Below are 461,373 nucleotides of genomic sequence, written 5' to 3' on the forward strand. Positions count from 1 at the left end.
TAACGCCGCTTTCGGCCGTTCTCCCTGCCGAGCCGACTGGCCAGATGATCGACAAGGCCTTCTATCCCCGCCTTTCCGAGGATGGCCGCAAGCATCCCGTCACCCGCGGCCTCGACGGCTCCGCTGACGAGCCGCCGCATTGGGGCCGCTGGTTCCGCAGCGTCGACGTCGCGTCTCCGCATGGCCAGACGGTCATGGTTGGCGCAGACAATCATCCGTTGCTGCTCTTGAACCGTGCCGGCCAGGGGCGCGTCGCCATGCTGCTCTCCGACCAGGGCTGGCTCTGGGCCCGCGGCTTCGAGGGCGGCGGTCCGCACGTCTCGCTCTACCGCCGCATAGCGCATTGGCTGATGAAGGAGCCGGCGCTGGAGGAAGAAGCGCTGACGGCGCGCGCCTCCGGCCGCACGCTGGAGGTAACCCGCCAGACGATCGGCGCCAATCCGGGCCAGGCCACAGTCCGGTATCCATCAGGCAAGACGGAAAATCTGCCGTTGAACGAGTCCGAACCCGGCCTCTTCAAGGCCGAGAAGAAGATGGACGAGATCGGCCTCTTCGAAATCCGCAACAGCAACCTGACGACGCTCGTTCATGTCGGCGCCGTCGATGCGCCCGAATTCAAGGCGATGATTTCGACGACGGATGTGCTGAAACCGATTTCCGGCAAGACACGCGGCCTTGTCACCCGCGTTTCCGATACGAATGGAGCGATTGAAGTTCCGCCGATCCTGCCGGTTCGCGGCCAGGTTCGCGTCGCCGACAATGACCGCATGCAGATCAAGTTGACGAACGAGACCGTGCTGAAAGGGATCAATACCCTGCCGCTCTTTGCCGGTTTTGCCGGTGTCGGCGTGCTGCTGCTCGCTTTCGGCGCCATGTGGTGGCGTGAAGGAAGATGAGCCTCGCTCAGGTAAGCGAGACCCGCCGCCTTTCCGCATAAATCGCGAATGCCGTCGCTAGAGCTCGGGCGTATGGGCGTAAAGCGCGCTCCAATTGCCGAGCAACGCGAAGCTCATGATCAGAAGCGATGTGCCGATCAGCACGTCGTCGGGTGAAAGCACGAAGAGCTAAGCGCCGCCCCCCGCGCAAAGCAAGGTTCAGGAAAAATCAGCGGTAGAACATATGGGCTATGCACGCCAGCCGATTAAACCCTTGAGACGCAGATGCGTATCTTCGGCTATCGGAACGACCAGAACGCGTGCGGGATCGACTGGCCCTGGAAAGGCGAGCGCGTTGTATGCGACCTTCTCGAAGCCGAGCGGGCAATAATACGGCGGATCGCCAACAAGGATGACGGCCTCGGAGCCCTTGCGCCTTGCCGCCTCGACTGCGATCCGCACGAGTTCGCGGCCGATACCCATATTTTTGTGCGATGGCCGCACGGCGAGCGGTCCGAGCAGGTGCCCTTTGACATCGCCTGCCATGACCGGCGTCATTCTGACCGAGGCGATCGTTTCGCCGTCATCGGTACAGATGAAGGAGAGCGATAGATCGTGCGGCCCCTGCTCGCGGATGCGGGCGGCGGCCCGCGCGTGGCGGCCAGGGCCGAATGCTTCTTCGTTGATGTGTTCGATAGCCGCGTCGTGAGACGCATCCTCAGTGAGGTAGACCAGATCGTGCTTGTGCATGATGAGACAGAAACCGGATAGCGGAAGTGATGATTTTCGAGCACGCGCCTAGGCGTTCGGGAGCATCAGCGTCGTCGCAGATTTCTGGATGCGTAAATCAAGTCGGGTTCCTGAGAAAAATGTGAAAAGGCCGATAGCAGGAAAAATTTCCCGCGTCCAACCCAAAGTGACGCCACCGGACAAACATTTGCGACGCACTGTTCAGTCTTTGCACTCCTGCAAAGGTCGGCCGCGTGCAATATGTCTCTATCAACGGCGAATTTGAGGAAGCGAACAATGGGCATGTTGGTTGACGGCGTCTGGCAGGATGTCTGGTACGATACGAAGGAAACGAAGGGCCATTTCAAACGCGCGGCCTCTCAGTTCCGAAACTGGATCACGGCCACTGGAGAGGCTGGACCGACGGGCAAAAGCGGCTTCAAGGCCGAGGCTGACCGCTATCATCTCTATGTTTCGCTCGCCTGCCCCTGGGCGCACCGCACGCTGATTTTCCGCAAGCTGAAGAAGCTCGACGACATCATCTCGGTATCCGTCGTCGACCCCGTGATGGCCGAGAACGGCTGGGAATTCAAGACCGGCGACGGCGCGACCGGCGATCACCTTTACGGTGCAAGGACCCTCTTCGAGATCTATGTGAAGGCCGATCCGCACTATTCCGGCCGCGTCACCGTTCCCGTGCTCTGGGACAAGAAGACCGGCACGATCGTCAACAACGAATCGGCCGAAATCATCCGCATGTTCAACAGCGCCTTCGACGGCCTGACCGATTCGAAGACGGATTTTTATCCTGCCCATCTCCACGCCGATATCGATGCGCTGAACGCGATCGTCTACGACACCGTCAACAACGGCGTCTACAAGGCCGGCTTTGCAACGACGCAGGAAGCCTATGAAGAGAATGTCGGGAAGATCTTCGAAACGCTGGACGTGCTGGACGAGCGTCTTGGCAAAAGCCGCTATCTCTTCGGCGACCGGCCGACGGAAGCCGACTGGCGGCTGTTCACGACGCTGGCGCGCTTTGATGCGGTCTATGTCGGCCACTTCAAGTGCAACATCCGCCGTATCGAAGACTACAAGAATCTATCGGGCTACCTGCGCGACCTTTACCAGACGCCGGGCGTCAAGGAGACGGTGAACCTTCGCCACATCAAGGTGCACTACTACCGCAGCCATAAGACGATCAATCCGACGGGCGTGATCCCGGTCGGCCCGGCTCTCGACTTCGACCGCCCGCATGGCCGCGCCAAGCTTGCCGCCGCCGCATGAATCCTACCAGAAGTGAGCGGCGGGCTCTTCGCCGCTCAGCTCCCTCAGCCTGCGCCTCGTCGCTTCAGTCGTGCCGTCCGGCAGGTCGTCGAGCGCGAAGAAGCCGCATTCGACGATTTCACGATCCGGCTTGCGCGGCGCCGTCTGCTCGACCTCGGCGCGGTAGAAGACCACATGATCGCGCCGGCTCGCCGATGCGTTGAAATAGACATGGAAGAGCTGCGGTCTGCCGATGATCGTCAGGTTGCCCTCCTCGCGCAGTTCCTTGATCAGCGCTTCCTCTGCCGTCTCGTTGCGCTCCAGCCCGCCGCCAGGCATATGCCAGCCGGGGATATAGCTGTGGCGGACGAGAAAAATCCGTCCGGACGAATCGAAACAGGCCGCCCGAACACCCATGGTCATGCCACGCGCGAGAGCGAAATAGCCATGCACGATCCGCATCAGCAGCTTGGACTGCCAGGGCCTGATTTCCTTGGGCGTCATGGTTCTGTTTTCACTATTTCGTTCAATCGGATGTGTTTGATTTGTAAATATCCTGGTCTATGTGTCGTAGAATGTTCAAGCTCGCGCATATCTCCGACATCCACCTCGGACCACTTCCCAATCTTTCATTCCGCGAGCTTTTCTCGAAGCGCATTACCGGCTTTGTGAACTGGCACCGCCACAGGCGCAAGCATCTTTTCGGCGGCACGCTGGATCTGCTCCTGGAGGATATCCGTGCGCGCCATGCCGATCACCTGGCCGTGACCGGGGACTTGGTGAACCTCGCAAGCGGCATCGAGATCCGCTCCGCCGCCGCCTGGCTTCGCGCGCTCGGCGAACCGAACGAAACCTCCGTGGTTCCTGGAAATCACGACGCCTATGTACCCGGCGCCTACGAGAAATCCATGCGCGCCTGGTATGAGTATGTGCGCGGCGACCTCGCCCCAGCCGAATGGCAGGAAGACAAGCACATCTTTCCCTATCTCCGCATCCGCGGCAAAGTCGCGCTCGTCGGCTGCTCGACGGCCGTCGCCACGCCACCATTTGCCGCCAGCGGCTTCTTCAGCCAGCGGCAGGCCCGCGAGACGGTCAACATGCTGCGTGCAGCCGGTGAAGCCGGGCTTTTTCGCGTCGTCATGATCCACCACCCGCCGATCCGCGGCGCGACCGCGTTCTACAAGCGGATGATCGGCATCCGCCGCTTTGGCGCCGTCGTCTCGACCGGAGGAGCAGAACTCGTGCTCCACGGCCACACGCATCTCAACACCCTCCACTGGCTGCGCGGCCAGACCGGTCCCGTGCCCGTGGTCGGCATTGCTTCCGCCTCGCAGGGACCAGGCGGCCTAAAACCCCGTGCGGCCTATAATCTCTTCAGCATCGACGGTTCGCCCGGCGCCTGGGAACTGAGGGGCGAACGTTTCAGCTTGAACGACATGGGCGATGGCGTTTCGCCCGAAAGCATAGATATTTTCAAGCTTTAGACGGAAAAGCGGAATCTTTTTCGCCGCCACCTGAATCATTTTGTGAAGCTGCTGCGATTTTCCGCCAGGCAATGCTCAGTCCCTTGGTATTTCCAAATCCCACTGTACAATCCCGCCCCAAACCTACCGTTCAGGGAGCAAGCCATGCGCGCCGCAGCAAACCGCATCTGCCGTCTCACCCTCGCCTTTGGCCTTGCGGCCGGGTTTTGGACCCCGGCCTTCGCCGTCGGTGACGAAAGCGACGAGACAAGCCCGCCTCCGAAGACCGAAACCACGACCAAATGCACCGATGGCAAGGTTTGGGACAAGAAGCGCAAGGAATGCGTCGCGCCGAAGAAGAGCAGCTTCAACGACGATGACCTCTACGAGGCAGCGCGCGAATTTGCCTATGCCGGCCAATACGAAAATGCCATTGTCGTCTTGGATCTCGCCAGTAACAAGAACGATCCTCGCATCTTGAACTATCTCGGCTATGCAAACCGCAAGGCCGGCCGGATGGAACTCGGAATGTCCTATTACCGCAAGGCGCTGCAGGCCGACGAGAATTATATCCTCGCGCGATCATATATGGGCCAGGCGCTGGCCGAAGAAGGTGACATCCAGGGCGCGCGTGTCCAGCTTGTCGAAATCCGCGACCGCGGCGGCGAAAACACCTGGGCCTACAAGGCGCTATTGCAGAGCCTGAACGGCTACCGGACCTATTGAAGCGGGGTCAGCTCCGGCCACTGAGAGAGAAACCTTTGGGAATTCTTCGACCGCGCCGTCTTCTTCTTGCGCGGCAGTGCAAAATTGTTTCATAAAGGTCACTTCCACGATATAAAAAAGCTCGACCCACATCGGGTGCTTCGCCCAACACTTTCATGAAATGAGACTATGCGTCAGCCTGTAACGACCATCGATATCCGACGCGACCTGGTGGGCCTGCTCCCTCGGCTGCGGCGCTTCGCGATGACGCTTGCAGGCGATGCGGCCGCTGCCGACGATCTGGTGCAGGCGGTCTGTCAACGTGCGGTGGCAAAGAGCCAAAAGTGGAGCAGCGAAGGCCGGCTCGAAAGCTGGATTTACGCGCTCGCCCGCCAACAGTGGAGCGACGATGGCCGCAGACGCAAGGTGCGGCCGGCTTCCAAGAGCAACGTCACGGATATCCGCGATGCGGTGCGCGACCGCGCAACCGCTGCCGATACCGATGCCATACATCGCATGCTCGCCCAGATGCCCGAAGGCATTTCGAGCCTCTTCCTGCTCGTCGCCGTCGAAGGACATAGCTATCAGCAGGCCGCCGACATCATGGGCATATCGGCCAGTAGCGTGCCCGCGCAGCTTGCCGCGGCGCGGCTGCACTTTGCAAGCCTCGCCGACGATCATCCTCACAGGTACTGAACTTTGTCCGATTTCAAGAAACTATCGCTTGACGCCCAGCTGACTGCCCTCCTCGACGGCGAAGCGACGCCGGAACAGAAGCATGAGCTGGAGCAGCGCCTCGCTACCGACGAAGGTGCGCGCCGGCTTTACGACAAGCTGCGGCACGGCACAGATTTCGGCCGCCACCGTCTGGACGATATCCTTAAGGAGCCGGTTCCGCTGGCGCTCGTACGCTCGATCAAGAGCGTCCAGCCACCCAAGGCGCCGATCGCGCCACGAACCACCCGCCCGTCGATGAAGCTCGCGCCGAGCGGCACGCAGGCGCTGGCCGCAGCGATCATCCTTTTTGTCGTCGGCTGCGGCATCGGCTATCTCGCCGGCACGAGCCCTGGCGCTCCCACTGTCAATGGCACGGCACAGATCGTGGACGACAATGCCGGCAGCAACAACTGGCTTAACGACATCACCGCCTACCAGCGCCTGATGATCCGCCAGCCGCGGCATATCGTCGAAGTACCCTCTACCCAGGCCGAGGAGATATCCAACTGGTTGACGTCCACGGTCGGCGTTGCATTCCGTGTGCCCGATTTGTCGGCCGACGGCTGGGCCTTCCAGGGCGCCCGCGTGCTTCTTGGCGACGGAAAACCGGTCGGCCAACTTGTCTATACGAGCACGGACGGCGATCTCATCTCCATCTGCTTTCGCAAGGATGCCCAGCCACCCGAGTCCGAAGACTTCAAGGAAACGATCAGGGACGAAATCGGCCTGATCACCTGGCACAATGCCGGCACCTCCTACGTTCTGGCCGGCCCTTCCGCCGAAGCCTCGCTCAGCCAGATCGCCATGGAAGTCGCAACCGCGATCTGAGCCTTACGGCACCAGCACGACCTTGCCGCTGACGCCATCGGCTTTCGATGGCGCGATGGGCATGCGCCCTCGCGCTTGGCCAGATGCACCAGCAGCGAGCCAACGCCCCCGGCCGCTGCGTGGACAATAATGGTTTTACCGAGCGGAGAAGCCGCACCATATGTAGCGCCGTCAGGCCTTGCACCACTGCGCATAGCCTTCACACCGCCCCGGGCGCGAAAAGCCGAACGGCAACCCATGCACCGATGACAGCGCGATCCACTCCCTCGCCTGCCGCCAACGGAGCTTGGGCTTGGCCACCGGTGCTGCTGGCGCTCTGCCAATGGGTCCAGCGCCACGTCGAGGCGCACAATGCAATCGCTGACATTGCCGACTACATGGTCCACCCGCGCAAGGCATCTTTCGCCGCCTGAGACGAAACGCGAAGCCGGCTGCGCAATTCGATCAGTTCTTCCCGGCTCTCACATCCAGCACGCGGTTGGCCGCCGAGACGATCGCTTCGAGCGAGGCGCCGACGATATTGGTGCTGATGCCGGCACCGAAGAGCTTGCCGCCGGGATAAGCGGTCTCGACGTAGGAAATGGCGGCCGCATTCGAGCCGTGCTGCAGGGAGTGCTCGGAGTAGTCTTCGACCGACATCTCGATGCCGAGATAGTGCGAGAGCGCGTTGATGAAGCCGTCGATCGGGCCGTTGCCGCGGCCTTCGATGCGCTTCGTCTTGCCATTGTCGGTAATCTCCGCGGCCACGACACGCACTCCCTTGCGTTCTGGATCGGCGAAGGTGTGATGATCGACGAACTTGATGCGGCCCTCGGGCTGCGTCACATAGCGCTCGATGAAGCGGTCATAGATGCGGCGCGACGGCAGTTCCTTTCCTTCCTCGTCGGTGATGCGCTGGATGTCCTCGCGGAACTCGACCTGGAGATTGCGCGGCAGATTGAGCCCATAGTCCTGCTGCAGGATATAGGCGATACCGCCCTTTCCGGACTGCGAGTTGATGCGGATGATCGCCTCGTACGAGCGGCCGACATCCTGCGGGTCGATCGGCAGATAGGGCACTTCCCACAGCGGATGGTTGGCAACCTTGATCGCCTTCATACCCTTGTTGATCGCATCCTGATGCGAGCCTGAAAAGGCCGTATAGACCAGTTCGCCGACATAAGGGTGGCGCTCGCCGATCGTCATCTGGTTCGAATATTCGAAGACGCTCTTGATGCGCTCGATATCGGAGCAGTCGATCTGCGGATCGACGCCCTGCGTGAACATGTTGAGCGCCATCGTCACCACATCGACATTGCCCGTGCGCTCGCCGTTGCCGAAGAGCGTGCCCTCGACGCGGTCGGCGCCGGCCAGCAGACCGAGTTCGGCTGCCGCAATGCCGGTGCCGCGGTCGTTATGCGGATGCAGCGAGACGATCAGGTTCTCGCGATTGTCGAGATTGCGGCACATCCATTCGATCTGGTCGGCATAGATGTTCGGCGTCGCCATCTCGACGGTGGACGGCAGGTTGATGATCAGCTTGTTGTCGGACGTCGGCTTCATCACGTCGATGACGGCATTGCAAATTTCCAGGGCCACTTCGAGCTCGGTACCTGTGAAGCTTTCGGGCGAATATTCGAAGCGGTAGCCACCGCCGGCTCTCGCCGCCATGTCGGTTATCATCTTCGCCGCATCGACGGCGATCTGCTTGATGCCCGTCACGTCCTTGGCAAAAACCACGCGACGCTGCAGCTCACTCGTCGAATTGTAGAAATGCACGATCGGCCTGTTGGCACCCTGCAGCGCCTCGAAGGTACGGGTAATCAGCTCAGGGCGGCACTGAACCAGGACCTGCAGCGAAACGTCGGCCGCCACATTTCCTTCCTCGATGCACCAGCGCGCAAAATCGAAGTCCGTTTGCGAGGCGGATGGAAAGCCGATCTCGATTTCCTTGAAGCCCATGTCGAGCAGCAGGTGGAACATGCGAGCCTTGCGGTCGTGGCCCATCGGGTCCACCAGCGCCTGATTACCGTCGCGAAGATCGACAGAGCACCAGACTGGCGCCTTGCTGATCGTCTTCGTGGGCCAGGTGCGGTCGGGAAGGTTCACCTGCGGGTACGGGCGGTATTTCACGCCTGCGGATTGCATGCCTTTTGCGGGATTTTGCGTCTTCGCGTCCATTGTCTTCTTCCTCGTCCCGGCAATTTACCCCGCGTCTTAGCCCAACATAACGGGCTTGGCGACAGCAAATGCGGACCTTGTTGGTCTATGTTGGAATTCAGGGAATTCGTCGCGAGGAGCGATGGGCCAGCGGCTTTCGGCCGCCGGGCGCTCCTCAAAGGACCCGGCAACCGCGTGTAAGGCCGAGGAGAAGAAGCGACGTCAGGGCGCGCGTATTGTCACGCAGGGCAACGCGGCCGCGGACAATCGAGTCGGAAATCTTTGCGCCAGTGGTCTTCATGCCCGCGCTTATAGCTGCCGAACAAAAAAACGGCAACCCCCCTATTTTCTTGCCACCTGAACGATACGCGATAGAGCAAGCATCAGCCCGCCGGCGGCCAGTCCCCAGAACGCTCCGGAAATACCGGCCAAGGAAACGCCCGATGCCGTCACCAGAAAGGTGATCGCCGCAGCCTCGCGCGATTCTGGCGCCTGGAAGGCGGCCATCGCCGATCCGGAGAAGGCGCCCACGAGGGCCAGCCCTGCGACCGCCTGGATCAGGATCGGCGGCGCCAGCGCCACAAAGGCTGTCACGACACCGGCAAGCAGGCCGAACACCACATAGCCGGCGCCAGAGATCAACGCGGCCCAATAGCGGCGCTTCGGATCTGGATGCGCGTCCTGGCCCGCACACATCGCCGCCGTGATCGCCGCCAGATTGACGGCATGACCGCCGAAAGGCGCGGAAAGAACTGAGAAGAAGCCGGTGACGGCAAAGAGCGGCCCCGGCTTTGGATCATAAAGATTGACCTTCAGCACCGCGATTCCCGGAATGTTCTGCGATGCCATGGTGACGATGAAGAGCGGAAGCGCGACCGAAACGAGGCCCTCAAGATTGATCGCCGGACGGACGATCTCGATTGTCGGCACCAGCGACCGCCCGATAGAGGCCAGCGCTCCGTCCGCAATATCGACGCCGAATGTCAAAACCAGCGCGAAGACGCCGAGGGCGGCAGGGACCGCCCAGAGACGCCTGAAGGCGCCGACGACGATCCAGGCGAGAACGATGGGCAGCCCGAGAAGCGGATCGAAGGCGATTGCCTTCACCGGCGCGAAGCAGAGGCCGAGCAGCACGCCGGCAAGCATGGCATTGGCAAGCGGCGCCGGAATCGCGGCGACTGCGCGGCCAAGCGGCTTGAAGAGGCCGGCGACGATGATCAGCGCCGCGCACATCACAAAGGCACCTACTGCGCCATTGTACCCACCCTCGATCGCTCCGGTACTGGCAAGAAGTGCTGCACCCGGCGTCGACCAGGCGATGCTGATCGGAAGCCGTGTTATTGCGCTCAGCACGATACCGCAGATGCCCATCGAGATCGACAGCGCCATAAGACCCGAGGCTGCCTGCCCATCCGTTGCGCCCATTGCCTGCAATCCTTGCAGCACGACGGCAAAGGAACTGGCAAAGCCGACAAAGGCTGTGAGGACGCCCATGAACAGCGCCTGGATGGAAAAGTCTTTGAGCATGGTGAGTCTCGGATGACTGAACGACCGCATGGAGCCCCATCGAATGGGGTCGCGCAAGTCCAGGTGTCCGCCTTACGGTTCCCTCATTTGCCCTAGAAGAGAAGATGCTCGTCAGGGCACGTGAGCGCGGCCGCCCTAGCCGACGATCTTTGAACTTGTCGCAAACACCAGCTGCTACCAATCGGGATAGGGGGGAGCCTTGCGGTTCCGCCCCTCCCACACCACCCTGCGTACGGGTCCGTACAGGGCGGTTCGGCTGGTTATGCGGCCTTGGCGGGCACAACGGAAGCGAGGCCTATGCTTGCGAGGAAAGCGTTCGGCAGGGCAATGGCGAGCGCGGGGCTGTTGCTGATGCGCCATGGGCCGCGTGCACTGCCGGCGGTTTGTGCCGCCAGATCGTGACTGACACCACGGCGCCGCAATTCCGCAAAGCGGGTGTGCCCGCGCTTCCACTGTTTCCATACGATGGATCGCAGCCTTCGCCTGATCCACTGGTCGAGGCTGTGCAACACCGACGGGGTTTCGCAAAAGCCGAAGTAACCGCGCCACCCTTTCAGATAGAGCGACAGCTCCTTGGCTATCTGCGCGAGGCTCGCGCCCCGCGTCCGCATCGTCAGCACACGCACGCGCTCCTTGAACCGGACCACAGCCTGCGGTGCGATCCGACGCCTTGGCATCTTCTCGTTCGTAAAGCTGAAGCCGAGGAATTTGCGCCGGTGCGGCGGGGCGACTGCGCTCTTCTGCGTGTTGACCTTCAGCTTCAGACGCCTGTCGAGGAAGCGTTCGATACTTGCCATCACCCGTTCGCCTGCCCGCGCACTGCGCACATAGATGTTGCAGTCGTCGGCGTAGCGCACGAAGCGATGGTTGCGTCGCTCCAGTTCCTTGTCGAGTTCGTCCAGCATCAGGTTGGACAGCAGCGGCGAGAGCGGGCCACCCTGCGGCGTTCCTTCGTCGATTGGACCGATCAGCCCGCCTTCGAGCACACCCGCGGTCAGAAAGTCACGGATCAGGCGAAGGATACGCGGATCGGACACCCGCTTGGCCACCAGCCCCATCAGGATGTCGTGGTTGACCCGGTCGAAGAACTTCTCCAGGTCGATGTCCACTACAATGCGATGACCCGACGCGATGAACGCTTGCGCCGCGGCAACCGCCTGATGAGCCGAGCGTGCGGGCCTGAACCCGTAGCTCGACGCGCTGAATCCGCCGTCCCATGCAGTCTGCAGCACCTGCATCACCGCCTGCTGGATGAAGCGGTCGAGCACCGTGGGGATGCCGAGCGGACGGGTGCCGCCGGACGCCTTCGGGATGTCGACACGTCGCACCGGCTGTGGTTTGTAGGCGCCTTCGAGCAGTTGGGCGCGAAGTTCGGGCCAGTGGTCTTTCAGATGCAGCGCCAAGGCATCGACACTCATACCGTCGACCCCCGGCGCTCCCTTGTTGCGCCGGACCTGCGCCAGCGCCTTCCTCAGATTGTCGCGATCGACAATCGCTTCCATGCACGGTCCGGCCATTGCCGCCGGACTTTCGGGGGCGGCGTTCGCCGCACAGGCTTCGGTCCCTGCCCCAAGGCGATTGCGGGATTCACCCGCTCCCTCCACAGGCAAGGCCAGCTCAAGCTGATTTTTCTGCCGCATGGCCAATGCGAGAACTCCGTCCTACTCGTCCTTCCAACCGTTCGGGCCTTCGTTTGGCAGACACCTCCCTACTATGCCCTGTGCTGACCTCTGCACCGCGATCAGCGCGCCTCACGGCGGACTCAGTCCGGATTTCCGGACACGGCGCAGATCTCCCGAGGTAAGATCGACCGCCTTCCCCGCACACCGGCCGGATTTACCACCCCGGTCCTTGATGACCATGGACTTCGCGGTCATCTGCCCGCTCGTCCGGCCGGGTAGGCCTCGTATCCGGTTCTTGTCCATCGGGTCGCGGGTTTGCTCAACGCTTCCTTCAGACCCCGCCTCACGACGACGCCCTTGCGCTTCGCTAACCCTTCGCCGCCATCAGGCTGGGTAAAGGACTTACACCTCCAAGCTGTCGATCATGCTCGGCACACAGAAAAAAGGGGCAACGCTACCGCGCTGCCCCTTCATCCGAACCTTCAGCCCGCCTTCTCCCAGCGATGGGCCAAGGTGAAATCAAATCTCGCTCTGCGACGTTACGATTCGCGAAACCAAGCCGTAAACCTTGGCTTCTTCGGCCGAAAGCCAGTAGTCGCGATCAGTGTCGGCAGCGATCTTTTCGATCGGCTGGCCAGTGGCGGCGGCCATGATCTTGTTCAGACGCTCGTTCATCTTGATGATCTCGCGTGCCTGGATTTCGATGTCGGATGCCATGCCGCGCGTGCCGCCGGACGGCTGATGCAGCAGGAAGCGGGTGTTCGGCAGGCAAAGACGCCGTTCCTTCGGTGCTGCGACGTAAATGAGCGCGCCGGCGGAGGCGACCCAGCCGGTGCCGATCATCCAGACCTTGGGCTTAATGAACTTGACCATGTCATGGATCGAATCGCCGGATTCGACGTGACCACCGGGTGAACTGACATAAATACGAATGTCCTCGTCACTGGCTGCAGCAAGCGCCACGAGCTGCGAGCAGACCTTCTGGGCGATTTCCTGGTTGATCGGCCCGTAGATGAAGATCGAACGCGACTTGAAAAGATTCGCCTCCGTTTCCTTGCTGAGCGGCAGCTCCTTCGTCTTGTCGTCGTCTTGTTCTTCGTCGTTCATTCGAACCTCTCTTACTTCCAAATCGGGTTCCTCGCACATAGTGCGACTCAATGGGTAAAACAATGCGGGAAAAAGACAAGGCACTGAACGAGCGAAGATATTCTTAGGACAAGCCGGCGACATGCTCGCAATTTGCCGGAGAGCTCGAAAGCGGAGGAGAAAATGACATCGGAAATGCTGCGCGCGGCCGTCCGCAACAACGCGCTCTGGTGCAATGGCGTCTGCGAGGCGCATGGCGTGCCCGGCGAATTCTCCGCAACCCTGTGGCTTCACCGCCAGGGCACGCCTGCCTTTTATCCGGACGTCATAACGCTGACGGGCGCCGATACCGCGCGCGAGCAGGAGGAAGCGATAGCTGTGCTGATCCGCTCGCGAAAAGGCGGCTGGGGCGTCAAGGACAGCTACGCCGCGCTCGACCTTGCTCCTTTCGGTTTCCAGATCTTGTTCGGGGGCGAATGGATCGGCATCGAGGCCGCTGACATGCATGCGCCCAACGATCAGTCCCTGATATGGAAGCGGATCACAACGGCAGTTGAACTCGAGTTTTGGCAAAGAGCCTGGGGTGGCGGTGACCCGCCCAGAACAATGCCGATCTTCGCTAACCTGCTGCTGCGCAATGAGGATATCGCCTTTCTTGGCGCCTTCGAGAACGGAGCGCTCTGCGGCGGCGGCATTCTCAACCGCCAGTCGGGCGTGGTCGGCCACTCGAATGTCTTTGCAATCAAAAGGAGCGACTGCGCCATCCGCGCCGGGCTGGTGCAGAAGGCGGGCGAGATTTTTCCCGGCATGCCGATCGTCGGCTACGAGCACGGCGAAGATCTGACCGGTGCGCTGGAACTCGGCTTTACGTCGCTCGGCCCGTTGCGCGTCTGGGTCCGGTCCTGAGCGCCTTACGGAATTGTAACGCGCCGCGGCTTTGAAAAGCCAAAATCCGTTCCTACCTCATCCTCAGGCGGCGATGTCCGCACAAAGACCAGAAGGGAGACAGCTATGTCACCGGAAGAACGCCAGTTGCTGGCCGGCCTCTTCGACAGGATCCGCACCGCCGCCGCGACACCGCGCGACCGCGAGGCGGAGTCCTTCATCGATCAGGGCGTGCGCGAGCAGCCCTATACGACCTATTATCTGGCGCAGGCCGTCATCGTTCAGGAGAAGGGTCTTGAAGCGGCCGCCAACCACATCAAGGAACTGGAAGAGCGTATCCGCCAGCTCGAGGCCGGCGAAAGCCAGCATCACCAGGCCGAACAGGGCGGCGGTTTTTTGAGCTCTATCTTCGGCACCGGCCAGGCGCAGCAGCCGGCACAGAGCTTGGATCCCTGGGGCAATGCGCCGCGCCAGACCATCCATCAAGATCGCGGCTACGACGAACCCGTCCGCCCGATGCGCCAGCAGCCCAGCGGACCGTGGGACCCCCAACCCGGCGCGTCTTCTGCCGGTGGCAGCTTCCTTCGCGGCGCGCTCGGCACGGCCGCCGGCGTGGCAGGCGGCATGCTGCTTGCCAATTCGCTGAGCGGCATCTTCGGAAATCATATGTCGTCGCTCGGCTGGGGCTCGCCATTTTCCGGCAGCAACCCGTTCGGCAATGCCGGCGCCCCTACCGAGGAGACCGTCATCAACAACTACGGCGATCAGAACTCAAAGGGTAGCGAAGACAACGATAACAATGACATCCGGCAGGCCGACTACAGCAGCGACGACAACAATGATGACGACGTCGCTAGCGATCAGTCCGGCGACGACAGTTTCGACGTCTGATCGGTCGCCCCAGGCGTCAGCCGCGGCCGCGATAGGTCGCGACACCTTGGTCGGGCAGCCACACGCCTTCGGGCGGCTTGCCTGTCTGCCAGAAGACGTCGATCGGAATGCCGCCGCGGGGATACCAATAGGCGCCGATCCTCAGCCACTTCGGATCGAGCAGTTCGACGATCCGCTTGGCGATATAGATCGAGCAATCCTCATGGAAGGCGCCGTGGTTGCGAAAGGAATGCAGGAAGAGCTTCAGCGACTTGGACTCCACCAGCCATTCGTTTGGAATATAATCGATAACGATATGGGCGAAATCCGGCTGGCCGGTCATCGGGCAGAGCGAGGTGAATTCCGGCGCAGTGAAGCGCACCACGTAGTCGGTGCCTGCATGGTTCGACGGCACCTTCTCCAGCACCGCCTCTTCCGGCGACTTGGCTGTTTCGGTCTCTTTTCCCAGCATCGAAAGGCTGGAAACATCGGTTTTCGGCATTAGACGTCCTTTACGACTTTGACACGGATTCCATGGGCCCTTTCGCCCTCGGGCTCGACGTGAATGGCAATGCTGGCACCCGGATGCACCGCCCGGATGGCATCTTCAAGGCAGTCGCAGATATCGTGCGCCTGCCTTACCGGCATTGCGGCCGGAACCACAAGATGAAAATCAACGAAGGTGACGGACCCCGCCCGGCGGGTCTTCAGATCGTGAACGCCGATCGAGCCGGCCGCATGTGTGGCGATGGCCTGCTTGATCGCCTCCTCTTCCTCCGGTTCCACCGCCTGGTCCATCAGTCCACCGATCGAATGTGAGATCACCTTCCAGCCCTGATAGAGGATGTTGACAGCGACCAGGATCGCAAGCACCGGGTCGAAAATCGGATAGCCGGTCGCGATCGCCAGAAACAGGCCGATCAGTACGCCGACGGACGTCACGACGTCCGACATGATATGCTGGCCGTCGGCGGCGAGCGCCGCCGAGCGGTATTTCCGGCCAGTCCGGATCAGCAGCTGCGCCCAGACGGCGTTGATGACGCCTGCTGCGAAATTGATCGCGAGGCCGAGCGCGGGCGCGTCAAGCATTCGCGGCGCCGCCAGATGGCCAATCGCCTCGTTGACGATCAAAAGCGCGGCGACCACGATGAGCACGCCTTCGGTCACCGCCGAGAGATACTCAGCCTTGTGGTGCCCGAACGGATGGTCGTGATCGGCCGGCTTCTGTGCATAGCGAATCACGAAATAGGCAATGAAGGCGGCGGCGACATTGACGGTCGACTCAAGACCGTCCGAAAGCAGCGCGACCGAGCCGGTGACCCACCACGCTACCATCTTCAGTCCCATGACACCGAGCGACAGCGGAATGCTCCAAAACGCCAGCCGCTGAACCGCCAAACTGCCTTGTCCGTCCATATCGATCACCCTGCCATCCCAGTGCGGATGCGAATGAATTGCAGCATTTGGCCCATTCAAACGCAAAACCGCCCGCGCGAAAATCGCCCAGGCGGCCAATGCGGGTGATATCGGGGATTATCGATATTTTGTCAAATGAGACGGCCTGCGCTAACGATTGATTGTATGAACTGCTGATTGACTGCGGAGGTTCCTGTGGTTGACGACGTCGTGAGAACCCTCGGTTTTTCATGCATGGGCAGCCGTTTCCGCCGCATCGGACAGCCTCTGCAGGCCGATGCCCAAGAGACCATCGAAGAATACGGCCTCACGATACAGGCTGGCCAATACCCCTTTGTCGCAGCACTCGATGGCGCCGGCCCTTTGGCGATCGGAAAGCTTGCGCAGGCGGCCGGCATCACTCAGCCGGGTGCCACACGGACAGTAAGCCAGTTGGAATTGGGATTGGTCGACATGCAGGCAGCACCCTACGACCAGCGTAAATCGATCTCGCTGACGAGGAAGGAAAAGGAACTCGTCGACTACTCGAAACAATCGGTGCGGGCGCGCATCTCGGCGGCAGTCGCCGATCTTTTCGACAACCTGAACGGACCGATCCTCGCGCAGTTCGCCGCGATCCAAGATGGTCTTGCCGAAGGTGCCCTCGCCGGCCGCGCCGCCAAGGAGGAAACGACATGAGCCATATTCTCGACCGTCCGATCTGGAGCGCGCTCGAAACCGCGCATGCGAGCCTGGCCGAAGGCAACGAGCGAGCCCGGCGATACCCGCCGTCCATCGTTCCTTTCGCAGCCTCGGCGGACGACAGGCCGGAAAGTCTCGAGGCATTGGAAAACCTCCCGCAGGGCGACGAGACGATGCTGCTTGTCGAAGCAGGTCCGATCGCCATTCCACGAGGGTTGGCTGCGGTTTCCGAGGCTCTTGCCGTCCAGATGATCGCCGAACGGCCGCATGAAAGGGTCACCGATTCACGTATACAGCCGCTGAGCGAAGCCGACGCCGAGGAGATGCTGGCGCTTGCGACCCTGACCAAGCCCGGTCCGTTCACGCGACGGGCCCAGAGCCTCGGCACCTTCTGGGGGATCAGGGCTGGGGACAGGCTCATCGCCATGGCCGGCCAGCGACTACGGCAGACCGGCTTTGCCGAACTTAGCGGGCTTTGCACGCATCCCCAATTCCAGCGGCGCGGCCTTGGAACGTTACTCTTTCGTTTTGTCGCCGGCGAGATCGCCGCGCGGGGCGAAACGGCGTATCTGCATGCCTATGCGAACAATACGCCGGCAATCGGCCTCTACAGGTCTCTCGGCTTCAGGCTGCGGTCCGAAATGAACCTGCGCGTTGTCAAACGCCGGGCCTAAACGGCCGCTCCACGGAAGCGAAGCGGCCGAAGTGTAAGCGTCCGCTCAAGCCGCCTTCGTCTTCGCCCTGCGCGCCAGATGCGCCACCACGTTCTCGATCATCCGCATGCCGGCGTCGCCGCCGAGCGTCATGATTGACTCCGGGTGGAACTGGACGGCGGCGATCGGCTCCTTGGCATGCTCGATGCCCATGATCGTGCCATCCTCGCTTTCAGCCGTGATGATGAATTCGCGCGGCAGGGTCGAGGGATCGGCGAAGATCGAATGATAGCGACCGACCGTCACCTCTCGGGCGAGTCCCGAAAAGACGATACCCGGCTCCAGGACCCGGATGCGCGACGGCTTGCCGTGCATCGGCAGCGCCAGATGGCGCAAATCGCCGCCATAGGCTTCGGCAAGCGCCTGCAGGCCAAGGCAGACGCCGAAGATCGGCAGGTTGCGGGCGCGCGCCCTCTTGATCGTCGCCTTGCAATCGAAATCCTTCGGATTGCCCGGTCCCGGCGACAAGACGACGAGGTCCGGGTCCAGTCGGTCGAAAATCTCTTCCGGCACCGGCGTGCGCACGGTCGAAACCGTGGCCCCGGTCTGGCGGAAGTAGTTGGCCAGCGTGTGGACGAAGCTGTCTTCATGGTCGATCAACAGGATGTTGACGCCCTTGCCGACGGCGGCAACGTCGCGCTGGATCTTGCCGGCGTTGCCGGCCTTGGCATCGCGGATGGCAGAAAGCATAGCGGAGGCCTTCAGTTCGGTTTCGGCTTCTTCTTCGTGCGGGTCGGAATCGTTGAGAAGGGTCGCCCCTGCCCTGACTTCAGCGATGCCGTCCTTGATGCGCACAGTGCGCAGCGTCAGCCCGGTGTTCATGTCACCGTTGAAGCCGACCATGCCGATCGCCCCACCATACCAGGCCCGCGGGCTCTTCTCATGGCTTTCGATGAAACGCATCGCCCAGAGCTTCGGCGCACCGGTGACGGTGACGGCCCAGGCATGCGACAGGAAGCCGTCGAAGGCATCCATGTCATCACGCAGCCGTCCCTCGATATGATCGACGGTGTGGATGAGGCGCGAATACATCTCGATCTGCCGGCGGCCGATGACCTTGACCGAACCGGGCTCGCAGACACGGCTCTTGTCGTTGCGATCGACGTCCGAGCACATCGTCAGCTCCGATTCGTCCTTCTTGGAGTTGAGCAGCTTCAGTATCTGTTCGCTGTCGGCGATGGGATCGTCGCCGCGCTTGATCGTGCCGGAGATCGGGCAGGTCTCTATGCGGCGGCCTGAAACGCGCACGAACATTTCCGGCGAGGCACCGACCAGATATTCCTGGTTTCCGAGGTTGATGAAGAAGGAATACGGGGACGGATTGATCGCCTTCAACCGCTTGGAAATATCCGAAGGCTTGCTGTCGCAGCGCTCCATGAATTTCTGCCCCGGCACGACCTCGAAGAGATCGCCCTTGCGGAAGCTTTCCTTCGCCTTGACGACAAGTTCGGCATATTCGCCCGGCCGATGATCACTCTTCGGCGGAATGGCGTCCGTCTGCTTGAAGGGCTCGGACGCGACCTCGCCCTTCTTACCCTCGGTCGTCAGGCCATCCTTGGCGAAATCATAGCGGTCGATCCAGGCCTTGGCCGAATAATTGTCGACGACAAGGATTTCGTCCGGCAGGTAGAGAACCATGTCACGCTGGTCGGAAGGGCGCGTGAGCTTCAGGTTGATCGCATCGAACTGGAAGGCGAGATCGTAGCCGAAGGCGCCATAAAGGCCGAGGCTGGCGTCGGCCTGCGAATAGAAGAGGTCGGTGACGGCGCGCAGAACGGTGAAGACGGTCGGCATCTTGGAGCGTTCTTCTTCGGTGAAAACGCGATCGGGCATCTTCACCTTGAGATCGAGGCGACGCGCCGTGGCAGCACCAAGCTCCAGCTCGGCAACGGTCTTCAGCCGCTCCGTCACGAAGCAGAGCAGTATTTCGCCGCGCTCGTTATAGGCTTCGATCCACACGTCGCGCCCGAAAGAGGAGATTGCGAGCGGCGGATCGACGACGGCCGTGTCCCATCGTGTATAACGACCCGGGTATTCGTAGTTGGATGAAAAGACGGCGCCGCGACGCTCATCAAGCTTGTCGACATAGGAGACCACGGCATCGGCATAGGGGATGGCCCTGCGCTGCCGGGTAACGGTAACGCCGCCCCTCGTCTCGTAGATTTCCGCACCATCGTCCCGAAGGATCGTTACCATTGTTCCACTCCGCTTTGGGGCCCGGACGACAGGCGGCCGTAAAAAACAAAAAAAGCCGCCTCGAAGTCTCGGGCGGCTCACTCGTCGTCTTTGAATACGATTGGTCGAGGCCGCCTCAGCGAGCCCACCACCAAACAGCAATGTTCAACGACGTCTTCATGGGAGGATTGTTAGCGTGAGATTTGGGCAAGCGCAAGAGCGGTTTTAAGCGGGGCCGGCTGGCGCCAGCTGAAGCGACCCGCCAATCGAACTACCAATCGAGCTGTTTGCTCAAAGTGATCTTGAACGTTCGCCCCTTGGCATAGTCGTTGGACGTATTTTCCCGATAGTATTGATCGAACAGATTGTTGACGCTGGCCTGGACCTGCCATCCCTGCATCTCACCGCTCTGCGGCCTCCAGGAGGCGAAGATATCCACGGTCGTCCAATCAGGGGCCGGCACGACGAGATGGTTCGGTGTGGAACCGGAGGATGCAGCCGTACCGCGGACGCTGTTCTGCGCCTCGAAGGCATGCGTTAGGCGGGTGCCGTATTCGATGTCGCGCTCGGGAAGCCGACCGCCCAGGGTCAAGGCAATCTTGTGAGCCGGCACGGTCGGCAGCGGCTTGTTGTAGTTCAGGCCATCGCTGCGGTCCTGGCCCTGCGTGCCGGTATAAGCAAGCTTGGCGAAAGCGTAGTCCGAATCGTAGGCCCCTTCGACTTCGACACCATAGATGCGGGCCTTGCCGACATTGTAGAAATAGGAGGACGCGCCCGTGCCCGTAGTAGCGATGAGGTTCTCCAGGTCGTTGTAGAAAGCGGTTGTCTTGAAACTGATGTTGTCGCCCGCCTGGATTATGTCATCCCGTGTTGCCGTAAAACCGATTTCGTAGTTGTTGGACTTTTCCTTCTTGAGGTCCAGGCTTGTTCCCTTGCTCCAGGTATAGAGCTCATCCAGTGTCGGCAGACGTTCGGTGTGGGCAATCGATCCAAAGACGCCAAATTCGTCGGTGAGCTTGTAATGCACGGCAAGCTTGGGCGAGAAAGCCTGATCGTTGACGTCGACGGCATTGCTGAAAGCTGCCGTGGAATCGCCGGGTTCTCTCCAGACGAAGTCGCCGCGAACGCCGCCGATGATGGTCAGCCGCTCGTCATAGACGAATTCGTTCTGCACGAAGAGTCCGACCTTGTTGTCGGTGCCCTCGGGATGTGTGGCGATCGCACCTGGCGTCGGGCTGGTCTCAAGCGGCGAATCCGCGGTGCGGTCCTGATGGCTGAGTTGGGTGCCGTAAGTCAGATAGTTTACCCAGCTGTCGCCGGAGAACTCGGTCGTATTCTGGAGGTTTGCCTGCCATGTCCGGTAACCGTAATCGGCATCGATGATGTTCGAGAAACCGCCGAGCGTCCCATCGCTCTGGTCAACCGAAGTATCAGAGTATGAAAGACTGGCCTTGAGATCGAGCCACGGATTGTCGCTGGCGGGATTTTCGTAGCTCAGCACCGCGGTATCATCGATGACATGGCGGTCTACAGTACCGAATGCGGCCTGTGTGCCGGTCTGCGCATAGTCCTGGTCGTTAGCATCGCTGTCCCAATGCTGATAGGACAAGCGCAGCGTCTGCTCGTCGCTATCGCCGAAATGGAAAGTCCCTTTGGCAAGACCTGACCACGACTGGAAGTTGGAGCCCGACAAGTCGCTGCCGTCTCCCAACTCGAATTCGCTGGACCCACGCTTATTCAGCATACCGAGGAATTCGGCGCCTTCGTTGAAGCGATGCGCGAAAATGGACGAGCCGAGATACCCGTTGCCATTTGTTTCGTAGCTGCTCTTGAGCCTGAGTGCATTGTCATAACCCTCCTGCAGAAAGTCGGAGGCATCCTTGGTGGTGAAGTTGATGACGCCGCCGAGGGCACCGGCGCCGTAAAGCGTGGAAGAGGCCGGCCCGCGCAGCACCTCCACGGACTTGTAGAGTTCTGGGTCCGAGAAGAACGATCCCATCCGGTATTGTTCGTAGAATTTCTGGGCTCCGTCCACATTCACGACGATGCGCGACCCGTCGGCGGAATCCTCGGTGGAGCCGATGCCGCGAATGTTGAATGCCTCGCCGAAAACCCGCTCGCTGCCGGCAATGGAGACGCCGGGCACATCCTTGAAGATATCTCCGATCGTTTCAGCCTGGACGTCATCGATATCCTTTTGATCGAGGACGGTTACGGCCTGCGGCGTATCGATGGCGATCTTGCGCTGCCCCGCGCCGACGACGATCTTTTTAAGCGGCGTTACGCGATCCGTCTTCTGGGCCGCCGCCTCCTCTTCCTGGCTTTGCGAATATGCCGGAAACCCTGTAGCGAAGACGAACAATGCAGTGCAAGCCAACAGAACGGCGCGCGAATTGCGGACAATCATTAACCAACCCTCTATGATGAATAGTACCGGGCTGGCTGGTCGGTGCGCTTGAAGCGCTCGAGGGGCTGGCTAGGCTTTGCGAATTTGCGGCGGGAGACCCAACCTTCCGCCTTCTTTTCTGCCGCATAAAAAACATGAGTATAATTGTCAATATTAACGCGGCGCAAATGTTGAAGAAAAGATCATGTTTTTACCGAGGTCCGTAGGCGTTGCGAAATTGCAACGAAATCGGCCCTCATGCGTTGCCCCCTTTCCATCGGCAGCCATGGACGGTTGAAGCTTGAAGAACATCGCAATTGCAGCAGCCATCGCAACCCTGACTATCCTCACTGGCGCAAGCCTACCGGACAAAGGTCCCATCCCGCACATAAAGCCGCAAATTGCCGGCGAAGCCGAAGAACCAGTAGAAACGACGCCAACCCCCGAACCGAGGCCCTCGACCGTTAACGATGCACAAAGCCCGCCCGCCCCTCAAAACGAGACGCCTTCGGAAGCTGAAAAACCGCAGGACAAGAAGCCGGAGAAATTCGGTCCGCCGGCACCCGGCACGCTGGAAGCTCAAAACTTGACCATCGAGGCGGAAAGCGACGCCGATCACGCGCAATGTATGGGAGAGTTGCAGGCCCTCGGCGCCCTCGTCAATGATATACCGCGCATCGACGAGGGAAATGGCTGCGGCATCGACAAGCCGGTCCGTCTTGTAGAGGTGCTTCCCGGCATCAAGGTGAAGCCGGAAGCGACATTGCGCTGCCCGGCGGCTCTGGCGCTTGCCCGCTGGATGAAGGAGAGCGTGATTCCGGCCGCCACCGCCGCTGCGAAGGAAAAGGGCCGGATCACGGCGCTCAATCAGGCGTCGTCATACGTCTGTCGCCTGCGCAACGGCGCCGAGATCGGAAAGATTTCCGAACATGCCCGCGGCAACGCGATCGATATCGCGAGCTTCGGTTTCGAAAGGGGCGACGTCATTGCGGTAAAGCCGCGCCGGGAGGATCCCACCCTCGCCGGCGCCTTCCAGCGCACAGTAAGCGCCTCCGGCTGCCTCTATTTTTCCACCGTGCTCGACCCCGAAAGCGATAGCGCGCATGAGACGCATTTCCACATGGACGTGCTGCAGCGCAAAGGAGGATTTCGTTATTGCCACTAGCGTGCGTCACTGATGCTCCTATATCCAGAGCTCATGTCAAAATAGATCGCCGCTTCATTTGTCCGCCCGTCGCGTGCACACATACGGCTTCTTGACGCAGGCAATCCTTGGCGTGGAGCATTCCGCCCTGCCGTCGACCATGGCGCAGATCGAGCACTGGTCGTTGAACTCCAGGCAGCCAGGGTTGTTCCTGATGAAATCGGCCATGCTCTGTTCTTCGGCAGGCGGCGCATCGGCGGCCGTGGAAACACTCGCTGCAGACAGCGAAAGGACCACCACTGCGGTGAAAATAAAGCTTCGCAGCAAAGTCAAAACAGCCCCTCGATATAACCCTGTTCATTGAGGAATATCCGCTCGGCGGATGGCGATCTCGGTAGCCCCGGCATTGTCATGATTTCGCCTGTGATGACCACGACGAATCCGGCGCCTGCCGAAAGCCGCACTTCGCGCACCGGCACGATATGGCCTTCCGGCGCGCCGCGAATGTTAGGATCTGTCGAAAAGGAATACTGTGTCTTCGCCATACAGACAGGAAGATTGCCGTAGCCTTGCTCCTCCCAGACGATGAGCTGGTCGCGAACCGCCTTGTCCGCCGTCACCTCGCCGGCGTGGTAGATCTTCGAAGCAACGATCTCGATCTTTTCGAACAGCGGCACGCTGTCGGCATAAAGCGGCTCGAATCTCGCCTGGCCCGATTCGGCCAGTTCCACCACCTTATAGGCGAGATCCTCGATACCAGCCGAGCCTTCCGCCCAGTGGCGGCAGAGGATGGCTTCGGCGCCGTGGCGGGCAACGTATTCCTGGACGGCCGCGATTTCCTTATCCGTGTCCGAAACGAAATGATTGATCGCGACCACGACTGGAACGCCGAATTTCCTGACATTGGCGAGATGCCGCCCGAGATTTGCGCATCCCTTGACGAGTGCCGCGACATTTTCTGCCGCCAGATCATCCTTCTTCACGCCGCCGTTCATCTTCAGCGCGCGCACGGTGGCAACGACCACTGCCGCATCGGGCTTCAGCCCCGCCTTGCGGCATTTGATGTCGAAGAATTTCTCTGCGCCAAGATCGGCCCCGAACCCCGCCTCGGTCACGACATAATCGCCAAGCTTCAGCGCCGTTTTCGTCGCAATCACCGAATTGCAGCCATGGGCGATATTGGCGAAAGGCCCGCCATGGACGAAAGCCGGATTGTTCTCCAGCGTCTGGACGAGGTTTGGCTGCATCGCGTCTTTCAGGAGCACCGCCATTGCGCCGTCCGCCTTCAGATCGCGGGCGTAGACCGGCATCTTGTCGCGGCGGTAGCCGATGATGATGTTGCCGAGACGGGCTTCCAGATCCTTGAGGTCTGTCGCCAGGCAGAGGATCGCCATGACTTCCGAAGCGACGGTGATGTCGAAGCCGTTCTGGCGAGGAAAGCCGTTGGCAACGCCGCCCAGCGAAGACACCATCTCGCGCAGCGCCCGGTCGTTCATGTCCATCACGCGGCGCCAGGTCACGCGGCGCAGGTCGATGTCCAGCTCGTTGCCCCAGTAGATATGATTGTCGATCATCGCGGCAAGCAAATTGTGCGCGGCCGTGACCGCATGGAAATCGCCGGTGAAATGCAGGTTGATGTCTTCCATCGGGATGACTTGCGCATAGCCGCCGCCGGCAGCACCACCCTTGACACCGAAGCATGGCCCCAGTGACGCTTCGCGGATGCATATGATGGCTTTCTTGCCGATCCGGTTCAGTCCGTCGCCGAGGCCGACGGTGGTCGTCGTCTTGCCCTCGCCCGCCGGTGTCGGATTGATCGCCGTGACAAGAATAAGCCTGCCATCCTTCTTCCCCGCCTGAGCGGCGATGAACTGGGCGCGGACCTTCGCTTTGTCGTGACCATAAGGCGCAAGATGTTCTGCCGGGATGCCGAGCGTCGCGCCGATCTCGAAAATGGGCTTCTTCATTGCCGCACGTGCAATTTCGATGTCGGATTTGATGGCCACGCTGGTCTCCCCGGGAGCTTATGCCTCTGACCCCGGAACATGCCGTGATCCCCGCGCCGGAAACAAGACCCCGGATGCCGCTTTTTCACTGCCTCCACCACAATCGTACGCCGCTCATGGACGCCGCTCCCGAGAGCGTACTTCTTGAGATTTTTCGTCGAAGAACGCGCCTGATGGCACGGAAAACAGCGTGCCGAGACCGACCAATCTCCGAATGGCTCCATAGCGCGCTGGCGCCATCAGATGCCGAAAGGAAGCAGAGGACTTGTTGTCACCAAGGCGCCGGGATTGTCGGCACGTGGTGTGGCAAACCCGCTCGCCGGCACGGCAAGGGGACATGGGCAGCAGCTTGGCATTCCCGATGACATCGCACGTCTCAATCCCGCAAGCCGGGAGACGGATGCCGTGCCGAGATCCTGTTGGAGACTAAGGCTGCAGACAGGCGGGCCGCCGGCGGCTTGGATCATGTGGTCAGGGCACGCGTCGCTGGTGTGGAGGCCCACCTGCAGCTTCTTGCAAGTGATTCTGTCGTGGCCGGCGTGCAAAAGCCGGTTAACGCAGTAGAAGCAAAGCCGGTCGGATTGCTACCTGTATGATATTAAACACAACCACAAAGCGTGGCAGTGTGATTTATTTTTAACAGTATGATTTAATCAGCGTACCCCAGGTGAATTAGGACTAGCGCGACCGCCAAATAGCGTATTTTATAGCTTTAACATGAAGGCAAGGCGGGGCGCATTATGTCTTACATGACTACCTCCGAAAGGCAGTCACTTTTATCGGCAGAATTGGCATCGGCGCGAACGCGCGCTCTTTTTGTCCAGGCCCTGCACAGGATCGCAGATGCTTTTGGGTTCGCCCATTATACATTGATGAATAAGCCGTCCGCGGAAGACCTGTTTTTGAGACCACTTCTAATCGAGACCTCGCTGACAGGCACGTATCTCAGAGAATTCGACCGCGCTCATACGTTGCGCGCTTGTCCTTTTTCGAAAGCGCTCGGAGAGTCCGCCGCCCCGCAGAAATGGAATCTCTCCGACCCGCCAACGTCCGAGATGTTCCGCTGCGAAGTTCGCAGCCTGATGCTCCAGCACAAAATGCCGGTCAGCGTCGTTCTGCCGGTAAATGGGGCAGACGGCAAGCGGCTGGTTTTCTGGTTTTCAGGCGACCGCGCACCGCTCAGCCAGAGTGAGATGAACGAACTCACTGTGATCGTGCTTCACGCCTTCGACGCCTACAGTGCAGTCAAGCGCAACGAAGACAGCACCTATCATGCTCTTTCCGCACGCGAGCTCGAAGTCGTTCGCTGGACCGCCCAGGGCAAGACTTCCGTGGAAATCGGCCAGATCCTCGCCCTCTCCGATCATACCGTGAACGCCTACATGACGAACGCCATCAAAAAACTTGATTGCGTGAACCGCACACAGTTGGTCGCCAAGGCTATTCGATTGAAGCTCATCGCCTGATGAAATCATAAAAGCCCCAGTGCGAAACCTCAGATCGAAGAGTGCCTCTTCAACCCGAGCAGCCTGGGTTCATGAGAAAGAGCACTCTCGCGACCAAATTGGCATCAGCGATGCCGAAATCGTCCGGCTTGTTTCCGCCCGCCGTCCCTTCGGTTGCCGTCCATGCCATCTTCGGCCTGCCATAGACGCCCGCTTCAGAAAATCTTGTCGAGCTGCGATCGACAGCATCATGATCACGCAGTCTCGGCCTAACGATCAGCGGTCGAGGACGGAACGCATTTCCACGAGGTTAGACCGGACCCGCAGGATATAGAAGCCCATCGTCGCCAGATGGCTCGGCATGATCCAGCCGTCCTCGCGGCCATTTGAAATGATCGCCGGCTGGATGCGCAGGGCCGCTTGAAACTGCCTTGTCGTGCCGCCCCAGATGGCGCCAAGATTGCGCTCAGCCACCACCTGCGAAAAGTCGGACTGTGCTGCCGACAGGATGGCGTAGTAGGCGTAGAGCTGCCCGTAGGCGAACCAGAAACGGTCATCGGCGCGCATGTCGAACCAGCCGCGATTGTGATTTTCCGAGCGCTCCGCCAGCATGTCGGACGTGCCGCCGAGATCGTTCGCAATGCGGTCGATGAACTGGATGAGGTTGTCCGCACGGCCGTCAAAAACAGCGTTGCAGCTGGCAAGATCGGTATTGAACTTGCGCAGGCTGCCGATGGCCGACCGGTAGTAGCTCGGCGTCGGCGTCTTCGGTCCGAATGGATTGAGCCCGAAATACCAGCTGTATTCGTCGAATTGCAGATTGCCGCGGGCGTTCTGAAGATCGTTGTTGATGCCGGAGGTGCCGCGCACGCGTCCAAGCGTATCGACAAGCTCGGCCGATGTCCGCCTTGCCGCCTGATTGACCCCGCGCTGGAAGGACGCCTTGTTGTCGAGGAACGGCGTATGATCCCAGTCGATGCCGAAAAACCCGAGCCGGTAGAGCAGCATAGACGATATCCATGCGTTCTGGTTGACGTTGAAGTCGGTCAGATCGGCAGCGACATCGACGATCGCAGAACGCTGGCAGGTCTTGGCCGCAGGTGCTGCACCGCCGGCAACCGGCAGTTCCTGGCCGGCCGGAACCTTGCGCTGCGAAAAACGGTACTCGTCGACGAAGGACGGATTGAAATTCGACCAGACCTGCGTCTGCCAGAAAAAATACGCGTAAAGAACGACAAGCAGCGCCGCCAACGCAATGATGGGAATCCGGATCATCCAAGTCCGGCGCCGGTACCAGCCATGAGCGGCAAGGAAGGGCCAAAACGCCCAGGCGACAGCAAGGCTGAACCCGCGGGCTATCGTGCGGCCGATCAGCCTGAAGAAACCGGCGATCCGGTCGAGCATGCCCTTCTCCTAGCAGAACGTCAGAAAGTTCTGCTTTCACATATGTGTTTGCTTGATCGAGCACAACATGAAGGGGATATTTTTAGGAGATCGCAGGCAAGAACGGCCAGAAGCCGCGACGATCGGCTTTAAGCCGTCGTCAGGAGCGCAGGAACGGCAGTCTGAACCCCGAAGGCTTTTGCGTCAGGTCGATGATCGGGGCATCGGCCGCGTCGCCGCTTTCGGCAAAAGCCGCGAACTTCCTGGCGAAGACCGCATCTGCTGCCGCCTTGCGCGGTCCGATTTCCTGCGGGACAAGCATATCTTTCTCAAAGAGCGAGATCGGCCCGGCGATATGCGGGAACAGCTCTTGCGTTATCTTCCCTTTCGAACCCGGAGCCTCGCCATCCACCTGCGCCTGATAGATGATCAGCCGTTCTTCCGTATCGATCGAAAGCTTGCGGGCCAAGGCGTTGCAAAGACCGATCTGGCTGTTCAACCCCTCGACAAGCGCCTCGAACATTGTAATGAAGCGTTCGCGGCGCTGGCTTTCGTGGCGCATCGACTGCTCCTCTTCGGCGATCTTGTCGGCCTGCGCCTTGAGCGTGCGCCGCTCCTCCTCCATTCGTTCCCATTCGGCCTTGCCGCCGTAGAGACCGATGCGCCCCTGCCTCGTCAGTGCTTTTGCGTTCAGCTCCTTCGTGCGAAGCCGCGAAATCTCGATGGCATCCACAAGGCGCCTGCGCTGCCCGACAATCATGATAACGCTGCGCTCAGCGGCATTGTGGCAGGCAAGCGCGAATTCGCGGTGGCTGGCGACCAATCCCGCAAGGGTGTTCGATTTCGACAGCAGGTCGAGCAGCCGCTCGATCACGGGAGCTGCGCGCACACGCTGACTGTGGAGGTGCCACATGCGCTGCCGCGAAAACCAGCCGGTCAGCTTCTCGCGCGCAGTCAGGCCGCGGAAGCTGTCCAGATCCGCGGAAACCTCGGCCGTCATGCGGTCGAGGCCGGCCACCATTTCGCCAAGCAGTCCATCGAACTCAAGACGCGCGGTGGCAAAAGCCTGGAACCGGTGGCGCTGTGCCAGAAACGCCTCGTCATCGGGTTGCGCTCCGTTGCGGGCAAAGTCGTCGATGAAGGCAACGCACGCGGCTGCCTCGGCGCGCAGGGTCACGACAAGCGCATCGGCTGCTTCAAATAGACTGTCGAACGAGGGAGCTTTGCGCACCGGCTTCTCCAGAGAATCTCCGAGCCTGAAGCCTAGCCGCTCGGAGGCAGAAGCTCAAACCGCCTCGGCGCGCCATTCGCCGTTCATTGCATCGTCCCAATGCCTGCGGCAGAGCGATACGTATTTCTCGTTGCCGCCGACGTCGATCTGTGCCCCTTCGCGCGCGACCTCCCCGTCAGCACCGAGCCGCACGACCATTGTCGCCTTGCGGCCGCAATGGCAGATGGTGCGCACCTCGCGCATCTCGTCTGCAATCGCCAGCAATTCCTCGGAAGCCGGAAACAGCTTGCCCTGGAAGTCGGTGCGAAGCCCGTAGACCATGACTGGTATGTTCAGCCGGTCTACCACGCGGGCGAGCTGCCACACATGCTGGCGTGTCATGAAATTCGCTTCGTCGACGAAAATGCAGGCGATCGGACCGCCCTCGGCGCTCAATTCCTTGATGAGCCGGAAAAGATCGGTATGTCCCTCGAAAGCGATGGCGCTCGCTTCCAGTCCTATGCGCGAGCCGATGATACCCTTGCCCGTGCGCTCGTCGAAGGCCGCGATCAAAAGCACGGTGCGCATGCCGCGTTCCTGGTAATTATAGGAGGCCTGCAGCAGCATGGTCGATTTGCCGGCATTCATGGTAGAGTAGTTGAAATAGAGTTTTGCCATCGTTTTCTCCGTGTTTTGCTTCTTGAAAGCTCCAATCGGCAAAGAAAAGACAGCAGAATCGATAATCACAGGAAATCCGGAGGCAAAAACCATAAAAAGGCCCGCAAACCGGCCGCCTGATAAAAATGTGAAACGTCGCATTCGGGGTAGGCAATGCGGCGCAAACACACTGAGGTCGCTTGTAAATGTCGGCTATTGATGCTTGGCTTGGGAACCAAAGACTGGGAGTCTAAAATGAAAACAACAAGCGTATTCAAACTGACCACCGCCACTGCAGTTGCCGCACTTTCCATCGCAACCGCATCATTTGCAGCAGAACCTGAAAGTTGCTCGACCGTCCGTTTCTCGGACGTAGGCTGGACGGACATTACCGCAACCACCGCTGCCGCCGCGGTCGTTCTGAAGAGCCTCGGCTACGAGCCGGACGTCAAGGTCCTCTCCGTACCTGTCACCTATCAGTCGCTGAAGAACAAGGACATCGATGTGTTCCTCGGCAACTGGATGCCGGCACAACAAAAGGACGTTCAACCTTATCTCGACGACAAATCCGTTGAATCCATCGGAGCCAATCTCGAAGGTGCCAAATACACGCTTGCCACCAACGCCAAGGGCGCCGAACTCGGTATCAAGGACTTCAGCGACATCGGCAAGCACAAGGACGCCCTTGACGGCAAGATCTACGGGATCGAACCGGGCAACGACGGCAACCGCCTTGTCATGACCCTGATCGAGAAGAACGAGATGGGAATGGGCGGACTTGAAGTCGTCGAGTCCTCCGAGCAGGGTATGCTGGCGCAGGTTGCCCGTGCCGAAAAGGACGGTAAGCCGGTCGTATTCCTCGGTTGGGCACCTCATCCGATGAACGAGAACTTCAAGATGACCTACCTCACGGGTGGCGACAGCACCTTCGGCCCCAACTTCGGCGGCGCGACGGTCTACACCAACACCCGCGCAGGCTTCGTCAAGGAATGCCCTAACGTCGGCAAGTTCGTGTCCAACTTGAAGTTCAGCCTGGAGATGGAAAACCAGATCATGGGCAAGATCCTCAATGATGGTGAGGATCCGCAGGTCGCGGCAACGGAATGGCTGAAGGCAAATCCGACGGCCGTCGAGCCATGGCTTGCAGGCGTCACGACCAAGGACGGCAAGGACGCCGCAGCGGCCGTCAAGTCCGGCCTCGGCCTCTGAAGCTGATGAACGGGGCGGCCCACGCGCCGCCCCTTTTCGTTTCATCCTGATCTCTGCTCTTTCGGATAGGCGCGCTCCTTGAACTGGATCACCGATTACAAAATCCCTATTGGCCCCGTCGCCAAATCGACCGTCGATTGGCTGACGTCGAGCGGCGAATGGTTTTTCGACAGACTGGCTTTCGCTCTCTCGCACGTGATCGGAGCATTGCTCTTCATCCTGCAGGCGCCACATCCGTTGATCGTGCTTTTGGCGATCACGGCGATTGCCTATTGGCTCCGCCGCTCGATCGGCGTTGCAGTCTTTACCTTGCTCGGTTTGCTTTTGATCATGAACCAGGGCTACTGGAAGGAGACGACGGAAACACTGGCGCTCGTTCTCGCCTCCACATTCGTCAGCATGGCGATTGGCATTCCGCTCGGCATTGCCGGGGCAAGGCGCGCCTGGGTCTTTTCCATCATGCGTCCCGTGCTCGACCTGATGCAGACGATCCCGACATTCGTCTACCTGATCCCCGCACTCATTCTCTTCGGCCTCGGCATGGTCCCAGGGCTGATCGCAACCGTGATCTTTGCCATCCCTGCGCCGATCCGTCTGACCCGCCTCGGCATCATCTCGACGCCGCCCTCCCTCGTCGAGGCAGCCGAGTCCTTTGGCGCAACTCCGACGCAGGTGCTGCGCAAGATCGAACTGCCTTTCGCGATGCCGCAGATCATGGCCGGCCTTACGCAGACGATCATGCTGTCGCTATCGATGGTGGTCATCGCTGCGCTCGTCGGCGCCGATGGCCTTGGAAAGCCCGTCGTTCGCGCACTGAACACGGTGAATGTCTCCATGGGCTTCCAGGCCGGTCTCTGTATCGTCATCCTGGCAATTATTCTCGACCGCATGTTCCGCACGGCAGGCGAAGGAGACGGCGCATGACCTCGGTCCGCTTCGACAATGTCAGCATCATCTTCGGCGACAGGCCGCAAACCGCCCTCTCTCTCGTCGATCAAGGCAAGACCCGCGACGAGATCGGCGCCGCAACCGGGCTCGTTCTCGGCGTTGCCGATGCCTCGCTGACGATCGAGGAAGGGGAAATCCTCGTGCTTATGGGCCTTTCCGGCTCAGGCAAATCGACGCTGCTGCGCGCCGTCAACGGCCTCGCTCCCGTCGTGCGCGGCAAGGTATCAGTTTCCTCGGCAACCGGCCCGGTAGATCCCTATGCATGCAGCCCAAAGGCTCTGCGCGATCTGCGGATGCACACCGTGTCCATGGTGTTCCAGCAGTTCGCATTGCTGCCGTGGCGCACGGTCGAGGAGAATGTCGGCTTCGGCCTCGAACTTGCCGGCATGCCGGACGGTGAGCGCAAGAAACGGGTCGAGGAGCAGCTTGAACTCGTCAACCTGACGAAGTGGGCGGATCGCAAAGTCAACGAACTCTCCGGCGGCATGCAGCAGCGTGTCGGCCTCGCCCGCGCCTTTGCCACCGGCGCGCCGATCCTGCTGATGGACGAGCCGTTCTCCGCGCTCGACCCCCTGATCCGCACCCGCTTGCAGGATGAGCTTCTGGAATTCCAGCGGCGATTGAAGAAGACGATCCTCTTCGTCAGCCACGATCTTGACGAGGCCTTTCGCATCGGCAATCGCATCGCCATCATGGAGGGCGGACGCATCATCCAGTGCGGCACGCCGCAGGATATCGTCAAAAACCCTGCCGATCAGTATGTCGCAGATTTCGTCCAGCACATGAATCCGATCAGCATGTTGACGGCGCAGGATGTGATGCAACCGGGCCTTGGCCATGCGGCAGGGGCGAGCGTAAGCGCCACGGCACGCGCTGAAACTCCACTCGTTGATATTCTCGACGCGCTCGCCCGTCAGCCGGGCAGCATCGGCGTTGTCGAAAACGGCGCCATCATCGGCACGATTTCGGCTCAGGATGTCGTGGCCGGGCTGACCCAGCACCGGCGCAAAGAACAGGCTTGATCCAGCCGTCTGCTTCCGTCAAGAAAGTGGACATGAAAGACCAGGCTTCCGTACTCAGGGAAACGGACGAAGAAGCGCGCAAGCTCGCACGCGTGCTTTTGCGTTCGGCCCGCTATGGTGCTCTTGCCGTGCTCGACCCTGCGACCGGCTTTCCGTTTGCGAGCCGCGTTCTGCTCGGTACGGATTTCGACGGCGTGCCTGTCATCCTTGTTTCAGCGCTGTCGACCCATACCAAGGCGCTGGAGACCGACCGGCGCGCGTCGCTCCTGACTGGCGAACCCGGCAGGGGCGATCCCCTCGCGCATCCGCGGCTCACCACCCAATGCATTGCCGAGCCGGTCGAGCGCGGAAGCGCCGTACACCAGCGCATCCGCGCCCGGTTCCTCGACCGGCATGCGAAGGCGCAGCTCTATATCGACTTCCCGGACTTCCGCTTCTTCCGTCTCGTTCCGCAGTCGGCAAGCCTTAATGGCGGCTTCGGCCGCGCCTATCTTTTGGAAGGTGCCGATCTCATGATTCTCTCACCTGCGAACGAGCCGGTTGCCGAACAGGCAGCGCAGACAGTGCGAGAATTAGTAGAGGAGCATGCCGACCTGTCCGAAGCGCTTGCGAAGCTTTTCAAGGCGCCAAAAGATACGGCATGGCGCATATGTGGAGTGGATTGCGCAGGGTTCGACGCCATTTCCGGTGATTTGCTCAACCGTTGCGAATTTGAGTCACTCATCGAGAATGCGACGGACATTAAGTCACACATATCTAAAATAGCATACTCGCTACGTGAAATTTAGGTATATACAATCTTCCGGACCAGTTGCTACGTTTTGAACGTCCGCCAACCCCGTCTAACGCCCTGTGCCTATACGGATACATCATTCGCTTAGGAAGATTGGAAATATGAAAACCACTGACCTTTCAGACCACTCTAACGTGGCGGCCGCCCTTTTATCAGCGATGGCGAACCCCAAACGCCTTCTGATCCTCTGCAGTCTCGTCAAAGGCGAGGTACCTGTCGGCGCGCTTGCGACCCAGGTCGGCCTCAGCCAGTCCGCGCTTTCGCAGCATCTGTCAAAGCTGCGGGCCCAGAAGCTCGTAAAGACCCGCCGTGACGCGCAGACCATTTATTATTCGAGCAATTCGGAACCGGTGATGAAGATCCTGGCGACGCTCGAGGACATTTATGCAGTCCAGGGCCGCAGCAGATCTGCAGCATAATGATAACGCAGACATAAAGTTTGCTAAAACGCCGTGCTGCGGGATGTAACCGGAATGGCACGGTGAGCAGTATTTCAGCACGATAGCATAACCTTTGCCGGCAAATCTCTCGATTTGCCGGTTTTGTTCGTTTGCAGGAAAGCTGCGGCGTAAGATACGCCAATGGCCGGCACGCCCATCCATGGCGTCCATGGCTTGACGCCCCAAGAAGCGCTGATAATTTGACCGAACAGTAAAAATATGGGCGCAAAGCCCCGGGGACGGCCCCGCAACGGCCAGGAGAACAGCATGTCCAATCGCCTCAACGCACCGAACGATCTTCGCGCCTTCTGGATGCCTTTTACGGCAAACCGGCAATTCAAGAAGGAGCCGCGCCTGTTCGTCGGCGCCAAGGACATGTACTACACGACCCATGACGGCCGTCAGGTACTTGACGGCACCGCCGGTCTCTGGTGCGTGAATGCCGGCCACTGCCGGGCCAAGATCACCGAGGCGATCCGCGAGCAGGCCGGCGAGCTCGATTATGCGCCAGCCTTCCAGCTCGGTCATCCGAAGGCTTTCGAGCTTGCAAACCGTCTCGTCGATATCGCGCCGGAAGGCATGGACCACGTTCTCTACACCAACTCAGGATCTGAATCGGTGGAGACGGCGCTCAAGGTGGCCCTGGCCTACCATCGGGTGAAGGGCAACGGCTCCCGCTTCCGCCTGATCGGCCGTGAGCGCGGCTATCACGGCGTCAATTTCGGCGGCATCTCGGTCGGCGGCATCGTGTCCAACCGCAAGATGTTCGGCACGCTTCTGACCGGCGTCGACCACATGCCTCATACGCATCAGCCGGGCAGGAACACCTTCACCCGCGGCGAGCCGGAACATGGTGGCGACATTGCAACCGAGCTCGAGCGCATCGTCACGTTGCATGACGCCTCCACAATCGCTGCTGTCATCGTCGAGCCGGTCGCAGGTTCAACCGGCGTTCTCATTCCTCCGAAGGGCTACCTGCAGAAGCTCCGCGAAATCTGCACCAAGCACGGCATCCTTTTGATCTTCGACGAAGTCATCACCGGCTTCGGCCGCCTCGGCGCTCCATTTGCCGCGCAGTACTACGATGTGAAGCCCGACATCATCACCACCGCCAAGGGCCTCACCAACGGCGTCATCCCTATGGGCGCCGTCTTCGTCACCTCCGAGATTCATGACGCCTTCATGGACGGCCCGGAGCACATGATCGAGTTCTTCCACGGCTACACCTATTCGGGCAACCCGATCGCCGCCGCCGCCGCGCTTGCCACCCTCGATACCTACAAGGAAGAAGGCCTGCTTACCCGCGCTGGCGAGCTCTCGGATTACTGGGCCGACGCCCTTCACTCGCTGAAGGACTGCCCGAACGTCATCGACATCCGCAACACCGGTCTGATCGGCGCGATCGAACTGGATCCGATCGCCGGCGAACCCACAAAACGCGCCTTCACCGCCTTCCTGAAGGCCTATGAGAACGGCTTGCTGATCCGCACCACGGGCGACATCATCGCCCTTTCCCCGCCACTCATCATCGAAAAGAAGCACATCGACGAGCTCTTCGGCAAATTGCGCGAGATTTTGCAGAACAACATCTAAGCAGATCGAAGGCCCCTGCCCTCGCCCCAGCCTCTCCCCCGCAAATGGGGAGAGCGTTCGTGTCAGCAGATTTCTCTACCGATTGCGCCATGTCCATGGCCAACCCTGCACGGCACAACCTCGAAATGCCGCCCTATCGAGCGTTCACACCATGAAAGGTCGCTTCGAATCAAGCGGCAGATAGCCAGGCGGCTTGGAATCCGACCGTTGTCGGTTATTGACGCTAGAGCTGCCGTCGCTGGTTTCAGGCATTCGTTCTTCGCTTAATGAAACCACACCATGAGAGACGGAGATTTCCTCGAACGCGGCGGCGACCTCGATCGCGTTGCGGGTCGCCGCCCGCAAAATTCTTCGGCAGGCAAGACGCGTCCATTTCCAGCCGGAGGTTTTGCATGCTCAAGTTCATGCTTTCGAGCACCTTTCTCGTCTCATTCTCAGCCCAGTCGGCATTCGCCGCGGTCGGTCCGCCAGATGACCTTGCCGTGCAAGCCTTCAAACCGGAGCCGCAGCTCAGATTGAGGAGGAGCACCGGGCCAAAGCATCGTCTGCAAGGATGATCAGAAAGCCGAGCGAACGCCATACATCGGCAATGCCGATATGATCGTTGCGTTCCTGCAAAAAGCCCGTCCAACAAGATAGGTCGGAAAAACCTGAAGAGAATCGCAATCGACGCCTGTTCCTTGAACGATTTGGCGAAGACGGGCCTTGGATTGTTATCTCCTTGCGTAATCGCAGCAAAATTCATAGAAAATTGGTCTGTGCCTTCCGAAGCCAAAAGTGGCCGGAAGGCGCGTTGACCGCACCGTAGCCGTCGTCGTTTGGCGCATCCCTTTGGTATGTTCACGAACGGTTTTCGTTGTCGCGGCAGTCATAGCGGGCCCAGAAGGCCCCACCCAAGGAGAACGAAAATGAGTCTGAAGACTTTGACTGGCGCGACTCTCGTCGCATCGCTGGCCTTTGCGCCTTTTGCCCATGCCGACATCACCATCGGCTTGATCGCACCGCTGACCGGCCCCGTTGCCGCCTATGGCGATCAGGTGAAGAACGGCGCGCAGACCGCCGTTGAGGAGATCAACAAGAAAGGCGGCATCCTCGGCCAAAAGGTCGTGCTGAAGACTGCCGACGACGCGGGCGAGCCGAAGCAGGGTGTTTCCGCCGCAAACCAGCTCGTCGGCGAAGGCATCCGCTTCGTCGTCGGCCCGGTCACTTCCGGCGTCGCCATACCTGCTTCCGACGTGCTTGCCGAAAACGGCATCCTCATGGTGACCCCGACGGCGACAGCACCGGATCTTACCAAGCGCGGCCTCACCAACGTGCTACGCACCTGCGGCCGAGACGACCAGCAGGCCGAAGTCGCTGGCAAATACGTGCTCAAGAACTTCAAGGACAAGCGCATCGCCATCGTCAACGACAAGGGTGCCTATGGCAAGGGCCTTGCCGACGCCTTCAAGGCAACGCTCAATGCCGGCGGTGTCACCGAGGTCATCAATGATGCGATCACCCCCGGCGATAAGGATTTCAGTGCACTCACGACCCGCCTCAAGGCTGAAAATGTCGACGTAATCTACTTCGGCGGCTACCATCCGGAGGGTGGCTTGCTTGCCCGTCAGCTCGCCGACCTTTCCGTGAAGGCAACGATCATCGGCGGTGACGGCCTCTCCAACAGCGAATTCTGGAATATCGGCACGGAAGCTGCTGCAGGCACGGTTTTCACCAACGCGTCCGATGCGACGAAGAGCGCTGACTCCAAGGCAGCCTCCGACGCGCTTGCCGCCAAGAACATACCGGCCGAAGCCTTCACGCTGAATGCTTACGCGGCCGTCGAAGTCCTCAAGGCCGGCATTGAGAAGGCTGGCAGCGCCGAAGATTCCGAAGCTGTTGCCGCTGCCCTCAAGTCCGGCGAACCGATCGCAACCGCGATCGGCAAGCTCACCTATGGCGAAACTGGCGATCTCACCTCGCAGAGTTTTGCGCTCTACAAGTGGGAAGGCGGCAAGATCGTCGCCGCCGAATAAGGCCTGTCAGCCGGCATCAGAATGACCGGGCGTCTTATCGGCGCCCGGTTTTCATTTTTGGAGCAGTCTCGCTTATAGCGCTTTGTCCGGCACTTCAGTTATAACGGACGGATAGCCAGAACGAGGATGCCCATGACCACCAAGCTCGAACGCCTCATCGACCAGGGCACAGGCCGACTGCCGGCCGACATCGTATTGAAAGGCGGACGCTTCTTCGACCTCGTGACCGGCGAGCTGGTCGAATCCGACATTGCCATCGGCAGCGATCGCATCGTTGGCACCTGCGGTACATATGAGGGAGAAACCGAGATCGTCATCTCCGGCAAGATCGTCGTTCCAGGTTTCATCGACACGCACCTCCACATTGAATCCTCGCTCGTCACGCCGCATGAGTTCGACCGCTGCGTACTGCCCTATGGCGTCACCACCGCCATCTGCGATCCGCACGAGATCGCCAATGTGCTCGGCACCGACGGTATCCAGTTCTTCCTCGATTCGGCGCTCGAAACGATCATGGATATCCGCGTCCAGCTCTCCTCCTGCGTGCCCGCCACACATCTTGAGACATCCGGGGCCGATCTGCCGATCGAGCGCCTCCTGCCCTTCCGAGGCCATCGCAAGGTCATCGGCCTTGCGGAATTCATGAATTTCCCCGGCGTGATCCACAAGGACCCGGTCTGCATGGAAAAGCTCGAAGCGTTCCAGGGCAGCCATATCGACGGCCATGCGCCGTTGCTGCGCGGCATGAATCTCAACGGCTACCTTGCGGCCGGAATACGCACCGAGCATGAATGCACGACCGCAGCAGAGGCCCTCGAAAAGATCAGCAAGGGCATGCACATCCTCGTGCGCGAAGGTTCGGTCTCGAAGGACCTGAAGGCCTTGATGCCGATCATCACCGAGCGTCTATCTCCCTATCTCGCCCTCTGCACCGACGACCGCAATCCGCTCGATATCGCCGAGCAGGGCCATCTCGACTACATGATCCGCACCGCGATCGCGAGCGGTGTCGACCCGCTTGCGATCTACCGCGCCGCCTCGATTTCGGCCGCCCGCGCCTTCGGATTGACCGATCGCGGCCTCATCGCGCCTGGCTGGCGCGCCGATCTTGCCGTCATCGACAGCCTGGAGCGCTGCAAAGCCGAAATCGTCTTTTCTGCCGGCCGCCGCGTCACCGATGAACTCTTTGCCACCCGCAAGCCGGTCGCCCCAGTTGGCCTCGACAGCGTGAAGGCGCGACCCGTCAACGCCGCTCATTTCGGCGTGCCGGCCACCGAAGGCGAGACGCCGGTCATCGGCGTCACCCCCGGCAAGATCATCACCGAATTTCGCCGGCACCGCCTTCCGGCAAAGGGCAACCAGACCGGAATCGACCTCGAAAACGACATCATCAAGGTCGCAGTCATTGAGCGGCACGGCAAGAACGGCAACCACGCCAACGGCTTCGTCCAGGGCTTTGGCCTGAAGAAAGGTGCGATCGCCTCCACCGTCGGCCATGACAGCCACAACATCTGTGTCGTCGGCGTCAGCGAGGACGATATGGCATGCGCGGCCAACCGCCTCGGCGAGATCAAAGGTGGCTTCGTGGTCGTCGAGGACGGCAGGGTGACCGGCGAAATCGCCCTTCCCGTCGCCGGCTTGATGAGCCTCGAACCTTACGAAAAGGTCCGCGACACACTTCACCATCTCCGAAAGGCAGCCTACGCGCTGGGCGCCACGCTGGAAGAGCCCTTCCTTCAACTCGCATTCCTGCCGCTGCCCGTGATCCCGCACCTGAAGATTTCGGATCGGGGGATGGTGGACGTGGATCGGTTTGTGCTGATCGCGTGAAAGTCCTGTCTGCAATCGGCCTGTGACTGCTGGAACGGATGGAAAATCCATAAGCCGTTCGACGGCTTTTCTGCGTGGTGTGACGCTTTCAGGCGGAACGTTGGGGGACAGGTCGAACGGATTCTGTCAGGGGAAAGCTTGGTCATCTTGCCGACAAAGCCCTCGCCGCCTTTCATGCGGGAAAGGCGTGCGAGCTGAAGTACCACGCAACCGCCGAAGTTCTTGAAGATATGGGATGGCTTACCGAAGTGAGGTTCGAAAATGTCCGACGGAACTCTTCTGCTTCAATCGGTCGATCCGCCTCTGTCTGCATTTTGAAAAACGCCCGCCGTTTCCGGTCGGCATGCGTCGGCTCCTCCTGGTAGCTTATGGCTTGCCGGGATGGCTCCAAGTCATCGGGCTCACACGCCGATTACGACATGCTGTTGAACCGGTCCGTGTGAGCACCGGCGACAACCCGACTGCAAAGCGCGCTTAGCGCTTCAAGATGTATCGCTTCCCTGCCGGCCAACCCGCCAGCGCCCGGCATATCGACGCGCTCGCCAAGCACCATTCCCACGGGCAATCTGAACTCGGCCGGCTTGCGGGTCAGGTTGAAGACGAAGAGCAGCTTCTCTCCATTCTTCTCACGCGTGAACGCCAGGAGATCCTGATTTGTACCGATGAATTCCATATCGCCGTCAAGCAAGGCTGGATGCCGCTTCCGGAATTCCAGCGTTCGGCGATAATGCGTGAGTACCGAGTCTGCTTCGTCTTCCTGGGTATCGACGGAAAGGGCTGCCTGCTCGTAGGGAACCGGCAGCCAGCTTTTTTCTGCCGAGGTAAAGCCTGCATGCGCCTTGCCGGCCTCCCAGGGCATCGGCGTGCGGCATCCGTCGCGGCCCTTGAAGGCGGGCCAGAAGCGGATGCCGTAAGGATCGCGCAGATCCTCGAAGGCAAGGTCTGCTTCGGCAAGTCCCAGTTCTTCGCCCTGATAAAGGCAAATAGAGCCTCGCAGCGCCGCCAGCACGGAGATTGCCAGCTTGGCGATCATCGGCCGCTCCTCCTCGGCTTTTGCGAAACGGCTCACATGGCGCTTGACGTCATGGTTGGAGAAGGCCCAGCACACCCAGCCGTCGACAACGGTCTTTTGAAAGGTCTCGACGCAGTTGCGGATATGCGCGGCGGTGAAATCCGGTCCGAGCAGATCGAAGGTGTAGCACATGTGCAGCTTGTCGCCGCCGCTCGTATAGGCCGCGACAGTCTTCAGCGACCGCGCGCCGTCGCCGACCTCGCCGACCGTCGCTCGCGCTTCATATTGATTGAGCAGCGTGCGGAAGCGTTTCAGGAATTCGAGATTTTCCGGCTGCGTCTTGTCGTGGAGATGGTTCTGCATGCCGTAGGGGTTGCTGTCGGGCGCATCGAGACCGCCATCGCTCGTATCCGGCTCATGGGGCGGATTGTCGCGAAGCAGCTTGTCGCAGAAGTAATAGTTGACCGTGTCGAGCCGGAAGCCGTCGACGCCGCGGTCGAGCCAGAACTTCACGGTCTTCAGCACCGCATCCTGGACCTCCCTGTTGTGGAAGTTGAGGTCCGGCTGCGAGGTCAGGAAATTGTGCTGGTAATATTGGCGCCGCACGCCATCCCATTCCCAGCCCGGCCCACCGAAAATCGAAAGCCAGTTGTTCGGCGCCGTGCCGTCGCGCTTCGGGTCGGCCCAGACATACCAGTCCTCCTTGGGATTTGTGCGGCTCGATCGGCTTTCGACAAACCACGGATGCTGGTCGGACGTATGCGAGATCACCTGGTCGATGACGACTTTTAACCCCAGCGAATGGGCGACAGCCATCATCTCGTCGAAATCGTCGAGCGTCCCGAAGATGGGATCCACGTCGCAGTAGTCCGAGACGTCGTAGCCCATGTCAGCCATCGGCGATTTGAAGAAGGGCGAGAGCCAGATCGCATCGACGCCGAGATTGGCGATATGCGGGAGGCGGCGGGTAATGCCCTTGAGGTCGCCGAGACCGTCACTGTTCGTATCCTGGAACGACCGTGGATAAACCTGATAGATGACCGCCCCCCGCCACCACTCCGCTGCCTGCATCGCCATTTGCCGGATTCTCCGCGCCATTCGAAATGCGCACAGACTAAAGCCCGGAAAACAAAAAACAACTGCGACCGATGACCTCTTTTGAACGAGACGCACACAGCAAGGAAAACGGCGTATCCGGGCTTGTCCACACCTTGAGCAACCCTCCTTCATTGGGGGTTGCAACGCCAAACCTTTGCGATAAGGTGCGCATTGACTTGCACGTAACAGGTCAAAGACCGGGAACAAACGACTAATAATAGGCAAAAAAGCCTGGAAAGGTGGCCCAATATGACCCATACAACGAAAAAATTTCTAGCCTCAGCAATGCTCGGCACATTGCTGGCTTTCTCGGCCCAAGCGGCCACGCTCAATATCCACAATGGCGGCGATCCGGCATCTCTCGATCCGCAAAAGCTCTCCGGCGACTGGGAGAATCGCATTGCCGGCGACATCTTCGAAGGACTCGTGGCTGAAGATGCCAAGCTCAACCCTATTCCGGGCCAGGCCCAAAGCTGGACCGTTTCGGATGACGGCAAAGTCTACACCTTCAAGCTGCGCGACGGCATCAAGTGGTCCGACGGCCAGCCGGTAACGGCCGAAGACTTCGTCTTCGCCTTCCAGCGCCTCATGGATCCTAAGAATGCAGCCGACTACGCCTATCTGCAGTTCACCATCAAGAATGCCGAAAAGATCAACAAGGGCGAGATCACCGATTTCAACCAGCTCGGCGTCAAGGCAATCGACGATAAGACGCTCGAGATCACGCTTGAAGCCCCGACACCGTATTTCATCGGCGCCTTGACTCACTACACCGCATACCCGCTGCCCAAACATGTCGTCGAAGCCAAGGGCGCAGACTGGGTCAAGATCGGAACCATCGTCACCAACGGCCCCTACAAGCCCGTCGAGTGGGTGCCTGGCTCGCACGTTACGACGGTCAAGAATGACCAATACTATGGTGTCAAAGATCTGAAGATAGACGGTGCGAAGTTCTTCGTGCTTGAAGACCAGGAAGCGGCGCTGAAGCGCTACCGCGCCGGCGAATTCGACATCCTTACCGACTTCCCGACCGATCAGTACGAATGGATGAAGAAGAACCTGCCCGGCCAGGCCCACGTGGCTCCGTTCTCGGGCCTCTATTACTACGTGATCAACTCGACCAAGCCGCCGTTCAGCGACAAGCGCGTCCGCCAGGCTCTTTCCATGGCAATCAATCGCGAAGTCATCGGCCCGCAGATTCTCGGAACGGGCGAATTGCCCGCTTATTCCTGGGTGCCGCCGGGTACGGCCAACTACGGCGAGCCGGCCTATGTCTCGTGGAAAGACTTGCCCTACAGCGAGAAGGTCGTCGAAGCGAAGAAACTGCTCACGGAAGCAGGTTTCGGCCCTGATCGTCCACTAACGGCACAGCTCAAGTACAACACCAACGACAACCACAAGCGCATCGCCGTGGCGATTGCCGCCATGTGGAAGCCGCTCGGCGTGAATATCGAACTCGTCAATGCCGAGACCAAGGTGCATTATGATCAGCTGAAAAGTGGCGAAGTGGAAATCGGCCGTGCCGGCTGGCTTGCCGATTACAACGATCCGGACAACTTCCTGAACCTGCTCGTTACCGGCGTTCAGATGAACTATGGCCGCTGGTCTAACCCCGAATACGACAAGCTGATCAAGGAAGGCAACGCGCAGACGGATCTGGCCAAGCGCGCCGAAATCTTCAAGAAGGCCGAGCAACTGGCGCTCGACGATTCCGCCGCCTTGCCGATCTACTACTACGTCTCGAAGAACGTCGTCTCGCCAAAGATCGAGGGCTTCGTCGACAATGTGCAGGACATCCACCGTACGCGCTGGCTGTCGATGAAAGAGTAAGGAAAACGGCCCTTCCCGCACTGCGGGAAGGGCCGGCCCACGATCATGATCAAATATGCACTCCGTCGATTGCTGTCGACGATCCCCGTTCTCTGGATCGCCGTCACAGCCTGCTTTTTCGTTTTGCGCCTTGCCCCCGGCGGCCCCTTCGATGGCGAAAGGCCATTGCCGCCGGTCATCATGAAGAACCTTGCCGCCCACTACAATCTGGATAAGCCGCTGATCCAGCAGTACATGATCTATGTCGGCGACCTGCTGAAAGGTGATCTTGGCCCGTCCTTCGCCAGCGAAGATTTCACTGTCGGGCAGCAGATCATGATCGGCCTGCCCTATACCTTCACCATCGGTACCGCCGCCTTCCTGCTCGCCATCCTTGTCGGGGTCACCGTAGGCTGTCTTGGGGCGCTTTACCAGAACAAGACGCCCGACTATATCCTGGGCGCACTCATTCTGATCGGCGTCGTGCTTCCCAACTTCCTGATCGCCCCGATCCTGCAGCTCGTTTTCGGCATCCGTCTCGGATGGCTTCCAGTCGGCGGCTGGGGTGACGGCTCCTTCAAGTTCCTCGTCATGCCGATCGTGGTTCTGGCGCTGCCGCATGCCGGCCGCATATCGCGCATCACCCGCGGCTCGATGATCGAGGTCATGAACCAGAACTTCATCCGGACAGCCAAGGCAAAGGGCATCGGCCCACGCCTGACGGTCATGCGCCACGCACTGAAACCTGCCATGATGCCCGTGGTCTCCTATCTCGGACCGGCGGCAAGCTATCTTCTCACCGGCTCGCTTGTTGTCGAGAGCGTCTTCGGACTGCCCGGCATCGGCCGCTATTTCATCACTGCAGCGCTGAACCGCGACTACGGCATGGTTCTCGGAACGGTCATCTTCTACATGGTGCTGATCGTCTTCCTCAACCTTCTCGTCGACATCGCCTATGCGTGGCTCGATCCGAAAGTGAGAAACCGATGATCCTCAACCCCGCAAAACGCGAGCTGCTCGCTGCCGAGTTGCTGCAGGCCGAAGGCCTGGCGCCCGAAGGCCGATCGCTCACCAAGGATGCGCTTCGACGCCTGGCCCGCAACAAGGCAAGCGTGATTTCCATCGCCGTGCTGGCGCTGCTCGTCCTCCTCGCCTTCCTCGGCCCTTATTTCATTCCCTTCAACTATGAAGATCCGGACTGGGCCGCCTTCCGCACACCTCCGGACTTTGCAAGCGGCCATTACTTCGGCACCGATCCGAATGGCCGCGACCTTCTCGCCCGCGTGCTTTACGGCACCCGTGTCTCGCTTGCCGTCGCGCTGACGGCAACCGTCGTCTCCGTCGTCATCGGCGTGCTCTACGGCGCAGTCTCCGGCTATATCGGCGGCAGGCTGGATTCGGTCATGATGCGTTTCGTCGATATCATGTATGCCCTGCCCTACATCCTGTTCGTCATCCTGCTGATGGTGATCTTCGGCCGTAACGTCTATCTGCTTTTTGCCGCGATCGGGGCGCTGGAGTGGCTGACAATGGCCCGCATCGTGCGCGGCCAGACGCTGTCGATCAAGCAGCGCGAGTTCATCGAGGCTGCACGCGCCTCGGGACAGAGGCCCTTCAAGATCATCCTCAAGCACGTCATTCCGAACCTCGTCGGCCCGGTGGTCATCTTTGCGGCACTCACCGTTCCGGAAATTATCGCCACGGAAAGTTTCCTGTCCTATCTCGGCTTCGGCGTTCAGGAGCCTCTGACCTCGCTCGGCACGCTGATTGCCGAAGGTACCGATGCAATGGAGAGCATGCCCTGGCTGCTGGTCTTTCCGGCGAGCTTCCTCGTCGCCCTGCTGCTCAGCCTGCTCTTCATCGGCGACGGTCTGCGCGACGCGTTCGACCCGAAGGATCGCTAAAGATGACCGACAACCTTCTCGAACTCAAAGACTACTCGATCACCTTCGAAACGCCGGACGGCCAGGTGAAGGCCGTCTCCAACATGAACCTGACGATCAAGCCCGGCGAACGCATCGCGATCGTCGGGGAGTCCGGCTCAGGCAAAAGCCAGACCTTCCTCGGCATCATGGGGTTGCTCGCCAAGAACGGCAAGACCAGCGGCCAGGCGCTGCTCGAAGGCAGGGATGTGCTGTCGCTGAAGCCAGGTGAACTCGATCAGGTGCGCGGCAAGGACATGGCCATGGTCTTCCAGGATCCCATGACCGCCTTGAATCCATCTCTCAAGATTTCGCGCCAACTGACGGAACAGCTTGAGGTTCATCGCGGTTTTACTGCGCGCGCAGCCTCTGCCGAAGCGCTCGACATGCTGAAACGGGTCGGCATCCCCGACCCCACGCGCCGCTTCAACCTCTATCCGCACGAGCTGTCGGGCGGCATGCGCCAGCGTATCGTCATTGCCATGGCACTGCTCACCAAGCCGAAGCTCCTGATTGCCGACGAGCCAACCACCGCGCTCGATGTCACCATCCAGGCGCAGATCCTCGATCTCTTCAACGATCTGACGGCCGAGATGAACACGGCGCTCGCGATGATCACCCACGATCTTGGCGTCGTTGCCGGCCTCGCCGATCGCGTCGCGGTCATGTATGCCGGCCGCATCGTCGAGGAAGCGCCGGTCGATCAGCTCTTTGAAAATCCGGCGCATCCCTATACGGCGGCGCTGCACGCGGCGATCCCGCGCCCCGACCAGGACGTCGACCAGCTCGTCGTCATTCCCGGTCGGCCGCCCAACCTGCAGCACCTGCCGAAGGGCTGCAACTTCTCGCCGCGCTGTCCGAAGGTAGAAGACGATTGCATCGATCGTCCGCCGCCGCTCGCAACGCTGGCACCGCACCATTGCGCAGCCTGCTTCCATCCCTTCCCGCGTATCGAGGAGCTTCTCAATCATGGCTGAACGATCGCTGTTGAGGGTCGAGAACCTGACGACCCAGTTCGAACTGCCCTCCAAAGGCTTCTTCAAGCCGCCGGTGATGCTGACGGCTGTCAACAATGTCAGCTTCGACTTGAAGGAGGGCCGCACCCTGGGCATCGTCGGTGAATCCGGCTGCGGGAAGTCGACGCTCGGCCGCTCCATCCTGCGGCTGCTACGCTCGCAGAAGGGCCGCATCCTCTGGCAGGGCCGCAATCTGCTGGACCTGTCGGACGAAGAGATGCGGGCTGCGCGCCGCGACATGCAGATCATCTTCCAGGATCCGATCGCATCGCTCGATCCGCGCATGACGGTCGGCGACATCATCGCCGAGCCGCTGACCGTCTTCGAACCGAAACTCTCCAGAGCGCAGCGCCTCGAACGTGTGCGCGAGATCATGGGTGCAGTCGGCCTCGTGCCGGAAATGATCAACCGCTACCCGCATGAGTTTTCCGGCGGCCAGGCACAGCGCATCGGCATTGCCCGCGCGGTCGTGACCAGGCCGAAGCTGATCATCTGCGACGAGCCGGTATCGGCCCTCGACGTTTCGATCCAGGGGCAGGTCATCACGCTCCTGCGCAAGCTCCGTAAAGAGTTCGGCCTGACGCTGATCTTCATCAGCCATGACCTGTCCGTCGTGCGGCTGATCTCGGACGACGTGTTGGTGCTCTATCTCGGCAAGGTGGTGGAAGCCGGCGATTGTCAGACGGTGTTCGAACATCCTGCACATCCTTACACGCAGGCACTGTTTTCGGCCGCCCCAATCCCCGATCCGAAGCTTGCCCGCCAGCGTACACGCATCCGCCTTCAGGGCGACCCGCCATCGCCACTGTTCCCGCCGAAGGGCTGCGTCTTTTCGCCCCGCTGCTGGAAGGCGACGGATATCTGCCGGACGGAAATGCCGCCGACCGAGCATGTCCGCCCGGGTCAAACGGCAGCCTGTTACCACATGGACCGGTAATTCGCGTCCGCTCTGGGTCAGCTCGCGCGCAACACGCGCGTTGCCCAGCGCCTGCCCCGGGGCGGAACAATTTGCGCTCCGGGGCAGTTCTCCCCTGACAAAAGCATGCGGGGTCACCGCAGGGCTCCAAGGAGGAGAAAAATGCTCAAGCTGATATCCAATGCCGGCCTTGTATTGGCGCTGACATTTGGAGGCGCTGTCGCACCCGCGTCCTTTGCTCTGGCTCAGGACGTCCAGTTCCGCATCGGACCGGACGGCGTGCGTATCTACGATCGCGATCGCTACGATCCTTATCGAGACGACTACCGCCGGGGTTGCAGCCCGCGTGAGGCACAAATGGCCGCTCGCGATTCCGGCCTGCGCCGACCTGAGGTCGTGCGTGTGACCAGGCGTAGCGTCACGGTGCAAGGCTGGACCCGTTACGGGCCGGACCGCATCGTCTTCGCCAACCGCCGCGGCTGCCCGGAGATCGGATAGCAAACGAACGACCTGCGAGTGGAGCCCGCCCTGCCGGCGGGCTCTTCACGTCGTCGGCGAGCAGGTCCCGAAGCCGGGCGAAACGATCAGCATCATCATCGCCGGGGGCTGCGATGACTGCAAATGCGACATGCGCTTCGAACTCGACGAAGCTTCCGACCTCGATGCGACCAAGGACACGCGCGATCTCTGCCAACCTGCGAGCTACACCATCCACGAGCAGCACTCCGCCGTCAGTCTTCAGACGCGCCTCCGAACGGAGCACGGCTGGCTTTCCGACAGCTGCCGCCCGCCAAACAGCCACAAAGCGGCATTGCCAGCGCTTGCCTCCAAACGCCTCTTTGCGTAATCAGCAGACGCGGAGATTTTTCGGGAGGCAGTTTTGAACGGACGGTTCTTATCGATCGGTGAATGCATGGTGGAGCTTTCGCAGGCAGGCGGCGGCCTGCTGAGAAAGGGCTTTGCCGGCGATACGCTGAACACCGCCTGGTACGCTCGCGCCTGCATGCAGCCCGCCTGGAGCGTCGATTATTTCACCGCGCTTGGCGACGACGCCATGTCGGACGAGATGATCGCCTTCTTCGAGGAAGCCGGCATCGGCACCAAGCTCATCAGGCGCATCAAGGGCAAAGCTCCCGGCCTATACATGATCAACCTCAGGAACGGCGAACGCTCCTTCAGCTACTGGCGCGACAACTCCGCCGCCAGACAGCTTGCGGCCGATCCCGATCTATTGCGCGAAGCGATCGAAGGCTCGGACGTCATCTATTTTTCAGGTATCACGCTCGCCATTCTGCCGCGCGAAGACGCCGACACGCTGCTTGCCGAAACCCGCCGCGCCAAGGCCGCGGGTAAATTCGTCGTCTTCGACCCGAATATCCGCCCGCGCCTGTGGGCGAGCTATGACGTCATGCATACGACGATCAGCGAAGGCGCCCGCTCCTCTTCTCTCGTCATGCCGAGTTTCGACGACGAGGCCTTGCATTTCGGCGACGACTCCATCGACGCCACCATCCATCGCTACCGTGCCCTCGGCGCACCGAACGTGCTGATCAAGAACGGCGCCGACGGAGCGACGCTGAACTTCGCCGGCCAGCAGAACTTCGTGCCGGCGGAAAACGTCGACGAGGTGGTTGATACCACGAGCGCCGGCGACAGCTTCAATGGCGCGTTCCTCGCCAAGTATCTCGAGACGAAGGATGCCGTCGCCAGCGCCTGTTTCGCAGTGAAGGTTGCCGCGCGCGTCGTCAGCGAGCACGGGGCACTCGTGGCAAGGGATAAGCTCGGGCTCTGAGCCTCGATCAGCAGCCTGTAATAAATCCATCACAGAGAAGCCTCAGAATGGGCACGCGGGAATCACCTCCCCTGCGCCCGCTCGGGGGTTGTGCCGCTGCCGTTCGATACGGCGCGGCGTGGATGGAAAACGGGACAATGCTGCAACACCGTTCGAATAACTGTCGCGGCGAGAACCGGGCCGATACCGCGCCTGGAAGCTTGCCGGAGAGGCTGGTGATCGTCACCGACGCCTGGCATCCGCAGGTGAACGGAGTTGTCCGCTCTATCGAGAATACCAACCGCGAACTCGCCAGACTGGGCGTCGAAGTATCCATGGTGACGCCCGAGCGTTTCGGTAGCTTCCCCTGCCCGACCTATCCGGAAATTCGCCTTTCGATCGCCAACTACCACCGGGTCGCCCGCGAGATCGAAAAGCACGCGCCGTCCTATGTCCATATCGCCACCGAAGGCCCGCTCGGGCTGACGGCGCGGCGCTGGTGCCTGAGGAACCGCATGCCGTTTTCCACCAGCTACCACACGCGCTTCCCGGAATATGTCTCGGCCCGCCTGCCGGTGCCGAAGGGCTGGCTCTACGCCTTCGTGAAGTGGTTCCACAATTCCGGCGCCGGCTGCATGGTGGCAACGCCGAGCCTTGCCCGTGAGCTGTCGGAAAAAGGCATCCGCAACCTGATGCCCTGGAGCCGTGGCATCGACGCGGCGCAGTTCCGCCCGATGGAACTGGAAGAAAAACCCTTCGGCCTGCAGCGCCCCGTCTACATGACGGTCGGACGGGTGGCATTGGAAAAAAACCTGCCCGCCTTCCTCGATCTCGACCTGCCCGGCTCCAAAGTCGTGGTCGGCGACGGCCCTGCCCGAGGCGAGCTGGAAAAGCGCTATCCGGACGTGCTCTTCACCGGCCTGAAATTCGGCGAGGAGCTTGCCGGGATCTATGCACAGGCCGATGTCTTCGTCTTCCCGTCGCTGACCGATACCTTCGGCAACACGATCCTGGAAGCGCTCGCATGCGGCGTTCCCGTTGCCGCCTACCCCGTCACCGGACCGCTCGACATCGTCGGCGAGGATGGCGAAGTCGGCGCACTGGACGAAGACCTGCAGGCAGCCTGCCTCCGCGCATTGTCGGCCTCGCGCGAGAAGGCACGGGATCTGGCCCTTCAATATTCCTGGGAAGCGGCAACGCAGCAGTTCATCAACAACATCCGCGCCGCCAACGGCGTCATTACGCCGAAATGGAAGAAGGCCTGGCAATATGCCAGGACCTTGCCCAAAAACAGAAAGGCCGGCGACGCCGCCGGCCCGATGAAATCCGGAACCTGATCTTTTACTCCTGCAGGGCGCTGCGCAGCGTGTCGTTGGCAAGCGTGATGGCGCTGCGAACGGCCGGAGTTTCGCTGATGGCGTTCAACAGCACGAAGTCGTGGATCGTGCCGTTGTAGCGGACCGAGGTGACCTTCACGCCGGCCTGCGACAGCTTGCGGCCATAGGCCTCGCCTTCGTCGCGCAGCACGTCGTTTTCATCGGTGATGACGAGCGCCGGCGGCAGGCCGTTCAGCTGTTCCAGCGAAGCGTTGAGCGGCGTTGCCGTCGGCTCCTTGCGCTTGGCTACATCCGGCAGATAAGCGTTCCAGAACCACTTCATCGCCTCCTTCGTGAGCCACGGGCCGTTCTCAAATTGATTGTATGAGCCGGTCTCAAAGTTAGCGTCGGTGACCGGATAGAACAGTACCTGCTGATCGATGGCCGGGCCGCCGCGCTCCTTGGCAAGCAGGGTGACAGCCGCTGTCATGTTGCCGCCGACACTGTCACCGGCAACGGCGAGGCGGCTCGCATCGACCTTGAACTCCTTGGCATGCTCGACGACATATTTCGTTGCGGCATAGGCCTGCTCGATGGCGATCGGATAGCGCGCCTCAGGCGAACGCTCGTAATCGACGAAAACGACCGCGGCATTCGCGCCATTGGCAATCTCGCGCACGAGGCGGTCATGCGTATCGGCATCGCCCAGCACCCAGCCGCCACCGTGGAAATACATGACGACCGGCAGCGCAGCCCTGGCATGTTCAGGGCGGACAATCCGCAGCCTGATGCTGCCAGTCGGGCCGACCTTGATCGTCTTGTTTTCTTCATGGATTGCGAGCTTCTTCACCTCGCCCTTTTGCGCGCCGGCGAGAATATCGCGGGCCTCAGCCGGAGAGAAGGTGTAGATCGGCTTGCTGCCGGCAAGCGCGTCGATGAATTTCTGCGTGGCCGGTTCGAGCACCGGATCGGCAGCTGCGCCAAGGGCGGAGGCGGCCAGGATCGTTGCTGCGGAAAGTGCGGTCTTGATGGTCGACATTGTCTTGTCCTTTGAGGTTGCTGTGTGCTGCAAACGGCGACAACATCGCGCACGATTGTTTATTGCGCAATCAAAATCGGCTCATAGCTGCCATGCGTTAAAATCGCTTGCTATTATTTATCGTGCGATTTAGTTTGATGTGTTTGTTTTCGGAGAGAGAGCATGCAGGAACAACCAAAACTCGACAATTTCATCTGCTTTGCCATGTATACGGCAAGCCACGCGATGAACCGCGTCTACAAGCCGCTGCTCGACGCCCTCGGCCTCACCTATCCGCAGTATCTGGTGATGGTCTCGCTCTGGCAGGAAGACGGCCAGACCGTCGGCGGCCTGGGCGAGAAGCTCTTCCTGGAATCGAGCACACTCACCCCTTTGCTGAAGCGTCTCGAAGCCGCCGGCTATGTCCGCCGTGAGCGCAGTAAGCAAGACGAACGCGTCGTCGTCATCAAACTGAGCGCAGAAGGCATCGCACTGCAAGAAAGGGCCGCCGCTGTGCCCGACTGCATCGCCAGCGCTACCGGCCGGGACGCTGCCGGCCTCGCGCGTCTTAAGGCCGAGATCGTGGCGCTGCGCGAGGCACTGAACAGGAGTGTCGTGGCCTGAGAAGCGACTGTCAGCTGTTGAGTGGCAGCCAACCCCTTCGCCTTCCGGCTTAAGACGGCCATGACATTAACTCGACGGGCTTTCTGCGAACCAGGCATCAGCGAGAAAGCGCAACGCCATGGCGGCGGTCAACGGTGCAATCGCAAATCGTGGCACCGGCTCGAACCTCCCAGCAGGCAGCGCCGCAATGACAGGAGCCAAGGGTTATCAAAGGTGCGGTTCGTGTCGGTAGTGCCATGGACTGCTTTCGCCTTTGTTCGTCCCGGCATTGGTTTGCCATGCAAAAAACCATGACTTCGCCAATTGGCGGATCATGGTCGCCTGCCCAGCAAATTTGACCTGCCAAAAACGCTGCCGATGACGCAAAAAGCCGTTTCGATGAGCATCGTGATTGGACTTCCGCGCCCGCAGGAGTCAATCTTATTTCAGGGCAAAAGCGTAAGGGGGCGGAGCAGCCATCGTCTGAATCGGAGGCTAAAATGAAACATCAAGCACTTGACCAACTGCGGACCGTCGCAAACGTCAACCCGGATCAGCCACGCCGGCCAATGTCGCGCAGCGAGCGCCTGCAGCGCTGGGCAGAGATCCTCGAGCAGTTCCCGAACCGGCATCTCTCGACACTGCACCAGACAGAATATCAGCCGGAAGCAGGGCGCGATATCATGCGCGCCGACAATTCGCCCATCTCCGTCGCGTTCAAGGATCCTGTGCTGCGTGCAGCCGGGATGGAAAACGACACCTATGGCGAAGCAAAGCGGTTTTTCGAGTTGACCGACAGGGAGTTGCACAAGGTCATCTGCTACTGCCACTTCGGCGCTACGGTAAACGCGGCAACCGCTGCCCGGCAAATCCGCTCTTTCTACGCTGAAGGAAAGCGCGGCATGCTGCATCGGCTGCGCGCGGCGTTCCTCGACTAGGAGCGCCAAGGTTTCGTAGGGTCATTGCTGGAGCGGCCCCAACGGCAGCTCCAGCCTTTGCGCGCGCCGTTCGGCGGCGCATTTGCTGAAACAGTTGCGAGAAACGGCTACCGCTTCTTCTTCGACTCGTACGGATTGTCCGGCGAGCGGTAATGGATACGTATGGGCACGCTCGGCATGTCGAAATCCTCGCGCAACCCATTGATGAGATAGCGCGTATAGGATTCGGGCAGCGCGTCGGAACGCGTGCAGGATATCATGAAGGCCGGCGGGCGGGCCTTCACCTGTGTCATGTATTTCAGCTTGATGCGGCGGCCGGAAACGGCCGGCGGCGGATGCTGCACCTGCTGCTGCTCCAGCCAGCGGTTGAGCCGCGCCGTCGAAATGCGCTTGTTCCACACCTTGTCTGTATCGATGATCGACTGCATGAGCTTGTCGAGCCCGCGGCCGGTCTGGCCGGAAATCGGAACGGCGCGGATGCCGCGTGCCTGCGGCAACAGGCGATCGGTCTTTTCGCGCAGGTCGGCGAGAACTGCCTGCGGGTCCTCGATCATGTCCCACTTGTTGAAGGCTAGAACGGCCGCACGGCCTTCACGCAGCACCAGATCGACGATGTGCAGATCCTGTTTCTCGAAGGGGATGGTCGCGTCGAAGACGACGACAACAAGTTCGGCAAAACGGATGGCGCGCAACGCATCGGCGACCGAAAGCTTCTCCAGCTTTTCGGTCACCCTCGCCTTGCGGCGCATGCCGGCGGTGTCGAACATCTTGATCGTGCGGCCGCGCCAGTCCCACTCGACAGAGATGGAATCGCGCGTGATGCCAGCTTCCGGCCCGGTCAGCAGCCGGTCTTCGCCGAGGAAGCGGTTGATAAGGGTCGACTTTCCGGCATTCGGCCGCCCGACGATTGCAACGCGTAGCGGCTTGGTGTCGTCGTAGGTCGGCTCTTCATCCTCTTCGCCCTCCACTTCGGACCGCGCAACGTCCACGTCGGTAACGGCGACGTCTTCCTTCGGTGGATAGGCGCGCTCCTTGCCGAGCGCGGCAACGATTGCGTCGCGCAGGTCGAGCATGCCCTGCCCGTGTTCAGCCGAGATCGGCGTCGGTTCGCCGAGGCCGAGCGTGTAGGCGTCGTAGAAACCGCTGTCGGAGCCTTTCGCTTCGGCCTTGTTGGCAACAAGGACCACCGGCTTGCCGCGGCGGCGCAGCATTTCGGCCAAGGCAGTATCGACCGGCGTCAGACCGGTCTTGGCATCGACGACGAACAGCGACAGGTCGGCCTCGTCGATTGCCGCTTCCGTCTGGGCGCGCATGCGGCCCAGCAGGCTTTCGGCATCTGCCTCTTCGAGGCCGGCGGTATCGACGATCGTGAACTTGAGGTCGATGAGCCGCGCATCGCCCGGCCGGCGGTCACGGGTAACGCCCGGCGTATCGTCGACGAGCGCCAGCTTCTTCCCAACCAGCCGGTTGAAAAGCGTCGACTTGCCGACATTCGGGCGACCGACGATCGCGACCGTAAAGCTCATTGGGGATCCTTAGGTTCAGCCCTGTGCGGCGGGCGCCTTGCCGGATGCGGTGATATTATCAAGCATGATCTGGGCGCGGTTTGCAATATTGCGCGGGCTTGCGGCATCGTCGGCGATCGCCTGATACCACTGGCGGGCCTGCGCCATGTTGCCGGCCTTGTAGGCAGCAAGGCCCAGCGCTTCGCGTGCGGAGTGGCGGAAGGCGTTCGCCGGAATGGCCATATCCTCCACGGCGCCGGAAACCTGCTCGTAAGTGCCGTTTTCGATCAGCAGCCAGCCGGCGCGCATCCTGGCGGCATCGCGGACGGCTTCCGGAACGGACTGGTCCTTGCCGATCGCTTCGAAGTCGGAGATGGCCGCGGCATTGTCGCCCTTCTGCGCACGAACCGAGGCTGCACGCATGCGGGCGAGAACCGGATAGGCGCCGTGGCCTTCCTTTTCGAGCGTGGCAAGCGCGGCAAGCGCTTCGTCGCTCTTGTTCTCGTCGGCAAGCTTCATCGCCGCCAGGAACTGATCGCCGGTGCCGGACGAGCGGTTGTCGTCCCAGTAGTCAAAGGCGACTTTGCCTGCCGTACCGACCACGATCAGAACGGCGATGGCGATGACGTAGCGGCCGAAACGGCGCCAGGCGCCCTTCATCTGGTCGGAACGAAGTTCCTCGTTGACTTCACGGATGAAGCTGTCGTCGTTGAATGCCATTCTCGTCTCCGGCACGGATAAGCCCACTGCATGCGTTGCCGCATATTGTCGGGCCTTCTACTCCATTTTGCGGCACTTGTAAGGGGGATCGCAAAGATTCGTCACACGGCAAGCGGCGAAACGCCGATCAGCCATTCGTGCACTCTCCAGATCAGCAGCGCCCAGGCAACAACGCCGATGACGGCTGCATAAAGATCATACTTGGCTGAAACGAAGGGCCGCAGCACCAACTCGCCTGCCCGCTCGCGCCGCTTCAGGGAGATGCGCAGGATGACGCCCCAGGCAAGGAAGGCCGCAAACAAGAGAACGGACGAGGTCTCCCCATTGGCAAAAAGATGCGAAAGCGCCCAGATCTTCACCGAGAGCACCATCGGGTGCTTGGTCCGAACCGCGATGTGCCCCGCCGGCAGCAGCGAGGCGGCAAGACAGATGAGCGCAATCAGCATCAGCGTCACGGCGATATGCGCCATCCACACCGGCGGCATGTACAGCATGCCGGTCACCTGTCGCGCCTGGCCAAAACCGTAGATGAGGAGGACCAGCGAAAGAAGGCTTGCGATCGAATAGGCGATCTTCCAGCCGTTCTCCCCGAGGCTTGCAATCATCGATTGGCGCAGACCCGGCGCGACCACCCGCACCAGATGGATACCGAGGAAAAGTATGATGCCGACGATAAGCAAGGCCATGGCGCGCGTCTCCTGTCCGTTTCCCGAGGCTTAGCTGCAGCCGCAGGAAAATGCCAGCGGCACCGCAGCTTTGCCGCAATTCTGTAACACGGAAGCCGCAAACAAATTGTCGCGGTGCTCATGTTTCGTTTCATTTTCCCTGCTTGCCTTGTCTTTTCCTTTATCGCCCCCCTTCCCGCCCAGGCAGTCGACCAGCCGCCGAAGCAGCTGGTGATCGTGTCCTTCGATGGCGCCCATGACAATGCGCTGTGGCACAAGAGCCGCCAAATGGCAGCAAGGAATGGCGCCCACTTCACCTATTTTCTATCCTGCACGTTCCTGATGAATCAGGCTGCGAAGAAAGCCTACCAAGCTCCTCATCAAAAACGCGGAAAGTCCAATGTCGGCTTTGCCCAAAGCGATGACGAAATCCGCGAGCGGCTCGGCAACATCTGGCATGCGCATCTCGAAGGCCACGATATTTCGAGCCACGCCTGCGGCCACTTCGACGGCCGCAAATGGAGCGAGGCCGATTGGTCGACCGAATATACGACCTTCAAGGCAACGCTGAAGAACGCCTGGAAAAGCGTGGATCTTGAAGAGCCGCGAGGCTGGCTGGATCTGGTCGAGCACGGCATCAAGGGTTTTCGCGCACCCTATCTTTCCGTGACGGCGGGCGGCGACATGATCGCTGCGCAGAAGAAGGCGGGCTTTACCTATGACGCCAGCCTCGTTACCAAGGGGCCGGCCACGCCCGTCGTCGAAAATGGCATCGTCCGCTTCGGCCTGCCACTGATTCCCGAAGGTCCGAACGCCAAGCCGGTTATCGCCATGGACTACAACCTCTTCATCCGCCACTCCAAGGGTGAAGAAGACAAGACGGACAGCAAGGTCTTCGAAGAGCGCGCCTACACGGCTTTCAAGGAAGCATTCGACAAGCAATATGCCGGAGACCGCATTCCCCTCCAGCTCGGGTTCCACTTCGTGGAGATGAACGGTGGCGCCTACTGGCGCGCGCTCGATCGCCTGGTGAGCGACGTCTGCCGACGAACGGACGTTGCCTGCGTGAGCTACGCGGAAGCGATACCGATGATCGAGGCGCGAGCCAAATTGAGGCAACAGGAGACTTCGGGACTTTAAGCATCGCCTCCCGCTCCCTTTGAAACTCCGGCCGCGGCGCGCCGCCCTTGCTGATCCCGGTCTTGATCAGCGCCACCGCCACCGTCCGATCTTTCCAGTGAGGCAAACGTCACCACGAGTGCCGGCCGGCGCATGAAGGGACAGGTTGAAACGGGATGTTTCAGCTTAGCTGCCAACCCAGGTCTTAGTCTAGCCGTCCGGTTGCACGACGCCCTCACGCTCGAGATAGCGCTGATCGATCTCGGGCAACGGCTCGTCGTCGATCGCCGCCTCGAAGGCCCTGAGACGCTTGTAAATCGACAAAAGCTCGATGATGGTCGTCCAGGAATTGACGAGATACTGGAAGGAGTTGCTGACCTGGCCGAAGGCCGTCAGAATCTGCTGATAGATACCATAGGTGATTTTTCCCGCCACGATCGTCGGCACCAGCATGAAGGTGACGAACAGCGCGTCGGCCTGCAGATAGAAGTACCGTGCAACATTGAAATAGAGATAGTGGAAATACATCCGGAAATAGTTGCGGCGGACGTTGGCGAAGAGCTCGTTGACCGTCGGCGGCTGAGCCCTGTCGGCATAATCTTCTCCGTATACCAGCTCCTTGCGGTAAGCGGCTTCCACGCGCTGGTTGCGGAAGTTCAATCCCGGCAGCTTGATACCGGCGACGGCGAGAAGCACCGTTCCGAAGGCGGACCAGAAGAGGGCCAGCCAGAACAGCGTATGCCCAATTTCACCGACGACCGGCAGTTCGGAGACGTAGCTTGAAAGGGCAAACAGGATCGGCAGGAACACGATGAGCGTCATCACCGAATTGATCAGGTTGATGCCGAGCCCTTCGAGAATGCTCGAAAAACGCATCGTATCTTCCTGAACACGCTGCGCAGCACCCTCGATATGGCGAAGCTTCTCCCACTTGGACATGTAGAAATCATTCATGGCCGTCCGCCAGCGAAACACATAATGGCTGGTGAAGAAGTCGGTGACGATCGAAACGAACATGCTCAGAAACGCGATCTGCGCAAAGATCAACATCAGGCTATAGAAGTCCCAGACAGTGACAGGGGCCGTTTTCGCCAGAGCGTTCTGCAGCGTATCACCGAACGGACGGCGCCAGTTGTTGATGGCAACGGAAATCTGAACCCCGAAATATGTCGCCAAGATAATGAGCGCAGAACCCCATACGGACCAGATCCTCCAGGGATGATCTTTTGCTCGTAGGTGCCAAAAACCGCAGAAGAGACCAACGCATATCAGGAAGAAAGCGTAAAAGAACAGATTGTCGGGCAGGAGAAAAAAGTCGAGTCCGATTGGGGGCTCCTGCCCCTCGGGAAGCGGCCCGAAACCCAGAGAAAGACCCGTCGACTCTCCGATGCCATACCAGATGGCGATGCAGATAAGTGCCCAGATGGCTACTGACGGGAAGAAGAGTTTCGGCTGCGGGAAGAAGGAATGGAACACGAGCAGTCGCTTTCCTGAACTGGAATCTGTGGAGCATCAGCTAACTGATTGTGCCGGAAACTATGGCAGTTCGAAGAAGGCAGCAATGGGTACGGCCCATTGTTACGCATTTGTAACGGCTTATCCCAATCTCTTGATGACGGGCAGCACGAGGGCGGCGCACAAGATAAGGGCTGCGGCAGCGATAAAAGTCGGCGTGGTGAAGCTTCCGGTCTGCTCGGCAATCCAGCCGGCAACGATGGGACCGATAATCTGGCCAAGACCGAAGGCGGCGGTCATTGTCGCGAAAATGCGTCGCGCGCTTTCTGGAACCAGCTTGCGGCCGATCTGCAGCCCATAGGCGGTGATGGCGAGGAAGGTGGCGCCGAAGAGAGCGCCGCCGACAAGGGGCGCCATCGAATGCGGCAAAAGCACGGTTGCAAGAACCCCGACCGCCTCCGTCAGCAGGGCGGCGACATAAACCCAGCCAAGGCCAAGCGGATATACCAGCGGCCGCCATGCAAAAAGCGCAACGGCTGCCGTGAGCCCAGCGATGAACCAGCAGAGGAATTCCACCGTCTGCCCCGCCGCGTCCATGCGCGCGATTGTGACAAGAAAGGTCGCGGTAATCACGTAGCCGAAGCCGAAGATGCCATAGGAAAGCGTAAGCAGAGCCACCGGCAGCTTCCAGACGATCGGCGGCTCCTTGCCGGCATTGCCCGAGCGTACCGGCGCCGATGGCAGCAAAACCCAGACGGCGGCGAGGCTGATTGCCGAAAAGATCGCACCGCCGATCCAGTCGGCTCGCCAGCCGGAAACGCCGGCAAAGAAAAGACCGCTCAGCATCACCATGACCGAAGAGAGCGCAATGCCAGCACCTGGGCCACCAAAATGCGCCGCCTGAACGTGGTCGTTGCCCGCTCCAGCGCCATGGCTCAAGACAATCGACGAGGTGAAGATCATCGCAAATGCACTTGCCAACCCGGCCAGAAAACGGATGGTAGCGAAGACTGGAACGGAATTCGTGGCGGCCATGGCGGCAAGCAGCAGAGCGTTCGCCAGAAGCGCCGAGAGCGCGACCTTGCGTTCACGGCCGGCGGCCCAGCTGTAAGTGGCAAGCACGGCGCCTGTAAGATAGCCTGCGAAGTTGGCAGAAGCGATGAAGCCTGCATCGGCCGCCGAAAGCGGCACGCCGCTCATCATACCGGGCAAGATCGGCGTATAGGAAAACCGCCCGAAACCCATGGCGGCCGACATCGCGATCATGCCGGCAAGCGCCGTCCGGAAGAGGTTCACTGGCTCGGTATCGCTGCGTAGCAACATGTTGGCCTTATCGCGCTGCACAACGGCAGCGACAAACGAGAAAATCTGATCGATCTATCAATTCCACAAATACTCGGCGCCCCGACGAGCGGCCACGTCACGGCCAGGACCTCACCAGACCTGGAGGAGCGCACGGGCGGCTTTTAGGTTCCAAGCCCCGGCGTGATCTATCCCCGCGCCGACAGAAGGCGGGAGTCCGGATCGAAGGCACCACGAAGCTCGACAAGATCACCGAACGCGGCAGGCAACAGCCCGGCAGGATCACGCCAAGATCCAGCACACGCCGAACAACCTCGAGCGCATCTGCGAAGAGATGGCTTCGGTCAACCGCATGTTCCCGACCGAAATCGCCGCTAAAGCCCGCCGTCCGGCAGCGTCAAGATCAGCGGCCCGTTCCGGGTCGCCACCACCGTGTGCTCGAACTGCACGGTCGGCGCCTGCGGGTCGGCGTAGAGCGTCCAGGCATCGTCGCCGCCCTCGGCCCATGTCGCGCCGAGCGACAGGAAAGGCTCCACGGTAAAGACGAGGCCCTCCGTCATCATCCTCTTCTCGGAAGGATCCGGCCAGGTGGAAAGCTCGGCCGGCTCCTCGTGCAACGAGCGGCCGACACCGTGGCTTGCAAGGTTGGCGACCAGCGTATAGCGGTTCTTTGCCGCAAAGGCGCCGACGGCCTTGCCGATCTTCGAAAGCGGCTCGCCGGCCTTCACCTGGTTGAGGCCGACCCAGAGCGCCCGCTTGCCATCGCGGCAGAGCCTCTCGATCTTCGGCTTGACGGGGGGCACGGTGAAGGAGGCACCGGTATCGGCGAAGAAACCGTCCTTTTCGGCCGAGACGTCGATATTGATGAGATCGCCCGGGCGGACCATTCGCGATCCCGGAATGCCGTGGGCGATCTCCTCGTTGACGCTGATGCAGGTCGCACCCGGAAACTGATAGCAGAATTCCGGCGCCGAACGCGCGCCCGCATCCTCAAGAACCTTGCGGCCGATCTGGTCGAGTTCCAGCGTCGTCATGCCGGGTTCGACTGCTGCCGCCATCACCTGAATGGCATTGGCGCAGATGCGGCCGATCTCCTTAAGCTTTGTCAGTTCGTCGTCGTTTTCGATTACCATTGCTTTTCCCGCCTGCCGCAAGGAGCAGGCCATTTCCGGGTTCAGGCCGTGGCTTTCGCCCCTTCGCCCGTGCCAGTCAATGCCTTTCTGACAAGCGGGGCCACTTTCGTGCCGTAGAGCTCGATGCCGCGCATGACCTGATCATGGGGCATGAGGCCGATCGCCATCTGCAACAGGAAGCGGTCGTTTCTGAAGATCGAGTGATGTGCGACGATCTTTTCGGCAACGACCTGAGGGTCTCCGACGAAGAGCGCGCCGGAAGGCCCGCGCGACATATCGAAATGCGCCCGGCTCGTCGGTCCCCAGCCTCGCTCGCGGCCGATGCGGTTCATGACCTCGGCCTGCGGTCCGTAGAATTGATCGGCGGCCGCATCCGTCGTGTCGGCGATGAAACCGTGGACGTTGATGCTGGTCTTCAGCTTCGCCTGGTCCTGTCCTGCCCGGCGCGCTGCCTCGCGATAAAGATCGAAGAGCGGCGCAAAACGGGCCGGCTCGCCGCCGATGATTGCAAGCGCCACCGGCAAGCCGAGCGCACCGGCGCGCGCCACTGATTGCGGCGTGCCTCCGACCGCGATCCAAAGCGGCAGCGGGTCCTGCAGCGGGCGCGGATAGACACCGCGTCCGTTGACCGGCGCCCGCAGCTCGCCCTGCCATTTGACGGTCTCGCTTTCGCGTAGCGTCATCAGCAGGTCGAGCTTCTCTTCAAAAAGCTGGTCGTAGTCTTCGAGGTTGTAGCCGAAGAGCGGAAAGGATTCGATGAACGAGCCGCGCCCTGCCATGATCTCGGCACGGCCGTTTGAAATCAGATCAAGCGTCGCAAACTGCTGGAACACGCGAACCGGATCGTCAGAGGAGAGCACTGTCACGGCGCTGGTCAACCGGATATTCTTCGTCTTGACCGCAGCTGCGGCAAGCGCAACGGCGGGCGCGGAGACGGCATAGTCGGGCCGGTGATGTTCGCCGAGCCCGAAGACGTCGAGCCCCACCTGATCGGCAAGTTCGATCTCCTCGATCAGATGCTTGAGCCGCTCGGCTCCCTCCGCACCCTTGCTGCGTTCAGGGTTCGGATTGACGTCGGCAAAGGTATAAAGGCCCAATTCCATAATCGGCATCCCGTTGAATGTGCCCATGGAGATAAGAAGACAAAGGGCAGAGGGCAACCGGAAATTCTGGAACGGACCGTTCGATGAAGTTGATGGGTAATTGCCCTCTTCTCAAATGGAAAGCTGCAACTCCGCTCATGGGCTGCACAGGCCGACGCCAGCCAGCCGGTTTCCTGTGATGCTCGCCTGAACAGCAGCCGCTCGTCGGGCTGCAAAAACTCATATTTCTCCTGTAAAACAACCCACTTCGCCGCTTCAACGGAATCAGTTTCCCAACAGCTTCACAATGAAGATGATCACCGGTCAGGAAACCGAGCCTTCAGCCCGATCTCCTGCTCCACTGTGGAAAGTCAGTTGCGGGCCAAAACCTCGGCAAGCTGATCGGCAGCCTTGCCCCACCCTTCGTAAAAGCCCATCTTTTCGTGCTCTTCCTTGTCTTCGGCCCGCCAATGCAGTGCCTTGGCGGTGTACTTGGTACGGCCGTTGCCGAGGTCCTCGAGCAGCACCACGGCAGTCATGAACGGCTTTTCAGATGGAACCCAGGCACTGGTATAGGCGTCCGTCAGGACGATCTTCTCGTTTTCGACGACCTCCAGATAGACACCGTGGTTTGGAAATTCCTGGCCTTCCGGGCTGCGCATGACGACAAGGCTCGCCCCCCCGGGGCGGACGTCGTTCTCGACCTTGGAGACTGTCCAGGGGCGCGGGACGAACCATTCCATCATAAGTTCCGGATCGGTCCAGGCCTTGAATATCTTTTCTCGCGGGGCGTCGAATTCGCGCACCAGAACGAGTTCATGTTTTGCATCGGCAATCATTTCAGCATACCTCCTGTTGAGCGAAACCTGTTTTCCATCAGGTTGTTAAAAAGACGCCTGGCCATTTGCCGTTCCGACATCGCCCACGATTTTTTCTTGAAATTTATTTCGCAACCGGGTGTGCCGGCTCGCTCTGAAGCTTGTCGATCTGCAGGCGGATGTGAGCCGCTTCGGCAGCGGAATTTGCAAGCGCGATCGCACGGTCGAAGGCTTCGCGCGCCTCCTTCGCCCGGCCCATCTGCTTCAGCAGACCGCCGCGCAGGCCATGATAGTAGAAGTAGCCGTCGAGCTTTTCACCGAGCTTTTCGACGAGGCGCAAAGCCTCCTCCGGTCCCTTGAGCTTCGAAATCGCAACCGCCCGGTTGAGCGTGACGACCGGAGACGGCTGCAGGCGCTCGAGCACGCTGTAGAGCAGATCGATTTCTTCCCAGTCCGTATCTTTGGCTTGCTTGGCACGGGAATGGATGGCCGCAATCGCCGCCTGCAACTGATAGGGTCCGGGCCGGCGGTGGCGGATCGCCTTGTCGAGCAGATTGAGCGCTTCGTTGATCAAGGCATGATTCCAGCGCGAGCGGTCCTGATCTTCGAGCAGCACCAGTTCGCCATTTGCGTCGAAGCGCGCCTCTCGCCGCGAGATCTGCAGCAGCATCAGCGCCAACAGACCCATGATTTCCGGATCGCCCGGAAAGATGCGAAGCAGGAGGCGCCCGAGCCGGATCGCCTCGTCGCTGAAGGCAGCGGCCTCGCGTTTCGGATCGCCCTGCGAATAGCCCTCGTTGAAGATCAGGTAGATCATCGTCGAGACGATCGACAGACGCTCCGCCCGCTCCTCGGGACCCGGCGTTTCGAACGGCACGCCGGCTTTCGAAACGCGTGCCTTGGCCCGGGTAATGCGCTGCTCCATGGCACTTTCGCCGACCAGAAAGGCGCGCGCGATCTGCTGCACGGAGAGCCCTGAAACGATGCGCAGTGCCAGAGCGATCTGCTGGGTGGCCGGCAGGTCCGGATGACAGCAGATGAAGAGCAGCCGCAGGATATCGTCGCGATAGTTGGATTCGTCCAGCCGGTCGGCGATATCGCTTTCCGTATCCTCCTTGTCAGAAATCAGCTCTTCGTCCGGCAAAGCCTGGGTCTTTGCCCGCCTGCGCACCGCATCGATACCGCTGTTGCGGCCGACGAAGATCAGCCAGGCGGTCGGATCACGCGGCGGGCCCTTGTCCGGCCAGGTGCGGATCGCCCGCAGACACGCCTCCTGAAACGCTTCCTCCGCAATGTCGAGATCGCGGAAGTAACGCAGCAGTGCTCCGAGCGCCTTCGGCCGGGCCGCAGTCAGTGCAACGTCGATCCAGGCGATATCCGTCATGTCGAGGCTTCTCCCGGCCGGAAAACGTAAAAGGGCCGAATTTCATAGGACGTCGAGCCTGGATTGACCGCCGACAGCTCCTTCGAAAAAGCGATCGCCTCGTCCAGGGTTGCGAAATCGACGACGTAGAAACCGAGAAGAGCTTCCTTGGTTTCTGCAAAAGGACCGTCGAGCACGAGCGGTTCTTCCTTGCCCTTGCGTACGGTGGTCGCCGCCGTCGTCGGCATCAGCCGACCGGTCGGACCGAGTCTTCCGGCTTGAGCCAGGGGGGCCTGTACGGCATGGAGCTTTGCCATGACGGCGTCTTCTTCCTCCTTCGACCAGGAGAAAACCGTCTCTTCATTGGCATAGCAAAGGATCGCGTAAAGCATCTCTCACTCCTCTTCCTCAATGACGAACAAGTAACCCGGCATCCGACAGGACGCAGCAAAAAATTGCCGTTGTGAAGACGGCATGCGGCGATGATGCAAAGACCCCCCGAAGGGTTGCTGCACCGGCAGGACGTGACGCTCAACCGTTTCGCCATCTGTCCAGGGCCTGATTGAACAAGGCCCTGTCATCGAGCGCACGCGACAGCACAAGAGCCGCCTGTATTGCGAGCACTGCGTTCTCCGCCTCCCCCCTCGCCTCGCTGGCCGGGCGGCCGTGAGTGTGAAAGGCGGGACGAGTGCGCGCATGAACAATTCCTCTACTGATGAGAATACTTGGCATCCATCAGTACATAATTGGCAACGAGCCCCTGCTGCGGCATTCCATCCCATCAGGTGATCGGCACGCCCACGTTTTGGACGCATTTCGTCTATTTGTTTCCTGCTGCAGTGCACGGTCGAGAGAGGGAACCATGCGGCAGGAAAAGACCCGGATCGACTGGCTAGACATCGCCAAGGGAATGTCGATCATCCTCGTGGTCATCTATCACACGCTCCTCTACTACGACTTCCATGAGATTGCGCCGCATCCTTATGCCCGCATCAGCGGCATCATGACGCCGATCCGGATGCCGCTGTTCTTTACCGTCTCCGGCCTTCTTGCGGCATCGGCCGCAAAGGCGCCCTGGCGCGATTTCCTGCGCCGGAAGATCTGGCTGCTCATCTATCTCTTCGCATTCTGGAGCATCGCGCGCTGGCTGTTCTTCCGCTACATCCAGAGCAATGTCCTGGTACCGGCCGAAGGCAGCGATCCCTACCAGCTGATCGAGATGTGGTGGGCGCCCAACACAGGCATCTGGTTCATCTGGGCACTGGCGATCTTCATGGTTGCCACGAAGCTTCTTTCTTCTACCCATCATGCGACCACGATTTCGGTCGCCGCCATGGTCTCGATTCTGACTTTCGGCGAGCATCTGCAGGTCGATCTCTTTACGCATCGCAACGTGCTGCAGTATTTTGTCTTCTTCCTCTTTGGTAGCTGGTACGGCAAATCCGTGGTGGGCACGATCACGCAGCGTCCGCTTCTTGTTGCATTTGGCGGCTTTTTGCTGTTTGCCGCACTCTATCTGTTGCGCTGGCGGCTGCAGGCCATCGAAAAAGGCAGTTGGGCGCTGCTCTCTTCCATTGCTGGTCTGGCATGGCTCTGCGGAACCGCCGTGCTGATGTCGCGGCTGCAGCCGGTCCGGCATGCATTCGCCTATTTCGGGCGGAACACGCTTCCGGTCTATGTGACGCACGTCATGATCGTTTCGCTGCTGGTGGCGGCGATCGCGACGCTGGCGAAGGCGGCAAGCAGTTATGTGACCGCGCCTCTTGTCGTGGTCGTCGCGATCGGCCTGTCGCTCGCCATCAAGGCAGTTGCCGATCGCAGCGGCGCCGGCTTTTTCTACGTTCCCCTAGCAAGGCGCAAGCAGGAAGCGATGGCCGCTGAAACCGGTCGAGGCGATAGCGTAAGCCAATGCAAACGCTAGGGTTCGCTCAGCGTCCGCTTCACAGCATTGCGCCATCCCTTGACTTTCGCCGCCCGCGTCTTTTCGTCCATTGCCGGGTCGAAGCGTCGGTCGCGTTTCCACGTTTCGGAGAAGGTCTTGCGGTCGGGCCACACCCCTGCCCTGCTGCCGGCAAGCCAGGCAGCGCCGAGGGCAGTGGTTTCAAGGATAATCGGGCGATCGACGGGAGCTTCGAGCAGGTCTGCCAGCCGCTGCATCGTCCAGTCGGAGGCGACCATGCCACCGTCGACGCGCAGCACCGTGTCGTCCTTGCCGTTCTTCCAGTCCCTTTGCATGGCATCAAGCAGGTCGCGGGTCTGGTAGCAGACGGCTTCGAGTGCTGCGCGGGCGAATTCGGCTCGACCGCTGTTGCGGGTAAGGCCGAAGATGGCGCCGCGCGCCTGCGGGTCCCAATGCGGCGCACCAAGGCCGGTGAAGGCGGGGACGAGATAGACCTCTTGTGTCGGGTCGGCCCGTTCCGCAAGCTCGCCGGTCTCCGAAGCGCGGTCGATGATCCCGAGCCCGTCGCGCAGCCACTGCACGGCCGCGCCCGCAATGAAGATCGAGCCTTCCAGAGCGTAGGTCGTTTCGCCGTTTAGCCGGTAAGCGATCGTGGTGAGCAGCCGGTTCTTGGATCGCACCATGTCGGCGCCGGTGTTCAAGAGCGCGAAGCAGCCTGTGCCGTAGGTCGATTTCATCATGCCAGGCTCGAAGCAGGCCTGGCCGATGGTCGCGGCCTGCTGATCGCCGGCTACGCCGAGAACAGGGATCGCGGCGCCGAAGATCGACGGATCGGCAACGCCGAAATCGTCCGCGCAGTCCTTCACCTGCGGCAGCATGGCGGCCGGTACGCGCAGAATTTCGAGGAGGTCTTCGTCCCATTTGTTCTCGGCGATATTGTACATCAGCGTGCGCGAGGCATTCGTGGCATCGGTGACGAAGCTCTTGCCGCCGGAAAGCCGCCAGATCAGAAAGGTGTCGATGGTGCCAAAGCAAAGCTCGCCCTTGGCGGCGCGCGCCCGTGCTCCCTTCACATTGGCCAGCAGCCAGGAAAGCTTGGTGCCGGAGAAATACGGATCAAGGATCAGCCCGGTCTTCTTCATGAACGTCTTTTCCAGGCCCTGGCGCTTGAGATTGTCGCAGTAGCTCGCCGTACGGCGGTCCTGCCAGACGATGGCGTTCCCGATCGCCTTGCCGGTCTCGCGTTCCCAGACGACAACCGTCTCGCGCTGGTTGGTGATGCCAAGTGCCGCGATGTCCTTGGCTTCGATCTTTGCCTCGCGCAACGCCATATGGATGGTAGAGACCACCGAAACCCAGATCTCCTCCGGATCGTGTTCGACCCAGCCGGAACGCGGATAGATCTGCTTGAATTCCTTTTGGCCCGCGCCGGCAATCCTCATCTCGCCGTCGAAAATGATCGCCCGCGTCGATGTCGTGCCCTGATCGATCGCCAAAACATATCCGCTCACGCCTGTCCCTCCCATGCGCATTGCTTTGTTGCAGGAAATCAATAAGGCACCAAAGCGAACCTGAAAAGAAAATAAAACGAAAAAAGAAGCCGCTCCCACCCGCCCTCGGCCGCTCACATACCAGCTAGCAGATCGTTTTCCTGCGCGCGATTGCCAGACGCGCCGCTTTGGGCATAACCTTCGCGATGTTGCGTCGCGAAAACAAGCCATAGGGAGCACAACAGCATGAAGAGAACCGTTGTCGTCACCGGATCCACCAGCGGCATTGGGCTTGCGATCGCCACCGCCTTTGCCGGTAAGGGCGACAATGTCGTCATCAACGGCTTCGGAAAGGCCGACGAAATCAAGGCGATAGTGGAGCGACTTGAATCTCTTTCCCAGGCAAGCGCCCTCTACCACCCGGCCGATATGACGAAACCGGCGGAGATCGCAGACCTGATCGCCACGGCGGCGAAGACCTTCGGCACCGTCGACGTGCTCGTCAACAATGCCGGCATCCAGCATGTCGAGAAGATCGAGGATTTCCCGATCGACAAATGGGACCAGATCATCGCCATCAACCTGTCGAGCTCGTTTCACACGATGCGCGCTGCCATCCCGCAGATGAAGGCGAAGAAGCATGGCCGCATCATCAATATCGCCTCGGCGCACGGCCTCGTCGCCTCGCCTTTCAAATCCGCCTATGTGGCCGCAAAACATGGTATATTAGGCCTGACGAAGACAGCGGCACTCGAACTTGCCGAATTCGGCGTGACGGTGAACGCTATCTGCCCCGGCTATGTGCTGACGCCGCTGGTCGAAAGGCAGATCCCGGATACCGCCAAGGCCCGCGGGATGACGGAGGAACAGGTGAAGACCGAGGTCATCCTCAAGGCCCAGCCGACGCGCGAATTCGTCAAGGCCGAGGAGATCGGGGCCATGGCACTCTACCTCGCCAGCGACGACGCGAGGCAGGTGACCGGCACCCACATCTCGATTGACGGGGGCTGGACCGCGGCATAACCATTTCAAAACAAGAACAAGGAACAACATGAAAGACAGCATCCGCTTCATCCTCAACGGCGAAGACATCACGCTGAGCGATGTCCACCCCGCCGAGACGCTTCTCGATTTTCTGCGGTTGAGGCGCCGGCTGACCGGCACGAAGGAAGGATGCGCCGAGGGTGATTGCGGCGCCTGCACGGTGCTCGTCGGGCGGCTGCTCGACGGCAAGCTCTTCTATGAAACCGTCAATGCCTGCATTCGCTTCTTGGGATCGCTGAACGGCACGCATGTCGTCACCGTCGAGCATCTGGCCGCCAGGAACGGCACTCTGCATCCGGTACAGCAGGCGCTGGTGGACTACCATGGTTCGCAATGCGGTTTCTGCACGCCTGGCTTCGTCATGTCGCTCTACGGCCTATGGCTTTCCGATGAGAAGCCCGCACGGCCTGCGATCGAAAAGGCGCTTCAGGGCAATCTCTGTCGCTGCACCGGTTACGAGCCGATCGTCAAGGCGGCCGAAGCCGTCAGCCGTGCGCGACCGAGTACGCTCTTTGATCCGCTCGAAAAGACCCGCTCCGAAATCGTCTCCAGGCTCTGGGCGATGCAGACACGCGAAACGATCACCATTGTTTCCGGCCAAGACCGGCTGATCGTTCCCGGTTCGGTCGAGGCGCTGGCGCGCGTTCTGGCCGACGAACCTGAGGCGACCGTCGTCGCCGGTTCCACCGATGTCGGGCTCTGGGTGACGAAGCAGATGCGTGCCTTGACCCCGGCCATCTTCATCAATCACCTGAACGAACTGCAGGCGATCAAGACCACGGATGGCGGCGTGACGATCGGCGCGGGCGTCACCTATACCAAGGCTTTCGAAATCCTCGCGCCAAAGGTACCGACGCTCGGCAAACTCATCAACCGCATCGGCGGCGAGCAGGTGCGCAACATGGGCACGATCGGCGGCAATATCGCCAACGGCTCGCCGATCGGTGACAGCCCGCCGCCCTTGATCGCGCTCGGCGCCACGCTGAAGCTGCGCTCGGCAACGGGCACGCGCATGCTGCGGCTCGAGGACTATTTCATCGATTACGGCAAACAGGACCGCAAACCCGGTGAATTCGTCGAGAGTGTCTTCATGCCTTACCCGGCCGCCGGCAGCCAGTTCGCGGTCTACAAGATCACCAAACGCCGCGACGAGGACATCACCGCCGTGCTCGGCGCCTTCTATCTGACACTCGATGAGGCAGGCGACGTCAACGACATCCGCATCGCCTTCGGCGGCATGGCCGCAACGCCCAAGCGCGCCCGCACCGTCGAATCCGATCTCATCGGCAAGCCGTGGAACGAGGAAACCGTCGACAGGGCACGCGAGGCCTTCGACGCCGATTTCCAGCCACTGACCGACTGGCGCGCCACCGCCGAATACCGGCAACTGACGGCAAAGAACCTGCTGAGGCGCTTCTACCTGGAAACGGTCGGAACGCCGGTGGAATTGAAGCGGTTCGAGGGGGTGTCGTGATGACGATCATCAACGCCTTCGCAAAGGAAGGCTCTTCTATCCCTTTGACAGGCACAGGTACGATGGAAAGAAAAGATGCGCCAAGTCAGAGGGCAGCGCATCGTTTGCCGCCGCCTTGTCTGCGGATTCCGTCACGCTCAGGCTTGAGCCAAGCATCCACACCTGAGCGGCCAGGTCGCCACGGGGATGGCCGGCTCTGTGCAGCCACCTTCCTCTCACCAGCCAGCCCAGTTGATGAGGAGCAGCCGACACCAAACGCCAGTGCAGGGCAACTCGGAGGAGCCATCTGATGGATAAATCCACCTTCGACACCGCCAAGGTCTTCATCAGCGGTCCCATGCACAGCGCGCTGAAGCATGATTCAGCGCATAAGCATGTCACCGGAACTGCCGATTATATCGACGACATTCCAGAGCCGACGGATCTGCTGCATGGCGCGCTCGGTATGTCCGACCGCGCCCATGCCGAGATCCTCAGCATGGATCTCTCCGAAGTCCGAAGGCACCCTGGCGTCGTCTGGGTCTTCACCGGCAAGGACGTGCCGGGCGTCAACGATGTCAGTTCAAACGGAAGCCATGACGAGCCGCTGCTTGCCGAAACCGAGGTCGAGTTCGACGGCCAGCCGGTCTTTGCCGTGATTGCCGAGACCCGCGATGCAGCACGCATGGCCGCACGGAAGGCGAAGATCGAGTATCGCGATCTGCCGCACTTTAGCGATATCGACGGCGCGCTCGAAAACGGCGCTCCGCTCGTCATTGCGCCGATGACGCTGCGGCGCGGCGACGCCAAGGCCGAGATGGACAATGCCCCGCACCGACTGAAAGGCCAAATGCGCATCGGAGGGCAGGAGCATTTTTACCTCGAAGGCCAAATCGCCATGGCGATCCCTGGCGAGGACGACGAGGTGACCGTCTGGTCCTCCACGCAGCATCCGAGCGAAATCCAGCATATCGTCGGCCATGTGCTGAACATTCCCTCGAATGCCGTCACCGTGAATGTGCGCCGCATGGGCGGCGGGTTCGGCGGCAAGGAGACGCAGGGCAACCAGTTTGCAGCGCTTGCCGCCATCGCCGCCAAGAAGCTTAAACGTGCCGTTAAATTCCGCCCCGACCGCGACGAAGACATGCGTGCCACCGGCAAGCGGCACGACTTCCTGGTGGATTACGAACTCGCCTTCGACGATGAAGGTCGCATACATGCCGTCGACGCCACCTACGCGGCGCGCTGCGGCTTCTCGTCGGACCTGTCCGGCCCGGTGACGGACCGCGCCCTCTTTCATGCCGATTCCAGCTATTTCTATCCGCATGTGCATTTGACCTCTATACCGCTGAAGACGCATACCGCCTCGAACACGGCCTTCCGCGGTTTCGGCGGGCCGCAGGGCATGTTGGGAGGCGAGCGCTTCATCGAAGAGATCGCTTATGCGATTGGCAAGGACCCGCTCGAAATCCGCAAGCTGAACTTCTACGGTCAGCCGGGTTCCGGCCGCACGACGACGCCCTACCACCAGGAAATCGAAGACAACATCATCCTGCGCATCGTCGAGGAATTGGAGGAGAGCGCCGACTACCAGGCCCGCCGCAATGCCGTGATCGCCTTCAACCGCGACAGCCGCTACATCCGCAAGGGCATTGCGCTGACGCCGGTGAAATTCGGCATTTCCTTCACCATGACCGCCTTCAACCAGGCGGGCGCGCTGGTGCATATCTACCAGGACGGCTCGATCCATCTGAACCACGGCGGCACCGAGATGGGCCAGGGCCTTTATACCAAGGTGGCGCAGGTTCTGTCCGACAGCTTCCAGGTCGACATCGACCGCGTGAAGATCACCGCAACGACCACCGGCAAGGTTCCGAACACGTCGGCGACCGCCGCCTCCTCGGGTTCCGACCTGAACGGCATGGCCGCCTATGACGCTGCGCGGCAGATCAAGGAACGTCTTGTTGCCTTCGCCGCAGACAAATGGAGCGTCGATCCGGCGGAAATCGTCTTCCTGCCGAACCGGGTGCGCGTCGGCGAGACGGAAGTACCCTTCCCCGATTTCATCAAACAGGCCTATTTCGCCCGCGTGCAGCTGTCGGCAGCGGGCTTCTACAAGACTCCGAAAATCCACTGGGATCGTGCAGCAGGGCGCGGCACGCCATTTTATTATTTCGCCTATGGCGCCGCCTGCAGCGAAGTGTCGATCGACACATTGACGGGCGAGTACCTGATCGACCGCACAGATATCCTGCACGACGTCGGCCGCTCGCTGAACCCGGCGATCGACATCGGCCAGGTGGAAGGTGGCTTCGTGCAGGGGATGGGCTGGCTGACGACGGAAGAACTGTGGTGGGACGAAAAGGGCCGGCTGCGCACCCATGCCCCCTCGACCTACAAGATACCCCTTGCCTCCGACCGGCCGAAGGTCTTCAACGTCCGTCTCGTCGATTGGTCGGAGAATGCCGAGCCCACCATCGGTCGCTCGAAGGCCGTCGGGGAACCGCCGCTCATGCTGGCGATCTCCGTGCTCGAAGCACTCTCGATGGCGGTGGCCAGCGTCGCCGACTACAAGGTCTGCCCACGGCTCGACGCCCCGGCGACGCCGGAGCGGGTCCTGATGGCGGTGGAGCGGATGAAGCGGGTGTGAAGAGTGGCCGGCTTCCTGATGCCTCAAGCCAAGGTGAATGAGCGGGGGCGCAGGCTTTATCCCGCCTTGTCTTGCGGGCCATCTCTCCCACAATGGGAGAGATCGCCAAGAAGCCCCGGCTCCGTGCAATCGGCAGGCATTGGTAATGCGCCCGTTGGTTTGCGGCAAGCGCGCGTCATATCAATCTTCCCTCTTTTGCGGGAAGTGTCAGGGACAAAGCGGGGTGCCTTCGCGCCATGACGTCCTCTTTCCTCTCCTTCACGTCCGTTCACCCTGCCATCATCCTCATCGACATTGTCGAAACCCGAGGCTCCACGCCTCGCGAAGCCGGCACCTTCATGCTCGTCGCGGAAAATGCCACCTGGGGCACGATCGGCGGCGGACAGTTGGAGTTCATGGCCATCCGCAATGCACGAGACCTGCTTAGGGGCAGCGGCAGGGCGACCCTGGAAATCCCGCTCGGGCCGGAGATCGGGCAATGCTGCGGCGGGCGTGCCGAGTTGCGGTTCCGGCGGGTGACGGATGACCTGATGAAGGAGCTGAAAGAACGCCAGGCCGAAGAAGCGGCGGGCATGCCGGAGGTCTATATTTTCGGCGCAGGCCATGTCGGGCATGGGCTTGCGGCCGCACTTGCGCCGCTGCCGCTCTTGGTGACAGTGGTCGAGACGCGCAAGCAAGAACTTGCGAATCTGCCGCCGGAGACAAAGACGCGCCTTACGCCGATACCGGAAGCACTGCTGAAGGAGATTCCCGCGGGCTCCGCCGTCGTCATCCTGACGCACGACCATGCGCTGGACTTTCTGATCGCCCGCGAGGCGCTTTCGAGAACCGATCTTGCCTATACCGGCATGATCGGCTCGGCCACGAAACGGGCGACCTTTGCGAGCTGGCTTTCGCGCGAAGGCGGCGAGCGCAACTTTCTCGACCGCCTCACCCTGCCGATCGGCGGCTTGGCGGTCAGGGACAAGCGGCCGGAAGTGATCGCCGCCATGACCGCTGCCGAAATACTGACGGCGCTTTCCGCCTATCGGCAGAAATCGCTCTCGTAACGGGGATCGCGCCCGTCCAGGAAGCCAAGATCGCGCTTCATTCGATCCGGAATGCGGTCAAGATCGAGCCTCGACGGGTGGAATACCTTGCCATAAGCCCAGCCTGCTACGCCTGAAATAAGGGACATAAGCGAGAGATTGACGAGATTTGTGCTTTCTTCGACAGCATGGCAATCCATGACATCACCTTTGTTCAACTGATGCTATGGCTTGCAGATTGCCGCTGAAAATGCTGCAATTCCAATTGAACAACCGTCTAGGTGCATAAAGAGAACTTATCCATGAAGCTGTCGAAACAGTTCCCGCTGAATGCGCTGCGCGTCTTTGAGGCCGTGGCGCGGCTCGGCAGCTTCACCAAGGCGGGCGAAGAGCTCGGCATGACGCAGACGGCTGTGAGTTATCAGGTAAAGCTACTGGAGGAGAATATCGGCGAGCCGCTCTTCCTGCGTCGCCCGCGCCAGATCAGCCTGACGGATACCGGCGAACGGCTGGCGCCGAGGGTGACGGAAGGTTTTGCCATCCTGAGCGAAGCGGTTGCCTCCGTCAGCGCCGCAGCAGAAGAAATGCTGCTTATCCACTCGACCCCGACCTTTGCGGCGCAGTGGCTGGCGAGACATATCGGATCGTTCCACCTGAAATATCCGAGCATTGCCGTAAGATTGAAAACGTCAGACACGCTGATCGATTTTTCCCGCGAGGCTGCCGACCTTGCAATTCGCAGCGGCAAAGGCAACTGGCCGGGCCTGCGTTCCCATATGCTGATGAAGGTGATGTTTACGCCGATGCTGGCACCCGCATTGGCTCAGTCGATCGGCGGCATCCATTCACCGGCCGACCTGCTGAAGCTGCGGCTGATCGATGCCGGAGACCCTTGGTGGCTGCAGTGGTTCACCGAGGCTGGCGTAGAAAATCCCGATCTTTCCGGTCGTCCCCGCTCAAGGCTCGGCGCGCAGTCCTTTGAAGCAAGTGCCGCAATTGCCGGTCAAGGCGTTGCGATCCTGACGCCGGAATTTTATTCGGACGATCTTGCCGCCGGCCGGCTGTGCCAGCCCTTCGACCTCGTCTGCTACGACGGCGCCGACTACTGGCTCGCCTATCCGGAAAGCCGAAGAAATGTGCCGAAGATCCGAGCCTTCCGGAACTGGATCATCGGCGAGATGGACGCGCAAGCTCTATGAATTGCGTTCAATAGCCCATTTCCGGCGCGTAAAAGCAGCGCGGCGTGTCCTCGTTCGGGAACAGGCAGAGGTGATATTCACCGTCGCCCGATTGCATCGCCTTCGTCATCGGCAGCATGAATACATGCGCCCGCGTCACCAGCCGGTGGTCGCCCGGCAACAGCGTCACCCGATACCCTCTGGGCGTCACCTTGACGCTTTTCGAAGGGATCATCTGGCAATCGCCAGTATGGTTGTCGCCGTTGCAACAGAAGGGTTCGTAAGACCAACCTGCTGGCGCGTCGTGGGCACTTACACTCGACGCGAACGCAATCATCACACCTGCCAGAATGCTGCGCATGGGCATCTTCTCCGTCGATGAATGCGCCGCCTCAATGCGGTTTCCACCTCATCCTGGCGGCCCATAATGGTAATTGTAACCGAGTCGTGACATTTCAAGGATCACTAAATGTTGCGGTGCAATATATTCAAACCATACGTGCTGCTGCAGACAGCCCGCAACTTCAATGACCTCACGGGTCACATAATCCATGCTGACGGAGACCGAATTGAGGCTTGTCGTGTGGAAATACGTCGCGGCAATTCCAGTGCTCTCGGCGGCAGCCTATAGTCGCGACCGGGGCGTACTGAGTATTCAGATACCGTCGATTTTTCAGGGACTTCGACCTGGTGAGCCACACTCCGTCGATCTGACATCGCAGGGCAGTTTGGCTACGTTTGTGGTCCTGGTTCTGATCAAAGACGGACTTCACGAAATGGTGACTGGTCGTGACCATACGAATGGACAACCCGTCGTCACCGGACACCTGGGTGACGACGGCAGCGGGCAATCGTCCTTCTCCAGGAGTCGAAGATCGATGTTATCCGTTCGAGACGCTCGGCCGATCACGAGCCCCGGCTGCGGATCAGCGACTGAACTGCCAGGAAATTTCAAAGCAATGAATTGTGCCCACGGCAAATCCGCTGCCGTTACAACAATCGAGGGCAACGATTGCCTCCACATGCTCCGCGGCAAAGCAGGCGGCTGACGTCTTTCCCCTTCCCTCCCGCATCAACTTTCTGCAATGTGGCGAGTCGGAGGAAGACAGGGGAACTGAATGTATGAATACGCCATAGCGTGGGAGTGGCTTGCTTTTGCGACACGCTGGTTTCACGTCATCACCGCGATCGCCTGGATCGGTTCGTCCTTCTATTTCATCGCGCTTGATCTCGGGCTGGTGAAGCGCCCGCATCTTCCGCCTGGCGCCTATGGCGAGGAATGGCAGGTGCATGGCGGCGGCTTCTATCACATCCAGAAGTATCTGGTGGCGCCGGCCCAGATGCCGGAGCATCTGACCTGGTTCAAATACGAAAGCTACTTCACCTGGCTCTCCGGCTTCCTGATGCTCTGCATCGTCTACTATGGCGGAGCCGACCTCTTCCTCATTGACCGCCATATACTCGACATCAGCGCGCCTGTGGCGATCCTGATCTCGCTCGCCTCGCTGGCCATCGGCTGGATCGTCTACGACCTGCTCTGCAAGTCGCTGCTCGGCAAAAACACCTGGGGACTGATGGCGGTGCTCTACGGCGTCATCGTCTTCATGGCCTGGGGCTATACGCAGCTCTTCACCGGCCGCGCGGCCTTCCTGCATCTCGGCGCCTTCACCGCGACGATCATGTCGGCCAACGTCTTCTTGATCATCATCCCGAACCAGAAGATCGTCGTCGCCGACCTTATCGCCGGACGCACGCCGGATCCGAAATATGGCGTTGTCGCCAAGCAGCGCTCGCTACACAACAACTATCTGACGCTGCCGGTCATCTTCTTCATGCTGTCGAACCACTATCCGCTGGCCTTCGGCACCGCCTTCAACTGGGTGATCGCAGCCCTCGTCTTCCTGATGGGCGTCACCATCCGCCACTGGTTCAACACGACACACGCACGCAAGGGGCGCCCGACCTGGACCTGGCTCGTGTCTGTCGTCCTCTTCATCCTCATCATGTGGCTTTCGACGGTGCCTAGGGTGCTGACCGGTGGCAGCGAAACGGCTGCCGTCGCGCCGGCCTTCCAGCAGTTTGCGGGTGATCCCCACTTCCCTGCGGTCAAGGAGCTGATCGGCACACGCTGTGCGATGTGCCATGCCGCCGAACCGGTCTACGAGGGCATTGCCCGACCCCCGAACGGGGTCATCTTCGAAAACGACGCGCAAATCGCTGCCCATGCACGTGAAATCTATATACAGGCAGGCCGCAGCCATGCCATGCCGCCCGGCAACGTGACGGAGATTACGTCGGACGAGCGAAAGCTGCTCGTCGCGTGGTTCGAAAGCGCAGTCGAAGGCAAACAGCAATGACGAAGAAACTCCTGCGCGGGCGGCTGCTCTCGTTTAGGCGCGCGCCCCTCAGCCTCACCGATACCGACAGCTACCGCTACGAGAGCGACGGCGGCCTGTTGATCGAGGAAGGCAAGATCACGGCGATCGGGGCCTATTTTGACATCAGGAAGAAGGCACCGGCAGATGCGGTCGAGATCGACCATCGCCCATATCTGATTATGCCGGGCTTCATCGACACGCATCTGCATTTTCCGCAGATGCAGGTGATCGCCTCCTATGCAGCCAACCTGCTCGAATGGCTGAACACCTACACCTTCCCGGAAGAATGCCGCTTCGTCGAAACTGCGCATGCTGAAAAGATCGCGACGCATTTCTACGACGAACTGGCCCGCCACGGTACGACGACGGCTGCCGCCTATTGCTCCGTCCATAAGTCCTCCGCCGACGCCTACTTCTCGGAAGCCATGCGCCGCAACATGTGCATGGTCGGCGGCAAGGTGATGATGGATCGCAATGCGCCCCAGGGCCTGCTCGACACACCCGAGATGGGCTATGACGAAACGCGCCAGGTGATTGCCGACTGGCACGGCAAGGGCCGAAACCACGTTGCCATCACGCCGCGCTTCGCCATAACCTCGACGCCGCAGCAGATGGAGGCGTCCCAGGCCCTCGCCCACGAATTTCCGGACCTGCACATCCAGACGCATCTTTCGGAAAACCACGACGAGATCTCTTTGGCCTGCGAGCTCTATCCGGACGCGATCGACTATACCGATATCTACGCCCGCTACGGCCTGCTGGGCCCTAAGAGCCTCTTCGGCCACTGCATTCACCTTTCCGAACGCGAGGCAGATGCCATGAGCGAAGCCGGTTCGGTTGCAGTCCATTGTCCGACCTCGAACCTGTTCCTCGGCTCGGGCCTCTTTCCGTTGAGGGCACTGGCGCGCCGCGAAAAACCCGTCAGGATCGGCGTTGCCACCGACATCGGCGGCGGCTCCAGCTTTTCGATGCTGCGCACCATGGACGAAGCCTATAAGATCCAGCAGCTCCTCGGCGAGCGGCTCAACCCGCTCGAAAGCTATTATTACATGACGCTCGGCAACGCCGAGGCGCTCTCGCTCGCCGATAGCATCGGCACCCTGGAGGAAGGCACGGACGCCGATCTCGTCGTCCTCAACGCCGCGGCAACGCCTGCCATGGCATTGAAGATGGACGTGGTGAGGACGCTGCCGGACGAACTCTTCCTGCTGCAGACGATGGGGGACGACCGGGCGGTCGCGGAGACTTATGTGGCGGGCGAAGCAGCGAAAAGCAATCTCACTGTCTTATGAGGCGCGTTACCCGACCGAATCGCTGCCCTTCCATTCCGCATGCAACAGCAGGAAGCTTTGCCCACAACCGCTGTTAGACGCTCCGAACGCGTGGCGGAAATTCTCGATCGCAGGCGATCCCTTTCGCTTGTCATGATCCACCGCCCCCACGAGCTAACATTTGTTCCAGCCGATCGATGCCAACAAGGGCGGCATGGATATCAATAAGACCAGCTTTGCTTCAAAGCCTCAATCACTGCGCGGATGACCGGGACATTCCTGATGTCAGAGTGAACCACAAGCCAGACTTCGCGCGTGAGCGGCTTGGGCTCCCGGACGGCCTCGACGAGGTCATCCAAGCCGACAAGAAGGAAATTTGGCAGGAGGGCGACACCGCCGCCGGCTCTCGCGGCGGAGAGCTGGAACTCGAGGGTCCTGGCCCTGATGGATTGTTTTCGGCCATTCGCCACCTCGAGCAGCCGAGTTGACTGCGGCGAGCTCGACATCGTTTCGTCGTAGGCGATGAAGTTCCAGTCCTTTTCCGGCACGGAAGCCAGATAAGCTGGCGCCGCATAGAAGCCAAAAGTCACGTCGCCGAGCTTGCTGACGATAAAGTCGCCCTGTTCGGGCTTCGTCATGCGAACCGCGATGTCCGCCTCCCGCCGGTCCAGCGAGGCGTATCGCGTCTCGCCGACAATCGTTATGCCGATGTCCGGATGATTGCGCCGGAGCTCGACGAGCGGCCCCGCAAGCAGCGCGGCCGCAGCCGTCGGCGGTGCACTTATCTTGACATCGCCGGCAAGCCTGTTTCCGGCAACAAGGCTCACGCGTTCGATCGCCCGCGCCTCCTCATGCATTCGCTCGGCCATCGCCGCGACCCGTTGCCCCTCTGCCGTCAGCGAGATGCGTCGCCCCCGCCGGTCGACGAGCTTCACGCCTATCTGCGCCTCCAGGCCGGCGACGCGGCGGGCAACCGTCGCATGTTCCACGTCGAGCGATCGGGCAGCCCCGAGCAAAGTTCCAGACTGCGCCAGGGCGGCAAAATAGCGAAGATTGTCCCAATCGAACATTGTTCATTTTTTCCCATCAACTGACAAAGAATAGGGAATTTCCGATCAACAAGCCATCGGTCATGATTGCCGCGAGCAAATCGGAGCAAAGTCATGGACAAGATCGTTACACTTCAGGCGCCGGGCGGCATAGAGCAACTGCAGGTCATGGAGCACACGCCGCAGCAGCCTGGTCCCGACGAGATCCGCATCAGGCACGAAGCGATCGGCATGAATTTCGTCGATATCTACCATCGGAAGGGCATCTATCCCTTGACGGCCTATCCGGCAGTCCTAGGCGTCGAGGGCGCGGGGATCGTAGAGGCTGTTGGTACCGGCGCCGTCGAACTGAAACCGGGTGACCGCGTTGCCTATGCCGGCACGCCCGGCGCCTATACCGCAACGCGCCTGCTCCCCGCCGCGCGCGCCATCCGCCTTCCGGACGAGATTCCATCACGCCTCGCCGCGGCCTCGATGCTGAAGGGCATGACTGCCTACATGCTGCTGACGCAGACCTACAAGGTCGCCCCCGACTCGATCATTCTCGTGCATTCAGCAGTCGGCGGGCTCGGCTCCATTTTGGTGCAATGGGCAAAGCATCTCGGAGCAACAGTCATCGGGACCGTCAGTTCGGCGCAAAAGGCAGTGCTCGCCCGCAAGCATGGCGCCGACCACCTGATCATCGGGCGCGATGCAGATGTCGTTGGAGAAGTGAAGCGGCTGACTGGAGGCTGCGGCGTTCATGCCGCCTATGACGGCATCGGCGGCAGCATGCTGTCCAAGACCATTCAATGCTTGCGGCCATTCGGCGTCGCCGCGACAATCGGTCAGGCCGGCGGCCCGATACCGCCTGTCGCCGTCGAGGAGCTGCGCCCGGGGAAATCTCTCGCTCATCCGAGCGTCATCGCCTATGTCGCCGACCTCGACAACTACACGAGGGCGGCCAAAGCCGTGGTCGAGATTATGCGTTCCGGCGTCACCGCAACGATTGCCGGAGAATATGCTTTGCCCGACGCCGCTAAGGCGCAGCAAATCCTCGAAGAAGGACGTGCTGCGGGCAGTCTTATTCTTGTTCCGTAGGCGACGAAAGAGTTACCCAACAGCTTGAAAATCATGGTAAGGGCCACGGCACTATCCAGATGTGAAAGTCTCGTCCATGGCCACTCCTCTCACCATCGCTGATCTCAAGCAACTCGCCCAACGGCGCGTGCCGAAAATGTTCTTCGACTATGCGGATTCCGGCGCCTGGACGGAGTCGACTTATCAAGCGAATGAGAGCGACTACGCCAAGATCAAGCTGCGCCAGCGCGTACTCGTCGACATGACGAACCGCACGCTGGAAACGACGATGATCGGTCAGAAAGTCTCGATGCCGGTGGCGCTTGCGCCAACCGGCTTGACGGGCATGCAGCACGCCGACGGCGAGATGCTGGCTGCCCGCGCGGCCGAGGAATTCGGCGTTCCCTTCACGCTCTCGACCATGAGCATCTGCTCGATCGAGGATGTCGCCGCCGTAACGACGCGGCCGTTCTGGTTCCAGCTCTATGTGATGAAGGACAAGGACTTCGTCATGGACCTCATCAACCGCGCCAAGGCGGCCAAGTGCTCGGCACTGGTCCTGACGGCTGACCTGCAGATCCTCGGTCAGCGGCATAAAGACTTGCGCAATGGCCTCTCCGCCCCGCCGAAATTCACGCCGAAGCACATATGGCAAATGGCAACGCGCCCCTTCTGGTGCCTTGACATGCTGAAGACGAAGCACCGCACCTTCGGCAACATCGTCGGTCACGCCAAGAATGTTTCCGACCTCTCCTCGCTGTCTTCCTGGACGGCGGAGCAGTTCGATCCGCAGCTCTCCTGGGCCGACGTCACCTGGATCAAGGAAAAATGGGGCGGCCCCTTGATCATCAAGGGCGTTCTCGATGTCGAGGACGCGAAGGCCGCAGCCCAGACCGGCGCCGACGCAATCGTCGTCTCCAATCATGGCGGCCGCCAACTCGACGGCGCCCCTTCCTCGATCAGCATGCTCCCTCAGATCGTCGATGCCGTCGGAGATAAAATCGAGATCCATCTCGACGGCGGCATCCGCTCCGGCCAGGACGTGCTGAAGGCCGTGGCGCTCGGCGCCAAGGGCACTTATATCGGCCGCCCCTTCCTCTACGGCCTCGGCGCCATGGGCAAAGAAGGCGTGACACTGGCGCTCGGCATCCTCCGCAAGGAGATGGACATCACCATGGCGCTCTGCGGCAAACGCGACATCAACGACGTCAACTCCTCAATTATCGCCGGGCGGCAGTAGCGCATCTGAGACGCCTGCTCAGAAGAGTCACGAATCCCGGGATCGCTGTCACCATGGCGGCTGAGCCACTCCGACACGGTTTTGAGCCTCGGCACAAGAATTAGCTCGGCATCGAGCGAAGTCATCTACCGGTCGCTCCCTGGCGGAGTTGCCGAAGAAAGTCATCGGCCACGGCTGGCTGACCTCCGCATACAAGTCGGTATCAACCCTCATACCGTGGCCTTACCAGCAGCCACCCCTCGCCGCGAGTTGATCGGGCTTTGGAACTTCCGCCAGTCCAAGAGCGTCCACGTAAAATCGGCGAGGAGCGGCTTCTTCGCCGAAGGACATGGCGAGTTGGACATGATCGATTGCGACAATAGGCAAGTGGCCTCCTATTGGCACCAGCCTTGCGGCGTGGCTATTTTAGATGAGAGCGCGAGTTCCCGGCCTTTCGGCAAAGCCCCTGATCGACATTGACGTCACAATGCCAAGTCCTGAACGTGTGTTGGCGGCCATCAACACCATGGAGGGCGCAGGTTATGAGAACCGTGGGAATCGCTACGAGCGGGACGTTTACGCATTCATGATGAGATCGACGAAGCCCATACGGCGGATCTATTTACTGCCGCAGGGAAACGAAACGCATCAGAAGCGCATAATTTTTCGAGACTACCTGATTGCGCATCCGCTGATCGCGGCGGAATATTCGGTGCTCAAACAAAAACTCTCCGGAAAATATGCCTATGACGGCGATGGCTATACAAGGGCAAAGGCCGATTTTTGAACAGTGTCGTCGCGACAGCTCGGGGCATCACGTGACGAAGCCACCATGTCGCTGCGTCTCAGACACCGCTGGATAGCTCGTTCAAATCAGGTACATTCACGCAATCGAATTTCCAGAAGGAGCACAGAATGACCCAGGTATCTGAAACCGAAGTCGCTGCCCGCTGGAACGACAATGCCGATCAATGGGCATATGATGTCCGGAACGGCTATGACACTTACCGCGAGCTATTCACCTTCCCGGCGTTTCAAGCCTTTCTGCCAAGCATCGCCGGATTAGACATCATCGATTTCGGCTGCGGTGAAGGCTCCAACACCAGGCGGTTCGCCGAGATGGGTGCACGAATGACCGGCATCGATCTTTCCGAGAAGATGATTGGCCATGCACGTGAGGCTGAACACCACCTTCCACTCGGTGTCCGGTACGCGGTTGCATCCTACACCCAGAACACCGGTTTCGAGGATGCCTCGTTCGATGCCGTCGTCTCTACCATGGCCCTGATGGACGGTCCTGATTTTTCAGCAGCGATGCGGGAGGCCTTCAGGCTCCTGCGGCCTGGCGGATTCATCGCGTTCAGCGTTCTGCACCCTTGTTTTATTATCCCGGGGTTACGGTGGCAGAAGGATGTTAAAGCAAAGCCTACTGGGTTGGTCGTTGCCCGCTATTTCGAACAAACCGATTTTGTTGAGACTTGGCGCTTTGGTGACCGGCCGAGCGATGAGGACGTAGTGCTGTTTGAGGTGCCCCGCTTTCCCCGCACGCTCAGTGAATATCTCAATGGTGTCGCCCGGGCAGGCTTTCGGATTGTTGAAGTCCGCGAGCCACAACCGACGCCGGAGGCGTGCATGGCCGCGCCTCGTTTCGCCAGATGGCGTGATCTTGCGGCGTTCGTGCTTATGATCCGGGCGGAACGACCTAGCTGATGTGATCTTGCCGTTACCTGCCGTACCATGGAGCAGGGCCGGCATAATGGCGGCGTCACCAATCTCGCTTGAAATGCGCTGGGTTCTATGCGGCCTCGCTTGCGGCGGCACGCCGTCGAGGTAGCAGTCAAAGTAAAAAAGACTATTCCCACTAAACAGACGGCGAACCTAGGAAATGTGATCATCGCATCGTTCCCTCCACACGCGCCTCAGCTCCGCAACTCTCGACGGACACCCCTCTGATTGCAAGCTGGTAAATCTCCGGTTACAGAATTTGCTCCAGATGCCGGTTAAGAAGAGCGCCTAAGATGGACGGGAACTCGATCGTTGCACAGGAGACCTAATGCCGGTCGGTTTCACGGAAGGGCTCTCATTCGACCACACCAGGACGAACTGGACCGGCGACGGCCCTCGTCCGCTCTCCTGGACTATGTGGTATCCGGCCGTCGATAGCGCCAACGAAGTGCTTGCGACTGAACATCCGATTTTCCGGCTGCATCCCATCGCTCCGGATGCCGCGCTGAAGAATGCCGGGAAGCCTCATCCTCTCGTCCTGCTGTCGCACGGCAGTGGCGGCGTCACCTTCGGCCTTGAATGGCTGGCGCATCGCCTCGCGAAAAGCGGCTTCGTCGCTCTGGCTGTAAATCATCACGGACACACGGGCATCGAAACATACCGCCCGGAAGGCTACCTCTGCCTTTGGGAGCGAGCCGCTGACCTCACAGCGCTGCTAGATGATCGGACCTGGCGTGCGAAGCTTGGCGGCCAAGTTACCGATTGCGCTTTCGTCGCAGGGTTTTCGGCCGGTGCCTACACGGCAATGCTGATTGCGGGGGCACGTGTCTTGTACTCGCAGTTCGAACCGGAAAATCCGGTGAAAAGCCCAATTCGGGGACCGCGGGAATTTCCTGACGTGGCTGACCATCTTCCTCGCCTCATTCAAGAGAATGAAGCTTTCAGAACGTCATGGAACCGCAGGCGTGATGACTTCAGGGATGATCGGGTTAAGGCCGCCCTCGTTCTTGCACCGGCCAGATCGGTGCTGGGATTTTCGCACGACAGTTTGCGTTCGATCTCCAGACCCATCCATGTTGTATCAGGAGATGCGGACAAGACTGCCCCTGCAGCCGAATTCGGCGCGTGGCTCCATAGGCATGTAGCGAACAGCAAATTCAGTATCCTCAAAGGAGGCGTCGATCACTACGATTTCCTCTCGGAGCCGACAGCGCAAGGCCTGCGATTGATCCCAGATTTCGAAATGGCAGACGGGCTCGACCGACGGACGTTGCATGATGAAGTGGCGCGTCTCGCCATCGAATTTTTTGAAAACGCTCGCCCAAGAACTCGCTGATGAAAGGATGATGGGCAGCCGTATTGGTACTCGACTACAAAAAACCTTGCGGTCGCCACAACATCAGGCATTCTTAATCACGATGACGACGGCTTTTGCAGCAACAGGCGTCCGCAAGCTCGACGCGCGACTTATCACCCCGGCCTCCTGATTGGAGCCGGGCCAATTCTGTTGTTACCGTTAGATTCCTTACGTGAGTTGTCATCCATGGCCACCAAATCGACGCAGCCTTCGTACCGTGCATTTGCCGCCCGTCACGGCCTGACGCTGCGCATTGCAAACTCCTGTGCACATCGACTTAGTGGCGGCTGCCGGAGATCACCGGAGCACCGGCGGCCGTAACTGCTCCCGAAACCCAATAAATCCCGATTATCAGAACACATCGCCACCGTTGGCAGGTGTGAGGAGCGGTGCATGCCTTATGATCCACGGGCGATTGAGCCCAAATGGCAGGCCTATTGGGCCGCGCACGATACCTTTCGTGCCGAGATCGATCCCGCCAGACCGAAATTCTACGCGCTCGACATGTTCCCCTACCCTTCCGGTGCGGGTCTGCATGTCGGTCACCCTCTGGGCTACACGGCCACGGACATTCTGTGCCGCTACAAGCGCATGAGGGGCTTCAATGTGCTGCACCCGATGGGGTGGGACAGTTTCGGGCTGCCCGCTGAGCGCCACGCCATGCGCACAGGCGTCCACCCCGCTATCACGACCAAGCGCAACATCGAGACATTTCGCGGCCAGGTGCAGCGACTGGGCTTTTCCTATGACTGGAGCCGCGAGCTTGCGACGACCGATGCAAGCTACGTGCGCTGGACGCAGTGGATATTCCTGAAGCTGTTCGAGCGCGGCCTCGCTTACCAAGCCGAGGTGGCGGTCAACTGGTGCCCCGCCCAAAATGCCGTGCTCGCCGACGAGGAGGTTAAGGACGGACGTTACGTCGAGACCGGCGATCCAGTCGTCCGTCGCATGATGCGTCAATGGATGTTGCCCATCACGGCTTATGCGGACCGGCTGCTGCAAGGCCTGGATGGTCTCGACTGGCCGGAAAGCCTGAAGGCCATGCAGCGCAACTGGATCGGACGATCAGAGGGAGCCGAGATCGGGTTTCCTGTCCACGATGGCAGCGGGAAGATAATCACCTTCACGACCCGTCCCGAGACCCTGTTCGGTGCAACCTACATCGTGCTCGCTCCGGAGCACCCCTTGCTGGCCACCATAACCATGCCAGAGGCTCGCGCGGCGGTGGCCGCCTATGTCGCCCAGGCGGAGGCGCTGCAGGAGACGGAGCGGGTCGACGCTGGTCGTGAGAAAACAGGTGTCTTCACGGGTGCCTACGCGATCAATCCCGCTACCAGAGCCCGCCTGCCGATCTGGGTCGCTGATTACGTGCTATGGCACTGGTGCATTGATGGCGGTGCCAGCCCACGACACGCGTGATCACGCCTTTGCTCGTATCCATGGTCTGCCGATCATTCGCGTGATCGAGAGCAAAGAGGATATCGAACAGGCTGCTTATGAGGGTGATGGGCCGATGGTGAATTCCGGCTTTCTCAACGGTATGAGTTCGGAAGAGGCAAAACAGGTCATGATTGCTTGGCTGCAGGAAAACAGAGTCGGCAGCGCCAAGGTCACGTATCGCCTGCGCGACTGGCTCTTCTCCCGTCAGCGCTACTGGGGCGAACCAATTCCGATGCTGCATCTGGAGGATGGTTCGGTGATGCCTCTGCCGGAGGAGAGTCTGCCGCTGTTGCCGCCACAACTGGATGACTACGCACCCACGCCCGACGGTGAACCGCCGCTCGCCCGGGCAAAGGACTGGGTGCTCACAACTGTACCCGGCACCGACATTGCGGCATGGCGTGAGACAAATACGATGCCGCAATGGGCAGGTTCCTGCTGGTATTATCTGCGCTTCCTCGATCCCCATAACGAGCGCGAGCTTGTTGCGAAGGAGGCCGAGCGCTATTGGATGCCGGTCGATCTCTATGTGGGCGGAGCCGAACATGCAGTGCTGCATCTGCTCTATGCCCGATTCTGGCACAAAGTTCTGCATGACATTGGGGTCGTTTCGACCGAGGAGCCGTTCCAGCGGCTGTTCAACCAGGGCATGATCCTTGCCCATTCCTACCGGGACGCGGCGGGCCGGTATTACGAGCCATCTGCCGTCGTTGAACAGGACGGTCGATGGTTCGCCGGATCGGTTGAGGTGCATCGCGCGGTCGGAATTACCAACCCGATGATAAATTTCGCGCAAAGCATTCGTTGGTATGTCATGTGGCTGAGTTAAAGCGCGTCGCAAACTGGAGGTGTTGGATGGCACACGTGATCTTTCTGCATGGGGCTTCGAGCAGCGGCAAGTCCACCATTGCAAAAGCTCTTCAGGAACGCATCGAGAAACCGTTCTGGCACATATCGATCGATCATCTGCGTGACGCAGGTATGCTTCCAACAGAGCGGTTCAAGAACGGCGACTTCCGCTGGGCCGACTCCCGAGCCGCCTTCTTCGATGGCTTCCATGGTTCCCTGAAAGCCTTTGCAGACGCCGGTAACAATCTTATTCTTGAGCACATTCTGGATACTGACGGATGGCTAGAAACACTTTCTGACCTCCTCGCAAGTCACGACGTTTTCTTCGTCGCTGTACATTGCCCGCTCGAACTTTTGATTGAACGCGAAACCGCGCGAGGCGACAGGACGGTAGGCAGCGCCAAGCGGGATTTCGAGACAATACACATCGGCAAGACATATGATGTCGAGTTGCAATCTACGGATGGTGCTGATGCGAACGTGGAAACGCTACTTCTTGCTTGGCGGAGCGGTAGCCGCGTCTCAAATTTCAGCGGTCTGATTGCAAACTGAAGTCCGCGGGGGCCGACAGGCGACAATAACCTCCCCTGACAGCGCCAATTGCGGTCATCGAGCAGATGGGTCTGCATCTTTTGCCTTTAAGAAGCCGCACTATCTGATGCCCGACCACCCGGTCGGGCACGAAGCAGCTTATCGAGCACAGGACGAAGAAGTGGTCGCCGAGCATGGTGACCGGCCCGATCCAGGAAAGCCTGATGTGATCATTGCCGAGAAGAAGAAAGCTTTGAGGCCTGCGATGAATGAGCAAACGGCAAGTTGGAAACGGCTCCCGCGTCAAACGTCGTCAACATCTTGGAAGCTCTTCAAGCCGACCTTATAGGTCGGAAACAGACCTCGGGATAAGGTGCAACATTCTTCGTCTCGTGAGCCAACGAGAACACAGCGGGTCTCGACCTGGGGACGAACGATCACCGGGAAAATCGAGGACTGAGCCTGCCATAGTGCCGCCATAGAATTCAGCCCAATCATGGCTTTTGTAACAGGCGGATCGCGAAAAATGAGATTGCTGGCTCTCCTTGCAGCGGCCCTTTTACTGACTGTCATTCCGGCCCGAGCCCAATTTTATGGGCCATATGACGGATACGACGAATACGGCTATGGCTACGAGGACCCGTACAGCCCGTACCCGCCACCGCTCGACTACGAGCCAATGCCTCGTGATCGGGAACCATTGCGTGAGCGCAGGCAACCACAGACACGAAACGCGAGGGGAACCATCCTGATCGCTACGCGCGAGCATACGCTAATATACACGACGCCATGGGGTGAACAGTACATTTACCCCATCGCCGTCGGCCGCGAAGGCAAGCAATGGTACGGATCAACTCGGGTGGTGTCGAAGCGAGAGCATCCCGAATGGCGGCCAACGGCGAGCATGCGCCAGAAGAACCCCAGGCTTCCCGCCGTCGTCAAGCCCGGCCCCGCCAATCCGCTTGGAACCCGCGCGATTTACCTGGCCGACGGGCTATTACGCATCCACGGTACCAACGATCCCTCTTCCATAGGCACCAACGCGTCGAGCGGCTGCTTTCGGATGTATCCCGAGGACGTCGAGGAGCTTTACGAGATGGTGCAGCCGGGAACCCAGGTCATCGTCCAGCGGTGACCCCTATCGCTCGCCGCCGATCTGTCGCGCAACTTCCATTTCGTTGCCCACTGGCGAGTTCCGCCTTCGCCCGGGCCAGGTTTTCACGGTGGGTTCACGTTGACTTCCTGACCGGAGGCCTCCAAGCAAGGTAGACGGTCCTCGAAGCAATCAACTCTTCGGTTAATAGCCAGGAGTATTGAGGAGCACCCAGCGAGCGTGACGTTTCAACAGACATATCGGCGTCCAATCGGGCCGGATCCCGCGACCGTGGTCGTCCCATGCGCGGGTCTTTTCCATACGCCTTTGCTGTGAACCTGTCCGTTTTGGCAATCATGTTCAAAGTCCGGGCGCCGAACTTCTCATAATGAGCTTCGCAAGCTAACCGAAACTGCCTTACAATAGATCGCCGGGCGGCACTGGCTCTTTCGCCTTCGAGCAAAAGAGCGCTCTCTTGGCTGGAGACTGGTCGATGACGACGTATGTGGGGAACATCATTCCCGAGGCTCCCTTATCTTACTCTGGCCTTTTTAGCTCGCGCCAGTCAATTAACCGGCAAACGCCCCGGCCGCGCGATACTCACGCGATCCTAATCCTTGCTCTGGCCATGGTCGTGGCCTGTTTTCCCGTGCAATCCCTTGCGCAATCACCGCTTGGTGCAGGCATGCCGGAGGTGGAGTTCGGCGCACGTAAAACATTCTTCATGCTTTTTCTGATGCTCGGCCCAATCAAGATTCTAGTGCCCTTCGTGACGATCATCCGCGACTGCGACCCCCGCTTTCGACGTCAGATAGCCAGGAGAGCGATCCTCTTTTCGGCAGCCGCCCTGGCAATCGCCGGCTTGCTTGGGCGCACCATGCTTGAGAATTTCGAAATCTCTTTGCCTGTCCTGGCAATGACCGGAGGCATCATCTTGTTTCTCGTGGCCTTGCAAACCATTTTACAGCAGTCGGCCAGCGTACCGGATCGATCGACTGAGCCTGCCAAGCCGCCAGATCTGAAACTCGCCCTTACTCCCCTCGCCTTTCCGATAATTGTAACGCCCTATGGTGTTGCCGCGGTAATCGTTTTCGCGACGTTGGCGGGCGGCCGCCAAGCGGAAGGCCTCACCGTAGCCGCTATCGTATTGGTGGTTCTGGCGCTGGACTGGGTGGCGATGATTTTCGCAGAAACCATTCTAAGGTGGATCGGAACGTCGCTTCAGGTGTTGGCGGTGGTGCTCGGGGTTACCCAGGCGGCTCTCGGTCTGCAAATCATCCTCCATAGCTTGAGTATGATTGAATGGTAGGACTTGGGGTCTGTTCGTGAACCAGCTCGCCACGGATACTTCGCGGTTTGGGTTCGACAGGATCCTCCCGGGAGGCGCGCGCTTTGTTCGGGCACCATCCCGGCTGAAGAGACCGCCGAACGTCCTTTCCTTCAGGCCAAAGAAATCATCCTGGACGGGCTCATGAGGGAACAAGACTTCGACGGCGACAGGCCATTACTGCAGATCTTGGATGTACCGAGGCGAAGTCAGGCGCCCCGATCGCACCGAATGCGATTCACAAGAAACGACTATCCAACCCAGCCCGTTGCCAGCGCGGCCGCCCAGTCGGGGCGGCCGTTTGCTTTTGCAATTCTCGACATAACCATGTGATTGTAGGCCACGGTGCGGAAATAGGGTCTCCAGCCGGACGCGGATTTCTCCAGGATGGCGTAGCTTGCCATCGGATGGCCGGTCTCCATCTTGTGCGGATAAGGTTTGTCATCGTCGTAAGCCGGGCAGCCGACGCTGCCGGGATTGACGATGAGGCGGCCATCGCGAAGCTGGACAAGGCGCGAAATATGGCTGTGGCCGCACAGGATCAAAGGCAAATCGATCCCATCCGCCAACGCCTCGATTTCTTTCAACGGCTTCGGATATACATGGCCCTCGGGCGAAACCGATTCCAGCCAGTAGAGATTGTCATCCTTGGGGGTCGCGTGGCAGAGATAGGCTTCATCTTTGTAGATGAGTTCGGCCGGCAGAGATCGCAGCCAGTCGAGATGACGCGGTAGAAGCTGCTGATAAGCAGCTTTATCGGAAACATGCATGGACTCCAGCTTCTGCTCGATCAGGTAGCGGTCGTGGTTGCCGCGCACAGTCGGAAGGGCGAGCGAGAGAAGCAGTTGGGCGGTCTTTCCTGCTTCCAGCGGGCTACTGAAGCAATCGCCGAGATTGACGATATCCGATATGTCTTGTGCCCGGATATCGGCAAGCACGGCCTCGAGAGCCAGATGATTACCGTGGATATCGGCGATCGCCGCAAACCGCATCGGCTAACTCCCGCGATAGGTGGAATAGCCGTAAGGCGAAAGCAGCAGCGGCACGTGATAATGGGCTTCGGTATCGGCGATGCCGAAGCGGATCGGCACGAGATCGAGAAAGGCCGGATGCGGCAGCGGCGTGCCCAACGCACGCAGATAATCGCCGGCATGGAACAGCAGTTCGTAGGTTCCTGCCTGGAAATTCTCGCCGGAAAGGATCGCGCCGCCCTCGACACGGCCGTCCGAATTGGTCTCTACCGTCTTGATGTGGTGGCGGATATCCCCATCCAGGCGAAAAAGGTCGATCCTCAGCCTTTCAGCAGGCTTACCGGAGGCAGTGTCGAGAACATGGGTCGTCAATCCGGTCATAGAGCTGGCTCGCTGATCGTGTATGAGGTTTCGAAGAAATGCTCTTGCAGATTGTCGCCGGGACCGTCCCTGTCGACAACGAGAAAGTCGCTTGATTTGCCGAGGACGAGCAGTGGGTGATGCCAGACGTTGCGGCGATAGTTCACGCCCTGGTCGCCGCGTGCGAGAAACACCTGCGGCCTGCCGGGCTCTCCATCCCGATCTTCCGAAACCACGACCAGAAATGGCCGTCCGGAAAGCGGCGAGAAGCTCTGGCTGCCGAAAGGATGCCGCTCCATCATGCCGATCTCATAGGGAAAGACGCGCGGCTGGCCGCGAAAGAGATTGATGATGACGCGTGCGCCCTCGCCTGCCGCCTCGGCCGTGGCCAGCGCATGGAAGCGTTCCGTCGTGCCACCGTTGATATATCGCATTGTCGACGGATCGGCCTCGATTACGTCGCCGAACGGCGCGAAAGCAGTTTTGGTGAGAGGCTGGATGTCGAGAAGTTCTGTCAAAAGTCATTCACCCTGGGCGTGCCAGTGACGCAACCCGTGCAGTTGATCGAGAAGATCGGGGATGTCTGTTTGCGCAGTATCCCAAACGGTGTCTAGGTTCATGCTCATATAGCCGTGAGCGATCCGGTTCCTCAGCCCGTGCATCTTTTGCCACGGCACGTTGGAAAATTCCGCCGCAAACTCGGGATATTCCTCCATGATGCGCGATGTTGCAGCGGCGATCATCAGTAGGTTCATTCCAACTGCGCGCTGTCTCACAAGATCCTTCAGAAATTCATCCTTGCTCATGTCCTTGACGAAATCGACGGTTTCGAGTGCGACCTGCTGCATCTCGTCGAGATAGGTTCGAAGTCGATCGATACTCATACAGACTTGGCTTCCTGCAGGACCCGGCTGCGGACATGGTCGGGAAAATCGCCGTGCTTCAGAACGTGGATTTCCGTCCCGCACATCGGCGCCTGCAACTCCTTCAGCAACCCGCGCAGATCGAATAGCGTCGTCCCGGGCAGCCCCTCCTCGCCGCGGGCGGCGGAACCAAAGATACGCGGTTTCGCCCCGTTGAAACGCGTCGTGGCGACGTGGTTGGCCTGCCTGTCATTTTCCAGCACTTTCGATGACTTCATCGAGGCATCACTCCTGATGCCTCGAATATACGCGAGCGGCGATAAAGAAGGAAGAACTCACCCCTTCACCCCGATGAGCCGCAGCCGCATGATGCCGCCATCCGGATGCATCGCGATGCGGACATGCGTCACCGGCCCGATATCGGCGACGGCATTCCCGCCATATTCGTGGATGTGGTCCATCTGCAGTTTGGTGCGGCTCAGAATCGGCTTCCAGTTTTCCGAAGCCGCAATGTCGGCTTGGCTCAGCCTATCACCAAGATCGGGCCGATAAGCGCCGAGAAGCTCGCAGGAGTCCGGGAAATTGCCTTTGAAGAAGGCCGTATCGACAATGACGCGCTTGATTATGCCCGGGTGGCCCAGGCGGATCACAGCCCAGTCGTGACCCGGGCCGCGACGGCGCTTGGTTTCCCAGCCGTCGCCCATATTGATGCCGCGGCCGGGGCCAAGCATCTTGTCGGGGTGGCCGTAATGGGCGTCGGACCAGGCAAGCGACTTGGCGCCGTTGAAGATATAACCAAGGTCAACCTCCTCGCTTTCACCGACCTTCGACCAGTCGAAATAGGCCGAGCCGTAGACGCGCAGGCGCGCGACGCCGCCGTCGGGATAGATATGCAGGCGCAGATGCGTCCAGATCTGTTCCTTGTGGGCATTTTCGAAGAAGTGATGTGCACTTGGCCCCAGAGGCGACTTCGCGAGGATTTCGGTCCACGCCGTTGCATCGGTCGGATCGCCGCCTTCGACGAAAGCCGCCTCGATCGAGCAATGCGGCGGATAGTTGCCGGTAAAATAGCTGGTATCGACGTCGAAGCCGAAGATGCGGCCGGGCATGGCAAGCTTGACGATCGCCCAGTCGTGGCCGGGCACGCGCTTGCGACGGCTTTCCCAGCCGTCCATGTACTTGCCGTTGTCGTCGTAAAGTTCCGGATCGAAGCTCGCCGGCTCATCCTGCAGCATGCGCTCCAGCGGCGCAAAGAACTCGTCCGTCGCATAGAGGCCCCTTGCACCGAGGCGCGCGGAAGCAAGATTGATCGCGCCGTTCGCAAACGACGGCAGGCTGGCAGTGGTATTCTCGGTCATTCACTTCTCCGGAAGCATGGATGTCAGGCGCAATAGCGCAATCTTTTCGACCTCAGCGCAAGCGGTCGCAAATTCCTGGTCAGGGTCGTTGCCGATGCGCTTTTCGAAAGCCGCGAGAATATCGTCCTTGTTAAGTCCCTTCACGGCGATGATGAAGGGAAAGCCGAATTTCTCGACATAGGCGGCGTTGAGTTCAGTGAAGCGGGCATGATCTTCGGCGCTCAGTCGATCAAGACCGGCACTTGCCTGCTCCTTCTTGCTGTCTTGCGTCAGTTCACCGGCGACTGCCAGGCGTCCGGCAAGATCGGGATGGGCACGAAGCACGCCAAGACGCTCCTCTTCGCTTGCGGCGCGGAAGATCGCAACGAGCGGAATGTGCACCTTGTCCACAGTCAACTCGTCGCCAATGAAACCGTCGTCATAGGCGCGCTCGGCAATGAAGGGCGAATGTTCGAAGACACCGCCGAAACGCGACACGAATTCATCCCGCCGGATCATCAGGCCATGTCCTGCTTGTGGTTCTTGTGCCAATGCTCTGCAATCTCGATGCGGCGAGGGATCCACACCTTGTCGTGCTTGAGCACATATTCGATGAAACGCCTCAGGGATGCAGCACGACCGGGCCGACCGACGAGACGGCAATGCAGGCCGACCGACATCATCTTCGGATTGCCGGCCTTGCCTTCTTCGTACAGCGTATCGAAGGCATCCTTGAGATAAGTGAGGAATTGATCGCCGGAATTGAAGCCTTGCGGCGTCGCAAAGCGCATGTCGTTGGTTTCTAGCGTATAAGGAATAATGAGAAACGGCTTGTCATCGACCCCCTTCACCCAGTAGGGCAGGTCATCGGCATAAGAGTCTGACGAATAGAGGAACCCGCCCTCCTCTTGAACCAACCGCAGCGTATTGTCGGAGGGCTTTCCCTGGTACATACCGTATGGGCGCTCGCCGGTGAGCTCGGTGTGGAGACGCACCGCCTCGAGGATGTGCTTGCGCTCGAGGTCTTCTGGAAAATCCTTGTACTCCAGCCAGCGGTAGCCATGGCTGGCGATCTCCCAGCCGGCTTCCTTCATCGCCGCGACGGCCTCGGGATTGCGGGCCATCGCTAGCGTCACGCCATAGACTGTCGCCTGAACCTTGAGCTCGGTGAACATGCGCCAGAGCCGCCAGAACCCGGCGCGCGAACCGTATTCGTAGATCGATTCCATGTTCAGGTTGCGCTGGCCCGGCCAGGGCGATGCTCCCACGATTTCCGACAGCAGGTTCTCGGACGCAGGATCGCCGTCGAGGATCGAACTCTCGCCGCCCTCTTCGTAATTGATGACAAACTGCACGGCGAGGCGGGCATCGTCCGGCCATTGCGGATCGGGGGGATTGCGACCATAGCCCACAAGATTGCGCGGATAGGTATCGGAAGCCATCAAATCACCTTTTGAACGTCAGGCGAAACGGTAGCACCCGGAAACGGAATGTCGAGACGGAAATGCGAAACTGACTTTCGCCACTACGGCACAAGTCGCCGCCTCTGCGAAGGATCATTCGCCTGTGGCCGCCCGCAACAGCGCGACACAGAGGACGCCAAGCGCCACGGAAACGAGCATCGGCAGGCGGAGTGCCGCAATGGCGGTGACCGCGCAGGCGATTGATTCCGCAATACCGGTGGCAAAGGCGGTCGGCGCGACGACCGCCATCAGAACCGCAGGCGGAATGGATTCGATCACCTTTCGGCGGCTTTTTTCAAAGGACACATGCCACACGAGCACAAGGCCGCTCAGGCGCGTGAGCACCGTCGCCGCTGCCATGGCGATGATCGCGACGAGGGTGGAGAAATCGACTGTCATTGCGTCACCTCCGCGCGCCGGCTGCCGCTGGCGACCGCCGCAAGCAGGCCGGCGGCAGCGCCGGCTGCGATATGCCAGACGCCTGGTACGAAATGTTCAGTTGCTACCGCGGCCGCACCGCTTGCGATCAGCACAGCGCCGGTTTCCGATCCCTTCCAGAAGCCTGTGACGAGCACGATGAAGACGGCAGGAAAGGCGAAATCCAGTCCAAGCACCACGGGATCACCAAGGAAAGCGCCGAGCGTCGCGCCCGCAAAGCTCGAAAGCACCCAGGCGAGATAGAAAGGCGCGGCCAGCCCAGCAAACCAAGCAGGCGTGAGCCGGGCAAGGCCGGCGCGGGATTCCGCCATCGCCCAGATCTCATCCGCAAGAAAGAGGCTTGCGAAATAGCGTCTGCGTCTGCCAAAGGCCTGCATCTTGGTGCCGAGCGACGCACTCATCAGCACATGGCGGATATTGACGAGCAGCGCCGCAAAACCGACGCTTGTCCACGAGGCCGGATGCGTCCAGATATCCATTGCCACGAATTGCGAGCCGCCGGCAAAGACCAGTGCGCTCATCAGTGCCGTCTCGACCGGGGAAAGACCTTTTGTGACTGCGACCGCGCCGAAGACGAGGCCGATCGGTATGACGGCGGCGATCAGCGGCGAAATGGCTCGCATGCCCCCCAGGAACTCCGCCCATTTTTCATTCTCATTCATGACAGGATCTCCGATTTGATGCGGAGTTTTCTAGAAAGGAGATGAGTGGCAGTCTTGAACGAAAGTGACTACCGCGCGCGGTATTGGCCGGGCGTCACACCGGTGCGCGCCTTGAAATGCCGGCTGAAATGCGCCTGGTCGGCGAAACCGCATTCAAGAGCAATCTCCGCCGGCTGTCCGCCCGCTTGCAGCTTGCGCCGGGCAACGCGAATACGGATGTCGGTGAGAAAGGCGTGCGGGGTGATGTGGAACTGTTTGCGGAAGGCACGTATCAGATGCGCACGGCTGAGGCCGGCTACGGCGGCGAGTTCTTCAAGTCCGACGTCGGAGGCGTAGTTTTCCATCAGGTAATCGCCGGCGCGCTGCACGGCCGACCGCTCCTGCGTGTCGATGGGCACGATGATCGAGCTGCCGTGATGCCTAAACATGGCTTCTAGCACAAGGAACATGCCCTGGCTGGTTTCCAGTGCACCGGCCCCTGATTCCAGCGCACGGTGCGCCTCATAAAAAGCCTCGGCAAGCCGGGGATCGTGAAGGATCTGCTTGCCGAAGGCGGGCATGCCGCTGAACGTGCGGCCGGTGACATCTTCCAGGATCTCCCGGAAGAGTGACGTATCGGGGTAGATCATCCGGTAGCGATAGCCACCCTCGACAGGCACGCCGTCATGGATTTCGCCGGGATTGATCAGATAGAGATCGCCCGGCCCCGAGCTTTCGCGCGTGCCCCGGATCGTCGCGATCTGGCTGCCGCTTTCGATAGCGCCGATACTGAAGGTCTCGTGGGCATGGGGAGCGAACTCATGCGTCAGGAACGTGGCGCTCAGGCATTCCATGCCGCCGAATCGGTGGTCACGCCAGAATCGCGTCGTCTCCGCTCCAGACAGCGGCATGGCTACGGTTGCCTGTTCCTGGGAGATGTTGTCCATCGGCCGGATATAGCATCTTTGGGACCACCGTTCTTGAACAAAAGTGATCAGGCGATCTTGCGCGCACTGACCTTTCCCATCGGATGCAGCGAATGGACGCGGAACGGCCCGCCTGCGCCTTCCTCGATCATCAGCGCGATGTTGGCGACGGTGACCGGCTCGGCGAGAACAGGCTCGAAAAAGTTACGCAGCGCCTGCTCGATGCGCGGCATGTCGACAAGATCGACAGGTCCCGTCACAGGCATGTGGAAGCGGAATTCGTCCATCACGTCGGGGTTGCCCCAGCGATGCAGGTTGGCAAACTGCGCGGCCGATAGCCAATCCGGATCGCTGCGCTCGATCTCGGCTTCGGAAAGCGGTGCGCGGAAGTAGTCGAAATGCTGCACGACCGCCGAAGCGAGATAGTGCATCTGGTCGCAAGGAACCGCCGGCATCAGGCTGAAGAAATTGCGCAGGCGAGCAACCTCGATCCTTGGAATCCGGAACGGTTGGAAGCTGCCGGAAAAGCGCATCATATCGCGCAGAAGTTGCTCCTCCGAAACGTCGGGGGCAAGATGGAACGGCGCCTTCAGCACACCATGGAAACCGTAGCGGCGCGGCACGGCAGTATGGAACGCGATCTCGTGGATGCCGATGCCGCGAACGGCCGGAGGTTCAACCATCTCGCCGGAAAAGACGTTGCGGCCGAGCCAATTGGCCGCCACCTGGCTGAGCGGATCGCTCGGCGCAGGGGTGAAGCAAATGGCATAGCGCATGCAATTTCCTCCATCAAAGGAAGGGCGCGCAGTCTATTCCGGCGCCGTCGATACCCAAGCAGATAGGTGATTTGCATGACAGAATAACGAAAAGCACGAGCTTCTAATTCACGTTTAACGTGAAGCAGCCATGACGTGGCTCGAAAACGCGAAACTTTCCGGCAGGTCGCAAGGCGGGGAACGGCCCTCCACCATATGTACGGCAGCTTCGGCAAGACGGTGGGCAAGGCCGAAGCTGACCTTGAAGCCGCCGGTCAAGGCAATGAGCTTCGGATATATCGGATGCGGACCGATCATCGGATCGCGGTCGATCGCCTTTGGACGAAGGCCGGCCCAGCGCTCGACGACCCGCGCATCCCCAAGCACGGGGGCCATTTCGCGCGCAGCTTCGATCAGGGCGTCGAGTTGGGCATCGGTCGTATTGGGATTGGAAAAACGGGCCTCGCTGGTGCTGCCGATGGCAGCTTGGCCGCCCTCATGAACAATGATATAAAGACCGTCGCGGAAGATTGTTGGAAAGGCAGGATCGATGTCTGCCTTCAACAGCGCCGCCTGCCCCTTGACCGGTTGGCCGAGCGGCCTTTCCAGTCCGGGCGTGAAGCGCTGCAGAAGCGGAAATGACTGGTAACCTGCCGCGACGATACAGCGGCCAAAGGCGATGGTTTTCCCACCGGCTTCGGCGATCCCGCGTTCCGGTTGGAGACCGCCAACCGCAGCATTCTCGAGAATGCTCACTCGCTTGGCCTGCCTCAGAAAGGCGACAAGAGCAGCGACCAGCGCGCGGGGTGCTACGCGGGCAGCGAGCGTGTCGTGCACGAAGCCGCTCTCCCCGGCGGCAGGGTCGATCCAGCCTAAAACCGGCGGAGTATCTTCGACATTCCAATGGAAGCTGCTGCCATGCTGATGCCAATGTGTTGCGGCATCGGCGGAATGGGCGATCGCGATCTTGCGCAGATGCGGCTTCGGCAGCGGGATGATGCGGCCCGAGCGGCGGTAGCCGGTGGAAAGACCGGTGGCAGTTTCGATAGCATCAATCTCGGCTTCGAGGGAAACCAGCGCATCGAACTGGAACTGCTTCTTGGCATTCCATTTGTCCGGTAGATGCGGCATCAGCGCCCCCAGCAAGCCGCCGCTCGCACCCTTGCCCAATTCGCCCGCATCGACGAGGAGCGTGTCGATGCCGAGCCGCTCGGCATGAACCGCCGCCCACAGCCCCATGATGCCGCCGCCGGCGATCAGCAGGCTGACGGACGATTGACCAGAGGAGATGGCCGCACTATCGGCTTTAGGCATGACAGAGATTGATCCCGACCAGATGGACAGCACGAGCCAGCCGCTCGAATGGCGCGAGGGCGATATGCCTTATTCACAGGCCTTTGGCGACCATTTTTATTGCCAGACCGACGGGCGGCTCGAATGCGGCCACGTCTTTCTGGCGGGCAACGGCCTGCCGAAACGGTGGACGGGCAAGGACAGTTTCCGCATTGGAGAGTTGGGGTTCGGGACTGGGCTTAACCTTGTTGAAACATGGCGACAATGGAAAGTGAACCGCCAAATCGGCCAACATCTGAATTTCATTTCCTTCGAGCTCTACCCGATGCGCCCTCAGGAGATCGCTCGCGCACTCTCGCACTTTCCTGAAATCGATGCCGAGCGGCAGGCGCTGACGGCGCTGTGGCCGGCCCACCCGCAAGGCACCGTGACGCGTGCACTGGACGAGCAGACGACCTTGAGCGTTGTCTGCGGCCCGGCACTCGATGGCGTTGCGGCCGCCCAACCCGGTTTCGATGCCTGGTATCTCGACGGTTTCGCGCCGTCGCGCAACGCCGACATGTGGTCGCAAGAGCTGATGCGGCTCATCTGCGAGAAGACTCTCTGCGGAGGAAGCTTTGCGACCTATGCCGCGGCAGGCTTCGTCAGGCGCAATCTGATTGCAGCGGGATTTGCGGTCGAGCGGCGCAAGGGTTTCGCCGGCAAGCGCGAGATGCTCTGCGGCATAAAACCCTAAAGCCCTGACCGGCCAGGCAATTGCGTGCTCTTGCCGAGCCAGAGCTCGATTTTCTCTTCCAGCAGTTCGGGGCTGATCGGCTTGGACATGTAATCGTCCATGCCGGCGTCGAGGCAGAGCTGGCGGTCACTTTCGAGCGCATGCGCCGTCACGCCAATGATCGGCACGCGGTGACCCTGCCCGCGCTCTCGGACACGGATGGCGCGCGTCGCATCGTGGCCGTTCATCACCGGCATCGACACGTCCATCATGATGATCCGCGGCGCATGGCTTTCCCAGGCCTTGACCGCCTCCTGACCGTTGTTGACGACGAGGAAACTTAGCCCGGTACCTTGAAGGATCTGCGTGAAGACGATCTGGTTCACCTCGTTGTCTTCGGCCACGAGCACATCGACGAAGCCAGTCTTGCGATCTTCGGAGGGCGACGCCGTAGAAGGCTCCGGTTCCCTCATCTGAATTTCTGCCTGCAGGCGGGCGATTTCGGCTGCAGAGGCCTGCTTCAGGCGGCTTGCGCGCACGACCTCGGCGATCGTGTTGCGAAGGAGGTTGGCGCGCGCAGGTTTCATCAGATGCGCATCGCCGTCGAGGGCTGCGAACTCCTTCTCCGTGCCGGAGATATCCATTGAGGTCAGGAAGATGATCGGCAGGTTTTCGAAGCGGGCGTCGGCCCTGAGCTTGCGGGCGACTTCCGCACCGTTCATTTCCGGCATGTGATAGTCGAGCACCACGGCATCGACCTTGACGCCGATCTGGTGTGCGGTCTCAAGGATGGCAATACCGGTCCCGCCGCCTTCCGCAGCCACACCGTCAAAACCCCAAAGCGACAGCTGCTCGGAGAGAATGCGACGGTTGACCTCGTTGTCGTCGATGACGAGCACGCGTGCGCCGCGCACATTGACGGGCAGCGGCTTGGGATCGAGGCGGGCGGCAGCGATGGCGAAGGGAAGATTGACGGTGAAGACCGAGCCCTTGCCCGGTTCGCTCTCGGCCTCGACGTAGCCGCCAAAGAGATCGACCAGACCGGCTGTAATGGCAAGACCAAGACCGGTACCCTCGTGGCGCCGAGTGGAGGAGGAATCGACCTGCGAGAATTTGTCGAAGACCGATTGCAGCTTGTCTGCCGGGATGCCGATGCCTGTATCCTCGATCCTGATCTGGACCATGACCTCGCCGTCGGCGCCGGGCCGCGCGCCGATATCGACGAAGACATGCCCCTTCTCGGTAAACTTGACGGCGTTGCCGACGAGGTTTGTGACGATCTGGCGAAATCGCCCGGCATCGCCGATGAGGGCGGCAGGCAGGTTCGAATCGGCGCGCACCAGAAGCTCGAGATCCTTCTCCGCCGCGGGCGAAGAAAGCAGTGTGGCGACGTCCTCGACGGCTTCCACCGGATCGAAGGCAGCCTTGCGCAGCGTCATCTGCCCGGCATCGATCTTCGAGAAGTCCAAAATGTCGTTGATGATCGTCAAAAGCGCGTTGCCGGACTTGACGATGATATCGATGAATGTCTTCTGCCGCGCGTCAAGATCGGTCTTCGCCATGAGTTCGGCCATGCCGAGCACGCCGTTCATCGGCGTGCGGATTTCATGGCTCATATTGGCGAGAAATTCCGACTTGGCGCGATCGGCAGCTTCTGCCCGCGCCAACAGCCGCTCAAGCTCTTCCTCGCGGTCTTTCATTTCGGTGACGTCGGTGAAGAGCGCGACCCAATGGCCGCCTTCGCTGATCGTCGCCTCCATGTTCACCCAGCGCTCGCCGGCTACATGGAAGACAGTGGCAATCGGCTGCTTTGCGGCGATATTCGTACGCCAATAGTGCAACACCTCGGCGGCAGTGCCCTTGAAGTCGCCGCGATCGGCGCAGAAATTGAAGAGGTCGATCCAGCCGCGGCCCGCAACGAGGTATTCCGGCGGAATTCGCAGGACTTCCGAAAGCGCATCGTTGGAGAGCTTGATGATGCCGTCCTGGACGATCGTCAGGCCCTGCGGCATGGCCCGCGTCGCATCCCGCATCAGTTCGCCGAGATGCTGAAGGGCAGCGCGTGCTTCATTGATTGCCTTTTCGCTCGCGCGAATGGCGCTCATATCGGAATAGGAGAGCAAAATGCGGTCGTTCGAGATGCGGCGGCTGTCGAAGATGATCGATTTGCCGCCCGACCAGCTGAGTTCGACCGGCTCCTGCTCACCGCCCGAACCGAAATGGCGCTGTCGTTCCGAAAGGATCTCTTCCGGGCTTTGCCCGTAGCCATAGCGCCCGAGTTGGTAATTGCGGCGGATGACATCGATGAACGGCCGGCCGTCAAAACGATCCTCAGGCGGCAGATCGCAGATCGTGTAGAATTCGTCGTTTATGTAGAGGATATCGAGATTGTTATCGAGGATCAGAACGCCGACCGGCAGCGAACGCAGGATGTTTTCAATGTCGCGATGCAGGACTTCGGCATGCTTCTGCGCCTCGATCAGCTTGGCCTCACGCTCCTTGAGCGGGGAGATGTCCGAGAAAGAACCGACGACATAGACCTTGCCGTCCGGCGTCTTTACGCGATTGACGCGAGTAAGGATCGGATAAACTGTTCCGTCCCTGCTTGGAAGCTGACCTTCCACCACAGTGAGCGAGCCGTCCTTGAGAGCCAGGGCGTTTTCCTCATAGATGCTGGCGCCGCTCTCCTTGCCGAACATCTCAGACTCTGTGAGGCCAAGCACCTTCGACCGGAAATGGCCGGTGAAGGTCTCGTAATACTGGTTGGCGTAGACGAGGCGGTGCTGTTCATCGCGCGCGAAGGCGGCAACCGGCAGGTCTTCCATGATGGTGCGGAGGAGATCGAGCTCATTGACGCTCTCGTGCCATCCGTTTTCGGCGAGCGATAGCTTGTTTTCGTTTCGATGGGCCGAATTGACGATGAGCGGGCGGCCGTCATCAGCGAAAATGCCGATCGGATGATCAATTTTTTCCAACGCAGCCCGGACGCGCTCGAAATCGGCGAGCAAAGCCTGATCCGGCCCCGAAAGAACCGGTCGGCGGGGCTGCGCGCGCGCCTCAAAGATCCCGAGGACATAGGCCCGGTCTTCCGACGGCATGAAGCTTTCGATCCGGACCCGCTCGTGTCCGGTTCCGGCAGTGTCGAAGCAGATAGCGGTTTCCTCGGTGCCGAAGACGAGTGCGCGGCGCTCCTTGTCTTCACGCTCCTCCTCTTCCGGGCGCTCGAGAATTTCGCGGGTCCGGCGGCCGATGAAATCGGAAATTTCCCTGCCGAAGAAGCGGGCATAAGCCTTATTGACGGCAACGTAGCGAAGTTCGCTGTTCTTGACATAGGCAGGAGCATCCAGATCTGCGATCCGGCTGCATGCCAGTTCGAGAAGGTCACCGCTCGATGTCAAAAGATGTCGCCTCGCTGTCAGGAGAAGGTGTTTTGTTCTGGCATCCACTATAGGTGTAAGCCGTTTAACAAGGTTTTAACCTTAACATCTTCCCCGAAAGCACGAGGTTGCCGCTCGCTTCGATGACACGTTCTGGAGATCTGGATCCGGATGGCGAAGTTTCGACCCAAGTGTATCAGGAACCATGCTATAATCTCCCACGTTGTAAGACTGAACTCGATCAGTTGGCCGCGTTTTGCCACGGTTTCTCCTGACGGCTTCAAGTAACAAGTTCGTCTATGAAAGGAGACGATCATGTCCGTACTTCACAAGACCATGGCGGCGGGCTTGATGGCGTTGACTTTGACTGGCACCTGCCTCATTCCGGCAACCCCGGCGAACGCCGGTTCGAGCGATGAATTCTGGGGCGGCGTTGCGGCCGGAGCAGTCGGCGGCCTCCTGCTCTCGCACGCTGTGCGTCCCTACCCTGGCTACGGCTATTATGGTCCCGGACCCTATTATGGAGCCGACTCCGGACCTTATTACGGAGCCTATTCTAGACCGTACTACAGGCCCTACTACAGTCCGTATCCGGTCTATCGGAGCTATTACCGGCCCTACCGGCCCTACTATCGCTCCTACTATCGGCCTTACCCGGCCTATTACCGCAATTACGGATATTGCGGCGTGGAGCGCCGCTATGATCACCGGGCGGACGTATGGGTCAGAGTTCGGGTGTGCCCCGGCTATTGAGGAGCATGCGTGCGACGCGCCGCCGCTCGTCCACGCGGCGGCGCAGCACCTTTCTCAAGCTCAACTCTTGACTTTCAAGTTGAACTAGACCAAATGCAGGCGAGCTTTCACCTTCCGGCCGCCGCGTGAGCTGCCCCTGCGAAAAAAGACAAACGCAAGAAGAAGGATAAAAGCGCATTTCATGGAATGCCGCGATCCCAAGTGCGGCCAGAAGCGCTGGAAGCTTTTCCAACACACAAGTTCCCACTTCACGCGGGGTTCTTGACGCCAGAATGATACCGGACCGCATGGTGCGATCCGGCGCATCGTTTTGGCGCCCTGAAAGGTTATGCCTTGACTAATTTTGAATCGCTTGGTGTCTCCAAGCCGATCGTCGCCACGCTTTTTCAGCTCGGCATTGAAACGCCGACGCCCATTCAGGCGCAGGCAATCCCTCTTCTCCTCGAAGGCCGCGATTTGATCGGCCTCGCCCAGACCGGCACTGGCAAGACGGCGGCCTTCGGCCTTCCGCTCATTGAAAAACTGCTCGCCGATGACAAGCGTCCCGACAATCGCACGACGCGTACGCTCATCCTCGCTCCGACGCGCGAGCTGGTGAACCAGATCGCCGAGAACCTAAAGAACTTCGTGCGCAAGTCGCCGCTGCGCATCAATGTCGTCGTCGGCGGCGTGTCCATCAACAAGCAGCAGCAGCAGCTCGAACGCGGCACCGACATTCTTGTCGCGACACCCGGCCGCCTCCTCGACCTCATCAACCGACGCGCCATCACGCTGACGACGGTACGCTATCTCGTGCTCGACGAAGCCGACCAGATGCTCGATCTCGGCTTCGTGCACGATCTGCGCAAGATCGCCAAGCTCGTTCCGAAGCGCCGCCAGACCATGCTCTTCTCGGCAACCATGCCGAAGGCGATCGCCGATCTTGCGGGCGAATACCTGACCGATCCGATCAAGGTGGAAGTGACGCCCCCCGGCAAGGCTGCGGACAAGGTTGAACAGTACGTCCACTTCGTCGGCGGCAAGAATGACAAGACGGAATTGCTGAAGAAGTCGCTTTCGGAAAATCCCGATGGCCGCGCGATCGTGTTCCTGCGCACCAAGCACGGCGCCGAGAAGCTGATGAAGCATCTCGATCACGTCGGGTATTCTGTCGCTTCGATCCACGGCAACAAGAGCCAGGGCCAGCGCGAGCGCGCCCTGAAGGCATTCCGCGACGGCGGCATCAAGACTCTGATCGCGACCGACGTTGCCGCCCGCGGCATCGATATTCCGGCCGTCAGCCATGTGTTCAACTACGATCTTCCGGAAGTGCCGGACGCCTATGTTCACCGCATCGGCCGTACGGCCCGCGCCGGCCGCGACGGCATCGCAATCGCCTTCTGCGCGCCGGACGAGGCACGCCTGCTGCGCGATATCGAAAGGCTGATGAGCATCGAGATCACCGTTGCCAGTGGCGAACCGCCGGCAGACATGCGCGCGGCTCCGCGTCGCGGCAACGGCAACAACCGCAATCGCGGTGGCCAGGGCCGTGGTGGCGAAGGTCGCGGCGATGGCCGTCCGGGTGAACATCGCTCCGGCAATCGCCAGGACCGCCGTCCGCGCCGCGAAGGCGAAGCAGGCGAAGTCCGCGCAAACAACGAGGAACGCCGCGATCGCCATCCGCGTCCCGAGCGCCAGACTGCCCGCAACGAGGACTTCCGCGGCCAGCGCCGCGGCGAAGCAACACCCCAGGGTCCGGACAACGATCTCGTATCTACCTCGGATTTCCGACCGGCCAAGAAGCCGCAACAGCGCCCGCACGGCAACACCGATGCGAACCGCCATCATCCCGGTGCCGCCCGCAACGCGCACGGCCGCCCTGGCCGCAAGCATGGAGAGGATCGGGGCAAGCAGTCTCATGGTGAGCACCGTCAGGAAGGCTCCGGCGGCATCCGTCGCAAGGGCCCCCGCAATGGCGGCGGCCAGCGCCGCGAACAGGCTTGAATACAGAACTGAAAGGGGCCGGGTATCTTCCGGCCTTTTTTTGCTTTAAGCCTAGGTGAACGGCTTACCGGCGAACGGCCTAAAGGGACTGCGCGCCGGCGACATGTGAAAACTATCGCAATCTGCATTGCTATTTTTCGGGCATATCTGCCGATCTTTGCAGTTCCGATTGCATGCCAGCGCACGACACTTACCCTCATTGAGTGCATTCAACGACAGACTGCCCATTCAATAAGAGAGATAGACCTTGCGATCACCCGTAACGTCCGGCAGCCGCCGCTTTCAGCTCATTCTGCTCAAGCCCTCGCACTATGACGACGACGGCTATGTGATCCGCTGGTGGCGGGCCATGATCCCTTCGAACTCTCTGGCGGCACTCTTTGGCATTGCGGCAGACTGCGCCGAGCGCGAAGTGCTCGGCCAAGGTGTCGGCATCGACATCAAGGTGATCGACGAAACCAATACGCGCGTGCATATTCCGGAACTTCTCGCGCTGCTGAAGCAGCACGGAAATTTCGGCATGGTCGCGCTGGTCGGCGTTCAGTCGAACCAGTATCCGCGGGCGCTCGACATTGCCCGCCCGTTTCGCGCGGCGGGCATCCCAGTCTCGATAGGCGGCTTTCACGTTTCCGGTTGTCTTTCAATGCTCGACGGCAAGGCGGTCGAACTCGACGCCTGCCGGGAGATGGGCATTTCGATGTTCGCCGGCGAGGCCGAAGGCAGGCTCGACAAGGTCTTGCAGGACGCGGCCTATGGCAAGCTCGAGCCGGTCTACAATTTCATGAACGACCTTCCGGGCATCGGCGGCACGCCTGTGCCCTTCCTGCCCAAAAAGAATGTCGAACACACGCTCGGGCTAAGCAGCAGCTTCGATGCCGGGCGTGGTTGCCCCTACCAGTGCTCGTTCTGCACGATCATCAATGTGCAGGGCCGCAAATCCCGTTTCCGCTCCACCGACGATATTGAAAAGCTGGTGCGGATGAACTGGGCGCAGGGTATCCACAAATTCTTCATCACCGACGACAACTTCGCCCGCAACAAGGACTGGGAAGCGATCTTCGACCGGCTGATTGAACTGAAGGAAAGGGATGGCATCCCGCTCGGCCTAATGATCCAGGTCGATACACTCTGTCACAAGATTCCGAACTTCATTGAAAAGGCAAAACGCGCCGGCGTCACGCGAGTCTTCATCGGCCTGGAGAACGTCAATCCGGACAACCTGACGGCCGCCAAGAAGAACCAGAACAAGATCACCGAATATCGGAAGATGCTGCTCGCCTGGAAAGCGCAGGGCATCATGACGCTTGCCGGTTACATCCTCGGCTTTCCTTCCGACACGCCGGAAACAATTCGTCGCGACATCAAGATCATTCAGCGCGAGCTGCCGCTCGATGTCATCGAGTTCTTCGTCCTGACGCCGCTGCCGGGCTCGGAAGATCACCAGACACTCTGGCGCAAGGGCATCCCGATGGACGCCGACCTCAATACATACGACGTCGAACATGTCTGCACTGCGCACGAGAAGATGAGCAGGCAGGAATGGGAGAGCATCTATCACGAGGCCTGGTCGCTTTACTATTCGCCGGAGCATGTGAAGACGTTGCTGCGCCGGGCCGTTGCGAGCGGCTTGCCGCTTGCAAGCCTCGTCAAGGTGCTGGTGTCGTTTGCAACCACGGTACCGCTCGAAAAGGTGCATCCTCTGCAAAGCGGTCTGCTGCGGCTGAAGCACCCCTCGGAACGGCGGCCCGGGTTGCCGCAGCACCATCCCCTCGTCTTCTGGCCGCGATTCGTGTGGGAAACCGTTGTCAAGCACGTTGCGTTGGCAGGTTCCATCCTGCGCATGAGCGCAACTGCGTTCCTCATCAAGAGAAATCCGGCATCCAAAAATTACATGGACCAGGCGCTGACGCCGGTTGATGACGGCGAGGAAGAGAAGCTCGACCTGTTCACCAAGACGGCCGGCGGTACCGCGGCCGTCACGCATGTGCGGAAAATTGCGCAGCTGACACATGCCAACCATCAGGCTTGATCAAGCCTCAGCCATCCGGGCACTTTTCCGGTTCGTCAGATAGACGCCGGTGACGACCACGATCGTTCCGGCGATCAGCGGCACGGTCAGCGGTTCGCCGAAAGCAATGAAGGCCTCGACCGCGACCGCCGGCGGCATCAGGTAGATCAGCGATGCGGCCCGCGAGACCTGGCCACGGCGGATCAGATATAGAAGCAGCCCGATCCCGCCCATCGACAGGCCGAAGACCGACCAGATCAGCGCACCGAAAGCTTCTGCCGTTGGGTCGAAATGCAGGCGCTCGAAGGCGAGTGCGAGCGGCAGGGTCACGATCAGCGCCCCCACATATTGCATCGTCGCGATGGTCTTGAGATCACCGGTCTGCAAGTGTTTCTTCTGGTAGATCGTGCCGTATGTGACGGAGACCATGGCAATTAGGTTGATCGCGAGCGGCACAGCGGCGTGAACGAGGCTCGCTGCGACTGGATCGAGAAGTTTCGGGGAAACGGCGACTGCTATGCCGAAGAAGCCGAGGAGAAGGCCGAACTTCTGGGTGGGCTGCAGTCGTTCGCCGATCAGGAAGGGCGCCACCATCGCCGTCAGCAGGGGCTGCAGCGCGGCGATGATGCCGGAAATGCCTGCCGCAACGCCGTTGGCAATCGCCCACCAAAGGCCGGCAAGATAGAACCCGTGCAGAAACAAACCGGAATAGATAGCCCGCAGAACCGTGGCGCGATCCGGCCATTTCGCCTTCAGCACCCAGCAGAGACCGAAAAACGCCAAGGCCGAAAGCCCATAACGGATGCCGAGGAAGGTGAAAGGCTCCGAATGTCGCGCCGCGTATTTCGCGACGACCCACCCAGTCGACCAAAGCAGGACAAAAATGGCGGGAGCGAAACGATCGAGGGTCATGGGAGCTCGGGGCAATGCGGCGTCGGGCGCTGATAGCCCTCCAGCCGCCCCGCGTCAAAGGCGAAGCATTGATACTTATTTCAAGTTTCGCTGATGATTGGAGCAACAACGGAAATGGCCGGGCGTCTGCCCGGCCATTTCCTGAGCGGCTTGCGGCCGGGAGTTGCCGTCAGCCGATCTTGATGAGCTTGCCTTCCTTGACGGACTGGACCGCTGCGTCGGCGAGCACCAGCGCGGCAAGGCCATCGGCGCCGGAAGGCGAAATCGTTGCGTCCTTCTCGACCGCTGCGATGAAGCTTGCGATCTCGTTGGCGTAGGCTTCCGTGTAACGGGTCATGAAGAAATCGTGCAGCGGCGGACGTGTGTAGCCGTCACGGTTGGCGACCTCGATCGAGACCGGACGCTGATTCTCGGCCGCAACCATGCCTTCCGATCCGTGCACTTCGATGCGCTGATCGTAGCCGTAGGTGGCGCGGCGGGAGTTGGAGATGATCGCCTGCTTGCCGGACTGCGTCTGCAGGATAATCGAAACGCTGTCGTAGTCGCCGGCCTCGCCGATTGCCTTGTCGACAAGGACAGCGGCCGTTGCAGTTACCGAAACCGGCTCCTCACCAAGCAGGAAGCGGGCCATGTCGAAGTCGTGGATCGTCATGTCGCGGAAGATGCCGCCGGAGCGCTTGATGTAGTCGACCGGCGGGGCCCCGGGATCGCGCGAGGTGATTGTCACCATTTCGACCTCGCCGATGCGGCCGTCGTCGATTGTCTTGCGCACGGCCATGAAATGCGGGTCGAAGCGGCGATTGAAACCGACCATCAGCTTCGCCTTGGTCTCATCGACAATCCTCATGCAGGCCTTGACACGGGCAACGTCGAGATCGATCGGCTTTTCGCAGAAGATCGCCTTGCCGGCCCGCGCGAAGCGCTCGATCAGATCCGCATGCGTATCGGTCGGCGTGCAGATGACGACGGCGTCGATATCCTTGGCGGCCTCGATCGACTCGATCGTACGGAGCTCGCAGCCATATGCGGAAGCGATCGCCTCGGCCGCCTTTGGAAGCGCGTCGGCGACGGCGACGAGTTTCGCATTGGCGTCGCCGCTCACGGCCTTGGCGTGAACCTTGCCGATGCGGCCGGCGCCGAGAAGACCAAATCTGACTGTCATGAGAACCTCCCTGAATTCGGAACAGATGAACCGAACTGCGATAATTGTGGAATTTTCATTCCATTTTCTATTCGAGCCGTCAAGCCTGTTGCCCTTTCACATTCTCGAAATCCATCCTAAAGACAAGTGATCGAAATATGACCGGGGGATACATGCAGCTGATCGATCCAAACCATCCGGCCTACCGCCGCGTCTGGGTGCGGGCGCTGATCGTTGGCGTGTGCCTAACCTGGGCGGCGCTGGAATTCATTACCGGCGACCCGTTCTGGGGCGTGCTGTCGGCCGGCGCCGGCGTCTATGCTTTTTACATGCTGTTCTGGACTTTCAAGCCGCAGCCCCCTGCCGAGGCTGTAAAACCGGAAGAGACGGACCCTAAATAATCAGCGGCCGCGACGCCGCATGGCCTCATCGACCAGCAGGTTGGCGAGCATCATGCGCTTCGTTGCATTCTCCCGGAATGAAGGCGCGACACGATCGGGATGATTCGACTTGGCAAAGGCACGACGCTTTTCGTTCAACGTCAGCAGCGTATCGGCGGCTGTGATGGAGAGCTCCGCAGCGATTTCGGCAGGCGCAGTGCGGGCAAGATGTTCCGGCATGACGGCTTCCGGCTCAGGCTCCGCAATGGGCTGCGGCTGGATTTCCTCGTCTGCCGCGGCAACAGGCGCCTCCGGTTCCAGATTTTCGAGATAGGCTTGGCCCGGCCGCTGCGACGCCGCTGATACGCCCTCCATGACGTCGAAGGCAAGACCAGTGCTGAAGCCATGAACGCGATGCGCGACGGACGCTTCTGCCTCGTCTCCGCTTTCTTCCTCTGCTTTCAGCCGCTCAAGAACGGATTGAAAAACTGATTGCCCGAACAGCATTCCTCTTCCCTTTAAAGTGGCGCATTGAATACCGCCTGCATGGCGCCGGGCTTGCGCTCAGCCTCGATGCTTCCGGCTTTCCTCGAAGATGAGGTCGTAGAGAAGCCGCGCGCTCGGAGGCAGGGCACGTTCGCGCGCGGTGATCAGGCTGTAGGGCTTTACGTCGATGTTGAAATCGGTCGGCAGCACCCGCACGTCGGATGCCTTCGCGTCCTGGCCGGCGAGAAACTGGGCAACATCCAGCGCCACGGGCGCGATCGCGTCCGTCTCGCAGATGATCGCGCAGGTGAGCAGCAAGGAAGACGTATTGACGATATTTTCGGGCAGCGGCACGCCCGCTGCCAGAAAGATATCCTCCAGCGTCCGCCGAAGCAGGGTGCCGGGCGGCTGGAAGACCCACCCGTAACCATGAAGATCGGCGAGGCTGCTCACATTCTTCTTGAGGAGCGGATGGTCCCGCCGCACGATCAGACAAGCTTTTTCGATGCCAATCTCACGCACTTCGAAGAGCCGCGGATTGAGGTCGTCGGGAATACGGCCGATGATGAAATCGTGTCTGGCGGCGAGCAATTCACGCGCCAGAACGTTGCTGGTCTCCACCTCGATGTTGATCTCGATGCCCGGAAACGCCTTGCGAACCTTGTCGATGGCCGGAACAACCAGACTCATGGCTGGCGCAGTCACCGCGCCGATGAAGACGGACCCTCCCTTGCCGCTCTTCAATTCGCTGATCTCGCGGCCGGCCTCGCGCAGTTCCAGCAGAATTTTTCTTGCACGCTTTGCGAGTGCCTGCCCGAAAGTCGTCAGCACGACACCGCGGGCGATTCGTTCGTAAAGCGGCGTCTTCACGATCGATTCCATTTCAGCGAGCATTCTGGAGGCGGCAGGCTGGGAGATGTTCAGGCTCTCCGCTGCCGCGGAAATCTGTCCGCTATCTTCGATTGCGACGATCATCCGCAGGTGATTGAGCTTCAAGCCCGCTCGCAGAAAGGCATCATCGCCAAAATTGTCGCTGTGGACATCGATCCGATCCTCGGAAACCGGCCCGGAAACAATCGCCATGGTTGCGGCCTCCCACCCGCCTTCCATTAAAAGTAATACTTTTTAACGATATACCAAATTTGTTATGCACTTTACCACTTATTCTATTTGACAGTTATAAGATTCCATACGAGTTTGCGGCCGTGTGCTGGTTGGCACTCAACACGTGTGAGATCGTGGAGGAGACCTACTTCGTTTCTCACCATCTGAAGTAACTATCCAATCTGCGGAACCTGCCACAGTTTCGTGGCGGGCGAATTTTCGTCCGCCGACTATTAACAAGGGAGAGAGAAATGAAATCCATTATCTCATTGATGGCTGCGGCCGCCATCGGCGTCGCTTCATTCGTTATGCCGGCACTGGCGCAGGACAAGGGGACCGTCGGCATCGCAATGCCCACGAAGTCCTCCGCTCGCTGGATCGACGACGGCAACAACATCGTCAAGCAGCTTGAGGCGGCCGGCTACGGTACCGACCTGCAGTATGCAGACGACGACATTCCGAACCAGCTGTCTCAGATCGAGAACATGGTCACGAAGGGCGTCAAGGTTCTCGTTATCGCCGCCATCGACGGCACGACGCTTTCCGACGTTCTCCAGAAGGCTCATGACGCCGGCATCAAGGTCATCGCCTACGACCGCCTGATCCGCGATTCGGCCAACGTCGACTACTATGCAACGTTCGACAACTTCCAGGTTGGCGTTCTGCAGGCGACCTCCATCGTTGACGCCCTCGGCCTCAAGGAGGGCAAGGGTCCGTTCAACATCGAACTCTTCGGCGGATCGCCGGACGACAACAACGCCTTCTTCTTCTATGACGGCGCAATGTCTGTCCTGCAGCCCTACATCGACAGCGGCAAGCTCGTCGTAAAGTCTGGCCAGACCGGCATGGACAAGGTCGGCACGCTGCGCTGGGACGCAGCAACGGCTCAGGCCCGCATGGACAACCTGCTGTCGGCTAACTACACCGACGCCAGGGTCGACGCCGTCCTTTCTCCGTACGACGGTCTGTCCATCGGTATCATCTCTTCGCTGAAGGGCGTTGGCTATGGCACCCCTGAACAGCCGCTCCCGGTCGTTTCCGGCCAGGACGCGGAAATTCCGTCCGTGAAGTCGATCATTGCTGGCGAACAGCACTCGACAGTTTTCAAGGACACGCGCGAACTCGCCAAGGTCACCGTTGCAATGGTCGACGCTGTCATGTCCGGCAAGGAGCCGGAAGTCAACGACACCAAGACCTACGACAACGGCGTCAAGGTTGTTCCGTCCTACCTGCTGAAGCCGGTAGCGGTCGACAAGACCAACTACGAGAAGGTTCTCATCGAAGGCGGTTACTATACGGCTGACCAGCTGAAGTAACCATACCAGGTTGACCGGAACCCGCTGGTTGCGGGTTCCGGTCTTCACTTTTATGATCGTCGCGCCGTATTTCCGGCTGCTGGCGTTGGATTTTGACTATGGACAATACAATCCTCGAAATGCGGAACATCACCAAGACGTTCCCGGGCGTAAAAGCGCTTGAGAATGTGAACCTCAAGGTTCGTCAGGGTGAAATTCACGCATTGGTGGGCGAGAACGGGGCCGGAAAATCGACCCTCATGAAGGTTCTCTCCGGCGTTTACCCGGCCGGCACTTACGATGGCGAGATCGTCTACGAAGGCGAAGTCCGCAACTTCAAGGTCCTGAAGGACTCGGAAGAGATCGGAATCGTCATCATCCATCAGGAGCTGGCGCTCGTGCCGCTTCTGTCGATCGGCGAGAATATCTTCCTCGGCAACGAGAATGCCAAGAGCGGCATCATCAGTTGGCAGGAAACATTCAACCGCACGCGCCAGCTGCTCGCAAAAGTCGGCCTGCGCGAATCCCCGGACACGCTTGTCACCGACATCGGCGTCGGCAAGCAACAACTCGTCGAGATCGCCAAGGCGCTGTCGAAGAGCGTGAAACTCCTGATCCTCGACGAACCGACGGCATCGCTCAACGAAAGCGACTCGGATGCGCTGCTGAACCTGCTGATCGAATTCCGCAACCAGGGACTCACCTCGATCATCATCACCCACAAGCTGAATGAAGTGCGCAAGGTTGCCGACCAGATCACCGTTCTGCGCGACGGCATGACGGTCAAGACGATGGACTGTCACACCGAAGAAATCAGCGAAGATATCATCATCAAGAACATGGTGGGCCGCGAGCTCGCCGATCGTTATCCGCCGCGCTCCGTGCCGATCGGCGAAACGATCCTGGAAGTCAAGAACTGGAACGCCTACCACCAGCATCACCGCGACAGGCAGGTGCTGCACAATGTCAACATCACCGTTCGCAAGGGCGAAGTCGTCGGCATAGCCGGCCTTATGGGTGCCGGCCGCACTGAATTCGCCATGAGCGTCTTCGGAAAATCCTACGGTCATAAGGTGAGCGGCGAAGTGCTGATGCATGGCAAGCAGGTCGATGTCAGCACCGTCCGCAAGGCGATCGATTCCGGTCTCGCCTATGTGACTGAGGACCGCAAGCATCTCGGCCTCGTGCTTGGAGAGAACATCGTTCACAACACCACGCTGGCCAATCTGGCCGGGGTGTCGAACGCGACGATCATCGATAGCATCAGGGAATCCAAGGTCGCATCGGACTACCGTTCGAAGCTGCGCATCCGCAGTTCCAGCATCTTCCAGGAAGCGGTCAACCTGTCGGGCGGCAACCAGCAGAAGGTCGTGCTGTCCAAGTGGCTGTTCTCCGATCCCGACGTCTTGATCCTCGACGAACCCACCCGCGGCATCGATGTCGGTGCAAAATATGAAATCTATACTATCATCAACCAGCTCGCCGCCGACGGCAAAGGCGTTCTGATGATCTCATCGGAAATGCCGGAACTGCTTGGCACGTGCGACCGCATCTATGTCATGAATGAAGGGCGTATCGTTGCGGAACTGCCAAAGGGAGAGGCGAGCCAAGAAACCATCATGCGCGCTATCATGCGCTCAGGGGAGAAGAAACAATGACTCCGGTCAACCCTCCAGCCGCCGAGGAAAGCAACGTCGTTTCCGTTGCCGACTACATCCGTGGCAACATCCGTGAATACGGCATGCTCATTGCGCTCGTCGCGATCATGGTTTTCTTTCAGTTCTACACCGGCGGCATTCTCTTCAAGCCGGTCAACCTGACGAACCTCGTTCTGCAGAACTCGTTCATCGTCATCATGGCGCTCGGGATGCTGCTCGTCATTGTGGCCGGCCACATCGACCTGTCCGTCGGATCGATTGTCGCCTTCGTCGGCGCCCTCGCCGCCATGATGATGGTCACGTGGCAGATGAATTTCGTGGTGGCGGGCATTCTGTGCCTGATCATAGGCGGCATCATCGGTGCCGCCCAAGGCTACTGGATCGCCTACCACCGCATCCCGTCCTTCATCGTGACGCTTGCCGGCATGCTGGTCTTCCGCGGCCTTACGCTCTTCGTACTCGGCGGCAAGAACATCGGACCGTTCCCGAAGGATTTCCAGATCATCAGCACCGGCTTCCTGCCGGGCAGCATGATCGACATCGCCGGAACGCCGGTGCAGTCCACGTCGCTGATCCTGACACTCATTATTCCGGTCGTGCTGTTTTACCTTGCCTGGCGCCGCCGCAAGGTGAATGAGAGCCACGGCATAGATGTTGAGCCGATGGGCTTCTTTATCGCCCAGCACGCCGTCGTTTCCCTGGCGATCCTCTTCCTCGGCTATCAGCTGTCGACTTACAGAGGCCTGCCGAACGTTCTCGTCGTCATGCTCGTGCTCATTGCGGCCTATGCATTTGTCACGCGCCGAACGACGATCGGCCGGCGCATCTATGCGATGGGCGGCAACGAAAAGGCTACCAAACTCTCAGGTATCAACACCGAGCGCCTGAGCTTCTACACCTTCGTCAACATGGGCGTCCTTGCCGGCCTTGCAGGCATGATCGTGGCGGCTCGCTTGAACTCGGCAACGCCGAAGGCAGGCGTGGGCTTCGAACTCGACGTCATCGCGGCGTGCTTCATCGGCGGCGCTTCGGCCTCCGGCGGTGTCGGCAAGATCACCGGTGCCGTCATTGGCGCGTTCATCATGGGCGTCATGAACAACGGCATGTCGATCGTCGGCCTCGGTATCGATTTCCAGCAGATGGTGAAGGGCCTCGTGCTTTTGGCCGCCGTCTTCTTCGACGTTTATAACAAGAATAAGGGCTAGGCGTTCGCGCGCCAGTCCAGGCATTTGCAGTCATGAGAAAGACCCGTTCCGGCTCCCTCGGGAGCCGGAGAGGCGGAGCTTTTCCGCACCCAGCTAAAGAGGATGAAAGCCGTGCTTATTTCGCAGATCAAGGGTTCGAACGGAGAGATCATCGTCGCCGTGCGTGAGCCAGGCGGTGCAGCGAAAGCCGTAAAGAATGCAGGCAGCGTCTATGCGCTGGCAATGGAAGCTGCAGACGCCGGCAAGTCGCTCGTTTCCATCATCGAGGCGCATGGCTACGGCGATGCCGTCGACCTGGAGAAGGCCTACGGCGAAGGCAAATTCCTTCCGCCCATCACGCATCCGGATGCTGCTCACCTGCACCTTACGGGTACGGGCCTGACGCATCTCGGCTCGGCGGCGACCCGTGATTCCATGCACAAGAAGGCCACCGAGGCCGCGGAAGAAACCCTCACGGACTCGATGAAGATGTTCAAGATGGGCATCGAGAACGGCAAGCCGAAGGCTGGCGAAAAGGGCGTACAGCCCGAATGGTTCTACAAGGGCAACGGCTACGGCGCCGCAGCGCCGGGCGCTCCCCTCGTCTCCCCTTCCTTCGCGCTTGATGGCGGTGAAGAGCCGGAAATGGCGGGCATCTACGTGATTGCCAAGGACGGTACCCCCTTGCGCATCGGCTTTGCGCTCTCCAACGAATTTTCCGACCACGTCACCGAGCGGATCAACTATCTCTATCTCGCCCACTCCAAGCTGCGTCCGGCAAGCTTCGGTCCGGAAATCCGCATCGGCCTTGCCCCGCAAGACATTCGCGGCACCTCGCGCATCAGGCGCGGCGACAACGTGATTTTCGAAAAGCCGTTCCTCTCCGGTGAGGCGAACATGTCGCATACTTTTGCAAATCTCGAGTATCACCACTTCAAGTATGGCCTCTTCCGCGTCCCCGGCGACGTTCACGTTCACATGTTCGGCACGGCGACGCTCTCCTTCGCAGATGGCGTCAAGACGGAAGAAGGCGATGTTTTCGAAATCGAGGTTGCCGAATTCGGCCTGCCTCTGCGCAATCCGTTGAAGGTTGCCGCCGAGGAAAATATTGCCGTGAAGCAGCTTTGAATTTTGCGCTGGGCTGGCCGCGATCTGCGGCCGGACCACTCTGTAAAGGGTAAAGGAGGCTCGTTCAGCCATGACCATTTATCAAAACCTGATCGCCGGCGAATGGACCGGCGCCGACGCCGTCGAGAACATCAATCCTTCCGATACGAAGGAGGTCGTCGGCCTCTATGCCAGCGGCTCCGCCACCGACACCAACAACGCAATCGCCGCCGCCAAGGCCGCTTTCCCGGCCTGGTCGCGTTCTGGCATCTGGGAGCGCCACGTCATCCTCAAGAAGGCCGGCGACGAGATCATGGCGCGCAAGGACGAACTCGGCGCGCTGCTTGCCCGTGAAGAAGGCAAGACACTGCCGGAAGCCATCGGCGAGACGATCCGCGCCTCGCAGATCTTCGAATTCTTCGCAGGCGAAGCGCTTCGCCTTGCCGGCGAAGTCGTGCCCTCCGTGCGCCCGAACATCGGCGTCGAGATCACTCGCGAGCCACTCGGCGTCATCGGCATCATCACGCCCTGGAACTTCCCGATCGCGATCCCTGCCTGGAAGATCGCCCCGGCGCTCTGCTACGGCAACACCATCGTCTTCAAGCCGGCCGAACTCGTTCCAGGCTGCTCCTGGGCGATCGTCGATATCCTCAACCGTGCAGGCCTGCCGAAGGGGGTGCTGAACCTTGTGATGGGCAAGGGTTCGATCGTCGGCCAGACAATGCTCGACAGCCCCGACCTTGCCGGCATCACCTTCACCGGCTCGGTCGGCACCGGCAAACGCGTGGCGCTATCCTCGATCGAGCATAATCGCAAGATTCAGCTCGAAATGGGCGGCAAGAACCCGATGGTCATTCTCGACGACGCCGATCTTTCCGTCGCCGTCGAAGCGGCCGCCAACTCGGCCTTCTTTTCGACCGGCCAGCGCTGCACGGCATCGTCACGCCTGATCGTGACGGAAGGCATCCACGACAGGTTCGTTCAAGCCATGACCGAGAAGCTGAAGACACTGAACGTCGATCACGCATTGAAGACCGGCACGCATATCGGCCCGGTCGTCGACGAGCGACAGCTGAAGACCGACACCGACTACATAGAAATCGGCAAAAAGGAAGGCGCCAAGCTTGCCTTCGGCGGCGAACTGATCTCGCGTGACACACCCGGCTTCTACCTTCAGCCGACGCTGTTCACTGAAGCGACCAACCAGATGCGCATTTCCCGGGAGGAAATCTTCGGACCTGTGGCATCGGTCATCCGCGTCAAGGATTACGAAGAGGCGCTGGCTGTCGCCAACGACACGCCGTTCGGCCTATCGTCGGGCATCGCGACCACCAGCCTCAAGCACGCGACGCACTTCAAGCGCAATGCCGAGGCCGGCATGGTCATGGTCAACCTGCCGACCGCCGGCGTCGATTTCCATGTTCCCTTCGGCGGACGCAAGGCCTCGTCCTACGGCTCGCGCGAGCAGGGCAAGTACGCAGCCGAATTCTTCACAACCGTCAAGACCGCCTACACACTGGCGTAACGACATCATCGGGTTCCTGGTCCCGTGAGGCGACCTGGAAGCCGTGAAGGACAGAGACTATGAAAAAGAAAGCTGAATGGCCGCGTAAGCTGCGGTCGCAGGAATGGTACGGCGGCACGAGCCGAGACGCGATCTACCACCGCGGCTGGCTCAAAAATCAAGGGCATCCGCACGACCTGTTCGACGGACGGCCGGTTATCGGCATCCTCAACACCTGGTCGGATCTGACACCGTGCAACGGTCATTTGCGAGAGCTCGCCGAGAAAGTGAAGGCGGGCGTGTGGGAGGCAGGCGGCTTTCCGGTCGAGGTGCCGGTGTTCTCGGCATCCGAAAATACCTTTCGCCCGACGGCGATGATGTATCGCAACCTGGCCGCACTCGCGGTTGAGGAGGCAATCCGCGGCCAGCCCATCGATGGCTGCGTGCTGATGGTCGGCTGCGACAAGACCACTCCGTCGCTTCTCATGGGGGCCGCCTCCTGCGACTTGCCCTCGATCGTCGTCACAGGCGGGCCGATGCTCAACGGCTATTTCCGCGGTGAACGCGTCGGCTCAGGTACGCATCTGTGGAAGTTTTCCGAAATGGTGAAGGCTGGCGAGATGACGCAGGCCGAGTTCCTCGAGGCGGAGGCCTCGATGAGCCGTTCGTCGGGCACCTGCAACACCATGGGCACCGCCTCTACCATGGCTTCCATGGCCGAGGCTCTCGGCATGGCGCTTTCCGGCAATGCCGCGATCCCGGCGGTCGATTCCCGCCGCAAGGTCATGGCGCAGCTTACCGGCCGGCGTATCGTTCAAATGGTCAAGGACGATCTGAAGCCATCTGACATTATGACGAAAGAGGCCTTCGAAAATGCCATCCGCGCCAATGCGGCTATCGGCGGATCGACCAACGCCGTTATCCACCTGCTCGCCATGGCCGGCCGTGTCGGCGTCGATCTTTCACTGGACGATTGGGACCGCTGCGGACGCGAGGTTCCGACCATCGTCAACCTGATGCCATCGGGCAAGTACCTTATGGAGGAGTTCTTCTATGCGGGCGGCCTGCCGGTGGTGTTGAAGCGCCTCGGCGAGGCCGACCTCCTGCACAAGGACGCGCTGACGGTATCTGGCGAAACCATCTGGGATGAGGTCAAGGACGTCGTCAACTGGAACGAGGATGTGATCCTGCCCGCCGAAAAGGCGCTGACTTCTTCGGGCGGCATCGTCGTGCTGCGCGGCAATCTGGCGCCGAAGGGCGCGGTGTTGAAGCCTTCGGCAGCCTCCCCGCATCTGATGGTGCACCGTGGCAGGGCGGTGGTGTTCGAGGACATCGACGACTACAAGGCCAAGATCAACGACGACAGCCTCGACATCGACGAAACCTGCGTCATGGTCATGAAGAACTGTGGACCGAAGGGATATCCGGGCATGGCCGAGGTCGGCAACATGGGTTTGCCGCCCAAGGTGCTCAAGAAGGGCATCACCGACATGGTGCGCATCTCCGACGCCCGCATGTCCGGCACGGCCTACGGCACCGTCGTGCTGCACACCTCCCCGGAAGCGGCGGTCGGCGGGCCGCTGGCGGTAGTCAAGAGTGGCGACATGATCGAGATGGACGTGCCGAACCGTCGTCTGCATCTCGACATTTCTGAGGAGGAACTGGCCCGGCGGCTTGCCGAATGGCAGCCGAACCATGAGCTGCCGACGTCCGGCTATGCCTGGTTGCACCAGCAGCATGTCGAAGGGGCAGATACCGGCGCCGACCTCGACTTCCTCAAGGGATGTCGCGGAAACGCTGTCGGCAAGGACAGCCACTAGCCGCGCGCATCGAGACTCCAGACCGATGAAGAGGCGGGGTAAAGCTCCGCCTTTTTCTTGGGACCGGCATTTCTTCCGGAACGTTCTCGCCTCGCCGCCGTTACCGCGCAAGGGAGGGAACCATGCGTGGCGTGCAAAAATCGATTGTGCTCAGTGCCTTCACCAAGGATGAGCACGGTAGCCTGATTCCGGCATTCGAGCCTCGGCAGATGAAGAGGGAGGAAACGGCCGTCTATATCGCGCAGACGCTCGTCAAGGATTATGATGGAGTCGTCGTCTGGTGCAGCGAGGGAAACCATGCCATCGGCGAAGAAGGCTCATCGGTGATCCTGTTCCGGTCAGGGCTGGTGCCGGAATTCGATTAGTCAAAGCCATTTATCGTATCGAAGCTCCGGGGCGGGCGAGGCAGGATGACCGTTTATTCCGTCAAGCACATCACGCATTATTCTTATAAGCGGCCTGTCGCCTTTGGCCAGCACCGCGTTCTTTTCCGCCCACGCGACAGCTTCGACCAGCGACTCCTGGATGCAACAATGACGATCGATCCGGAACCGGCAGGAATTCGCTGGATACACGACGTGTTTGGAAATTGTATTGCGCTCGTGGATTTCGAACAGTCAGCGGATCAGTTACGGTTCGAGACCAATATTCGCCTCGACCACACGCCGCAGGTGCCGCTCGATCTGGAAATCGATCGAAAGGCTCTGACCTACCCCTTTTCCTACGACGACGAGGAGATGACCGACCTTTCCTGCACGATCACGCGCCACTACGAGGATCCGGGTGGTGCGGTCGCACACTGGGCCCATCAGTTCGTTGGAACACGCTCGTCGGGCCAGACAGGCCACGTCCTGATGACGCTCTGCTATGCGATCCACGAGAGTTTTGTTTATGCCCGCCGCTCTGAACATGGAACGCAGGCGCCGATCCAGACGCTGATGATGCGGCAGGGAACTTGCCGCGACTTTGCCCTGCTGATGATGGAAGCGGCGCGTTCGCTAGGCCTCGCCGCCCGTTTCGTCACCGGCTATATCTACGTGCCGGATCGCGACGGTTCGAAGACGCTCGGCGGCGGCTCGACGCATGCCTGGTGCCAGGTTTATCTCCCGGGCGCCGGGTGGGTGGAATTCGATCCAACGAACGGCATCGTCGGCAACCACGATCTGATCCGCGTCGGCGTTGCGCGCGATCCTCGCCAGGCCGTCCCGCTGTGGGGCAGCTATGACGGAGCGGCTGACGATTTCGACGACCTGGTTGTGCAGGTCAATGTCACCACCGAAAAGTTAATATGACGAAGTTCCCCTTCAGTGTGGAACTGAACGGTCGTCCTGGCGTTCCTTGATGGCCCGCGGGCTTGCGGCGACGAAGGAGCTTCCATGAAGATTCGCGCTGGTTTCATGATCGGCTATGAATGTGTACAGCCAACGCCAATGCTTCTCGTCCTCAATGTCCACCCCTCGCGGCGTCCCGACCTCCTTACGGATCAGGTGCTGTCGTTCAGCCAGCCGATCCCTGCATGGAACTACACGGATGGTTTCGGGAATTCCTGCACGCGCATCGTCGCCCCCCCGGGACTGACCACGATTTCGACCGCGTTCGAGATCTATGACAGCGGCCAGCCGGATGTGGTGCCGCTGGATGCGCCGCAACACGAGATCATGGACCTGCCGGACGAGGTGCTCGTATTCCTGCTTGGCAGCCGTTACTGCGATACGGACCGGTTGAGCGATTTCGCCTGGGCGACGTTTTCGCAGACGAAACCCGGCTGGCCTCGGGTGCAGGCCGTTGCCGATTTCGTGCACGGCCATATCGAGTTCGACTACCTGAAAGCCGATCTGCTGCGTACCGCCCATGGTGGGTATTGCGACAAGACCGGCGTCTGCCGCGACTTCGCGCATCTTGCCATAACCCTCTGCCGCTGCCTGAACATTCCAGCGCGCTATTGCACAGGATATCTCGGCGATATCGGCGTACCGCCCGATCCGGCGCCCATGGATTTCAGTGCATGGTTCGAAGTCTATCTGGGCGGCCACTGGCATACGGTCGATGCCCGTCACAACGTTCCGCGGATCGGCCGCATACTGATGGGAACCGGCCGCGATGCGACGGATGTTGCCATCTCGACCGCTTTCGGCCCGGCTGTATTGAAGCAGTTCGATGTCGTCACGGAAGAGGTGCCTGGCGATAGCGGCGCGATCGCCTGAACATTTTCACGATCACCGGAAATCCCGCGCGGTAAGCGTCAGATTATTGCCGCGCCGATGTGCATAGGCTCTGGCGGCTGCTTCTTGGATCGTAGAGCGTGCGGCGTCAAAGGCATTCAGACAGTCAAGCTCCGAAGCGTTCGCCGCAGCGGATTGTCCAAGCGCTGCTGCTTCGACGAGAAACCTGATTTCAAACATGCCGTCGTAGCCGGTAAAGCGGACAACCTTCCTCGTTTCGTCGAACGTACGGCTTTTGTTCGGAAAGATAAGCGTCATTCGGCTAAGTCCTCCAAATGAGCGCGGTCAGCGCGAAGAGCTGCAGCGATCAGATCGCATTCAAAAGTGTGAGCACGCAGCTGTTGATTGAAATCGACGAGCTGTTCTGTGGCCAGCGAGCTCGGTTCTCCCCGCAGTGAGATTCCCGCAATATGGGCTTCCTGAGCTGCGATGCGGTTTCTGTCTTCCGTTACGCGCCGGCGGGAAAGCTCCAGATCTTTAAAAGAATAAGCCATTGCTTATTATAGCACGGCTTCGGCAGAAATCTTATAACACCAAAGAAAATCTTACTGTCTTCTTTCTGCGCATAGTTTTGAGCCATGCTGGCCATCAGCTCTGGCTCTGCATCTGGCCCTGATCCTCGACCTTGACCATGACCGAGAGCTTCTCGCCAGGCGTGCCGATACGCATGCCCGAAACCGGGGCAGCGTCACGATAGCATAGACCGGAAGCGACGCGGACGTAGCGGGCGTCGGGGCAAATGTCGTTTGCCGGATCGAAGCCGACCCAGCCAAGGCCGGGAATGTGCGCTTCACCCCAAGCATGCGTCGCAGCCTGCTCGGCCTTTCCTTCCATCATCAGGTAGCCGGAGACATAGCGCGTGGGCACCTGCAATGCGCGAGCCGCCGAAACGAAGATATGGGCATGGTCCTGGCAAACGCCGCTCTTCTTCTCCATGGCCTGTTCGGCGGTCGTGTCCGTGTTGCTGGTCCCCGGCTTGTAGTCGACCGCTTGGTGAATGGCCGCCATCAGCGCGTGCATCAGCGCGAGTTCATTGTCGCCGTTTACCGTCCGTATGAGTTCCCTGATGAGCCTGCCGGGCTTGGTGCGCGGCGTGTCGCGCAGGAACAGCCACAGCGGACAGAAACCCGTATGCGGGCCGGTCACTCCGTTGCGATCTTCGGTTTCCACTTCACCCTCGGCGACAATGCGCGTCACCTGCTGTTCGCCTTGGAGCGAGACGAGGTTCACATGGTTGCCGAACTGGTCGTCATACTCCACCTCTGGCTTGGCGCCTTCGACACGCAGCGACCAGTCCAAAACGTTCTGGCCGACGGCTGAGGGCGGCGTCAGACGCAGCCGTTGCAGCGAGAACTGCGACGGCTCGTCGTAGTGGTATTCGGTGACATGGCTAATCTTCAGTCTCATCTCATGCCCCGCTTATACGTAGAACCGATAGCCGTCGGAAATTTCCATGCCCAGCTGGTTGTTGCGATTGACGAAATCCTCAAGGAATTCGTGCAGCCCCTGGTCCATGACGTCCTTGATCTGCCTCGTTTGCAACGACGTCCGGATGGCGTCGGCGGTATCGTGGGCCGACAGCCGTTCACCGCCGTAGCTGCTCGATATGTAGCCGAGGTTACTGACGATCTTTTCGTAGCAATAGGCCAGCGACCGAGGCATCTGGCCATTCAAGATCAGGAAGTCGGCGATATTGGCCGCCTTGTACTCCTCATCATAGGCCCAGCTATAGGAGCGGTGCGCTGAAACCGAACGCAGGATTGATTCCCACTGCACATTGTCGATCGAGGATCCCACCTGCGAGATGGATGGCAGCAGTACGTAGTACTTCACGTCGAGAATGCGGCTCGTATTGTCCGCCCGCTCGATGAAGGTGCCGATGCGCGCGAAGTTATAGAGCTCGTTTCTCAGCATCGAGCCATGAAAGGCCCCGCGGATAAGACCCGCGCGCCGCTTGATGACATCGATGACCTCGGGCATTTCGGCCGCCTTGAGGCGCTTGGACAGCAGAGCCTTGAGCTCGATCCAGCATTCGTTGGTCGCCTCCCAGGTCTCGCGCGTCAGAGCCGTGCGAACCATGCGCGCGTTGTTGCGGCCAGAATCAATGCACGACATCACGCTCGAAGGGTTCGAATGATCGCGCAGCAGATAGTCGATCGCATCGACCCTTGTGAGTTTGGCGTGCCCTTGGTCGTAGGTTTCGCGGACACCCGCACTCTGCAGCACGCCATCCCAGTCGTCGTCGCCAGTGCCGCTTCGCGTCAGCGACATGCGCAGGCCGGCATCGATAAGACGCGCGATATTCTCGGCGCGCTCGATGTAACGGAACATCCAGTAGAGTCCGTTTGCAGTTCTTCCGAGCATCAATCCTCCAATACCCAAGTGTCTTTGGTACCGCCGCCCTGGCTCGAATTGACGACCAGCGAGCCCTGCTTCAGCGCGACGCGGGTCAAGCCGCCCGGAATGATCTGCACCTTGTCGGAAACCAGCACATAGGGCCGCAGGTCCACATGGCGCGGTGCGATGCCCTTGTTGACGAGGATTGGCACCGTAGAGAGCGACAGCGTCGGCTGGGCGATGTAGTTGTTCGGCCGAGCCTTCAGCTTTTCGGCAAAATCGGACCGCTCCTTCTTAGAGGCCGTCGGGCCGACCAGCATGCCGTAGCCGCCCGAGCCATGCACCTCTTTCACGACGAGTTCTTCGAGGTGTTCCAGCACATATTTCAGGCTGTCGGCCTCCGAGCAGCGCCAGGTCGGCACGTTTTCGAGAAGCGCCTTTCGGCCGGTATAGAACTCGACGATCTCCGGCATGTATGAATAGATCGCCTTGTCGTCGCAGATGCCGGTGCCCGGCGCATTGGCGATGGTGATGTTGCCGGAGCGGTAGACATCCATGATGCCCGGAATGCCAAGGGCGGAATCGGCCCGGAATGTCAGCGGATCGAGGAAGTCGTCGTCGACGCGGCGATAAAGCACGTCGATTGCTTCATAACCGCGGGTCGTGCGCATCTTCACCTTGCCGTCGATGACGCGCAGATCCGCCCCTTCGACCAGTTCCACGCCCATCATGTCGGCGAGGAAGGAATGCTCGTAATAGGCGGAATTGTAGATGCCGGGCGTCAGCACCGCGACACGCGGCTTGCCCTTGCAGCCGGGAGGGGCGAGCGAGGCAAGCGATTGGCGCAACAGATATGGGTAGTCCTCGACGCGCTGGACCTTGTTCTCGTGGAAGAGTTCCGGAAACATCTGCATCATGGTTTCCCGGTTTTCCAGCATATAGCTGACGCCGGAGGGCGTGCGGGCATTGTCCTCCAGCACGTAGAACTGATCCTCGCCGGTGCGCACGATATCGGTGCCGACGATATGCGTATAGACGCCGCCGGGCGGGCGGAAGCCGATCATCTCGGATAGAAACGTATCGTTCTTCTCGATCAACTCACGCGGAATGCGGCCGGCGCGGATGATCTCCTGCTTGTGGTAGATATCGTCAAGGAACGCATTGAGCGCGATCACGCGCTGCTCGATGCCCTGAGCGAGCTTCCGCCATTCGCGGCCGGAAATGATGCGCGGGATGATGTCGAAGGGAATGAGCTTCTCGGACGAATCCGCATGTCCGTATACTGCGAAGGTGATGCCTGTTTTCCGGAAGATGTTTTCCGCGTCGCGAGATTTGGCAATCAGATGCGCCCTGTCCTGGGCATTGTACCACTCGAAATATTTCTCATATGGCTGACGGGGATTTTCATCCCCGGTGATCATTTCATCAAATGCCAAAGGTGTGGCTCCCCTTATTTTTGTTCATTTGAATACAATGCAAAGGGCAATGCAAGAACCATGCACAGTTCGAAGGGAAGATTCCTAAAATCGTCCTTGGCGTCAAAAACAGCCGCAAAATCGGGCATTTAGGCAGGTGCATCGCGAAAGCTTGAACGACCGGTCGAGCTGGTACGACCAAAAAGTGGGCATGTGATTATTTTCCGCCCGCCCCGCCGAGGCAATTCGCACCAGTGGACCTGGCGCGAAGTGCGCCCGCAAGGGCCGACAGCTCAGCCGTGCCCCGGTCCGCCCGCACTGACGATGTCTTCGTCGATCACGGCAAGCGCCCGGTTCAGATGTCCTTCGAAGACAAGGTTCTGCTCGTCCGCGACCACTCGCATTTCCGGCATGCCTTCCATGCGCACTAAATGCGATTGCCCGAGGCCCTCCTCGATACCCTGCCGCAGCAGATCGTAGTAACGCGTGCCCGGCCCGGTGATTGCGACCGGCATGCGCTGCGTTAGGCTCAGCACGCGCGACAGCCCATTGCCGAGTGCAAGGCCCGCCTGGCGGAAGGCGAACGCCGGCATGCGATGCCCCTGGCGGGCCAGCGCGGCGATCTTGTCGAGTTCGCCGACCGGCACGAATTTTGCCGGGATCGTATCGAGCGGCACCTCGAAGGCCGTTCGAAGGATCGCATAGAACCCGGCATGCGCTTCGATGCATCCCTTGGCGCCGCAACGACACAAACCTCCATTGGCCGTGTGCAGCATATGACCGAAATTCGGCGCCGATATCTCATGGTCGCCATGCGGCGTGCGCCTGACAATGCCGAGGCCGATGCTGTGGCCGAGGGAGAGTGCGGCAAGCGAGCGGAAACCCTCGCCCTTTGCATCCTCCTCGCGCGCACCAAGCGCGGCTGCGACAAGCAGTGTTTCATTGTCCAGGATAATCTTCGCCTGCCATTCCGGGCGCAGGGCCGATTCGAAATCGATCTGTTCGCTCCCGAAGATCGGCGACCAGACGAGCACGGGCTCAAGGGAATTCACGAGCCCCTTGCTGCTGATTGAGATCATCAAGACTTTGTTGCGGCTGATTCGGGAGCGCTCCAGGACACGGGACAGACCAGCCTTCACCGCCGCCGCGAAGCGCGCCGCTCCGGCAGGGTCCTGCGAACGCTCCTCGCTGAAGCGATCGATCAGCTTGCCGGCATAATCCACCAGCGAGTATTGCACGGCATCTGACGAGATGATGACCACGATCAGATAGCCGCATTCCCGCCGCTGCCGGAAAAGCACGCGCGGCCGTCCTCTTCCGCTTGCCGCCTGGTGCTCCGATTTCTCGATGATCTGGGCCTTTTCGAGATCGGCGGTGATCGCCGAAACCGTCGCGGAGGAGAGGAGCGTGTGGTCGGAAATCTCGGTATGCGCGAGCGCGCCGTGGCGGCGGAGAGCGGATAGCACCAGCACGCTATTCCTCTGCCGGACCAGCTCCGTGCTCGATTTGGTCAGCATGAATGCCGCCCTCTCCCCGTATTCCGTCCCAGTTTCACGCCGAATCTCCAGCCGCATTTCCGCAAGGGAATTTAGCCGGTAGTGCGGTGTTGACAGTTGAAAAAATCTCTGACACTTAATTTCTCGACTGTCGAGAAAATAATTCATCGTTTTCTCTGCAGCAATCCGCGGCGGCCGGAGGAAGCATCCGGGCTGGGTCGACCGCAAATCATTCGGGAGGACAGTATGAAGTCTATTTTGAAGCTGATGGCCGGCACGGCCATTCTCATTTCCATGCACACAGCGGCCATGGCTGCTGATCTCGTCGTTGGCGTTTCCTGGTCGAATTTTCAGGAAGAGCGCTGGAAGACCGACGAAGCCGCCATCAAGAAGGCCCTCGAAGCCAAGGGCGCCAAATATATCTCTGCTGACGCCCAGTCGTCTGCCGCAAAGCAGCTGACGGACGTTGAATCGCTGATTTCGCAGGGCGCGAACGCCCTCATCGTGCTTGCGCAGGACTCCGATGCCATCGCCCCGGCCATCGAAAAGGCGGCCGCCGAAGGCATCCCGGTGGTCGGTTACGACCGCCTGATCGAAAATCCGGCAGCCTTCTACATCACCTTCGACAACAAGGAAGTCGGCCGGATGCAGGCAAAGGGCGTCTTCGAGGCAAAACCTGAAGGCAACTACGTCTTCATCAAGGGCTCGTCGTCCGACCCGAACGCAGACTTCCTGTTCTCGGGCCAAATGGAAGTGCTGAAGGCTGCGGTCGACGCAGGCAAGATCAAGAATGTCGGCGAAGCCTATACCGACGGCTGGAAGCCGGAAAACGCGCAGCGCAACATGGAACAGTTCCTGACCGCCAACGACAACAAGGTTGACGCCGTTGTCGCATCCAACGACGGCACGGCCGGTGGCGCAATCGCCGCTCTCGACGCACAGGGTCTCGCCGGCTCCGTCCCAGTCTCCGGCCAGGACGCCGACAAGGCGGCACTCAATCGCGTCGCACTCGGCACGCAGACGGTCTCGGTCTGGAAGGACTCGCGCGAGCTCGGCAAGCGCGCTGCCGAAATCGCCCTCGATCTTGCCGCCGGCAAGACCATGGACAAGATCGAAGGCGTTGAGACCTTCAACGGCGGTCCGAAAAGCGTCGCCATGCAGTCGGTGTTCCTGAAGCCGCTGCCGATCACCAAGGACAACCTCAACGTCGTCATCGACGCCGGCTGGATCAGCAAGGCGGAAGCCTGCCAGGGCGTCAAAGCCGGTTCGGTTGCTGCCTGCAACTAAATACTGCCGACGGGCTGAAAACAGTGCCGGCGCCGCAACGGCAATTCGTTGCGGCGCCGGATGCGGATCGAGATCCGGCGGCAGCTTGGGTAGCGTCCGCTGGTCAACCGCCATTACCCGTCCCGAACCGATGCCGTCATGGCCGCTGAGATCAGATCTGCAGAGATCGGTGATGGTGATAATTCTAGAACTGGGCGTAAGTGGCGGCGGTTGACTTAGAAAAGCGCCGCAGCCTGCCCAAACGATGGGGGATCGGCAAACCCATGGCCGAAACGGTACATTCCACGACAACCAACGGGCCGCGCGAGGCACAAGCCAATCCGGTGGCGCGCTTCTTCCGCGCGACCGAAATCGACACTCGCCTTCTCGGCATGGTCGGTGCGCTGCTGATCATCTGGATCGGCTTCCAGATCATGACCGGCGGCCTGTTCCTGACGCCGCGCAACCTCTGGAACCTCTCGGTCCAGACCTCGTCCGTCGCCGTCATGGCGACAGGCATGGTGCTGGTGATCGTCACGCGCAATATCGACCTTTCCGTCGGCTCCATGCTCGGCTTCTGCGGCATGGTGATGGGCGTCCTGCAGGCGCAGGTGCTGCCGCAATATCTCGGCTTCAACAGTCCCGCCACCTGGATCATCACTCTCGTTGCCGGCCTCATTGTCGGCGGATCGATCGGCATGCTCCAGGGCATGATCATCGCTTTTCTGAGCGTGCCGTCCTTCATCGTCACCCTCGGAGGGCTTCTGGTCTGGCGCGGCGCCACCTGGTTTGTCACCAGCGGCCAGACGGTCGCGCCGATGGATACGAGTTTCCGCATCATGGGCGGCGGCACAGACGGCTCGATCGGCGCCACCTGGAGCTGGATCGTCGGCGTCATCGCCTGCCTCGCAATCATTGCCAGCATCGTCAATTCCCGCCGCCAGCGCCGGCGCTTCGGCTTCCCCCGGCGCCCGCTTTGGGCCGAATACTTCCTCTCGGCCCTCGGCTGCGTGCTCGTGCTCGGCGCAATCGCCGTCGCCAACAACTATTACTGGCCGACAAACATCGCCAAGAGATATGCAGAGGCAAACAGCATTCCCTGGCCGGAGTCGGGGCTCAACATTCCCTACGGCATAGCCGTTCCGGTTCTGATCGCCGTCATCGTCGGCGCGATCATGACCTTCGTCGCGACGCGCCTGCGCTTCGGCCGCTACGTCTTCGCCATCGGCGGCAACCCGGAGGCAGCCGAGCTCGCCGGCATCAAGACCCGCTGGGTCACGGTGCGCATCTTTGCGCTCATGGGGCTGCTCTGCGCCATCGCCGGCGCAATCTCGACCGCCCGCCTCAATGCCGCGACGAATGCGCAGGGCGAACTGGATGAACTCTATACCATCGCCGCTGCCGTCATCGGCGGCACGTCGCTTGCAGGCGGCACAGGCACCATTGCCGGTGCCATGCTTGGCGCGCTCGTCATGCAGTCGTTGCAGTCCGGTATGGTACTGCTCGGAATCGACAGCCCGCTCCAGAGAATCGTTGTCGGTGTCGTCCTTGTCGTCGCCGTCTGGCTCGACACGCTCTACCGCGCCCGCGCCAAGTAGGAGTCCAAACCATGACACACCAAAGCACTCCCCTTGTGGAATTGAAGAACATCTCGATCTCATTCGGCGGCATTCACGCCGTCGATAACGCCTCGGTCGATCTCTACCCCGGCGAGGTCGTCGCCCTCCTCGGCCATAACGGCGCTGGCAAGTCGACACTGATCAAGATCCTTTCCGGTGCCTACAAGCGCGACGGCGGCGACATCCTGATCAACGGGGAACCAGCCGACATTCGCAACCCGCGCGATGCGAAGAAATACGGCATCGAGACTATCTACCAGACGCTCGCCGTTGCCGATAACGTCGATGCGGCCGCCAACCTCTATCTCGGCCGCGAGATCCGAACGAAGTGGGGCACGCTCGACGACGTCGCCATGGAGGCGTCGGCCCGCGAGGTGATGGGCCGCCTCAACCCGAACTTCAAGCGCTTCAAAGAGCCCGTAAAGGCACTTTCGGGAGGCCAGCGGCAGTCGGTGGCGATCGCCCGAGCGATCCTCTTCAACGCCCGCATCCTGATCATGGACGAGCCGACTGCAGCCCTTGGCCCCCAGGAAACGGCCCAGGTCGGCGAGCTCATCAAGCAGTTGAAGAAGGAAGGCATCGGCATCTTCCTCATCAGCCACGACATCCATGATGTCTTCGATCTCGCTGACCGCGTTTCGGTGATGAAGAATGGTCAGGTCGTCGGCCACGCCCGCACCGAAGACGTAACCAAGGACGAGGTGCTCGGCATGATAATCCTTGGCAAGGTGCCGCCAAAGGCGATCCCCGGCCCCGGCGCCATGCAGGCTTGAAGGACCAGACACGTGAAGACCCAAGTCCGCCGTTCGCAAGAATGGCGGACTTTTCAATTTGGAGATTGAAGCGCAGGGCAAGCTAGGCTAAGAACCAGCCATCGGACAGGCGATTCAAGCCGCCTCAGGCATGCACCCGTAGCTCAGCTGGATAGAGTGTTGGATTCCGATTCCAAAGGTCACAGGTTCGAATCCTGTCGGGTGCGCCAATTTTCTATTTGTCCATACCGAAGACATAGGTAACAGAACGTACCTAACACATGGGTGACAACCTCGTGCCGAACGGGTTGTCGATGGTTTGCAAAGTCCTCTGTTCCAGGTCGATATATCCCAGATCATAGTGCATGAAGCTGACGAGCCAAATGCCGTCGTCGACTTCCTTGATTCCAAGCTTCTGTCCGGCCAGTACGGTGGAGATGTTGATCTTCTTGCGATAGATGCAGAGGCGGCCGCAATTGGTGACGAGCGCCTCCCTATCGTGGAAGGGATAGTCGATCTCCGGCAGGCCCCGATAGGGGCGTGACGATGCGACAAAGAGATCTGCCGGCACCTTCATGTCCAACGCCTCGTGCGGCCGCTCCTCATTGAATTCGCTGACGAATGCATCAAAGCGGGCCTGCTGCTGCAGAGTGTTCCTGCCAGGTGGCCTCGTCGCCTCCTTCTTCAGCGTCAGATGCATGCGCTCATGGCGTCCGTTCTGTTGCGGATGGCCAGGCCTAATGCGTTCGAGGCCGATCCCCAATCGCAGCCACCAAACGGACAGCTTCGATAGATTATAGAGGCCATTCGGGCTTGCGAAAGGAAGGCCATTGTCGGAACGAATGGCTGCAGGCAGGCCGTGTTCGGTAAAGATCCTGCGGAACGCTTCAAAGACGCCCTGTTCGCGCGTCGATTCGAAGGCTTCGCAGCAAAGAAGATAGCGTGAGGCCTGGTCTGTGATCGTCAAGGGGTAACAGTAGCGGCCGTTGCCAAGCTTGAATTCGCCTTTGAAGTCGGCGCACCACAGATCATTGGGCTCAAGGGCTTCCGAAAGCTGCGTGCCAACGGCCTTGTTAGCCCGGTTCCTCTTGCGGGCCTGGCTCACAAGGCCGTGTCGATCGAGCACAGCGTGCACCGTGCTCTTTGCTGGAATGCGCACGTCGCCAGCGAGCCATTTGTCCATACCGAAGACATAGGTGACAGAACGTACCTAACACATGGGTGACAACCTCGGGCCGAACGGGTTGTCGATGGTTTGTCCTCCCCACCATCACTTACCTTCCCACAATGAGGTGGGTGGGTTGGCGCCCACGGCCGACTCACTCCAATGCATTTTCGCAGGCGCGACGAAAGCGTCGAAATCGCTCCCACCGGGCTGAGAATCTGCGGCCGGTCGGGCCGGATGCACCGAGGACCGTATTTTAGGTGAGGCTGAACGCGTCGGGACGCAGTCATCATTTGTCCCGGCAAGACAGGGCGCCTCCTCAAGAGGCTGCCCTGTTGCTCGTGTTCCGGTAGAGCGTTCCCTCTGCCAGCAGTTCGCGGGTCCGCTTCAGCGTCGACAGCAGGGCGGCCTTGTAGCCGTGTTCGCTGGCGAGCTGAGCCTGCTCCGTCTGCTCCTCGCGACCGTTCGGCTGTTTGGCACGCAGGCCCATGTAGCAGTAGAAGCGGAGCTGTGGTGCGCCATCTTCATCTTCATACAGTTCGTTGATGATCGCTCCTTCGCGGGGCCCGGCCGCCTGAAAGAAGGTGATCCTACTCTCATGTTCGAGCGTCACGATTTCACGCAGGTCGTTGCCTCCGATCGTTGCTTCCCGCAGGAAATGCGCAGTGCTTTCCTCAATGACCTCGCAACGTGTGCAAAGCCCTGGGGCCAGAAACGAGCGCGCGTCGCGTGCTTTGAGTTCAAGCCCTTTCCATGCCTGAGCGCGCGTCAATGGGGCTTCGCCTGCCGGGTTCACCGGAACTGTGGCAGTTGAATAAATCATGATGATCCCTTGTGGTCAGGTAGCTGCTGCGCTTCGGTCAGGCGGAGGCAGCGGTTTCCGAGGCAAAGTCGCGATATGCGCGCAGCGGGCGGCCCAGAAGCGCGGTCAGGCGCTCGACGTCGCCGGCCTCAGGCAGCATCCCATCTGTCGAGAAGCGTTCGCCCATCAGACGCATGTCGTATGCCATCCAAGCGGGCACGAACTGCTTTAGGTTTTGTTCAAAGCCTTCGGTGTTGTCGCCGCCGTAGTTGATTGGGCGAGCAACGACGTCTGACCAGATGGAGGCGATATCGGTTCCGGTCAGCACTTCTGGTCCGACAAGGTTGATCCGGTTGATTGGGAGCGGCTCTGGAGCCTGTTCACGGCGCAGAAGCTCGCGGGCGGCTATTTCGGCAGTATCACGGGCATCAATCATCGCAAGACCCTTCGCACCGATCGGCATTGTGTAGGCGCCGTAGCCCGTGATGACGTCTTTGACCATCAGATCGTTCTGCATGAAGTATGCGGGGCGCAAGATCGTAGCTTTGAAATTCATCTGCTCAATCATCCGCTCGACGCTGAACTTGCCAGCGAAGTGCGGCACGTTCACGTAGACGTCGGCGTGGATTACCGACAGATAGACGATCCGCTCGATGCCAGCCGACCGGGCGACGTTCAGTGCGATCAGCGCTTGCGTGAATTCATCCGGCACGACTGCGTTCAAAAGGAAAAGCGTAGAAACGCCAGACATGGCATTGCGTAGTGAATCCACGTCGAGGAAGTCGCCCTGCACGACAGATACGTTCGCCGGTAAGTTCGCTTTCGACGGATCGCGGGCAATGGCGCGCACGTCAGCACCCTGCTTGACGAGGTGTTCGACAACTTGGCGGCCAATATTGCCTGTGGCGCCGGTGACGAGAATGGTCATGGAATTTCTCCGTGTCGGATTGCTTGACACGTCGAATATGCGTGGTTCATTGAGAGTCCAATAGACGGAGAATTTAGACACTCCGTCTCACTGGTGGAACACTCATGTACCTTCTTGCGCTAGCTGATTTCAATCTCGTTGCCCGCCATGGTGGCTTCGGCAAAGCGGCGCGGGCGACCGGCCGGCCGAAGGCGACATTGTCGCGCCGTGTCGCCGAGTTGGAAAGCGATCTCGCTCTGCGGCTGTTTGAACGGGGTGCGCGCAACCTGAAGCTCACCGAAGAAGGACGGGCGCTGTTCGAGCGGACCGGGGCGTTGCTCGCCGAACTGGACGAGACGGCTGCGACGATTGCGTCCGGCGGTCAGAAACCCAAGGGGAGATTGCGGATCAGCGCCCCGTTGCACTTCTCCCAGACCGCCATGGGCAGGATCGCCGCGGGCTTTGCCCTCCAATATCCGCAGGTGAGGCTTGAAGTGACGAGTGAGGACCGGTCCGTCGATATGATCGAGGAAGGCTACGATCTGGTTATCCGGGTCAATCCCGATCCCGACGAAAGCCTGGTCGGGCGGGCGTTTCTGCGCGACCGGCTGGTGGTGGTGGCAAGCCCCGGACTTCCCCGCCCGACCGGCGGACGCGCTGCTCCCGGCGTTGCGCGTGGCGCAGGCGAAGCGCAAACTTGGCAGGTGAAGACAGCCGTCGGCCGGTCGACGATCAAGATCGAACCCGTGCTCATTTTGTCAACGCTCATCACGGTCCGCGATGCGGTGCGCGCCGGCGTCGGTGCAGGACGCCTTCCCATTTCGCTGGTGAGCCACGACCTCGCGGACGGCACATTGGTCAATTGGGGGGAAATCGACGGCCCCGAGGTCACTCTATGGACCCTCTACCCCTCTCGGCGGCTGCTCAGCGCGCGCGTCTCGGCGTTTCTGGACTTTCTCAAACAGGCATTTCCAAATGGAACGCCGGACGAACTAGCCGCCTATATTGGCAGGTGATGACCGAACCCGCTTCGGGCCTTAAAGCCATGCAAAGGACGAAATCGGAGATTTCTGGAAGCTCCATCGAGCGTCTCTGAGACGGTCCGCCTCATCTCGACGACTTGTAGCACTAATTTCGAACGAATGCCTTCAGCCGAGAAGAACCACGTGAACCAGTCCAATGACCTCAAGCGCCCGATCCACGTTCGAACTGCATATCGCCGTTCCGTACGTCTTCAAGCTTATGGTGGCCCCGAATCTCTTTAGTCACTCGGGTGCTGGCGCCTGAGCGGGTCCTGGATGGTGCTGATCCAGGACATGGCCGCCGCCGTGAACGGCCTCGACTGGAAGATCCGTCAAGGCCACGTCGGCAACATCATCAGCTGGAGCTGCCCGCAGTCCTTGGTACCGGGAATGCGATGCGTTGGACAAGGTTTGCAAGGTCGTTGACATACACAATATATCCGTTATTCTGGATATATGGAATCTAAATTCGCGATAACAGCGCTCGGCGCTTTGGCCCAAGCTACCCGTCTGGAAACTTTCCGGCTACTCGTTCGGCGTGAGCCGGACGGAGTTCCTGCTGGCGAACTCGCGCGGCTTCTGGATGTGCCTCAGAACACGATGTCGGCGCATCTCGCGACGCTCTCGCGAGCGGGCCTTATCAAGAGCGAGCGTCAGAGCCGCTCCATCATCTATCGCGCTGATCTTGACGGGCTTCGCGCGCTGACACTCTTCCTTCTCAAGGACTGCTGCAACGGAGCGACCGAGCTGTGCGCTCCTCTGATCGCCGAACTTACGCCGTGCTGCACTCCGGAGGCGAAGCTGTCATCATGAGTGATCTGCGGCTTGAACCGATCCCAGGAACCGACCCCAAGCTTAGGAGTGCGCTGCTCGAGGCACATCTGCCGACGGAAGACATCGATGAGGCTGGCCGCACCTTCTTCGAGGCCGTCTCCGGCGACGGCGAGACCTTGGCGTTTTCTGGGATCGAAAGCTGCGAAGGGAGCTGCCTGCTCCGATCCGTCGTCGTTCTACCGGAGCACCGCAAGTCCGGTATCGGGCGTCGCGTCGTCGAACTGACATTGAAGGCGGCTTCGGGCGATGTCTTCCTCGCCACCACTTCAGCCGCTGAATTCTTCGGTGCGCTCGGATTCAGGGAAGTGCGACGGGAAGCAGTTCCGGCCGCGGTTCTCGCGACACGCCAGCTTTCATCCATCTGCCCATCGTCGGCCACCATCATGAAACTAGACAGGCCGCCGACCTAACACGGACGAAACTAATGACTGAGAAGACCTACAACGTGCTGTTCCTCTGCACGGGCAACTCCGCTCGCTCTATCCTGGCCGAATCCATCCTCAACAAGGAGGGTGGCGGGCGCTTCAAGGCATTCTCCGCAGGCAGCCTGCCCAAGGGAGACGTGAATCCGCACGCGCTGAAGGAACTGGATGTTCTCGGCTATCCGTCGACGGGCTTCTCATCCAAGAGCTGGGACGCGTTCGCCGAACCGGGCGCACCGGAAATGGATTTCATCTTCACCGTCTGCGACAACGCCGCGGGTGAAGCCTGCCCGGTCTGGATCGGCCATCCGATGACCGCGCACTGGGGTGTCGAGGATCCTGCCGCCGTTGTCGGGTCAGAGGTCGAGATCCAGCGCGCCTTCGCCCAGGCGGCCCGCTTCCTCAAGAACCGCATCACCGCCTTCATCAATCTGCCCCTGGCCTCCATCGACCGCATGGCGCTCGAGCAGCACGTCCGCCAGATCGGTTCGCTCCAAGGCGCTTCCGTCAAATCCGCGAAGGCCGAGTAAGATGTCAACGTTCGAACGATACCTGACCTTGTGGGTCTTTCTCTGCATCGTCGCTGGCATCGCCCTCGGGCATGTGATGCCCGGCGTGTTCCATGTCATCGGAGCGGCAGAGATCGCCAAGGTCAACATTCCGGTCGCAGTGCTGATCTGGCTGATGGTCATCCCGATGCTGCTCAAGATCGACTTCGGCTCCCTGGCGAAGGTCGGCAGCTACTGGCGGGGGATCGGTGTCACGCTCTTCGTCAACTGGGCGGTCAAGCCCTTCTCGATGGCGCTCCTCGGCTGGCTGTTCGTCGGCTGGCTCTTTCGTCCCCTACTCCCTACCGATCAGATCGATTCATATATCGCCGGCCTAATCATACTCGCCGCGGCCCCATGCACGGCCATGGTTTTCGTATGGTCGAACCTCACCAAGGGCGAACCGCACTTCACCCTGTCCCAAGTGGCGCTCAACGACGCCATCATGATCGTCGCTTTCGCTCCGATTGTCGGACTTCTTCTGGGATTGTCGGCGATCACGGTCCCGTGGGACACGCTGACGATCTCTGTGGTCCTTTACATCCTGATCCCGGTGGCCGTTTCCCAGATCGTGCGCAAGCGGCTCACTGCGGACCGCACGACGAGGTCGCTCGACCGTCTTCTCGGCCAACTACAGCCGCTCTCGCTTCTTGCATTGCTCGCCACGCTGATCCTGCTCTTCGGCTTCCAGGGCGAACAGATCATGGCACAGCCGGCTATCATCGGCCTTCTGGCTGTCCCGATCCTGATCCAGGTCTACTTCAACTCGGGACTGGCCTACCTGCTGAACCGGATGTCGGGCGAGCAGCACTGCGTTGCCGGTCCGTCCGCACTCATCGGGGCAAGCAACTTCTTCGAACTCGCAGTTGCCGCCGCCATCAGCCTGTTCGGCTTCCAGTCAGGCGCAGCCCTCGCTACCGTCGTTGGCGTTCTCATCGAGGTCCCTGTGATGCTGTCGGTCGTATGGATCGTGAACCGCACCAAGGGCTGGTACGAGGCAGCACCCGCCGTCTCCAAGAACACCGCAACCGAAAGGACCTGACGATGGACGTCAAGATCTACCACAATCCCGCCTGCGGGACTTCAAGGAACACGCTTGAGATGATCCGCAACGCTGGCATCGAGCCGACGGTGATCGAATATCTCAAGACCCCGCCATCGCGCGAGGAACTGGTGAAGATGATCGCCGATGCCGGCCTTTCGGTCCGGGAGGCGATCCGGGAGAAGGGAACGCCATACGAAGAACTCGGTCTCGCCAACCCCGCGCTCACGGACGACCAATTGCTCGACGTCATGCTGAAGGAGCCGATCCTCATCAACCGACCGTTCGTCGTGACACCTCTCGGCACCCGCCTCAGCCGCCCGTCTGAGGTCGTCCTCGCTATCCTGCCCGATACCCACAAGGGTGCCTTCGCGAAGGAAGACGGGGAGAAGGTCCTCGACGAGAAAGGCAAGCGAATTGGCTGACACATTCCCGGCACTTCACGATTATCATCTTGTTCCAACAGATCTCGAAGCGCTCAGGCCCGCCTTCTCGAAGCACAAGCCCCGTATTCTCATCCTCTACGGCTCGCTCCGGGAGGTGTCCTACAGCCGCCTGCTGGCGCACGAGGTCCGACGGCTCCTCGAGCGGCTGGACTGCGACGTGCGGGTTTTCGAGCCGAAAGGCCTGCCGCTCCCTGACGAAGCGCCCGTCAGCCACCCGAAAGTGCAGGAACTGCGCGAACTGTCGCAATGGTCTGAAGGCCAGGTCTGGGTGAGCCCCGAGCGCCACGGGGCGATGACAGGCATCATGAAGTCGCAGATCGACTGGATCCCGCTATCGGTCGGATCGGTTCGTCCCACGCAGGGAAAGACGCTTGCAGTCATGGAGGTGTCCGGCGGCAGCCAGTCCTTCAACGCCGTGAACCAGATGCGCGTCCTCGGTCGCTGGATGCGCATGATCACGATCCCTAACCAGAGCAGCGTCGCGAAGGCTTTTCAGGAGTTCGACGCCGAGGGGCGAATGAAGCCGTCATCCTACTACGACCGTGTCGTCGATGTCTGCGAGGAGCTCGTCAAGTTTACTCTGCTGACCCGCGATGCGTCGTCCTATCTGACCGATCGCTATAGCGAGCGGAAGGAGGAGGCGTCGAAGCTGCAACAACGGGTGAATTTGAAGTCGATCTGACGGCTACTTATGCCGCCACACCTTCACGGCAGAACGCAGCAGGATAACCTCAAGCGCAGGAAGAAGAACCGCGTTCGTGTGAAGCCTTATGCAGACAGGCCGGAACACAAGCAATTGATGAGTGATCGTCAGCTACTCCGCCGCGACGAGATCTCGCCTTGTCGCAATCGCCACGCTGATGAATGCGACCATGCCGGCGGTCCCGAGGGCAGCGATCGCGAACAAGGAAAGGCCGATCCCGAAGCTTTGCATCGCCGCCGCGAAGGCGAACGGCGCTGCCGCACCGAGCGCGAGCCTCGCGGCCGCCATCTTGCCCGTGATCGCCCCGTACCCATCGCTGCCGAACAGATAGAGCGGAAGGCTCCCTTGAGCGATGGAATTGATTCCCGATCCGAGTCCAAGGCAGATGGCGAACGCAGCCGCGCCCGGCAGCGAGTTCCCCGTCACGGCAAGGACCACGATGCCGAGGACCATTAGCGCAGCCGAGATAACTGCAAGCATCGGCGGAGAGAGGCTCGTGCCGAATATCATGTTGACGAGACGGCTCATGACCTGAGCAGGGCCGAAGAGCGAGCCGATCACCACGGCTGTAGTACCCAGTCCCAGCGTGCCGAGCATGGGAACCATATGGGCGAGGACGGAGGCCAAAGTGAAGCCTAGGATGGCGAAGGCAGCAGAGACGACGATCATCGCGCCGCGGCGCCTTTCCGGCGAAACCGCACCCACCACGTGCTCGCGCGCCCGATTGACACCTCGAACACCTTCAGCCTTGCCCTTCCTCGCCATCCAGAGATGCAGCGGCATGCAGACGAACAGATTGAGGGCCGCGAAGACCAGATAGATTTCCCGCCATGTGAGATATCCGACCAAGGCGGCGGTGATCGGCCAGAAGATCGTCGAGGCAAAGCCACCGATCAGTGTGAGGTAGGTTATGCTTCGCGATGCCGTCCTGGGATCGCTTTGCACCAGTGCCGCGAATGCAGCCTGATACTGGACCATTCCCGAGGAGATTTCGATGAGGATGATGGCAAGAGCGAACACGAACACGGAGGGTGACCACGCGCACAGTGCAAGCGTCAGCGCGGACAGAGCCGATCCGATGGTCAGGATAGTGGCTGCGCCCATCCGGTCCATCTGCTTTCCGATATACGTCGCGGACAATCCGACGATGAACAGCGATGCCGAAAATATCCCGAAGACCTGTGCAAGCGTCAGCCCGAGATCCTCGGCCATTTCCGGCGCCAGGATGCTGAAGCTGTAGTAGAGCGTGCCGTAGCCGATGATCTGGGTCATGCCGAGGGCGGAGACGATAGCGGCCGGGATCTTGCTGTCACGCAACGGCATCATCCTTGCTGGTGGCTTCTCCGGTTGGGCAGCAGCCATCTTGGCGATCCACCGTCTCCCGGACCGCGGGGTGGCCCGCGCAGCAGTCCTCCATCAGAAACTTAACGAGAGCAGCCAGGGAGTCGTAGCTGGCACTGTAGACGATCGAACGAGATTTGCGCCGCTGCAGGATCAGGCCTGCGCGTTCGAGTTCCTTCAGATGGAACGACACATTCGATGGGCTGACACCCATCCGCGCTGCAATGAGGCCTGCGGCGAGTCCCTCCGGCCCCCCGACGACCAGCGTCCTCACGATGCCGAGGCGGGTCTCCTGAGAGAGTGCGGCGAATGAAGAGAGGGCTTGACGTTCATCCATATTTCAATATTCCTTGAATCATTGAAACAAGGAGTAGCGCACATGAACGCGATCGACAAGAAGCTTTCGACCGACATCACGCTCGGCCATCTTCTCGATGCCCTGGCGGCCGCGCCGGATGCACCTGTCGTCTTCCACTACGGCGGCACCCCGGTAAAGGCGGGCTATCACGTGACCGAGGTGAAGGCGGGGCAGTTCTCGGCCCTCGACTGCGGCGCAAATCCCGAAGCATGGTCGGAGATTTTCGTGCAACTCTGGGACATCGACGGGGATGGGCGGACGCACATGCCCGCAGGGAAGTTCGCTACGATCATCCGGAAGGTGTCGGATCATGTCCGGCTTGAGCCATCCGCAAAGCTCACGTTCGAGGTCAGCGACGGTGTGAGGCCGATGGCGCTGTATTGTGCCCAGCCGCCTCGCTTGAAAGGAGGTTCGTTCGAGGTCATCCTCGATGCCCGACCATCGAGCTACAAACCACGCGACCGATGGCTGGCCGAGGAAAAGGCCAAGACTGCGTGCTGTGGGCCATCGTCCGGCACAGACTGCTGCGCCTGACTGCGCGGGCGCTGAAAACAGAATGGCGGGGCGAAACCGAACCGGCCTGTCAGTTCATTTGAAAGACACATCAGATCAGCCAGAACGAAGCGTCTGCACTTCGCATCGCTTCCTTCGGAGAGAGCTCCAGGATCTCTGCACCCGGCAGCTCCAGTCGAGGGGCAAGTTCGTCGGCAAGCATCAGTCAGGCATTTTCGATGCCGCTGGAGGATGTCCCTGCGCTGGCACTGCTCCCGGTAAACCTATGATTTCAAGGTGGCCGAGGGTGAGCATGATAAGGCCGCAGCCGCCATTTTTGGTCTTCGATTAAAGAGGAATGCGTCAGAAAATGGCCAAGATCAACGTGTCCGGTTCAGGCAGCGACGACGTGGCATCGTGATTTGATCCGGCAGTACTACTTGCCATTCTCAGCGTCGCCCCTGTCGGGAACAGCCATCGAACTCTCGTTGAGCAGCTGCGAGATCGCTGTGACCAATTGCGCGAGGGCGAACGGCTTTTGAAGCATGATACTGTTCGGCACGCCTTTCGACGCCCAGTCGGCCGCACTGTCGCCACTCGTGTAGACGACCGGCGTTAGCGGCTCGATTTCCCGCGCAGCGCGGGCCACTTCCCAGCCGTCAGGCCCGTCGCCCAGTCGAATATCTGTAATCAATCCCTGCACAGGCGGATCGGCCGCGGCCAGATACTGTATAGCCTTTCGTCCGTCTGCGACGGTGCGCACCTCAAAGCCCGCGTCAGCAAGCGCATCCTCGAAGACGTTGAGCACCGACGCCTCGTCATCGACGAGCAGTATTGTGACCGGATCCATCTGGCGTTGTCCCCCCAAAACAAAGGCTGGTTCGGCAACGCGCAATTGGGGAAACAGTTCCGCTAACGATCGTCTTGAATGGGGAAAGGGTCAGCGCCATCGACTTTACCGCACCTGCGCCCGTCTGCGATTCAATCAGACAATCGCTCTTCCGTTGCCTGCAACTGCCCTCGGAAGTTCGTCGCAAACACATGATAAAGACGGCCCTCGCCGCCGCTCTTGAAAAAGGACGTGAAAGCGAACCCATCAAGTGCGACGGCGTGAGGCGCAATTGCTTGAAACAGAAGCGTCGGCTGCACCCGATCAGGCAATCGCCAAACGGTCGGCTGATTCTTTCGAAATCCTGCTGAGTTCGGCCGCATTCGCATTTGAACAAAACCCCGCTTCCGCTGGTTATCCTGCAGAATCGCGAGAAAACGACGATGGATTTCCTAGAGGCGATCAACGCTGCCGGATCCTGGCTGCAGGCTTTCCTTCTCAATGAGTGGACGCTCTATCAGTCCGCCCTGATTGTCGGCGGTTACCTGCTTTCCGGCTGGCTTGCAAAACGAATCGAGCCTGCACTGGAATCGCGCGCCCGCACGATCAAGGGAAATCCGGATCTTCTTCGCGTCATCATCGCTTTCATGCGGCGAACGCGGTGGCTTTTTCTGATTGTGCTGCTGGCGATTGCGGATGTGGTGCTTTTGCGATTTGCCTGGCCATCGCACCGCTGGCTGGTGGCGACAGCCCTCACACTCGTGGTGGCGTGGTTCGTTATCTCGGTGCTCACGCGCATCATCCGAAACCAGATGCTGGCGCGTGTCGTTGCCGCTGCCGGCTGGCTCTACTTCGCGCTTTACGCGCTTGGACTGGATCGCGCACTCCTGGCAGCACTCGATGGTATTGCCGTCAATCTCGGCGCCGTCCGCCTGTCAATGCTGCTCGTCCTGAAGGCCATCATCCTTTCCGTCGCGCTGATATGGCTTGCAGTTCTCATCGGCAACATGTCGTCGAACTGGATCCAGAAGTCTGCGGATCTGACGCCCTCCTTGAAGGTTCTCATCAGCAAACTGATAAAGATAGGGCTGATTGTCTTTGCGGGAACGATCGCCTTGTCTGCAACAGGCATTGACCTGACGGCGCTCACGGTTTTTTCAGGTGCTGTCGGCGTAGGCATTGGTTTCGGCCTGCAGAAGGTCGTCTCCAATTTCATATCCGGAATCATCATCCTGCTCGATAAATCCATCAAACCGGGCGACACAATTACGCTAGGGGAGACTTTCGGCTCCATCCGCGACCTGCGCTCCCGCTTCGTTTCCGTCATCACGAGAGATGGCAAGGAATACCTCATTCCGAACGAAGACTTCATTTCCCAGCAAGTCGTCAACTGGTCGTTTTCCAGCGAGTATGTCCGCATCGAGGTTGATTTCGGAACCTCGTATGACAGCGATCCGCGCGAGGTTTCCCGCATCGCGATCGAGGCCGCCAAGACTATTCCGCGGGTTTCCGGCACCTACGCCCAGCCGGTCTGCTGGATGACGGCCTTTGGGGCTTCTTCGATCGATTTCAAATTGAGATTCTGGATCTCCGACCCGAGCAACGGGCTCACCAACGTGCGCGGTGAAGTACTCATGGCATTATGGGATGCATTCAAGGCAGCCGGCATATCGATCCCGTTCCCGCACCGCGAAATCATCATGAAGACACCTGTCGAGCTTGCCCGCGCATCTGTTCGGCAACGCCAAGATGATGACTGCGCTTCCGGCAGCTCAAGATCCGGGAACTGAACTGCCTCAAAGACGTTCGGCAATATTGCTCACGAGGTCACCGCCATGCGCTGCGCCGTTTTCTCGCTCTCCCTCGCACTCGCCTGCTCCCAGCCACATGCCGCAGCCGCTCAGGAAGCCGATTTCCTCCGGTCGCTTTCCGGAAACTGGCAAGGCACAGGCCAGGTGCTGATGCGGATCGGCAGCGATCCGGTCAACGTGCGGTGCAGCTTTGCAACGAGGGCGGGCCTAGCCAACTTCTCCATGAACGGGAGCTGCCGGGGCTTTATCGTCGTGCGCCGGGCCGTTTCGGCGAACCTGAGGGTCAGCGGCGGGCGCTATTCCGGGACATATGTCGGACCGATGGGTCTGCCATCTGCGCTTTCTGGAAGCCGCCGCGGAAACGCCATCAATCTTTCCGTACGCTGGGCCCGCCCCGTTAACGGCGACCGGAACGCCACCATGACGATCGAGAAGATCGGGGCGGACGGCCTGCGTCTGCTGACGGTCGATCGCGACCATGCGACCGGAAGATCGGTCATCACCAGCAACATCGATCTTAGGCGTCAGTGAACTTGCGCAAGCCTGCTCAGCCGGTTCTGTCAATTGCCCGTCCGCCCCGGCCGCTTCCGAGGCCGATCCGTTTCTGGCGAGCTGCCCGATGACCACCAGCACGAGCACGGCAAGGGCGGCTGCCGCCGATGTCATTGCCAGCGAACCCGCCGACGCCGAGGCTGATGATCAGGTAGGCCAGCGCGAAAGGTGCGGCTGCCGACACGATCAGCCGCGCCGCCATGACCTGGACCTGCATTTTTCCATACCCGTCGCTTCCGAAGAGAATAAGGGCAAGCGCTCCCGTAACGGCCGCTCCCCCGCCCGACGGCGATTGCGAATGCGACGGCGCCGGCAACGGAAGGCGGTCGGGATGAGCAGGAACACCGCTGCCGACATAAGCGTGGCCGCTCTGATGGCAAGCTTGAGCGGCGGCAGGTTCACGGCAAAGAGCATGACAGCGAGACGGCGTCTTCTCCGCGACCATGCCGGCGGCCATGCCGTCTGGACCGGCGACCACCAGCATCCGGACGATCTGCAGGCGGGGCGGAAGCCAAGGATACGCCCTTGGTGTCCATTCCGATGAAACCGGGCTACCAAGTAACCGAAGTCAAGGCCGGCGAGTTCGCAGCGCTCGACTGCGGCGCCATCCGGAAGCATGGCGAGAGATTTTCTTCCAACTATGGGACTTCGAAGAGAACGGCAGCACGTATATGCCGGCGAGATGTCGAGCTCGATGGGTCTGCCAGGCTGACATTCGAAGTCAGCGACGGCGTGCGGCCAATGCAGCTTTACTGCGCGGCCATGCCGGCCTTGCTGGGCTGTGCTGTGCACGTCGAACTTGCGCCGCGCCCGGCAGGCTGCATGCCGCGCGACCGCTGGCTCTGAGAAGAAGCACGCAAGACTGACGCCTGCTGCAGGCCCACGCATGGAAAAATCCCTGCTGGCGGCATCTCCGGCCCTTGTTAATCATATTGGGCAGGTTGATATGTCGCCGGGACACTGCCGTTATACGTGCCATGAGGTTTGTGCTGTTTTACATTGTAACGTGCGTTTCCGTCAGCCTTGCTCTGGGCATTGCCATATATCCGATCTTTGGTACGGCCCCGGGGCGGGCTCATGGTCCATCGCTCCAAAGTACCCGTGTTCAAGCAGCCGGAACGGCGGGCAAGACCTCTCGCCTGACGTCTTGCGCCAATGTCTCGTCCTGCCGCCGGGCGCCATCGAGCGCAACTCCGAACGACGCTTTTCGTTTCCGCCCACCGGTGTCTGTGCCGGCCTCTCCTCTCACCCCGTCGGCGGATGCGCCGGCGAGGCGTGAGCTCTAAATGGTTGCCCGGCCCCAGATGAAACCTGCCGCATCGCCGCATTCCGGCAGCAGGCCTACCGAATGGGCAGATGCGAACGTTTCATTAACCACGTCTAGCGTACTTTCGGCAAAACCAAGGAGGTCGGCAGGTTGAGGGGGCGAATGGCATTAGCTCGTAGCGCAGCATGTTGCGTAGTCGCGTCTTTGCTGGCTGGCTGCGTGAGCGGACCGGACCACACGCCTCCGGAGATGCCGCTGCCGGCGAAGTTCGGTGAAGGCAGCAACAAGAATATCGGTGATGTAGCGACGGTGGCCTGGTGGTCGGCCTTTCGCGACAGGCAGCTTGACAGCCTGGTTGCGCGCGGCATCGACCAGAACCTCGACGTTCTGCAGGCGATGGAACGCATCAATGCGGCGTCCTCCAATGTGACGGTCGCCGGGGCTGGCTCGCTGCCGAGCCTGGTCGTCGGCGCCTCGCACACGGTGTCGGGCCAGATGGGCTCGGAGCGCACCCGGGTGGGTGCGACCAACACCTCTGGCGGCGAGGCCAATGTCTCCTGGCTGCTCGATCTCTTCGGCCAGTACCGGCGCTCCAAGGAAAGCGCGCTTGCCTCGCTCGATTCGGCCTATGCCAGCGCCGACGTGGCCCGGCTTGCCTTCCTGCAGGATCTCGTCTCGACCTATATCGACGCCCGCTTCTACCAGGAGCGCATTGCGCTGTCGAAGGCCAACCTGCAATCGCGCCGGGAGACCTACGATCTCACCAAGTTCCAGCTGGAAGCCGGTGCCGCCTCCAGGCTCGACGTCGTCCAGGCCGAGGGCCTGGTGCAGTCGACGCAGGCTGAAATTCCCGGCCTGGAAACCAATTTCCGCGTCTCGGCGCATCACATCGCCACGCTGCTCGGCCTGCCGGCCTCCTCGCTGATGGCCGAGTTGCAGAAGGGAGCCGCCCAGCCGGTCTACCGTGCCGGCATCATCTCCGGCATCCCGGCCGACCTGATCCGCAACCGTCCCGACATCCGCGTGGCCGAGCGCAATCTGGCAGCGGCGACCGCCAATATCGGCGTCGCCGAATCGCAGCTTTATCCGTCGATCTCGCTGTCCGGCTCGATCTCGCCCACCTGGGTCAATGCGGCCGGTGGCAGCGGCGGCGGCCTGACCACCTGGTCCTTCGGCCCGACGCTCAGCCTGCCGATCTTCGACGGCGGCCGCCTGCGCGCCAATGTCGACATCGCCAAGTCGGACGCCAAGACCGCCTATCTCGCCTGGAAGGCAGCGGTGCTCAATGCCGTCGAGGAGGTGGAGAACGCGCTGTCGGCCGTGCGCCGCGACGCCCAGACGGTGGAAGCGCTGCGCGCCCAGGTCAAGACGACGCAGGAATCGCTGGAACTGTCGACGGCAAGCTACAAGGACGGCGCCTCCTCGCTGCTCGACGTGCTCGACGCCCAGCGCCAGGTGTCGCTGGCCCAGGCAAGCCTGGCGGCGTCCGTGCAGCAGATGGCCAGGGACTACGTCTCCCTCAACGTCGCAATCGGCGGCGGCTATGCCCCCGGCGGCAAGGTCAACGCTGTCTCCGCCACCGTGGCAAAAGGCCCCTCAAAGAGCTGAAAGAGCCCACGATGGACGAGAGCGCTGCGCGGCTGCACTACCAGGGGAAAAAAGGCTCGTCCTGCCGATTGACGAGCCCTTCTTCCTTCATCGGAGGAGTAAAGAGACGGTCTCGCAAGCGTGGTACCGTCCAAAGGCATCAGACCACGGATTTCGCCTCTTGAACATTTCTACAAACGGATGAGCCGCCTACGCCCCCGATACGCACCATGGCGATCGCGCAAACGGGCCGCTTGCGCCGGAAGAAGGGGAGGAAGAGGCCAATCGGCTATCACCCAAAGGGATTAATTGATTTCGTGCGGTAGTATGGCATCCTCCACTTGGGACTCGGGGGCAGTACCGAGTAGAACCAGTTCCAAATGCGGCAGCTAATACTCGCGGGCTAATTGACCGCGAAAAGCTCCTTGCGGAAGGGCTCGCTTCATTGCTGAAGCGAGCCCGGCTTTCTAGGCCTCCAAGAATATCGAGCAATCTTCAGCCCTTTACAGAAAACAGCATTCCCGCCTGCAGGGCACGCGGGGACACCCAGATCTGTTTGTTTCCAGCCTCAAGCACATCAGTGTGCGCCTCCTTCGCAGGCGAACCGTCCCAATCCACCTCCTACCCAGGCGGCACTCGAGACGGCGCTACCCGCGAAAACTGCGAAACCTTCACAGCAGTTGCGGGAGTTCAGCAGCAACCGCGCACGATCAATGCATGAAATCCCTGATCTTATAGGCAACCTCCGTCCGGTTGGTGGCATTCAGCTTTTTCATGATGTTGCGGATGTGAACCTTCACCGTACTTTCGCAAAGCTTCATTTCGTACGCGATGATCTTGTTCGCCTTGCCCCGCAGCAAGGCTTCCGCCACGACCGCTTCGCGCGGCGTGAAGAGTTCATCGGTGCAGTTCATGCCATTGCTGACAGCACTGATCACGTGCCTTGCTGCAAGAATGCTGCTTGCGGGAATGAAAATTCCCCCTGCCTGGGCCAAGCCGATCGCTTCTGCAGCAACGCCAATACTGACAGTGGTGGGTATATAGCCTCGAGCGCCGTATTCGAGCGCTTTGAGGATTTGCGAAAGTTCGTCGCTCTCCGCCCCCACGACGACAGGGCTGGATTTGAACTTCTCGGTCAATTTCGCGATCGCCTGCCCCACATCGGCATCCGTGATCTTCTTTCCGCCGATCATCAAAAGGATGACGGCCGGATCATGCTGGATATGCTGGTTCTGCCAGTCCTCCAGCGAATTGGCGGAAATGATGTTCAAGGCCGGTTGATAGTCGCGAAGGCTGCGTGAAAGGCACTCGCGGTCAAGAGCCCGCGAATCGATCAGCAGCAGATATTCCGTATGCTCTTCCGTCGTAACGAAATTTGACGACGACAGACTCCGTACCGGATCCCTCGCCTTCAAGGAAATAAGACGGGTTGTCCTTGCGATACCAGTATTTTCGTTGGTTATTTGTTGCCCGTTCATAGCCGACTCCTACTCTCAACAAAATTGGCAGCCAAAACTAGAGACCAATTTGAAATACATACGCTTTACTTGCAAATCATACGATTAGACCAAACGCTTGCGCCTGATCTAAAGTATTTTGACAGTCGTATGAAATTCAAACGCCCAACATTAAACTTGCATTAATTATAAATGTCGGCATTAACATATGTTAACCACTACTCATAAAAGATCACATCTAGATCTTATTTCTTACTGTACAACAACATTGCCCCTAATCATTTTAGCCACAAAGAGCTACGATTATTGTGAATAATCCTCATATTTTATAGGATTATCCACAGAGATGCATTGTCGGCTCTTCTTTCGAATAGCCCCCATAACACGTGGAAGTATTTCAGGAATTTATAAGCGGCGCTCCGCCGGCGGCGCCAGGTAGGTTGGGTCGAAATCGACCAGTTCCTCGAGTTTCTTCCTGTCCAAGAATTCGACGACGCCACTTTTGAATACAAGCAGGCCGCTAAGACGCATATCTTTGAGGACACGATTGATATGGACGGTCGAAAGACCGACGGCATCACCGATCTCGGCCTGTGTCAGCGGACATTCAAAACCGTCCGCCGACTCGTGCTGGAAAACACCCAGCCGGACGGCCAGCTCGAGAAGAAGATGCGCCGTCCGGGCAAAAGCATCGCGGCGCCCGATATTCGCCAACCTTTCAGTCAGCCGAGCCTGACGGCGCACCATCTCCAGGAGCAGCGCGCGGTGCAGGTCGGTCGATGCGCTCTCGGGCTTTCGATCGCCAAGCGCCGGCAGTTCGTAGATGCGAATGTTGGAGAGCGCCTGCATCGTCTCGCGCGACAACTCCGCCGAAGCCGTCCAGACGATATCTCCGGGAAGCGAAAAATCGGACACCATGCGTGCCCCATTTGGAAGCAGCTTCCAGGAGATGATCCAGCCGCTGACCAGATAGAAGATGCGGGCCCGGCGATTTCCGACCTCGAAGATCGTTTCGCCGGCCTGGTAACCGCGGTACGCTCCCCCCGCAAATTCGCGACGCTTGAGATGACGATTTGCCGAAAGCTCATATTCCGCGGTCGTCAGTGTTACCATTCCCCAAACCCCGTAAGCGAACATCAGCTTTGACTGAACAAAAGTATAATCTTAAGGTTGGAAAATACACAATATCATGCGTCTTTTGCCGTGTCGCTTACTCCAATTTGCTTAGGTTGCTTGGGAGCGCGATGTTGCACTGTGCCAAGGCACTTTACGCGCATACATTGAATATTTTGCGCCGACGGGAATCAACGCTGCGCTGTGATGGGCAAGCCAGAGAACTATCTTGCCTTTCAATTTGCAATTCAACGGGGGCCGGCAGCAATGCCTCGCACGTCGTCGGCAATCGAATATTCGCTGACAAGGCCCGGCTGCAGGGCAAATCGCAAGCGCCGCATTCCCGTTTCCGCACAGTCCATCGTCAGATTATATCTTTCCTGATCAATACCTTGGGCGAGCGCGGCCCTTAAAAGAGCGGGAATATCGCTCACCGGCACATGCTCCGCATCCACAAAATAGGCTTCGCGCCCGACGGAGCGGAAGAAGCCCTCAACCTTTTTATCCCAGCCAAGTCCGATATGCGGAATGCCAAAGGAATAGGCGGCGATGCAGGCGTGGAGACGGTGGGAAATGATCGCATCCGCGGCATTCAGCAGCCGCAGCAACTGTTCTACGTCGGCGGGCCGATCGGCAAGATGGAGTACACCTGAGGTAAGATGACTCGCCATCGAGCCTTCGTTCACAATCGTCCTCGCGAAAATGTGATCTTCCGTGGCGCCGTTACAAAACAGCGTGACGTTCAATCCGTCTTCGATCAGCGCCTCAATAAGCTTGCGGTACCCGGCCGCGTCCCCCAGCGGGATCGGACCGGTGTGACTGGCATGGCGCGTGAGCACGACCGGTTCCGTGACGCAGATGGCGACCTTGTTTCCCCGGTTCGGTCCGCGCGTCGTATGGGCTACCTGGCCGATCAAGAGCCCGGGATCGGGAATAATGTCGGGAACCGGCCCGGCGGGAAAATGACTGCGCCAGCTATCGTAGGCAAACCTGTCCCGTACCGAGACGTGCAGCAGCCGGACACCGCCGATGCGGGCAAAAAGCCGCCTGGCTGGTTCTGACCAATCGGCACTTACGCCGACAGCATAAATCCCAAGCGGGCGATCGAAGCGACGAACGCAATCCAGGACGGTTCCGATCTTCAACGGGAAATTCAGGTCGTCGTCCTGAAAAAGATTGCCGCCGCCGATGACGACTGCATCCGCCGCGGCAATCTTGCGTTCCCATTCGCCACGCTGCCGCCGGAGCGCTCGCTGGACGAAGAACCCGACAGCCAGCCGCCGAACAGGCTTTGGCAACCGTTGAAGCAGCTTGAGCAGATGCCGGCGCCGGCTGCTGCTTGCACCGCCGAACCCGTGACGGCCGGCAAGATCGACAGTCTCCACCTCTATGCCGCCGCCCGTCTGCGCAAGGCCGTGCTCGATGCACAGAGCCAATATGCCGTCGCCCAGGTTCTCGCTGTATTTGACGTTGAAGACGACGATCTTGAAGGGCGTCCTGCTCATGACCGTCTCTCCATTAGGCTCATGGTGTGAGAGGCAGACGCCCTCGCGCGCAGCGGATAGGGCTCAGTTAGCGCGGTCGTGGCGCCGGCAAGAATGTAGATCATCAGCCCGAGATCATAGACGGTTCCGGATGTGGAAGCCGTGACCAACACCGCGACGATCCCCATTTTCGCGGCGCGTATCGCCGAACCGCATTCAATCGGCTGCGCCGATCCAACAGCAGGCTTCAACGACAGTACGGACCATATGAACAGCGCGAACAAGAACGCGCCGAGCACCCCCAAATTGGACAGCAGCACCAGCACGAAGCTTGAGGCCCGCGCACTGCCCAGCCCCGCACCGAACCCGAATGTGTCGAGGAATGTCTTGTAGGCAACGGCATTCCATTCGGCACGCTCTTGTCCCGACTGGCTGTCGGCTTTAGAAAACAGCATCTCGTCGAAGAAGCCGGCAACGCCTGCCGAAAGCCCGGGCAGCGTCGCCAGGACGAGGAACACGATGAGCGGGGCCGCCGCGACCGAGGCGACAACAAAGAGCACCGGCCGGCGAGATCGGTCGGCGGAGGACCGGAAAAACGACCGCAAGAAAAGGACCGGAACAATAATCGCAAGACCGACAAGCCCTGTCGCTGACGTCGAGAAAAGCAATGCGATGAAGAGAAGCCACGTCAAAAGGCCGGTGGCCCGGCCACGGACGCCTTCGAGCCAGAGGCTTGCAATGATGGCAAACAGCACCAGCGTATAGCCAGCAAATGCCGATGCTTCCGGAAAAGTCCCCGAAATCCTCTTCAGCCCGCCTTTTTCGGCGGCCGTCAGCAGCGCGTAGTTTGCTGTCCTGACGAAGCCGAGCAGATATTCGGTCCGCGTGAAATAGGTGACGATATCGGCCAGTGCGAAGCTCAATGTCACCGTCGCGGTGACCAACACGGCTTTGATAAGATCGTCATGCGTGCCTGCGCGTCTGAAGAAGGCAAAGGTACTGGCGAAAGCCACGAGGCCGCCCACGGCATAGACGGTCTGCGTTATATTGCTCGACGAGGCACGCAGCGGCACGAGCGAAATTATGTTTCTCAGGCCGACCGACCGCTCGACGATCATGGTTTCCGTCATTCCTTGGAACAACCGCGGAAAGAACAATGCCGTAAACAGTCCGAAGACCGTCAATGCCAGGAGGATGAATCCGGCGCGCGACGGAGAGACCGCAGCAAAGACCTGCCCCTCGCCGAATGCCATGAAGATGCGTAGAACGAAAAACAGCAGAAATAGGTTCGGCACCAGGATCGACGCTCCGCCCATTCCGGGTAGCGCAATGGCCGCCGCCGCGCCGAATGCAGTCGAAAGCATCAGCCATGTGAAAGAATGCCTGACGGGGGCAAACAGAAGCATTGCCCCCAGCAGAATAGTCACCAGCCCAATGAATTCGACCCGCATCCACCGCACCCAGTTTTCCTCAACAGGAAAGCTATCACGCGCCCAAGCGCCTTGTATTTACGTCCGCCTTAAGCCCTTTGCAGTAGCCCTTCGGTCGAATTGGGCGCTTTCGCGCGAAAGTGGGCATGGGTACCGTCCGCGGCATGAGAACGTTTACGCCCCAAACCTGCCTTCGTCGTACAGGCTGGCCGCGGTCGGCTGGCCGCCGGCTGGGCATCGTGATCGCTGCCGCACTTTTGTGCGCCCGCCTGGCGCATGCCGAAGATTGCGTGCCCGGTGACACCGGCGATGAAATCGATACCGAGGAGATGAAGCTCACTTTCGAAGACAACTTCGACGATCTGAGCGTATCAGCCTGGGGTCCGGGAACCCGCTGGATCGCTCATACGCCGTGGTCCGGCGATTTCGGCGGCGCCCGTTTTGCCAATCCCGAACTCGGGTTCCCGTTTGTCGTCACCGACGGCGTTCTGCGCATCGAGGCGGCCCGCAATGCCCAGGGCGATTGGCGTTCCGGACTGCTTGCCTCCGTCGACCCGAAGGGCGTTGGCTTTTCGCAGTGCTACGGCTATTTCGAGACGCGCGCGCAGTTGCCCATCGGGCCAGGCGTGTGGCCAGCTTTCTGGCTGATTGGCAAGGACAGGTCGAAATCGACCGCCGAGATCGATGTTCTTGAGTTCTACGGAGACAAACCGGAAGGATATTCTGCGACCGCCCATGTCTGGCACCGCGATGGCGGGCACTATTCGGATTTCTCGCGCATCGAGGTCTTCCGCGACGCAAGGCCCACCGACTTTCATACATATGGCGTGAAAATCGATTCCGAATTCATCCGCATGTATTTCGACGAGAAGCTGGTCTGGAAAACCAAAACCCAGCCGGAGCACCGCCAGCCGATGTATATCCTTGTCAATCTGGGATTGGCGAAAGACGCAGTCGATATGGACGTTCCCGATCCTTCGCACATGTTCGTAGATTACATCCGGGCTTACAGCGTCAGGTGACGTTGCACACGGACTGCAGGCTCACCGGTGCCTGTCGCGCGCTTCCATAAATGCATGTGTCGCAAGGGGTTAGGATACGTTCGCGGGCGACTGCCACATGTGACCGGGTATGAGAAAACCGGCCCTCTAAGACTTTCGTGCACGTGCTGTCATCCCAATGATCAACTGGCCATTTTCCTCGATCATGAAATCCTGTCCCCTCATTTTGCGATTGGACGAACTCCTGCAGGGCAATGATTGGGGGCAAATCAGTGACTGATCCGGCGTTTCTTGAAACGAACGAAGCCGATGTTGTTGTGTCTTATGACCGGAACCGCTCTCTCCAGAACATCGTAGGTCAGCAGGCCCGCATCGCTCCAGAGGCGACGGCGATTGTCTTTGGAAAGGAGCGCCTCACCTACGGTGAGCTCGACAGACTATCCGATGCTCTGGCGGGACACCTGGCCGAGCTTGGGGTCCGAAAGGGCGATGTCGTGGGCATGCTGCTTCCGCGCGCGCTCAATACCGTCATTTGCATGCTTTCCATCCTAAAGGCCGGTGGCGTCTATGTTCCGCTCGACCCGGCCTATCCAGAAGAGCATCTCGCCTATGTCGCCGCCGAGTGCGCCCCCAAGGTTGTCTTCGTCAATGCGGCATCCGCTGGAAGGGCCAAATCAGTTCCCGACCTGCGCGGCACAATCGTCGATGCAGGATTTGTCATCGGAAGGCTCGCACACGGCGACGCGGCCGAACGGCCGGCCATCGAAGTCACTGGCGGCGACCCGGCCTATATCATGTACACATCCGGTTCCACGGGCCGTCCGAAGGGCGTAACGATTGCTCATCGGAGCATCGCTCGGGTTGTCCTCGATCAGAACTATATCGATTTCAGGCGTGACGACGTCATCCTTCACGCCGCCACAATCGCCTTTGACGCAACCACCTTCGAAATCTGGGGCGCGCTGCTGAACGGATGCACGCTCGCCGTCATGCCCGATGCCGATTTCTCGCTGGCGCGGCTTGCAGGCGAAATGCGCGATACCGGCGTCAGCATGACGTTTCTCACGACGGGGTTGTTCAATCTCTTCGCCGACTATGCAGCCGGCGACCTGCCGAGGCTGCGCCATGTGCTCTTCGGCGGCGACGTAGGCTCTCCGGTGCATGCCCGTCGGTTTCTCCAGCGCTATCCCGGCTGCCGGCTCAGCAACGCCTACGGCCCAACCGAAACGACGGTGTTTGCAACGGTTTTCACCGTACCGCCGGGCTTTGCGCAGGCGGAGCTGCCGATCGGCAAGGCGATCGCCCATACCGGCATCTGCATTCTGGACGAGGAATTGCGGGAACTTCCGCCCGGCTGCGAGGGGCAGCTGGCGATATCCGGCGACGGCTTGGCAATCGACTATTTCCGTAGTCCGGAGCGCACCGCGGAGAAATTCGTCATGGTCGCAACGGGGGCCGGCCCGAAACGCTGCTATCTGACCGGCGATATCGCCCTTCTGCAGCCGGACGGAACGGTGAGCTTCAAGGGACGCCGCGACCGGCAGGTCAAGATCAACGGCAAGCGCATCGAGCTTGACGAGATCGAGACCGCATTGAGGAACGATCCGGCACTCTCCGACGCCATCGTTCTGTGCCACGTTCAAGGTCCTGCCCTGAAACGTATCGTCGCCTACCTGCGGCCCTCCACGGAAAAGGGGCTCAGTGACGCCGACTTCACCCAGGAGGTCATGTCAAGGCTGCGCGCGACACTTCCGGTCTACATGATTCCGAGTGCCGCCGTCGTGGTCGATGCATTCCCGCTCACCCCGGCCGGCAAGGTCGACCGCGCGAGCCTGCTTCCGCCGCCGATCGAGGCCGCCCGACCCGATGCGCAAGCCGCGGCAATCACGCAAGCGGAAATGCTACTGACGCAGCTCTGGAGAGAGGCGTTGGGTGCCGAATGGATCGATCTCGACAGAAACTTCTTCGATCTCGGTGGCACCTCTCTCCAGCTTCTGCAGGTGCATGCGGGACTGGAAGCAAGGCTCGGGCGCGCCGTGGATGTCGTCGCGCTGTTCAAGCATTCGACCATCCGCGAGCTTGCCCGCCATATCGAGGGCAAGTCGCAAAACACCGCCCGATCCATCGCCGCTGCCCAGCGGGCGGCACTTCAGAGGAAAACCATGTCCCAGTTCCGAAGGAGCGCTTCATGACGCGAATTCACGAAACCGCCCACGCCGATCTCGAGCGAGTTGATATCGAGGACGATCAGGGTCCGGGCGGCATCGCGATCATCGGCATGTCCGGGCGCTTCCCGGGCGCGCCCTCCGTGGAAGCGCTTTGGGAACTCGTCCGTGAGGGCCGCAATGCCTTTTCGTTATTCGCGCCGGACGAAATCGAAGACAGCTTCACCGACGAAGAACGCGCCGCCTCGAATTATGTCGCTGCCCGCCCGCATCTTCCGGACGTGGACATGTTCGACGCCGAATTCTTCGGCATGTTCGCACGCGAGGCAGCACTCACTGATCCGCAGCATCGCGTCTTCCTTGAAATCTGCTGGGAGGCCCTCGAAAACGGCGGCTACGATCCGCATCGCTATCCGGGCATGATCGGAGTTTTTGCCGGATCGTCGATGCCGACCTATCTGATCAACAATGTGCTTGGGGATCGTGCCAAGGCGGAGGAATTCGTCTCCAACTATCAGGTCGGCTGTTTTCAGCAACTTGTCGGAGCGCTCAACGACGCACTCGCCACTCGTATTGCCTACAAGTTCGATCTGCGCGGCCCCGCCTTCACGCTGCAATCGGCCTGCTCGACCTCACTACTTGCCGTGTCGCAGGCCTGCCAGAACCTGCAGACTTATGCATGCGACATGGCGCTCGCTGGCGGCGTGTCGATCACGCTGCCGCAAAAGCGGGGATATATCTACCAGGAAGGCGGCATGGCGTCGGCCGACGGCACCTGCCGGCCGTTCGATGCGAATGCGGATGGAACCGTCTTTGCAAGCGGCGCAGGCGTGGTACTCCTGAAGAGGCTGGATGACGCGCGAAGGGACCGCGATCGCATCTTCGCAGTCATCCGCGGCTACGGCATCAACAATGATGGCTCCGACAAGGTCGGGTTCACGGCACCAAGCGTGCAAGGACAGGCCGAGGCGATCTCCGCAGCGCTGGCAAGCGCAGGCGTTTCCGCCGCGTCGATCGGATATGTCGAATGCCACGGGACCGCGACACCGCTTGGCGATCCCATCGAGTTTAGCGGACTGAAGGAGGCCTATGTCGACATTTCGAACGCGCAGAAGAGCTGTGCGCTCGGTTCAGTAAAGGGTAATGTCGGTCATATGGACTGTGCTGCAGGCGTATCCGGTCTTATCAAGACAGCGCTGATGCTTCATCGCGGCAAGATTCCGCCCATGCCCAACTACAGCAGTCCCAACCCGCGGCTCAATATCGAGGAGAGCCCCTTTTATATTCCCACCGAAATGACGGACTGGCCGGCGCAGGGACATCCGCGCCGCGCAGGCGTCAGCGCCTTCGGCGTCGGCGGCACGAATGTCCACGTCATCGTCGAAGAAGAGATTGGCGAAGAACGCGAGGCAGACTGCGACGTCACCAAGCCGTACATCCTGCCGCTGTCGGCACGCAATCCGGCGGCTTTGTCGGCTATGCGCGCCAATCTCCGCGCTCACCTGACCGAGCGGCCGGAGATTTCGCTCGCCGACGTCGCCGCAACGCTGCAGAACGGTAGATGCGAGTTCAGCCATCGCTTGGCGATATCGGCCCGCACCATCGATGAGGCGCGAGAAAAGCTCGGCGCGGAACGCACTGCGGATTTTATCGCCTCGGACGCCCCTCCAGTCGCGTTCATGTTTCCCGGACAAGGCGCGCAATATGTCGGCATGGGCACCGGCCTCTATGAAAGCGAGCCCGAATTCGCGCGCTGGATCGACAGGGGGGCTGAACTGCTGAAGCCCATGCTCGGCCTTGATCTTCGCATTTTCATCTGCCATCGCGGACCAGTGCCAGAGTCGATGGCGGACGAACAGCGCAACACGCGCATTGCTCAGCCATGCCTCTATCTCGTCGAATATGCGCTGGCTCGGCTGTGGATGAGCCGGGGCCTCAGGCCCTACGCGATGATCGGCCATAGCGTCGGCGAGTTCGTAGCGGCAACTCTTGCCAATGTGATTTCCTTCGAAGATGGACTCCGGCTTGTCGCCAGCCGCGGGCGGCTCATGCAGAGCCAGCCGCAAGGAGCGATGGTTTCGGTTCGGGCCGACGCGCAAACCGTTTCCGCTTTCCTGAAAGGCGATGTCGAGATCGCCGCGGTCAACGCCCCGAAGCTGTCGGTCATCTCGGGCCCGTTTGCGGAAATCGACGAGGTTTGTTCAGCGCTCGAAGCCGGCGGCATCGCCTTCAGCCGCCTGCACACGTCGCACGCCTTCCATTCGCCGATGATGAACGAGGCGGCGGCGGCGCTTTACGAGGAGACAGCCAAGGTGACCTACGGAACCGCAACGGTTCCCTACATATCCTGCGTGACCGGAGACTGGCAGACGGCCCAACAGGGCACCTCGCCGGATTACTGGGCAAGGCACTGCCGCGACGCGGTTCATTTCGCCGCTGGCCTCGCAAAGCTGTGCGACGGGAGGAAGCCCGTACTCCTGGAGGTTGGTCCAGGGCGGACGCTCTCGGTATTTGCTTCGCAGACCGTTGCGCGGGACAACCTGAATACCGTGATCCAGTCTCTGCCCGAACACGATCGCGCGCCCGAAGCTGCCGACGTCTTCGCCGGCGCCCACGGCAGATTGTGGATGGCCGGCTGCGTCCTCGAATGGCCGGAACTGCCGAACGGCGCAACGGCACACATTGATCTGCCGGTCTACCCGTTCCAGCGCCAGCGTCACTGGATCGACGCGCCTCCATCGGCGCGCCGCAATGCAGGCGCTTATGCACTGCCTCGCTCCGAGCTGCAAATCGTGGTCGAGCCTTCGGCTCCGATCCAAATGCCGGCAACTGGCAGCGTCGCCCCGACGAACGCCCCCGCTTCAGCCGATCGTATCCCTGCGCTTGAAAGCGAATTGCTGGCCACCCTCGCCGAGATGTCGGGGAACGCATTGGGCCCGGCCGACGTCGCCGCGACATTTATCGAGCTGGGTTTCGATTCCCTCTTCATCGGGCAATTCGCGCAGAGGATCGAGAGGGACTACCGGGTCAAGATTTCGTTCCGCGATCTTTTGAGCACCATTCCGTCAATCGCCAATCTGGCGAAACATCTCGATGAGAAAATGCCGGAAAAAGCGCCGGCATCATCCCCGCCGCCTGCGGCGCATGTTCTTGCACCGGCGGCGGTTTCTGCCGCGTCCGAGCGGCCTCTTGCGCCTACCCCTTCGCCGTCGGCATCGATGAGCGATGTGCAGGCTCATATTCAATCGCAGATTCAACTGCTCCAATCACTCTTCGCCCAGCAGCTCCAGTTGCTGCAATCGTCGGCGAGCAGCGAACCGATGGCGATAGCGGAAAGCGCCGCAGCCGTAAGCCTGGCGCAGGCGGCACTATCAATTGCTCCGGCTACAGCTGCTGCTTCACCGGAAGAAGCAGTCGATGCGCCGGCCACGCCCGCAGAAAGGCTCGAATTCGTCCCGCTCACGGAAGCTCAGACGGAGATCTGGCTGGCAGCGCAGACCGGCGATGAAGCGTCCTGCTCGTTTAACCTGTCCATTTCGCTGACGCTGGACGGCGAGTTCGACGAAGATGCCTTTACAAAGGCACTGAGCCTCGTGACGGATCGCCACGATGCGCTGCGAATCCGTTTTAATCGCGCTGGCGATTGCTTCCGCTTCGCCGACGATTTTGCGCTTAAGGCGCCTCTGGTGGATCTCTCCGGCCGGCTCGACGGCGAGGCGCAGCTGCGGGAGATGCTCGACGAAGATGCAAGGACGCCCTTCGACCTCGTCGACGGTCCGCTTGCGCGCGCCTTCATCGCGCGTCTGGCAGTCGACAAACATGTCTTCGTCTTCAGCGGACACCACATCATCTGCGACGGCTGGTCGATCAGCGTGCTTCTCGACGAGCTAGCGACAGCCTATGCGGCTATCCGCAATGGCGAGACACCGCAATTCGAGCCGGCGCTCTCCTTTGCCACCTATGCGACGAAGCTTGCGCCCACACCCGAAAAATCCAAAATGGACGAGCAGTTCTGGCTCGATCAATTCAAGGAGATTCCGGAACTGCCGGAACTGCCGCTGGACCGGGCTCGTCCCGAACAGCGCAACTTCGCCAGTGGTACCTGCACGGGCTACATCGAGGGCGATGTCTACAAGGCGTTGAAAAAAGCTGGCGCGCAGTCGGGCGCAACACTGTTTTCGACCTTGCTGGCGATGCTGCAGGTCGTGGTGTCCAGACTTTCCAGGCAGGAGGACATCGTGATTGCGATTCCTGCAGCCGGTCAGAACCTGATCGGAGAAGCGATCCTCTTCGGCCATTGCGTCAATCTCCTGCCAATCCGCCAGACCGTCGCATCACAGTCGAGCTTCTGCGAGCATCTGAGGGCAACGCAGCGGCTCGTTCTGCAGGCGGTAGAGCACCAGTCCTGCACCTATGGCACGCTCGTCCGCAAACTTGGCGTGAAGCGGGATTCGCGCCGCCTGCCGTTGACGGAAATCCAGTTCAATCTGGACCACACCGCCGCCAATCAGCCCTTCGGGAACCTGACGGCAAACATGGCCAACAACGTGAAGGGCTTTTCCAATTTCGACATGTTCTTCTGCGCATTCGAAGAAGAAAACGCCATCCGCATCGATGTCGAATACAATGCGGAGGTCTTCGACCGGTCGACGATCGAGCGCTGGATCCAGCATTTCGCAACGCTTGCCGAAGCACTGTCCAGGAACGTCGACGTCGAGATCTCCACCCTGCCGCTATTGAGCAATGACGAACGCGCCTGGCTGATCGACGGCTTGAACGATACGGCGACAAACTATCCGCACGATGAGCAGGTGATCTCCCTCTTCGCCCGCAAGGCGTCCAAGCAGCCCGATGCGATTGCTGCCGAACATGGCGGCCGCTCCATCACTTACGGCAGGCTGGAAGCCCGATCCAATCAGTTTGCCCGATATATTCAAGAGGCGATACCCGAGCCCGGCCAGCGCATCGCGCTGCTCGTCGACCGGTCGCTAGACATGGTCGTGGCGCTGTTGGCGATCATGAAGGCCGGGCACACCTACGTGCCCATGGATCTTTCCCATCCTGTAGAGCGCCTCTGCCAGACCCTCGAGGTCGCGCGCGTCGGCGGCCTGATATGCGACAGCGCCGCCATGGCGTCCCTCGCCCCCGAAGACATTCCAGTCATTCGCATCGACGAGGAAGCAAAGACGATAGGCCGAATGACCAGCACTGCGCTTGACGCTCTGCCGCCCGATGCCGCTGTCCCTGCATATGTCATCTTTACCTCCGGCTCGACCGGGGCACCCAAGGGCGTCGAAGTCTCGCATCGGGCGCTGACGAACTTCCTCCTCTCGATGGCGAAGGAGCCCGGTTTCACCGATCGGGATACGATCCTTGCGGTGACCACGATCTCGTTCGACATCGCGGGGCTCGAGCTGTTCCTGCCGCTCATTACCGGTGGGAAAACGGTGATTGCCGACCGGCAGCAGGTGCAGGATGGCTTCGCCATTGTCGATCTCCTGGAAAAAAGCGGTGCGACCGTGCTTCAGGCGACCCCCACGCTTTGGCAGATGCTTGTCGAGGCCGGCCTCGAGGACAAACCGCACCTCAAGATGCTGTGCGGTGGAGAGCCCATGCCGAAAGAACTCGCCAGATCCCTACTGAAGATCGGCGGCGAGCTCTGGAACATGTATGGCCCGACGGAGACGACGGTCTGGTCGTCCGTCGCGCGCATTGCCGACGCGGATGCACCGATCACCATCGGGCATCCAATTGCCAATACCCAGCTTTACATCGTTGACCGCAACAACGACATCGCGCCCATCGGCGTCACCGGCGAGCTGTGCATTGGCGGCGACGGCCTGGCGAACGGCTACTTCGACCGGCTTGATCTGACCGAGAGGGCCTTCGTTCCGATCTCCTTCGGCTCGAACCGACCAACGCGGCTCTATCGGACCGGCGATGTCGGACGCCGCCTTGCGGACGGTTCACTGCAGCTGCTCGGACGCAGGGACCAGCAGATCAAGCTCCGTGGTTTCCGCATCGAACTCGGCGATATCGAAGCGGTCGTTTCGAAGGCTCCGGGCGTGCGACATTGCGCGGTCGTCGCTGCGGAGAAAAAGAGTGACGGCAAATTGCTCGTTGGATACATCGTACCCGAAGCAGGCGCCGAGCCGAGCGCCGCCGATCTCTCGGACTTCGCCACGGCGAAGCTGCCCCGCTACATGGTGCCGACCTACTGGGTGACGGTCAGCGAATTGCCGCAGACAGCAAACGGCAAGCTCGATCGCAAAACCCTGCAGCAGCTTGGACTTCCTGCCCACAGCACCGTGGCTGAAAAGACCAAACCGCGCACTGCAATGGAAAAGCAACTTGCGGCTATTTGGCAGGACATACTCGGCAGCCAGGACCTCGGCGTGGACGACAATCTCTACGCGCTTGGAGCCGACTCCCTCACGATTTTCCGCATGGCAGCGCGCATGTTGGACGCCAACCTCCCGCTCGAAGCCAAGCACCTCTTGCGGTATCCGTCCATCGCGCAGTTGGCGGGGTTTGCCGAACAGCAGATCCGCAGGCGAGAGAAATTGTCCAAGCGCCTGTCGTCGATGTGGTGCAGCGTCTTAAACGTCGATCAGGTGCAGCCTGATGACGATTTCTTTGCCGTCGGCGGCGACTCCGTTCTCGCAACAAAACTCCTGCAAGAAGTGGAGGCGGCCTACAAGATCGTTCCAAATCCCGAAATGATTTCCAAATTTCCGACATTCCAGGATTTCACGGCAAAAATAGCCAAGACACTGGAAGGCGTCGACGCCGATAGGTCCCTTTGGGAATTGGTAACATGCAAGACGGGCAGCAGCGATGCAGTTGTCTATACGTTCAATCATCCATTCCTGTATTACGGCCTCGCCGCCGAGATCGACGACAGCATTTCCGTCCACAACCTGAACATGTTCAGCGCTGACTTGACGAGCGCACCGACGGATATGTCGGTAGAAGACTTGGCCCGACAAGCGATCGAAGCCATGAAAATTCCGGCAGGAACGCGTCGTTTGGCCCTGGTCGGTCTGTGTGTGAACGGCATTTTGGTCATGGAGATCAGCCGGCAGTTGCGCGAAAGCGGCATAGACGTACGCTGTACCGCTGCCATCGATAGCTGGTGCCCCATGTTCGTATCATCGCTGCCTAAAAGCCGCCTGATGTGGTGGCAGACGGAGAGGCGCGCGAAGCGGGTGCTGCATTTCACCAGCAAGCTGGTGAAAGGAGACATTACCGCCCTGGACTACTTCAAGCACTTCAATATCTCATGGAAGCTGATGCAGCTTCTTCAGGTGAAAAATGCCGAACCTGTGGAGTCGGATCGCGCCAATGCGATGGTCACTGCGTTCATGAATTCCGCAGCCGCGCATCACAATGACGCGGCGATTAGAGATTCATCAATTGTCCTGGTGCGCAGTCAGGCGCACAATCGCCGGGCGCGAAAGTTGAGGTTCGGCTGGAGGAACGCCGTCGCCGAGGACACGCCGGTGCTCGACCTGGAAGGATGGCATGAGGATTCGCTGATAGATTCCGGCAAGGCCCTGGCTAATCTCATATCCGCACGCCTTGAAGTCTCCTCGGACGTATCATCAGGCGGAATAGCTCACTGAGCGCAATCCGTCGGACGTCCGCCAATTATGGGAGCAGGTGTGGATGGAAATAGCAGCGCACAGACCTTTGAAAGTTGCGGTCCTGGCAAAGTCGAGGGATCGGCTCGAAGCATGGCAACTGATGGTTCTTGACAGGCTTGCTTCCGAGCCTCTTTTTGATCTTGCAAGTATCATCGTGCACCAGTCGGCGTCCAAGGTCCGGGTGCCGAAGCTTTTCGCGCTCGAGGCACGCCTGGAACGCAAATTCCTCACCCATGAGACCCCCTATGTGCCGAAATCCTTTTCGCCGGAAACCCAGCGCTTCGACGACATGGGATCATCCGACCTGGAGACGCCGCAGAGCCGGGACATCCTTCGACGCCTCATGCAGGATCTGGAAGTGGATATCGTCATTCGTATGACTCCCTCAGGCTTGCCAATAGGCGTAAGTGATGCCTTGCCGTTCGGAGAATGGGCGTTGAGTTGCAGCGATCAGGTCTCCGATGATGTCGATTGGTTCGCCTATCGTGGCACAATTTCGAAGGCAGCATCGGTCGAACTATTGCTTTATAAATCCGGAGGGCCGGACGGTAGCGTCGACGTCGTCGCGTCTTCTCTCTTCAATACCAAGACAAGCGCCGCGCGCGTTGCCGCCTCCATAAAGGAGCGTGGCGTGACCTTGGTTATGCGCGAATTGAGACGCCTTGCCGAAACACGGCAATTGCGTGTGATCGCACGGCGAACCATTTCGGCAATTCCCCCGCCGTCCGCTTCAGAACTTGGCCGCTACGTCGCTGCGCTTGCCGGCGACCTTGCCGCACGCTCCATCAAAAAGCTGAGAAAGAAGCTTCGTTCCGGTTCGTCCGTTTGGGCTCTCTATACCGGCGGGGGCCACATCGAGGATTTCGACCCACAGCAGTCCGTTGAAATTCCTCCGACGATGAACGAGATCAAGGCGGACCCGTTCCTTTTCGAACACGAGAACGAATGTTACCTCTTCTGCGAAGCGTATGCTGATGGCCAGAAGAATGCCCATATTGCCGTCGGGCGCTTCCGCGGAGATAAGTTCGAACATCTCGGGATAGCCTTGCGCTGCGAGCACCACCTTTCCTATCCTTTTGTCTTCAGGGATGGCGAGGATATATTCATGATGCCCGAGCGGCACCAATCGCGCCAGCTCCAGATCTGGCGCTGCGTCGAGTTTCCGTTGAAGTGGGAACTGTATTCGACGGCGCTCGAAGGCAGGTCAGCTGCCGACAGCGTACTGATGCGTCATGGTGGAAAATGGTGGCTTTTCACCAATCTGTCGGATTTCCACGACTATGAAGATCACTGCTGCGAACTTTATGTCTTCGAGGTCGACGGTCCAAAGCTCAAGCGCGTGACGCCGCACCGGCATAATCCGGTCGTCATAGACAGCACGCTCGCGCGAAACGCCGGACGCATGTTCGAACGCGGCGGCCGCCTCTACAGGCCCTCGCAGCGCAATGCCTATGGCATCTACGGATATGGACTGAACATCATGGAGGTCGACGAACTGAGCCTCGACAGCTATAGCGAGCGGTGCATACGAACGATCACGCCGGACTTCAAGAAAGGCCTGCTTGGTTGCCATCATTTTGATGAGGTGGCCAATCGTTACGTTCTGGATGCGCGCTTGACATGAAGAACTGGGCGTTCTCGTCTCGATAGTTCAGGCTGACGGGCCTTCCGCCGGTCAGCGCCGCAAGTGTCCCGACAAATGGAGATGGGATTTGGAGATCGAACAGACTCCAGTCCGCCGGCCTATTTCCGTCTGCATCCAGTCGCTCAAGGCGCGGCGGAAGACCGTCGCCAACCGTCACGTCGAATGCATCAAGAGGAAACGAAAGACCAACGCCAATTGCCTTGACGAAGGCTTCTTTGCGTGTCCAGACGGAGTAAAACGCCCGACGGTATTCTCCGGCCGGAAGTGCAGCGAGCGTCATTTGCTCCTTCGGCGACAGGAAACGGCTGACATTGCCTTCCTTCAGTGGCCGAACCACTTCGATGTCTATGCCGACCTGGTAGCAGCTGGAAACGGCAAGCGCCGCCATCCCGCCGCAATGGCTGAGGTTGAAGTGCAACATACTGCCGTTTGACGCTGCGATGCGCGGCTTGCCGTAGGCATTGTAGCTCAGGTTTAGGCGCTTGGGCTCGATCCCAAGATAGCTGCCGACAATTTGGCGCAGCCCCGACCGGCCTGCAACGTACCTGCGCCGATCTCGTTCATGAACAAAGCGTGCTGCCGCATCGAGCTCGCGGGCCGTCAACGTCCTTGCGAGATTTGGTAGCTGCGAAGCGCTCGCCTCCTCAAGGTTCCATATCCAGATATCGATGACATCAGCGCTCAAGCCGTCACGCATTACCCACCCCCTGCCGACAATTCATAGAGAGCGATCAGGAGCGCCGTTTGTCTGCCAGCCAAGCTCACAATGGCAGCAGGCGTCACCTGCACGGAGCACCAGTTTGTCCGGTCTGCGGCACGATAGACAAGCTGTCCAAAGTCGGTAGGGAGTTACGCTTATGGGCACCTTGGCCGTGCTCCGTCCTTCGCCGTATTTTGGTAGTCTTGAAAGTGCCGGCACCGATGGAGTAGTGTTAATGAGTTCGCATGAGCCATCGTCGCTATCCACCCTGACGGCAAAAGCCGGCACCTGGACGGTCGGCAGCAAGCTGGCTTCGAAGACACTGGATTTTATAACGCTCCTGTGTCTGGCACGCCTGCTCGGCCCATCGGATTTCGGACTGGTGGCTATGGCGATGTCCTCGGTTCTCATAGCCGAGGCCATTTTCGAGATGCCGGTTGCCGCCGCCCTCATCAGAGACCCGTCGCCAACCGAGGATATGTTCAACACGGCTCTGACGATCGGCCTGACAAGGGGTCTAATCGTTGGCTTGCTGCTCTGTGCGCTCGCCTATCCGCTCGCATTGTTCTATGACGAGCCGCGGCTGACTACCCTGATCTGCGTGCTTTCCCTGGCGCCCGTCATGCGCGGACTTAAGAGCCCGAAGCTGATACTTTTTACGCAGCGCTTCGATTTTCGTCCCGACTTCATCCTGGAGGCCGCGGGCAAGATAGCCTCCTTATGTGCTGCCGTAGCCATGGCCCTGTATACCGGAAGCTACTGGGCAATTGCGGTTGGCACGGTTGTCGGTCCAATGCTGATGATGATCGTCTCCTATATCTTTGCACCACAGCGGCCAGTGCTGTCACTCAAGGACTGGTCGATGTTTGCGCCCATCGTCGGATGGTACATGCTTTCGCAAATTCTCCAATCGGTGAACTGGCAGCTCGAAAAACTCCTCCTGCCGCGCTTTATGGACCTGGTTTCCTTCGGCCGCTATTCCGTTGCAAGCGACATTACTGCCGTTCCCTATCAGTCGGTGGTCCAACCTCTCTTCAGGCCGTTTCTCGTCGCATTCTCGCAGATCCCGTCGCATGAAAAACTCGGTGAAGCTTATCTGCGCGCCACATGCACGATCGTATTCCTGGTCGCGCCGGCGCTCGTATTTCTGTCGATCCTTGCCGATGTGGTTGTCACGTTACTGCTTGGGCCTTCCTGGCATGGTGCCGCCTTCATCCTCACATGCCTGCCGCTGATCGCCATCATCAGCCTTCCGACGGCACTCGTAAATTCCATCTGCTTCCTGGCCGACAAGCTCCATCTGATCATCGTCAAGAATGTCATCGAGCTTCTTTCCAAGTTGATGCTGATCTGCTCGCTCGGATATGCTTACGGGCTGAATGGCATACTGGCCGGACAGGCGATTGCCGCCGCGATAAGCCTCGCCACTTCGCTTGCCATCGTCCGTGCATCGATCGGCCTGGGCCTTGCCCGGCAAGCCAAGGAAGGGGCAAAATATTTCGCTCCGGTCTTGCTGATGGCGCTGTGCCTGGTGCCGGGAATTTATCTCGGCGACTCCGTCGACCATCCTATGCGCCAGATGTGGCTATCGATTGCAACGGCCGCCGCTGCAGCCCTTGTCTATCTTGGCAGCATGTTTTTCATGGCCCGCATGTCTTCGTCCGAAGGACTGCATGAATACGACTTCGTCATGCAATTTCTGAGAAAAAGGTTCAGGCCGGCCATTTAATGAATGCGGTTCGGCCGGCTCGATCAAAGCCGAGGAAGGATGTAACCGCGTCTCTGATCAGAAGAGCAAGCCGCTGTCAAATATAGCTCCTGCTCCCCTTATAGATCAGGCTACAAAACCGATGACAAAGCCAAGTACACTTGCGAGATGCATGAGAATCGCAATAAAAGGAGCACCAATCGGACGCATAACTGGCATGTCGAGTGACATTCCTGCTTGCTATTGTCTTCGTCGAAGCGACGAACGTTTTGCGGGCAGTTCAGTTGGAAGTTGCGCGAAGCACGGCGTCTAAGCCCAACCAGTTTCGAAGCCAAGGCGTCTTGGTGTTGAAACGTCGGCAGGAGGCCGGACGGATGCATTCAAAGGTCCCTTTCGAACGCACGCGTTTTCCCACCGCAAAATTCGTTCTGCGGTGGGCGGCCATTCTCTTTTGCCTGGTGATATGGGGCGCCGTGATGGCCTTTTTTATCTGCTAGATTCGTTGCGCGCGAATAGGACGATGCCGATCGTCTTCCAGATAATCTTCAAGTCAGCCGACATCGAGCAGCTGTGATAATAGTCGACGTCGAACTGCACCCGCTCATCATAGGTCGTGTCCTTGTTCCGGTGCACCTGCCATAGACCGGTAAGGCCCGGCGTCATGGCTAGATAGTAGTGGATCCGACGGCCGTAACGCTCTATTTCATCGGCCACGATCGGCCGCGGCCCGACAAGGCTCATATCGCCGCAAAAGACGTTCCAGAGCTGCGGCAGCTCGTCGAGGCTCGTCATCCGAAGATATTTTCCAAGCCAATGGACGCGCGGGTCGTTGACCAGCTTCTGGGTTTCATTCCATTCGGCGCGGCGCACGGGATCGTTGGCGAGAATGCTGGCCAGCCGCGTGTCGGCGTCCTTCCGCATTGAGCGGAACTTCAGGCATGGGAACGAACGACCGTTGCGGCCGACACGCTCGTGGCGGAAAATGAGCGGCCGCCCATCTACCAGCAGCAAGGCCGCCGCGATAAGCGCGAAAAACGGCAGAAAGAAAAACAGCGCCGATCCGGAAATCAGGATGTCCCCGGCACGCTTCAGGCGATAATCTCTCGACGTCGGCCGTCGTAGCCGAGCCGATTGCCCGTTCTGAGCAACGCCATCAAAGAACGATAGCATTTGAAAACCCCGTTTATATCTCAACCCACAGTTAAGGTTGGCAGTGTCGGTCGGAATAGACAATTGACCAGAACGGCTAAGCCTTAGTCAGATAGAAGTAGGCTTGACTACCGATGAAGGGACCATTGGTTTATTGACCTTTTGAAACTGTCGATGAACGACAGGACGCAACTGCTTTCAATGAGGGTATCTTCCTGATATCGTTCAGTTAAATGAACGGATGTCGGTAGACAGCTGATCGATTTCGCGCTCGTTCAGGGTGCCTGCCGGCAACACCAGCCAAGCTCGTTCGCGCCAGGATCCGGACGTAAAGAGCGATCAGCGCTTCGCCCCAGGTTTCCGGCGAATGAGCAAGACCGGGTGCCTTGCTGATGCCGTTCAAGCTCATGGAGCGAACCACCGCATCATCGGCTGCGAGGCATCGCATCGCCGTCGCCAGCGATCCGATGTTCCCCGTCCTGAATGTCAGCGCACAACCCAATTCCTCAAGCTCGCTCCCCAACAAGGCGGCGTCCGGCACAATGACGGGAATTCCGCTTCCGATCGCTTCGACGGCTGCAAGCGCGAAAGGTTCCGGCACGCGCGACGAGACGACGACGGCGCGCGCATTGTTCAGGAGTTCATGCATCTCACCTTTGGCTTTCCAGCCGTGGATGACGACCTCGGGATAGTCGCGTTCCAATATCGACCGGCCGGCACCATCGCCGATGATCTGGAGCCTGACATTGGCAAGTCGCGCCGCCCGCGCGGCATCCTCGAACCCTTTTTCCGGCTCGAGCCTTCCTACGAAGAAGAAATCCTGCATCTTCCAGGGTTGGGCCCCTCTGCGCAGAAACGGCTCCACCGGATTGCGAATGGTCTCGATATGATCGGTGCATATGCCGGCGCGCTCGAAATATTCACGCATCCGCTGATGCACGATGACGATATTGGCCGGGAGCTCGTCCGTCGGATAGAGCCGCTCACGCAGCATGTGGCGTGCAGAACGCCAGATTTTCTCGTGATAGCCGCGTTTGTCGCATTGCGTCATCATGCACGCTACCGACATAGGCGTGAGGGTACAGACGGTGTCGTTCCGATAGTTCGCAAAGCCGCCATTTGGGCAGCACAGGAAATAATCGTGTGCATGCAGAACCACACGCTGGCGGACGGGCCAAAGGGCTCGGAAAATGGAGGGCGAAAGGATCTTCGACCAGCCATGGATGTGATAGATGGTCGAGGCCGTGTCGGCCCTATCGATGACCTCGCGCACGGCATCGAGCGCCTGCCTGTTGTAAAGGCCGCTGATCGAGGCTGCAATGCGCCCCTGGACGGTCAGCGGCGTGCCGCCGAGATTGATGGTATCATCCGCCGGCAGCTCGCTTCCGGCCGCATCGCCCGCCAGATAGGTTACTGGAATGCCGGCGCGTTTGAGCAGTTGCGCCGACAGGATGGCCAGGTTTGAGGCTCCTCCGACCTTGGTCGAGCGGTCATTGATGACGACAACACGATCGGGATAGCGCTGAATCACGATCCTACCCCATCGTCCTGATTTTCTGCGGTGCAAGCCTGCCCGTCAGAAGATCGAAAATTGCGATCGCATTGCCCTTCAGACGCCCTTTCCGGTCCACCCAGGGTTCGGGGCGCCAGGCTTTGACAAGATTGGCGGCCAGGTTCCGGCCCATTTGCGCAGCCGCCCGTCCGGAACTCAGGGTGTTCTTGCGCACGAGATAGATGGGATTGGCGATCTGCGAATATCCGAACTTGATGCCGGTCGTCCGCCCGGCCTTCGTGCCGAGATGCACGCCCTGCAGGTGGTCGGCACATACGACTTCTCCATATCGCGCCATCATGCGGCTGAAGTCGACATCTTCAAGCCAGCCATAAAATGGCAAGTTCTCGTCAAACCGGACTCCAGAAGCCACGATCGCCGAAACACGGATAGCCATGTTGCAGCCATAGGCGTTATAGACCGGCTTGAAGGCTTTCTCCCGTTTCTGCGGGCGGCGGACCTTCTGCACCAGCTTCAGGCCGTCGCAGACCGAGATACCTGCGCCGGTGATGCCGTCGGCGATGACCGTACCCGTCGACATGACGATATCGCGCCGGGTGCGAAACAGCAGCTCGGTGTCCTCGATATAAGTGGGGGTCATCAGGAAATCGTCGTCGAGGAAGAGCACCACATCCGCATCGACGATGCTGTCGAGAATTGTGTTGCGCTGAAGGCAAAGACCGCGCTCTGAAACCAGCACCCTGACCGGGCAGGCAAGCGAGGAAAGGCTCGTTCGGTCGACATCCTCAAGCGAGGGCACGCAGATGACGACCTCCTCGGGCTGTCGCGTCTGGTGCGATATATGGGGAAGCACGGCAGAAAGGATTTCGCGCCTGCCCGAGCTCGCGATGCCGACAGCCACCTTCAGCGGACGCCCGCGCGGCTTGTCATTGAGGATCAGATGGGAAGCGGCCGGTTTCAGGGCAGGTTCGCTTGGCCGCGACGAAGCAGGCTTTCCCGGTGAACGCTTCCTGCCGCTGCTGCGATTGGCGATGATGCCGAGCAGGCTTACCCGCGACGTGCCGAAGCTCGCAAGCGCGGCAGACAGCCGCTCGATGGTCATTTTCTTCGGCTTGCCGACGACAATAGCGATACCATCCAGGTAGTTGAAGATATGCCGGGTATCGGCCGAGTCCTCGAAGGCCGCAAGATCGACGATGACGACGCCGTAGTTCTGACGCAGCAGCTCGATTTCGGTCTTGAGCGCGGCGAGATGACCGAATATCTGGTGGCACGCAGCAGACCGTTTGGTCTCCTCGACAGTCAGCACGGGAACCAGCGTGGAGGCTTCAGCATGCTCGTCGTCCCTGTGCCTCCTGCTCCTGCGGCCGTGCTCGTCGTGACCCGCCACGACATGTTCGGCGGCTTGCGGCTCATGCGCGCCAACATGATCCATCCGCAGCAGGCTGAGCCCGAAATCCTCCCCGGCGGCACTCACCACTTTGCTTAGGAAGCCTTTTTGGAAATCGGCATCGACGAGGGCGACCGGCGTGCCTTCATTCTGGTAGAGCTGCGCGAGGTTCGCCGCAACCGTCGTCTTTCCTTCGCCGCTGCCGACCGAGGTGATGCCGATTACCATTGGCGAGTTGGGGCGGAATGCCGCACCAATGGAATTCTTCACGCCTCTCAAGGCTTCGGTGAAATCGGAATAGGGCGCATCGAGCACGCCCCGCAGCGGCATCGCGGCCTGCAAGTTTGCCGCCTTTGCCCCGGCGGGCAAGACTACCGTTGCGCCCTGAAGGGGCAGGCTCCCGAGCGAAGCTATACCGAGTTCCTGCCGCAGTCTGGGGTTCAGGTGAATCCCCTTGCCCCTTCCATCGATAAGCAGCGCGATCATCAGACCACCCGCCAGGCCCATCAGCGTGGTGAAGGGCAGGATAATGGAGGGTTTCGGCGAGCTCTTCGTCAGCGGCGCGGATGCGGCCGTCACGACGCGGGCATCTCCGAGCGGAAAGGACTGCTTCTGCAGCGTGCCCGTCAGTTGTTGGAGAATTCCCTCATAGATGCGGCGATAGGTGGTCGCACGGCTTTCCATTTCGGTCAGTTTCACACGCGCCAGGTTCTTGTCCGTGCCGGTAGCAGTCAAAGCCGCCATCTGGTCATTGAGGAGCCGTTCGCGGGTTTGGGCCACCTGAAGGTTCGTTTTGTATACCTCCTGGATGCGGACGAATTCGTTCCTGATCTCTCCGCTCAGCCTTGTCACTTCCTCTTTTGCGGCCGCGATCGCGGGATTGCCGGGATCGTAGCGGCTTATCAGATTGTTCAGCCTGGTCGTGGCAAGGCTGACATCCTCCTGGAGTTTCTGTATGCGGGGGTTGTCGATGGTTTCCTGAACGCTGCCGCCAACGGCTTCCCCTGCCATCAGCCGATTGAGGGTATCGAGCTTGGCGGACGCTGCAGCGGTCTCGGCGCTTGCGGAAATGGCTTGGCTGCTGATTTCGGACAATTGCTGCTGGTCCAGAGACGACGTGGTGCCGAGATCCATGATGCCGTTCATGGCCCGGAATTCTTCCGCATCCAATGCCGCCTGCCGGGCTTGCTTTTCCACGTCGATCAACCGGGTTTCCAGCCAGTTCGCTCCGCTTTGCGCTGCTGCGGCGCGCGCGGCGACGGCCGAATCCATATAGGCTTGCGCAAGCGCGTTCGCGACGCGGGCCGCCTTTTGCGGATCGGTGGATTTGTAGCCGATTTCGAGGATATAGGATTGCCCTACCCTGACGACGGAGACCCTCGACAGGAACGACGCCATCGTCCTGCGCATACGTATCTCCTCGTCCGACGCCTCCTGGCCGGGTGCGATGGGTGCGGCCGCTTCGCTCATCATCGAATGCAGCCAGTCCTTGGCGATCGACCGCCAGGACGAATTATCCTGGATTTCCGGATCCTCGGACAGATTGAGTTTGTTGATGACCGCTTTGGCGATCGGCTCCGACTGGATGATCTCCACCTGACTGGCGATTTCAGCCGCCTCGATGATGATCGTGCCGGTGAAGGCATCCTGAGACGCGATCCGGCCCTGCTCGGGATCCATGACGAGGCGGGCAGCCGCGAAGAAGAGCGGCGGCTGGGTAGCGACATAAACACCGCCTGCGGCAGCGCCCACCGTCGTGAAAAAGGCGAGCATCAGGGTGTGGCGCCGCAGAAAGCGCCATATGTCGCCAAACGATATGTTTTCCGTGTCAGGTGACTGCTTCTTGCCGAACTGGTCGCCGGGGATAAGCTTGCCGATATCGTGAACAACCATATTGTTTTGCCCGATCCTCGAATTCATATGGTTTACTGCACCCGCAAAGGAGGATTGGCGGACGAAAGCATCGAACCGTCCAGGTTCTTGGAGACATTGTAGCGAACGTCCAGCACATCCCCCGGCTCGAGCTGAGCGCTATCTGGAACCGGAGCGGTGGTGCCAGAATCGCCGCCGCGGGTCAGCCAATATTCGAGCGGTTGCACGTCGACGGCCTGAAGGCTTTCGTAGCGCGAAACGGACGCGCCTGCGGCCTGCAGCAGCTGAACGGTCGTGGAGCGCTTCAACCGCACGTCTTCCAGCTCCGCTTCTGTTACCTGCAGTTCCTGCCCCACCTCTGTCTTGCGCTGACCCTTCAGGTTGAGGGCTTCGCGTTCGGTTTCGTTCAGCTTCTGCTTGGCCTGCATGGACGCGACGACCAGATCAAGCTTGTCGCTCTGCATATCGGCGACGATGCGTTCGAGGGAGGTCTTGCGGGAGGTGGTCAGGATCTTGGTGTCGACGAGTTTTGAGATGTCGCCAAGCTCATCCTGGGCGATCTGGACTTGCCTTTCCTGCGCCACCATCTTTTCGTCGAGCACAGTGATCTCGCTTCGCAAGAGCTTCATGAGATCTGCGGCAGATTCCAGCTGGTGCCGCAAGGCGTCGGCTCTTGCCGTAAACAGAGCGCTCTCGCTTTTCAGTATCTGGCCCACGACTGAACCTTCGGGGGCACCGGTCAGTTCCGGTGGAAAATCCACGGAAGGCTTGTCGTTGAGCTCGGCGATCAGCCTGGCGCGGCGGGCCATGAGCTGTTTTGCTTGAAGCTCGAGCCGGCTGAATTCCCCGGCATAGCGAATCTGCTCGGCGTCGGCATATTCGCCGGAGCGGTCATTGCGGCGTTCCCGCCCGCCAGCCAGGGCAAGCGCTTGCTTGACGGTCAGTCCTGGCCTGAATTCGAACTCGTTCGGCCGCTCGACGGCACCGGTGACGTAGACCATTGGGTATTTGGCGATCTCAACCGAGGCGATCGGAGCGGTCGCAAGCCCCGTCAGTTTTTTGATCCTGTCGCCGATCAGGAGCGCCGTCTCTTGCGTCGTCTTGCCGAGAACGGCAATCTCGCCGACCATCGGCATCGAGATATCGCCGCGCTGAGACACGGCATATTCGCCGTTGAGAGCGGTCCATTCCTTGTACTCGCCCGTTGAAGACACCCATTCCACCACCGAGACCTTCATCCTGGTCTGCGCTCGGATTCGGTAGCTGTCGTCTGCAGCATGGACGGCTTGTCCGGTGAAAGCGGTGCCAATGAGCCCTGCCGCCATGATGAAGCGGAGGACACGACGGGCGCCGGGCAATGCGGTTATTGAATTGCGTACGGCAGCAATGGGCATGGCGCGACCTTGTTCTCCTCGTCATTCTGCAGCGAGCAAACCGCTGAACGACGATGATGCGCCTAATGCAATTCGAGTAAATCCACCGCGAGGCAGCCTGCTTTAGTCCAATCTGGGGAAGACGGAGTAGAAAACCGCCGTCCGCTTCCTCCAGTTGCAGTAATTTCGGCCCAGTGTCCGCTCCACATAGGTCTTTCGGCCGTGGCTCTACACCGTTTTAAGGCCGTAGCAGACCAATCTAAGCGCTGTGGAATGCCCTCCGCTTCAACGATGATGGCCAGACTGGTTGGCGAGGGAGACATCATGCGTGTCGCAATTGTTCATTACTGGCTGGTTTCGATGCGCGGCGGCGAGAAGGTCGTCGAGGCCCTCTGCGACATGTTCCCAGACGCCGACATCTTCACGCTCGTTTACGATGAAAGCCGAGTTTCCGAAAAAATAAGGGGACATATCGTCAAGACGTCGTTTCTGCAGCGCTTGCCGGGTGCCGTCAGGCACTATCAGTCGCTGCTTCCGCTGATGCCGTTCGCGCTCGAAAGCCTGGATCTCAGCGGATACGACCTCATCATCTCGAGCGAATCCGGCCCTGCCAAAGGCATCATTGCTCCGCCGCATTCGACACATGTCTGCTACTGCCATTCGCCGATGCGCTATATCTGGGATCATTATCACGTCTATCGTTCGCATGCCGGCCTCGCTTCCAGAATAATGCTTCCGGTGCTCGCCCCGCTTCTGCGGTCCTGGGATGTCAGCACCAGCATGCGCGTCGACCGTTTCGTCGCGAACTCGCACCATGTAAAAGCGCGCATCGGCAAGTATTACGGACGCTCCGCCACGGTCGTCTATCCGCCGGTGGCAGTCGAGGATTATTCGCCCTCGGAGACCATCGAGGACTTCTATCTCTGCGCCGGGCAGCTCGTCTCCTACAAGCGGGTCGATCTTGCCGTGCGGGCCTTTTCCAAGATGGGGCGCAATCTCGTCGTCATCGGCGAAGGCAAGGAGCTTGCCATGCTGAAGTCGATCGCCGGGCCGACAGTGAAATTCCTCGGGCGTGTGCCCTTTTCGGTTCTCAAGGAAAAACTCGCCCGATGCCGCGCCCTGATATTCCCCGGGGAGGAGGATTTCGGCCTTGTCCCGGTGGAAGCCATGGCGAGCGGCCGACCGGTCATCGCTTTTGGCAGTGGCGGAGCGCTTGAAACGGTCGTGCCGGGAGAAACCGGCCTCCTATTTTACGAGCAGAACGTTGAAGCCATCGTCGATGCAGTGCGGTCGTTCGAGGAACATGCCGAGGATTTCGACCCCGAAACCATTCGCACGCATGCAGCGCGGTTCAGCACCAGGAATTTCAAGTTCGGCATGGACTCAATCATCCAGGAGGAACTTCGCGCGAGAAGAAGTAGCGCGCTTGCTGCGGTCTCCCATGCAGAGACCCGCCGCTTTCCTCTGGATAGCGTCTTCCCGGTTCCCCCGCCTGGAACTGATATCGTCCACTAATGGAGCGTCGGCGCAGAGGGCGCCACGACTTTCGTATGCGTCGCGAGGAAATCACACCTTCAGTTCGCGCCGTTCACGCTCGGTGATCATGGCAAGATCAATCACCTTCTGCAGGTTGGCGGCATGGCGGAAGTTGGGGTCTGGTTGCACGCCGCTCATCACCGCTTTGGCAAAGCGCTGGTAGTTTGTTGGCACCGGAGCGACCTCGATGTCCCTCCAGGTCGCACTCTCGATGTTCTCGCCGAGGCAGCCGCGCAGCTGCGAGCCGTTCGGCCGGTGAATGACCTCGAGGCTGCCCCGTTCACCGTAGATGCGAAGCTTCAGCTCATTGAGATGGCCCGTCGCCCAGCGGGTCGCGTGAATGACGCCGAGCGCACCATTGGCGAAGTCGACAGACATCGTGAAGCTGTCGTTGGCATCGAGCAGATACTCGCCGATCTGGCCGCCTGGCGCCTTGTTGAAGGTCTTGAGCCGCGCAAAGACGTGGTCGATGTCGGTTGCCGCGCCATAGGCGGCGAAGTCGAGGATATGGATGCCGACATCGCCGAGCACACCGTTGGAACCGTGACCGGTCGAAAGCCGCCAGAGCCAAGTCGATTCCGTGCGCCAGTCCCCCCAGGCCCGCGACACCAGCCAGCTCTGCAGATAGGATGCTTCGACATGCTTGATGGTGCCGAGCTCGCCGGCAAGCACCATCTCGCGGGCGCGCTGCAGCGGCGCGACGTTGCGGTAGGTGAGGTTGACCATGTTGACGACACCGGCCGCTTCCGCCGCTTCCGTCATCTCCAAAGCCTTCGGATAGTTTTCCGCCAGCGGCTTTTCGCAAAGTACATGCTTGCCGGCAGCAATCAGCGCCATGGTCGTGGGGTGATGGATGCGGTCAGGCGTGACGTTCGTCGCAGCGTCGAAATCACCCCAGGCTATCGCGTCGTTCAATGTCAGGAAGCGTTTTTCGATGCCGAATTCATCGGCGAAGAGCTTCAGGCGATCTGGATCGGTATCGACCGCGCCGACGACCTCGACACCATCCATGTGCGCGAAATGGCGCAACTGGTTCTTCGCCATTACGCCCGTACCAAGAACGAGTAGTCGCATGAATGCTTCCTCAGCAGTGAGCGGCTTGGCCGTTCGGTGCGGTTTCGGGCCGCGCTTTTCAATCGGCTCCTGTGCCTTCCTTACCGGCTCATTTGGGGCATTCGCGATGCTCGTCAACGCACCCGGCACACAGACCTATTGGCACCCCTCCTCCAAAACACGGCAATGAGCGAAGAAAGTCCAGAGAAATCAATGAGAAATGGACTTCGAAAAGATGTTGACGACCAAAACGCCGGTAATGATCAACCCAAGCCCGATCACGGCGGGAAGATCGAGCCGCTGCTTGAAATAGACAAACCCGACCACCGAAATCAGCACTATCCCCAATGCGCTCCAGATCGCATAGGCAATACCGACCGGTATCACCTTCAAAGTGAGCGACAGGACGTAGAAGGCAGCCGTGTAGCAGACGACGAGAAGTACGCTTGGCCAGAAACGCGTGAGCTGCTGCGAAAGCTGCAGCGCGGTCGTGCCGATCACTTCCAGTACGATTGCGGCGAAAAGCAGCGCGTAGACGGCAGCCGGGCTCATGGTTCTGTCCTTTGAAAAATTAGCGCTTGGTAAGTTCAGTAAGCCGGCCAATCAGCGCGCTGCGTTCGGCAGTACCGATCAAGTGGCTCTCGGTCGCGTCGGCAAGCCAGAGACCATCGGCAGCAAAGCGCACGATCTGAGCGTCGATCGACGAGTCGGTGCCGACATATTCGTCGGCCCGCTTCCGTACCCATTCCCGCCAACGCTGGCGCAGTCGCGGCTCGGCCAGCATTGCAATCGTCACCTGCGTCCAGTGACGGGAGTCATCCGTCCTTTTCTTGATGTCGGCGCATACGAAAAGATAGGCGCGCGTGAAGCGCCCGTGCGACACCGGATCGGCCCGCATCAGTTCCTCGAGCTCTTGATCGAAACGTTCGAGCAGACTGTCGAACAACGCATCCAGCAGCGCATTCTTGGTCGGGAAATGGTGCAGCAAGCCGCCCTTGCTGATGCCCGATGCGCCGGAGACGGCATCAAGCGTCACGGACGCCATGCCCTGCTCCGTCGCAAGGCGTGCGGCGACATCCAGCAATTGCCGGCGCACGAGAACGGGCTGTTTCTTGCGATGATGAGCAGTTGACATGTTGTCCTAAAAATACCGTCTGGACGGTTTTGTCAATCAGAATCTGCGTTCTGACCCTGCTGGGTGAAATGCCGCGGACCGTCGCAACCGGTTGCGATCAGGGCAGTGGAAGTGCATTAAGAAGCGGAGTTCAGGAGGCGGAATTTGATGGAAGAGGCAATCACGCTTTATCAGGCGATCGGCGGAGATCTCACGGTGAGGGCGCTGACGCAGCGTTTCTACGAGCTGATGGACTCGCTGCCCGAAGCAAGGCGCGTCCGCGCGGTCCATCCGCCAAGTCTCGAAGGCAGCGCGGAGAAATTTTACGAATATCTGACCGGCTACCTCGGCGGTCCGCCACTGTATACCGACAAACGCGGCCACCCGCGACTGCGCAGCCGCCATTTCGCCGCCGCGATCGGCCCGGTCGAGCGTGACGAGTGGCTGCTCTGCTTTCGACGTGCAATGGACGAGACGATTGTTAACGAGAAGCTGCGTGAGATCATCTGGCCGCCGATCAAACGGCTGGCGTTTCACATGCAGAACAGGGAGCAGGTCCAACCATGATCTCGAACACGCGTGCCGCACCGCTATTCTTCGTCTTTGCCGGTCTCTTCGGCGCGGCAGGCGTGGCACTTGCAGCCGTAGCGGCGCACGGCGGCGGTGAAGCCGCGCTCGCAGCCTCCGCCTCCGCAATGTGCCTGGCACATGCCCCTGCCCTGCTCGGTCTGGCAATCGGTCTTGAGAAGATCAAAACCGCCCGTCTGGCCGGTTTTCTGATCATCGGTGGCACACTGCTCTTTGCCGGCGATCTCGTGATGGTGCGTTTTACGGGGATCGGGCTATTCCCCTTTGCCGCGCCAGCTGGCGGCTGGGCAATGATGCTCGGCTGGCTGGCGATCGCCGCCGGCGGCCTGATGCGCAGCAAACCACAAGCTTAGCGCTGCGGCACGCGGCCGAAGCGCAGCAAGTTGCCGTGCGGATCATGGATGTAGAATTCCTCCATGTTCCAGGGCCGCACTTGCATATCCGTCAGATGCCTTACGCCCCTTGCGCTATATTCCGCGTGGAGGGCCGCAATGCGTCCGCCGCGCAGATAGATCGACGTCTTCTCCGGCAGGCTGGCATCGTTGGTGCGCCAGAAATGCAGCTCCATCTGGTCGCGCCTCACGATCAGATAATCAGGCGTTTGGTGCACGATCTGCGCAAAGCCGAGTTCGTCACGATAAAAGGCAAGCGTCTCGTCGATATCGAGCGAGGGCAGGACCGGCAGAACTTCGATACGGTCCGGATCGCCGCTCATATGCCGTCCACGACATTGAAACCTTCGAATACCGGCGGCCCCTTGTACATGACCTTATGGTTACCCGCATTGCGGTGCGCCGTGCGGAAATTCTCGGATTTCGTCCAGTTCTGGAAATCCTCTTCGCTCTGCCAGAGCGTGTGCGAGGAGAAAAGCGTATAGCCCTCCTCGGCATCCGTCGTGCCTCGCAGCAGGCGGAACTCGACGAAGCCGGGCACCTGCGCAAGACTGGAGTCGCGGTTGCGCCAGACGTTTTCGAAATCCGCCTCGGCGCCAGTTGCGACCTTGAAGCGGTTCATCGCAATATACATCGCCAGTTCCTCACACCTTCTTGCCGTCCGCGCGGGCGTGCGGGAAAGCAACGACATTATTGCCGTTTGCCGCCTCGCGGCCAAGCGCTGCATCGGTCTTTTCTCCGGGCATGCGCGCTTCCCAGACAGGAAACTCCATCACGTTCGCATAAAGCTGCTGGCGCTCGGCATTTTTCACGAGGAGATCGTAGAGCTCGGGCACGAGGCCGTCGCCGTTCTGGGCGGCGAGCTTGTGCAGGCCGATCATCATGAGCCCTTCAGGGCGTTGGTCTTTCATCGGGAATTGTCTCGTTCGTTCATGGTCTGCAGCGCACGCTCCAGGCTTGATTTGCTACCATTTCGCAGGGGAATGAAGGCCTTGCCGAACTTCTTGCAACCGGTCTTCACCCGCAGGCAGGCATCGTGGCTGATACAGTCGATAGGGCAGAACACGCAGTCGACGGAGGGCAGAACCGTATCGATCCGTGAGACCGCCTCTCGCAGTCCGCCGTCATGATGGATCAGTTCGGCGCCGAAGCTGCTCGCGATCTGGCGCAGATGGGCCACCTGGCAATCGCGGCCGCCGACATAGAGGAAACTGCGGCCATCCAGTCTCGATCCACCGGAAGATTGCTGCGTCGTCTGCGCTGCCACATCCGCGTTCACGCGGATTTCCCGGTTAGATCCCTTCCTAGCCTTCCGAGCCATTTATCACCCGTTCGCTCGTTAATCGTCACACGATTCTAACGTGTGCGAACGGACCTTATTAAACCTGAGTTTTACAGTAAAGTATAAAGTTGACAGGTTTTGTCATATTTTACTGCCGGCCCGAGATCTGCACGTCCTGCGTGAAGGTCCAGACCGGCTTGCCCCATTCAGAAGGCAGCGGCGGGAATGGCGAGGCACGGCGGACACCGGCCACAACTGCTTGATCCAGCTCGGGAATTCCCGAGCTACGCGCGACGGAAACAGACGTCAGCGAACCGTCGCCCCCGATCGTCAGGCGCACTCGGACACTTATCGCAGCGCTCATCCGCTTATATTCCGTGGGCACCTTGACGGTGCGGCGAATGCGCGACTGCACCTTGCCGGGGTAATTTGCAACGGCTGCACTTCCGGCACCGCCCGAGCTTCCGGCACTGCGCGAATTGTGGCTGGAGGCTGCCGTCTCGCTTCCATCGCTGGCCCCTCGCCTGGAATCCTGCTTGTTCTCGCCTTGAGAGCCGGCAACCTTCTTTTCCGTCTTCTTGGGCGGCTCCTTCTTTTCCACCGGCGCCGGCTTTTCAGCCTTCGGTTTGACTGTCGGTGCCGGTGCCTTTTCCGGCTGCACCGGCTCCGGCAGCGCTTCGGCGGCCTCGACCGGCTCGACGGGCTTCAATTCCTCCGGTGCATGCGTGGCCATCGGCTGGACGAGCGAGGTCTCAGCGGGAACGTTCGACGTCAGCACCTCAGGCTCTTCCGCGGTCACAGTCTGCGGGGAGACCCGCGTAACCTCCTGGACTGGCTCTACAGCCTCTGCCTGCGTCGGCTGCACCCTTTCCGGTGGAACCTCCGCCGGCTGGACTTCTGTCGGCTGAACCGTCTTCGGTTGCACCATCTCTGCAACCACGACTTCCGGCTGCGGCTCGACCTGCAGATCCGGATCGCCGGCAGAGGCCTGGTCGGCTTCCGAATCGCCTAGAATGACGACACTCACTGCCTCGCCTGCTTCCTCCTCCGGGTCGTGTGGCGTCACGGCCAAGCCCATTGCCAGAGCCGTGACGAGGATGGCATGAAAGGCAAACGAGGTCAGGCAGGCGGTGGCTACGCGTCGCTTGCTCGGCTTCGGCTCGCTTGCCTGCTTTTCAAGGGCATCATGGTCCATCGGCGGCACGTCTGCCGCTCCTGTTTTGCGAGCCTGCGGATGTTCCGGAAAGGATTCGATGAGCGAGTGGCGCGCATAGTGGATGACGGCTTCTGCGGCGGGCTGGCGCTGCGCATGGCGCAGCTCGGGCAGTTCATGCCCGGGATGGATGCCCGGCATATTGTCGTTCAAGCCGTCAGCGTCCTGCTCCACGATGAAATCGTGTCGCAACCTGGATTTCGCTGGAATTGCCATATGCCTGCCCCGGCCCGGTTTGAAACTGAAGCCCGCCGGAGAGCGCCCCGGCGCAAATTGCTCACCCCTCGAAGGGAACGCTAATCTGCGAACGGGTAACGAGACCTTTCATGCATTCGCCCGCTGCCGGGCCATCGCAGACCGGCGTATCGTTGATGAGAATGCGGGTCACGGCCTCGCACTTCAAATTCGGCATGTCGAACTGCCGCACGCGCTTCTTGCCCTGCGGCAGATCGCGAAAGTCGAGCACGGTGATCTTGTCGACGGTGTTCTTGTCGTTGAAGAAGGCAAGTTCGAACGAGATCTTGTTGACGGGTGCTGCAAGTTTGTTGAGCGCCACGAAGGTCATCATGCAGCCCTTCTGCGAGGGCGTCAGCGCATTCAACTCGACTTCGAGGGGATTTGCAGGGGCGGTTGCGGCGCCGCCTTGCGCATAAGCGGAGCAAAGACTTCCGGCCGCCATCAATCCGCCTGCCAAAAGTGCTGCAAATCTGCCCGCCGCCATCATCGCTTCTCCACTGATTTTTCAGAACTTGAGTGTGAAACTCTTCTATTGCGTGTTTAAAAAATGATGACTATGAAAGTCAAGTTAATTGTATCGTGGCCGGAGGAAAACAACCCCCGGCACCAGCGGAAAATTGCCAACCGATATGATGGTTGAGAAGCCAGACACCTTTAAGCATGCGCCTCTCCCGCGGGAGGCAGCCGAAATTCGCACCATCGAAAGCGCGGACATTTTCCGCGGTGCGAACGAGATCGTGATCCGGCATGGTGGCGTGGTCTACCGCATGAAAATTACCCGGCAGGGCAAACTCATTCTCAATAAGTAAGGGTAGCAGATGACTGATGAGACCAGACCGGCGCCGGCCGAAATTCGCGCGTTCCGCGCCGAAAATCCGCAGATGCGCGAGCGCGATATCGCATCGCGGCTAAACATTTCCGAAGCGGCCCTCGTCGCCGCCGAAGTCGGCATTTCCGCAACTCGCATCGACGCCAGCGCGCTGAAGCTTCTCGAGCGCGTGGCCGAACTCGGCGAAGTCATGGCGCTGTCGCGCAATGAAAGTGCCGTCCACGAAAAAATCGGCATCTTCGAAAACATCAAGATGGGCATGCAAAGCGCAATCGTGCTTGGCGAAAACATCGACCTTCGCATCTTCCCGACCCGCTGGGCCCATGGCTTTGCCGTCACGAAGAAGATCGGCGACGACGAACGCCTCAGCCTGCAGTATTTCGACAAGGCTGGCAAAGCGGTTCACAAGGTGCATCTGCGTCCGAACTCGAACGTCGAGGCCTACCGCTCGATCATCGCTGATCTGAAGCTGGACGACCAGTCGCAGGAAATCGTCGAGGCCGAAATCTCCGCTTCAGAGGATGAATCGGGCGACGTCGACCGCGACGAATTGCGCGCCAACTGGAGCAAGCTCACAGACACGCATGAATTCTTCGGCATGTTGAAGCGCCTGAAAATCGGCCGCCAGGCCGCGCTGCGCACGGTCGGCGACGATTACGCCTGGAAGCTCGACAACATGGCGACGGCAGAGATGATGAACGCCTGCGTCAGGGCCGGTCTGCCGATCATGTGCTTTGTCGCGAATAACGGCATCGTGCAGATCCATTCCGGCCCGATCTTTACCGTTCAGGCCATGGGACCTTGGATCAACATCATGGATCCGACCTTTCACCTGCATCTCCGCCAGGACCACATCGCCGAGACCTGGGCCGTGCGCAAGCCTACCAAGGATGGCCATGTCACCTCTCTGGAAGCCTATGACGCCAACGGCGAAATGATCATCCAGTTCTTCGGCAAGCGGAAGGAAGGTTTCGACGAGCGTACCGATTGGCGCGAGATCATCGAAAGCCTGCCGAAGGCCGGAACGAGCATCGCAGCGTAAGGGAGTGGGAACGATGAGAATAGCTTCGAACTTGAGCCGCCTCCGGCTTTGCGAACTGGCACTGACCGCAGCCGTCATGGCGCTGCCTTTGCTGGCCGCCACAACGGCGGGAAATAGCTTTATCCGGGCGGCGCGGGCCGAGGAACCGAAAAAGATAGACACCTCGCGTCTTGTCGCCGTCGGCGGCGACGTGACCGAAATCGTCTATGCGCTTGGCGAAGAAGGCCGCCTCATCGCCCGCGATTCCACCAGCACCTATCCCGACGCGGCCTTGAAGCTGCCGGACGTGGGCTATATGCGGGCTCTCTCTCCGGAAGGCATCCTTGCCGTCAACCCGACCGCGATCATCGCGGTGGAAGGATCCGGTCCGCCTGAAGCGCTGACCGTCCTGAAGAACGCCAGCGTGCCGTTCGAGACGGTTCCAAATAGCTATGATCGGGCCGGCATCCTGACGAAGATAAACAAGATCGGCACGTTGCTTGCAGTGTCCGACAAGGCCAAGGCGCTGGAAACCAAGGTCGGCGCCGATCTGGATGCCGCGATTGCCGAGGCCGGCAAGCGGCCGGAAGCGGAACGCAAGCGCGTGCTTTTCATCCTCAGCACGCAGGGCGGCAAGATCATGGCCTCCGGCGCGGACACGGCGGCTGATGGCATTATCAAGCTCGCGGGTGCCATCAATGCCGTCGGCACCTTCTCAGGCTACAAACCGGTGACCGATGAGGCTATCGTCGAGGCAAAGCCCGACGTGATCCTGATGATGAACCGTCAGGGCAGTCACGCGGCCGCCAACGACGACCTCTTCAAGCAGCCGGCGCTCGCCCTGACCCCCGCGGCCCGGAAGCAGGCGGTCATCCGCATGGATGGCCTGCATCTTTTGGGCTTCGGTCCGCGCACGGCAGGCGCCGTCCGCGAATTGAACGCAGCCATCTACGGGGGCTAAGATGGCTCTGCTGGCCGCCATGACGGGACGGAAACGATCGCTTCTTTCGATAGCGGCGTTTCGCGAGCACCGCCGGGCAGGCGATCGGCGCCGCCTGGCGGTCTTCGTGATTGGCCTGCTCGTGGTGGGTTCCGCCTTGTCGCTGCTGTTTTCGGTGACCACCGGCGCGTCGGATGCCTCGATTGTCGACGTGATTGCAAACGTGGCAGGTTCGCAGGCGGCGCTGACCACGCGCGACCGGATCATCATCTTTGACATCCGGATGCCTAGGGCGATCCTCGGCTTTCTCGTCGGCGGCTCGCTCGCCGTCTCCGGCGCCGTGATGCAGGGACTGTTCCGCAATCCGCTTGCCGATCCCGGCCTCGTCGGCGTGTCGTCCGGAGCAAGCTTCGGCGCTGTCGTGATGATCGTGCTCGGCGGAACGATCGCCCTGCCATTATTTGCGCTTCTCGGAATCTATGCCCTGCCGGTTTCAGCTTTCGGCGGCGGCCTTGTCACGACGGTGCTGCTTTACCGGATCGCAACGACCAATGGCCAGACCTCTGTCGCCACGATGCTGCTGGCTGGAATCGCGCTCGGAGCGCTCACCGGTGCGATGACAGGGCTGCTGACCTATATCGCCAACGACCAGCAGCTTCGCGATCTCACTTTCTGGTCCATGGGCTCGCTCGCAGGCGCAACTTGGGTGAAGATCGCCGCCGCCGCGCCGATCATTCTGGCATCTTTCGCAATCCTGCCCTTCATGGCGCGCGGACTGAATGCCATAACCCTTGGCGAGGCGGCAGCATTTCATATGGGCGTTTCGGTTCAGCGGCTGAAGAATATCGCGATCGTAACCGTTGCCGCGGCAACCGGCGCGTCGGTTGCCGTCAGCGGCGGAATAGGTTTTGTCGGCATAGTCGTGCCGCATCTGCTTCGCATGATCATCGGGCCCGACCATCGCTATCTGCTGCCGGCCTCCGCTCTTCTCGGCGGCTCGCTCTTGATCTTCGCCGACGTTCTGGCGCGCACCATCGTCGCGCCCGCCGAATTGCCAATCGGCATCATCACGGCTGCCGTCGGCGGACCTTTCTTCCTGTGGATATTGTTGCGGCAGCGCTCGCGGCTTGCGCTCTAAAAGTGAATTTCGATGATCGAACTTTCCGGCATCTCGGTCCGCCTGTCGGGCAAGACTATCGTGCATGACGTCAGCTTTACGGCGAAGGCCGGCCAATTGACGGCGATCGCCGGACCGAACGGCTCCGGCAAGACGACCACAATGAAGGCGATCTCAGGCGAGCTTTCGTGCGACGGATGCGTGCGCATCAACGGCGAGGAGGTCAAGACGATGGAACCCTGGCAGCTGGCTGCCATTCGCGGCGTGCTTCCGCAGGCAAGCGCCATTTCCTTTCCGTTCACGGTGCGCGAGGTCGTGCGCATGGGACTGACGACGGGGCTGAACCTGCACCCCGAACGGGCCGAGCAGATCGCGGCGCGGGCGCTCGCCGCCGTCGACCTTGGAGGCTTCGAAGGCCGATTTTACCAGGAGCTTTCGGGCGGCGAGCAGCAACGCGTCCAGCTCGCGCGCGTGCTGTGCCAGATCTGCGAGCCGGTCGTGAAGGGAAAACCCTGCTGGCTGCTGCTCGATGAGCCGGTATCCAGCCTCGACATAAGCCATCAGCTGACGATCATGAGCCTTGCACGAAAATTTTGCGACGCAGGCGGCGGCGTGATCGCGGTCATGCACGATCTTAACCTGACTGCTCTTTTCGCCGACCAGATCGTACTTATGAGAGCCGGGGGACTAAGCGCTGCCGGCAGCGTCAGCGACGTGCTCACGGACGAGCGCATGCAATCTGTATTCGGATGCCCGCTGCGCATCAATCAGGTTCCGACGGACGGAACGCCCTTTGTCCTGGCTCACAGCGCGCTGGCCGGCCGCTAACGGCCGGAACTTTTGATTGGCAAGCGCGTTGTCGTGTCGATGATTTGGATCAATGCCGGGCGATACTACTTATTGCAATGATCGGTGCTGACGTTTGAAACCGGCGCGACTTTGCGCGCGCCCATGCCAAGGAGAGCATCATGGCTTCCATCCTCCCGTCCATCCGCGGCCGGCGCCATGGCAACGGTACGCTTCACGACATCGAATCCACGATCGAGGATCAGATCGAAAGCCTGCGCGACGAAATCGCGAGCCTGACGAAACTGGTTGCGAAAGATTCGCGGCGACGCGGCGAGAAGCTCCGCTATCAGGCGGCCGCCGGCTATGACGAACTCCTCGGCCGCAGCGAAGACCTGCTTCACGATCTGCAGGAGAGCTATCTGCGCGGCGCAAACGAAGTTCGCCATACGGTACGCAGGCATCCGATCGCAACGATCGGTGCGGCGGCCGCCTTCGGCCTCGTGCTCGCGCTCCTCGCACGCCGTTAAGGAGGATCGATGCTCTTGCCGATCCTCAGCCTTTTGATAGGAAACAGTTTCCAAAGGACCGTTGCGCGAACCAAGCGCAACGGTATTTTCATTGTGCTCGCCGCCATCTTCCTTCTGACGGCCTATGTACTTGTGGTGACAGCCGGAACAATCTGGCTCGCGGGCATCTACGGAGCAGTGGGTGCTGCCCTCTTTCTTGCGGCATGCGCGCTGCTGATCGGCATCGTCGTGCTGATCATCATGACGATGATGAATGCACGGGAAGCGCGTCGAGCGCAGGAGCGCCGCCTGGCGATCGAGTCGCTGGCAGCCGTCGGCATCGGCCTTGTGCGTTCACAGCCGCTTTTGACGGCAGGAGTGCTTGCCGCGCTGGTTGCAACTAACCTGATGGGCTCCAAGCGCCGCGATTAGCAATGGTGACCTCCAGCCAGTCTGGAAGTCCCATTGTTGGGACCAACCGGCCGCTTCGGCCAAACGTCGTCCCACTGGTTGTCCATAGAGTGCACGCCAAGGCCAGGCGCGTGCCGACGGAGATGGCCAGCCCGAACAAAGGCTGGCCCATACCCGTTCGTGGCTACCTGAATATTTGCCTCGGGTCGCCCGAGATTGCAACGGCAATCCGTGCCCGCAAGCCGCACTCACCTCCAGCGATACCGGTCATGAGAACAGCTGGTGACCATCAATCTGGGCAGCAGCACCACCGGCATTGCTGACCAGTTTTCAGGGCGAGCCTTCAGCTTCTGCACAACGAAAACCGACGCCCTGAGGCAGCCGGCTTTCCTCCCATTCAACACATGGATCAGAAGGCGAAGGCTTTCGATGTTAGCGGCGCGGATGTCGAATCCGGGCCGAAATCCGCTTCGCCGGAAATCTGCAGCAGTTCCTGGAGCCGTTGGCGCGCACGGTTGACGCGGCTCTTGATGGTGCCGACGGCGCATCCGCAGATCTCCGCGGCCTCTTCGTAGGAGAAGCCCGATGCGCCGACGAGAATAATCGCCTCGCGCTGGTCTGGCGGCAGTTGATCAAGCGCCTTCTTGAAATCCTGCAGGTCGAGGGCGCCGTACTGCGCCGGATGCATCGCCATGGATTCGGTGAAAAGGCCGTCGCTATCCTGGATCTCGCGGCCGCTCTTGCGCATCTGGCTATAAAGTTCGTTGCGCAGGATCGTGAAAAGCCAGGCCTTCATGTTGGTGCCCATTTCGAAGTGATCCTGCTTTGCCCAGGCCTTCATGATGGTGTCCTGCACCAAGTCGTCGGCGCGATCGTGCCGGCCGATCAGCGAAATCGCGAATGCACGCAGACTCGGCAATGCCGCCAGCAGTTCGCGTTTGAAGCTTGGTTTAGCCTTATCCATCAGCTCGCCCTTAATCGGCCAGTTTGGCCGAAGCCAACATCTCAGCCTGGTCCAGCTTCTCGAGCAGGTCGAGAAAACGATCGGGGATTGCCTCGTCCTGCGCGGCGGCATAAAGGGACCGCAGTTTGACGCCGATTTGGTTGTTTGGATCGAGGATATCGCTTGCGCGCGTTTCGAGCCGCTGCTGATTCTGTTCTTCTGTCTGCTGCTTTTTCATCAACTCGTCGCTTCTTGCCGTTGTCTTTGTCTGAATGGACGATACGTTTGCGCTGCGGCTTGATATGCCAACAGCACCTTCCGCCGCCCGAGGCGGTTGGTGCTGAAATACTTGCCGTTTATCGAGTCTCAAAATCGCGGTACGCCCTTCATTCGTCGCCAGCATAATGCAAGGCTGTGAAAAAAGTTCCGCATATACTGGAACTTTTTTAATAGCGCGACGTTTCCACTGCATTAGAGCCAGTTATGGCCTACGGACGGGAGTTTTTAATGACACTTTCTACTCGAATTGCGCCGCATCTTCCTTATTTGCGTCGCTATTCCCGCGCGCTGACCGGCACCCAGACTTCAGGTGATGCTTACGTTGCCGCTGTTTTGGAAGCGATCATCGCCGATATTTCGATTTTCCCGGATACCGAGAACGACCGCGTCGCGCTCTACAAACTGTTCACGAAACTGTTTGGTTCCACCGCCATCCAGATTCCCGAGCCGGCATCGCCTTACGCCTGGGAACAGCGAGCGACCGTAAACCTCGGCAAGGTCTCGCCGCTTGCCCGCCAGGCCTTTATCCTCGCGTCGGTCGAGAATTTCCGCGTCGGCGAAATCGCCGACATCCTCGAGACCGATGACCAGGAAGTGATGAGCCTGCTCGACAAGGCCTCGCAGGAGATCTCCCGCCAGGTGGCCACCGATATCATGATCATCGAAGACGAGCCCCTGATCGCGATGGATATCGAACAGATGGTCGAAAGCCTCGGCCATAAGGTTACCGGAATCGCCCGCACCCATTCAGAGGCCGTGGCTCTTTACAACAAGACCAAACCGAACATGGTCCTTGCCGATATCCAGCTTGCCGACGGCAGCTCCGGCATCGACGCCGTGAACGACATTTTGAAGACATCAAGCGTGCCCGTGATTTTCATCACCGCTTTTCCAGAGCGCCTATTGACAGGCGAGCGGCCGGAACCGACGTTCCTGGTCACCAAGCCATTCAATCCAGACATGGTCAAGGCTTTGATCAGCCAGGCGCTATTCTTCAATGAATCCACCAAGGTCGCGGCATGAAGCAGAACCGTCAAAGCGACGGAACAAAGGCAATAGCGAGGCGTTCCCAGCTAGCTGGGGCGCTCCGGCAACAGCTTTAACTGTTTCTCCAACGCTTGGTCATAAAATGACCAGCGGGGTTCCTGAAATGGCAACCTCTTTCCAGCTGAACAAGAAGGATCGAAGGAAAGGCGGCCTGGTGAATACGACAGAACCATTAACCGGCAAGCCCTTCGCGCTGGAGGGCAAGTCCGCGATGATGGAGCGGGCGCTGAGTAGCGCTGGAATTTCTATTCTCTTCCAGGATTCGACGCTGACACTTTCCTACGCCGAAAATCTTCCCCGCCATTTCGCCGAATTGTTTTTCGCCGGCGGCAGCGACAGCGACCTCTTCGGCAAGGCGCATGGCGATTATCTGAGGACCCTGAAGTTCAAGGTGCTCGAAACCGGGGCGGCGACCAATGCAGAGATCGATATGGACGTGGATGGCGAGGTCCGGACCTACGAACTCAAAGTACAGCGCATCAACAACGGCGGCTCCCTCGGCATTCTTTCGGTCATTTCCGAAGTCACCGAGATGCGGCACCGTGAAAAGGTGCTGAAATCGCTTCTGCGCGAACTGTCGCACCGCTCCAAGAACCTGCTGGCGATCATTCAGGGCATCGCGACGCAGACGGCCCGCAATACGCTGTCGCTCGACAGCTTCCTTGCAAAGTTCCGCGGCCGCCTTCAATCGCTTTCCAACTCGCAGGATCTCATTACGGATTCGAGCTGGCGCGGCGCCTATCTCTTCGACCTTGCGCAAAAGCAGTTCGCACCCTATTGGCCGGAAACGGCAGGCTCAATGCCGATCTTCGGCATCAACGCGCATATGACCCCGAATGCCGCCGTACATCTCGGATTGGCGCTTCATGAGCTCATCGTCAATTCGGCCTCCTATGGAGCAATTGCCGGCGGCGGCTCCTCGATCACGCTGAACTGCAAGGAAGCCAGGCACAACGACAAGAAAGCGATCGAGATCGCCTGGGTGGAAATCCTTCCGAACCGGACAGAGGTTCACGAGTTCAGCGAAAACAGCTTCGGCAAGACCGTGCTGGAACGCGTCGTTCCCTCCTCTATGAACGGCAAGGCGGAACTCCGGCTCGTCCCTGGCCGTATAGAATATTACCTGCAGATCCCCGAGACGGAATTTGAAATCCTAAAGCGTCCCTGAGCTTCGCAGCGCCGGGCCTCAACAAAAAACAGCCAGTGCGAGGGCGGCGCACTGGCTGTTTTCACTCATCGGGAGGGGACCGTGAGTAGTCCGGATGATGGGTTGGGGGCGCGCATGTTGGGTCGATGCGATCATCATCCGGATGCCGCATTAACGACCGCGTGGACCTTTGGTTCCGCAAGGTTCGGAAAAAAATTGAATTTTTATGAATATTTTTGGCAAGGTGCGAATGCCATCCTTCATCGAGAAGGCTCGGACGCACCCTACGCTGCGAACTGATGTAATAAAGACAGAGACTTATGCGGATACAAAGTTCAAAATTTTACCGTTTGATAAATTTTTTATCCTGAGTTACGCTTTCCCTCACTAGCCGTTTACCAATAATGAGGGAACTTCAATGGAACGACTGGAAACTGGGATTCATTCCGGCCGGCTCTCGGGCGCCGAGTATGAAACTAACTTTTCCGATCTGCATCCGCGCCTCGACAATCATGAGGCGCTGGTCGCCGCCGACCGTTGCTATTTTTGCTATGATGCGCCGTGCATGACGGCCTGTCCCACCTCCATCGACATCCCGCTGTTCATCCGCCAGATCGCAACCGGCAACCCGATAGGTTCGGCCAAGACGATCTTTGACCAGAACATCCTGGGTGGCATGTGCGCCCGCGTCTGTCCCACCGAAGAGCTCTGCGAACAGGCCTGCGTGCGCAACACCGCAGAGGAGAAGCCCGTCGAGATCGGCCGCCTTCAGCGTTACGCCACTGATATGGCCATTCAGGCTGACAGGCAGTTTTATGAACGCGCTGCCTCGACCGGCAAGAGGATCGCAATTATTGGCGCCGGACCGGCCGGCCTTGCCGCCGCTCACCGTCTTGCGGTGAAGGGCCACGACGTCGTCATCTATGACAGCAGGTCGAAATCCGGAGGCCTGAACGAATATGGCATCGCCACCTACAAAACAGTCGACGGCTTTGCCCAGAAGGAAGTGGATTACGTGCTGTCGGTCGGCGGTATCGAAGTCCGCCACGGCCAGCAGCTTGGCCATGATTTCTCGCTTGCCGATCTGCAGTCCCAGTACGACGCCGTCTTCCTCGGCATCGGCCTTGCCGGTGTCAATGCCTTGCGCGTCGATGGTGAGAACCTGCCGGGTGTCGAAGACGCGGTCGATTTCATCGCCGGTCTGCGTCAAGCGGCGAACAAGGCCGATGTTGCCATCGGCCGCCGTGTCGTCGTTCTCGGCGGCGGGATGACCGCTATCGATGCGGCCGTTCAGGCAAAACTGCTAGGCGCCGAAGAAGTGACGATTTGCTACCGCCGGGGCAAGGAGCATATGAACGCCTCGGAGTTCGAGCAGGACCTCGCAACGTCAAAGGGTGTCATCATCCGCCACTGGCTGGCGCCGAAGTCCATCCTGTCGCAGGACGGCAAGGTCGCCGCGATCGAGGTGGAATATACCAGGCTCGTCGACGGGCGTCTCGTCACCACCGGCGAAACCGGCGTCATCGCCGCCGATCAAATCTTCAAGGCGATCGGCCAGACCTTTGAAGCATCCGGTCTTGGTTCGCTGCGCATGGAATCGGGACGGATCGCAATCGACGGCGAAGGCCGCACCTCGCTCGACGGCGTCTGGGCGGGAGGCGACTGCGTCTTCGGCGGCGATGACCTGACCGTATCTGCCGTCGCGCATGGCCGTGATGCTGCCGAATCCATCAACCGTGTGCTTGCTGCCGGTGCGCAGCCAGCCGCCGCCGTCGCGTGAGGAGAATGAACAATGGCTGATCTCCGCAACAATTTCGTCGGCATCAAGTCGCCCAACCCGTTCTGGCTCGCCTCTGCGCCGCCGACCGACAAGGCATATAACGTCGAGCGCGCCTTCAAGGCGGGCTGGGGCGGCGTCGTCTGGAAGACGCTGGGCGAAGAAGGCCCGCCCGTCGTCAACGTCAACGGCCCGCGCTACGGCGCGATCTGGGGAGCCGACCGCCGCCTGCTGGGTCTCAACAATATCGAGCTGATTACCGACCGCGACCTTTACACCAACCTGCGCGAAATGAAGCAGGTGAAGATGAACTGGCCGGACCGCGCCCTGATCGCCTCGATCATGGTTCCTTGCGAGGAAGATGCCTGGAAGGCGATCCTGCCGCTCGTGGAGGAGACCGGCGCCGACGGCATCGAACTCAATTTCGGCTGTCCTCACGGCATGTCCGAGCGCGGCATGGGCTCCGCGGTCGGGCAGGTGCCGGAATACATCGAGATGGTCGTGCGCTGGTGCAAGCAGTATACCCGCATGCCGGTCATCACCAAGCTGACGCCGAACATCACCGACATCCGCAAGCCGGCACGTGCCGCCAGGGCCGGCGGTACGGACGCCGTCTCTCTGATCAACACGATCAACTCGATCACCGCGGTCAATCTCGACACATTTTCTCCTGAACCGTCGATCGATGGCCGCGGCAGCCATGGCGGCTATTGCGGCCCGGCGGTGAAGCCGATTGCGCTCAACATGGTGGCCGAGATCGCCCGCGATCCGGAAACATACGGCCTGCCGATCTCCGGTATCGGCGGCGTGACCACCTGGCGCGATGCTGCCGAGTTCCTGGCGCTCGGCGCCGGCAACGTGCAGGTCTGCACCGCGGCCATGACCTATGGCTTCAAGATCGTGCAGGAGATGATCACCGGACTCTCCGACTGGATGGACGCCAAGGGCCACAGGTCGCTCGACGATATCACCGGCCGCGCCGTTGCAAACGTATCCGACTGGCAGTATCTGAACCTCAACTATGTCGCCAAGGCGAAGATCGACCAGGATGCCTGCATCAAATGCGGCCGTTGTCACATCGCCTGCGAGGACACCTCGCATCAGGCAATCACGCAGTTCGTCAACGGCATGCGCCACTTCGAGGTGATGGAAGAGGAATGCGTTGGCTGCAATCTTTGCGTCAACGTCTGCCCGGTCGAAAACTGCATCACCATGGAGGCCCTGCCCGCCGGTACGCTTGACAAGCGCACGGGCCGCCTGGTCGATCCGAATTACGCCAACTGGACGACCCACCCGAACAATCCGATGGCAAGACAGGCGGCAGAGTAAAAGACGGCAGCGGCCCCAAGCCTGCGGCAATGCCCTCATCCGGCTGCCGCTCTTTCCTCTCAGACGGTGAAGTATGCCGTTTGGGCTCGACCTTGAGGATGATGCGCCCCTCTTCCCGCAGGTTAGGGGCATCGATTTGGCGCGATCCGCGCAACAAAAGACCGCACTACACCCCGAACGACTTCCTGTAGGCGCTCGGGCTTGTCCCAAGCCGCTTGCGGAAATGATGCCGCATCGTCGCCAGCGTGCCGAAGCCGCTGGCGACGGCGATGTCGTCAAGCGATGCGGCGACTTCCCTTTCCAGGAGATCGCGGGCCCGGCGAAGCCGCTCTTTGAGCAGCCAGTTGCCGACGCTGAGGCCCGTCGTCTTTTCGAAGCGGCGCTGAAAGGTGCGCAAGCTCATGCCCGCTCTTTGCGCCAGCAGGCTGATCGACTGCTCCTCGTCCAGTCGCTCGCGCATCCATTCAAGCAGTGGTCCGAGCCGCATTCCCTCCCGCTCTTCGAGCACGGGGGCGCTGATGAATTGCGCCTGCCCCCCTTCGCGATGCGGCGGAAGCACCAGACGTCGCGCCACACTGTTTGCGGCCTCTGCACCAAAATCACCGCGCACGACGTGCAAGCAGAGATCTATGCCGGCCGCACTGCCCGCGGCCGTCAGGATGCTGCCCTCGTCCATGTAGAGAACATTCGCATCGAACGCAGTTTGCCGATAGCGCGCTGCGAGCGCGGCGACATAGCGCCAATGCGTCGTCGCGCGCCGGCCGCTCAAAAGACCGGACGCGGCAAGCACGGCAACGCCGGAGCAGAGCGACATGATACGGGCGCCGCGCTCATGAGCCTGACGCAGTGCATCGATCAACGGCTCCGGCACCGGTGCATCGATCGACCGCCAGCCCGGCACGACGATGAGATCGGCTTCGGCCAGAACCTCCAGGCCGCGATCGACCAAAACAGTCAATCCGCCCGCAGCACGCAGCGGCCCCGGCTCGACGCCGCAGACCGAATAATGATACCAGCCCTCGCCCATTTCCGGACGCGGAAGGCCGAAGACTTCGTAGGCAATGCCGAATTCGAAAGTGCATAGCCCGTCATAGGCAAGCACGACGACACGGGGACGTCTGAGTGAATTTGGCATGATCTTTACGCTAACCGTCATTAAAGCCAATTTCACCATGCCATAACATCGGCGATGGTCGGCTGCAACTCGAACCCAGAAAGCATACCGATGCCAAGCCCCGTCAGCGATATACCCGCCGCTTCTCCGGAAGAGACCGCCGCCTACTACGCCCGCAAGCTCGCCTTCGAGACGGACTGCTGGGACGTCCAGGCCTCCATTTCCTCGGGCAAGGCCGATTTCGTCCTGATCGACGTTCGGTCCCCGGCGCTCTTTTCCTCATCGCATCTGCCGGGGGCGATCAACCTGCCCCACGGAAAGATGACCGCCCACCGCATGTCGCAGTGGCCGGCCGATACGCTCTTCGTCGTCTATTGCGCCGGGCCCCATTGCAACGGAACCGACAAGGCGGCGCTGCGCCTGGCGCGGCTCGGCCTCTCCGTCAAGGTCATGATCGGCGGCATGACCGGCTGGGCTGACGAGGGCTTCGCCTTTGCCGGTGGTGAAGCCGCAATGGCCGCGCAGTGACGGACCTCCTTTAACGCCGATGCACATTTCGCAAAATGGGGCTATGGTTCCTTGCGTGCCGCAGTGGGAGGAACAGGTGGTTTTGGAGCGAAACGAAAATCTGAACAGCACCTCCCCTCGCGGGAAAGCCGGCGCAGTTGCGCCGGCATCGTCGCCCTCTGCTCGTGCGGGTGTCGTGGCAGCTGCCGTTTACCAGCAGGGACAGCGCATCCGCGATATCCGCATAGAAGAGGCCGGCGAATGGCGAAGGCACGACAATGCAGTCGTCTGGATCGGCTTGCACGAGCCGGACGAGATGCTGCTGCACCAGGTGCAGGCCGAGTTCAATCTCCACCCACTGGCGATCGAGGATGCCGCCCAGCCGCATCAGCGCCCGAAGCTGGAAATTTACGGCGACGCCATGTTCATCGTTGCCCGTACCGCCCACATGAAGGACGGCGAAATCGTCTTCGGCGAAACCCATCTTTTCGTCGGCCGGGGCTATGTCGTTTCCGTGCGCCACGGCGCGTCGTCCTCTTACCTTTCGGTGCGGCAGCGGTGCGAGGCGACGCCGGCGGCGCTCGCTCATGGGGAGAACTACATTCTCTATTCCATCCTCGACTTCATCGTCGACAACTACATGCCGGTGATCGAAGTCGTGCAGGAGGAGGTCGAGACGCTCGAAGACCTGATGTTGCGCGAGCAGCTTACGAAAGTTGACATCGAGCGCCTCTACCTGCTGCGGCGTAAGCTTTTGCGGCTGCGCAATGCGGTCGTACCGCTCGTGGACGTCTGTCGCCGCTATGAGCATATCGACCTTCCGGGTATGGACTCGACGCTTCAATCGCTGTTTCGCGACGTCACCGACCATGTGCGCCGGGTGCAGGAGGATATCGACGCGCTGCGTGAAGTCCTCGCCTTCGCCTTTGAAGCCAGCGTGATGATCGGCCAGACCGAACAGACGGCGATTGCCCGAAAGCTCGCCTCCTGGGCGGCGATCCTTGCTGTTCCGACGGCGATCGCCGGTATCTACGGGATGAATTTCAATGAAATGCCGGAACTGAACTTCCGGTACGGCTATTTCATCGTGCTGGGCGTGATCGCAACCCTGTGCGTGACACTCTTCGCCTTGTTCCGCCGGGCGAAGTGGCTGTAGCCGCCGCTTCCGCCAGAATACTCTGACGGGAGCAGATCCCGCTCAAAAACCGATGACGATCTTTCCGAAGGGGCCGCGATCGAGGTGTTGAAGGGCCTGCGGCAGTTCGTCGAAGCTGTAGCGCTTGTCGATCACCGGCTTCAGGCTGGTGCGATCGACGGCGCGGACAAGGTCCTCCAGCGCGCGGCGGTCTCCCACACTAAGGCCTTGTACCGTCGGCGATTTCAATAGCAACGATTGCATCGGCGCAGATAGCTCGAAGCCGTCCATGACACCGATCACCGAAATCCGGCCGTTAACCGCCACAGCCTTTAGGGACTGGCCGAAATTGGCGCCGGCTGCGATCTCAAAAATATGGTCGGCGCCGTAATCCTGCGTCAGTTCGAGGACCCTTTCGGCCCAATTCTCCCTGCCGATCGCATGATCGGCGCCGAGAGCACGGGCGCGCTCGAGCTTTTCGGCATTTGCCGAGGTGATGATGACTTCGGCACCGTGCACCTTGGCAAGTTGAAGACCGAAGAGCGCTACCCCTCCGGTTCCCTGAATGAGCACCTTGTCGCCGGCCTTCAGCCTGCCGAGTTCGACAAGGGCAAACCACGCCGTCAGACCGGCGCACGGCAGCGTGCTCGCTTCAACGGCATCGAGCGTCTTGGGCGCGTGAACGAACCAGTCCTCGCAAAAGGTCACATACTGGCAGATCACGCCCGGATAATATCCGCCGAGTGTCTTGTAGGGCGGGTGGCGGGCATCGCCGAGGCCTGGCCCGTTGATGCGCCCAGGATGAAAGGTCGTGATGACGCGGTCGCCCGGCTTGAATCGCGTGACTCCGGGACCGACAGCTTCGACCACGCCGGCAAGGTCGGATCCCGGAACGAACGGAAACTGCAGCGGCAGACCCATGCCGGTTTCGAGCACCAGCTTGTCGCGATAGTTCAGCGATACCGCCTCGGCACGGACCAGAACCTTGTTGCCGGTCGCTTCTTCGACAGCCGCTTCACGCACCATCAGGTTCGTCGGTCCGACTTCGTCGATCGCCCATTGCTTTGCCAACATTCTTCTCACTCCATTCGGTTGACTGAGCCGAAGCATATCGTTGAAATTTAAGCGACAGTTGCGTTATTAATTCCACAAACTGTTTCTCTAAAGGATACAATCATGGAACAGCTCAAAGGCATATCGGTGTTTGTCGAGGTCGCGGAAGCTGGCGGTTTTTCCAAGGCCGCCGAGCGCCTTCATTTGACGCGCTCAGCCGTGGGAAAGACGATCGCACGGCTGGAACAGAGGCTTGGCGTGCGCCTGTTTCACCGCACGACCAGAGCGCAGAGCCTGACGGAGGAAGGCCAGTTCTTTTACGAGCACTGTTTGCGGGCAGTGGAGGAGATCACGCGTGGCGAAGCGCTTCTGGAAAGCGGCAAGCGGGAGGTGCGGGGGCGCCTGCGCATCACAATGCCGGTTCTTTTCGGGCGCCAGTGTGTGGCACCGATACTCATCAAACTGCTCGACGAACATCCGCATCTCGAACTTGATCTTTCCTTCAACGACCGCATCGTCGATCTGGTCGACGACGGTTTCGACCTTGCCGTGCGCAACGGCCCTCTCGGGGATTATCCCGGCCTGATGGTGCGCGTCATCGCGAAGCAGCGCATGACTGTTTGCGCCTCTCCGGGCTACCTCGAACGCTGCGGCATCCCAAGCAAGCTCGAGGACCTCGAGGTCCATCATGGCATCGTCTATGGGAGGCAGGATCGAAACCGCACCTGGATATTCCCGACAAACGCCGAACCCCTGCGGCAGGTATTGCCGCGATCGCGGCTGCGGCTCGACGATCTTGCCACAATCGCCGACGCCGCGGCACAAGGCGTCGGCCTTGCCTGGCTACCATGCTGGCTCGTGCGGGATCGCGTTGCATCCGGCGAGCTTCGTCGGGTCTTGACGGATATTCCGGCTGTCGCCTTTGACGCCAATGTCGTCTGGGTAAAGTCGCCTGCAATGCAGCCGAAGGTTCGGCTCGTGATCGACACCTTGGCCGCAAAGCTGCCGGGTCTCATGAGTTAGCGAAAAAAGTCCTGGAACCCTCTGAATTTTGGTGGATTCTCTGGAAAGTGTGCGTCTGCGCCGTATATCCCTTTCCTTGTCACGCCCAAATGGGTATCGGAACCGGAGTCTCCTGTCTCGTGAGCAAAGCCTGCAATGGTGCCGAACTGACGAATTGCGACGGGGGAGTTGTCCTTCAACATGCCGCCATCCAGCCCTTCGGTTTCCTGCTTGCAGCTTCCCCCGACTGGAAAATCGTGCGCGCGTCGGCCAATCTGGAAGAGTTTCTGGGCGTGAGCTGCGAACACGCGCTTCGCCAGCCACTCTCCGGCATCATCATGCCCAGGACGCTGCACGCGATCCGCAACCGACTGACCGTCATCCGAGGTCCGGTCATGTTCGAGCGGCTGTCCGGCATCGCCTTTGCCGAAGGCGGCCCCATTTTCGACGTGGCTCTTTACTGCACCGAAGCTGGGATCGTCATCGAGGCCGAGCCGTCGCAGCGCGAGGGCCATGGCGGCCCGACGCTGTCGATGCCCGCAATGATGGCGCGCATCGACCAGGCGCCGGGTCTGGAGGCCTTTTTCCGCGAGAGCGCCCGGCAAGCGCGCGCCATTACCGGCTTCGACCGCGTGATGGTCTGCCGCTTCGATGACGAAGGGTCCGGCGAAATCGTGGCGGAAGCCGCGAGATCAGGGATAGGGTCCCTGCTTGGCCTTCACTTTCCGCCCACCGACATTGCGGCCCAGGAGCGCACCTTCCATGCCCGCAATCTCTTCCGCATCATCCCTGACGTCGATGCCGCACCGGTTCCGGTCGTGCCGGAACTCGACGAGCACGGCCGGGCGATCGATCTTTCCTTATCGATCTTGCGTTCGGTTCCGTCGGGCCACACCGACTATTTGAAGGATATGGGTGTCGCCGCCTCGTTTTCGGTTCCGATCGTCGTGGATGGCAGGCTCTGGGGCCTGTTTGCCTGCCATCATTATGCTGCCCGCCTGCTTTCCGTCGAACGGCGCTTGACGGCCGAACTCTTCGCCCGGATGTTCGCCTCGCGGCTCGAAACCCGGCTGTGCCGGCTGGCGCTGGAATTCGAAAACGGGGCGCGAAAGATCGTCGAGCGGCTGTTGGGCGCCGTTGTGGAAAATACCGCTCTGCCCCATGATCCGGCCTGGCTGGCCGAAGCGCTCGCCGGCGCTGTTCCCGCAGATGGCATCGGCGTCTGGATCGGCGGGCGCACGGCGCTGACAGGGCTCGCTCCCTCTCAGCAGAAATTCTCTGCGCTGATCGATAGGCTGAACGGCATGGCATCCGGCCATGTATTCGTGACCGATCGTGTTGCCGAACTCTGGCCCGAGGCGGAACCGAATGGCGACGTCGCCGGAGTGATGGCCATTGCGACCTCGCAGCCGCCGCGTGATTACATCGTGTTCTTCCGCCAGGAAATCCTGGGAAGCGTGCATTGGGCTTCGTCAGGGCCAGCAGAGCACGACGCCGACAGCCAAGCCCTTGCACCCCACAAGAGCTTCCAGGCATGGTCTGAGCTGATGCGCGGACGATCGCTGCCTTTTTCCGCGGCCGAACGCCATGTCGCGGAGACCATCCGCGTGACGCTCGAAGCCATTCGCCGCCTAACCCGGTAAACAGCCGCATCACTGACGAGACGGTCAGGCCGGGCGAACGATCAGTCCGCCGATGAAGAGCTGCTCGAGGAAGCGCGCAGCATCCTCGAAGCGCCCTGCCCCGGCATGCTCCTGTCCGAGCACGGCGCGCACCTGGACGTCGAAGTCGGCATAATGCTGCGTTGTCGACCAGATCGAAAAGATCAGATGGTAGGGGTCGCATTTGGCGATCTTGCCGGCCTTCGCCCAGGCGCGGATGACCTCGGCCTTCTCATCGACGAGCTGCTTCAGCGGACCCTTCAGCTCGTCTTCGATATGCGGCGCGCCCTGCAGCACCTCGTTTGCAAACAGCCGGCTTTCGCGAGGAAAGTCGCGCGCCAATTCCAGCTTGCGGCGAATATAGCTGCGGATTTCGGTTTCCGGATTGCCCTCGGCATCGAAGGCGCGAAGCGGCTCAAGCCAGGTATAGAGCACCCGGTCGATCAGCGCCCGGTGCATCGCCTCCTTGGTACGGAAGTAATAGAGCAGGTTCGGCTTCGACATGCCGGCCACCTCCGCGATCTGGTCGATCGTCGAGCCGCGGAAACCCCTGGCGGAAAACACATCGAGCGCAGCTTCCAGAATCTGCTCTTCCTTTTCCTCCTGGATCCGCGTGCGCCGCTGGGTCTTCGCTGCTCTCGGAATGGCCATCTGGCTCTCGTTTCCCCTTGAAATTCAATTGTTTCTGTCAAACGGCCCCTCTGCCGTCCTTTTGAGCAACTCCCTGCAATTTTGTCTGAATTTTTCCTGATTTTCGTCTTGAGCCCGGCGCGGGAAGCTGTAATGTTTACCAATCGGTCAAATTATCTGTCAGATGCAAACCAAAGGCAACTGGCGATTTTCCGGCGCAACAAAACAAACAAGCGCGCGGGAATTGACGATGGGAACGGACGGCGCATGTTCTTTGCATGACCCGTAAAAAAACAGGTGAGGATATCAGACATGGTGGCAGCACCAGGCGAGAATATGCGCGTCAACGGAGACCGTCTCTGGGACAGTCTGATGGAGATGGCAAAGATCGGCCCCGGAATTGCCGGAGGCAATAACCGCCAGACGCTGACGGACTCCGATGCCGAGGGCCGCAGCCTGTTCCGCACTTGGTGTGAATCTGCAGGCCTTTCCGTCGGCGTCGACAAAATGGGCACGATGTTTGCAACTCGTCCAGGCACGGATCCCGATGCGCTCCCCGTTTATGTCGGCTCGCATCTCGATACCCAGCCGACCGGCGGCAAATATGATGGCGTGCTCGGCGTGCTCGGCGCGCTCGAAGTCGTCCGCACATTGAACGACCTCGGCATCAGGACGAAGCACCCGATCGTCGTCACCAACTGGACCAATGAGGAAGGGGCCCGTTTCGCCCCGGCCATGCTTGCCTCCGGCGTCTTCGCCGGCGTTCACACGCTTGACTATGCCTATGGCCGCAAGGATCCCGAGGGCAAGACGTTCGGCGACGAGCTGAAGCGCATTGGCTGGCTCGGCGACGAAGAAGTCGGCGCGCGCAAGATGCACGCCTATTTCGAGTATCACATCGAGCAGGGTCCGATCCTCGAGGCCGAGGAGAAGCAGATCGGTGTCGTTACCCACTGTCAGGGCCTCTGGTGGCTGGAATTCACGCTGACCGGCAGGGAGGCCCATACCGGCTCGACGCCGATGAACATGCGCGTCAATGCCGGGCTTGCCATGGCGCGCATTTTCGAGATGGTACAAGAGGTCGCCATGAGCGAGCAGCCGGGCGCTGTCGGCGGCGTCGGCCAGGTGTTCTTCTCGCCGAACTCGCGCAACGTGCTGCCTGGCAAGGTGATCTTCACCGTCGACATCCGCTCGCCCGACAAGGAAAAGCTCGACCGCATGCGCGCCAAGATCGAGGCCGAAGCGCCGAAGATCGCCGATGCGCTTGGCGTCGGCTGTTCGATCGAGGCGATCGGCCATTTCGAACCGGTGACCTTCGATCCGAAGCTTGTCACTGCCGTGCGCGATGCCGCCGAAAGGCTCGGCTACAGCCACATGAACCTCATCTCCGGGGCCGGCCACGACGCCTGCTGGGCTGCCAAGGTCGCGCCGACGACGATGATCATGTGCCCCTGCGTCGGCGGCTTGTCGCACAACGAGGCGGAGGAAATTTCCAAGGAATGGGCGACCGCCGGTGCGGACGTGCTGTTCCATGCCGTGGCCGAGACGGCGGAGATCGTCCGATGACGGCCGATCCGGATGCCGATCTGAACACCATGACGCACAGGCAACTGCTTTCGGCAGCGCGCGCCATGCGTCATGCGATCCGCACCCACCGGGATACGTCCATGCACGCGCTCTGTTGGCATCACCCCGACATGTGGGCGCTTCTACCGGATTCACCTGCCGGTGGCCAGATCGTGCCGGATTGGCCCCAGTTCATGCGCGGCTGCATCCGCTACCGCCAGTCATTGGATAAACAGCTTGCGCAGGCACCGCGCAGCGCCAGGGAGTTTTGAGAATGAGCACAGTCATCAAGGGCGGAACCATCGTCACGGCCGACCTCACCTATACGGCGGATGTGAAGATCGAAGGCGGCAGGATCGTCGAGATCGGCCCTAACCTTTCGGCCAATGAGACGCTGGATGCCTCCGGCTGCTTCGTGATGCCGGGCGGCATCGACCCGCACACGCATCTCGAGATGCCGTTCATGGGCACCTACTCCTCCGACGATTTCGAAAGCGGCACCCGCGCGGCCCTTTCCGGCGGCACGACGATGGTGGTCGACTTCGCCCTGCCCTCGCCTGGCCAGTCGCTACTTGAAGCGCTGACGATGTGGGATAACAAATCGACCCGCGCCAACTGCGACTATTCCTTCCATATGGCGATCACCTGGTGGAGCGAGCAGGTCTTCAATGAAATGAAGGCCGTCGTCCAGGACAAGGGCATCAACACCTTCAAGCATTTCATGGCCTACAAGGGTGCGCTGATGGTGGACGACGACGAGATGTATTCCTCCTTCCGGCGCTGCGCCGAACTCGGCGCGCTGCCGCTGGTCCACGCCGAAAACGGCGACGTTGTCGCGCAATTGCAGGCAAAGCTCATGGCCGAAGGCAACAACGGCCCGGAAGCCCACGCCTATTCCCGGCCGCCGGAAGTAGAAGGCGAGGCGACCAATCGCGCCATCATGATTGCCGACATGGCCGGCTGCCCGGTCTACATCGTCCACACCTCCTGCGAACAGGCGCATGAAGCGATCCGCCGCGCCCGCCAGAAAGGCATCCGCGCCTATGGCGAACCGCTCATCCAGCACCTGACGCTCGACGAGACGGAATATTTCAACAAGGACTGGGATCACGCCGCCCGCCGTGTCATGTCACCGCCCTTCCGCAACAAGCAGCATCAAGATAGCCTCTGGGCCGGCCTTGCCTCCGGCTCGCTGCAGGTCGTCGCCACCGACCATTGCGCTTTTACGACCGACCAGAAGCGTTTCGGCGTCGGCGACTTCACCAAGATCCCGAACGGCACCGGCGGCCTTGAAGACCGCATGCCGATGCTCTGGACCTATGGCATCAATACCGGCCGGCTGACGATGAACGAATTCGTGGCCGTGACCTCGACGAACATCGCCAAGATCCTCAACATCTATCCGAAGAAGGGCGCAATCCTCGTTGGTGCCGACGCCGATCTCGTCGTCTGGGACCCGAAGCGCGCAAAGACCATCACCGCGAAAAACCAGCAGTCGGCGATCGACTACAACGTCTTCGAAGGCAAGCAGGTCACCGGACTGCCGCGATTTACTCTGACGCGCGGCGTCGTTGCCATTGAAGAAGACACGATCAAGACCCGCCAGGGTCATGGCGAGTTCATCAAGCGCCAACCGGTCACCGCCGTCAGCAAGGCGCTGTCGACCTGGAAGGAAGTCACCGCGCCGCGCAAGGTCGAGCGCACCGGCATTCCGGCAAGCGGCGTGTGATCGGAAGGGATGTCGAGCGTGCGAAATACCCCCTTCTGCCTTTTTGTGAGATCTCCTCCACCAAAAGGAAGATCGGGACGACGCGGCTGCCACATCACCGTCGTTGAACGGCACAATACGCCTGGCGCTTTGACCGGGATCGACGAGCGTCCTCCATCCGATCTCCCTTTTGGCAGGGGAGATGCCCGGAAGGGCCGAGGGGAGGATTTTTCACCCCTCCACCAATCGATCCAGTTCCGGCAGCAGCACGACACTTTCCTGCTCGTTGGGATCTGTCCGCGCGATGATCGCGGTGCAAGGCGTGCTGCTAAGGTTCGCCGGCAGGTGCGGGACACCCTCCGGAATGTAAAACAGCTCGCCGGCATGGATGACGACATGATGCTCCAGCTCGTCGCCATACCAGGTGTGTGCTTCACCGGAGAGCATGTAGATCGCCGTTTCATGCGCCTCGTGCAGATGCGCCTTGGCGCGCACGCCCGGTGGGATCGTCAGAAGATGCATGCAGATGCCCTTCGCGCCGACCGTTTCGGCTGCAATGCCTTCAAAGTAGCTCAGCCCCTGCTTGCCGCTGTAGGCGTGGTTGGGGCGAATGATGTGGCAGGTGGGCTTTGACTTCGCGTCCATCGTCATTCTCCATGAATTTTGCCGCGGCAACGAAAACCGGCCATCATCATAGCACGCAAACCGCGGCGACGCGGGGAAAACAGGACTGGTAAAGCATCGATGCAAGCATCCGTCGTATCCGCAAAGGATCTCTGTCTCACCTACCAGACGAATGACGGGCCGGTGCATGCGCTGAGCGATGTCAATCTCGATGTCCGCAAGGGCGATTTCGTTTCTTTCATCGGCCCGTCCGGCTGTGGCAAGACGACCTTCCTGCGCGTCATCGCCGATCTGGAGAAGAAGACCTCAGGCGAGATCACCGTCAACGGCATGACACCGGACGATGCCCGCAAGGCGCGCGCCTATGGCTACGTCTTCCAGGCGCCGGCGCTCTATCCCTGGAGGACGATCGAGAAGAACATCGCGCTCCCCCTAGAGATCATGAGTTACGCCGCCGCCGACCAGAAGAAGCGCATCGCCGAGGCACTGGATCTCGTCAACCTCTCCGGCTTCGAGAAGAAATTTCCCTGGCAGCTTTCCGGCGGCATGCAGCAGCGTGCCTCGATCGCCCGCGCACTCGCTTTCGACGCCGACCTGCTGTTGATGGACGAGCCTTTCGGCGCACTCGACGAAATCGTCCGCGACCACCTCAACGAGGAGCTTTTGAAGCTTTGGGCGCGCACCAACAAGACAATCTGCTTCGTCACCCACTCGATCCCCGAAGCCGTCTACCTTTCCACGAAGATCGTCGTCATGTCCCCGCGCCCCGGCCGCGTCACCGACGTCATCGACTCCACGCTGCCGGCCGAGCGCCCCCTTGGCATCCGCGAAACTGCGGAATTCCTGAAAATCGCCCACCGCGTGCGTGAAGGGCTAAGGGCGGGGCATAGCTATGAGGAGTAGGAGGGCAGGCCTATGAAACCCGATACCCTCAAGGACAAATTCATTCCCGTCCTGACGATCCTGCTGGCGCTCATCGCCGTCTGGTATGCTGCAGCGATCCTCATGAACGCATCGTTCCAGCGGGACATGGACCAGCGCGGCAACGTCACCTCCACGGCAATGGAATTCGTCGAAAAGACGCTCTCGCAGCCCAAGCCGATCCTGCCGGCACCGCATCAGGTGGCGATCAATGTCTTCGAGAATACGTTCCTTAGAAAACTCTCCAGCAATCGCAGCCTCGTCTACCACGCCGGCGTAACACTGTCCTCGACGGTTCTCGGCTTTGGGCTTGGAACCCTGCTCGGCATCGCGATCGCCGTCGGCATCGTGCATATCAAGACGCTCGACCGCAGCCTGATGCCGTGGATCATCGCATCGCAGACGGTGCCGATCCTTGCGATCGCGCCGATGGTCATTGTCGTGCTCGGCGCGATCAACATTACCGGCCTGATCCCGAAGGCGCTGATCTCGACCTATCTCTCCTTCTTCCCCGTCGCGGTCGGAATGGTGAAAGGTCTGCGCTCGCCCGAGATCATGCATCTCGACCTGATGCGCACCTATAACGCGACCGCATTGCAAACCTTCTGGAAGCTGCGCGTCCCGGCCTCGATCCCTTTCCTCTTCACGTCGATGAAAGTGGCGATTGCCGCAAGCCTCGTCGGCGCAATCGTCGGAGAACTTCCGACAGGCGCGGTCGCCGGCATCGGTTCGAAGCTGCTGGCGGGCTCCTATTACAGCCAGACGATCGATATCTGGGCGGCACTCGTGGCAGGCTCCGTGCTGGCGGCCATGCTCGTTGCGATTGTCGGCCTGGTGTCTAAGATCGTCGATCGCGCCATGGGTGGGAGGCCGGCATGAAGATGCTGAATGTCTCCTGGCAGGCATTGATCGCTCTTTTTCTCTGCGCCGCGGCACTGCTCTGGCTGCCGCTCCTCGACCAAGCCGCCCCCCGCCCCTTCAGCGGCGAGACGGTGACACTTGTCGTCGTCATCGTCGCTGCATCCGCGCTCATTTCGGCAGCGCCTCTGCCGCGTCTCTATTCCGCGACCGTTCTGCTGATCGGCACCCATGGCGCCGCCTGGATGCTGCTTGCCGGCATTGCCGGCAACGAAGGCATGGCGGCGAAGTCGTTCTTCTTTCTGATCGCCGCCTGCTGGCTGCTCGCCTGGCGCTGCGTCACCGTACTTTGCGAGCTACAGCCCGCCTCCAATTTCAAAGCGTCGTTCCTGCGTCTGCTGATCCCTGCGATCTTCGGCGCCTGGATCCTGATTCTTTGGGAAACGGCAACCCGCGGGGCGGGCATTCCCTTCGTGCTCCTACCGCCGCCAAGCGCTATTGGCGCACGCATCGCCGGATCGCTGACGATCCTCGGCGAAGATATTCGGCAGACGATCTTCAAGGCCGTGCTGATCGGCTACGCCGTTGGCTGTGCCAGCGGCTTCGTCGTCGCGATTCTGGCCGATCGCGTGGCGTTCCTGCGCCGCGGCCTGCTGCCGATCGGCAACATGGTCTCGGCGCTGCCGATCATCGGCGTGGCGCCGATCATGGTCATGTGGTTCGGCTTCGACTGGCCGTCGAAGGCTGCAGTCGTCATTATCATGACCTTCTTCCCGATGCTGGTAAACACCGTCGCGGGCCTTTCCGCGTCCGGCAGCATGGAGCGCGACCTCATGCGCACCTATGCCTCGAACTACTGGCAGACGCTGCTGAAGCTCCGGCTTCCCGCAGCCATGCCTTTCATTTTCAATGCGCTGAAGATCAACTCGACGCTGGCGCTGATTGGTGCCATCGTTGCGGAATTCTTCGGAACGCCGATCGTCGGAATGGGCTTCCGCATCTCCACCGAGATCGGGCGCATGAATGTCGACATGGTCTGGGCCGAAATCGCCGTTGCGGCGTTGGCGGGCTCGATCTTCTATGGGGCCGTCGCCCTCGCCGAAAGGGCGGTGACTTTCTGGCATCCGTCTATCCGTGGTGGCTAGACGTCGCTTTATTCCCGCAAATGGGATGGGCATAACTTCAGAGGGAAAAGAAAAATGAAAAAACTGATGGTTGCAATGATGGCAAGCGCAATGTCGCTTGCGGCTGCCCATGCAATGGCCGCCGACAAGGTGACGCTGCAGCTGAAATGGGTCACGCAGAGCCAGTTTGCCGGTTATTACGTCGCCAAGGAGAAAGGCTACTACGAGGAAGAGGGCCTCGACGTCGACATCAAGCCGGGCGGTCCTGACATCGCACCCGAGCAGGTCATTGCCGGCGGCGGCGCCGACGTGATCGTCGACTGGATGGGCGGTGCGCTGGTTGCCCGCGAAAAGGGCGTACCGCTCGTCAATATCGCCCAGCCCTTCCAGAAGTCGGGCATGGAGATGATCTGCCGCAAGGACGGCCCGATCAAGTCCGAAGCCGACTTCAAGGGCCGCACCCTCGGCGTCTGGTTCTTCGGAAACGAATATCCGTTCTTCGCCTGGATGAACAAGCTCGGCCTCAAGACCGACGGCGGCCCGGATGGCGTGACCGTCCTCAAGCAGAGCTTCGACGTGCAGCCGCTCTTGCAGAAGCAGGCGGACTGCATCTCGGTCATGACCTACAATGAATACTGGCAGGCAATCGATGCGGGCTTCAAGCCGGAAGAGCTGATCGTCTTCAACTATACGGAAATGGGCAACGACCTTCTCGAAGACGGCCTCTATGCGATGGAGGACAAGCTCAAGGACCCGGCCTTCAAGGAAAAGATGGTCAAGTTCGTGAGAGCTTCGATGAAGGGCTGGAAATACTCGACCGAAAATCCGGATGAAGCAGCCGAGATCGTCGTCGATGCCGGCGGCCAGGACGAGAACCACCAGAAGCGCATGATGGGCGAGGTCGCCAAGCTGATCGGCGACGGCACCGGCAAGCTCGACCCGGCGCTCTACGATCGCACGGCCAAGGCTCTTCTCGACCAGAAGATCATCAACAAGGAGCCGTCCGGGGCCTGGACGCACGAAATTACCGAGGCGGCTGCGAAGTAATTCCAGCGAAACCGAAACGCGCGGGAAAGCCTCGCGCGTTTTCGGTTTTTAGCGTTCGTTCAAAAAAATCAGCGACCATGTCGCATCGGCAGACTTTCGCACGTCATAAGAACATACGGCTGCGATCAATCATCGGAATGACCACATAACCATGCGGTGATTGATCTGGACGTAAACGGCAATTAATATGTTCGGATAAGGGAATTATTTTCTGCCGGTCTTGCGCATCGAGCAAATCGGTACCAAGTACAAGCCGGATTTGCCGGAGGAGTGACTTCTCTGTAATAGAGACGGCAAACAATGCGGGAATGCCTCTGAGAACACAGAGACGAAATGGCCAGTTCGCGAGCTGAGGGACGACGCGCGATTTTGGCAGACTATGTCAGACAATTTGGATCACGACGCATGGCACGCACGCTGACTACACTACGCGCCTCCTCACTTTTGATCGCCGCGCTCGCGCTAACTCCCGCTTTCGCGCAGGAAACGGCAACCACGAAACCGCAGCAGAACCTGCCGGCGATCGTCGTGACCACCGCCAAAACGCGCACGCTCGTCGACCGTGTCGTTGCCACCGGCACCGTGAAGCCTGTCGAGGAAGTCTACATCCAGCCGCAGGTGGAGGGTCTTTCGATCCGCGCGTTGAATGCCGATGTCGGCGACAAGGTTGCAGCAGACAGCACGCTTGCAACGCTGAACGACGACGCCCTGCTCTTGCAAAAGAGCCAGATGGTGGCAACCAAGGCGAAAGGCGAAGCAACGCTTGCCCAGTTGCGGGCACAACTGGTCGAAGCGGAGGCGAACGCCGAGCAGGCCCGCCAGCAGCAGGCCCGCGCGCAGGAAATGGGCAAGAAGGGCACGGTTTCCACTGCCACGGTGGAACAGGCGGATGCCGCTGCCGCTTCTGCCAACGCCCGTGTGAAGTCCGCCGAGCAGGCCATCGCAGTCGCCCAGGCGGACCTCAAGGTTGTCGACAGCCAGATCGCCGACACGGATTTGAGGCTCGCCCGCACCGATGTGAGGACGCCAGTCGCAGGCACGGTTTCGGCAAAGAACGCCAAGGTCGGCGCGATCGCGCTGGGTTCGGGCGATCCACTCTTCACCGTCATTCGTGACGACGATATCGAGCTGGTGGCCGAAGTCGGCGAGAGCGATATCATCAAGATCGAGCCGGGCCAGAAGGCGACGATCTCACTTGCCGGCAGCCGCGACAAGCTTACGGGTTCGGTGCGCCTCGTTTCGCCAACGGTCGATTCGACCACCCGCCTCGGCTTCGTCCATATCCTCATCGATGATGACAGCAAGGCGCGTTCGGGCATGTACGGCAGCGCCGAGATCATCATGAAGACCACCGAGAACGTGGCCTTGCCGCTTTCGGCAGTCCTGACGAGCAGCGAAGGTTCGTCTGCCCGCAAGGTCGAAGACGGGGTCGTGAAATTCGCTGAAGTGGAAACCGGCATCCAGGACGGCGCCTATATTGAGATTGTGAAGGGCCTGAAGGACGGCGAGGAAGTCGTTGCCAAGGCCGGTGCTTATGTCCGCGACGGCGACCGCATTACGCCGGTTCGTGAACAGCCCGCTGCTTCCAACTGAGAGACGGCCCGATGAACTTTTCAGCCTGGTCCATCCGAAATCCCGTAGCCCCGCTGCTGCTTTTCGCACTGCTGCTTTTTGTCGGCATTCAGTCCTTCAACAAGCTGCCGATCACGCGCTTCCCGAACATCGACGTGCCGCTCGTCTCAATCACCGTGGCGCAGAGCGGCGCTTCGCCTGCCGAACTCGAAATGCAAGTGACCAAGGAGATCGAAGACGCCGTCGCCTCGATCAACGGCATCGACGAAATCCAGTCCACGGTCACCGACGGTCAGTCGCAAACCAACGTGATGTTCCGCATGGAAGTGCCGACGGAGCAGGCGGTCCAGGACACCAAAGACGCGATCGACCGCATCCGCAGCGACCTTCCGGCCAATGTCGAGGAACCGATCGTCGCCAAGGTCGATGTCGAAGGCCAGGCGATCCAGACCTTTGCCGTCTCCTCGCCAGACATGACGCTTGAGGAACTTTCCTGGTTCGTCGACGATACGATCAAGCGCGCACTCCAAGGTCAGGCCGGCATCGGCCGCGTTGACCGCTATGGCGGTGCCGATCGCGAAGTCCGCATCGAACTCAACCCGGACAAGCTGAACGCCTACGGCATCACCGCCGACAGCGTGAACAGGCAGTTGCACGGAACCAACGTCGACCTCGGCTCAGGACGTGGCCAGGTGGCAGGCAGCGAGCAGGCGATCCGCGTTCTCGGCGACGCCCGCAACGTGGCGGAGCTCGCCAATACGACCATCGCCCTGCCGAACGGACGTTTCGTCAAGCTCGCCGAACTCGGCGCCATCAAAGACACCTATCAGGAACCGAAGTCATTCTCGCGTTTCGACGACACGCCCGTCGTTACCTTCGGCGTCTTCCGCTCCAAGGGCGCCAGCGAAGTCAGCGTCGCCGAAACCGTGGCGCAAAGCCTCGACAAGGTCCGTGCGGAATATCCAAACGTCGGCATCGAGCTGATCAACGATTCCGTCTACTTCACCTACGGCAACTACGAAGCTGCCCTCCACACCTTGATGGAGGGCTCGCTGCTGGCGGTCGTCGTCGTGTTCCTGTTTTTGCGGAACTGGCGCGCAACGCTGATTTCGGCGATCGCCCTCCCCCTGTCCGCGATCCCGACTTTCTGGATCATGGACCTGATGGGCTTCTCGCTGAACCTCGTCAGCTTTCTGGCGCTCACCCTCGCGACAGGCATCCTCGTCGACGATGCGATCGTGGAAATCGAAAACATCGCCCGGCACATCAAGATGGGCAAAACGCCCTATCGGGCGGCGATCGAAGCGGCGGACGAAATCGGTCTCGCCGTCATCGCCACGACGTTCACGATCATTGCCGTCTTCGTACCGGTCTCGTTCATGCCGGGCATTCCTGGCCAGTACTTCATCCAGTTCGGCCTGACGGTCGCCTTTTCGGTGTTCTTCTCGCTCGTCGTGGCGCGCCTTATCACTCCGATGATGGCCGCCTACCTGATGCGCGCGCAAGACGGCCAAGACGACCACCATGACAATGACGGCCTCTTCTTCCGCGGCTATACGCGTCTCGTGCGCGCCACGACCGCCCGCTGGTGGACGCGATATGCGACGCTGTTTGCGGCAATCGCCTTCCTGATCGGTTCGGTAGCACTTCTTGCCCAGGTTCCGGGCAGCTTCCTGCCGCCGGAAGACGCGTCCCGCATCGTACTCTCTGTCGAGCTGCCGCCGAACGCAACGCTCGAAGACACCGAACAGACGTCCAACGCGATCTACAACAAGGTCAAGGACATCAACGGCGTCGAAAGCGTCTTCGTTCTCGGCGGCGCATCCCCCAAGGGCGACCTTGAACTGCGCCGTGCAACGATCACGCTTTCGCTCTTCAAGCTGGACCACTCGCTGGTGAAGAGGGTAATCAACGATGTCTTTGGCTCCATCCCGGTCATCGGCCCCTATCTGCCGAAGGTCGAGGTTCACGGTCGCGAACGTCCGCAATGGGATATCGAAAAGGAAGTCTTTGCCAGGGTGAAGGATATCCCGGACGTTCGAATCCTGAAGCTCAACGACCGCGGCGAGCGTGACCTGTCGTTCAACTTCCTGTCCAAGAACGAGAAGGATCTGAACGAGGCTGTCGGCCTTCTGGAATCGAAGCTGCGTGCAGAACCGCTGCTGGCAAACGTCAGTGCCGAAGGCGCCCTGCCGCGTCCGGAGCTGCAGGTCCGTCCGCGCAAGGACCAGGCCGCCCGCCTCGGCATCACGCCGCAGCAGATCTCCGATACGATCCGTGTCGCCACCATCGGCGACATCGATGCGGCGCTTGCCAAGATCAACCTCGACGACCGCCAGATCCCGATCCGCGTTCAGACGGCAATCGATATGCGGCGCAACCTTGCGGCCATCCGGGCGCTGAAGATCCAGACGGCGAGCGGAGCAATCGTGCCACTGTCGACCGTTGCCGACATCGACTATGCCGAAGGCGCGAGCTCGATCAAGCGCAACAACCGAAATCGCGTCGTCGCGATCGGCTCGGACCTGCCCCAGGGCGTGGCTCTCGATACGGCGTCGGCTCGCTTCCTGCAGATTGTCAAGGATACTCATATCCCATCGACCGTGCAGCTTGTCGAAAGCGGCGACACGAAGGTTCAGAAGGAAATGCAGCAGAGCTTCGTCAACGCGATGCTGATGGGCCTGATGCTGGTCCTGGCCGTCCTGATCCTGCTGTTCAAGGATGTGATCCAGCCGTTCACCATCCTGTTCTCGCTGCCGCTGGCAATCGGCGGCGTGGCGGTCGCTCTGATCATCACCAACAATCCGCTCTCGATGCCGGTTCTGATCGGCAACCTCATGCTGATGGGCATCGTGACGAAGAACGCCATCCTGCTCGTCGACTTCGCAATCGAAATGCGCCGTCACGGCATGACACGCGTCGAAGCTATGGTGGAGGCCGGCCGCAAACGCGCCCAGCCGATCATCATGACCTCGATCGCCATGTCCGCCGGCATGCTGCCCTCCGCACTCGGCGTCGGCGAAGGCGGTTCGTTCCGCGCGCCGATGGCGATCGCCGTGATCGGCGGCATCATCGTCTCGACGGTGCTCTCACTCGTCGTCGTGCCATCCTTCTTCCTGATCATGGACGACCTTTCGCTCCTGCTTGGCTGGCTCTTCGGCCGCCTCGTCGGCAAGAAGGACCAGGAGGAACTGGCGATGTCCAGAGAGGAACTGACGGAAGCCGTCGGCGCTCTCAACGAACGGGTGGAGGCGATCGAGAACCCGGAAGGCAAACGCAAGAGCGCCAATGCCAACGACAAGAACGTCCTCCGCCTGCCGCCTTTCGCAGCGGAGTAGGCTTGCAGTGAACATTGAAAGGCCGGGGCGACCTGGCCTTTTCATCGATGTGGAAATGGAACCGCGTAAGCTTTGTGCAGCAGCCGTTGCGAGCGGGTTTCATGTCAAAGATTTTCTGGCAGCGGGTCTCTTGCAGACCATTGCCGTCGGGCTTCTGGTCTCTCCACATGTCGACCTGACCGAGCAGCCAGCAAGGCGCCTGCGGATAGAACACCGGATACACGCGCCATGTTCAGCCAGAACGGCTCGATTGCGCAGCGGGCCCGCGCGGCATCTGGCAACCGCATCGTCCAGCTTTCAACGTCCGAAAAATTGGAACAGGTCCATCGATCAAAGACCGAGCTCAGGCCGGATTTCCCGGTCGCTTACCCGGTGGCGGATACGTCGCTTTCCGGCAGCCTGATTCTTCGGGCCAATGGCGGGAGTTCGAGGCAAGCGCCAATGTCGCATTACCAATCCAGCCCGAGGCCGCGCCGGACATCGACACGACCGGCGCATTCGAGTTTTCAGTTGGCCAGGAATTTCCGGAAACAGCCTTTCGTGCCCGTGGACGACGGCGAGGCTGACGAACGCTGTCGCCAATGTGGAGCTACCAGAACCTGGAACGCCTCAATTTTCAGAGCCCGCCCTGCTCCTTCAGGAAGCTGACGATCGGGCCGATGCCCTCGCCCCGCTTCATGTCGGAAAAGACGAAAGGACGCATCTCGCGCATGCGTGCAGCATCGCGGTCCATGACGTCGAGATCGGCGCCGACATAGGGCGCAAGGTCCTTCTTGTTGATTACCAAAAGGTCCGACCTTGTGATGCCCGGCCCGCCCTTGCGGGGGATTTCCTCGCCCTGGCAGACGGAGATCACATAGATGGTGATATCGGCCAGGTCGGGCGAAAATGTCGCTGCCAGATTGTCGCCGCCGGACTCGATGAAGACCACATCGAGGTCCGGAATACGGTTGTTCAGGCCAGCGATCGCCTGGAGATTGATCGTCGCATCTTCGCGGATTGCCGTATGCGGGCACCCGCCGGTTTCCACACCGACGATACGGTCAGACGGAAGCGCCTGCATGCGCATTAGCGCTTCGGCATCCTCGGTCGTGTAGATGTCATTGGTGACGACGGCGATGGAATAGTCGTCACGCATCGCCTTGCAGAGCTTCTCCGTCAGCGCCGTCTTTCCAGAGCCGACAGGCCCGCCGATGCCCACACGAAGAGGTCCGTTTCTCGATTTCATATGTCACACTCCAATTTGGCCGATGATAGCGCCTGGATTTCGGGGCTGCCACCGGCAAATGGCGCAGATGCTCCGATCAGGAACGGAAGAGCCTCGTCGTCTGCGTCTCGTGCCGCAGCGAGGCGATATCCGCCTGAACTGCCGCCGAACCCAGATCATCGAGCGTCGAGCCGGACGCACGATGAGCGGTCGCGGCAACGGCCTCTTCGAGACGCGCCAGGATAGCTGCGCCGTCCTTCTGCCCGGCAACGCCGAGCCGGATGCCCGCCGAGACCGATTGCGAGACATAGGCATGCAGGAAGGCTGCGAGCGCCTTTTGCAATTCGATGCCATGTGCGCCGGCGACGGCGCCGACTGCAACGGGATAGGCAATTGCCCGTGGCAGACGATCAAAGACGGTATCGGGCCAGGCGCGTGCCGCCTCCAGAAAGGCATCACCGAGCAGCGTGGTCTCCTGGTGGCGCTCCCGCGAGCCGGCAAGGGCCTCTGCCAGCGCGCCAATCTGCGCAAGCTCTCCTGCATCCGATTGCCCCCGCCAGCTCGCTGCAAAGAGCACGGCATCGTTCCAGATGCTCCCATGAGAAAGGAGCGTTTCGATCCATCCGTCCAGCGAGGCTGCATCTGTTACAAGCCTGTCATGGACGGCGCGCTCAAGGCCGCCTGAATAGGCGAATGCGCCGATCGGAAAGGCCGGCGAGAGCCATGCCATGAGACGCAGCAAGGCTTGCAGGTCGCCGCTCACCCTCATTGCAGTTTAGTCATGCGCGTGGCCGTGTCCATGTGAGTGGCCGCCGTGTGAGTGGTAGGCGCCGCGGGCGGGCTGGAAAGGCTCGGTGACCTCGCTGACCGTCGCGTCGAGCCCTTCGAGCATCGATCGGATCACGTGATCACGCAGGATCAGGATGCGCTCTTCTTCGATCTGAGCGCTGAGGTGGCGGTTTCCGAGGTGCCAGGCAAGCTCGATGAGATGCAGCCTATCCCGGCCCCTGATCTCGAAAAGCCTCTCGTCCGCAGCCTGGATTTCGATGAGCTCGCCGTCCTCAAGCACCAGCATGTCGCCGCTGGCAAACAGCACCGGCTCCTTCAGGTCCAGCATAACCATGTCGCCGTTTTCGAGATGCAGGAGCTTGCGGCGCAGATGCCTCAGATCATGCGGCAGGACGACTTTGCCGACAGGATGGGAAGACGGGGTTCCGGCCGTTAGATAGGAGGTGACGCGCTGCATGAGATGTCCGTTTCTGTGAGACCAAGACCATGCAAAATAGCGCCTGGCAGCGCAAGCACCAATGCTTTGGCAAGGGCTGTTATATGCCAAAGGCGCGCTGCGTATCGTCGTAATCCGGCACTGCACCCTGAACGCCAAGTCCGCTCTCGGCCAGATGATGATGCCATGTGTGGTTCAGCGCGTTCCTTTCGTGAACGACGCGGTTGCGGCCGAGCGCCTTTGCCAGATAAAGCGCCTTGTCGGCGGACGCGTAGACCGCCTCCTTGCTGCGCCCGGGTACAAGATCGGCGATACCGCCCGAAATGGTGATCGATATGTCGCAGCCGTCGGCGGCGATCGACCGTCGGGCAATCTGCGTCTTCACGGCTTCGATCCTCTGCAGCCGTTCTTCGAGGTCACCGCCTGAAACGATGACGCCGAACTCTTCGCCTCCGAGACGCGCAACGACCGAGGTACCGTCGAATGCCGAAGCGAGAATTGCGGAAACGCCAATGATGACAGCGTCGCCGCAGGCGTGGCCGAAACGGTCGTTGATCGCCTTGAAACGGTCGACGTCGAAAATCACCAGCGAGGCGCCGTCATCGATGCTGTCGAGCGCTTCGGCAAAGGCACGGCGGTTCAAGAGGCCGGACAGCATATCGATGCGGCTGAGTTTTTCGAACTCTGCGCGCGATAGCGTCAGCTGATACATGGCATGGCCGACGATCAGCGAAAGAATGCCGCACACAACGCCACTGAGAAGCCAGGACAGTGCAATGCTGTAGCTGATCGTGAGAGCGAGCGTGAACGGCAGCACGCCGAAAAAGGCAAGCGGCGGCATCACTGCGAGGATCAACAGCACCGACAGGATAACGGCGGCAAAACTCATTTTCAGAGCAAAGCTGAAAATCGTGCCGCGATGGTGAAAATTGCCAAGTTCAGCCTGGAGAAAAATCCAGCTCCTCATGAGAATCGACCTCCAGCTCGGCGTCCCCGGAGATATCTGATTAGAGCTCAACTCCTGCCGGCTTCTTAAGCGGATCGTTAAAATTGAAGCGAGTTTATACGATTTAATGTTGTATTCTTCAGGTCCGCTCAATACCGGCTGCAACCGGCGGAATCGGAAACCTCAAAAACAGGGCTAACGCATTGAAAAACAGAGGAATATTAGCAACTAGAAAGAATTCGGTATCGCAAAGGGGAGCAACTGTTGCCCGTGACAAAATTGCAGCGCTTTATACAACCATGTGACGAGTGTATTGACATGCGCTTTAAGAGCGCCGCCTCACGAAGCCGGCGCTCCTGTTGGTCTAAAAAAGAAAGTAGCGCTGCGCCATCGGCAGAACTGTTGCCGGTTCGCAGGTGAGCAGTTCGCCATCAGCGCGCACCTCATAGGTTTCCGGATCGACCTCGATATGCGGCGTCAGGCTGTTGTGGATCATCGATGCCTTGGAGATACCACCGCGGGTGTTCTTGACGGCAAGGAGATCCTTGGCGACACCCAGCCTTCCCTTCAGCCCGGCATCAAGCGAGGCCTTTGAAACGAAGGTGACGGAGGAATTGGTGAGGCTCTTGCCGTAAGAGGCAAACATCGGCCGGTAATGCACCGGCTGTGGCGTCGGGATGGAGGCGTTCGGATCGCCCATAGGTGCAGCCGCAATCGAGCCGCCGAGCAGCACCATGTCCGGCTTCACGCCGAAGAAGGCGGGATTCCATATGACGAGGTCGGCGCGCTTGCCGACTTCAATGGAGCCGATCTCATGGGAAAGGCCATGCGCAATCGCCGGATTGATTGTATATTTGGCGATGTAACGGCGGACACGGAAATTGTCATTGTCGCCCTTTTCCTCCTTCAGACGTCCGCGCTGGCGCTTCATCTTGTCGGCCGTCTGCCATGTGCGGATTGCCACCTCGCCAACACGGCCCATGGCCTGACTGTCCGACGAGATGATCGAGAAGGCTCCGATATCGTGCAGGATGTCTTCGGCTGCGATCGTTTCCTTGCGGATGCGGCTTTCGGCAAAGGCGATGTCTTCGGGGATCGACGGCGACAGGTGATGGCAGACCATCAGCATATCGAGATGTTCGGCGATCGTATTGACCGTGTAGGGCCGCGTGGGATTGGTCGAAGACGGGATCACGTTCGACTGGCCGCAGATCTTGATGATGTCCGGCGCGTGGCCGCCGCCTGCGCCTTCCGTGTGAAAGGCATGGATCGTGCGGCCCTTGATGGCGCCGATCGTGTCTTCGACAAATCCGCTTTCGTTTAACGTGTCGGTATGGATCATCACCTGCACGTCATATTGGTCGGCAACCGTCAGGCAGCAGTCGATCGCGCCGGGCGTCGTGCCCCAGTCTTCGTGCAGCTTCAGCGAGGTGGCGCCGGCAAGCACCATCTCCTCGAGCGCGCCAGGCAGCGATGCATTGCCCTTGCCGGCGAAGGCGAGGTTCATCGGGAAGGCATCGGCCGCTTCGATCATCCGGGCGAGGTGCCAGGGGCCGGGCGTGCAGGTCGTCGCCAATGTGCCATGCGCTGGGCCGGTACCGCCGCCGAGCATGCAGGTAAGACCGCTCATCAGCGCTTCTTCGATCTGCTGCGGGCAGATGAAGTGGATGTGGCTGTCCATCCCGCCGGCCGTCACGATCTTGCCTTCGCCTGCGATCGCCTCGGTGCCTGGACCGACGATGATGTTGACGCCCGGCTGGGTGTCGGGGTTGCCGGCCTTGCCGATCGCGACGATCCGTCCGTCCTTGAGCCCAATATCGGCCTTCACGATGCCGGTATGATCGACGATAACCGCATTGGTGATGACGGTATCGACCGCACCATTGGCGCGGGTCACCTGGCTCTGCCCCATGCCGTCGCGGATCACCTTGCCGCCGCCGAACTTCACCTCTTCGCCATAGGTCGTGAAATCCTTTTCGACCTCGATGAAGAGCTCGGTATCGGCGAGGCGTACCTTGTCGCCGACGGTCGGACCGAACATGCTGGCATAGGCGGCGCGGGAAATCTTGTGGGGCATCAATCAGGCTCCTTGGGAGGAAGAAAGAAAAGTGTCAGCAGGATGGCGCGTCAGCCGGCCATTGGCGATGTAGCTGTCGACAAGCTGCCTTTCGGCGGCGAAAGGATGCCATTCCCAGCCTGCGTGACTGAAGCCGGCAAGGCCGACCTCGACCTTAGGAAACCTGCGGAAGGTAGCGGCAATTGCAATCATACCGCTGCTCGGAACGACGTAAGGGGCGGGATCAAAGGGGGCAAGGGCGTCGTCGACTGCTTCATGAATCACTTTCTCAACGACCATATGTTCCTTGCCAGCGTTCTGGCAGAAGACGTTGAAGTGACTCGTATAATCGTCGCAGAAATCGTCGAGCTCGGGATGCGAAGCAGCAAGGGGCGCACGCAAGACGGCGAATTTTTCGGGATCGCGCACGCTCCAGATTTCCGCAGCCTCCATGACGGCCGGGTGCATCCGCCACGTATTTGAACCCAGCATCGCCTTGGCCGGACGCCCGGTGTTGCAGACGGCTACGACGTCGGTGCGGCCGGGGCTTGCGGCATAGGAGCGGCATTCGTTGAAACGGATGACGAAGTCCGCAGCCGCGATTGCCGCTGCTCCCTCCTCGCCGATTTCCCCATTGCCGACGATCATGATCTTGCAGCTCACCTCAATCCCACCGCATCGGAAAGCTCTTTGAGCTGTTTTGTGCGTTCTTCGCTCAGGTTGGCAAGACAACCTGCCACCAGCATCGGCTCCATCGTGCCGCCGCGCGCCTGGAAGCCGTAAGCCTCGCACTGGGCATCCCGATAGGAAATCCAGGCGCGCTGCGCCGTTAGCAGCGCCTTTTCGGCTCCGCGATCCTTCTCGTCCAGATCCTTGTCGGTCGCCGCAAGCGCCGCACGCGTCTTCTTCCACTGCTCGTTCAGCGCCGTGTCTGCCGCCTCGTATCGGGACTGCTCGCAGAAAGTCATGTCGGCCTGCGTCTTCGGGGCCTTGCAATCCGGCTCTTGGGCCTGTGCGGCACCGGCCACGATCATTCCCGCCGCAGCGCCGGTCAGGTACCAATTCAACCGCATCGATTTCCTCCCGCTTTTTCTTCTCAGAGCTTGCCCATCACGAGCTGGCGGAAGCCATAGACCTCGCGCTTGCCTGACAGAGGGATCAGCGTCACGGAACGCGTCTGACCCGGCTCGAAACGCACGGCGGTGCCCGCCGGGATGTCGAGGCGCATGCCCTGCACCTTGTCGCGGTCGAAGGAAAGACCGGCATTGGTTTCGGCAAAATGGTAGTGGCTGCCGACCTGCACCGGGCGATCGCCGGTGTTCGACACTTCAATGGTGACGGTCGGTGCACCGGCGTTCAATTCGATGTCGCCGCTTGCGGCAATGATTTCGCCTGGGATCATCTTCTTTTCCTCACGCCGCCTTCACGGGCATGCAGCCCTGGGCCTTCAAGATACGTTTCGTCGACGCCGGATATCTGGCGAGCATGGCGGCCGGACGCACCGGGCGGCAAGAAAACTCACCACCGCAATTGGGGCATTGGCCCTGAAGCACACCGTCGGCGCAATCAGCGCAGAAGGTGCACTCGAAAGTGCAGATCATCGCCTCGCGGCTTTCCGGCGGCAGGTCCTTGTCGCAGCATTCGCAGTTCGGACGAAGTTCGAGCATTGCGACCTCCTCAGCGGATCGGTTCGTGGACGGTGACGAGCTTGGTGCCATCCGGGAAGGTCGCTTCCACCTGCACATCATGGATCATCTCGGCGACGCCCTCCATCACCTGATGCCGGCCGATCACATGAGCGCCCGCTTCCATCAGTTCTGCGACCGGGCGGCCGTCACGGGCGCCTTCCACGACAAAGTCGGTGATCAGCGCGATCGCTTCGGGATGATTGAGCTTCACACCGCGTTCCAGCCGGCGTCGCGCCACCATCGCCGCCATGGAAATCAGCAGCTTGTCTTTTTCTCTCGGAGTGAGGTTCATCGTCCATCCATCTGCTTAGAAACTAGAGATTCCAGACTTTCGGCACAGGCGCACCGTTGCGCAAGGCGGAAATGACCGGGATCAGGATTTTTCTGAGAACAAAGCCGTCAGCGGCTGCAGCGCGCACGACGAGCTTGCCGTTCCAGGCGCTGGCGCCTGCCGCATGTCCGTCGAGCAGTGGGCGCATTTTCGCGAGATAGGCTTCTGCAAGGGGCCCGGCATAAAGCAAGGTTGCAAAAGCCACCTGCCCACCGAGGACGGGCTGGCGAGCAGTCAGCGCGCCGATCGCGCCGTCAAGCCGCAACTCCTCGGCATGGATCAGCTTGCCAGCGCGCCTGATCCGCCAGCGATCACGGAAAAGGCCGGTCTCCATCTTCTCTCCCATCGCCTTGCGGCCGAGCAGGATCGCCTCGACGGCCAGGAATTGCGCCGTCTCGCTTAGATCGACGTCGAGGCGACGCGACAGCGAAGCGCGATCGAACAGGATCGTCTCCTGCGGCAGCCAGTCGACCCGTGCATCTGCACCGACCGCGATCGTTGTCGTCACTTCGGCCGTTCCAGCGGACGCCTTGTAGATCTTCTCGCAGGCCTGTGTCGTCACGTCGATACGCGTCATCGGGCCTGCAACGACGCTCCAGTTCATCTCGTCGCCGCCGGTGAGCCCGCCCGCCGTATTGATGATGACGGCCTCCATGGAAGCATCGAAAGTCTGCGGCAGGCGTATCTTGGCGGCACCTTCCTGATAGAGTTCGCGGATGCGCGTGCGCCCGTCAAGCAGCTTGGCCGAAAGGTGCCCGCGCCCCTGCGCCCTTTGTGGCCTGGTGTTTGCCGCCGCGATCGTCATTCCATCCCCTTTGTGCCTTCGCCGTTTGCCCGGCCGTTCTCATTCAATGCCGCAAATAACTGAAAGCAAGCAATTTTTATGCCGCCTGCCGATCTCAAAGGAACGGCGGCAGACGCGGCTGCTCAGGAAATGGAAGCTGCCTTGGAAAGCGGCATATGCCGTTCAGACGGTCAGGTGGCGCCTGGCCTCGGGCGTATCGAGCGTTTCTGCCGACCCCTCGTGGACGACCTCGCCGCGGTCCATGATGTAGACGTAGTCGCCAAGCTCACGGCAGAAGTCGAGATACTGCTCCACGAGCAGGATTGCCATGCCGGTTGAATCGCGCAGATAGCGGATCGCCCGGCCGATGTCCTTGATGATCGACGGCTGGATGCCTTCGGTCGGCTCGTCCAGCACCAGGATCTTCGGCCGCGTCACCATCGCCCGGCCGATTGCCAATTGCTGCTGCTGGCCGCCAGAAAGATCGCCGCCGCGACGCGACAACATCGACCTCAGCACCGGGAAGAGGCTGAAGATATCGTCGGGGATGTTGCGGTCGCGGCGGCCAAGCGGAGCAAAGCCGGTTTCAAGATTTTCCTTGACGGTGAGCAGCGGGAAAATCTCGCGCCCCTGCGGCACATAGCCGATACCCTGCTTGGCGCGCGCATAAGGCGGCATGCCGTTCAACGCCACGTCATTGAAGCTCACCGTTCCGGCCGAGAGCGGATGCTGGCCGGTGACGGCGCGGAGAAGAGAGCTCTTCCCCACACCGTTCCGCCCCAGCACGCAAGTGATCTTGCCCATCTGCGCCTTGATCGAGATGCCGCGCAACGCTTGTGCGGCGCCATAATGAAGGTTTGCGTTTTCAACTGTCAGCATGAGGCCGCCTCCTGGCGCGTTGCGGGTTCAAAGATTTCTCCCCAACCGTTCGCACGAGAGGCGGTGGCTGACTTGGAGCTACCGTCTTGGTTTCCATCAACCCGCAAAGGCGGACGATCACGGCAATGAGCGAGCGACCCGGTTAAACTCCTCCCTCCTTTGCGAAGGGGTTGGGGAAAGCACAAAGCCCCACCAACGACAAACAGATCAATCATCCTTCAGCGCCCCAAATAATTCTCGATCACCTTCGCATCGGAACTCACGAAATCGATCGATCCCTCGGCAAGCACGGACCCTTCCGCCAGGCAGGTGACCTTTACGCCGAGGTCGCGGATGAAGCCCATGTCGTGCTCGACGACGACGACGGAGCGGGTCTTGGCGATTTCCCGCAGCAGGATTGCCGTCTCCACGGTTTCGGCATCGGTCATGCCGGCAACCGGCTCGTCGACCAGCAGCAGCTTCGGCTCCTGTGCAAGCAGCATGCCGATCTCCAGCCATTGCTTCTGCCCGTGAGACAGACTGGCTGCCAGATCGCCGCTGCGATTCGTCAGCCGCACGGTCTTCAAGATTTCCTCGATGCGCGCCTTGTCTTCAGACGAGAGGCGATAAAAGAGCGTCGGGAAAACGCCGCGCTTGCGATTGAGTGCCAGCTCCAGATTGTCCCAGACCGTATGGCTTTCGAAGACCGTGGGCTTCTGGAATTTGCGGCCTATGCCGAGTTGGGCGATATCGGCTTCATCTTTCTTCGTGAGGTCGATATCGCCGTTGAAATAAACCTCGCCCTCATCGGGCCGCGTCTTGCCGGTGATGATGTCCATCATCGTCGTCTTGCCGGCACCGTTGGGGCCGATGATGGCGCGAAGCTCGCCGGGCTCGATGACGATCGAAAGCGAGTTCAGCGCTTTGAAGCCGTCGAAGGACACCGAGACGTTGTTGAGGTAGAGCACGCTGTTGGGTTTGATATCCGGTATCATGGCCGCTCACTCCGCTGCCTGGATTTTCGCGTCGACGCCTTCTTCCTGAAAAGCAGGCGGCGCCGTTTCCGTCCTCGACTTCTTCTTGCCGAGGAATTGGGCGATCGTGCCGACGATACCTTTCGGCAGGAACAGCGTGACGGCAACGAAGAGACCGCCGAGCGCAAAGAGCCAGAACTCAGGAAAAAGTCCGGTGAAGATGGTTTTGCCGCCATTGACCAGAATCGCACCGATAATCGGCCCGATCAGCGTCGAGCGGCCGCCGACGGCCGTCCAGATGACGACCTCGATGGAGTTTGCCGGTGCGAATTCTCCAGGATTGATGATGCCGACCTGCGGCACGTAGAGCGCGCCTGCAATGCCCGCCATCATCGCCGAGACGACAAAGGTGAAGAGCTTGAAGTGTTCGACGCGGTAGCCGAGGAAGCGCGTCCGGCTTTCCGCATCGCGCACACCGACCAGCACCTTGCCGAACTTCGAACGCACGATGGCCGAAGCAATCAGCAGGGACAGCGCCAGGAGGGTTGCGGTCGCGGCGAAGAGCGCTGCGCGCGTTCCGTCGGCCTGTACGTTGAAGCCGAGGATGTCCTTGAAGTCGGTCATGCCGTTATTGCCGCCGAAGCCCATGTCGTTGCGGAAGAAGGCAAGCAGCAGCGCATAGGTCATGGCCTGGGTGATGATCGACAGATAGACGCCGTTCACTCTGCTCCGGAAGGCGAACCAGCCGAAGACGAAGGCGAGCAGCCCAGGCACCACCAGCACCATCAGCGCTGCAAACCAGAACTGGTCGAAGCCGTACCAGAACCAGGGCAGTTCTTTCCAGTTCAGAAACACCATGAAGTCGGGCAGGATCGGGTCGCCATAAACGCCGCGCGACCCGATCTGGCGCATCAGATACATGCCCATCGCATAACCGCCGAGTGCGAAGAAGGCGCCGTGACCGAGCGAAAGGATGCCGCAAAAACCCCAGACCAGGTCGAGTGCCAGGGCCAACAAAGCATAGGTGAGGTACTTGCCGAACAGCGCCATGATGTAGGTCGGGATATGCAATGTATTGTCCGGACCCGTCATGAGGTTCAGAACCGGCACCAGCACGGCGACCGTGAGCAGAATGGCGACGGCAATGGAAATCTTGCGATCGAGAGACCGGAGAAGGAAGGCCGTAATCATGCTTCCACCGCCCTTCCTTTGAGTGCGAAGAGCCCGCGCGGACGCTTCTGGATGAAAAGGATGATGAGGACGAGCACGAGGATCTTGCCGAGCACCGCGCCGGCGAAGGGCTCGAGGAACTTGTTGACGACGCCGAGCGACAACGCGCCCACCAACGTGCCCCAAAGATTGCCGACGCCGCCGAAGACCACGACCATGAAGCTGTCGATGATGTAGCTCTGGCCAAGGTTCGGCGAGACGTTGTCGATCTGCGAGAGCGCTACACCCGCCATGCCGGCGATGCCGGAGCCGAGCGCGAAGGTGAAGGCATCGACCCAACCGGTGCGGATTCCCATCGACGAAGCCATGCGGCGGTTCTGCGTGACCGCGCGCATCTGCAGACCGAAGTCGGAGCGCTTCAAGAGCAGCAGCAACGTCACGAAGACCATCATTGAAAAGACGATGATCCACATGCGGTTCCAAGTGATTGACAGCCCGCCGAGTTCGAAGGCGCCGGACATCCAGCTTGGATTGCGCACTTCGCGATTGGTCGGGCCGAAGATCGTGCGAACCGCCTGCTGCAGGATAAGCGATACGCCCCATGTCGCCAGCAACGTTTCGAGCGGGCGGCCGTAAAGATAACGGATGACCATGCGCTCAATGACGAGGCCGACGAAGCCAGTGAAGACAAAGGCCGCCGGAATCGCAATCACCAGCGAATAGGTTGCAAGTTGGGGAAAGCTCGATGCGATGTGTTCCTGCACGACATAGGTAGTGTAAGCGCCGATCATCACCATTTCGCCATGGGCCATGTTGATGACGCCCATGACACCGAAGGTGATGGCAAGCCCGATTGCCGCCAGCAGCAGCACCGAGCCGAGCGACAGGCCGTACCAGACGTTCTGCACGATATCCCAGAGCGCCAGGTTGCGCTTGATACTGGCGATATTGGCCTCGATGCCGGCCTTCAGGTCGTCGGGTGCAGTCTCCATCGCGGTGGTCAGGATGGTGAGTGCGTTGCGGTCTCCGCGAGCCGCGATTGTATCGATCGCCGACTTCTTGTCTTCGGCGCTGACATCGCTCTTCAGCATCATGACGGCGCGGGCCGCTTCCATCGTATTCTTGATTTCGGCATCTTTTTCATCGGCGAGTGCCGCGTTCAGAAGCTGAAGATTGGAAGGGTCGGAATCCTTCAGCAGCCCCTGAGCGGCTGCAAGCCTTGCGGAACGGTCCGGGCTCAGCAGCGTCAGCGTGCTCATGGCGCTGGCGATCACGCCACGCAGGGAATTGTTGATCTTGACCTTGGACATGTAGTCGGGATCGATATCGGCGACAGCCTGGCCGGTGATCGGGTCGGAATAGGTCGGCTCGTCGTCGGTGCCACCCAGCAGGAGAACTGGCCCGCCTTCTTCGGAATTCACGTAAAGCTGGCCGTCGCTCAGCTGCTGCAGGATCTGGCCGACGTGCAGATCTCCTGAAGCCACAAGAGCCTTGATGGCGGCTTCGCGCTCCTGAAAGCCGCCGGCACCGAGCGCATCGACAAGAGCGTGGACATCGTCCTGGGCCTCGAGCGCCGTGGCGAAGGCCGGCAGGGCAAGGCAGATCGTCAGAAGGAAAATCTTGATGGCGCGAAACATGGGCTCTCTCGCCTGGCTTGTCGTTGGCCTTGTGGGCGGCAATCGCTCGGGACTGGACTTCCGCCCGGACAAGGGATCCGGACGGAAGGCTTCAGGCAGTCAACGGACCGGGTTCGTACTCAGGAGCCCTTGCCGCCGCACTTGCCCGTTGCAACGTTGAAGTTGCCGCAGTTCATGGGCTTGCGCCAATCGGAGATCAGGTCCTTGGAGTCCGGCAGGAAGTCGGACCATTCGTCGCCGACGACGGCTGACGTTTCCTGGACTATTTCGAACTGGCCATCGGCCTGGATTTCGCCAATCAGCACCGGCTTGGTTATGTGGTGGTTCGGCATAACGGTGGCATAGCCGCCGGAGAGGTTCGGAACCGTGGTGCCGATGATGCTGTCGAGAACCTTGTCGGTATCGGTCGTTCCGGCCGCCTGGACAGCCTTGACCCATGCATTGAAGCCGATATAGGCGGCTTCCATGGGATCGTTGGTCACGCGCTTGTCGTTCTTGGTGAAGGCGTGCCATTCCTTGATGAACTTCTTGTTGGCCGGGCTTTCGACCGACTCGAAGTAGTTCCAGGCTGCGAGGTGACCGACGAGCGGCTTGGTGTCGAGACCGGCAAGCTCTTCTTCGCCGACGGAGAAGGCGACGACCGGGATGTCGGTTGCCTTGATGCCCTGGTTGCCCAGTTCCTTGTAGAAGGGAACATTGGCGTCGCCGTTGATGGTGGAGACGACGGCTGTCTTCTTGCCGGACGAGCCGAACTCCTTGATCTTGGAGACTTCCGTCTGCCAGTCGGAGAAGCCGAAGGGCGTGTAGTTGACGATGATGTCTTCCTTCGGGATACCCTTGGATACGAGGTAGGCTTCCAGGATCTTGTTGGTGGTGCGCGGATAGACGTAGTCGGTGCCTTCAAGCACGAAGCGCTTAACACCTTCCTTTTCCATCAGGTAGTCGACAGCCGGGATCGCCTGCTGGTTCGGAGCAGCGCCCGTATAGAAGATATTGCGCGAAGACTCTTCGCCTTCATACTGAACCGGATAGAAGAGCAACGAGTTCAGCTCTTCGAAAACGGGCAGGACCGACTTGCGCGAAGACGAGGTCCAGCAACCGAAGACGGCCGCAACCTTGTCCTTTTCGATCAGCTCGCGTGCCTTTTCGGCAAACAGCGGCCAATCGGAGGCTGGATCGACGACAACCGCTTCCAGCTTCTTGCCGAGAAGGCCACCCTTTTTGTTCTGCTCGTCGATGAGCATAAGCATGGCATCTTTCAGCGTCGTTTCGGAGATGGCCATGGTACCGGAGAGCGAATGCAGAACGCCGACCTTGATCGTGTCGGCGGCGGCTGCGGCTCCGTGGAAGGCGGCTGACGCCGCCATGACGGCGCCAAGCGCGGCGCCCGTTACATAGGACTTGAGATTCATCTGGTTGAACTCCCCTCTTCTTGTTCCGCAACAGGCCGGAAACTGAAATTAACCGTTGCTTAAAGAACTATCGGGGGCTGCTGCGCAAAACCGTATACGCAATATGACGTAGGGGTGGGGGCGAAATGGGCAGGTCGGCACGGCAATGGCCTTCAGGGTCACCGCTGCCATGCAGCCGTCGAGGCGCGGGTTAGTCGCGCAGGGCCCATGTTGGCCCAGCTACTGTCCTTGATGGTGAGCGTCACCCCGGTCGGGCCGCAGGCAACGGCTGCCCAATGGCGCTTCAGGCTGGCCTTATCGAAGGTGCCGGTGACGGAACCCGCCTTCAAGAACTCGATCCTCGTTCCCCGGGCACCGTTTTACGTGCCGTAGCCGTCTCGGCGGCAAAGACGTTGAGCCGACCATAGCCTTCCGCGTCGTCGCCGGCCGACTGGGCACTTGCAAGCGACGGCATGACGATCAGAAGAACGAAGAGCGCGGTGGACAACCGGCGATAGCGCAAGACAGACGTCGTGGATTTCCGTATTCCAGGAAGGAATGGCGGACCAATAGGATTTGCGCGTTCCAAAAATATGGATGTTTGGTGAACTTGCGGCGTTGCACCTCTTGCGTTTTCCGTCATTCCTGCCAAAGCTGCCTATTCAATGATCACTTTATCGAGAACGCTAGAAAATAGGCATGGCAGCGCGCCAACGCATTATTCCGGTAAGACGCGAATATAATCGCTGGGTTGCCAACCAGACGCTGGAAGACTATGCGCTGCGCTTCACCGCCAAGAGCGCCCGGCAATTTTCCTCGCAGCGCATCTCGCAGACGGCGATCGGTGCGATTTCCTTTCTCGCGCTCGAAGCGATCGGGGGTGCCATCACCCTCTCCTATGGCACGACCAACGCCTTCTACGCGATCGTCGTCGCCTCGATCGCCATGCTCGCGATCGGTTTGCCGATCAGCCGTTATGCAATCAGGCACGGCGTTGACATCGACCTTCTCACGCGCGGGGCAAGCTTCGGCTATATCGGCTCGACGATTACCTCGCTGATTTACGCCAGCTTCACCTTCATGCTCTTTGCGATCGAGGCTTCGATCATGTCGGGGGCGCTGGAACTGACGCTCGGCATCCCGCTCTGGATCGGCTACATCGTCAGCGCCGTCATGGTGATCCCGCTGGTGACCTACGGCGTCAAGCTGATCAGCAGGTTCCAGCTCGTCACCCAGCCCTTCTGGATCGTGCTCAATATCCTTCCCTTCATCTTCATCGCATTCCTGGATTGGGAAAAGTTCGATCTCTGGCGCGCCTTCGCCGGCATTCGTCACGCTTCGGGCCCGCCAGGTACAGTCGCGGATTTCAACCTGATGGAGTTCGGGGCTGCTTCTGCCGTGATCCTTGCCCTCATGTCCCAGATCGGCGAACAGGCGGACTTTCTCCGCTTCCTGCCACCGGGCGGACAGCGCAAGCTGCGTCATCGCCTCGCCGTCTTTCTGGCCGGCCCCGGCTGGGTCATCATCGGGGCACCGAAGCTGCTTGCCGGCTCCTTTCTCGTCGTTCTGACGTTAAGCGCCGGCGTTCCAGTCGATCGCGCCGCCGATCCGGCGCAGATGTATCTGACCGCTTTCGGCTACATGATCCCCTGGGATATCGGGGCATTGCTGCTGATGGCGGCCTTTGTCGTCGTTTCGCAGTTGAAGATCAACGTGATGAACGCCTATGCCGGCTCGCTCGCATGGTCGAACTTTTTCTCGCGCCTGACCCATAGCCACCCCGGTCGAGTCATCTGGCTTATCTTCAACGTCGCAATCGCCCTTCTTCTCATGGAACTCGGCATCTACCGACTGCTTGAGGAAACGCTCGGGATATTTTCGATCATCGCCATGGCCTGGCTTTGCACGATTTCAGCCGATCTCTTCATCAACAAGCCGCTCGGCCTTGCTCCGCCAGGCATCGAGTTCAAGCGCGCCCATCTCTACGACATTAACCCGGTCGGCCTCGGCGCCATGGGCCTTTCGGCAACGGTCGCGCTGGTTGCGCATTTCGGCGTCTTCGGCGCCGTTGCCGCTTCGCTTGCACCCTACATCACGCTGGTGATCGCGCTCACGGCCTCGCCGCTGATCGCCTGGGCGACGAAGGGCAAGTTCTACCTGGCGCGCAAACCGCGTCACAGCTGGAAGAACCTGACGAACATCACCTGTTCCGTCTGTGAACATCCGTTCGAGCCGGAGGACATGGCCTGGTGCCCGGCCTATGCGGCGCCGATTTGCTCGCTCTGCTGCTCGCTCGACAGCCGCTGTCACGACATGTGCAAGCCGAAAGCGCGGTTCAACACGCAGGTCGGCACCGTCGCCAAGGCCTTGCTGCCGGAGACCGTGATCGAGAAATTGTCGACCCGTCTCGGGCGTTACGGCATTGCAGTGGTTCTGGCCCTGACAGCGGTCGGCGGGATCCTTGCGATGATTGCCCATCAGGTCGCCTCGGCCTCTCCGGAAACGGCGGAGGTCGTCAACGGAACGATCCTGATCGTCTTCTTCGTCTTTTCCGTCATCGCCGGCGTCGTCTGCTGGTTCTACGTGCTGGCCCATGACAGCCGCGTCGTCGCCGAAGAGGAATCGTCGCGTCAAAATACTCTGCTCCTGAGGGAAATCGCCGCGCATAAAAAGACCGACGCAGCGCTTCAAAATGCCAAGGAGGCGGCAGAAGCCGCGAACCGGGCGAAAAGCAGGTATGTGGTGGGCTTGAGCCATGAGCTGCGTACGCCGCTCAACGCCGTGCTCGGTTATGCCCAGATCCTTGAGCGCGACGAGACCATTCCCGCGCCGCGCCAATCATCCATCAAGGTCATCCGCCGCAGCGCCGAACATCTTTCCGGGCTGATCGACGGCTTGCTGGACATTTCCAAGATCGAGGCGGGCCGCCTGCAGGTCTATTCCAATGAAATCAACATCCACGATTTTCTCGACCAGATCGTCGACATGTTCCGCCCGCAGGCGCAGGCCAAGGGCCTTGCTTTCAGGCATGAGCGCTCTCCGTCTCTTCCGCAGTTCGTCCGCACCGACGAGAAACGCTTGCGCCAAATCCTCGTCAATCTGCTTTCGAACGCCATCAAGTTTACCGACGAGGGGAGCGTGACCTTTGATGTGGGCTATCGCAGCCAGGTCGCGACCTTCACCGTTACCGACACCGGTCGCGGCATTGCCGAAAAGGACCTAAGCCGCATCTACGAACCTTTCCAGCGGGGTGAGGCCGAAAGCGTCCGACCCATGCCGGGGCTTGGGTTGGGGCTGACGATCACGCAACTCCTCACCAACACGCTCGGCGGCGAAATTTCCGTCAGCAGCGAGAAGGACAATGGCTCGACCTTCCGCGTTCGCCTGATGCTATTTGCCGTGATGCGCGAAATGGTCGCGCCGCCCCAGGAAAAGAAGATCGTCAGCTATGACGGCCCGCGCCGGACGATCGTCGTCGTCGACGACAACGAAGATCATCGCGAGATGATGCGGGAAATCCTGGTGCCGCTCGATTTCGTCGTGTTGACGGCGGGCAACGGCCCGGATTGCCTCACGCTGATCGAAGGCATTCAGCCGGACCTCTTTCTCGTCGATATTTCCATGCCCGGCATGAACGGCTGGCAACTCGTATCGCGCTTGCGCGAAACCGGCCAGACCTCCCCGATCGTCATGCTCTCCGCCAATATCGGAGACGCCGCGGCCGCGGCCGACAGCGATGGCAGCCACAGCGATGCAATCGGCAAGCCTGTCGATATCAAGCAGCTTCGCGACAAGCTGGCGCTGCATCTTGGCCTGAAGTGGATCTATGCCGACACCGCCCAAACAACCATTTCCGTGGCTCAGCCGCCGATGAAAAGCCCCGGCTGCGCCCATATCGAGGAATTGCTCCGCCTCGGCGAGATCGGCTATATCCGCGGCATCGAAGCCAAGCTCGCAGACCTTGCCAAGGTGGAGGCAAATCAGCCATTTGCGAATGAACTAAGCACCTATGTCGCCGCCTTCGATCTTGCCGGCTTCATGACCTTCCTGCACGGCTTCGACGAAAAGGTAGAAACCATTGGCTGAACCGGCCCTCCCCCGCGATATCGTTCTGCTGGTCGACGACTCCCCCGAGGCGCTGGGGTTCTTGACCGATGCGTTGGAACAGTCCGGTTTTTCCGTACTGATCGCAACCTCGGGCTCCGCAGCCTTGAACATCGTCGAGCGCATCACGCCGGATCTAATCCTGCTCGACGCGGTCATGCCTTCGATGGATGGCTTCGAGACCTGCCGGAAGCTGAAGGCCAATGCGGCCGTCAGCCAGGTGCCGGTGATCTTCATGACCGGCCTCACCGAAACCGAACACGTCGTCCACGCGCTGGAATCGGGCGGGGTCGACTATTTGACCAAGCCGATCAATATCGACGAGCTTCGCGCCCGCATTCGTGTGCATCTACGCAACGCGCGTTCGGCGCAAAGCGCCCGCGTGGCCCTCGACGCTGCCGGACGCCACCTGCTTGCCGTCAAAGGCGACGGTGCCGTTCACTGGTCGACGCCGCAGGCAACCCGCCTCGTCAACGCAGCGACGGGCAGTGACGACGGCATGGACATCGTCACCAATCACATCGCCGATTGGATGAGAACGCGCGCTGCAGCCGGGCGCGATTCAATCATCTCCATCGCCAACGCAGGCCAGGCAACGCTTCAACTCGGTTTCCTGGGAACCATCGGCCCCGACGAATATCTCTTCCGCCTGACCGCCGCCAACCATCGCAGCGACGACGCCGTGCTTCGCCAGCATTTCTCCCTGACCCAGCGCGAATCGGAGGTGCTGCTCTGGATCGCCAAGGGCAAGGCAAATCGCGACATCGGCGAAATTTTGGGACTATCGGCTCGCACGGTGAACAAGCACCTGGAGCAGATCTACGTGAAGCTTGGCGTCGAAAACCGGGCCTCGGCTGCGGTCAAGGCGGCACATGTGCTGCATGAGATGTGAGCGTCAGGTCAGCTTGGCGAGATAGAGGCTGGAGATATTGATCCGGAAGGCTACAGAACGGGATATCGCACGCATCGTGGAAATCCGAAACAGCGTTACCGAAAACAGGCTATCGGATCCCGGCAAGATTACACTCGACGAACTGCGCTGGTTTATTGCAAACCCCGGAATATTCGTCTGGGAACAGCAGGGCGACGTCCAAGGCTTTTGCGCCGGCGACCCGCGCAACGGCAACCTCTGGGCGCTCTTTGTCGATGACGCTTTCGCAAAGCGCGGCATCGGAACGGCCCTTCTTGCCAGGGCCTGCTCGGTCCTGGAGGATGCGGGCCATGATCGCATCTGGCTGACAACAGACCCGGGAACAAGAGCCGAGAGGCTCTATCGTCAAGCTGGCTGGGAACTGATCGGCGAGAAGGACGACGAGCTGCTTTTCGAACTGAAGCTTCCGGGCGGCAGTACTTGATTGGAACGCATTTCATCCATGGCTCAGAACCCGCGACTTAGGCCAGGAGGACTATTTTTACCAAGCTTACGCAGTGATCCTTAAATCCTTTGCGCGTAGGCAAAAGGCACCATAGGCGATTGAACGGCAGGCGGCGGGCATGAAAAGCAGGCTTTACTATGTGGATCGGCTGAGGATCTTCGCCTTTGCGATTCTGCTCGTCTACCATTCGTCGGCGTCCTTCCTGCCCGACATCAACTGGCTAATCCACAGCGACAAGACAAGCACCACGCTTTCGCTCGTCATGGACTTCCCGCGCGCTTGGCGGCTTGCGCTATTGTTCTTTGTCTCGGGCATGGGAGCAGCCTTTACCTTCGGCTCGGCAGGCAGCCTGTCCTTCCTGCGCAAGCGCACGTTTCGTCTGCTGATACCCCTGCTCTTTGCCATGGCCGTGATCGTCGTGCCGCAGGTGTGGTACGAACGCATGTACGAGAACGGCTATCAGGGTTCACTTTTCGAATTCTGGATGACCCGCTACTTCACCGAAGGTCGCTACCCAAGGGGCAACTTCACATGGGCGCATATGTGGTTCGTGGCCTACCTGCTGGTCATGTCGGTGATCTGTTTTCCCATCTTCGGATACCTGGTACGGCCCGGAAACAAGATCGCAGCTTGGTTCGAACGCACCTCGAAAACCGGCTTCGTCTACCTCTTCTTCCTTCTGCCGCTCGCACTCAACCTGGCGCTTTCGCCTTTCTTTCCGAAGCAAACCAATGCCCTCTACAATGACGGCGCGTGGTTTGCCGTTTGGGCAAGCTGGTTCGGACTGGGTTTTCTCATGGCTCGCTATCACAGTGCGCTGATCGAAACGATCATCGGCCGGCGCTTCGTCAGTGCTGCTATCGCCCTTGTGACCAGCGTGCTGCTCTATCGCTACGCCTGGCTGGTGCCGCAGGACCAGTCGATCGGCAGCTACGGGCGAGATACGCCGCTGTTCAAGGCGGGAATCTTCCTGCTGGCCTGGAGCATGATCCTGACGCTCGTCGGTTTTGCTGCCCGTCACTTCAATCGGCCCAGTGAAAAGCTCGCTGCAATGAACCGGCTGGTATTCCCGCTCTACATCGTGCATCAAACCGTGACGGTAGCCGCGCTGTACTATGTCCTACCGCTCGATATGCCGGTCGCCGTGAGCTATTCGGCCGTCACGGCCGCAACGATCCTGCTTTCGGGGCTCTTCGCCGTCTGCGTCGACTTCGTGCCTGGCCCGGCACGCGTCCTGTTCGGCTTGAGCGGTCGTGGCAGGAAGGTTTTAGCAAGCGAGCCCGATCGGCAGCTTTCGCGATAGGTCGTGCTTCGTCCGGAAGACGAAATCAAACGACGCGATCCGGCGGCTCACGCCCGTCGAAGAAGTTCGTAATGTTTTCCACGACCTTCATTCCCATTGCCGTTCGGGTCTCCTGCGTCGCGCTGCCGAGGTGCGGCAGCAGGACGACATTGTCCATCGACTTCAGCTTCTCCGGCACCTGTGGCTCCGCTTCGTAGACGTCAAGCCCGGCGCCGCGGATACTGCCTGTCTCAAGGGCGTTGATCAGCGCCGCCTCGTCGACCACGTCGCCGCGCGCCGTATTGATCAGAAATGCACCTGGCTTCATCGCCGCAAAGCGCGCTGCATTCATCAGGTGCCGGTTCTGTGACCCGCCGGGGCAATGGAGCGAAACGAAATCGGAAGCGGCCAGCACCTCCTCGATCGTCGCCAGTTGGCGAGCCCGGTAGCGCGCAGCCTCCGCGGCATCGATCGTCGAGCGATTGTAAAAGACTACCTCCATCCCGAATCCGAAATGGCAGCGCTGCGCAAAGGCTCGACCGATACGGCCGAATCCGATGATCCCGACCGTCTTGCCGGCCACCTTTGTGCCGATCATGTGGGTCGGACACCAACCCTCCCATGCACCGGCGCGAAGCTGACGCTCACCCTCCCCGCCCCGGCGAGCAACGGCGAGCAGGAGCAGCATGGCGATGTCCGCAGTGCAGTCGGTGAGCACGCCGGGCGTATTGGTGACCAAGATGCCTTTCGCCTTGGCGGCGAAAATATCGATGTGATTGTAGCCGACGCCGAAATTGCCGAGAATTTTCGTGCGTGTATCGCCTTCGAAAACGCTGGCAGGCAGCTTGTCGGAAACGGTGGGAAGGACCGCATCATAGGCTGTCATCGCCTCCCGCATCTGATCGAGACCGAACGGAATATCCTTCTCGTTAAAGGTTGCGTCGAAGCGTTCGGCAAGGGCGGCTTCTGCCGCGGCGGGCCAGCGGCGGGTGACGAGGATGCGCGGTCGGGACATTGGTGCTTCCGTCTCAAGATTCTACGCCTCAAAGAACTAGAGGATGACCGCATGAATTGAAACGCAAAAAGAAAGAAGCCCGGTCTCGACCGGGCTTCCGTAAATCGCACTGGCGTGAAGCGAAGCTTACATGGTCTGCGGGAAGTAGCTGTACTTGCCGTCCGGACCCTTCTTCCATTCGTACATGATGTAGCCTGGAATCTTCGGGTCGCCCTTTTCGTCGAAGGAGATATCGCCGAGAACCGTGGGGAACGGACCCTTTTCCTTCATCGCGGTTGCGACGGCTTCCGGATCGGTCGAACCGGCCGCCTTGGCAGCACCGGCGATCGCCTGCAAGGCAGCGTAGGAGTAGAGCGTGTAAGCTTCCGGGTTGAAGCCGGCAGCCTTGAACTTTTCAACGAGTTCCTTGTTGGCCGGGTTGAGCGTCGGATCCGGGCCGAAGGTGTTCAGCGTTCCGGCAACTGCGTCGCCAGCGATGGAAGCAAGTTCGTTCGAGACGATACCGTCGCCGGAAACGAGCGTTGCCTTCAGGCCCTGGTCGGCAGCCTGACGGATGATGAGACCGGCCTCGGTGTGCAGACCGCCCCAATAGATGATCGACACGCCGGCTTCTTTCATCTTTGCGATGAGGGCGGAGAAGTCCTTGTCGCCGACGTTGATGCCTTCATACATGGCTTCGGTAACGCCAGCAGCGTTCAGGGACTTCTTGGTCTCGTCGGCAAGACCCTGACCGTAAGGTGTCTTGTCATGAACGACAGCGATCTTGGCGTCCTTGAAATGATCGGCAAGATACTTGCCGGCAATTGCGCCCTGCTGGTCGTCACGGCCGCAGGTACGGAATGTGTTCCACAGGCCGCGCTCGGTGAACACTGGGTTCGTTGCGGCCGGGGTGATTTCGAGGATGCCGTTTTCAGCATAGACTTCAGACGCCGGGATCGAAACGCCCGAGTTGAAGTGGCCGATCACGAACTTCACGCCGTCAGCAACGAACTTGTTGGCGACCGAGATGCCCTGCTTCGGGTCCGAAACGTCGTCACCGAGTTCGAGCTTGATCTGCTCGCCGTTGATGCCGCCTGCGGCGTTGATATCAGCGGCTGCCTGCTCGGCACCCTTCTGAAGCTGAGCGCCGAACGCAGCGTTCGGGCCAGTCAGAGGACCGCCGACGCCAATGAGAATGTCGGCCCAGGCGTTGCCGCTGAAGGCGACCATCGCCGTCAGCGCCACTGCCGACAGAAGAGATTTCTTCATATTCTTACTCCCAATTTTTGGGCGGGTTCCGGTCCAAGACCCGGCGCATTACCCACCATTGACTGCGCCAGGAAAGCTGTTCCACTCTGAAGGCAATTCATGCCTAGATTCAACGGACTGTCAATGTTTGTCCTTCCACGAGAACGCGGAAGTTTTTTCGTACAGCCAGTAATAGTTGTTGACCATCTGATTGGTGCGGCGATAGCGGAAACCCACTGTCGAGAAGACGAGCAGCAGCACGAAATCGATGACGTAGAAGAAGGCGCTGAGCATCGGCCCGTTGAAGAGCGCATGATGCAGGAACTGCATCACCCAGGCGAGCAGGAAGGTGTACACGACCACCTGCGGATAGTTGCTCCAGTTCTCGGCTGCCGCTTTGCCGGCGCGCCATGCCGTCCAGAACCCGATCAGCACGACCAGCCCGCGGATGACCATCCGCACGCCCGTATCCGGTTCGAAGAAAAGTCCCTGCATATCAAACTCTCCCTTCTGCCCGGCTCAATGTCTTCCGCCTTCGAGATAGGCGGCACGGACTTCCGGATTGGCGAGCAGTTCCTTGCCGGACCCGCTCATCGTCACCTTGCCGTTCACCATCACGTAAGCGCGGTGAGAGAGCTTCAGGGCAGCGAATGCATTCTGCTCGACCAGGAAAACGGTGAGGCCCTCCTGCTCGTTGAGCTTCTTGATCGCCTCGAAAATACCCTTCACGATCAGCGGCGCGAGACCGAGCGACGGCTCGTCGAGAAGCAGGAGCTTCGGGCGCGCCATCAGCGCACGGCCGATCGACAGCATCTGCTGCTCGCCCCCCGAAAGCGTGCCACCGCGCTGCGCGTGGCGTTCCTTCAGGCGCGGGAACAGTGTGAATATCTTCTCGACGTCCTCGTTGAAATATTTGAGGTTGTCGAGGCCCGCACCCATCTGCAGGTTTTCCGTGACGGTCATGCGCGGGAAAATGCGGCGGCCTTCCGGCGACTGCGCAATGCGAAGCCGCGCGATGTCGTGCGTCGGCATGCGGGTGATGTCGCGCCCTTCGAAGATCACCGCGCCGGTGCGCGCCTGCGGGCTGCCGCAGATCGTCATCATCAGCGTCGACTTGCCGGCGCCGTTGGCGCCGATGAGGCTGACGATCTCACCCTTGTTGACGTCGACATCGATGCCCGCGAGCGCACGGATATTGCCGTAATAGGTTTCGACGCCCTGAACCTTGAGAAGCTGTTCGCCGGCCATCAGTTTGCGCCCCCTTCGAGGCTCTCGACAGTTGCGATGACCTCTTCCACTTCCTTGTCCTCGACACCGAGATAGGCCGCGATGACCCTCGGGTCGTTCTTCACATGACCCGGCGTGCCGTCGGAAATCTTCTGCCCGTATTCGAGCACCACGACATGGTCGGAGATTTCCATGACCACCGACATGTCGTGTTCGATGAGCAGGATCGACGTACCGGTGTCGGCGCGAATTCCCTGCAGCAATGCGTTGAGGGCCGCCGATTCACGCGGATTGAGGCCGGCGGCGGGTTCGTCCAGGCAGAGCAATTCCGGCTCGGTGCACATGGCGCGAGCGATTTCAAGACGCCGCTGCGCGCCATAGGGCAGATCGCCTGCAGGATCGTCGGCGCGGCTGATCAGATCGGCCTTTTCCAACCAGAAGCGTGCGAGCTCGATGGATGCTGCAGCCTCCTTCCGGTAGGGACCGATGTTGAGCAGGCCGAGGATCGTATAGCCCGATGCCTTCATCAGCTTGTTGTGCTGGGCAACGAGCAGGTTCTCAAGAACTGTGAGGCCCGAGAACAGGCGGATGTTCTGGAAGGTACGCGCGACCCGGGCTTCCTTGGTGATGCGGAAATCCGGCAGGCGCTCGAGCAGGTACTGCTTTCCGCTCTGCTGGTTCAGCGTGATCATTCCCATCGTCGGCTTGTAAAAGCCGGTGATGCAGTTGAAGACGGTCGTCTTGCCGGCGCCGTTCGGGCCGATCAGCGCGGTAATGTCACCGCGCTTGGCTTCGAAGGACAGGTCGTTGATGGCCATGAGGCCACCGAACTTCATCGACAGATGCTCGACCTTGAGAAGGGTATCGCTGGACATTGTCGTCATTTTTGCGGGGCTCATCAGCCGTGCCCCTCCTTGATAAAGCTTCCGGAAACTGCTCTGCGCTCTTTGAGGAAGGCAGTCGGTTCACGCGAGCCGACGAAGCCGCGCGGCTTGAACAGCATGACGACAACCATGGCGAGGCCGAAGAGAAGCATGCGGTAGAGTTCCGGCGTGAAATCCGGACCGAAGACGGCTTTCAGGAAGTCCATCTCGCGCAGCAATTCCGTGCCGCCGACCATGACGAGCGCAGCAATCGCGATACCGGTCAGCGAGCCCATGCCACCGAGAACGACGATGGCCAGAATGACGGCAGACTCCAGGAACACGAAGGATTCGGGAGAGACGAAACCCTGGCGCACTGCGAAGAACGAGCCTGCAAAGCCGCCGAACATCGCACCCATCGCAAAGGCTGTGAGCTTGGTCGTGACCGTATTGATGCCCAGAGACCGGCAGGCGATTTCGTCTTCGCGCAGCGCTTCCCAGGCGCGGCCGATCGGCATGCGGCGAAGCCGGATCGTGACATAGGCCGTCAGCATGCAGAGGGCCAGGATCAGATAGAAGAGGAAGATCTTGTAATAGGCCGACGACATCGGAAGGCCCATGAGCTTGGCAAAGCCGCCCGACGTCGCATCGAAAGGAATGCCGAACAGCGTCGCCTTCGGGATGCCCGATATGCCGAAGGTACCCTTGGTCACGGCCGTCCAGTTGATGAGCACGAGACGGATGATCTCACCGAAGGCGAGCGTCACGATGGCAAGATAGTCGCCGCGCAAACGCAAGACGGGGAAGCCGAGGATGACACCCCAAAGCGCCGCCAGGATGCCCGACATCGGCAGCAGAAGCCAGAAGGACAGGCCGAAATAGCTGGACAGCAGTGCATAGGAATAGGCACCGACCGCGTAGAAGGCGACGTAACCGAGGTCCAGCAGACCGGCAAGGCCGACGACGATGTTGAGGCCCCATGCGAGCATCACATAGATCAGAATCTGGATACCGAAGTTGTCGACCCATTTCAGCGAGCCCTGCGCGCCTAAAGCTGCGTAGATGACCACCGGATAGAGCAGAAGTGCAACCAGCGCGATTTTCAGGAAATGCTGGCGGAGAAAACCCTTTTCGGCCGAGATGTCGAGCTCGCCGTGCTTTGCCTTGGCAAGCTTGCGCTTGTCGATGTTCGGCTTGACGAAAACGACAATGACGAAGCGGCTGATCGCAGCGATCGCCACGAAGATCGCGAGCAGGCCCCAGCGCTGAACGATGATGAGTTCGTTGTTGATGTCCTGATCGGTCTTGAGACCGACGTAGAGAACGAACAGACCGAGAGAAAGCAGGGCCGCGAAGAAGGCTTCCGTAAGTCCTTTCTGGACAAGCCCGGGTGCGGGCTTGCCAGCAGAATTTTCGATGTTTGCCATGATGTTATACCTTCTCGACTTCCGGCCGTCCGAGAATGCCGGTCGGCTTGAAGATCAGGACGAAAGCGAGGATCGCAAAGGTCGCGACATCCTTGTAGGCGATCGTGAAATAGGCGGACCAGAGCGATTCGATGAGGCCGATCATCAGTCCGCCGAGAACGGCACCCGGCAACGAGCCGATGCCGCCGAGAACGGCTGCGGTAAATGCCTTGACGCCCGGCGTGAAGCCGTCGTTGAACGAGGCGACGCCATAATACATCAGGTACATCGTGCCGGCGACAGCGGCGAGCGCAGCACCCATGATGAAGGTGATGGAGATCGTCTGATCGACGTTGACGCCGAGAAGAGCGGCCATCTTGCGGTCCTGCTCCGTCGCGCGCTGGGCGCGTCCGAGGGCCGTGCGGTTGACGATGTACCAGAAGGCGGCCAACAGCACCACGGTGATGAGGATGATGATGATCTGCTTCAGCGAGACCGAAATACCGCCGATATTGTAGACCGAACCGACGAGCGGCGGAATCGGCTTGTTGCGCGGACCCTGCGTCACCTGGATGAAGTTGGACAGCGTGATCGACATGCCGATGGCGGTGATCAGCGGCGCCAGGCGGAAGGAACCGCGCAGCGGCCTATATGCAACACGCTCGATCGTCCAATTCCACAAACTCGTCATCAGCATCGCAACGATAAGCATCAGCAGCAGAAGAACTGCGACCGGAAAGCCTGCAAAGATGGATGTGAGAACGAGAAAGACGATAAGAGCGGCGAAACCACCGAGCATGAAGATATCGCCGTGGGCGAAATTGATCATGCCGATAATGCCATAAACCATCGTGTAGCCAATAGCGACAAGGCCATAGATGGATCCGAGCGTCAGCCCATTGAAGAGCTGCTGGACGAAATACTCCATATGTCATTTCCCCTGGATGCGAGCCAACATGACTGCATCTCTTTTTGGTCTGTAGTTCCCTTTTATCGGAACCTCATATGCGGCATCCATACCGTTTTCCGCGAAAATGTGAAGACAAAAAGGCTTTACTGGGTCAGATTCTTGGCGAAACGGACGTAAATGGCGCGTTTCGCCCCAAAATCCACATTAAAGAGGCATTCCCTGAGGAAATTTTAGTCAGAACCCGGCTGTGGATTGGCCAGATCGCCTGCGAGGTGGGCAAGGTGGGCAGCCTTAAGCATGACACTTATTCCATAAAACCGGAACTTTTGGGAAATTCCTACGAAAATCCACGGCCCGAGGCGAAAATCGTTTCAATCGACGGCAATTCTCACGGATTCCAGCCGCCGCTGCCGTAAGGACGCGTGATGATTTCGAGCAGGTGTCCGTTCGGATCTTCAAAATAGAGACCGCGTCCGCCGTCGTGGTCATTGGTTTCGCCCGGCTTCTTCTGGCCGGGATCGGCCCAGTAGCGCAGCTTCCGCTCTCGAAGCCGATCAAATATCGCGTCGAATTCAGCCTCGCCGACCAGGAAGGCGTAGTGTTGGCTGACGATCTCACCTTTCGTATCCATGTAGTCGAGATTGGCATCGTTGTCGGTCGTGACCATGTAGAACGGCCCCCAGTGCCGCGGCGGCGGCAGGCCCAACATGTCAGCCAGGAAATCTGCCGAGGCCTTGCTGTCTCGGGCCGACAGGATCGTATGGTTGAAGTGGACGGCCATGTTGGTCTCGCGGAAATGGAGGGAGCTGCAACGCCGTGGGGTTTGCCGGTTAACACGCCCGCCCGCCTCTTTGTTCCGGGCGGCCGCACTTTGAGCCACCCTCTTGACGCCGCACTGACTTCAATTCTCTTTCGAAGCGACGTAGACTCGAAGCGCTGGAGGGCCCTGGCAGGCCAGGGAGATCGGACGGAGGCATGAACGAGGTGAGCGGGAACTGGCGCGACAGCTCAGGCGCGGATTGCCTGGGCGCTCGCCCTCATTGGCGGGTTCGCGCTCGACTGGCTCTATCGGCTGCCTTTCCTGCCGACGGCCATGCCGGCCGGTGCGCTCGGCGGCATCGTGTTCCTCGCCGGTCTGGCACTGCTGGTCTGGGCGGCGGGAACCTTCCGCCGTGCAGGCACGCAGATTCAGACCACCCGGCCAACGTCGACGATCGTCGAGGAGGGCCCTTACCGTTTCACGCGCAACCCGATCTATATCGGCATGTTTCTCGGCCTCATCGGCGTCGCCATCGCCATCGACAGCCTGTGGCTCATCCTCGTATTGGTGCCGTTCTATCTCGTCATCCGCTATGGCGTGGTCGCCCGCGAGGAGGCCTATCTCGAGCGGAAGTTCGGCGACGTCTATCTCGCCTACAAAGCCCGCGTCCGGCGATGGCTGTAGCGGCGGCGAGAACCCGACTGCGGAGCGGGTCGAGACGCGACATTTGCGGCATCATCGGCAAGGTCCGGTCCCTGTGGCGCAAATGCCTCGCAAGGACCATTGTGGTTGCCGTACCAGTTACCCCTTACAGCGGCAGCTGCTTGCCGGCCTGCTCGCTGACAATGTACTCGGCGTACCAGTCCGGCCAATCCTCGTCGTGCTCGCCCGTCAGCTTCTCGTGCTCGCCGTGCGCGGTCGCCGCACGCCGCAGGGCGGCCGCGAGCTCTTTGGAGGAGGTGAATGTCGTGTCGTCGGCGTCCACGCGTCCGGGCAATCGGGCGGTGATCTCCTGGAGCAACCAGCCGTTACCGTCTGGATCGCTGAATGAGGCGAACGAGCGGTAGCTGCGATTGTCGGGATCCGGACCAGGGACCCGGAGCCGCCCAAGCAGGTAGGGTTCGTCGGGGCCGGCATACTCGCCGCTGGCGTCGTGGAACACTTCGCTGACCCCGACCCCACGATCGAGCAAATCGCGCCGGGCGGCCTTGATGTCGGAGACGATCAAGTACAGGCCCTGCGCGGAGCCGGGTGATGCTGCGGTGACGTTCTGGCCGAAGATAACCGAGCACCCGGAGCCAGGCGGCGTGAACTGGATCACGCGGAAGCCCTCTTCGGCGGCGAAGTCGGCGTCGAGCCTCCAACCCAGATCGCTGTAAAAGCTCTTAGCACGATCCACATCCGAAACAGGAATAACCACGATCTCGAGCTTCATGTCGATCCCTCGAGTTCTGAGGCTCTCGACAACGGTTTTTCCATGCTCCTGGCTATTGCTCATGTGGAGCTCCTTAGGTTGGCATCCTTCAGGGCGGCGTAACATGCCAGGGGAGTGGATCACAGCGGAGACGTGCAGTCGAATCAAATATGATGTTGTGCTAATGAACCCTGGCCTCATCAGGGAGAACTCCGATTGTCCTGATGAGATAACCGTTTGCTCCTCGCATGGCCCTTGGGTCACTAGCTATTTTCTCGAATGACAGCCATGCCCGGCGCAAAAGGGTGGCTCGATCACCATATATGTCTTTATATACGACTTCATATTGCTTGCGGATGCTGACATCCGTCGAGGGGAACATGTTAGCGATATTCGAAAAGGCGGCCCTTGAGGCGGGTAGAACGATCATCGCCATCTTCGAAGAAGGGTGCGCTGTCGCGACGAAAGCAGATTCAAGTCCCGTGACACGCGCGGACGAAGAAGCGGAGCGGATCATCCTGGCCCATCTTGCCCAAAGCTATCCGGACATTCCGGTAATTGCCGAAGAATCGGTGGCGGCCGGCCACGTGCCGGATATCGAGGGAAAGGCTTTCTTCCTTGTCGACCCGCTCGACGGCACGCGCGAGTTTGTCGACAGGCGGCCGGAATTCACGGTCAACATTGCCTATGTGGACCATGGCGTGCCGCTTGCCGGCTTCGTCTACGCGCCGGCACTGGCTGTTGCTTTTGCAGGCAAGGCAGGACACGCCGAAAAGCTCCTCATCGGAGCCGATTTTACCGTGACGGAACGCATTGCAATCACGGTCCGCGCACCACCAGCCACGCGCCTGGCGCTTGCCAGCCGCAGCCACAAGAGCCCCGCAACCGACAGCTTTCTCATCGACCAGTCGATCTTCGAATGCACCAATATCGGCTCTTCGCTGAAATTCTGCCTGCTTGCAGAGGGAAAGGCCGACGTCTATCCGCGTTTCGGCCGGACGATGGAATGGGATACGGCGGCGGGCGACGCGGTCCTGCGCGCTGCCGGCGGCACGACCGTTACCATGGACGGATTACCGCTGACCTACGGCAAAACCGGCGGCAAGGCGGATTTCGACTTCGCCAATCCCGACTTCATCTCCTGGGGCGGCAAGGACCGGGCTGTGCCGCTGCGCACGGCTTTGCAGCCTTAAGATCAAAAGCGGGACATGCAGCCGGCCGTGACGGCGAAGGCGGCCCTCCCGCCCGAAACACCGCTCGAGGGCAACGGTTTTCGGGCTGCTCATTCCATCAGCGAACACCGCCATCTTGCGTCGTCCAGCCTGCAAGCGGCACCCGACTCTCGATCATTGCGACCGGCACCGCCCACTGCGCGTTCAGCGTCGGAAAGAACGCGGGTAAGCGCCATCGGTAATATGGATTCGGCATGGGAGCCATGCATCCGGTACAGATTGACGCTGCGGCATGCAGGCCACCGAGGCGAGCGGTGGGGCAGCTAAAGTTGTTATCAAAGTGTTACTGTGCGCTTAGGCAATTTTTAAATGTGACAAGCTAGAGTGCCCGCGTGGTCTTGAGTTGTGTAGAGAGTCCAATGACCGAAATGATACGTCCCCGAGTAAAATATGTCATCGGCCCCGATGGCAGCCCGCTGACGATTGCGGATCTTCCGCCGCCGAATACCCGGCGCTGGGTTATCCGTCGCAAGGCTGAGGTTGTCGCCGCGGTACGCGGTGGCCTGTTGAGCTTGGAAGAAGCCTGCGAGCGTTACACGCTCACCGTCGAAGAATTCCTGTCCTGGCAGTCGTCGATCAACAGTCACGGCCTTGCCGGCCTGCGAACGACGCGTATCCAGCAATACCGTCACTGAACCATCTGCCTCAGGCAAAGGCGTTTATCTCGGGCCGGACGCATTTCCCTGAAGGGAGTGAAGAAGGCCCGAAATTATTGTTGACGCCGCGTAGCACCACAGTCCGGGTTGGGTAAAAGCATCCGCAAGGCCCGTCGTCTTCGCCGCCGCAATCACGATCGCCACCAGTAAAACGTCCATCATCGACCACTTGGAGAGATACGGTACGGCGTGACGATAAAACCAGCTGCCGGTCCCGCCGCCGGCAGCCGTCGCCTCGGCGGCAATGCCGATGATCTTGAGGATCGGCAATACGATTGACACGATTGCGACGATCAGCGCGAGCGGAATATCCCCTCCGCTCCAGAGCGAAGCAACGATCTCCACCAGCGACGGCGTTTCATCGAAGAAGTAGAGCTTCTCGAATCGGATCAGAGGCAGTACCAGCCCAAGCGCCAGGAAGAATGGTGCTGCAGCAAGCAGTACCGGCCGGATTCCCACCAGTCTTCTCATCGAATTCCCCTCGGATTGAACACTGTGTCGTCTCCTCGACCGGCTTGGCATGGCATGGCCGACATGTCACGGTCTGCCTAGCAACATCGGTTTTCGGAGAAAATACAATGGATATTCGCAGCGAAGACAATGCCTCGGGCGGCCGGTATGTGGCCAAGGTCGACGGACACGAAGCCGAGATGAGCTATTCCCGCACGTCGCCGAAGCTCGTCATCATCGATCACACCGGCGTGCCGGATGCCCTGCGCGGCAAAGGCGTGGGTCAGGCGCTTGCGCTTTATGCCGTCGAAGAGGCAAGAAAGGGCGGCTGGAAGATCTTTCCGCTCTGCCCGTTCTTCAAGGCGCAATCACAACGCCACCAGGAATGGCGCGACGTGGTGAACTGACAGCACCAAAAGCCATGTATGACGGACTTACGGTCCGTCATACATGGCTTCTTGAGGACGCCGCAGCCGGCGTCCGCGGCCGATCGATCAGGCGCGGGCCCGAATGGCGCTGTCGCGCTCTTCGAGCGCGGTAGCGCGGGCATATTCCGCCTGCATCTCCTCGAGCGCCTGCTCCAGCGACTCTTCCTGCATCTTCAATTCCTTGATGGAAACCTGAAGATTGTCGGCGCGCTGGCGAGCCGCCTTTGCGAAGGTCGGGTAGGCGAAGTGATTCGGGTCGGAAATGCCGGATTTCTTCTCTTCGATGACGATCTGACTCTCCAGATCCTTCGTCATTCGTTCGAATTCCGACATCATCATCTGCAATTGCTGCAGCTGACGTCGTTTTTCGTTCACCTGAAACTCCTTCAGGCGAACTAGGCTCTCACGCGACTTCATACGCATTACTCCAGTGATGCGAGATCCCGGCTCAACTAAAATTGCCCTTGCGCACCGGTTTGAAACGGCCTGCCAAAAAAATTTCCGTCGGTATTAACAAAAACCTACCGCTGGTAACCTTTCGTTTACGGGCATCGTTAATGATAGTGCCGATGATTTAAGGGTCGGTAAACATCACTACGCGATTTCCAGATCCTGTTCATTGGTGAGTCGAATGAATCGCTTACCGGCCGTTCTTAATGTGAAAGTTAAGGAATTGGCGTTGCGGATTCTCATTGGAAAACAGCGAAATGGGGAAATTGCTTAATAAATTCGTTACCTCTTGCCAGAGTGAATCAGAATTTGTTAACCATTTCGTGGCAGCTTCCAAATCACGCAGTGAAGTATTCGGTATCGCGTAGGGGGCCAGACCACCTTTCGGCGGCGGTAAAGGGGATAATAATGCGGGTACTACTTATCGAAGACGACAGCGCGACAGCGCAGAGCATCGAACTGATGCTGAAATCCGAAAGCTTCAACGTCTACACCACCGATCTCGGTGAGGAAGGCGTCGATCTCGGCAAACTGTATGATTACGACATCATCCTTCTCGATCTGAACCTTCCCGACATGTCCGGATATGAAGTGCTGCGCACTCTCCGCCTGTCCAAGGTCAAGACACCAATCCTGATCCTCTCCGGCATGGCAGGCATTGAAGACAAGGTCCGCGGCCTCGGTTTCGGCGCCGACGACTACATGACAAAGCCGTTCCACAAGGACGAATTGGTCGCACGCATCCACGCGATCGTCCGCCGTTCCAAGGGCCATGCCCAGTCGGTCATCATGACCGGCGAGTTGATCGTGAACCTCGACGCCAAGACCGTTGAAGTCGGCGGCCAGCGTGTTCACCTGACCGGCAAGGAATATCAGATGCTGGAGCTGCTTTCGCTCCGCAAGGGCACGACCCTGACCAAGGAAATGTTCCTCAACCACCTTTACGGGGGCATGGACGAGCCCGAGTTGAAGATCATCGACGTTTTCATCTGCAAGCTGCGCAAGAAGCTCGCAAATGCTGCCGGCGGCGCAAACTACATCGAAACCGTCTGGGGCCGCGGCTACGTTCTGCGCGAGCCGGATGGCGCCGAATACGCCGAAACCGCCTGAGACGCCGAATTCCCCTTTTCGATCATGAGATATCCCGCTCCGGCGGGATTTTTCGTCTTGATGCACGACTTGCAATGGCCAAGCCGCCCGCAGGCGGCTTAAACCTTGAAGAATAAAGGGAATCAGGCGGCGATCGCGCGGTTGCCGAAGACGGCAGTCAGAATCTTGCGGTCGAAGGGCTTCAGCAGGAAGTCGGTGGCGCCTGCCCGCTTGCCCATCATCAGCTTCTTGAGATCGGCCTCGATCACGCAGTAGTAGATCTTGACGTCCTTGCCGCCCTCCATCTCCCGGATAGCGCAGATCAGTTCGAGGGCGCCGTCCATGCCGGAATCGACGATCATGTATTCGGGAAGCTCGGCCTGGCAGCGCGAAAGTGCTTCGCTTGCGTTGGAGGCCTCACTGACAAGGAAATCGAGTTCGGAAAGGATACGCTTTCCGACTTTGCGGACGACATCCGAACTATCAGTGATCATGAACCGCTGCATGCCTGCTCCTTCGCTCCACTTCTACTCCAGTGGGGCTTCCTCAGTCCTTGAGAATAGGTCCATTAGGCTAAGGAAGTGTTACCCGGGACGTGACAAGGCTGCAGCGATGCAACCATGACGCTAGGCAGAAACCGTCTCCGCGGTGAAGATGATTTCTTCGCCCGTCGCGCTGTGGCCGAGCTCCATGCCGCACTCTTCGGCAAGCAGGACCGTGTAGTAAGGCTGGATCGAATGTGCATCGATCGCCTCCTCGACCTGGCCGGACGTGATTTCCACGAACTTCGCCGGCAGGCGCATCAGCTTGCCCTTGGCGACGATCTTGAACCTGGCGTCGAACTCTGGATTCTCAAGCGTCACCTCCAGCGAACCGCCGCGCGGGATCGAGGAATAGGCAACCAGGAAGAGATTGAGCAGCAGCTTGACGCGATTTTTCGCGACGATGGCGCGTGGCCCGTTCCAGGTCACCTCGGTCTTCTTTTCGGCGGCTGCGAAGTCCTTGGCTGCGCGCTCTGCCTCGCCGGTATCGATCGAAGCGCCGACCGAACCGGAGGCGCCAAACGCGAGCCGTGCAAATTTCAGGCGAACCGAGGCATTGAGCGCACTCGTGCGGATGAGGTCCATGGCGTCCGAATCGGCGCCGCCTTCGTCCAGCAGCTCGAGACCATTGTTGATCGCGCCGACGGGCGAGATGACGTCATGGCAAACACGGCTGCAAAGCAGCGCGGCCAGATCCGGGCCGGTCAATGTCATATTGGGGTTCTTGGACATCATCGTCTCCTAAAGGCGGCAAGAGTCTTCCCGCCTATCATGCTTGATCAAAATTGCACGAAGTTTGCGCCGTACTCGTCGCCATAATGACACCATATTTGGTAAACCGATTGTTAAGACGATCCGCGCAAAATGCATTCACTGCCGGAAACGGCTCATCGAACCGACCATGATGAACGGATGACACCATGCGCCTTCAATTCCCCGGAAGATTTATGGGCTTTTGCCGGCTCTTCGTCGCATTGGCCATTCAAGCATTCGTGCTCTCCGCGCAGCAGGCGGCAGCACAGCAGGCCAACAGCAATCAATACACCATGCAGGAGATCGTCGACGCTGGCCATTCCTTTTTCGGATCGACCAGCGGCGGACTGGCAAAGGTCGTTGAAGCGGCCTTTCAAAAATACGGTCTGCCCAACGGTTACGTTTTGGGACAGGAAGGGTCCGGCGCCTTCATCGCCGGCCTGACCTACGGGGAAGGCCAGCTCAACACCAAGAACGCCGGCGCGCATTCGCTCTACTGGCAGGGACCGTCTCTCGGCATCGACTACGGCGGCCAGGGCACGCGCGTCATGATGCTTGTCTACGACCTGCCTTCGATCGACAGCATCTATGCCCGCTTCGGCGGTGTCAGCGGCCAGGCTTTCGTGATTGCCGGCTTTGGCATGACGCTGCTCAAGAACAACAATGTTCTGGTGGTTCCGATCCGGACCGGTGTCGGCGCCCGCCTGGGCATCAACGTCGGCTATCTGAAAATCACGCCCGGCCCGACCTGGAACCCCTTCTAAGACCGCGTTCGGCGGCGGGATTCTTGCCCGCCGTCACCTATCCGCCACTTGCTCTAGGCGCAGCGCGTGCTTTAATCATTGGCGCTGACGCAAATCAAACCTTAACGCAGTGGCCGCGCCGTGATCGAATATGCTCTTCTGTTCGGACTGGGTTTCCTGACGGCGGCGTTCCTCGTCTTCCTGATCTCGCCTGCAATCCATCGCCGCATCGTCTGGTACACGGAAAACCGCATGAAGGCGACAATGCCCCTCACCCCGCAGGAAGTCCGGGCGCAGAAGGACATGGTACGGGCGCTCTACGCTGCGGAGAATGCCAGAACCGCACAGGACCTGATACGCGAGCGCGAAAAATCCCTGTCCCTGCAGCTTCGCCATGATTCCCTTGCGCTCGATGCCGGCCGTTTGTCCTCCCAGCTTAGTGCATTGCAGGGGCAGATTGCCGATCTGAACGTCGAGGCTGCCGAAATGCGCTCCCACCTGCGCAAGGACGAGACCTATATCAGCCAGCTGAAGACGAGCTTGCATATCGCCGAACAGGCGAGTTCTGCGAAGGAAAGCGAGATCGAGGCGCTGCGAACGCGCCTCAGCAAGCTCGCCGAGCAGGCGGACAACCTCAAAATCGACATAGCAGCGCGCGAAACCGAGATCGAAAGTCTGAAATTCCATGCAAATGCGCTGCGCGCCGAACGCGACACGTTGCGCCAGGACGTCAATCTTGTGCAGAAGCGGGCCAAAGACGCCGAGCAGAAGCTGACGCAGCAGGAGCATTTGGTGATCCGCCTGGAAGACAAATCCGCGCGCGAGACAGCTGCCGCTGCCGACAAGGAAGCGCTTCTCGGCCGCCGCCAGCAGGAAATCGCCAAGCTCAAGGAGCAGGTAAAGTCGCTCAATGCCAGCCTGCGCAAGGCAAACCGCGTGCTTTTCGATGCGGGTCTGGCGACGGTCGAAACCAAAGGGGAGGAACTGATGCAGGAAGAATCTCCGGCTTCCGAACTTGATTCAGCAGCGGTTGCCGCCCGCCTTGCCGAAGAAGTTCGCGCCCGCAGTGCCGCCATTTCCGATCGCATTTCAAATGCGAAGGCAACGACGGGCAACGACAGCGCCATGCGCGAAGAAATCGCCTCGATCGCCGCCGGCATGGTGGCGCTGACGGCGCTTAACGAGGGGCCATCCTCGCCGATCCGAGACCTTCTGCCGGCGGATGCGGGCAACGAAGAGGGTGAACGCGTGAGCCTTGCCCAGCGTGCCGCAACGATCCTGTCGCAGCCCGGCTGATTTAAAGACGATCGGCCGCAGATGCCATCGCGAACAAAGCGATGCCGGTCGCCGTCGCGACGTTGAGACTGTCGAGGCGGGCAGATTGTGGAACGCGTGCGCTCCTGAAGCGCGCCAGGACAGCTTGCGGCAACCCATCTCCCTCCGTACCGACCACCAGAGCCATGCGACCTGAAGGTGCTATCGCCCGTATATCGGTCTTGCCGCGCGGCGATAGCGTCCAGATATCGAAACCGCGTTCGCTTAGTGCCGCGAGGATATCGAGAGCACTGCTGCCCCGCTGATAGGGAATGCTCAGCACTGAGCCCACGGAGACACGCATCGCCTTGCGGTAAAGCGGGTCGCAGGAGGTCTCGTCGAGGAAGACCGCGTCCGCGTTGAAGGCGGCCGCATTGCGGAACATCGACCCGGCATTGTCGTGATTGGAAATACCGCAGCCAACGAGCACGAGCGCGCGCTCCGGCAGGCTGTCGAGCAGGTTCTGGCTCTCGGCGATGCGCCGGCCGAGCGCCAGCACGCCGCGATGCAGATCAAAGCCGACGATGCTGTTAAGAACATCCGCATCGGCGACATAGACCGGGACATCCTCCGGCAAGCGCGCAAGAATGTCTGCGACGCCTTCGGCGCGGTTTCGCAGCAGCAGGACTTTCTCGGCCTCGAAACCGCGTCTCGCAGCGTGGGCTTCGGCCAGCATGCGCAGCACGACGGTGCCCTCGGCAATGAAACGGTTCTGCCTGCCCGTCAGGTCGCGTTCTCGGATCGCGCGGAATTCCGCAATGCGCGGATCATCGGCGCTTTCGACCGTCATCGGCGCGGCAGCCATCGGCCTTAGTTGCCGGCGACGGTGATGTCGGCGACGAGCCGACCCGCCGCAATGTCGAAGACCAGTGCCTTGCGCTTGCCGTCGATTGATTGGCCGAAGAACAGGATCTGGCTTCCCGACAGCGACGTGGACTGCACGGCGAACCCGAGCGGCAGGGAGACTGTGGATCTGACCGGTGAATCGGATGGAACGTTGGAACCCGAGATAGGTGCCGTTTCTGCCGGTTCTGCCTTCATCGTCTTGTAGACAACGGCCCCGAAGACCGCCATAAGGCTCACGAACATGATGGCGCCGGAGACGATCTGCAGGCGGACCATCTTGCGCCGGACATTTTCCATTGCCGGGTCAAGGGGCTGTTCTTCCTGATCGTCCAGCTCGATTTTCGTCATCGTGGTGTCCTATGAAATACTTCGGAGAAGACGCGTCTTGAGCGACCCCTTTAAACAAGCATCCGGCATTAGGAAAGTCCTGACTGCCGATGAGAATGCCGAAGGCCGCCTCGACGCCTGGCTGACGGCTCAGCTTGGCGAGGAGTTTTCCCGAAGCCGCGTCAAGGTCTTGATCAAGGATGGCCAGCTGCTCGTGAACGGCGCCGTCGTGCTCGATCCGCAAAAAAAGGTGCGCTCGGGCGACAATCTCGAACTTCTGCTCCCCGAGCCGGAAGACCCGACGCCGAAGGGTGAAGACATACCGCTCGACATCCTTTACGAGGACGACGACCTCATCGTCATCTCCAAACCGGCCGGCCTGGTCGTACATCCGGCCGCTGGAAACTGGACGGGAACCCTCGTCAATGCGCTGATCCACCACTGCGGCGACAGCCTGTCGGGCATCGGCGGCGTCCGGCGGCCAGGCATCGTGCATCGGCTCGACAAGGACACGACCGGCGTCATGGTCGTTGCCAAGAACGATATTGCACATCGCCACCTGTCGCTCCAGTTTGCCGATCATGGCCGAACCATGCCGCTGGAGCGCGCCTATCAGGCAATCGTCTGGGGCCGGCCGCGCTCGCTTACGGGCACGATCGATGCGCCGCTCGGCCGTTCCACCGGCGACCGTACGCGCCGCTCCGTCAAGCGTCCCGACAGCCAGGACGCCGACGAGGCCATCACGCATTACTCAGTGCTGGAACGCTTCCACGAGAATCCGGATGCAACAGCGCTTGCCGCCCTTGTCGAATGCCATCTGGAGACCGGCCGCACGCATCAGATTCGCGTCCATATGGCCCATATCGGCCATCCCCTGCTTGGCGATACAGTCTATGGCGCGCATTTCAGAACCAAGGCCAATCTGCTGCCCGATGAAGCACGCAAAGTCGTCAACAGCTTCGCCCGTCAGGCGCTGCATGCCTACATGCTGCAGTTCGAGCATCCCCGCACGGGTGAACTCATGCATTTCGAAGTGCCACTTCCTGAAGATATGGTGGAACTCGCAGAAGCGCTTCGCCGTTAGCGATATAACGTCTTCGTGAAGGCGTTTGCTGGGCTTGAACCGCTGTTCCGCCACACTTATCTGTATGTTGACCTAGTGCGGGCTTGGATTTGAGCCGCACGTCCCGGTTCGCCTGTTCCGACGCGGGGACGCGTTCCATCGGGAACCGGAATCTACATAGGAGGGTGCAATCATGGCCCGCAATACCTTGCCGTCCATTACCGCCGGCGAAGCCGGTCTCAATCGTTATCTCGACGAGATCCGCAAGTTTCCGATGCTCGAGCCGCAGCAGGAATATATGCTGGCAAAGCGTTATTCCGAGCACGGCGACCGCGAAGCTGCCCATAAACTCGTCACCAGTCACCTGCGTCTTGTTGCCAAGATCGCGATGGGCTACCGCGGCTACGGCCTGCCGATCGGCGAAGTCGTATCCGAAGGCAATGTCGGCCTCATGCAAGCCGTCAAGAAGTTCGATCCGGAGCGCGGCTTCCGTCTGGCCACCTACGCCATGTGGTGGATCAAGGCTTCGATCCAGGAATACATCCTGCGCTCGTGGTCGCTGGTGAAGATGGGCACGACTGCCAACCAGAAGCGCCTGTTCTTCAACCTGCGCCGCCTCAAGGGCCGGATCCAGGCAATCGACGAAGGCGACCTGAAGCCTGAGCATGTCGCGGAGATCGCAACGAAACTGAACGTCTCCGAGGAGGAAGTCGTTTCGATGAACCGCCGCCTTTCCGGCGACGCTTCGCTGAACGCGCCGATCAAGGCCTCCGAAGGCGACAGCGGCCAGTGGCAGGATTGGCTCGTGGACGACCACGACAGCCAGGAAGAAGTGCTGATCGAGCAGGACGAGCTCGAAACGCGCCGTCGCATGCTCTCAAAGGCGATGGGCGTTCTGAACGACCGAGAACGCCGCATCTTCGAAGCACGCCGCCTTGCCGACGAACCGGTCACGTTGGAAGATCTGTCGACGGAATTCGACATCAGCCGCGAACGGGTGCGCCAGATCGAAGTCCGCGCCTTCGAAAAGGTGCAGGACGCGGTGCGCAAGGAAGCGCTGGAACGGGCAAACGCGGTCCGCGTCGTCGAAGCCACGGCATAATCGGGTCCTTGCCTCGAAAGAATGGAAAGCCGCTTGCCGCAGATCGCGGCAGGCGGCTTTCGTCATCTGAACTTTGCAGCAGGCTTCCGGTATGACGGCTTCATCCCGCAACCGGCAGCGCCCGGTTGGATCAGGTCATCAGCATCGCGCATCAGGCGACGAGCGCGTTACTGGCTCGTGCTCACGTCGCCGAGCGCCGTCCATTCTTTGATGGCCGTATTGAAGGCTGCTATGCCTGTCGGTCCCTTCTGCATCGTGATCAGCGCGCGGCGGCCGTTGCGATAGGTGATGGGAATATCGATCCAGTCACGCGTCGAAAGCAGATCGAGGTTCGCCTTGCGGGCATCTGGATAGTCGTTCAGCGCGATCATGTGGAAGTCGTCTGTGATTTTCGCAGGAACAGCAATTAGCGGGTCACCGCGATCCTGCTCCGTTCGCTTCATCGAAATGCGTTGGACGCTATCGATGCTGCCGCCTTCGAAATTCGGCGGCAGCGAGAAGACGATCTCGACAAGATGGCTCGCCGGGAGTGACGGATCGGAGTTGCGCTTGAAGGTCACGAGGGCCGAAAGATTGCGCTCCGGCACCGTCACATTGGCCTGCACAGTCGATTCTTGCTTGCCGCCCTGGCCGGCTTCATGCTGGACGCTCCAGGCGACGCCCCCCTGGATCGCCGTTGGCGAGCTCTGGCCGATCCGCTCCTCGTAGAGGAACATCTTCTCGCTCGAACCGGCCGGAACCTGCTGCGGGGCAGCAGCCGGGCCGTTCGGCGTCAGCGTCTCGGCGGATGCAGCACCTGACTGTACGGGCGGAGCCGGCGCGGTGGATGCGACATTCTGCTCGGCGACCGACTTGCCTTCGGCGGTCGGCGTACCGGGCATGGCAGCCGGGCCGTTGTCGACTTCCGTACCGTCTGCCATCAGGCGCTGGTTGAACTTGTCGTTGACCGAAGAGCCGTCATCGAGCGAGGCAACCTGCCGGTCAGGTTCGGCGGGCTTGGCCGCTTCGGTGTTGGTTGGCGAAGGGGTCGCCGGCGTCTGGTTCTGCGTAGCGGCGGGCTCGGTTTCGGCCGTCTTGGACGGAGCGGCGCTCACCAGGTCGTCAACCATGGCGATCAACTGGGCACGGTTCATCCATGCGGCATAGGCACCACCGCCCAGCACTGCCAACACGCCGATAACGGCAATGATCGTGCCGATACCGAAACGGCGGCGCTTCGGTTCCATGCGGAAATTCTTGTTCTGCAGTTTTGCGGCAACGATCTGGTCGATATCGGCAGCCGGCGCCGCATCGTCGTCTTCGGCAACGACGCCGCGGCGACCGTAGCCTCGAAGAGCAGTGGCTTCCTGCCACTCTTGCCCCGGAACGTCGGCGGCAGGCGCCGCAGGCTTGCCGTGGATCTCGGCGAACAGGTCCGAATCGTCGAAGTGCGCCGCGACGGGAGCCTTCTTGCTGTTGGTGCCCGCCTCGATTGGCGGCAGATCGTCAAAGGCGGCGGCTTCCCAGGAAAAGCCCTCGTTGGCGGCCGGCATCTTTGCGGGCGGCGGTATCTGGAGACCGGCAATGGCTTCCTCGAAGGCGCGTGCGTGGTCGTTGGCCGACTCCGCTGGCGGAACGCTTTCCGAGAAGTTCCTGACCTCTTCCGTGGCCCATGCAACCTCTGCGTCTTTCGGTGGCTCGGCCGGAGTTTCACCAGCCGGTTCGGCCCAGACGGGATCGAAATGCGCAATCGTTTCGGCCTGCAGCGGCTCCTCGCGGCTGTGCTCGACGAACTCCTGGGGCTTTTCGAAGGTGACGAACGGCTCGACAAGCCGGTTCGACGGATTGTATTCGCCGGCCGGACGAAGGGGGCCCGGTTCGACAGCCGAACCGTCCTCGACGGCAGGCGCATCCTCGAGATACTCCTCCGGTGGAACGGCATGTTCCTCGACCGGCACTTCGTCTTGATGGGACGCAACCCATTCCTCGGGAGGTACTGCTTCCGCCTCAGCGGCAGCAGCAACTTCCTCGACCGGGCGGTCCCATCGTTCTTCTTCTTGTTCTTCCGGAGGGGCCGCCTCTTCCTGCGGTTCAGCCTGAGGCTCCTCGTGCCGGTACTGCGCCGGTTCATCCGCTTTAGCGAAATGGTCTTCTACGCCCGGTTCTGCGGCAACCGGTTCGTCAGCAACCCCGTCTTCAGCCGGCTCCGGCGCGGCAGCATAGTCTGCTGGCGGCTCGGAAACAGGCTCTTCATGGGCAGGCGCAGCAATGGCTGGCTCATTTTCCGGCAATGCCTCGGAGTGCTCGGCCTCCACCTCCCGGATAGCAGCATCCAACTTGTCGAGCTGGCGCTGCAGCATCGCTTCCGGCGGGCGCGGCTTCATGTTTTCGAGCTGCCGCTGCACCGCGCTGCGGGCACGCTCGTAAACCTTCGCCCGCATCTCGGGAGTGTTTTCAGCCAGGCCGTCAACCGCCCGCCGGATAACTGCAATAAAATCAGCCATTAGTTACTTTTCTCGAGAGGCCCGATTCTCGACTGGGCCAGAATCCATAATGACCCGCGACATTAATCCTCAAACGGATCAGTCACAAGTATGGTGTCATCGCGCTCGGGGCTTGTGGACAGAAGCGCGACAGGCGCACCGATCAGCTCCTCGACCTGGCGTACATATTTGATCGCCTGCGCAGGCAGGTCGGCCCAGCTGCGGGCGCCGACGGTCGATTCCTTCCAGCCTTCCAGCGCGATGTAAACCGGCTCCACGCGAGCCTGCGCTGCCTGGCTTGCCGGCAAATGGTCGATCTGCTCACCGTCGAGCATGTAGCCGACGCAGATCTTCAACTCGTCGAGACCGTCAAGCACGTCCAGCTTCGTCAGCGCAATGCCGGTAATGCCGTTGGTCGCGACCGACTGGCGCACAAGCGCCGCATCGAACCAGCCGCAACGGCGCTTGCGGCCCGTCACCGTACCGAATTCATGGCCCTTCTCACCAAGGAACTGGCCGACCGAATCATTGAGTTCCGTCGGGAACGGACCTTCGCCGACGCGCGTCGTGTAGGCCTTGGTAATGCCGAGGATATAGCCGAGAGCACCAGGTCCCATGCCGGAGCCGGCAGCAGCCTGGCCGGCGACCGTATTCGACGAGGTCACGAAGGGATAGGTACCATGGTCGATGTCGAGCAAGCTGCCCTGCGCGCCTTCGAAAAGAATGCGCGCGCCCTTGCGGCGCTCCTTGTCGAGGAGCAGCCAGACCGTTTCGCGGAAGGGAAGCACGCGATCGGCAACCGACGTCAGCTCCGTCATGATCGCCTCGTGGCTCACCTCGTCAACGCCCAGGCCCCTGCGAAGCGCGTTGTGGTGGGTGAGGATACGATCGACCTTGCCCGGGAGCGCCTCCAGATCGGCGAGATCCATGACGCGGATCGCGCGGCGGCCGACCTTGTCTTCATAGGCCGGGCCGATCCCGCGGCGCGTCGTGCCGATCTTCGTGCCGCTGTTGGAGGCGGCATCTTCGCGATAGGCGTCGAGCTCGCGGTGCAGCGAGAGGATCAGCGTGGCGTTGTCGGCGATGCGCAGGTTGTCAGGAGAAATCCTGACGCCCTGTTTTTCCAGTTTCTCGATCTCTGCAATCAGTGCATGCGGATCGACGACGACGCCGTTTCCGATCACCGCCATCTTGCCCGGGCGCACGACGCCGGAAGGCAACAGCGACAGCTTGTAGCTCGTGCCGTCGATGACAAGCGTATGGCCGGCATTGTGTCCGCCCTGATAGCGCACAACGATATCCGCACGTTCGGAAAGCCAATCGACAATCTTGCCCTTGCCTTCGTCACCCCATTGCGAACCGACCACGACTACGTTCGTCATCCAACTCTTCCTGTTACCGGCGGATTATCCGCACTCTGCTCAAACCCGCGCATCTATAAAGCTTTGTTTTTTGGAAAGCGACCCTGTTATCGGGGCCAAATGGGCTTTTTACGTGACAAATCAGCCGGTCCCGGGCTATTGCCGGTCCATCGGCAGCCATCCGAACGACTTTTCAGAAGACGGAAAGAATCATCCTTGCATATCACGGCCTATATTTGTCTCGCCATTGCGACGCTGTGCTGGGGTGGAAACACCGTCGCCGGAAAGCTGGCGCTTGGCCATGTAAGTCCCATGACGCTGACTTTCCTGCGCTGGACAATTGCAACCGCGCTCATCGCCGCGGTCTCGCTTCCGCAGATCAAGAAGGACTGGCCGGTCGTGCGCAAGAAGCTGCCACTGCTGCTTTTGTACGGCATGGTCGGCTATACGCTCTTCAACGCCATGCTTTATTCGGCGGTGAAATACACGACCGCCATCAATGTCGCGATCGAGCAGGCCGGCATCCCGATGCTGATCTTCCTGCTCAACCTGATTTTCTTCCGCACCGGCGTCTCTGCCGCGCAGATCGCCGGCTTCGGCATGACGCTCCTCGGCGTGGCCCTGACCGCCTCCCATGGCGATGTCGCAGCGCTTCTGAAGCTCGGCCTCAACCGCGGCGACGCCTTGATGCTGGTGGCCGTGGCCGCCTATTCGATCTACACGATCTTTCTGCGCTGGAAGCCGCCGGTCGACTGGCGCACGCTCATGGCCTTTCCCGCTCTTGCGGCGGCGCTGACGTCGCTGCCACTGCTTTTTTGGGAAAATGCGGCTGGCAATGTCCAGATGCCGGACGGCAGAGGCTGGATCATCACGTTCTACACGGCAATCTTCGCCTCCCTGGTTGCGCAGATCCTCTATATCAAAGGCGTGGAGTGGATCGGCGCCAATCGGGCCGGCCTCTTCATCAATCTCGTTCCGGTTTTCGGCACGCTTTTGTCAGTGCTTTTGCTTGGCGAGGAATTGCAGCTCTTCCATATCGTCTCGCTGGTCTTGACGCTGGGCGGCATTGCGATCGCTGAGAAGGGACGCCCAAAGCATTCGGCTTCGACCGCCCCCGCCTCGCCTATGGACTAGGCTCAGCCGAGTTCCAGCGTCGTGACGCCGTAGACGTTCTTCAGCGGAATGGCAGGTGGCGTGCCGCGATACATGCGCGCCGTCTCGAATACCGGTTGGAGTTCCATGTTTTCGGCAAGCGCGATCGCCTCGCTGTTGGCGGCCGGGACATCGATGAACACCGGCTCGCCGCCTGCCTCCGGCAGCAATTCGGCAAGCAGCGCGGCGGCGGTATCGGTATCGGCGGCAAAAAGCGGCCCGATCTTGTAGCCTTCGTAACAGCGGCGGATCGTGGCGTAGCCGCGGATCTTGCCGCTCTTGCGCACGATCGCCGTCTTGCGCCCGCGTCGCCGCTTGCACCATGCGGCAATAAATGCATTGCGTGGCTCGGTGAAAATCGCGGCGTCGTAACGGAACAGTCCGTCCAGCTTGTCCGACACCGGATGTGCCGAGAGCACGGACTGCGGCAGTACCGCCGGAATGCCACCATACCGGATCGTGCTATAGGCTGGTTCGAAGCCTGACTTGCGGTAGTTCTCCTGCTGAGCGACGACGCCGTCGAGACCGATCGTGCGGTCTGGCGCAGATGCCATGCCGGCATTCCAGAGCGCCTTGCCGTAGCCTTTGCCACGGAAATCCGGATGGACGATGTAAAGACCAAGGAACGCCAAGGCTTGGCCGTATTTCACCACCGAAATGGAACCGACCGGAACTTCACCGACCGCACCGATGAAAAAGCCGGATGGGTCGGCCTCCTGGAAAGCGAGCGAATCGTCGAGTCCTGGATTCCACCCCTCCTGCCTTGCCCATTCGAGCACAAGCTCCAACTCACCCGGCCGCATCGCGCGAACCGCAAATTCCGAACTCATGCAACCTTCCCAAGCAAACCCTGCCTCAAGCTTGCAGGGCAGAATAAAGCGTTAAAGCCTGAACCGCGGCATCGCTGCCGGGCGCGAAGAAACATGCTCATTGCTGAAACGACCTGCATCGATCGTCATAAGGCACGACACGAAAATCTTCGCATCACAATTATCATGAAGCAACGCCGTTGAAATCTCAAGAGAATTACTTTGCAGAAGCAGCAAAGCCTGAATGTCGTCAGGACCACTTTGCCGGCACTGCAGATTGGTTCGCGCGGCCGCTTCCGGCCGTCCTAGCGCATACGAGGTGAATTCTTTGCTAATATAGCGCGTCCGGCGCTCAATTTGGTTGCAAGACAAACTGGAAGCATGCTGTCTACACCTATCGGGCAGACATGCCCGTTAAGCATCGGCAATGAGTGAAAGCCTTGGCCACGCAACCGTCCGGCCTGCATATGAAAACGCCGCCGCCGCGCCGCAAGCGCCGCGTAGCATTGTGGCTGATGCTCGCGCTTTCGATCTCGCTCGTTGCCGGCACGGTCCTGCTATCCAACGACATGCGCCATCTGCGCACTCTGGCAGCTTTGTCGGGCTACGATCTTAACCTGCAGGTCCAGCAACCAGAACGAACGCCGCCACAGCCGGTAGAAGTTGCAAAGCCTGCTCGGCAACTGCCGGTCAAGATCCCGCCGAGGCTGATCGAGGTTCCGCAGCCCGAGCTTGCCGGAAATTTCCTGCGGACGTGGCGGAAGTCTGGACCGGACATGTGCGAAACGTTGCGCAAGGCCGGCATCAAGATGACCCAGTGGCGTGCCTCCGCCATGGGCAGCAGCGCCTATGAATGTTCCTTTCAAGAGGTCTACAAGGAAGACGGGGAACGCCCGCTGAGCTCTGTATTTCTGATCATTCGCGGAGATCGCAAAGGCGCGATTTTCAACATACGCGCCAAGATCGTCGGGCCGGCGAGGGATAGCGCGGGCCGGCTCGATCCGTCTTTCATGCGCGTTTTCGAAACGGTGCTCGCACAATCGCACTGGCTGGATTTTCACGACACCTTGAGCGCGATCCGACAACTGAAGGATGTCAGAGAAGAAGGTTTTGGCGCAAGTGTCGTCTTCTCCCGCGAATTCAGCAGCGAGAACAGCTTCAATTTTATCATGACGATCAAGGCGGCACCGGGTCCGCAGATCCGGACCAGGGCCTATTTTTCGACCGGACGCTGGATGCCAGCGCCGGACAAAGAGATCTCGGAAGCACTGCCGCCAATCTTCCGGTAGTTAGAAATAGGGCTCGAAGAAGCGGCGCACGGCGTCGATTTCGTTCGGACGGATGTCATGTCCGCCCGGGTGCCACTCGGTCTCGGTCGCAGCCCCCTGCCCGGCGAAGTAGGCGGCGAGCGCTTGGGTCAGGCCGATCGGAGAGATCGGATCGCGTTCGCCCGCCGTAATCAGCACCCTGCGGCCGTCGAGCTCCCCATTTGCCTTCGGCCGAAATGGAATGAGAGGATGCAGGAGCACCGATGCATCAAACAGCCCATATTCGATCAAGACATTCGCTAGGATGTTCGCACCGTTCGAAAAGCCGAGGCCAAGGATGTGCGACGCGCCGTGATCGACCGTCATGTCTTTCACGAAAGACGCCAATTTCTGCGTGGCCCTGGCAAGATCGACCAGGTCGTAGACGCCCTCGCCGGTGCGCTTGAAAAAGCGTGCCGCGCCGTGCTCTGAAACGTCCCCGCGGGGAGAGACGATCGTCGCGTCGGGCAGAAGCCGCCGTCCGAAGTCGAAGAACTGGTTTTCATCCCCTCCGGTCCCGTGCAGCACGAAGAGAATGGGTTTTCCGGGAGCACCGGCATGGAGCCGGTGCACATAGCTGTGGTCGTTCATCGATCTGCCCCTTAAGCTTCGAGCGGCTGCAGGTGCTGCTCGATCAGTTGTCGCAGGTGCGCGTGCTGCTGCGGCAGCTTCAGCGCTTCGCCGAGATGAGCCGTATCTTCGTCCCGGTCGAAGCCGGGCTCGTTGGTGGCGACCTCGAAGAGTATGCCGCCCGGCGTGCGAAAATAGATCGCCCAGAAATAATCGCGGTCGATGACCGGCGTCACCTGGTAGCCTGTGTCCATCAGTGCCTTGCGCACCTCGAGCTGCTTTTCGCGGTTGTCGACTGCAAAGGCGACATGGTGCACCGAACCGGCCCCCGGCAGGGCACGGGAGGTATTCGGCATCGTTTCGAGATCGACCAGATGCGCGCCGTTACCGTTTGGCATCATCAGCCGCTTCACGCCGTCCTTGTCCTCCTGAACCTCATAGCCCATGAATTTCAGGAGTTCGGACGTCGCGCCCTCGTCGCGAAGGCGCATGGCGACGGAGTGGAAGCCGCGGATGGCGTGATCCTCGCCGATGCCGCCATGCGTCCAGGGCTTGCGGTCGTCGTCCCTGACTTCAACAAGCGCGAAACCGTCGCCGTCTGGACCTGGAAAATGCAGCCGCTTTTGGCCGAAGCTCTCGTCCGCCTTGAGACCGCTGACGCCGAGCTTGGTGAGACGGTCGCTCCAGAAGCCGAGCGATCCCTCTGGAACGGAGAAAACGGTCGTGCCGACTTCGCCGGTTCCTGGACGGCCCTGTGCCATCTTGGGAAACGGAAAATAGGTCATGATCGACCCCGGCGAACCGGTCTCGTCGCCATAATAGAGATGGTAGACGTCGGGCGCATCGAAGTTCACGGTCTTCTTGACGCGGCGAAGGCCAAGCGCGTTTGTGAAGAACCTGTTGTTTGTTCTTGCGTCCTCCGCCATCGATGTGACGTGGTGCAGCCCCTTGATCTGGTTGAGCATGTCGAGACCCCTTTCTTGCCCGCAACCGCGAGCCTTGATGGGTCATAGATGATCGCTTGGAGCGATTTGGAATAGCCCCAGAGACCAAAACGCATTGTTTCCTTTTATTGAACACCGATACACAGGTGTTCAGAAAATCTAGGCGTCCTGCGGATTTGCGGGCAACTCCCAGTCGATGGGGACGCGGCCGTGAGACTGCAGGAAAGCGTTCGCCTTCGAAAAATGCCTGCATCCGAAAAAGCCGTTATGCGCCGACAGCGGCGACGGATGCGGCGCCTTGAGGACGAGATGACGGTAGGTATCGACGAAGGCTGCCTTTCGCTGCGCGTAGGAACCCCACAGCATGAAGACGACGCACTCGCATTCCTCGTTGACCTTGCCGATCACTGCATCGGTGAAGCGCTCCCAGCCCTTGCCCTGATGCGAGGCGGCCTGCGCCTCCTCGACGGTCAGAACGCTGTTCAGCAACAGCACGCCCTGGCGGGCCCAATGCTCCAGGAAGCCATGGCGCGGCGGCTTGATGCCGAGATCGGTTTCCATCTCCTTGTAGATATTAACGAGCGACGGCGGAATGCGCACGCCCGGGCGAACGCTGAAGCAGAGCCCGTGCGCCTGTCCGAGGCCGTGATAGGGATCCTGGCCCAGAATGATGACCTTCACCTTTGAAAGCGGGGTGAGATCAAGAGCGCGAAAATATTCCGACCCCCTGGGGAAGATACGCTTGCCGCTTCGCTTCTGCACCAGCAGGAAATCCCTGAGCTGCTGCATGTAGGGACTGGAAAACTCCGGCGCGAGTGCCGCCTTCCAGCTCTCTTCGAGCGCAATCATCTGTTCGCTCATCGGTCGTCCCCTTTCCACCGAAGGAGTGATAGATTTGCCCTGAAAAGGGAGGCGCGCAATATTTTAGTCACCTATCGCGGCCAAAATTTACGAAGTATCGTTAGACTGGTGATAATCGCGCAGGAAAGCAAGCGTCAGCAAAGGCTTAAACACGCATGAAATTTGGAACCAGCGGCCTGCGCGGCCTTTCCGCCGATCTCAAAGGCAGGCCATCGACGGTCTACGCGACAGCCTTCGGGCAATATCTACTGGACAGCGGGCGCGCCCATGAAGGCGACCTGGTGATGGTCGGCCGCGACTTCCGTGATTCCAGCCCTGCGATTGCTCAGACATGTGCTCTGGCGCTGACCGGGCTTGGCTTCAGCGTGGCCAGCTGCGGCACCGTGCCGACCCCCGCGCTGGCATTTTATGGATCCCGCAGTAAAGCCGCGAGCCTGATGATCACCGGCTCGCACATCCCGGCCGACCGCAACGGCATCAAGTTCTACCGGCCCGATGGCGAGATCGACAAGGCGGACGAAGCGGCGATCTGCGATCTTGCAGTCAAGCTCGACCGCTCGCTGCCTGACGAGCCAATGGCGGGAAAAGCCAAGCTCGAGGACCGGTCGGGCGAATGCGTAAGAGCCTTCATGGCGCGCAATGCCGGCATTCTCTCCAAAAACGCCCTCTCCGGCCTGAGGATCGGCGTCTATCAGCATAGTACCGTTGCCCGCGACATGATGGTGCAGCTCTTGTCCAATTACGGCGCCGAAGCGATTGCGCTTGGACGATCGGAGACCTTCATACCGGTCGATACCGAAGCTGTTTCGTCCCAGACCATTGCACTTCTGAGGGATTGGGCCCAGTCGCTGGCACTTGATGCGCTCGTTTCGGCCGATGGCGACGGCGACCGGCCCCTGGTGACGGACGAAACCGGCGCTCCGCTGCGCGGCGACCTGCTGGGGCTGATCGCTGCGAATTTTCTGGATGCCGGGACCGTGATCACGCCTGTCACCTCCAACTCCGGAATCGAAGCTGCCGGAGCCTTTGCCGTCACCCGCACGCGGGTCGGCTCACCCTACGTCATTGCCGGCATGCAGGAGGCGATCTTGGCGGGCAAGGATCGCGTGATGGGCTTCGAGGCCAATGGCGGCCTGTTGACCGGTTCGGACTTCAGCATCAATGGCAGCACGCTTGAGGCACTGCCGACACGCGATTGCTTCTTGCCGATACTTTCGGTCCTTTCGCTGGCAGCGGCGCAGAACAAGCCGCTATCGGCGATTGCCGCTTCCTACAATCTTCCGATGGCGGCGGCCGATCGGCTCGAGGACTTCCCCGTCAAGACGAGCGCAAGATTGATGGCCTACCTGCGCGCCTCGCCGCAAAACCTGGCGGATTTCCTGGAGCCCGTTGGAAGACCCTCTTCGGCGAGCGACATCGACGGCTTGCGCGTCACGCTGGCCGACAGGCGCATCATCCACTTTCGCCCCTCGGGCAATGCGCCGGAGATGCGCTGCTACGTCGAAGCGCAAACCGAACATGCCGCAAGCCAGTTGCTTGAAGCCGGACTGAGCCGGATCAGGCAGTGGGCCGGACAGAACTGATTGAAGAAGACAGAAGATTTTGAGGAAACGCACCCGATGATGCAAAAAATCGTTCCCGTGATCATGGCAGGAGGCAAGGGTACGCGGCTCTGGCCGTTGTCGCGCGCTGCAGCCCCCAAGCAGTTCATTCAGTTCATCGGCGACAAGACGCTGTTTCAGGAAACGCTCGCCCGCGTTTCCGATCCGGCCCTTTACGAAGCACCGATTGTGCTGACCAATGAGGAATTCCGCTTTCTCGTGGCCGAACAGGCCCGCGAACTCGGTCATACGCTAAAGGCAATCCTGCTGGAGCCGGTTGCCCGCAACACCGCACCCGCCGTTGCCGCCGCTGCCACCCTCGTCGCCGACCTTTTCGGCAAGGACGTGATCATGCACGTCCTTGGCTCGGACTATGAGATCGTCGCCGACCAAAGCTATTTCGACAGCGTCCGCACCGCGCGCGAAACGGCCGCCAGCGGCAAGCTCGTCACCTTCGGCATCCAGCCGAGGGAACCGGCAACCGGCTACGGCTATATCGAAGGCGGCGAGAACCTTTCGACAGGCGCACAGACCGTGATGCGCTTCATCGAAAAGCCGCCTTTGGACAAGGCAAAGGATATGGTGGCTGCCGGCGGCTTCTACTGGAATTCCGGCATGTTCATGTTCCAGGTGGGAGCGCTTCTTGCGGAAATGCGCAACTATGCGCCCGATGTCGTCGCCGCTGCCGGTGACGCCGTCGCAAGGGCCTCGCGCGATCTCGACTTCACCCGTCTGGACGCCCAATCCTTTGCCAAGGCTCCCAGCATCTCGATCGACTATGCGATCATGGAAAAGACGGCCAATGCCGCAGTCGTGCCCTCGCCCTTCAAATGGTCGGATCTCGGCAGCTGGGATTCGGTCTGGAAAACCGGGACGCGCGACCCGAACGGCAACGTCTCCACCGCCAACACGACGCTTGTCAACAGCCGCAACTCGCTGGTGATGAGCCACGGCGTGCATCTTGCCGTCCAGGGGATGGACGATGTCGCGGTGATCGCCAGTGAGGATGCGGTCTACGTCGGCAAGCTGCAGGACAGCCAGAGCGTCGGCGATCTCGTCAAGACGCTCGCAGCCTTTCCCGCGACCTTCAAGCTGACGGAGACCCATCCGACCTCGTACCGGCCGTGGGGCGGCTATACCTCGATCTTCAACGGCGACCGTTTCCAGGTGAAGCGCATCTTCGTCACACCCGGCAAGAAGCTCTCGCTGCAGAAGCATCACCACCGCTCGGAGCATTGGATCGTCGTCAAGGGCACGGCCGAGGTGACGATCGGCGAGAATGTGCAGATGCTGCGGGAAAACGAGTCCGTCTATATCCCGCTCGGCGAGGTGCACCGCCTTTCAAACCCGGGCAAGATCTTGCTCGAACTGATCGAAGTGCAGACCGGCTCCTACCTCGGCGAGGACGATATCATCCGCATCGTCGACGAGTTCGGGCGCAGCTGACAACCGGGCCTGTCTTGAATTTATGACGGTGCGCCTGTAACACGATCGCGTTTTGCCGCCGGCAGGCCGCGGTCGTTTTTGATGAAGGTTATCCCATGCGCATTGTCATGATTGGTTCTGGCTACGTCGGTCTCGTCTCGGGCGCCTGCCTTGCGGATTTCGGCCACCACATTACCTGCGTCGACAAGTCCGAAGCCAAGATCGACGCCCTTGAGCGCGGCGAAGTGCCGATCTTCGAGCCTGGCCTCGATGCCATCATCGAGCACAACCGCAGCGCCGGGCGCCTGGATTTCTCCAAGGATCTCGCTGCACCGGTCGCAGACGCCGATGTCGTCTTCATTGCGGTCGGCACGCCGTCGCGCCGCGGCGACGGCCATGCCGACCTGAGCTATGTTTATGCCGCCGCGCGCGAGATCGCCGCAGCCGTCAGCGGCTTCACGGTGGTCGTCACGAAGTCCACCGTTCCCGTCGGCACCGGCGACGAGATCGAGCGCATCTTCCGCGAAGAGTTCCCCGGCAAGGACATCGCCGTCGTCTCCAACCCGGAATTCCTGCGCGAAGGTGCTGCCATCACCGACTTCAAGCGTCCCGACCGCATCGTCATCGGCACCGAAGACCCGCGCGCGACGGAGGTCATGCGCGAAGTCTACCGGCCGCTCTACCTCAACGAGGCACCGCTTTATTTCTGCGAGCGCCGCACGTCGGAATTGATCAAGTACGCCGCGAATGCCTTCCTTGCCATGAAGATTACCTTCATCAACGAGATCGCCGACCTTTGCGAGCAGATCGGTGCGGATGTGCAGAAGGTTGCCAAGGGCATCGGCATGGACAAGCGCATCGGCGACAAGTTCCTGCATGCAGGCCCCGGCTACGGCGGATCGTGCTTTCCGAAAGATACGCTGGCGCTCGTCAAGACCGCGCAGGACTATGACAGCCCGATGCGCCTCATTGAAACGACGGTTGCCATCAACGACAACCGCAAGCGCGCCATGGGCCGCAAGGTGATCGCCGCCTGCGGCGGCAGCGTGCGCGGCAAGAAGGTCGCCGTCCTCGGCCTGACCTTCAAGCCGAACACCGACGACATGCGCGATGCGCCCTCGATCACCATCATCCAGGCCTTGCTCGACGGCGGCGCCACGGTTTGCGCCTATGACCCGGAAGGCATGGAAGCGGCCAAGGAAATGCTTGCGCCGGTGACATACGGCAACGACCCTTACGAGATTGCCGAAGGCGCCGATGCCATCGTGCTCGTTACCGAATGGGACGAGTTCCGCGCGCTCGACTTCAAGCGCCTGAAGACCACGATGAAGAACCCGGTCGTCGTCGACCTGCGCAATATCTATCCCGTCGCCGAAATCACGCGCCACGGCTTCAGCCACTTTGCCGTCGGCAAGAAGACCGAGTAGAGATAGAAAATGCACTACTTCATAACAGGCACCGCAGGCTTCATCGGCTTTCATCTCGCGCGGCGCTTGTTGCAGGATGGGCATCGGGTTACCGGTTTCGACGGCCTGACGCCCTATTACAACGTCAAGCTCAAGCATATGCGGCACGCGGCCCTGGCGCAGTTTCCGGCCTTCAAGCCGGCGATCGCCATGCTTGAAGATCAAAAGGCGCTAGAAGATGCCGCCGGCAAGGCAAAGCCGGACATCCTGATCCATCTGGCGGCCCAGGCCGGCGTCCGCTACAGTCTTGAAAACCCGCGCGCCTATCTGAGCTCGAACGTCGAAGGCTCGTGGAACATTCTGGAAATTGCCGAGCGCCACAAGGTGCAGCATCTGATGCTGGCCTCGACCTCCTCGATCTATGGCGCCAACCCCTCCGTTCCCTTCCATGAGACTGACAGGGCCGACGAGCCCCTGACGGTCTATGCCGCGACAAAGAAGTCGATGGAGCTGATGGCGCACAGCCATGCGCATCTCCACAAGCTGCCGACCACCGCCTTCCGCTTCTTCACCGTCTACGGACCCTGGGGCCGCCCGGACATGGCGCTCTTCAAGTTCGTAAAGAGCATGCTGGAAAACCAGCCGATCGAAATCTATGGCGAAGGCAAGATGAGCCGCGATTTCACCTATATCGACGATCTTGTCGAGGCGATCGTGCGGCTTTCGGCGATTATACCTTCGGAAGAAAACCGCATCGCCGACGACAGGATCGAGACGCTGTCTCGCCAGGCGCCGTTCCGCGTCGTCAATATCGGCGGCGGCCAGCCTGTCAGCCTGATGGACTTCGTGGAGACCGTGGAACAAGCGCTCGGCAAGCCGGCGCAGCGCAAGATGCTGCCGATGCAGAAGGGCGACGTGCCGCGCACCTTCGCAAGCCCGGACCTGCTTGCCGCCCTGACGGGTTACAAGCCCGATACGAAGCTTGAAACCGGCGTCAGCGCCTTTGTCGAATGGTATCTGGAAGCCCGCCGGGAACTGGAGCCGTGACCGCAAGCACCCGCCTGCCCGCGTCTTTTTCGGCCGGGGGCCGGCCGGGCGGACAAATGAGCTTGCCGATCTCGGCAGCCGGCATGGGATAGCCGAGTGCGTATCCCTGCAGCATGTCGCAGCCGAGTTGCGTCAACGTTTCGGCATGGCCCTCCGTTTCAACACCTTCAGCGATTACGCTCACATCGAGAGCCTTGGCGATGTCGATGATGGAGCTGACGACACTGCGTTGCTCCTTGGATTCGACGATGTCAGTCACCAGTTGCCGGTCGAGCTTCAGGCGTTTTGGACGCAGCTTTGCCAGCCCGATCAACGAGGCGTGCCCGGAACCAAAATCATCGATCTCGATATCGATGCCCATCTGTTTGATCTGATCGATGTTGCTCAGCAGCTTGTCGTCTGGATCGTCGAGAAAGATCGTCTCCACCAGTTCGAAACAGAATTCGCCCGGAGGAACCTGAAGCGCCCGCAGGCTGTCGAGCAGGGCCGGATCGAACAGGCGCGCGCTCGAAATATTGACCGCTATGCGCGGAACGGCGGCACCGCGATCCAGCCAATGCCGGCAATCCTCAAGTGCCATCTTCAGAATTGCCGCGTCGATATCGGCCGAAAGCCCGTTGTCATCCGCAGCCTTCAGGAAGACGGGCGGCGACAGCACGCCCTTTTCTGGATGAATCCAGCGGGCAAGCGCTTCGAGGCCGCAGATCGCCCGCGTCTTGGCGTCGAACTGCACTTGGTAGTAAGGAACGATCTCTCCCCGCTCGAGCCCGCGCTTCAGCTCTTCGGCGAGACGCCGCTTGCTGAGCAGGTCGTCCCGCAACTGCCTGGTAAAGAATTCGATGCGGTTGACGCCAAGTTTCTTGGCCTGATAGAGGGCAAGATCGGACTCGGTAAACAGATTGCGCGTCCGCCGGCCGGCACTCCATGAGATCCCGATCGACGTGCCGGATTGCAGCAATTCCTGACCGAAGCGGATCTTCCTTCGCAGCCGCTGCTGGACATCCGCAGCAATGCGCGTGAGCGCTTCGATGCCTGCGAAATTCCAGAGCAGAATGACGAATTCATCGCCGCCGACACGCGCCACGAGGCTGTTCTTTGGAACGGCGGCCGTCATCCGCAGCGCTGCAGCACGTAGAACGGCGTCGCCTGCGGCGTGGCCATAGCTATCGTTGATCTGCTTGAACTGGTCGAGACCAAGGTGAAGGATCGCAAGCATCGAGATCGACTTGTCGGCATGCAGTTCGACAAGCCGCCTGTCGAAGAGGCGGCGGTTGGGCAGTCCGGTCAGATAGTCATGCTCGGCGGCATACTCGATCCGGGCGTTGCTTTCCTCAAGCGCCCTTGCCCGCGCTTCGGCGACCTGGCGCTGACGCTTCAGCTCCGCATTCAGCATGACATCGGCCGTGACGTCCCACTCGGCGCCGATGAAGGAGGGAGCACCCTCCTCGCTGACGTAGAAATGCGCCCGCGAGCGCAAATGGCGGATTTCGCCGTTCGGCAGGACGATACGGAACTGGGAATCATAGGCGCCACGCCTTGCGATCGCCTCGTCGAATTCCTGTGCTGCGCGTTGCCGGTCTTCGTGATGAACAGCGTCAAACCAAAACGACGTGGGAAGGACGCGCATGGTCTCGCCCGTTTGATAGAGCCGGTGCATCTGCGCATCCCAGAGGATCTGGTTGGTGCGCACATCATGCTCCCAAACGCCGATCTGCGACGCATCGAGTGCAAGCTCGAGGCGCCTTAACAGATCTTGGAATTCCTGTTCCGACCGCGTCGGTGTCCTTTTCGGCAATTCGGTGTCTCAGACTTAAGCAGATGCGAGAAACTATAATACCGTCTCAAGCAGACATTAACGAAGCCTTTTGGATTGCCGAACTGGCTATTGGGTGAACCTTTCCTTACTCCCGCCGAACTATTCATCTAGTGGTTGTGACGCGGCGGAAGCTTTGCAATCTTACGGAAGTCTGCCGCCCCTTCGAGCACAGCCCCTTCCGAAAGCTGACTGACCGAGCGGCGGTAGATGCGCTGCCATGGCGTCGCGTCCGGCGGCACGGGCGGGACACCTTTGGCTTTTCGGCGTTCGATCTCGGCGTCATCGACCAGCATGTCGCAGCGCCCCAGATTGAAATCGATGCGGATGATGTCACCGGTGCGAAGCCAGGCAAGACCGCCGCCGGCGGCACTTTCGGGCGAGGCATTGAGGATTGAAGGACTGTCGGCAGTACCGGACTGGCGGCCATCGCCGATCGTCGGCAGGCTGTTGATGCCGCGTTTCAAGAGGTGGTCGGGCGGTTGCATATTGACGACTTCGGCTGAACCCGGCCAACCGATCGGCCCTGCCCCACGGATGACGAGGATGGTGTTTTCGTCGATATTCAACGACGGATCATTGATGCGCTTGTGATAATCTTCCGAACCGTCGAAGACGGTCGCCTTGCCCTCGAATATGCCTTCGCGCCCCGGCTCCTGCAGGTAGCGCCGGCGGAAATCGTCCGAGACCACGCTCATCTTCATGATCGCGAAATCGAAGAGATTGCCCTTGAGCACGAGGAAGCCCGCCCGTTCCTTGAGAGGTTCGGAAAACGGCCGGATGACCTCGCGGTCGCTTGCCTGCCTGCCTTTCAGGTTTTCGGCCAAGGTCTTGCCGGTGACGGTCCGACAGTTGCCGTCGAGCTTACCGGCCTTGAGCAGTTCCCACATGACCGCAGGCGTGCCGCCTGCCCTGTGATAGCGCTCGCCGAGATAGGCGCCGGCCGGCTGGACGTTGGCAAGCAGCGGGATGTCGAAGCCATGGACCTGCCAGTCGTCGGGATGAAGTTCGACACCGGCATGTTTCGCCATGGCCGCCAGATGCGGCTGCGCATTGGTCGAACCGCCGATTGCCGAATTGGTGCGGATGGCGTTGAGGAAAGCCTCGCGCGTCAGGATGTCCGACGGCTTCAGGTCTTCGAACACGATTTCGACGGCACGCCGCCCGGTGCGGTAGGCCATCTGGCCGCGCTCGCGGTAAGCCGCGGGAATGGCGCCACAACCCGTCAGCGACAGGCCGAGTGCTTCGGCAAGCGCATTCATCGTCGAAGCGGTGCCCATCGTATTGCAGTGGCCGATGGAGGGTGCGGAATCGAGCGCGGCCTGAAGGAATTCTTCCCGGTCGATTTCGCCGGCACCGTATTTGCGCCGCATGCGCCAGATCACGGTTCCCGATCCGGCCAGTTCGCCCTCGTGCCATCCGTCAAGCATCGGTCCGCCTGAAAGTACAATGGCGGGAATATCGACGGTGGAAGCCGCCATGATCGCCGAAGGCGTGGTCTTGTCGCAGCCGGTCGTCAGCACGACGCCATCGAGCGGATAGCCGTAGAGAATTTCCACGAGCCCGAGATAGGCGAGATTGCGGTCGAGTGCGGCCGTCGGACGCTTGCAGTTTTCGAAGATCGGATGCGTCGGGAACTCGATCGGAATGCCGCCCGCATCGCGGATACCGTCGCGCACCCGCTTGGCAAGTTCGACGTGCACCCTGTTGCAGGGCGTAAGATCGCTGCCGCTCTGGGCGATCCCGATGATCGGCTTGCCGCAGCGCAACTCTTCCGGTGTGATGCCGTAATTCATGAAGCGCTCCAGATAGAGCGCTGTCATGTCTATATGGTCGGGATTATCGAACCAGTCCTGCGAACGCAGGCGGCGCTTCGGCGGCTTGTCGTCGTTCATTCTTTCCTCCAGAACGGACAGTCGGCATATCTTTCCGAACGGCTCCGTCCATTAGATGTACGTTCATCAAGACATAAACCTGCGACGCCTCCATGCAAATAAAAAAGGCGGGACTGGATGTCCCGCCTGCCGATTTGATGATGTTGCCGCTTACTCCGCTGCCACCCGGATGGCGCCCTCTTCGGACGGCGGACGATTGTCGTTGTGCTGCACCAGCGGGCGGTTGCCCGTCAGCTTGCGGAGCAGCACATAGAAGACCGGCGTCATGAAGATGCCGAAGAAAGTCACGCCGATCATGCCCGCAAAGACCGCAACGCCCATGGCGGCGCGCATTTCCGCACCGGCACCGGTGGAGACGACCAGCGGCACGACACCCATGATGAAGGCCAAGGATGTCATCAGGATCGGGCGAAGTCGCAGCCGGCTTGCCTCGACCGCCGCCTGGACTGGCGTACGGCCTTCGAACTCCAGTTCACGGGCGAATTCCACGATCAGGATCGCATTCTTCGCCGAGAGACCGACAAGGACCACGAGGCCGATCTGCGTGAAGATGTTGTTGTCTCCGCCCGTCAGCCAGACGCCCGTCAAGGCGGCCAGCACGCCCATCGGCACGATCATGATGATCGCAAGCGGCAGGGTCAGGCTTTCGTACTGGGCAGCCAGCACGAGGAAGACGAGGAGCAGCGCCAGCGGAAAGACGAGCACGCCGGAATTGCCTGCCAGGATCTGCTGATAGGTCAGATCCGTCCATTCGAAGCTGATGCCCTTCGGCAGCGTCTCGTTGGCGATTTTTTCGATCGCAGCCTGAGCTTGGCCGGAGGAGAAGCCCGGCGCAGGACCGCCGTTGATATCGGCCGAGAGGAAACCGTTATAGCGGTTGGTCCGCTCCGGCCCGGTCGTCGCGCTGACCTTCAGCAACGCCGACAGCGGGATCATCTGGCCCGACGCCGAACGAACCTTCAACTGGCCGATGTCGTCCGACTGGGCGCGAAACTTCGCATCGGCCTGCACCCTCACGCTGTAGGTGCGGCCGAAAGCATTGAAGTCGTTGACATAGAGCGAACCCAGATAGATCTGCAGCGTTTCGAAAACATCGGTCACCGAGACGCCGAGTTGCTCGGCCTTGGCGCGATCGAGGTCAGCAAAGAGCTGCGGAACGTTTATCTGGTACGCAGAGAAGATGCCGGTCAGCTCAGGCGCCTCGTGTGCCTTGGCGATGATTGCCTTGTTGGCCTCGTCCAGCACCTGGTAGCCGAGACCGGCGCGGTCTTCGAGCTGCATCTTGAAGCCGCCCGTCGTGCCGAGGCCATTGACCGGCGGCGGCGGGAACATGGCGATGAAGGCATCCTGGATCGCCCCGAACTTCTGGTTCAAGGACATGGCAATCGCACCGCCCGAAAGCGTGGGCGACTTGCGCTCCTCGAAATCCTTCAGCGTCACAAAGACGATGCCGGCATTTGAAGAGTTGGTGAAACCGTTGATCGACAGACCGGGAAAGGCGATTGCATGGGCAACGCCGGGCTCGGCCATGGCGATTTCGCTCATCCGCTTGATGACATCTTCGGTCCGGTCAAGGCTTGCGGCATCCGGCAGCTGGGCAAAACCGATCAGATACTGCTTGTCCTGTGCCGGCACGAAACCGCCTGGAACGGCATTGAAGAGGCCGTAGGTCGCACCAGCCAGCGCCAGGTAGACGACCATGACGATGCTCTTGCGCGACAGCAGGCCGCCAACGCCCTTGCCATAGGCTTTCGAACCTGCACCAAAAACGCGGTTGAAGCCGCGGAAGAACCAGCCGAAGATGAAGTCCATGCCGCGCGTCAGCCAGTCACGCTTGGCGTGGTGACCCTGCAGCAGGAGGGCTGCCAGCGCCGGAGACAGGGTCAGCGAGTTGAAGGCCGAAATAACCGTCGAGATCGCGATCGTCAGCGCGAACTGGCGATAGAACTGCCCTGACAGGCCGCTGATGAAGGCGAGCGGCACGAAGACGGCGACGAGCACCAGTGCGATCGCGATGATCGGGCCGGAAACTTCCTTCATGGCCTTGTAGGTCGCATCGCGCGGGCTGAGCCCATTCTCGATGTTGCGCTCGACGTTTTCGACGACGACGATCGCATCATCCACAACGATGCCGATCGCCAGTACCAGACCGAAGAGGCTGAGTGCGTTGATCGAAAAGCCGAAGACGTACATTACCGCGAACGTGCCGATGATCGACACGGGAACGGCAATCAGCGGGATGATCGAGGCACGCCACGTCTGCAGGAACAGGATCACGACGAGAACGACAAGAGCGATGGCTTCAAGCAGTGTATCGACGACCTTCTCGATCGACGAACGGACGAATTTCGTCGTGTCATAGACGATCTCGTAGCTGACCCCGTCCGGCATTGCGATCTTCAGCTCCTCCATCGTCTTCTGGACTTCGTCCGAGATGGTGATGGCGTTGGAGCCCGGAGACTGGAAGACCGGGATGGCGACCGCCGGCTTTCCGTCGAGGATCGATCGCAGCGAATAGTCGGCAGCGCCGAGTTCGATGCGTGCAACGTCGCGAAGGCGGGTGATTTCACCGTTGGCGCCCGTCTTGACGATGATGCTGCCGAACTGCTCCGGCGTCTGCAGGCGCCCCTGAGCGTTGACGTTCAGCTGCAGCTCGGTGCCTGGCAGGCTCGGCGAAGCTCCGATCGTGCCGGCAGCGGCCTGAACGTTCTGTTCGCGGATCGCGTTGGTGATATCGCTGGCAGCGAGATTATGCTCGGCGGCCTTTTGCGGATCGACCCAGACGCGCATCGAATAGTCGCCCGAACCGAAGACCTGCACCTGGCCCACGCCATCGATGCGCGCCAGGCGGTCCTTGATGTTCAAGACGCCGTAGTTGCGCAGATAGGTGATGTCGTAGCGGTTGTCCGGCGAGATCAGGTTGACGACCATCATCAGGTCGGGAGAGCTCTTGACGGTGGTTATGCCGATGCTCTTCACCTCGTCCGGCAGGCGCGGTTCGGCCTGCGAAACCCGGTTCTGGACCAGCTGCTGCGCCTTGTCCGGGTCGGTACCAAGCTTGAAGGTTACCGTCAGCGTCATGACGCCGTCGGAGGTCGCCTGGCTGGACATGTAGAGCATGTCCTCGACACCGTTGATCTGCTCTTCGAGCGGTGTCGCAACCGTCTGCGCGATGACTTCCGGATTGGCGCCCGGATAAGTCGCGCGCACGACGATCGACGGCGGCACGACTTCCGGATATTCGGAAATCGGCAGTGCCCTGAGGCCGATCAGACCGGCTACGAGGATGAGGACCGAAAGCACGCCGGCAAACACCGGGCGGTCCACAAAGAATCTGGAGATGTTCATTTCAAGGCCCTCTCCGGGATGAACTTGGATGCAAGAACCCTTGTCGGCCGGTTGGGGTACCGCCGGCGGGTCAAATCATTTCGTTGTTGGCCCGAAGGGCCGGATGACGGGGAGGCTCGGCAGGTATCGTCTCTGCTTTTGGCCAAGACGTTGGCTCCTTCGCCGCTCGCCCCCTCGTCTTTAGTGCGGACGTCCTTCTCCACGCCGGAAGGAAAAATTGCTCTGGCGGCCCTACTTGGCCGCCACTTTCTCTTCCATCTGCGGTTCGACCACCGCGCCCGGACGGATGCGCTGCAAGCCATTGACGACGATCTTCTCGCCCGGGTTCAGACCGCTTTCGACGACGCGGAGACCGTCACTTGCCCTGCCGAGCTGGACCGGCCGATAGCTGACCTTGTTCTCGCCATCGACGACGAAGACGAACTTCTTGTCCTGGTCGGTGCCGATCGCCCGCTCGCTGACGAGAATCTTGTTCTCGGCTCTCGGCTGGCCCATACGGACGCGAACGAACTGGCCGGGGATCAGCTTGCCGCCCGGATTGTCGAACACGGCGCGGACTCCGATCGTGCCGCTTGCAGCATCGACCTGGTTGTCGACGAGCTGGAGCTTGCCCTTGATCGGCGTGCCTTCATCGGCAAGCGTGCCAACCTCGACCGGGATCTGTTCGAGGGCGCGCACCGCATTGTCATCGGCCGGAAGCTGCGACAGCGCCTTCGTCACCATCTCCTCGCTGGCGTTGAAGCTCGCATAGATCGGATCGATCGAGACGAGCGTGGTGAGCGCTGGGGAGGCGGAACCGGCAGCAACAAGGTTGCCGACGGTGATCTCCAGCTTGCCCACTCGGCCGGAAACCGGAGCCCGAACCTCGGTGTAACCGAGATCGAGCTGAGCCGACTGCAGGGCCGCCTGCGCGGTACGCAGCCCTGCCTGCGCCTCTGTAAAGGCGCTCTGGCGCTGGTCCATATCGCTCTGCGAGATCGTGCGGCTATCGGAAAGCCGGCGGCCACGCTCGAGCTCGATCTGGGCCAGGCTGACCTTGGCCTCGGCGGAGGCAACCTGGCCTTCGGCTTGAGAAACCGCCGCCTGGTAAGGGGCCGGATCAATTGTGAAGAGCAGGTCGCCGGCCTTCACCAGCGCGCCTTCGCGGAAGTGGACCGACTGAATGGCGCCCGCAACGCGCGAGCGTAGCTGAACCCGGTCGATCGCTTCGAGACGGCCTGAGAACTCTTCCCAGGTAGTCACATCACGGCTTGCGACGACGGAAACCGTCACCGGCACAGCGGGAGCTTGTGCAGGGGCGGAAGCGGCCGTCGCAGCCGCGCCCATCGGCAATTCAAAAAAGATGGCGGCTGCCGAAACAGACGCAACAAGCCCTATGCCAGCGCCCACCAGGGCCCAGCGCTTCTTTCTGGACGTCATCGGTACTCTCCTTGCGGCCCTGTACGGCCGACGATAATCAGTTCGTTTTCAATGCAATTGGTGTTGAACGCTTAATCCCTGAACGAAACTCTTGAACTCGCGGCTGACGCTCTCCTGCCAGTTCGAGGTGCCGTCCGTCTTCCCGCCATAGATAGACGGCCAGCCTGCCCCGGCGGGGAGGATATGCTGGCGGACATCGACGCCTGCCGCTTTGAGACGGTCGGCATAACCGACGGTCTCGTCGCGCAAGGGATCGTCTTCCGCCGTGAAAAACAGCGCCGGCGCAACACCGGCAATGCGCGAACAGAGGCAGGGCGCCGCATAGGGGTGACAGCCGCCGCCGCTGAGATAATGGCTCCAACCTTCCGTCCAGCGCTGGCGCATGCCGATGCCGTCTGCCTTGCGGATGGAGGAGGTGCCCATGAACGGATCGAGGAGCGGCGAAAACAGGATCTGGCCGTCGAGTGCGTCGGCGTAGTGATCGCGCGCCTTCAGCGCCACACCCGCCGCAATGTTGCCGCCAGCCTCTTCGCCAGCGATCAGAAGCAGCGAGTTGCGATCGCCAATGCCGGAGGCGCGCTTGTTGGCAAGATAGGAAAACAGGGAATAGCCGACTTCGAGCGGCTTCGGAAAGACGTTACCAAGGGGCGCATTGTAGTCAGGGATCGCAACGATCGCACCGGCTTTCGCCATGCTCTCAGCAATCGCACTTTCCTTGGCGGTGGCCTGGATGCCGGATTCCAGGAAGGCGCCGCCGTGAAAGAAGAGAACGATCGGCGCACCCTTGCCGAATTCGGCGCCTTGGTAGACGCGCGCGGAAACGGGGCCGATGGCCACCTTCTCCAGCACCATGTCTTTTACCTGCACCGTCATCGGTCCGGCTTTCGCTCAATCAAAGATAACGCATGGCAAGCGCCTACAGCTTGCCATTCCGATAAAAAAGATATTGTTATTCACATCGCGGAATAAGAAGCTGTATTATGATTACACTGTTCCGATTTTCGAATAATATCGCAGTGCAAACTGTGGAGACCAAAAATGGACCAGCTCTCGGCAATGCGCGCCTTCATCCGCGTCGTTGAGACGGGCAACTTTACGCGGGCGGCCGACACGCTCGCAATGCCCAAAGCGACAATCACCAACCTCATCCAGGGCCTGGAAGCGCATCTGCGCACCAAGCTGCTTAACCGTACGACGCGGCGCGTCATGGTGACGACGGACGGGGCACTCTATTACGAACGCGCCTCGCAGATCGTTTCGGAACTGGAAGAGCTCGACGGCAGTCTTTCCAACTCCCAAAGCCTTCCAGGCGGCCGCTTACGCGTTGAAATGGCAGGCGCTTTTGCCGACACCATCGTCGTGCCGGCACTTTGCGACTTCTACATGAAATATCCCGATATCCGCATTGATCTCGGCGTCAGCGACCGCACGGTGGACTACCTCGCAGAAAACGTCGACTGCGCCCTTCGCGCCGGCACCCTCGCCGATCAGTCGTTGATCGCAAGACGTGTATCCGAAATCGAAATGGTCACCTGCGCATCCCCCCGCTACATCGAGAAATTCGGCATGCCCGCACACCCGCAAGAGCTCGAAAGCAGCCATTACGGCATCAGCTATTTCCGCGCACAGACCGGCCGCACGATCCCGTTCGAATTCAAGAACGGCAACGACGCGATCGAGGTAAACCCGAGATATATCGTCTCGGTGAATGACGGCAGAACCCTCATGAGCGCCCTCACCACCGGCCTCGGCGTCGGCCAGACGCTTCGTTTCATGGCGCGCAGCGCCATCGCACGAGGCGAACTCGTCCAGGTTCTGCCGGAATGGAAGCGCGATCCGCTGCCGCTCTACGTCGTCTACCCGCCGAACCGGCACCTGAGCAACAAGGTGCGCGTCTTTGTGGACTGGATGGTAAAGCTGCTTGCCGATGCCAAGCTCAACGATGCTTGAAAGCGGAAGCGGCCCCGAAGGCAGAAAAACCTTCAACGGGCCGCGATCGGATCAACTTCGAATTTCGAACCCGCCGCATCACCAGGGAAAATGACGCGGCGGGCTTTTGGAGGTTTGGCTCCGGAACTAAGAAATTTCCGTTCGCTCCTTGCCAAGCAACATAATTGGCAACCGGACGGATTTTAAGGCGCAACTTCGCACATCACCGTTCAGAAAAACAGAACAATGTCGTCCGCGCCGGAAACAACGTCGCGGGTTTAGACCATGCCGCCATTGGCGCGAAGGACCTGTCCGTTGATCCAGGAGCCGTCGGCACCAGCGAGGAAGGAGACGGCAGCGGCGATGTCTTCGGGGCTGCCGAGGCGTTCGAGCGGGTTCATCTTCGCCATGCGGGCGACGAGTTCGTCTGATTTGCCATTGAGGAAGAGATCAGTCGCGGTCGGGCCGGGAGCGACCGCGTTGACCGTGATGTTCCGGCCGCGCATTTCCTTCGACATGATCGCCGTCAGCACTTCTACTGCCGCCTTGGTGGCGGCATAGACGCCGTAGGTTTCGAGCTTCACGCCGACGACGCTGGTCGAGAGGTTGATGATCCGGCCACCGTTGCGCAGGCGCTTTGCCGCTTCGCGAAGCGTGTTGAACGTGCCCTTCAGGTTGACTCTGACCTGGAGGTCGAAGTTTCCATCGTCGGCATCGGCGATTGAAGACAAGATCATGATGCCGGCATTGTTGACGAGAACGTCGATGCCGCCGAAAGCCGTTTGCGCGGCATCGAACATCCGCCGCACTGCTTCGGGATCGCTGACATCGGCCTTCGCCGTTAGCGCCCTGCCGCCGGCCTGCTCGACTTTTTGAGCCAGTTCTTCGGCAGGAGCGGCATTACCGGAATAGTTGATAACGACGGTAAAGCCATCCTTGGCAAGACGTTCGGCAATGGCCGCACCGATGCCGCGGGATGCACCCGTGACAATCGCGACCTTGTTGTCGTTGCTGGCCATCTTTCTTCTCCTTCAGTTCCTTGCGCCGAAGCGCGTTTCGATGAGGAGAAGATGATACTTTCCATTGTGCGGATAATCATGCATTCTTCAGCATCACTATCCGACAAACCGAACAAACAAGATGGACCGATTTGATGCCATGCGGGTCTTTTGCCGCGTCGTGGAACGCCGCAGCTTCACCCTCGCAGTCGGGGATACGGGCCTGCCCCGCTCGACGGTGACCGATGCCGTCAAGCAGTTGGAAGCGCGCCTCGGCGTGCAACTCATCCAGCGCACCACCCGCCATGTCAGCCCGACGCTCGACGGCGAGGCCTATTACCAGCGCTGTCTTTCGATCCTCGCCGACATCGAGGAGGCCGAGGGCGCCTTTGTCGGCGCCAAACCGAAGGGCATGTTGCGGGTCGATGTGCACGGAACGCTTGCCCGGCATTTCGTGCTGCCGGGCCTGCCATCCTTCCTGGAGACGTATCCGGATATCGAATTCTACATGAGCGAAGGCGATCGTCTGGTCGATCTCGTTCGTGAAGGCATCGATTGCGTCTTGCGCGTCGGCGTGCCGCAGGATAGCGACATGATCGTCCGCCCGGTCGCTACGCTGGAAGAGATCACCCTCGCCTCACCCGCCTATCTCGAACTGAATGGCACACCGGAACATCCCGACAAGCTCGACAGCCACCGCATGGTCGGGTTCCGGTCCAGCGCCACGGGCGGGCTGCTGCCGCTCGAATTCATCGTCGACGGGCAGGTCCGCAACATGTCGATCCCAGCCATCGTCTCGGTCAATGCGGCCGAGAGCCTCCATGCGGCGGCGCGCTGCGGACTGGGCATCATACAGGTGCCGCGCTACCACGCCGAACGCTACATCGCCTCAGGTGAGCTGATTCAGATCCTGGAAGGCTTCCCGCCGACCAAGACGCCGGTCTCGCTCCTTTATCCGCGCAATCGTCAGCTTTCCCCGCGCGTTCGCGTCTTCATAGACTGGCTGGTGAAGCTCTTTGCGCAGCAGCGGGCAAGTTTCGGGTAGCTGCATTCGATGGGCGATGATATCGGCGGGATCAAACGACGGGTAACTTGAATGACGAATACAGGAGCCATTGGAAACGCACCCCTGACCGGCAGCGACCTTCGATCCTTCTTCGAGCGCGATGCGATCGCCGTCGCGCGCGATCTCATCGGCTGCCACCTGCTCGTCAACGGTTCGGGTGGGCGCATCACCGAGACGGAGGCCTATTTCCCGTACGACGAGGCCTCGCACAGTTTCCGCGGACCGACCAAGCGCAACGGCGCGATGTTCGGCCCGCCGGGCAACGTCTATATCTACCGCATCTACGGCATGTACTGGTGCCTGAACTTCGTCTGCACGCCGGGCTCGGCCGTCCTCATCCGCGCGCTGGAGCCGCAAAGCGGTATCGCTGGAATGATCGAGCGACGCGGCACCGATGTGCTGACCCAGCTCTGCAGCGGTCCCGGCAAGCTCTGCCAGGCGCTTGATATCGATATCGAGATCAACAACCGGCTGCTCGACCGCCCGCCTTTTTCGATCTCGCGCTCGGCGCCGGTTCCGATCACCTCGGGCACGCGGATCGGCATAACGAAGAATGCCGAAGTTCCATGGCGCTTCGGCATCCAGGGCTCGCGATATCTGAGCAAGCCGTTCCGCTGATCACTCCATGACGGCGCTGTGATCCGTTGATGCGGGCGCCGCCTTGGGTTTGCGCAAGATGAGCGCCAGCGGCATTACCGCAAGCGACATCAGCATCAGGAGCTTGAAGTCGTCCATGTAAGCGATGATCGTCGATTGCAGCGTTATGAGCTCGTTGAGCGAAGCCCGGCCTGCCGCGGTGAGCGGGCTCAGCGACTGCGCGGCGGTGGCATCAAAGGCCCGGTTGAACGGCGTGACATAGGCCGCGATCGAAGCGTGATTGCTCTGCGTATTCTCGACGATCAGTGCCGCGACGATCGAAATCCCGACGCTCGAGCCGATGTTGCGGGAAAGATTGTAGAGGCCCGTACCGTCGCCGCGCATATGCGCCGGCAGCGTAGCGAAGGCAATCGTCGTCAGCGGCACGAACAGGAAGCCGAGACCGGCACCCTGTATGAAACCGACCGAGACGATCGTCCACTGCGAGACGTCCGGCGTCCAGCCCGTCATGTCGTACATTGCAAAGGCCGTAAGGCCGAGGCCGAACACGAGGAGCCAGCGGGTGTCGACCTTGCCGATCAGTCGCCCGACGATGAACATGCAAAGCATGGTGCCGATGCCACGTGGGCCCATGACGATCCCGGCCGTGATGACCGGATAGCCCATCAGCGTCTGCAGATAAGGCGTCATCAGCGCCAGCGAGGCAAGATAGGTGACGCCAACCACGAAGATGAACACCATGCTGATCGCGAAGTTCCGGTCGAGAAACAATCGTGGATTGACGAAGGACTTTTCGGCCGTCAGCGTATGAACCAGCAGCAGATAGAAGGCTGCCGCGCAGACGATCGCTTCGACCATGATCTCGCCGGACGAGAACCAGTCGAGCTGCTCACCGCGGTCCAGGAACAATTGCAGCGCGGCGATGAAGAGGCTCATCATGCCGAACCCGAACCAGTCGAGCTTCGCGAGCTGATCTCGCTTCGTTTCACTGACGAAGATGACGATGCCGGCAAAGGCGAGCGCACCGATCGGCACGTTGATGTAAAACACCCAGCGCCAGCTGATGTTGTCGGTCAGCCAGCCACCGATGACAGGCCCCAGGACCGGCCCGACCATGACTGATACTCCGAACAGGGCCATGGCCGAGCCGCGCTCCTCGACCGTATAGATATCGAGGAGGATGCCCTGTGAGAGCGGTACGAGGGCAGCGCCGAAGAAGCCCTGCAGAAGGCGGAAGGCAACGATCTGCGGCAATGATTGTGCTACGCCGCACAGCACCGATGCCACGACGAAGCCGGCAATTGCCGTCAGGAGCACGTTCTTGCGGCCGAACTTGGCAGCAAGGAAGCCCGACGGCGGCGTCATGATGGCGGCCGCGACGATATAGGAAGTCAGGACCCAGTTGATCTGGTCGGCGGAGGCCGAAACGCTTCCCTGGATATAGGGCAGCGCGACGTTGGCGATGGTGGTGTCCAGCGCCTGCATGATGACGGCGAGAATGACGCAGGCCGTGATCGCGCCGCGATTGGCAACCGGGGCGGCGGAAGATGCAGCAGCGCTACTCATGGCCCTTGCCGGCTTCGCGGCCCAACAGCCTGTTGACGAGATCCGGCAGGCCACGGGCATGGCCGGTATCGATATCGACGATCGTACTCATGCCGACGCGAAGCGGCGGCTTGCCGTCGGTATCGTCGATGCTGACACGGATCGGAATGCGCTGCACGACCTTTACCCAGTTGCCAGTTGTGTTTTGCGCCGGAAGCAGCGAGAAGCTGGAGCCGGAGGCCGGGCTGATGCTTTCGACCTTGCCTTTCCATTCGACGCCTGGATAGGTGTCGACATGGATGCTCGCCTCTTGGCCGGGCTTCACGTTGGTAAGCTCTGTCTCCTTCGGGCTTGCCGCGATCCAAAGCCGGTTGGTTGCAACCAGCGAGAAGGCCTGTTGCGAGGCCTGCAGGTAGGAGCCGACCTGCAGCGTGTTGACATTGGTCACGACTCCGTCGAACGGCGCCCTGACGACGCTGTGGTCGAGCTGGCGCTGGGCATTGTCGACATTTGATTTTGCCTGCAGGTAGAGCGGGTTCTGCTCGACCGGCTGGCTGGCATCGTCGTCGAGTTCTGCGAGCGTGGTCGCAGCCTGCGCCTTGGCGACGGCAACCTTCTGAAGCGCAGCATCGAGATCGTGCTTGGCTTCATCATAGGCGGCACGTGTCGCCGCCGAACTGTTGACGAGGCTCTGCTGACGATCGAACTGCGCCTGGAAATACGGGATGTCGGCCTCAGCCTGCGTGATTTCCGCAAGCGACTGCCGATAGCTGGCCTTCAGATTTTCGATTTGGTTGCGCTGGACGCCAAGCTGGGCCTTTGCGCCGTCGAGGGCGATCCTGAAGCTGTCGGACCTCAGGCTAAAGAGCACCTGCCCGGCTTTGACCGGTTCGTTCTCGTGAACATTGATCTGGTCGACGATACCGGAAACATCCGTCGTCAGGCCGACCATATCCGCCTCGATATAGGCATTGTCCGTCGAGATCACCTGTCCGCCATTCACGTAGAAATAGCCGCCGGCAACAAGGGCAACAGGCAGCAGCGCAAACAGCACCGGGCGGGTGAGGCTGCGCCGACGGCGGACCCTGATGCCGTCGGACGTAGCCACTGCGGCGGCCGGCGCTGAATTGGATGAAGGCGCTTCGGCAACCGTTTCCTGGGTTTCGGAGATTTCCTTGTCTTCGATCGGATGCTTGACGTTGGCGTCGTCAACGACGCGGAGGGAGGATTTTTCAACCATGGCTCTGCTCATTCCGGGCGGCTGGTGTGCGGCACGCCTGCACTAGATTTGTTTTCATCAGCGATAGGATTTGAAAGAGCTGTTCACGCTGCTCGGTGCAGACGCCGTCGAGGGCTTCGCCGCGCGTGGCTTGTCCGACCACCCGCATTTGCGCAAGCAGCGGCAAGGCCTCGTCGCGCATATAAAGAAGCCAGACACGGCGGTCCGCCGGATGCTGCCGCCGTTCGACAAGTCCGCGTTCGGCAAGCCTGTCGAAAATTCCCACCAGCGTGATCGGCTCGACCTCGAGGATTTCGGCGAACCCGCCCTGGTGGATACCCTCGTTTTTTTCGAGATAGGCAAGCGTTTGCCATTGCGAACGGGTCAGCCCGAGGCATTTGGCGTGCTGCTCGAACCGCTTTCGAAACAGACGGGCGACGTCGTGTAGGACAAAACCGAGGGTCGGATGGGCGCTCATAAAGCCATGCCAGCTATTTATAAGTATGCTTATAATGTTGGCAGATATAGTGAGTGTGCGCACAGCACAAGATGATCGGCCGCAGATTCCGCAGTTGCGGCCAAAATGCCGCAGGGCAGGCTCACGTTCGGCTTTCAAAACCAGGGACTTCGAGTCGGAAACGTGTGGCAAGGGCTGATCGTCGAAATCCTTGCTCCAGGTCAGATTCTCAAACTACCGGCGATTGGCGTTTGCAATTTCTGCCGACTGACGTTTATAGTCCGATTTCATAGAGTTACCGGAGCAGACCTTCGGTCTTTTTGCAAGCTGGCACCCCCGCCGAACGGCCGGTGCGTGACAAGAGCAGCTAGACGAAGGCGAGAAAGCCGGGTTCGACACAGCAGAAATGAATCGCATCGTTACCGCATAAGTTTGGCGGCATACCGGCCGCCCAGAATGGGGGACCGCTATGCCTTACTCTCTTCGTAAAGCCCTTGCTCTTTCTTACCTTGTCCTTTTCCCCGCAGTCGTCATTGCCCAGGATGCTCCGCCTGCTCCGCCCGTCACGGTTGCAAACCGGTCGTTCGCGATGTCGTTGACAGCGACGAGTTCATCGGCCGCTTCGCCGCAGTCGACGAGGTCTCCGTGCGATCGCGCGTCGGCGGCTACCTGCAGGAAGTACATTTCACCGATGGTGCGATGGTCAAGAAAGGCGACTTGCTCTTCGTCATCGATCAGCGCCCCTTTGTCACTGCGTTCAATGAAGCAACCGCTGCGCTTGAAGTCGCGAAATCGACGCTGATTTACGCTGAAGCGCAGTTCAAACGCGCAGAATCACTCGCCACCAGCGGCAGCCAGTCGGTTTCGACACTCGATGACCGGCGCCGCGAATGGGTTTCCGCTCAGGCCAATGTCCGCGGCGCCCAGGCCACGGCAGATCGGGCCACGCTCGATCTCGAATATACGAAGATTACCGCACCGATCAGCGGGCGCATCGACCGGCGGCTGATCTCGGCCGGCAACCTCGTGCAGGCCGACCAGTCGGTGCTGACGACGATCGTTTCGCTCGATCCGATCGACTTCTATTTCGACGTCGACGAGCGCCGGCTGCTGAACTTCGCGCAGACGGCGCGGTCGCGCGGCAGCGACCTTCAGCAGGGCGGCGGCGGTCTTGAGGTCAAGGTCAGCATCACGGATGCCAACGAGAAGCCGTTCACAGGCAAGCTCGATTTCGCCGAGAACCGGGTCGACAGCCAGACCGGCACGATGCGCGTCCGGGCCCGCTTCGACAATCCGAACTTCGTGCTTCAGCCTGGACTTTTCGGCCGCGTGCAGGTGGAGGCGTCCAACGTTTACAGGGCCATTCTCGTGCCGGACGAGGCAATCGGCTCCGACCAGAACCAGCGGGTCGTCTATGTCGTCGGCAACGATGGCACGGTTTCGACAAAGCCCGTGCGGACCGGCCCGCGGCTTTACGGCTACCGCGTCATCCGCGAAGGCATGGACGGCAACGAAACGATCATCGTCAACGGTTTGATGCGTGCCCGTCCGGGAGCCAAAGTCACGCCGCAGACGACTGAACTGCCGCAGAGCCGCGAGGATATCCCGCCGGAAGCTGCAAGCATGGAGCTTGCCCAATGAGGTTTGCGCACTTCTTCGTGGACCGACCGATATTCGCGTCCGTCCTCTCCATAGTCCTGCTCATTCTCGGCGGTCTCGCCTATTTCCAGTTGCCGGTGGCGCAGTTTCCCGAAATAGCACCGCCCACCATCGTCGTGCGCACCAACTATCCCGGCGCCGACGCACAGACCGTCGCCGACACGGTCGCAACGCCGCTCGAACAGGAAATCAACGGCGTCGAGAACATGCTCTACATGTCCTCCTATTCGACTGACGACGGGTCGATGTCGCTGACAATCACCTTCAAGCTCGGTACCGATCTGGATACGGCGCAGGTTCTCGTCCAAAACCGGGTAGCGATCGCCGAACCGCGTCTGCCTGACGAGGTTCGCCGCAGCGGAGTCACCACCGCAAAGAGTTCACCCGACCTGATGATGGTCGTGCATATCCTGTCTCCGAACAGCCGCTACGATCAGCTTTACGTTTCAAACTACGCGCGCAGCCGCATCCGCGACGTGCTGGTGCGTCTCGACGGCGTCGGAGACCTCACAATCTTCGGCGAGCGCGAATATGCCCTTCGCATCTGGCTTGATCCGCAAAGGCTGGCCGCTTATAGCATGACCCCGAACGATGTTGTGGATGCCTTGCGCGAACAGAACGTGCAGGTTTCGGGTGGCTCGATCGGCGGGCCGCCGGCGGCGGGCACAAACGCGTTCCAATACACCGTGACGACGCAGGGCAGGTTCTCCGATGCACGGCAATTCCGCTACGTCATTGTGAAAGCGACAGAGGACGGCCGCCTCGTACAGTTGCAGGATATTGCCCGCATCGAGCTCGGCGCCAAGCAATACGTGACCAACAGCTACCTCGACGGCAAGCCGGCGGTGGCGCTCGGCATCTTCTCGCGTCCAGGCACAAACGCGCTCGCTACCGCCGACGAAATCAAGGCGAACATGGAACGGCTCGCCAAGGACTTTCCCCCAGGGCTGGCTTACAACATCGTCTACAATCCGACCGAGTTCATTTCCGAGTCGATATCAGAGGTCTACAAGACCATTTTCGAAGCGGCCGTGCTGGTCGCAATTGTGGTGCTCGTCTTTCTGCAATCCTGGCGCACCGCCATCATCCCCATCGTCGCGATCCCGGTGTCTCTGATCGGCACTTTCGCCTTCCTGCTCGCCTTCGGCTTCTCGCTCAACATGCTGACGCTCTTCGGGCTCGTGCTCGCTATCGGCATCGTGGTAGACGATGCGATCGTCGTCGTAGAGAACGTCGAGCGAAATCTGGCCAAGGGCATGACGCCGAGGGAAGCGGCGCATGTTACCATGGACGAGGTCGGAACGGCGGTCATTGCGATCTCCCTGGTACTCATCGCAGTGTTCGTTCCAACAACCTTCATCCCGGGCATTACCGGCCAATTCTACCGGCAGTTTGCGGTGACGATCTCGGTCGCAACGGCAATCTCGGCGGTCAACTCGCTGACATTGTCGCCGGCTATCGCTGCGCTCGTGCTGCGGCCGCACGAAGAACATGGGAAGGAGACGCGAAATCCGTTCACCCGGCTGGGCCGCGGCCTCGCCAACGGCTTCAATCGCGGCTTCGACCGCATGAGCCACGGCTACTCATGGATCGTTCGCCGCACCGTTGCGACAAGGACCGCCCTGTTCTGTGCGTTGCTGGTATTTGCGGGACTGCTGGCATCGACCTACTACATGGGCCGGATCGTCCCGAGTGGCTTCATCCCCAATATGGACCAGGGCTATGCCATCGTCGTCGTCCAATTGCCCGAGGGCGCCTCTCTCAACCGAACCGATGCCGTCGTGCAGCAGGCGGCGGAAGTCATCCGCAACACGCCTGGGGTCTCGCACGCGGTGGCCTTTGCAGGCTTCAGCGGCGCCACCTTCACCAATGCGTCCAATCAAGGCGTTGTCTTCGCACCCTTCGACACCTTCGAACACAGGCTTGAGCAGGGTCTGAGCGCCGGCCGGATCATCGGCGAGCTCTACCAAAACCTGCAGAGCATCCAGGAAGCCTTCATCATTGCCATCCCGCCGCCGTCGGTCAGGGGTATCGGCAATTCCGGCGGCTTCAAGATGCAGTTGATGGACCTTGAAAGCGGCGACATGCGGCGGGTTCTGGACCTTGCCTACCAGATGATGGGTACCGCCAATCAGACGCCCGGGCTGACCGGCGTCTTCACGACCTTCTCCGTATCGACCCCACAATTCTTCCTCAATATCGATCGCGACAAGGCACGCATGCTGAACGTCCCGATCTCGAACATATTCGATACGCTTTCGATCAATCTGGGCACATCCTATGTCAACGACTTCAATGCTTTCGGCAGGGTCTATCAGGTGCGGGCGCAGGCCGACCAGGAATTCCGCCTCGAGCGGGACGACATCCTTGCCCTGAAGGTCCGGTCGGCGACGGGCGCGCTCGTGCCGCTGGGAACCCTTATCGAAGTCCAGGACAGGAGCGGTCCGGCGCTCGTCCAGCATTACAATATGTATGTCTCGGTACCGCTACAGGGCAATCCGGCGCCGGGTGTGTCGACCGGCACCGCCCTCGACAGCATGGAGAAGATCGCGGGTTCGCAACTGCCTTCGGGAACGACCTTCAACTGGACCGAACTCGCCTTTCAGGAGCGCGGCACCGGCAACACGGCAATCTATATCTTCGCGCTTTCGGTGATCTTCGTCTTTCTGGCGCTGTCGGCGCAATATGAAAGCTGGGTGCTGCCGCTTGCGATCATCCTGATTGTGCCGCTCGCGATCCTTGCCGCGCTTTTGGGCGTGCATCTTCGCGCCATGGACAACAACATCCTGACCCAGATCGGCCTCATCGTGCTGATCGGCCTTGCGGCTAAGAATGCGATCCTGATCGTGGAATTTGCAAGACAGGCCGAAGAGCAAGGCAAGACGCCGATGGAAGCGGCGGTCGAGGCCAGCCATCTGCGCCTGCGCCCGATCCTGATGACGGCATTCGCCTTCATTTTCGGCGTCGTGCCGCTGATGATCGCGACAGGGCCAGGCGCCGAAATGCGCCAGTCGCTCGGTACTGCCGTCTTCTCGGGCATGCTCGGCGTTACGATCTTCGGCCTGTTCCTGACGCCTGTTTTCTATGTCGTGCTGCGCGCACGCCGCCGCAAAGCCGAGCCGCAAGGGCAACCGGTCGAGGAAACAGGTTGATTTTTACGAAGGGCGCCGCGCAAGCTCGCGGCGCTTGAGTGGTTCGCCCGACAGGAGCTTGCGCAGCGGCTTTTCGACCATCTCATAGGCCGCAATCCCAAGCAACGTTCCACCACAAATGGCCGCAACGACGGCAAGGCCGCCCGGAATGCTAAGAATTCCTGCGGCCTTGATGGCAACCGATACCGCAAGCGTATGCCACAGGTAGATGGAATAGGACGCATCGCCGAGATAGGTGAGCACCGGCACGCGGCCGATGCTGCCGTCGGCCTCCAGAGAGACCATACCGAACACCAGAGCCATCGCCAGAGGTGCGCACATGAATTCATCGAACCCGGCACCCGTCAGGTGAATCGCCGCAAAACCGCACAGTGCGGCGCCGACGCAGCCAAGCCCGAGACTGTTGCCGGCGGTCCAGCGCCGCAACCACAATTCGGCAATGAAGACGCCGCCGAGGAACTCCAGAATGATCGGCCGCGTATAGGTGGCGAGCATCGGCGAAGACGGCTTCCACATCAGGCCGATCACGACGAAGAAGCCGAAGGCAGCTGAGAGGAAAGCCAGCCGCCACTGGCGCGGCAGGAACAGGGCGCCGGCAAAAAGAACGTAGAAGAACATCTCGAAATTGAGCGTCCAGCCCTGGACGAGGATCGGCCAAATCTCGCCGGTGCTCGGCGAGCGCTCCGGAACAAAGAAGAACGAGGAAAGCACGTGGCCTGCGTCGAGCTGCAGGTTCGGAAACAGTCCTGCCATCGCCCCGGCGATCATGATGAGCGTCACCAGCCAGTATGAGGGCGCGATACGGCGGATGCGCTCGACAAGGAAGCGATGCGGCATTACCGGCTTGCGGTCGCTGATCACCCACATGATGAAGCCGCTGATGACGAAGAAGACGTCGACGCCTGCAGCGCCGATGGTAAAGTGCCCGCCACTTCTTTCTGCGGCATGGAAAACGACGACGGCCAGTGCCGCAAAGGCACGCAAATACTGGATCCCGTACAGGGTCTTCATGCATATCCCTCGTCACGCCCGCTTTCGGCGGCGTACATGCAAAAATCAGGAACGAACGGGCCTGGCAGATTGATAACGCTGCAGGCCGGCCATCGCCGCGCGCTGGCGCGCGCCGACAAGCTTTCCTGCGGAAAAATAAAGAAGAAAGGTACCGACATTATAGGGCGTTAGAACGTCGATCTCCACGAAAGAACGGATCAGAAGCAGAACGACAATGCCGAAAAGGACATAGGATTCATCATTGCGGACATCCTCGATCAGCCGGCGCAGATGCCCCCACAGGGTCGCGATGATCGTGACAGCAAGGATGAGCACGCCGATCAGGCCGAGTTCCACGGCCGTCTCGATGTAGGTATTGTGAAAATGGAAACCGGCTCGCGAGGCGATGAAGAATTCCTTCCACAGCCGCTCGGGCTCTGCGAAACCCTGAACCCAATAGGCCTGATAGCCGATGCCGAAGGCCGGGTTCTGCGCCGCAGCCGCAATGCCCTGTTGCCAGAGATAGGTGCGGCCCGTCAGCGTCGAATCCTTGCCGAAGATGCCCAGGATCGCGTCGACAGCGCCTAGATAGACGCCCGCGACCACCAGAATGACAGCTGCGACGCCGCCGCCGACCACCAGCAGCTTGCGCTGTTGCGGCGACAGCATGAGCACGACGCGAAACCCGATCAGCAGGGCAACGATCGCCGCCGTCGTGATGACCGAGGTGGCGGATTGCGAGGCAAGCAGGCAATAGGCAGCCATAAGCCCGACCATGCCCGACGCCATCATCCAGAAACGGCGCTCGCCGTAAATGAAGACGGCCGCAAAGGCGAAGATGATGCCGAGCGAGGCATAAACGCCGAGCTGGTTCTTCGATGCGAAGGCGCCGACGAAGCTGTAGGTCCCGTCCAGCACGTCATATTCGTAGTAGCCGAAGAGGATTGAATAAAGCAGCACGACCGCCGCGCCTGCCACGACCCCCAGCGTCAGCGTCCGCACATCAAGCACGCGCACGGCAATCAGCGCGCAGGCCACCTGCGTCAGATACTGGATGCTCGCCCTCATCGACACGCTCGGCACGTTGGACCAGAAGACGGAGAGGAAGGCGAAACCGGCGAAGGCGAACAGCCAGATGTACCGGCTGTAGCTGCCGAGCACCTTGCGATAATCGACGGCGACGAGCGGCAGCCACAATGCATAGTAAAACAGGACCGCCACCTGCCCGAAGCGGATCGAGTAAGCGAAGCAGAAGAGAGAAAGGGCAACCGCCGGAATGGCGTAGAGCTCGTTCTCACCAGGCTTTATCAGCACCGACTTGGCGATCCGCATGCGGGTCTCCGCTATCTCATCGCAACCCCGGCGGTGACCCTGATCAGGTCGCCCGGCTGCAATGTGGTGTTTTCCTGGACCGGAATTTCCTTCGACTGGCCGTCAACCTCCCGCACGATGGAATAGCTGATGCTAGCGGCATTTTGGGGATCGAAACGAGCCGCGTCGTTCGATTGCGCCAGTGCTTCCGACATTAGCGCATCGCTGGTGGCAATCTTCAGGTTGAGCGTATCCAGTTCGGATTCGGTGTCCTGCAGTTCCTGCGACAGCTTGGCGTCCCAGTCGTTGCGCAGGGTGATCTCGTCCTGGTTGGCCTGGCTGATGTCCTGCTTGGCCTTCAAGATGTTGGTATCGATATCGAGAAGGGTGGCCTCGGTATCGGCTGCGCGCTGTTCGGCCGCCATCTTTCGGGCGCTGAGGGCAAGGCCCTTTTCGGCCAGGTTCTCGACCTTGTCGCGGTCCTCTTTGGCAAGCTCGAGCTGGCGCGTCTGTGTCTCGGTCTTCTTGCCGAGAGACACGATTTCGGCCTGCAACAGCGCTTTCAGGTCATCGAGCGCCTGAAGCTGCAGCGTGAGCCGTTTCTTGCGCGTGTTCATCAATGACGTTTCGCTGGCAAGCAGGGCCTTTGCTTCGGGCAGATCCTTGAGCTCCTGCGGCATTTCGATCGTGTCGCTCTTGGAGGTTTCGGCCTGCAGCCGCGCCTTGCGGGCAATGAGGCGGTTGCGCTCCGTCGTATAGACGACGGCGTCGCCCTTGGCATTTATGAAATCGCGGGCAAAACGCTGGCCGGCATCGGCCCGCCTCAGGCCACCAGCGATGCTGACGGCCTTCACGACTGTCAGATTGGGTGCGAAGGGATATTCGCCCGGGTTTTCTACATCGCCGGTGAGATAGATCGGCCGGAACTGGGCAAGTTCGACGGATGCCGAGGGCCGGTCCTTGAGGCCGAACTGCTTCTGCAGCGCGACGCCGATTTCCTGCGCGATTGCATCCGTCGTCTTTCCGGAGGCCGGGAGATCGCCTACGAACGGCAGTGAGAGACTGCCCGAGGGGCCGATCGTGTAATCGCCGCTCACCACTGACCAGTCGCGGATCGAGCCTTCCGCCGTTTGCCATTCGGCAACGCGGATGCGCAGCTTGTCCATGATGCCGAGTTGGTAGTCGGCAGCCCGGGCAAAACCGGAGGACCCGATCAATATGCTAAGCCCCGCAACGAAAGCGAGGCCGTGCATAAAGGAACTTCCAAGCAGGTTGCGGCGCAACAGGACGTCTCTCATTCAGTCTTCCTCATAGATCGGCACGGCAAGCCAGAAGCAGTACCGTACGTTACTTGGCATATATTGGAAGCGGCTTGTCAGTAGCTGCCACGCTGCATGCAGACGGCGGGAATCGTCTGTGCAATGATCTTCACATCGCGGATGAGCGACCAGTTTTCGACGTAGTGGGTGTCGAAAGCCACGCGGGCAGCGTAAGACACGTCATTGCGCCCGCTGATCTGCCAAAGGCCGGTAAGACCAGGACGCGCCTGCAGATAGTAGACGGCCGAAGACTCATAGAGTTCCAGTTCATCAAGAACGACGGGCCTAGGCCCGACAACGCTCATTTCGCCGCGAAGGATGTTGATGAGCTGTGGCAGTTCATCGAGGCTGAGCTTGCGAAGCACGCTTCCGACCGCGGTGACCCTGGGATCGTCTTGCAGTTTTCGCGTTTCACGCCACTCCTCCATCGCTTTCGGATTGTTGCGCAGATGCTCCTGCAGGACCTTGTCGCCGTTGACGACCATGGTCCGGAACTTCAGGCAACGGAACTCCTGGCCGTTGTGACCAATACGGCGATGCCCATAGAAAGCCGGCCCCTTGTCGGAGAGCTTTACGAGCAGCATCACCATCAGAAAAATCGGGCTCAGGAAAAGAAGCCCGAGCGAGGCAGCCGTGATATCGAATGCCCGCTTCATGATCCCGCCAGTCGGCGGAAACACATTTGCATGAACCACGCCAAAAAATGGCGTACTGTCCGATCTCGACGCAGACTTCATAGAGTTAACTCCACTTATGTTTGCCGTTTGGTCGGTAAGCCCAGGCCGCTAAGCTAGCGCTGACGAATGAGGAGTGTATGGGCGGATTTTGTTTTTTTAAGCCACAATTTCATGGCGATTGTGTAACGGCCCGTTTCGGGCGTGTCTTTATCACATTTCTTTTTTTAAGGGTTCTCTAAATTTCACATCCAAAGCATGCAATGTTTTTGTTTAGACTCTGTGCGGCGCACTAAAGGTCTTGGTGTTTGCTTCGCGTCGCAAAAAGATTGAAGAATAAATCTTTCTACGCCTTTCGGGTGACATTTGACTAAGCCATGCGGGCACTACCACGAGTAGGTCAACTATATTGTCTTATCGGGTAATTTATTGCGTCGCACCATCCATTTTGCGGCGCACACTCAAATCGGTTTAGATGAAAACTTTGTAATAAAAGTTGAACGCATTTGGCTCTCATGCGTTCATTCGGTAGGCAAATGTGACGCTAATGACTGCGTGCAATGTCACATTTTTCACAACCTGGAGTAAAAAGGACACATTTGCTCCCGAATCCTTGTCACGGCATTCCTTAACGGGGCGTCGTCGATTTTACCCAAAGCCGGAAGGAAACCTTAAACCGAATACTGTAGATAACGAGAGGACGGATGAAAAAGAATGCTCTGGTTCGGTTGAAACAAAGGGCCTTCTAAAATATACAAAATAAAGGGTCCTTAGGGAGGAAGCCTGATTCAATGACTGTTCATTGAACGAGCCTCCCCAAGGGAGGCACGGTTATGTATGCACCTCGCGTTTTCGTAAGCATGATCGGCGCTTTGGCCGTTTTTGCGGTTGCGATCTATTGGCTGAACGGCTCACTGACAACGACACTGATAGACACGGTGATCTGCGCCGTTCTCCTTCAGTTGGGCTATTTCGGCGGCGTCCTGTTCCTCGTTTGGAAGGAAGCCAAGGCGCGCAATTCCCAAGGCACCACGGCGATATCCCATACGCCGGCCCGAAGCGACGAAAAGGAGCAGATTCCTGTCTCGCCCTTCAATGGTTCGGAACCTTTCAACCGCTGAAATCAAACTTCAAGGCCGCGATCGATAGCCGCCGGCCGATCCTGTAGTATCTTTTGAAGGTTTTTGCATTGCCGCAGAAGCGGCGACGTCCTAACTGTTGCGCGAGACAACGGAGGGTACGACGTGGTTGAAATGGCTAAGGCAAGCGTTTGCGTGATCATCGCCGCCAAGAACGCCGCCGATACGATCGGAATGGCTGTCGCTTCGGCTTTGCGGGAAAAACAGGTGGCTGAAGTCGTCGTCATCGACGACGGATCCGCCGATGGAACCGCAAGCGCCGCCCGGGCTGTTGATGACGGCAGCAGTCGCCTGAATGTCGTTTCCTTCGAAAAGAACAGAGGGCCATCGGCGGCCCGCAATCACGCGATCGAAATCTCCACCGCCCCTCTGATCAGCATCCTCGATGCCGACGACTTCTTCTTCGAAGGCCGGTTCGACCGGATGCTTGCCAACGACGACTGGGATTTCGTCGCCGACAATATTGCCTTCGTCGAAGCCGAGACCGTGACGCGTGCGCCCCAGCAGCTCGATCATTTCCTGGACCGTCCGGTGTTTCTCGACCTTGTGGCCTTCGTAGACGGCAATATTTCGAAGCGCGGCGTCCGGCGTGGCGAAATCGGCTTCCTGAAGCCCGTGATGCGGCGCGCGTTTCTTGATGCTCACAGGCTGCGCTATCGCGAGGAGATGCGTCTAGGGGAGGACTACGACCTCTACGTCAGGGCCCTGGCCAACGGCGCGCGCTACAAGGTGATCCACAGCTGCGGCTACGGTGCCGTCGTGCGCGGCAACTCGTTGAGCGGCAGCCACCGGACGGAGGATCTTCGAAAGCTTTACGAAGCCGACCGGGCGATCCTGGCAAACTGCAGCCTGACGCCGCAAGCCGCCGCCGCCGTGCGTCGCCACGAGAGCCATGCTCGCGGCAAGTACGAACTTCGCCATTTCCTCGATATCAAGAAGAAATCGGGCGCGGGTGCAGCCTTGCGCTACGCCCTCACCCATCCTTTCGCCGTCCCGGCAATTGCCGGCGGCATCTTCATGGACAAGACGGAGCGTTTCCGCAGCCCCGGCGGCGTCGAGATCGCCACGCAAGGCGCCGGCGGCCTCAGATATCTGCTGCCGTCGTCAGCCGAATAGGAATCGCTACTTCGAAAGTTTGCCGCCGGCGATCTGCAGAGCACTTGCAAACAGAGCCGGATCACGCCACGCCCAGCGGGCCAGCATCTGGAAGTCCGGCAGGCGCCGTCGGCGCACCAGCCGCGCCTGGCTCCACAGCGCCTGCTTGCGCGCCCGGTTCTTGTAGGCCTTGATGGTCTCGATCTCCTGCGGACGCATCGAAAACCGGCTTTCAAGCCGATCCAGCGCCATCCAGGTGATGAACTGCTGCTTGAGAAACTGCGGTGAATCATTGTCGACGCCGTGGAAGATGTTGATGCCCTCTCCGCGCAAGGCGCCCGCCTGCGCGCAAAGAAGCACGCGTCGCGCCGCAAGCATGCAGTCGCAAAAGAAAAGCACGTCCTCCGCCGCCAGCCGCAGCGCAGCGTCGAAGCGAACCTTCTCGATGAGCGGCCGGCCGATGACCATGCACGACATGTGGAGGAAAGCCCAGTTCTTCAGCATCACGCTGGCAATGTCGGGGATCTCGAGCAGCAGCGGATGCTCGCCAAGGCGCACGGCCTTCTCGCTGGCCTCCAGGTCGGCGATGCTGAAATGATAGTCGAACTCCTCGCCGCCATGGATTGACGCCCAATAGCAGTCGGCATCGAACGTCTGCAGCGCGTCATGGGCATTTTGCAGGTGTTCGGGCGTCCACAAGTCGTCTGAATCGAGGAAGGCTGCAAAGCGCGTTGCCGCCGGAACGTTGTCGAGGCCTGTATTCCGTGCCCCGCCTGGTCCGGCATTTGACTGTTTCACGACCGCAATGCGCGATCGCTGGTTTTCGGCAAGCGGCTTCAGTTCGTCGTCGGCGGGATAAGGCGACTGGTCATCGACGACGATCACATCGAAGTCCTGAAAGCTCTGGGCAAAGACCGATGCCAGCGCACGGCGCAGAATGCCGTCCTCGCGCTGATAAAACGGGATGATGATCGTGAAGGTCGCCATTCTTTCTCCTGAAGCGTCCGGTGCATGGGCACATAGGGCCGCCACTGCACCCGAGCAAGTTGCTGCACTGCGAAATGATCTAGGTCATTCCGGCCGAAATTTGTCAAAGGCCAAGAGCGCACTCTCAGCCATGTGCCGAATATACTCATCCGGCGGAGGACTGCCACATTCCAGCCACATTTAGGCAGCCGGCATGGCGTGAAACCGGATCGATCCCTTCACCAAAAGACAAAACTTTCCAGTCGCGGCGGCTTTCATCACCTCCCAATTTGAATTTATGATGACATTCCGATATACATTGGCCCATCGGCGTTTCAGTTCCTTCTCTTAAAGCCAATCGCGATAAGAGCCGTCGCTGAGCCGTTCAATTCAACCGTCCCGGAACGGGATCGCCGATGATTTTTGCTGCAGTGCCATATTTTCTTCCGTAAAAACGCTCTAGCTTTTGGTCTGCGGGCTCGAGTCTGCTCTCGTTGAAACGGTCGCAAGGGGGGTGCGACCCAATAGGGGTGACTGATAACGTGAACGTTGACGCCAACGTATCCTCGCGGATCAACCTGATGCGCATCGTGCTCATTTCGGGCATCGTGTTCGTCCATATACCGTTTGACCCTGCCAATACGCCGTTCAACGGAACCTACGGTGTCTTCGACTGGCTGCGGGTCTTCCTGAGCGAAGCGCTCTTCCGCGTCGGGGTTCCCTGCCTCAGCGCCATTTCCGGCTACCTGCTGTTTCGCGGCGGGACGGAGGACTTCAACTATGTGAAGACGGTGCGCACGAAAGCGCAGACCGTTTTCCTGCCGTTCCTCATCTGGAACACGGCATTCTTCATCGCCGCGCTTGCGATGCTGAGCGTCGGCATCGGTGACGGCTATGTGGTCAGCCCGTGGACCGCATCGATGCGTGGCCTTCTCAGTCAGCTCTTTGCGGTCGAGGAATTTCCCACCAACATCCCGCTGTACTTCCTGCGCGACCTCTTCGTCTGCATCCTGCTTTCGCCGCTGCTGGCCTGGCTCATCCGGCGGATCCCCCTGCTGACATTGTCGACCTTGTTACTGCTTGCGCTCATTCCGGAAATGTCGCTCCATATCGTGATCAAGCGCTCGATCCTCTTCAGCTTCGCATTCGGCATCTATGCGAGCATGTACAAGATCGATATCAAGGCGCTCGACCGCTTTGCACCATTGGGCGTGGCGCTGCTGCTTGCCGCTTCAGGGCTGCTTGCAACCGCGATCTACATGACCGGCCCGTCGATGCCGGACTGGGTGGAGCTGTGCCGCAACGCGCTGGCAATCGGCGGGGCCGCCGGATTCTGGATGCTCTCGGCGCTTTTGATCAAGACACCTGTCGGCCAGCGTCTTTCAAAGACCGGAAGCTTGAGCTTCTGGATCTTCTGCGCCCATTATCCGCTGCTTGTCCTGTTCTTCATGGTTTGGGGAAAGACAGGCATCGGCTTTTATCCGCTCTTCTTCTGCGGCTCGCTTCTGGTGCTCTTTCCAGTGCTTGTGCTTTCCAACAGCTTTGTCCGCAGTAACGCGCCGCGCCTTTATGCCGTGCTGACGGGCGGGCGGACTAAACAGAGCTCTCGATCCCCTTCCCGCCGGGATGTCCCGGCAGAATTCGTTCCACAGCAAAGGTGAGACATGACGGCCAAAATCGCCCATGCGCGACTCGTTTGCCAGAGTTTGACGATCGGCGCCACTATCCTCGGAGCCCTTTCTGCCCACGCCCAGCAGGCAACGGGCAAATCCTTCGTGGATGATTTCGACAAGATCGACCGAAGCGTCTGGTTCGTTTCCGACGGCTGGAACAACGGCGCCCACCAGAACTGCACATGGTCGAAAAACCAGGTGAAGGCTGAGGGCGGCATGCTGCAGCTGACCTTCGCGGAGGGTAAATCCAAGGACCGCAATTATCTCTGCGGCGAGATCCAGACGAAAAAACGCTTCAGCTACGGCACCTATGAAGCGCGCATCAAGTCTGCCACCGGCAAGGGCCTGAACTCTGCCTTCTTCACCTATATCGGCCCTGCCGATAAGCAGCAGCATGACGAAATCGACTTCGAGGTGCTCGGCAAGGACACCTCGAGTGTCCAGGTAAACCAGTACATCAAGGCCAAGGGCGGTAACGAAAAGCTCGTGCCGGTCGGCCAGGCCGCCGATCAGGGCTTCAACGACTATGCATTCGTCTGGGAGCCCGAAAGGCTTCGCTATTACCTGAACGGCAAGCTTGTCCAGGACGTCACCGATCCGTCGAAGATTCCCCAGAACGCGCAGAAGATCTTCTTCAGCCTTTGGGGAACGGACAAACTTGCGGACTGGATGGGCAAATTCGTCTACACCCAACCCACGACGATGGAAATCGATCGGGTAGCCTACACGGCCCCGGGTGACAAATGCCAGTTCCAGGGTTCGATCGCCTGCACACTCAATTAAGCTTGTTGAAACCGCCGAACCATTGCACAGCACGAAACGGACTCCGGTGACAGCCGGGATAGCGCAAGGAGTATTGATGCTCAAAGTCCTCTATCTGGCGCACGATCTGGCCGATCCTGCCGTGCGCCGCCGTGTGCTGATGTTGACGGAAGGAGGCGCCTCGGTGACGCTTTGCGGCTTCCGGCGAGGCGAAAACGCGCTTGCAGCCGTCAACGGTCTCACGCCGGTCGAACTTGGCCGAACCGCCGATGCCAAATTCGGCCAGCGGATGGCCGCTGTTGCAAGGGCGGTCGCCGGTCTGCGGGGCCTGCTGAGCGGTGTCGAACGGCCGGACGTGATCATCGGGCGCAATCTGGAATCGCTTGCAGTCGCCGAACGGGCAAGCCACCTCTTCGGCGGCGTGCCGATCGTCTACGAATGCCTCGACATCCATCGCCTGCTCGTCAATGACGGCATAACCGGCAGGCTGGTCCGCCGCGCCGAAGCCTATTTCGGGCGGGATGCGAAACTGATCCTGACGAGTTCGCCCGCCTTCATCGCGAACTACTTCGTTCCGCGCTCGGCTCTCAAGGCGCCTATCATGCTTGTCGAAAACAAGGTGCTGGCGCTTGACGGCATGCCGCAAGCCCAGATCCGCTTGCCCCCGAACGAGGGCGAGCCCTGGAAAATCGGCTGGTTCGGGGCGCTGCGCTGTCGCAAGTCGTTGCAATTGCTCGCCGATTTTTCCAACAGGATGAACGGCCGTGTCCGCATCGTGCTGCGCGGCCGGCCGGCCTATTCCGAATTCGAGGACTTCGACACCTTCGTCGCCAATCAGCCCTACCTGAGCTTCGAGGGGCCATATAAGAACCCGGAAGACCTGCCGGCGATCTACAGCGACGTCCATTTCTCCTGGGCGATCGATTTCTTCGAGGAGGGTCTCAATTCCGCCTGGCTGCTTCCCAACCGGGTCTATGAAGGTTGCCTGCATGGCAGCGTTCCCATTGCACTTGCAGGCACCGAGACGGCTCGCTTCCTGTCCCGCAAGAATATTGGCCTTACGCTGCACGACGCCTCTGTCGAAAGCCTTGAAGCGCTTTTCCAGGAACTGGCCGGTGAACGTTATGGCGCACTCGCTGCGGCAGTCGCCGCCGAAGATCGGAAGAGCTGGCTGGCCGACCGCAGCGATTGTCGCGCCCTGGTAGAAAATCTGTCCCGCCTTGTGCCGTCGGCCCCCGAAACGCACACGGCCGATGCCTCTAACCCCGCAACCGCAGTTCCAGAAGGGTCGACTGCAATGAAGACTGATGTTTGTTCCAGCGTCGCCAGCCTTATCATCATTCCTTGCCTGAACGAGGCAAAGCATATCAAGCCCTTGATCGAAAAACTGGGCTCCGCGCTTGATCAGTTGAACGCCCGCATCGTCGTCGCAGACGGCGGAAGCACCGACGGCACGCGTGAGATCGTCGGCCGTATCAGCAAAACGGACCCGCGCATCATCCTGCTCGACAACCCTGGCCGCATCCAGAGTGCAGCCATCAATCTCGCGGTCAAGACCTTCGGGCGCGATTATGAATACCTGATCCGCATCGACGCCCACGGCGACTATCCGGCAGATTACTGCCAGCGGCTCGTCGAAGAGGCCGAGCTTACTCAGGCGGATTCGGTCGTCGTCGCCATGGAGACGATCGGATTCGGCATGTTCCAGAAGGCCACCGCTTTCGCGCAGAACTCCAAACTCGGCAATGGCGGCTCCAAGCATCGCGAGGGAGCCAAGGGCCATTGGACCGATCACGGCCACCATGCGCTGATGCGCATCGCAGCCTTCGAGACCGTCGGCGGCTACGATGAAACATTCAGTCATAATGAGGACGCGGAATTGGATTACCGTCTGAAAAAGGCGGGCTTTGGCATCTGGATGACCGACAAGACGCGGATGATCTACTATCCAAGATCAACCGTTGGAACGCTTTTCCGGCAATATCTCGGCTATGGCCGGGGCCGTGCGAAGAACATCCTCAAGCACGGCAGCATGCCGAACCTTCGCCAGATGCTGCCGCTCGCGGTGGTGCCTGTCTTTATCGGCGCGTTTCTGGCCGTGCTGAGCTGGATTGCGGTTATTCCGTTCAGCCTCTGGGCCGTTGCCTGCGTCGGCTACGGTTTCTGGATGGCGGTCGGCCAGCGCAATCCATACGGGCCGCTTGCCGCGCTCTCGGCCATGGTGATGCATTTCGCCTGGTCGGCCGGATTCTGGATGGAGCTCCTGAGCTTCCGCAACCGCAAGGCGTCTTGATGAAGGACCAAGGCATGCAGATCGATATCGGCGTTTGTACCTATCGCCGCGCCTCGTTGGACAAGGCGCTGCTTTCGCTTGGCGTGCTTGCTGTTCCTGAAAACGTCACCCTGCGCATCATCGTTGCCGACAATGACTTGACGGCGAGCGCCCAGGAGCGCGTCGACGCGCTCCGCCAGGCGATCCCGCACGAGATCGCCTATGTGCACTGCCCGGCATCGAACATCTCGATTGCCCGCAACGCCTGCCTCGAAAATGCCACGGGCGAATTCCTGGCCTTCATCGACGACGATGAGGATGCTTCGGAAAACTGGCTGGTAGAACTGCTGAATGCGGCAAAAAAGACCGGCGCCGATGCAGTCCTCGGCCCGGTCCGCAGCGTCTATGCATCGACCGCTCCAGCCTGGATGCGCGAAGGTGATTTTCATTCGACGCTGCCGGTCTGGGTGGGCGAGGAAATTCGCACGGGCTACACCTGCAACGTGCTGCTCAATCTCGGCTCCGAACATGTGAAGGGCCGCCGCTTCAATCTGGCGCTTGGAAAGTCGGGCGGCGAAGACACCGAATTCTTCAGCCATATGCACCGGGACGGAGGACGCATCGCCTATGCTCCCGAAGCCTATGTCTATGAGGCGGTGCCGGAACAACGGGCAGAGCTTTCGTGGCTTGCCAAACGCCGTTTCCGTTTCGGCCAGACCCATGGACGTCTGCTGCAGGAAAGGCATCAGGGCCTCAACCGCCTGAAACAGATCGGGCTTGCCACCGCAAAGGCAGGCTATTGCCTGGGCGTGGCACTCGTCTGTATCCTTGTGCCCGTTCCACGCTATCGCTACGCGCTTCGCGGCATGATGCATCTCGGCGTCGTTAGCGGCCTGCTCGGCGTGCGCGAAATTCGCCAGTATGGCGCAGCAGAGGGGACTGCATGACGAAGGAGCAGCCGGACATCAGCTTCATCATGGCTGCCTATAACGCAGCTGAAACGCTTTCGAAGGCGATCGAAAGCGCGCTGGCGCAGACCGGCGTGACCGTCGAGGTCATTGTTGCAGACGATTGCTCGGGCGATGGCACGCGCGAGGTGGCCAAAAGCTATCTTCAAAGGAATGTCCGTCTGCTTACGCTCGAAAGGAACGGCGGACCGGCCGCAGCGCGCAACGCAGCCATTGCCGCGGCAACGGGGCGGTGGCTTGCCGTGCTCGATTCCGACGACGCGATCGAACCGGGGCGGCTGGCCAGACTGATTGCCCGCGCCGAGAAAGCTGGTGCGCAGATCGCGGTCGACAATCTGCGGGTGATCCGCGCCGACGGCACGCCGCCGGAAACGATGTTTTCCGAAGGCGCGCTGGCAGCCATGCCGGAACTGACGCTGGCCGATTTCATTCGCTCCAATGCTCTTTTCCAGACGACCCATAATTTCGGCTATCTCAAGCCTGTTTTCGAACGAGCCTTCATCGAGCGGCACGCACTGCGCTTCGACGAAAATCTGCGGATCGGCGAGGACTATGTATTCCTCGCCTCTGCGCTGGCGCTTGGGGCGCGCTGCGTGGTCGAGCCCGTTGCGGGCTATGACTACAATATCCGCGAGGGTTCCATCTCCCGGGTGCTGGAACTGCGGCATATCGAGGCGATGATGGAGGCCGACAGGGTCTTCCTTGGCAAGCACACGCTCGATGTGGAGGCCGTGTCTGCGCAGCAGTTCCGAACACGGAGCCTGCGGCAGGCAAGATCGTTCCTCCTGCTTGTCGACAGCATCAAGAACAGGTCGATCTCCGGCACGATCAAGGCGGCATGGAGCGATCCGGTCGCGCTGCGCCACCTCAAGATGCCGATCGCTGTCCGCATCAACAGATTGGCCGCGGCATTGCGCAATCTCGCCGGCCTCAAGACAGACATTCAAACGTTCGGCAGCGCGCCGCGCTCGCCCAAAGGATGACCTCATGAACCAACGAAACCTGACCCTGCACAGCACGGTACCGAAAGCGTCCGACGATTCCGACAGCTTCATCGATATCGATCGGCTGATTGCGATCCTGTCTCGCCGCGCCGGTTCGATCGCGCTTTGCGTCGTCGCGTTCGTGGCGCTTGCTGCCATCTATCTGATCCTTTCGACACCCGTCTACACATCGATGACGCAGATCCTGCTCGATGACAGCATGACCAAATATGCCGAGGACGAGGCGCCTGCCGCCAGCGCCCAGCAGGTGGACATGCAGATCGCGAGCGCCGTCGAGATTCTGAAGTCGAACGAGCTGGCGCTGAGCGTGGTCGATGCTCAAAACCTCTCCGAGAACGCGACCATCCTCGATCCCGGGCAGTCGCCCGTCGAACTGGTGAAATCCGGGGTGAAAATCATTGCCAGCGCCCTGACACCGGGCGGGCCGCCGGCTTCGGAGGAGAATGCCCGCAATGGCCGCCGTCAGAAGGCCGCGGCCATGCTGCAGCAGGCACTGAGCGTGGAACGCGTTTCGCGCAGTTCGGTGATCGCCGTCGCCTTCCGCTCGACGGACCAGATGCTGGCGGCAAGGGTGACGAAAGCCTATGCAGACGCCTATCTGAACGACCAGCTCAACGCGAATTTCGACGCAACGGAACGCGCCTCCGTCTGGTTGCAGGAACGTCTTGCCGACCTGCGCGACCGTTCGCAGCAGGCTGCGCTCGAAGTCGCAAAGTTCAAGACCGAAAACGGCCTGACGTCGGCGAACGGCGAACTGATGTCCGAGCAGCAGCTTGCCGACCTCAACAAGCAGCTCATCGTCGCGCAGGCTGATGCGGCCAGCGCCTCGGCCCGCTACAGCCAGTTCAAGTCGATTGTCGATCAGGGTCCGGAAGGTGCGGTCAACAACGCGGCAATTTCCTCCGGCCAGACCGACAATTCCGTGATCCAGGACCTGCGCACCCGTTATATCGGGGTCACCCGCCGCGAGCAGGAGATCACCACCAATTTCGGTGCCGACCATCCGCAGGCCGTGCAGCTGCGCACGGAAAAGGAAGACCTGACGCGCCAGATCTTCCAGGAACTCCAGCAGCTCACCTCCAGCTACCGCAACGAGTTCGAGGTCGCCAAATCGCGTGAGGAATCGCTTCGGGAAAACATCCGGCATCTGACCGGAAAGAACTCCGAATCCGACAAGTCGATCGTCAAGCTCAACGATCTCGAACAGCGGGCAACCGCGTTGAAGACGCTCTATGAGGCCTATCTCGGTCGTTACGAGGAAGCTGCACAGCAGCAGTCCTTCCCGATCGCCAAGGCGCGTGTGATTTCCGAAGCCGGTATCCCGACGTCACCGTCGAGCCCGAAGAAGACGATGACGCTTGGTCTGGCGATCGTCCTCGGCCTGATGGCTGGCGCCGCGCTGACGGCATTCCAGGAATTCCGCGAGCGCTTCTTCCGCGTCGAGGGTGACGTTCGCTCCATCCTCGGCCTGAAGTTCCTCGGCTATCTGCCGCTGGTCGGCAAGTTGCCGAAGGAGCGCAAGGTCTTCCAGCCGCGCAAGACCCCGCTGCCACAGGCCGCAGAAGTGCTCGAAGACGGCGCCAGTTTCGAACGCATCATGCGTATCGTTCTTGAAGCGCCCCGCTCGATCTTTGCCGAAACGCTACGCAACGCCAAGCTTGCAAGCGACGTCATGTTCCAGGGAAAGAGCGACCGCGTCATCGGCGTCATCTCCGCCCTTCCAGGCGAAGGCAAGTCGACGACGGCGGCCAACTTCGCAGCACTGCTTGCCTCAAGCGGCAAGCGCACGTTGCTGATCGACGCCGACCTTCGCAACCCGGGCCTGACGCGCATGCTGAAGACCCCGCCGCAGCATGGACTGGTCGAAGCGGTGCTCGGCGAAGTGCCGTGGGCAAGCGCCGTCAGGGTCGACAGCCACACCAAGCTTGCGATCCTGCCGGTCGTTTCGAACGACAACCTGATGCACACCAGCGAGCTTCTTGCCTCGCAGGGCATGTTCAATTTGATGGAAAATGCCCGCAAGATGTTCGACTACATCGTCGTCGACCTTGCACCGCTCGGCCCGGTCATCGACGCGAAGGCCTTCGCGCCTCAGGTCGATGGCTTCCTGTTCGTGACGGAATGGGGCCAGACGCCGACCAACATGGTGCGCGATATCGTCAATGCCGAACCGCAGATCAAGCAGAAGATCCTGGGCGTCATCCTCAACAAGACGGATATGTCCGAGCTCTCCAAATTCAGCAACTTCGGCGGAGCGGAACGCTACCACCACAAGTATGTCAGCTATTACACGCCGGAAATTCCCCCGAAGCGGCAGTCTGCCGAAGCCTGATCAGGTGGAGAAGAGGTGAACCCGACCCCGCCAGAGGCGGGCGACGGTCAACCGCCCGCTCTTGAATGCCCGCGTGTCCAGATTGAGTCGCCGCGGCTGAATGTCCGGCTCGCTGCAGGGCGTGTGGCCATGAACGACAAGCTTCGGCAGCGGGATGCCGCTGTCGAGAAACCGCTCGCGGATGAAGACGAGGTCATCGTCGCTTTGCTTGTCGATCGTAAGGCTGGGGTCGATCCCGGCATGGACGAACAAAACCTCCGGTGTATCGACGAGGATCGGCAGCGCCCGCATGAAGTCGATATGCTGGCGCGGCAGCGATTGGCGGATGAAGCCATCAAGCTTCGAGGCCGTCGGAAAGATCAGCGGCAGGTGCTCGGCGTCGAGGCCATAGGAGCGCAGCAGCGAATCGGCGCCCATGCGCATCCATTCGGAAAACGAGATCTTTCCGTCGATATAGTCGAGCATCATGATTTCGTGGTTGCCGGTCAGGCAGATGCGGTCGAAACTTTCCGGCACCGGCCCCATCAGATGGGAGATCACCTGTGCAGATGACGGGCCGCGGTCGATGTAATCGCCAAGCATGATGATGAGCTTGCGCCCGGGCAGGCGTGCTGCATCCCGCACGATCGTATATTCGGCCATCTGCAGAAGATCATGCCGCCCATGGACGTCGCCGACGGCATAGATCGGCCTGTCGCCGGGATCGAGCTGGAGGCGTTGCCGGGCGGGCGATAGCATCATGGGAACCTCCTGGTCATCTTCGATGGATGAGCCATAATCAATCCTGTGCCTGACTGAAAGCTGCGCCGTGGACAATTGGAAGGTTTGCGGGATGGTCAGGCATGGCCATCTCTATCAAGCTGGTAAGAAAATTCAAACTGCACCGGTTTTGTAGAAAAACCGGCCTTATCATCGAGGCTGCGATCCATCACTTCTATCATTATCGAACAAGAGTACGATCGATGGGAACCGTATCGCAATTTCACGACCGGGCGCGGCCGGTCGCACGGCGCATCGGAAGCGAGGAAGAGGCGATCAGCACGGCCCGCACCCTTGCCGCCGCCTTTCAGCGCCAGTCGAGCGAGCGCGACATCAATCGAATCCTGCCCTATCAGGAAATCGACGCCCTCTCGCAATCCGGCCTTGGCGCGATCACCGTTCCGCCCGAATATGAAGGACTGGACGTTGGCAATTCGCTGCTCGCCGAAATCGTTGCGATTATCGCTGAAGGCGATCCCTCGATCGGGGAGTTCCTGGAAGTCCACTTTTCGGTACTCGACGGACTTCGGCAGCAGGCTGGCGAAGAGCTGCAGCGCGCCCTTTATGCGCGCGTACTTGAAGGCGATCGTTTTGCTGCGGCCGCTTTTCCCGATGCTGCCGCAGTCGGTTCCCGCGCTCTCGGGTATCGACTGAATGGCCGCAGCACGTCGTCGCCGGCGGTGCTCTTTTCCGATTGGATCGCGATCGGAATTGACCAGACGGTGCTCTACCTCCCCTCCGACAAGGAAGGCCTTCAGCTCGTCGATGATTGGGACGGCCTTGGGCAGCGCACCAACGGCACAGCCGCCATCGTGGCCAGCGACTTGCACGTGGAGGGGAATGTTGTCGCGCTTGCCGCGCATGCGCCATCGGCGATCGGCGAGCTGCTGCATGCGGCCGTCGATCTTGGAATAGCGCGTGCGGTTCTTTCCGCCGATGCCGGCTCAGCGCCGGCTAACGACTTCGGCAAGCTTGCGATCGGCACAGAGACGGTCGCCGCGCTTTTGGAAAGGGCTGGCCGCAAGCTCGACATCGCGCAGATCAACATCAGCGGCCCGGCGGGCGAAGATGCCTATTTCTGCGCGACTGCCGCGCGCGCCGTCGCAAGCAAGGTGGCAATAGATGCCTCGAACCTGATTTTCGAACTGATGGGGGAAAACACCGCGAGTATCGCGCTCAATCTCGACCGCCATTGGCGCAACGCCCGCATCCGTGCGCTGAAAACATCCGCCGATGTTCTTCATCGGCGCGCCGCCCGTCATTTGCGCAAGGATCGCTAGGTCAGCCTGCCGCGAAAACGGGCATAGTCTCGTCGCCTCCATCGCCAAGCTTGCCGCCCTTGGCGACGAATTGCTCGAGCGTCATGTTGTCGAGGATATCGGCGATCGCATCGCGCACTTCGGTCATCGAGCGGCGCACATGACAGGTTTCCGGATTCGAACAGTCGTCGCAGGCTTCATAAGCCGTGCGGCTTGCGCAGCGAATGGGAGCGAGCGGCCCGTCGAGCGTGCGGATGACGTGACCGATGCGGATTTCCGAGGCCGGCCGCGACAGTGAATAGCCGCCGCCCGGCCCCTTCTTGGAGCGAAGGATGCCGACATTGCGCAGCTCCAGAAGGATCGTATCGAGGAACTTTTTCGGGATATTGTTGCGTGCGGCGACATCGTTGATGAAGGCGGTTTCCCCCGGCGCCAGACGCGCCAGATCAACCAGGGCCTTCAATCCGTATTTTCCCTTTTTGGTCAGCATTTACGATCGCCCCGCAGATCCGCGCGCTGCTTTCTTCTATCCATGCAAATAGCGTCGAAAGCATGAAGACACAAGAAATAGCTATTATTTATATAGGTTAACTTTAACATCATGGCTCTCCTCAAAAATCATGATCTTGCCTTTAAGAGTTTCGGTGCAATAATTTTCGCCGGCTTCAAGCTGGAATTGAAAATCGGCCGATGGAAACGCTTGCCAACCTTGAATCCTTCGTACGCAGCGCCGAACTCGGCAGCTTCTCGGCTGCCGCGCGCAGGCTTTCGGTCACACCGGCTGCCGTCAGCCGGAACGTCGCAACGCTGGAAACCAGGCTTGGCGTCCGGCTTTTCCAACGCAGCACCCGTAAGCTGACATTGACAGAAGCCGGTGAGCGCTTCCTTTTTGCCATCCGCGGCAATCTCGAGAGCCTGCAGGAGGCGATCGCAGATGTCTCGGCAGATCGCGGCGAACCGTCCGGTATCTTGAAAGTCAGCATGAGCCCGACTTTCGGCCTCACTTATATCCTTCCGCTGTTGCCGGGCTTTGTCGCGCGTTATCCGCAGATCCGGCCGGAATGGATATTTGAGAACCGGCAGGTCGACCTGATCGCCGAAGGTTACGATGCGGCAATCGGCGGCGGTTTCGAGCTGACGCCCGGCGTCGTAGCCCGTACACTTGCACCCGCGCACCTGATCGCTGTCGCCTCTCCATCCTATATGCACGACCGCACCCCACCTGCCGATCCAGCCGGCCTTTCCGCTTTCGACGGCATCGTCATGCGCTCGATGCGCACCGGACGCATCCGCCATTGGCAGATGCGCAATGCCGCAGGCGAGGAGATTGCTGGAGGGCCGCGGGAAAAGATCGTCCTCAACGATCCCGCCGCCATGTGCCGCGCAGCAGTCCTGGGCCTTGGGGTGGCGCTGATTGCAAAACCCGACGCCCTGCCCTGTCTCGAAAGCGGCGAACTCGTCCGGCTCATCCCGCAATGGTATGCCGATGCCGGACTGATCTCGCTCTATTATCCCAGCCGTTCCCTTCTTCCCGCAAAGACCCGCGTCTTCGTGAATTTCATCACCGAGGAATTCCGGGCTCAGAAGCTTTCCGCTCGCTTTGCGGGCAGCCTGGGCTGAACAGTCGCTCAGGCTTTTCTAAACGCTTTCAAGAAACAGCGGATGCCCGATGCCGACAATCAAGTGGGGCCACATGGCTATCCAATTGACAGATATCCTACAAGTGGATATGTCTATCGGTATTCGGAACTCACGCAGGAGCGGGATCGGCATGGCGCTTAAGACGATGAAGCCTCTGACGCGGGCGCCTCTGCTGCACGTCTCGGTGCAAGAGAGCCTTCGCGCCTATATTGCCGACAACGGCCTTGCGCCGGGAACTCTGCTGCCGGCCGAGGGAGAGCTTGCAAGCCAACTCGGCGTCAGCCGCAATTCGTTGCGCGAGGGCATCAAGGCGCTGGAGTCGCTTGGCGTTCTGGAATCGCGGCGCGGTGTCGGCATCTTCGTGAAGGCCTTCTCCTTCGAGCCACTGCTCGACAACCTGGCTTACGGGCTCGGCGGCGCGCTTCGCCAGATCGAGGAAGTCCTCGAGATCCGCCGCACGCTCGAAGTCGGTCTGATCGGCAAGACGCTGGAGATGATCAGCGACGAGGATATCGCCGAGCTGCGTGCGACGGTCAACAGGATGCGTCTTTATGCCGAGCGCGGCCAGTCATTTGCCGAAGACGACCAGCTCTTCCACCGCCTGCTTTTCCGCTGCCAGAACAACGAGACGCTCGTGCGGCTGATCGATGTCTTCTGGCTGGCTTTTTACAAGGCGTCCGACTTCGTCAATCTCGACAATGTCGATCCCATGGCCACCTGGAGGGACCACGAGGCGATCGTCGATGCGGTGGAAGCAAAGAACCTGGAGGAAGCGCGCATGCGCCTGGATCGCCATTATGCCGGCATCTCCCGGGTGATTGCAAATAACAAGACAAGTTCAAATGTGGGAGGAACACAATGAAACGACTGTCCAGACTATCGGCCATCGCGCTCGCCGCGATGATGGCAACGACCGCCATTCCAGCTTTCACACCGCCGGCTGAAGCAGCGACCCTTTCCGGCGGCTTCGACGTCGGCCCCGGCGGCTTTCAGGGCAATTTCAATCCGCTGGCAGCGACCGCGGGCTTCACCTGGCTCAGTATCTATTTCGAGCCGCTCGTTGCCTATGACGATAAGCTGCAGAAGGTCGTCGGCGTACTGGCCTCGTCTTATGAGGTCAGCGACGACCAGAAGACCTACACCTTCAAGCTCGCGGATGCGAAGTGGCATGACGGCAAGTCCTTCACGGCCAAGGATGCGAAATTCACCATTGAACTGGCGATGAATGCCAAGACGGGCTCGGTGCTTGCCGCCCGCCTCAAGCCGGTTTCCGCGGTCGAGGCACCCGACGACCATACGCTCGTCGTCAAGCTGAGCGCACCGAGCGCCAGTGTCCTGGATACGATGACCAAGGTGATGATGCTGCCCGAGCACGCGCTCGCCACCATCCCCGCCGATCAGCTTGCAAAGAGCACCTGGTGGTCGACGTCGCCGATCGGTACCGGCCCGTTCAAGTTCACCAAATACGTCGCCGACCAATATGTAGAGCTCGCTGCCAACATCGAATATCGCGGCGGCAAGCCGGCGCTGGAAAGGGTGATCAATCGCTATTTCGCCGATCCGGCGGCAGCGATCGCTGCGCTGCGGTCGGGTGAAATCCAGTTCACCTATGTCGATTCCAACGACGTGCCGACCTTCAAGGACGACAAATCCTTCAAGGTCATCGAAGGCAATTCCTTCGTCGTCAACTATCTGGGCTTCAACCACGATTCGCCGATCTGGAAGGACGTGCGCGTCCGTCAGGCGGTGATGTATGCCATCAATCGCGACGCCATCATCAAGAGCCTTTACGGCGGCGCTGCGACGCGGGCCAATTGCGCCTATATCGCCGATCGGCTGGTGCCGAAGGATATCGAAGCCTACGCCTACGATCCGCAAAAGGCCAAGGAACTGCTGAAGGAAGCCGGCTGGGACGAGATCAACGGCGCCAAGCCGATCACGCTCCTGACCTACTACACGACGCCGCTTGCGACCAACGTGCTCGCGGCCGTGCAGGCGATGCTCGCCCAGGTCGGCATCAACGTCGTTCCGCGCGCCGTCGATGCGCCGACCTACAACAGCATCGTGCTGAAGGCAGATGCCGACATCTCGCAGTTCCAGATGGTCTATGCCGGCCTGCAAAACGGCCCGGATGCCGGCAGCATCAATCCCGGCCTCAACGAAAAGCAGATTCCGCCGGCAGGCCCGAACGTCGTGCGAGCCCGCATGCCGGATCTGACCTCAGCACTCGATGCTGCCCTTGCCGAAACCGACGCCAGCAAGCGCGATGCCCGCTATCAGCAGGTCTGCAAGGTGATGAACACCGAGTTGCCCTGGGCAACGCTCTGGGTCGCGAACCGCTACGGCGTGGTGTCGACGAAGGTCAAGGATTTCGTCTGGACGCCGGCTCCAGGCGGCGGGCCATATCAGGCCAATCCGCAGCAGTGGTCGATCGCCGAATAAGGCGCTCTTCTTGAACGATCGAGGGTGGCTTCGGCCACCCTCACGGAATGGATTTCCAATGCTCAGATACAGCCTCCGGCGCGTGATCATCGGGATGGGCATGCTCGTTGCCTTGAGCGCGCTGATCTTCCTGCTGCTGCGCCTTGCCCCCGGCGATCCGATCGATGCCTATATCGATCCCAACATCCCCATGTCGTCGTCTGATCTTGCTGAATTGCGCAGCCGGCTCGGGCTCGACCAGACTTTGCCGGTTCAGTATCTCGCATGGCTGCAGCAGGCGCTGGCGGGCAATCTCGGCTACTCGATCAAGCGGCTGGACCAGCCGGTCCTGACCCTCGTGCTTTCGCGCATCGGCCCGACGGTGCTTTTAATGGGCACCGCGCTGGTCATCTCGATCGTCGCCGGGATCGCGACCGGCGTCATCAGCGCCGTGCGGCGCAATTCCCTCGCCGACATTTCCTTTTCGGTCTTCGCGCTTGCCGGCATTTCCAGCCCGGCCTTTCTGAGCGCGCTGATCGGTCTTTACATTTTTTCCGTCCGGCTGAACTGGACGCCGTCGGGCGGCATGCTGACGCCGGGCGAGGCGTTTTCCGTCCTCGATCTCCTGCGGCATCTGATCCTGCCTGCCGCACTGCTCGCCATCGCCCAGGCTGCCTTGATCATGCGCTACATGCGCGCCTCGATGCTCGAAGTCCTCAACCAGGACTACGTGCGCACCGCCCGCGCCAAAGGCGTCGTCGAATTCTGGGTCATCGCCAAGCATGCTCTCAGAAACGCGCTGCTGCCCGTCGTCACGCTGATCGGTTCGACTATCGGCCTTGCGATTGGCGGGGCGATCTTCATCGAAAGCGTCTTCAACTGGCCGGGCATGGGCCTTCTGCTCGTCGATGCCGTGGAGACGCGCGACTATCCCGTCATCATGGGTGCGACGCTCGTCATCGGCACCTGCGTCATCATCGTCAATCTGCTGACCGATATCGCCTATGCGCTTATCGATCCGCGCATCAAGGTGGGTTGATCAATGCTGGCCCGCGCCCCAACCCGCAGCCCAGGCCCTCTCGCCCGCGCCTTTGACCGCTTCCTTCTCAACCGGGCAGCCGTCTTCGGGCTATGCGTCGCAATCCCGATGCTTTTGATCATCCTGTCCTATCCGCTCTGGTGGCCTTTCCTGCCGAACGACATCGATCTTCTGGCCATGAACAGCGGCCCGACCGCGACGCATTGGTTCGGCACGGACGGCGTTGGCCGCGATGTCTTTGCCCGGGTTCTGGAGGGCGGCCGCATCTCGCTTCTGGTCGCCGTCGCCTCGACTGCGATCTCTGCGATGATCGGTTTCCTCTTCGGCGCCGTCTCCGCCCTGGCCGGCCGCTGGGCTGATGCGCTTTCCATGCGCTTCGTCGACCTGGTCATGACGCTGCCGCCCGTCATCTTCCTGCTCGTGCTCGCCTCGATTGCCGGTACCGGCATCTGGCCGACGGTGCTGGTGATCTCGCTGCTCTCCTGGCCGCTGCTTGCCCGCATGATCCGCTCGCGCCTGCTGGAACTGCGCGAACGCGATTTCGTCCTTTCGGCGCGCGGCATGGGCGCCGGCCTGTCGCACCTGTTGTTCCGTCACGGCCTGCCGAATTCGATCGATATCCTGATGGTCTATGCGACGCTGCAGATCGCCAATGCCATTCTGCTCGAGGCCGGCCTCTCCTTCCTCGGGCTCGGCATTGCGCCGCCAGCTGCAAGCTGGGGCAACATGTTGAATGCCGCCCGCTCCACCGCGGTTCTCGAACAATATCCATGGCAATGGCTCTTCCCCGGTGGGGCGCTGGTCCTTGCCGTGCTTGCCATCAATTTCATTGGCGATGGCCTGAGGGACGCCTTCGACCCTCGCGCCGAATTAAACTGACAATCGAAAGAAAGCGAAATGAGCAAATTCAAGGGTGTGGTTCCTCCTGTCGTAACGCCGCTGAATCCGGATTTCACCGTCGACTATCCCTCCTATACGCGCGTTCTGGAGCACCTGATCGGCGCCGGCTGCCACGGGGTCTTCGTGCTCGGTTCGACGAGCGAGGTGGTCTTTTACGACGACAAGGCGCGGCGCGAGATCATCGAACATTCGGCCAAGGTGGTGAACGGCCGCGTGCCGCTCATCGTCGGCACCATCGATCCGACGACCGATCGGGTCATCTCGCACGCGAAGATCGCAAAGGCCGCGGGTGCTGACGCCGTTGTCGTAACAGCACCCTTCTACACCGTTACCAGCCAGCCCGAGATCCTCGACCACTTCCGCTATATCCGCGACGCCGTCGACGTGCCGCTCATCGCCTACGACATTCCCGTCTGCGTCAACGTCAAGCTGCAACGCCAAACGACCGTGACGCTTGCCAAGGAAGGCACGATCATCGGCTTGAAGGATTCAAGCGGCGACGACGGCAATTTCCGCTATGCGCTTCTCGATCTCGCCGCGCACAAGGACGTCTTCCTGATGACAGGCTCGGAAATCGTTGTTGACACCGCGCTGCTGATGGGTGCGCACGGCGTCGTTCCGGGCATCGCCAATGTCGACCCGCACGGTTATGTCCGCCTTTGGGATGCAGCACAGCGCGGCGACTGGGCTCTCGCGAAGCAGGAGCAGGAACGTCTTTGCCGGCTTTTCGAAATCGTCTGGGTCGCGCAGGGCCGTGTCAGCGGCGGCGCCTCGGGCATCGGCGCCTTCAAGACTGCCATGAAACGGCTCGGCATCATCGATACTGCCTTCATGCCGCGGCCGCGTGCTCCGCTTAACCAGGCCGAGACCGCCCGGATCGACGAGATCCTGCGCGCGACCGGGCTGCTTGGCTGATGATCGCCATGCAACAGACCGCCGATCCAATTCTCGACATTCGCGGACTGCGGACGATCTTTCGCATCCGCGGCGGCGAGGTGACGGCGGTCAACGGCATCGACCTGACCGTGGCCGCCGGCGAGACGCTGGCACTCGTCGGCGAATCCGGGTCGGGCAAGTCGGTGACGAGCCTTTCGGTCATGCGGCTGCTTTCACGCAATATCGGCGCGATCGCCGCCGGGAGCATTCGCCTGAAGCGGAAGAGCGGCAAAGTGGCCGACCTCGTCCTGCTTGACGAGCAGGACATGCGAAAGGTCCGCGGCGACGATATCGGCATGGTGTTTCAGGAGCCGATGTCGAGCCTCAATCCCGTCTTCACCATCGGCGACCAGATAGCAGAGCCGATCCGCATTCATCGCGGGGCGGAGCGGAAGGCGGCGATGAATGCGGCCATTGCCCTGCTCGAAAGCGTTGGCATTCCCGATGCGAAGCGCCGTGCCGGCCAATATCCGCATGAACTTTCCGGCGGCATGCGCCAGCGCGCGACGATCGCCATGGCGCTCGCCTGCGATCCGGCGCTATTGATTGCCGACGAGCCGACGACGGCGCTCGACGTGACGATCCAGGCACAGATCCTCGATCTGCTCTTGAAGCTGCAGCGCGAGCGCGGCATGGCGATGCTCTTCGTCACCCATAATCTCGGCGTCGTCGCGGAAATCGCCCACCGCGTCGCGGTCATGTATGCGGGGCGGATCGTCGAAGAGGGGCCGGTCGGCGAGGTTTTCCGCCATCCGAAGCATCCCTATACGATCGGCCTGCTCGCCTCGATGCCGCGGCTTGGCGATGCAACCCGCATGAAGCTCGCCGGCGAAAAGCTCGCCGCCATTCCCGGCATGGTGCCGAGCCTGATGAAAATGCCGCCGGGCTGCGCCTTTCAGCCTCGCTGCAGGTTCGCGATCCACGCGTGCTGCGCGGCTGTCCCTCCGCTCGACGACGTCAATGCGCAACATAAAAGCCGCTGTATCCGCTGGCGGGAGATTTAGATGAACGAGCCTTTGCTTTCGGTTCGCGGTCTTGCGAAACATTATATCTCGCGCGGGACGAAACTTACGATCCTGCAGGATATCTCCTTCGATATCGGCAAGGGCGAGGTCGTCGGTCTCGTTGGCGAATCCGGCAGCGGCAAGACGACGATCGGCCGCTCGGTGCTGCGCCTGGTCGAGCCCTCCTCCGGAAGCGTGCGCTTTGACGGAACCGAACTCACCGCGCTGACGGCCAGCGCCATGCGGCGGGCCCGGCCGCGCATGCAGTATATTTTCCAGGATCCCTATGCCAGCCTCTCGCCGCGCATGACCATCGGCGAAATACTGACGGAGGGGCTGACGATCCAGGGCATCGGAAAGCGCCAGGAACGGCTCGACCGGGCGCGGTCGGCCCTTGAACAGGTCGATCTTCCGGCCGACGCGCTCAATCGCTATGCGCATGAATTTTCCGGCGGACAGCGCCAACGCATCGGTATTGCGCGTGCCTTGACGCTGTCGCCGGAATTCATCGTTGCCGACGAGCCCGTTTCGGCGCTCGACGTCTCCATCCAGGCGCAGGTCATCAACCTGCTGCGCGATCTGCAGCAGCGCCTTGGCCTCACCATGCTCTTCATTTCGCATGACTTGGCCGTGGTCGAATATATCTGCGACCGGGTGATCGTGCTCTATCTCGGGCGGATCATGGAGATCGGGGCGAGCGCCGATCTCTATGCCAGGCCGAAGCATCCCTATACCCGCGCCCTGCTCTCGGCGATCCCCTCGCCTGACCCGGATGCCAGGCGTAACCGGCAGATATTGCAGGGCGACATTCCAAGCCCCGCCAACCCGCCGAGCGGCTGCGTCTTCCGCACGCGCTGTCCAAAGGCGCTGGATGCCTGCGCCCGGACCGTGCCGGAACTGCGCGAAGTGGCTCCTGGGCATTTCAAGGCCTGCATTCGAGACGACCTGGATTGATCGGCAGAAGGAGCATTCCGTGACAGAAAAAAGGCGCCATCCGATCGGCGGGAACTGGGCAAGCCTTCTTTTGCCGATCGAGGCGGACGACAGCATCAATTTCGCCAAGCTCGGCGAGGAAATCGATATTCTGATCGCAGCCGGCGTCGACGGCATTTATTCGAACGGCACGGCGGGCGAATTCCACAACCAGACCGAAGCGGAATTCGACCGGATCCAGTCCATGCTGGCCAAGCGTTGCACGAAAGCCGCAATGCCCTTCGTCATCGGCGCATGCCAGCCGGATGCGATGATCCAGCTTGACCGCGTTAGGCGTGCAGCCTCCCTTCGGCCGCTGGCCATTCAGGTGATCCTGCCGGACTGGTGGCCGGTCAACGATCTCGAAGCCGCAGATTTCCTGGCGAGGGCATCAAAGGTCGCCGATGGGAGCCCGCTGATCCTTTACAATCCGCCGCATGCCAAACGCGTTCTGACGCCCCGGGAGCTCGCAGGTATCTGCATCCCCTGCCCTGATATCGTTGGCATCAAGCTTTCCGATGGCGGCGCGGACTGGTACGGCGAAGCGCGAAAGCACCTCCAGGAATTCTCGCTCTTCGTACCCGGCCATCACCTGGCGACCGGCATGAGTAAAGGCGTGGCAGCAGGCGCATTTTCCAATGTCGCCTGCCTCAGCCCGCGCGGGGCGCAGCGATGGACCGATCTGATTAGGACCGACCTCGAGGCGGCATTGGAAACGGAAGGCCGGATCTGCCGCTTCATGGACGAACATATCGTGCCCTTCCGCCAGAAGGCCGGTTATTCGAATGCCGCGCTCGATAAACTGCTGAGCGCAATCGGCAATTGGGGACCTGTCGGGACACGTCTGCGGTCACCATACCGCGGCATCGACGAGACGGAGGCGGCACGGCTTCGCCGGATTGCGCGCGATGAGCTGGGCGAGCTATTTTTTGCTTCCTAGAATATCAGTTGCACCTTGCACGCGGCCTGGCGGTCGCCGGCCTGTTCGAAAGCCTCCAAAGCGCGTTCGAGCGGAAAGCTGTGGCTGATGATCGGACGGATGTCGATCTGCCGGCTGGCGATCAATGCCACCGCATCTGCGAATTCGTCGTGAAAGCGTTGCGAACCGTGGATATGCAGTTCCTTGCCGACCAGGGCATTGAGCGGAATGGCGATGTCGCCGGTCACGCCCACCTGCACGATTGTGCCGAAAGGCTTGACCGACGCCATCGCAAAGCGGATTGCCGGTGCTGCCGCAGAGCATTCGAATGCAAGGTCGAAATATCCTTTTGTGGCTTCGTAGGGTGCGAGCGCGTCCTGATCTCTTGCATTGATCGTCTTGTCCGCTCCCATCGCGCTTGCGCGCCCAAGTGCTGCGTCAGCGAGGTCGGTGACGACGATTTCGGCAGCCTGATGATAACGCGCCGCGGCAACGGCAAGGCATCCTATCGGGCCGGCGCCGGTGACCAGCACCTTTTTTCCCGCGATATCGCCCGCACGTGAAGCTGCATGAAGGCAGACGGCGAGCGGTTCGGCACATGCCGCTTCGGCCGCACTGACCTCACCGGAAACGGCGACGCATTGCAGAGCCGGCACGACCAGCCACTGGCGAAACATGCCCTGCTCATGGGGAAGCCGCATGGCGCTTCCCATAAAGCGCATGTCGAGGCAGTGGATCGGCTGCCCACGCTTGCAATAGTCGCACGATCCGCACGGCTGGCTCGGGTTGACGGCGACCAGGGTTCCCTCGGGCAGGGCCACTCCGGCGCCCGCCGTCTCGACGAAGCCCGACGCCTCGTGTCCGGGAATGATCGGCTCGCGCACGCGCACCGGCCCAAAGCCGCCGTCCTGGTAGTAATGCAGATCGGAGCCGCAGATCCCTGCAGCGGCCATGCGCAGGAGTACTTCGCCTTCGCCCGGTTCGCGCACCGGGCCTGCCTCGACCCTCAGGTCCCGCGCTCCGTAAAGCCGGGCAAAACGCGTCTGCACAAGCTCGCTCCCCATTACTTCAGCAACCCGAGCTGCTGCGGCAGCCAGAGCGAGACCGACGGGATGAAGGTGATCAGGATCAGTGCGACGAACAGCGGAACCAGCCAGGGCAGGATTGCCATGGTCGTACGCTCGACGGAAAGCTTTGCCACCCGCGAAAGGACGAACAATACCATTCCGAGCGGCGGATGGAGCAACCCGATCATCAAATTGAGCGTCATGATCAGGCCGAACTGCACGGGATCGATCTGGAATTGCGTCACGATCGGCAAAAGGATCGGAACAAGGATGGTGATCGCCGCGATGGTATCCAGGAAGCAGCCGACGAAAAGCATGAGCAGATTGACGAGGATCAGGAAAACCCACTTGTTGTCGGTGATCGAAAGGATCGCCGTCGACAAGAGCTGTGCGGCCTGGCTGACCGTCAAGAGCCAGGCAAAGACCGAGGCCGCAGTCACGATGAAGAGGACCGAGGCGGTGGTCTCGATCGTATCGAAGCTCGCCTTGGCGAGTGTCGAGAGCGTCATGGTGCGGTAGCGCACCAGCCCCAGGAAAAGCGACCAGAGGACAGCCGCGACTGCCGCTTCCGTGGGCGTGAACCAGCCCATTGTCATGCCGCCGATGAGAATGACCGGCGTCATCAGGGCCATGACGGCAGAAAAGGAGAAATACCAGTCCAGCGCCAGAAGCGCGGCAAGCGCTATTCCGGTCGACACGTTCATCGACAACCCGGCAAGCATCATGAGGTAGATCGCGACGGGAACGAGCAGCACCACGACGATTTCCAGCGACGCCGACAGAAGCTGCTTGACATCGAAGGGTGCATCCGAACCCCAGCTCCGCGCATAGGCGAATGCGGCAACGGTCACCATCATCAGAACGGTCATGACGATGCCGGGCAGAATGCCGGCCATGAACAGGGCGCCGATCGAGACGTTCGCCATCATGCCGTAGATGACGAAGGGCAGAGACGGCGGGAAGATCGGGCCGAGCGTCGCCGAGGCCGCCGTGACGCCGACGGCTGCTTCAACCGGATAGCCGTGGTCCTTCATCGCCTTGATCTCGATGGTGCCGATCCCGGCGGCATCGGCAAGGGCGGTTCCCGACATGCCGGAGAAGATCACAGAGCCGATGATGTTGACCTGCGCAAGGCCCCCTTTCATCCAGCCGACGAGGGCAACTGCAAACGAATAGATACGCCCGGTCACCCCTGCCGAATTCATCAGGTTGCCGGCGAGAATGAAGAAGGGAACGGCAAGCAGCGGAAAGCTCTCGACGCCGGCGATCATTCGCTGGGCGACGATGATGTCGGGCGCAACGCCGTAGAGGACGATATAGAGCACCGAGGCGGACGCCATCGAGATCGCGACAGGCACGCCGATGACCATCAGCAGGAGAAACGAGCCGACAAGCAGGAGCATGTGATCAATCCTCGATTTTCTGGAATTCCTCGGGCCGCTCCAGAACGGAATAGCCGCGGCGCATATTGGCAACGAAGACCACGATGGCGCGCAGCAGCATCAGGACGAATGCGGCAAAGACGCTGTAGAAAACGATGTTGCGCGGCAGCGCGATGGTCACCATCTCCTCCTCGGCGACGATCTGCACATAGCGCCACATCAGGTAGCAGGCGTAGATAAAGAAGCCGATACGGACGACGTCGACGAAGCTGGCAAGGATCCTTGCCATCGATTGCGGCATGTAGTGGTAGAACACGTCCACCTGGATGTGGCGCGAGGTGCGCACGCACATGACCGAACCGAGGAAGACGACGCCGATCAGGCAGTTGATGGCGATCTCTTCCGTCCAGGCATAGCTGTCGTTCAATACATAGCGCGTGAAGAACTGCAGAAAGACGCAGCCGGTCATGAGCCAGAAGACGATCAGGGTGATCCAGTCCTCCGGGGCATAGTCGGAGGCTTTTGCGGTCGGAGCCGCGCCTTCGAAAGTATGGGCAATCTCGTCGGGAGTGATCTGGGTGTGGACTTCTTGCGACATGGGCAACATCCGTTTTCGCCGGAAGGGAGAATGCGGCGCCCGATGGCGCCGCATCCTTTGCGATTACTGGATAGCGCGGATGGCTTCCCAGTCGGACTTTTCATAGCCGAAATCCTCGAAGGCGACCTTTTCGGCAACGGCCTTCTCGAAGTCGGCCTTGTCGACTTCCGTCACGTTGAGCCCCTTCTCCTTGAAGGTGGCGATGAGGCCTTTTTCCCGTCCTTCGATCGTCTTGGTAGTGCGCTCTGCAGCTTCCCGCATCACGGTCTCGAAGATCGTCTTGTCCTCGGCAGAAAGGCTCGACCACAGGGTCTTGGAAACCACGGTGTTCAGATGATCGACGATATGGCCGGTCAGGATGATGTTTTTCTGAACTTCATAGAACTTCTTCGCCTCAATCGTCGTCAGCGGATTTTCCTGTGCCTCGACCGTGCCGTTTTGAAGCGCAAGATAGACCTCGGCAAAGGCGATCGGTGTCGTGTTTGCGCCGCAGGCGCGCGGCATCGCGAGATAGGCCGGTACGTCGGGAACGCGGATTTTGAGACCCTGCATGTCGGCGCACTTGGCGATCGGCTTGTTCGAGGTCGTCTGGCGCGTGCCGTAATAGCTGACGGCAGTGATATGGTTGCCGGTCTTGTCTTCGTAGCCCTGGGCAAGGCGCTTGAAGACATCGCTCTTGGTGTAGGCGATCAGATGTTCCGGGCCGCGGAAGATATAGGGATAATAGGTGACGCCGATCGGCTTGTAGTCGCGGGCGGCAAAGCTCGAACCGGAAATGATGATATCGACGGTGCCAAGCTTCAGTCCCTGGTTGATGTCGGCTTCCTTGCCGAGCTGTGAAGCGGGATAGACCTCGATCTTGTAGCGGCCGCCGGTGCGCTTGTTGATCTCTTCGGATGCCCAGACCGAATCCGTATGGAAGGGTTCGGACGTTTCATAGACATGGGCCCATTTCAGGACCGTCTGTGCATGCGCGGCAACCGTCGTCGCCATGATGGCGGCTGCAGTGCAAACTATCGTGGCCAGTCTGATCTTCATCGCTCTTTCCTCCCGAGCTTGCGTTAGGTCTCTGCATTTCTGCGGGCCGCAGCGCGGCCTTCTTCGTCGTCCCTGAAAAGCTCCTCCCCGAAGCTTTCGGAAAACCTCTTCTGCGATCTGTCGAGATGCGTCCGCATGGCCTGCTTGGCGGCCTTAGGGTCATTGGCGGCGATCGCATCCTTGATAGCGCGATGTTCCTCCATCGCGCGCGTCCAGGAATCCGGTCCCTCGAAATGGCTCGCCAGCTTCTCGAAATACGGCGTCATGCGCTGATCGTAGATCTCGCCGGTGAAGCGGATGAGCGCGGCATTGCCGACGATGCCGGCGATCGCCGTGTGAAAGCCGCGGTCGATTTCGAGCGCCGCATCGGTATCGTTCACAGCGCTTGCCATCTGCTGCAGATTCTCGTCCAGCACGGCAATGTCGCTTGGCGTTGCGCGCTGCGCAGCCTCCTCGGCAATCGCGCATTCGATGATGGCGCGGGCCTGCAGCAGCTCGAAAGGCCCTTCGAACGGTTCGCGCTCCGGCTGAGCGGGCTGAACGGTGTGCTTGCGCGCCACATATATTCCCGAGCCCATGCGGATATGCACGAGCCCTTCCACTTCCAGCACGATCAATGCTTCGCGAATGGTCGGACGCGAGACTGCCAGTTTTTCGGCGAGTTCGCGCTCCGGCGGAAGGCGCTGGCCAACAGCCAGTTCGCCCGTCGCGATCATCGAGCGAATTTGGTCCGCCACCTGCCTGTAAAGGCGGCGCGATTCAACAGCCGAAAACATCTAGCCTCCCTGGCGCGTTTCTCCTCAAACGCGCAATTGGCCAAGTGGCCTGACCAATTCATCCATTCGTAACACTGATCCTCCTGTGCGTCAATCCGCCGCAAGGGGGGCCTTTATGGACTGAAAGGCGGTTTTAGACCGTAACGTGCGGCAAGCACCCCAAAGGATCGCGCCGTCTCAGGGTCGAGTTCGACACCATTTTTCTCGCGGTCTTCGGCAACTTTCCATTCGCGGTCGCCCGGCGCCATGACGTTCAAGCCGTCGCGAGCCGGCGAATTGCGCAGCGTCTCCAGGTAGTGCGTCATGGCGGCGTCGAAGCGTCGTCTCTCCAGGAAAGCCTCAGGCTTCATCGCCAGCACGAAGGCACCCAGTCCGCGCGGCGTCGAGAAATCCGGACCCGGCATTGGCGCAATGTCGAAGCTCAGCTTCATTCCGGTCAGGACGGCGCTGAGGATTTCGGCGATTCCGGCCAAGCCGGCCCCCTTGAAGCCGAACTCACCGCCAAGCGGTGCCAGCATATCGGCCAGTTCCGGGTCGGTGGTATCGTAGCCGCGGCTATCGGAAGCCGTACCAGCCGGCAAACTCTTGCCAAGGCTCCTGTAAAGCTGCACGCGGTTATAAGGCACGGCGCTGGTGGCCATATCGAAGAGCCAGGGATTGTCGTTGACAACCGGCACTGCACAGGCAATCGGATTTGTGCCGTGAAAGCGCATCGCGCCGTCATGCAGGCGGACAAAACTGTCGGAATTGCAGAACGCAAAACCGATGAAGCCCCGCCGGGCAGCATTGAGCGCATAGGCGCCGGCCGGCCCGAAATGCGAGGAATTGCGGATGGCCACGGCGCCGACGCCATGGCGGGCCGCAAATTCGATCGCATGATCCATAGCCACGTAGGTGGCAAGCCCTCCATGGCCATTGTCGGCGTCGAGCACGCCGACGGCTCCGAATGCCGAAGAAAGTGCCACTTTCGGCTGCCGGTTGATGCGGCCCTCGATCAGGCCCTTGACGTAGTGCGGCAAAAGCCGGACGCCGTGGCTGTCGATGCCGAGCCGCGTCCCATGCATCATCGCCCGCGTCGCCCCGTCGCAGGTCGCCTCGTTAGCACCCGCTGCCATGAAGACGGCGCGGCAGAAGCGATCGATGGAAGCAAGCGTCGCCCTTGCAGGCGCAGTCGGATGTTCGGTCGCCATCGGCAAATCACCTTTCACCAGCGCTCGCTGGCTGCCCTGGCGTCGTAACGGGCTCGGGCCGCCAGAATTTCAGCCTGGTTCGATTCCGTCCACCCCACCAGCGCGCGAATGGTTTCGTGCAAGGTGCAGCCGAGGGGCGTCAGCGCATATTCCACACGCGGCGGCACGACCGGATAGACCGTCCGCTCGATAATTCCGTCGCGTTCGAGGTTGCGCAAGGTGGTCGTCAGCATGCGCTGGCTGATACCCTCGATGCTGTTGCGCAATTGCGTGAAGCGGAGCGTGCGCTTTTCCAGAAGAGCGATCACCAGAAGCGACCATTTATCGGCGATCCGATCGAGGATCTGCCGTACCTCGCAGCCTTCGCGCACATCCCATTGCAGGACGTCGTAATCCGCCTCGCTGCTGCAAAGGTTACTCGGTGAGTTTAAAGTGCCTTCTTTCATGGGACGGGAGCATGGCCTAGTTGTTTGATGGTTACAAGAGGGAACTGACTGACGAAAAGTCACTTGCCTCTTCATCGTCAACGAAGGATCATGTTATGTCCACGACCCTTTCATCTTCCCAGGCACGCGCCGCGCCTATGACGCGGCGTGCCGCAGCGACGCTGATCGTCCTTTGCGGCGCCATCTTTCTCGAGGGCATCGATGTTGCCATGCTCAACATTGCGCTTCCGGCAATCCGGGCCGATCTTGGTCTGACGACAACCACGCTGAGCGGCGTGGTGAGCGCCTATGTGCTGGGCTATGCCGGTTTCATGCTGCTCGGCGGCCGTGCCGCCGACATTTTCGGCAAACGCCGGGTTTTTCTTTCCGCACTTGCCGTCTTCATTGCATTCTCCGGGCTGGGCGGCCTTGCGACGGAGGGCTGGATGCTCCTTCTGGCCCGCTTCGTCACCGGCGCGTCCTCGGCATTCATGACACCGGCAGGCCTGGCGCTCGTTGCGACGAACTTTCCGGAGGGTCCGCAGCGCAACCGCGCATTGACCATCTACGCCTCCACCGCTTCTGCCGGTTTCTCGCTCGGGCTCGTTTTGGGCGGGTTGCTTGCTGCAATCGACTGGCGCTGGGTGTTCTTCGCACCCGTGATCATGGCGCTCCTCATCCTTGCCGCCGCGATCAGGCTCATTGCCGACAAGCAGCCTGGAACCACCAGAGAACGTTTCGACATTCCAGGCGCCGTCGTGCTGACGGCAGCAATGCTGCTTGCGGTTCATGGCGTGACCCGCCTTGAACATCTGGACCAGGGCTGGGCATGGACGCTCGGCATGTTCGGCCTGAGCGCGGCCCTGTGGCTTGCCTTCTTGCTGATCGAGCGCCTGTCGGGCGCGCCGCTCATACGTTTTGGAATATTCCGCTCCGGCTCCCTCGTCCGCTCCAACCTCGCAGCGCTGCTGTTTGCCGGCTCGTTCTTCGGCTTCCAGTTTATCGCGACCCTCTATCTCCAGGAACTGCTCGGCTGGACACCCATGCAGACCAGCATGGCGATGCTTGTGATCGGCATCGACGCGGTCGTCGCTCCCATCCTGACGCCCAGGCTTGTCAACCGCTTCGGAAACGACCGCGTTATCTTCGCAGGCCTGGTTCTTGCCGCCGCCTCCTACGCATTGCTGCTGCCGATGGGCCTCGACTGGACATATGCGGCAATCTTTCCAAGCATGCTTTTGCTGGGACTGGCCTTTTCGATCGCCTACAGCCCGCTGACAATCGCCGCCACCGATGGCGTTCATGAAGACGAACAGGGGCTGGCCGGCGGACTGCTCAACACCGCCTTTCAGTTCGGCGCAGCGCTCGGCCTGTCGGGTGCAAGTGCCATCGGAGCCTATGTTCTTGGAGAAGCTACATCTTCCGAAGCCCGGCTGGTATCGCTTCAAACGGCGTTGATCGTCCCGGTGGCAGCCGCCGTGGCTGGCGCGCTGATCGCTGCCACGGGCATCAGGCGCTGCCGCGATCTGTCCTGCGATCAGGCCATGCCATCTTAAGCCCGGAGAATGGCCGCGGCGCCAGTCGCGGCCATCAATCGTATCGCACATCCGCCGAAACCAGATGGTCCTCCGAGCCATAGGCAACGTTCGCTTTGGTCGAAGCCAAATCTCTTCAAAAGGATGCGGGATCGCATATCGGCAATTGCAGGTACCGGGAAAGTCCAGCCGGTACTGGCGGGGTTCCAGCTCGCTCGAGGCTCGCGGTGCGCGCCGCAGGTATGAGGCTCTCCCTGGCGGCCATGTTGAATCGCACGTCGTCTCTGCCGGCTACTTCGCCGTAGCCGTTGAGGTACTTCCCGAAGAACTTGCAAGGTTACTGCCGGACGGCTTTTTTCGCCCGATCCGCATAGGTCGTGCGACTGGAATCGAAGCCGCCGCACTTGCGATGCACTGAAGTTTCCGACTGACGCTGGAGTACATCATATTGAAATAGTAAGAAAGAAATTGCTAAATTTAGAAGAGCTGCATGTTATTCTACTCAGTGCTCCATGTAATATGAATCGGACGCTGCGGGGCAATTGGCCTCAGCCGATCGCGGTGAATGCCGAAGGACGGATTTCTGGCAGAAAATACGATGGACGAGGTTTTGACATGGTTGAACGCGCTCGGCCTTGGTCGGCTGGGGGACGCGTTTGTCCAGGCACAGATTGATTTCGACGCGCTTCGTCTCTTGTCCGACGATGACCTCAAGGAGCTCGGCATCCCACTCGGTCCGCGCCGAAAAATCCTCTCCGCAATCGCACAGCTGGACGAAGCCCGCGAACCGCATCAGCGGCCGATGGTGCCCGTGGAGCGAAGGCCGCTGACCATCCTGTTCTGTGACATGGTCGGCTCGACGGAATATGCCGCGCGCCTCGATCCAGAAGACTTCAGCAAGCTGACGCAGACCTATCTCAACCGATGCGCCGCACTCGTGAAGGCACATGGCGGGTTCACAGCCAACTATATCGGCGACGCGCTGCAGGCATTGTTCGGTTATCCCACGGCCGAAGAGGATGACGCCGAACGTGCAATCAGGCTCGGCTTCAGCCTCATACAGGCGATGCCGCAGATTGAAACGCCTGACGGATCCCGATTGGAGATCCGCATCGGGATTGCAAGCGGGCTTGTGGTTGTCGGCGATTTCGCTGGAGCACCCGCCGGAGTGTCGACTGTCGCCTTCGGACCGGTGCCAAACCTCGCCCAGCGGCTGCAGGCATTGGCCGCCCCTCAGACAATTCTTGCCGACCAGAAGACCCGCGACGCCGCCAATGGAGCCTTCGATTTTGTCGAACTCGGTGCGAAGTCGTTGAAGGGGTTCGGCGATCCGGTGCGAATCTGGCGCATCGACAAGGCGCGAACGCTGGAAAACCGGTTCGCAAAAAGGACCCACCTGACGAAGCTTGTCGGCAGGCGGGCAGAACTCGACCGGTTGCGTGAGCTTGCAGAAGGTATTGCGGCTGAAAAGAGCGGACGGGCGATCCTGGTCTCGGGCGAAGCGGGCATCGGCAAGTCGCGGCTGATTTTCGAGGCGCGCTCACGCGCTGCGCACTTCAAAGCCTTGACGCTTCAATGTGCGCCTGCCTATTCCAACAGTGCCTTGTATCCGTTTCTGGATCTCTTGAAGCGTCATGCGGGGATCAACGATGCCGCGCCGGCAAAGGCGAACGCGGAACTGTTGGAAGCGACCCTTTCCTCCTGCGATATTCTTCTTTCCCAAACGCTGCCGGTGTTTTCGCGACTGCTTGCAATCGAGCATACGGATTATTCATTGCCGGACATGACATCGAAAGAGCAGCAGACGATCGTGCGCCGCTTTTTCGTCGAATGGCTGCAGGGCATGTCGCAGACAGATCCGCTTTGGCTGACGATCGAGGACGAACAGTGGATCGACCCCTCCTCAGGCGACGTGCTGAAGGCGCTGATCGATGAAGTGCGGTTTTCGCCGATGCTGATCGTCGTTACCTCGCGCGAGGCAATGCTGCAGGCGCCTGCGAAAAATCCGTCCCTGCTTGGGCTCCGGCTGAGGCGGCTGACCCGCTTCGAAGCCCAGGCGCTTTGCCGCGTGCTGGCAGCCGGCAGCGCCATGACCGATGACGCCAGCGATTTCGTTCTCGCCAGGGCCGAAGGAGTGCCGCTCTACGTCGAGGAACTGTGCCGCGCGGTCGCCGACGGCCATGCTGCCTCCATATTGAAGGAAGGACCGGATGCTGCAGCGGACATACCGGTAACATTGCAGTCTTTCCTGCTCTCGCGCCTCGACAAGCTGGGGACCGGAAAGATGATTGCGCAAATGGCCGCTGTCATCGGCAGAGTGTTCAACATCGGGCTGCTTGCGCATCTTTCAGGGCTGTCCGAAGAGGCTCTGGTTTCGATCCTGGATCGCCTGATCCAGGCCGGTCTGATCGCGCCGCAACCGGCGATCAACTGGCCGAGCTACAGTTTTACCCATGCACTCCTGCAAGAGGCAGCCCAGGCTACCCTCCTGCGCGATCGCCGCCGACAATTGCATCATCTTGTCGCCGAAGGGATTGAAAAGCTCTATCCAAGACAGGCCGCCGAGCACCCCGAAGTCCTTGCGCAACATCTCGCTGCGGCCGGACTCTACCAACGGGCAGCCGATTGCTGGCTCACCGCCGGCCTCAAGACGGGCGCCACCTGGGCGAAGGTCGAGGCCGCCAATATGTTCGCAAACGGCCTGGAGTGCCTCCAAAAATTGCCGCCATCGCCCGAACGGGACCGAAAATGCCTCAAGCTCGAGCTCGAGCGCGGCGATGTGCTTTATGCCACGTTCGGCCATGTCACGCCCGAAGGGAGCGCGGCCTATCGCAATGTCATGTCCTTGAGCGAAAGTCTCGGCGATCCGGAAGCGGCTATCCGCGCGCTCGACGGGCTCTTTGGTACCGCCTTGAATTCGGCGAGATTCGCCGATGCGGAATGGGCAAGCGACCAGCTGCTCGATATGGGGCGCCAGAAACAGAATTTGAAAGCCCTCGTTCTCGGCATGCAATTCAAGGGCATGTGCCTCTTTTCGCAGGGCAGGCTCGAAGAGGCCCGGCGATATCTGGAGGAGGCTCTCGCTTACCGCTCGAAGGCCGATGAGGTCGGCAGCGATTTTCCGAACATGACGATGATCTACCTGTCATGGGCACTGCATCTGCTTGGACATCACGAGCGCGCAATCATGCTTTATCGCGAGGCCGAGGAGGATGCCCGCCACCAATCCGCTTACCGATTGGCTGCCTGGCTTGGAAACGGCTGTGTTCTGATGGCCCTGCGCAAGGACGTGGCCGCCTTGCAGGCAATGGTGGACGAGTTGGGCCCGCTGGCCAAGGCGAACGGCTTTCAGCTATGGGCGAACCTTGCATCGTTCTTTCAGGGCTGGGCGATGGTTCATGCCCATCACGACGGCCGGGGCCTGCAGCAGATGCGCGCCACCTGCGACAACCTCGGGGAGCAGCAGATAGACAAGCCCTGCTATCTCGGCCTTCTGGCAGAAGCAAACCTCGCGCTCGGCGAATTCGAAGGCGCCGCCGGCGTGGTCGACGAGGCGCTGGCACTGACCAGGAAGACCGGTGAACATTATTTTACTGCGGAACTGCTTCGACTTGGCGGCGTGGCCGGCCTCTACCTTAAGGGCGATGCCCACGCTGCCGAGCGCGCGTTTCGCAAGTCGGCAGCCTTTGCCCAAAAGCAGGGCGCAAAGACCTGGGAATTGAAGGCGACGCAAAGCCTTGCTGAACTTTATCGCTCAACCGGCCGCAAAACGAGAGTGAAACGGCGCCTCGACGCCATTACCGGATGGTTCGAAGGGCAGAATAAAACGGCGCGCATGTAATCTCCAGCTTGCGTTTGCAGCCATCATTCGCCGTTCCTCGCGCGCCGCGCGTTCAAGCCGCCCTTACCGATTGCGTTATGACCGAAGTCGTCTCTGACGCAGTTATCCTACCCCTTCCGGGAGGCGTGTTCTGGCTTTCCTTTCGTCTTGGTCGCGGCAAACTCCTCGAGCTGTTTCTCGCTCATGGATTCGACCATCTGCTTGGAAGCCCCCTTGAGTTCGCTTTTCGGTGTTTCGCCTCGCTTTGCGGAGAGGGCTGCTCCAGCCGCCTTCTGCTGTGCTTTGGATTTTGCTGGCATGTCGGTTCTCCTTTCCACGCTCAACTCGTGCCGAAAAGGATGGTTCCTGAGCCAGTGCCAAGTGCACCGGAGGAGCAGCTTGCTGACGCCGGCTTGGACGGTCGCGGAAACGTTTTACGGACGTTTTGGCTTGCCGCTTTGAGCTGCGGCGAGAATGGCGTCGATGAGGCGGTGAACCTTCAGTGCCTCGCGCCCGTTGACGCACGGCTCGCGGTTATCCTCAACGGCGTCGAGAAAATCGGCAAGCACGGAGCGATGATGGTCGTGCGGGAAGGCCATGGGATCGGCGCCGGCACCGCCTGCTGCTTCGTCTTCGATTGAGATTTCGGTTCCATCGTGAAAGGACGCGGCAAGATGTCGCCCGTCAAGGCGGGCCATGCCGCGCGTGCCGATGACGTCGATCTCGTCCGGATAACCGGGGTAGGCACAGGTGGTGGCGCTGACCGTGCCTATTGCTCCGCTTGTAAAGCGAATGGCCGCCATCGCCAGATCCTCCGTCTCCATGCGGTGCACCTTGCTGGTTGCAGTATAGGCTCTGACCTCGTCTGGAAGGCCGGCGATTGAAACAAGAAGGTCAAGTGTGTGGATGGCCTGGGTGAGAAGCACGCCGCCGCCATCGCGAGCCCGCGTGCCGCGCCCCGGCTGGTCATAATAGCTTTGCGGCCGCCAGTTGTGGAGACGCGCCGAAGCGCTGACGATCTCGCCGAGACGGCCTTCATGGATCAGTGCGGCAAGTGCAATACTGACCGCACGAAAGCGGTGCTGCAGCACGATGCCAAGCTTTATGCCGGCATGCTCCGTCACCTCGACCAGCGCCCTCGCCCGCTCCTGTGTGATCTCCAGCGGCTTTTCGAGAAGCACATGCTTGTTTGCTTCGGCTGCCCGCCGCACCAGCTCAAGGTGCGTATTGGGCGGCGTCAGGATCATGACCGCGGCTATCGACGGGTCGCAGAATATTGCCTCGGTATCCTCGCAAGTCGCAAAACCGTAAGTTTCCGAAAATGCTTGCCGCCTGGCAGGCGTCGGACTGAAGGCGGCAGCGACTTCCACCCTGTCCTTGAGATCGAGCAGTCCTTTGGCATGCGGCGCTGCTGCCATGCCGAGACCGATCAAACCGACGCGCAATTTTGCCATCTCAGTCTCCCCGCAGCCCTTATGCATGCATAAAGGAATGCCCGCATCGACCTCATTGTCAATGTCTCGAGCAAACGCGTGTCCATCGTCTTCTGCCAGTTTCCATCCCCGCCCTGGCGATGAGAAACCGTCGAAGCAACGGCAGAAATTCATCATACAAGTGCGTAGCTTTTGTATGTTGACATTACACCTTGCTGGTTCTAGCCATAGGGGGCCGGTTGGAGGAGCGGCAAGAATGAGGGGGTTCACCGATCCAAATCGAGACGAGCGCACGAGCCTCTATGGTGAGGTTGGAGCGTGCGTCATCGTGATCCCAATGGGACGCGATATCGGCATGTCTCAATCGACCTCTTCCATTTCCGGGCAGTTTCTCGATCGTGCCGGACCACCAGTGTCCGGAGGAGGGCCAAAGCTTGCTGGCCTTTCTTGTCGGCACGCAAAAAAGCGTACGGTCTCTGAAAATTAATCGTCATGCAAAACGGGAGGAGAGCATGAAAAACCTTGTTAAACTGGCGGCGGGCCTTATGGTTGCCGCCTCGTTCATGAGCGCGGCCAGCGCTCAAACAGTTCTGAAATCGTCCGATACTCATCCAGACGGCTATCCGACCGTCGAGGGCGTCAAATATTTCGGCGAGCTGGTCAAGGAGCGCACGCAGGGCCGCTATGCGATCGAAGTGTATCATTCCGCCCAGCTCGGCGAGGAGAAGGACACCATCGAGCAGGTGCGTTCGGGCGTGATCGAGCTGAACCGCATCTCGATGGCGCCGTTCAACGGGACGGTGAAGGAAACCATCGTGCCGGCGCTGCCCTACGTCTTCCGTTCGGAAGAGCACATGCACAAGGTCATGGACGGCGCGATTGGCGACCAGATCAAGAAGGCGTTCGAACCGGTCGGCCTCGTCGTGCTGGCGTATTATGACGCCGGCGCGCGGTCGTTCTATAACAAGACGAAGCCGATCAGCACGGTCGCCGACATGAAGGGTCTGAAGTTCCGCGTTATCCAGTCCGACATCTTCGTCGACATGGTGGCGGCGCTGGGCGCCAACGCCACGCCGATGCCCTATGGTGAGGTCTACTCGGCGATCGAAACGGGCGTCATCGACGGCGCGGAAAACAACTTCCCGAGCTACGACACCGCCAAGCACGCCGAAGTAGCGAAGAACTACTCGCTCGACGAGCACACCATCCTGCCGGAGGTGTTCGTCATGAACAAGGCTGCGTTCGACAAACTGACGCCTGAGGATCAGGAGATCTTCAAGCAGGCGGCGAAGGACAGCGTCGCCAAGCAGCGCGAACTCTGGTCGGCCAAGGTCGCTGAATCGCGCGCCAATGTCGAAAAGCTCGGTGCAAAGATCACCACGCCGGAAAAGCAGGGCTTCATCGACGCCATGGCCCCGGTTTACGCAAAGCACGTCAAAGACGACGTGCTGAAGAAGATGGTCGAGGATGTGAAGGCGGTGCAGTAGCCGCATCGTGCCTTCCTTTTTGTGCGGGAAGGCGACGTGCGCAACCGGGGTGGGTACTTACTCCACCCCGGTTCATCTGCCGTCTCGCGCATGTCTTCATCGTCCTCCCGACAAGGGAGAGTGAACGCCCAATTCGACGAGGTCCTTTATGTCGAATAGCCTGACACCCGCTGTCAATTTGCTGACGCGCCTCAGCAACGCTGCCCTGTGGCTCGCCGGCGCCGGCCTGGTGCTGATGACGGCCTTCGTCGCCTGGCAGGTATTTTGCCGCTACGTGCTGAACGATTCGCCGAGTTGGACGGAGCCGGGCTCAGTCATGCTGATGAGTTGGTTCATCTTCCTCGGCGCTGCCGTGGGCATCCGGGAAAACAACCATCTTGGTTTCGACGTGCTGCTCTACGTATTGCCGAAATCCGGCAAGCGCGTCCTGCGCATGATTTCGGACGTGGTCATTCTCGCCTTCGGCGCCGGCATGATCTGGTACGGCGGTGCGCTTATGAAGCTCACCTGGAACACCACCTTGCCCTCGCTGGGTATTTCCGGCGCGTTCGACTACCTGCCGCTTGCCGGCGGGGGTGTGCTTGCCGTGATCTTCTCGCTGGAGCGCATCGTGCTCCGCCTCGCCGGCGAACCGATCGACGAGGCACTGGATGAGGTCTTGCCGGCAGAGATTGCCGTCGAGATCGAAAACATCAACGCTGACCCGAACGTCAAATTGAAAGTGTAGCGCGATGGAACTCTGGATCCTGTTCGGTGTCTTCACCACTCTGATGCTGATAGGCACGCCGATTGCATTCTGCCTTGGCGTCGCCAGTTTTGCGACGGTGGTCTATATGGGCCTGCCGCCACTGGTCGTCTTTCAGCGGCTCAATTCCGGCATGAGCGTGTTTTCGCTGCTCGCCATCCCCTTCTTTATCTACGCCGGCGATCTGATGGTGCGCGGTGGCATCGCGAGCCGCATCGTCGCCTTTGCCGCTTCCCTGGTCGGCCACGTGCGCGGCGGCCTCGGCCAGGTCAATATCGTCACTGCGACGCTGTTCGGCGGCATTTCCGGTTCGGCGGTGGCGGAGGCCGCAGCCGTCGGTGGCCTGATGATCCCGCAGATGAAGCAGCGCGGCTATGGCGCGGACTATGCCGTCAACGTCACCTCGATGGCAGCGCTGATCGCACTGCTTCTGCCGCCCTCCCACAACATGATCATCTATTCGATCTCTGCCGGCGGCAAGATTTCCATCGCCGACCTGTTCACGGCCGGCATACTACCCGGCATCCTGCTCGCAGTTGCCCTCATGGTGACGGCCTACATCGTCGCGCGCTCGCGCGGCTATCCGACGGAGCCGTTCCCCGGCTTTGTCATGGTTGCACATCTGCTCGCTGTCGCCTTGCCCGGACTTCTGCTGATCGCAATCATCTTCGGCGGGGTGAGGTCCGGCATCTTCACGGCGACGGAAAGCTCGTGCATCGCTGTGCTCTACGCGCTGCTGATAACCCTCTTCGTCTACCGGCAGATGAGCTGGAAAGACTTCGTCCACGCCACGCAAGGCGCCGTGCGCACGACGGCAATGGTGCTTTTGATCATCGGCACCGCTGCCGCCTTCTCCTGGCTGATGGCCTTCCTCAAGGTCCCTGCCTCGCTGGTGGCCTGGATGAAGGCCGTAGCCGACGATCCATTGACGGTACTGCTCCTGCTCAATGTTTTGATGCTTGTGCTCGGCACCTTCATGGACATGGGACCGACGATCATCATCTGCACGCCGATCTTTTTGCCGGTGGCGCAGGCCTACGGCGTCGATCCGGTGCATTTCGGCGTGATCATGATCCTGAATTTCGGCATCGGGCTGAATACGCCCCCAGTCGGCGCGGTGCAATTCGTGGCCTGCGCGGTCGGCAAGATTTCCGTCTGGGAGGCCATGCGCTCGATCTGGCCGTTCTATGGCGCGGGCCTCGTGGTGCTCGGACTGGTCACCTACATCCCGGCTATTTCGCTGTGGTTGCCGGCTGCGTTCAAATAGGAGAGCGGACATGGCGGCCGATACAGCCCTTGATTTGAGGATCGAGCGAAGGCCGAAACTCTCCGAAAGCGTGGTTTCGGCCATCCGCGCGCAGGTCTTGTCCGGGGAATACGCACCCGGCCAGAAGCTGCCGACGGAGAGCCGGATGGGCGAGCTCTTCGGCGTCAGCCGCACCGTTGTGCGCGAGGCGATTGCGACCCTTGCCGCCGATGGGCTCGTCGAGGCGCGGCAAGGCGCCGGCGTCTTCGTCAAGGACCACCCGACGCTTGCCTTCGGGTCGATCACGCTTGACGTCGGCAACAAGATCTCGCATGCGCTTAACGTGATCGAGGTGCGCATGGGGCTGGAGATCGAAAGTGCCGGGCTTGCTGCGCTCCGGCGCAACGCCGCCCAGGAGGCACAGATCCAGGAAGCTTTCTTCGAATTCGACCGGCTGCTTGAGCGTGGCGAGGCAACGGGCAAAAGCGACTTCTTTTTCCACCGCGCCATCGCGGCTGCCACGAACAACTCCTATTACGTAGAGGTTCTCGATGCGCTCGGCATGCGAGCGATCCCCTGCGATGTCGCCTCGCCCTGGGGTACCGACAGCACGCTATCGCGCAACTATCAGGAAGGTCTGCAGCGCGAGCATCTGGCAATCCTGAAGGCGATCTCGGCAAGCGATCCGGAAGCCGCCCGCGCCTCCATGCGCGCCCACCTGACCGCCAGCCAGGAGCGCTATCGCGCGCTCATAAGCGGCCAGCAGGCAAAATGGATTTCAGGAACGGCCAAACGCAAGGGCTGATGCGACCGAAGATAGCCGGTGTTGAGAGGCCAAGCACACAAGCAGCTTCAAAGGCTGGCGGCCGTATGGAAAGGGCTGAAGCCTTGTGCGCACTCAACTGTGAATGGCTGACATAGCGACCATGTTGTAGTCTTGAGCCGGAGTGACGAGGACTGAGCGTGGAACGGAAGCTTGCTGCGATCATGGCCGGCGACATCGCCGGATATAGCCGCCTGATGGCCGAGGATGAGGCGGCGACCTATGCAGAACTGCGTTCAGTTTTCGACGACGTAATCAAACCGTCGGTCGAGCACCATGGTGGCCGGATCTTCAAGAGCGCCGGCGACGGGTTCCTTGCCGCATTTCCAAGCGTGAACGAGGCCCTTGATGCGGCGATCGGCATTCAGCTCGGCTTTGCGGAAAGACCTTTCAATCTGCGTCTCGGCATAAATCTCGGAGATGTCATCGAGCATGATGGCGACATGTTCGGTGATGGCGTCAACGTCGCGTCTCGGCTTGAAGCCATGGCCGAGCCTGGCAGCATATTTGTGAGCGCTGCGGTCGTGCGGAGCGCCGACCGGGGTCGTGGTGACCTTTTCCACAGAATCGGGTTACGGCAAGCCAAGAACATTCCAGAGCAACTTGAGGTATATGCCGTCAGGTTAGACGGCGACGGCGCTCACGGATTGACACGGCTCACGCGTGCCCTGCACCGGTCGCGTGGTGCGGTGCCCTTTGCGATTTTCCTGAGCGTCCTCCTGCTTGTCATCGCAGCAAGCCAGGTGCCTGGATTGAAGACGATGACCGAGACGATCGCCGACAGGGTTACTTGGCTCACCGGCGTCGGAGATATGGATCGGCGTCCCTCTGTTGCCGTCCTTCCCTTCGACAATATGAGTGGCGATTCGGGACAAAACTATTTCGCCGATGGATTGACGGAAGACATCATCACGGAACTGGCACGCAATCCCGAACTTCAGGTGATCGCTCGCAATTCGACATTCGCATTGCGTGGAGAGGCGGCCGATATCCGCGAAGTCGGCCAAAAGTTGGATGCTGGCTATATCGTGGAGGGCAGCGCGCGGCGCGTGGGTGATCAGCTTCGCGTCGTCGCGCAGCTGATTGATACGCGAAGCGGCGCTCATCTGTGGTCGAGAAGCTATGATCGCCGCGTCGAGGACGTGTTTGCAGTCCAGACGGAACTCACGACCGAAATTGTTTCGCACCTCGTCTCATATGTTCGCGAATCCGAAGTTGCCGACGCCTCAAGGCGGCCGACGGAAAACCTGCAGGCCTATGACCTCGTCCTTAAGGCGCGGGATCGTTACAAACATGGTTCGAAGGACAGCGAAGCGCTTCTTGCGGCGCGCGCACTCTATCATCGCGCGTTGGAGCTGGATCCGGGATATGCCTTGGCGCGAGCCCATCTCGGCATGACCTACATCATCGACATGACGCAGGGCGTAAGCGGGCGAGCCACGATGGCCGACGTGGAAACGGGCCTGAGCGAGGCGCGACAGGCGATCCGTCTCGACCCCACACTTGCCATTGGTTACCAGGTGTTGAGCTTCGGTCTTGCGGTCAGCGGCGATTATTCCGGCGCAATCCAGGCCGCGCGTCGCGCCGTGGAGTTCAACCCCAACGATCCTGACAGCCTGATGGCCCTGGCAAAGGCGCAGGTCCGTTTCGGCAATTATCGCGAGGCAGTCAGCAATGCCGAGCGCGCACGGCGCCTGCATCCGATGGCGCCGGAATACTACACCTACGTCCACGGTCAGGCACTTTATGCCGCTGGTCGCCTGGACGAGGCGGACAGCGTCATTGGAGAATGCCTGATCCGTGCGCCGCAGGATGCGGATTGCCTGCTGATCCGAACCGCATTGTTGGCAGGTCGCGGTGACGTGGCGGAAGCCCAGGTTGCGATGGCGCGATTGGTGCAAGCCAAACCCGAGTTTTCGCTGGCCTCCGAACGCGACTATCGGCGCTTTGGAGATTCTCCCCTGATGGATCGATTCCTGCAGGAACTTGCCCGTGCAAAGGCTCCGGAAACCGCCGCGCGTTCAGGGCTTATCGAACGGGAGAATGCCTGAGCGCGGCAGGCGATTTCCCCGCGTTTCTCCCTGTGGCTTCCGGATCGATCAGAAATCAATCAAGCCTTTCAATCCCCTTGCGCCTGCGATCGATTCCAGCGAGTGTACTTGCCGATAGGTTGTGGGATGAGCCATGGACAGTGCGCAGTGGGTTCAGCCGGTAATGATCGTCTGCAAGAAAAGCGGGCAACTCTACACGATTACAAATACCCGCGAAGCTCTCGATATGCTTCTGCGGTATTGGCCAGTCTCTGATGGCAAGGCATTTTTCGATGCCATGGAAGTGTGCATCGGCGTAGCCGAGGGAAGAGCGTCGAAAGAGCAAGCAAGGCAAGCCTTCATCGATGCCGCTCATGAGGCACTGATCCCTGTTGAAATTCCTGACGTCATCAGAGTGAGGGTCTGATTTCCGCGCCATTTTAAGCGGCTGGCTAGAATGCTTCGTCGTCATATCGCATTCTCCCCGGAAACGCTTGTTGTGAGTTCCCAAGGCTCGACAAACTTCATGATTCAGTGGTCATATCCGCCCGGTCTCGCAGAACGAGCAGGACGAACGGTAGAACTCTCAGTCCGTTATTCATACTTGGATCTTGGCTTATGCGCCGAGTAAAAGAAGACATCCGCACCGTCCCGACACCGATTGCGAAAGCCGGTTGGATATGAGTCATGCCACCGCTGCCAGAATTCCAGCGTAGGTCAGGTGATGCAATAGCTGATCTGCTCCGTGCGCAGCCCAGAATGCGCGAGTCATGATGTCACCAGAGTGCTGACGGGAATGAATGGCTTTCGCGTGGTCGATTGCATAATGGATTGCGAATTCGCTTGCTCCCAAACCGAAAATGATCCCCATGTCCAGCCCAAAGAAAACCAAAGCGGGGAAGCTACCGACGGCATGGATGGCAGCATGCACGTAACCCCCGGGATTTCTAATGTGACCCTTGCCCTCGAGCATCCAAGGCGGCTGCAACAGATAGTCGGCCACGAAATGCTTGACCTGCAGCCAGATCAGCAGACTGATAAAGGGAAATATATTGTCCATGTTGCGTTCTCCCTCACGCCTCGGGACCCGTTCCATCGATCGTAAAAATCGGCACCGATTGCGACTTGCCGCGCACGGTAGTCTCGCCGAGCGGACGCGCCGCGAACCTGCCGCACGTCCGCGCAAACGTCTCGCCGCTCAGGACAATCTCTATGCCGTTCTCCTTAGCTACTCCGACGAGGCGGCTCGCGAGGTTTACGACATCTCCGATCGCGGTGTAGCTTAGCCGCTCTACCGAGCCGATGTTGCCGACCAGCGCAGTGCCGCTGTTGATGCCGATCCTGACCCGCACCCTGTCGTGCTGAGGTGCCAGTGGAGGCATCGCATGCATCGCGTCTCGGATAGCCTTGGCGGCGCGGCAGGCGCGGAGCGCGTGATCGGGCTCACGATTCGGCGCGTTCCAGATTGCCATAACAGCGTCGCCGATGAACTTGTCGACGGTTCCGCCTTCTGCGTGGATGGCGGCGATGGAAAGCGTCAGAAAACGGGTGAGATGCGGCTCGACGCCGGCACCGAGTTCTTCCGTCATCTCCGTGAATCCGGGCAGATCGGCGAAGAGGACGGTGATGTCGGTGACCTTGCCGCCGGGCTTGGGCTCTATGCCCCCATCGACCAGCGGCTTGACGACATCAAGCGGCATGAAGCGGGCGAAGGCCGATAGCCCCGAAGACATCCTCTTCAGTGCCGCCGAGAAATCATTGAGTTCAGCCAGCAGGGTGGGCGTGTGGCTGACGGCATTGTGTTCAAAGCGTTCGACTGCGTGCAGTTGTTGGACAAGCCGGGCGAGCGGTCGAGCGAAGAGCAGTCGGGCGAAGACAATGGCCGTGACCGCAGCCAGCAGCGCAATGCCTGCGATAATGACGAGAACGCGCTTGGTGTTCTCATCGATGTCGCCGGCGAAGGTGGAGCGCGGAATGGCAGTCAACAACCGCCAGTCCTCGAACGGAAGCGCGCTCGACGAAACGAAGATGGGGCCGAGCGCGTCAGTCTGCTGGAGCGTGCGGAAGACGCTTCGGGAATTGGCGCGGCGTGCCGACGCGACAGCAGAGGAAAGTGCATCGGCCTTCGGAAAATCAGCGAGATGGGCGGCCATGACGCCATCCGACGGTTCAGACGTAGCGAGAACGATGTCGTCCTTTGCGAGCACGTAGACTTTGCTCTCGGAGGGGATGTTGAGGTCCTGCAGCGTGAGCGACAATTGGCGCAGGCTGACCGCGACCATGATCACGCCTTCGAGCCGCCCGAAGGCCTCGACACGCTTTGAAAGGACGATCGAAGGCTCGAATCCACTCGGCAGGATGTCGACCACGGTCCAGACCGGCTCCGTACTGTCCTTGCCTTTGCGATACCAGCGAGAGCCCTCGGTCACATAGGCGCTCTCGGTCTTGAGACGCTCCTCAAAGATGATGTCGCCGGCGATTGGCCTGTAACGGTCCAGGCGCAATTGACGGAGTTCGCCGGGGGCGGCCTTGGCGATTTCGATCATCTCGATTCGGCTGTCAGGCGCTGAATGCGAACCGAAGAAGCGCCCGTCGGGGAAACCGAATCCGATCCAGGCGATCGCGGATTGCTCGCGCAGCAGCGAGAGGAAAAGGAACTCGCGCTTGACCTCATCGTCGGGCTTGATGGCGCCTTGAAAGAAGATCGAACGAATGACCTCCGCCGTGCTGGACACCTGTGCCAGCTGTGAGGCCAGTTCGTTGCGGACGGCACCTGCGCTCTGAGCATCGAGGGCCGCCACGACATTGTCGACATTGGCGCTCGCGGTGCGTTGCCAAATGAGATGGACCAGTCCTGCCGTCGAGAGAACGGCGAGCAGCAGCAGCGCGGTGACTGCGCGGCCCATCTTCACACGTGGCAGGAAATCAGCGCTCATGGCGGTCGGTGATGAGGCGGGCGCTCCGCTCGTAGCTCAGATAGGCCAGGCCCCAATCCATGAAAACGAGTAGGCGATTGCGGAAACCGACCAGGAACCAGAGATGGGCGAGGTTCCAGACCAGCCAGGCCGAAAAGCCGGAGAGCCTGAACCGCCCAAAATCGGCCACCGCAGCCTTGCGGCCGATCGTGGCGAGATTGCCACGGTGCCGGTAGCAGAATGGCTCGACGGGATCGCCAGCCATGAGTGCGCGGATGGCGCGTGCGACATGCTTTCCCATTTGCTTGGCGGCAGGAGCGATGCTCGGAACAGGGCAGCCGTCCTCGTTCTTTACCGCAGCGGTATCGCCGATGACGAAGATGTTGTCATGGCTTGGGATGTTCAGTCGCTCGTCCACCATCGCACGACCGGCTCGATCGGCCTCGGCGCCGAGCCATTTGGCAGCCTTGGATGCCATGATACCGGCAGCCCAAAGTACACAACCGGAACGGATCTGCCGCCCATCGGCGAGCATGACGCCCTCGGCGTCGCAGTGGGTGACGGCGTTGGTCGGCAGCACTTCGACGCCAAGGCCCTCGAGCTGGCGCTGCGCCATTGCCGAAAGACAGGCCGGCATGGCAGGCAGGATGCGGTTGCCGGCTTCGACCAGCACAACGCGCGCCGAAGCGGCATCGATGTGACGGAAATCGCGAACCACCACCTTACGGGCGAGCTCCGCGATGGCGCCGGCCATTTCGACGCCGGTCGGCCCGCCGCCGATCACCAGGAAGGTCAGCAGCGCCTCGCGGCGCTTCTCGTCCTGGGTGACCTCGGCGCGTTCGAAGGCGGAAAGAATGCGGGCGCGGATCTCGGTTGCGTCTGCGATCGTTTTCAGACCTGGTGCGCTTTCGGCCCATTCCTCGTGGCCGAAATAGGCATGGCGGGCACCAGTGGCAACGATCAGGTAGTCGTAGGGTATGGCGCGGTCAGCGGTTTCGACGAGCTGCATCGCCTTGTCGATGCGCTCCACACGCTGCATGAGCACGGTCACATTCCTCTGGCGCGACAGGATGCGGCGGATCGGCATGGCGACCTGTGCCGGGGAAAGACCTGCCGTCGCCACCTGGTAGAGCAGCGGCTGGAAGAGGTGATAGTTGCGGCGGTCGATGACCGTGATATGGACGTCGGCACCCTTGAGCCCCATGGCTGCGGCAAGCCCGCCGAAGCCGGCGCCGAGGATGACCACGCGGGGGCGGCCATTCCCGGCGAACGGGCGGATCATATTCGGCGCACCGCCTGTTATCGCGCTCTCGGCTTCGATCCGCATGGCTTAGCGCTCCCGCGAAAAGAAGCGGCCGGCGAAATGGTCAAGCGAGATCATGCCCGCGCCGCGGGCGAAGATGAAAAGCAGCAGAGCCGCCCAGGTCAGGTGCTCGCCCCAATGGCCGGGATAGACGAAAACCTGGATCGTTGCCACGACGGCGAGCAGCATCACTGCGGCGAACCGCGAGAAGAGACCGAGGAACAGCAGGACTGCACCAGAGAGTTCCGCTGCGGTGGCAAGCACTGCGGCAGCACCCGGATCGAGCACGGGAAGCCGATACTCGAAGGCGAAGAGCTGGACCGTGACCGGCCAAGAGACGAGCTTGCTCTGCGACGATTGCCAGAAGACGTTCGCCACGGCGGCCCGGGCGACGAGCTGGACCACTGAGAGCGGCACGGACGAGGCGATGCAGAGCGCGTGAGAGTAAAGACCGGCTAGGCCGGCTCGTTTATGCATGGATACGGGTGTCATCATGGTCATCGATCCATTCCTTCAGTTGAGGTTTGCTGGCAGGTGCCGGACGTGGGTGACTAGTCCCTCGGCGAAGAGGCTACCAAGCGAGGCAACGAGGTCGAAGTCCGACATGCGGTTTGCGGCCTTCATCACCGCTGGTTCCAACCCGCGCCTGTTCTTGAGCGCGCGCAGGAAAGTGTAGTGGGCACCGTTCACACGCAGGAAACGGACGCTGTCGCGGTCGCGCCAGAGCGCAATGCGCTGAGGTTGACGCTTGATGTCGCGGAGCAGTTCCAGGTCGCCGCTCGCCTGGTGCGCCGACCAGATGTCGAGCGCCGGCCAGCGGCAGAAGAGCAGCCGCAGCGACGGCTGGAGGACAAGGTCTGGAATCGTGCCACTTCCGCCGCGCTGGAGTTCAGCCATGGTCGCGGGTGTCAGGACCGCTGCATCGAGCGCTTCGGCGATCCGCCATTCGAGCCGCGCGGTGTCGGCGATGAAAGGCAAGGACTTGAGGTCGTCGAGCCGGGCGAGGAAATCGGCAAAGTCGCTTCCGTAGCGTACCAGCCGCGCCTCGGACGGAGGACCGACGCGTATGAAACTTGCCGCGACGTGGCGGAAATAGCGTTCACCGATCAGGCTGACGGTCACCGGAAACACCGACACGAGCGTGGCCGTCAGCGATGCGAAGGTATTGTTGCGATAGATGTTGAAGCGGCGCATCGGGTCGAAGCGGTTGCTAATCTCGAAAGAAGAACGAAGGTCCGGCCCGGGACGGCTGAGTATCTTCGCTGCGACGGCATTTTGGAGCGCGAGGTCAGACAGCATGGCGCGCCCTCTTCGTGACCGAGTTGCTTGCGAAGACCGAGGGCGTGATCGTGGTCAATGCCGCGATGGCCGGCATGGCGCCGTGCGCCAGGTTGCTGGTCGAGGGCAGTGCGAGCCGCTCGAACCGCCGATCTGGCTTGTGGGCAATTTGTGGTGTAGCGCGCTTCTCGAAGCTGATCGTTGCCGCCATCATGTCGGCCCACATGGCCTCGCCGAGCAGCACGTCGAGATCAGGCACTTCGCTATCCCACTCGATCAAAGTCGGACGCTGGCCGATACGTCTGAGCACGTAGGCATAGAGCGACCAGACCGCGGGCGGTACGCGCGAACCGTGGTCATCGATGAGAACCACGTCGCCGTCGACCTCGTTCACGGCGTGGCCGGCGAGATGGATCTCGCCGATTGCTTCAGCGGGCAGTTCGTCGATGAAGGCCTTTGCGTCGAAATTGAGATTGCAGGCCGAGACATAGACGTTGTTGACGTCGAGGAGCAGGCCGCAGTCCGTCCGCTTGACAAGCTCGGCCAGAAACTGCGCCTCGGTCATGGTGGAATTGGCGAAGGCGATGTAGGCGGACAGGTTTTCGATGAAAACCCGGCGCTGCAGCATGTTCTGCAGCTGGTCGACATTGGCAGCGACGATTTCGAGCGCATGTTCGTCGTAACGCAGCGGCAACAGATCGTTGAGATAGGCGCCGTCGCCAACGCTCCAGGCCAGATGCTCGGAAACCAACCCTGGCTGAAACCGGATGCACACTCTGCGCAACCGCTCCAGATGGTCTCGATCAAGGCCCGAAGCGCTGCCCAGCGAAAGGCCGACGCCGTGCACCGACAGCGGATAGGTCTCGCGCAACTTCTCCAGCGCATCGACGGCGGCTGAATTGCCCATGTAGTTTTCGGCATGGATTTCCAGCCATCCCGCCGCAGGGCGGCGGGAGATCATTTCAGAAATGTGCCGGGAGCGCAGACCAATGCCCGCTGCATCCGGTACTGGAAGACTGGGAAATATCTTGGACATTGGTCACTCCTTCATATTGGCTGAATGAAGATTAAAAGGCCTCAGGTCTTGGGTTCGATCGCTCCGCCGGAAATCTTGGCGCAGGTGCCGGCAGGCACGTAGATCCAGGCATCGCCCTGGTTATCGGCGGTCGAGGTGCCGGCGCAGGAATGGGTAGCCGTCTGGCAATCGTTGAGGCTGGCCTTGACGACGCCGTAGCACTTCTCGAACGAGAATTCGGGCTGTGCGGCGGGGCCAGCGAAGGCGTTTGAGGTCGCCATGGAGGTCATGGCGGCAAGGGCGGAGCCGATGAGGATACGAGTGGTGTTCATTGAAGGGTCTCCTGGTTGAGGTTCGATCAAACCGCCTACCGGCTTGACTGGAGTTACTTTCCCGCATCGATGGTGATGTTTGAAATGCTGTTGCGGCATGGTTTCGATGACTGGCGCTATGCGCCTGCAGTGCCTCGAGCAGGCAAAAAAAAGCCCCCTCCGGTGGGAAGGGGCGAGGCGGCATGCCGGGAGGGAGCTGCCGAAGCGGGAACCAGTCGAAAAATCAAAGGTATCGTTCGCGGATATCGACGGTCGATCGTTTGCCAATATCCTGGTAATTGGCGAGCAGCCACATGTCGGCGCATTCTCGGCCCCGGTCGCGGAGGTCGACCAACGCACCCCAGTCGGCATTGAGTTTACTCGACACGGAGAGGCTCTTCATCGTCTCGTCGTCAGCGATGCCGTGCACGAAGATCCGCTTCAGATTGCCGGACCTTTCCGGCGAGGCGTCGATCAGGTCGGTGACGAAAGCCACCGCTCGCATTTCCCTCAGCAACGACGAATTGAAGCTGATCTCGTTGATGCGGTTGAGGATTTCGGGAGCCGTGCGCGGCACCGCGGTTCGCTCGATTGGGTTGATGTGGACGATCAGAACATCGGGCGTGTCGCAGCCGTAGATCAACGGGAAGATCGCGGGGTTGCCCATGTAACCGCCGTCCCAGTAGAACTCCCCGTCGATCTCGACTGCCTGGAACAGGAAGGGCAGGCACGCCGACGCCATGACCGCTTCGATCGAGAGCTCGTCATTGCCGAATACCTTGACCTTGCCGGTCCGCACATTGGTCGCGCAGATACTGAGCTTGACCGGGCAGCGCGCCATCCTGATCGCGTCCATGTCGATCGACTGTTCGAGAACCTGCCGCAGCGGGTTGAAATTGAAGGGATTGAACTGGTAGGGCGACATCAGCCGCGTCACCATGTCGAACATCATGAAGGCGGGCGAAAATTCGAGCGCCCGCGAGCCGGTGATCTTGTCGAAGATCGTCGGTTGCAGCGGTCCGGATGCGGCCGCATGGCTGACACGCCGCCAGAAACTGGCGAGCGCCGTCTGTGCGCCACTCCGTCCGCCCTCGGCGAGGCCATAAGCAAGAACCGTTGCATTCATCGCACCGGCGCTGGTCGCGACGATGCCTTCGAAGGATAGGTTGGGCTCATCGAGCAGGCGGTCGAGAACCCCCCAGGTAAAGGCGCCGTGCGCACCGCCGCCCTGGAGCGCCAGATTGATCATCCGCGGCCCGCGTTCGTGGGAGGCGGCAGCCGTACTGTCGGCGGTCGTTTTCCTGACGTCTGCATGCTTGTTCATGGAAGTCCCTCCCGATTTGCCCCGATTGGCATTGTCAATGCGCCGTCCAGCCGCCGTCGACTGGAACGGCCGTGCCGGTGATGGAATTCGCGAGATCGCAGCAAAGAAAGACGCTGAGCGCGCCGATTTCCTCAACGGTTGCGAACCGCTTGGTCGGCTGGTTCTTTAAGAAAACATCCCTGATCACGGCATCGCGGGCGATGTTGTGTGACTTCGCCTGGTCATCGATCTGCTGCTCGACGAGAGGCGTCCAGACATAGCCCGGGCATATCGCATTCGATGTCACGCCGAACTCGGCACCTTCAAGAGCAACGGCCTTGGTGAAACCCACGATGCCGTGCTTGGCGGCTACATAGGCGGATTTAAAGGGCGAGGCGATCAGGCCGTGGGCGGAAGCAACATTAATAACGCGGCCATATCCACGCTCGCACATGCCGTCAAACGTCGCCTGGACGAGATGGAAGGCCGCCGAAAGGTTGATCGCCATGATCGCGTCCCACTTCTCCGGCGGAAAAGTGCCGACCGGCGAGACATGCTGGATGCCGGCATTGTTGACGACGATGTCCACCTGGCCGAACCGGGCCTTTGCGCGTTCCACCATCATCAGGATTGAATCGCGCTTTGACATATCGGCGCTGTCATAAGCGACGTCGACATCATTGCTCTCGGCCATCTCTGCACGCAGGGTCTCGATCTCCACTGGATTGCCGAAACCATTGAGCATGACGGAGGCGCCCGCCCTGGCAAGCGCATGGGCAATGCCAAGGCCAATGCCGCTGGTCGAGCCCGTCACGATAGCCGTGCGGCCTTCGAGCATCTTGCGGCCGGCCAGGGCCTCAGTTTCGGTATCAAGCACGTTGAGCATCGCATTCTCCATCTCTTGCGGCGCCACGATCCGTGGCTACCCGATAAGAATGGCGCCCCCGTTGCCATAAGAGAAATGCCGCTCTCTAATAGAATTGATAAATCCATGGCATTGGATGAAGATGGAATGCGGGACCAGAATAGATGCACTGGCATTTAAATGGATCGTTCGGGGGAGCGGATATGGATATCCATCACATCCGGTATTTTCTGGCCGTTTGCGAAACGCGCAATTTCACGCGTGCGGCGCAGAAGTGCAATGTTACGCAACCCGCCTTAAGCCGTGCGATCCAGCAGCTTGAGGACGAGATAGGTGGACTTCTTTTCCGGCGCGAGCGCAACCTCACGCATATAACCGATCTCGGCAATCTCCTGCGTCCACGCTTTCAGCAGGTGCAGGACGAGCTCCTTGGCGTCAAGTCGGAAGCATCGAAGTTTCTCTGCCTCAATGACGCCCACCTAAAAGTCGGCATCATGTGTACGATCGGACCGCGCCGCTTCACCGGCCTGCTCACTGATTTCAATTTGGGGCACAAGGGCATCCAGCTCCAACTCGTCGAGGGCATTCCGGCCAGGTTGTCAGAGCTGCTGGAGCAAGGAGAACTGGACGTCGCAATCATGTCGAGCGCCGACAACTTTCCGGAACGCTTCGATGTGACGCCGCTCTTCCGGGAACGGTTCATGCTAGCCTTTCCGGCCGGTCACCGCCTCAGCCAATACGACGCTATTCCGATCTCGGCAATTGATGGCGAGATATATCTGCGCCGCGTCAACTGTGAGTATTGGGATTATTTAACGGATCTCTGTGACGCCCAGGGGGTGAGCACCATTGTTTCCTATTCCAGCGAACGAGAGGACTGGATCCAGAATCTCGTCGCCGGCGGGCTCGGCATCTGCTTTATTCCGGAATATAGTGCTGTCGTGCCGGGCCTGCAGGTCCGACCCGTCGCGGAGCCCGAGGTTACGCGCGAAGTCTGTCTGGTTACCGTTGCCGGCCGCCGCTTCTCTCCCGCTGTTTCGACCTTCGTCGGCGCTGTCAAATCATATGGCTGGGCGACGACTCCGCTAACCCGCCAGAATGAATATTTGAACTGAAACAATGACCTACGCCCGGCATTCAGCCGATGCGGGCGTTTTCCGCGCGTCTTCATTTTCACCATAGCCTCAGGCTATGGAATTCAGAATGAGGCGGCATTTCTCATTGACCATCGACTCCTCCATCCTCCTCGTCATGCCCGGCCAGAACGCTTCATCCGGGCCTAACAAGGAGAACTCTGATGAAATTCGAACTCAACGCCAAACGCGTGACGCTTGCCACAGTCCTTGCCCTAACATCCTTCACTATAATACCAGGCGGACATGCCTATGCCGGAGAATGCCCGGCCGACCAGGTCGCAACCGAGGGCATGCAGCCCGGCGAAATGATGCCGAAGGACGTCACCGATGAGGTCATCTCCTCAATCGACCTCGCCTCCAAGGGCGATGCCTGGAAAAACAGCGCGCTGCGCATGCGCAAACTTATCGTACAGCCAGGCGGTGTCGTACCGTGGCATTCGCATGAGACGCGCCCGGCAAACATCGTGATCGTTTCCGGATCGATCACCGAATACCGCAGCACCTGCAAGGTGCCGGTCGAACACAAAGCGGGCGACGTGACGGCCGAATTTGGTGCGCTGTCGCATTGGTGGAAGAACAATGGCAGCGAGCCGGCTGTTCTTTACTCCGCCGACATCCTGACATCCGAAGAGCACAAAAACGAATCCATGTGAGCTTTCCCCAGGCTCGCTGACAGGCATCTCCGTCAGGCCGGAGATGCCGCACCGATTCACCCAATCGCTGGAGCGATCGCCATGACGGGCATAGAGAATGGCCTTAATCCGCCACGCACGAGCTTCGGCTCTGCTGCTGCCGATAGCGCGCGCTTCGCCGTCATCGCGCTTATCGCCTTCCTGACACTGGTCGATCTCTTTGCCGCCCAGGCGATCGTGCCCGCGCTCGTCGCGAAATTCGAGGTCAGCCGCGCTGCCATTGGATTCGCCGTCAACGCCAGCACGTTCGGCATGGCCGTAGCGGGGCTCGGTGTCGCCTTCTTCGGCCGCGGGTTCGATCGGCGCAATGGCATCTGGATCAGCCTCGCGCTTCTGTCAATTCCGACGACGGCGCTGGCGTTCACCGACGATCTCTCGATTTTTGCGGCACTTCGTGTCGTTCAGGGCCTGTGCATGTCAACCGCTTTTACACTGACCATGGCCTATCTCTCCGAGCACTTCTCGCCTGCCCAGGCGAGCGGCGCGCTGGCCGCCTATGTCACCGGCAATGTCGCAAGCAATTTTTTCGGCCGCATCGTATCCGCAGCCCTCGCCGGCCTCGGAGGGCTTGAAATCAACTTCCTCACCTTCGCGGCCCTCAATCTCGCCGGTGCGCTGCTCGCCTGGTCGACGCTCAAGAAAACCTCGAAAATGATGCAAACCAGCGAGGACGGCTCGTTCAACATGCGCCGTTGGGCCTATCATTTCGCCGACGGAGAACTCCGCCGCACCTTCGCGATCGGCTTCCTTATCCTGTTCACCTTCATCGGCACCTTCACCTACGTGAATTTCCAGCTTGTGGCCCTCGGCTTGACGCCGATGACGCTTGGCCTCGTCTACCTGGTCTTCCTGCCCTCTATGCTGACGACACCGATGGCAGGAAAGCTCGCCGGCCGCATCGGGGCAAAGCTCGGGATCATCTCGACGCTCGGACTTGCGGTCTTTGGCCTCGCCGCACTCCTGAGTGCCAGATTGCCGTTGGTGTTATCCGGACTGGCGCTGGTGGCGATCGGCACGTTTCTCGCCCAGGCGATCGCCACCGGACTGGTCGGACGGCGAGCGATCACGGACAAGGCAGGGGCCAGCGGAATCTATCTCGCATCCTACTACACGGGCGGTCTCGCGGGCAGTCTCGTGCTTGGTCAGGTTTTTGATCATCTGGGCTGGCGAGCTTCTGTCAGCGTGCTCGTCGCAGCGATGCTTGCGGCGATCGTGATCGCCTTTCCCATCGGCTCAATGCCCGGTCCGTCCCGGCGATAATCTCCAATCATCGAAACCCACATCGAACGGCATTATCCATGCCGATGATCGCCTGCGACAATGACAAGCGTATCCCACCAACGTCACCAAAGGATGAGGAAATGTTCAGGTTCATCAATCTATTATTCGCATTCACCATACTGCTGTCGGCCGCACTCGGCGTGACATGGAGCAGCGTTGCGCAGGCGGGAAAGCGCGACGGTGTCGTCACGCTCAAAAGCCGATATTCGCTCAGCGAAACGGTCAAGAAGATCAAGGCCGATGTCTCGGCGAAAGGCATCATGCTGTTCGACGATATCGACCAGGCCAAGCTCGGCAACGCTGCCGGCAACAAGGTCCGGCCGTCCCGCCTGATCCTCTTCGGGAATCCTGCCTTGGGCACCACCTTCATTACCGCCAACCCGACTTCCGGTCTGGACTGGCCGGTGCGTGTTCTCATTTATGAGGCGCAGGACGGTTCGGTGAATGTCGCCTACAACGATTTCGACTGGGTTGCCCAACGTCATGGGATCAAAAACCGCAAGAAGGAGTTCCATATGGCGACCGAGGTGATTGAATCCGTCGTTTCATCAGTCCGCAAATGAAGAACCAATACTTGGGCGGGACACCCGCCCAGGTATTTCCACCTACGGTGATGTCGAAGCCGCCTTGAGGGGACGCCGCTTCAATCACCACATATCTCGCGCGCGGGTCATTCCGTGACATGGCCCCTCCATAGAACTGCGTCCATGCGTTCACGCCCTGAGGGTCGCGTTTTGGGTGGAGCGCGAGCTCCCTCTCATGACGGCGATCAAGGGGACGCGGCACCTCTCGCTAAATTAGGAAATGCCGCTGGAAAGTGCGCATGATGAAGTCGACCGACTGATCTGTCGGATGACGAAAATCGTCTTTCATTGGATCAGGGAGAAAAGACGTGATTATTTCGTAAGACGGAAAATAAAAGAACCTCTCATCCTGGGCCGCTTTAGGCTCTCGCATAAGCTCGTCTATTGCGACTCGCAATGAGGCTTTAGACACCGAGTTGGCGGTTATGCATGAAACCGGGCGAAAAGTGGCGGCAAGCGGGACAGGCGACAACGTCACGATGATGGTCGCGTCAGGACGATGAGTCCTTATCAACTCATAGATACGCCTGAGGTTATCAAGGTTTTCGGCCGCACTCATCACCCTGAATCCGTGCCGCTGCGGATCGAAGTCGCGCTTTGGAATAGCACGCCAGAATATTTCGCCGGTGGGCTTGTCGTACCAGACTTCTGAAAGCCCCAGGGTCAGTATGAAAACGTCGGATTTCTCAAAGATTTGTTTCGTCGAATCTCTGACGTCGTCGGAATAATCGCCAGGTACACCCGCCTTGTCATGCCAAAGCTCGATTTTAGGGACCTTTCCTTCAAATGCCCATTCGAACTGTTGGCGGATAGCCGCCGAGTTCACGATACCTTCCCCACTTCTCACGACGTAAGAATTGAGGGTCATGTCGCGGCCGAATACCTGATAGCCTTCATTGTAGAGGAATTTTGTAACCTCACTGGCAAAGCAGCTACCAAATGCTGTGATATAATGTTCTTTGCTAATCAGGGGTGCGGTTGGTAACCATCCCTTTCCAACATACTCGTCGACAGAACTCAGGTTCTTGATCGCCTGCTTGTCGGGATAGAAATTGGTCGTTTCACCGCGATACCAGGTGGCATGAGCGCGCCGCGTCCGTTTTCCCGTCTCATAGAAAATATGGTTCGCGCTCTCCTCTTTCTTCACGAGGCCCAGCGCGCGCTTCACGCGGTAAATGATTGTTTTCTCTGCAGCTGCGGACATAATGTTAAATCCCGATACTCCACTGGTAGATACACCGGTCCCTAGGCGAGGGCTACGCCCGACGGAAGAAACCGACTGTCAGTAGCGGCCAGATTCGGCACGAGTTCTTCCCACAACGATTTTACCCGTTGAACCCCAACTGGCTAAGCCGAGCGTAAAGACCGTCGTCAAGCTTCGCAAGCGCCTCGTGATTGCCCTCTTCGACGACACGGCCCTGCTGCATGACGACGATCTTATCGGCACGCACGACAGTGGAAAGCCGGTGGGCGATGACGACGACGGTGCGGCCGGTCATTGCTTGGTCGAGAGCTTTCTGGACGGCAGCTTCGGATTCGGTGTCGAGGGCGGAGGTTGCCTCATCGAGCAAGAGGATCGGAGCGTTGCGCACTAGCGCGCGGGCAATCGATAGTCGCTGGCGCTGGCCGCCCGACAGCGTCACGCCGTTTTCGCCGACGGGGGTATCGTAGCCGTTGGGCTGCGCCAGGATGAATTCGTGGGCGTAGGCAAGCCGGGCGGCCTCTTCCACCTCGGCGTCCGTCGCATCCGGCCGGCCATATCGGATATTGTTGCGGATCGAGCCTTCGAAGAGGTAGGGTTGCTGCGATACATAGGCGAGCTGCTCACGCAGCGACTGTTTGGTGACATGGGCGATGTCCTGCCCGTCGATCAGGATCTCGCCGCCCTTCGGATCATAGAAGCGCGGGATCAGATTCATGATCGTCGATTTTCCGGCGCCGGAAGGGCCGACAAGCGCCGTGGTCTTACCGCCTTCGGCAACGAAGCTAACGCCGTTCAGGACGGTCTCGGTGCCATAAGCAAAGGAGACGTCGCGGAACTCGATCCGTGCCTCGGTCGGCCTCAGCGGCTTGGCATCCGGCAGGTCGCGCTGGCGTGGCTCCATGTCCAGCAGTTCGTAGATCATCCGTGCGTGGACGGCAGCCCGCTCCATCTGCACTTGCAACTTCGCAAGACGGCGGAGCGGATCGTAGAGCAGCAACAGCGCCGTGACGAAAGAGAAAAAGGCACCCGGCGGTACATTAAAATAGATCGAGCGATAGGCGGCATAGGCAAGTATGCCCGCAAGCATGAGGCCGGCAAAGCTCTCGGTCACGGGTGCGTTGCGTTCAGATAGGCGAGCAAGCTGATTGGATCGATTTTCGACCGCAACGATGACGTCTTCGACCCGCGCCTCCAGCGCGCGCTCCATCGTAAAGGCCTTAACCACGGAAATGCCCTGGATCGTCTCCTGCATGGTTCCGAAGAAAATGCCGTTAAGGCGGATACCTTTTAACGCAACCTCTTTGAGTCGACGCGAGAAAAATCTGAGCCCAAAGAGCAGAGCCGGTGCCATCAGCAAAACGACGATGCTCAGCAGCGGATCCTGATAGACCATCACTGCGAGCAGCGAGACGAAGGAGAGCATGTCCCGCGCCGTCGACGTTACCGTCAGATTGAGAACGTCGCGTATGCCGGAGATATTCTGGCTCAGTAACGCAGCGACCTGCCCCGACCGTCGTTCGTCGAAAAACTCAAGCGGAAGCGTCATCAGATGAGCCGCAAGCCGCTTCTGGTAGCGGGCCACGATACTGTTGCTGACCCTCGAAAGCGCAACAGCCTGACCGTAACTTGCAAATCCTCGGATGACGAATGCGGCAAAGAGCGAGAAACAGATCAGCCATACGAGCCTTGCGTCTTTACTGACAAAGGCCTCGTCGACAATGCCCTTCATTGCGTAGGCCGTATAGGCAGTAGAAAGCGCGACCGCAGCGAGGCAGGCAATTGCGAAGCTATAGCCAGGGATATGGTCCCGGAAATTTTCGGAAACCACCCGCTTCAATATCTCAAGAGTGCGGACGTTCGGTTTTGCTGGAGACATGAGCGCTCGTATGAATTTCCCGCCGGCTCAGCCAAGCGGTGGGGTCGAGCTGGCGTCTTACTGGCCAATGACCGGAAAGTCGAGTATTCATCGCGCCTGATAAAACCGCGCGACTGCCAGGAGGCGTTCGGCTGATCATCTTTGCACAGCCATCAGATTCATGTAAACGCTGCGGCAGAACGCGACTGCCATTAACTTTAGAATGGGGTCGGGCAGCAGATTGACGTCACGCTGCTGTCACGAGATCACGTGGCCGTTCGCTTACTGGCAGCCTGCTAGCGTTTGCCGCCTCGGGAGATTGCCAGGCACGAAAAACGCCGCAGGATCCTGATCTGATCTCCTGAAAGACAATGACTATGCGAGAGACGGTTCCATGACAGTTCAGGACGTAGATCAGTTCTGCTTCAATCTCCGTAGTGTCATCGCTGGAAGGAGGGTCTCGCTGGTCGGCAATGCAGCGTCACTGCTCTCCACTCGCTTCGGTCAGCAAATCGACGATGGATGCGTCGTCAGAATAAATTCCGGAGTGCCAATCCGGCCAGCGGCCCAGGGTCGGAGGATCGACATCCATTGTTTCAGCACAAGATCAAGCTTCCTTTACAACATGGGTCGCGCATCCTGGCGTGTGCGACTTAAGAGGCGCTATTTTGACGGTGTCTTTTCCGTCTGGATGAGCGCGATGGAACGCGAACTGTGCGAAGATCCGCAGCAGGCCTTTTATCCTATCGCATTGCTGGACGATTTGACGGCTCGGCTAGGTGCGTCTCCCTCGATGGGCTCAAGAGCCCTTCACATGCTAACCGAATTGACGGAGGCCGAAATCTGGATGTTCGGCTTCGATTTCAAGGAGAGCGTGAGCTACTATCGCCGGAAGGACAACCGCGGCCCGCATGACTGGGCTGCGGAACGAGATTACACCTACTCTCTGGTCCGTGAAGGTCGCGTCGTCCTGATGCGCTGAGCCGTCGTCGCCGCTTCAATCGATACCGCTAGCGGAATCGGATGCTTTTCACCGAACGTCCGACAGAAACCGCCGTACGTTAGCCCCGAGCGCAACCCGCACTCCTCGCTGCTCGGCAGCAGAAATATAGCGTCCAATCACGTTCTTTTCCCGGACCGGATCATGCACGAATGACGCCGCCGCCCACGCGCGTGCCTCATCGGCAGTCGCGACCGCGTCGTTGTAGCCGACAAGATAAGGCGTCTGAAAGAACGTGAAGCCGTGGATGGCGACTTCTTTGCACTGTGCGCTTAGAAAAAACAGGATTGCACTGGCGCCGACCGTCGGTTGAAATCCGCCCAGCTCGCGCCGCACACTCTCACAAAAGCGAGTTGAAGGCACCATCAATGCGGGGCCTTGAAAGCCCTGGAGTTCCTCGCGCTTCTTGTACAAGCGAGATTTACTGCCTTTGAAGCCCCAGTGGGGAAACACTAAGAAGCGAACGCCGTGCTCTCGCAGTAAAGATGCCGGAATTGCGCCCGCGCTTCGGTCACCGTGCTCTACGAGATTATGAAAAAGCACATCGGTCCGCGAGCCTAGAATGGACGGGCTTTTTTGAGCAAGTGCTATGCCGTTGTTCAGTCGGACGATCACATCATAACCGTCAACAACCACGTTCTCGAGATCCTCGACAACCGTCTGTGCGGGGCCAATAATTATGACCTTTTTTCCAGCGAAGCCCGACGCATTCAGTGACTGTATTCGCCACGGGTTAAGCGGAGAAGCGGTAATTTTAAATCTCATCCACCGTTGGATTATATCCAAGGTGCGGCCAGTTTGCCTAAGTAGTCTCACGAATGCTTCTCTGGTCACGCCCGTTCATCCAAAATAGGGCTGCGCAGCTTTGACTGTGCTCGATCTCGATAATCGGCAATCTTGCTGACAATTTCTGCGCGTCGGTCGACGGCCTCCTTTACGATCTCGACATTCAGATACGCGAGGTTCGATATTTTCAACGGCAATGCTGCATCATTGACCACTGCCAGAACTTTCGACCGGTCAGTCAAAGGCAATACGGGTACACCCGCAAATGAAGCGAGGATGAGCCCGTGAAGCCGGTTCGTAATGACGACGTCACTAGCCTTCATTTCGGCTACGGTATCCTGCCAGGTTAGAGGAGCAAGAAATTGTGCTCCGTGGGCCTCGGCGCTCGGCTTTTGAACCGCAAAGTCCTCGCTTTCGCACGTTGTCAGGAGTGCAATCGAAATGCCGTGCGAGCGCAGACGTTGAAGCGCCCCGCTGATTGCAACCGCCTCCTGACTCGTTACTACGAGCAGCACCCGTAACGTTTTCCCACGAGATGCGGCCTCTACTCTCTTTCCAATCTCAGCTAGCGAAAAGACACAGTCGGCACCGAGCACAGCATCGAGACCAAGCTCCTTGAACATAGCTTCGGATGTGCTGTCGCGCGCGATGAGCGGGGCTTGAATGTGCGAAAAGTCGGCAGCTAAACCGCTCCGGGTGTTCACCTTCCAAAGGGATGAAGAGACCGAGACGGGATAGGAAAAGATTCGATCGGTGTGTGCAGCCATAGCTCTTAGCGTGGCGAACATGGATACTCCCGAGTTCTCGCCCGTCCACTGTGCTCCGCCGGCAATATAGACTCCTTCGTATCGCGAAAAAGTTTCCGCGTCGGAAGTCGCGTTTCTCGCCAAGGATCTGATCCTCGAAGCTTGGTAACGCTGCCGCAAGCGAAATAATCTCGCTATTTTGACCCTTAGCCGCTGGAAACGATGATTGTCGGTGAACGTCGTTCCCGCAAGTTCAAACGGCGGGGCAACTTTCCTAAAGGCCGCGAGTCTGGCGCGATCTACGGATACAAATCCTTGGGAATAGACATGGACAGGGTGCCCTGAACGCTTTCGTTCCAGATCGACGAGCATCGCATGCAATATTGCGAAGTCGCCTAGATTACCTTTAAGGTTGGCGAAAACGATCGCGACGGGAGCTTTCATGCTGTGCTTTCTTCGGTTTCGTTCAGTTTTGCGTGGCGTTGCATGTGCCGAGAGGCGCTGTCAAGATTCGTCGGGAGCGGAGTTTTGTTTTGATTGACGCAGTTGTTACTTGGGTCGATGGGGATGATCCTGCCCATGTTGCAAAAAGGGCGGTTTTTCAACCAAAAGCAATACATTCTATGGCTACCGCCTCGACACGCTTTGCGCATCGCGGCGAGATTAAATACTGCGTGTGGTCAATCTTGCGCTTCTGTCCTTTTATACGACGCGTATTTGTCGTCACTGACGACCAAAAACCTGACGCTCTGGAAAGCCTTGTAGCTGCGAACCCCGACTGGGCAAGTCGAATCGAAATTGTCAGTCACCGTTCAATTTACGGAGAGCATGACGATTTGCTCCCGGTTTTCAGCTCACGCTCAGTTGAGACGATGCTCTATCGCATTCCGGATCTCGCCGAACAGTTTATCTATCTCAATGATGACATTTTCATTGGACGCAGCTTAACAGCTGACTACTTTTTTCGAGACGGCAGGCCTGTGCTAAGGGGCCAGCTAAGGCGTTTTCCCAATAACTCAACCACGTGGTTCAAGGCCATTTTTCGTCGTGGTCCGAAGCGAGCAGGCTTCAAGGAGGCCCAGCAAATGGCTGCGCGCTTGGCAGGGCGAACCGATGATTATCTCCTTGCGGGACATCACCCTCACGCCATGCGAAGATCGACGATGGCCGCTTTCCTAGAGCAAGACGTTACAGCGCTGCGGGCTCAGGCTGGTTATCGTTTTCGCAGTCCCGCGCAATTTTCCCCAATCGGCCTTGCAAACAATCTGGAACTGGATAGCTCCTTCGTGGAGGAGCCTGCCGACTTTGGCTTTATCAAGCCTCCTCGAAATAAACGGGCGTCGGCTAAAATCGCTGCTACGATGCGCGCTCTGGTCCGCGGTGAGCTTGCGTGTATCTGTGTGCAGAGCCTCGACGCAATGACCGAAGAGGACAGTCGCGTTGTCTTCTCGGGCTTAGAAGAGTGGTTCAGCCTGTCACGCTAGTCTCGGGGATGAGCTCGCGCATCATCCTCCTACGAAAATCCTGTGAGTCGCCATCGAGCGTGGGCGAGTAAGATCCCTCGATGCCAGGACTTTTCAACCGCTTCAAAAGCGTGTGGGAGCCAAAGCGCTCTGCCGCTTCCCGTCGGCATGCGTTAATATAGTGGATGCGGCCCTCATCATCGCTCGCGAGTCTTTCGATGAGCCCTGCCACCTGATGTGGCTCGCAATAAAGCGCCAGATCACCGAACGTGGGTTCGAATGCAGGAGGAAGGATTACAGGAAGTCCCGAAAGTACGGCCTCGATTATCGTTCGCCCAAAAGCTTCGTCTCTGGTTCGTGCCGGGAAGTTTACAAACACATCAAGTTGCGAAAGGTAGTCTGCAACGCCCATCGTTCCGAACGGCTCGACCTCCCAGTTGGAGGGCAAAGCGCCTAACCGTTTTCTAACCGTTTCTGCTCCGCCCATGATTTTTACGACAATATCACTGCGGCAAGGGTAGGCAGCCCGAAGTTCCTCCGCATCTTCGAGCCATTTTCCGTCGTGGTCCCGGCCATGGCGTCCGATGACGACGGGGGCAGTCAGGTGCCTCCGCGGCGCAAAGGAGAAATCCTCAATTTTGAAAGCCGGTGGCCAATCGATCGGCGCCAATAAGTCCGGGCAAGCAGATTTCGAAAGGGCCTTCCTGGCTTCTTCGCGGATAATCGGGCTGATTGGATAGACACTCGAATGCGGAACTCCAATCCTTGCGGCGCGACGATTCAGCGCCTGCCAGTTGAACAGCGGTTTCCCATTCTCGCTCCACGCGGAATTGTTCACGACATACAAAGCCCGTCCGGCATCGATCCTCTTCATCAGATTGCGGAAAACCGGCGTCATAACCATGCGAGGGCCACGGGCGATAAGGGTTTGGCACTTGATGTGTTTGACGTTATGCGCGGGAACGATTTCGTCCATGAAGGGAAGGAAGCGTTCAGCCACCCAATTGCGTTTCCAAAGCGACCGTTTGACTGGGCAATGTACTATGATCGTGGTCAGTCCAGCGGCGGAAAACTCCTCGAGCTCAGTGACAGTGGTTGAGGCGTTTCCACCGACGAAGGCGCAATTCGTCACGATACAGACATCGACCGAAAAAGTATCCCCTTGTCTAAAGTTCGAGGCTTCGACGACGCCGCTAGGAGGGGGCTCAATCCATCTGGCGAACAATCGGCTTGATGAAGGGTATCGAGGCATCGGCAGTTCCAGTTAACGTGCTGCCCCATAACATAGAGCAGCGTTTAAATCGAGCAGGCATTCCCCAGGTACCATTCCGTTCGACGCTTCGGGATCGCTGAACGCTGCAGGTTAAGAAATCTCGACAGGCAACCGTTGCCGCGTGATCGCCACCAGGGCACACGATGTAATTCGTGCCAACAGCCACCTTTTAACAGCGGTATCGTTGGCCGACAGCCACGTGCCATTTAGAGATGAGTGTCGCTGCGGCGGTCCTATCGAACCGGCAAGAGAACGGATTGCAATCTGAGGGACTGCGTATTATCTGGAGGCAAAACTTAGAGAGATTCAATGAATATTTTGGCGCTGAACTGGCTCAGCAATAACATTGGCGACGACGTTCAGACGGTGGCTGTGATGCAGCATTTGCCGCGCGTTGACGCCTTCATCGACCGAGATCACCTCAACACATACGATGGCCCCCAAGCCATCCTGGTCACAAATGGCTGGTTTCTAGAAGAACTCGATAACTGGCCACCGAGCGAAGCGATTAAACCTATCTTCTTTGGCTTCCACGTACAGAAGCGAGCCAAGCCGACTATTGCCCGGCATGCAGCCTACTTAAAAAAGCATGAGCCCATCGGATGCCGCGATAGCGGCACGGTAGAATTCATCCGGAGTTTAGGAGTTGAAGCGTACCTTTCGCTTTGTGCCACATTGACGTTCGATGCGCCTGCCGAGCGAAAGCCTGACTCGATTTACCTTGTTGAGGCAGATCTCAGCGACTTAACGCCGAACTTTCGTAATAATCACGGGCTCAAACTGAAAACCGTCAGCCATCGGGTGCCAGAGACACCGACGGATGTACGTCTCAGGTTTGCACGCGAGATTATCGAAACTTACGGCCGTAAAGCGGCACTGATAGTCACCAAGCGCATTCACTGCGCAATGCCCTGTGTCGCTATGGGCATTCCAACCGTCTTCATCGGTCCCAAGACCAATCGCACTGCAATAGTTGAAGAGATCGGACTTCAGCGGCGTTCAAAGTGGCATCCTATCAATCACCCGTTTGCAAGTAGGGTTGCTGAGATACCGCCAGCATTGAACATTGATGGCATCAAAGCGCAAATCCGTCAGGACTTGCGAAGCAGGATCGCTGCAGCCCTGGCCTAGTCTAGCGTTGTCGCCAGCCCCGCGATGAAATCGCGCTTAACACGCTTACTCCCTCCAGTGATCCGCTACCCAGCGCGTCGGACGGATAAAATGCCGAAGATGCGCGAAGAACGTGTCCCGCTTCTGCCGTTTGCCCTTGTTGAAGCTTGCCATAAGATGTCCGACCAGATTGTCGGCGCCGCGTTCGTGGTATTTCCCGCTTATCGCCTGCTCTGGGCGAAGACCGCGGGGGAAGATGACGACTTTCGCGCTGTGGGGGAGCCGCGGTGCAAGGAAGTAATTGAGCGGCCAAGAACGCCGGCAATCTTGACGAAAGTGCAGAACCCACTCGCGCGGGAAGAACTTCGGACCATCCGGAACGTTTTTGGTTACGAAGCGCTGCTCAAACCGGTACTCATCGGCAATCACCTGTGGTGCCGCCTTAAATTTCTCTTGCAGCGGCGCGAGCTTGCCCACCGGAAATCGAAACAGCGATGTCTGACCCAGCTTTTCAAACGGCGTGGTCTGATTGCGCGCCATGACGACGTCATCGGCGCTGCCAACCTCAAAAAACGGATCGAGCGACGCAACAATCACAAGGTCCAGATCGAGAAACAAGACTGGGCCGCGGAGGGACCCTAAAGTTTCTCCCCAAAGCCTAGCCTTGTTCCAGATCCCTGGGGATTTCTCTGGCATTTTCGCGACGTCTAATGGTGGTAAGTCCTCGCAAAGAACCTCAGGCCGAATGCCATCGCGCTTATCCGTGAAACATGTGAACGTAAACGGCGGAGTTATATTTCTCGCAACCATGGCATAAAGGCGATTGATATAGGGAGGGCCGAACTTCGTACCCCAGTTTATGCAGATCACCTGTTTCGTGCCTGCCGCAGGTAGCGCCTCGCTCACAGCCATTTCCTCCGCCATTCCTTTTTTAAATCCCAATGCTCCAAGCCGTTTGCAAAGATCTCGCGCATGCCAGCAGACACAAAATAGCACGTAGCCATTGTTTCCATTGTCAGATGCCGCCTATTGTGACGTGTTGTCTCGAACGACATTGTTGCCGCCCCTGCTAACGATCAGATCGCGACCACCACCGACGATCCTGTTTCCTTCGACATTGTTGTTGTCAGCAAAGTCTGCATTGCTTGCGCTGCTGCCAAATGGATAGGCCGGATCGGTAAAGCAATAGTCCTTGCCGCCGTTACGGGATCCCAGCCAAACTGCCGGTTGCTTTCGGCCAGAAGAATAACGAAACGTGTTTTGCGTTATTTGATTGAATTCCGGTTTCTGGTGGCGAATAACGCCGCCTTCTCCGCAATTGCGATAGACGAATATTCCGCCATTGTCGGAGTTTTCGAACGTATTACGGGAAATCGTATTTCTTGCAGAACCATCGATAGCTATCAACTCACGCTTGTCCGTTTTGATGCTGAAGACGTTTCCGGAGATCGTGTTGCGGGCTGACTCGGCGTCAAGATATACGGCAACGGCGGTGCTGCGACCTGATATTTGAGACGATATCAAAGCCGCTCCTGTTACGCCCGGCCCCACATAGAACGGTATGCCACCGGGTGCTTCGATCCGAACTTTCTCAAATCTCACGTTGGCCGGCGCCGCGGCCTGGGCATAAGTGGTGTGATCAGGCTTGAGCGAAGAAGCCTTCATGACTTCTCCGTTCGCATTTTCTCCGAGACCGTAAATCCTGACAAATCCTCTGATCCGGCAGTTACGAATGGTGACATTGCGCGGAGCATCCCACTGCCCCGACGCAATCCGCGTCGAGCGAACGACGATCCCTGTCTTCTGCATCCGTGAACTACCGGAACTGACGTCGATCAGCCCCCCGCCACAATCAAGTACTGCGTTTGAAGCGGAACTTCCTTCGAAGATCAACTGACGGGTCACGACGTCGCGCGAAGACAGCTGGATATTGCACCGCAAGGAAACCGGCTCTGAACCAGGGGCCCTTATTTTGGAGATCGTCGCCTGTCCGCACGGTGTGCTTTGCCCAGCGTCTTCGCTTGGTGGCGAGGTGTCGGTGGGAGGCTCCTCGACCGGAGTTAATGGCCCGGTGTTTTCGTCATCAGGCGACGGCACGGAGGGGTCCGGCGGTCGCTGAGGATGCGGCCTCTGATATCCAAGATCGGGCTGCAAAAATGAGCTGTCAATATAGGGCGCTGCGCCCTGGCAGCCGACCAGCAAGGCGAGGCCCGTTGACATTATGACAGCTTTCGTCTTGTCGAGTATCATTCTATCTCCGTTGCCCCACGTCGCGCGAATCTCCACCCGATTTCTTACCAGATGTTCGTCAAGGAACGTCTATTTTCACAGGATGTTTGCGGATCGGCGGCTCTACGTAGGCGCCCGGCTCGTTGACATTTCGCACCAGCAACCTCGAGGCAATGCTTTCGGCTGCTGCCTTCGCTCCCTCTTTCGAATAGAAGTTGCCGCGAACCTGCACGGAGGCAGCGAGCAATCGCATGAACGCGCCAAGAAGCTTTGCCGATGGCGGTTGTGGATCTTGCCAGAAACGATCGATGGAACCTGGATCCGTCAGCCCTTCGATATCATAAATCGTCACTCCGAGCGTCTTAACGGGCTTTCCTGCCTGCAATGCGGAAAGCGCAGCTGTCGAATTGACTGTGACCATGCCCCGGCTTGCAGCGATCAGCGTCGAGAGATCACCGCCGTCGATAACCTGCACGCGACCGGACAGGCCGAGCGACAGGGCCGTGGCGTTCACATAGTCGTCCCAGTCGATAAGCCCGTTATCGAGCGGATGGACTTTGACGAGCAGCTTCGCTTCTTGCGGTGCGTGCTCGGCAAATGAACGCAGAATATAGCGGATCGCATCCCGCTGGCTGTGGAAAGGCGAATGGGCGCGCAGCTGATAGTCGGTTTCAATCTGCAGGGGATAGACAAAGAACGCAGCATTATCGGAAGACAGCTGGCCAATTCTCAAATTCGCCTCGCGGGCCCTCTTGCGGCCTGTTGCGAGCCTTCTCAGCCAGCCGGCATATTCGGCGAGCGGATGAAATAGCCCGTGCCGCCGGTAATGAGGATAAAAGAGCGAGAGGAACACGGTCGGCAGGTAATACAGGAGATCGGCGATCGCTTCGGAGAGGAAAGTGTGACTGTAGCGCCTGTTCCAATCGGGTTCCGGCAGGCCTTCCGCAGCCGCAAGTATATGATCCGGATCAGCGGGAAAGCGTGAGTTGGACGAAAGGCCCTCGCGCTCGATCGTCACCCAATCGGGCCTAAGATGCCCCATCTCGATTGCGTAGATCGAAACGCCCATCATGCGGGCTTCGGCGATGGCAGCACGGTGATAGGGTCTTTCCTCGCCGTGGACGATAAGGTCGGTGATCTTGCTGTCGGCGATGAGATGACGGACATAGCCCGACCAGGCGGCGAAAGGACCCCGATAGTTCAAGGCACCTCGCCTGCGCCAGAACAGCCAATCCCCGCTGTTGAGGTTGACGCGGAGGCACGCGCAGCCTGCTGCCTCAAGACGGTCCGCGATCCGGCAATAGAGCATGGACGATGGCCCCTGGAGAAACAGGAAGACGCGTTTCGCCTTCTCCTCTGAGCGGACCACCGGCACGATCATTGCGCCGGCAACTCTTTGCTGAGGCCGGCATAGCGCAGCAGCGTTCCGAGCAGGTTCCATGGCGCTTCTTCCCGCGGAGGAACAGGACGCTGCGAATGCGAGCGAGCGCGACCGAGCGGCACGATCACGTAATCGGTACGAGGGTCCGGAAACGGATCGGCGAAAGCCTTCAAGAGCGGCGCATGATCGCCGTAGAAGAGCAACCAGACTGGCCGGTCCAGCGTATCGAGATGATGGGCCAGGTTTCCAAGGGCGTGATCGGCGCGACGAAGGAGCTCGGAATAGATCTCCACAGAATCCGTGAGGTCACCGACGCGACCGGCCTCCCAGGGGCCATGGTTGGCCATTGAGGCGACGAACAGGAAATTCTTGATGTCCGGATCCTTTTCGATCTCGCGGATAACGCTTTTCGTCAGCATCTGATCGCTCACATAAGGGCCGTCGCGCTCCGGATTGTGATCGAATTCGTCGAGCATCATCATGTGATCGAAGCCGAGCTGCGGCATTGCCTTATGACGCAGGAAGAAGGTACGGTCATAGGGGTGAATGAACTGCGTCTTCCAGCCGGCATCCTTCAGCTTATTCGGCCAAACGACATCCGCATATTGGCTTGCGCTCAGATAGGGGTAGCTCGCATCGATATGCACGTCGTCCGGCTGAAGTCCGCTTAAGACTGCAAATTCTGTGCGAAGCGTATAACCGCCTTCGAACACGCTGGTCATGCGGCCCCACTGCGCCGCCCGCTTGCGCAGCCGATCAAGATTGGGAAGCTTCAGGTCTTTGACCTCGAAATGACGAAGGTCGATGAAGGATTCCGACTGCCAGACGACGATGAGCGGCGGCTCTTCGTCGCCGTCCGGATCCCAAAGATCGTGCAGCGCCGACTTCAGCATGACCGACAGCTCGTGCACGATCTTCTCGCGGCGGCGGCCAAGCCATATGATAAAATGCAGGACGACAGACGTGAACGTGCCGAAGCGGACCGTATTCTTCTTGATATCGATCGGTCCAACGAGCTGCTGAGTGGCCCGCGAAACCGGCCCGTTCACGGGACCATAGAAAAGCGCCAGCCACGGGCCGAAGGCAACGGCAAGTCCGACCAGCACCGAGAACAGCCGTGCGCTGTCAGGCAAGATGTGCGGCTCGAAGTAGAAATAGAGCCCGGTCACGCCGAAAACGTACAGGAACGAGAATATCCAGAAGAAGACGTTGAGCGAGGTCGCATAGAAAATCTCCTTGTATTTGAAGACATCGACGACGAGCGCGATATCGGAGAAAATCAACGGCTCTCTGATGAACTTGAATTTGGCGCGTGAAATCCCGGTGAAAATCACAAAGAAGCTCATCGTCGCCTGCATGGCGTAGATCGGCCGCCACGTCACCGAAAAGAACCCCGCAAAGACCAGAGCGATAACCGGAAGGCGCGCGGCAAGATCGAGCGCATAGCGCGCGGGTGTCCGCTCGATCTTGTTCTGGCGATAGACGACAGACGGCATCGCGAACCAGTCCGTTGCGTAGACGAAGAGGCACGTCAGGACGAAGCAGGAGGCAACCAGTAGAAAGGGGACATCATGTAAGCGCAACGAAACCATCGATTTTCTATTACCGGCAATAAATGCCAAATCCGATTAAAGCTTGGGCGTGTCAATGCCCGATGATATCCCTGTCTTCAAATGCACAGTCGATGACCTTGCATGCGTTTCCCTTACGCCACGCTTCAATCGATAACGGTACCAGCGCGAAAGCAGCGGCTTGATGAACGGTCCCAGATAGGCAAGCGCCATGAGAGATGGCGTAAAGTGGATCTTCGAGCGGTTGCGGTCGATACCGGCGATAATTCGCTGCGCAATTGCTTCGGCCGTCCACGGCTTCACCTTGCCCATGAGAACCTCGGCCTGCCATGGCCGCATCGTCATTTCGCGCTGATACTGGGGTGTCAGCGTGTCCGGCGGAAAGCAGATGGAGACGCGAATTCCCGTTCCGACAGCTTCCGCCTGAACGGCTTCGGCAAAGCCCTTGAGGGCGGATTTGGAGGCGCAATAGGCCGCATAACCGTGAAGGCCAATCAATGCGGCACCCGACGAGACCACCATGATGGTCCCCTGCCCCCTCGCCTTCATGCTGTGATAGACGGCACGGGCGGCATTTGCCGTGCCCAGGAGATTTGTGGTTATTTGCTGGTCGAAGGCCGCTGCTGGAAGAGCGTCGAAGGCGGCCGGTTCGACGATGCCGGCAGAGGCGATCAGCACATCGCAGTGGCCGTTTGCCGTTTCACAGGCTTTGACCGCAAATGCCAGGTCCTCATGTTTGGAAACGTCAGCCGAAAAGGCAAAAGCGCTTCCGCCTTTCGATGCAGCCTTGACCTCTCGAAGCGCCTGATCCAGGCGTTCGGCATCGCGTGCGATCAGCGAAACACGCTCGCCTCTGGCGGCGTAAGCCTTTGCGACTGCTAATCCGATGCCGCTTGAACCGCCGGTTACGATGACATGCATTGCATCGTCCTGCCTAAGGCTTGCCCGCCATCTGGTTCATCGGCAGGAGTTTCATGACCTTTTCGAAGTCGATCGAACCTAGGCCGAAATTGCGGTCCTGTAAATCTTTGAGCCGCTTCGCTGTCACAGTGACAGCGTGGGCAATCTGCTCATCCGTGTGATTGCAGGTGATGAAGAAACGCAGCCGCGCCATGCCCTCGGGAACTGCCGGATGGATGATCGGAAGCGCGTTTATGCCCTCTTCGAGAAGATCATTGGAAAGCTGCACGGCCCGAACGGAATCGCCGACGATCACCGGAACGACGGAATAACCGGTCGCAAGGCCGGTATCGAGACCGGCGTCCTTCGCAAGCCTGAGAAAGAGCGCGCCGTTGCGCCGCAGGCGGGCAGTACGGTCCGGCTCTTTTGCCAATATTTCAAGGCCGGTCAATGCCGCAGCCGCCAGTACCGGCGCCAGGCCGACACTATAGACGAAGCCACCGGCTTCGGCCTTCAAGACGTCCGCCAGGGCCTGGCTTCCGGCTATATAGCCGCCGCAGCTCGATGTGGTCTTGGAAAGCGTTCCCATCCAGATGTCGACGTCATGTGGATCGATACCGCAATGTTCGAAGCTGCCGCGACCAGTTTCTCCAAGGACCCCGAGAGCGTGTGCCTCATCGACCATCAGCCAGAAGCCGTAACGCGACCTTAGCTCGACCAGGGCCGGCAGGTCGGCGATATCGCCATCCATCGAATAGACGCCTTCGACAATCACCAGGATACGGCGGAAGTCGGAGGACAGTGTCTTCAGAACGGATTCGAGGTTCTCGACATCATTATGCTTGAAGAGACGTCGTGTCGCGCCCGATTGCTTGATGCCGGCAAGCGCACTGTTATGAATGAATTCGTCATGGATCACGAGGTCTTGCGGGCCCATCAGACAGCTGATCGCAGCGACATTGGTCAGGTAGCCGCTGACGAAGCAGACGGCAGCGTCGACCCCGTAGACCTTGGCAAGTGCATGTTCGAGTTCGACATGCACGGGCCGCTCTCCGGCAACCAGCCGGCTTGCCGACGCAGAAATGCCAAAGCGATCTATCGCCTCTTTTGCCCGCTGGTTGACGAGCGGGTCCGTATTGGTTGCGAGGTAGTCATAAGAGGCAAAGTTTGCGAATTCCCGGCCGGACATGACAGTCGTTGCACCTGCCGCCTTGTCATGAGACCGGTAGAAGGGGTTGCCGATGCCGGCCATCTGCGCCCCGATCTTCTGGGTCATCACCCGCTGGTATTCCGGCAATTCGTCGAATCGTGTCACCTGGCGAACCGGCGACTGAGGGTGGCGGTTCATCCGGGCTGTCCGGTTTCTGCCGGACGACTCGTTGGCGTGCCGCATCTGATCGAGCAGTCCCGTTTTCCGGTCCTGCGCCTTGCCTTCTGAATTGGTCATTTCACATTGCCGCTTTCTGAACGGTGCCAGAATGACTCTGGATCAGTTGGCTGACAACCTGCTCGGCGTCGCCTACCCCCTCGTTTCCACTGCTACGGCTGGCCACGCGCTCCCGAAGACGAGCCACGACATCGCCAATGGTCGTGCCATCGCTGATACCGCTCAGTGGTATGTCGAAACCGGTCTTCTGCTGAAAGCTCATGCCGAGTTCCATCGCCATCAGGCTGTCAAGCCCGATGTCCTTGAGCACCTTTTCCGGTGTGATTCCATCTTCGGTGATGCGCAGGATCGCTGCGATTTCGGCAGCCACCAGCTTATGGAGGAGAGCCTGCGCTTCATCTGCAGACTTGCCGGCGATCATCGCCTCAAGGTCAATGGTTTCGTTGTCATTGACCGCCTGGCTGCTTCCTGCCTGGCGCATGATCGTCTCGAAAAGCGACTTTCCGGCAATTGGCAGAAGGCGCGCCGCGCTCCAGTCAACCTCGGCGATCATGACGGTCGCACCCTCGATACGGCCCTGGTCGGCAAGCATGTAGCGCTCGACCTGCTCAAGCGCATCGCTCGCTTTCAAGGCCGACTTGCCGATGCGCTTCGAAAGCACCTCGTTCACCTCCGCGTTACGCGCCAGGTAGCCCTTGTCTGCAATCGCGCCGAAGCCGACCGCCAGACCGGCAAGTCCGGCTGCGCGACGCTGGCGCGCCAAACCTTCGAGGTAGCCGTTGGCTGCGACATAATTCGCCTGACCTGGATTGCCGAGCATCGTCGTCGCAGACGAGAACAACAGGAAGAGGTCGAGGTCGTCATCTGCCGTCAACCGGTGGAGGATTTCCGCGCCCTTGACCTTTACGTCGACGACGGGCCGGTTGCGTTCTGCCGTGAGGTTCGAAAGCAGGGCATCGTCAAGCACCATGGCTGCATGGACGATCCCCTTCAGCGGCGCCTTGGTGCGCAATTCGCCAAGCAGGTCGGCGACCGCCCTCTCCTCGGTGATGTCGCAAGCATGCACACTTGCCGTTACACCCCTCTTTGTCCATTCGGCGATCGACTTGCGGGTCTCGTCGTCGGCAACACCCTTCCGTGAACAGAGCGCGATCTTGCGGGCGCCTTTCGAAACCAGCCAGTTTGCGGTTGCAAGACCGAAGCCGCCGATGCCTCCTGCCACAAGGAATATGCCGTCAGAACTGAAGTGAAGCGCCTTGCCGGGTACCGGAAGGACCTTGTCCCTGCCGATCACCGGGGGACGGACGACGATCTTGCCGATGTGACCAGCATTCTGCATGAGACGGAATGCGCTGCTGATCTCCTCATAACCGAAAGCGCGATATGGAATTGGCACGAGTTTTCCAGCGGAGAACAACTCTCCGATTTCGGTAAAGATCCGCTTCGTGAGTTCCGGCACATTGACGAGAAGCTGATCGGCATCGATGCCGAAATAGCTGATATTGCGGCGGAACGGTCTCAGCCCGATCTTCCGGTCGGAATAATAGTCGCGCTTTCCAAGTTCCAGGAAGCGCCCGAACGGCTTCACGAGCTCCAGGCTGCGCTCCATGGCTTCGGAGAAGAGCGAGTTGAGAACCAGATCGACACCGGCGCCATCGGTAATCCGGCGGATATCGGTCACGAAGTCGAGGGAGCGCGAATCGAAGACATGATCGGCGCCAAGCGTTTCCAGGAAACGGCGCTTCTCAAGCGTTCCGGCGGTGGCAATGACCGTCGCGCCCTTCAGTTTTGCGATCTGCAAGGCGGCCAGGCCGACACCGCCTGCGGCACCATGGATCAGGATCGTCTCGCCGGGCTGAATGCGACCGAGCTCGACCATGGCGTAATAGGCCGTGAGGAACGCAACCGGCACGGTTGCCGCAGCGACCGTATCCATCCGTTCGGGTAGCCTGGTGACACCATCCCGGCGAACTCTCACATGCGTCGAGAAGGCGGCTGGGCCGATGCCCATCACCTTGTCGCCGGGCCTAAGATCGCTGACGCCCACGCCCGTTTCGACAACCCGTCCGGCAAACTCCATGCCGATCGTGGCGCCAGCAAAGCCGTCCTCCAGTGCTTCCTCGGGGAGCAGGCCCATCGCCCACATGACATCGCGGAAGTTGAGACCCGTTGCTTCGACGGCAACGACGATCTCACCGTCGGCAGCAGACAGTACTTCACACGCTTCCCAGGCAACACTGTCGAGGCGTCCGGCCGAATGCTGGCGGATCGTGGCAGCGGCATACCCGCCGGTCATCCGGGCCGAGGACGCTGAAGGCCCGGTAACAGCGCGCAGTTCACGGACCTCGCCGGTTTCCGCATCGAGCAGCCATTCGCGGTTTGCCCCTTGTGATGCGAAGATCGTATTCACGATGCCTGAAACGCGTTGATCGCCGGGTTCCGCATCGAGCATGTGAACGTCCAGGAATTCATATTCATTCTGCAGGACACGGGCAAAGGCCCAAAGTCCGGAGTTTGCACCGTCGGTCCGATCACGGGAAAGCGGCGATCCGCCGGGCGCGATCAGAAGAAGCTGCGGCCGGCTGTTTGCGGCAGGCTCGCCGGATTGCATGTAGGCGGCAAGCGCTTCTGCAAAAGCCGTAAATGTGACGAGCCGATCCTGTGACAGCTTGGATGGATCTTCGTTCAATGCGCGCTCGGCATAATAGACTGCACGCACCGGCTGGCCCGCAAGTTTGGAGAACGCTTCAGCATAAGCCGGCTTCGGCTCGTTCGCCGAAACGGATATTGTTGCCATCCGCCAGAAGTCCAAGGTGTGGCTCGAGCCTTCGCCGATCACAAGTAGCGGGCCATTGCCAGCCTCGGCGGCCAACGACTTTTCTGTCACCACCTTCGGCTGAGCGATCAGCGAAAGGAGCCTGCCTTCCGGATACTCGGCTTCCTCGACACTTGCGTCCGCAAATCCAAGCGAATGTGCGAGATCCTCAATCTGCCGGGCGGTGCCCAGCTTTCCGATCGGAAACTCCGGAGACTGACTGCCTGCAAACCAACCGTCCGACAGGCCGAATACGAAGTCGTTGAAAACGGAAGGCGCTCGGTCGGCAAGGACGAGCGCCGCACCGTGAGCGGCTGCCTTGCGCACGGCCGACTGGAGCGCCTCGTCGCTGGAAAGATACTGCTGGCTCTGATCGCCCGCAGCGACAACCAGATCGGCCGCGGCATCATCGCCGAGCTTATCGGGGTCGGCGACAACGACATATGCACTGTCTTCGAATGCGAGTTCAAGCGCCCGCCGGATATTTTCACGCGGTTCGGCAATGACGAGCAAAGCGCCGTGTTCGGCTGCCGCCAGGGCAAGCTTGCGGCTAAAGGCGGCCGAGATCGACCCAACTTCCAGAATCCGACGGACACCGCCTTTTTTCGCTTTCAGCACACCATCGACCATGCCGCTTACGACGGAAAGTCGTTGCAAGCTCAACGGCGAATGGACGAGAACATGCTCCAGCGTCGCTTCGCTGACCGACTTCGAAGAAGGAACGTCGGCGCCGTGCTTGAGGGCCGCGATCTTCTCGAGAGCATCGCGATGCGCATCGTTGATGAGGACGGCTTCCGCGATACGGCCGGCATCCTCACCATAGAGTTCCCGCAGAACCTCCTCGACCGGCGGCAGCGTGAATTCGGTCGCAACGGTCCATTTTCCATCATCGGAAGAGGCAATGCCCGCGTCTTCAAGGCTGAAGAGGCAGCTGGTGAGGAAAGATCGGAACGCGGCATCGCCGGGAAGGCTGCCAATCGGAAGCGAACCATCCTTTGCCGCGAGCGCAATCGCGATCTCATGGCATGCGCGATAGACGGCAGCGTCAAGCAGAAGGGTTGCGTTATTCAGCGCAACGTCCGAGGCACCGGCAAGGACCGGAAGCGCATGAATGTCGGATGTCGCGGCAAAAAGCGCGGACGGGACGCTCTCATAGTGAAAGGCGACGGAATCCAGCGTGTGGTGACGCCTAAGATACGTCCGGCGGAAGCGGCAATCGTCGAATGCCGCAACTTGCGTGCCGGCATCGTCGAACATCCGGAAACGCACCTTGATCGAATTCTGGCTGAACCTCTCGATCCCGATCGTCGCCTTGACGACTGGCCGTTCGGAACGCCTGACGCGCACGGAGCCGAAACGCACAGGGATATAGGGCGCGCCTGCCTGATCGCCGGACAGCTGATCGAAAAGAGCCACCAGACCGTGAAACGCTGCATCGACCGACATCGGATTCAGATTGTAGGTCAGGTAAGGGTGAGCAGCCTTTTGTGCCGTCTTGAGATCGACCTCTATCAGACCGTGGCCGAAAGCGACGGCCTTCGACAACAGCCTGAAATGCGGACCATATTGCAGGCCGAAGCGCTCAGCTGTCTCATATGTCTTTTCGGCCGTCAGAACCGATTTGACTTCGCCAGCAACGGGGGCTGCGCGCTCATCGGCCACGGCATCGATTGTCTTGCGCACCCGGGCTACGGCATGAACGGTCCAGTCGTCGTTGCTCAACCGTTCGCGCGAGCGGATTTCGATGTTGCCGGTTTCGGGAGAAAGGACTGTCGAAAGTTCGGCGATACGATCCTGCCGCAGTTCCAGCGGCCGCACGATCTCCAGATTTCCGATTTCGACCTCGTCCGTATCGTAATATTGCTGCGCAGCTGTTACGGCAATCTCGATGAAGCCGCTGCCAGGCATGATCGCCTTTGAATCCACGACATGCTCTGCAAGGTCCGGCAGCAGGTTGGCGTCGACATGGTTCTTCCAGCTCGATGCGTTCGGATCGGTTCGCCAGCCGAGCAGCGTATAAGGCACACGCTGATCGCGGCCGAAGATGTCGATCTCGTCGCTCGTCGGCTGTGGACGCAACTCAACATTCTCGAATGGCAACGGCGGAAGTTGAATGAAGGCATTGCGACCGGCGGCGTTGCGCGAGCGAAGCGGCGATACGCCATGAGCCACAGCACGCGCGAATGACTGGGCGACTGGATCGCGGCCGGTCCCGCTTTCACGCGCGAGCGTCGGGATTACGGCCGCTTGATGAGAAATGCTCTTTGCGATGTCCGTCACATAGTTCGAAAGAATTGGGCGCGGCGAGATTTCGATGAAAAGGTTGCACCCCATCTCCATCGCGGCTTCACAAGCGTCCTTGAACAGCACCGGGTCGCGCACGTTGCGCCACCAATAAGCCGTGTCCAGCGTCTGGCCATCCGCATGGCGGCCCGTGACGGTGGAAATGAATGTGCCAGTGCCGGCATCTGGCTCGAGATCCGGCAGATCGTCGAAGAATGCATCCTTTGCCCGATCGATGATCGGATGATGGAACGGATAATTGATATCGAGCACATGCGCGACGATCTGCGCCTTGCGGGCGGCGTCGCGGAAGGCTTGGACCTCGTCTGATGGGCCAGAAATCGTCACCGAATTCGGCGCGTTGATGGCTGCGATGCAGATATTGTCGAAGCCGTTCGCCTTTGCGAAGGCAAGCGCGGCATCCGCGCTCATGACGACCGCTGCCATCTTGCCTTCGCCGGCGAGCAGGTCCTGATGCTGCGAACGCTTGGCGACGATCGCCACAGCTTCCGCGGCCGTCAGCACCTTGGCTGCGTAGGCAGCGGCAATTTCGCCGACTGAGTGACCAAAAACCGCATCGGGTCTCAGGCCCTGCGCCGAGAGACAGTCGGTCAACGCCGCCTGAACCGCAAACAACATCGGCTGAGCGATCTTGGTGTCCGCGAGCCGCTCCGGCAGGTCTTTGGAAAAAAGCAGATCGGTCAGCTTTTCGCCGAGATAATATTCAAAGAGAGCGCTGAAGGACTGGAAGCACTGGCGGAAATGGGCGTTTTCGCGATAGGCGTCCACGCCCATGCCCGGCCATTGCGAGCCGTTTCCGGCAAAGACAAATGCAACCCGCACGCCTTGACCAGGAACCTCGCCATGCTCACCAGCCGTCGGCTCACCTGCCAGATGAGCACTGATTGCCGCCAGCACTCCGTCGCTGTCTTTCGCTTTGACAGCAAACCGGTGTCGCATTGCCTCACGGTTCGCCACCGCGGAAGCGACAAGCTGGCGCGCCTCTCTCGTTGCGGCCTGCTCCAGACGCTGCTTATAGTCATCAAGCAGACCCTCAAGCGCCGAGGCGCTATGGGCGCTTGCCATGAAGATGACGCGATCACCCTTTGCTTGCGGCTCAGGCGGTGCGACAGGATCCGGATCGCTGATCACGACATGGGCGTTCGTGCCGCCAAAGCCGAATGAGTTTACGCCTGCAAAGCGCGGGGTTTTCGCAGGCATCAGCTCGATCGGAGAGGTGTTGACGCGAACGTTCAGATCCTCGAAATCGATGTCTTCGTTGGTCCGCTCGATATGAAGCGTTGCCGGCAGGAAATTGTTTTCAAGCGCAATGACTGCCTTCAGAAGACCGAAGAGGCCGGAGGCTGGTTCGGTATGACCGATATTCGATTTGATGGAGCCAATCGGAACTGGCGCCCGGCGGTTCTTGCCGATGACGCTGCCGATGGCCCAGACTTCAGCGGGATCGCCGACGCGGGTGCCGGTACCATGGCCTTCTATGAAGGCGACGCGGTTCACATCGATATTGGCGCCTTCGTAAACCGACTTGAGGAGGGCAGCCTGCGCCTCCCGCGACGGCAGGGAAATGCCGTTGGTACGGCCTGAAGAATTGACGCCGGTTGCATGAAGGCGGGCGTAGCTGCGGTCCCTTTCGCGCAGGGCCTTGTCCGTGCGGCGAAGCACAAGCACGACGCCCCCTTCGGCACGCACATAGCCATGGCCGTTCGTGTCATAGGCGCGGCACAAGCCTTCCGGCGACAGCATACGTGCCTGCGCAAAGCCGACGAAGGACAGCGGATGCGCCAAAAGATTGATCCCGCCCACGATTGCCGTATCGATGTCGCCTCGATCGAGCGCGCGCACGGCCTGGTCGAGCGCCACCAGCGACGACGAACAGGCCGTGTCAATCGTCATACTTGGACCACGCAGCCCGAAGATATGCGAAATGCGGTTCGAAACGATCGAAAGCGTATTGCCCGTCATGAAATAAGGGCTGCCGGTCGCCGGATCCTCGACGGCCAGGTTGCCGTTATCCAGGCTTGATGCACCGACATAGACCCCCACCTGCTCGCCACTCAGGGAAGCCGCAGGAAGATTGGCGTCCTCCAGCGCACGCCAGACAAGGCTCAGCAATATCCGCTGCTGCGGATCCATCTGCATCGCTTCGCGCTGGGAAAGACCGAAAACAGCCGGATCGAAATGATAGACGTCCGTAAGAACGCCGGCGGCAAACGTGTAGGTCTTGCCCTGGATGCCTTGATGCGGGTGCCAATAGCGGGCGAGCTGCCAGCGCTCGGCAGGGATTTCGCTGACGGTGCACTTCCCGTCCTCGAGAATTTGCCGCAGTTCATCCACGGAAGAAGCGCCTGGAGCAACGCTTGCGCGCCCAATAATCTCAATCGTCATGTTCACCCGGTGTCGTTAAGGCGGTAGTCGGCAGAGGGCGGATATCAATGCCAGCTAAAGTTCACATCATAAAAGATACGGCTTGTCACCCGAAAAAATCGCATCTGTGGTTGTATTCCCATAACTTTCAATAACAACCGTAACCGACTGTAAACAAAGGAAGGAGCCCCATCATTTCCTGATGGAACCCCTTTCAAAAGCATAGCAACGATCAGAAACTGGAACTAATCGTTCATGTTGTTGTATATTCCAGCGCTCTGCGCGGCAATACCGACCGGTTGGCCCACAATTCCCAGGAACATACGAATATCGACGGCAGGATGGCGCGAGATGTAGATAACGTCGCGATTCTTGACCGGGAAGGTCTGTCCGACGATCAGGCTATCCGGATGACTCATGTCGAAACGGTAAACGATCGGATAGCGGCCCACGCTGTCTGGGGCCAATCCCTTGTTCAGCAGCTCATGGAACCGCTTGGTGCCAAGCAGGCTCATGACGACATCGGGTTCCTCATAGCGGAACAGGAAATATCCTTTTGCGTCCGTCGCCAGATCATTGCCGCCTCGACCAAGCGCGACCGCCTCCAGCAGATTGAGATCGTTTGCGCCGAAATTGATACGAGCGTTAAGATTGGCGGAGCCGAGGATTGTAAACGTTCGCGGGTCCTTCGACACGAAAATCCGGTCGCCGGGCTGGACGTAAATGTCTTCCGATGGATTTTCGATGATCGACTTCAGGAGCGCCGTGCCGGTTTTCTTGCCGCGGACGAGCGTAACATAGGCTTCGTAGGGCTGCGCCTGAGAGCCACCTGCCTTGGCGAGCACCTCGGTGATCTTCTCGCTTACGAGACTCAAAGGCACCTGGGACGGCTTGCCGACCTCACCGGACACCGTGACATTTCGGGATGCGGTGCTGACACTCGTCACGATCACGTCCGGCTCGACGGCTTTGTTCGCCAGCGACGCAAGAATTGCCTTACGAGCTTCCTCGAGCGTCTTGCCCTCGAACTGGACCGATCCAGCATAGGGAATTGCGGCCATACCATCCGGCTGAACTACGATATCGAGGTTCGTCTGCTTCGATTCCGTCGTCGAGAAGAGCCCGTCGCTGCCTGCTTCGAAAATCGTAACCTTTAGGTGATCCCCAACGCCGATCACCACGCGACCCACGCCACCGCCAATACCGAAACGGCGATTGAGAGCAGTCGCCACATAGTTGGAAACAAGAGTGGCAGAACGGCTGTCAACGTCGACAATATCGAAAACGGCGGCATTACGGCGGCCGACTTCTGCGGCGGAACGTCCGGCGTCCTTGTTTATAGTATCAGCAAGAGGTCCTTGCGCAGGCAGCCCCTGGCAGCCCGCCAAGGCAAGGCAGATCAACACAATACTCGATCGAACCAATTGATTTCCCTCGATATCGGCGATGACATTGATCCTCGATGCCACAGCCGACCTATTTGCAAAAGATTCTAATTGGCACCTGCAAAGCACACTGAACGTCTCACAACAAGCCAATTGGCGGACCGATCCCTAAAAAAATCACAGCTGCGTTATCAATGCCATAGTGCAGTAAGGGCTCAACCACGCTCCCGCGAGCAGCCCCAGCGAACTATCTACAATTTGAGTTAAAGGCGCTTAAACGGGCCACGGCGTGAATCGATGCATGTGCCTAACTTCCTCGCGGGATTGCTGAAACAACGCTGCGGGAGATTTATCCGCTAGATTTCGTGAAGAGGGACCTTGGGCCGCCGATCTGGCAGAATATACCCGTTCCAGCGTCCGCACCCCATCTTCTCCGCGGCTGCGGTAGCGGGGATCAAAAACCGACACGCAGTGCAAGAAGATATCGACCATCGTCAACACCCGCAGTTTCTTGCCAGTGGCACAGTGGCAAGCTGGTCGTGAACGAAGTCCATCGCCCAGAGGTCTGCCGCGACGCTTGCGCTTCGGAGGGTCTTGTTGGGCTTCAGAATGACAGCCATCTGGCCGAAACTGCGATACCTTCTCTTCCGCTCCTTTGAGCCCGGAAAGCAAGGGGAACCTCATAACGAGCAGTTTTCAAGGGTTCAGATCGGTGTCAATCGACCTTGGCACTGGTGCGCGTGGGGCACTTTCACGACTTTGTGGCAATCGTGCATATGATCTGCTTTGGATTGTTTCGGCGACACTCGACATTGCAAATGACAGATGAGGATGAGAAGCGCCAGAAAAGGGCAAGCCATCCGGAAGGCGGCATCACGGTGAGATGACTATGCCCGTCGTCATAACATGCGATGATGTGGTGCTGTGCCTTTGCGGCAGCCGAAAATTTCGCGATGAGCGGCGGAAGATCATCCGGTGGGAAATGCTCCAATACGTCGGCGGAGCACAGAACATCAACATCCGGGATATCGGTTTTCCGAATATCACCTTGGATGAACCTGACGTTTTCCGGAAGATCTGTCAGAGATGGGGACCGCGCCCAATCGAAGGCGTAGACCTTTCTGATTCTGTCCGCGACCAATTTTGTGAACTGTCCGTTGCCACAGCCGATTTCGGCGATGGAGCGCCCTTTGGAAAGCTTGAGGATTTGAGCTTCTTCCGAGATAAGCCAGTTGTTCTCCTGGTACGCTCTGTCGTCATCGTGGAGGTGCTGGTAGTATTCGGCGCTGAGGTCCACGCTTAACCGTGGTCTTCGCACGATCGAAGCGTCGATGTAGGTTTCTGGCTTTTCTACCCTGACGCCGGAAGCATGCAAAAGCTTAGCGTGTCGTGTCTCAGATGTGATAAGAGCCGCTGCATAAGCGGCTCCTTGCGTCGTGTTTTCCATGCCCCCTCAGCTTCTAGCGGCTCTATCGGCTCGCATTTGAAGTATAATATCGATTATCTTCTCGATCTCGACCAGCGCTCCCGAGCTGGCGTCGACATATATAGATTGCTTTATACACGAGACATAGAAGATTTCTTCAATAGAACGGCGCATGGTTCGACGACTGATCGGCATTCGGTCGTCGGTTAGCCCCCAGCCCGAGAAGAACGGGATGCCAAAAGTAACGACACGCTTGTTGCGCATCAAAGCTTCAAAGCCGACCTGAGACGAAACGGTGTAGACAGCCTCGCATTGATCGATAATGGCGCCGATCGAAACATCATCCGGAAGGACGGTGACTGCAGAACGTGTTCGGTCACGGTATGAGTTCATATTGCGGTAAATACTGTCAGGATGTCGCTTGAAGTACACCGGCTTGCCGGGATTATCTCGGATGGCAGCATCGAGCATATCTGCGAACGTCTGATCGGTCGCGCCGGAGAACTCGATAGAGGCATCGCCCTTCTTTTGGTCGATTATCAGGACAGCGTCTCGCTCAAGGTGATACGGCGCGCTGTCGATGTATCGGTTATATTTTGTGATGCGCTCGGCGCAAATGCGAGAAATGGCCGCTCTGGCGCGACTTGTCTCGGCCTCAGTAAGAACGAAGGAAGGATCGTTCAGCGTCCGCTCTATGCGAGACGGCTGCCGAGCATCGAAGTAGTAGCCCATATCGTCAATCATGAAGCCAAGCGCTCTACGCTCGTTTAGCGTGGCGTCCGCGTCGAAATATGAGGAGAACGCGCCAAACAGGGCAACTTCGACAAAATAGAGAGGCCTATCGTAGAGATAGGCCGATCTGATGCAATCCCAGAACATCGTTTGGTTGATGCGCTGCGAGAGCAGGAAAACGGCGTCGGGCGCCCGATCCTTGAAGAACGAGAATTTGGCAGTCTTCATGGCGGTCTTGATGTTTTCGGCGTATCCGCCGTCCATGTCGCTCTTGTTGACGTTGGACAGGATCTGGCTGTTTGGCGCTAAGCTACCAATTGTTTCTCCAGCGCTAAATGTGTTCGGTAGGTTGCGGGCACGTTCGACCAGGATCGACTTGAGCTCGACCGCGGACCCCGGCGCTGTTCCAGGGCTTGCGCGACCTACATTCTCGATCGCGGTGACGCGCTTGTTGAGTTTGTTGACATCAAGCCTGGTTCGACGCAGTCGCGCGATGCTGATTGCCGTCCCCGGGATGTATTTCGCGAAGAAATGCCGTAGCGGGCTCATAGGCTCAGGATTCTTCGTCCCTGGCTTCTTAGCCCCCCCTCCATACGGTTGTGGTTTGCTTATCTCCGCCGCATAAGGCGTCAGTGCAAGATATTTGAACCACTTGTCTGACTCCGGATGCTCGAGCGACATCCATGGCTTACGAGCGAGAGTATAATGTATCAACGACGGAGAAGATATTGCCTTAGCGGCTTCTGTTGCATCCATCGCGTTCTGGGAGCCAACGAAGCTATCGATCCAATTCGGCGCGAACATAGAACCGTGAACGTTCCACTTCACTGGCACATAGCGGATCGCATCGAAGAACAGCTCGGCGATGATCTGCTGATCGCCTAGGGTGAGACGATAACGGTTCGCCTCAAGATACCTTTCGACAAGGCCATCGAAGCGGATGCGCCGCATTGCATCGATATTCACCAGCATCACGCCGGCATTGATATGCCGGCCGCTGGCAGGGATGCCAAAACGCTTATTATAAGTTGTTGAGATGCTGTCTTCCACGCCAGCAAAAACGGCCCCGTCGAACTTTTCGTCAAAGAGACTGTCGATCGAATCGAGAATGATCAGGTCGCTATCGAGGTAAAGGACTTTATGCACGTCCTTTGGCAGTAGCTTGTGCATCAGGAGCCGGTAATAGGTAGCGATAGATATGCCGGCCGACGTGCGGATGTTTGCAAACTGCGATGCATCGACATCGATCTCGTGGAAGTCGAAACCATGGATTTCTTTAAGTGCGGTGAACTTGGCAACGTGCTGATCGTCAAGCTTTTGATCCACCAGGAGGTAGACGTGGATAGCCTTGGAACCTTTGTAGTTTTTCAGGATTGAAGCCAGCGTCACGGCTGTGTACGGCAGGTAATTTCGGTCTGACGCGAATACCAGGTTCACCCGATCTGAACTCGGCTCATGAATCCCTGTGGCTCGCACACGTTCTATCGACACATCGTGCAGTGGTGAATACATCTCTATCCCCCGGCGTATTTGCAAACTCAAGCCTCTTAGAGGCAGGCCGCGTCTGAGGGAAGTCAAAAACTCAACTTTCCAATACGGCAGCGTGTTCTAAAAAGTCGGTGACTCTCGGAGTAGCGCCTCGAAGCGCCGACAACTTAGGAGAATAGGGTCTCACCCCAGCTTGGATGTTTGCTTTTATCTTGGCTATCCCGGCGGCTATGTCGGCCACATCGACGCCGTCCATAACACTGAGATCATATTTCCACCATTCTAGTCGTTGCAGGTCAAAACGTTGCAGTTCGTCGAATCGCCACCGCAAGACCTTCGCTGGAACGCCGCCAACAATGGAGTACGGCTCTACGTCTTTCGTGACGACCGAGGAAGCAGCGATGATCGCGCCGTCGCCAATTCTGCAGCCTCGCATAATGGTTACGCCACGCCCTATCCAGACGTCGTTTCCGATCGAAATTCTGTGTAAATTTTTGGAGGCGATCCATTTCGCCTGGGCCGCAGCCGCCAAGGATTCGTTCCGATCCCAATAGCGTCTGACCTGTTCGGAAGGAAAGGTGTTAATGGCGTTATATTCGAAAATGATATGTGCGGAGAGATGGTCGCCTGGATGCTGGGGTATGCCGAATTGTGCCCCCGGGCCAATCATGCAGAAGCGACCAATGCTCTCCACATGTCGAATCACCGAGTTTTCGCCACCGAGGAACGTGTAAGCGCCGATCCGCCGGATGTCATATGATCCAGCTCTAATTTCGACGGGTTCTTCTACGACAATCTTAGAGCATCCAAACCTAAGCTTAACGTCCCCCACAAGGCGGACGGTCTCTTTACCTGCTTCAGTCATTCATGGTCTCGGTCAAAAACTACCGGATCACCATGCCTATTGCGACACTAAATTTCAATTGCCAAACCACTCGCTCAATGCGGCAGGCTTTTGTTTTTCAGTACCTGAGATTTCATCTTGAGCGTCATTAGAAGCGCCGCAACGCGTCCGGGAGGCGTCGAGACCGCGAACATCGGATCCCTTCTCCTTCTGCTCGACGGCTCCGGAGGGACAACGAGGCTAAGCGACCGTGAACACAGGCTGGTTGGCCAAAATGGCGTCCCTTTCGTGAGCGCGACGAACAGCCCACGGCTTTCAGCGTTGACGGCATCGCAACAGCACCCTTTGTCAGAGCTTCTGCTTTGCCCGCTTCGGCATGAAGTAGGTTCGGATATTGACAAGTGCTTCGGCGACGTCCGCAGCATCCTGGCGGGTTGCTTTGTGTTTTGCGTCGCCGAGCTTGCGGATGGGCGCGATGATGTCGCCAGTGACGGCATGACCTCGAAGGACGGGCTGCCAAAGCCTCGGCGCGTATTGTGTTCCCAGCAGAAAGCAGAGGTCCCAATCGAATGGATCAAAGGTCTGGTCATCGATCCTGGTGAACCTGGGCCGGTGGTCTTTCGGCGTTTCGGCAAGGCTTGCGGAGATGCGGTTATACTCCGCAACGATCGTCTGCACGGCCCGATGTTCTGTTGTTTCCATCGGCAGGTTCAGGGCATCCGGGCCAGTCAGCTCCGGGATCCATTGACGCGGGTCGATGAACCTTGGGCCGATGATGAGGGCCGTAAGATAGCCATCGAGACCGCTCATTGACCAAATCGGCGATGCTGGACGACGTCCCCTGATAAACGCCTCGAACGCCTCATCATCAAGCTTCGGTCGTGCGGTCGTCATGCCCTGGCTGTTGTGCGTCATGCCGCCCGTCGCTCCTGCTCTGTCATCGCCTCGCGCTCAGCCTTCCAGTTCCACGGCAGGAGACTTTCCATCTCGCTGGCTTTCACTTTGCCCGCGACGATGCGTTCCAGCACATCGGCAAGCCAGACCTCGGGGTCCACACCATTCAGTTTACAGGTGTTGACGAGCGATGCCAGGACCGCGAAGGTCTTGCCACCCCGCTCGCTGCCCACAAACAACGAGTTCTTTCTCGTCAGGGCCACGGATTTCATCGAACGCTCGACCACGTTGGAGTCCACTTCGATCCGGCCATCCTCCAGGAAAGCTGCCAGTCCGCTCCAGTGGTTGAGCGTGTAGGTGACGGCCTTGCCAAGCGCCGATTTCGACGACACCTCGTCGCTCAATTCGGTGATCTGGGCCTTCAGTTCTCTCATGACAGGAGCTGCCTCGCGGCGCCTCACTACGAGCCGGGTATCGGCACTTTCGCCGCGCAGTCTCGCTTCGATGCGATAGATCTCGGCAATCCTGGCAAGGATCGACAGAGCCTCCGAGGAGCCGGTGAGCTTGACGACATCGACGAACTTGCGCCGGGCATGGGCAAGGCAGAAGGCCAGCCGCATGGGAGCGACATTGCTCTTCCCCCGGCGCTTGGCCATGGTTTTATAGGCTTGGTACCCATCAACTTGAAGCACGCCGGTAAACGACGACAATTGCCCCTCGACTTCGCGAGCGCCGCGGCTTTCGGCAAAGATATAGGCAACGGCCGGCGGCGCCGGACCATTCCACGGCCGGTCGTCGATTGCCTGGGCCCATAACTGGCACACCTTGGTTCGCTTGCGCCCCGGATCGAGCCGCGGAAGCGGCGTCTCGTCACAGAACACCCTCGGCTGGGAGCGGATGAAGGCGGTGAGCGCATCGTAGAGAAGTTCAAGCCACCAGGCGACCCGCGTGACCCAGGCGCCGAGGGTGCCGCGATCGATGATCACGCCGCAGGAGGCAAGCATCTGCGCTTGGCGATGGAGCGGCAGATGCCAGGCGAACTTCGAAACGGCGACATGAGCGGCAAAGGCGGTGGTCACCATGCCGCCATCCATCACGCGCGCCGGCGCGGGCGCTTGCACAATGACGCTCTCGCAGGCCCGGCATGCATAGCGCGGACGGATCGTCCGTTTGACCCGGACAACCGCGGGCACGATGTCGAGCGCCTCGCTGACATCCGTGCCGATGCAATGAAGCTCGAATGAGCAGCAGGGGCAGACTTTGCTCTCCGGTTCGATGATCTCGTCATAACGCGGAAGGTGTTTGGGCAAACGGCCGATATTGCGAGCTGGCGATCGCCGTGCCTGCGTCTTGTCCTCGGCGACGGGCGCGACATCGTCATTGGCAGCAACGGGAATGTCGCCGAGATCGCCAAGGTCGAGCATTGCCTGCGTCGGATCGATGATCGTCATCTTCTCCGATTTCGTCCCGAAGAGCTGGCGCTCAAGGAAGGCCACGCGCGCTTTGAGATCGGCATTCTCTTCATCGAGCGAGAGAATGATCCGGGTCAATTGCGCAGCATCCTGGGGCAAGGGATCGGGTCGAAGCGGCATGGCAGACCCTACCATATGAGCCTGAATCTTCAAGCAAAACCAATAGGATCAGCCTGCTTTCGTCGGCCTTTTTACCGGGTTTCGCTTGACCCGCGTCCAGTCAATTCCGGCCAGCAATAGCGAGAACTCTTGGCTACTCATCTGCATCGCGCCATCGCGGACCGGTGGCCAAACGAACTTCCCGCCTTCCAACCATTTCGTCGCCAGGATCATGCCTGATCCGTCCCAATAAATGCAGCGAAGTCGATCGCAACGCTTGGCGCGGAACACGAACACGTCGCCGCAGTAAGGATCGGCCGCAAGCGCTGACGCCACCAAGGCCACCAAGCCATTCATGCCGCGCCGGAAGTCGACAGGCTGCGTCGCCACCATGATCTTCACGCCATTTGGCGAAACTCCGATCACCGGCGCCCTCGCAACGCCGCTACTACCGCCTGCGCCAACTCGGGCGCCACTGCGCCGATAACGCTCAGCCGCGCCCCGGCAATCTCGATCTCAATCCGACCGGCGGCGACGTGGGCGACATCCGACGGCGATTCCTGGCGTGACGTTCGATCGCCAACCACCGTCACCGGCACGAACATCGCCTGCTGCGCGCAGGCCTTCGCGGTTCGTTGAGAGGTCAGCCCAGCGTCCCGACGCCAGACGTTCAGCAAGCCGCGATTGACGCCCCAGCGCCGGGCAACGGCCGAGATGTTCACGTCAGGTTCCGCGCTTTCCGCCAGGATCTGCGCCTTCTCCTCGTCAGTCCAATTCCGCCGCTGCCGCCGACCGGTGATCACCTCGATCCGACGATACTTTCCCTCATGCCTGGCTTCATGCATGCCTTCATCCATGACTTCAAGCATGGCATCAGCGCGATCTCCAACCATTCCATTCCGCTCCTATCGATGAAGGAGCTTATCTCGCGGGCTCTACCAACAAAGAAAAGGTGGGCTGTTCGTCGCGCTCACTCCCTTTCTTTGCCCCGGCCAACATGCGATGCGAGAAATTACAGCTTTCGTACCGTGGCGGTGATCATATTCATGACTCCGAAACGCCCGCCACGGTCGAATGGTGCGCTGTCTACCTTCGCGTATGTTTCAAATTCGCCAAACTCCACGGTCTCTGAACAAGACTTGTTCCAGCATCGAATCGCCGTGTCGGTTTTCTTAGTGATGTTCCATTGGTGGAAGCCTCTGTAATTCTCGGCCTCTGCCTCATTCTCAAAGTGGATGAGCTTTGCGATACCGCCGGGCCTCAACGTTTTGACAATCTCGGCCATGGAGATGTGTGGCGCAAATCCATGATCAAGCATCGCATGCCTCTCCTTTTAGTTTTCCCACAGGACGCGCAGTCGGTGAAGCGGCTTCACCGAAAGAATGGGAGGACGAAGATTCTCGTCCTTGATGGCCGTATCTCGTTAGCGGAATCTTTGCGCGATAGCCGAGCGCGAATTACCCTGCCATGACGCTCGTGAATCTACCAACGAAACCTCGGAGGCTTCCGTACTCCGAGAGACATGGGCCGCCCTCATTTCGGCTAGTAGTTCTATCGCTCGCTCGACTTCGATATATTCCTTGGAGATCGGATCAAAATACTTTGGATAGAGAATATAAGCACCGGCAAAAAGTTGCTCGACCGTCAGTTTCCGCTTTCTTCTATCCGTGAGCTGGCGATCGTCGGTCAATCCCCATCCAGAATAGAACGGGCATCCCAAAGTCGTGACCTTGAGCCCTCGCAAGAGCGCTTCAAAACCTGAAAGCGAGGTGATCGTATAAACATGATCAATCGTTCGGAAGCTCTCGGCGAGGCTTATATTTTCTTCTAAGACTGTGCATATGCCGCGGACTAGGTTTGGATCCGACATGGGCTCTGCCGTTCCCTGAAGAACCTCCGGATGAGGCTTGTAGATGATCTGCGCCCCAGGATTTTCCCGATATGCGAGTCGGACCAGATCATTGTTGTTGTACTTTTCCCGTGATCCATAGGCGATGGATGCATCGCGTTCCACTTGTCCGATCACGAGAACTCGTTTCCCAGTTTTGGGGCCGTAAAGCTCTTCGACCGAAACATTGGCGCCTGAGTTGTATTTGCTCAACCCCGTGCTTAAAAGCCTTTCGATTAGCGCTTTTGCTCTCAGCTGCAGGTCACCATCACCATCAAAATCATAGACCGACAATATTGTTTCGAGATCCGTCGGGCCATTGGCATTGAAGTACATGTCCTGCCGGTCGAATGCTAGGGACATCGGCGGCGTTTCCAATGCTCCTAGCGATACCGATCGTATAAAACCGTCCTCGACATAATGAAAAGGAATCCTTTTTCGCGCGCAGAAGCTCTTCAACTGCGGCAGCCCCTTGTACTGCCATGACATAACCTCGGCTCGCCGGTCGCTCAGGATGCGCCATTTCCAATTGACATCGAATTCGATCGGCCAGAGGCGCGTGGGCGCAAAAATGATCTCCTTATCTGGAAACCAGTCATACATGAACGTCTTCCAGGCAGCGAATCCAAACAGAAACAGCGGCGGTTTGCTCCGCTTTGGAAGCGGCCGCCTGGCAATTCCACCAATGATCCTAAACGGTGTTTTTGCGGCTTCAGCCAAGATCGTCGATGTTTTAACCAATCACCCGGTTCCGATTTCTATTATGCCGAATGCTTACTGTAGGACGGTGCGTCTTGCAAAGCCCGCAAGCGCGTACCGCACCAAAGCCGTGATGGCAAGAATCGGCTACCACCGTATCAACATGTCAAGTTACGAGACGACCTTGCGAGTCCGACGGTGGGGTCAGCATCAAGTACATGGCTGCAGAGTCGCGCATTCGACATCAGAGCGTAATCCGACGTCGAAGGTCGCCTGACGTTGTGCGTGGAGTTACAGGCAGTAAGCAATACGAAAAAAAGGGCCGCTTCGAAAATTCCCCTCACTCGTGGCTCCTATGTCCCAGCATAGACTAACCTACCCCACGAAGCACTTTTCGACAAATGGGGATGGAACCGATCAGTTCTTGCTCTCGCGGCGAATCCGCGGCATTTATCGCGCAACTGGGAAAGCGGAAGGAGGGGACAATGCCGAAGCAGAAATGGTCGCCACTAAAGGTGCTAATGCTTCCTGTCTATGCGCTTCAGATCATCACCGGCGAAAAGCGCTTCATTGAGAATCCGCTGCTTGGAAGCGAAAAGCTCAATCGGAAGGGCCTCCACATCTGGCGGGTCAAAACAGCCGCGAAAATTGTAGAGTCGCGACGCCGTCGCCTGCAGCATCTTATTCCTCAGAATGAGCGCACCTTCTTCGCGGAGAACGGCTATATCGAACGACGCAATTTCCTAGCGCCAGAAATGTTTGCGCAGCTGCGTTCCGAAGTCGAGGCTCTTCGCGCGCCCGCTCGCGAAATGACGCAAGGAAAAGCGGTCACGCGCCGGACGTCCCTCACTCCTGAGGTTTTGAGAAACTATCCGGCTATTCGCGCCTTGGTAGATAGCAACGCGTGGAGCGACCCTCTCCGTTATGTAGGAGGCTTTAAGGCAGAGCCAGTCATCAGCATACAAACCATCTTTGGGACGGAAACCGAAGAGGGCAAAGGAAAAGATCCGCAAACTGATCTTCACATGGATACGTTCCACTCGACGGTGAAGGCCTGGTTTTTCCTCTATGATGTTCCGGAGGACGAAGGCCCCTTCACATATGTTGCCGGCTCTCACAAACTGACCAAGCGGCGGCTCGCCTGGCACAAGAGAAAGAGCATTCTGGCGTCCATCCGCGGCGACAACGGTTCGTTCCGGATTCCAGAGAACCAGCTGCACCTTTTGCGTTTGCCTGAACCTACCAAGTTCGCCGTTCCCGCCAATACGCTGGTGGTCGGAGATACGTTTGGATTCCACGCCAGGGGGAAGTCGGTCCGGCCTTCCGTGCGCGTCGAAATCTATGCATCGCAGCGACCCAATCCGTTCCTTCCCTTCGTCGGCCTTGACGCAGCATTCTTTCCTTTCGTGAAGGGCCGAAAGGAGGTTATCGGCTGGTTTATCGAGGATTGCCTCGTCCGCTTGGGATTAAGGCGGCAGATCTGGAAAGATATCGGCACGGCGGGGCCGCTCGATCCTCGGTGATGGCGGCCGAGTTCTGTTGCAGAAAAAACGACAACGGGTTACTGCCAAACCGTAATATTTTCGCGTTTTACGAGCCGACCACCATGCGACCGTCGTCTCGGGACCGGGGAAGTTAGATCAAGATGCAATGAATTACCTGATCGATCGATTGGCGGAACGCGTTCAAGATTTGATCGAACGGAAGAGGTTCCTCAAAATCCTGAGCGCAACCTTTGCCGCCCTTGCCTTCATCGTGCGTTTTTTGCCGATGCCGACACACCGCCGTCGCATCTGTGACGGCCGGATGTACATTGCCTGTCAGCAGAAGAACTTCGAAAAGGCAGCCAAAATCCTCATTGATCTGAGCAAACGGGAGACACCGGGTGCGGATTCAATGCGGTTATTCCTCTACGAGGTTTTCGGGCACGTTGATCCTCTATACGCCGACGAGTTGGTGAAGGCGCCCCGGTTCGATCGCAACCTCTTGCCGGTTATTGAAGCGGCGCTTCTGCGCGGGAATGGAGAGTATGAAGCAGCTCTCTCGGCCTTGGATTATATTGCAGAGTCATTCCCTGTGCGAATTCAGGTCGCCGAATTCAAGAGAAGCTTGTTGCTGGAGGAACGTAGACACGAGGAGTTCGCCCTTGACGGTGTGACGCGGCTCTCGCACGATCCCGATAAACCTCTCTTCCAGTTCGCAGCTTCGGTTGCGGCCGCCGCCGATAGTGCGGGCCGCAATGACATCCTCAGGTCTGTGATCGAGCGAGTGGTTCGCGATCGCGATGCAATTCTCAATGACCCGAAGTTTCTTTCGAGGTTCGCTCAACAGGCGGTCGACGCATCGATGTGGCTCCTAGATCTGGCAGGAGCAAAGCAGGTTATTGACGCGCTTCGTACCAACGGAATGGAAAAAGCCGCGGTCCGGTTGGAACGCCGCCTCAGCCTAGATGCACTTTCGCCGATGTCCCAGCTCATCGAACTCGCGCATCAGGATATTCTCGCGCGAGTTGGGCTTGGCCCGGCTATGACTGAGACGCGCGATGCAGTTATCGTCATTCCGTCGGCCGCGTTGCGATCCAACAAGATCGACTATCCCGGTTTTCGGGCCGATATCAGATTTGTTTTGCAAACCATTGCAGACTGTCTCAGCACGATGGGTCTGGACTATGGAGTGAAGGGACAGATTAGGCTGCATGGCGTTGAAGACCTGCCTGTACCCTTTTTCTCATATCACACGGTGTCAAAGCATCGAAATGGTCTTCATTTCAAGGAAACGGACCGCCCGTCACGCTTCAGCTTTGATGCCGGAGGTTACTCCGGATGGTCGGAGTTCTCGAGAAGAAGCCTGGCCGAACTGCCTCTTCACGAGGTGGATGCCACGGCCGCCGGCAGGTTCTTTCAACAGGATCAAGCGCAAACCATTTCCCGCAACGTGTCGAAATACGCTCAAGGTCCGCTTCACGCTAGCGAGAATCTGCCCGCTCGCTTTGTTTTCGTCGCTCTCCAAATGATGGGCGATTCCGTGCAAGACCTGGCCTATTGCACCCCCATCGAAATGATGGAGGAAGTTGTCACGACGTGCGAAAGGATCGGCTACTCCGTTGTCGTCAAACGACATCCACTTTGTGGTTCGACAGCAATTGGAAAATACATCCGGGAAAACAAAGACGCTGGTCGGATCGTAGTGGCCACCGGCAGCATCCATTCCATCATCGCCCAATCGGCTGCCGTATGCGTAATTAACTCCGGCGTGGGCGCCGAAGCGCTCCTGCACGAAAAGCCGGTATATGTCTTCGGCCGGTCCGACTACATGGCCGCATGCATCGTTTGCGAGCAGCGGGGTGACTTCGAGAAACAGTTCCAGCCTGGACGAACTGCTTCATCAGCCGAGGACCTTCGACGCTTCTGGTATTTGCTGCGCAACGAATATGCTGTCGATTTGGGAGATACGGAAAACGCCAAATCGGTTATTTGCGCCCGCGTCAAACAACATTTCTTGGACTTCCGGGAGAATGGAAACGTAGCCGCAAAGATGTCGTGACAAAGCTTCCCAAGGCGGCTTTTCCACAGTCTTTCAATACCCATTGGATTCCTCGAGGTGCTGAATGAGGCCGGCACTGCGAAACAGCCGCCCGCCGAGGCGCACCGCGATCAAACCGCCAGTAAAGGCCGATTAATTTCGATCTCGAATATTATAATAACCCATTACCGACACGCCCCAAGCAAAAAGGCATCCGAGAAAGACCAGGGCAGACATCATCAGCCGGCTTGGATATTGTGCCTCTTCAGACAGAGTTGGCTGGATGAATGTCGCCAAATAACGCTGCTGATTGTTGGCATCTATTCGTGCCTTTTCCAAGCTGGCAAGAGCGCCGGTATAGGCCTTCTCGGCAAATTCCCGCTCGGTTTCGAGTTCCTCGTATTGCAGAATCCGGCTCGCAACATCGCTACCTCCAGCTCCACCAGCCGACCCGCTGCCGAAACGCTGTTTTTCCTGCGCCAACTGCTTTTCAAGACTGTCGATCTGCGTAGTGAGCACACGCATGCGTGGTGAATCCGCTGCCATTCGCGTACGAGCGGTCATCAAATCGGTATGAAGCTGGGTAAGCTGCTGTTCGAGCGAAGCAACCAGTTGGCCAGCCAGCTTCGCCGCTTCTACCGGATCGGCCTCCTGAGAGACATCCCGGAAATTGCGCAGGGCGTTCCGCGCAGCAGACAGGCGGCCTTCCGCCAGCGCTACTTCGTCCTGGGATGCTTTAAGAACACCATTTCTTGCCTTGAGCGAAAGATCGTTGATCAACCTTTCACTCTCACCAATGATAACCGATGCGATTTTTTGGGAGCTTTGTGGATCGAAGGCCTTCACCGTCAGGTTCAGAATGGACGAGGTGTGGTCGAAATCGACATGCACCATCTTTTTCCAGTACTCGAGCCTCTCCTCGATCGGCAGATCGTCCGCCATACTGAAATAAAAGTCGGCACCGTGGCGCGCAAAGGCGGCATCGAGATCGACGGCCTTTTCGACGGCCTCGATCATCCGCTCGCTTTCGACATAGTCGAGCAGCATATAAGAGTCCGCCCCCGTCGTGCTGCCCCCGGTACTTTGCGTGAACATGCCGAGGATATCGCTGCTCGCCTTGCCGTCGATGCTCCGGACAGCAAAGGCGGCCGAGCTATGATACTGATCGGCTGCAATGAAAAACATATAGATTGATGCAAGTGCAGTTGGTAGGGCAACTATCAACGCGAAGCTGCCGGCAATGATTAGATGCCGCAGTTTCAGGCCCCCGACTTTCAATGACCCGAGCAGTTTTTTCTTCTTCGCCGGCTGTGCCTCGCGCCTTTCGGGGCGCACATCGACCTTTCTAAGGTTGTCGAGCACAGTGATATTAGGCTTCTTCACAGGAGCCTGGAGATCTTCTGTCTTCTGTTCTGGACCAGGCGGCTTGGCAGTCGTCATCAGTTGCCCTTCATGTTTCGCTCATGAACCCGGATAGCATCTTCCACATCATCAAAATACGTGAGTTTGCCATTTTCGAGAACCACTCCGCAATCGCAGTACTCGCGGATGGTGCTCGTGCTGTGGGAAACCATGATAACGTCTGAATCTTGCAATCGGTGTTGGAAGACATCATGGCATTTTTTTTTGAAGTTCGCATCCCCGACCGCAGTGATCTCATCAACCAGATAATAATCAAAGTTGACGCCCATGCTGACACCGAAGGCGAGACGCGCCTTCATGCCGGAGGAATAAGTACCAACAGGTGCGTGGAAGAATGGGCCTAGCTCGGCGAAATCGGTGACGTAATTGACCAGCTCTTCGGTATCGACACCGTAAATCCGTGCGACAAAGCGAACATTCTGCTCACCGGACATGCTCGGTTGAAAGCTGCCTTGAAAACCGAGGGGCCAGGAAATTTTGCCTTGTCTTACTATGCGCCCACGATCAAGCCGCAGCGATCCCGCGATCAATTGCAAGAGCGTCGATTTCCCCGCGCCGTTTCGTCCGAGCAGGCCGACACTCTTACCACGCTTGATAACAAGGGAGGCGTTCTCGATGATCGGCTTCGTTACTCCCTTGGTCTTTACATATTTGGTCGCGCGTTCAAGTCTTATCATCGGCCTCTGGCCACCGCTGCGGAGTTGGTGAAAACAAAAAGTCCGCCGAATATCACCGTAAAGACAAACGTATAAAGATAGAACATGTCGAGGTCCGCCGCCCGGTATTGGGGGTAGAATCCTTGGCGGAACAGCATGACCACATGAACCAAAGGATTGAAAAGCACGACCTCACGCATAGGGCCCGGAAGCGCGTCGGGCAGGAAAAAAACGCCAGAGATCAGGAACATCGGTCGATTGACGATATTGAAGACCTGTTCGTAGAATGGATAACGCAAGAACATTACGGTGTTGAATATACCGACACCAAGGCCCAACAATGTCGCTGCAAAGGCCGCTTCCAAGATCGCCGGCCAATAGAGCTCGGGAGGTTGATGCATTGTCACAATGATCGCCCCGAGAACACAGATGGCGACGAAGACCGTCGTAGCAGCCTGAAGGATATAACGAGCAACGATCGTATCGATCGGGGCGACATTTGGATAGCTGAGCAGGGTCCGATTAGATTTGATGGCGCCGTTCAAAAAACCGCACATCGCGGAGTAAAACTGGAATGCAATATAGCCGGTCGCGAAAAACAACGGAAAGCTTGTCCCGAGAGCGGGCAATTTTGCGATTCCCATAAAGATCACGGACATGAAAGCGATATGGGCTGCGGGGTCGAGGATCGCCCATATGTATCCCCCAGGCTTGTTGCCAAAGCGGGTCGACATTTCGCGGATGAGCAATGCGGCAACAACGCGAATATGTGTCGTCAAGTAATACAATCAGAGGTCCCCGAAACAGGCCGCTTCACCAGTCAGGCATTAATATCATTGTTTGTGGTGAGAGTTAGCCCCTCGGAGCAGATTCCTTCATCATTTAATCAGATCGAGCGTGTCTCACAACAAGGTCAGGAGCCCATCACCGCAAAGATCGTTTCTCCCCACGTCCAAATCCGAGAGCGCACCCGCCCTTAAGAATAAGCTTCGTAGCCCTCGCCTGCTGCCTGCGGCAAGGTATCGCCATCCCCTCGCGGCAATTAGCGAAATTCTTCGGAAGGGCAGTTTTTAGGCATCGAGTTCCTTTGACCATGACGGTCGGCCAGCGCTATTGCTTTCAGTGCCGCGAATGCAACCATACCGGGGTCATCGAGATTTCGGCTTTTTTCCGGCCATATGCGCGCTCGACCCACCCGACAAGGACGGCCTCTGAACTGCAAGATGACGGCCTCGGCCGCTTCGACCGCAGCGACTGTAATCTCCGACCAATTGTCTAAGCCGTCGATCGAATGTGCTACTGCATCAACTGAATCAATGATTGTCTTGTCAATAAGACGAGATCCTCCAAGTTCAAGCATAGCATCCCGAGCTGACCTTAACAGAGTTGCGGTGTCTGACGCTGGTAGTGGATCGGTTAACGATTTCGTCCGTTGAGCCGTAGCAAAGAGAGCCGCACTGATGAGTGTTCCAAGGCTTGATCCGGTGCTTGCGCTGGCGGTGAAGGCAAGCGTGTTCAAGGCCTCACTTAAGCTTATGCCTCGGATATCGACACCTGCAAGAGCCCGCAGCAGCCGTGTCAACATGGTCCCGGTGTCGCCATCGCCCAGTTCCCGATCCGCAGCATTGAGCGGCGCTTCCAGGATCGTCATTGAGTCGGCAGCGCGTTGAAGGAGAAGCGACAGATCATCCGATATAAAGTAAGTCATTGCACACTCCAGAACGGGCAATTCGCCTGAGCCGACAGCAGTTTCTCAAGCTCGATATCCAAGAAGCATAGGGTAACCGACAGACCGGCCATCTCCATGGAGGTTGCAAATGAACCGACCAGCGGCATGACAACGTGAAGTCCCCGCTCCGTAAGCACATTTCCGACCCGTCGAAAGGCGATGTACAGCTCCTCCAGAGGCGTTGCCCCTAGACCATTGACCATTACTGCCAGACGCCGGTGTTCCATTTCGTCGGGTCCCTCCTCGAGAAGCCGACCAATCATCTCGTCGACAAGCGCATCGGCGGACGCCATGGGCCTGCGCCACAGACCAGGGCTCTCCGTGAATTCCAAGGCCGAGCTCAACCTCATCATCGCGAAGCTCGGAAATTTCATCGGTCGCACCCGGCAAGCGGCAACTCTTCATTCCAAGACCGATCGTCCGTGTGCGAGCCACTGTCCGCCGTGCAATATCTGCAACGTCCTTCAAGCTCGCACCGGTTCTTGCGGCGGCGCCCGCCGCTTTGTAGGCGAACACGATGCCGGCAACGCCCCGTCGCTTCGACATTTCTTCTCGGCTGGCACTTGCTATATTGTCCGTCGCAAGCACGGTCTCGATGTCATTTATCGCGGCAAGCTTGCTCGCCATGTCGAAGTTCATTCTGTCGCCGCCATAGTTACCGTAGAGGAGTAAAACCCCGCTGCCACCGTCGGCCAGGTTGATCGCGTCGACACAGGATTGCAGGTTCGGTCCTTCAAACACATTGCCGACAGCACAGCTGTCGGCGAAGCCCTCGCCCAGATAGCCAGCAAACAATGGCAGGTGCCCGGCACCGCCGCCCGTTGCGATCCCAACACGCCCCTTGGAAACACCATTGCGGCGTGCAAGGGTGCGCCCCTGCTTCCCCTTCCTCACGATGTCCGGGTGAGCCATCACGAGACCTGTCAACATGTCGTCAACGTAGCTCTCCGGGGTATTGATGAACTTCTTCATTTGCAGTCTCCGTATTTGACGGCGTAGAGGCGATTATTAATTTTCGCGAGTTTTCAGGCGGGCGTGGCGAGCAGGTGTTGGCTTGATTGTGCGGTCTCCGAGCCTTCCGCGCGCCTGCAAAGCCAACGCTCAAGGCTGCGGACGGCTAAAGATGCTGGCCATGCGATCATGAAGTAGCCACACGCGGTCACGACAAAGACATGCAAAGGGAGAAAGCTCTCCGACATGATCGCCCGCGAAGTAAGCGTAAGTTCGGGCACGGCGATCAGCGCACAGATGGAACTGTCCTTGAGAAGGGAAACCAGGTTGATGAGCAGTGGCGGAAGTACCTTGCGGATCACCTGCGGCAGCAGAATGAGCCGGAACGTCTGCCAGGGCCCAAGACCGGATGCCATCGCCGCCTCTCTCTGACCAGCGGGGACCGCGGCGAAGCCAGCGCGAAACACTTCTGCGAGATAGGCGCTGTAGACGAGCGCGAGGCCGAGAATACCGGCCAGCAGCGATGGAAGCGCAATGCCCGCTTCCGGTAGCGCGAAGTACGAGAGGTACAGAATAACGAGGATCGGAACTCCGCGCATTACCGACACATAGGCGTCAGCACTCAGACGAAAGATCAGCGAGCGTCGCGTGCGGATAAACTCGACGGCAATTCCAAGCGGGAACGCCAACAGGAAGCCACATATCGTCAGGGTACAACTGACCCAACCAGCATCCAGCAAGCGCGGCCCCCAATCGGGGAAATTCTCCAAAATGGTTCTTACAAACGAAAACATCTCAGTACGCCGTCCTATGTTCGACCCAGCGGACTGCCTGACCAAGGCTATAAGTGATCACTAGGTAAAGAAGAGCTGCACAGCCATAGACCAGCGTCGTCTGGAACGTCTCATTGATGAGTTGCCGGGCGTTGAACATCACTTCCGGCGCCGCGATTGCCGCAACGAGAGATGTGTCCTTGACAAGCGCGACCGCGTAGTTGCCGAGCGGGGCGAAAGCAATGCGTAACCCTTGTGGCAATATGACGAGGCGGAAAGCCTGAATCGGCTTCAGTCCAATCGCCGCAGCCGCTTCGCGTTGACCCTGAGGGACCGCCTGAAAGCCGGCCCGAAATATATCGACGACCACCGCAGCGCCGATCAGCCCTAACCCGACGATCGCGGCCGTCAGCGCCGGCAAACGCATCCCGATGGCAGCAAGACCGAAATAGAGCAGGAAAAGAAACGTCAGGCTCGGGATATTTCTCAAGAGCTCGACGTACGCGCTGATAGCAAAGTCGATTGCCCGCCGGTGCCAGAGGTACCGGATCGCCGCTAGCGCCAATCCTAGTCCAACGGCAAGAACAAGGGCTCCCGCTGTCACCTCCAAGGTCACAATGACGCCAGAACCCAGTGCCGCGACGATGCGGACAAGAAGATCATCATCCATCAGGCGACCTCCCGAAGACGCATTGCCGAGAGAAATTGCTTCAGTCGTGGGTGCTGTGGCCGGTCGAGAAGCTGTCGTGCTGGCCCCTCCTCGAGGATGACACCGCCATCCATGAACAAGATCCGATCTGCGACTTCACGGGCAAAGGCGATCTCGTGGGTCACGAGCACCATCGATAAGCCTTCGCGCGCAAGTTCTTTGATAACCGCCAGGACTTCGCCAACCAGCTCGGGATCGAGAGCCGACGTCGGCTCATCGAAGAGCAATAGCTTCGGCTGCTGAGCAAGCGAGCGGGCGATCGCCACGCGCTGCTGCTGACCTCCTGATAGGCAATGAGGCATTTGTGATGCCTTCTCGCTCAGGTGGACTTTTGCGAGCACAGCATCGCAAAGCTCTACAGCCCGTTTGGTGGGCATTTTCCGAACCTTCCGGGGCTGCAGCGTGATGTTCGACCGAACATCGAGATGCGGCCAAAGATTGAAGCTTTGAAATACCATGCCCATGTCGGCTCTTTGCGGAGCAAGCTCTGCATCGCTCATGCGCCGACCGTCTTCGTGTTTGCCGATCAGTCTGCCTTCAAGCCGGATTTCCCCGCTTGAAGGTGGCTCCAGATAGTTGATCGCGCGAAGGCAGGTGGATTTTCCTGAACCACTCGGACCAATGATCGCAATACATTCTCCCCGTGACAGTTCGAAGGACACGCCTTTGAGAACGGGAAAGCTGCCGAATGACTTTGTGAGATTGACGACTGAAAGTAGAGCAGGGCTTTGCATGACTACGAACCTCAGGAGTTGCGGTAAGGGGCTAGCCCGCTCACCGGCGCTTAAAGGAGTTGATTTCATTTGGAACATCTCGGCGGCGTCCAGCCTTCCGGACGGTCGATCCCTACCCTGAAATTCTCCGGAGACGGGGTGTAATTGGCGTCGTTGACGTTGCCGTATCGTTTGCCGATGACCCGGACCTCGCAGCTTTCCCAAAGCTTGCGGATCTCGCCGCTCAAGGCATCGGCAAGTGCCTTGTTGTCCTGGCTGAGACCGAAGACGTATTGTCTGCCGATGCCGGTCAGCAGCGGAAAACCGGGATTGTTATCGGTGAACGGCTTGTTCGTCAGGCCCCATTCGGGATTCATGGCAATGGCGTAGTCGATCACCGGCGGATCGCCGACCAGCGCATCGATACGCCCAGCAAGAATGTCCCTGATGGCGGCGTCGGAGCTATCGTAAAGTGACAGCTGAAGACCGGTTATGCGGCGTAGTTCCGGCAGAAAAGAAAATCCGGTGATCGAACCGACATTCTTGTTTTCCAAGTTCTCAAGTCTATGCCACCCTGCTCCGGCCTTGCTCGTGATGCCGTTCTGGAAGTATCCGGTCGGGTCAGTCAAGGAGAGCGTTGCGGCACGCTGCTCCGTCCAGGCAACGTTTCCGCCGATCAGGTCGACGCGGCCGGTCTGAACTGCGGCGATCGCACCCGACCATTCCATGGGGACAGGATTAATGGCAAGGCCCAGCCGATCGGCGGCGATCTGCAGAATCTCGCCATCGTAGCCGACAAGTTTGCCGTTGCGCGCGACAAGCCCGGGCATATCGCCTGTGATGGCGACCGAAAGCACGCCCGGCTCAGTCAATCTGTAGGCCGAGATGTCAGGGCCTGCCGCGGCAGGGACTGTAGCTGCAAGTGTGATCGCCACGATGGTGGGCAAAAGCTTTCTTTTAATGTTCATTGATGTTCCCTTTCTTTCCTGTTCACTGTTTTGGTAACATCGACGGTGCGGAAGCCAGTGCCCGGGCTAGACCGAAGCGACCCAGTGACAGCCCGTCGATTGGTGTTGCGGAGGTGCCATCGAGGCAAAGTTCGGCAAGCACTGCGCCGACGGCAGGACCGAGCTGGAAGCCATGGCCGGAAAAGCCAAACGCATGAAACAACCCTTGAGCTTTACGGCTTTCCCCGAGAACAGGCAGCCCATCTGGCATTCTGCCTTCGATGCCTGTCCACGTGCGGACCACGAGGACGTTTGCAAGTTGCGGCACCATCGCGATTGCGGCGCGCGCAGCTTCCATGCTGACGTGTGCGAGTGGACGAGCCCAAAGACGATCGGCGTCTGCGACACCGAGGCCGGCGCCGAATACAACGCTGCCGTTCTTCGTCTGACGGAGGTATATAGATCCACCACAGATCCCGAGGTTCGGCCCGATCAGCGGCGCGACCGGTTCTGTCACGCACATGTTCGGCGCCATGACCTGCTCATCGACTTCGTCGCCGAACCAGCGCGCGACCCTTGCGCCCCAAGCGCCGGCCGTATTGATCAAGCGGCCCGCTGTGAGTTGCTCGGCTTCGCCCTTGATCGTAAGCTGGAATCCGTCGGCAACTTTCTCAGCGTGCTCCAGCTCACAATGCTCGCGGACGGTGACGCCCAACTCCCGCGCTTTGCGCGCGAATGCCGGCGCCGCAAGTCTTGGATTTGCCTGGCCGTCTGCAGCACAGAGCGAGGCTCCGCTATAACCGTCGCCGAGATAGGGATAGCGGCACTGTAGGTCTGCGACGCTCAGGATTTCGAGATCGATGCCGTAGTCCCGCGCAATGTCGCGATAGGCGAGAAGGCTCTGCATGTCTGCGTCATTGCGTGCGAGTTTCAGGTGCCCGGTGGCGGTGAACTCACAGTCGGTCCCGACGAGCTCGGCCAACCGTCCCCAGATCTGCCGGCTTCGGCAGGCAAGGGGCAGCTCCGCCGGATGGCGGCCCTGCTGCCGGACACCGCCATAATTCACGCCGCTTGCCTGACCGCCACATCGTCCGCGTTCCAGAAGTATCACGGATGCACCCTTCAGCCGGGCATGCAGGGCGGCTGAGCAGCCGGCAAGGCCGCCGCCGACGATCGCGACATCAAATCTCGTCATCGCCGATCTCCTGCAAGGATTGAGAGCGGAATTGGCTTTAATGGCGCCTGACCGCGCAGGCGTCCGGTGGCGGAGATGTCTGTGCGTGCCGTCGCGGCGATCAATTCACAGGCGGCCGCGCCGCAGACGCGGCCCTGACAGCGCCCCATCCCCAAGCGGCTGAACGCCTTGATGCGGTTGATGTCCGCCTCACCCGTTGTGGCAACGGTTTCGCGGATTTGCCCGGCGGTGATCCCCTCACAACGGCAAACGATGGTTTCGTCACGGATTGCTTCGGCGAAATGGTGCGGGAAGGGAAAAACATGCTCGTCGAGCGCACGCCTGAACGGGGATAACGAGTCGATCCTCCTGCGCAAGACTGATGCACGTTTTTGACTGCCACGACCCATGTCCTCGAGGAGGCTTAACGCTGCAAGTTCTCCCTCCCATTCGGCAACTTCGCTGCCCCGAACAGAGGCCCCGTCGCCAGCAATGTAGACGTGCGGAACTGATGTTCGTCCCGCGCCGTCTGTGACCGGCAACCATTGCCGTTGGCGACGATCGAATTGAAACGACAGTCCAAGCAGATCAGCAAGCTGCGTTTCGGATCTCAAGCCGTATCCGATCGCGACAGCGTCGCAATCCGACTGCCCCTGTTGACCACTTTGCTCATAGCGTATGCTGCTCACGCCGCGGTCGCCGGCGACGATTTCGACCGGCGCGATCGCTGTTTGGATCTTGACGCCCCTGAGACGCAGCTGGGAGACATAAAATAGCCCTCTGGAAAAGTTCGAGATATCCGCGAGCAACGCTGGAAGCGCGGTGATCTTGGAAAAGGGCTTGCTCGAGTCCAGAACGGCTGCGACATCTGCACCGGCCTTCGCATATTGGTAGGCTACGAGGTAAAGCAGCGGGCCCGTCCCAATGAAGACGACGCGTTTACCAATAAAGGTGGCCTGGGCCTTCAACGCGATCTGCGCTGCACCGAGACTGAAGACGCCCGGCGCTGTCCAGCCGTTGATAGGGATGACCCTGTCCATGGCGCCGGTGGCGAGAAGAATTCGACTAAACGGCATGCACTTCAGGATTCCAGCAGTCGAGACATGAAGTCTTCTGTCCTCGACCGACCACACAAGCGTCTCTGCTCGGTATTCGATCGATGGCGCAATGGCCTCGAATGTCGATTTCAGGCGGCGGGCACGGGACGCGTCGAAGCCGTAAAGCTGCGTTTCGTTCCGGGCGAACGCTGCGGGCGGACGGCGAAAGATCTGTCCTCCTGGGTAAACATTTTCATCGATCACGACAGGCCGCTCGCCGGCCGCGGCAAGCGTTTTCGCCGCGCTGATCCCGGCTGGGCCAGCTCCAATAATCACGATTGGGCAATCTAACCTCAACGCACACTCCCCGGCTGAGATGTCGAGAGACGCATGCCCGGCAAGACGCGTTCGGTGCAAGCACGAACCCGCTCGCCGGAGAGGTGCCAGAGCCAACAGTCTTGACAGGCACCCATAAGGCAAAAACCCGCACGCTTCTCGGATTTGAGTTCAAACTGCCGAACGAAGCCTATCTCCGAAAGCAGTGCCGAGAGGATCGTATCGCCCTCGCAAGCTTCGACGGGGTGGCTGTCAACATGGACGATGAATCTTTCGCGGATAACGTGTGGCAGTCTTTTAAACATTTGCGGAGCCTTTTCCAGTGGTCCGTCATATCTACTGTGCCTCTAAAACTATTTTCCCATATTGTGGATGTCAACGATAGCGGATACCGTATAATGACAAAATCAATCGTACCGAGCCTCAAAGTTCGGCACGCCCTTAGGTAGTATCCAAAAAGGAGTGTTCCTTGAAAACGGCAATCATGGAGTTGGCGGAGTTCTGCCACGCCACCACCACAGCACCCGCTGCATTCCACGCTGCGGAAAACGCGCTGCTGGACTTGCTAGGAGTCGCCGCAGCTGGAGCTTCAACGCCGGCCGGATTGGCGTCTCGTGATTCAGCCCGAGATTTATGGGGAGAAGGACCAGCGGGTCTGTGGTTTTCTAAACAACGTGTCACGGCAACGGGGGCGGCCTTCGTGAACTCCACCTATGCCGCCGCACTTGACCTCGACGATGGGCATAGAGGAGCAGCAGGACATCCGGGTGCTGCCATCATTCCAGCTGTGCTTACCGTTGGGGAGACCGTTGATTGTGATGCTGAACGCCTTTTCACTGCCATTGCTCTCGGTTACGAAGTTGCCATCAGGGTGGCTGCGTCTCGCGCTATCAGTGGTCTACGCACGACCGATAGCGGCTTGTGGTGCGGTTATGGCGTGGCGGCAGCCGCTGCCTGGCTTCAAGGCCTTCCTGTGTCGTTGATCGCTCATGCCATGGCAATTGCCGGACAGACATCGACCAGCCAATCCGCAACCGGCTGGACTCGTTTCGGTCACACCGTCAAAGAAGGCATTCCGTGGGCCACTGCCAACGCATTGAAAGCCGTCGTGTTGGCCGCTCATGGCCATCGAGGACCGTTGGACATCCTTGACGAGCCGGCACAATATGATTGCTCAAGGCTTATCGAGCGGCTCGGACGGGACTGGGCTGTAGGCCAGATTTACTTCAAGCGATATAGCTGCTGCCGCTGGGCGCACGCAGCGATCGATGCTGCACTTGAAATCAAGCAGGCGCATTTAGTGGCGCCGGAAAATATCAAGGCGATAACCGTCGAGACGTTCGAACGCGCCTTGACGCTTCCGAACCAGTACGAACCAGCGACGAACGAAGCGGCACAGTATAGCATTCCGTTCTGCGTGGCGCTCGCATTGGTTCACGGCCCCGTGTCGCTGTTGCCACTCGAGGACCGCCACCTGGTCGATGACCGAGTGTTGGCGCTTTCGCGAAAAGTCCAGTTGACCGCGGCCGAAGATTACCGGCGATCTTTTCCCCGGTCGACCCCATCGCGCGTGACGCTGACGACAGGCGCTGGCCAATATACCAAGGAGGTGATTACGCCGCTCGGCGAGCCGACGAACCCAATTTCACAGGCAGATCTGGAAGCAAAATTCGATCATCTGAGCCGTCTGCTGCCTCCGTGCCTCGGGCAAATGCAGACCATTAAACATGCCATAGCCGCCCTAGGTGTCGGCGCCGACCCTAGAGAACTTTTCGCAGCGCTCGAGTTCTCGTTGTAGTTTTGCTCCTGGGCCGCCTTTTGCTATAGGAGTCCGGAAGACTGCATCGGGCGAGGTAGCATGACAAAGGAAGAGGTCGCGGCAACGGGTACTCAGTTGCTCGACAGGGGCGTCGCGATCTTGAAGTTCCTCGGCGGTGCTGGCCAAACCGGGGCAAACATGGCTGTCATAGCTGAAGCGATGGGACTGAAGCAGTCAACTGCGCATCGCATTGTCAGTGCCTTGGAACGGCACGGCCTGATCGAACGGGAACGGAAAACGCGCCGTTATCGCCTCGGACTCGCGCTTTTTGCGCTTGGAGCGACAGCAGCCGACGGAACAGGCCTGCGTAAAGTAGCGCGCCCGGCGCTAATGCGCCTGTCCGCAGCCACAGGGGATTCTGTCTTTCTCATGGCGCGGGCGGGCTTCAATACTGTCTGTGTCGATCGCCAGCAGGGAACCTATGTCATCGACAGCCTGACGGGTCACATCGGTGGCCAAATCCCAATGGGTGTTGGTCCGGCGAGCCAGGCCATCCTGGCCTTCCTGCCTCGAGCGGAAGCTGACGTGATCATCACGACCAATGCACCGCTTTATGATCATTATAGCCATCTAAGCGTGGCTAGAGTGCGGGAAGCGGTGGCAACAATTCGGAAGCAAGGTTATGCGGTCGACCAAGGGGAGCTTGTGGCGGGCATCTCGGCAATCGCCATTCCGATACTCCCGCCTAAGCGCGATGCGATTGCCGCTCTTGCCGTCAACTTGACGAGCGCCCGCTTAACTCCGGATCGTCTCCCGCAGCTCGTCGATATGCTAAAGCAAGAAGTCCGTGAGATTGAAGCCTCTTTAAATCCACTTGATGAACCGCACTTCGGAGGCGTCGAAGCGCCATTGGAGGGGAGGTGAAAGCCCGAACGACACCTCAGCGGCGCCAGCGCATTGCAATACTGATAATTTGGCCCGGCTGAGTAATTGCTTTAGTTGCATCTTTTTAGTATTTCTCGTAAAGAGTTTAGATGCGCAACAACCGATGAGCCGCTACGATGGATGCGATTCCCACCGAAGGCTTCGACGCGGCAGTGACCCTGACAGACCATCTCGACCATCTGCCCGACAAGAAGCGCCGGGAACTCGCCCGTATTCTGCAGATCCTGTTTTTCGAGGTCGAGCAGTTCCGGTCCACCAAGCTGTCCGGAAAGAAGGCAGCGGGCAAGGTCCTCAAGGTCATCCTTTACGGCTCCTATGCCCGCGGCGACTGGGTCGAGGATCGCGCAAGCGGCTACCGCTCCGATTTTGACCTTCTCATCGTCGTCAACACCAAGAGCTTCGCCGAGGAGCACGAGCTGTGGGAGGCGCTTGAGGAACGGCTGTTGCAGGAGCAAATCAGCCACCGGATCGAAACGCCGGTGATCCCGATTGTCCACTGCCTGGCCGACGTCAACGACCAGTTGGCACGCGGGCGGCCGTTCTTCACCGACATCGGCAGGGACGGCATCATGCTCTACGAGGAACCCGGTCATCCGCTCACCCAGCCGAAGGCGCTGACACCAGAGGAGGCGAAAGCCGAGGCGCAGCGATATTTCGATCAGTGGTTTCCATTATCGCAACATTCACTAAAACTCGCGGAAACAAGTATTCAAGATCACGTCCCGCGCCATGCGGCTTTTAATCTCCATCAGGCCGCGGAGACAGCATATCACTGCGCCCTTCTCGTCCTGACGCTTTACAGCCCAAAGTCGCACCGCATCAAGGTGCTGCGCTCGCAGGCCGAAAGCACCGATGCGCGGCTAGTCGCGGCCTGGCCGCGCGATACCCGCTTTGCCCGCCGCTCATTCGAGCTGTTGTCGCGAGCCTATGTCGAGGCGCGATACTCCTCAAAATTCACGATCAGCAATGATGAACTGCAATGGCTCGTCACACACGTGAAAGACTTGCAGGCGCTAGTGGAGGAAATCTGCAAGGGCCGGCTCGGCGCGTGAGGTTTCCGCGCCCGCTGGCGATGTCGCTAACACTTGCGCCAGAGCATCATTGATAGCTCTTCAGCTATCCTTCATTTACGGCCGCCTCGGTGTAAGCGCTTCGCCACGACCCTATGGAATTTGGCTTGATATCTTGCGGAATTGCCAGGGCATGAGTTCTTCAATGCGGCTCTTGGGATGACCGTTGATGATGGCTGTCAGGGTTTCGTCGATATAGGCGACGGGGTCAACGTCGTTGAGCTTGCAGGTGGCGACGATGGAAGCCAGAAGAGCCCAGTTTTCCGCGCCGACTTCGTGACCCGCAAATAGCGCATTTTTTTCTCGTCAGAGCCACAGGTCTGATCGCGTTTTCGACTGGGTTGGTGTCCAGCTCGAGACGGCCGTCGTCAAGGAAGCTGGTTAGGCCATCCCAGTGGCTGAGTGCATAGCGGATGTCGACGGCAAGCTGGGAGCCTGAAGAGATCATCGATAATTGCTTTTCGAACCAGCGCTTGAGCGCTTCGATGATCGGCGCTGACTGTTGCCGGCGCGTGGCAAGCCTGATCTCCGGCGGAGCGCCCCGGACGGTCGCTTCGACAGCGTAGAGTGCTGCAATCTGGCGGACGGCGGTTTCGGCAATTGGCGATTTCGTATTGCGCATCTGCTTGACGAAGCGCCGACGCAAATGGCTCCAGCAATGCACGAGCACCCACGGACCCTCAGGCCGCTGGATATGGGTGAGCCGATCGTAACCATCATATCCGTCGCATTGCAGCAGACGCCCACGAAAGCCGGTCAGGAACTCTTCCGCGAAACTGCCGCTTCGCCCAGGGGCATATTTGAACAGGACGATAGGTGGATCCGCACCGCCATGGCCGCGATCATCGGAGGCGATCGCCCAAAAGTATCCCTTCTTCGTCTGTCGTCGTCCGGGATCGAGAACAGGCGCGGTCGTCTCATCCATGAATAAACGATCGGCTGAGGCCAGATGTTTGCCCATGTGCTCGCCGATCGGCTGGAGGTGGAAGCAACCGCGGCCGGTCCAATTCCCAAGGCTTGCCCGGTCGATGAGGATGCCCTGACGCTTGAAGATTTCGGCCTGCCGATAAAAGGGCAGATGGTCGCCAAACTTTGCGACGATGATCTGGGCAATCAACGCCTCGGTGGGAAGACCGCTTGGAACGACACGTTCGGGCGCATGCGCCTGGACAACTGCGCCCGAACAGCGCCGGCAAGCATATTTCGGCCGTCGCGTCACCAGGACGCGCAATTGGGCAGGAACCCTGTCGAGGCGTTCGGAGGTATCTTCGCCGATCCTGGCCATCTGTCCGCAGCCGCAGGGGCACATCGTACTCTCGGGCTCGATGACCTGCTCCACGCGCGGCAGATGCGCTGGCAAATGGCCGCGATTGCGGCGCGGCCCGTTTGGCTCTTGCCGTTTGCCCTTAATGACGGCTTCGGCCCTTTCCTGGGCGGCATCGAGAATGCCTTGCGCGATCTCGATATCTTCAAGAGGTAGATTGAACTGCTCCGGGCTCAGCTTTTCCGATTTCGCGCCGAACTTGTCGCGCCGCAGATCGCTGACGATGGCTTCCAGTCGCCGCCGTGCTTCCTCTGACTGGGCCAACGCCACCTGATGCTCGACAAGAGCAGCCTGCGTCTGCGCTAAAAGCGCCTTCAAGGCAGCGTTTTCTTCGGACAGTGACGCTTGGCTCATGCGCAATTTTAATCATATTTTCGAATGGCTTACCACATCGAACACGGTGCTGATTCAATCCGCCGCACTTATCCGGAAAGCTGCGGACGTCGCTGTCGCTCGGACCGTACGAGCCGCCAATCGAGCCCCTCGAACAGGGCTGCAAACTGAACCGGCGACATCCGCATCACGCCGTCACGGACCTGTGGCCAGACGAATTTGGTCCCCTCCAACCGCTTATGGATCAGCACCAGACCGGTCTTATCCCAGACCAGGATCTTGAGCCTGTCGGCCCGCTTCGAGCGGAATATAAACGCTGCGCCACTGAACGGATCCAGTCCGAATATTGGTTGCACCAGCGCTGCCAAACCATCGTGACCCTTACGAAAGTCGATCGGCCGCGTCGCCACGTAAACCCGAAGAGCATCTCCGCCCGCAATCATCGTGCCATCCGCGCGGCCCGGATGACGCGTGCCAGATGAGCTTCCTCAGCGTCTCGACCAGCGCGGACAATGACGTCTCCGACAACGACATCAACAATAACCCTGCCTGTAGGAGGTTCATCAACCATCAATGTCGCAAAGGCAGGCGCCGAGGTTGAACGCCCATCCACCGCAAGACGGCCATCCTGCAGGTGCTTGCGCCAATCATAAATCTGCCAGCGGGTTACGCCATAGCGACGGGCAACTTCCGAAACACGTGCACCCGCAACCAAGCTCTCCGCCGCAATCCTCATCTTCTCTGCATCCGTACGTCGGCGACGGCCGGTCGGCCCCTCGATCACGTCCATCCGTCCGACATAACCAGCGTTCGAGACGTCCAAATGGACGTCCATTTTGCTGTCTCTCGACATCCAGTCACCTCCAAACAAACAGAGGATCTTCTGACATCTTCAGCCCATTCCGAATAGAAGGGGATCAGGTAAGCGCTTACGCCTCGGTCGCAAGTTAGGCGGGTGGAAATGCTGTCTATAATCCATTCGCAGCAGCGACAGGACGTAGTCGGCGGAAGTTCTACAACCTGGATGTCGTGGCGAACTCAAAGGTCACGACAGCGACGGTTGAGAGGATGGCCATAGACGACCCTCATCCACGCGTCGCCGATTTCTTAGTGGATACAAGACGTTACCTTTCTCTAAACCGGACACTTTTGGGAGCTCTGAATGGATGTCTTGGCGCGGGCGAAGCCACGCCCTCACCAACTTGTCGTGTTTGTATTCACATAAAGAAAAAGTGTTCGCTGGTGAGACCGCTTAGGGTGACGTCCTTCAACGTGACGATGTTATTGATATCATAGGTAATTATGGTGTCATCTCCGACCTGGCTAGCCGAAGAAAGCATGGAGGCAAAGTCATCGAAGATATCTGCCGCGAAACTTATAAGGTCGTCCGACGCTGCAACGAAGTCTTCAACGACGTCCTTGCCGAAATTCGCGAGGAAGACGAACACATCGTCACCGGTCCCGCCGCGCAACATGTCATTTCCGCCGCCGCCATTGATCTGGTCGTCCCCGGAACTGCCGTTGATACGGTTTGCCAAGGCATCGCCATGGAGAAAGTCGTTAAACAGCGAACCAGCCAGAGTTTCAATCTGAGAATAGGTATCGCCGGCAGCATCCCCCGTGTTGATTGCGCTATTTGCCAGGCTGGCCTTCACTCCGACTGTAGCAGTACTGTAGGAGGCTGTATCGGATCCGCTCCCCCCAACGAGTTGGTCGGCGCCGGCGCCACCGATCAACAAATCATTGCCTGCACCGCCGTCCAAACGGTTGGTGCCTGCATTGCCGTACAGCGTGTCGGAGAAAGTCGAGCCGGCCAGGTTTTCAATTTCGGAATAGGTGTCCCCGGCAGCATCTCCGGTGTTCACCGAACTGTTCACTAAACTGACCTTAACTCCTACAGTCACGGTAGAGTAGGAAGCGGTGTCAACGCCGCTTCCTCCAACGAGCTGGTCGGCGCCAGCGCCACCGATCAACAGGTCGTTGCCTGCACTGCCGTCTAGTCGGTTGTCGCTTGCATTACCGTACAAGGTGTCGGCGAAAGTCGAACCGGTCAGGCTTTCAATGGAGGAATAGCTGTCTCCGGCAGCATCCCCGGTGTTCACCGTGCTGTTCAACAAACTGACCCTAACTCCTACAGTCGCTGTAGAGTAGGAAGCAGTGTCGACGCCGCCGCCCCCAAAGACCCGGTCGGCGCCGGCGCCACCGACCAACAGGTCATTGCCCGCGCTGCCGTCCAGTCGGTTGGAGCTTGCATTGCCGTACAGCATGTCAGCGAAAGTCGAACCAGCCAGAGTTTCAATCTGAGAATAGGTATCGCCGGCAGCATCCCCCGTGTTGATTGCGCTATTTGCCAGGCTGGCCTTCACTCCGACTGTAGCAGTACTGTAGGAGGCTGTATCGGATCCGCTCCCCCCAACGAGTTGGTCGGCGCCGGCGCCACCGATCAACAAATCATTGCCTGCACCGCCGTCCAAACGGTTGGTGCCTGCATTGCCGTACAGCGTGTCGGAGAAAGTCGAGCCGGCCAGGTTTTCAATTTCGGAATAGGTGTCCCCGGCAGCATCTCCGGTGTTCACCGAACTGTTCACTAAACTGACCTTAACTCCTACAGTCACGGTAGAGTAGGAAGCGGTGTCAACGCCGCTTCCTCCAACGAGCTGGTCGGCGCCAGCGCCACCGATCAACAGGTCGTTGCCTGCACTACCGTTCAAACGGTTGGCGACTGCGTTGCCGTACAGCGTATCAGCGAAAGTCGAACCGGTCAGGCTTTCAATGGAGGAATAGCTGTCTCCGGCAGCATCTCCGGTGTTCCCCGCGCTGTTTGCCAGGTTTACTACCACGGCAGCACGGGCAGTCTCGTATGAGGCGGTGTCCGCACCTGTACCGCCAACTAATCGATCGCCACCGGTCCCGCCGAACAACACGTCGTTTCCTGCACCGCCGTCAAGAGAATCATTTCCGGCATTGCCCCAAAGGCTATTGCTCATCTCGTTGCCGACAATCGTATCGTTGCCGGAGCCTGCCTGAACATTCTCGATCAACGACGCAAGGTTGTTGTGATAAAGAAGCGCGTTGAAAATGTTACCGCGAGCATAGCCGTTATTCGGGCCACCGTTCAGATCGGCCAGCTGGCTCTGAGAAAAGACCGAGTAGCCGCCTGGTCGCAGGTCGATTTTAATGCGCGTGGTATAGGCGCTCAGATCATAGGTGTCGACACCGCCGCCATCCCAGATTGTTGCGAGGATCCTGTTGTCATCGGGCGTGATGGCCGCGATCCCGTTGACATAGGTGACGCCTTCATTCGGCTTCCATTTATAAACCGTATTGCCACTGTTGGTTGTATAATCCGCACCATACATTTCTTGTAAGGCGGCGATGTCAAGCATCATGAAGGTTTGTGGCGCGCCATTCTGCTCGTACTTGTAGCCACTTGCGTCGTCTCCGATATACGTGCGGTAAGTCATGATCGTATATTCGATAGAATCGTAAGCGCTGGGCACAATCGTCGGGTTGATATCCGGTTCATGACCATGTTTCAGCCCGAGAGCGTGACCCAATTCGTGCGCCAACGTATGTCCCGCATAGTTGCCGAACTCCGGCAGGCGATAATCACTTTCTGTGCCTGCATATTCCGTCCCGAACCAGACATCGCCGCCCCAGCTATCTGTGCTTGGATAATAGGCTCCTGCAGTCGGGAGACTGGGGTGGGACGACTGTGCGAATCGCAGCGACGCGGTGTCCACGTGCCCGATCACAAAATTGGCGTTAGTAAATCCCTCTACTGAGAAACCGTCATTCGCCGTGTTTCCAGAGGATTGTTCCATAAGAAACAGAGCAAATGATCTCTGCTGCGAGGAAATTGAAGAGAAACCGTAGTCTTTCTCACCATCATACGAGTACGATGTCGAGCTGGTGGGAAACGCATAGGTTATCGTTCCATCCCACGCATAGCCGCTAATAAGCCCGTCAATTCTCTGGTCTCCCGTCAAGCTTACGCTCTTTGTCGAAGTGACAACGCCCGTCATCGAATCCCGCCCTTTTAATCATCCACCGTGCGTTATGTCGGTTCGATTTTCTGCTCGCAATAGCAAAAAATCGCCATTAGCAAACCACACTTCATTAAGTGCCCACGTTGCGTGAAGCGCCGTCATCGAAGCTATGGTGCTTATGAGGCTTGTTTCCACGAGAAACAGGATTTTCCTGTTCAACCAACACCACTTCACTCTTCCAGACCAGGACGTTGGCAGCAGCAATGCTTTTAGCAGGCCCCGATCGGCACGACCGGATGAACGTGTTTCGTTCTTGCCTTTAGCCTGGGTTGGCGCTAACCCGCAGTCAATCTGTCGCTGATCAACTTCGAGCTACTCAGGCGGACATGTCGCTAATGAGGAGGCGGCATTAGAAAATCGACTGGCAGTTTCCGCTCGCTAAGCATTTGTTTTAGGCTATATGCCGTAATCGATGACCACCAGCAGCAAGAGCACAGAGACTATTAGCATGGTCCAATTACCGCGATCATCAATTTAGCACTGTAGGACTGCCATTCCATTTGCCATATCCTCAAATTGGGAGACGTTGTAGCGCTAGGAAACACTGAGCGGAACCGGCTACAGGGGCGATGTTCCGTCGCAGGGTCAATCGTCGTTGCTATTCGCCGACCGGACGCTCCTCCACCCGGGTCACGACCTGGTCGCCGACGGCACGTGCGCACTTGCTTAGGACGGTGCCAACCGCGCCCGACCGGATCCCGGGTGGAGTAGAGCCTCGGCCTCGGCACCAAGCCTATCCCGACGCCTATGTCGAACGAGCTGGCCGATCCGGCTAACGCGGTGATCACATGCTATTCGGATCCCTACATCAAGATCAGCGCAACGGAAGCCGGCAATCTGCTGGCTTGACCATCCACGCATCATTTTGCCGCGGCGCTTCGTTTCCAACGCCTCAAGATCGCCGAGCAGCCCGGCTCGCCGCGAGTTCACCAGGAAAGCGAATTTGTCATGAAGCGAGGATACGCCTGGTACATAACGATCAGCTCATCGACCCGTTTCCAATCGATGTGACCCTCCTGATAGGGTCGCAATTCCGACTGGTGAATTCCGCCCGTTACGAGCACGGCATCAATTCCCGAGCGGTTTGCGCCGAGGACATCTGTGTTCAATCCGTCCCCTATGCAGACTACGGAAGGGGTGGGCATAGCCAGAACGCCGAGTGCCTTTGCATAAGCCTGCCGATGCGGCTTTCCGAAATAACATGCCTTTCCGCCGATTGCCTCGTAGCGTGCGGCAATCGCGCCAGCGCATTCCAGGCGCCGGTCGCCGATCAGCACCTGCAAATCAGGATTGGCGCAGATCATTGGCAGTGCTCGATCATGGCAGGCATGCAGCAGCGCCTCCCTTTCGGCAAGGGTTTGCTCCTCGAGCGTTCCGGTGACCACTACGAAGTCGGCGTCCTTCACTGCCGGGACGGCACGTTTGCCTGTTCCCGCCATTAATTTCGACAGCACTTTTGGACCCATATGATAAAAACGCCTTCCCAACTGCAGGCGCCCGCCGCTTTCAGTTCCAGATAGGGCTTCGAAGACCAATTCACCGGACGTGATCAACCCGTCATAGAACGCGTCGGAAATCCCCATCCCGAGGAGATGGTCTGATACCTCCTGTTTGCGGCGCGGCGAGTTCGACAAGAGAACGACGCGTTTGCCGCGCGCAATCAGATGAGCAAGGCAGTCGATTGCTCCGGCAAAAGCAGTTTCGCCATTGTGGACCACGCCGAACAAATCGATAATGAAACCGTCGTACGCTTCCGAAAGTTCGGAAATACCCGTGAGAAGAGTTGGCCTAGCGAATGCCATCGCGCTTTGCGTCCTCATGTTGTTTGCCTGAGCCTGATGGTCGCCGCCACTCGGCAAGAAGGTATGACGTGGTTGTGCAAAGGACCAGAGCGCCGCCCAGGACAGTTGCGATTTTCGGGCGATCGTCAAAGAACAGCCATACCCATAACGGCGAAAGTGGCGCTTCCAACGTCGTGATCAATGCGACCTGAGTGCTTGGTAGGCTTCGAGCCCCAACACTGAAGAGGATCAGGCCAACCCCCATTTGAAACAGGCCGAAACACGCAAGGATCGCCAACTCCCGAAGAGACACCGTCAGGGATGTCGCCATCAATGCGGCAAAGACCGTTGTCATGAGGTTGGAAAGTATGACTACGCCAACGACGGAACGGCCCTGGTAAAGGCGAAGGGCGACCGCCATCAGCGCCATCGTAACCGTCATTACAACAGCAAGCATGTCGCCAATCAGGCCCGCCTCGGACGCAGAGGCCGAGCCCCAAAAGATCACGACCGCGCCCGTAAATACACCAACGCAAGCCGCCGCTGAACGCGCCGAGAGTGGTTCGTCGATCAGCAGCCGAGACATTAGTGCGATGACAAGTGGAAGTGTTGCAAAGATCAACGCGACATTTGCAACGGAGGTGTGTCGGAGGGCGGAAATGAAAGCCAGCATCGCTGCTGCCGACAGAATTGAGGCGACCAGTCCCAGGCGGCCGATTGAAATCGTTTCGTAAATCAGGACGCGCTCGCCTCTCAGGAGTGTGAAGCCGGCCACGAAGATCACACCGAAGAGGCTGCGCCAAAAGAGGATTGTCCAAGTCTGCGTGGCAAGCATATGCATGAAAAGACCGGCGGTGCTCCAAAAAGCGGTCGCCCCCAAGATGTAGAAAGCCGCCCTCCTCTGGCTCGTCATCATCGGTCCTGGTCCTCTGCTCCGACAGGTGAATTGGCGTAGCGGCGCCGGCAACCGGCGCCTAAACGCAGCAGAATCTCTTGGGGATTTGTTTGCGCAGCGCGCGCCAAATCGTCGATCAGCAGGTGCGGACCGATAACTTCGACACCGATACCCGGCCGGCAAAGGCTTTCAGGAACGTCAGTTAGGTCGACCGTCACATATTCCATTGCCACACGACCGATGAGTGGCGCTTGATGCGGACCGATGCTGACGGAAATTCGGTTCCCCGCAGCGAAGGGAAAGCCATGCGAATAGCCGAGCGCCAAAGTGCCGATACGCGTGACGCGCGACGTCGTAAATGTTGCGCCATAGCCGACGGCTTCACGCGCGCAGGCGGTTTGAACCGCCACGAGTGGAGCCCGGAGCCTGACGACCGGACGAATTGGGCTCGGATCGACCGTCGGCATTTTCAGGCCATAAAGCGCCGATCCGGCGCGAATGATATCAAAGTGAAAGCGCCGGCCGAGCCAGATCGCCGCCGACGCGCCAAGGCTTCTTCCTCGTGGCCGCAAGATTTCGCACATCGAAACGAAGCGGTTCCATTGCAGCGCGTTTGTCGCCGCTTCGCGCGTCTCGGCACAAGCAAGATGGCTTAGCGCGACAGTCGGGAAATGCGTCTGTGTTTGCGCCAGTCTGCGGACGTCGTCGAAGGTCAAGCCGAACCTGTGAAATCCGGTTTCCAGATTGACCGCATAAGAAGCCCTTTCGGCAGACAGAGCGGCACAGGTCGCATCCTCCAGTGAGTTGCACACGGGCACCAGCCGTCGCTCATGATAAGGGGTCGGATCTGCGGCATAGTCCGGCGCCAATACGTAGATCGCTGCACGTGGCAAGATGCGTCGCAGCTTCTCGGCCTCACTCAGATCGGCCACGAAATAGGATCGGCAGCCTGCGACAGCCAGGCCGCCGGCAACTGCTTCCAGCCCGAGGCCATAGGCATCGCTCTTGACCACAGCCGACACGGTCGCCGCAGTCAGAGCGGTCAAAACCCGGAAGTTCCACCCAATGGCACACAGGTCAATTTCCAACTCCGGCTCTGAAGAGGACATCTCGCGTCATCGCTTACAATTATTACGAGCTTTAATTTTGTATTGCAATTTTTAGGAAAGGCAAGCATATTTCTACCATAGAGGATACTCGATCACGATTGATCGCAATGAGAGCAATGATAGGTGGAGGATTGGCAATGCAAAAAGTAATGCGACCGGTAAGAATATTGATCGTCGGCAGCGGCGTGCTAGGAGGCGATGTGTTGGATCTTCTCACGCAAAGCAGCGCGCATTATCAGATCATGGTGGGCGCACGACGGCCCGAGAACGCTCTGCTGCGCGTCAATCTCGCTCTCTACACGGCCATGAATCTTGGGCATACCTCGAATGTAGTCGTCGTGCCAATGGATCTCATGAATGTCGAAGCAACCGCCGCAGAAATCGGGAAGCTGAGGCCGGACATCATATTCAACGCGACCACTCTCCATTCATGGTGGGTGATCACCAAGCTGCCGAAGGAAGCCTATGAGCGCGTGGATAGAGCACGTGGCGGCGTGTGGACGCCGATGCACATGGTGCTTATCCGCCGGCTGATGAAAGCTGTCCGGCTAGCAGAAAGTAACGCTATCGTCGTCAACGCGTCCTATCCCGATGTCGTCAATGCGGCACTCGCCGCCGAAGGCCTGGCGCCTGCCGTCGGCATCGGAAACATCGCCAACGCCGTTCCTGGTGTTCGCCTTGCTGCAGCCTATCTTCTGGGGCGCGATCCGGCGTCGATCGACGTGCGTTTCTTTGCCCATCACTACCTGAGTTACCGCATGCCGAGCACGGGAACGGCCGCGGGTGCTCCATATCATTTGACCGTTTACGCCGATGGAATGGAAGTCTCGCCCGACGATCTTGATCATGAAACACTCTTCAGCCATGTCGCGGGCCGCTTCCGCCGCATCAAGGGTCTGGCCGGGCAGTCCGTGACGGCATCCTCGGCGACTGCCATGCTGCATGCGGTCGCGCGACGAAAGGGGGACGTCGTTCACGGCCCTGGCCCCCTCGGGCTTGTCGGAGGCTATCCGGTGCGGGTTTCCAAGAACGGATTCTTGGTCGAGTTGCCGAACGGACTAACGCTCGACGATGCCATCGACATCAACCGTCGATGCCAGCGTTTCGACGGCATCGAGGCGGTTGATGTCGACGGGACGGTGCACATAGTGGAAGAGTCCGCCGAAATAATGCGCGAAACCCTCGGCTATAACTGCAACGCATTCAGACCGGACGAATGCGAGGATCGGGCACATGAGCTTGCCACGCGTTTCGCTGAATATGCCCGACGTTCCGGTCAGGCAGACCTGACATCCGCATGACGCCTGATCGGGTTCCCCGCGGCATAATCGTGGTAGGCATTCGCGGCGGGGCGCCCGACAGAGAGTGCAGCCTCCATCGAGCGACAATCGAACACGAAAGAAAACGCAGTCTGTGTTGGTTCGCTGACGGAGAAAGACTTGCATATCGCGTCCGGCGCACCGGAGGTGTCGCTCAACGCCCGCTGAACGCCTGCTTTACCGTCAAGCAAGGGCCGCAGGCGGTTGAGGGCAAGCAGGCGGGCCTGGCTCGATGGATAGACTGCGGCCGCGACGTCCACGTTCTCGTGCGGCAAGACGGGAGCTGTCAAAGGATGATTGGTATGGACGATAGCCGGTCCCTCAAGAGAAACCACGCCTGCCTTGGGAGAGATCTCGACACCTCCGACAGCGCCCGTCTCGTCCCCGAACAAATAGCAGCGGCCGCCCATGTGATCGATCGATCGCAAGACAGCGATGGCATCACCTACCCGTCTCTGCCTGATGATCAGGCGCCTGGCAACCAAGCTCGGGATGCCGGTTGCCGAGCGGTCCATCATCAAGTCATTGGTGACGAAAGCAAAGCCACAGCTGTTGAAGCCGACCCAGCCAAGCGTACCCGGCGACGTGACCATTGTGCATTGAAGACCGCGCTCACAATACGAGATGAGAACAAGCTGCTCCTCGGTACCGACCGGCGCGTCCCAGTTCTGGCCGACAACCGCGCCTGCAGATGTCGAGACCGCCACGCTCGTGCAGCCCTTCGCCGCCGGTTCATCAAAAAACTCGAAACCGTTTAGGCAATAGATCTCGAGCGGAGAAAATCCAGCACCGGCCGCAATCCCCTCAATTTCTGCAACAATCTGCGGCTGGTGGCTTTGAAGATATGTCCACGACGCTCCGGCGACTTTTTCCGCAGCGCTCCACCCCGCCTGTCCCACTTTTTCCCGGAGCGAGTTGACGGCCACTCTGATCGGAGAGGAGAAGAGAGAGCCATGCTGACGACCGCGCTCGAATGGAGAGCCATACAAAACTACGATAGGAAGGCGTCGCGACATGAAAACCCGAATAACATAGCAAATTTCCCCCATATTATGAGATATATTCGCCATGCGTCCATAATACGCAATTTTGAGTGGTACGAAAGTTACGCACACGGTACACATATCAACGCGGCATTCCGGCGGCAGCGTTGCTGTCCAAGCCGATTGCGACACAGTCATACTTCAGAGGAAATTTTCTGCTCAACGGAGTGATCTGGCGTGAACAGGATTCTAGCCAACCTCATGTTTGATTTTCTCAAGGCATGCGACGCAGCGCAGGCGTGCAACGAATTGACGGATCTCGTCGGCAAACTGGTAACAGAACTCGGTTTCGAGTGCTTCGTGATGGCAGCATTGCCTCTTCGCCATGAACGGTTGGAGGGTTGCTTTTTGCTCAATGGGTGGCCTGAAAAATGGTTCGAGAGGTACCTTCGCAAGAACTTTATCCACCGCGATCCGGTCGTCGATCTGGTCAAACGAAACGACAAGCCGATCATTTGGTCGAAGGCCATCGATGACCGGGGGCTCACGCCGAAAGCGCGGCAGATCATGAAGGAGGCGGCCCGCTTCGGGTTGGCGGATGGTCTTACCATTCCCCTCCACTCCAATGCAGGGCTGGATGGTGTCTTCTCACTCGTGGGCCCACGCTTAGATATTTCCGCCGAAGAGAACAACCTCTTGCAAATTGTTGCCTCGAGCGCCTATGCGCGGCTTCTCGAATTCAAGGGCATCAAAAACAGAGTCCGCAAATCTGTGTCCGTGACGCGCAGCGAGAGCGAATGCCTTGCCTGGTGCGCAGCGGGTAAGACGGATTTGGAAATTGGCTGGATCACCGGCCGCTCGCAAAGGACGGTACAGAAGCACCTGCAAAATCTCCAGCTGAAATTGCAGGCCAAAAATCGTGCTCAATTGATCGCCGAAGCCTTCCGGCAGGGCCTTCAGCGATAAAAACTACGACAATTTGCGAATAGTTTTGGAGAACCGACGGTTGTAAACTTACGGCGTGCGACCTGAGGTGACTTTATGCTCCAAATTATCCATGGCAAGCAGGCCAACGACCAAGCGCTCATGGAGCCCATTTGGCGTTATCGCCATCGCCGTTTTGTCGACGAGCTAGGCTGGGAGGCAGTGCGCCGCGCCGATGAATGCGAGCGGGATGCCTTTGACACGTCCCACACCATTCATCTCGTTCTAACCCACGGCCACGACATCATCGGCTATTCGCGGCTGCTCCCCACAAACTTGCCGCACCTTCTCTCTGAGATTTATCCTGAGCTCTTGCAAGGAAGACCGTACCCCTGTGGCCCACGCGTTTTCGAATGGGGACGATGTGCAGCCGAAAAGGTGGCTCCACGGATTGATAACGTCGCGGCCGTGGACGTGTTGATGACCGGCGTTCTGGAGTACCTCGTGCATGTTGGCGCCGAGGCTGTGATCATCGAGGCGCATCCCAAGCTTGTCGAGATGATGAAGGGTAGAGGCTACCCTGTCCAGTATCTTTGCAAGCCAGCGCTCTACAATGGCGAGACGATCGTTGCAGCCGCAGTTTACCCATCAGCAACGGTGCTTCAACGTCATCGATTGGCTTATGGCATAACGCAATCTTTGCTCCCACCCAACCTTCAAAGGGGGCTGCGTCGCGTCCGCGAACGACATGTCGATCATCAGCCGAACTGGAAAGACTCAATTCGTGGCGCGGCGCAGGAAATCACTGATGGATGCAGCTAGCGCCGAGCGCTTCATCAAGGCAATGGTGCACGACAAGACCCAGAACCTTCTAAGGATCGTGGAGGAAGTCTATCGCCGTTATCCACCGAATGAAGACCTGGAGTTCATACGATATCTGCTGGGAATGATAGTTCTCGAAACAGACGACGGAAATGGCAAGGACAAGCGCTAACGGTCAAACAGTTGCAGGCGGCAGCAACCTCGGAATGAACCAGCCGTTTTAAGATCTGATCTTAAAGTTCTTTGCAATCGTGGGTTTCGTTGTTAAACTGAAACGGAGACGACGCTGTTCGTCTTGGGGCGTGGAAACCCCTTTTGATTGATAACACGCTTTTTGAGCGACTACTTCGTGACCTTTCGGGTCGGGGAGCCTGTGGAGTATGCAAAAGGCCTTCGGGCTAAAGTCCACAGGGGCTGAGTCAAAACGGCTTTCCAACTCCCCGACTGCTAGATCCGCCAGGACTTCTGGCTGTGGGAGCTCATATATGGCAAAGAATTACCACCTTGAAGGGCCGGCATTTCCGGTTGAGGAAACAGCCAGCAACCCGGTCTCACTTCACCCCGTCGATCAAGAGGTCGGAAAACGCATTCGCGTACGACGCCAGCAATTGCGAATTTCTCAGGCCGCGCTCGGTGCCGGCGTCGGCGTTTCTTTCCAGCAAATTCAAAAATACGAGCGAGGCGCTAACCGCGTCAGCTCTTCCGTTCTCTATGAGATTGCCGCGGTCCTTGACGTACCGATGGCCTATTTCTTCGAGACGCTTTCGAAGCCCGGTTGCGGCAGCAGTGCAGCATTGAGTCGCAAGGCCGAAATACGTGAGGAATTCATAGCGACTGACGAGGGTCAACGGCTAGTGGATACGTTCATGGCGATACCGAAGAAGATGCGCCCGAAGTTCATTTCTCTCCTGGCCACGTTCAGCAGCGCGAACGACTGAATCGCCGTTATAATCAGGGCCCACTGAACGTGTAGCGATGGGCCCATTTTATCGCAGCCGTCAGCTACAGAGAGTCTGGTGGCGCCCGTCTCCGGCGTTCCTCCGCCATTCCAAACGCTGCGTCAACGATGGCTTTTTGACCCGTCGAAACCATCTAACGGGTGCCAGGCGGGAGTTCCTACCATATTTGTGCTCCGGCCCCGCTCACAAACTTTCTCGCCACCGCCGCGACACGTTGAGGTCAACACGGCGCCGAACTGGACTTGAAAGCGCGGCCGAAGCTTCCCTCATGCGCCTCTGCAAACCAGGCTTGCCAATGCAGGATTCCGCACTCGTCATCAACTGTACGAGGCAAAGGACGCAACAATGTCGCCGGCGGTTGCGCAGGATATGACTTCCCGACAAACTAAGGAGGTAACATTGTCATGGCAACTGACGATCGATCAACATGGAAATCTGAAACCTTTGGGCACGCCGCCGAAACTCATGTCTTTGCGTCGAACCCGTGCTACCTCGTTGAGCAGATTTCCTTGCCGATCTCGAATCTCGCTCGGATGGTCAATGGCGACGGGACGGAACGGACGCTCATCTTCGATGAAGGCAAGGCAATTGTTCGGGGCATCGAGGGGGGCCTCCTGTTATGGGTCGGTGCGAGCAATCTCGTCGTCCGCCACGCTCTTCAGCTACTGCTTGAGAGTGGCCTCTTTCGCGCAAGGTCGGACGCGCAGCTGGAGATCTCTTGGTATTTAAGTGTCGGCAAGCCCTTTGCGGTGATCGAGGGGCTGTTTGCAACGCCCCGCGACGACGGTGCCAGATGCACGTCGTGAAGCCATACGTGCCTGGGGTGATCGATGGCATCCGGCTGCGCATAAGACACTGGCCCGACACGCGTTTCTATTGCTTATCCGTCGACGCCATTGGCCACGCTCCCGTGTATCTGCACTGGGGATGTGGTTGAAGCTTTTATAGGGCAGAGTTCTCGATTTGACTCACTCCCAACTATCCCGTTTCTGGTAGCCGCATTGGCAACCCTGCGCGCGAGAGCAAGCAATGCCCCCATATTCAGCGCACGCGCGGACGAACTCTTTTAGGTCGCCAGCCCAACGACAACCCCGTGCACCCTAGGCGCCGCATACCTGCGTCTAGGTCTGGGACAACCTCTGTATAATTTCGCGAGGTATTAGTCGAATGATAGGTTCGCTTTCGTCGCCTCAAACACCCCCCCAACCCCAGGGAGGCGATTTTCGGCTTCGGTGTCTCCCTCTGTTTCACCGTGGTCGGCGGATATGACATCCGCGTTGACCGCCTCGTTGACCGGGGCGGTCTTTTTTTGAGTTGATGTCGGCGCGTGACACTCAAGAAAATTCCGCTTATGCGGTCTGAGGATCGAACACTCGGAGCGGATCAATCCGCCTCTACGATTTCGAAATCTATTTGGAGCCTGCCAATGACGACTGCAGCCTCGTTTATCCCGAGAAGGCGTGACGGCTGCCCAATCTTTAAAGTTATTCCAGATTCGAGATTGCGGAAGTTCAAGACGATGGTCGATGAAGGACCCCAATCTATAGATCCGGACGCTGCCTATCGCGGCGACAAACCCCTGAGAAGGGCCCCTGGAACCAATAACGCGTCACGACATTCTTCCTCCCACAAGGAGATGCCAAATGACGTATGATCCTGAAAAACCAAAGCTTGGTCGTAGGTTTCGAACCGGACCGGTTGATTTTCGCCGCACGAATTGGGTGACATGGATTGCAGCAGCAGGGTTGATTGCGATTGGCGCTTTCGCTCTCACCCAGTGGTCTAGCTCGCCCGACACTGATCCAGAGACCACCGCTTCGACGAGCAATTCCGAAACCGCGCCGGCTCCAGCAACGCCGTCAGCCCCGACAGACAACAATGCCGCGCCTGCTCCCGTCACGCCGCCTGCAGGCACGCCGCAACAGTAAGTCTGAACTTGCCGCGCGGTCGGGCGCCACTGCGGCGGATCATAGCGACGAAGCCTAATGCGCTATCGCCGCCGCAAGCGCTTGTGCCCATGAGGACGACGGCACCATTGGCTTCGTGCCGCCCTATTGATCGAGACCGAGCCAACGACCGGTTGCCCGCGCCTGGCGTTCGGCCAGGATCTTCTGACTGCTCTCGAGCCGAACAGCCCGCTGCAAGACCTTGAGCGATGCCCGGATCGCATCAAACGCCTTCCGTTCGGCAGAGGGCACCATGTTGACGACCCCCTTCTCATCACGTCCGATTGCACCAGGCCCGAAGCGGGCGTCGAGAGCCTTGCTTGTCGCAGCGAACTCGTCGCGGACCTTCGGATCGAGCGCGCCGATCATTCCGGCAAGCGCCCCCGGGTTCTTCTTGGCCGCTAAGGTGAGGCGCACGAGATCATCGCGAGCGCCCCTGCTCAGCCCCGGAATGGCTATCCCCATGCGTCGCCGCTCCTCCGCAAGCGTGCGGAGAGCCGCACCGAATGCACTCGAATAGGCAGAAGCAAGGGCCGTCAGGCGACTGCCAACCTCTGGGAGGGCTTGCAGCGCATCCCTGCGCTCTTGCCCGGAAGCAAGCAGCCGGTCGATCAGGCGGTCCGAACCGCGCAGCGCTCCGTAGGCTCTGGGATCGCTGGCGACGGCTGCAGCGATGCGATCTGCCACAATACCCCTTGTGACCAGGGCCTCGATTGTTGCCACCACTGCGGCCGGATCACGCCAGATGTTGACCGCCGCTTCCGCAAGGGCTGCGCGGCGCTTCTGGTAATGCGGTGTCGACATGGCGCGTACTTTAACCTCTTCCTCGACCGGCGCCTTGAATTCGGTCACCCCGGCGAGCAGCGGCGGCGAATTCTGTCTTTCCGGATCAAAGGCCGCGGCAGCGACAATCCGCGTGCGATCCTCGCGTTCGGCCCGATGCTGCGCTTCGGCAAACCGCTTCACAGCCTTGAAGAGATTCACCAGTTCCTCGCGCCTTTCCGGTATCAAGTCCTTCGGCATGCGCTCCATGGCGCTGGCCTCGACATGCTCATTGGCCTTATCGGTAAAGGCGCTCCAGCCGAAGCGAACCGTCAGCGCCGCGCTGACCGCCTTGATTTCCTGCACGACGGAACGATCCGCGGCGGCGAACAAGAACGCCGTCTTGTAAGCCTCCTCCCCACCCCGTTGCCGGACGGCTTCGATTTCGTCGAGGCGGGCACGAGCAGCTCGCGACAGCGCCGGAACCGACAAAGACATATGCGCGCGGCGCGTCCGCTCACGCGCTGCAAAGCGTTCGGCGTTCTTGCGAAAGGCCGCAGCATGGGCGCGCATCAGCGGCTTCAATTCAGCAAGAGCGGCAATTGCGGCATTGCGCTCATGACGCGCCGCCCGCCCATCGATCAGGAGGTCCGAGCCGCGTAAACGTCCGAGCCTGGCCGGCGCGCGTGTAATGTCGTCGGCAAGCCGTTGGGGCGGCGCGTCAGTGTGCGAAGCCATCTCGTTGAGCACGGCAAGCGCCTTGTCCGGATCAACAAAGATCTTTGCGAGCTGCGCGCGAAGGATTGCTTCGCGCGCCTGACAGCCCGGTGAAGCCAGTTGCGCCAGACGCGCATCCTCTTCCACGCCGCTTGGAAAAGACGTCACAGGAGCCAGAAGATACCGCATGTCCTCGACACTGGTCTGCGCAACGGATGCAGCCGGGGACCGGTCATCATGAGCGATGAGGCGCTCGCGCTCGATCGCAAAGCCTAGAGCAACGTTTGCCCGCTCCCACACCATCGCCAGTTCCTTCCTCTTTCTGCCAAGTCGCGTCAGCTGCCGGGCGACATTCTCTTCCATCCCGGCAGCGATTTCGGCGAGATGGTCAATCCCGCGACGCCGCGCGAAATCACCTGCATAGGCCTGGTAGCCAGCCTCATCGTCGAAATCGAGCGTCGTGGTCTTGGCGCCGGAACGCGACAACCGCTCGACAAGCTGCTTGAACAGTTCGGGCCGATGGCTCTCCTGCTCGATGCGCTTCCGGCGGGCTTCGGCGGCTTCGACCTGTGTGGCCGTCCAGACATTGCGATGCACCACCCTTTCCTCGAACCGATTCTGTCCGGTTTCCTCATCGATGACAGGAACCTGAACTTTGACCTTCTCAACACCGTCCTTACGCAGAGTGACGGTGTCCCCGAGGTGGAGCCCTCCCTCCCGGAGTGCCTTCGGCAGGCTTACGCCCCAGAGCCTGTGCGTAACCGCGTCATCGGTTTTGACGTCAGCATATGGACTCGGATCGACGTCCGCTCCTGCGCGGAAACGTGCCTCTCCGACACCGACAAGTTCGCCAGTGACGCCGGCTGAATGATCGAAACGGCGGCGAGTGCCCCATTCAGGTTGTACCGCAAAGTCTTCCTTGGCCGCGTAGAGATCGGCACGGTTGCGATGGCGGGTCATCGAAACATAGGTCAGATGGTGGTCCATCATGCCGGTCGCGAGAACGAACGTCCGGTCGACGGTGGCACCCTGAGATTTGTGGATCGTCGTGGCATATCCGTGATCGACATTGCGGTAGCTGTCCTCACTGAAGATGACATCACGGCCATTGTCGAGGCGCACTGAAAGTAATGTCCGGCCCCGTTTATCGGTCGTCGAAACAACCGTGCCCAGCATTCCGTTCTTGACATACTGGGCGTCGATATTCGCAGCGTGCGGCTCGAGAAAACGGCCGTTCTTGAGGAAGATGATACGGTCGCCAATGGCAAATTCACGCGCCCCCTGTTCGGTCTGGAAGGCGCGACTGTCACGAAGCGCGCCCTCGGCCTTCATCACGGTCCTCAGTGCGTCGTTCAAACGCTTCACGTCCACGTTCGTGTGAGCGAGAACGAGTAGTTCGTCGCCGCGCAAACCCGGGCTTCCTTCATCGGCCGATCTCTGAAGCAGTTCGCGACGGGCACCGGTCCAGTCGGAAACGATGCGTCCGATGGCGTCCTCCCGCCTATCCGCTTCGATAATATGACCTCGCTCCACATAGGCGTCGAGACCCTGTTCGACGTCGCGGCGCGCAAACAGCCGGGAAGCCTCGCGCGCCCATTGCTCGCTTTGCCGGCGCACGCCCGAAAGCTCCGCAAAGCCGATCCGTTCCGTAATCGCCCGGAACGCAGCGCCCGCCTGGATCGGCTGAAGCTGCATGGCGTCGCCGATCAGGACGACCTTCGCGCCTGCCTCTTCGGCAAACTTCAGGACGCGCGCCATTTGCTTCGACGACACCATGCCGGCTTCGTCGATCACCAGCACGTCGCCGCGCCCAAGCCTGTCGCGGCCATCGGTCCAGGCGAGCTCCCAGGATGCAAGCGTCCGCGACTTGATTTTCGAACTGTCCTCCAGGCCTTCGGCGGCCTTTCCGGCAAGTGCTGCGCCGATCACCCGGCGACCTTCGCTTTCCCAGGCGATGCGCGCCGCATCCAGAAGTGTGGACTTGCCGGCGCCGGCAAGCCCCATGACCGCAGCAATGGCACTGTTTCCTGTGACATGCCTGACGGCGTCCACCTGCTCCGCATCGAGCCGGAAGCGCCTTTGCGGATCACGCGTTTCGACGAATCCGATCGCCGCGGTAATCCGCCGATCGGTGATGGCATGCCCGCGGCGCTTCGCGAGAACTCGCACAGACTGAGCCATGTCATATTCGGTGCGCAGGATGTCGCGCGTGGTCAAGATTGCGGGCTCCGCAGCTTTTCCGGTCTGCGGATCGAACGCTTGCGGCTTCAGCGTCACGAGATCGTTCGAAGCCATCAGCCGCGCACGGATATTGGCAAAGTCAATCGGATCGTCGACATAGCGGTGGAGCGTCCGGGCGATATCACGCTCATCAAAGGTCGAGCGCTCATTGGCAAGCTGCTTCAAGAGGAGTTCGGGATCTGCAAGCAGTCGATCCGCCATCTCCTGCCGGCGGGCAAGCTCCGCCGGCGCGAAGAACATCTGTCTGCCCTTGCGAGCCAATGCCGCTCTTTCCGGACCGTGATGTTTCTGCCCGATTCCGTCCAGGCCCTGTTCGGGATAGGAGCGGCCGTCGAGCCGGATCTCATGTCCGGCAAGTGCCAGATGCCGATTGGCCGTGTGGGCCCAGGCAATCTTCCACGCCTTCAGCGTTTCCGTGTCGCCGGCCCAGATTCGATAGACGATCCTGCCCTTCGGACGGTCCGGCGTTACAACGCGCAGCGGCTTACCATCTGCTCCAGTTACCGCCACCTTCTTCGGCCCGAACCCCTCTTCCGTCAGAGGTCTCAGCGTTGTCATCAGGTGGATGTGAGGATTGCCGTCTTTGTCGTGATAGACCCAGTCGGCGACCATTCCTCTTGAGGTGAGGTTGTCGCGGACGAATTCGCGCACCAGAGCGATGTTTTCGGTTCGCGACAGTTCCTCAGGCAAGGCAATGATCAGTTCGCGGGCAAGCTGCGCGTCGGCCCGCTTCTCGAAGGCATCTACGGCGTTCCAGAGCACCTCGCTGGCACCGGCGATCGAGCGTCCGTCAATTGCCTTGCGCAGCCACGCCGGCGTTTCATCCGGCAGGACCAGCTCCTCATGCACCAGTTCGGACGAACCGCCGCGATAGCTGAAGGATGTGCCAACCTGCTCGTCCGTCATTCTCGTGCGATGGCGATAAGCCGCAGCCGAGACGACGCTCCGTCCCGCTCCCCTGCTGATCACTTGCGCTCTGACGAACATGATCGCCACGACCGTCTCCAGACCTGTCCAGCCACGTCGCGCGAGCGACGTATATTGCGCCCTCAAACCGATCGGGCCGACTGGGCTGATACCGCTTTTCCGAAGAAGGCCAGCGGCCGGAATTCCGCACGAGATTCTGAGGCTGGCGCAAGATAGCCTGTTTAACTGACTTGTTCCAGAGTGTATAATCAGAGTGTCACATCAACACGACACAACGGATCATCAAAAATGTCAGCCAGATCGACAATTTCCGAGCTCGATGCGCAGATCGAGAAGCTTAAGGAACGCAGAAGACTTTTGATAGTCAAATCCGCCGAGCGCTTTGCTCGCGCCGCCACAAAGGCGGGTCTGGCTGAAATGGAGTTACCCGACGAAGCACTCGATCAGATCATCGCCGAGATTACGGCGCGATTTCGCAAAGAGGAGAAAAGGACGGCTGGTGGCGCAGCTTCTCAAGCGCCTCGACCAGCGGATAGCGGAACTGGAACGCCGGCGGCGGTTTCACATGACGGCTGAGCGCAAGCGCGAGGCGCGCGAGAAATTTCTGATCGGCGGCATCGTCGTCAGGGCCGGGCTATCGAAAGCCGACCGGGCGTTCCTGTTCGGCGGCCTGCTTGAACTGGCCCGGATCGTTCCGGGCTCTTTAGAACATCAGCGGTTGCGCGACCTTGGCGAAGAGGCGTTCAGGGCCGCTTTTCTGGACGCTCTTCAGGAGAGGACGGAATGGCATTGAAGCATCGATTGCATCCAAGCCTTATGCTTGTGCTCGTCCCCGTCGCCATCACCGCCTTTGCCTTCTACGTGACTGGGTGGCGATGGCACGCATTGGCAGTCGGCATGTCAGGAAGAATGCAATACTGGTTCCTGCGGTCAACACCGCTGCCGCCATTTCTGCTCGGACCGCTCGCAGGGCTCCTGACTGTCTGGCCCTTGCCATTGCATCGACGCCGTCCGATCGCGATCTCAAGCCTTCTCGGCTTTCTCGCCGTTGCCGGCTTCTACGCCTTGCGCGAATATGGACGTCTTGCTCCCCTGGTCGAGCGCGGCCTTGTCGCCTGGGATGAGGCGCTTTCTTATCTCGACGCTTTCGTCGTGGCTGGGTTTATTTTCGGCTTTCTGATCATTGCCGTGTCAGCGCGCATTTCCATCGTGGTTGCCGATCCAGTCAGGCGCGCCAAAGGGGGAATCTTCGGTGACGCCGACTGGCTCTCGATGCCTGAGGCCGCAAGGCTTTTCCCGCCGGACGGCGAAATCATCGTCGGCGAGCGATATCGCGTCGACCGCGAGCTCGTGCACAAGCTTCCCTTCGACCCGAACGATCGTTCGACGTGGGGACAGGGCGGCAGGGCGCCGCTGTTGACCTACAAGCAGGATTTCGACTCCACGCATATGCTGTTCTTCGCCGGCTCCGGCGGATTCAAGACGACCAGCAATGTCGTGCCGACGGCGCTTCGATATTCAGGTCCGCTCATCTGCCTCGACCCGTCCACAGAAGTTGCACCGATGGTGGTCGAGTACCGCAGGCGTGTCATCGGCCGTGACGTGATGGTGCTCGACCCTGCCGATCCGCGAACCGGCTTCGACGTCCTGGACGGCATCGAAACGTCGGCCCGCAAGGAAGAAGACATCGTCGGCATGGCGCATATGCTGTTGTCGGAAAGCGCACGTTTCGAATCGTCAAGTGGCGCCTACTTCCAGAACCAGGCGCACAATCTGCTGACCGGACTGCTTGCCCATGTGATGCTCTCGCCAGAATATGCCGGCAGGCGAACGCTGCGTAGTTTGCGTCAGATCGTTTCCGAGCCCGAGCCGTCGGTCCTCGCCATGCTGCGCGACGTTCAGGAGAACTCGGGGTCGGCCTTTATCCGCGAGACGCTGGGTGTCTTCACGAACATGACGGAGCAGACGTTTTCCGGCGTCTACTCGACGGCATCGAAGGACACGCAATGGCTGTCACTCGAAAATTACGTCGGTCTCGTCTGTGGCAACGCATTCAGATCCGGCGACATCGTCTCTGGCAAAAAGGATGTGTTCCTGAACATCCCGGCCGCTATCCTGCGCTCGTATCCTGGCATCGGAAGGGTGATCATCGGCTCATTGATCAAGGCCATGGTGCAGGCCGATGGCGCATTCGACCGCCGCACATTGTTCATGCTCGATGAGGTCGACCTGCTCGGCTACATGCGGGTGCTGGAAGAAGCGCGCGACCGCGGCCGCAAATACGGGATCACGCTGATGCTGATGTACCAGTCCGTCGGACAGTTGGAGCGGCATTTCGGCAAGGACGGGGCGGTCTCATGGATCGACGGCTGCGCGTTTGCCTCCTACGCCGCAGTCAAGGCACTCGACACGGCCCGCAGCGTCTCGGCTCAATGCGGGGAAATGACCGTCGAGGTAAAGGGCCGGTCGCGCAATATCGGCTGGAGCAGTTCTGCCATGGGATCGCGCCAATCGGAAAGTGTGAATTTTCAAAGAAGACCGCTGATCATGCCACACGAGATCACCCAGTCGATGCGAAAGGACGAACAGATCGTTATCGTCCAAGGCCAAAGTCCGCTCCGTTGCGGGCGAGCGATCTATTTTCGGCGCAAGGACATGAACGAGCAGGCCAAGGCCAATCGTTTCGTCAAAACCAGCCTCTGACCGGCAAGGATATCGTCAGATGGCCAAGGTCCTGCTTGCGGCTTCCGACTGCAACGACCGAAGTGCTCCCGCCATTGAGCCGGCACGTCAAGCGGAAGAGGTGACCCTCTCGATGCGGTCTGCCCCTTTGGTTCATCCAATGCCTTATACCTTTTTTGAAGGGATGCTCGAGACTCTCGCTGACCCCGAGGTCCTCTTGGGGTACGCCTGCATGCACCAGACGCCAGACCGAGGCCGGAATGCAGGACACCAGGGACTGGCGCTGGCCGAATCATTCACTCGGACCCCAAAGGAGCGCGAGAGATCGCGCCCGGAAGCGGCTTTCCTTGACTCGTCGACGGGTTCTACGGCTCCACTTTTTTGGGCCGCCCGCGACCGAGAGCGCCGTCGGCACGGGCCTGCAAATAGGCGTAGATGTCGTCGATATAAGGAGCGAAATTGGGATCGTTGGCGAACCCTTTCATGATCGAACTCCCGCTCGAGCTCCGGCCATCTCGAACGACGCGCCTGAACGTCTCGATATCGAGCGGCCGGTTGACGAGAGAGGATGCGAAAGTCGAGCCGACGCCATCGGGGCCGTGGCAATGATTGCAGCCGGCATGATAACGCCGGTAACCGTTGTAGGTCCGCGCATCGGCATTCCCATCGACCACTTTGTAGAACTTGTCGGCGGCGGCGGCATCCTGCGAAGATCGCCCGGAAATCACCGCGACGCCACAGGCGACGACAGCAAACAGTAGCAGGCGCTGCAATGGACGCATCTTTCTGTGCCTCCAAGGCGCTTGGCGGCGCGGGCCGCGTTGTCCGCCGATAGCGGCTTCGTGCGAACCAATATCAGGAGGAATCGAGCTCTGACTATGTCACAGGCCCGCTGCCGGAAAAGCCGGGGCCCGTTCCTGTGCTGTGAAAGTCACTTTCTCGCACGTAAGGTTCACCCGGCTTCCTCCCGGATCAGCCTTCGGGATTGATCGTCCGTTGGGCGGCTCGCCCGGCATGTCCGGATGGGCCGGCCGGGATCACCGCTCTCGCCGCGAGGCTCCCGGATGGCCAAAAGGGTCAATCCTCGATTATGGCGCTGGTCGACACGTTATCGATCAGGTTTGCGGTGGGCTCCTGCACGAGAAGGACCTCGCCATTACGCAAGATCTCGAAGTCGGCGGACGGCTGGCCGACGGCTTGAGGCACGGAGATCATTAACCGCTGCCCCGGTCCGAGTGTGGATACGAAGCGGATCGGCTGTGCTTCTTCGCCGGACGCCATGGTCGCAACCACTCGGTAGCCGTCTTTTTCGACGGTGTAATACACCGCGCCATTGAAATGGTCGAGATGAATGCTGTAGCCGTTGCCTGGCGCCAGTTCCGACGCCGAAGCGACGCCTGTCGTGGCGAGTAAGGCCATTGCAAATGCTGTAGAACTTCTGGTCATCGCTCCTCCTCCGCGAGCGATCGCCTGCCTGGGCATCCTCTGCCCATGGTGGCAAACCCAGCCTATGCGCAGAGCAGCTCGGGCACATCGGTACGGCCACCCAATTTCCCGGCGGCTGGCACCCTAAATTTCATGCTGGATCAGTTTGCCACGGCTGGCAGCGCATCATCGCTTGACAGGAGCCATGGCTCGCCGCGCAGGCGCAGAAGGACCTCCATACGGTTGGTGGCGTTGAATTTTCCGAGAACGGCGGAAACCTGATGCTCGATCGTGCGCGGGGAGCGCGACAAACGCTGGGCGGCTTCCTTGTTGCTCATGCCCGCTGCGATCAAGGCAAGCACCTGTTGTTCGTGCCACGTCAATCCAAGCGGGTGACGGCGAGCCGCCGCGTATGGTCCCCTGCGGGTTTTCGGCAAATGGCCCGCAACTCCCAAGCGCTGCGCCAGCTTTCGCGCCAGCGCCGCAGCGGGACGCGCCTCCAACGATTCCAACGTCGTGACGGCACGACCCAATGCCGGCCCGGCGTCGGCTCCTCGAACCTGCATCAGGGCAAGCGCCGCTTCATAGGGAAGCCCCAGGCGATCCCACTCCCTTGCCGCCGATAGCGGATTGCCGAGGAGCTCGGCCGAACGCGCTAAAGGAAGCTGCGCCTTCGGCGCGCGCAGCGGTTTGGCCATACCGCATCTCTGCCACCACACTGCCAGTTCGCCGAAGTCCCAGGTACGGAAGTTATCGAGATCCATCTCGGCGAGGGCATTGAGTTGCTCATGGCCGGCACTGACGTCTCCGTCAAGCCAGGCCGCTTCGGCCAGCGCAAGGCGGACAGGCACGATCCGTTGGAGTTCGCCAGTCGCCAATCCTTCCTGGAGCGCCTGCTGGAGAAGGGCCAAGCTGCCGGGCTCACCCAGTCGCACGCGCACCATTCCGAGCACCGTGAGCGCCGGCAGGTGCATGACCATCGGTAGGCGTTCCAGGCTCATGACGCCCTGCGCAACGGTCTCAGCTTCGCGATAGCGACCCTGCTCCATGCGAAGCTGCGCCTGCCGGCCGAGCAGGTATTGCATGGCTGAATCGAGATCGTGCCTGCTGGCGAATGCGATGCCCTCGGACAACAAGCGTTCGGCCAGGACAAAATCCTTGGACACGACTGCGCATTCCGCGAAGTTGGTGTAGGCTCGCGCCGCATGGTCGTGAAATCCGTGCTCGAGCGCCAGCGCCAGGCTTTCCTCCAGCCGCTCGCGCCCGCCAGGACGGCCGGCGAAAAGGAGCGCGGTGCCGACATTGTTCAAGGCGTGGACGCGCGTTTCGATTTGGCCCAGTTGGTCGGCGAGTGAGATCGCCCGCAACCCCCAATCAATCGCTTCGTCGAAGCGATAATGGAGCATGTGAAGTTGAGAGCGCGTGCTGTAGGCCATTGCGAGCTCTGAGCCAGGCGGCAGATTTTCCATTTCGCGCACCGCCTGGTCTGCGTAATCCTCCGCCGGCTGGCCTTCGCCGCGGCGCCAGTGCAGCCGTGACAGCCTGCACAGATTGCGACCGATCTTGTCGGTGCGCCCTAGCTCGCGCCAAATCGCGATAGCACGATGGTGCGCCTCGATCACCGGCTCATAGACGAGCAGGACCAGTCCCGCCTCGTAGGCCCAGTCTTCGTAAAGCTGGGCGGCCAGTTCCGGTGTGGCTTGCGCGACGTATTTGAGAGCTGTCGCCAAATGTGAAGCCCCTTCCCGGTGGGCGCCCAGGCGCGCCGCATGTGCGGCGGCTCGTGGCGCCAGTTCGAGAACGCGCACCCCATCGTCGGCCCCGGCGGCGTGGTGTACACGGCGTGAAAGCAGGGCAGACGCATGGGCCGTGGGGAGTTGTGATATCGCCGCTTCCACCTTTGCATGGAGCGACCTCTGAAGGTTCGGTGGCAGCCGGTCGAGCGTCGCCTGCCGAGCAAGTTCATGTCTGAACATCACGGCGCCTTGGTCGTCTTGCCGCAACAATCCACGCGCCACGCATTGGTCCACCAGTCCTTCGGCCTCGACACCGAGCAGGGACCGGATGAGCCACGGTTCCACGCTTCCTGGCACAATACTGATCACCTCAAGCACTTTGCGTTCACCCGCTGTCAGTCGAGACAGGCGCGTCCAGACCGCATCGCGTATCGAATCTGGTACATGCCCCGGCTCCGCCTCGCCGCTTGCCAAAAGTTCAGTGACGAAAAAGGGATTGCCCTCCGTAACGCGATAGAGATCGGCGGCGCAGCGGCCCGCCTGCTTAGCCAACACCGTCACCGCCTCGCGAGACAGTGGCTCAAGCCTGATGCGAGTAACTGATGTGGATGGAAGATCACCGAGCACATGCGTCAGGGGATGATCGGCGCCGATTTCATCGGTGCGCAGGCTGAGCACTAGAACGGCTGGAAGCAAGGAGATGCGGCGAGCGAGGTATTTTATGAGGTCGAGAGTCGCGTTGTCGGCCCAGTGGACATCCTCGAGGATAAGTACGATCGCATCACTGGTGTGCTGGAGTACATTCAACAGCGCCGGAAAGAGCCGATCCGGCGGAGCCGCCTGATCGAGCAGTGCCGCCACACGGGGATCAAGCAGTTGCCCGATGTCCTGCACGGGTCCGAGCGGACACGGCGTGAAAAGCGCCTCGCACCCACCCCATAATACCCGGCAGCCTTTGTCGGCATGCCCCTCGAACTCGCGCAGGAGAGATGTCTTGCCGATCCCGGCTTCGCCTTCGAGCAGCACGGTGCTGCCATGCCCGGCTGCAGCGCTCCGCATTGCGCTCAGCAAGGTTTGGAGTGGACCTTCTCGATCGAGCAGCATCGCGACCCCCTCTCGTCGGGAGTATAACAAAATAAGATTATTTTGGCACAATAAAGTCTGCGAGTTGAAGGCGGTATTCTGCCAACAATTAGCTATATGTTTTCGTTTTTTCTCCGGGGCATCAAGTAATCCTCTCGAGGTTGCTCGCGCGATGCCCGGCGGATCCGTTGAAAAGCGCAGTGAAAACAATCAACCGGATTGGAGACCATGGCGTTGCGAGCCGCCCCAGTGCGAGCCGGCGTCTTGATTGGCGGCGACAACTCGCGCAAGCCGCATGTTTGGGAGGGAGGCATCCTCATGAGGGTGGCTCCTTCTCGGAAACTGCGGCATCGAACTGACGGTCGAGCACGGCCTGCTCGGCGAGATGCTTGTCGAGCTCCGCCTGGGCTGCGGCGCGTTCGCTGGGGGTGAGGTTGCAGGCGGCAAGCTCGGCGCGCAGCTGGTGGATTTCGTCGTAGTTGGCAAGCATGTGTCTCTCCTCTGTTTGAAGACGAGAGACGGGCACGATGCCGGAGCAGATCGGGTCGAGGATCGCCGCAGGCGACCGGCGGAGCCGGCGAGTGGGGGAGCCGAAATGCGCAGCATTTCGGGGGTACCACTCGTCCTCGAGGCGGTCTGGGCCGGCATGGTACAATCGGCCATCTGAAGTGACAGAATTTTGGTCTCCACGGGTTTATTCATGATGCCGAGCGTCGGGTCATGTCGCGCCAGAAGGGTGGAAACCCGCAGTTTTCCCGGGCTTCCGGCATGGCATGTCGGCATCATAAATCCCGTCAATGCCGGGCCGGCTCCTTGAAGGCGACTTGGATGTGCGTCATCCGTCCGGGGGAGATCGAAGGGCTTCGCGAGAAAAATCGTCGAGCAACAGCCAAAGCCTGCCCGAAGAGATCGGCATGAAATCATAACCTTTCGAAAGCGCCGCTGCTCGCAGCGCGCAAAGGGTCTCAAAGGCGCGGAATTCGGTTCCGAGCCAGAGTGCGAGGTCATCGCCAAATTCGTCCGGAAACGCCTGCAGGAAGAAGGTCTGCAACGGCCGGTCGTAGCCGATGACGGCATCGGGATCACTATGGCGGGAGGAGATTTTCGTGACGGTGATCGTGTAGCGGCTCATGGGGAGCTCCTCTGATCGGATGGGGGGTGAGCTTGCGGGTGGGGCCGGCCCCGTTGCCGGGGCCGGCCTTCCGGATCAGGCCGGGTTGTTCCAGAGGATGACCTTGCGGTTCGGTTCGCCGCCGGGGGCGGGTGCGAGATTGCCGAAGATCACGCCGATTTCCGGTGCCTCCAGCTTGACGGAGAGGTATTCTTCGCCGGTCTGGCGGGCGATGCGGGCCCACGCGGCGCCGATTTCAAAGCCGGTCTTGCGGTGGATGACGCGGTAGTCCGGGGCTTCGTCGCTCGCCTTGTTGGCGTTGGGGACGATGGCGATCGGGGCGTTGACGCGGATGGTGGCGAAGACGCCTTCGAGGGTGCCGTCGGTCTTCTGCGTCAGGGTTGCGATCGTGGTGGCCATGGTATTGTCTCCTTCGGTTGCTCGGGACCATTCCCGATGGCGCCCGAAGAAGGGGCCGAGCCGCAGGCGTCACCGGAGCGCTAGCGCAGGGGAACCCCTTGCGGGTTGACGCTGATCGTGGCCGGTCCCTTAAAAAGGCGTCATATAAAACGGGAATGGTCCTCAATGCGGCCGACGGGGAGAGGTCGTTCGTGGCCATCCGATGCGTCTCGGGGGCAGACCGCCTGCGCCTGTAATGCATGGCGCCGTCCGCATCAACGCCTCCTCGTCCGTTTTCGGCTACAGGCGAGCCCGGCCTGTCCCACGCCAGGCGTCAGTGCCTCACGGGCGGTATCGCCCGCCCGCCGCCTCGCCGCCCGACCATGGGGACGTAGACGCTCGATGCCGGCCTGTTCGGCGGTTTTCGGGAACCTCACCCTGACCCCGAACGGGTCCCGGTCTCTGCCAAAGGGCTCGCTGGACCTCGATAGCAGGGCGCGCAGGCTTCATCCCCCAAGGGCCACTCGTATCCCTCAGGCTCCTTTATTGCTTCGATCTGAAACCGGCTGCCGTCGGCGCATCAGCCGTCGATGCGAAACCCGACCTTCACGACCACCTGGTAGTGGCCCACCACGCCGTCCTCGATGTGACCGCGAATTTGATCGACTTCGAACCATTCGAGGTTTCTCATCGTCTTTGAGGCCCGCGAAATTGCCGTTTCGATCGCCTCCGTGACAGACGTTTTCGAACTGCCGATCAGTTCGACCTTCTTGTAAACGTGGTCGTTCATGTCATCCTCCCTTTCGAACCGAAATGCCTCCAACACGGCTTCCAAGCGTGCCCTCGAGCACAGACGATCCTGGAACGGGCGCCTGTTGTCAAACGAGGGATACGAATGCTTTTGACGAGGGACGGGAAGGTCAGTCGATGCGATTGTCCGGTGCCCAATCGGCCGCTCGATCTCGAACCACTGATTGCGGCAAGCCGGGCGGCAAAAAGGGCCTCGACAAAGTGGCGATGATGACAGTGCCGTTGACCCGGCCGAAATCGGCGGCCGCAGCTTCGCCGTCGCAATGGTTCATGCCGACGTCGCTCCATTACGCTTCGGCTTTGGCTGATGCAGCCGACGCTTCACGTTCGGGCGCAGCGCATTGCGCACATCCTTGTCCACCACGGCGAGATCGAACCACTCCGGATCGAAATGTCCGCCGCACCACCGTTTCATTTCAGCGTGTTCGGGGTCTGTCTTGTCCGACATGGTTTCCAGGAAGCGTTCATATCCGTGCACACCACCGACATCTTCGGGCGGCCTGGCGCGCGCTCCATCGATGCAGGTCGCGTGCCTGGGAGTGACGTCAAGGACCATGAATTCCTCAATGACGACCGAATGGAGCCAGGAATCCCCAAAGTCGTACAGGTAATTGAAGACGGCTTTCTGCTCGAAGTCGCGAAGGCGAACCGCACGAAAATCAAAGACGCGGGGATCATCTTCAATAGCATCCTCCATCAGCAACTCCACATCGCCGTAGCGCAAGCCTCCGATCTGGAACTCGTGCAGGTGATAGTTCCACCAGTTGAATGCCGCCTGAATAACGAGATGCAACTGCTCAAGATTCCACCGCGACGGCAGGACCAACCGGCGCCAGACCCCCGGCTCGATCTCATCCAGTGAGATGTGAACCTGTACTGCGTTGATGGGTTCGAACATGGCGCAATGTGAACAGGATGAATCGAAAAGGGTCAAGTCGACGACACCCACCACCTTGTCCGGCAAAAAGCCATGCGTGATCCCGCATGGCTCCTTGATGCAATCTGTCAGGCGCCGTCTCCTGCAGCCTGCCACACGGAAATTCCGAGTCGGCGGGCCTTGTCGGCGAGATTTTTGGTGATACCGGAGCCGGGAAAAATGATGACGCCGGCCGGCATCACCGAGAGCATGTCGTCGTTGCGGCGGAACGGTGCGGCCTTGGCGTGCTTCGTCCAGTTCGGCTTGAAGGTGATCTGCGTTATCTTGCGGGCCTGCGCCCAGCAGGCGGCAATGCGCTCGGCGCCTTTCGGCGAGCCGCCGTGGAGCAGGACCATGTCCGGGTGCTTGGCGTGAGCCTGATCGAGCTTTGCCCAGATCAGTTCGTGATCGTTATAGTCCATTCCGCCGGAAAATGCGATCTTTGTGCCGACGGGGATCAGCACCTCGGTTTGGGCCCGGCGGCGGGCGGAGAGGAAGTCTCTGGAGTCGATCAATGCCGCGGTCATGTTGGCATGGCTGACCCTGGAGCCGGTGCGCGGCCGCCAGGACGAGCCGGTCCTGGCCTCGAAGAGGTCTGCTGCAAAGTCGCGCATGAACTCGAAGGCGTTGCGGCGTTCAAGCAGCGTGACGCCTTCGGATATGAGACGTTCGAGCGCGACGCTTTTCACCTCACTTCCGTCCTGCTCGCGCTGGCCGGTTCGCTGCGCCTCCTCGTTGCGATCAAGTTCGCGCTCGATGCGCTCGCCGGCGCGATGGAAGAGATTGACGGTCGACCAGAGCAGGCTTTCGAGATCGGGTTCGAGCCGCGTGTCGCCGAGCATCTCGGACATGGCGTCGAAAATCGCGGTCAGGGCCGACTGGACGACCGGCTCTTCGGGAAGCGGCCGCGGATCGGGCTCGTCCTCAAAAGGGCGATGGCCATAGATCTGCATTTCGTAGATGAAGCGATCGGTGGGCGAGGATGCGTGAGCGGGCTCGAAGCCGTCGTCGAGTTCGGGGGTAAGGTCCATGGTGGTCTCCATCGGGTTGCGGCCGCGCCTCTCGCGGCCTGACGGCGATCCCGTCCACGCGGGAGACTGGCCGGAACCGCGGCGTGTCTCACGCCGCGGCCCAGCGTGAGCGCCGGGCGGCGGAAGGAAGGTTTCCTGTCCCGCGAGGAGCGCTGGCCTCGCCAGCGCGGGGAAGAAACCTGACTGACCCGCTGGAGGCCCGGCTCCCCGTGGCAAGGGTCGGCTCGAGGCAGGCCCGCGGGCGCGCCCGCCCGGGAGAGACTTGCGGGGCGGCCGAGCTGACACGTGAATTGCTCGCCTGCCGCTGCCCGCCGATCACACGCGCAGAAAGGTCATCGCATCTGGCGGCGCGAGCTGCTGGCGCAGGGCTTCCGTCAGCCGATCCGGCCCGAGCCGCCGCAGATCCTCGTTGAGGTCGCCGAGCTCTGAAGCAATGACGAGCGGCAGGATCCCGAGAGCCTGAACCCGGCGGCTCAGTCCTTCGATCCCGCGCCGGCCGGCTGCATCGGCGTCGGCCGCTATATAGAGGCGTTGGCAGCCTGGTGGCGGCACGAAGGCGGCAAGGTGAGTGACGGTGAGCGCCGCTGCCATCGGCATGGCGGGCATCACCTGGAACAATGACAGAGTGGATTCGAGCCCCTCGCCTGCCGCAAGCACCGGCACAGGTCCATGGACCGGAAAACCGAAGCGAACGGCATTGCCAAGAAGGATACCAAGCGCGCGGCGCGGATCTTTGACCCTGGCCTTTCCGTCGCCATTCTGGTCGAGCCATGTGCGATGCACGCCGGTGATCGTTCCGGCAGCGTCGGTGACAGCAGCAATCAGGGCGGGATGACTGGCTCTGCTGCCGGTCAGCAGATCCCGGTAGTAGCAGGACGGATGGAAGCGCAGCGCAGCCTGTGCGGATGCATTCAGGATGCCGCGCTGACGCAGATAGCGATCCGCAAGCGTGCCTGCCAACGGCTGCGACATGTGAAAGAGACGCCGGGCCCGTTCCGCGGCCGGCCGGTTGGGCGGGGCAGAACCGGTATGTCCATCCTCTTTCGATGCCACTGGATCGGGCTTGGGCAAGCTCAGAAAATGCCTTGCCTCATCGGCCACGTCGCGGAAATTCACCATTCCGCATGTCTCGCGGATGAGGTCGAGCAGGTTGCCATGCTGGCCGGTGGCCGCGTCCGTCCATTTTCCGGCCCGCGGGCCGGTGAGATGAACATAGAGCGAGCGGCCCTTGCTGTTGGCGAGGTCGCCGACGATCCAGTAATTGCCGGCGCGCCGGCCGGCCGAGAGGTAATGGCGACAGACGGCCTCGGCAATGCGCGCGAGACGGTCGGCCAGTTCGGAGGCGGACGACATGATCGAGCCTTTCTCACGACTGTCTCGTTACGTCGATCATGCGATGATGCTGCATCGGACGCGCGAGAATCGCCGATCCGACCTCCGCCACCTGAGTGAAGAGCCGGGTCGTCCAACTGAACATCTTCAAAAACCGCGACGGAACAGGGGCTGGAGCGGCCGCGGCCGGGGAAGAGATCGCCTTCATGGGAAACCTTTCGAGAGCGGGAACGCACCGGCCTACCCAGGCGCTCTCCAAGTCCGGCAAGGCCAACCCTTCCCCGGCCCGTCTCTGCCTCCGACGCGCGACCGGCCCCGTCCGCCGCCTCATCGAATGTGAGGCACGGTTTCCAGGGCAAATTGGCGACATGGATCGGGCCATGACCGCCCACTATTTCAGATCGCGCCCCATATACTGCCTTATTTACGATAGTATAATGCACTCGCTTCGTGCTACAACTGCCGAAACCAATTCGGCTCGATCACCCTTTGCGGGCAGAGAAACGGAACGACGTGCGGCAATTCCTGATCGGCGACCGTTCACTTGATGAGGGCTCTTGCGAGCTGCAGGCGCTGCTTGCTCGTGCTTACGAGCAGAAGCTCCGGCCCCTCTGCCAGTGCCGGGAGCCAGCGGTCCCGATGTATATTGCAAGGTTCGACGGGCAGTACGTCGTCAAACGCATGCCTCTTTCCGGGCGCGATCACGACCCCGCCTGCCCCTCATGCGAACCGCCTTACGAGCTTTCCGGCCTTGGCCCCCTGGTTGGCAATGCGATCCGTCTTGACGAAACGACCGGGACAGCGGCGCTTGCATTAGACTTTTCGCTGTCGAAACGAGGATCGCGGGCGGCCGCCGCGATCCCATCCGGCGAACCGTCCGATACGATCCGCAACGAAACAAAGAAGCTCTCGCTACGGGCCGTGCTGCATTATCTCTGGGAAGTCGGGGAACTGACGGAATGGACCTCGCTGTGGTTGGGAAGGCGCGGCTGGGGGCGGGTCCGCGCAAGCCTCATCAATGCCGCAAAGCAGATGACGGCACGCGGCAAGCCTTTGAGCGACATGCTCTTCGTGCCGGAGGTATTCCATGCGGAAGACAGGGAGGGGATCGCCGCCAGGCGGGCAGCCGCTCTCGGCGGCCTGCAAGCGGCGGGTTCGGGGCCAAGGACGCTCATGCTTCTGGTCGGAGAGGTGAAGGAGTTTACGCCAGCGCGCGACGGCTGGAAGATCGCTATCCGACACATGCCCTTTGCGTTCATGATTGACGATGGAGCTTGGCGACGCCTGAATACCCGCTACGCGAGCGAGCTGGAGATCTGGCGGTCGAACGAGGCGTTTCATCTGGTTGCTATCGCCACCTTCGGCATTTCAAAGACCGGCATTGCCTCGGTCGAGGAAATTGCCCTGATGGTCGTCAACCAGAATTGGATCCCCTTCGAGACCGTACATGAACAGCGGTTGCTTGAGCGGCTGGCGGATCTGCGACGCAAGAGTGTCAAAAGTCTGCGATTCAACCTGTCTCGCGACCAGCCGGTCGTGTGCGTCACGCTGCCGGAACAAAGCCCGGTGCCGGTGGCGATGTGCGTCGTGCCAGCCGGCGCTGATGAGGAGTATGAACGCATGCTTGCCGAGATGTTGGCTGCGAGACCAGAGATGACGCCGTGGATCTGGCGCATTGCCGATGGAGAAATGCCGCCGCTGCCGGTTCGTCAGGACAGCGCGACTGAAAAGCCTCGGTGAACTGCCGTTAAATTTCCAGGCGTAATGTCGGCAAATGCCGCAAGGGTGGCGGCAGGCACCGGCTTTTCAGCAGAGTGCCATCAATCTGGACATTCGGCACCAGTCTCGAGCCAGGCGGCGACGAGGGCGGCAAAGGTCTCCTGAGAGCCTGGAGGGGCACTGCGTCCTGCCCCCGGATGCCAGGCCCAGCCGACCAGATGGTCTTCGCCCATATGCCGTACGAGGTCGGCATGCGAACGATTGCCGTTGCGGCTTGTATCTTTTACCTGCCGGCATATGTCACCCACCGTCAGCCCTTGCCAGGCCATGCTGGCCGGGGCCAAAGACCAGTGTGCGTTGCCGGGAATGGATTTCATGCGGCTGCCCAAGATCGGACGGTTCTCCGCCCCATGGCAAGTGCTGCAGACGAGCCCGGCCGGACCCAGCGAGCTTTGGCTGGCATTCATCAACGGCACATGCGGATGCAGATCTTCTCCCTGCGTCGGGCTGCGCGTTGCCGGATGGCAGTTAATGCAGCGCGGATGCGTCATGACACGACTGGCTTCTTCGAAGATGGCTTTCGAGCGAGCGCCGGTCTCCGTGATCGCATCGAAATCGGAGACGGTCTTCAGCGCTCCACCATCGGAAGTTTCGGCATGGCCCGGGAGGCCGATGCCGGCAACGCTGCCGATCGCAGCGAAAACAGCAGCGAGCGGAATAGCAAAAAGCCGCCTGGCCATGATCACACTCTCCGCAAGTCGTTCTGGTCGATCGGCAGCGACCGCAGCCGCTTGCCGGTTGCCGCAAAGATCGCATTGAAGAGCGAGGGCGCGACACCGGGTGTGCCAACCTCCCCTATGCCGCCCGGCGCCTCGGAACTCGGCACGATATGGACGTCGATCTTCGGCGTCTCGTTTATTCGCAGAACCGGTGAATCGTCGAAGTTGCCCTCGACCACGGCACCGTTGTGGACGGTAATGCGTCCATAGAGTGCAGCGCTGAGCCCGTAGATGATGCCGCTTAGTACCTGGGCTTCCACCGTGTCGGGATTGATGACCTGGCCACAGTCGACAGCGCAGATGATGCGATCGGTCTTGAGCTTGCCATCTTCGCCAACGCTTACCTCGGAGATCATCGCGGCGAAGCTGCCGAAATCCTCCAAGAGGGCGATACCCCTTCCCTTGCCTTCAGGCAGAGTGGTCGTCCAGTCCGCCTTCTGCGCCGCCAGGTCAAGCGCACCCAGAAGGCGCGGCTTATGCTGGAGCAGCCGCCTGCGGTAATCGAGCGGGTCGATGCCTGCCGCGTGAGCCAGTTCGTCGATGCCGCCTTCGACTGCGGGCACGTTGCGCGTGGCACCGACACCGCGCCAGTTGCCCGTCAACATCCCGTCGGGAGCCTCGTGGCGCACGAAGTCCGTAAATTTGTTCGGGATCGCATATGGTGTCTCCGCACCAGTCATGATGTCGAGGTCTACGCCGTCGCGCGTGAAGGCGGGTAGCCAACGCGCCATCACGGAAGGGCCGATGACGCGATGCCTCCAGGATACGGGCATGCCATCGGCACCTAGCGTCGCGGTGATCTTGCTGTAGTTCAGATAGCGATAGCAGTCGTGGCGAATGTCTTCCTCGCGGCTCCATGTGACCTTCACCGGGCCATCCACCTGCTTTGCGATCTTTGCCGCCACAATGACGCCGTCGACATCGAGCCTGCGGCCGAAACCGCCGCCGAGAAGATGGTTGTGCACGACGACCTTATCCAGCGGGAGGCCTGTGACGTCGGCAACCGCTTGTCTTGCCCGACCCATCACCTGGGTGCCGAGCCATACGTCGCAGCTTTCGCTGCGGACGTGAACCGTGCAATTCATCGGCTCCATCGCCGAATGCGTGAGGATCGGCAGGCGGTAGACGAATTCAAGGAGCGGCTTGTGTTCGGATTCGGCTCTTTTGACATCGCCTTCGTTTATGTGGGGCAAGGCATTGCCGCCGATCGCGTCCTCCGCGCGCTTCTCGAGATCTGCCAGCGACAAAGCACCATCGGCACCCTGGTCCCATTCGATGGAAAGTGCCGCAAGCCCCTTGCGCGCAGCACCCGTATTGTCGGCAACGACCGCGACTGCGTCCTCGATCCGGACGACCTGCCGGACCCCCTTGACCGCCATTGCCGGTTCATCCTTGACTGATCGCAGTTTTCCGCCGAAGTGGGGACAGATCGCAATCGCCGCATAGGACACCCCTTCCGGGCGGGCGTCGATACCGAACTTTGCCGTGCCATTGACCTTATCGGGACTGTCGAGACGGCGGATGGACTGGCCGATCACCTTGAAGCTGGACGCGGGTTTGAGCGGTACTTCCTGCGGAACGGCCTCTGATGCTGCCGCCTCGATCAGGCTGCCGTAGTCTGAGCGGCGGCCGCTTGCGGGGTGAACGACATGCCCGGCCTCGGCCTTGCACGTATCGGCTGCGACGTTCCAGCCGCGCGCCGCCGCGTTTACCAGCATGATCCGGGCCGTGGCACCTGCCTTGCGCATCTGCTCGTAAACGCCGCGAATGGCAAGCGAACCGCCGGTGATCTGGTCACCCAGCAAGGGGTTTGCGTAGCGTGGAGGATCCGCAGGTGCGTGCTCCACCGTGATCTGATCGAGGCCGACTTCGAGCTCTTCGGCCAGCAGCATCGCCACCGAGGTGTAGATGCCTTGGCCCATCTCGACGGAGGGCATGATGAAAACGATCTTGCCTTGCGCAGGGATGCGAATGAAGGCGTTTGCTTCAAACGCCTCTGTGGCAGCCCAAGACGGCGACGGCCGAAGGCCGATGAGAAGGCCCGCTGCGGTCAGCGATGCGCCGATCAGAAAATGCCGACGCGAAACAGCAAGGTTGACTTTGTCGTGGACGGACATCACATCACCTCGCCTTGGCAGCCAGTTTGATCGCCGCCCGAATGCGCGGATAGGTGCCGCATCGACAGACATTTCCGGCCATGACGGCATCGATATCGTCGTCGGTGGGCGACGGATTGGCAGCAAGTAGCGCGGTGGCGGACATGATCTGTCCGGACTGACAGTATCCACATTGGACGACATCGATGTCCAGCCAGGCCTTCTGTACCCGGGCGCCTTCGTCAGTCTCGCCAATCGCCTCGATCGTGGTGATCGGCTTGGCGGCCGCATCGGCGACCGGCATCACACACGACCTGACGGGCACACCATCGACATGCACCGTGCATGCTCCGCACAGGGCGATGCCGCAGCCGAATTTCGTGCCAGTGAGACCTATGGTGTCGCGCAGCACCCATAAAAGCGGAATATCGCCATCCACATCGACGGCGTAATGCTTACCATTGACTGAAAGGTCGTAGGACATATGAACGTCGGCTGGAAGCCGCCCCTCAACGAACATACAGCGGCCGCTAAATTAGCTGAAAGTGGATATAGTCGCAAGTTGTAATCTTGTGATACCAGCCCGCCAGAAACCGGTGACCATTGGCCGCTCCTGCCGGGGAGCCTCTCCGAAAGCACCTTTATCTCGCCGGAAGTTCGAATTGGGGCCAGCGCCAATGTCGGCCGAGGGCGGAAAAAGCCCGGCAGATCGCCGGGCAACGAGTTCTCTTCGTAAGATATCTGACGTTTTCGGTGAGCCGGCCAGACTGCCGATGGTCAGGACGCCTGCTCGAGCAGTTTGCCGGCCTTGCCTTCCAATTCGAGGCGGGTGTCCTGATGGGTTTTATGCCGCGCCAGGGCGGTGATGCCCTGGACGAAATCGAAGATCGATTCCGGCGGCCTGCCTTCTTCCGACAGCACCTTCTCTATGATCTTGCCGGTTTCGCCCTTCGAGAAGCCGCGCCGGCGCAGGAAGGTCTTTCGATCTTCATCGGTGCTGGCTACGATCCGCTCGCGGGCCGCACGAATGCCGGCGACGAAGGGTGTGGGGGATGAATTCGTGAAGTTTGCCAGTGCGGGCGCCGCCTCGTGCGCGAAACGGTAACCGGCAAACTTGGAGTGTCGGATATTGATCTCCTGGAAATTTTCCGTGCCCCAGAGATTTCTGTTGGCGCAGACCGCGCGAAGATAGAAGGAAGCAATACCGAGCGTCTTCGATCCGACTTCGGAGTTCCAGGCATAGAAGCCGCGGAAATAAAGGTCCGGTTCGCCATTCGGCAACCGGCCGGCTTCGATCGGACGGGTATCGTCGACCAGAAACAGAAAGACATCGCGGTCGCTGGCGTAGAGCGTGGTGGTATCCTTGGTCACGTCCACAAACGGATTGTGCGTCATCGTCGCCCAGTCGAGAACCCCCGGCACTTTCCAGATCGTGTCGCCGGTTCCATTGCCGGCGATATTCATCACAGCCGCGACGAGCTCGTGGTCCCAGATCCGCCCGTATTCGGGACCCGTTACGGCCCGAAGCTCGAGGCGGCCGTCGTCCATTTCGAGGGTCTTTACCAGCTCGGCGCGGTGGCTGAGCAGACCATGCTGAAGATTGATCGCGGCAAGCGGGGCGGGAAGCTGGCGCATATAGCTGGCGGGAGCGCCGACCAGGCTGCAGAGCTGACCATAGCTCCAGTGAGTCGGCGCGATCGGTTGGCGCTGGCCGGGAACGATGAGTTCGAGACGTTCGGCATTGCCGTGTGTGGCCTCGAGGCGGATTGCAGAGCTTTCGACGGTGCGGGCCTGCGCCCGCTCACTGCGGGACTTCACCGCTTCGTAGAGGTCACCGAGCGAGAGATAGCGTTCGTCGTCAGGACGGAAAAACCATTCCGACGACACCCGGTCGATGCGGTCGCCACGTGAGATATCGACACCGTAGCCGGAGGTAACGGGGCGAGAAGAGGCTGCTGGCAGATTCATGATGAAGCTCCTTGAACGAATGAGGCCGGTCATCGCGTTCTGCCGATGCCGGGCGAGGTTGATAAAAGGCGCAGAAGCGATCAGGCCCTGCGGCCTTGCGGCGGGCGGACCGGTGCCTGCTCGTGAGACCGGTGACCGAACGGACAGTGGCGGCAGGGGCGCCCATGTCGTCGAGCATAGTCAAGGCGAGGAAATGGTTTTGGGACCACGGTCATCATTGCGTCCCCTGCAGCTGCGGATGAGGATGCCGCAAGCAGCGCATTGCGCCGGGCGAAGGTGCGCGCCGCGGAAAGATCAAGCGCCAGCCGCTCAGGAAGCGGCCGGAGGGCCGTCATCTTGCTTGTGGTCGCCAGCGGGTGCAGGGCTGTTCGTCGAAGCCGCACCGCTGGTCGCGGCCCCTATGTCGCCGTCGAGGCTGTTGCCGCTTGCTTCGGCTTTTGCCCTCGGTTCATCCTCTGGCCGGACGAAGCCACGATCGATCTTCAACACTCCACCGGCACTAAGCGAGATGAAGACACCACCGCGGGCAACCTCCTTGGCATCGAAGACAAAGGGACGGTCCCTGAGGCGGTCGAGCTCTGCGCAAAGCTCTGCGAGCCGCTTTTTCTTCTCCCCGGAGCAGACCTGATCGGCAGCATCAGCGTCGAGCTTGTCGTATTCGGCCTTGAGGGCGTCGTACCGGGCAAGCTCGTTTCCCGTCATGCCGGCCCGCTTTCCATGGAGGCGGCGAAGCCCGCAGGCATGGCCATATGGAAAATCGAAGGCGGCCTCGACCCATTTCCATCCCTCGGTGCTTTTGAGTGTTTCGGCGTCGGCCTTGAACTTGTCGACCGCGAGCTTTTCCAGCAGTGCCGGCTCCTGGAGCCAAACAACTTGGTCCTGCTCGAACAGATCGCGCATCACGATGCCGCCGGCGGCCTCGTAAGCCTCGAGCCCGACGTAGACGGCCCGGCGGTCGCTGGCACGGATGGCCGTTTCGGTCAGCAGGCGGCGTATGTAATAGGCCTCCTGCGCACGGGACCGCGATGCCGTCTCCCAGACCTGTACCTGGCGAACATGATCGGATGTGATCGACAACGCGATGATCTGTTCAAGCGTCATCTCGCCGGCAGCATATAGATGAAGAAGGCGCGGAGAGACGGAGGCAAGCCGCAGGCGCTGCTTCACGGTTGCAATGGAGACGAAGAAGCGGGCGGCGATCTCATCCTCACCGAGACCTTGTTCGCGGAGCGTCCGGAAGGCCCGGAACTGGTCCAGAGGATGGCGATCGGCACGCTTGACGTTCTCGGCCAGGGAATCGTCTTCGGCGGATATGTCGCCGTCGCGAATGGCTTTAGCCATGTCATTTCTCCACGACGGACCGGCCGGAGCCTCTCTCCGACCTTTGCCAATCCGTCACGGAATCCCCCTCTCCCCTCTCCCTCTAAGCGCCACCTGCAACGGCTTCAATAGTCGTGGCCGCCGGCTCGCGGATGTCGAGCCCCTGGGACCCCTCGAACGGATCGCGAGCCGTCGCTCGACCCGGTGGCCCATGATCCGCCAAAATGGGAGCCGAGCTCGCGGCGGGCGCAGACCATGCCAAACAGCAAATCCCTCGCGAATCTTACCGGCATTCACGAAAATCGCCACTGCTGCCATCGGACATGCCGACGGTGGTCTCTTGCGCGTCGCGGTAATAGACCTCGCTCACCCGAAAGCGCCCGTCGCTGCGTTTGCACTGGACGATGACGTCGATAGCGATCATCAACAGCGCACGGATATCGTGCCTGTCGAGGTCCCTGCCGCCCTCCGATTCCTTGACCAGCAATGTCAGCTGTTCGAAGGCGAGTTGCGCGGAGTCGGCATGGACTGTCGTGATCGACCCTGGATGCCCCGAATTGACATTGCGGATGTAGTAGAATGCCGTTCCGTCTCGCAGTTCCTGCAGCAGGATTCGGTCCGGTCGCATGCGCAGGCAAGATTCCAGCAGGTCCCTGGCGCCGACCTTCGCCAGGCCCTGACCGCCCTTGGAATAGAAGAGTCGAACGTGGTTTAGTTGCGGAATGACCAGCTCGGGCGTGTCCTCGATGGAGATGATCCTTTCGCTTGAGGGGATGTGACGGATCAATGCCTTCGACAAAGTCGTTTTGCCTGAGCCCGTTGCGCCGGAAATGACGATGTTCTTTCTGGCCTTGACGGCTTCGCGCAGAAAAGCATTGTAAGCCCGCTTCCTGTAGTACTCCAGAAGTTTGCGGCCCGACGCGATACCGTCTCTTTCGGCTTTTGGGTCATCGTCGAACAGGCCGCCGTCATCGAGATCGTCGAGGCTTAGCGAAACGGACGACGGCTTTCGGATGGTAACGCTGACCGTACCCTTCGTCGTTGCCGGTGGGATCACGATCTGGATTCGCTCATCGTCTGGCAAGGTGGCCGACAGGATCGGCCGTGTCTCGTCGATCGATTGATTGGAATAGCTTGCGACAGCGCGTGCGAGACGCATCAGCTTGTCGAAGGACAGATCCGGCAGATCGTGGGTCTGCCATCCGGCCGACCCCTCGGTCACCACCTGACCTGGCCGGTTGACGATGATCTCGTAAAGCGACCTGTCGCGCAGAAAGGCTGAGATTGGTGCCAGAAGCTCGCGTACGACACCGCGATCTGCTCCTTCCGTCATCGGCCTGCCGACTTGGTGGCGACAGTTGAAGCCGGGCTGAAATCCCCGAGGACGGCGCGATCATAAATCCTGTTGCGAGGCTCGGTCACGCGAAGCCGGTAAACGCCGGAAAAATCGAGGTCGCGTGCCACGAAGATCAAGACCGGGTCGCCCTGGTGTTTCAGAAGCGTCGGCGCAATATTGATCGACTGTTCCACGGCGATCGCCGCAGCCTGCCGGCCGGCGCCCGTGGTATTTTCGGCCTCGACATCGCCTTGCTCAAACCGGCTGCTCGCATAGGACGTCGCATCGCCGACGATCGACAGCAGGATCGCGCTGCCGAAGCGCTCCCACCAGTGGGTGTCGACATAGCCGTCCATGCCTGCCCGCCCGAGAGTATCGGTCGCAGGCGACGCGAGCGCAATGATCACGCCCTTCGGCGTCTTGGCACGGCTCCACAGAACAAAGAGCCTTTTTTGACCGCGGCGTAGACTGCCGCGATATTCGCCAACGATCTGGGTGCCCTTCTCCATCAGCACGACGCGGCCATTGTCCGACAGAACGTCGCGGTTGACGAGGCAGCTTGCAAAACCCGGCTGGTCCGAGGAAAGCGCTGTTTCGAGCACACAGGGGATGGAGGTTCCCATGGCGACTATGAAATCGCGATTTCCAAGCGTGCCGGCGCGCGAGCCCTGCAATTGCGTCGGCGTCAGCATCCTGTTGAACCGCTGGTCTTCGTTTTCTGCCTGCGAACCGACTGGGCCGGGACCGGCGTCGAGCGGAAAGTCGTCCGAAGGAGCATCCGGGCTATTGTTCTGCCGGTGGGTCGTCGGCGCCTTTTCGCCGCCATAAGCGATCACCGGCGCGCGGCGGGCAGCGTCCAGCAGCTTATCCTCCTCGGCCGGCGCCTCCTCGCTCACCACAGGCGTTGGCAGCTGCACCTCCGCCGGCATCGCGACCGGCTGGACCGGTTCCCTGGCAGGCTCGAACTCCGACGTCTGGCGGATGACGACGCGCTCGGGGTGGGTTCCTTCCGGTGGCTTGTTCTGAGCGCGCATCGACCAGAGCGCAAAAACGACGAAGGCAAGGATTGCAACTCCAACCACGCCGCGTTTCAGGATCGGGCTGTTGTCGAGCCGGCTCCGCCCGACCGACGTTTGCGCGCGCTCTCCAGGGATCGGTATGTTGTCTTCTTCGGCCATGGCACTTTCCTATTGCGCGGCAGCGGGTTGCATCTTGAGGACACGCTCGACGGACGGTGACGTGGTGTGGGTCTCGGGGTCGATGCCGACACGATCATAGGCGCCGTTGAACACGCACAGCACATCACCTCCGCGGCGCAGAATGAACTTGCGGCTGATGGCATGAACCAGCACCAGATTGCCGTCGACGGTCTTGGGAACCAGGCTTTCGGTTCCATCGGAGTTTTCCATGTAGATTGCCGGCATTTCCTGATTGCCGGCAAAGACGAAGGTGGTGAGCTTGCCGTTGTCATAGACGGCCTGCGGTTCAAGCGATACGGAACCTTGCGCCGAGTAGCGCCAGTTTCGCGGCCCATAGGCCTCATGGAGCGCGAGCACCCGATCCGCCCGACCGGCTTCGGCAACCTGGGCGCGGGCGGCCGCCTGCAGACGGCGGCGTTCCGCCTCATCGGCCGGGTATCGATACTTCACGTAAAAATAGGTGTTCTGACCGGCTTCCACCGTTCCGTCCCGCACCGTCAGTTCCATCTGATAGCTGCGGGTCGATCCATCGCGTCTGGCCGTCACGATCGAGATATTGGTTACCGGCTGATGTTCCCGCGGCTTCAGGAACAGGATATTGCCGGCCGGCGCTACCTCCCATGCAACGCTGTTGCCAAGTGCGACATGGGCAATCTCCTCGTCGGCGGCAAACTCGATCTGGACGGACGAACGCAACGTCCCGACGATCCGCGTAATGTCGTAGGGCTGATACTCGACGAAGCGGATACGGCTGTCCTTCGATGCGCCGCGGGGAATTTCAAGGCTAACGGCTGTCGATGCAAGACCAAGGCTGAGAGCCGAGGCGATCAGGACTATCTGTTTCAATCGATGGCCTCCGGATCGGCGCGATATTCGCTGACGGCAAAGCCCAGGGGATTGACCAGCCGGTCGGTGGAGGACATCGGCGCGTTGACATAGGAAAAGGTGAGCGTCGCTACCCAGTGCGTGGTGCGCACGTCCTCGGCGCGGGTGATCGTGCGCATGTAGCGCACGGAGGCGACGTTGGCATTGATCAGGGAGATGGAAACAATGCCGATGCGCGCCGTCGCGCTGCGGCCGTAGACGTTCTGCGGAGATTGCGGATTGCTTCCCCGGTAGACGGTTGCAAAACGCGTCTGCTCCGGCTGCGTTGAGAGCAAGGCAGCGATGCGAAAGTTCTCCTCGGCCTCGCTCCAGACATAGCCTTCTCTCGCGCGCACATACTTGGCGGCGAAATACTTGGTGACGGCTTCATCATAGCTGCCGGCGCTCGACGTCAAGGCGGAGACGACGTCGACGATGCCGGTGGAGTTGTCGACGCGGACCACAAAGGGCTCGACCGTTTTCAACGGCGTGAGCCCGGCGATGGCGAAGACGGAGACGGCGGCCACGATGCCGGCAGAACCAGCGACGAACCAGGCGATGCGGGCGGAACGCTCCACCTGGATCAAGCGGTCCTGATCGAACCGGCGCGCCTTGTCGAAATAGCTCTTCAGATTGTCCGGCGTCACCATGTCATTTGCCCTTGCACGGACGGTAAGAACCTTCGACATCGAAATGCGCAAAGGCGGCTGGCGTGGCCGCGACCGGTTGCTGCGCGTAGGAGGCGGCATGGCTTTGCTGACCGGAGGCAGGCTGCTTCAGCTTGCCGTCGTCTTCCGCTTGCCACATGGACCGGTTCAGCGGCCGGCGGAAATAGCCGTCACATCTGGGAAGCGTGTGTGTCATCGAGCTGCAGGCGAAAAGTGCCCCGGCAAAGAGCGACAATGAAACGATGCGAAGCATGCCCGAACTACCTGCCCGTTTCGTGAGGGGCCCTTCCGTCATTTTGCAGCTCCCGTCCCGAGACGGCGCGAGACCGGGCGGGCCCCTTGCCCGACCGCTCTTGCCGAATACGTGGTCGCCCTGACAATCAGGCTTTCGTGCGCGTCGCGAGCAGCGCCGTAGCCGTAGGTCAAGGTTGCTCCGCCTGCCGCGAGTGCCGAGGCAATACCGGGCAGCTGGTAGAAGACGTAAAGCGCTGCAAGGCAGATGGCGCAAAGCGCGATCGGGCGCATCAGCACGTCGGAATAGCTTTCGATCGCCGTGAAGGTCGTGTCGACGCAGGTGATCAACAACGAACCGATCGCCACGACCAGGACCTGGAGGATGACGAAATTGGCAAGCTGGGCAATCCAGGACTCGGTGAAGCGGCGAGTGGGCCGGAACATTGCAAGTGCTATGAAGATCGGGCCGATCGCAAGCACGATGGCAAGGGCCAGCCGCGCATAGAGGGAAACGATGTAACCGATCGCCGCGACGATGAAGCTCGCGCCAATCACCATCATCCCGCCGATGCCGGTGACGATGTCGACGGGCCAGGACGCACGTGCCCAGATTTCCTGGGCGCCCTTCTGGCCCTTGTCGAGCAGGCTGTCGAACGTGGAGGCGCTGGGCGCGGTCCCCGAGTTCAGCGCCTCGGAAATCTCCCTGGGCAGCGTCTCGAAGAACAGACCGGTGACATAGGTCTGATACTCGCTTGCATTGCTTACCAGCATGACGATGATTGCAAGCTTTATTGCCCGAAACGCAAATTCGAGAATGGGCTCCTGGACGGAACCGCGCAGCACAAGATAGCCGTAAAGCACGACGTAGAGCGTCAGCGCAGCAGTGAGCGGCCCGCTCACCCAGGCGGCGATGTTTTCGGTACCCGACGTGATGAACGTCTCCAGGGGCGACTTGAATTGCCCGTCCACGAAGCTGAAGACCTGATACATCCCTTAGCCCCCGGACCACTTGCAAAAAAACTGCAGCATCGCATCCGCCGTCGCTCCCTTGCAGTGCGTGTCAGCATCTCTGACAGGACCGTTCCGGCACTTGGCTCCGAAAACGGCGAGCAAAGCCTCATCGGTCTGGCCGCAGCAAACGGACTGGGCAGGCGCGATCGCTTGAGCAGGGGCCTGTTTCATCTGAGCGCCGCTCCCATTGCGTCCATGCGCTTTCGCCAGTCTTCCGCCTTTCGCTGATCATCGACCTGCACCTGCGCCTGCTGGACCATCTGCAAAGCCTGCATGCGCAGCACGTCGGTTTGAACAAAGGCCGTTTCGGCATGCAGGCGTGCCTGAAGATCGGCAACGTCCTTGGCATCGGCGGCGCGGGAAATCTGCTGGCGCAGCTGATCGATGCCCTCGATGCGCTTGGTGGCTGCATCATAGATCTGCTGGCCAAGGCTCATCTGCCCTGCATTCTGCTTCTGGAGGCGCGACAATTCCTGGGCGTAGAAGTCGTCGGCGCCGGTGCGATAGGTCGAGTTGCTTTCCAGGAATTTCGAAGCGGAACTGCCGAAGGCGCCGTTGCCCGAACCCTTGAACAGGCCTTCGATGGCATTGAAGTCGCCTGGCAGCGCCTTGCGGACCGAAGGATCGTTCAAGATGCTTGCGACATCTGCCATGTTGGTGATCTTGTTCAACGATCCATAAAGCTGCTCGGCTTGCTGGAGCTGCTGGTTCAGCGTGTCGAGCTGGGACTTCAGCTGCGCAATGCTCTCGATCTGCTTTACGATCGCCATCCGGTCGATGACCGGAATGCCCTGTGCGGATGCCGTTGCGGCCGGCAGCAAAACAGCTGCCGCCATAAGAGCAAACCTTGCCCGCTTCCTTTGCATCAACCTGCTCTCCTTCTTTGCCGGAATACCGCCATCCAGTCCTCATGCCTGTCGCCGACTTCGGCCCTGATCGCCTCGACGAGTTCCACGCTGGCCGTGCGGCCGGACAATATGTCGAGCTCGTCATCGAAGCCCTTGAGGTCCAGTTCTGCCACGACGCTGTTATGTCCTTGCTTGACGATGAAGCGGCGGCTTTCTGCCGACAGTTCGCGTGCGACAAGCTCGAACTCCCGTTCGGTGAGTTTGAAACCATCGACGTAGTCGGCACGATCGCCGCGCGGATTGGGAAGGAAGATCTGCGTCGGGCACTGCTCGATGATCGTGTGGGCGATCGGCGAGACAATGGCATCGCGCGGGCTTTGGGTTGCAAACAGCATGAGCCCGTTCTGCTTGCGGATCGTCTTGAGCTTGTTTTCGGCCAGATCGCGAAAACCCTCGTCCTGCAAGGCCTTCCAGAATTCATCGATCACGATGATGATGCGCCGCCCGTCGATCAGCTGCTCGATGCGGAAGAAGAGATAGGTCATCAACGGCGTGCGGATTTCCTCGTTGTCGAGGAAATCCGTCATGTCGTATCCGATGAATTTGGCGCCGATGCCGATCTCGTCGGCCTCGTTGTCGAATACCCAGCCAAGCGGCCCTCCCCTTTCCCACCGCCGCAGCCGCGAGGCGATGCCCTCCGGGTCGGTGTTATTGAGGAAAGTCCGCAAGGCGCCGATGGAACGCCGTTCGACCGGCAGGTCCGCAAGGCCCTCGACCGCCAAGGCAATGTCGCTGAGCTCGGCGACCGTCAGCTCACGTGTCGCCGACCCGACGAGCTTGCCGATCCATCGTGTGAGAAACACCTTGTTTTCCGCAGTCAGCGCGAGCGCCTTCAGCGGCGCGCAGCCGGTGGCAAGGCCATTCCTCACCGGCAGGTAAGCGCCACCGGCCGCCCGAACGAAAAGGTCCGACCCACGGTCCTTGTCGAAAAAGACCATATGGGGATCGTGCTTTTCGAGTTGGGAAAGCATGAAGTTCAACAATACGGTCTTGCCGGTACCGGACGGACCGCAGATGAAGGTATTGCCAAGGTCGCGGTGGTGGAAGTTGAAGTAGAAAGGCGAACCGGACGCGGTCTTCAGCAGGGCAACGGCTGGACCCCATTGATTTCCGTCCTTCTGGCCGGTTGGATAGGAATGAAAAGGCGAAAGTGCCGCAAAATTCCGGGATGTGATTGCGCCAGAGCGCGCGCGGTAGCGAAAATTGCCGGGCAGTTGTGCCCACCAGGCCGCTTCAAGCCCGAGATCCTCACGCGCGACGACTGCACCGCCATTGGTAAGGTGCGTGCGGGCTTCGGCCAGATGGTTTGTGAGCGCTTTGACCGAGGAGGCGAAGACTGAAAGCGTAAGGTGATGCTCGCCGAGCACGAAGCGGTTGGATTCGAGATCGTCCATCGCAGCGTCGAGTTCTTCGACCTGGGACGCCGCCTTGTCGCCGGCGCTGACCATCTGGTTTTGCTTGCGCCCTATGATGATGCGCGCATCCGCTTTCGAGGTGAAGGCGAAGGATTGTGCCAGAACAAGCTCGAAGGGGGCCGTCAGGATGCCGTCGAGCATGCCGGTGCGGGTCGTTGCCGGATATTCCTTGAACCCGAACACCCCGGCATAGCGGCTTTCGGCCTCGTGACGGATCTCGATCGTCTCGTGGCCGAAAATCACCCGATCCGAATAGATCGCCGATGAAATTCTTCCTTCCGTCAACGCAATGGGTTCGCTCCGGCCGCCCACGATCTGGTGGAGGACTTCGCTCGGCTCGGAAAACAGGACGCCGGCCCGCTCGTAGAGGGACAGCACCCGAGGCTCGAAGCGTTTGAGGCCCGATGTGATGTCGGATAGCTTGCCGCGCAGGTGCTTTAGCGCCGTTTCGTCGAGCTCGACATCGCTGCGGCGTGCCCTGCGCAGCCGCGAAAGAAGATCAAGAGCCCTTTCGGCGGGATCGCGTGCAGGATGCCAGACCAGCGAAAGATAAAGATCGTTGCGAAACAGATCCTCGCCGATCATGCGCGCACGATATCTTGAGTTCAGTGCGTCGCAGAACGGATTGGCAAATCGTCCTTCGGGATAGCCGTTGTCGCGACGGCGAACGACATGTGTCCAGAGTGCGAGGCGCTCATCGGCGATATTGCGGTAGAGCGTGTTGAGGTTGCGGTGCAGGCTGTTGAGGTCGATGACGTCGGCTGTTTCAAAGGATACACCTTCCAGCGCAATCATCACCATCAGCGCTCTGGTACCCAGTCCGATCGTCGTCTCGTCGATATGGCGCACATAAGGAATAAAGGTCTCCGGCCCGAGTTCGCGGGAGCGAAGCGTCAAGTTTCTAGGCAAGGCTCAGATCTCTTTCGTCATAGGCTCTGGTGAGCTTGAGCGGCGAGAGCGTGGCCCCGCCCCAATAGGAGGTGTTGCGCGATCGACCGCGCGTCTCGATCCAGGAAACCAGGATCCGGAACATGTTGTGGTCGTGCTTGACGAGTGTGCGGAACATGAAGTGAAAGATGACGCCGACAAGCGCATAGGCAACCGATCCGGCCGCGATGTAGAGGATCGTCGTCAGCATGATGTTCAGGCCCATCGCCTCCATCGTCACGCCGGCGATCATCGCCGGCCGGGTGCAGGCAATGAACAGGATGTCTTCTTCGATACCTTCGGCTGTCGCCATGTCGCTCAGCTCCCGACGATGGTGTTCACCAGTTCTGTGGCGCCGAAGATCCCCCCGATGCCGATGATCCAGTAGCCGGCGCGGCGCAGATCCATGTAGCCGAACATCCAGGCGATGCAGATGATGATGACGGCGATGACGGCGAGCAGTCGGGCGATATTGCCGGTCAGCAAGTCGACGATGTTCTGCAGAACCGTCTTGATACCCGCAGCCTGGGCGAAGGCCGGTTCGACCAGGCAGGCAACGATGGCTGCGGCCATAAAGGCAGAGGCCGCGACAGGGCGAAGACTATATCTTGAAGTCATTCACTTTGCTCCGATCGATCATTCTGAAACACGAGTACCGAGGATCGCCGCCGGGAAGCGAAGACGTCCCATGAGGCGGTTTCATCGGCTTGGGGAAGGCGTTTTGCGACCGCTGGCGCGTCCTGGATGTCTGCGGGCTGGTCGAAGCGAGCTTCAATGGGCGGCTCGGCTATGGAAAGCGACGCCAGTTTGGGAGATAGCCGGACCATCTCCTTGCGGACCAGCTCGTCATAACGGACCACCTTGCCGAGGGACGGATCGCCCCGGCCGTATAGCGACTGAAGCATGACGTTTTCCGCTTGCGCTGCATCGGCGCCCGTGCGCAAGGCAAGGCGACGATACCCGTCGAGCAGAGTGGCGGCCGCCTTGAGGTTCAGGCAGGGATCGAATGCATCCGATATAGAGAGCTTCAGCTTGTTGAGTTCCCCCAAGCCGAGACCACCAAGACCGATCTGGATGTCCTGGCGAGCCGCAACGAGGGAAGTGACGAGCTCAATTGCCTCCGACTTGGATGCCGGTTGATCCAAAAGCGGCGGGCCACTGTTGATGCGGATGGCGTAAGGATGAAAGCCGCTCTCCAGGCTAACAACGGCAGCAATCGTCTCGATCGCAATGGTGGGAGCGCATATCTTTGCAAGATCGACGAAGGCGACTGGCATTGCTTAGTACCACACCCTTTGGTTTCCGATCCCGTCGATGGTCACGTCGACGTAATGTGGGCGCAAGCGCATATGCGGCTGCATCGTCACGTAGCGCCGGCACTGTCGCTGCCCGTCATTCCAGTACCAGGCCGGTGACAGAACTCCGCGCTCGCTGTTTGGGGAGCATTCATTGTTTGAGACAGTCTGGGGTGTGGTCGAGATGCAGGTTGCCTGCCGTCCGCCATCACTGTATCGCCTCGTCAACCGGTAGCCTTTGTCGCAATAGTAGGGGGCGTATCCGGGCGCAGATGCCGTAAAACCCAGGCCGTCGCAGCTCGGGAAAGCGTGCCCCCTTGCAAGTTCTCGCCACAGTTTCTCGATCGGCGGGCGGCATTCGGAAAATTGCGTTGCGCCGCCGGAATTGGAAAGGCATAGGATAACCTGGCATCCCCAATCATCCGCCCGCGCATGACTCCCGGAAATGAGATAGCATGGCGAGGCATTGAGAAGAGCCACGAACGTCCTGATCAGAAGGTTTTTCATGAGCTGTCCCTCCGCAATCCGCACGCCAACGATGCCGCCGGCGTCCGTGTCGTCTGGAAATTCATACAGCCTTATATTATGCAGTTAAACAAATGACAAGAGCACTCAACGTTCAATTGCACAACATTGCCTTTTCAGCCTTCATCTTCCAGGAGATTTTCGACAATCCGCTGGAGGATGAGACGCCCCAGTCGCGGTTGAAGCAGATCGGCATGATGAGCATCCTCTACATCATGCATCAGGGGCATGACACGCTAACCCTTTCAAATATCGTCGAAACCACGGGTTTGACGCGCACTGGCGTGACCGAAACGGTAGACCCGCTGGTTCGCCGCGGGCTCCTGACGGAGAGCTTCGTGAAGAACTCGATGGGGCGCGGCAAGGCGCGCCGATTTGAGATCGCCCCGGCCATCCTGGAAAAAATACGCATCTTCCAGGGGAGTCATGCCCGAGCTGACGATGCCGTCGAGACCAAGTCATAGTGTCTTGAATAAGTAAACTTATGTGGCCCGGGGAGGCGCGCGACGTTCGCCCATCGCCATTTTGGCACCTGCGACGGGGGCCTGGGCAAGATACCTTGTTGATAGTGAAGCGAAGGCACAATAGGTTCGGTGGGCGCATCAACCGTGAAGGGGGAACCATCATGCCTACTGGCACTGTAAAATTTTTCAACGAGGACAAAGGATTTGGCTTCATCACCCCTGAAAACGGGGGAACAGACGTCTTCGTTCATATCTCCGCGTTGCAGCGCGGCGGCACGCTCAAAGAAGGTCAAAAGGTCAGCTACGAGTTAGGCCAGGACCGCAAGACCGGAAAGTCGAAGGCGGAAAATGTCAGCGCGCTCTGATGGCATAAGTCTCGCTCAGTAACGGCTGAGCCCGCCCCTAACGAGGCAGACGAACACGACAGGGGTCTCGTCATTTCCATGGCTGCTGGTCGCACGGGCTGCCATTGGAAGCCCGCGGATCGACCGCGGGCTTCGAGCCAGCGGGTGATCGGTTACTTCGAGTTCTTATGGCTCTGCTGACCGGCTTTGGCGTGCTGTTCGCGAGAACCGCCCTGTTTTCCGGACGTAGAGGATTTCGAGGACGAAGAACCGGATGCGCTCTTTCCGCCCTTGCTTGAGCCAGTCTCGCGCTTGTTTTCGTTTGGTGCCATGGATGTATCCTCCATCGAAACCGTGATCAGCCACGCTATCCAACGCAGGTCAGCACTATCTGTTCCAAGGCGCCTCCACCAACTCACCTGGTGTCCCTAAAAGTCGATTGAAATCGTCGCGCGCTCCGACATCGGGATCATCGTTACCCTGCCCCACCATGACAGGCAGCATACTGGAGCCGCAGTATTGCGGAACGTTTATCTAGACAGGCGGTGGCTCGACCATGTGCGGCCGGTGGCCCCGGCGGCAGAGATAGACTTCCCGCTCGGGATTAGCCTCTATCGTGAACCCGGAGCTGCGCAGCATCGCCTCGACGGCGGCCTTGTTGGGAATGAACCAGTTGGTGGGATCGGCGGCATAGCGCTTCTCGACAAAGAACAGTTTCGGATAATCCGGCCGGTCGAACACAGTCCATTCCGAAAAGTCGTAATCTTCTTCCAGTGCGGCAATCCGCTCGTCGCCGCGCTGCAGGCACTGAAACAGCATCAGATCGCCGACTACGTGCTCGTAGAGGAGATCGAGTGCCAGCAACGGATGGCGCAGGTGGTAAAGCACGCCCATGAAGAGCACAAGGTCGAAGGTCTCTGCGAGCTTGGGCACATCGTAAACCGACATCTGCTCGAACTCGACGTCGAAGCCGAAATGCTCGGCGGCAAAACGCGCCTGCGCGAGATAGCGCGGATCGGAATCGATGCCAAGCACCCGCCCGGCGTTGCGTCGCTTCATCTCGATCGCATAAAAGCCGGCATTGCAGCCGATATCGAGAACGCTGCGCCCGCCCAGATCTTCCGGCACCACATGCTTGAAGCCTTGCCATTTAAACGCGGGATAGTCGCCGAGAAAGTGATCCGGGGCGGTTTCGACTTCACCGAGCCGCATGTTCTGGAACCACGGCCCCAATTCGCTGATGCGACGTTTGAGAGTTCGGTCGATCATCGCTTGCATCCATTCAATTCAGCTTTGCGCTGAGACCGGTTGTGAAGCAACCGTGGCGCGATGACGACGCGGCGTCGCCGCCCGTCGCTGTGGGCGATCGCTGAGGTTGTTGGCAAACCAGTCGATTGTATTGCCGAGCCCTTCGACAAGTGGCACAGTCGGCTGCCAGTCGAGAAGTTCGGTCGCACGGGAAATATCCGGCCGGCGACGTTGCGGGTCATCCTTCGGCAGCGGCTTGTAGATGATCGCCGAACGGGTCGGGACCATCGAACGGATCATCTCGGCGACCTCATTGACGCTAAACTCACCGGGATTGCCGAGATTGACCGGCATGCGCGGATTGGGCTCGACGTCCATGAGCGCCATAAGACCACCCACGAGATCGCTGACATAGCAGAACGAGCGGGTCTGCATGCCGCTTCCATAGATGGTGAGGGGCTTTCCCGAAAGCGCCTGAACGATCAGGTTTGAGACGATCCGGCCATCATTGGCCTGCATGCGCGGCCCATAGGTGTTGAAGATGCGGGCAACCCGCGCGTCCACCCGACCGGCACGCAGCATGTCGAAGCAGAGCGCTTCCGCAGCACGCTTTCCTTCATCATAGCAGGCGCGCGGTCCCGTGCAGCTGACATTGCCGCGATAGTCCTCCCGCTGCGGATGTTCGACCGGATCGCCATAGACCTCGCTCGTCGAAGCCTGCAGGAAGGAGGCTTTGTGCTGTTCGGCAAGGGCAAGCAGGTTTCCCGTACCGGCGACGCAGGTCATCATCGTGTGGACGGGATCGGCCTGATATCGCGGCGGGGATGCGGCGCAGGCCAGGTTGTAGATCCGGTCGACCGGCTCGTCGATTTCCAGAAACTCGCAAACGTCCTGCTCGATGAGCCGGAAGCCCGGATGGTTCGTCAACGGCCGGACATTGTCCCGCGAGCCGGAGATAAAGCTGTCGACGCAAATGACGGGATGGCCACGGGCAAGGAGCGCATCGCAGAGATGCGAACCCACAAAGCCGGCTCCGCCTGCCACCAGAACAGTCTTGGCTTTTTCGCGAAGATTTCCTTTCTGCATGAATATTCTCCCTTCACGCCGAGATGCGTTGATAAGCTGGATTAGCCGGCAGTTCCGAAAGGGCCCGGACAAGTTCGCCGGCGCGCGCAGCACCGGTATGGCCGCGCATCACACGTTTCCTGGCGGCAGCGGCGATCGCCGAACGGCGGCCGTCGGAAAGTTCCGTCAACGCCGCGACGACATCCTGCGCTCCGCGCGCGATGATCAAAGCCTCGCCATCCGGCAGCAACTCCTCCAGCCCCCGCCAAAAATCGCTGATGATCGGCGTTGCGCAGGCGGCGGCTTCGAAGAGGCGTACGCTCGGCGACCAGCCGGCAGCGATCATGTCGCTGCGCGTTACATTCAAGGTGAAGCGTTGCCGGCTGTAGAAGCTTGCATGATCGGCAGGTGCCAGATGCTCGATGCGCTCCACATTCGCCGGCCAGTCGATCTGTGCAGGATATTGTGGTCCGGCGACGATGAAACGCATGGATGGCAGGCGGCGCGCCGGCTCCAGGAGGAGACGTTCCAGGGTCGGCTGACGGTCCGGGCTATATGTTCCGAGATAGCCGAGATCCCAGGACCTGGGCTCGCCGGTATTGGCATAGCAGTCTTCATCTACGGAGCA

At 59.8% G+C, this 461,373-nt stretch carries 412 protein-coding genes, 1 tRNA gene and 11 pseudogenes (2 of these 424 running past the window's edge); 189 read left to right on the plus strand and 235 right to left on the minus strand.

Annotated elements, in window-relative coordinates; translation table 11 throughout:
• Positions 1–896, plus strand: the 3' end of a protein-coding gene (locus tag AM571_RS13715; protein ID WP_074061871.1) for a hypothetical protein. The gene continues 1,174 nt to the left of window position 1, outside the view; 896 of the gene's 2,070 nt are visible here — the last part of the coding sequence; the start codon falls outside the window, past its left edge; its stop codon occupies positions 894–896.
• Positions 897–1,124: 228 nt separating this feature from the next.
• On the opposite strand, the gene AM571_RS13720 is transcribed toward AM571_RS13715, so the two are convergent.
• On the minus strand, positions 1,125–1,625 hold the full coding sequence (locus AM571_RS13720) for a GNAT family N-acetyltransferase (RefSeq protein ID WP_074061872.1): 501 nt from the start codon (positions 1,623–1,625) through the stop codon (positions 1,125–1,127).
• Between the two features lie 276 nt (positions 1,626–1,901).
• Here AM571_RS13720 and AM571_RS13725 point away from each other — a divergent pair, with 276 nt between their 5' ends.
• Positions 1,902–2,891 carry a glutathione S-transferase family protein gene (locus tag AM571_RS13725; protein ID WP_074061873.1) on the plus strand — a complete coding sequence of 330 codons (990 nt, stop codon included), beginning with the start codon at positions 1,902–1,904 and terminating at the stop codon, positions 2,889–2,891.
• A 3-nt stretch (positions 2,892–2,894) separates the two neighbouring features.
• Here the strand turns inward: AM571_RS13725 and AM571_RS13730 are convergent, their stop codons facing one another.
• Complete coding sequence (locus AM571_RS13730) at positions 2,895–3,374, minus strand: NUDIX domain-containing protein (RefSeq protein WP_074061874.1); 480 nt, start codon at positions 3,372–3,374, stop codon at positions 2,895–2,897.
• Positions 3,375–3,445: 71 nt separating this feature from the next.
• Between AM571_RS13730 and AM571_RS13735 the strand changes: the two genes are divergently transcribed.
• The 5 genes from AM571_RS13735 to AM571_RS13755 all read left to right on the plus strand — a co-directional run bounded on the left by AM571_RS13735 (position 3,446) and on the right by AM571_RS13755 (position 6,996).
• Complete coding sequence (locus tag AM571_RS13735; protein ID WP_074061875.1) at positions 3,446–4,354, plus strand: metallophosphoesterase family protein; 909 nt, start codon at positions 3,446–3,448, stop codon at positions 4,352–4,354.
• A gap of 144 nt (positions 4,355–4,498) precedes the next feature.
• Positions 4,499–5,059, plus strand: a complete 561-nt coding sequence (locus AM571_RS13740) for a tetratricopeptide repeat protein (protein ID WP_074061876.1) — start codon at positions 4,499–4,501, stop codon at positions 5,057–5,059.
• A 168-nt stretch (positions 5,060–5,227) separates the two neighbouring features.
• On the plus strand, positions 5,228–5,734 hold the full coding sequence (locus tag AM571_RS13745) for an RNA polymerase sigma factor (protein ID WP_074061877.1): 507 nt from the start codon (positions 5,228–5,230) through the stop codon (positions 5,732–5,734).
• 3 nt (positions 5,735–5,737) lie between these two features.
• Positions 5,738–6,583, plus strand: a complete 846-nt coding sequence (locus tag AM571_RS13750) for an anti-sigma factor family protein (protein WP_074061878.1) — start codon at positions 5,738–5,740, stop codon at positions 6,581–6,583.
• A 245-nt stretch (positions 6,584–6,828) separates the two neighbouring features.
• Positions 6,829–6,996 (plus strand): hypothetical protein, encoded by a 168-nt coding sequence (locus AM571_RS13755; RefSeq protein WP_196776282.1) that lies wholly within the window; start codon positions 6,829–6,831, stop codon positions 6,994–6,996.
• Between the two features lie 31 nt (positions 6,997–7,027).
• On the opposite strand, the gene leuA is transcribed toward AM571_RS13755, so the two are convergent.
• The 4 genes from leuA to AM571_RS13775 form a co-directional block, all read right to left on the minus strand.
• Complete coding sequence (leuA, locus tag AM571_RS13760) at positions 7,028–8,743, minus strand: 2-isopropylmalate synthase (protein WP_074061879.1); 1,716 nt, start codon at positions 8,741–8,743, stop codon at positions 7,028–7,030.
• Positions 8,744–9,064: 321 nt separating this feature from the next.
• Complete coding sequence (locus AM571_RS13765) at positions 9,065–10,249, minus strand: benzoate/H(+) symporter BenE family transporter (RefSeq protein ID WP_074061880.1); 1,185 nt, start codon at positions 10,247–10,249, stop codon at positions 9,065–9,067.
• A gap of 260 nt (positions 10,250–10,509) precedes the next feature.
• A complete protein-coding gene (ltrA, locus tag AM571_RS13770; RefSeq protein ID WP_081377061.1) occupies positions 10,510–11,889 on the minus strand; it encodes a group II intron reverse transcriptase/maturase in 1,380 nt (459 codons plus the stop codon).
• Between the two features lie 501 nt (positions 11,890–12,390).
• Positions 12,391–12,978 (minus strand): ATP-dependent Clp protease proteolytic subunit, encoded by a 588-nt coding sequence (locus tag AM571_RS13775; protein WP_074061881.1) that lies wholly within the window; start codon positions 12,976–12,978, stop codon positions 12,391–12,393.
• A gap of 162 nt (positions 12,979–13,140) precedes the next feature.
• On the opposite strand from AM571_RS13775, the gene AM571_RS13780 reads away from it, so the two are divergent.
• On the plus strand, positions 13,141–13,863 hold the full coding sequence (locus tag AM571_RS13780; RefSeq protein WP_074061882.1) for a hypothetical protein: 723 nt from the start codon (positions 13,141–13,143) through the stop codon (positions 13,861–13,863).
• Positions 13,864–13,968: 105 nt separating this feature from the next.
• Positions 13,969–14,733: a DUF2076 domain-containing protein gene (locus AM571_RS13785; protein WP_074061883.1), complete on the plus strand. Its 765-nt coding sequence runs from the start codon at positions 13,969–13,971 to the stop codon at positions 14,731–14,733.
• Positions 14,734–14,749: 16 nt separating this feature from the next.
• On the opposite strand, the gene queF is transcribed toward AM571_RS13785, so the two are convergent.
• Both queF and emfA read right to left on the minus strand, forming a co-directional pair.
• Positions 14,750–15,214, minus strand: coding sequence for a preQ(1) synthase (queF, locus tag AM571_RS13790; protein ID WP_074061884.1), 465 nt, complete (start codon positions 15,212–15,214; stop codon positions 14,750–14,752).
• Positions 15,214–16,128, minus strand: coding sequence for a CDF family cation efflux transporter EmfA (gene emfA, locus AM571_RS13795; protein ID WP_074063246.1), 915 nt, complete (start codon positions 16,126–16,128; stop codon positions 15,214–15,216). The genes queF and emfA overlap by 1 nt, the downstream gene beginning before the upstream one ends.
• A 195-nt stretch (positions 16,129–16,323) precedes the next feature.
• Between emfA and AM571_RS13800 the strand changes: the two genes are divergently transcribed.
• Positions 16,324–16,806 (plus strand): MarR family winged helix-turn-helix transcriptional regulator, encoded by a 483-nt coding sequence (locus AM571_RS13800; protein ID WP_074061885.1) that lies wholly within the window; start codon positions 16,324–16,326, stop codon positions 16,804–16,806.
• Entirely contained in the window at positions 16,803–17,483 is a 681-nt protein-coding gene (locus AM571_RS13805) for a GNAT family N-acetyltransferase (RefSeq protein ID WP_074061886.1), read from the plus strand. The genes AM571_RS13800 and AM571_RS13805 overlap by 4 nt, the downstream gene beginning before the upstream one ends.
• Positions 17,484–17,528: 45 nt before the next feature.
• On the opposite strand, the gene AM571_RS13810 is transcribed toward AM571_RS13805, so the two are convergent.
• Positions 17,529–19,718 (minus strand): anthranilate synthase, encoded by a 2,190-nt coding sequence (locus tag AM571_RS13810; protein WP_074061887.1) that lies wholly within the window; start codon positions 19,716–19,718, stop codon positions 17,529–17,531.
• Between the two features lie 250 nt (positions 19,719–19,968).
• Complete coding sequence (locus AM571_RS13815; protein ID WP_074061888.1) at positions 19,969–22,104, minus strand: TonB-dependent hemoglobin/transferrin/lactoferrin family receptor; 2,136 nt, start codon at positions 22,102–22,104, stop codon at positions 19,969–19,971.
• Between the two features lie 280 nt (positions 22,105–22,384).
• Between AM571_RS13815 and AM571_RS13820 the strand changes: the two genes are divergently transcribed.
• The gene (locus AM571_RS13820) at positions 22,385–23,248 is read left to right on the plus strand and encodes an extensin family protein (RefSeq protein ID WP_074061889.1); all 864 of its coding nucleotides are present in this window, start codon (positions 22,385–22,387) and stop codon (positions 23,246–23,248) included.
• A gap of 54 nt (positions 23,249–23,302) precedes the next feature.
• Here AM571_RS13820 and AM571_RS13825 read toward each other — a convergent pair whose 3' ends face one another.
• Positions 23,303–23,560, minus strand: coding sequence for a hypothetical protein (locus AM571_RS13825; protein WP_237358485.1), 258 nt, complete (start codon positions 23,558–23,560; stop codon positions 23,303–23,305).
• Positions 23,557–25,194 carry a formate--tetrahydrofolate ligase gene (locus AM571_RS13830; protein ID WP_237358557.1) on the minus strand — a complete coding sequence of 546 codons (1,638 nt, stop codon included), beginning with the start codon at positions 25,192–25,194 and terminating at the stop codon, positions 23,557–23,559. The genes AM571_RS13825 and AM571_RS13830 overlap by 4 nt, the downstream gene beginning before the upstream one ends.
• A gap of 779 nt (positions 25,195–25,973) precedes the next feature.
• Between AM571_RS13830 and AM571_RS13835 the strand changes: the two genes are divergently transcribed.
• Entirely contained in the window at positions 25,974–26,699 is a 726-nt protein-coding gene (locus AM571_RS13835; RefSeq protein ID WP_074061891.1) for a helix-turn-helix transcriptional regulator, read from the plus strand.
• 255 nt (positions 26,700–26,954) lie between these two features.
• Here the strand turns inward: AM571_RS13835 and AM571_RS13840 are convergent, their stop codons facing one another.
• From AM571_RS13840 to AM571_RS13850, 3 genes are all read right to left on the minus strand, one after another.
• Positions 26,955–28,082: a DUF2333 family protein gene (locus AM571_RS13840; protein WP_074061892.1), complete on the minus strand. Its 1,128-nt coding sequence runs from the start codon at positions 28,080–28,082 to the stop codon at positions 26,955–26,957.
• A gap of 139 nt (positions 28,083–28,221) precedes the next feature.
• Positions 28,222–29,292, minus strand: coding sequence for a hypothetical protein (locus AM571_RS13845; protein WP_074061893.1), 1,071 nt, complete (start codon positions 29,290–29,292; stop codon positions 28,222–28,224).
• A 54-nt stretch (positions 29,293–29,346) separates the two neighbouring features.
• The gene (locus AM571_RS13850) at positions 29,347–29,949 is read right to left on the minus strand and encodes a thymidine kinase (RefSeq protein WP_074063248.1); all 603 of its coding nucleotides are present in this window, start codon (positions 29,947–29,949) and stop codon (positions 29,347–29,349) included.
• 234 nt (positions 29,950–30,183) lie between these two features.
• Between AM571_RS13850 and AM571_RS13855 the strand changes: the two genes are divergently transcribed.
• The 8 genes from AM571_RS13855 to ade all read left to right on the plus strand — a co-directional run bounded on the left by AM571_RS13855 (position 30,184) and on the right by ade (position 39,778).
• Positions 30,184–31,137, plus strand: coding sequence for a choline ABC transporter substrate-binding protein (locus AM571_RS13855; RefSeq protein WP_074061894.1), 954 nt, complete (start codon positions 30,184–30,186; stop codon positions 31,135–31,137).
• A 78-nt stretch (positions 31,138–31,215) separates the two neighbouring features.
• Positions 31,216–32,061, plus strand: a complete 846-nt coding sequence (gene choW, locus AM571_RS13860) for a choline ABC transporter permease subunit (RefSeq protein ID WP_074061895.1) — start codon at positions 31,216–31,218, stop codon at positions 32,059–32,061.
• Positions 32,058–33,107, plus strand: coding sequence for a choline ABC transporter ATP-binding protein (choV, locus tag AM571_RS13865; protein ID WP_074061896.1), 1,050 nt, complete (start codon positions 32,058–32,060; stop codon positions 33,105–33,107). The genes choW and choV overlap by 4 nt, the downstream gene beginning before the upstream one ends.
• Before the next feature lie 32 nt (positions 33,108–33,139).
• Entirely contained in the window at positions 33,140–33,895 is a 756-nt protein-coding gene (locus AM571_RS13870) for a HugZ family protein (protein ID WP_074063249.1), read from the plus strand.
• A gap of 106 nt (positions 33,896–34,001) precedes the next feature.
• A complete protein-coding gene (locus AM571_RS13875; RefSeq protein ID WP_074061897.1) occupies positions 34,002–34,319 on the plus strand; it encodes an ArsR/SmtB family transcription factor in 318 nt (105 codons plus the stop codon).
• 288 nt (positions 34,320–34,607) lie between these two features.
• Positions 34,608–35,933: an aspartate aminotransferase family protein gene (locus AM571_RS13880; protein ID WP_074061898.1), complete on the plus strand. Its 1,326-nt coding sequence runs from the start codon at positions 34,608–34,610 to the stop codon at positions 35,931–35,933.
• 908 nt (positions 35,934–36,841) lie between these two features.
• On the plus strand, positions 36,842–37,948 hold the full coding sequence (locus AM571_RS13890; RefSeq protein WP_074061900.1) for a branched-chain amino acid ABC transporter substrate-binding protein: 1,107 nt from the start codon (positions 36,842–36,844) through the stop codon (positions 37,946–37,948).
• Positions 37,949–38,080: 132 nt separating this feature from the next.
• Positions 38,081–39,778, plus strand: a complete 1,698-nt coding sequence (gene ade / locus AM571_RS13895; RefSeq protein WP_074061901.1) for an adenine deaminase — start codon at positions 38,081–38,083, stop codon at positions 39,776–39,778.
• Positions 39,779–40,190: 412 nt separating this feature from the next.
• Here ade and AM571_RS13900 read toward each other — a convergent pair whose 3' ends face one another.
• Positions 40,191–41,867 carry an alpha-glucosidase family protein gene (locus AM571_RS13900; protein ID WP_074061902.1) on the minus strand — a complete coding sequence of 559 codons (1,677 nt, stop codon included), beginning with the start codon at positions 41,865–41,867 and terminating at the stop codon, positions 40,191–40,193.
• A 270-nt stretch (positions 41,868–42,137) separates the two neighbouring features.
• Here AM571_RS13900 and AM571_RS13905 point away from each other — a divergent pair, with 270 nt between their 5' ends.
• The 9 genes from AM571_RS13905 (at position 42,138) to AM571_RS13945 (ending at position 50,659) form a co-directional block, all read left to right on the plus strand.
• Positions 42,138–43,718 carry a peptide ABC transporter substrate-binding protein gene (locus tag AM571_RS13905; protein ID WP_074061903.1) on the plus strand — a complete coding sequence of 527 codons (1,581 nt, stop codon included), beginning with the start codon at positions 42,138–42,140 and terminating at the stop codon, positions 43,716–43,718.
• 45 nt (positions 43,719–43,763) lie between these two features.
• The gene (locus AM571_RS13910; RefSeq protein WP_022714146.1) at positions 43,764–44,687 is read left to right on the plus strand and encodes an ABC transporter permease subunit; all 924 of its coding nucleotides are present in this window, start codon (positions 43,764–43,766) and stop codon (positions 44,685–44,687) included.
• Positions 44,684–45,601, plus strand: a complete 918-nt coding sequence (locus tag AM571_RS13915) for an ABC transporter permease subunit (protein WP_074061904.1) — start codon at positions 44,684–44,686, stop codon at positions 45,599–45,601. The genes AM571_RS13910 and AM571_RS13915 overlap by 4 nt, the downstream gene beginning before the upstream one ends.
• A gap of 2 nt (positions 45,602–45,603) precedes the next feature.
• Positions 45,604–46,596 (plus strand): ABC transporter ATP-binding protein, encoded by a 993-nt coding sequence (locus AM571_RS13920; RefSeq protein WP_074061905.1) that lies wholly within the window; start codon positions 45,604–45,606, stop codon positions 46,594–46,596.
• Positions 46,589–47,572 (plus strand): ABC transporter ATP-binding protein, encoded by a 984-nt coding sequence (locus AM571_RS13925; protein ID WP_074061906.1) that lies wholly within the window; start codon positions 46,589–46,591, stop codon positions 47,570–47,572. The genes AM571_RS13920 and AM571_RS13925 overlap by 8 nt, the downstream gene beginning before the upstream one ends.
• 141 nt (positions 47,573–47,713) lie before the next feature.
• Positions 47,714–48,049, plus strand: a complete 336-nt coding sequence (locus AM571_RS13930; protein ID WP_074061907.1) for a hypothetical protein — start codon at positions 47,714–47,716, stop codon at positions 48,047–48,049.
• 130 nt (positions 48,050–48,179) lie between these two features.
• Positions 48,180–48,398 carry a hypothetical protein gene (locus tag AM571_RS13935; protein ID WP_074061908.1) on the plus strand — a complete coding sequence of 73 codons (219 nt, stop codon included), beginning with the start codon at positions 48,180–48,182 and terminating at the stop codon, positions 48,396–48,398.
• Positions 48,399–48,431: 33 nt separating this feature from the next.
• Positions 48,432–49,343 (plus strand): sugar kinase, encoded by a 912-nt coding sequence (locus AM571_RS13940; RefSeq protein ID WP_074061909.1) that lies wholly within the window; start codon positions 48,432–48,434, stop codon positions 49,341–49,343.
• A gap of 137 nt (positions 49,344–49,480) precedes the next feature.
• The gene (locus tag AM571_RS13945; protein WP_074061910.1) at positions 49,481–50,659 is read left to right on the plus strand and encodes a glycosyltransferase family 4 protein; all 1,179 of its coding nucleotides are present in this window, start codon (positions 49,481–49,483) and stop codon (positions 50,657–50,659) included.
• 4 nt (positions 50,660–50,663) lie between these two features.
• Here the strand turns inward: AM571_RS13945 and AM571_RS13950 are convergent, their stop codons facing one another.
• The gene (locus AM571_RS13950) at positions 50,664–51,677 is read right to left on the minus strand and encodes an alpha/beta hydrolase (protein WP_074061911.1); all 1,014 of its coding nucleotides are present in this window, start codon (positions 51,675–51,677) and stop codon (positions 50,664–50,666) included.
• A 162-nt stretch (positions 51,678–51,839) separates the two neighbouring features.
• Between AM571_RS13950 and AM571_RS13955 the strand changes: the two genes are divergently transcribed.
• Together AM571_RS13955 and AM571_RS13960 are read left to right on the plus strand one after the other, a co-directional pair.
• Positions 51,840–52,280 carry a MarR family winged helix-turn-helix transcriptional regulator gene (locus tag AM571_RS13955; protein WP_074061912.1) on the plus strand — a complete coding sequence of 147 codons (441 nt, stop codon included), beginning with the start codon at positions 51,840–51,842 and terminating at the stop codon, positions 52,278–52,280.
• A 479-nt stretch (positions 52,281–52,759) separates the two neighbouring features.
• Entirely contained in the window at positions 52,760–53,197 is a 438-nt protein-coding gene (locus tag AM571_RS13960; protein ID WP_074061913.1) for a hypothetical protein, read from the plus strand.
• Positions 53,198–53,304: 107 nt separating this feature from the next.
• Here AM571_RS13960 and der read toward each other — a convergent pair whose 3' ends face one another.
• The 3 genes from der to AM571_RS13975 all read right to left on the minus strand — a co-directional run bounded on the left by der (position 53,305) and on the right by AM571_RS13975 (position 56,108).
• Complete coding sequence (gene der, locus AM571_RS13965; protein ID WP_074061914.1) at positions 53,305–54,723, minus strand: ribosome biogenesis GTPase Der; 1,419 nt, start codon at positions 54,721–54,723, stop codon at positions 53,305–53,307.
• A 15-nt stretch (positions 54,724–54,738) separates the two neighbouring features.
• Positions 54,739–55,422 carry a tetratricopeptide repeat protein gene (locus tag AM571_RS13970; RefSeq protein ID WP_074061915.1) on the minus strand — a complete coding sequence of 228 codons (684 nt, stop codon included), beginning with the start codon at positions 55,420–55,422 and terminating at the stop codon, positions 54,739–54,741.
• Positions 55,423–55,523: 101 nt separating this feature from the next.
• Positions 55,524–56,108, minus strand: a complete 585-nt coding sequence (locus AM571_RS13975; RefSeq protein ID WP_074061916.1) for an NnrU family protein — start codon at positions 56,106–56,108, stop codon at positions 55,524–55,526.
• Positions 56,109–56,228: 120 nt separating this feature from the next.
• On the opposite strand from AM571_RS13975, the gene AM571_RS13980 reads away from it, so the two are divergent.
• Positions 56,229–57,227: a polysaccharide deacetylase gene (locus tag AM571_RS13980; RefSeq protein ID WP_074061917.1), complete on the plus strand. Its 999-nt coding sequence runs from the start codon at positions 56,229–56,231 to the stop codon at positions 57,225–57,227.
• A 189-nt stretch (positions 57,228–57,416) separates the two neighbouring features.
• Here the strand turns inward: AM571_RS13980 and sbmA are convergent, their stop codons facing one another.
• From sbmA to AM571_RS14015, 7 genes are all read right to left on the minus strand, one after another.
• On the minus strand, positions 57,417–58,682 hold the full coding sequence (gene sbmA / locus AM571_RS13985) for a peptide antibiotic transporter SbmA (RefSeq protein WP_074061918.1): 1,266 nt from the start codon (positions 58,680–58,682) through the stop codon (positions 57,417–57,419).
• A gap of 120 nt (positions 58,683–58,802) precedes the next feature.
• Positions 58,803–59,984: a YbfB/YjiJ family MFS transporter gene (locus AM571_RS13990; RefSeq protein WP_074061919.1), complete on the minus strand. Its 1,182-nt coding sequence runs from the start codon at positions 59,982–59,984 to the stop codon at positions 58,803–58,805.
• 353 nt (positions 59,985–60,337) lie between these two features.
• The gene (gene map, locus AM571_RS13995) at positions 60,338–61,096 is read right to left on the minus strand and encodes a type I methionyl aminopeptidase (RefSeq protein WP_074061920.1); all 759 of its coding nucleotides are present in this window, start codon (positions 61,094–61,096) and stop codon (positions 60,338–60,340) included.
• Positions 61,097–61,137: 41 nt separating this feature from the next.
• Positions 61,138–62,199: an LLM class flavin-dependent oxidoreductase gene (locus tag AM571_RS14000; RefSeq protein WP_074061921.1), complete on the minus strand. Its 1,062-nt coding sequence runs from the start codon at positions 62,197–62,199 to the stop codon at positions 61,138–61,140.
• Between the two features lie 350 nt (positions 62,200–62,549).
• Positions 62,550–63,017, minus strand: coding sequence for an SRPBCC family protein (locus AM571_RS14005; protein ID WP_074061922.1), 468 nt, complete (start codon positions 63,015–63,017; stop codon positions 62,550–62,552).
• Positions 63,018–63,120: 103 nt separating this feature from the next.
• Positions 63,121–64,380: an RNA polymerase sigma factor gene (locus AM571_RS14010; protein WP_074061923.1), complete on the minus strand. Its 1,260-nt coding sequence runs from the start codon at positions 64,378–64,380 to the stop codon at positions 63,121–63,123.
• Entirely contained in the window at positions 64,377–64,751 is a 375-nt protein-coding gene (locus AM571_RS14015) for a YciI family protein (protein ID WP_074061924.1), read from the minus strand. The genes AM571_RS14010 and AM571_RS14015 overlap by 4 nt, the downstream gene beginning before the upstream one ends.
• A 470-nt stretch (positions 64,752–65,221) precedes the next feature.
• Between AM571_RS14015 and AM571_RS14020 the strand changes: the two genes are divergently transcribed.
• A complete protein-coding gene (locus tag AM571_RS14020) occupies positions 65,222–66,280 on the plus strand; it encodes an acyltransferase family protein (RefSeq protein ID WP_074061925.1) in 1,059 nt (352 codons plus the stop codon).
• Here AM571_RS14020 and glpK read toward each other — a convergent pair.
• A complete protein-coding gene (gene glpK, locus AM571_RS14025) occupies positions 66,277–67,770 on the minus strand; it encodes a glycerol kinase GlpK (protein ID WP_074061926.1) in 1,494 nt (497 codons plus the stop codon). The two genes, AM571_RS14020 and glpK, sit on opposite strands and share 4 nt — an antisense overlap.
• Before the next feature lie 225 nt (positions 67,771–67,995).
• Between glpK and AM571_RS14030 the strand changes: the two genes are divergently transcribed.
• The 4 genes from AM571_RS14030 (at position 67,996) to xdhC (ending at position 73,945) form a co-directional block, all read left to right on the plus strand.
• On the plus strand, positions 67,996–68,772 hold the full coding sequence (locus AM571_RS14030; protein ID WP_074061927.1) for a 3-hydroxybutyrate dehydrogenase: 777 nt from the start codon (positions 67,996–67,998) through the stop codon (positions 68,770–68,772).
• A gap of 28 nt (positions 68,773–68,800) precedes the next feature.
• Positions 68,801–70,267 carry a xanthine dehydrogenase small subunit gene (gene xdhA / locus AM571_RS14035; RefSeq protein WP_074061928.1) on the plus strand — a complete coding sequence of 489 codons (1,467 nt, stop codon included), beginning with the start codon at positions 68,801–68,803 and terminating at the stop codon, positions 70,265–70,267.
• 289 nt (positions 70,268–70,556) lie between these two features.
• Complete coding sequence (gene xdhB / locus AM571_RS14040) at positions 70,557–72,896, plus strand: xanthine dehydrogenase molybdopterin binding subunit (RefSeq protein ID WP_074061929.1); 2,340 nt, start codon at positions 70,557–70,559, stop codon at positions 72,894–72,896.
• Between the two features lie 236 nt (positions 72,897–73,132).
• The gene (gene xdhC, locus AM571_RS14045) at positions 73,133–73,945 is read left to right on the plus strand and encodes a xanthine dehydrogenase accessory protein XdhC (RefSeq protein WP_074061930.1); all 813 of its coding nucleotides are present in this window, start codon (positions 73,133–73,135) and stop codon (positions 73,943–73,945) included.
• Here xdhC and AM571_RS14050 read toward each other — a convergent pair.
• Positions 73,921–74,124 (minus strand): hypothetical protein, encoded by a 204-nt coding sequence (locus AM571_RS14050; RefSeq protein ID WP_074061931.1) that lies wholly within the window; start codon positions 74,122–74,124, stop codon positions 73,921–73,923. The two genes, xdhC and AM571_RS14050, sit on opposite strands and share 25 nt — an antisense overlap.
• Positions 74,125–74,226: 102 nt before the next feature.
• On the opposite strand from AM571_RS14050, the gene AM571_RS14055 reads away from it, so the two are divergent.
• Positions 74,227–75,123, plus strand: a complete 897-nt coding sequence (locus AM571_RS14055; RefSeq protein ID WP_081377085.1) for a LysR substrate-binding domain-containing protein — start codon at positions 74,227–74,229, stop codon at positions 75,121–75,123.
• A gap of 7 nt (positions 75,124–75,130) precedes the next feature.
• On the opposite strand, the gene AM571_RS14060 is transcribed toward AM571_RS14055, so the two are convergent.
• On the minus strand, positions 75,131–75,463 hold the full coding sequence (locus tag AM571_RS14060; protein WP_022714113.1) for a hypothetical protein: 333 nt from the start codon (positions 75,461–75,463) through the stop codon (positions 75,131–75,133).
• A 757-nt stretch (positions 75,464–76,220) separates the two neighbouring features.
• Here AM571_RS14060 and AM571_RS14065 point away from each other — a divergent pair.
• Together AM571_RS14065 and guaD are read left to right on the plus strand one after the other, a co-directional pair.
• The gene (locus AM571_RS14065) at positions 76,221–77,459 is read left to right on the plus strand and encodes a urate hydroxylase PuuD (RefSeq protein ID WP_074061933.1); all 1,239 of its coding nucleotides are present in this window, start codon (positions 76,221–76,223) and stop codon (positions 77,457–77,459) included.
• Positions 77,456–78,772, plus strand: a complete 1,317-nt coding sequence (gene guaD, locus AM571_RS14070; RefSeq protein WP_074061934.1) for a guanine deaminase — start codon at positions 77,456–77,458, stop codon at positions 78,770–78,772. Before AM571_RS14065 ends, guaD begins: the two co-directional genes overlap by 4 nt.
• Positions 78,773–78,972: 200 nt before the next feature.
• Here guaD and AM571_RS14075 read toward each other — a convergent pair whose 3' ends face one another.
• A complete protein-coding gene (locus AM571_RS14075) occupies positions 78,973–79,821 on the minus strand; it encodes a LysR family transcriptional regulator (protein WP_074061935.1) in 849 nt (282 codons plus the stop codon).
• Between the two features lie 93 nt (positions 79,822–79,914).
• Between AM571_RS14075 and AM571_RS14080 the strand changes: the two genes are divergently transcribed.
• Both AM571_RS14080 and AM571_RS14085 read left to right on the plus strand, forming a co-directional pair.
• Positions 79,915–80,880: a quinone oxidoreductase family protein gene (locus tag AM571_RS14080; RefSeq protein ID WP_074061936.1), complete on the plus strand. Its 966-nt coding sequence runs from the start codon at positions 79,915–79,917 to the stop codon at positions 80,878–80,880.
• 76 nt (positions 80,881–80,956) lie between these two features.
• Entirely contained in the window at positions 80,957–82,099 is a 1,143-nt protein-coding gene (locus AM571_RS14085) for an alpha-hydroxy acid oxidase (protein ID WP_074061937.1), read from the plus strand.
• 222 nt (positions 82,100–82,321) lie between these two features.
• On the opposite strand, the gene AM571_RS36285 is transcribed toward AM571_RS14085, so the two are convergent.
• Positions 82,322–82,465 carry a hypothetical protein gene (locus AM571_RS36285; RefSeq protein WP_155774452.1) on the minus strand — a complete coding sequence of 48 codons (144 nt, stop codon included), beginning with the start codon at positions 82,463–82,465 and terminating at the stop codon, positions 82,322–82,324.
• A gap of 100 nt (positions 82,466–82,565) precedes the next feature.
• On the opposite strand from AM571_RS36285, the gene AM571_RS14090 reads away from it, so the two are divergent.
• The 7 genes and pseudogenes from AM571_RS14090 to AM571_RS14120 all read left to right on the plus strand — a co-directional run bounded on the left by AM571_RS14090 (position 82,566) and on the right by AM571_RS14120 (position 90,382).
• Positions 82,566–82,865 carry a GrpB family protein gene (locus tag AM571_RS14090; protein WP_237358486.1) on the plus strand — a complete coding sequence of 100 codons (300 nt, stop codon included), beginning with the start codon at positions 82,566–82,568 and terminating at the stop codon, positions 82,863–82,865.
• 128 nt (positions 82,866–82,993) lie between these two features.
• The gene (locus tag AM571_RS14095) at positions 82,994–83,788 is read left to right on the plus strand and encodes a class I SAM-dependent methyltransferase (protein ID WP_074061938.1); all 795 of its coding nucleotides are present in this window, start codon (positions 82,994–82,996) and stop codon (positions 83,786–83,788) included.
• A gap of 343 nt (positions 83,789–84,131) precedes the next feature.
• Positions 84,132–85,139: an alpha/beta hydrolase family protein gene (locus AM571_RS14100; protein ID WP_074061939.1), complete on the plus strand. Its 1,008-nt coding sequence runs from the start codon at positions 84,132–84,134 to the stop codon at positions 85,137–85,139.
• Between the two features lie 414 nt (positions 85,140–85,553).
• Positions 85,554–87,363 (plus strand): annotated as a pseudogene (leuS, locus tag AM571_RS14105) (leucine--tRNA ligase); the annotation flags it as partial.
• 92 nt (positions 87,364–87,455) lie between these two features.
• The gene (locus AM571_RS14110) at positions 87,456–88,001 is read left to right on the plus strand and encodes a chloramphenicol phosphotransferase CPT family protein (RefSeq protein WP_074061940.1); all 546 of its coding nucleotides are present in this window, start codon (positions 87,456–87,458) and stop codon (positions 87,999–88,001) included.
• Positions 88,002–88,506: 505 nt separating this feature from the next.
• Positions 88,507–89,115 carry a L,D-transpeptidase gene (locus AM571_RS14115; RefSeq protein WP_074061941.1) on the plus strand — a complete coding sequence of 203 codons (609 nt, stop codon included), beginning with the start codon at positions 88,507–88,509 and terminating at the stop codon, positions 89,113–89,115.
• Positions 89,116–89,566: 451 nt separating this feature from the next.
• Positions 89,567–90,382 (plus strand): MarC family protein, encoded by an 816-nt coding sequence (locus AM571_RS14120; protein WP_237358487.1) that lies wholly within the window; start codon positions 89,567–89,569, stop codon positions 90,380–90,382.
• Positions 90,383–90,651: 269 nt separating this feature from the next.
• On the opposite strand, the gene AM571_RS14125 is transcribed toward AM571_RS14120, so the two are convergent.
• The 13 genes from AM571_RS14125 to AM571_RS14185 form a co-directional block, all read right to left on the minus strand.
• The gene (locus tag AM571_RS14125) at positions 90,652–91,392 is read right to left on the minus strand and encodes a metallophosphoesterase family protein (protein WP_074061942.1); all 741 of its coding nucleotides are present in this window, start codon (positions 91,390–91,392) and stop codon (positions 90,652–90,654) included.
• Positions 91,393–91,395: 3 nt separating this feature from the next.
• Positions 91,396–91,752, minus strand: coding sequence for a hydroxyisourate hydrolase (gene uraH, locus AM571_RS14130; RefSeq protein ID WP_074061943.1), 357 nt, complete (start codon positions 91,750–91,752; stop codon positions 91,396–91,398).
• Entirely contained in the window at positions 91,749–92,249 is a 501-nt protein-coding gene (locus tag AM571_RS14135; protein ID WP_074061944.1) for an ureidoglycolate lyase, read from the minus strand. Before AM571_RS14135 ends, uraH begins: the two co-directional genes overlap by 4 nt.
• Before the next feature lie 3 nt (positions 92,250–92,252).
• Positions 92,253–92,615: a DUF86 domain-containing protein gene (locus tag AM571_RS14140; RefSeq protein WP_074061945.1), complete on the minus strand. Its 363-nt coding sequence runs from the start codon at positions 92,613–92,615 to the stop codon at positions 92,253–92,255.
• On the minus strand, positions 92,612–92,872 hold the full coding sequence (locus tag AM571_RS14145) for a nucleotidyltransferase family protein (RefSeq protein ID WP_074061946.1): 261 nt from the start codon (positions 92,870–92,872) through the stop codon (positions 92,612–92,614). The genes AM571_RS14140 and AM571_RS14145 overlap by 4 nt, the downstream gene beginning before the upstream one ends.
• Before the next feature lie 57 nt (positions 92,873–92,929).
• Entirely contained in the window at positions 92,930–93,952 is a 1,023-nt protein-coding gene (gene alc, locus AM571_RS14150; RefSeq protein ID WP_074061947.1) for an allantoicase, read from the minus strand.
• Positions 93,953–94,450, minus strand: a complete 498-nt coding sequence (gene uraD, locus AM571_RS14155; RefSeq protein WP_074061948.1) for a 2-oxo-4-hydroxy-4-carboxy-5-ureidoimidazoline decarboxylase — start codon at positions 94,448–94,450, stop codon at positions 93,953–93,955.
• The gene (gene puuE / locus AM571_RS14160) at positions 94,450–95,373 is read right to left on the minus strand and encodes an allantoinase PuuE (RefSeq protein ID WP_074061949.1); all 924 of its coding nucleotides are present in this window, start codon (positions 95,371–95,373) and stop codon (positions 94,450–94,452) included. Before puuE ends, uraD begins: the two co-directional genes overlap by 1 nt.
• A 114-nt stretch (positions 95,374–95,487) precedes the next feature.
• Positions 95,488–95,793 carry an AzlD family protein gene (locus tag AM571_RS14165; RefSeq protein WP_074061950.1) on the minus strand — a complete coding sequence of 102 codons (306 nt, stop codon included), beginning with the start codon at positions 95,791–95,793 and terminating at the stop codon, positions 95,488–95,490.
• Complete coding sequence (locus AM571_RS14170; RefSeq protein ID WP_074061951.1) at positions 95,790–96,494, minus strand: AzlC family ABC transporter permease; 705 nt, start codon at positions 96,492–96,494, stop codon at positions 95,790–95,792. The genes AM571_RS14165 and AM571_RS14170 overlap by 4 nt, the downstream gene beginning before the upstream one ends.
• Before the next feature lie 68 nt (positions 96,495–96,562).
• Positions 96,563–97,420, minus strand: a complete 858-nt coding sequence (locus AM571_RS14175; protein ID WP_074061952.1) for an AraC family transcriptional regulator — start codon at positions 97,418–97,420, stop codon at positions 96,563–96,565.
• Between the two features lie 47 nt (positions 97,421–97,467).
• Positions 97,468–98,175 (minus strand): DUF1045 domain-containing protein, encoded by a 708-nt coding sequence (locus tag AM571_RS14180; RefSeq protein ID WP_074061953.1) that lies wholly within the window; start codon positions 98,173–98,175, stop codon positions 97,468–97,470.
• A gap of 114 nt (positions 98,176–98,289) precedes the next feature.
• Positions 98,290–99,468, minus strand: coding sequence for an NAD(P)/FAD-dependent oxidoreductase (locus tag AM571_RS14185; RefSeq protein ID WP_074061954.1), 1,179 nt, complete (start codon positions 99,466–99,468; stop codon positions 98,290–98,292).
• Between AM571_RS14185 and mnmD the strand changes: the two genes are divergently transcribed.
• A complete protein-coding gene (gene mnmD / locus AM571_RS14190) occupies positions 99,467–100,183 on the plus strand; it encodes a tRNA (5-methylaminomethyl-2-thiouridine)(34)-methyltransferase MnmD (RefSeq protein ID WP_074061955.1) in 717 nt (238 codons plus the stop codon). The two genes, AM571_RS14185 and mnmD, sit on opposite strands and share 2 nt — an antisense overlap.
• Here mnmD and AM571_RS14195 read toward each other — a convergent pair.
• Complete coding sequence (locus tag AM571_RS14195; RefSeq protein WP_074061956.1) at positions 100,180–103,560, minus strand: response regulator; 3,381 nt, start codon at positions 103,558–103,560, stop codon at positions 100,180–100,182. The two genes, mnmD and AM571_RS14195, sit on opposite strands and share 4 nt — an antisense overlap.
• Before the next feature lie 294 nt (positions 103,561–103,854).
• Here AM571_RS14195 and AM571_RS14200 point away from each other — a divergent pair, with 294 nt between their 5' ends.
• Positions 103,855–104,292 (plus strand): hypothetical protein, encoded by a 438-nt coding sequence (locus AM571_RS14200; RefSeq protein ID WP_074061957.1) that lies wholly within the window; start codon positions 103,855–103,857, stop codon positions 104,290–104,292.
• On the opposite strand, the gene AM571_RS36290 is transcribed toward AM571_RS14200, so the two are convergent.
• Complete coding sequence (locus tag AM571_RS36290; RefSeq protein ID WP_155774453.1) at positions 104,264–104,524, minus strand: hypothetical protein; 261 nt, start codon at positions 104,522–104,524, stop codon at positions 104,264–104,266. The genes AM571_RS14200 and AM571_RS36290 overlap by 29 nt on opposite strands.
• Before the next feature lie 55 nt (positions 104,525–104,579).
• Here AM571_RS36290 and AM571_RS14205 point away from each other — a divergent pair.
• Positions 104,580–106,275, plus strand: a pseudogene (locus tag AM571_RS14205) (DEAD/DEAH box helicase).
• 247 nt (positions 106,276–106,522) lie between these two features.
• The gene (locus AM571_RS14210; protein WP_074061959.1) at positions 106,523–108,304 is read left to right on the plus strand and encodes a B12-binding domain-containing radical SAM protein; all 1,782 of its coding nucleotides are present in this window, start codon (positions 106,523–106,525) and stop codon (positions 108,302–108,304) included.
• Here the strand turns inward: AM571_RS14210 and AM571_RS14215 are convergent, their stop codons facing one another.
• Together AM571_RS14215 and iolG are read right to left on the minus strand one after the other, a co-directional pair.
• On the minus strand, positions 108,305–109,195 hold the full coding sequence (locus AM571_RS14215) for a DMT family transporter (RefSeq protein WP_074061960.1): 891 nt from the start codon (positions 109,193–109,195) through the stop codon (positions 108,305–108,307).
• 169 nt (positions 109,196–109,364) lie between these two features.
• Positions 109,365–110,357, minus strand: a complete 993-nt coding sequence (gene iolG / locus AM571_RS14220; protein ID WP_074061961.1) for an inositol 2-dehydrogenase — start codon at positions 110,355–110,357, stop codon at positions 109,365–109,367.
• 152 nt (positions 110,358–110,509) lie between these two features.
• Here iolG and AM571_RS14225 point away from each other — a divergent pair, with 152 nt between their 5' ends.
• Positions 110,510–110,737 (plus strand): hypothetical protein, encoded by a 228-nt coding sequence (locus tag AM571_RS14225; RefSeq protein WP_074061962.1) that lies wholly within the window; start codon positions 110,510–110,512, stop codon positions 110,735–110,737.
• On the opposite strand, the gene AM571_RS14230 is transcribed toward AM571_RS14225, so the two are convergent.
• Positions 110,738–111,223, minus strand: coding sequence for a hypothetical protein (locus AM571_RS14230; RefSeq protein WP_074061963.1), 486 nt, complete (start codon positions 111,221–111,223; stop codon positions 110,738–110,740). It abuts the gene before it with no gap.
• 57 nt (positions 111,224–111,280) lie between these two features.
• Entirely contained in the window at positions 111,281–112,285 is a 1,005-nt protein-coding gene (locus tag AM571_RS14235) for a LysR family transcriptional regulator (RefSeq protein ID WP_074061964.1), read from the minus strand.
• A gap of 272 nt (positions 112,286–112,557) precedes the next feature.
• Between AM571_RS14235 and chvE the strand changes: the two genes are divergently transcribed.
• The 9 genes from chvE (at position 112,558) to AM571_RS14280 (ending at position 123,078) form a co-directional block, all read left to right on the plus strand.
• On the plus strand, positions 112,558–113,622 hold the full coding sequence (chvE, locus tag AM571_RS14240) for a multiple monosaccharide ABC transporter substrate-binding protein (protein WP_074061965.1): 1,065 nt from the start codon (positions 112,558–112,560) through the stop codon (positions 113,620–113,622).
• A 98-nt stretch (positions 113,623–113,720) separates the two neighbouring features.
• Entirely contained in the window at positions 113,721–115,259 is a 1,539-nt protein-coding gene (mmsA, locus tag AM571_RS14245; protein WP_074061966.1) for a multiple monosaccharide ABC transporter ATP-binding protein, read from the plus strand.
• Positions 115,256–116,464, plus strand: coding sequence for a multiple monosaccharide ABC transporter permease (mmsB, locus tag AM571_RS14250; protein ID WP_074061967.1), 1,209 nt, complete (start codon positions 115,256–115,258; stop codon positions 116,462–116,464). Before mmsA ends, mmsB begins: the two co-directional genes overlap by 4 nt.
• A 111-nt stretch (positions 116,465–116,575) precedes the next feature.
• Positions 116,576–117,571 carry an AraD1 family protein gene (gene araD1, locus AM571_RS14255; protein WP_074063251.1) on the plus strand — a complete coding sequence of 332 codons (996 nt, stop codon included), beginning with the start codon at positions 116,576–116,578 and terminating at the stop codon, positions 117,569–117,571.
• 70 nt (positions 117,572–117,641) lie between these two features.
• Positions 117,642–119,075, plus strand: coding sequence for an aldehyde dehydrogenase family protein (locus tag AM571_RS14260; protein WP_074061968.1), 1,434 nt, complete (start codon positions 117,642–117,644; stop codon positions 119,073–119,075).
• 59 nt (positions 119,076–119,134) lie between these two features.
• Positions 119,135–120,874, plus strand: a complete 1,740-nt coding sequence (gene araD / locus AM571_RS14265) for an L-arabinonate dehydratase (protein WP_074061969.1) — start codon at positions 119,135–119,137, stop codon at positions 120,872–120,874.
• Positions 120,875–120,996: 122 nt separating this feature from the next.
• On the plus strand, positions 120,997–121,239 hold the full coding sequence (locus AM571_RS14270) for a hypothetical protein (RefSeq protein ID WP_074061970.1): 243 nt from the start codon (positions 120,997–120,999) through the stop codon (positions 121,237–121,239).
• Between the two features lie 45 nt (positions 121,240–121,284).
• Positions 121,285–122,166 (plus strand): transglutaminase family protein, encoded by an 882-nt coding sequence (locus AM571_RS14275; RefSeq protein ID WP_074061971.1) that lies wholly within the window; start codon positions 121,285–121,287, stop codon positions 122,164–122,166.
• 84 nt (positions 122,167–122,250) lie between these two features.
• Entirely contained in the window at positions 122,251–123,078 is an 828-nt protein-coding gene (locus AM571_RS14280) for a transglutaminase-like domain-containing protein (protein ID WP_074061972.1), read from the plus strand.
• Positions 123,079–123,090: 12 nt separating this feature from the next.
• On the opposite strand, the gene AM571_RS14285 is transcribed toward AM571_RS14280, so the two are convergent.
• The 6 genes from AM571_RS14285 to AM571_RS14310 all read right to left on the minus strand — a co-directional run bounded on the left by AM571_RS14285 (position 123,091) and on the right by AM571_RS14310 (position 128,365).
• Positions 123,091–123,354, minus strand: coding sequence for a DUF1488 family protein (locus AM571_RS14285; RefSeq protein ID WP_074061973.1), 264 nt, complete (start codon positions 123,352–123,354; stop codon positions 123,091–123,093).
• A complete protein-coding gene (locus AM571_RS14290) occupies positions 123,351–123,590 on the minus strand; it encodes a hypothetical protein (protein WP_074061974.1) in 240 nt (79 codons plus the stop codon). Before AM571_RS14290 ends, AM571_RS14285 begins: the two co-directional genes overlap by 4 nt.
• Positions 123,591–123,684: 94 nt before the next feature.
• A complete protein-coding gene (locus AM571_RS14295) occupies positions 123,685–124,503 on the minus strand; it encodes a transglutaminase family protein (protein WP_074061975.1) in 819 nt (272 codons plus the stop codon).
• Positions 124,504–124,515: 12 nt separating this feature from the next.
• A complete protein-coding gene (locus AM571_RS14300; RefSeq protein WP_074061976.1) occupies positions 124,516–125,460 on the minus strand; it encodes an alpha-E domain-containing protein in 945 nt (314 codons plus the stop codon).
• A complete protein-coding gene (locus tag AM571_RS14305; RefSeq protein WP_074061977.1) occupies positions 125,460–126,869 on the minus strand; it encodes a circularly permuted type 2 ATP-grasp protein in 1,410 nt (469 codons plus the stop codon). The genes AM571_RS14300 and AM571_RS14305 overlap by 1 nt, the downstream gene beginning before the upstream one ends.
• A 272-nt stretch (positions 126,870–127,141) precedes the next feature.
• The gene (locus tag AM571_RS14310) at positions 127,142–128,365 is read right to left on the minus strand and encodes an ROK family transcriptional regulator (RefSeq protein WP_074061978.1); all 1,224 of its coding nucleotides are present in this window, start codon (positions 128,363–128,365) and stop codon (positions 127,142–127,144) included.
• A 225-nt stretch (positions 128,366–128,590) separates the two neighbouring features.
• On the opposite strand from AM571_RS14310, the gene xylF reads away from it, so the two are divergent.
• The 4 genes from xylF to AM571_RS14330 all read left to right on the plus strand — a co-directional run bounded on the left by xylF (position 128,591) and on the right by AM571_RS14330 (position 132,211).
• Entirely contained in the window at positions 128,591–129,631 is a 1,041-nt protein-coding gene (xylF, locus tag AM571_RS14315) for a D-xylose ABC transporter substrate-binding protein (protein WP_074061979.1), read from the plus strand.
• A 263-nt stretch (positions 129,632–129,894) separates the two neighbouring features.
• Positions 129,895–131,208 carry a sugar ABC transporter permease gene (locus tag AM571_RS14320; RefSeq protein WP_074061980.1) on the plus strand — a complete coding sequence of 438 codons (1,314 nt, stop codon included), beginning with the start codon at positions 129,895–129,897 and terminating at the stop codon, positions 131,206–131,208.
• Between the two features lie 11 nt (positions 131,209–131,219).
• On the plus strand, positions 131,220–132,002 hold the full coding sequence (locus tag AM571_RS14325) for an ATP-binding cassette domain-containing protein (protein ID WP_074061981.1): 783 nt from the start codon (positions 131,220–131,222) through the stop codon (positions 132,000–132,002).
• Between the two features lie 132 nt (positions 132,003–132,134).
• A tRNA-Arg gene (locus AM571_RS14330) sits at positions 132,135–132,211 on the plus strand.
• Between the two features lie 44 nt (positions 132,212–132,255).
• On the opposite strand, the pseudogene AM571_RS14335 reads toward AM571_RS14330, so the two are convergent.
• From AM571_RS14335 to AM571_RS14345, 3 genes and pseudogenes are all read right to left on the minus strand, one after another.
• A pseudogene (locus AM571_RS14335) lies at positions 132,256–133,152 on the minus strand (integrase core domain-containing protein); the annotation flags it as partial.
• Between the two features lie 313 nt (positions 133,153–133,465).
• Positions 133,466–133,969 (minus strand): AtaL-like protein, encoded by a 504-nt coding sequence (locus AM571_RS14340; protein ID WP_074061982.1) that lies wholly within the window; start codon positions 133,967–133,969, stop codon positions 133,466–133,468.
• 37 nt (positions 133,970–134,006) lie between these two features.
• Complete coding sequence (locus tag AM571_RS14345) at positions 134,007–134,876, minus strand: SDR family oxidoreductase (protein ID WP_074061983.1); 870 nt, start codon at positions 134,874–134,876, stop codon at positions 134,007–134,009.
• Positions 134,877–134,980: 104 nt separating this feature from the next.
• Here AM571_RS14345 and AM571_RS14350 point away from each other — a divergent pair, with 104 nt between their 5' ends.
• The 7 genes from AM571_RS14350 (at position 134,981) to arsH (ending at position 139,851) form a co-directional block, all read left to right on the plus strand.
• Positions 134,981–135,871, plus strand: coding sequence for a LysR family transcriptional regulator (locus AM571_RS14350; protein WP_074061984.1), 891 nt, complete (start codon positions 134,981–134,983; stop codon positions 135,869–135,871).
• A gap of 462 nt (positions 135,872–136,333) precedes the next feature.
• A complete protein-coding gene (locus AM571_RS14355; RefSeq protein WP_074061985.1) occupies positions 136,334–136,690 on the plus strand; it encodes an ArsR/SmtB family transcription factor in 357 nt (118 codons plus the stop codon).
• Complete coding sequence (arsN2, locus tag AM571_RS14360; protein ID WP_074061986.1) at positions 136,687–137,121, plus strand: arsenic resistance N-acetyltransferase ArsN2; 435 nt, start codon at positions 136,687–136,689, stop codon at positions 137,119–137,121. The genes AM571_RS14355 and arsN2 overlap by 4 nt, the downstream gene beginning before the upstream one ends.
• A 14-nt stretch (positions 137,122–137,135) precedes the next feature.
• A complete protein-coding gene (locus tag AM571_RS14365) occupies positions 137,136–137,663 on the plus strand; it encodes an arsenate reductase ArsC (protein ID WP_074061987.1) in 528 nt (175 codons plus the stop codon).
• Position 137,664: 1 nt separating this feature from the next.
• Entirely contained in the window at positions 137,665–138,723 is a 1,059-nt protein-coding gene (gene arsB, locus AM571_RS14370) for an ACR3 family arsenite efflux transporter (RefSeq protein ID WP_074061988.1), read from the plus strand.
• On the plus strand, positions 138,720–139,148 hold the full coding sequence (arsC, locus tag AM571_RS14375) for an arsenate reductase (glutaredoxin) (protein ID WP_196776334.1): 429 nt from the start codon (positions 138,720–138,722) through the stop codon (positions 139,146–139,148). Before arsB ends, arsC begins: the two co-directional genes overlap by 4 nt.
• Positions 139,141–139,851 (plus strand): arsenical resistance protein ArsH, encoded by a 711-nt coding sequence (gene arsH, locus AM571_RS14380; RefSeq protein ID WP_074061990.1) that lies wholly within the window; start codon positions 139,141–139,143, stop codon positions 139,849–139,851. The genes arsC and arsH overlap by 8 nt, the downstream gene beginning before the upstream one ends.
• Positions 139,852–139,983: 132 nt before the next feature.
• On the opposite strand, the gene arsK is transcribed toward arsH, so the two are convergent.
• Both arsK and AM571_RS14390 read right to left on the minus strand, forming a co-directional pair.
• A complete protein-coding gene (gene arsK / locus AM571_RS14385) occupies positions 139,984–141,195 on the minus strand; it encodes an arsenite efflux MFS transporter ArsK (RefSeq protein ID WP_237358558.1) in 1,212 nt (403 codons plus the stop codon).
• Positions 141,182–141,550 (minus strand): ArsR/SmtB family transcription factor, encoded by a 369-nt coding sequence (locus tag AM571_RS14390; protein WP_074061991.1) that lies wholly within the window; start codon positions 141,548–141,550, stop codon positions 141,182–141,184. Before AM571_RS14390 ends, arsK begins: the two co-directional genes overlap by 14 nt.
• A 42-nt stretch (positions 141,551–141,592) precedes the next feature.
• On the opposite strand from AM571_RS14390, the gene AM571_RS14395 reads away from it, so the two are divergent.
• Complete coding sequence (locus tag AM571_RS14395; protein ID WP_074061992.1) at positions 141,593–142,105, plus strand: DUF6428 family protein; 513 nt, start codon at positions 141,593–141,595, stop codon at positions 142,103–142,105.
• Positions 142,106–142,499: 394 nt separating this feature from the next.
• On the opposite strand, the gene AM571_RS14400 is transcribed toward AM571_RS14395, so the two are convergent.
• A complete protein-coding gene (locus AM571_RS14400; protein WP_074061993.1) occupies positions 142,500–142,913 on the minus strand; it encodes a response regulator in 414 nt (137 codons plus the stop codon).
• A gap of 422 nt (positions 142,914–143,335) precedes the next feature.
• On the opposite strand from AM571_RS14400, the gene AM571_RS14410 reads away from it, so the two are divergent.
• Both AM571_RS14410 and AM571_RS14415 read left to right on the plus strand, forming a co-directional pair.
• Positions 143,336–144,682, plus strand: coding sequence for a mechanosensitive ion channel family protein (locus AM571_RS14410; protein WP_074063253.1), 1,347 nt, complete (start codon positions 143,336–143,338; stop codon positions 144,680–144,682).
• 45 nt (positions 144,683–144,727) lie between these two features.
• Entirely contained in the window at positions 144,728–145,234 is a 507-nt protein-coding gene (locus tag AM571_RS14415) for a hypothetical protein (RefSeq protein ID WP_074061995.1), read from the plus strand.
• Between the two features lie 451 nt (positions 145,235–145,685).
• Here AM571_RS14415 and AM571_RS35690 read toward each other — a convergent pair.
• Positions 145,686–145,754 (minus strand): annotated as a pseudogene (locus AM571_RS35690) (transcriptional regulator); the annotation flags it as partial.
• 5 nt (positions 145,755–145,759) lie between these two features.
• Between AM571_RS35690 and AM571_RS14425 the strand changes: the two are divergent.
• Together AM571_RS14425 and AM571_RS14430 are read left to right on the plus strand one after the other, a co-directional pair.
• Positions 145,760–146,101 (plus strand): annotated as a pseudogene (locus AM571_RS14425) (DUF6428 family protein); the annotation flags it as partial.
• A 583-nt stretch (positions 146,102–146,684) separates the two neighbouring features.
• Positions 146,685–148,130, plus strand: coding sequence for an efflux transporter outer membrane subunit (locus AM571_RS14430; protein WP_074061998.1), 1,446 nt, complete (start codon positions 146,685–146,687; stop codon positions 148,128–148,130).
• 689 nt (positions 148,131–148,819) lie between these two features.
• Here the strand turns inward: AM571_RS14430 and AM571_RS14435 are convergent.
• The 4 genes from AM571_RS14435 to AM571_RS14450 all read right to left on the minus strand — a co-directional run bounded on the left by AM571_RS14435 (position 148,820) and on the right by AM571_RS14450 (position 153,614).
• The gene (locus tag AM571_RS14435) at positions 148,820–149,587 is read right to left on the minus strand and encodes a LuxR C-terminal-related transcriptional regulator (RefSeq protein WP_074061999.1); all 768 of its coding nucleotides are present in this window, start codon (positions 149,585–149,587) and stop codon (positions 148,820–148,822) included.
• A gap of 384 nt (positions 149,588–149,971) precedes the next feature.
• Positions 149,972–150,679 (minus strand): Crp/Fnr family transcriptional regulator, encoded by a 708-nt coding sequence (locus AM571_RS14440; RefSeq protein ID WP_081377087.1) that lies wholly within the window; start codon positions 150,677–150,679, stop codon positions 149,972–149,974.
• 248 nt (positions 150,680–150,927) lie between these two features.
• Positions 150,928–152,184 (minus strand): polysaccharide pyruvyl transferase family protein, encoded by a 1,257-nt coding sequence (locus AM571_RS14445; protein ID WP_074062000.1) that lies wholly within the window; start codon positions 152,182–152,184, stop codon positions 150,928–150,930.
• On the minus strand, positions 152,181–153,614 hold the full coding sequence (locus tag AM571_RS14450) for an O-antigen ligase family protein (RefSeq protein WP_074062001.1): 1,434 nt from the start codon (positions 153,612–153,614) through the stop codon (positions 152,181–152,183). The genes AM571_RS14445 and AM571_RS14450 overlap by 4 nt, the downstream gene beginning before the upstream one ends.
• Positions 153,615–153,739: 125 nt before the next feature.
• Here AM571_RS14450 and AM571_RS14455 point away from each other — a divergent pair, with 125 nt between their 5' ends.
• The 4 genes from AM571_RS14455 (at position 153,740) to AM571_RS14470 (ending at position 166,029) form a co-directional block, all read left to right on the plus strand.
• Positions 153,740–154,615, plus strand: a complete 876-nt coding sequence (locus AM571_RS14455) for a glycoside hydrolase family 16 protein (protein ID WP_237358488.1) — start codon at positions 153,740–153,742, stop codon at positions 154,613–154,615.
• 251 nt (positions 154,616–154,866) lie between these two features.
• Positions 154,867–156,786 carry a non-ribosomal peptide synthetase gene (locus tag AM571_RS14460; RefSeq protein ID WP_074062002.1) on the plus strand — a complete coding sequence of 640 codons (1,920 nt, stop codon included), beginning with the start codon at positions 154,867–154,869 and terminating at the stop codon, positions 156,784–156,786.
• On the plus strand, positions 156,783–164,384 hold the full coding sequence (locus AM571_RS14465) for a hybrid non-ribosomal peptide synthetase/type I polyketide synthase (RefSeq protein WP_074062003.1): 7,602 nt from the start codon (positions 156,783–156,785) through the stop codon (positions 164,382–164,384). Before AM571_RS14460 ends, AM571_RS14465 begins: the two co-directional genes overlap by 4 nt.
• Positions 164,385–164,427: 43 nt before the next feature.
• Entirely contained in the window at positions 164,428–166,029 is a 1,602-nt protein-coding gene (locus AM571_RS14470) for a hypothetical protein (RefSeq protein ID WP_074062004.1), read from the plus strand.
• Here the strand turns inward: AM571_RS14470 and AM571_RS14475 are convergent.
• Positions 165,953–166,747, minus strand: a complete 795-nt coding sequence (locus AM571_RS14475; protein WP_074062005.1) for a 4'-phosphopantetheinyl transferase family protein — start codon at positions 166,745–166,747, stop codon at positions 165,953–165,955. The two genes, AM571_RS14470 and AM571_RS14475, sit on opposite strands and share 77 nt — an antisense overlap.
• Positions 166,748–166,985: 238 nt before the next feature.
• Here AM571_RS14475 and AM571_RS14480 point away from each other — a divergent pair, with 238 nt between their 5' ends.
• On the plus strand, positions 166,986–168,479 hold the full coding sequence (locus AM571_RS14480) for an oligosaccharide flippase family protein (RefSeq protein ID WP_074062006.1): 1,494 nt from the start codon (positions 166,986–166,988) through the stop codon (positions 168,477–168,479).
• A gap of 465 nt (positions 168,480–168,944) precedes the next feature.
• On the opposite strand, the gene AM571_RS14490 is transcribed toward AM571_RS14480, so the two are convergent.
• From AM571_RS14490 to AM571_RS14515, 4 genes are all read right to left on the minus strand, one after another.
• On the minus strand, positions 168,945–169,628 hold the full coding sequence (locus AM571_RS14490) for a sugar transferase (protein ID WP_074062008.1): 684 nt from the start codon (positions 169,626–169,628) through the stop codon (positions 168,945–168,947).
• A 208-nt stretch (positions 169,629–169,836) separates the two neighbouring features.
• Positions 169,837–171,138, minus strand: coding sequence for a glycosyltransferase family 4 protein (locus tag AM571_RS14495; protein ID WP_074062009.1), 1,302 nt, complete (start codon positions 171,136–171,138; stop codon positions 169,837–169,839).
• Between the two features lie 4 nt (positions 171,139–171,142).
• Positions 171,143–174,403, minus strand: coding sequence for a Wzz/FepE/Etk N-terminal domain-containing protein (locus AM571_RS35695; protein ID WP_196776283.1), 3,261 nt, complete (start codon positions 174,401–174,403; stop codon positions 171,143–171,145).
• A 32-nt stretch (positions 174,404–174,435) separates the two neighbouring features.
• Positions 174,436–175,776 (minus strand): polysaccharide biosynthesis/export family protein, encoded by a 1,341-nt coding sequence (locus AM571_RS14515; protein WP_074062010.1) that lies wholly within the window; start codon positions 175,774–175,776, stop codon positions 174,436–174,438.
• 303 nt (positions 175,777–176,079) lie between these two features.
• Between AM571_RS14515 and AM571_RS14520 the strand changes: the two genes are divergently transcribed.
• Positions 176,080–177,270: a glycosyltransferase gene (locus tag AM571_RS14520; RefSeq protein ID WP_081377144.1), complete on the plus strand. Its 1,191-nt coding sequence runs from the start codon at positions 176,080–176,082 to the stop codon at positions 177,268–177,270.
• 51 nt (positions 177,271–177,321) lie between these two features.
• Here the strand turns inward: AM571_RS14520 and AM571_RS14525 are convergent, their stop codons facing one another.
• From AM571_RS14525 to AM571_RS14535, 3 genes are all read right to left on the minus strand, one after another.
• A complete protein-coding gene (locus AM571_RS14525) occupies positions 177,322–178,365 on the minus strand; it encodes a Gfo/Idh/MocA family protein (protein ID WP_074063257.1) in 1,044 nt (347 codons plus the stop codon).
• 189 nt (positions 178,366–178,554) lie between these two features.
• The gene (locus AM571_RS14530; protein ID WP_074062011.1) at positions 178,555–178,896 is read right to left on the minus strand and encodes an SMR family transporter; all 342 of its coding nucleotides are present in this window, start codon (positions 178,894–178,896) and stop codon (positions 178,555–178,557) included.
• A 19-nt stretch (positions 178,897–178,915) separates the two neighbouring features.
• The gene (locus tag AM571_RS14535) at positions 178,916–179,479 is read right to left on the minus strand and encodes a TetR/AcrR family transcriptional regulator (RefSeq protein WP_074062012.1); all 564 of its coding nucleotides are present in this window, start codon (positions 179,477–179,479) and stop codon (positions 178,916–178,918) included.
• A 144-nt stretch (positions 179,480–179,623) separates the two neighbouring features.
• Between AM571_RS14535 and AM571_RS14540 the strand changes: the two genes are divergently transcribed.
• Together AM571_RS14540 and AM571_RS14545 are read left to right on the plus strand one after the other, a co-directional pair.
• Positions 179,624–180,025 carry a group II truncated hemoglobin gene (locus AM571_RS14540; RefSeq protein ID WP_074062013.1) on the plus strand — a complete coding sequence of 134 codons (402 nt, stop codon included), beginning with the start codon at positions 179,624–179,626 and terminating at the stop codon, positions 180,023–180,025.
• On the plus strand, positions 180,022–180,399 hold the full coding sequence (locus tag AM571_RS14545) for a DUF423 domain-containing protein (protein WP_074062014.1): 378 nt from the start codon (positions 180,022–180,024) through the stop codon (positions 180,397–180,399). The genes AM571_RS14540 and AM571_RS14545 overlap by 4 nt, the downstream gene beginning before the upstream one ends.
• On the opposite strand, the gene AM571_RS14550 is transcribed toward AM571_RS14545, so the two are convergent.
• From AM571_RS14550 to AM571_RS14575, 6 genes are all read right to left on the minus strand, one after another.
• Positions 180,396–180,761 (minus strand): bleomycin resistance protein, encoded by a 366-nt coding sequence (locus AM571_RS14550; RefSeq protein WP_074062015.1) that lies wholly within the window; start codon positions 180,759–180,761, stop codon positions 180,396–180,398. The two genes, AM571_RS14545 and AM571_RS14550, sit on opposite strands and share 4 nt — an antisense overlap.
• Complete coding sequence (locus AM571_RS14555) at positions 180,758–181,072, minus strand: antibiotic biosynthesis monooxygenase family protein (protein ID WP_074062016.1); 315 nt, start codon at positions 181,070–181,072, stop codon at positions 180,758–180,760. Before AM571_RS14555 ends, AM571_RS14550 begins: the two co-directional genes overlap by 4 nt.
• A gap of 10 nt (positions 181,073–181,082) precedes the next feature.
• On the minus strand, positions 181,083–181,349 hold the full coding sequence (locus AM571_RS14560) for a hypothetical protein (protein WP_074062017.1): 267 nt from the start codon (positions 181,347–181,349) through the stop codon (positions 181,083–181,085).
• A complete protein-coding gene (locus tag AM571_RS14565) occupies positions 181,346–181,759 on the minus strand; it encodes a DUF2325 domain-containing protein (RefSeq protein WP_074062018.1) in 414 nt (137 codons plus the stop codon). Before AM571_RS14565 ends, AM571_RS14560 begins: the two co-directional genes overlap by 4 nt.
• A gap of 109 nt (positions 181,760–181,868) precedes the next feature.
• Positions 181,869–183,149 carry a cell envelope integrity protein TolA gene (locus tag AM571_RS14570; protein WP_074062019.1) on the minus strand — a complete coding sequence of 427 codons (1,281 nt, stop codon included), beginning with the start codon at positions 183,147–183,149 and terminating at the stop codon, positions 181,869–181,871.
• 61 nt (positions 183,150–183,210) lie between these two features.
• Entirely contained in the window at positions 183,211–183,654 is a 444-nt protein-coding gene (locus AM571_RS14575) for a hypothetical protein (RefSeq protein WP_074063258.1), read from the minus strand.
• 145 nt (positions 183,655–183,799) lie between these two features.
• Here AM571_RS14575 and hemP point away from each other — a divergent pair, with 145 nt between their 5' ends.
• From hemP to AM571_RS14610, 7 genes are all read left to right on the plus strand, one after another.
• A complete protein-coding gene (hemP, locus tag AM571_RS14580; RefSeq protein ID WP_074062020.1) occupies positions 183,800–183,979 on the plus strand; it encodes a hemin uptake protein HemP in 180 nt (59 codons plus the stop codon).
• A 9-nt stretch (positions 183,980–183,988) separates the two neighbouring features.
• A complete protein-coding gene (locus tag AM571_RS14585) occupies positions 183,989–185,041 on the plus strand; it encodes a hemin-degrading factor (RefSeq protein ID WP_074062021.1) in 1,053 nt (350 codons plus the stop codon).
• Positions 185,042–185,054: 13 nt separating this feature from the next.
• A complete protein-coding gene (locus AM571_RS14590; RefSeq protein ID WP_074062022.1) occupies positions 185,055–185,981 on the plus strand; it encodes a heme/hemin ABC transporter substrate-binding protein in 927 nt (308 codons plus the stop codon).
• Between the two features lies 1 nt (position 185,982).
• Positions 185,983–187,098, plus strand: coding sequence for a FecCD family ABC transporter permease (locus tag AM571_RS14595; RefSeq protein WP_074062023.1), 1,116 nt, complete (start codon positions 185,983–185,985; stop codon positions 187,096–187,098).
• A gap of 12 nt (positions 187,099–187,110) precedes the next feature.
• A complete protein-coding gene (locus AM571_RS14600) occupies positions 187,111–187,905 on the plus strand; it encodes a heme ABC transporter ATP-binding protein (RefSeq protein ID WP_074062024.1) in 795 nt (264 codons plus the stop codon).
• 140 nt (positions 187,906–188,045) lie between these two features.
• A complete protein-coding gene (locus AM571_RS14605; protein WP_074062025.1) occupies positions 188,046–188,393 on the plus strand; it encodes a DUF883 family protein in 348 nt (115 codons plus the stop codon).
• Positions 188,394–188,402: 9 nt separating this feature from the next.
• Positions 188,403–188,804, plus strand: coding sequence for a hypothetical protein (locus AM571_RS14610; RefSeq protein ID WP_074062026.1), 402 nt, complete (start codon positions 188,403–188,405; stop codon positions 188,802–188,804).
• Positions 188,805–189,192: 388 nt separating this feature from the next.
• Here the strand turns inward: AM571_RS14610 and AM571_RS14615 are convergent, their stop codons facing one another.
• Both AM571_RS14615 and AM571_RS14620 read right to left on the minus strand, forming a co-directional pair.
• Positions 189,193–189,747, minus strand: a complete 555-nt coding sequence (locus AM571_RS14615; RefSeq protein ID WP_022717008.1) for an RNA polymerase sigma factor — start codon at positions 189,745–189,747, stop codon at positions 189,193–189,195.
• A gap of 10 nt (positions 189,748–189,757) precedes the next feature.
• Positions 189,758–189,964 carry a NepR family anti-sigma factor gene (locus AM571_RS14620; RefSeq protein WP_074063259.1) on the minus strand — a complete coding sequence of 69 codons (207 nt, stop codon included), beginning with the start codon at positions 189,962–189,964 and terminating at the stop codon, positions 189,758–189,760.
• 269 nt (positions 189,965–190,233) lie between these two features.
• On the opposite strand from AM571_RS14620, the gene AM571_RS14625 reads away from it, so the two are divergent.
• The 4 genes from AM571_RS14625 to preA all read left to right on the plus strand — a co-directional run bounded on the left by AM571_RS14625 (position 190,234) and on the right by preA (position 195,305).
• The gene (locus tag AM571_RS14625) at positions 190,234–191,028 is read left to right on the plus strand and encodes a response regulator (protein ID WP_074062027.1); all 795 of its coding nucleotides are present in this window, start codon (positions 190,234–190,236) and stop codon (positions 191,026–191,028) included.
• 238 nt (positions 191,029–191,266) lie between these two features.
• The gene (locus tag AM571_RS14630) at positions 191,267–192,220 is read left to right on the plus strand and encodes a sensor histidine kinase (RefSeq protein WP_074063260.1); all 954 of its coding nucleotides are present in this window, start codon (positions 191,267–191,269) and stop codon (positions 192,218–192,220) included.
• A 397-nt stretch (positions 192,221–192,617) separates the two neighbouring features.
• Positions 192,618–193,979, plus strand: coding sequence for an NAD(P)-dependent oxidoreductase (locus AM571_RS14635; RefSeq protein ID WP_074062028.1), 1,362 nt, complete (start codon positions 192,618–192,620; stop codon positions 193,977–193,979).
• Between the two features lie 12 nt (positions 193,980–193,991).
• Entirely contained in the window at positions 193,992–195,305 is a 1,314-nt protein-coding gene (preA, locus tag AM571_RS14640; protein WP_074062029.1) for an NAD-dependent dihydropyrimidine dehydrogenase subunit PreA, read from the plus strand.
• Between the two features lie 166 nt (positions 195,306–195,471).
• Here the strand turns inward: preA and ftrA are convergent, their stop codons facing one another.
• On the minus strand, positions 195,472–196,461 hold the full coding sequence (ftrA, locus tag AM571_RS14645; protein WP_074062030.1) for a transcriptional regulator FtrA: 990 nt from the start codon (positions 196,459–196,461) through the stop codon (positions 195,472–195,474).
• A 69-nt stretch (positions 196,462–196,530) separates the two neighbouring features.
• Here ftrA and AM571_RS14650 point away from each other — a divergent pair, with 69 nt between their 5' ends.
• Both AM571_RS14650 and AM571_RS14655 read left to right on the plus strand, forming a co-directional pair.
• Positions 196,531–196,947, plus strand: a complete 417-nt coding sequence (locus AM571_RS14650) for a rhodanese-like domain-containing protein (RefSeq protein WP_074062031.1) — start codon at positions 196,531–196,533, stop codon at positions 196,945–196,947.
• Positions 196,948–197,029: 82 nt separating this feature from the next.
• A complete protein-coding gene (locus AM571_RS14655; RefSeq protein WP_074063261.1) occupies positions 197,030–198,082 on the plus strand; it encodes a magnesium and cobalt transport protein CorA in 1,053 nt (350 codons plus the stop codon).
• A gap of 42 nt (positions 198,083–198,124) precedes the next feature.
• Here the strand turns inward: AM571_RS14655 and AM571_RS14660 are convergent, their stop codons facing one another.
• Positions 198,125–199,135: a zinc-dependent alcohol dehydrogenase family protein gene (locus AM571_RS14660; RefSeq protein ID WP_074062032.1), complete on the minus strand. Its 1,011-nt coding sequence runs from the start codon at positions 199,133–199,135 to the stop codon at positions 198,125–198,127.
• 102 nt (positions 199,136–199,237) lie between these two features.
• Between AM571_RS14660 and AM571_RS14665 the strand changes: the two genes are divergently transcribed.
• On the plus strand, positions 199,238–200,137 hold the full coding sequence (locus AM571_RS14665; RefSeq protein ID WP_074062033.1) for a LysR family transcriptional regulator: 900 nt from the start codon (positions 199,238–199,240) through the stop codon (positions 200,135–200,137).
• Positions 200,138–200,256: 119 nt separating this feature from the next.
• The gene (locus AM571_RS14670; protein ID WP_074062034.1) at positions 200,257–201,759 is read left to right on the plus strand and encodes a GAF domain-containing protein; all 1,503 of its coding nucleotides are present in this window, start codon (positions 200,257–200,259) and stop codon (positions 201,757–201,759) included.
• Positions 201,760–201,783: 24 nt separating this feature from the next.
• On the opposite strand, the gene AM571_RS14675 is transcribed toward AM571_RS14670, so the two are convergent.
• Positions 201,784–202,428: a TetR family transcriptional regulator C-terminal domain-containing protein gene (locus tag AM571_RS14675; protein ID WP_074062035.1), complete on the minus strand. Its 645-nt coding sequence runs from the start codon at positions 202,426–202,428 to the stop codon at positions 201,784–201,786.
• A gap of 291 nt (positions 202,429–202,719) precedes the next feature.
• On the opposite strand from AM571_RS14675, the gene AM571_RS14680 reads away from it, so the two are divergent.
• Genes AM571_RS14680 through hydA form a run of 3 tightly spaced genes read left to right on the plus strand, consistent with a single transcriptional unit; the run spans position 202,720 to position 205,702 of the window.
• A complete protein-coding gene (locus AM571_RS14680) occupies positions 202,720–203,973 on the plus strand; it encodes a Zn-dependent hydrolase (RefSeq protein WP_074062036.1) in 1,254 nt (417 codons plus the stop codon).
• Positions 203,970–204,245: a hypothetical protein gene (locus AM571_RS14685; RefSeq protein ID WP_074062037.1), complete on the plus strand. Its 276-nt coding sequence runs from the start codon at positions 203,970–203,972 to the stop codon at positions 204,243–204,245. The genes AM571_RS14680 and AM571_RS14685 overlap by 4 nt, the downstream gene beginning before the upstream one ends.
• Positions 204,246–204,247: 2 nt before the next feature.
• Positions 204,248–205,702, plus strand: coding sequence for a dihydropyrimidinase (gene hydA / locus AM571_RS14690; RefSeq protein ID WP_074062038.1), 1,455 nt, complete (start codon positions 204,248–204,250; stop codon positions 205,700–205,702).
• Between the two features lie 210 nt (positions 205,703–205,912).
• Here hydA and AM571_RS14695 read toward each other — a convergent pair whose 3' ends face one another.
• A complete protein-coding gene (locus AM571_RS14695; protein WP_074062039.1) occupies positions 205,913–206,326 on the minus strand; it encodes a cupin domain-containing protein in 414 nt (137 codons plus the stop codon).
• A gap of 99 nt (positions 206,327–206,425) precedes the next feature.
• Between AM571_RS14695 and AM571_RS14700 the strand changes: the two genes are divergently transcribed.
• The 6 genes from AM571_RS14700 to AM571_RS14725 all read left to right on the plus strand — a co-directional run bounded on the left by AM571_RS14700 (position 206,426) and on the right by AM571_RS14725 (position 215,165).
• Positions 206,426–207,208, plus strand: a complete 783-nt coding sequence (locus AM571_RS14700) for an ABC transporter ATP-binding protein (protein ID WP_074062040.1) — start codon at positions 206,426–206,428, stop codon at positions 207,206–207,208.
• 12 nt (positions 207,209–207,220) lie between these two features.
• The gene (locus AM571_RS14705) at positions 207,221–208,105 is read left to right on the plus strand and encodes an ABC transporter permease (protein WP_074062041.1); all 885 of its coding nucleotides are present in this window, start codon (positions 207,221–207,223) and stop codon (positions 208,103–208,105) included.
• On the plus strand, positions 208,102–209,229 hold the full coding sequence (locus tag AM571_RS14710) for an ABC transporter permease (RefSeq protein WP_074062042.1): 1,128 nt from the start codon (positions 208,102–208,104) through the stop codon (positions 209,227–209,229). Before AM571_RS14705 ends, AM571_RS14710 begins: the two co-directional genes overlap by 4 nt.
• A 54-nt stretch (positions 209,230–209,283) precedes the next feature.
• A complete protein-coding gene (locus tag AM571_RS14715) occupies positions 209,284–210,255 on the plus strand; it encodes an ABC transporter substrate-binding protein (protein WP_074062043.1) in 972 nt (323 codons plus the stop codon).
• A gap of 405 nt (positions 210,256–210,660) precedes the next feature.
• The gene (locus AM571_RS14720; RefSeq protein WP_074062044.1) at positions 210,661–211,848 is read left to right on the plus strand and encodes an efflux RND transporter periplasmic adaptor subunit; all 1,188 of its coding nucleotides are present in this window, start codon (positions 210,661–210,663) and stop codon (positions 211,846–211,848) included.
• Between the two features lie 11 nt (positions 211,849–211,859).
• Complete coding sequence (locus AM571_RS14725; RefSeq protein WP_074062045.1) at positions 211,860–215,165, plus strand: efflux RND transporter permease subunit; 3,306 nt, start codon at positions 211,860–211,862, stop codon at positions 215,163–215,165.
• Between the two features lie 616 nt (positions 215,166–215,781).
• On the opposite strand, the gene ureG is transcribed toward AM571_RS14725, so the two are convergent.
• From ureG to AM571_RS36295, 17 genes are all read right to left on the minus strand, one after another.
• Complete coding sequence (gene ureG, locus AM571_RS14730; protein ID WP_074062046.1) at positions 215,782–216,393, minus strand: urease accessory protein UreG; 612 nt, start codon at positions 216,391–216,393, stop codon at positions 215,782–215,784.
• 76 nt (positions 216,394–216,469) lie between these two features.
• Complete coding sequence (locus tag AM571_RS14735; protein ID WP_074062047.1) at positions 216,470–217,141, minus strand: urease accessory protein UreF; 672 nt, start codon at positions 217,139–217,141, stop codon at positions 216,470–216,472.
• A 6-nt stretch (positions 217,142–217,147) separates the two neighbouring features.
• Positions 217,148–217,618, minus strand: coding sequence for an urease accessory protein UreE (gene ureE, locus AM571_RS14740; RefSeq protein ID WP_074062048.1), 471 nt, complete (start codon positions 217,616–217,618; stop codon positions 217,148–217,150).
• A 79-nt stretch (positions 217,619–217,697) separates the two neighbouring features.
• On the minus strand, positions 217,698–218,564 hold the full coding sequence (locus tag AM571_RS14745; protein ID WP_074062049.1) for a GGDEF domain-containing protein: 867 nt from the start codon (positions 218,562–218,564) through the stop codon (positions 217,698–217,700).
• A 343-nt stretch (positions 218,565–218,907) separates the two neighbouring features.
• On the minus strand, positions 218,908–220,620 hold the full coding sequence (ureC, locus tag AM571_RS14750) for an urease subunit alpha (protein ID WP_074062050.1): 1,713 nt from the start codon (positions 220,618–220,620) through the stop codon (positions 218,908–218,910).
• A gap of 3 nt (positions 220,621–220,623) precedes the next feature.
• Positions 220,624–221,247 carry a Urease operon accessory protein gene (locus AM571_RS14755; RefSeq protein ID WP_074063262.1) on the minus strand — a complete coding sequence of 208 codons (624 nt, stop codon included), beginning with the start codon at positions 221,245–221,247 and terminating at the stop codon, positions 220,624–220,626.
• 11 nt (positions 221,248–221,258) lie between these two features.
• Positions 221,259–221,672, minus strand: coding sequence for a lysozyme inhibitor LprI family protein (locus tag AM571_RS14760; protein WP_074062051.1), 414 nt, complete (start codon positions 221,670–221,672; stop codon positions 221,259–221,261).
• A 23-nt stretch (positions 221,673–221,695) separates the two neighbouring features.
• Positions 221,696–222,001, minus strand: a complete 306-nt coding sequence (locus AM571_RS14765) for an urease subunit beta (protein WP_022716977.1) — start codon at positions 221,999–222,001, stop codon at positions 221,696–221,698.
• Between the two features lie 10 nt (positions 222,002–222,011).
• Positions 222,012–222,266, minus strand: a complete 255-nt coding sequence (locus AM571_RS14770; protein ID WP_074062052.1) for a DUF1272 domain-containing protein — start codon at positions 222,264–222,266, stop codon at positions 222,012–222,014.
• Between the two features lie 10 nt (positions 222,267–222,276).
• A complete protein-coding gene (locus AM571_RS14775) occupies positions 222,277–222,579 on the minus strand; it encodes an urease subunit gamma (protein WP_024315673.1) in 303 nt (100 codons plus the stop codon).
• 22 nt (positions 222,580–222,601) lie between these two features.
• Positions 222,602–223,423, minus strand: coding sequence for an urease accessory protein UreD (locus tag AM571_RS14780; RefSeq protein WP_074062053.1), 822 nt, complete (start codon positions 223,421–223,423; stop codon positions 222,602–222,604).
• 162 nt (positions 223,424–223,585) lie between these two features.
• The gene (gene urtE / locus AM571_RS14785) at positions 223,586–224,281 is read right to left on the minus strand and encodes an urea ABC transporter ATP-binding subunit UrtE (protein WP_074062054.1); all 696 of its coding nucleotides are present in this window, start codon (positions 224,279–224,281) and stop codon (positions 223,586–223,588) included.
• Between the two features lie 218 nt (positions 224,282–224,499).
• The gene (gene urtD / locus AM571_RS14790) at positions 224,500–225,255 is read right to left on the minus strand and encodes an urea ABC transporter ATP-binding protein UrtD (RefSeq protein ID WP_074062055.1); all 756 of its coding nucleotides are present in this window, start codon (positions 225,253–225,255) and stop codon (positions 224,500–224,502) included.
• A gap of 6 nt (positions 225,256–225,261) precedes the next feature.
• Positions 225,262–226,425 carry an urea ABC transporter permease subunit UrtC gene (gene urtC / locus AM571_RS14795; protein ID WP_074062056.1) on the minus strand — a complete coding sequence of 388 codons (1,164 nt, stop codon included), beginning with the start codon at positions 226,423–226,425 and terminating at the stop codon, positions 225,262–225,264.
• Positions 226,422–228,041: an urea ABC transporter permease subunit UrtB gene (urtB, locus tag AM571_RS14800; protein ID WP_074062057.1), complete on the minus strand. Its 1,620-nt coding sequence runs from the start codon at positions 228,039–228,041 to the stop codon at positions 226,422–226,424. The genes urtC and urtB overlap by 4 nt, the downstream gene beginning before the upstream one ends.
• Positions 228,042–228,160: 119 nt before the next feature.
• Positions 228,161–229,453: an urea ABC transporter substrate-binding protein gene (urtA, locus tag AM571_RS14805; protein ID WP_074062058.1), complete on the minus strand. Its 1,293-nt coding sequence runs from the start codon at positions 229,451–229,453 to the stop codon at positions 228,161–228,163.
• A 158-nt stretch (positions 229,454–229,611) separates the two neighbouring features.
• The gene (locus AM571_RS36295; RefSeq protein ID WP_155774455.1) at positions 229,612–229,782 is read right to left on the minus strand and encodes a hypothetical protein; all 171 of its coding nucleotides are present in this window, start codon (positions 229,780–229,782) and stop codon (positions 229,612–229,614) included.
• 349 nt (positions 229,783–230,131) lie between these two features.
• On the opposite strand from AM571_RS36295, the gene AM571_RS14810 reads away from it, so the two are divergent.
• The 4 genes from AM571_RS14810 (at position 230,132) to AM571_RS14825 (ending at position 236,215) form a co-directional block, all read left to right on the plus strand.
• Positions 230,132–233,518: an ATP-binding protein gene (locus tag AM571_RS14810; RefSeq protein ID WP_074062059.1), complete on the plus strand. Its 3,387-nt coding sequence runs from the start codon at positions 230,132–230,134 to the stop codon at positions 233,516–233,518.
• Positions 233,511–234,428, plus strand: a complete 918-nt coding sequence (locus AM571_RS14815) for a response regulator transcription factor (RefSeq protein WP_074062060.1) — start codon at positions 233,511–233,513, stop codon at positions 234,426–234,428. Before AM571_RS14810 ends, AM571_RS14815 begins: the two co-directional genes overlap by 8 nt.
• A gap of 37 nt (positions 234,429–234,465) precedes the next feature.
• Complete coding sequence (locus AM571_RS14820; protein ID WP_074062061.1) at positions 234,466–234,891, plus strand: GNAT family N-acetyltransferase; 426 nt, start codon at positions 234,466–234,468, stop codon at positions 234,889–234,891.
• Positions 234,892–235,030: 139 nt separating this feature from the next.
• Entirely contained in the window at positions 235,031–236,215 is a 1,185-nt protein-coding gene (locus tag AM571_RS14825) for an acyltransferase family protein (protein ID WP_074062062.1), read from the plus strand.
• A 25-nt stretch (positions 236,216–236,240) separates the two neighbouring features.
• Here the strand turns inward: AM571_RS14825 and AM571_RS14830 are convergent, their stop codons facing one another.
• The 7 genes from AM571_RS14830 to AM571_RS14860 all read right to left on the minus strand — a co-directional run bounded on the left by AM571_RS14830 (position 236,241) and on the right by AM571_RS14860 (position 242,860).
• On the minus strand, positions 236,241–237,209 hold the full coding sequence (locus AM571_RS14830; protein ID WP_074062063.1) for a 2-hydroxyacid dehydrogenase: 969 nt from the start codon (positions 237,207–237,209) through the stop codon (positions 236,241–236,243).
• A 126-nt stretch (positions 237,210–237,335) separates the two neighbouring features.
• Positions 237,336–238,457 (minus strand): branched-chain amino acid ABC transporter substrate-binding protein, encoded by a 1,122-nt coding sequence (locus AM571_RS14835; protein ID WP_074062064.1) that lies wholly within the window; start codon positions 238,455–238,457, stop codon positions 237,336–237,338.
• Between the two features lie 120 nt (positions 238,458–238,577).
• On the minus strand, positions 238,578–238,931 hold the full coding sequence (locus AM571_RS14840; RefSeq protein WP_074062065.1) for a DUF6867 family protein: 354 nt from the start codon (positions 238,929–238,931) through the stop codon (positions 238,578–238,580).
• 24 nt (positions 238,932–238,955) lie between these two features.
• A complete protein-coding gene (locus AM571_RS14845; RefSeq protein ID WP_074062066.1) occupies positions 238,956–239,684 on the minus strand; it encodes an ABC transporter ATP-binding protein in 729 nt (242 codons plus the stop codon).
• Complete coding sequence (locus AM571_RS14850) at positions 239,684–240,562, minus strand: ABC transporter ATP-binding protein (RefSeq protein ID WP_074062067.1); 879 nt, start codon at positions 240,560–240,562, stop codon at positions 239,684–239,686. The genes AM571_RS14845 and AM571_RS14850 overlap by 1 nt, the downstream gene beginning before the upstream one ends.
• Positions 240,562–241,953, minus strand: a complete 1,392-nt coding sequence (gene livM, locus AM571_RS14855) for a high-affinity branched-chain amino acid ABC transporter permease LivM (protein ID WP_074062068.1) — start codon at positions 241,951–241,953, stop codon at positions 240,562–240,564. Before livM ends, AM571_RS14850 begins: the two co-directional genes overlap by 1 nt.
• A 4-nt stretch (positions 241,954–241,957) precedes the next feature.
• A complete protein-coding gene (locus AM571_RS14860; protein WP_074062069.1) occupies positions 241,958–242,860 on the minus strand; it encodes a branched-chain amino acid ABC transporter permease in 903 nt (300 codons plus the stop codon).
• A gap of 77 nt (positions 242,861–242,937) precedes the next feature.
• Here AM571_RS14860 and AM571_RS14865 point away from each other — a divergent pair, with 77 nt between their 5' ends.
• Complete coding sequence (locus tag AM571_RS14865; RefSeq protein WP_074062070.1) at positions 242,938–243,258, plus strand: hypothetical protein; 321 nt, start codon at positions 242,938–242,940, stop codon at positions 243,256–243,258.
• Here the strand turns inward: AM571_RS14865 and AM571_RS14870 are convergent.
• Positions 243,231–243,623, minus strand: a complete 393-nt coding sequence (locus AM571_RS14870; RefSeq protein WP_074062071.1) for a VOC family protein — start codon at positions 243,621–243,623, stop codon at positions 243,231–243,233. The two genes, AM571_RS14865 and AM571_RS14870, sit on opposite strands and share 28 nt — an antisense overlap.
• Positions 243,624–243,935: 312 nt before the next feature.
• Here AM571_RS14870 and AM571_RS14875 point away from each other — a divergent pair, with 312 nt between their 5' ends.
• Positions 243,936–244,286, plus strand: a complete 351-nt coding sequence (locus tag AM571_RS14875) for a methyltransferase family protein (protein WP_155774457.1) — start codon at positions 243,936–243,938, stop codon at positions 244,284–244,286.
• A 124-nt stretch (positions 244,287–244,410) separates the two neighbouring features.
• Here the strand turns inward: AM571_RS14875 and AM571_RS14880 are convergent, their stop codons facing one another.
• Complete coding sequence (locus tag AM571_RS14880) at positions 244,411–245,100, minus strand: VOC family protein (protein ID WP_074062072.1); 690 nt, start codon at positions 245,098–245,100, stop codon at positions 244,411–244,413.
• 296 nt (positions 245,101–245,396) lie between these two features.
• On the opposite strand from AM571_RS14880, the gene cysQ reads away from it, so the two are divergent.
• Together cysQ and AM571_RS14890 are read left to right on the plus strand one after the other, a co-directional pair.
• On the plus strand, positions 245,397–246,209 hold the full coding sequence (gene cysQ / locus AM571_RS14885) for a 3'(2'),5'-bisphosphate nucleotidase CysQ (protein WP_074062073.1): 813 nt from the start codon (positions 245,397–245,399) through the stop codon (positions 246,207–246,209).
• 398 nt (positions 246,210–246,607) lie between these two features.
• Positions 246,608–246,883: a DUF1153 domain-containing protein gene (locus AM571_RS14890; protein ID WP_007533628.1), complete on the plus strand. Its 276-nt coding sequence runs from the start codon at positions 246,608–246,610 to the stop codon at positions 246,881–246,883.
• Positions 246,884–246,907: 24 nt separating this feature from the next.
• Here AM571_RS14890 and AM571_RS14895 read toward each other — a convergent pair whose 3' ends face one another.
• Positions 246,908–247,375 (minus strand): paraquat-inducible protein A, encoded by a 468-nt coding sequence (locus tag AM571_RS14895; RefSeq protein ID WP_074062074.1) that lies wholly within the window; start codon positions 247,373–247,375, stop codon positions 246,908–246,910.
• Positions 247,376–247,482: 107 nt separating this feature from the next.
• On the opposite strand from AM571_RS14895, the gene AM571_RS14900 reads away from it, so the two are divergent.
• Positions 247,483–247,761, plus strand: coding sequence for a GNAT family N-acetyltransferase (locus AM571_RS14900; RefSeq protein ID WP_074062075.1), 279 nt, complete (start codon positions 247,483–247,485; stop codon positions 247,759–247,761).
• Positions 247,762–247,848: 87 nt separating this feature from the next.
• On the opposite strand, the gene AM571_RS14905 is transcribed toward AM571_RS14900, so the two are convergent.
• The gene (locus AM571_RS14905) at positions 247,849–248,199 is read right to left on the minus strand and encodes a flagellar export protein FliJ (protein WP_074062076.1); all 351 of its coding nucleotides are present in this window, start codon (positions 248,197–248,199) and stop codon (positions 247,849–247,851) included.
• A gap of 441 nt (positions 248,200–248,640) precedes the next feature.
• On the opposite strand from AM571_RS14905, the gene ctrA reads away from it, so the two are divergent.
• Entirely contained in the window at positions 248,641–249,342 is a 702-nt protein-coding gene (ctrA, locus tag AM571_RS14910) for a response regulator transcription factor CtrA (RefSeq protein ID WP_003542362.1), read from the plus strand.
• A gap of 122 nt (positions 249,343–249,464) precedes the next feature.
• On the opposite strand, the gene AM571_RS14915 is transcribed toward ctrA, so the two are convergent.
• Entirely contained in the window at positions 249,465–249,827 is a 363-nt protein-coding gene (locus AM571_RS14915; RefSeq protein ID WP_074062077.1) for a response regulator, read from the minus strand.
• A 120-nt stretch (positions 249,828–249,947) separates the two neighbouring features.
• The gene (gene chpT, locus AM571_RS14920; protein ID WP_196776285.1) at positions 249,948–250,598 is read right to left on the minus strand and encodes a histidine phosphotransferase ChpT; all 651 of its coding nucleotides are present in this window, start codon (positions 250,596–250,598) and stop codon (positions 249,948–249,950) included.
• Between the two features lie 185 nt (positions 250,599–250,783).
• Here chpT and AM571_RS14925 point away from each other — a divergent pair, with 185 nt between their 5' ends.
• Both AM571_RS14925 and AM571_RS14930 read left to right on the plus strand, forming a co-directional pair.
• Entirely contained in the window at positions 250,784–251,380 is a 597-nt protein-coding gene (locus tag AM571_RS14925; RefSeq protein WP_074062079.1) for a DUF1134 domain-containing protein, read from the plus strand.
• Between the two features lie 120 nt (positions 251,381–251,500).
• On the plus strand, positions 251,501–252,655 hold the full coding sequence (locus AM571_RS14930; protein WP_074062080.1) for a hypothetical protein: 1,155 nt from the start codon (positions 251,501–251,503) through the stop codon (positions 252,653–252,655).
• Position 252,656: 1 nt separating this feature from the next.
• Here the strand turns inward: AM571_RS14930 and AM571_RS14935 are convergent, their stop codons facing one another.
• Both AM571_RS14935 and AM571_RS14940 read right to left on the minus strand, forming a co-directional pair.
• On the minus strand, positions 252,657–253,478 hold the full coding sequence (locus AM571_RS14935) for a TrmH family RNA methyltransferase (RefSeq protein ID WP_074062081.1): 822 nt from the start codon (positions 253,476–253,478) through the stop codon (positions 252,657–252,659).
• Positions 253,479–253,483: 5 nt separating this feature from the next.
• Positions 253,484–253,867 carry a hypothetical protein gene (locus AM571_RS14940; RefSeq protein WP_074062082.1) on the minus strand — a complete coding sequence of 128 codons (384 nt, stop codon included), beginning with the start codon at positions 253,865–253,867 and terminating at the stop codon, positions 253,484–253,486.
• 37 nt (positions 253,868–253,904) lie between these two features.
• Between AM571_RS14940 and AM571_RS14945 the strand changes: the two genes are divergently transcribed.
• Both AM571_RS14945 and rpoH read left to right on the plus strand, forming a co-directional pair.
• Entirely contained in the window at positions 253,905–254,930 is a 1,026-nt protein-coding gene (locus AM571_RS14945; RefSeq protein WP_074062083.1) for an RluA family pseudouridine synthase, read from the plus strand.
• 172 nt (positions 254,931–255,102) lie between these two features.
• Positions 255,103–256,011, plus strand: coding sequence for an RNA polymerase sigma factor RpoH (gene rpoH, locus AM571_RS14950; RefSeq protein WP_074062084.1), 909 nt, complete (start codon positions 255,103–255,105; stop codon positions 256,009–256,011).
• Between the two features lie 167 nt (positions 256,012–256,178).
• On the opposite strand, the gene AM571_RS14955 is transcribed toward rpoH, so the two are convergent.
• Both AM571_RS14955 and AM571_RS14960 read right to left on the minus strand, forming a co-directional pair.
• Positions 256,179–258,494: a hypothetical protein gene (locus AM571_RS14955; protein ID WP_074062085.1), complete on the minus strand. Its 2,316-nt coding sequence runs from the start codon at positions 258,492–258,494 to the stop codon at positions 256,179–256,181.
• A gap of 62 nt (positions 258,495–258,556) precedes the next feature.
• Positions 258,557–259,855 carry an adenylosuccinate synthase gene (locus tag AM571_RS14960; RefSeq protein WP_074062086.1) on the minus strand — a complete coding sequence of 433 codons (1,299 nt, stop codon included), beginning with the start codon at positions 259,853–259,855 and terminating at the stop codon, positions 258,557–258,559.
• Between the two features lie 195 nt (positions 259,856–260,050).
• Here AM571_RS14960 and AM571_RS14965 point away from each other — a divergent pair, with 195 nt between their 5' ends.
• Positions 260,051–260,968, plus strand: coding sequence for a DMT family transporter (locus tag AM571_RS14965; RefSeq protein WP_074062087.1), 918 nt, complete (start codon positions 260,051–260,053; stop codon positions 260,966–260,968).
• Between the two features lie 2 nt (positions 260,969–260,970).
• On the opposite strand, the gene AM571_RS14970 is transcribed toward AM571_RS14965, so the two are convergent.
• Positions 260,971–261,816 (minus strand): GNAT family N-acetyltransferase, encoded by an 846-nt coding sequence (locus AM571_RS14970; protein WP_074062088.1) that lies wholly within the window; start codon positions 261,814–261,816, stop codon positions 260,971–260,973.
• Between the two features lie 419 nt (positions 261,817–262,235).
• On the opposite strand from AM571_RS14970, the gene AM571_RS14975 reads away from it, so the two are divergent.
• Entirely contained in the window at positions 262,236–263,084 is an 849-nt protein-coding gene (locus AM571_RS14975) for a DUF6030 family protein (protein WP_155774458.1), read from the plus strand.
• On the opposite strand, the gene AM571_RS14980 is transcribed toward AM571_RS14975, so the two are convergent.
• The 3 genes from AM571_RS14980 to ung all read right to left on the minus strand — a co-directional run bounded on the left by AM571_RS14980 (position 263,085) and on the right by ung (position 265,477).
• Complete coding sequence (locus tag AM571_RS14980) at positions 263,085–263,693, minus strand: alpha/beta hydrolase (RefSeq protein ID WP_074062090.1); 609 nt, start codon at positions 263,691–263,693, stop codon at positions 263,085–263,087.
• Between the two features lie 11 nt (positions 263,694–263,704).
• Positions 263,705–264,637 (minus strand): VOC family protein, encoded by a 933-nt coding sequence (locus tag AM571_RS14985; RefSeq protein ID WP_074062091.1) that lies wholly within the window; start codon positions 264,635–264,637, stop codon positions 263,705–263,707.
• 138 nt (positions 264,638–264,775) lie between these two features.
• Complete coding sequence (gene ung / locus AM571_RS14990; protein ID WP_074062092.1) at positions 264,776–265,477, minus strand: uracil-DNA glycosylase; 702 nt, start codon at positions 265,475–265,477, stop codon at positions 264,776–264,778.
• Between the two features lie 155 nt (positions 265,478–265,632).
• On the opposite strand from ung, the gene AM571_RS14995 reads away from it, so the two are divergent.
• From AM571_RS14995 to AM571_RS15010, 4 genes are all read left to right on the plus strand, one after another.
• The gene (locus AM571_RS14995; protein WP_074062093.1) at positions 265,633–267,060 is read left to right on the plus strand and encodes a phosphomannomutase; all 1,428 of its coding nucleotides are present in this window, start codon (positions 265,633–265,635) and stop codon (positions 267,058–267,060) included.
• A 36-nt stretch (positions 267,061–267,096) separates the two neighbouring features.
• Positions 267,097–268,524 carry a mannose-1-phosphate guanylyltransferase/mannose-6-phosphate isomerase gene (locus tag AM571_RS15000; RefSeq protein WP_074062094.1) on the plus strand — a complete coding sequence of 476 codons (1,428 nt, stop codon included), beginning with the start codon at positions 267,097–267,099 and terminating at the stop codon, positions 268,522–268,524.
• A gap of 95 nt (positions 268,525–268,619) precedes the next feature.
• The gene (locus AM571_RS15005) at positions 268,620–269,930 is read left to right on the plus strand and encodes a UDP-glucose dehydrogenase family protein (RefSeq protein ID WP_074062095.1); all 1,311 of its coding nucleotides are present in this window, start codon (positions 268,620–268,622) and stop codon (positions 269,928–269,930) included.
• A gap of 9 nt (positions 269,931–269,939) precedes the next feature.
• The gene (locus tag AM571_RS15010) at positions 269,940–270,956 is read left to right on the plus strand and encodes an NAD-dependent epimerase/dehydratase family protein (RefSeq protein WP_074062096.1); all 1,017 of its coding nucleotides are present in this window, start codon (positions 269,940–269,942) and stop codon (positions 270,954–270,956) included.
• Here the strand turns inward: AM571_RS15010 and AM571_RS15015 are convergent.
• The 5 genes from AM571_RS15015 to AM571_RS15035 all read right to left on the minus strand — a co-directional run bounded on the left by AM571_RS15015 (position 270,904) and on the right by AM571_RS15035 (position 280,304).
• Positions 270,904–272,646: a putative bifunctional diguanylate cyclase/phosphodiesterase gene (locus tag AM571_RS15015; RefSeq protein ID WP_420493354.1), complete on the minus strand. Its 1,743-nt coding sequence runs from the start codon at positions 272,644–272,646 to the stop codon at positions 270,904–270,906. The two genes, AM571_RS15010 and AM571_RS15015, sit on opposite strands and share 53 nt — an antisense overlap.
• Before the next feature lie 233 nt (positions 272,647–272,879).
• A complete protein-coding gene (locus AM571_RS15020; protein WP_074062097.1) occupies positions 272,880–274,664 on the minus strand; it encodes an IlvD/Edd family dehydratase in 1,785 nt (594 codons plus the stop codon).
• Positions 274,665–274,814: 150 nt separating this feature from the next.
• Positions 274,815–278,012: an efflux RND transporter permease subunit gene (locus AM571_RS15025; protein WP_074062098.1), complete on the minus strand. Its 3,198-nt coding sequence runs from the start codon at positions 278,010–278,012 to the stop codon at positions 274,815–274,817.
• Positions 278,013–278,243: 231 nt separating this feature from the next.
• Complete coding sequence (locus AM571_RS15030) at positions 278,244–279,431, minus strand: efflux RND transporter periplasmic adaptor subunit (RefSeq protein ID WP_074062099.1); 1,188 nt, start codon at positions 279,429–279,431, stop codon at positions 278,244–278,246.
• A 48-nt stretch (positions 279,432–279,479) separates the two neighbouring features.
• Positions 279,480–280,304 (minus strand): alpha/beta hydrolase fold domain-containing protein, encoded by an 825-nt coding sequence (locus AM571_RS15035; RefSeq protein WP_196776286.1) that lies wholly within the window; start codon positions 280,302–280,304, stop codon positions 279,480–279,482.
• Between the two features lie 165 nt (positions 280,305–280,469).
• Between AM571_RS15035 and AM571_RS15040 the strand changes: the two genes are divergently transcribed.
• Positions 280,470–281,381, plus strand: a complete 912-nt coding sequence (locus AM571_RS15040; RefSeq protein ID WP_074062100.1) for a LysR family transcriptional regulator — start codon at positions 280,470–280,472, stop codon at positions 281,379–281,381.
• A 257-nt stretch (positions 281,382–281,638) separates the two neighbouring features.
• Here AM571_RS15040 and AM571_RS15045 read toward each other — a convergent pair whose 3' ends face one another.
• A complete protein-coding gene (locus tag AM571_RS15045; RefSeq protein ID WP_074062101.1) occupies positions 281,639–282,379 on the minus strand; it encodes an SDR family oxidoreductase in 741 nt (246 codons plus the stop codon).
• Positions 282,380–282,500: 121 nt separating this feature from the next.
• Here AM571_RS15045 and AM571_RS15050 point away from each other — a divergent pair, with 121 nt between their 5' ends.
• On the plus strand, positions 282,501–283,403 hold the full coding sequence (locus AM571_RS15050; protein WP_074062102.1) for a LysR family transcriptional regulator: 903 nt from the start codon (positions 282,501–282,503) through the stop codon (positions 283,401–283,403).
• Between the two features lie 51 nt (positions 283,404–283,454).
• A complete protein-coding gene (locus AM571_RS15055) occupies positions 283,455–284,042 on the plus strand; it encodes a DNA-3-methyladenine glycosylase (protein ID WP_074062103.1) in 588 nt (195 codons plus the stop codon).
• Here the strand turns inward: AM571_RS15055 and AM571_RS15060 are convergent, their stop codons facing one another.
• The 3 genes from AM571_RS15060 to AM571_RS15070 are packed head-to-tail and all read right to left on the minus strand — an operon-like array spanning position 284,043 to position 287,263.
• Positions 284,043–285,587 (minus strand): DHA2 family efflux MFS transporter permease subunit, encoded by a 1,545-nt coding sequence (locus AM571_RS15060; protein WP_074062104.1) that lies wholly within the window; start codon positions 285,585–285,587, stop codon positions 284,043–284,045.
• Positions 285,580–286,806 carry an HlyD family secretion protein gene (locus AM571_RS15065; RefSeq protein ID WP_074062105.1) on the minus strand — a complete coding sequence of 409 codons (1,227 nt, stop codon included), beginning with the start codon at positions 286,804–286,806 and terminating at the stop codon, positions 285,580–285,582. The genes AM571_RS15060 and AM571_RS15065 overlap by 8 nt, the downstream gene beginning before the upstream one ends.
• The gene (locus tag AM571_RS15070; RefSeq protein ID WP_074062106.1) at positions 286,799–287,263 is read right to left on the minus strand and encodes a MarR family winged helix-turn-helix transcriptional regulator; all 465 of its coding nucleotides are present in this window, start codon (positions 287,261–287,263) and stop codon (positions 286,799–286,801) included. Before AM571_RS15070 ends, AM571_RS15065 begins: the two co-directional genes overlap by 8 nt.
• A 448-nt stretch (positions 287,264–287,711) precedes the next feature.
• Between AM571_RS15070 and AM571_RS15075 the strand changes: the two are divergent.
• A pseudogene (locus AM571_RS15075) lies at positions 287,712–288,883 on the plus strand (efflux RND transporter periplasmic adaptor subunit).
• A complete protein-coding gene (locus AM571_RS15080; RefSeq protein ID WP_074062107.1) occupies positions 288,880–292,053 on the plus strand; it encodes an efflux RND transporter permease subunit in 3,174 nt (1,057 codons plus the stop codon). The pseudogene AM571_RS15075 and the gene AM571_RS15080 overlap by 4 nt, the downstream one beginning before the upstream one ends.
• Before the next feature lie 3 nt (positions 292,054–292,056).
• Here the strand turns inward: AM571_RS15080 and AM571_RS15085 are convergent, their stop codons facing one another.
• The 4 genes from AM571_RS15085 to AM571_RS15100 form a co-directional block, all read right to left on the minus strand.
• On the minus strand, positions 292,057–293,064 hold the full coding sequence (locus AM571_RS15085; protein ID WP_074062108.1) for an acyltransferase family protein: 1,008 nt from the start codon (positions 293,062–293,064) through the stop codon (positions 292,057–292,059).
• A gap of 45 nt (positions 293,065–293,109) precedes the next feature.
• Positions 293,110–294,375 (minus strand): O-antigen ligase family protein, encoded by a 1,266-nt coding sequence (locus tag AM571_RS15090; RefSeq protein WP_074062109.1) that lies wholly within the window; start codon positions 294,373–294,375, stop codon positions 293,110–293,112.
• An 11-nt stretch (positions 294,376–294,386) separates the two neighbouring features.
• Positions 294,387–295,652 carry a polysaccharide biosynthesis/export family protein gene (locus tag AM571_RS15095; protein WP_074062110.1) on the minus strand — a complete coding sequence of 422 codons (1,266 nt, stop codon included), beginning with the start codon at positions 295,650–295,652 and terminating at the stop codon, positions 294,387–294,389.
• Positions 295,653–295,729: 77 nt separating this feature from the next.
• Positions 295,730–296,410, minus strand: a complete 681-nt coding sequence (locus AM571_RS15100; protein WP_074062111.1) for a sugar transferase — start codon at positions 296,408–296,410, stop codon at positions 295,730–295,732.
• Positions 296,411–297,180: 770 nt separating this feature from the next.
• Between AM571_RS15100 and AM571_RS15105 the strand changes: the two genes are divergently transcribed.
• The gene (locus tag AM571_RS15105) at positions 297,181–297,468 is read left to right on the plus strand and encodes an exopolysaccharide production repressor protein (RefSeq protein WP_074062112.1); all 288 of its coding nucleotides are present in this window, start codon (positions 297,181–297,183) and stop codon (positions 297,466–297,468) included.
• 132 nt (positions 297,469–297,600) lie between these two features.
• Positions 297,601–298,602, plus strand: a complete 1,002-nt coding sequence (locus AM571_RS15110) for a glycosyltransferase family 2 protein (protein ID WP_074062113.1) — start codon at positions 297,601–297,603, stop codon at positions 298,600–298,602.
• Positions 298,603–298,608: 6 nt separating this feature from the next.
• Here AM571_RS15110 and AM571_RS15115 read toward each other — a convergent pair whose 3' ends face one another.
• Entirely contained in the window at positions 298,609–299,568 is a 960-nt protein-coding gene (locus tag AM571_RS15115; RefSeq protein ID WP_074062114.1) for a glycosyltransferase family 2 protein, read from the minus strand.
• Between the two features lie 521 nt (positions 299,569–300,089).
• On the opposite strand from AM571_RS15115, the gene AM571_RS15120 reads away from it, so the two are divergent.
• From AM571_RS15120 to AM571_RS15145, 7 genes and pseudogenes are all read left to right on the plus strand, one after another.
• Positions 300,090–301,208 (plus strand): acyltransferase family protein, encoded by a 1,119-nt coding sequence (locus AM571_RS15120; RefSeq protein ID WP_074063263.1) that lies wholly within the window; start codon positions 300,090–300,092, stop codon positions 301,206–301,208.
• Between the two features lie 3 nt (positions 301,209–301,211).
• Complete coding sequence (locus tag AM571_RS15125) at positions 301,212–302,003, plus strand: glycoside hydrolase family 16 protein (protein ID WP_074062115.1); 792 nt, start codon at positions 301,212–301,214, stop codon at positions 302,001–302,003.
• A 76-nt stretch (positions 302,004–302,079) separates the two neighbouring features.
• A pseudogene (locus tag AM571_RS38365) lies at positions 302,080–303,216 on the plus strand (glycosyltransferase); the annotation flags it as partial.
• Positions 303,217–303,279: 63 nt separating this feature from the next.
• Entirely contained in the window at positions 303,280–304,275 is a 996-nt protein-coding gene (locus AM571_RS36955) for a glycosyltransferase family 2 protein (protein WP_074063264.1), read from the plus strand.
• Positions 304,276–304,289: 14 nt separating this feature from the next.
• Entirely contained in the window at positions 304,290–305,201 is a 912-nt protein-coding gene (locus AM571_RS15135; RefSeq protein ID WP_420493355.1) for a glycosyltransferase, read from the plus strand.
• Positions 305,198–306,205, plus strand: coding sequence for a glycosyltransferase family 2 protein (locus tag AM571_RS15140; protein WP_074062117.1), 1,008 nt, complete (start codon positions 305,198–305,200; stop codon positions 306,203–306,205). The genes AM571_RS15135 and AM571_RS15140 overlap by 4 nt, the downstream gene beginning before the upstream one ends.
• Before the next feature lie 4 nt (positions 306,206–306,209).
• Positions 306,210–308,558, plus strand: a complete 2,349-nt coding sequence (locus AM571_RS15145) for a polysaccharide biosynthesis tyrosine autokinase (protein ID WP_074062118.1) — start codon at positions 306,210–306,212, stop codon at positions 308,556–308,558.
• Here the strand turns inward: AM571_RS15145 and AM571_RS15150 are convergent, their stop codons facing one another.
• Positions 308,559–309,296, minus strand: a complete 738-nt coding sequence (locus AM571_RS15150) for a metallophosphoesterase (RefSeq protein ID WP_074063265.1) — start codon at positions 309,294–309,296, stop codon at positions 308,559–308,561.
• A gap of 224 nt (positions 309,297–309,520) precedes the next feature.
• On the opposite strand from AM571_RS15150, the gene AM571_RS15155 reads away from it, so the two are divergent.
• Positions 309,521–310,597, plus strand: a complete 1,077-nt coding sequence (locus AM571_RS15155) for an acyl-CoA dehydrogenase family protein (RefSeq protein ID WP_074063266.1) — start codon at positions 309,521–309,523, stop codon at positions 310,595–310,597.
• A gap of 1 nt (position 310,598) precedes the next feature.
• Here the strand turns inward: AM571_RS15155 and AM571_RS15160 are convergent, their stop codons facing one another.
• Positions 310,599–311,066, minus strand: a complete 468-nt coding sequence (locus AM571_RS15160; RefSeq protein ID WP_074062119.1) for an RrF2 family transcriptional regulator — start codon at positions 311,064–311,066, stop codon at positions 310,599–310,601.
• 200 nt (positions 311,067–311,266) lie between these two features.
• Here AM571_RS15160 and AM571_RS15165 point away from each other — a divergent pair, with 200 nt between their 5' ends.
• The 9 genes from AM571_RS15165 to AM571_RS15205 all read left to right on the plus strand — a co-directional run bounded on the left by AM571_RS15165 (position 311,267) and on the right by AM571_RS15205 (position 320,429).
• The gene (locus tag AM571_RS15165; protein ID WP_074062120.1) at positions 311,267–312,196 is read left to right on the plus strand and encodes a LysR family transcriptional regulator; all 930 of its coding nucleotides are present in this window, start codon (positions 311,267–311,269) and stop codon (positions 312,194–312,196) included.
• Between the two features lie 151 nt (positions 312,197–312,347).
• Complete coding sequence (locus AM571_RS15170) at positions 312,348–313,079, plus strand: FadR/GntR family transcriptional regulator (protein ID WP_074062121.1); 732 nt, start codon at positions 312,348–312,350, stop codon at positions 313,077–313,079.
• Positions 313,076–314,659 carry an ABC transporter substrate-binding protein gene (locus AM571_RS15175; RefSeq protein WP_074062122.1) on the plus strand — a complete coding sequence of 528 codons (1,584 nt, stop codon included), beginning with the start codon at positions 313,076–313,078 and terminating at the stop codon, positions 314,657–314,659. The genes AM571_RS15170 and AM571_RS15175 overlap by 4 nt, the downstream gene beginning before the upstream one ends.
• Before the next feature lie 58 nt (positions 314,660–314,717).
• On the plus strand, positions 314,718–315,677 hold the full coding sequence (locus tag AM571_RS15180) for an ABC transporter permease (RefSeq protein ID WP_074062123.1): 960 nt from the start codon (positions 314,718–314,720) through the stop codon (positions 315,675–315,677).
• A gap of 3 nt (positions 315,678–315,680) precedes the next feature.
• Positions 315,681–316,556: an ABC transporter permease gene (locus tag AM571_RS15185; RefSeq protein WP_074062124.1), complete on the plus strand. Its 876-nt coding sequence runs from the start codon at positions 315,681–315,683 to the stop codon at positions 316,554–316,556.
• Between the two features lie 18 nt (positions 316,557–316,574).
• Positions 316,575–317,492 carry a dihydrodipicolinate synthase family protein gene (locus tag AM571_RS15190; RefSeq protein WP_074062125.1) on the plus strand — a complete coding sequence of 306 codons (918 nt, stop codon included), beginning with the start codon at positions 316,575–316,577 and terminating at the stop codon, positions 317,490–317,492.
• Between the two features lie 8 nt (positions 317,493–317,500).
• Positions 317,501–318,517 (plus strand): ABC transporter ATP-binding protein, encoded by a 1,017-nt coding sequence (locus AM571_RS15195; protein ID WP_074063267.1) that lies wholly within the window; start codon positions 317,501–317,503, stop codon positions 318,515–318,517.
• Positions 318,518–319,471, plus strand: coding sequence for an ABC transporter ATP-binding protein (locus AM571_RS15200; protein WP_074062126.1), 954 nt, complete (start codon positions 318,518–318,520; stop codon positions 319,469–319,471).
• 19 nt (positions 319,472–319,490) lie between these two features.
• Positions 319,491–320,429: a dihydrodipicolinate synthase family protein gene (locus tag AM571_RS15205; protein WP_074062127.1), complete on the plus strand. Its 939-nt coding sequence runs from the start codon at positions 319,491–319,493 to the stop codon at positions 320,427–320,429.
• Here AM571_RS15205 and AM571_RS15210 read toward each other — a convergent pair.
• The 7 genes from AM571_RS15210 to AM571_RS15240 all read right to left on the minus strand — a co-directional run bounded on the left by AM571_RS15210 (position 320,426) and on the right by AM571_RS15240 (position 326,905).
• On the minus strand, positions 320,426–321,457 hold the full coding sequence (locus AM571_RS15210; protein ID WP_074063268.1) for an L-idonate 5-dehydrogenase: 1,032 nt from the start codon (positions 321,455–321,457) through the stop codon (positions 320,426–320,428). The two genes, AM571_RS15205 and AM571_RS15210, sit on opposite strands and share 4 nt — an antisense overlap.
• A gap of 14 nt (positions 321,458–321,471) precedes the next feature.
• Positions 321,472–322,878 carry a TRAP transporter large permease gene (locus AM571_RS15215; RefSeq protein WP_074062128.1) on the minus strand — a complete coding sequence of 469 codons (1,407 nt, stop codon included), beginning with the start codon at positions 322,876–322,878 and terminating at the stop codon, positions 321,472–321,474.
• 4 nt (positions 322,879–322,882) lie between these two features.
• Positions 322,883–323,455, minus strand: a complete 573-nt coding sequence (locus AM571_RS15220) for a TRAP transporter small permease (protein WP_074063269.1) — start codon at positions 323,453–323,455, stop codon at positions 322,883–322,885.
• 63 nt (positions 323,456–323,518) lie between these two features.
• The gene (locus AM571_RS15225; protein ID WP_074062129.1) at positions 323,519–324,493 is read right to left on the minus strand and encodes a sialic acid TRAP transporter substrate-binding protein SiaP; all 975 of its coding nucleotides are present in this window, start codon (positions 324,491–324,493) and stop codon (positions 323,519–323,521) included.
• Between the two features lie 23 nt (positions 324,494–324,516).
• The gene (locus tag AM571_RS15230; protein WP_074062130.1) at positions 324,517–325,269 is read right to left on the minus strand and encodes a FadR/GntR family transcriptional regulator; all 753 of its coding nucleotides are present in this window, start codon (positions 325,267–325,269) and stop codon (positions 324,517–324,519) included.
• Between the two features lie 113 nt (positions 325,270–325,382).
• Positions 325,383–326,459 carry an Ldh family oxidoreductase gene (locus tag AM571_RS15235; RefSeq protein WP_074062131.1) on the minus strand — a complete coding sequence of 359 codons (1,077 nt, stop codon included), beginning with the start codon at positions 326,457–326,459 and terminating at the stop codon, positions 325,383–325,385.
• 14 nt (positions 326,460–326,473) lie between these two features.
• Positions 326,474–326,905 (minus strand): winged helix-turn-helix transcriptional regulator, encoded by a 432-nt coding sequence (locus tag AM571_RS15240; protein WP_074062132.1) that lies wholly within the window; start codon positions 326,903–326,905, stop codon positions 326,474–326,476.
• Positions 326,906–327,000: 95 nt separating this feature from the next.
• Between AM571_RS15240 and AM571_RS15245 the strand changes: the two genes are divergently transcribed.
• On the plus strand, positions 327,001–328,440 hold the full coding sequence (locus AM571_RS15245) for an MFS transporter (RefSeq protein ID WP_074062133.1): 1,440 nt from the start codon (positions 327,001–327,003) through the stop codon (positions 328,438–328,440).
• 577 nt (positions 328,441–329,017) lie between these two features.
• Complete coding sequence (locus AM571_RS15255; RefSeq protein WP_074063270.1) at positions 329,018–332,260, plus strand: AAA family ATPase; 3,243 nt, start codon at positions 329,018–329,020, stop codon at positions 332,258–332,260.
• Positions 332,261–332,367: 107 nt separating this feature from the next.
• Here the strand turns inward: AM571_RS15255 and AM571_RS15260 are convergent, their stop codons facing one another.
• Complete coding sequence (locus AM571_RS15260; protein ID WP_074062135.1) at positions 332,368–332,559, minus strand: DUF3008 family protein; 192 nt, start codon at positions 332,557–332,559, stop codon at positions 332,368–332,370.
• A 114-nt stretch (positions 332,560–332,673) separates the two neighbouring features.
• Positions 332,674–333,693 carry a Gfo/Idh/MocA family protein gene (locus AM571_RS15265; RefSeq protein ID WP_074062136.1) on the minus strand — a complete coding sequence of 340 codons (1,020 nt, stop codon included), beginning with the start codon at positions 333,691–333,693 and terminating at the stop codon, positions 332,674–332,676.
• A gap of 491 nt (positions 333,694–334,184) precedes the next feature.
• Between AM571_RS15265 and AM571_RS15270 the strand changes: the two genes are divergently transcribed.
• The 6 genes from AM571_RS15270 to AM571_RS15295 all read left to right on the plus strand — a co-directional run bounded on the left by AM571_RS15270 (position 334,185) and on the right by AM571_RS15295 (position 340,430).
• Positions 334,185–335,159 carry a TRAP transporter substrate-binding protein gene (locus tag AM571_RS15270; protein WP_074062137.1) on the plus strand — a complete coding sequence of 325 codons (975 nt, stop codon included), beginning with the start codon at positions 334,185–334,187 and terminating at the stop codon, positions 335,157–335,159.
• A 148-nt stretch (positions 335,160–335,307) separates the two neighbouring features.
• The gene (locus AM571_RS15275) at positions 335,308–335,886 is read left to right on the plus strand and encodes a TRAP transporter small permease (protein WP_074062138.1); all 579 of its coding nucleotides are present in this window, start codon (positions 335,308–335,310) and stop codon (positions 335,884–335,886) included.
• A gap of 4 nt (positions 335,887–335,890) precedes the next feature.
• The gene (locus AM571_RS15280) at positions 335,891–337,171 is read left to right on the plus strand and encodes a TRAP transporter large permease (protein ID WP_074062139.1); all 1,281 of its coding nucleotides are present in this window, start codon (positions 335,891–335,893) and stop codon (positions 337,169–337,171) included.
• 10 nt (positions 337,172–337,181) lie between these two features.
• Positions 337,182–337,955, plus strand: a complete 774-nt coding sequence (locus tag AM571_RS15285) for a FadR/GntR family transcriptional regulator (RefSeq protein ID WP_074062140.1) — start codon at positions 337,182–337,184, stop codon at positions 337,953–337,955.
• A gap of 158 nt (positions 337,956–338,113) precedes the next feature.
• Positions 338,114–340,024 (plus strand): adenylate/guanylate cyclase domain-containing protein, encoded by a 1,911-nt coding sequence (locus AM571_RS15290; protein WP_074062141.1) that lies wholly within the window; start codon positions 338,114–338,116, stop codon positions 340,022–340,024.
• A 133-nt stretch (positions 340,025–340,157) separates the two neighbouring features.
• Complete coding sequence (locus AM571_RS15295) at positions 340,158–340,430, plus strand: DUF982 domain-containing protein (protein WP_074062142.1); 273 nt, start codon at positions 340,158–340,160, stop codon at positions 340,428–340,430.
• Between the two features lie 258 nt (positions 340,431–340,688).
• Here AM571_RS15295 and AM571_RS15300 read toward each other — a convergent pair whose 3' ends face one another.
• The 9 genes from AM571_RS15300 to AM571_RS15340 all read right to left on the minus strand — a co-directional run bounded on the left by AM571_RS15300 (position 340,689) and on the right by AM571_RS15340 (position 349,014).
• Positions 340,689–341,063 (minus strand): DUF3307 domain-containing protein, encoded by a 375-nt coding sequence (locus AM571_RS15300; RefSeq protein WP_074062143.1) that lies wholly within the window; start codon positions 341,061–341,063, stop codon positions 340,689–340,691.
• 13 nt (positions 341,064–341,076) lie between these two features.
• Positions 341,077–342,939 (minus strand): adenylate/guanylate cyclase domain-containing protein, encoded by a 1,863-nt coding sequence (locus AM571_RS15305; RefSeq protein WP_074062144.1) that lies wholly within the window; start codon positions 342,937–342,939, stop codon positions 341,077–341,079.
• Complete coding sequence (locus AM571_RS15310) at positions 342,929–344,245, minus strand: NAD(P)/FAD-dependent oxidoreductase (protein WP_074062145.1); 1,317 nt, start codon at positions 344,243–344,245, stop codon at positions 342,929–342,931. The genes AM571_RS15305 and AM571_RS15310 overlap by 11 nt, the downstream gene beginning before the upstream one ends.
• Positions 344,246–344,248: 3 nt before the next feature.
• A complete protein-coding gene (locus AM571_RS15315) occupies positions 344,249–344,722 on the minus strand; it encodes a DoxX family protein (protein WP_074062146.1) in 474 nt (157 codons plus the stop codon).
• A 12-nt stretch (positions 344,723–344,734) separates the two neighbouring features.
• Positions 344,735–345,520, minus strand: a complete 786-nt coding sequence (locus AM571_RS15320) for a putative DNA-binding domain-containing protein (RefSeq protein ID WP_074062147.1) — start codon at positions 345,518–345,520, stop codon at positions 344,735–344,737.
• The gene (locus AM571_RS15325) at positions 345,510–346,535 is read right to left on the minus strand and encodes a DUF692 domain-containing protein (RefSeq protein WP_074062148.1); all 1,026 of its coding nucleotides are present in this window, start codon (positions 346,533–346,535) and stop codon (positions 345,510–345,512) included. Before AM571_RS15325 ends, AM571_RS15320 begins: the two co-directional genes overlap by 11 nt.
• Positions 346,536–346,576: 41 nt before the next feature.
• Positions 346,577–346,846 carry a DUF2282 domain-containing protein gene (locus AM571_RS15330; protein ID WP_074062149.1) on the minus strand — a complete coding sequence of 90 codons (270 nt, stop codon included), beginning with the start codon at positions 346,844–346,846 and terminating at the stop codon, positions 346,577–346,579.
• Positions 346,847–347,069: 223 nt separating this feature from the next.
• The gene (locus AM571_RS15335; protein WP_074062150.1) at positions 347,070–348,149 is read right to left on the minus strand and encodes a patatin-like phospholipase family protein; all 1,080 of its coding nucleotides are present in this window, start codon (positions 348,147–348,149) and stop codon (positions 347,070–347,072) included.
• Positions 348,150–348,183: 34 nt separating this feature from the next.
• Positions 348,184–349,014, minus strand: coding sequence for a 3-hydroxybutyrate dehydrogenase (locus tag AM571_RS15340; RefSeq protein ID WP_074062151.1), 831 nt, complete (start codon positions 349,012–349,014; stop codon positions 348,184–348,186).
• A 182-nt stretch (positions 349,015–349,196) separates the two neighbouring features.
• Between AM571_RS15340 and AM571_RS15345 the strand changes: the two genes are divergently transcribed.
• The 4 genes from AM571_RS15345 (at position 349,197) to AM571_RS15360 (ending at position 352,665) form a co-directional block, all read left to right on the plus strand.
• Positions 349,197–350,108 (plus strand): LysR family transcriptional regulator, encoded by a 912-nt coding sequence (locus AM571_RS15345; protein ID WP_074062152.1) that lies wholly within the window; start codon positions 349,197–349,199, stop codon positions 350,106–350,108.
• Between the two features lie 182 nt (positions 350,109–350,290).
• A complete protein-coding gene (locus AM571_RS15350; RefSeq protein ID WP_074062153.1) occupies positions 350,291–350,782 on the plus strand; it encodes a cupin domain-containing protein in 492 nt (163 codons plus the stop codon).
• An 81-nt stretch (positions 350,783–350,863) separates the two neighbouring features.
• Positions 350,864–352,081, plus strand: a complete 1,218-nt coding sequence (locus AM571_RS15355) for an MFS transporter (RefSeq protein ID WP_074062154.1) — start codon at positions 350,864–350,866, stop codon at positions 352,079–352,081.
• A gap of 101 nt (positions 352,082–352,182) precedes the next feature.
• A complete protein-coding gene (locus tag AM571_RS15360) occupies positions 352,183–352,665 on the plus strand; it encodes a DUF302 domain-containing protein (protein ID WP_074063271.1) in 483 nt (160 codons plus the stop codon).
• Between the two features lie 229 nt (positions 352,666–352,894).
• Here the strand turns inward: AM571_RS15360 and AM571_RS15365 are convergent, their stop codons facing one another.
• The gene (locus AM571_RS15365) at positions 352,895–353,890 is read right to left on the minus strand and encodes a GSCFA domain-containing protein (RefSeq protein WP_074062155.1); all 996 of its coding nucleotides are present in this window, start codon (positions 353,888–353,890) and stop codon (positions 352,895–352,897) included.
• A 121-nt stretch (positions 353,891–354,011) separates the two neighbouring features.
• Positions 354,012–355,766 carry an ABC transporter ATP-binding protein gene (locus tag AM571_RS15370; RefSeq protein ID WP_074062156.1) on the minus strand — a complete coding sequence of 585 codons (1,755 nt, stop codon included), beginning with the start codon at positions 355,764–355,766 and terminating at the stop codon, positions 354,012–354,014.
• A 679-nt stretch (positions 355,767–356,445) separates the two neighbouring features.
• On the opposite strand from AM571_RS15370, the gene AM571_RS15375 reads away from it, so the two are divergent.
• Entirely contained in the window at positions 356,446–356,727 is a 282-nt protein-coding gene (locus tag AM571_RS15375) for a hypothetical protein (RefSeq protein ID WP_074062157.1), read from the plus strand.
• A 48-nt stretch (positions 356,728–356,775) separates the two neighbouring features.
• On the opposite strand, the gene AM571_RS15380 is transcribed toward AM571_RS15375, so the two are convergent.
• Together AM571_RS15380 and AM571_RS15385 are read right to left on the minus strand one after the other, a co-directional pair.
• Positions 356,776–357,510, minus strand: a complete 735-nt coding sequence (locus AM571_RS15380) for a glycosyltransferase family 29 protein (protein ID WP_074062158.1) — start codon at positions 357,508–357,510, stop codon at positions 356,776–356,778.
• Positions 357,511–357,575: 65 nt separating this feature from the next.
• Positions 357,576–358,721: a polysaccharide pyruvyl transferase family protein gene (locus AM571_RS15385; protein WP_074062159.1), complete on the minus strand. Its 1,146-nt coding sequence runs from the start codon at positions 358,719–358,721 to the stop codon at positions 357,576–357,578.
• Positions 358,722–358,810: 89 nt separating this feature from the next.
• On the opposite strand from AM571_RS15385, the gene AM571_RS15390 reads away from it, so the two are divergent.
• Positions 358,811–359,761: a stealth family protein gene (locus AM571_RS15390; protein ID WP_074062160.1), complete on the plus strand. Its 951-nt coding sequence runs from the start codon at positions 358,811–358,813 to the stop codon at positions 359,759–359,761.
• Here AM571_RS15390 and AM571_RS15395 read toward each other — a convergent pair.
• Positions 359,745–360,992, minus strand: a complete 1,248-nt coding sequence (locus AM571_RS15395; protein ID WP_155774459.1) for a glycosyltransferase — start codon at positions 360,990–360,992, stop codon at positions 359,745–359,747. The genes AM571_RS15390 and AM571_RS15395 overlap by 17 nt on opposite strands.
• Before the next feature lie 330 nt (positions 360,993–361,322).
• Here AM571_RS15395 and AM571_RS15400 point away from each other — a divergent pair, with 330 nt between their 5' ends.
• Complete coding sequence (locus tag AM571_RS15400; RefSeq protein ID WP_074062162.1) at positions 361,323–362,144, plus strand: polysaccharide pyruvyl transferase family protein; 822 nt, start codon at positions 361,323–361,325, stop codon at positions 362,142–362,144.
• Between the two features lie 45 nt (positions 362,145–362,189).
• Here AM571_RS15400 and AM571_RS15405 read toward each other — a convergent pair whose 3' ends face one another.
• The 17 genes and pseudogenes from AM571_RS15405 to AM571_RS15485 form a co-directional block, all read right to left on the minus strand.
• Positions 362,190–363,047: a glycosyl transferase gene (locus AM571_RS15405; protein WP_237358491.1), complete on the minus strand. Its 858-nt coding sequence runs from the start codon at positions 363,045–363,047 to the stop codon at positions 362,190–362,192.
• Positions 363,048–363,149: 102 nt separating this feature from the next.
• The gene (locus tag AM571_RS15410; RefSeq protein WP_237358492.1) at positions 363,150–364,373 is read right to left on the minus strand and encodes a right-handed parallel beta-helix repeat-containing protein; all 1,224 of its coding nucleotides are present in this window, start codon (positions 364,371–364,373) and stop codon (positions 363,150–363,152) included.
• A gap of 58 nt (positions 364,374–364,431) precedes the next feature.
• Positions 364,432–365,733 (minus strand): capsule biosynthesis protein, encoded by a 1,302-nt coding sequence (locus tag AM571_RS15415; protein ID WP_074062163.1) that lies wholly within the window; start codon positions 365,731–365,733, stop codon positions 364,432–364,434.
• Entirely contained in the window at positions 365,730–367,355 is a 1,626-nt protein-coding gene (locus AM571_RS15420) for a sulfatase-like hydrolase/transferase (protein ID WP_074062164.1), read from the minus strand. Before AM571_RS15420 ends, AM571_RS15415 begins: the two co-directional genes overlap by 4 nt.
• 6 nt (positions 367,356–367,361) lie before the next feature.
• The gene (locus tag AM571_RS15425; protein WP_074062165.1) at positions 367,362–368,225 is read right to left on the minus strand and encodes an SDR family NAD(P)-dependent oxidoreductase; all 864 of its coding nucleotides are present in this window, start codon (positions 368,223–368,225) and stop codon (positions 367,362–367,364) included.
• Positions 368,226–368,238: 13 nt separating this feature from the next.
• Positions 368,239–369,651, minus strand: a complete 1,413-nt coding sequence (locus AM571_RS15430; RefSeq protein WP_074062166.1) for an aminotransferase class I/II-fold pyridoxal phosphate-dependent enzyme — start codon at positions 369,649–369,651, stop codon at positions 368,239–368,241.
• Between the two features lies 1 nt (position 369,652).
• Entirely contained in the window at positions 369,653–377,095 is a 7,443-nt protein-coding gene (locus tag AM571_RS15435) for a type I polyketide synthase (RefSeq protein ID WP_074062167.1), read from the minus strand.
• A 224-nt stretch (positions 377,096–377,319) separates the two neighbouring features.
• Positions 377,320–378,498 (minus strand): polysaccharide biosynthesis/export family protein, encoded by a 1,179-nt coding sequence (locus AM571_RS15440; protein ID WP_074063274.1) that lies wholly within the window; start codon positions 378,496–378,498, stop codon positions 377,320–377,322.
• Positions 378,499–379,210: 712 nt separating this feature from the next.
• Positions 379,211–379,906, minus strand: a complete 696-nt coding sequence (locus AM571_RS15445) for a class I SAM-dependent methyltransferase (RefSeq protein WP_074062168.1) — start codon at positions 379,904–379,906, stop codon at positions 379,211–379,213.
• A 6-nt stretch (positions 379,907–379,912) separates the two neighbouring features.
• Entirely contained in the window at positions 379,913–382,129 is a 2,217-nt protein-coding gene (locus AM571_RS15450) for a glycosyltransferase (protein WP_081377095.1), read from the minus strand.
• A gap of 312 nt (positions 382,130–382,441) precedes the next feature.
• Positions 382,442–382,583: pseudogene (locus AM571_RS38370) on the minus strand (acetyltransferase); the annotation flags it as partial.
• A 714-nt stretch (positions 382,584–383,297) separates the two neighbouring features.
• On the minus strand, positions 383,298–383,864 hold the full coding sequence (locus AM571_RS15460) for a UPF0149 family protein (RefSeq protein ID WP_064697834.1): 567 nt from the start codon (positions 383,862–383,864) through the stop codon (positions 383,298–383,300).
• Positions 383,861–385,435, minus strand: a complete 1,575-nt coding sequence (tnpC, locus tag AM571_RS15465) for an IS66 family transposase (protein ID WP_074061610.1) — start codon at positions 385,433–385,435, stop codon at positions 383,861–383,863. The genes AM571_RS15460 and tnpC (AM571_RS15465) overlap by 4 nt, the downstream gene beginning before the upstream one ends.
• 48 nt (positions 385,436–385,483) lie before the next feature.
• Positions 385,484–385,840 (minus strand): IS66 family insertion sequence element accessory protein TnpB, encoded by a 357-nt coding sequence (gene tnpB / locus AM571_RS15470; protein WP_064697832.1) that lies wholly within the window; start codon positions 385,838–385,840, stop codon positions 385,484–385,486.
• Positions 385,837–386,307 (minus strand): IS66-like element accessory protein TnpA, encoded by a 471-nt coding sequence (tnpA, locus tag AM571_RS15475; protein ID WP_074061609.1) that lies wholly within the window; start codon positions 386,305–386,307, stop codon positions 385,837–385,839. Before tnpA ends, tnpB (AM571_RS15470) begins: the two co-directional genes overlap by 4 nt.
• A 119-nt stretch (positions 386,308–386,426) precedes the next feature.
• Entirely contained in the window at positions 386,427–386,732 is a 306-nt protein-coding gene (locus AM571_RS15480; RefSeq protein ID WP_074062171.1) for a hypothetical protein, read from the minus strand.
• A gap of 105 nt (positions 386,733–386,837) precedes the next feature.
• Positions 386,838–387,905, minus strand: coding sequence for a capsular polysaccharide biosynthesis protein (locus AM571_RS15485; protein WP_074062172.1), 1,068 nt, complete (start codon positions 387,903–387,905; stop codon positions 386,838–386,840).
• A gap of 581 nt (positions 387,906–388,486) precedes the next feature.
• Between AM571_RS15485 and AM571_RS15495 the strand changes: the two genes are divergently transcribed.
• Positions 388,487–389,524 (plus strand): phytanoyl-CoA dioxygenase family protein, encoded by a 1,038-nt coding sequence (locus tag AM571_RS15495; protein WP_081377096.1) that lies wholly within the window; start codon positions 388,487–388,489, stop codon positions 389,522–389,524.
• Positions 389,525–389,651: 127 nt separating this feature from the next.
• Positions 389,652–391,544 carry a hypothetical protein gene (locus tag AM571_RS15500; protein WP_074062174.1) on the plus strand — a complete coding sequence of 631 codons (1,893 nt, stop codon included), beginning with the start codon at positions 389,652–389,654 and terminating at the stop codon, positions 391,542–391,544.
• Between the two features lie 132 nt (positions 391,545–391,676).
• On the opposite strand, the gene AM571_RS15505 is transcribed toward AM571_RS15500, so the two are convergent.
• The 13 genes and pseudogenes from AM571_RS15505 to AM571_RS15560 form a co-directional block, all read right to left on the minus strand.
• Entirely contained in the window at positions 391,677–392,963 is a 1,287-nt protein-coding gene (locus AM571_RS15505; RefSeq protein WP_074062175.1) for an RkpR, polysaccharide export protein, read from the minus strand.
• Positions 392,963–393,622 (minus strand): ABC transporter ATP-binding protein, encoded by a 660-nt coding sequence (locus AM571_RS15510; protein ID WP_074062176.1) that lies wholly within the window; start codon positions 393,620–393,622, stop codon positions 392,963–392,965. The genes AM571_RS15505 and AM571_RS15510 overlap by 1 nt, the downstream gene beginning before the upstream one ends.
• Complete coding sequence (locus tag AM571_RS15515; RefSeq protein WP_074062177.1) at positions 393,619–394,389, minus strand: ABC transporter permease; 771 nt, start codon at positions 394,387–394,389, stop codon at positions 393,619–393,621. The genes AM571_RS15510 and AM571_RS15515 overlap by 4 nt, the downstream gene beginning before the upstream one ends.
• Positions 394,390–394,643: 254 nt before the next feature.
• Complete coding sequence (locus AM571_RS15520) at positions 394,644–395,309, minus strand: DAK2 domain-containing protein (RefSeq protein WP_074062178.1); 666 nt, start codon at positions 395,307–395,309, stop codon at positions 394,644–394,646.
• Positions 395,306–395,704: a dihydroxyacetone kinase subunit DhaK gene (locus AM571_RS38170; RefSeq protein ID WP_335727728.1), complete on the minus strand. Its 399-nt coding sequence runs from the start codon at positions 395,702–395,704 to the stop codon at positions 395,306–395,308. Before AM571_RS38170 ends, AM571_RS15520 begins: the two co-directional genes overlap by 4 nt.
• A pseudogene (locus tag AM571_RS38175) lies at positions 395,703–396,302 on the minus strand (dihydroxyacetone kinase subunit DhaK); the annotation flags it as partial. The pseudogene AM571_RS38175 and the gene AM571_RS38170, both read right to left, overlap by 2 nt.
• Positions 396,303–396,355: 53 nt before the next feature.
• Positions 396,356–397,051 (minus strand): amino acid ABC transporter permease, encoded by a 696-nt coding sequence (locus AM571_RS15530; protein WP_237358494.1) that lies wholly within the window; start codon positions 397,049–397,051, stop codon positions 396,356–396,358.
• Between the two features lie 25 nt (positions 397,052–397,076).
• Positions 397,077–397,724 carry an amino acid ABC transporter permease gene (locus AM571_RS15535; protein WP_074062180.1) on the minus strand — a complete coding sequence of 216 codons (648 nt, stop codon included), beginning with the start codon at positions 397,722–397,724 and terminating at the stop codon, positions 397,077–397,079.
• A complete protein-coding gene (locus AM571_RS15540; protein ID WP_074062181.1) occupies positions 397,724–398,497 on the minus strand; it encodes an amino acid ABC transporter ATP-binding protein in 774 nt (257 codons plus the stop codon). Before AM571_RS15540 ends, AM571_RS15535 begins: the two co-directional genes overlap by 1 nt.
• A 65-nt stretch (positions 398,498–398,562) precedes the next feature.
• Positions 398,563–399,444: a substrate-binding periplasmic protein gene (locus tag AM571_RS15545; RefSeq protein ID WP_081377097.1), complete on the minus strand. Its 882-nt coding sequence runs from the start codon at positions 399,442–399,444 to the stop codon at positions 398,563–398,565.
• A 22-nt stretch (positions 399,445–399,466) separates the two neighbouring features.
• The gene (locus AM571_RS15550; RefSeq protein ID WP_074062182.1) at positions 399,467–400,618 is read right to left on the minus strand and encodes an NAD(P)/FAD-dependent oxidoreductase; all 1,152 of its coding nucleotides are present in this window, start codon (positions 400,616–400,618) and stop codon (positions 399,467–399,469) included.
• Complete coding sequence (locus AM571_RS15555) at positions 400,615–401,970, minus strand: FAD-dependent oxidoreductase (RefSeq protein WP_335727717.1); 1,356 nt, start codon at positions 401,968–401,970, stop codon at positions 400,615–400,617. Before AM571_RS15555 ends, AM571_RS15550 begins: the two co-directional genes overlap by 4 nt.
• 17 nt (positions 401,971–401,987) lie before the next feature.
• A complete protein-coding gene (locus AM571_RS15560) occupies positions 401,988–402,275 on the minus strand; it encodes a 2Fe-2S iron-sulfur cluster-binding protein (protein ID WP_074062184.1) in 288 nt (95 codons plus the stop codon).
• Positions 402,276–402,439: 164 nt separating this feature from the next.
• On the opposite strand from AM571_RS15560, the gene AM571_RS15565 reads away from it, so the two are divergent.
• From AM571_RS15565 to AM571_RS15575, 3 genes are all read left to right on the plus strand, one after another.
• Entirely contained in the window at positions 402,440–403,768 is a 1,329-nt protein-coding gene (locus AM571_RS15565; protein ID WP_237358495.1) for an MmgE/PrpD family protein, read from the plus strand.
• 120 nt (positions 403,769–403,888) lie between these two features.
• Positions 403,889–404,653, plus strand: a complete 765-nt coding sequence (locus AM571_RS15570; protein WP_237358496.1) for an IclR family transcriptional regulator — start codon at positions 403,889–403,891, stop codon at positions 404,651–404,653.
• Positions 404,654–404,790: 137 nt separating this feature from the next.
• Positions 404,791–405,726, plus strand: coding sequence for a HEPN domain-containing protein (locus tag AM571_RS15575; protein WP_074062187.1), 936 nt, complete (start codon positions 404,791–404,793; stop codon positions 405,724–405,726).
• A 111-nt stretch (positions 405,727–405,837) separates the two neighbouring features.
• On the opposite strand, the pseudogene tnpC (AM571_RS15580) reads toward AM571_RS15575, so the two are convergent.
• The 7 genes and pseudogenes from tnpC (AM571_RS15580) to alr form a co-directional block, all read right to left on the minus strand.
• Positions 405,838–407,422 (minus strand): annotated as a pseudogene (gene tnpC / locus AM571_RS15580) (IS66 family transposase).
• Between the two features lie 68 nt (positions 407,423–407,490).
• Positions 407,491–407,844 (minus strand): IS66 family insertion sequence element accessory protein TnpB, encoded by a 354-nt coding sequence (gene tnpB / locus AM571_RS15585; RefSeq protein WP_074062188.1) that lies wholly within the window; start codon positions 407,842–407,844, stop codon positions 407,491–407,493.
• Entirely contained in the window at positions 407,841–408,236 is a 396-nt protein-coding gene (locus AM571_RS35705; RefSeq protein ID WP_237358497.1) for a transposase, read from the minus strand. The genes tnpB (AM571_RS15585) and AM571_RS35705 overlap by 4 nt, the downstream gene beginning before the upstream one ends.
• A gap of 382 nt (positions 408,237–408,618) precedes the next feature.
• Positions 408,619–411,390 carry a M10 family metallopeptidase gene (locus AM571_RS38180; RefSeq protein ID WP_335727718.1) on the minus strand — a complete coding sequence of 924 codons (2,772 nt, stop codon included), beginning with the start codon at positions 411,388–411,390 and terminating at the stop codon, positions 408,619–408,621.
• A 986-nt stretch (positions 411,391–412,376) separates the two neighbouring features.
• Positions 412,377–413,252 (minus strand): TIGR01459 family HAD-type hydrolase, encoded by an 876-nt coding sequence (locus tag AM571_RS15600; RefSeq protein ID WP_074062190.1) that lies wholly within the window; start codon positions 413,250–413,252, stop codon positions 412,377–412,379.
• Positions 413,239–414,147 carry a DMT family transporter gene (locus tag AM571_RS15605; protein WP_074062191.1) on the minus strand — a complete coding sequence of 303 codons (909 nt, stop codon included), beginning with the start codon at positions 414,145–414,147 and terminating at the stop codon, positions 413,239–413,241. Before AM571_RS15605 ends, AM571_RS15600 begins: the two co-directional genes overlap by 14 nt.
• The gene (alr, locus tag AM571_RS15610) at positions 414,144–415,172 is read right to left on the minus strand and encodes an alanine racemase (protein WP_237358498.1); all 1,029 of its coding nucleotides are present in this window, start codon (positions 415,170–415,172) and stop codon (positions 414,144–414,146) included. Before alr ends, AM571_RS15605 begins: the two co-directional genes overlap by 4 nt.
• Positions 415,173–415,372: 200 nt before the next feature.
• Here alr and AM571_RS15615 point away from each other — a divergent pair, with 200 nt between their 5' ends.
• Positions 415,373–416,536 (plus strand): hypothetical protein, encoded by a 1,164-nt coding sequence (locus tag AM571_RS15615; protein WP_074062193.1) that lies wholly within the window; start codon positions 415,373–415,375, stop codon positions 416,534–416,536.
• Here AM571_RS15615 and AM571_RS15620 read toward each other — a convergent pair.
• Positions 416,512–417,735, minus strand: a complete 1,224-nt coding sequence (locus AM571_RS15620) for a C45 family autoproteolytic acyltransferase/hydolase (protein WP_081377100.1) — start codon at positions 417,733–417,735, stop codon at positions 416,512–416,514. The genes AM571_RS15615 and AM571_RS15620 overlap by 25 nt on opposite strands.
• A 63-nt stretch (positions 417,736–417,798) precedes the next feature.
• Here AM571_RS15620 and AM571_RS15625 point away from each other — a divergent pair, with 63 nt between their 5' ends.
• From AM571_RS15625 to AM571_RS36325, 6 genes are all read left to right on the plus strand, one after another.
• Positions 417,799–418,503 (plus strand): helix-turn-helix transcriptional regulator, encoded by a 705-nt coding sequence (locus AM571_RS15625; RefSeq protein WP_081377101.1) that lies wholly within the window; start codon positions 417,799–417,801, stop codon positions 418,501–418,503.
• 120 nt (positions 418,504–418,623) lie between these two features.
• Positions 418,624–419,283: an acyl-homoserine-lactone synthase gene (locus AM571_RS15630; RefSeq protein ID WP_237358561.1), complete on the plus strand. Its 660-nt coding sequence runs from the start codon at positions 418,624–418,626 to the stop codon at positions 419,281–419,283.
• A complete protein-coding gene (locus AM571_RS15635; RefSeq protein WP_074062197.1) occupies positions 419,270–419,455 on the plus strand; it encodes a hypothetical protein in 186 nt (61 codons plus the stop codon). The genes AM571_RS15630 and AM571_RS15635 overlap by 14 nt, the downstream gene beginning before the upstream one ends.
• A 208-nt stretch (positions 419,456–419,663) precedes the next feature.
• The gene (locus AM571_RS15640) at positions 419,664–420,221 is read left to right on the plus strand and encodes a helix-turn-helix domain-containing protein (RefSeq protein WP_237358500.1); all 558 of its coding nucleotides are present in this window, start codon (positions 419,664–419,666) and stop codon (positions 420,219–420,221) included.
• Positions 420,222–420,646: 425 nt separating this feature from the next.
• Positions 420,647–421,048, plus strand: a complete 402-nt coding sequence (gene rctB, locus AM571_RS15645; RefSeq protein ID WP_074062199.1) for an SMa0974 family conjugal transfer regulator — start codon at positions 420,647–420,649, stop codon at positions 421,046–421,048.
• An 837-nt stretch (positions 421,049–421,885) separates the two neighbouring features.
• Positions 421,886–422,170: a hypothetical protein gene (locus AM571_RS36325; protein WP_155774460.1), complete on the plus strand. Its 285-nt coding sequence runs from the start codon at positions 421,886–421,888 to the stop codon at positions 422,168–422,170.
• Positions 422,171–422,293: 123 nt separating this feature from the next.
• Here the strand turns inward: AM571_RS36325 and traA are convergent, their stop codons facing one another.
• Positions 422,294–426,904 carry a Ti-type conjugative transfer relaxase TraA gene (gene traA / locus AM571_RS15650; RefSeq protein ID WP_074063277.1) on the minus strand — a complete coding sequence of 1,537 codons (4,611 nt, stop codon included), beginning with the start codon at positions 426,902–426,904 and terminating at the stop codon, positions 422,294–422,296.
• A 219-nt stretch (positions 426,905–427,123) separates the two neighbouring features.
• Between traA and AM571_RS15655 the strand changes: the two genes are divergently transcribed.
• From AM571_RS15655 to traG, 3 genes are read left to right on the plus strand one after another with little or no spacing between them, the layout of a single operon-like run.
• Positions 427,124–427,411, plus strand: coding sequence for a TraC family protein (locus AM571_RS15655; protein WP_074062200.1), 288 nt, complete (start codon positions 427,124–427,126; stop codon positions 427,409–427,411).
• Positions 427,401–427,628 carry a conjugal transfer protein TraD gene (locus AM571_RS15660; RefSeq protein WP_074062201.1) on the plus strand — a complete coding sequence of 76 codons (228 nt, stop codon included), beginning with the start codon at positions 427,401–427,403 and terminating at the stop codon, positions 427,626–427,628. Before AM571_RS15655 ends, AM571_RS15660 begins: the two co-directional genes overlap by 11 nt.
• Positions 427,619–429,538 carry a Ti-type conjugative transfer system protein TraG gene (gene traG / locus AM571_RS15665; RefSeq protein WP_074062202.1) on the plus strand — a complete coding sequence of 640 codons (1,920 nt, stop codon included), beginning with the start codon at positions 427,619–427,621 and terminating at the stop codon, positions 429,536–429,538. The genes AM571_RS15660 and traG overlap by 10 nt, the downstream gene beginning before the upstream one ends.
• 344 nt (positions 429,539–429,882) lie before the next feature.
• Here the strand turns inward: traG and AM571_RS15670 are convergent, their stop codons facing one another.
• The 11 genes from AM571_RS15670 to AM571_RS15710 form a co-directional block, all read right to left on the minus strand.
• Positions 429,883–430,299, minus strand: a complete 417-nt coding sequence (locus tag AM571_RS15670) for a c-type cytochrome (RefSeq protein ID WP_081377102.1) — start codon at positions 430,297–430,299, stop codon at positions 429,883–429,885.
• 295 nt (positions 430,300–430,594) lie between these two features.
• Positions 430,595–430,963, minus strand: coding sequence for a hypothetical protein (locus AM571_RS15675; protein ID WP_074062203.1), 369 nt, complete (start codon positions 430,961–430,963; stop codon positions 430,595–430,597).
• A 140-nt stretch (positions 430,964–431,103) separates the two neighbouring features.
• On the minus strand, positions 431,104–433,782 hold the full coding sequence (locus tag AM571_RS15680; protein WP_074062204.1) for an ATP-binding protein: 2,679 nt from the start codon (positions 433,780–433,782) through the stop codon (positions 431,104–431,106).
• A gap of 295 nt (positions 433,783–434,077) precedes the next feature.
• Positions 434,078–434,251: a hypothetical protein gene (locus AM571_RS36330; protein ID WP_155774461.1), complete on the minus strand. Its 174-nt coding sequence runs from the start codon at positions 434,249–434,251 to the stop codon at positions 434,078–434,080.
• Between the two features lie 345 nt (positions 434,252–434,596).
• Positions 434,597–434,893: a hypothetical protein gene (locus tag AM571_RS15685; RefSeq protein WP_074062205.1), complete on the minus strand. Its 297-nt coding sequence runs from the start codon at positions 434,891–434,893 to the stop codon at positions 434,597–434,599.
• Between the two features lie 75 nt (positions 434,894–434,968).
• Positions 434,969–435,292, minus strand: coding sequence for a DUF736 domain-containing protein (locus tag AM571_RS15690; protein WP_074062206.1), 324 nt, complete (start codon positions 435,290–435,292; stop codon positions 434,969–434,971).
• A gap of 559 nt (positions 435,293–435,851) precedes the next feature.
• Positions 435,852–436,061: a dodecin gene (locus AM571_RS15695; protein WP_074063279.1), complete on the minus strand. Its 210-nt coding sequence runs from the start codon at positions 436,059–436,061 to the stop codon at positions 435,852–435,854.
• Positions 436,062–436,191: 130 nt separating this feature from the next.
• A complete protein-coding gene (locus AM571_RS36335; protein ID WP_155774462.1) occupies positions 436,192–436,353 on the minus strand; it encodes a hypothetical protein in 162 nt (53 codons plus the stop codon).
• Complete coding sequence (locus AM571_RS15700; protein WP_074063280.1) at positions 436,350–436,979, minus strand: plasmid pRiA4b ORF-3 family protein; 630 nt, start codon at positions 436,977–436,979, stop codon at positions 436,350–436,352. Before AM571_RS15700 ends, AM571_RS36335 begins: the two co-directional genes overlap by 4 nt.
• A gap of 107 nt (positions 436,980–437,086) precedes the next feature.
• Complete coding sequence (locus tag AM571_RS15705) at positions 437,087–438,028, minus strand: DUF2493 domain-containing protein (protein WP_074062207.1); 942 nt, start codon at positions 438,026–438,028, stop codon at positions 437,087–437,089.
• A 315-nt stretch (positions 438,029–438,343) separates the two neighbouring features.
• Positions 438,344–439,381 (minus strand): DUF7146 domain-containing protein, encoded by a 1,038-nt coding sequence (locus AM571_RS15710; protein WP_074062208.1) that lies wholly within the window; start codon positions 439,379–439,381, stop codon positions 438,344–438,346.
• Positions 439,382–439,873: 492 nt separating this feature from the next.
• On the opposite strand from AM571_RS15710, the gene AM571_RS15720 reads away from it, so the two are divergent.
• On the plus strand, positions 439,874–441,100 hold the full coding sequence (locus AM571_RS15720) for a DUF1173 domain-containing protein (protein WP_074062210.1): 1,227 nt from the start codon (positions 439,874–439,876) through the stop codon (positions 441,098–441,100).
• Positions 441,101–441,180: 80 nt separating this feature from the next.
• Here the strand turns inward: AM571_RS15720 and AM571_RS15725 are convergent, their stop codons facing one another.
• The 17 genes and pseudogenes from AM571_RS15725 to AM571_RS37405 all read right to left on the minus strand — a co-directional run bounded on the left by AM571_RS15725 (position 441,181) and on the right by AM571_RS37405 (position 457,606).
• Entirely contained in the window at positions 441,181–441,819 is a 639-nt protein-coding gene (locus AM571_RS15725; RefSeq protein WP_074062211.1) for an Isoquinoline 1-oxidoreductase subunit, read from the minus strand.
• A gap of 2 nt (positions 441,820–441,821) precedes the next feature.
• Positions 441,822–443,975 (minus strand): xanthine dehydrogenase family protein molybdopterin-binding subunit, encoded by a 2,154-nt coding sequence (locus AM571_RS15730; protein ID WP_074062212.1) that lies wholly within the window; start codon positions 443,973–443,975, stop codon positions 441,822–441,824.
• A 4-nt stretch (positions 443,976–443,979) separates the two neighbouring features.
• Positions 443,980–444,438: a (2Fe-2S)-binding protein gene (locus tag AM571_RS15735; RefSeq protein WP_074063281.1), complete on the minus strand. Its 459-nt coding sequence runs from the start codon at positions 444,436–444,438 to the stop codon at positions 443,980–443,982.
• A gap of 293 nt (positions 444,439–444,731) precedes the next feature.
• Positions 444,732–445,922: a DUF932 domain-containing protein gene (locus tag AM571_RS15740; protein WP_074063282.1), complete on the minus strand. Its 1,191-nt coding sequence runs from the start codon at positions 445,920–445,922 to the stop codon at positions 444,732–444,734.
• 254 nt (positions 445,923–446,176) lie between these two features.
• Positions 446,177–447,224: pseudogene (locus tag AM571_RS15745) on the minus strand (ParB/RepB/Spo0J family partition protein); the annotation flags it as partial.
• A gap of 301 nt (positions 447,225–447,525) precedes the next feature.
• The gene (virB11, locus tag AM571_RS15750; RefSeq protein WP_074062214.1) at positions 447,526–448,575 is read right to left on the minus strand and encodes a P-type DNA transfer ATPase VirB11; all 1,050 of its coding nucleotides are present in this window, start codon (positions 448,573–448,575) and stop codon (positions 447,526–447,528) included.
• Positions 448,572–449,756 (minus strand): type IV secretion system protein VirB10, encoded by a 1,185-nt coding sequence (virB10, locus tag AM571_RS15755; protein WP_074062215.1) that lies wholly within the window; start codon positions 449,754–449,756, stop codon positions 448,572–448,574. Before virB10 ends, virB11 begins: the two co-directional genes overlap by 4 nt.
• Positions 449,757–449,765: 9 nt before the next feature.
• Positions 449,766–450,623: a P-type conjugative transfer protein VirB9 gene (virB9, locus tag AM571_RS15760; RefSeq protein ID WP_074062216.1), complete on the minus strand. Its 858-nt coding sequence runs from the start codon at positions 450,621–450,623 to the stop codon at positions 449,766–449,768.
• A complete protein-coding gene (locus AM571_RS15765; protein WP_074062217.1) occupies positions 450,620–451,291 on the minus strand; it encodes a virB8 family protein in 672 nt (223 codons plus the stop codon). The genes virB9 and AM571_RS15765 overlap by 4 nt, the downstream gene beginning before the upstream one ends.
• Before the next feature lies 1 nt (position 451,292).
• A complete protein-coding gene (locus tag AM571_RS15770; protein ID WP_074062218.1) occupies positions 451,293–451,562 on the minus strand; it encodes a hypothetical protein in 270 nt (89 codons plus the stop codon).
• A gap of 38 nt (positions 451,563–451,600) precedes the next feature.
• Positions 451,601–452,533, minus strand: a complete 933-nt coding sequence (locus tag AM571_RS15775; RefSeq protein ID WP_074062219.1) for a type IV secretion system protein — start codon at positions 452,531–452,533, stop codon at positions 451,601–451,603.
• A gap of 188 nt (positions 452,534–452,721) precedes the next feature.
• A complete protein-coding gene (gene virB5, locus AM571_RS15785; protein WP_074062221.1) occupies positions 452,722–453,420 on the minus strand; it encodes a P-type DNA transfer protein VirB5 in 699 nt (232 codons plus the stop codon).
• Entirely contained in the window at positions 453,420–455,786 is a 2,367-nt protein-coding gene (locus tag AM571_RS15790) for a VirB4 family type IV secretion/conjugal transfer ATPase (RefSeq protein WP_074062222.1), read from the minus strand. Before AM571_RS15790 ends, virB5 begins: the two co-directional genes overlap by 1 nt.
• The gene (locus AM571_RS15795) at positions 455,779–456,117 is read right to left on the minus strand and encodes a type IV secretion system protein VirB3 (RefSeq protein WP_074062223.1); all 339 of its coding nucleotides are present in this window, start codon (positions 456,115–456,117) and stop codon (positions 455,779–455,781) included. Before AM571_RS15795 ends, AM571_RS15790 begins: the two co-directional genes overlap by 8 nt.
• A gap of 5 nt (positions 456,118–456,122) precedes the next feature.
• Positions 456,123–456,422: a TrbC/VirB2 family protein gene (locus AM571_RS15800; RefSeq protein ID WP_074062224.1), complete on the minus strand. Its 300-nt coding sequence runs from the start codon at positions 456,420–456,422 to the stop codon at positions 456,123–456,125.
• Positions 456,419–457,081, minus strand: coding sequence for a transglycosylase SLT domain-containing protein (locus tag AM571_RS15805; protein ID WP_074062225.1), 663 nt, complete (start codon positions 457,079–457,081; stop codon positions 456,419–456,421). The genes AM571_RS15800 and AM571_RS15805 overlap by 4 nt, the downstream gene beginning before the upstream one ends.
• A 3-nt stretch (positions 457,082–457,084) precedes the next feature.
• Positions 457,085–457,606, minus strand: a complete 522-nt coding sequence (locus AM571_RS37405; protein ID WP_074062226.1) for a hypothetical protein — start codon at positions 457,604–457,606, stop codon at positions 457,085–457,087.
• Between the two features lie 92 nt (positions 457,607–457,698).
• Here AM571_RS37405 and AM571_RS15815 point away from each other — a divergent pair, with 92 nt between their 5' ends.
• Together AM571_RS15815 and AM571_RS15820 are read left to right on the plus strand one after the other, a co-directional pair.
• On the plus strand, positions 457,699–458,088 hold the full coding sequence (locus tag AM571_RS15815) for a MarR family transcriptional regulator (protein ID WP_074062227.1): 390 nt from the start codon (positions 457,699–457,701) through the stop codon (positions 458,086–458,088).
• Between the two features lie 161 nt (positions 458,089–458,249).
• Positions 458,250–458,453, plus strand: a complete 204-nt coding sequence (locus tag AM571_RS15820) for a cold-shock protein (protein WP_074062228.1) — start codon at positions 458,250–458,252, stop codon at positions 458,451–458,453.
• Positions 458,454–458,966: 513 nt separating this feature from the next.
• Here AM571_RS15820 and AM571_RS15825 read toward each other — a convergent pair.
• The 3 genes in view from AM571_RS15825 to AM571_RS15835 are tightly spaced (at most 18 nt apart) and all read right to left on the minus strand, a layout consistent with a single transcriptional unit that may run on beyond the window.
• Positions 458,967–459,701: a TIGR04290 family methyltransferase gene (locus tag AM571_RS15825; protein WP_074063283.1), complete on the minus strand. Its 735-nt coding sequence runs from the start codon at positions 459,699–459,701 to the stop codon at positions 458,967–458,969.
• Positions 459,702–459,719: 18 nt separating this feature from the next.
• Positions 459,720–460,766 carry a UDP-glucuronic acid decarboxylase family protein gene (locus AM571_RS15830; protein WP_074062229.1) on the minus strand — a complete coding sequence of 349 codons (1,047 nt, stop codon included), beginning with the start codon at positions 460,764–460,766 and terminating at the stop codon, positions 459,720–459,722.
• A 13-nt stretch (positions 460,767–460,779) separates the two neighbouring features.
• Positions 460,780–461,373, minus strand: partial view of a CgeB family protein gene (locus AM571_RS15835; protein WP_074062230.1) — the 3' portion only. It continues 507 nt past the right edge of the window; 594 of the gene's 1,101 nt are visible here — the last part of the coding sequence; its start codon lies off the right edge, out of view — the gene reads right to left on this strand; its stop codon occupies positions 460,780–460,782.

This window comes from Rhizobium etli 8C-3 (assembly GCF_001908375.1).
In the GTDB taxonomy this organism is placed as follows: domain Bacteria; phylum Pseudomonadota; class Alphaproteobacteria; order Rhizobiales; family Rhizobiaceae; genus Rhizobium; species Rhizobium etli_B.

Bases quoted from the DNA above. Each gene is read 5' to 3' on its own strand.
- AM571_RS15495 (WP_081377096.1), top strand. From the start codon at position 388,487: ATGCCGAAGCAGAAATGGTCGCCACTAAAGGTGCTAATGCTTCCTGTC.
- AM571_RS13725 (WP_074061873.1), top strand. From the start codon at position 1,902: ATGGGCATGTTGGTTGACGGCGTCTGGCAGGATGTCTGGTACGATACG.
- AM571_RS14120 (WP_237358487.1), top strand. From the start codon at position 89,567: ATGACGACGTATGTGGGGAACATCATTCCCGAGGCTCCCTTATCTTAC.
- AM571_RS14845 (WP_074062066.1), bottom strand. From the start codon at position 239,684: ATGGCCGGCGAACAGCTTCTCAAGGTTCAGGGCGTCGAAACCTATTAC.
- guaD (WP_074061934.1), top strand. From the start codon at position 77,456: ATGACGAAGAAACTCCTGCGCGGGCGGCTGCTCTCGTTTAGGCGCGCG.
- AM571_RS14780 (WP_074062053.1), bottom strand. From the start codon at position 223,423: ATGACGATCGCGGCGGCAAACACCAGGCCACAAAGGGCGCAGGGGCGC.
- AM571_RS15305 (WP_074062144.1), bottom strand. From the start codon at position 342,939: ATGAGCGCTGATTTCCTGCCACGTGTGAAGATGGGCCGCGCAGTCACC.
- AM571_RS15805 (WP_074062225.1), bottom strand. From the start codon at position 457,081: ATGCCAGTCGCCTTCGTCGATCTTGCAAAGATATGCGCTCCCACCATT.
- AM571_RS13900 (WP_074061902.1), bottom strand. From the start codon at position 41,867: ATGGCGATGCAGGCAGCGGAGTGGTGGCGGGGGGCGGTCATCTATCAG.
- AM571_RS15680 (WP_074062204.1), bottom strand. From the start codon at position 433,782: ATGCTGCTCGATCGAGAAGGTCCACTCCAAACCTTGCTGAGCGCAATG.
- AM571_RS15265 (WP_074062136.1), bottom strand. From the start codon at position 333,693: ATGGCAAAATTGCGCGTCGGTTTGATCGGTCTCGGCATGGCAGCAGCG.
- AM571_RS15740 (WP_074063282.1), bottom strand. From the start codon at position 445,922: ATGAATCTGCCAGCAGCCTCTTCTCGCCCCGTTACCTCCGGCTACGGT.
- xdhC (WP_074061930.1), top strand. From the start codon at position 73,133: ATGACGTCCTCTTTCCTCTCCTTCACGTCCGTTCACCCTGCCATCATC.
- AM571_RS15710 (WP_074062208.1), bottom strand. From the start codon at position 439,381: ATGTCGTCCGCCTCCGAACTGGCCGACCGTCTCGCGCGCATTGCCGAG.
- AM571_RS13990 (WP_074061919.1), bottom strand. From the start codon at position 59,984: ATGTTGCTACGCAGCGATACCGAGCCAGTGAACCTCTTCCGGACGGCG.
- AM571_RS14275 (WP_074061971.1), top strand. From the start codon at position 121,285: ATGACCGTTTATTCCGTCAAGCACATCACGCATTATTCTTATAAGCGG.
- AM571_RS14455 (WP_237358488.1), top strand. From the start codon at position 153,740: ATGGGTACCGTCCGCGGCATGAGAACGTTTACGCCCCAAACCTGCCTT.
- mnmD (WP_074061955.1), top strand. From the start codon at position 99,467: ATGACAGAGATTGATCCCGACCAGATGGACAGCACGAGCCAGCCGCTC.
- AM571_RS15100 (WP_074062111.1), bottom strand. From the start codon at position 296,410: ATGAAGTCTGCGTCGAGATCGGACAGTACGCCATTTTTTGGCGTGGTT.
- AM571_RS15045 (WP_074062101.1), bottom strand. From the start codon at position 282,379: ATGGCCAGCAACGACAACAAGGTCGCGATTGTCACGGGTGCATCCCGC.
- AM571_RS14980 (WP_074062090.1), bottom strand. From the start codon at position 263,693: ATGAACGACCACAGCTATGTGCACCGGCTCCATGCCGGTGCTCCCGGA.
- AM571_RS14870 (WP_074062071.1), bottom strand. From the start codon at position 243,623: ATGGCCGTCCACTTCAACCATACGATCCTGTCGGCCCGAGACAGCAAG.
- AM571_RS14075 (WP_074061935.1), bottom strand. From the start codon at position 79,821: ATGTTCGATTGGGACAATCTTCGCTATTTTGCCGCCCTGGCGCAGTCT.
- AM571_RS15540 (WP_074062181.1), bottom strand. From the start codon at position 398,497: ATGCAAAGCCCTGCTCTACTTTCAGTCGTCAATCTCACAAAGTCATTC.
- AM571_RS14310 (WP_074061978.1), bottom strand. From the start codon at position 128,365: ATGCTGACCAAATCGAGCACGGAGCTGGTCCGGCAGAGGAATAGCGTG.
- AM571_RS15220 (WP_074063269.1), bottom strand. From the start codon at position 323,455: ATGTCGCAAGAAGTCCACACCCAGATCACTCCCGACGAGATTGCCCAT.
- AM571_RS15105 (WP_074062112.1), top strand. From the start codon at position 297,181: ATGTATGCACCTCGCGTTTTCGTAAGCATGATCGGCGCTTTGGCCGTT.
- AM571_RS14955 (WP_074062085.1), bottom strand. From the start codon at position 258,494: ATGGCTGATTTTATTGCAGTTATCCGGCGGGCGGTTGACGGCCTGGCT.
- AM571_RS15175 (WP_074062122.1), top strand. From the start codon at position 313,076: ATGAAACGACTGTCCAGACTATCGGCCATCGCGCTCGCCGCGATGATG.
- AM571_RS15020 (WP_074062097.1), bottom strand. From the start codon at position 274,664: ATGAACGACGACAAGCCGCCGAAGCGCCGCCTGCGTTCGCAGGACTGG.
- AM571_RS15215 (WP_074062128.1), bottom strand. From the start codon at position 322,878: ATGCTCCTGCTTGTCGGCTCGTTTCTCCTGCTGATGGTCATCGGCGTG.
- AM571_RS15770 (WP_074062218.1), bottom strand. From the start codon at position 451,562: ATGCTTCGCATCGTTTCATTGTCGCTCTTTGCCGGGGCACTTTTCGCC.
- AM571_RS15830 (WP_074062229.1), bottom strand. From the start codon at position 460,766: ATGCAGAAAGGAAATCTTCGCGAAAAAGCCAAGACTGTTCTGGTGGCA.
- AM571_RS13805 (WP_074061886.1), top strand. From the start codon at position 16,803: ATGAGCCATATTCTCGACCGTCCGATCTGGAGCGCGCTCGAAACCGCG.
- AM571_RS15315 (WP_074062146.1), bottom strand. From the start codon at position 344,722: ATGACCATGATGACACCCGTATCCATGCATAAACGAGCCGGCCTAGCC.
- AM571_RS13755 (WP_196776282.1), top strand. From the start codon at position 6,829: ATGACAGCGCGATCCACTCCCTCGCCTGCCGCCAACGGAGCTTGGGCT.
- AM571_RS15725 (WP_074062211.1), bottom strand. From the start codon at position 441,819: ATGGCCAGGCGGCTTTTTGCTATTCCGCTCGCTGCTGTTTTCGCTGCG.
- AM571_RS15140 (WP_074062117.1), top strand. From the start codon at position 305,198: ATGACGAAGGAGCAGCCGGACATCAGCTTCATCATGGCTGCCTATAAC.
- AM571_RS14480 (WP_074062006.1), top strand. From the start codon at position 166,986: ATGAGTTCGCATGAGCCATCGTCGCTATCCACCCTGACGGCAAAAGCC.
- AM571_RS15255 (WP_074063270.1), top strand. From the start codon at position 329,018: ATGGACGAGGTTTTGACATGGTTGAACGCGCTCGGCCTTGGTCGGCTG.
- AM571_RS14680 (WP_074062036.1), top strand. From the start codon at position 202,720: ATGGTGGCAGCACCAGGCGAGAATATGCGCGTCAACGGAGACCGTCTC.
- AM571_RS14325 (WP_074061981.1), top strand. From the start codon at position 131,220: ATGACACACCAAAGCACTCCCCTTGTGGAATTGAAGAACATCTCGATC.
- AM571_RS36325 (WP_155774460.1), top strand. From the start codon at position 421,886: ATGACGTATGATCCTGAAAAACCAAAGCTTGGTCGTAGGTTTCGAACC.
- AM571_RS14620 (WP_074063259.1), bottom strand. From the start codon at position 189,964: ATGAAAAAGCAGCAGACAGAAGAACAGAATCAGCAGCGGCTCGAAACG.
- AM571_RS13730 (WP_074061874.1), bottom strand. From the start codon at position 3,374: ATGACGCCCAAGGAAATCAGGCCCTGGCAGTCCAAGCTGCTGATGCGG.
- virB10 (WP_074062215.1), bottom strand. From the start codon at position 449,756: ATGGCCGAAGAAGACAACATACCGATCCCTGGAGAGCGCGCGCAAACG.
- AM571_RS14125 (WP_074061942.1), bottom strand. From the start codon at position 91,392: ATGCGGTTTGCGGCGATCGCCGATATCCACGGTAATCATCTGGCTCTC.
- AM571_RS14875 (WP_155774457.1), top strand. From the start codon at position 243,936: ATGCCGGCCGGTGCGCTCGGCGGCATCGTGTTCCTCGCCGGTCTGGCA.
- AM571_RS13945 (WP_074061910.1), top strand. From the start codon at position 49,481: ATGCTGCAACACCGTTCGAATAACTGTCGCGGCGAGAACCGGGCCGAT.
- ureC (WP_074062050.1), bottom strand. From the start codon at position 220,620: ATGCCCCACAAGATTTCCCGCGCCGCCTATGCCAGCATGTTCGGTCCG.
- chvE (WP_074061965.1), top strand. From the start codon at position 112,558: ATGAAATCCATTATCTCATTGATGGCTGCGGCCGCCATCGGCGTCGCT.
- araD (WP_074061969.1), top strand. From the start codon at position 119,135: ATGAAAAAGAAAGCTGAATGGCCGCGTAAGCTGCGGTCGCAGGAATGG.
- AM571_RS14345 (WP_074061983.1), bottom strand. From the start codon at position 134,876: ATGACCATTCTCGTCACCGGCGCCACAGGCAATATTGGCCGCCAAGTT.
- AM571_RS15165 (WP_074062120.1), top strand. From the start codon at position 311,267: ATGGAAACGCTTGCCAACCTTGAATCCTTCGTACGCAGCGCCGAACTC.
- virB5 (WP_074062221.1), bottom strand. From the start codon at position 453,420: ATGCAAAGGAAGCGGGCAAGGTTTGCTCTTATGGCGGCAGCTGTTTTG.
- AM571_RS14695 (WP_074062039.1), bottom strand. From the start codon at position 206,326: ATGGACGCGAAGTCAAAGCCCACCTGCCACATCATTCGCCCCAACCAC.
- AM571_RS15005 (WP_074062095.1), top strand. From the start codon at position 268,620: ATGCGCATTGTCATGATTGGTTCTGGCTACGTCGGTCTCGTCTCGGGC.
- AM571_RS15435 (WP_074062167.1), bottom strand. From the start codon at position 377,095: ATGACGATTGAGATTATTGGGCGCGCAAGCGTTGCTCCAGGCGCTTCT.
- AM571_RS15050 (WP_074062102.1), top strand. From the start codon at position 282,501: ATGGACCGATTTGATGCCATGCGGGTCTTTTGCCGCGTCGTGGAACGC.
- AM571_RS13735 (WP_074061875.1), top strand. From the start codon at position 3,446: ATGTTCAAGCTCGCGCATATCTCCGACATCCACCTCGGACCACTTCCC.
- AM571_RS15600 (WP_074062190.1), bottom strand. From the start codon at position 413,252: ATGGCATTCGCTAGGCCAACTCTTCTCACGGGTATTTCCGAACTTTCG.
- AM571_RS14010 (WP_074061923.1), bottom strand. From the start codon at position 64,380: ATGACGGATATCGCCTGGATCGACGTTGCACTGACTGCGGCCCGGCCG.
- AM571_RS14765 (WP_022716977.1), bottom strand. From the start codon at position 222,001: ATGATCCCAGGCGAAATCATTGCCGCAAGCGGCGACATCGAATTGAAC.
- AM571_RS15125 (WP_074062115.1), top strand. From the start codon at position 301,212: ATGACGGCCAAAATCGCCCATGCGCGACTCGTTTGCCAGAGTTTGACG.
- ureG (WP_074062046.1), bottom strand. From the start codon at position 216,393: ATGAAATCGAGAAACGGACCTCTTCGTGTGGGCATCGGCGGGCCTGTC.
- AM571_RS13955 (WP_074061912.1), top strand. From the start codon at position 51,840: ATGCAGGAACAACCAAAACTCGACAATTTCATCTGCTTTGCCATGTAT.
- AM571_RS14235 (WP_074061964.1), bottom strand. From the start codon at position 112,285: ATGGCGATTGTTTCCGGGCCGGTTTCCGAGGATCGGATCGATGTCCAC.
- AM571_RS15690 (WP_074062206.1), bottom strand. From the start codon at position 435,292: ATGGCCACCACGATCGCAACCCTGACGCAGAAGACCGACGGCACCCTC.
- AM571_RS14710 (WP_074062042.1), top strand. From the start codon at position 208,102: ATGAAGATGCTGAATGTCTCCTGGCAGGCATTGATCGCTCTTTTTCTC.
- AM571_RS14000 (WP_074061921.1), bottom strand. From the start codon at position 62,199: ATGGAATTGGGCCTTTATACCTTTGCCGACGTCAATCCGAACCCTGAA.
- AM571_RS15345 (WP_074062152.1), top strand. From the start codon at position 349,197: ATGGATATCCATCACATCCGGTATTTTCTGGCCGTTTGCGAAACGCGC.
- AM571_RS14110 (WP_074061940.1), top strand. From the start codon at position 87,456: ATGGCACACGTGATCTTTCTGCATGGGGCTTCGAGCAGCGGCAAGTCC.
- AM571_RS14985 (WP_074062091.1), bottom strand. From the start codon at position 264,637: ATGCTCAACCAGATCAAGGGGCTGCACCACGTCACATCGATGGCGGAG.
- AM571_RS15055 (WP_074062103.1), top strand. From the start codon at position 283,455: ATGACGAATACAGGAGCCATTGGAAACGCACCCCTGACCGGCAGCGAC.
- AM571_RS15195 (WP_074063267.1), top strand. From the start codon at position 317,501: ATGCAACAGACCGCCGATCCAATTCTCGACATTCGCGGACTGCGGACG.
- AM571_RS15635 (WP_074062197.1), top strand. From the start codon at position 419,270: ATGGATGCAGCTAGCGCCGAGCGCTTCATCAAGGCAATGGTGCACGAC.
- AM571_RS15735 (WP_074063281.1), bottom strand. From the start codon at position 444,438: ATGTCCTACGACCTTTCAGTCAATGGTAAGCATTACGCCGTCGATGTG.
- AM571_RS14735 (WP_074062047.1), bottom strand. From the start codon at position 217,141: ATGAGGGTGAGCGGCGACCTGCAAGCCTTGCTGCGTCTCATGGCATGG.
- xdhB (WP_074061929.1), top strand. From the start codon at position 70,557: ATGGATAAATCCACCTTCGACACCGCCAAGGTCTTCATCAGCGGTCCC.
- AM571_RS13925 (WP_074061906.1), top strand. From the start codon at position 46,589: ATGGCTGAACGATCGCTGTTGAGGGTCGAGAACCTGACGACCCAGTTC.
- AM571_RS13780 (WP_074061882.1), top strand. From the start codon at position 13,141: ATGACATCGGAAATGCTGCGCGCGGCCGTCCGCAACAACGCGCTCTGG.
- AM571_RS15425 (WP_074062165.1), bottom strand. From the start codon at position 368,225: ATGCATGTCATCGTAACCGGCGGTTCAAGCGGCATCGGATTAGCAGTC.
- AM571_RS14625 (WP_074062027.1), top strand. From the start codon at position 190,234: ATGACACTTTCTACTCGAATTGCGCCGCATCTTCCTTATTTGCGTCGC.
- AM571_RS15310 (WP_074062145.1), bottom strand. From the start codon at position 344,245: ATGCGGATCGAAGCCGAGAGCGCGATAACAGGCGGTGCGCCGAATATG.
- AM571_RS14575 (WP_074063258.1), bottom strand. From the start codon at position 183,654: ATGGCGGCGGGCAGATTTGCAGCACTTTTGGCAGGCGGATTGATGGCG.
- AM571_RS14400 (WP_074061993.1), bottom strand. From the start codon at position 142,913: ATGGATCCGGTCACAATACTGCTCGTCGATGACGAGGCGTCGGTGCTC.
- AM571_RS15160 (WP_074062119.1), bottom strand. From the start codon at position 311,066: ATGCTGACCAAAAAGGGAAAATACGGATTGAAGGCCCTGGTTGATCTG.
- AM571_RS15415 (WP_074062163.1), bottom strand. From the start codon at position 365,733: ATGATCGTGCCGGTGGTCCGCTCAGAGGAGAAGGCGAAACGCGTCTTC.
- AM571_RS14880 (WP_074062072.1), bottom strand. From the start codon at position 245,100: ATGAGCAATAGCCAGGAGCATGGAAAAACCGTTGTCGAGAGCCTCAGA.
- AM571_RS15335 (WP_074062150.1), bottom strand. From the start codon at position 348,149: ATGAACAAGCATGCAGACGTCAGGAAAACGACCGCCGACAGTACGGCT.
- AM571_RS14755 (WP_074063262.1), bottom strand. From the start codon at position 221,247: ATGATCGTCGGCAATGGGGAAATCGGCGAGGAGGGAGCAGCGGCAATC.
- AM571_RS14705 (WP_074062041.1), top strand. From the start codon at position 207,221: ATGAAACCCGATACCCTCAAGGACAAATTCATTCCCGTCCTGACGATC.
- AM571_RS14850 (WP_074062067.1), bottom strand. From the start codon at position 240,562: ATGAGCCCCGCAAAAATGACGACAATGTCCAGCGATACCCTTCTCAAG.
- AM571_RS14230 (WP_074061963.1), bottom strand. From the start codon at position 111,223: ATGCTGTTCGGGCAATCAGTTTTTCAATCCGTTCTTGAGCGGCTGAAA.
- AM571_RS15385 (WP_074062159.1), bottom strand. From the start codon at position 358,721: ATGAAAGCTCCCGTCGCGATCGTTTTCGCCAACCTTAAAGGTAATCTA.
- AM571_RS15185 (WP_074062124.1), top strand. From the start codon at position 315,681: ATGCTGGCCCGCGCCCCAACCCGCAGCCCAGGCCCTCTCGCCCGCGCC.
- AM571_RS15480 (WP_074062171.1), bottom strand. From the start codon at position 386,732: ATGCTTGATCATGGATTTGCGCCACACATCTCCATGGCCGAGATTGTC.
- AM571_RS14595 (WP_074062023.1), top strand. From the start codon at position 185,983: ATGGCTCTGCTGGCCGCCATGACGGGACGGAAACGATCGCTTCTTTCG.
- AM571_RS13850 (WP_074063248.1), bottom strand. From the start codon at position 29,949: ATGGCAAAACTCTATTTCAACTACTCTACCATGAATGCCGGCAAATCG.
- AM571_RS35695 (WP_196776283.1), bottom strand. From the start codon at position 174,403: ATGGTTGTTCACGATATCGGCAAGCTTATCCCCGGCGACCAGTTCGGC.
- AM571_RS15320 (WP_074062147.1), bottom strand. From the start codon at position 345,520: ATGCTGTCTGACCTCGCGCTCCAAAATGCCGTCGCAGCGAAGATACTC.
- AM571_RS14725 (WP_074062045.1), top strand. From the start codon at position 211,860: ATGAACTTTTCAGCCTGGTCCATCCGAAATCCCGTAGCCCCGCTGCTG.
- leuA (WP_074061879.1), bottom strand. From the start codon at position 8,743: ATGGACGCGAAGACGCAAAATCCCGCAAAAGGCATGCAATCCGCAGGC.
- AM571_RS15620 (WP_081377100.1), bottom strand. From the start codon at position 417,735: ATGACTGTGTCGCAATCGGCTTGGACAGCAACGCTGCCGCCGGAATGC.
- AM571_RS14745 (WP_074062049.1), bottom strand. From the start codon at position 218,564: ATGAGGAGCTGGATTTTTCTCCAGGCTGAACTTGGCAATTTTCACCAT.
- AM571_RS13960 (WP_074061913.1), top strand. From the start codon at position 52,760: ATGAAACATCAAGCACTTGACCAACTGCGGACCGTCGCAAACGTCAAC.
- AM571_RS14410 (WP_074063253.1), top strand. From the start codon at position 143,336: ATGGATTTCCTAGAGGCGATCAACGCTGCCGGATCCTGGCTGCAGGCT.
- AM571_RS14260 (WP_074061968.1), top strand. From the start codon at position 117,642: ATGACCATTTATCAAAACCTGATCGCCGGCGAATGGACCGGCGCCGAC.
- AM571_RS14020 (WP_074061925.1), top strand. From the start codon at position 65,222: ATGCGGCAGGAAAAGACCCGGATCGACTGGCTAGACATCGCCAAGGGA.
- AM571_RS15705 (WP_074062207.1), bottom strand. From the start codon at position 438,028: ATGGACCTTACCCCCGAACTCGACGACGGCTTCGAGCCCGCTCACGCA.
- urtA (WP_074062058.1), bottom strand. From the start codon at position 229,453: ATGAATCTCAAGTCCTATGTAACGGGCGCCGCGCTTGGCGCCGTCATG.
- AM571_RS14365 (WP_074061987.1), top strand. From the start codon at position 137,136: ATGACTGAGAAGACCTACAACGTGCTGTTCCTCTGCACGGGCAACTCC.
- AM571_RS14890 (WP_007533628.1), top strand. From the start codon at position 246,608: ATGACCGAAATGATACGTCCCCGAGTAAAATATGTCATCGGCCCCGAT.
- AM571_RS15085 (WP_074062108.1), bottom strand. From the start codon at position 293,064: ATGAAGACCCTGTACGGGATCCAGTATTTGCGTGCCTTTGCGGCACTG.
- AM571_RS15765 (WP_074062217.1), bottom strand. From the start codon at position 451,291: ATGGTGACGCCGGACAATCTGAAGAGCTATTTCGACAAGGCGCGCCGG.
- AM571_RS37405 (WP_074062226.1), bottom strand. From the start codon at position 457,606: ATGAAAAACCTTCTGATCAGGACGTTCGTGGCTCTTCTCAATGCCTCG.
- AM571_RS15330 (WP_074062149.1), bottom strand. From the start codon at position 346,846: ATGAACACCACTCGTATCCTCATCGGCTCCGCCCTTGCCGCCATGACC.
- AM571_RS15655 (WP_074062200.1), top strand. From the start codon at position 427,124: ATGTCAGCCAGATCGACAATTTCCGAGCTCGATGCGCAGATCGAGAAG.
- AM571_RS14895 (WP_074062074.1), bottom strand. From the start codon at position 247,375: ATGAGAAGACTGGTGGGAATCCGGCCGGTACTGCTTGCTGCAGCACCA.
- AM571_RS35705 (WP_237358497.1), bottom strand. From the start codon at position 408,236: ATGGACGTCCATTTGGACGTCTCGAACGCTGGTTATGTCGGACGGATG.
- AM571_RS13785 (WP_074061883.1), top strand. From the start codon at position 13,969: ATGTCACCGGAAGAACGCCAGTTGCTGGCCGGCCTCTTCGACAGGATC.
- AM571_RS13930 (WP_074061907.1), top strand. From the start codon at position 47,714: ATGCTCAAGCTGATATCCAATGCCGGCCTTGTATTGGCGCTGACATTT.
- AM571_RS15575 (WP_074062187.1), top strand. From the start codon at position 404,791: ATGGATGCGATTCCCACCGAAGGCTTCGACGCGGCAGTGACCCTGACA.
- AM571_RS36335 (WP_155774462.1), bottom strand. From the start codon at position 436,353: ATGAACCATTGCGACGGCGAAGCTGCGGCCGCCGATTTCGGCCGGGTC.
- ftrA (WP_074062030.1), bottom strand. From the start codon at position 196,461: ATGACGGTTAGCGTAAAGATCATGCCAAATTCACTCAGACGTCCCCGT.
- AM571_RS13775 (WP_074061881.1), bottom strand. From the start codon at position 12,978: ATGAACGACGAAGAACAAGACGACGACAAGACGAAGGAGCTGCCGCTC.
- AM571_RS15500 (WP_074062174.1), top strand. From the start codon at position 389,652: ATGAATTACCTGATCGATCGATTGGCGGAACGCGTTCAAGATTTGATC.
- AM571_RS13905 (WP_074061903.1), top strand. From the start codon at position 42,138: ATGACCCATACAACGAAAAAATTTCTAGCCTCAGCAATGCTCGGCACA.
- AM571_RS14935 (WP_074062081.1), bottom strand. From the start codon at position 253,478: ATGGCTGCCGCGCCGATGACGGTCGAAAGCGCCGATGATCCGCGCATT.
- AM571_RS15010 (WP_074062096.1), top strand. From the start codon at position 269,940: ATGCACTACTTCATAACAGGCACCGCAGGCTTCATCGGCTTTCATCTC.
- AM571_RS14300 (WP_074061976.1), bottom strand. From the start codon at position 125,460: ATGCTCGGAAGAACTGCAAACGGACTCTACTGGATGTTCCGTTACATC.
- AM571_RS14520 (WP_081377144.1), top strand. From the start codon at position 176,080: ATGCGTGTCGCAATTGTTCATTACTGGCTGGTTTCGATGCGCGGCGGC.
- AM571_RS13810 (WP_074061887.1), bottom strand. From the start codon at position 19,718: ATGGTAACGATCCTTCGGGACGATGGTGCGGAAATCTACGAGACGAGG.
- AM571_RS13745 (WP_074061877.1), top strand. From the start codon at position 5,228: ATGCGTCAGCCTGTAACGACCATCGATATCCGACGCGACCTGGTGGGC.
- AM571_RS14465 (WP_074062003.1), top strand. From the start codon at position 156,783: ATGACGCGAATTCACGAAACCGCCCACGCCGATCTCGAGCGAGTTGAT.
- AM571_RS14050 (WP_074061931.1), bottom strand. From the start codon at position 74,124: ATGGATTGCCATGCTGTCGAAGAAAGCACAAATCTCGTCAATCTCTCG.
- AM571_RS15450 (WP_081377095.1), bottom strand. From the start codon at position 382,129: ATGTATTCACCACTGCACGATGTGTCGATAGAACGTGTGCGAGCCACA.
- AM571_RS15135 (WP_420493355.1), top strand. From the start codon at position 304,290: ATGCAGATCGATATCGGCGTTTGTACCTATCGCCGCGCCTCGTTGGAC.
- emfA (WP_074063246.1), bottom strand. From the start codon at position 16,128: ATGGACGGACAAGGCAGTTTGGCGGTTCAGCGGCTGGCGTTTTGGAGC.
- AM571_RS15370 (WP_074062156.1), bottom strand. From the start codon at position 355,766: ATGTCTCCAGCAAAACCGAACGTCCGCACTCTTGAGATATTGAAGCGG.
- AM571_RS15285 (WP_074062140.1), top strand. From the start codon at position 337,182: ATGGCGGCCGATACAGCCCTTGATTTGAGGATCGAGCGAAGGCCGAAA.
- AM571_RS15270 (WP_074062137.1), top strand. From the start codon at position 334,185: ATGAAAAACCTTGTTAAACTGGCGGCGGGCCTTATGGTTGCCGCCTCG.
- AM571_RS15090 (WP_074062109.1), bottom strand. From the start codon at position 294,375: ATGCGGATCGCCAAGTCGGTGCTGATAAAGCCTGGTGAGAACGAGCTC.
- AM571_RS15300 (WP_074062143.1), bottom strand. From the start codon at position 341,063: ATGGACAATATATTTCCCTTTATCAGTCTGCTGATCTGGCTGCAGGTC.
- urtD (WP_074062055.1), bottom strand. From the start codon at position 225,255: ATGATACCGGATATCAAACCCAACAGCGTGCTCTACCTCAACAACGTC.
- hydA (WP_074062038.1), top strand. From the start codon at position 204,248: ATGAGCACAGTCATCAAGGGCGGAACCATCGTCACGGCCGACCTCACC.
- AM571_RS14570 (WP_074062019.1), bottom strand. From the start codon at position 183,149: ATGGCAATTCCAGCGAAATCCAGGTTGCGACACGATTTCATCGTGGAG.
- AM571_RS15365 (WP_074062155.1), bottom strand. From the start codon at position 353,890: ATGTCCGCAGCTGCAGAGAAAACAATCATTTACCGCGTGAAGCGCGCG.
- AM571_RS14835 (WP_074062064.1), bottom strand. From the start codon at position 238,457: ATGAAGAAATCTCTTCTGTCGGCAGTGGCGCTGACGGCGATGGTCGCC.
- AM571_RS14615 (WP_022717008.1), bottom strand. From the start codon at position 189,747: ATGGATAAGGCTAAACCAAGCTTCAAACGCGAACTGCTGGCGGCATTG.
- AM571_RS36330 (WP_155774461.1), bottom strand. From the start codon at position 434,251: ATGCTTGCCAACTACGACGAAATCCACCAGCTGCGCGCCGAGCTTGCC.
- AM571_RS14995 (WP_074062093.1), top strand. From the start codon at position 265,633: ATGAAATTTGGAACCAGCGGCCTGCGCGGCCTTTCCGCCGATCTCAAA.
- chpT (WP_196776285.1), bottom strand. From the start codon at position 250,598: ATGATGTCCAAGAACCCCAATATGACATTGACCGGCCCGGATCTGGCC.
- livM (WP_074062068.1), bottom strand. From the start codon at position 241,953: ATGGCAAACATCGAAAATTCTGCTGGCAAGCCCGCACCCGGGCTTGTC.
- AM571_RS14435 (WP_074061999.1), bottom strand. From the start codon at position 149,587: ATGAACGGGCAACAAATAACCAACGAAAATACTGGTATCGCAAGGACA.
- AM571_RS14560 (WP_074062017.1), bottom strand. From the start codon at position 181,349: ATGAAAGACCAACGCCCTGAAGGGCTCATGATGATCGGCCTGCACAAG.
- AM571_RS15520 (WP_074062178.1), bottom strand. From the start codon at position 395,309: ATGACTTACTTTATATCGGATGATCTGTCGCTTCTCCTTCAACGCGCT.
- AM571_RS14225 (WP_074061962.1), top strand. From the start codon at position 110,510: ATGCAGCTGATCGATCCAAACCATCCGGCCTACCGCCGCGTCTGGGTG.
- AM571_RS15605 (WP_074062191.1), bottom strand. From the start codon at position 414,147: ATGATGACGAGCCAGAGGAGGGCGGCTTTCTACATCTTGGGGGCGACC.
- AM571_RS14840 (WP_074062065.1), bottom strand. From the start codon at position 238,931: ATGCAGGGACTTTTCTTCGAACCGGATACGGGCGTGCGGATGGTCATC.
- AM571_RS36955 (WP_074063264.1), top strand. From the start codon at position 303,280: ATGAAGACTGATGTTTGTTCCAGCGTCGCCAGCCTTATCATCATTCCT.
- AM571_RS15350 (WP_074062153.1), top strand. From the start codon at position 350,291: ATGAAATTCGAACTCAACGCCAAACGCGTGACGCTTGCCACAGTCCTT.
- AM571_RS14525 (WP_074063257.1), bottom strand. From the start codon at position 178,365: ATGCGACTACTCGTTCTTGGTACGGGCGTAATGGCGAAGAACCAGTTG.
- AM571_RS15230 (WP_074062130.1), bottom strand. From the start codon at position 325,269: ATGTTTTCGGCTGTTGAATCGCGCCGCCTTTACAGGCAGGTGGCGGAC.
- AM571_RS15110 (WP_074062113.1), top strand. From the start codon at position 297,601: ATGGCTAAGGCAAGCGTTTGCGTGATCATCGCCGCCAAGAACGCCGCC.
- AM571_RS14590 (WP_074062022.1), top strand. From the start codon at position 185,055: ATGAGAATAGCTTCGAACTTGAGCCGCCTCCGGCTTTGCGAACTGGCA.
- AM571_RS14440 (WP_081377087.1), bottom strand. From the start codon at position 150,679: ATGGTAACACTGACGACCGCGGAATATGAGCTTTCGGCAAATCGTCAT.
- AM571_RS14285 (WP_074061973.1), bottom strand. From the start codon at position 123,354: ATGACGCTTATCTTTCCGAACAAAAGCCGTACGTTCGACGAAACGAGG.
- AM571_RS14185 (WP_074061954.1), bottom strand. From the start codon at position 99,468: ATGCCTAAAGCCGATAGTGCGGCCATCTCCTCTGGTCAATCGTCCGTC.
- AM571_RS14280 (WP_074061972.1), top strand. From the start codon at position 122,251: ATGAAGATTCGCGCTGGTTTCATGATCGGCTATGAATGTGTACAGCCA.
- AM571_RS14270 (WP_074061970.1), top strand. From the start codon at position 120,997: ATGCGTGGCGTGCAAAAATCGATTGTGCTCAGTGCCTTCACCAAGGAT.
- AM571_RS15295 (WP_074062142.1), top strand. From the start codon at position 340,158: ATGGACAGTGCGCAGTGGGTTCAGCCGGTAATGATCGTCTGCAAGAAA.
- AM571_RS14320 (WP_074061980.1), top strand. From the start codon at position 129,895: ATGGCCGAAACGGTACATTCCACGACAACCAACGGGCCGCGCGAGGCA.
- AM571_RS13890 (WP_074061900.1), top strand. From the start codon at position 36,842: ATGAGTCTGAAGACTTTGACTGGCGCGACTCTCGTCGCATCGCTGGCC.
- AM571_RS15675 (WP_074062203.1), bottom strand. From the start codon at position 430,963: ATGACCAGAAGTTCTACAGCATTTGCAATGGCCTTACTCGCCACGACA.
- AM571_RS13840 (WP_074061892.1), bottom strand. From the start codon at position 28,082: ATGCTCGACCGGATCGCCGGTTTCTTCAGGCTGATCGGCCGCACGATA.
- AM571_RS14215 (WP_074061960.1), bottom strand. From the start codon at position 109,195: ATGACCCTCGATCGTTTCGCTCCCGCCATTTTTGTCCTGCTTTGGTCG.
- tnpC (WP_074061610.1), bottom strand. From the start codon at position 385,435: ATGCCGCTTCGACCCGATCCCTTGCCCCAGGATGCTGCGCAATTGACC.
- AM571_RS14660 (WP_074062032.1), bottom strand. From the start codon at position 199,135: ATGTTGGCAAAGCAATGGGCGATCGACGAAGTCGGACCGACGAACCTG.
- AM571_RS14115 (WP_074061941.1), top strand. From the start codon at position 88,507: ATGAGATTGCTGGCTCTCCTTGCAGCGGCCCTTTTACTGACTGTCATT.
- AM571_RS14175 (WP_074061952.1), bottom strand. From the start codon at position 97,420: ATGGACAACATCTCCCAGGAACAGGCAACCGTAGCCATGCCGCTGTCT.
- AM571_RS38170 (WP_335727728.1), bottom strand. From the start codon at position 395,704: ATGAAATTTCCGAGCTTCGCGATGATGAGGTTGAGCTCGGCCTTGGAA.
- AM571_RS14055 (WP_081377085.1), top strand. From the start codon at position 74,227: ATGAAGCTGTCGAAACAGTTCCCGCTGAATGCGCTGCGCGTCTTTGAG.
- AM571_RS15325 (WP_074062148.1), bottom strand. From the start codon at position 346,535: ATGTCCAAGATATTTCCCAGTCTTCCAGTACCGGATGCAGCGGGCATT.
- AM571_RS15340 (WP_074062151.1), bottom strand. From the start codon at position 349,014: ATGCTCAACGTGCTTGATACCGAAACTGAGGCCCTGGCCGGCCGCAAG.
- AM571_RS15360 (WP_074063271.1), top strand. From the start codon at position 352,183: ATGTTCAGGTTCATCAATCTATTATTCGCATTCACCATACTGCTGTCG.
- AM571_RS14060 (WP_022714113.1), bottom strand. From the start codon at position 75,463: ATGCGCAGCATTCTGGCAGGTGTGATGATTGCGTTCGCGTCGAGTGTA.
- AM571_RS14775 (WP_024315673.1), bottom strand. From the start codon at position 222,579: ATGAACCTCACTCCGAGAGAAAAAGACAAGCTGCTGATTTCCATGGCG.
- AM571_RS15400 (WP_074062162.1), top strand. From the start codon at position 361,323: ATGAATATTTTGGCGCTGAACTGGCTCAGCAATAACATTGGCGACGAC.
- AM571_RS14090 (WP_237358486.1), top strand. From the start codon at position 82,566: ATGCCAAGTCCTGAACGTGTGTTGGCGGCCATCAACACCATGGAGGGC.
- preA (WP_074062029.1), top strand. From the start codon at position 193,992: ATGGCTGATCTCCGCAACAATTTCGTCGGCATCAAGTCGCCCAACCCG.
- AM571_RS15445 (WP_074062168.1), bottom strand. From the start codon at position 379,906: ATGGAAAACACGACGCAAGGAGCCGCTTATGCAGCGGCTCTTATCACA.
- AM571_RS14165 (WP_074061950.1), bottom strand. From the start codon at position 95,793: ATGACAGTCGATTTCTCCACCCTCGTCGCGATCATCGCCATGGCAGCG.
- AM571_RS14450 (WP_074062001.1), bottom strand. From the start codon at position 153,614: ATGCGGGTCGAATTCATTGGGCTGGTGACTATTCTGCTGGGGGCAATG.
- AM571_RS15380 (WP_074062158.1), bottom strand. From the start codon at position 357,510: ATGAGATTTAAAATTACCGCTTCTCCGCTTAACCCGTGGCGAATACAG.
- AM571_RS14810 (WP_074062059.1), top strand. From the start codon at position 230,132: ATGGCAGCGCGCCAACGCATTATTCCGGTAAGACGCGAATATAATCGC.
- AM571_RS14535 (WP_074062012.1), bottom strand. From the start codon at position 179,479: ATGTCAACTGCTCATCATCGCAAGAAACAGCCCGTTCTCGTGCGCCGG.
- AM571_RS15190 (WP_074062125.1), top strand. From the start codon at position 316,575: ATGAGCAAATTCAAGGGTGTGGTTCCTCCTGTCGTAACGCCGCTGAAT.
- AM571_RS14550 (WP_074062015.1), bottom strand. From the start codon at position 180,761: ATGAGCGGCGATCCGGACCGTATCGAAGTTCTGCCGGTCCTGCCCTCG.
- AM571_RS14900 (WP_074062075.1), top strand. From the start codon at position 247,483: ATGGATATTCGCAGCGAAGACAATGCCTCGGGCGGCCGGTATGTGGCC.
- AM571_RS13765 (WP_074061880.1), bottom strand. From the start codon at position 10,249: ATGCTCAAAGACTTTTCCATCCAGGCGCTGTTCATGGGCGTCCTCACA.
- AM571_RS15000 (WP_074062094.1), top strand. From the start codon at position 267,097: ATGATGCAAAAAATCGTTCCCGTGATCATGGCAGGAGGCAAGGGTACG.
- mmsB (WP_074061967.1), top strand. From the start codon at position 115,256: ATGACTCCGGTCAACCCTCCAGCCGCCGAGGAAAGCAACGTCGTTTCC.
- AM571_RS15035 (WP_196776286.1), bottom strand. From the start codon at position 280,304: ATGACGGTGCAGGTAAAAGACATGGTGCTGGAGAAGGTGGCCATCGGC.
- AM571_RS14470 (WP_074062004.1), top strand. From the start codon at position 164,428: ATGGAAATAGCAGCGCACAGACCTTTGAAAGTTGCGGTCCTGGCAAAG.
- AM571_RS15150 (WP_074063265.1), bottom strand. From the start codon at position 309,296: ATGCTATCGCCCGCCCGGCAACGCCTCCAGCTCGATCCCGGCGACAGG.
- ctrA (WP_003542362.1), top strand. From the start codon at position 248,641: ATGCGGGTACTACTTATCGAAGACGACAGCGCGACAGCGCAGAGCATC.
- alc (WP_074061947.1), bottom strand. From the start codon at position 93,952: ATGACCGAGAATACCACTGCCAGCCTGCCGTCGTTTGCGAACGGCGCG.
- AM571_RS14770 (WP_074062052.1), bottom strand. From the start codon at position 222,266: ATGCTCGAACTTCGTCCGAACTGCGAATGCTGCGACAAGGACCTGCCG.
- AM571_RS15095 (WP_074062110.1), bottom strand. From the start codon at position 295,652: ATGAGAGACGTCCTGTTGCGCCGCAACCTGCTTGGAAGTTCCTTTATG.
- AM571_RS14825 (WP_074062062.1), top strand. From the start codon at position 235,031: ATGAAAAGCAGGCTTTACTATGTGGATCGGCTGAGGATCTTCGCCTTT.
- AM571_RS15280 (WP_074062139.1), top strand. From the start codon at position 335,891: ATGGAACTCTGGATCCTGTTCGGTGTCTTCACCACTCTGATGCTGATA.
- AM571_RS15820 (WP_074062228.1), top strand. From the start codon at position 458,250: ATGCCTACTGGCACTGTAAAATTTTTCAACGAGGACAAAGGATTTGGC.
- AM571_RS13975 (WP_074061916.1), bottom strand. From the start codon at position 56,108: ATGGCCTTGCTTATCGTCGGCATCATACTTTTCCTCGGTATCCATCTG.
- AM571_RS13875 (WP_074061897.1), top strand. From the start codon at position 34,002: ATGAAAACCACTGACCTTTCAGACCACTCTAACGTGGCGGCCGCCCTT.
- AM571_RS14860 (WP_074062069.1), bottom strand. From the start codon at position 242,860: ATGGAGTATTTCGTCCAGCAGCTCTTCAATGGGCTGACGCTCGGATCC.
- urtE (WP_074062054.1), bottom strand. From the start codon at position 224,281: ATGCTGACAGTTGAAAACGCAAACCTTCATTATGGCGCCGCACAAGCG.
- AM571_RS14430 (WP_074061998.1), top strand. From the start codon at position 146,685: ATGGCATTAGCTCGTAGCGCAGCATGTTGCGTAGTCGCGTCTTTGCTG.
- AM571_RS13720 (WP_074061872.1), bottom strand. From the start codon at position 1,625: ATGCACAAGCACGATCTGGTCTACCTCACTGAGGATGCGTCTCACGAC.
- AM571_RS14610 (WP_074062026.1), top strand. From the start codon at position 188,403: ATGCTCTTGCCGATCCTCAGCCTTTTGATAGGAAACAGTTTCCAAAGG.
- AM571_RS14665 (WP_074062033.1), top strand. From the start codon at position 199,238: ATGGAACAGCTCAAAGGCATATCGGTGTTTGTCGAGGTCGCGGAAGCT.
- uraH (WP_074061943.1), bottom strand. From the start codon at position 91,752: ATGACCGGATTGACGACCCATGTTCTCGACACTGCCTCCGGTAAGCCT.
- AM571_RS13815 (WP_074061888.1), bottom strand. From the start codon at position 22,104: ATGATTGTCCGCAATTCGCGCGCCGTTCTGTTGGCTTGCACTGCATTG.
- hemP (WP_074062020.1), top strand. From the start codon at position 183,800: ATGATGGTTGAGAAGCCAGACACCTTTAAGCATGCGCCTCTCCCGCGG.
- AM571_RS15275 (WP_074062138.1), top strand. From the start codon at position 335,308: ATGTCGAATAGCCTGACACCCGCTGTCAATTTGCTGACGCGCCTCAGC.
- AM571_RS14065 (WP_074061933.1), top strand. From the start codon at position 76,221: ATGTATGAATACGCCATAGCGTGGGAGTGGCTTGCTTTTGCGACACGC.
- AM571_RS15040 (WP_074062100.1), top strand. From the start codon at position 280,470: ATGGACCAGCTCTCGGCAATGCGCGCCTTCATCCGCGTCGTTGAGACG.
- AM571_RS15115 (WP_074062114.1), bottom strand. From the start codon at position 299,568: ATGGCGACCTTCACGATCATCATCCCGTTTTATCAGCGCGAGGACGGC.
- AM571_RS13950 (WP_074061911.1), bottom strand. From the start codon at position 51,677: ATGTCGACCATCAAGACCGCACTTTCCGCAGCAACGATCCTGGCCGCC.
- AM571_RS14545 (WP_074062014.1), top strand. From the start codon at position 180,022: ATGATCTCGAACACGCGTGCCGCACCGCTATTCTTCGTCTTTGCCGGT.
- AM571_RS15505 (WP_074062175.1), bottom strand. From the start codon at position 392,963: ATGACGACTGCCAAGCCGCCTGGTCCAGAACAGAAGACAGAAGATCTC.
- AM571_RS15700 (WP_074063280.1), bottom strand. From the start codon at position 436,979: ATGTTCGAACCCATCAACGCAGTACAGGTTCACATCTCACTGGATGAG.
- AM571_RS14760 (WP_074062051.1), bottom strand. From the start codon at position 221,672: ATGCGGTTGAATTGGTACCTGACCGGCGCTGCGGCGGGAATGATCGTG.
- AM571_RS15625 (WP_081377101.1), top strand. From the start codon at position 417,799: ATGTTTGATTTTCTCAAGGCATGCGACGCAGCGCAGGCGTGCAACGAA.
- AM571_RS14170 (WP_074061951.1), bottom strand. From the start codon at position 96,494: ATGAATGAGAATGAAAAATGGGCGGAGTTCCTGGGGGGCATGCGAGCC.
- AM571_RS14530 (WP_074062011.1), bottom strand. From the start codon at position 178,896: ATGAGCCCGGCTGCCGTCTACGCGCTGCTTTTCGCCGCAATCGTACTG.
- AM571_RS15775 (WP_074062219.1), bottom strand. From the start codon at position 452,533: ATGTATCAGGTCTTCAGCTTCGTGGACGGGCAATTCAAGTCGCCCCTG.
- traG (WP_074062202.1), top strand. From the start codon at position 427,619: ATGGCATTGAAGCATCGATTGCATCCAAGCCTTATGCTTGTGCTCGTC.
- AM571_RS14970 (WP_074062088.1), bottom strand. From the start codon at position 261,816: ATGAGTTCGGAATTTGCGGTTCGCGCGATGCGGCCGGGTGAGTTGGAG.
- AM571_RS15240 (WP_074062132.1), bottom strand. From the start codon at position 326,905: ATGAAAGAAGGCACTTTAAACTCACCGAGTAACCTTTGCAGCAGCGAG.
- AM571_RS14650 (WP_074062031.1), top strand. From the start codon at position 196,531: ATGCCAAGCCCCGTCAGCGATATACCCGCCGCTTCTCCGGAAGAGACC.
- AM571_RS15630 (WP_237358561.1), top strand. From the start codon at position 418,624: ATGGAGCCCATTTGGCGTTATCGCCATCGCCGTTTTGTCGACGAGCTA.
- AM571_RS15395 (WP_155774459.1), bottom strand. From the start codon at position 360,992: ATGCCTCGATACCCTTCATCAAGCCGATTGTTCGCCAGATGGATTGAG.
- AM571_RS14015 (WP_074061924.1), bottom strand. From the start codon at position 64,751: ATGCTTTACGCGATCCTTTGCTATGCCAATGAAGAGACGGTTTTCTCC.
- AM571_RS13920 (WP_074061905.1), top strand. From the start codon at position 45,604: ATGACCGACAACCTTCTCGAACTCAAAGACTACTCGATCACCTTCGAA.
- AM571_RS15800 (WP_074062224.1), bottom strand. From the start codon at position 456,422: ATGACTTCAAGATATAGTCTTCGCCCTGTCGCGGCCTCTGCCTTTATG.
- AM571_RS15660 (WP_074062201.1), top strand. From the start codon at position 427,401: ATGACGGCTGAGCGCAAGCGCGAGGCGCGCGAGAAATTTCTGATCGGC.
- arsB (WP_074061988.1), top strand. From the start codon at position 137,665: ATGTCAACGTTCGAACGATACCTGACCTTGTGGGTCTTTCTCTGCATC.
- rctB (WP_074062199.1), top strand. From the start codon at position 420,647: ATGGCAACTGACGATCGATCAACATGGAAATCTGAAACCTTTGGGCAC.
- AM571_RS13915 (WP_074061904.1), top strand. From the start codon at position 44,684: ATGATCCTCAACCCCGCAAAACGCGAGCTGCTCGCTGCCGAGTTGCTG.
- AM571_RS15200 (WP_074062126.1), top strand. From the start codon at position 318,518: ATGAACGAGCCTTTGCTTTCGGTTCGCGGTCTTGCGAAACATTATATC.
- AM571_RS15025 (WP_074062098.1), bottom strand. From the start codon at position 278,012: ATGAACATCTCCAGATTCTTTGTGGACCGCCCGGTGTTTGCCGGCGTG.
- AM571_RS14355 (WP_074061985.1), top strand. From the start codon at position 136,334: ATGGAATCTAAATTCGCGATAACAGCGCTCGGCGCTTTGGCCCAAGCT.
- AM571_RS13910 (WP_022714146.1), top strand. From the start codon at position 43,764: ATGATCAAATATGCACTCCGTCGATTGCTGTCGACGATCCCCGTTCTC.
- rpoH (WP_074062084.1), top strand. From the start codon at position 255,103: ATGGCCCGCAATACCTTGCCGTCCATTACCGCCGGCGAAGCCGGTCTC.
- AM571_RS15070 (WP_074062106.1), bottom strand. From the start codon at position 287,263: ATGAGCGCCCATCCGACCCTCGGTTTTGTCCTACACGACGTCGCCCGT.
- AM571_RS13855 (WP_074061894.1), top strand. From the start codon at position 30,184: ATGAAAACAACAAGCGTATTCAAACTGACCACCGCCACTGCAGTTGCC.
- AM571_RS15560 (WP_074062184.1), bottom strand. From the start codon at position 402,275: ATGTTTAAAAGACTGCCACACGTTATCCGCGAAAGATTCATCGTCCAT.
- AM571_RS14415 (WP_074061995.1), top strand. From the start codon at position 144,728: ATGCGCTGCGCCGTTTTCTCGCTCTCCCTCGCACTCGCCTGCTCCCAG.
- AM571_RS15640 (WP_237358500.1), top strand. From the start codon at position 419,664: ATGCAAAAGGCCTTCGGGCTAAAGTCCACAGGGGCTGAGTCAAAACGG.
- AM571_RS14865 (WP_074062070.1), top strand. From the start codon at position 242,938: ATGCGGCATCCATACCGTTTTCCGCGAAAATGTGAAGACAAAAAGGCT.
- puuE (WP_074061949.1), bottom strand. From the start codon at position 95,373: ATGGCTTCCGATACCTATCCGCGCAATCTTGTGGGCTATGGTCGCAAT.
- AM571_RS14940 (WP_074062082.1), bottom strand. From the start codon at position 253,867: ATGACGAAAATCGAGCTGGACGATCAGGAAGAACAGCCCCTTGACCCG.
- AM571_RS13935 (WP_074061908.1), top strand. From the start codon at position 48,180: ATGCGCTTCGAACTCGACGAAGCTTCCGACCTCGATGCGACCAAGGAC.
- AM571_RS15145 (WP_074062118.1), top strand. From the start codon at position 306,210: ATGAACCAACGAAACCTGACCCTGCACAGCACGGTACCGAAAGCGTCC.
- AM571_RS14180 (WP_074061953.1), bottom strand. From the start codon at position 98,175: ATGCGCTATGCCATTTGCTTCACCCCTGCGCCGAGCGATCCGCTCAGC.
- AM571_RS14080 (WP_074061936.1), top strand. From the start codon at position 79,915: ATGGACAAGATCGTTACACTTCAGGCGCCGGGCGGCATAGAGCAACTG.
- AM571_RS14390 (WP_074061991.1), bottom strand. From the start codon at position 141,550: ATGGATGAACGTCAAGCCCTCTCTTCATTCGCCGCACTCTCTCAGGAG.
- AM571_RS15260 (WP_074062135.1), bottom strand. From the start codon at position 332,559: ATGCCAGCAAAATCCAAAGCACAGCAGAAGGCGGCTGGAGCAGCCCTC.
- AM571_RS14635 (WP_074062028.1), top strand. From the start codon at position 192,618: ATGGAACGACTGGAAACTGGGATTCATTCCGGCCGGCTCTCGGGCGCC.
- AM571_RS14905 (WP_074062076.1), bottom strand. From the start codon at position 248,199: ATGAAGTCGCGTGAGAGCCTAGTTCGCCTGAAGGAGTTTCAGGTGAAC.
- AM571_RS14295 (WP_074061975.1), bottom strand. From the start codon at position 124,503: ATGAGACTGAAGATTAGCCATGTCACCGAATACCACTACGACGAGCCG.
- AM571_RS14475 (WP_074062005.1), bottom strand. From the start codon at position 166,747: ATGCGTGACGGCTTGAGCGCTGATGTCATCGATATCTGGATATGGAAC.
- AM571_RS13870 (WP_074063249.1), top strand. From the start codon at position 33,140: ATGAAAGACCAGGCTTCCGTACTCAGGGAAACGGACGAAGAAGCGCGC.
- AM571_RS14515 (WP_074062010.1), bottom strand. From the start codon at position 175,776: ATGCCCATTGCTGCCGTACGCAATTCAATAACCGCATTGCCCGGCGCC.
- arsN2 (WP_074061986.1), top strand. From the start codon at position 136,687: ATGAGTGATCTGCGGCTTGAACCGATCCCAGGAACCGACCCCAAGCTT.
- AM571_RS14145 (WP_074061946.1), bottom strand. From the start codon at position 92,872: ATGAAGTCATCGAAAGTGCTGGAAAATGACAGGCAGGCCAACCACGTC.
- AM571_RS15550 (WP_074062182.1), bottom strand. From the start codon at position 400,618: ATGACGAGATTTGATGTCGCGATCGTCGGCGGCGGCCTTGCCGGCTGC.
- AM571_RS15235 (WP_074062131.1), bottom strand. From the start codon at position 326,459: ATGGCGACCGAACATCCGACTGCGCCTGCAAGGGCGACGCTTGCTTCC.
- AM571_RS14700 (WP_074062040.1), top strand. From the start codon at position 206,426: ATGCAAGCATCCGTCGTATCCGCAAAGGATCTCTGTCTCACCTACCAG.
- xylF (WP_074061979.1), top strand. From the start codon at position 128,591: ATGAAGTCTATTTTGAAGCTGATGGCCGGCACGGCCATTCTCATTTCC.
- AM571_RS14340 (WP_074061982.1), bottom strand. From the start codon at position 133,969: ATGATTTATTCAACTGCCACAGTTCCGGTGAACCCGGCAGGCGAAGCC.
- urtB (WP_074062057.1), bottom strand. From the start codon at position 228,041: ATGTTTCGCGCCATCAAGATTTTCCTTCTGACGATCTGCCTTGCCCTG.
- AM571_RS13880 (WP_074061898.1), top strand. From the start codon at position 34,608: ATGTCCAATCGCCTCAACGCACCGAACGATCTTCGCGCCTTCTGGATG.
- tnpA (WP_074061609.1), bottom strand. From the start codon at position 386,307: ATGGTTGGAGATCGCGCTGATGCCATGCTTGAAGTCATGGATGAAGGC.
- queF (WP_074061884.1), bottom strand. From the start codon at position 15,214: ATGCCGAAAACCGATGTTTCCAGCCTTTCGATGCTGGGAAAAGAGACC.
- mmsA (WP_074061966.1), top strand. From the start codon at position 113,721: ATGGACAATACAATCCTCGAAATGCGGAACATCACCAAGACGTTCCCG.
- AM571_RS15155 (WP_074063266.1), top strand. From the start codon at position 309,521: ATGGGAACCGTATCGCAATTTCACGACCGGGCGCGGCCGGTCGCACGG.
- AM571_RS15245 (WP_074062133.1), top strand. From the start codon at position 327,001: ATGTCCACGACCCTTTCATCTTCCCAGGCACGCGCCGCGCCTATGACG.
- ung (WP_074062092.1), bottom strand. From the start codon at position 265,477: ATGAGCGAACAGATGATTGCGCTCGAAGAGAGCTGGAAGGCGGCACTC.
- AM571_RS14140 (WP_074061945.1), bottom strand. From the start codon at position 92,615: ATGAGTATCGATCGACTTCGAACCTATCTCGACGAGATGCAGCAGGTC.
- virB11 (WP_074062214.1), bottom strand. From the start codon at position 448,575: ATGACGGAAGGAGCAGATCGCGGTGTCGTACGCGAGCTTCTGGCACCA.
- AM571_RS15795 (WP_074062223.1), bottom strand. From the start codon at position 456,117: ATGGCGACAGCCGAAGGTATCGAAGAAGACATCCTGTTCATTGCCTGC.
- xdhA (WP_074061928.1), top strand. From the start codon at position 68,801: ATGAAAGACAGCATCCGCTTCATCCTCAACGGCGAAGACATCACGCTG.
- uraD (WP_074061948.1), bottom strand. From the start codon at position 94,450: ATGATCCGGCGGGATGAATTCGTGTCGCGTTTCGGCGGTGTCTTCGAA.
- AM571_RS15685 (WP_074062205.1), bottom strand. From the start codon at position 434,893: ATGAGCCGCTACACGATCACCGTCACGAAAATCTCCTCCCGCCATAGT.
- AM571_RS15545 (WP_081377097.1), bottom strand. From the start codon at position 399,444: ATGAACATTAAAAGAAAGCTTTTGCCCACCATCGTGGCGATCACACTT.
- AM571_RS14925 (WP_074062079.1), top strand. From the start codon at position 250,784: ATGCGCCTTCAATTCCCCGGAAGATTTATGGGCTTTTGCCGGCTCTTC.
- AM571_RS14585 (WP_074062021.1), top strand. From the start codon at position 183,989: ATGACTGATGAGACCAGACCGGCGCCGGCCGAAATTCGCGCGTTCCGC.
- map (WP_074061920.1), bottom strand. From the start codon at position 61,096: ATGGTAATCGAAAACGACGACGAACTGACAAAGCTTAAGGAGATCGGC.
- AM571_RS13830 (WP_237358557.1), bottom strand. From the start codon at position 25,194: ATGAAGAAGCCCATTTTCGAGATCGGCGCGACGCTCGGCATCCCGGCA.
- AM571_RS15080 (WP_074062107.1), top strand. From the start codon at position 288,880: ATGAGGTTTGCGCACTTCTTCGTGGACCGACCGATATTCGCGTCCGTC.
- AM571_RS15670 (WP_081377102.1), bottom strand. From the start codon at position 430,299: ATGCGTCCATTGCAGCGCCTGCTACTGTTTGCTGTCGTCGCCTGTGGC.
- AM571_RS13980 (WP_074061917.1), top strand. From the start codon at position 56,229: ATGTTTCGTTTCATTTTCCCTGCTTGCCTTGTCTTTTCCTTTATCGCC.
- AM571_RS15485 (WP_074062172.1), bottom strand. From the start codon at position 387,905: ATGTATGACTGGTTTCCAGATAAGGAGATCATTTTTGCGCCCACGCGC.
- AM571_RS14600 (WP_074062024.1), top strand. From the start codon at position 187,111: ATGATCGAACTTTCCGGCATCTCGGTCCGCCTGTCGGGCAAGACTATC.
- AM571_RS15535 (WP_074062180.1), bottom strand. From the start codon at position 397,724: ATGGATGATGATCTTCTTGTCCGCATCGTCGCGGCACTGGGTTCTGGC.
- AM571_RS14830 (WP_074062063.1), bottom strand. From the start codon at position 237,209: ATGTCCCGACCGCGCATCCTCGTCACCCGCCGCTGGCCCGCCGCGGCA.
- choV (WP_074061896.1), top strand. From the start codon at position 32,058: ATGACCTCGGTCCGCTTCGACAATGTCAGCATCATCTTCGGCGACAGG.
- AM571_RS14445 (WP_074062000.1), bottom strand. From the start codon at position 152,184: ATGAGCAGGACGCCCTTCAAGATCGTCGTCTTCAACGTCAAATACAGC.
- AM571_RS14085 (WP_074061937.1), top strand. From the start codon at position 80,957: ATGGCCACTCCTCTCACCATCGCTGATCTCAAGCAACTCGCCCAACGG.
- AM571_RS14555 (WP_074062016.1), bottom strand. From the start codon at position 181,072: ATGTATATTGCGATGAACCGCTTCAAGGTCGCAACTGGCGCCGAGGCG.
- iolG (WP_074061961.1), bottom strand. From the start codon at position 110,357: ATGACAGTCAGATTTGGTCTTCTCGGCGCCGGCCGCATCGGCAAGGTT.
- AM571_RS15460 (WP_064697834.1), bottom strand. From the start codon at position 383,864: ATGACGCACAACAGCCAGGGCATGACGACCGCACGACCGAAGCTTGAT.
- AM571_RS14605 (WP_074062025.1), top strand. From the start codon at position 188,046: ATGGCTTCCATCCTCCCGTCCATCCGCGGCCGGCGCCATGGCAACGGT.
- AM571_RS14915 (WP_074062077.1), bottom strand. From the start codon at position 249,827: ATGCAGCGGTTCATGATCACTGATAGTTCGGATGTCGTCCGCAAAGTC.
- tnpB (WP_074062188.1), bottom strand. From the start codon at position 407,844: ATGATTGCGGGCGGAGATGCTCTTCGGGTTTACGTGGCGACGCGGCCG.
- AM571_RS14685 (WP_074062037.1), top strand. From the start codon at position 203,970: ATGACGGCCGATCCGGATGCCGATCTGAACACCATGACGCACAGGCAA.
- cysQ (WP_074062073.1), top strand. From the start codon at position 245,397: ATGTTAGCGATATTCGAAAAGGCGGCCCTTGAGGCGGGTAGAACGATC.
- AM571_RS15615 (WP_074062193.1), top strand. From the start codon at position 415,373: ATGCAAAAAGTAATGCGACCGGTAAGAATATTGATCGTCGGCAGCGGC.
- AM571_RS14350 (WP_074061984.1), top strand. From the start codon at position 134,981: ATGTACCTTCTTGCGCTAGCTGATTTCAATCTCGTTGCCCGCCATGGT.
- AM571_RS14290 (WP_074061974.1), bottom strand. From the start codon at position 123,590: ATGGCTTATTCTTTTAAAGATCTGGAGCTTTCCCGCCGGCGCGTAACG.
- AM571_RS15375 (WP_074062157.1), top strand. From the start codon at position 356,446: ATGGAACGCGAACTGTGCGAAGATCCGCAGCAGGCCTTTTATCCTATC.
- AM571_RS13970 (WP_074061915.1), bottom strand. From the start codon at position 55,422: ATGGCATTCAACGACGACAGCTTCATCCGTGAAGTCAACGAGGAACTT.
- AM571_RS15730 (WP_074062212.1), bottom strand. From the start codon at position 443,975: ATGTCCGTCCACGACAAAGTCAACCTTGCTGTTTCGCGTCGGCATTTT.
- AM571_RS13835 (WP_074061891.1), top strand. From the start codon at position 25,974: ATGTCTTACATGACTACCTCCGAAAGGCAGTCACTTTTATCGGCAGAA.
- AM571_RS15695 (WP_074063279.1), bottom strand. From the start codon at position 436,061: ATGAACGACCACGTTTACAAGAAGGTCGAACTGATCGGCAGTTCGAAA.
- AM571_RS15355 (WP_074062154.1), top strand. From the start codon at position 350,864: ATGACGGGCATAGAGAATGGCCTTAATCCGCCACGCACGAGCTTCGGC.
- der (WP_074061914.1), bottom strand. From the start codon at position 54,723: ATGAGCTTTACGGTCGCGATCGTCGGTCGCCCGAATGTCGGCAAGTCG.
- AM571_RS14675 (WP_074062035.1), bottom strand. From the start codon at position 202,428: ATGGCCATTCCGAGAGCAGCGAAGACCCAGCGGCGCACGCGGATCCAG.
- AM571_RS15825 (WP_074063283.1), bottom strand. From the start codon at position 459,701: ATGATCGACCGAACTCTCAAACGTCGCATCAGCGAATTGGGGCCGTGG.
- AM571_RS15225 (WP_074062129.1), bottom strand. From the start codon at position 324,493: ATGAAGATCAGACTGGCCACGATAGTTTGCACTGCAGCCGCCATCATG.
- AM571_RS14095 (WP_074061938.1), top strand. From the start codon at position 82,994: ATGACCCAGGTATCTGAAACCGAAGTCGCTGCCCGCTGGAACGACAAT.
- AM571_RS14200 (WP_074061957.1), top strand. From the start codon at position 103,855: ATGTCCGTACTTCACAAGACCATGGCGGCGGGCTTGATGGCGTTGACT.
- AM571_RS15060 (WP_074062104.1), bottom strand. From the start codon at position 285,587: ATGAGTAGCGCTGCTGCATCTTCCGCCGCCCCGGTTGCCAATCGCGGC.
- ltrA (WP_081377061.1), bottom strand. From the start codon at position 11,889: ATGCGGCAGAAAAATCAGCTTGAGCTGGCCTTGCCTGTGGAGGGAGCG.
- AM571_RS15430 (WP_074062166.1), bottom strand. From the start codon at position 369,651: ATGACCAATTCAGAAGGCAAGGCGCAGGACCGGAAAACGGGACTGCTC.
- AM571_RS15815 (WP_074062227.1), top strand. From the start codon at position 457,699: ATGACAAGAGCACTCAACGTTCAATTGCACAACATTGCCTTTTCAGCC.
- ureE (WP_074062048.1), bottom strand. From the start codon at position 217,618: ATGCAGCGCGTCACCTCCTATCTAACGGCCGGAACCCCGTCTTCCCAT.
- AM571_RS13740 (WP_074061876.1), top strand. From the start codon at position 4,499: ATGCGCGCCGCAGCAAACCGCATCTGCCGTCTCACCCTCGCCTTTGGC.
- AM571_RS14030 (WP_074061927.1), top strand. From the start codon at position 67,996: ATGAAGAGAACCGTTGTCGTCACCGGATCCACCAGCGGCATTGGGCTT.
- ade (WP_074061901.1), top strand. From the start codon at position 38,081: ATGACCACCAAGCTCGAACGCCTCATCGACCAGGGCACAGGCCGACTG.
- AM571_RS14565 (WP_074062018.1), bottom strand. From the start codon at position 181,759: ATGGCTCGGAAGGCTAGGAAGGGATCTAACCGGGAAATCCGCGTGAAC.
- arsK (WP_237358558.1), bottom strand. From the start codon at position 141,195: ATGCCGTTGCGTGACAGCAAGATCCCGGCCGCTATCGTCTCCGCCCTC.
- AM571_RS14100 (WP_074061939.1), top strand. From the start codon at position 84,132: ATGCCGGTCGGTTTCACGGAAGGGCTCTCATTCGACCACACCAGGACG.
- AM571_RS15065 (WP_074062105.1), bottom strand. From the start codon at position 286,806: ATGGTTGAAAAATCCTCCCTCCGCGTCGTTGACGACGCCAACGTCAAG.
- AM571_RS14395 (WP_074061992.1), top strand. From the start codon at position 141,593: ATGAACGCGATCGACAAGAAGCTTTCGACCGACATCACGCTCGGCCAT.
- AM571_RS15170 (WP_074062121.1), top strand. From the start codon at position 312,348: ATGGCGCTTAAGACGATGAAGCCTCTGACGCGGGCGCCTCTGCTGCAC.
- AM571_RS14960 (WP_074062086.1), bottom strand. From the start codon at position 259,855: ATGACGAACGTAGTCGTGGTCGGTTCGCAATGGGGTGACGAAGGCAAG.
- urtC (WP_074062056.1), bottom strand. From the start codon at position 226,425: ATGATTACGGCCTTCCTTCTCCGGTCTCTCGATCGCAAGATTTCCATT.
- AM571_RS15405 (WP_237358491.1), bottom strand. From the start codon at position 363,047: ATGGCGGAGGAAATGGCTGTGAGCGAGGCGCTACCTGCGGCAGGCACG.
- AM571_RS14630 (WP_074063260.1), top strand. From the start codon at position 191,267: ATGGAGCGGGCGCTGAGTAGCGCTGGAATTTCTATTCTCTTCCAGGAT.
- AM571_RS14720 (WP_074062044.1), top strand. From the start codon at position 210,661: ATGGCACGCACGCTGACTACACTACGCGCCTCCTCACTTTTGATCGCC.
- AM571_RS15510 (WP_074062176.1), bottom strand. From the start codon at position 393,622: ATGATAAGACTTGAACGCGCGACCAAATATGTAAAGACCAAGGGAGTA.
- AM571_RS14005 (WP_074061922.1), bottom strand. From the start codon at position 63,017: ATGATTGCCGATGCAAAACATGAACTCGTTCTGGTGCGCGAATTCGAC.
- AM571_RS15030 (WP_074062099.1), bottom strand. From the start codon at position 279,431: ATGACGTCCAGAAAGAAGCGCTGGGCCCTGGTGGGCGCTGGCATAGGG.
- AM571_RS15180 (WP_074062123.1), top strand. From the start codon at position 314,718: ATGCTCAGATACAGCCTCCGGCGCGTGATCATCGGGATGGGCATGCTC.
- AM571_RS14715 (WP_074062043.1), top strand. From the start codon at position 209,284: ATGAAAAAACTGATGGTTGCAATGATGGCAAGCGCAATGTCGCTTGCG.
- AM571_RS15410 (WP_237358492.1), bottom strand. From the start codon at position 364,373: ATGATACTCGACAAGACGAAAGCTGTCATAATGTCAACGGGCCTCGCC.
- AM571_RS14490 (WP_074062008.1), bottom strand. From the start codon at position 169,628: ATGCTATCGTTCTTTGATGGCGTTGCTCAGAACGGGCAATCGGCTCGG.